We start from the raw sequence: 450,407 nt of genomic DNA, 5'->3' as shown, positions 1-450,407 counted from the left end.
CACGATGCTGTTCCCGGAAGCCGTGGAGATCAGCGGCAAGGGCCCGGTGGGCGCGATGGCGCTGTGGCTGTCGGCGGCGGTGGGCCTGGTGCTGACCGCGGCCCTGGTGTGGATCACCGAGTACTACACCGGCACCCAGTACAAGCCGGTGCAGCACGTGGCGCAGGCCTCCACCACCGGCCATGCCACCAACATCATCGCCGGCATCGGCATCAGCATGAAGTCCACCGCCTGGCCGGTGCTCTTCGTTTGCGCCGCCATCCTCTCGGCCTACGCGCTGGCCGGCCTGTATGGCATCGCGATTGCCGCCACCGCCATGCTCAGCATGGCTGGCATCGTGGTGGCCCTGGACGCCTACGGCCCGATCACAGACAACGCCGGCGGCATCGCCGAAATGGCGGAACTGCCGTCGTCGGTGCGCGACATCACCGATCCGCTGGACGCGGTGGGCAACACCACCAAGGCCGTGACCAAGGGCTACGCCATCGGCTCGGCCGGCCTGGCCGCGCTGGTGCTGTTCGCCGATTACACGCACTCGCTGGAAGCCGCCGGCATCACCGGCGTGAGCTTCGACCTGAGCAGCCCGAAGGTCATCATCGGCCTGTTCATCGGCGGCCTGATCCCCTACCTGTTCGGCGCCATGGCGATGGAAGCCGTGGGCCGCGCCGCCGGTGCCGTGGTGGAGGAGGTGCGCCGCCAGTTCCGCGAGATCAAGGGCATCATGGAAGGCACGGCGAAGCCGGAGTACGGCCGGGCCGTGGACATGCTGACCACGGCGGCGATCAAGGAAATGATGATCCCGTCGCTGCTGCCGGTGATCGTGCCCATCGTGGTCGGCCTGACCCTGGGCGCGGAGGCCCTGGGCGGGCTGCTGATGGGCACCATCGTCACCGGCCTGTTCGTGGCCATCTCGATGTGCACCGGCGGCGGCGCCTGGGACAACGCCAAGAAGTACATCGAGGACGGCCACCACGGCGGCAAGGGCAGCGAGGCCCACAAGGCCGCGGTCACGGGCGACACCGTGGGTGACCCCTACAAGGACACCGCCGGCCCGGCCGTGAACCCGCTGATCAAGATCATCAACATCGTGGCGCTGCTGATCGTGCCGCTGCTGTGATCAACGCTGCACCGGCACTCAGGCCGGTGCGCGAGACGGCCCGCCTCGGCGGGCCGTTTCCTTTGCCGCCGGGGCAGCGCGACAATCGCGCCATGTCCCAGTACTTCGAGGTGCACCCGCAGAACCCGCAGCCGCGGCTGCTGAAGCAGGCGGCGCAGATCCTGCACGGTGGCGGCGTGGTGGCCATCCCCACCGATTCCAGCTACGCCCTGGTCTGCCACCTGGACGACAAGGCCGCGGCCGAGCAGCTGCGCCGGCTGCGCGAGGTGGACGACAAGCACCACCTCACGCTGATCTGCCGCGACCTGTCTGAACTGGCCAGCTACGCGCGCGTGGACAACCGGCAGTTCCGGCTGCTCAAGCAGGGCACGCCGGGCCCGTTCACCTTCATCCTGGAAGCCACCAAGGAGGTGCCGCGCCGACTGTCGCACCCGTCGCGACGCACCATCGGCCTGCGTGTGCCCGACCATGCCGTCACCCAGGCCCTGCTGGAGGTCTTCGGTGCGCCGCTGCTGGCCACCACGCTGATCCCGCCCGGCGAGACCGAGGCGCTGAACGACCCGCATGACATCCGCGACCGCTTCGAGAAACGGCTACAAGCGGTGGTGGACGCCGGCGCCTGCCCGCTGCAGCCGACCACGGTGGTCGATCTCAGCGGCGACGAGCCCGTGCTCGTGCGCCAGGGCCGCGGCGACCCGGCGCGCCTGGGGCTCTGAGCCGTCCTTCCGGCGCCGGGCGCGTCAGGCGGCGACGCCGCTGGCCCAGGCACGGCGGATGAGCCGCCCGCAGCGCGCCGACGCCTCGCCGGCGCCGATGCCTTCGTCGTCTCCGGTGCTGTTGGCCACCTCGCGCGCGACGATGCCGTACTGCGTGCGCCCGGCGTCGATCCAGGGATAGAACCCGAAGGCACCGGCGCTGCTGAAGGCGCCGTCGCCGGTGGCGGCGTCGTCCTCGATCCAGTGGCCATAGCCGTAGTGCCAGGTCTCGCGCGCCGGTGCCGGCGAGTAAAGCGCCTCACCGGCTGCGCAGCCTCCGACGCTGGCACAGACGGCGTTGTCGCCCAGCATCGTCCCGAGCGCCAACTCACCGCTCAGCAGCTTGCGCAGGAAGGCGGCATAGGTGGCCGGTGTGCCCATGGCGCCGCCGCCGGGCCGGGCCTGCAGCATGCCGATGGACAGGTCCTCGCCCAGCACGGCCCGCCAGGCCGACGCCAGGCCGGCGGCGTCGAGTTCCCCCAGCCCGATCAGGCTGGCGTGTTTCTGCATGTGGCCGCCACCGTAGTAGAAGGCGCCGTCGGCCGCAGGCGTCTGGCGGTCGTTGTCCTGCCAAGCCAGGCAGCCGTCCACCGTCTGCGACGCACGGCAGCCCGCGAAGTCCACATACCCGGAGCGCATCGACAGCATGCGTGCATCCCAGGGCTGGAGCACGCCGCCGCGCAGTTGCGCCACGTAGGCGGCATAGAGCCACTTGGTCGCCGACGCGTAGCGCATGGTCGTCGTCTCGCGGATGCGCGCACCGGCGGGCGTGGACCCCACGCTACCGCCTACGGCGCGACCGCTGTGGTCGCCGATCTCCCAGTAGAACGGCCGGATGGCGCCGCAGGCGTTGTCCGCGTCGGCCACCGTGGCCAGCACCGCTGCCGTGCGCGCGCCCAGGTCCGGCCCCGTGGGCACGGTTGGCGGGGCGGGCTCGACTGGCGATGCCGGCGCGCCGACCCCGCCGCCGCCGGCCGACACAGGGGCCGTCGGGGTGGCGGTCACCGGTGATGTGCCCGGCTGGTCAGCAACGTCGGCGCCGCCACCGCCGCCGCCGCAGGCCGTCACCAGCTGCAGGGCCAGCACGGTGGCGAGGGTAGTAAGGCGTCGGGGGGACATCCCGACGGTATCGACCGACGGGCTGCCAACTTGAGGTGATGGAGCCGCTCCTGGGCGGGGGCGTCAGCCGCTGCGCAGGGCGCGCACCTGGGCCAGCAGCCGTGACGGGCTGAACCCCAGCGACGCCTGCTGCCCCGCCACGACGAAGACCGGGGTGCCGGCAGCGCGCAGCGCCTCGAACTCGGCGCGGCAGGCGGCGTCGCGCTCGATCGAGCACTCCTCGAAGGCCACGCCATGGTCGCGCAGCCAGGTGCGGGCCACGCTGCAGATGCCGCAGGTGTCCGAGGCGATCATCTTCAGATCACCGGGGCGCACCAGTGCGGCCAGCCGCTCGCCGACCTGCGCCTCCTGCCGGTGGCCCCACCACTGGCTCGCGACGCTGATGGCCAGGATCAGCAGGACGAGGCCGAACAGCGAGCGCCGCGAGACGTTCATGCCGTCGCGCTCAGACCGCCGCCGTGACCACGACCTCGATCTTCCAGCCGGGCTTGGCCAGCGCCGCCTGCACGGTGGCGCGCGGTGGCGTGTGGCCCTCGACCACCCAGGCTTCCCAGACGGCGTTCATGGCGTCGAAGTCGGCCAGGTCGGCGAGGTAGATCTGCGCCCGCAGGATGCGGGTCTTGTCGGTGCCGGCGCGGGCCAGCAGGGCGTCCACCGCCGCCAGCACCTGGCGGGTCTGGCCGGCGATGTCGGCCGAGGCGTCTTCGGCCACCTGCCCGGCCAGGTAGGCCACGCCGTTGTGGACGGCCATCTCCGACATGCGGCGGCCGACGTCGAATCGCTGGATCATCGGTGGTGTCCCTTCTTGGTGTGGTGTCCGGCCGCAGGCCGGGCGGGCGCGGTGGCTTCGGCTTTCTGGCCAAGCCGGGATTCCGTACCCGCGAGCAGCTTGCGGATGTTGCCTTCGTGGCGCCAGACCAGCAGCAGGCTCATCGGCACGATGCAGGCCAGCGCCGGCGCCACGCCCCAGATCAGCAGCTGGTAGAACGGGGCGAACAGCGCGGCGACGATGGACGCCAGCGACGAATAGCGGAAGAAGGCGGCAATGATCACCCAGCTGGCCAGCGTGGCCAGCCCCAGGCCGGGCGCCAGCGCGATCAGCACGCCCGCGGCGGTGGCCACGCCCTTGCCGCCCTGGAAGCGGAAGAACACCGGCCACAGGTGGCCCAGGAAGGCCGCCAGGCCGACGAAGGCCACGCTCCATTCGCCGAGACCAAACCGTGGCCCGAAGGCCAGCACCAGCCACACCGGCGCGAAGCCCTTGAGCGCGTCGAAGGCCAGCGTCAGCAGCGCCGCGGCCTTGTTGCCCGAGCGCAGCACGTTGGTGGCGCCGGGGTTCTTCGAGCCGTAGCTGCGCGGGTCGGCCAGGCCCATCGAGCGGCTGACGATGACGGCGAACGACAGCGAGCCGACTAGGTAGGCGGCCAGCACGGCCAGCAGGGGAGCGAGGAATTCCATCGAGCCGCGATTCTAGGAGGCCGCCAGCGCACACTGCACCGGTCGGGCCCCGAGCACGTCGCGCAGCACCACGGGCGACAGCCCCACCAGGTAACCGCGCCGGCCGCCGTTGATCACGATGCGGGGCAGCGCGAGCACCGAGTCCTCCACGTACACCGGCATCGGCTTGCGCAGGCCGAAGGGCGACGTGCCGCCGACCTGATAGCCGCTGTGGCGCTGCGCCACCTCGGGCGTGCAGGGCTCGACGCTCTTGGCGCCGATCTGGCGGGCCAGGTTCTTGGTGCTGACCTGGCGGTCGCCATGCATCAGCACCACCAGCGGCCGCGCCTTCTCGTCCTGCATCACCAGCGTCTTCACCACCTGGTGCTCCGGCAGCCCGAGCTGGCGCGCCGACTCCGCCGTGCCGCCGTGGTCCACGTACTCGTAGGGGTGCTCGGTGAAGGCCACGCCGTGCGCGCGCAGCCATGCCGTGGCCGGCGTCTCGCTGACGTGGATGCCCTTCTTCGCCATCACTGCGCCGGGTCGCGCAGGCGCCACCGGATGGCGTCGACCTCGGCCAGCAGGTCGGCCGGCAGGGCGACCGGCCAGGCATCGAGGTCCTCGTCCAGCTGCGACAGCGTGGTGACGCCGATGATGGTGCTGGCCACGCGCCAGTTGCGGTAGCAGAAGGCCAGTGCAAGCTGGGTGGGCGTCAGGCCATGGCGCCGGGCGAGTGCGTTGTACTCGCGGGCGGCGGCCAGCGTCTCCGGCCGCGCCCAGCGCTGCTGGCGCATGCGCTCGAAGCGCGCCAGGCGGCCCAGGCCCGGCTGCGCCGGGTCGGCACCGGCGGCGTCGTACTTGCCCGTCAACGACCCGAAGCCCAGCGGCGAGTAGGCCAGCAGCGACACGCCCTCGCGGTGCAAGACCTCGTCCAGGCCGTTGTCGACCACGCGGTTGACCAGCGCATACGGGTTCTGCACCGACACCACCCGCGGCAGGCCCAGCGCCTCGGCGCGGCGCAGGAAGCTCATCAGGCCCCAGGGCGTCTCGTTGCTCAGGCCGATCGCGTGCACCTTGCCTGCCTGCACCAGGTCGCCCAGCGCCTGGAGCTGCCCGTCGATGGGGGTCTGCGGCTGGTCCTTGGTCGGGTCGAAGTACAGGTTGCCGAAGGCCGGCGCGTTGCGGTTGGGCCAGTGGATCTGGTAGAGGTCGATGACGTCGGTCCGCAGCCGTTGCAGGCTGGCGTCGCAGGCGGCGCGGATGTGCTCGGGCTTCAGATCCGGCGCGCCGTCGCGGATCCAGTCCATGCCGCGCGCCGGGCCGGCCACCTTGGTGGCCAGCACCACGCGTTGGCGGCGTGTCGGGTCGGCGGCGAACCAGCGGCCCAGGATGCGCTCGGTCTCGCCCACCGTCTCGCGGCGCGGCGGCACCGGGTACATCTCGGCGGCGTCGAGGAAGTTCACGCCGCGGTCCACGGCACGGTCGAGGATGCGGTGGGCCTCGGCTTCGTCCACCTGCTCGCCGAAGGTCATGGTGCCCAGGCAGATCGGGCAGACCTGCAGTCCGCTGTCGCCCAGGGTGACCCGGGCGTCGGCCAGACTCGGGATGTTCGTCGTCATGGCCGCGAGTGTGCCGCAGCCGGCCCGTCGCCCGGGCCGCAGGGCGTCAGCGCGCCGGCTGCTGGCGGCGGCGCCAGGCCACGGCCGCCAGCCCGCCGGCCATCAGCGCCAGCGTGCCGGGCTCGGGCACCGCGGGCAGGAAGGTGTAGGTGATGGTGGCCGTGGCGTCGGCGTCCCACAGCATCTTCGTGAAGCTCACGCCACCGCCGTCGCCGAAGGCGCCGCCGTCGTTGCCGTAGAAGCTCAGGAGGTACAGGTCCGACGCGCCGTCCTGCACGAACAGGCCCAGCAGCGCGGGGTCGGTGATGCCGCCGCTGGCGGAGTCCGAGGCGGACAGCGTGTCGCTGATCGCCGGCGTCGTTTCCAGCCGCGGGGTATAGAACGTGGGCACGGCCTGGCGCGGATTGATCAGCGCCAGCGTGTAGCTGCCACCGCCCTGCGGCACGTAGAGGTTGAAGAGTCCATCGACGCGCGCGTTGCAGCTGCCGGTGGCGCCTTCGATGCCAGCCGTGCAGGTGAGGTCCAGGTCGCGCCAGCCCGACAGCTCGAACGACACCTGCTGCAGCGTGCCCCAGGCCGGGTCGAAGAAGGGGATGTTCAGCCCCACGGTGAGCACGGTGCTGACGTCGCCGCCGCCGAAGCTGGCATCGCCGCCGGCGCCGGTGAAGACTTGCGTGAAGCTGAGGTCCGCGGCGTGCGTGGGCAGGGCCAGGGTGGCGGCGCATGCCAGGGCGGCGGCGAGGGTACGGGTGGTCATGCTGGGGATCTCCAGGGTGATGAAGGGATCGGTCAGGCGGTGGCGCCAGGGGCAGCCCGGCGCCGGCGAGCCCAAGCCAGACTGGCCAGGCCGGCCGCCAGCGTCATCCAGGTGGACGGCTCCGGCACCGGAGGCAATGGCTCGGGCAGGATGAACTCGGCGATGTCGCTGCGGATGGGAAAGCGCAGGGCACCGTCCGCGGTCAGCAGCTGGCTTTCCTTGCCGCCGAGCACCTCGGTCAGGTCGCCGGCGATGCGCCGAGCCATCTCTTCCCAGTCGTCGTGCTTCATCAGGCTCAGGCTGTTGAACGTGGCCCAGGCCTGGCGCGCGAACTCCGGCTCCTCGGTGGCCACGTGGTCGCGGATCTCCTGCAGCATCAGCTGCAGGATGCTGGCCTGGCCCAGCGGCTGCGTGGTGCCGTACACGAAAGAGGTGTCGTCCGGGCGCACCGCGGCCAGGCCCATGCGCCATTCGCCCATCTTGCCGATGGAGTCATCGGCCACGAAGGCTTGCCAAACGATGACGTCCGACGGCCCAGCACCCAGGTCCAGCGTCTGCGCTTGCAGGTCCAGTTTCGCCATGAAGATCGGCGGCGCCGAAGGAATGATTTCGGACCAGCCCCAGCCCACGCTCAGGCGGTCGTAGTTCTCGCTTCGCCCGAAGTAGTGGCTCCGGGCGTCGGCGGTGATGTCGAACCAGCCCTGTTCGTCGACATCGACCCCAAACACCTGAGCCAGTGGCATCTCGATGCCGGGCTGCTTGGCGAAGGAGAGCGCCTGCTGGAAGCGAGGCGACGGGGCACCGGACGCGTTGGGCAGTTGCACGTGAAACAGGCTCCAGCCAGGCATCGTCTTGTCCGTGGGCCGCGGCGCTGCGGGCTCGTCACCCGAAATCGCCGAGGAAATGGTTGCGCCGACCCAATCCACCATGGTGTCCGCGGGATCCTTCGGCAGCCCACCCGTGGCATCGATCGGCGCGGCGTGCGTCATGAACGCTCCGGTGCAGTTGCCGAAAGCTGCACCCAGGCACTGACCCAGGTTCAACGAGTAGAACCCCGGCATCAGACCCAGCGGGTTGACCAGGTTGCCCACGGCCGGTGGCACCACGATGGCCGACGGCAGGATGAGGCCTGCGGTGTCGGTTCCAGGCGGCAGCGCGATCGGCACCGAGACCTGAGCCTGGACGACTGGGCCGTACAACCCGGCGGCCAGCACGGCAGCCTGCAGGAGCCTCGCCCAAACGGAACCGGCCTGTCGGCGAGAGCGCGAACGGACTGCAGCGGGGGCGGTGGCCATGGGCGGCGTTCTCCGGTGATGTGTTGACCGGATTTCACCTGCCCAGGCGTTCCCCAGGCGTTGCAAACGGGGCGGCCGGCGAACGCCGAAGCAGCCCGCCCCCCTGGACAGGGGGTCAGCGCGCGAGGACGGGGCCGGCCGCGAGAACACCGGCCGGGGATCGCTGGCCCCAGGCGTCACCCAGGGAGGCCACCAGCGCCTGCCGCCGCGCCTCCACGTCGACGGCACCCTGCCCCTGGCCGGCCGAACACCCGGCGGCCCAGGCCTGCCGTAGCGCCAGGGCCTCCAGCGCCGGCAACCGGGCCTCGGCGGCCAGCAGCGCCGAGACCGCCGCCGCCGTCGGTGCGGTGACGCCGCCGGCGGCCGCTTCGGCCCTCACCCGTGCCGCCCATTGCAGCGCCTTCGACTCCTCGGTGCTCGCCTGGTCGGGCGCCGTCACAGCCGCCAGCGCGCCAGTGGCGTCGCCCAGCGCCAGGAGAGCGGCGGCCTCGACGTGGCGCCGCACGTCCTGCGCCTCGAGCATGGCCATGTCCTGGCACGGGCCGAGCGCTGCCAGCTGGGCCACCGCCGCGGCCGGGTCGCCCTGCAGCAGCGTCCACCACGCGCGCTTGGCCACCACCAGCGGCCGGTGGTGTCCGTCACGGTCGCCGTCGCAGAGCCGTTCGGCGTCGGTGAGCAGTTCACCCGCGCGTGTGAGATCGCCGGTCAGCAGCAGCAGGTCGACCACAAGCTGCCGAGCACCGACCTGCCAGTAGAGCTCGGTGCAGCGGTCGGCGTGGGCCAGCACGGCCGGGATCATGGCCAGCGCCGCACCGACCTCGCCGCGCAGGGCCCGGCAGTAGTAGCGGGCCTGCAGGAAGGCGCCCTCGGCCTCCAGGCTCTCGTACAGCGGGGACAGCGCCTCACCCTCGTCGAGGCAGGCCACGGCACGGTCGACCTCGCCGCGCTGGGTGTGGATCTTGACGAGGTTGAGGAGTGCACCTCGCTGCACCGGCACGCTGCCGACTTGCGCGGCGTGGGTGCGGGCCCGCTCGAGCACGGCCACCGCCTCGTCGAAGCGGCCCAGGTGCAGCAGCGCGGCCCCACGCATGAACAGCGCGCGGGCCAGTGGCTCCTGGGCCCCCAGCACCGTCTGCACGCGCACCGCCTTGTCCAGCCAGCCCGAGGCCTCGGCGAACGCGCCCTGGTACAGCGCGGCACGTCCCAGTGCGGTGAGCACGCGGCCGCGCACCGCGGTCGGCCCAGGCGGCAGCGCCGCCAGTGCCGCTCGCAGTGCGTCGGCCGCCTCGGCCAGCCGCCCCTGGCGCATGAAGACGTCAGCACGCACCTCCAGGGCCTCGCCCTGCTGCAGTGGCGCCAGCAGGTCGTCGTCGAGCAGCCCATCGACGGTGGCCAGTGCCGCGTCGCCCCGGTTGCTGCAGGCCTGGTGCTCGGCACGCGACAGGGCCACGGCGACCGCGCCGGCGCCGTCGCCGGCCGCCAGCGCGGCCTCTTCGGCGGCATCGAACGCGGCATCGGCCTCGGCGTTGCGGCTGGCGCGTTGCAGCAGGCGGGCGCGCCGCATCTGTACGGTCAGGCGGTCGGCAGCCGAGCTGGCCTGGGCCAGTGCTGCGGTGAGGTGTGTCAGGGCATCGTCGTGTGCCGACACCGCGGCGGCGGCATCGGCCGCGGCCAGCCGCGCCTGCAGCGCGCGCTGAGCCTCCCCGGCAGCTTCCAGGTGCTGCGCCAGGCGGGCCGGTGTGCCGCCCTGGCGTTCCAGGGCCTGGGCCAGCCGCCGGTGCAGCAGCCGCCGCCGCTCGGCGCCGAGCCCTTCAGCCAGGGTCTGGGCCACGAGGTCGTGGGCGAAGGACAGCAGGCCGTCGCCGCCGGCCACCAGCACCCGCTGGTCGCAGGCCTGTTCGACGGCCTGGACGGCCTCCAGTGCCGACAGCGCGGTGGTGCCGTCCAGGTCCTCGAGCCGGAACGGCAGGCCGGTCAGGCTGGCCGCTTCCAGCAGACGCCGCGTGGCCGCGTCCAGGCGGTCCAGACGCGCCAGGATGGCGTCGCGAACGGTCGGCGGCAGCGGCAGGGCGTCGTCCTGGCCGTGGCCGACGGTGCCGGTGGGCCACTGGCGCAGCGTCTCGAGGATGAAGAACGGGTTGCCCCCCGTGGCCCGCTGCAGTCGGCCAGCGAATCCTTCGCCAGCCCGAGCGGCCTGATCCGGGACCATCCAACCCAGCAGTTCCCGAGTGGCGCCGGCGTCCAGCGGCGGCACGTCGATGGTTTCGGCCTGGCCGGCACGCTGGGCGCGCAGCAGCGCATCACGTTGCGCCACGGAGGTGTCGGCATCGCGCGCGATCACCAGCAGCGCCAAGCCGGCACTGGCCTGGCCCGGCCAGGGCCCGGCGTCGGGTCGGCCGACCCAGAAGTCCTGCGACGCACGATCGGCCAGGTGCCAGTCGTCGAGCACCACGGTGGCCAGGCTGGCCGGCCAGGTCTGGCGCAGCGCGAGTGCCAGGGCCGCCTGCAGTCGGGCGCGGTCGGCGTCGGTGTCGAGCGCGGCGCCAGAGGTCCCAAGCTCGGGCAGCAGATGGGCCAGCACGCTGGCAGCCCAGGCGGGCAGTTCCAGCGCGCCCGGCCCGCCGGGCGCGGCGCGCAGGGCCCGAATCGCCGGAGCGTAGGGCACCTGCGCATCACCCGGCCGGGCCTGCAGCGTCCAGCTGGGGCCACGCACCGCCACGGCCTCGGCCGCCAGGCGGGTCTTGCCGACCCCGGCTTCACCGACCAGCCAGACCGTGCGCCCGCCCGCCAGCGACGCCGCCAGGCGACGCAGCAGGCCGTCGCGGCCCACCAGCGGCAAAGCCCCAGGCAGGCGCGGCGCCGCCGGCGACGGGGCAGGCGGCGTGGCCTCATGGCGGCTGCCGACGCGGATGTCCTCGGCCAGGCACAGCGTTTCCGGCATCGGCCGCAGGCCCAGTTCCTGGCCCAGCTGGCGTCGGCAGCGCTCGAAGAGCTTCAGGGCCGCCTCGCGTTCGCCGAGCCGGGCATGCAGCCGCATGGCGGCCCGCACATGCGCCTCCTGGGGCAGGTCGACCTCGAGCAGCCGGAGCTGGCACACCAGGGCCTCGCGCCAGTGCCCAGCGGCCTCGTGCAGCGACACCTGGGCTTCCACCGCCTCGCGGAACCGCTGGGCCAGCCGCTCGCGCCAGCTCGTGACCCAGGACGCGAGCAGGTCGGCATCGCGGCCATGACGGCCGTCCAGCAAGGGCCCGCCGTACAGGCGCAGCGCGGCTGCCAGATCGCCCTGGGCCAGCGCCTCTTCGAAGCGGCCGACATCGGTGACCACGACGGATCGCAAGGCGACGCGATCGCCAGCATCGGCCAGCATGTCTTCCAGCCCTGCTTCGCGCAGACGGTGCAGTTCGCGCCGGAGGTTGCGCCGAGCCGTGCCATGGTCGAGGTCCGCCCAGAAGAGCCCGGCCAGACGCTCCCGGCTGCTGGGGCCTTCCAGCGACACATACGCCAGAAGGCAAAGCACCTTGCGGGACACCGCGTGCACGGCGCCCGACGGGCCGATGACCTGCGGTGTGCCCAGCAGGTGGAGTTCGAACGTGGCGGTGCCCAGGGCCGCGTCGGCCCGCGCCCCCGTCGATGCCGAAGGTGCCGAACCGGCGGTCCTAGGGGTCATGGCCGCGTCGTTTGCGCTCATGCCCGTTGCCTGCCCGCCAACGCCGCCGGCCACCTAGGTGCCGGAATGCGCGTCGAAACGCGCCTGTTCCTGCAACCTGAGCACCCGGCGTTGCACCTTGCCGGTGGTCGTCATCGGCAGCGCGTCGATGAACTCGATCTCCTTCGGGTACTCGTAGGGCGCCAGGCGGCCGCGCACGTGCTGCTGCAGCGACGCCACGAGCGCATCGTCGCCCACGAAGCCAGGCGCCAGCACCACGTAGGCCTTGACCACGGCCCCTCGCTCGGCGTCGGGCTTGGGCACCACGGCGGCATTGGCAACCGCCGGGTGCTTGACCAGGCAGTTCTCCACCTCGCTGGGGCCGATGCGGTAGCCGGCGGCCTTGAACATGTCGTCGCTGCGGCCCTGGTACCAGAGGTAGCCGTCGGCATCCATCACCGCGGTGTCGCCGGTGCGGCACCAGCTGTCACCGGGGTCGCCGGTGTACTTGGCCCGGGTGGCCGGATCGTTGTGCCAGTAGCCGAGGAAGAACACGGGGTCGGGATGGCCATGCACGTCACGCCTGTGCACAGCCACGTCGCCCGGGGTGCCACGTGGGCACTCTTTGCCTTCGTCGTCGATCACCGCCACCCGGTGCCCGGGGTAGGGCCGCCCCATGCTGCCCGGCCGCGCCGGCCAGTGCAGCGCGCAGTTGCCGACCACGTAGTTGATCTCGGTCTGCCCGAACATCTCGTTGAGGGTGACGCCCAGCGCGTCGCGTGTCCACACGAAGACAGCATCGCCCACCGCCTCGCCGGCACTCATGATGGCGCGCAGGCGCAGCTTCCAGCGCCGGCGCGGTTCGGGCTCGGCCTTCATCATGGCCTTCAGCGCGGTGGGGAACAGGAAGCTGTGCGTGACCTTGTAGCGCTGCATCAGCGCAAAGGCCGCATCGGGCGTGAAGCGCCCCTGCCAGGCGACGATGGGGCGGCCGAAGTACAGCACCGGCAACAGCGCGTCCATCAGGCCGCCGGTCCAGGCCCAGTCCGCCGGGGACCAGAACACCGGCGCGTCGTCACGCTGCTGGCCGCGGGCCGGCGTGTGCGGGTACCAGTTCTGGCTGCAGACGAAGCCGGTGAGGTTGCCGATCAGGGCCCGGTGCGGGATCAGCGCGCCCTTCGGTGGCCCGGTGGTGCCGCTGGTGTAGATCAGCACCGCCGGGTCGTCGGCGGCCGTGCGTACCGCGGTGCGCCGTGGGCGGACGGCGGCCAGGGCGTCGTCCCAGTCCAGGTCGCCCCGCCCTGCCGCCGCGCCGACGGCCAGCACGGTCTCGAGGCCGGGGCAGTCCGCGCGCGCTGCGGTCAGGTTGTCGACCGCGGTCTCGTCGACGATCGCCAGGCGCGCGCCGCTGTCGTTGAGCCGGAAAGCCAGCGCCTCCGGCCCGAAGAGCATGGACAGCGGCATCGCCACCGCGCCGAGCCGGTACACCGCCATGTGTGCCACGGCGGTCTCCACCCGCTGCGGCATCACGATGGCGACGCGGTCGCCGCGGCGCACGCCGCGCGCCGCCAGCACGGCGGCCAGACGCTCGCTGCCGACCTGCAGCTGCGCATAGGTCAGGCGCCCGCGCCGGCCGTCCTCGCGCGCCCAATGGATGGCCACCGCGTCGGGCGTGCGCCGGGCCCAGCGGGCACAGCAGGCCTCGGCGATGTTGAAGTGTCTGGGTACCTGCCAATGGAAGCCGGCGTGCAGTTCCGCATAGCGGTCCGGACCCTGGCCGGCGCCACGGCCCGTTGCGTTCGGGGCCGGCATGGCGTTCAAGCGGCCAACGCCGTCAAGGCATCACCGGTGACCCGGCAGATGCGCCAGTCGGGCATCACGGTGGCCCCCATGCGCTCGTAGAAACCGATGGCCGCCGTGTTCCAGTCGAGCACGCTCCACTCGAATCGACCACAACCGCGGGCCACGGCCAGTGCCGCCAGGTGCCTGAGCAGGGCCTTGCCGAGACCGGCGCCCCGGTGGGCCGGCTGCACGTACAGGTCCTCCAGGTACAGCCCGGGCCGTCCGAGGAAGGTGGAGTAGTTGGTGAAGAACAGCGCGAAGCCCACGACGGCGCCGTCGGCCTCGGCCACCACCGCCTCGACCACCGGGCGCGGGCCGCAGAGGTGGGCCGCCAGGCGCTCCGGGGTCACCTCGACCAGGTGCTCCAGCCGCTCGAAGACGGCGAGTTCGCGGATCAGGCCGACCAGGGCAGCGGCATCCGCAGGCTCGGCCACGCGCAGGGTGTGACGGAGATCTTCGTTCATGCGGTGATTGTGCGCCGGTCGGCTCAAGTCCTGCCGCGGGCCGCCGAAACCTGCTGCATGCCACCGCAGGCCACCACTGTCATGCACCACACGCCGCTGGACCAGGTCAAGCACCGCGTCCTGGCCGGACAGCCTTTGCCGTTCAACGTCTATCGCCCGGACACCACCCTGCTGCTGGCCCGTGGCCAGGTGGTGCAGACCGCGCAACAGATCGAGGCCCTGCTCGAGCGCGGCAGCCTGGTGGACCTGCATGAACTGCGCGCCGAGGCCTCCGTGGACGTGAGCAGCGCGCCACGCTCGGCCCTGCCGGGCCTGTGGCGCGACAGCATGCAGCGCGTGGGCGAGGCGCTTCTGCGCCCACCGGGCGTCGGTTTCCGCAGCGCGCTGGACGACGCTGCGGCGCCGCTGCAGCAGCTGATCGAGCGCGACCCGGACCTGGCCATCTTTCAGGTGCTGCGCCAGGAAGGCAACGCCCGGACGCAGTACGGCCTGACCCACTCGGTGCACGCGGCCATCGTCGCCCGCCTGGTCGCCGGCCGCCTGGGCTGGAGCACGGACGAACTGGCGCGCGTGTTCAAGGCGGCGCTGACGATGAACCTCGGCATGCTCGAACTGCAGGGCGAACTCGCCGAGCAGCTGGCGCCCCCCACGGCCGCCCAGCGCGAGCGCATCCGCGAGCATCCACGCGTGAGCCGCCAGATGCTGGAGTTGTCGGGCGTCTCCGACGAGACCTGGTTGCGCGCAGTCGAGGAACACCACGAGGAACGCGACGGATCGGGCTACCCTGCCGGCCTGCGCGAGCCCTGCGAGCTGGCCACCCTGCTGCACCGCGCCGATGTCTACAGCGCCAAGCTCAGCAGCCGCGCCACGCGCGAGGCCGAGGCGGCGGACAAGGCCGGCCGGGAGATCTTCATGCAGGACCCGGGGCACCCGGTCTGCGCCGCGCTGGTGAAGGAGTTCGGTGTCTATCCGCCCGGATGTTTCGTCGCGCTGGCCTCCGGCGAAACCGGCGTGGTGGTCAAGCGCGGACCGACCGTGATGACCCCCATCGTTGCCGCGCTCACCAACGCCTACGGCTCCCCGCTGCGCGAGCCGGTGCGCCGCGAGACGATGATGCCGCTGCATGCCATCGTCGGTGTGCTGCCGGCGCGACAGATGCGCGCGCCCGTGGCGCTCGAGAAGCTGGTCACGCTGGTCGATTGACCACCGGTACGCCTGTCGGTCGCCTTCGCCTGTCACGCTGTGGACAGGCGTCCATGCCGTCGGCGGCTACAGTGCCGGCGTGAACGCCCCCGAGACGCTGCCCTACCAGCCACTGCGGCCCGCCCGCTCCAGCCACGTTGCCCTGCGCGGCCTGCGCTACCACCTGCTGAGCTGGGGGGATCCGGCGGACGCGACACCGGATGCGCCGACCCTGGTGATGGTGCATGGCTGGATGGACGTCGGCGCCTCCTTCCAGTTCGTCGTCGACGCGCTGCAGGCCCTGGGCGACCGGCCACGCCACATCGTCGCGCCGGACTGGCGCGGCTTCGGGCTCAGCGACAGCTCGGGCAGCGACAGCTACTGGTTCCCCGACTACCTGGGTGACCTCGACGCGCTGCTGGCGCAGGTCAGCCCGGCGCAGCCCGTGGACCTGCTGGGTCACAGCATGGGCGGCAACGTCGTGATGAGCTACGCCGGCGTGCGGCCGCAACATGTCCGCCGCCTGGTGAACCTGGAGGGTTTCGGCCTGCCGAGCACCCGGCCCGAAGACACGCCCGGACGCCTGGCCACCTGGCTGGACGAACTGGCCCGCCCCGCGTCCCTGAAGGACTACGCCAGCGTCGACGACGTCGTGGCCCGGTTGCGCACCAACAACCCGAGGCTGCCACTCGCCCGCGCCGCCTGGCTGGCCCGCCAGTGGGCGCGGCCGGACGCGCAGGGCCGCTGGCAGGTGCTGGGTGACCCGGCCCACAAACGCACCAACCCCGTGCTCTACCGGGTCGACGAGGTGCTGGCCACCTGGCGCGCCATCACCGCACCGCTGCTGTGGGTGCAAGGCGCCGACACCAACGTCGACGCCTGGTGGCGCGGCCGCTACAGCCGCGAGGAGTTCGCCCGCCGGCTGGACGTGGTGCCCGATTGCCGGCGCGTCACGTTGCCCGACGCCGCGCACATGCTGCACCACGACCAGCCCGAGGCGCTGGCGGCCGCCCTGCTCGCCTTTCTCTGACCCCCGCGTTCATGGGGGTGCTCGCGCGAAAGGCCTGGCCTGGGCGCAGGAATGGACGGGCGAGGGTTGACCCGGCTTGCCAGACCCCTAAACTGCGTCGAACAGGTTTTTCTCGGGAGTGCGCCATGACGTTGTCCTTTGCCTTGCGCCCCTTGGCGGCGGCAGCCTTGCTCGCGGCCGGTGCTGCCCACGCCGCGGTCGACGTGTACAACGACGAGGCCAGCTTCCTGGCGGCCATCGGCAACTACGCCACCGACACCTTCGACGACCTCATCCCCGGTGATCCCTACGATGGCCCGCTGGTGCGCAGCGCCGGTGACGTCGGCTACACCGTGTCCACTGCGCCGACCAGCCCGATCCTCTATGGCGCCGGCACCCCGGGTGACGCCTGGCTGTCCAGCAACAACGCGGCCGACTTCATCATCTTCGAAGGCTTCTCGACGCCGATCTACGCCATCGGCGCCTATGCCTTCGGTTCCGACATCGCCGGCGCGTTCAAGGGCACCGGCCTGACGGCCGCCCGCGTCACCACGGCCGAAGGCCAGACGGTGGACTTCACCTTCCGCGCCGGGGTCGACAACTACTTCGGCTTCGTGTCCACCACCGCGATCACGATGTTCGAGATCAAGACGTTCTACGGTGAGCGCAACGTCACCTGGCCGACGGTGGACGACCTCACCGTGGCCGCGGTGCCGGAACCCGGCACCTACGCCATGCTGCTGGCCGGTCTGGCGGCCGTGGGTTTCGTGGCCCGTCGCCGCAGCCACTGACGCGTCCTCATCCCAGCCGGACGGCGCCTGCGGGCGCCGTTTGTCTTGGTGCCATGCGAAAATCGCAGGCTGTCCCGAATCACGGACCTGTCATGGACAACGAACAGATCAACCTCATCGGCACCCGACTGGCCGACCTCTCAGCGCGCACCGACGCGCTAAGGGGGTATCTTTGACTACGACCGCAAGGCCCTGCGCCTGAACGAGGTCAATGCGGCGCTCGAGAACCCGGCCATCTGGAACGAGCCCAAGCGCGCGCAGGAACTCGGCCGCGAGAAGAAGACGCTGGAGACCGTGGTCGAGACCATCGACCACCTGGCCACCAACCTGGCCGACAACTCCGAGCTCTACGAGATGTCGAAGGCCGAGGGCGACGAGGACGGCCTGCAGGCCATCGACGCCGAGGCCGACGCGCTGGAAAAGGCGGTCGAGGAACTCGAGTTCCGCCGGATGTTCAACAACCCGGCCGACCCCGGCAACTGCTTCATCGACATCCAGGCCGGCGCCGGCGGCACCGAGGCCTGCGACTGGGCGCAGATGCTGCTGCGCCAGTACCTCAAGTACTGCGAGCGCAAGGGCTTCAAGGCCGAGGTGCTGGAAGAGAGCGAGGGCGACACCGCCGGCATCCGCAGCGCGACGCTGAAGGTCGAGGGCGACTACGCCTTCGGCCATCTGCGCACCGAAACGGGCGTGCACCGCCTGGTGCGCAAGAGCCCCTTCGACAGTGCCGGCGGCCGCCACACCAGCTTCGCCAGCCTCTTCGTCTACCCCGAGGTCGACGACACGATCGAGATCGACATCAACCCGGCCGACGTGCGCACCGACACCTTCCGCGCCAGCGGCGCGGGTGGCCAGCACATCAACAAGACCGACTCGGCCGTGCGTCTGACGCACATGCCCACCGGCATCGTCGTGCAGTGCCAGAACAGCCGCAGCCAGCACAGCAACCGTGACGAGGCCTGGCGCGTGCTGCGCGCGCGCCTGTATGAGCACGAGATGCGAAAGCAGCGCGAAGCCCAGCAGAAGCTCGAGGACAGCAAGACCGACGTCGGCTGGGGCCACCAGATCCGCAGCTACGTGCTGGACCAGAGCCGCATCAAGGACCTGCGCACCAACGTCGAGATCTCCAACACCCAGAAGGTGCTGGACGGCGACCTCGACCCCTTCATCACGGCCAGCCTCAAACAGGGGCTGTGACCTGCCCGGAGACATCCCACCCATGAAAGAAGGCACCGCCACGGTGGTGCGGCGCGAGGACTACGCGCCGCCCGCCTACTGGATCCGCGAGGTCGAGCTCACGTTCGACCTCGACCCGGCCAAGACCATCGTCGCCAGCCGGCTGCACATCGAACGCAACGCCAGCGGCCCCGGTGGCCCCCTGGTGCTGCACGGCGAGGACCTGAACCTGCTGCGCGTGCAGGCCGATGGCCAGAGCGTGTCGTTCCGTCACGAGGACAACCTGCTGGTGATCGACCAGCCCCCGGTGGCCGAACGCTTCGTGCTCGAGGTGCGCAACACCTGCGCGCCGGCCAAGAACACCCAGCTCAGCGGCCTGTACGAGAGCGGCAGCGGCCTGTTCACCCAGTGCGAGGCCGAGGGCTTCCGCCGCATCGCCTTCTTCCTCGACCGGCCCGACGTGATGGCCGTGTTCAAGGTCACGCTGCGCGCCGACAAGCGCCGTTACCCCACGCTGCTGAGCAATGGCAACCTGCTCGAGCAGGGTGAACTCGACGGCGGCCGGCACTTCGCCGTCTGGCACGACCCCTTCCCCAAGCCCAGCTACCTGTTCGCGCTGGTGGCGGCTGACCTGGTGGCGCGCGAGCAGCGCATCGTCGCCCGCAACGGCCGTGAGCACCTGCTGCAGATCTATGTCAATCGCGGCGATCTCGGCCGCACCGAGCACGCGATGGCCTCGCTGATGGCGTCGGTGGTCTGGGACGAAGCCCGCTTCGGCCTGCCGCTGGACCTGGAGCGCTTCATGGTCGTCGCCGTCGACGACTTCAACATGGGGGCCATGGAGAACAAGGGCCTCAACATCTTCAACACGAAGTACGTGCTGGCCGACGCCGCCACCGCCACCGACGATGACTTCTTCGACATCGAGAGCGTCATCGGCCACGAGTACTTCCACAACTGGACGGGCAACCGCATCACCTGCCGCGACTGGTTCCAGCTGTCGCTCAAGGAAGGCCTCACGGTCTTCCGCGACCAGGAGTTCAGCATGGACATGGCGGGCGACGAGAGCGCTCGCGCCGTGCAGCGCATCGAGGCGGTGGCCAACCTGCGCCGGTCGCAGTTCGCCGAGGATGCGGGTGCCATGGCGCACCCGGTGCGCCCGGACACCTACGCCGCGATCGACAACTTCTACACCGCCACCGTCTACGAGAAGGGCGCCGAGGTCGTGCGCATGATGCACACCCTCGTTGGCCGTGACGGCTTTGCGCGTGGCATGAAGCTCTACTTCGAGCGCCACGACGGGCAGGCCGTGACCTGCGATCACTTCGCCCAGGCCATCGCCGATGCGAACCCCGGCAGCGCGCTGTCCGAGCACCTGGACGTCTTCAAGCGCTGGTATGCGCAGGCCGGCACGCCGCGCCTGCACGCGCGCGGCCAGTGGGACGCCGAGACACGCCGCTACACGCTGACCCTGCGCCAGGACAACCCGCCCTCCCCTGGGCAGGCGAACAAGCTGCCGCAGCTGATCCCGGTGCAGGCCGCGCTGCTGACCCCCGACGGACACGAGCTGGCGCAGCGCATGCTGGTGCTGACCGAGGCCGAGCAGCGCTTCGTCTTCGACGGGATCGACAGCGCACCGGTGCCGTCGCTGCTGCGCGGCTTCTCGGCCCCGGTGGTCCTCGACGACGGCCTGGACGACGAGGGATTGCTGGTGCTACTGAAGCACGACGCCGATGCCTTCAACCGCTGGGAAGCAGGCCAACGCCTGGCGCTGCGCCGCGTGCTGGCCGCGTTGCCCGGCACGGACGCTCCGGTTCTGGATGCTGCCTTCATCGAGGCCATGCGCGCCGTGCTGAACGACGGCACGCTGCACCCGGCCTTCCGCGCCCTGGCCCTGACCCTGCCCGACGAGGCCTACATCGCCGAACAGGTGAGCCCGGTCGACCCGGCGCGCATCCACGCCGTACGCGAAGCGATGCTCGACCAGCTGGCGGCTGCGCTGCAACCCGACTGGCAGCGCGCCTGGGCGGCGAACCAGGTGCGCGAAGGCTATCGCCCGACGCCGCTGCAGGCGGGCATGCGGGCCCTGGCCAACCGCGCCCTGGCCATGCTGGTTCGCCAGGCGGTGGCCAGTGGCGACCCGGTCTGGCCCGGCCGCGCCTACCAGCGCGTGAAGGACGCCACCAACATGACCGACCGTCAGGGTGCGCTGTGGGCCTTGATCGGCGCGCGATCGGCCCTGGCACCCCAGGCGCTGGCGCACTTCCACTCCGCTGCGCAGGGCAACGCCCTGGTGCTGGACAAGTGGTTCTCGCTGCAGGCCATGGCACCCGAGGCTCCGGGCGATGCCGGTGCCGGCGTGCTGGGCCAGGTCCGTGCGTTGCTCAAGCACCCGGACTTCTCGCTGAGGAATCCGAACCGGGCGCGCAGCCTGGTCTTCGCGCTGTGCATGGGCAACCCGGCCGCCTTCCACCGCATCGACGCCGCCGGCTACGTGTTCTGGGCCGAGCAACTGCTGGCCCTGGACGTGATGAACCCGCAGCTCGCTGCGCGCCTGGCGCGTGCGCTGGACCGCTGGAACGTGCTGGCCGAGCCCTGCCGCAGTGCGGCCCGCGAAGCGATTGCCCGCGTCGCGGCCAAACCTGACCTGAGCGCCGACTTGCGGGAGATCGTCACCCGCGCCCTGGAGACCGAATGATGAAACCCCCCGCTCACTTCGTTCGCGGCCCCCAAGGGGCCCAGGCCACCCTTGGGGCGGCCCGGCAGGAGGCCTGACATGCCCCGCCGCATCAGCCTCACCCAGTACCTGGTCGAACAGCAGCGCGAGCATGGCCACATCCCGGGCCAGCTGCGCCTGCTGATCGAGGTCGTCGCCCGCGCCTGCAAGCGCATCGCCATCTCGGTCAACAAGGGCGCGCTCGGCGACGTGCTGGGCACCGCCGGCAGCGAGAACGTGCAGGGCGAGGTGCAGAAGAAGCTCGACGTCATCGCCAACGAGGTGCTGGTCGAGGCCAACGAGTGGGGCGGCCACCTCGCGGCCATGGCCAGCGAGGAGATGGATTCCATCCACGTCGTGCCCAACCGCTACCCGCAGGGCGAGTACCTGCTCCTGTTCGACCCGCTGGACGGCAGCAGCAACATCGACGTCAACGTCTCCATCGGCACCATCTTCAGCGTGCTGCGCAAGCAGGGCCACACGCGCGGCGTCAGCGAGGAGGACTTCCTGCAGCCCGGCAAGCACCAGGCCGCGGCGGGCTACTGCGTCTACGGGCCGCAGACCACGCTGGTGCTCACCGTGGGCAGCGGCGTCGCGATGTTCACGCTCGACCGCGAGACCGGTTCCTGGCTGCTCACCGAAGAAGGCGTGCAGATCCCCGAGGACACCAAGGAGTTCGCGATCAACATGTCGAACATGCGCCACTGGGCACCGCCGGTGAAGCGCTACATCGACGAGTGCCTGCAGGGCAAGGAAGGCCCTCGCGGCAAGGACTTCAACATGCGCTGGGTGGCCAGCATGGTGGCCGACGTGCACCGCATCCTCACGCGCGGTGGCGTCTTCATGTACCCCTGGGACCAGCGCGAACCGGACAAGCCGGGCAAGCTGCGCCTGATGTACGAGGCCAACCCGATGGCCTTCCTCGTAGAGCAGGCCGGTGGCCGGGCGACCAACGGGCACGAGCGCATCCTGGACATCGTGCCGAAGAAGCTGCACGAACGCGTGAGCGTGATGCTGGGCTCGCGCCACGAGGTCGAGCGCGTGACGGGTTACCACGCGGACACGCCTGCCTGATCCTTCGGCCTGAACCATTGGTTGCATGGCAGGCTATACTTGCGGGCTTGGCCGGTGTAGCTCAGTTGGTAGAGCAGCGCATTCGTAATGCGAAGGTCGGGAGTTCGACTCTCTTCACCGGCACCAACCTCCGTGGAAAGCCTGCCCGTCGCGCTGCGACCGGCGGGCTTTTTCACGTTTGGCGGCTGCTGGGCTGCGCTGCACACAGCCACTCTGGCCTACAGTGGGCGCCATGAACACCTCCAGCGTCGCCCTGTCCGGCATGGCCGCTGCGCAGCAGCGCCTGCAGGCGCACGCACACAACCTGGCCAACGGGGGCACCGAGGGTTTCCGCCGCAGCATGGTCGCGCAGACCGAGACTGCCTCGGGCGGAACCACGGCCACCTGGCAGCGCGCTGCGGCCGCGGGCCCGGACCTGGCCGCCGACATGGTGGGGCAGCTGAGCGCCAGCCACGCCTTCATGGCCAACCTGGCCGTGTTCAAGGCCGGCGACACCATGGCGGGCGCCCTGCTCGACGCCGTCGCCTGACCCGCTGGATCGGGCGCCGGCGCCACAATGCGCCGATGTCCGACGACTGCCAGATCTTCGTCCCACCTTCCTTCGTGGCCCTGTTCGTGGCTCCGGGACGGATCAAGCCGACCGCGGCACGCGAGCACATCGCCGAGCGCTACGAACTCTGCGAGGACCTGGCGCAGATGCTCCTGGAGACCGCACGAACGCAGCGCTGGTCGCTGGGCATCACCACCGCCGACACGCTGGAGCGCATCGCACGCGGCTTGCCGGTGAGCGGGCTGGATCTCAGCGAAGCCGAGACCCGCTGGGTGATGACCCGCCTGGCCGAACTGCTGGGGCCCGGCGACTGATCACACGGTCCACGACGCCGGCGCCGCCGCGTCGATGCCGTACCGGCCGACGGCAGCAGCCACGTGCTGCGGGGCCACGGCCTGCAGCGCGGCGAGCACGACATGCCAGCGGTCGACCTCGAAGAAGCGACGCAGCTCCGCCCGTGTGTCGCTGCGCCCGAAGCCGTCGGTGCCCAGGATGGTCATGGGCGCCGCCAGGTGCGGTGCGATCAGCCCCGGCCACGCGCGCACCCAGTCGCTCACCGCCACCACCGGCGCCGCGCCGGGCAGCAGGCGTGCCAGCTGCGTGGGCACGCCCGGCGTACCGGGCTGCAGACGCGCCGCGCGTTCGGCGGCGCGTGCCTCCCGGGCCAGCTCGGCGTAGCTGGTGGCGCTGAACACCTCGGCGTCGACGCCCCAGTCTTCGCGCAGCAGGTCGGCCGCGGCCAGGGCCTCGACCAGCAGCGTGCCCGAGCCCAGCAGCCGCACCGGGGCCGCACGGCCGTCCGCCACCGCCCGCACACGGCGCAGGCCGCGCAGCACGTCGGCCGCGTCGCCGGCCGGCAGCGACGGCTGGGCGTGGTTCTCGTTCATCAGCGTCAGGTAGTGGAAGACGTCGCGCCGCTCGACCAGCATCTCCTGCATGCCGTGGTGCACGATGACCGCCATCTCGCCGGCGGTGGCCGGGTCCCAGACGCGGCAGTTGGGCACCTGCGCGGCCACCAGCAGGCTGTGCCCATCCTGGTGCTGCAGGCCCTCGCCGCCCAGCGTGGTGCGGCCGGCCGTGGCACCGAGGAGGAAACCGCGCGCGCGCTGGTCGGCCGCGGCCCAGATCTGGTCGCCCACACGCTGGAAGCCGAACATCGAGTAGTAGATGTAAAACGGAAGCATCGGCTCGCCGTGCACGCTGTGGCTGGTGGCCGCGGCCGTCCAGCTGGCCAGGGCGCCCGCCTCGCTGATGCCCTCCTCCAGGATCTGGCCGTCGCGCGCCTCGCGGTAGGCCAGCACGGAGCCGATGTCCTCAGGTTCGTACTGCTGGCCCGATCGGCTGTAGATGCCCACCTGGCGGAACAGGTTGGCCATGCCGAAGGTGCGCGCCTCGTCGGCCACGATGGGCACCACGCGCGGGCCCAGCACCGGGTCCTTCAGCAGCGCACCCAGCAGGCGCACGAAGGCCATCGTGGTGCTCATCTCCTTGCCGTCGGCGTCCAGCGCGAAGCCGGCGATGTCGGGCAGCGCCGGCACCGGCAGGGCGGGTGCGTCGGCGCGGCGCTGCGGGATCGCACCGCCCAGCGCGTCGCGCCGGGCCCGCAGGTAGGCCATCTCCGGCGCGTCGTCGGCGGGGCGGTAGAAGGCCAGCGCCTCGGTCTGCGCATCATCCAGCGGCAGTGCGAAACGGTTGCGGAAGGCGATCAGGTCCTCGCGATCGAGCTTCTTCTGCTGGTGCGTGGTCATGCGGCCCTGGCCAGCCTGACCCATGCCGTAGCCCTTCTTGGTCTGCGCCAGCACCACCACCGGCCGGCCGTCGCCACGCACCGCGGCGGCGTAGGCAGCGTGGATCTTCACCAGGTCGTGCCCGCCGCGCTTGAGGCGGTCGATCTGCTCATCGGTCAGCCCCTGGGCCAGCGCAGCCAGCGCCGGGTCCTGGCCGAAGAAGTGCTCGCGGTTGTAGCGGCCGTCCTTGGCGGCGAAGGTCTGGAACTGGCCATCCACCGTGTGCGCGAAGGCACGCCGCAGCGCACCGTCACGGTCGCGCGCGAAGAGACCATCCCAGTCGCTGCCCCAGACGAGCTTGATGACGCGCCAGCCGGCACCCTCGAACAGCGCCTCCAGTTCATCGACGATGCGGCCATTGCCGCGCACCGGCCCGTCCAGCCGCTGCAGGTTGCAGTTGATCACCCAGACCAGGTTGTCCAGGCCCTCGCGCGCGGCGAGCGTCAGCGCGCTCATGCTCTCGGGCTCGTCCATCTCGCCGTCGCCGAACACGCCCCAGACGCGGCGGCCGGCGGTGTCGGCGATGCCGCGGTGGGCCAGGTAGCGCATGAAGCGCGCCTGGTAGATGCTGCTGATCGGGCCGATGCCCATCGAACCGGTGGGGAACTGCCAGAAGTCCGGCATCAGCCAAGGGTGCGGGTAGCTCGACAGGCCCCGCGCGCCCCGGCGCGGCGCGCTGAGTTCCTGCCGGTAGTGCGCCAGGTCGGCCTCGGTCAGCCGCCCCTCCAGGAAGGCCCGCGCGTACACGCCCGGCGCCGAGTGCGGCTGCCAGAACACCAGGTCGCGGGCGTGGAAGAAGTGGTTGAAGCCGACCTCGAACAGGTCGGCCGCGCTGGCGTAGCTGGCGATGTGGCCACCGAGTTCGCCATGCGCCTGGTTGGCGCGCACCACCATCGCCAGCGCGTTCCAGCGCATCAGCGACGCCAGCCGCTCCTCGATGGCCAGGTCGCCGGGGAAGTGCGGCTGGCGCTCGGGCGGGATCGTGTTGACGTAGGGCGTGCCCCGCGGGGGATGCCAGCCGATCGCGGGTTCGCGTGCATCGGCCGCCAGCAGATCCATCACCTGCCGCACGCGCGCCGGTCCGGCATGGGCCAGCAATGCCTGCAGGGCGTCGCGCCACTCCTGGAGTTCCTGCGGGTCGGCGTCGGGTGGGGTGCTCATGTCCATGTCGGGACTGTAGCGGCGCCCTTGCGCGCCGATGACGCGGTCGGTTTCAGGGTCTTCACCATCGATTCACAGACCGGGCCTACCGTGCACGACATGGATGCCCGAGACCTGCCGCCCCGTGTTGCCGCGCTCTACGCGCAGGCCTCCGGGCCGGAGCGCGTGACCCTGCTCAACCGCCTGCTGCGCCCGCTGGGGCCGCTGGCGCTGGTGACGGTGGCGGCCGGTGCCTTCGGCGGGCTGCTGCCCAGCGGGCCGGACGCCCGCTGGCGCGAGGCCGAGGTGTCGCTGGACGACACGCGACGACTGGGCACCGCCCAGGTGCTGGCGCTGGCCGACTACGTGGCGCAGAAGGACCCCGGGGTGCTGGTGGCCCTGGCCATCGACGGCGCCCCTTCAGTCACCGGCCTGACACCGGCCTCACCTTCCGGGCTCAGTGCCCGAAGGCCTGCCGCAGCGCCTGCCGCAGTTCGTCCTCGGTCTGCGGGGCGTGCAGCACCGCCACGCGCTGGCCGCTGCCATCGAACAGCAGCACCGTGCCGTCGGCCGCCTGGTGTCGGCGAGCGAACGCCTGCCCCTCCGGCCGTGCCAGCGGCGCCGCCACGAAATGCACGGCATCGGCATATTCACGCCGCAGCCCGTGCATCAGGTGCATCACGGCGGCCCCGGCCTGGTAGTTGCCGTCCATCGCCAGCACCAGCACCGCCTGACCCTGACCGATGCGCGCCAGGTCCGTCGGGTAGCTGCCCTTGGGCAACTGACTCCAGACCAGGCCCAGGGTGGCGACTACGATCGCGGCGACGACCAAAGCTCGACGCCATGCGGAACGACGGTGGGCCTTCACTGCAGGTTCCATGGGGACCGCAGGATATCGATACCGACACGGGCCGCACAGCCACGGGTCTTTGCAGGCATCGCCCCACTGTCGCAGATGGTGCCGCCAACGACCCGGCGGAGGGGCCCCGGAAAAGAACAAGGGGTCACGCTCTCTCGAACGTGACCCCTTGATGAAGGTGGCGCGGCTGGCAGGAATCGAACCCACGACCCCTTGGTTCGTAGCCAAGTACTCTATCCAGCTGAGCTACAGCCGCGCGAGCCCAAGACTATAGCACGAGTTTTGGGTCGAGAGACAAGGACGACCCCGGGGCGGCCTCCGACACCGTTCAGGCCCCCAGCGCACTGGCGGCGCGGTCGCAAGCGGCAGCGCGCGCCTCGTCGCCTTCCACCCGCGCCAGCGCGGCCAGGCGATGCCAGGCCAGGCGCCGGGTCGCCACGTCCAGGCGGGCGTCCTGAGCGGCGGGCTCCAGCAGCTGGCGCGCCTTGCCCCAAAGCTGGCGCTCGGCGAAGGCCGCACCCACGGCCGCCAGCAGCGCAGGCTCGTGGGCGTGCCGGGACGCGGCCTCCTGCAGACGCGGCAGCCAGTCGGCGCCGATGCCGGTCACCGACCGCATCAGCGCCGTGGCGATGCGAGCACGGTCCTCGGGGTCCAGCGATGCCAGCTTCTCCCACAGGGGCAGCAGCCACTGGCGAGCATCGTCGTGCGCTCCGAGCGCCGATGCGCGCTCGGCCGCCGTGGCCACGGTCGCTGGATCGCGCCGGTCGGACGCATCCAGACGCTGCCAGACCTGGCGCAGCTGATCGGCATCGTGCGGCGCGGCCAGCGCGTCGGCCGCCAGCGCACGCAGCAGGCTGCGGGCCACGTCGGGCGAGAACGCCTGGTGGTTGGCCAGCAGCCGCGCCGTCTGCAGCGCCTCCAGCGGCGCGCGTGACAGCCGCGCCGCCGAAAGCTTCAGCCGCAGCGCCTGGGTGCGGCGCGCCACACCGGGGGGCAGGTCCGCCAGCAGCGCCAGTGCGCGCTCGGGGTCGCGGTCGTCCAGCGCCCACTCGGCGGCCAGCAGGCGCGCGCCGTCGTCGGCCCGGCGTGGTTGGCCGGGCTGCGCCAGCAGCGTGGCCAGCTGCGCAAGCTGCTCGTCGCGGCGGGCCCAGTCGGCCAGACGGTGTAGGCTGCCGGCGGCCAGCACATGGGCCAGCACGGCGAACTCGCGGTCGGTGCCGGCACCGTCGGCGTGCAGCACCAGCGCCCGTTGCGCAGCCTTGTGTGCGCGGCTGTAGCGGGCGCTGAAGTACTCGGCCATCGACTCGCGCAATGCCGATTGCGCCGCACGTTCGCGCCGCAGCGCGCGCCACTCCGCCGCCCGCGTGGGCAGCGAGACCAGGGCCATCAGAGCCTGGGCCGCCATCAGCACCACGGCGCCACCGCCCAGCAACAGCACGACCGCCAGGTTCAGCGACAGGTCGGTGCGCCAGCCACCCCAGAAGATGCTGACGAGGCCGTCGTTGCGGCCGAAAGTCACCGCGGCCACCACGGCGGCCACGGCCACCAGCACCAGCCAGATCACATGGCGCATCATCGCCGGCCGCTCCTGCCGCCCTGCCGGCGGTTCACCGGCCGGCCGCCGCAGCGGCGATGGCCGCCAGCGTGGCATCTGGCCGTGGCACACCGACCTGGCGGGCCTGCGCCATCACCTGCCTGAGCGTGTTGGCCACGCCCTGCACACCGCGCGCGTTGCGGTCGAAGTAGCGTTCCAGTGCCGTGCGGGCGTCACGCAGGTCGGACTGTGCCGTGTCGAACTGGCGCGACAGCAGGGCCAGGCGGGCATTCAGCAGGCGCAGCTTGAGGTTCTCACGCAGGAACCAGGCCTGCTCCGGCGCCACCAGCATGGCGTCGGGCTGGTCGATGCGGGTCACGCGGACCAGGCTGCGCACCTCCTGCCAGACCTGCACACCCCAGGCCTGCCAGAGCGCGCGCCACGGGCTGACGTCGCCTTCCGCCGCCACGGCGTTGGCCGATGCCGATGCTGCAGGCGGGCGCGCCACCTCCGTGGGCCGTACTGCGGCGGGTTGGCGGTCCGGGCGCGACAGCAGCGGCAGGTCATCGACCGCGCGGATCGCCTCGTCCAGCCGCAGGGTCAGCGCCGCGATGTCGGCCACACCGACGTCACGGGTGCGCTCGATGTCCTTCGCTATCGCCCGCCGCACGCGTTCCAGCGGCGGCTGGCTGTGCCGGGCAAGCCGCTCATCGGCCTGCTGCAGCGCCGCCAGCAACGGCTCGGTGCTGCCGGTGATGGCGCTGTGCTGCAGTGCCACGCGCAGCGCGGCCTCGATGTCGGCGAGCACGTTCTCGTCGCGCGAGCGCGCGATCGACTGCATCAGGTCCTCGACCTGCGAGCGCTGCACGGCGGACTCGGCCACGCGGGCCTCCAGCAGCGCCATCTTGGCGGCCGTGTCGCGCGTCAGTTCCTGGGCCTGACGCGCCAAGAGACGCGCGTCCGTGGCCTGTTCGGCGCTGGCCTGCTGGCGGCGCACGAGCTCGCCCTCCAGCGTCTGCACCCGCTGGCGGCCGCTCCAGGCCAGGGCCAGCGCGGACACGGCCAGCACGGTGGCCACGGCGGCGGCGGCTTGCCAGAGGCGGCCATCCGGCCGGGCCGGTGGTGGCAAAGGCGACGGGTCTGGCGAAGGAGCCGGCGGGTGCACCGGCGCAGCGGGCTCGGCCGCGACAGGCGGGACCGGCGCTGGAGAAGGGGTGTTCACAGCGACCCGGATTGTAGCGATCGGGCCTGCCCGACGACGCCCTGGGGCACGTGCCGCGCCTGCACCAGCGCGTCGGTCACGGCAGCCACCGTGGCCGCTGTCAGCATCACCTGCGCAAAGCCGGCCGTCTGCGCTGCCTCGGCGATGCGGGGATGCGTGGCCAGTGCCCGCGCACCCGCGGGCACCGGCCAGCACTGCACGAGGTGCCGCACGGCCTCGCTGCTGCTGAACAGCCACAGGTGGGCGGCCGGATCGGCTGCAGCGGCATCGAGCAGCGTCCGCTCGGTGGCGCCCAGCACGGGTGCACCGCGGGCATAAGCCGCCAGGTAGCGGGGTTGCGCACCGGCGTCACGCAACTGTTCGGCCAACCAGTCGCGTCCGTCCTCGCCGCGCACGATCAGCACCTGGCGGCCGGACCAGTCGCGTGTGCGGAGCAGCGACCAGAGCTGCTCGGAGTCGAACGTCGGTGCATCCGGCGCAGGCGCCACGATCTGCGCCGCCGGCACACCGGCCTCGCGCAGCACCGCGGCGGTGCCCGGTCCGGGCGCGGCCGCCAGCGTGGCGGCGGGCCAGGCCAGACCCGGCGGCCGGGCCGCGAAAAAGTGCGTCACCGCATTGGCGCTGACGAAGAACACCAAGGACTGCTCCGCGAGCTCGGCCCAGGCCCGGTGCAGGGGCGTGGGGTCGGCCAGGGGATGGATCGCGATCAGCGGCAGCGCGACGACCTCCAGCTCACGCTCGCCGCGTGTCTCGAGTGCCGCACCGAGGTCGCGGACCCAGTCGGCGGCCTGCGCTGCCGGGCGGGTGACGATGGCGCGCAGAGCCATGCCGGACGCCCCGTGCAAGGCAGGCAGGGTCAGGCCGCTGGCAGGTAGCCGGCCGCCCCCTGCGCGCGCAAGGCCGCCACGGCGCGGGCGCCCAGGGCACGCGCCTCGTCCACCCCCTGCACGGCCGCGGTGAGTTCCACCTTCAGCAGGGGCCGCGTCGGCGCCACGCCGTCGCCCAGCGCCGCGGCCAGCTTCAGTTCGCTGCCCACCCAGTGGGCATGCGCCGCGAGAGGCATGCTGCAGCTGCCCCCCAGGCCGCGCGAGACCTCGCGCTCGGCCTCGCAGGCCAGCAGCGTGGGCGCGTGCACGAGCCGCGCGATCGTCGCGCGCAGGTCGGCGGCGTCCTCGCGCACCTCCAGCCCCAGCGCGCCCTGGCCGGCGGCCGGGATCATCGTGTCGACGTCGAAGCGCATGCGGATGCGGCTTTCCAGCCCCAGCCGCATCAGCCCGGCCGCGGCCAGCACGATGCCGTCGTAGCCGCCCTCGTCGAGCTTGCGCAGCCGGGTGTCGAGGTTGCCGCGCAGCGGCTCGATGCGCAGATCGGGCCGCATGGCCAGCAGCTGCACCACACGGCGCAGGCTGGACGTGCCCACCACCGCGCCCTGCGGCAGGTCCAGCGGCGACGCGTGGCGCGCCGAGACCCAGGCATCGCGCGGGTCCTCGCGTTCCATCACGGCGGCGAGCACGAAGCCCGGCGGCAGCTCCATCGGCACGTCCTTGAGCGAATGCACGGCCAGGTGGGCGCGCCCGTCTTCCAGTGCCGCCTCCAGTTCCTTGACGAACAGGCCCTTGCCACCGACCTTGGACAGCGCGCGGTCCAGGATCTGGTCGCCGCGCGTGGTCATGCCCAGCAGGCGCACGGCCAGGCCGAAGCGCTGCTGCAGCAGGTCGCGCACATGTTCGGCCTGCCACAGGGCCAGTCGGCTTTCGCGCGTGGCAATCACGGTGTCATTCATGGTGCACCGATTATGGCCAGCGGCAGGCACAGCGATTGCATGCACAATTCAGCATCGTTTGGTAATCTGGTTACACGCAAGGAGGACGATCGATGGCCCGCCGACCCACCCTGCTGGACACCAAGGCCCGAGAGGCTGCGGAAAAGAACAAGCCCCTGGTGGAAGATATCCGGTTACTCGGGCGGATCCTCGGCGACGTGATCCGCGAGCAGGAAGGCAAGGAGGCCTTCGAGCTCGTCGAACGGGTGCGCCAGCTCTCGGTGGCCTACCGCCTGAAGGCCGACGCCAGCGCCGGCCGCGTGCTCGACCGGCTCCTGAAGAACCTGAGCGTCGACCAGACCGTCAGCGTCATTCGCGCCTTCAGCTACTTCTCGCACCTGGCCAACATCGCCGAGGACCGGCACCACGTGCGCCGGCGACGCGTGCACGAGCGCGCGGGCCACCTGCAGGAAGGCTCGCTGGCGATGAGCTTCGAGCGCCTGCACCGCGCCGGGCACCGGGCGTCGGACATCGCCGCCATGCTTCAGCAGGCCCACGTCTCGCCGGTGCTCACGGCCCACCCCACCGAGGTGCAGCGCAAAAGCATCCTCGATGCCGAACGCGCCATCGCCGAACTGGTGGGCCAGCGCGACGGCCTGGACGGCGACGCGGACCGGGCGCACAACGAGTCCCTGATCCGCGCCCGCGTGACCCAGCTGTGGCAGACGCGCATGCTGCGCACCGCCAAGCTGACGGTGAGCGACGAGATCGAGAACGCGCTGTCGTTCTACACCAGCACCTTCCTGCGCGAGATCCCGAAGCTCTATGCGCAGCTCGAACAGGCCCTGCCCGGCCACGCGGTGGCGCCCTTCCTGCGTATGGGCCAGTGGATCGGCGGCGACCGCGATGGCAACCCCTTCGTCACCGCGGCCACGCTGAAGGAGGCGCTGGCGCGGCAGAGCGAGATGGTCCTGCGCCATTACCTCACCGAAGTGCACCACCTGGGCGCGGAACTGTCGATGTCGACCATCCTGGTGGGCGTCACGCCGGCCATGCAGGCCCTGGTGGACCGCTCCCCGGACCACAACCCGCACCGCAGCGACGAGCCCTACCGCCGCGTGCTGATCGGCATCTATGCCCGGCTGGCGGCCACGCTGCAGCAGCTCACGGGCACCGAGGCGCTGCGACATGCGGTGGCGCCGCAGGACCCGTACGCCAGTGCCGACGACTTCGCGGACGACCTCGCGACCATCGAAGCCTCGCTGCGCGCCCACCATGCCGGTGCGCTGGTGGCGCCGCGGCTCAAGCCGCTGCAGCGGGCGGTTCAGGTCTTCGGCTTCCACCTGGCCACGCTGGACCTGCGCCAGAGCAGCGACAAGCACGAGGCCGTGGTCGCCGAACTGCTGCGCGTGGCGCGGCTGGAGGCCGACTACAGCGCGCTGGACGAGGCCACGCGCTGCCAACGCCTGCTGGCGCTGCTGAACGACGCGCGGCCGCTGCGCGTGCGCGGCGCGGCCTACTCCGACTTCGCGCGCGACGAACTGGCCATCTTCGAGACGGCACGCGACGCCATCGCCCGCCTCGGCCGCGGCGCCATCCGCCACGCCATCATCAGCCACACCGAAGAGGTGTCGGACCTGCTGGAGCTGCTGCTGCTGCAGAAGGAGGCCGGCCTGCTGCGCGGCACCTTGGCCGAGGACGCGGTGGCCGACCTGATCGCCGTGCCGCTGTTCGAGACCATCGGCGACCTGCGGCGCGCCGCGCCCATCATGCGCGCGTACTACGCGATGCCCGGCGTGCTGGAGATGGTCCAGCGCAGCGGGGCCGAGCAGGACATCATGCTCGGCTACAGCGACAGCAACAAGGACGGCGGCTTCTTCACCAGCAACTGGGAGCTCTACCGCGCCGAGGTGGCGCTGGTGGAGCTGTTCGAACCGCTGGAGCGCGATCACGGCCTGAAGCTGCGACTGTTCCACGGGCGCGGCGGCACGGTCGGCCGCGGCGGCGGCCCCAGCTACCAGGCCATACTGGCGCAGCCACCGGGCACGGTGAAGGGTCAGATCCGGCTGACGGAGCAGGGCGAGGTCATCGGCGCCAAGTACGCCAACCCCGAGATCGGCCGCCGCAACCTGGAAACGCTGGTGGCCGCCACCATCGAGGCCACGCTGCTGCACCCGACGAAGAGTGCGCCCAAGGCCTTCCTCGACGCCGCCGATGCACTCAGCACCGCCAGCATGGCGGCCTACCGGCGGCTGGTCTACGAGACCGAAGGCTTCACCGACTACTTCTTCGCCGCCACGCCGATCCGCGAGATCGCCGAGCTCAACATCGGCTCGCGCCCGGCCAGCCGCAAGGCCAGCCGCGCCATCGAGGACCTGCGCGCCATCCCCTGGGGCTTCAGCTGGGGCCAGTGCCGGGTGGCGCTGCCGGGCTGGTACGGCTTCGGCAGCGCGGTGGCGGCGTTCCTCACCGAAGGCGAGGAAGGCTCCGGAGGCTCGGCCGACGAGCGACTGGCCCTGCTGCAGCGCATGCACAGGCAGTGGCCGTTCTTCCGCACCCTGCTGTCCAACCTGGACATGGTGCTGGCCAAGAGCGACCTGCGCGTCGCGGCCCGCTACGTGGAACTGGTGGAGGACAAGCGCCTGGCGCGCCGCATCTTCACCGCCATCCGCGCTGAATGGGACCGCGTGGCGCAGGCGCTGGCTCAGATCACCGGCGAGGCTCGCCGGCTGCAGTCCAACCCGGCGCTGGCTCGCTCCATCGAGCACCGCTTCCCGTACCTGGACCCGCTGAACCACCTGCAGGTGGAGCTGCTGCGCCGCTACCGCGGCCAGCGCGAGGCGGCGGCCCACCAGGCGCGGCTGCAGCGCGGCATCCACATCTCGATCAACGGGGTGGCGGCGGGCTTGCGCAACACCGGCTGAGCCGGCGCGGCGCCGTGAAGCCGGTCGTGGTCGCGGTCGGGATTCAGTCGCCGGCCAGCGCCTGCCGCACCGCCGCCAGCTGCCGACGCGACACCGCCAGCCATTCGTCGGCCGGCGCCACGCGCACGGCCCAGCCTTCGCCGCCGGCGTCCGGGTCAACGTCGCCGGCGCGGCGCGCCAGTTCGCGCACGGCGGCACGCGCCACCAGCGCGTTGCGGTGCACGCGCAGGAAACCGTCGCCCAGGCGCTGTTCCAGGTCGGCCAGCGCATCGTCGAGCACGTAGCTGCGGTCGGCGGTGCGCAACGTCACGTACTTCAGTTCCGCCTTCAGGTACAGCACCTCCGACACCGGCAGCCGCAGCACGCGCCCGCGGTCGCTCACCACCAGCACCGGCACGTCGCCCGACGGTTCGGGACCCGGCAGGCCACGCCGCTGTGCCACGCGGCGCAGCGCCGCCTGCAATCGGTCGCGCGACACCGGCTTGGTCAGATAGTCCACCGCCTCGAGGTCGAAGGCCGTCAGCGCGTGTTCGGCATGGGCGGTCACGAAGACCACCGCCGGCGGCTGCGGCAACGCCAACAGCCGGCGTGCCAGCGCCAGGCCGCTGGCGCCGGGCAGGGCGATGTCCAGCAGCACGAGGTCGGCCGCGTCGGCCTGCACCCAGGCTTCCTGCGCGTCGGCGGCCTCACCGACGACCTCCGTGCGGGGGTCGTCGATGGCCTCGAGCAGGCTGCGCAGTCGCAGCCGGGCCAGCATCTCGTCGTCCACCAGCAGCACACGCAGGGTCATGGTGGGGTCCTCCGGGCGTCTACAACGGAATCACGACGCGCGCATGGTGCTGCCCCTCGGCGCGCCAAGTCTCGAAGTGTGCCGCCACGTCGTGCAGCAGGCGCAGCCGTTCGCGCACGTTGTGCAGCGCCATGCCGTGGCCTTCGGTGCCGGGCAGGGCAGGCTCGTCGGGCAGCGTGTTGATCACCTCCACGACCACCTGGCCCCTCTGCAGCGCGGCGCGTACGACGACCTGCGCGCCGCGCGCCGACGGCTCCACGCCGTGCCGCACGGCGTTCTCCACCAGCGGCTGCAGCATCAGCGGCGGCACGCGGGCGCGGCCGACCCCGGTGTCCACCTGCCACTCCAGCCGCAGCCGGTGGCCGAAGCGCACCTGCTCGATGGCCAGGTAGGCCCGCGCCAGCGCCAGTTCCTCGTCCAGGCTGATCGACGCGCCGGCGTCGGCCAGCGCGGCGCGGAACAGGTCGCCCAGGTTCTGCAGCACCTGCTCGGCGCGCAGCGGGTCGTGGCGCACCAGCGCCAGCGCGGTGTTCAGCGCGTTGAACAGGAAATGCGGCCGGATGCGCGACTGCAGTTCCGCCAGACGCACGCGGGCGTCCACCGGTGCCCAGATCCGCGCGCGCAGGTCCAGCCAGGCCCACAGCAGGCCCGCCAGGCCGGCACCGGCCAGCGCCACGCCCAGCACGTGCGCCGCGTCCGGCGCGGCCACGATCTGCAGCCACCAGCCCGGCGCCTGCCCCGCCAGGGCCGCCAGCGCGCCGAGCAACAGCGCCACGCCAGCGCGCGCCGGCGCCGGCAGGCGACGCAGCGGCTGCTTCAGCGCGCACACCGGCAGCAGCCACAGCAACGTGCCCAGCAGGCCGGCAAAGGCCGTGCCGCCGAAAGCCGGCCAGCCGGCCGCACCGCGGGCCACCAGGGTGCCGATGGCCAGCACCACCTGCACGCCCAGCACCGCGCGCAGCGCCAGGCCGGGGTGGCAGACATCGAAGGCCACCGCCGCGTGCGCCTCCGCGCGGGCACGCTCCTCGGCCAGCGGGTCGAAGCGCGACTCGGCGAAGGTGCTGGACAGGCGTGCCTCGCCCGGCCGCAGCGTGCTGGGCCAGACGCTGGGCGGCCGGGTCTCGGGGAAGGGGTCGGCGGCGTGCGGGTCGGTGCGCATCGGGTGGCGCCGATAATACGAAGCTCCCTGCCTCTGCCGCACGTGCCGCACCCGATGTCCTCAGATCCGCTCGCCAACAAGGCCCAGGCCTGGTCCGCCCTGTTCTCTGAACCGATGAGCGAGCTGGTGCAGCGCTACACGGCCAGTGTCGGCTTCGACCAGCGGCTCTGGCGCGCCGACATCGATGGCAGCCTGGCCCATGCCGACATGCTGGCCGCACAGGGCATCATCGGCGCGCAGGATCTGGGCGACATCCAGCGCGGGCTGGCGCAGATCGCCGGCGAGATCGAGTCCGGTGCCTTCACCTGGAAGCTCGAGCTCGAGGACGTGCACCTCAACATCGAGGCGCGGCTGACGGAACTGGTGGGCCCGGCCGGCAAGCGGCTGCACACCGGCCGCAGCCGCAACGACCAGGTGGCCACCGACGTGCGGCTGTGGCTGCGCGGCGAGATCGACGGCCTGGCCGGGTTGCTCACGGGCATGCAGCGCGCGCTGGTGAGCCTGGCCGCACAGCACACCACCACCGTGATGCCCGGCTTCACCCACCTGCAGGTGGCGCAGCCGGTGAGCTTTGCGCACCACCTGCTGGCCTACGTGGAAATGTTCGCGCGCGATGCCGACCGCCTGGCCGACGTGCGCAAGCGCGTCAACGTGCTGCCGCTGGGCGCGGCGGCGCTGGCCGGCACCAGCTACCCGCTGGACCGCGAGCGCGTGGCGCGCACGCTGGGTTTCGACGGCGTGTGCCAGAACAGCCTGGACGCAGTGAGCGACCGCGATTTCGCGCTCGAGTTCGCCGCCTGGGCCAGCATCTGCATGGTGCACGTCTCGCGGCTGGCCGAGGAGATCGTGCTGTGGATGAGCCAGAACTTCGGCTTCATCGACCTGGCCGACCGCTACTGCACCGGCAGTTCCATCATGCCGCAGAAGCGCAACCCCGACGTGGCCGAACTGGCGCGCGGCAAGAGCGGCCGCGTGGTGGGCCACCTGATGGGCCTGCTGACCCTGATGAAGGGCCAGCCGATGACCTACAACAAGGACAACCAGGAAGACAAGGAACCGCTGTTCGACACCGTCGACACGCTGCGCGACACGCTGCGCATCATGGCCGAGATGGCCGGCGGCATCGTCGTGAAGGCCGACGCGATGGAACGCGCCGCGATGCGCGGCTACGCCACCGCCACCGACCTGGCCGACTACCTGGTGAAAAAGGGCCTGCCGTTCCGTGACGCGCACGAGGCCGTGGCGCACGCGGTGAAGGTGGCCATCCAGCGTGGCGTGGACCTGGCGGAACTGCCGCTGGCCGACCTGCAGACCTTCAACCCGGCCATCGAGGCCGACGTGGCCGAGGTCCTGACGCTGCAGGGCTCGATGGGCGCACGCCGCGTGCTGGGCGGCACGGCGCCGGAGCAGGTGCGCGCCCAGGTCGAGCGCCATCGCGCGCGACTGGGCGGCTGATCGCTGGGCTAGAACAGGTCGCCGACCGCTCCGAGGCCCTCATCGAGGGCATCGCCGGCGACGTCGTCCAGACCGTCCAATGCCGCCAACACCGCCCCGCCACCGACGACGCCGGTGGCGATGACGGCCGCATCACGCAGGAAGGGGCTGGGGCGCCACGAGGCGCCCGACCCCGACCGCTCGGCTGCCCAGGCGGCCGGTGTCGGCGCCGGAGCGGCGCCGGCCTCGGCCGCGCGCCCCTGGTGGATCTGCGCCAGCGCCGTCTCCAGCACCAGCACGCGCTGCAGCAGCAGGTAGGCGGCATCGGAGCGCGAGGCGGTCAGCACGGTCAGGGCGCGCTGCGCTTCGGCGTCGTCCAGTGCCTCCGGTGCGCGCTGCAGCCGGCGCACCAGCGCCCACAGGCGTTCGGATTCGTCGCAGTTCATCGTGGCCTCCGTCGGACAGCTCGGAAAGCCACTGTAGGCGCCACCGCAGCAGCGTGCAGGCAGCGGCGCGGCAACCCTGCGCGCCCTGCGGACGCCGGGACCCGGCCCCGCGACAATGCGCCACCGCCATGGCCACGCCGACCCGCTGGATCGCCCACCTCGACATGGACGCGTTCTACGCGTCGGTGGAACTGCTGCGCTATCCGGAACTGAAGGGCCTGCCTGTGGTCATCGGCGGTGGACGGCGCCACCAGCCCGAAACACTGCCCGACGGCACGCGCCGCTTCATGCGGCTGCGCGACTACACCGGCCGCGGAGTGGCCACCACGGCCACCTACCCGGCCCGCGACCTGGGCCTGCACTCCGGCATCGGGTTGATGAAGGCGGCGCAGCGCGCGCCCGACTGCATCCTGCTGCCCACCGACTTCGACCGCTACCGCGACTACTCCCGCCGCTTCAAGGCTGCGGTGGCCGAGGTGGCCCCGGTGATCGAGGACCGCGGCATCGACGAGATCTACATCGACCTCACGGCCGCGCCCGGCGCGCAGGACACGGTGGGCTTCGACGCCACCGGCGGCGTGCGCGCGCTGGCGCAGGAGATCCGCAACAACGTGCGCCGCGCCACCGGGCTGACCTGCTCGATCGGCGTCACGCCCAACAAGCTGCTGTCCAAGATCGCCAGCGACCTGGACAAGCCCGACGGCCTGACCGTGATCACCGCCGCCGACGTGCCGCTGCGCATCTGGCCGCTGCCGGTGCGGCGCATCAACGGCATCGGCCCCAAGGCCGGCGACAAGCTTGCGGCGCTGGGCCTGCGCACCGTGGGCGACCTGGCCGCGGCCGAACCCGCCGCGCTGGTCGAGCACTTCGGCCGCGCCTACGGCCGCTGGCTGCACGACGCCGCCCATGGCCGCGACGACCGGCCGGTGGTCACGCACCACGAGCCGGTGTCGATGAGCCGCGAGACCACGTTCGAGCGCAACCTGCACGCCGTGCGCGACCGCGGAGCGCTCGGGGAGATCTTCACGCGGCTGTGTGCGCAGGTGGCGGCCGACCTGCAGCGCAAGGGCTATGCCGGCCGAACCATCGGCATCAAGCTGCGCTTCGACGACTTCCGCACCGTGACGCGCGACCTGACCCTGCCTCAGCCCACGGCCGAGGCCGAGGCCATCCGCCACGCCGCGGGCCTGTGCCTCAAGCGCGTGGACCTGGGCCGGCCGCTGCGCCTGCTGGGCGTGCGCGCGTCGTCGCTGGTGCGCGGCGGGCGCCTATGATGCGGCGCATGAAAGCCCCTCTGCTTCTGCTGCTCGCCGGCCTGGGCCTGCACGCGGCCGCCGCCGACCTGCAGGTGCAGGTGCGCAACGCCGCCGGCAAGCCCGCGCCCGACGTCGTGGTGATGCTGATGCCATCGGTGCAGGGCGCGGCGCCCACCACCTCGGCCGTGGACATCGTGCAGAAGGACAACCGCTTCGAGCCCTACGTCACCGTGGTGCCGGTGGGCACGGCGGTGCGCTTCGTCAACCGTGACCGCTACGACCACCACGTGCGCTCGCTCGGCAGCGGGCCGATGGGCGCCGTGCCGCCGGCCAAGTCTTTCGAACTGCGGCTCGGCCCGGTGCAGTCGGGTGCACGCGCGATCGACAGCGTGGTCTTCGACACGCCGGGCAGCGTGACGCTGGGCTGCCACATCCACGGCTCGATGCGCGGCCACCTGTTCGTGGCGACCACGCCCTGGGTCGCGGTCACCGACGAGCAGGGGCGGGCCCGCTTCGCGGGGCTGCCGGACGGCAGCGCCGAGATGCGCCTGTGGCACCCGGACCAGTTCACCGGTCAGACCACGCAGACGCTCAACCTTTCGGGCCAGGCCCAGGCCAGCGCGCAGCTGAGCTTCAACCCGTCGCGCCGGCCGGCGCCCCGACCCAAGGGCGAGTACGAGTTCTGAGTCAGGGGCAGCGCCGGGCTCAGCGGCTGGGCAGGCGCGCCATCCACACCGCCACGGCGGTGCACACCAGGGCCGGCGCCCAGCGCCAGGGGTCGGGCAGCGTCCAGGCCGCCCAGGCCGAACCCCCGGCCATCATCACCCAGGCCAGCAGCTTGGCCCGCCATGGGATCACCCGCCGCGCCCGCCAGGCGCGCAGCATCGGGCCGAAGCGCGGGTGGTTCAGCAGCCAGCGCTCCCAGCGTTCGCTGCCGCGCGCGAAGCAGAAGGCGGCCAGGATCACGAAGGGTGTCGTCGGCAGCAGCGGCAGCACGATGCCCACGATGCCGGTGGCCAGCGCCAGCGCGCCCGCCGCCAGCCAGAGGCCCCGTTGCCAGACTGGGCGGGCGCGGGGGCGAGGCGGCACGGGCGACATCAGGGCATCCTACCTGTCGTGCATCCTCAGGGAATCCTCGCCCAGTGCACTGAACGACCCTGCGGCATGATGACGTTTCGTCCATAAATCCACCGGAGACCCTGCCATGAACAGCGTTCGCCTCCTCGCTGCCGCCGCTGCAGCTGCCCTGGGCCTGGCCGGTGCGGCACAGGCCCAGGACAAGCCCACGGAACTGAAGCTGGCGCACTGGGTGCCGGCCAACCACCTGCTGGCGCAGACCGGCTTCATCCCCTGGGGCAAGTCGATCGAACAGGCCTCGGGTGGCAGCATCAAGGTGGCCATCTTTCCGGCCCAGCAGCTGGGCAAGGCACCCGACCACTACGACATGGCGCGCGACGGCATCGCGCAGGTCACCTTCGTGAACCCGGGCTACCAGGCTGGCCGCTTCCCGATCATCGCGGCCGGTGAACTGCCGTTCCTGGTCGACAAGCCGGGGCCGGCGTCCAAGGCGCTGGACGCCTGGTACCGCCAGTACGCCGAACGCGAGATGAAGGACGTCAAGGTCTGCCTGACCCACCTGCACGTGGGCACCTTCCACGCGAAGGACAAGGCGATCACCGACCCGGCGCAGATCAAGGGCATGAAGATCCGCCCCGCCAACGGCACGGTGGGCCAGATGGTCAACGTGCTGGGCGGCACCAGCGTGCAGGTGTCGGCGCCCGAAGCGCGCGACGCGCTGTCCAAGGGCGTGGCCGACGCCATCACCTTCCCCTGGAACTCGATCTCCAGCTTCGGCATCGACAAGGTGACCAAGTTCCACACCGACATGCGCCTGTACGCCGCGGTCTTCGTGTGGGCGATGAACAAGGACTGGTACAACGGCCTGTCTGCCAACCAGAAGAAGGTGATGGACGACCACTGCAACAACGAGTGGGCTGCCAAGGTCGGTGCTGCCTGGGGCGACGCCGAGGACGCCGGCCGCGAGAAGCTGGTCGCGGCCGGCCACACCATCGTGCCGATGACGTCGGCACAGATCGAGACCTGGCGCCAGGCCGTGGCCCCGGTGTATGACCGCTGGGTCGACACCGCAGCCAAGACCGGCGTCGACGCCAGGAAGGCCCTGGCCGACCTGCGCGCCGAACTGCAGAAGACCGGCGGCGCCTACTGACGGACGGCTCGCCGAACCGATGAAGCGTCTGGTGGCCGCCACCGAAACGGTGGCGGCGGTCTTCCTGCTGCTGATCGCGCTGCTGACCGCGGCCAACGTGACGCTGCGCGACCTGTTCGCCTGGCAGATCCCGGACTGGTTCGACGGCACCAAGCTGCTGATGGGCATCGCGCTGTTCTGGGGCATCGCGGTGGCCACCTACCATGGCAGCCACATCGCGGTGGACATCGTCTGGGAACACCTGCAGCGGCGTGGCCAGCGGGTGCTGGACATCGTGGCCGGCTTCATCACGCTGGCCTTCCTGGCGCCCATGGCCTGGATGGTGTTCTCCAAGGTGCTGGCCAGCGGCACCCAGGCCACCACCGACCTGCGCATCCCGCTGATGTGGTTCACCGCCGTCGCCGCCTGCGGTGCCGCAGCCGGTGCATGGCTGGCGCTGGCGCGGCTGTGGACGCTGGTGCGCGGAGACGACGAAGCGGACACCGGAGGCGAGTACGGGGCCACCGATGGACCGTGACCTCGTCGCGCTGCTCGGCTTCGTCGGCATGTTCGTGCTGATGGCGCTGCGCGTGCCCATCGGCGTGGCCATGGGCATCGTCGGCGTGCTGGGTTTCGGCGTGCTCACCGGCATGGGCCCGGCGCTGAACCTGCTGGGCAACGTGCCGCTGTCGGTGCTGACCGACTACAACCTGCTCGTGATCCCGATGTTCATCCTGATGGGCGCCTTCGCGTCGCATTCGGGCATGAGCCGGGAACTGTTCGATGCCGGGCGTGCCTGGTTCGGCCACCGCCGCGGCGGCCTGGCCTATGCCGGCATCGCCGCCTGCGGCGGCTTCGCGGCCATCAACGGCTCGTCGGTGGCCACCGCCGCCACGATGAGCCAGGTGGCGCTGCCGGAGATGCGCCGTGCCGGCTACGAGCCGGGCTTCAGCGCAGGCCTGATCGCCGCCGGTGGCACGCTGGGCATCATGATCCCGCCGTCGACCATCCTGGTGCTCTACGGCATCATGACCGAGGTCGACATCGCGCAGCTGTTCGCCGCCGGCCTGCTGCCGGGCGTGCTGGGGGTGCTGTTCTACGTGGCGCTGGTGCAGTGGATCGCCATCCGCCACCCGCAACGCGTGCCGCTGGGCGAGCCGCACACCTGGGCGGAGCGCTTCGCCACGCTGAAGAACCTGTGGGCCGTGCTGCTGCTGTTCCTGTTCGTGCTCGGCGGCATCTACGGCGGCCTGTTCACGGTGCAGGAGGCCTCCGGCGTCGGCGCCACCGGCACGCTGCTGATCGGTATGGCGCGCGGGCGGCTGCGCTGGCCGCAGATCCGTGCCTCGCTGGTCGACGCCCTGCGCGTGTCGTCGGGGATCATGATGATCGTCGTCGGCGCCTTTCTCTTCGGCTACTTCCTCACCATCACGCAGTTCACGCAGAACGCAGTGGACTGGCTGGTGAACCTGCCGGTGGGGGCCTACGGCGTGCTGGCCATCGTGATGGTCGGCTACTTCATCCTCGGCGCGGTGATGGACGAGCTGGCGATGATCCTGCTGACGGTGCCCATCGTCTTCCCGGCGATGACGCAGCTGGGCTTCGACCCGGTGTGGTTCGGCGTCATCGTCGTGATGGCCGTCACCTTCGGCATGATCTGCCCGCCGGTGGGCATGAACGTGTTCGTCATCAACTCGATCGCGCGCGACATCCCACTCACCCGCATCTACGCCGGCACCATGCCCTTCATCGCGGTCGACCTGGTTCGCCTGGTGGTGCTGTGCGCCTTCCCCGGCATTGCGCTGTGGCTGCCGCGCGTGCTCGGCCTGTAGCGCCGGCTTGATCCGGCGCAAGCCGGTGGCGTGGCGCTGCGGCGACCATCGGCGGCCATGACGACCCTGACCTGGACCGACGACCTGGCCCTGGGCCAGCCGCGCATGGATGCCACGCACGTGGAGTTCGTGGACCTGCTGGCCGCGCTGGAAGCCACGCTGCAGTCCCCGGAGGCCGTGGCTCCCGCGCTGGCCGCGCTGGTCGAGCACACCGACGCCCACTTCGCGCAGGAAGACCGCTGGATGACGGCGATGGGCTTTGCGCCGCAGAACTGCCACGCCTTCCAGCACCAGGCGGTGCTGAACGTGATGCGCGAGGTGCAGCGCCTGCACGCCTCGGAAGGCAACGTGGCCCTGGTGCACCGCATGGCAGGCGAACTGGCCGTGTGGTTCCCGCAGCACGCGCAGATGATGGACGCAGCGCTGGCCGAGACCATGGCGCTGCGCGGCTACGACCCAGAGACCGGTGCGATGACGAACCCGCCAGCGCCGGAAGCCGAAGCCATCACCGGCTGCGGCAGCAGCAGCTGCAGCTGATCCGCAGGCCTCCACGGCTTTCGTTTGCGGCGATGATCGGGCGGCCCGCCATGCAGCGGGCCGGACGAGGAGACATCACCGCATGGACATCGGATTCATCGGCCTGGGCGTCATGGGCACGCCCATGGCCACACACCTGGCCAACGCCGGGCACCGGCTGACGCTGCTGGACGTCAATGCCGCCGCCGCGCGCGACCTCGCGGCCACGATCGGCGGCACTGCCGTCACCACGCCGGCCGAGGTGGCTGCCCGCAGCGAAGTCGTGATCACGATGCTGCCCAATGGCGAGGTCGTGCAGCAGGTGACGCTGGGCGAACAGGGCCTGATCGACGGCCTGCGCGAAGGCGCCATCCTGCTCGACACCTCGTCGGCCGAACCCTGGCTGACGCAGCAGACCGCCGCGGCCATCGCGGTACGCGGTGCCACGATGGTCGACGCGCCGGTCTCCGGCGCCGCCTGGGGCGCGCAGGCGGCCGAGCTGGTGTTCATGGTCGGCGGCAGCGACGACGACGTGGCCCGCGTGCGCCCGCTGCTGGACCGCATGGGCAAGGCCGTGCACCACCTGGGCCGCCTGGGCGCGGGCCACGCGATGAAGTGCCTGAACAACTGCATCACCGCGATGACCTTCACCGCGACCGCCGAGGCCCTGGTGACCGGCAAGCGCTACGGCCTGGACCCGGCGGTGATGGTGGACGTGCTCAACCAGTCCACCGGCGGCTCGTGGATCACGCAGACACACTTCCACCAGCGCATCTTCAACCGCAGCTTCGACGACCCGTTCAAGCTGGAGCTGATGCGCAAGGACGTGGGCATCGCCGTGCAGCTGGCGCAGCAGACGGCCACGCCGATGCCGATGGCCGGCCTGGGCCAGCAGCTCTGGCGCATGGCCGAACACGCCGCCGGGCCCGGCGCCAGCGTCAGCGAACTGGTGCGCTGGGTGGAAAGCCTCTCCGGCACCGAGCTCACGCCGGGCCGCGGCGAGCCGCAGGGCTGAAGCGCATGGACCTCGAAGACGCCCTGGCCCGGTTCGTCGTCGGCCAGCCGCTGGCCGAGGTGCCGCCAGACGCGCGGCTGACCGCGCAGCGCGTGCTGCTGGCCGTGGCCGGCACCGGCGTGGCCGGCGCCGGCGAGGACGGCATCGCCGAGCTGCGCGCCCTGCTGCTGGAACGCGGCGGCACGCCGCAGGCCACCACCCTGGTCTTCGGCGACCGCCTGCCGGCCGTGGCCGCCGCGCAGTTCAACGGCACGATGTGCCGCGCGCTGGACTTCTGTGATGCGATGGCGCCCGGCCCGCACTTCGGCGCGGCGCTGGTGCCGGCCTGCTTCGCCGCGGCGGAACTGCGCGGCGGCTGCAGCGGCGCCGAGTTCCTGGCCGCGCTGGTGGTGGGCTGCGAGGTCGGCGCGCGCTTCAACCTGAGCGAACGCCAGTACGACGGCTTCGACCCCACCGGCATCGCCGCCGTCTTTGCCGCCACCGCCGGCGCGGCGCGCGTGCTGCGCCTGGACGCGCTGCAGACGCGTCGTGCGCTGGGCCTGGCCTTCAACCGCTGCGGCGGCAGTTTCCAGAGCCACATCGACGGCACGCTGGGGGTGCGTCTGCTGCAGGGCCACGTGGCCGCGACGGGTGTTGAGTGCGCGCAGATGGCGCAGCGCGGGCTGACCGGGCCGCTGAACTTCCTGACCGGCATCTACGGCTTCCCGCACCTCTACGGCCGCGGCACACTGCCGCCGGCCGACGTGGTGTCGGGCCTCGGCACCGAATGGCGGCTGCAGCGCATGATGTTCAAGCCCTACCCCAGCTGCGGTGCCACACAGGGGTTGACGCGGCTGGTGCTGGACCTGGTACAGGAGACCGGCCTGCGGCCGGAGCAGGTGGCTGCGGTCGAAGTGCGCCAGCCGCCGTACTCCCACAAGCTGGTCGGCCACCCGTTCCGGCTCGGCGCCAACCCGCGCGTGGACGCGCAGTTCAGCGCCGCCTGGTGCGTGGCCAACGCGCTGGTGCGCCGCAGTTCGCGGCTGGAGCATTTCCGCCCAGAGCAGATTGCCGACCCCGCCGTGCTGGCGCTGGCCGCCTGCGTGCACACCGTCGGTGACCCGGCGATGGATGCCCGCGGGCACACGGCGGTGGACATCGTGGTCACCACCACCGACGGCGCCCGACTCGAGCGCGGGCTGGACATCGCGCCCGGGTTTCCGGGCCGGCCGCTGAGCGAGGCGCAGCACGCGCAGCGTTTTGCCGACTGCATGGCCTACGCCCCCTTCCCGCTGCCAGCCGACCGCCTGCCGGTGCTGTCCGACGGCATCGGTCGCCTGGCCGACCTGCCGGACGTGCGCGCGCTGCTATCGGCGATGCTGCGCTGAGGCGGCGCCCTACACTGCTGGCCATGCCCCCGGCCGACGACCTGCGCCTGCCTTCGCTCGACGCGCTGCGCGCTTTCGAGGCCGCTGCGCGACTGGGCAGCTTCGAGCGCGCGGCCGACGAACTGGCCGTCACCGCCAGCGCCATCGGCAAGCGGGTGGCGGCGCTGGAATCGCTGATCGGCATCGAGTTGCTGCAGCGCGGCGGCAAGGCGCTGGCCCTCACCGCCACCGGACGCGACTACCTGGCGCAGGTGCGCCCGGCACTGACGCTGCTGATGGCCGTGCCGCAGCACCGCCGCCCGGCCCAGCGCACGCGCAAGCTGCGCGTGAGCAGCCCGCCCACCTTCGCGCGCCAGGTGCTGGTGCCGGCACTGGGCGAGTTCGGCCGTGCCCACCCACAGATCGAGCTAGAGGTGGTGCTGTCCATCCCCTTCCTGAACCTGCGCCCCGGCGAGGCCGACATCGAGATCCAGCACGCCCCGCCCGGCCTGCCCGGCTGGACGGTGCTGATGCACGACGTGGTGCTGCCCGTGGCGTCGCCCGCGCTGGCCGAAGGCCGGCCGTGCCGCACGCCCGCCGACCTGGCGCACTGGCCGCTGCTGCGCACGCCGCTGGAGCCGTGGACGCCCTGGTTCCGCGCCGCCGGCCTGGACTGGCCGGAACCCGCCAGCGGCCCCATGCTGGTGGACCTGGGCCTGACGCTGGAAGCAGCCGTCGCCGGCCAGGGCGTGGCACTGGCGCGGCCGTCGCTCGCCGGCGCCTGGCTGGCCAGCGGCACGCTGCGACCGCTGTTCGCGCTGACGGCGGAGCCGGCACAGCAGTACGGTCTGCGCCACGGCCCGGGCGACGATGCAGCGCTCTTCGCGGGATGGCTGGGCGACCGCTGCGCGCGGCTGGCGCAGGAGGCACTGGAACTGATCTCCGGCCGCACCTGACGAAGTTTCCGGCCGGCGGGCCAGCGCGCCGCTAGCATCCGGGCCAAAGGAGACACATCCATGGCCGAAGTCATCACCAACATCGAAGACCTGCGCAAGCTGGCCCAGCGGCGCGTGCCGCGCATGTTCTACGACTACGCCGACAGCGGCAGCTGGACCGAAGGCACCTACCGCGCCAACGAGAGCGACTTCCAGAAGATCAAGCTGCGCCAGCGCGTGGCGGTGAACATGGAAGGCCGCAGCACGGCGACGAAGATGGTGGGCGTGGACGTGGCGATGCCGGTGGCCATCGCGCCCACGGGGCTGACCGGCATGCAGCATGCCGACGGCGAGATCCTGGCGGCCAAGGCGGCGGAGGCCTTCGGCATCCCGTTCACGCTGAGCACGATGAGCATCTGCTCGATCGAGGACATCCGCGCGAACACGAGCAAGCCCTTCTGGTTCCAGCTCTACGTGATGCGCGACCGTGACTTCATCGAGCGCCTGATCGACCGCGCCAATGCCGCCGGCTGCGGCGCCCTGGTGCTGACGCTGGACCTGCAGATCATCGGCCAGCGCCACAAGGACCTGAAGAACGGCCTGTCGGCGCCGCCGAAGCTCACGCTGGCCAACATCCTGAACATGATGACCAAGCCGCGCTGGGGCCTGGGCATGCTGGGCACGTCGCGCCGGCAGTTCGGCAACATCGTCGGCCACGTCAAGGGCGTCAGCGACATGTCCAACCTCTCCGCCTGGACGGCCCAGCAGTTCGACCCGCGCCTGAACTGGGGCGACGTGGAGTGGATCAAGAAGCGCTGGGGCGGCAAGCTGATTCTCAAGGGCATCCAGGACGTCGAGGACGCGAAGCTGGCGGTGGCGTCGGGAGCTGACGCGCTGATCGTCAGCAACCACGGCGGCCGGCAGCTGGACGGCGCGCAGAGCAGCATCGAGGCACTGCCGGCCATCGTGGAAGCGGTCGGCTCGCAGATCGAGGTGCACATGGACGGCGGCATCCGCTCCGGCCAGGACGTGCTCAAGGCCGTGGCGCTGGGCGCCAAGGGCACCTACATCGGCCGGGCCTTCCTCTACGGCCTGGGCGCGATGGGCCAGGAGGGCGTGGCCAAGGTGCTGCAGATCATCCACAAGGAACTCGACCTGACGATGGCCTTCTGCGGCCACACGAAGATCGGCACCGTGGACCGCAGCATTCTGCTGCCGGGGACGTTCCCGACCGCCTGACGCCAGGCGTTCAGAGCGTCTGCGCGTCGAAGGTGTTGCAGGCGGCCACCTGGCCGCTCTGCACGCCACGCTGGAACCAGCGCATGCGCTGTTCGCTGCTGCCGTGGGTGAAGCTCTCGGGGCGCACCGTGCCCGTGCTCTGCCGCTGCAGCGCATCGTCGCCAATGCGCGCGGCAGCGTTCATGGCTTCCTGGATGTCGCCCTGCTCCAGCCAGTTCTTGCCGCGCTGGGAATGATGCGTCCAGACGCCGGCCAGGCAGTCGGCCTGCAGTTCCACGCGCACCGACATCGCGTTCATCTGCGCCTGAGAGATGCGCCCGCGCATCTGGTCGACCTTGTCGGTGACGCCGATCAGCCGCTGCACGTGGTGACCTACCTCGTGCGCAATCACGTAGGCCTGCGCGAAGTCACCGGGCGCGCCCATCTGGCGCGACAGCGTCTCGAAGAAGCCGAGATCGATGTAGACCTTGTAGTCTCCCGGGCAGTAGAACGGCCCCATCGCGCTCTGGCCGGTGCCGCAGGCGGTGGGCACGGCGCCGCGGAACAGCACCAGCTTCGGCTCACGGTAGCTCTGCCCGCCGCTGCGGAACAGCGCCTGCCAGACGTCCTCGGTGTCGGCCAGCACGGTGGAGACGAACATGGCCTCGCGGTCCGACGCGGGTGGTGCAGCCGCCGGCCCCTGGGACACCGGCGCACCACCGTCCATCCCACCGAGCAGGCCCAGCACGGTCAACGGGTTGATGCCGAAGATCCAGGCGGCGATCACGGCGATGACGATCGAGCCGAGGCCCAGCCCCTTGCCGCCCACGCGCCGCCCGCCGCCGAGGCCGGGGATTCCACCACCGCCGGCGCGCCGGTCCTCGACGTTGCGGCTCTGTCGGTGGCCTTCCCACTTCATGCCGCCCTCCTCAGGTCTTGGGCAGAGTCACGCCGCGCTGGCCCTGGTACTTGCCGCCGCGGTCCTTGTAGCTGGTCTCGCAGACCTCGTCGCTCTCGAAGAACAGCACCTGGGCGCAGCCCTCGCCGGCATAGATCTTGGCCGGCAGCGGCGTCGTGTTGCTGAACTCCAGCGTGACGTAGCCTTCCCATTCCGGTTCGAACGGGGTGACGTTGACGATGATGCCGCAGCGCGCGTAGGTGCTCTTGCCCAGGCAGATGGTGAGCACGTTGCGCGGGATGCGGAAGTACTCCATCGTGCGCGCCAGCGCGAAGCTGTTGGGCGGGATGATGCAGACGTCGGCGTGGATGTCGACGAAGCTCTTCTCGTCGAAGTTCTTCGGGTCCACCACGGTGCTGTGGATGTTGGTGAACACCTTGAATTCCGGCGCGCAGCGGATGTCGTAGCCGTAGCTGCTGGTGCCGTAGCTGACGATCTTGTGGCCGTCGGGTGCATGACGCACCTGCTGGGGCTCGAACGGCTCGATCATGCCGTGCTGCTCGGCCATGCGGCGGATCCAGCGGTCGCTCTTGATGCTCATCGGGGTTCCGGTCGGGCGGTTGGAGCCGGCATTGTCGCCGCGTCGGCTGGGCCGTCAGCCCCAGACCTCGTGCGCCACCTCCACCACCCGCTCCAGCTTGCGCCACTGGTCGTCCATCGACAGGGCGTTGCCGTGGTGGGTGCTGGAAAAGCCGCACTGCGGGCTGAGGGCCAACTGGTCCAGTGGCACGATCTTCGCAGCCTCGTCGATGCGGCGCTTGAGCTTGTCCTTGTCCTCGAGTTCGCCCAGCTTGGTGGTCACCAGGCCGAGCACCACGGTCTTCCCCTTGGGCACGGCGCGCAGCGGCTCGAACCCGCCGGCGCGTTCGCTGTCGAACTCCATGAACCAGCCGTCGACGTCGGTGGAGAACATGGCCTCCACCACCGGGTCGTAGCCGCCCTCGGCCACCCAGGCACTCTTGAAGTTGCCACGGCAGGTGTGGATGGTCACCGCCATGTCGGCCGGCCGGTCGCGCAGCGCGGCGTTGATGGTCTGCGCATAGCGCCGCGGCAGCTCGGCCGGGTCGTCGCCGTTGGCCCGGCAGTTGGCCTGGATCTTGGGATCGCAGAGGTAGGCGAAGGTGATGTCGTCGAGCTGCAGGTAGCGGCAGCCGGCCTCGGCCAGGTGCGCGATGGCCTGGCGGTAGGCCGCGGCCACGTCGCCCCAGAAGGCGTCCAGGTCGGGATACACCTCGCGCGAGATGGCCGCACGCCCGCCACGCAGGTGCAGCATCGACGGCGACGGGATCGTCATCTTCGGCACCGCCTGCGCCACCGACTTCAGGTAGGCGAAGTGATCCGCCATGATCGGCCGGCTGCAGCCGATGCGGCCGGTGACGGTGGCGATGGGCGGCTGCTCGCTCTGCCCGGAGATCTTGAACTTGGGGCCGGGGTTGGCGGTGAGCGTGACGCCGTCCAGCTGGGCCAGGAAGTCCAGATGCCACCAGTCACGGCGGAACTCGCCGTCGGTGACGGCCTGCAGGCCGATGTCCTGCTGACGGCGCACGGCCTCGGCGATTGCGCGGTCCTCGGCCTCGCGCAGCGTCTGGTCGCCCACTTCACCGGCCTTCCAGCGGGCGCGCATCGTGGCCAGCGCCTCGGGGCGCAACAGGCTGCCGACCTGGTCGGCGCGGAAAGGCGGGCGGGTGGCGTTCATCGTGTCTCCGTTCTGATGGGAGACACGAGTCTAGGGCGCTTCTGCCGCGGCCTCGCAGAGCTCGGCCGCTTCGGCAGGCTGAAGACAGTCCGCAGGGACTGTCTTCAGTCCAGATCCTCCCCCGGCCTCGCAGAGCTCGGCCGCTTCGGCAGGCTGAAGACAGTCCGCAGGGACTGTCTTCAGTCCAGCCTCAGCCAGAGACGACGCGCACTGCGGGGCGCTGCGGCTCCGGCTCGGAGTCGAAGCGCTCAAAGCCGGTGTAGCAGAGGAAGTGCCGGTTCGACGCGCGACCGAACAGCGCCATGCCCAGGCGCGTGGCCATCTCGTGGCCCATGGCGGTGACGCCGTTGCGGGACACGACGATGGGCACGCCCAGGTGCGCTGCCTTCATCACCATCTCGCTGGTCAGGCGCCCGGTGGTGTAGAAGGCCTTGTCGACACCATCGACGCCATGCAGCCCCATCCAGCCGGCAATGGTGTCGATGGCGTTGTGGCGACCGACGTCCTCGACGAACATCATCAGTTCGGGCTGGCCGGCGTCGAGACGGAACAGCGCGCAGCCGTGCACCGAACCGGCCTTGCGGTGGATGCTGTCCTGCTGCCGCATGGTCTCGAGCATGCGGTGCAGGTGGCTCTGGCGGATGCGGGCGCGGGCCGCTTCCGGCAGGTGGATGCCATTGAGGTCTTCCAGCTGGTCGCCGAACACCGTGCCCTGACCACAGCCGGTGGTGACCACCCGCTTGGCGGTCCGGGCCTCGATGTCGGCCACGCCGGCCCGGGTCCGGACCGCGGCGGCAGCGACATCCCAGTCCACCGTGATCGACTCGATCTCGTCGACGCGCTTGATCAGCCTCTGGTTCAGCAGGTAGCCCAGCACGAGGTGCTCGGGCATGGCGCCGAGCGTCATCAGCGTGACCAGCTCACGCTTGTCGACGAAGACCGTCAGCGACCGCTCGGCCGGGATGTGGATGCTGCGCCGGTCACCGTACTCGTCGAGGATGGTGATCTCGCGCAGCAGTTCGCCGCGGGCCTCGGTGAGCCTCGGCGCACCCACCACCCGCGGCCGGGGGGCTACGGTGGGGTGAGGCAGGGCTTCACCGGGGACCGACATGACGCGAACTCAGGCCTTGGCGGGCGTGGTGCCCGGGGACGGCAGCGGCGCCGCCGAACGCTGCGCAGGGATGCGGCCGGCCTTCACGTCGTCGTACCACAGCTCGTGGTGCTCCTTCGCCCAGGTCTCGTCGACGTAGCCGTTGCGCATGGCCGAGTAGGCGCCCTTGGCTCCGATCGTGCCCATGTAGATGTGGCCGATGAACAGCGCCATCATCAGCAGCGACGACGCACCGTGCACCATCTGCGCGATCTGCATGTTCTCGCGCGTCGGCGAGACCTGCGGGATCAGCTGGTTCAGCACCAAGCCCGACGCGACGACGAGCGCACCGAACACAAACACGCCCACCCAGAACAGGATCTTCTCACCGGCGTTGAAGCGGTGCGAAGGCACGTGCGCACCGTTCAGAAGCCCGCCCCCCTTGGCCAGCCAGACCATGTCGTCCTTGCTCGGCAGGTTGTCCTTCACGAACGTGACGATCACGATGACCAGCGACACCGCGAACAGCGGGCCGGCGAAGTTGTGCAGGTTCTTCAGCAGATAGGTCAGCCAGCCGAACAGCGTGCCCCCGAGCACCGGCAGCAGGAAGAACTTGCCGAAGGCCATCACGATGCCGGATACCGCCAGCACCACGAAGGCGATGGCGTTGACCCAGTGCGCCGCGCGCTCCAGCGGTGTGAAGCGCTCGATGACACGGCCCGTCGGGCCTTCCTTGGTGTCCAGCGGCCCCTTGACCACGTAGTGCAGCACCGCCGCCACCAGCATGATCAGCATCAGCGCACCGCCGTAGGGGATCAGCCAGTTGTTGCGCACCTGACGCCAGGCTTCACCCGCGGAGGTGTAGTTCGAGCCGGGGTACTGCACCGGGCGCTGCATCAGCACGCCCATCTCCAGCCCGGGCAGGCTGGTGACACCCGGCACGTTGCCGGAGTTGTGCACGCCACGCCAGAACGGCGCGTTGTTGCCCGGCTGCGTGACCGCGCGCTCGGCGTTGGTCTCGTCGGGCTTGGGCAGCGCGGGGCCGGCACTGGCGGGCGGCGGGGGGTCGGCCGGCGGCAGGGTCTGCGCCCAGGCCGCCCCGGCGGTGGCCAGGGCGAGCCCGCAGGCCACGGCCCAGCGGCGAAGGAGGGTGTTCATCGCCATGCCCTTCAGGTGTTGGAGCCGATGCGGACGCTCTCGTTCTGCCCGGCGGCGCGCTGCTTGAGCTGCGCCTCCCAGGCCTTCTGGTCGCCGGCTTGCCAGCCCGGGGCCACGTAGCCGTTGTCGTTGGCACCGTTCCAGGCCGGCACGTCCGGCTTCTTGCCGGAGGCCATGTCCTGGGGCTGTTCGCTGCAGGCGGCCAGCGCGAGCGCGGCCGCGCCGATCATCAGGATTCGTTGGATCACGACTTCTTGCCCTCCGTCGGCTTGCCATAAGCGGTGCCCCAGCCCCAGATCTCGCTGCCCTTGCCGCGCGTGAGCACGCGGTTGCGGAAGATGTCGGCCACGACGTCGCCGTCGCCGCCGAGCAGGGCCTTGGTCGAGCACATCTCGGCGCAGGCCGGCAGCTTGCCTTCGGCCAGGCGGTTGCGGCCGTACTTGGCGTTCTCGGCGTCCGAGCCGTTGGCCTCCGGGCCGCCGGCGCAGAAGGTGCACTTGTCCATCTTGCCGCGCAGGCCGAAGGTGCCGTTGCTCGGGAACTGCGGCGCACCGAACGGGCAGGCGTAGCTGCAGTAGCCGCAGCCGATGCAGATGTCCTTGTCGTGCAGCACCACGCCGTCGTCGGTCCGGTAGAAGCAGTCCACCGGGCAGACGGCCATGCAGGGTGCGTCGCTGCAGTGCATGCAGGCCACCGAGATGCTCTTTTCGCCGGGCAGGCCGTCGTTGAGGGTCACGACCCGGCGGCGGTTGACGCCCCAGGGCACATCGTGCTCTGCCTTGCAGGCGGTGACGCAGCCGTTGCACTCGATGCAGCGCTCGGCGTCACAGATGAATTTCATGCGTGCCATGTGAATGTCTCCGTGGGCGTCAGGCGGTGGCGCGTTCGATCTGGCAGACCGTGGTCTTGGTCTCCTGCATCATCGTCACGATGTCGTAGCCGTAGGTCGTGGCGGTGTTGACCGCCTCGCCGCGGACCACTGGAGCCGCACCTTCCGGGTAGTAGGCCAGCATGTCCACGCCGCCCCAGCGGCCGGAGAAGTGGAACGGCAGGAAGACCACGTCGGGCCCGACCCGCTCGGTGACCAGGGCCTTGACCTTCAGACCCTTGAAGCCGTCGATGCCCTGCATCGGCGGGGTCTTCACGTACACCGTGTCACCGTGGCGGATGCCCCGGTCGTTGGCCGCCTTGGGGTTGATCTCGACGAACATCTCCTGCTGCAGTTCGGCCAGCCAGGGGTTGGAACGCGTCTCCTCGCCGCCGCCCTCGTACTCGACCAGGCGACCGCTGGTCATCACCAGCGGGAAGGTCTTGCCGATGTCGGCGTTCTTGTCCTGCACCGACTTGAACAGCACCGGCAGACGCCAGTTGGACTTCTTGTCCTCGTGCGTCGGGTACTTGGCCACCAGATCGGGCCGGTTGCTGTACAGCGGCTCGCGGTGCTTCGGGATCGGGTCCGGGAAGTTCCAGACGACGGCACGGGCCTTGGCGTTGCCGAACGGGTGGCAGCCGTGCTTCATGGCCACGCGCTGGATGCCGCCGGAGAGGTCGGTCTTCCAGTTCTTGCCTTCGGCCTCGGCCTTCTCGGCGTCGGTCAGGTCGTCCCACCAGCCCAGCTTCTTCAGCAGCGCGTGGTCGAACTCCGGGTAGCCGGTCTGGATCTCGGCGCCCAGGCTGTGCGAGCCGTCGCCGGCCAGCAGCGACACGCCGTCCTTCTCGACGCCGAAGCGGGCGCGGAAGTTGCCGCCGCCGTCCATCACGTGGCGGCTGGTGTCGTACAGGTTGGGCGAGCCCGGGTGCTTGAGTTCGGCGGTGCCGAAGCACGGCCAGGGCAGGCCGAAGTAGTCGCCGTCGAGCTTGTAGCCCGTCTCCTTGTCGATGCCGCCCTTGGCCTTGAGCGTCTTCACGTCGAAGACGTGCATGTTGCGCATGTGGGCCTTCAGGCGATCCGGGCTCTGGCCGGTGTAGCCGATGGTCCACAGGGCCTTGTTGACCTCGAGCAGGATGGACTCGGGCTCGGGCTCCATGCCGCCCTTGCCCTGGACCATCTTGAAGTTCTTGGTCAGCTCCTTGCCGAAACCGAGCTTGTCGGCCAGCTGGGCCATGATCATCGCGTCGGTGCGGCTTTCCCACAGCGGGTCGATGACCTTCTCGCGCCACTGGATGGAGCGGTTGGACGCGGTGATGGAGCCGCTGGTCTCGAACTGCGTGGCCGCCGGCAGCAGGTAGACGGCGCGGTTGGGGTTCTTGTCCTCGGCGCGGCCGGGCATCGCGGCCATCGCGGCGGTGGCGCTGGGGAACGGATCGACGACGACCAGCAGGTCCAGCTTGTCCATCGCGCGCTTCATCTCAAGGCCGCGGGACTGCGAGTTCGGCGCGTGGCCCCAGAAGAACAGGCCCTTGAGGTTGCCGTTCTGCGCGACAAGCTCGGGGTTCTCCAGCACGCCGTCGATCCAGCGCGAGACCGTCATGCCGGGCTTGGTGATCATGCCCTCGGCGAAGCGGCCCTTGACCCAGTCGTACTCGACACCCCAGACGCGGCAGTAGTGCTTCCACGAGCCTTCGGCGACGCCGTAGTAGCCGGGCAGCGAGTCGGGGTTGGGGCCGATGTCGGTGGCGCCCTGCACGTTGTCGTGGCCGCGGAAGATGTTGGCGCCACCGCCCATCACACCGACGTTGCCCAGCGCCAGCTGCAGGATGCAGGAGGCACGCGTCATCGCGTTGCCGATGGTGTGCTGCGTCTGGCCCATGCACCAGACGATGGTGCTCGGCCGGTTCTCGGCCATGGTCTTGGCCACGCTGTAGACCGTGGCCTCGTCGACGCCGCAGGCCTCCTCGACCTTGTCCGGCGTCCAGTTGGCCATGACCTCGGCCTTGACGGCCTCCATGCCGTAGACGCGGTCGTTGATGTACTTCTTGTCTTCCCAGCCGTTCTTGAAGATGTGATAGACGACACCGAACAGGAAGGGGATGTCCGTGCCCGACCGCAGGCGCACGTAGATGTCGGACTTGGCCGCGGTGCGCGTGTAGCGCGGGTCGACCACGATGACCTTGCAGCCGTTCTCCTTGGCGTGCAGCAGGTGCAGCATCGACACCGGGTGCGCCTCGGCGGCGTTGGAGCCGATGTACAGCGCCGCCTTGGAGTGGTGCATGTCGTTGTAGGAGTTGGTCATCGCACCATACCCCCACGTGTTGGCCACGCCGGCCACCGTCGTGCTGTGGCAGATGCGGGCCTGGTGGTCGCAGTTGTTGGTGCCCCACATGGACACCATCTTGCGGAACATGTAGGCCTGCTCGTTGCTGTGCTTGGACGAGCCGACGAAGAAGATCGAGTCGGGCCCGTTGGCCTCGCGCAGCGCCAGCATCTTCTTGCTGATCTCGTCGAGCGCCTGGTCCCAGGAGATGCGCTGGTACTTGCCGTCGACCAGCTTCATCGGGTACTTCAGCCGGTACTCGCCATGGCCGTGCTCACGCACCGCAGCGCCCTTGGAGCAGTGCGCGCCCATGTTGATCGGGCTGTCGAACACCGGCTCCTGGCGCACCCAGACGCCGTTCTCGACCACGGCGTCGATCGCGCAGCCGACCGAGCAGTGGCCGCACACCGTGCGCTTGACCTCGACCTTGCGCTCGCCGCTGGCCGCGGCGCCGCCGGCGGCCTGCGCCTTCTTGACCAGCGTGAGCTGGCTGGCCGCGAGGCCGGCACCGACGCCCAGGCCCGAGCGGCGCAGGAAGGCGCGGCGATCCATCGTCGGCACGGCACGGGACAGGCCGCGCGCCAGGTTCGAGACCAGGCTGGATGAGGCGGCGCCACCCGTGGCGCCGGCAGTGCGAGTCAGCAACATGACGTCTCCTGTGATGCTCAGAGCTTGGCCGTCTGGTAGTACTGGCGCACGTGCGCCGTTTCCTGGTAGCGGCCGTGGTCCTGGCCGGCCTGACCGGCGTCGGCCGCCGGCACGGCAGCGGTGTCGGTCCGGGCTGCCGGCAGCAGCGTGGCCGCGGCAGCCAGCGCCCCCACGGTGCCCGCACCGGCAAAGACGGTGCGGCGGTTCAGTTGCGGACGTTCGGGCGAGCTCATGGTGGTCTCCTCAACAGCGTGACCGTGCAGACCCATGCACGGACTTGCATATGCACCCTGGATGACAAACCAGCACTGGCTGCAAAGCAACCGGGGTTCCCCCGGGGAGCCATGCGACAACTTGTCGCAGCCGGTGTCAGCCTGTCGAACCCCATGCGGACCGCCGCCTGGGCGCAGCCCGCCCGCGCCTGCACGACGCAGCGGCCTCGCACAATGACCACGCTGTTGGGGGCAGTATCTGCCGGCCATCGGGGAAAACAGGCCTCCGTAGAATCCGCGCGCCGCCGACACTGGGCGGTCGCAGCCCGCCGCAGACGAAGAAACCCCAAGCATCACGTCGGCCCACTCTGAAACTGTTGAAGACCACCCCGCTGCCTGCATGCGCGAACGCCCTGCACTGACCGTTGCCGTCACCATCGACCGCCACCGCGCGCCCACCCGGTGGGAGGACTGGCGTTTCTCGATCGTGGACGTGACGATCGACGAAGGTCAGTTCGGCGACCAGCCCCTGCAGCTGCACGACGACGGCACGGTGGCGCGCTTCCTCCACCCCGGGCTGCGCGTGGAACTGCACACCGACGAGGGCGAGGGCTACTACCTGAACCTCACCAGCGGCCAGCCCTCCTGGTTCGTCTGGTGGCGCATCGACGACGACGACCCGTCGATGGCGCGGCCACAGATGGTGACGCTGTCCTACCACGAGGCCGGCCGGCAGCTGGACGCCGAGGAGCGGGTGGACACGGTGGTGCTGCCGCCCGACGTGCGCGAGGAACTGCAGGCCTTCACCGACGCCCACTATCGCCCGGAGCCCAAGCGCCGCGTGCGACCGGCCTCGTTCAAGGCCCCGGACCAGCGATGAACCGGCCCGACGACGACGGCTTTCTGTCGCGCTGGTCGCGCCGCAAGGCCGCGGTGCGCACGGGCGCACCGGCGCCGGAGCCGCCGGCCGCGGCTCCCGCGACGCCCGCAGTGTCGCGCTCGACGGCAACCCCCGTCACCGGTCACGCTGATGCGCTGCAGCCCGACGGTTCGGCCACGGTATCGCAAGGTGTCCCAGCCGCGCCCCCGCCCGAACCACCGCCACAACTGGAAGACACCGAGGCGCTGACGCCCGAATCGGACTTCGCGCGCTTCGCCAAGCCCGACGTCGACCCCCAGGTGCGCAACGCAGCGCTGAAGAAGCTGTTCGCCGATCCACGGTTCAATGTCATCGACGAGATGGACATCGACATCATGGACTACAACAAGCTCGAGCCGCTGCCCCAGAGCATGCTCCGGCGCATGGCGCAGGCCCATGTGCTCGGCCTGTTCGACGACGAAGAAGACGAAGAGAAGGCGAAGGCTGCATCGGCCGGCGCCGCCGACCCCGCCACGCCCTCTGCTGCCCCGGCCCCCTCGGCCACCGCCGACGCGGACATCCCCTCACCCGACCCACGCGCCCCTGATGAAGACCCTGATCTGCGACTGCAACCGGACGATGCCGCTGGACCTGCCGGCGATCGCCCGCGCGCTGGAGAAGACGCCGAACGCCAGCGCTGACGGCCTGGAAACCGGCCACACGCTGCTCTGCCGCCGCGAGGCCAGCGCGTTCCAGCGCGCCGCCAAGGCCACCACGGCCAGCGCCGAACCCCTGCTGGTGGGCTGCACGCAGGAGCAGCGGCTGTTCCTCGAGCTGAACGCGCAGACCGAAGGCGCGGCCAGCGTGCAGGAGCGGCCGATCCGCTTCGTCAACCTGCGGGAGACCGGCGGCTGGTCGCGCGACGCGGCGTCGGCCACGCCCAAGCTCGCCGCGCTGATCGCTGCCGCCCAGCTGCCCGACCCGGAGCCGGTGGGCACGGTGAGCTACCGCTCCGAAGGCCGCTGCCTGGTGATCGGCGCGGCCGAACCCGCGGCCCGCGCGGCGGCGCTGCTGGGCGACCGCCTGGACCTCACGCTGCTGGTGGACGGCGGCGCCCTGCCGCAGCGCGGCGAACATGCCGTGCAGGCCGGCCGCCTGACACATCTGCGCGGCTGGCTCGGCGCCTTCGAGGCCGAGTGGACCAGCGGCAACCCGATCGACCTCGACCTGTGCACGCGCTGCAACGCCTGCATCGACGCCTGCCCGGAAGGCGCCATCGACTTCAGCTACCAGGTCGACCTGTCGCGCTGCCGCAGCCATCGCGACTGCGTGCGCGTCTGCGACGCGGCCGGCGCGATCGACTTCGCGCGCGAACCGCTGCAGGTCAAGGAACGCTTCGACCTCGTGCTCGACCTGCGCCCGGCCCCGGCCTTCACGCAGCATGCCAAGCCGCAGGGCTACTTCCACGTCGGTGCCGACCCGGTGGCCCTGGCCGGCGCCGTGGTGGAACTGCGTGATGCCGTCGGCAGTTTCGAGAAGCCGCGCTTCTTCCGCTACGAGCACAAGCTGTGCGCGCACAGCCGCAACGAGAAGGTCGGCTGCAGCGCCTGCATCGACGTCTGCTCGGCCAGCGCGATCCGCAGCGACGCGTCGATGAAGGGCAAAGTGCAGGCGCGTGGGCCGCGGCCGGTGGGCGAATCGGCCCGCCCGCAGCCGGTGACTGGCGGCATCGTCGTCGACCCGCACCTCTGCGTGGGCTGCGGCGCGTGCAGCACCGTCTGCCCCAGCGGCGCGCTGGGCTTCGCCTACCCGGGCACGGTCGACCAGGGCCGGCGCCTGCGCACGCTGCTGACCACCTACCGCCATGCCGGCGGCAAGGCTCCGGCGGTGCTGCTGCACAGCGACGGCGCCGGCGCACGGCTGGTGGAGGAACTGGGCCGTGCCGCACGCGTGGACGCCGACGTTCGCGGCGTGCCGGCGCGCGTGCTGCCGGTGGGCGTGTGGCACACCGCCAGCTGGGGCCTGGACCTGTGGCTCAGCGCCATCGCCCAGGGCGCCACCCAGGTCTGGGTGCTGCTGACCGACGAGGAGGCGCCCGCCTACCGCGAGGCGCTGGCGCAGCAGATGGCCGTGGGCCAGGCCATCCTCACCGGCCTGGGCTACGCCGGCACGCACCTGCGGCTGATCGAGACCCGCGATGCACGCGACCTCGCCGCCCTGGATACCGCGCTGGCCGAACCGGCCGCCACCACGGTGTCGCGGCCCGGCACCTTCGCCGTGCAGGCCGACAAGCGGGCCACGCTCGATCTGGCCTTGGACCACCTGCTGGCCTGCGCCCCGCAAGCCGCCGAGACCATCGCGCTGCCCGCCGAAGGTGCGCCCTTCGGCACGCTGGCTGTCGACACCGAGCGCTGCACCATGTGCCTGAGCTGCGTCGGCGCCTGCCCCAAAAGCGCGCTGGCCGACAACCCGGAGCGCCCGCAGCTGCGCTTCGTGGAGTCCAGCTGCGTGCAGTGCGGCCTGTGCGAAAAGACCTGCCCTGAGAACGCAATCACGCTGCAGCCGCGGCTGTGGCTGGCCGACGGCGGCAAGGCGCGTCGACAGATGCGCGTGCTGCACGAGGTCGAGCCCTACGCCTGCGTGCGTTGCGGCAAGCCCTTCGGCACGTTGCGCGCCATCGAGGCCATGATCGGCAAGCTCGCCGGCCATGCCGCATTCCAGGGCAAGGCGGCCGACCGGCTGAAGATGTGCGGCGACTGCCGCGTCATCGACCTGCACAGCGACCCGGGCGAAGTCCGGATCACCGACCTCTGACCCGGGCCTCGCGCCCCGACCTCCCGACATGAAACCCCCACGCCCACTCCGTTCGCTGCCCCCATTGGGGGCTGTCAGTGCCTTCGGAACGGCCGGGCAGCACTGACATGAGCGACACCGCACCGATCCGACTGGCCCCCGCCGCAGCCGACGACAGCGTCGAGCTCGAGCGTGCCGAGCTCTACGGCCTGCTGGCCGCCCTGTGGCTGGCGCCGCCCGACGAGGCCCTGCTGCGCCAGTTCGGCGTGGCCGTGACGCAGGCACCGCAGCAAGGCGGGCCGCTGGAGGCCGCCTGGGAGGCCCTGGTGGCGGCCATGCGTGCCACCACCGCCGACGCCGCCGCCGCCGAGCACGAGGCGCTGTTCCATGGCGTGGGCAAGCCCGAGGTCTTCCTCTACGGCTCGTACTACCTGACCGGGTTCCTCAACGAAAAGCCGCTGGCGCAGCTGCGCGACGACCTGGCCGCGCTGGGCCTGACGCGCGACACCGACCGCGGCGAAACCGAGGACCACGTGGCCTACGTGTTCGAGGTCATGCGCTACCTGATCGCCGGGGACGGCGCCGGCGACGACCCCACGGTGCACAACCTGGAGCAGCAGCGCCGCTTCTTCCGTGCCCACGTGCAGCCCTGGGTCGGCGCGCTGTGCGACGCGGTGCAGGCACACCCGCGGGCCGAGGTCTGGCGTTCGGTGGCCGCGTTCACGCGCAGCTTCGTCGAGGTGGAGACGCAGGGCTTCGACCTGCTGGAAGCATGATCGATCCGGAACTCATCACCGGCCTGGTGCTGGCCGGCGGCCGCGGCAGCCGCATGGGCGGCGTCGACAAGGGGCTGCAGAACCACCAGGGCATCCCGCTGGCGCTGCATGCGCTGTTGCGGCTGCAGCCGCAGGTGGGCCACCTGATGCTCAACGCCAACCGCAACCTGGGCGCCTACGAGGCCTTCGGTGCGCCGGTGTGGCCCGACGCGACGGCGGACTTCCCGGGCCCGCTGGCCGGCGTGCTGGCCGGTCTGGAGCACTGCGAAACGCCCTACCTCGTCACCGTGCCCTGCGACACGCCGAACTTCCCGGCCGACCTGGTCGAACGCCTGGGCACGGCGCTGCAGGCCGAAGACGCCGAGATCGCGATGGCGGCCACGCTCGAGGATGGCACGCTGCGCACACAGCCGGTGTTCTGCCTGATGCACGCTCACCTGATGGAGAGCCTGGTGGCCTTCATGCAGGCCGGTGAACGCAAGATCGACCGCTGGACGGCACGCCACCGCGTGGCCGTGGTCACGTTCGACGACGCCTCGGCGTTCTTCAACGCCAACACCGTGGCCGAGCTCCAGCAACTGCAGCATGGCCGCTGAGACCGCCGCCGGCGACGAGGGCGGGCACTGGCCGCGGGCCGTGGTGCTCGTCGTCGACGACGAGCCGGGCATGCGCCACTTCCTGGAAAAGGCCATCGCGCCGCGCGTGGCACGCGTGCTCACCGCCGGTTCCGCCGAGGAGGCCGAGGCCCTGCTGCGCCAGCACCATGTGGACCTGCTGCTGCTGGACATCGCGCTGCCGGGCAAGAACGGCATCGCGCTGCTGAAGGACCTGCGCGCCCAGGGCATCGGCTCCGAGGTCGTGCTGATCACGGCGTTCGCCGACCTGGACACGGCGATCGAGGCCCTGCGGGCCGGCGCCGGCGACATGCTGCTCAAGCCGTTCCGCGTGACCCAGGTTCTGGGTGCGACGCGGCACGCGCTGGAGCGCGCCCGCCTGCGCCGCGAGAACTGGGTGATGAGGCGCGAGCTGCTGCAGCGCACGCCACCAGCCGACGGCCTGGTCGGCAGTTCGATCGCCATCAAGGGCCTGCAGGCGGCGCTGCACCGCGTCGCCACCGTGGACTCCACCGTGCTGCTGACCGGTGAATCGGGCACCGGCAAGGAGCTGGCGGCCATGGCCCTGCACCGGCTCAGCCCGCACGCCAGCGCGCCCTTCGTGCCGGTCAACTGCGCCACGGCGCAGCCGGCCCAGCTGGAGGCCGAGCTCTTCGGCACCGGCGGCAGCGAAGGGCTGTTCGTCGTCGCACAGGGCGGCACGCTGTTCCTCGACGAGGTCGGCGAGCTGCCTCCGGCCCTGCAGGCGGCACTGCTGCGCGTGCTGGAGGACCGCCGCGTGCGGCCGGTGGGCAGCGAGCGCGACATCCCGGTGGACGTGCGCATCGTCGCGGCCACCAACCGGCCGCTGGCCGACGACGTGACCAGCGGCCGCTTCCGCGCCGACCTCTTCTACCGGCTGCAAGTGGTGGAGATCAAGCTGCCGCCTCTGCGCGCCCACAAGGAGGACATCCCGGACTTGGTGGCGCATTTCGTCGAGACGCTGGCACCGCGGCTGGGCGTGCCGCCGATCGAGGTCACGGCCGACGAGATGGGCTTCCTGCGGCAGTACGACTGGCCCGGCAACGTGCGCGAGCTGCGCAACCTGATCGAGCGTTCGCTGATCGTCGGCGCGCTCAACGTCTCGGCGCTGTACCAGAGCCTGCCCCGGCCAAGCGCCGTGAAGCGCACCGTCGTCGAAGGCGCCCCCACGGACCTCCACACGCTGGAGAAGCAGCACATCCTGGCCGTGCTGGCCTCGGTGCAGGGCGACAAGACGCAGGCCGCGGAACTGCTGGGCATCTCGCGGCGCACGCTGGAGCGGCGCGTGGCGGAGTGGGGCCAGCAGGGCTGAGAGCCCGCGGCTGAACGACGGCATGGGACGCTTCCAGTCGCTGTCGATCCGCAACAAGCTGCTGGCCATGGTGCTGCTGCCGCTGCTCGGCGTGCTGCCGCTGCTGGGTGCGCTGCTGCTGTGGTGGAGCAACGCCGCCTTCGACCGCCTGCTGACGACCAAGGTGCGCGCCGACCTGGCCGTGGCTCAGGGCTACTTCGAACGCGTGCTGGCCGAAGTCGGCACCGGCACGGCAGCGATCGCCGAATCGCACGCACTGGCGCGCGCCTTGTCCGAGGGCGGCGACGTGCCCGCGCTGCTGACGGCGGCCGGGCGCCGCGCCGGGCTGGACTTCATCCACTGGCGCCCGGGTGATGCCACGACCGACGGCACCGACCTGGTGGTGCTGGAACCCGAAGCGCAGCGGGCACTGCTGGACGCGACGCAGCGCGAACGCGTGGCCGTGCCGCTGCTGGGCACGCGCAACGCGGCGCCCTCGCAACGCACGCGCGAGGACCGCGCCATGGTGCTGCTGGCCACGCGCGCCGTGGTCGACGACCGCGGCCAGCGCCTGGGCACCGTGCAGGGTGGCGTGCTGCTCAACCGCAACCTGCCCTTCATCGACCACATCAACGAGATCGTCTATCCCGCCGGCTCCCTGCCCTTCGGCAGCCAGGGCACGGCCACGCTGTTCCTGGACGACGTGCGCATCAGCACCAACGTGCGCCTGTTCGGCCCGACGCAGGCCGAACGCGCGATCGGCACCCGCGTCTCGCGCGTGGTGCGCGACGCGGTGCTCGGCCGCGGCCAGACCTGGCTGGACCGGGCCTTCGTCGTCGACGACTGGTACGTCTCGGGCTACCAGCCGCTGACCGACGCTGCCGGCCAGCGGGTGGGCATGCTCTACGTCGGCTTCCTGGAGCGCCCGTTCACCTGGCTGAAGTACGCGGCATTGGCCGGCATCGGCATGGTGTTCTTCGCCGTGATGATCGTCGCGGCCGTGGTGTCGCTGCGCTGGGCGCGCACGATCTTCCGCCCGCTGGAGCGCATGGAGGCGACGATGCTGGTGGTCGAAGGCGGGGACCTCGATGCCCGCGTCGGCGCCACCGGCAGCCACGACGAGGTGGGGCGCCTGGCCGGGCACCTGGACCACCTGCTGGACGTGCTGCAGCGCTGGCATGCCGAGCTCGACGCCAAGGTGGCCGAGCGCACCCGTGAACTGGAAAACGCGCAGGGCCAGCTGCTGCGCAGCGAGAAGCTGGCGGCGGTGGGTCAGCTGACGGCCAGCATCGCGCACGAGATCAACAACCCGATCGCGGTGATCCAGGGCAACCTCGACCTCGTGCGCACGCAACTGCCGGCCGAAGCGGGCGACGTGGTGCGCGACGAACTCCGGCTGATCGACGAGCAGGTCGAGCGCATGCGGCTGATCGTGACCCAGCTGCTGCAGTTCGCGCGCCCGTCGGAGTACGCCGGCTACGTGGCGCCGGTGGACACGGCGCGCGTGGCCGAGGACTGCCTGGTGCTGGTCGGCCACCTGCTGGCCAAGACACGCATCACCCTCGTGCGCGAGTTTTCAGCCACGCGGCAGCCGCAGATCAACCGCAACGAACTGCAGCAGGTGCTGGTGAACCTGCTGGTCAATGCCATCCACGCCATGGCCGACGGCGGCACCCTGCTGCTGGCCACGCGGGATCTCGACGACGGCCGCGTGGCGATCGACGTCGCAGACACCGGCCCGGGGCTGGAGGCCACGCTGATGGACCAGCTGTTCAAGCCCTTCGTCACGCGCAAGAAGGACGGCACGGGCCTCGGGTTGTGGATCAGCCGCAGCATCGTGGAGCGCTACGGCGGCGAACTCGTGGCCGCCAACCGGGCGACGGGCGGGGCCTGCTTCTCGGTGCTGCTGCGGCTGGACGGCAGCGCCTGAGCGAGCGAGCGAGCGGGACGGCCGGCGCGGCCTGCCGGACCGAGCCCACGGCGCACAGGGGTTTGACCTGGCGCAAGCATCGTATTTCCCACACTGTATTTCCCACAATGCATCTGGGGTCTCAGGCGCCTAGATTGCGGGCCTGTCGAAACCCGCTGAATCAGGAGACCCCAATGAAAGTCCAAGTCCTGGCCGCTGCCGTGGCCCTGTCCCTGGCCGCCCTGCTGCCTGCCGCCGCCGCGCCGATGGTCATCAAGTACAGCCACGTGGTGGCCGACCAGACCCCGAAGGGCCAGGCGGCGCTGAAGTTCAAGGAGCTGGCCGAGAAGGCGCTGCCCGGCAAGGTCGAGGTCCAGGTCTTCCCGAACAGCCAGCTGTTCGGCGACGGCAAGGAGATGGAAGCGCTGCTGCTCGGCGACGTGCAGATCATCGCGCCCTCGCTGGCCAAGTTCGCCAAGTACACGAAGAAGCTGCAGATCTTCGACCTGCCGTTCCTGTTCGACGACATCGCCGCCGTCGACCGCTTCCAGGACAGCGCCAAGGGCCAGGAACTGCTGGATTCGATGACCGGCAAGGGCATCAAGGGCCTGGGCTACCTGCACAACGGCATGAAGCAGCTCTCGGCCAACAAGCCGCTGAAGACGCCTGCCGACGCCAAGGGGTTGAAGTTCCGCATCCAGAGCTCCGACGTGCTCGAGGCGCAGTTCAAGGCCGTGGGCGGCAACCCGCAGAAGCTGGCCTTCGCCGAGGTCTACCAGGCGCTGCAGACCGGCGTGGTGGATGGCACCGAGAACCCGTGGTCGAACATCTACACGAAGAAGTTCCACGAGGTTCAGAAGGTCATCATGGACAGCAACCACGGCGTGCTGGACTACATGGTGATCACCAACGCCGGCTGGTGGAAGAGCCTGCCCGACGACGTTCGCACCGCGCTGAACAAGGCCATGGTCGAGTCGATCAAGTACGGCAACAAGGTGGCCTTCGACGAGGCCGAGAACTACCGCCAGAAGGTCATCGCCGACAAGAAGGCCGACGTGATGCCGATGAGCAAGGCAGAACTGGGCCAGTGGCGCGAGGCCATGAAGCCGGTGTGGACGAAGTTCGAAGGCGACATCGGCAAGGACCTGATCGACGCCGCGCTGGCCGCCAACAAGTAAACCGCATCGCGACGGGGAAGACCATCGTCCCGGCCGTTTCGTCGGCCGGGGCGGTGGCATGAGACAGGAGGGCCCGCCATGCGCTGGCTGGATCGTTTGGAGGAGTGGATCGTCATTGCCATGCTCGTGGCGATGACGGGCCTGACGTTCGTGCAGGTGGTCCTGCGCTACGTCTTCAATTCCGGGTTCACGTGGGCCCTGGAACTGACCACGGTGTTCTTCGCCGTGATGATCTTCGTCGGCGTGGCCTACGGCGTGCGCATCGGCGCGCACATCGGCGTCGACGCGCTGCTGCGGCTGATGCCCTCGGGGCTGAAGCGCGGCGTGTCCATCCTCGTCGTGCTGCTGTGCCTGGTCTACGCCGGCATCGTGATCGCCGGCGCCTGGGTCTACGTCAGCAAGATGAAGATGGTGGGGGTCGAGCTCGAGGACCTGCCGATTCCGGTCTGGGTGGTGCGTGCCATCCTGCCGCTGGGCTACGCGCTGATGGCCTTCCGGTTCGGGCAGGTGCTGTGGCAGCTCGTCACCGGCAAGTCCGACAGCCTGCACCTGGCCGACGAGGCGGCCGAGGCGATGAAACTCAAGGCCGAGGAGGCCAAGGCATGAACACCGCCATCCTCTTCCTCACGCTCTTCGTGCTGATGGCCCTGGGCACACCGGTGGCGATCGCGCTGGGCCTGTCGAGCCTGGCGACGATCCTGCTGGTCGGCCAGGACTCTCTGGCCAGCCTGACGATCAAGATCTTCGAGACCAGTGAGCACTACACGTTGCTGTCGATCCCGTTCTTCGTGCTCGCCGGCGCGCTGATGAGCACCGGCGGGGTGGCCAAGCGCATGGTGGCCTTCGCCATCGCGGCGGTGGGCCACATGCGCGGCGGTCTGGCGATCGCGAGCGTGCTGGCCTGCACGCTGTTCGCCGCCGTCTCCGGCTCCAGCCCGGCCACCGTGGTGGCGGTGGGCTCGATCGTGATCGCCGGCATGGTCAGGAGCGGCTACACGAAGGAGTTCGCCGCCGGCGTCATCTGCAACGCCGGCACGCTGGGCATCCTGATCCCGCCGTCGATCGTGATGGTGGTCTATGCCGCCGTCACCGAGGTCTCGGTGGGCCGCATGTTCATGGCCGGCGTCATCCCCGGCCTGCTGCTGGCCTTCATGCTGGCCTTCGCCGTGTGGTGGCGCGCCGGCAAGCTGACGCTCACGCGCACCGAGCGCGCCAGCCCGGCCGAACTGTGGCGCACGTTCAGGGAGTCCATCTGGGGCCTGATGCTGCTGGTGATCATCATGGGCGGCATCTACGGCGGCATCTTCACGCCGACGGAAGCGGCCGCGGTGTCGGCGGTCTACGCCGTCTTCGTCGCCATCGTGATCTACCGCGACATCAAGCCCCGCGAGCTGCCGCACGTGTTCCTGGAGGCCGGCAAGACGACGGTGATGCTGATGTTCATCATCGCCAACGCGCTGCTCTTCGCCCATGTGCTGACCACCGAGCGCATCCCGCAGACCATCGCCGAGGCCATCCTCGCCGCCGGCATGACACCGTGGATGTTCCTGCTGGTGGTCAACATCATCCTGCTGGTGGCCGGCAACTTCATGGAGCCGACCGGCATCATCCTGATCCTGGCGCCGATCTTCTTCCCGATCGCCACCCAGCTGGGCATCGACCCGATCCACCTGGGGATCATCATGGTCGTGAACATGGAGATCGGCATGATCACGCCGCCGGTGGGCCTGAACCTGTTCGTCACCAGCGGCATCACCGGGATGAACATCGTGCAGGTGGTGCGCGCGGCGCTGCCGTGGCTGATGATCCTGCTGCTGTTCCTGGTGATGGTGACCTACATCCCGCAGATCAGCCTGTTCCTGCCGGAACTGGTGTTCGACTGACTCCCCACGAGAAACCCCGGCGCATGGCCGGGGTTCCGCATGGTGGCTTCTCTCGCGCTCAGGTCGTCTTGCTGATCGAGATCGTCGGGAACTTGGCCGAGTAGTCCTTGGCCTTGGCCGCGATCTTCACCGCCACCTGGCGCGCCACGGCCTTGTACAGGCCGGCGATCTCGCCTTCCGGGTCGGCCACCACGCTGGGCCGGCCGGAATCGGCCTGTTCGCGGATCGACAGGTTCAGTGGCAGTGCGCCGAGGTAGTCCACGCCGTACTGCTCGGCCATGCGCTTGCCGCCGTCGGCGCCGAAGATGTGCTCGGTGTGGCCGCAGTTGGGGCAGCAGTAGACGGCCATGTTCTCGACGATGCCGAGGATGGGCACGCCCACCTTCTCGAACATCTTCAGGCCCTTCTTGGCATCGAGCAGCGCAATGTCCTGCGGCGTGGTGACGATCACCGCGCCGGTCAGCGGCACGCGCTGGCTCAGCGTGAGCTGGATGTCGCCGGTGCCCGGGGGCATGTCCACCAGCAGGTAGTCCAGCTCGCGCCAGTTGGTCTGGCGCAGCAGCTGCTCCAGGGCCTGCGTGGCCATCGGGCCGCGCCAGATCATCGGGTTGTCGGCGTCGATCAGGAAGCCGATCGACATGACCTGCACGCCGTAGTTCTCCAGCGCCTCCATGCTCTGGCCGTCGACACTCTCGGGGCGGCCCTCGATGCCCATCATCATCGGCTGGCTGGGGCCGTAGATGTCGGCGTCCAGGATGCCCACGCTGGCGCCTTCGGCGGCCAGCGCCAGCGCCAGGTTCACGGTGGTGGTGCTCTTGCCGACACCGCCCTTGCCCGAGGCCACGGCGACGATGTTCTTCACCTTCGGCAGCAGCTGCACGCCACGCTGCGCCGCGTGGGCCACGACCTTGGTCGCGATCTGCACGCTGACGTTCTGCACGCCGGGCACGCTGCGCGCTGCGGCGATCAGCGCGCTGCGCAGCGCCGGCACCTGGCTCTTGGCCGGGTAGCCGAGCTCGACGTCGAAGCTGACGTCGCCGCCCTCGACCTGGAGGTTGCGCAACTGCTTGCCGCTGACGAAGTCGCGGCCGGTGTTGGGGTCGGTGACGTTTTTCAGCGCGTCGAGCAGCGCGCTTTGCGTGGGTGCGGTCATGGGGTCCAGTCTCCTCGGATACCCAGCAGTCTACTGGCCCGGGCCTGCCCCTGATGCCAGCAGGTCCAGGTACGCGCCCTCGACCAGCCACTGCGGCTGCACGCCCAGGCGTGTCATCAGCGCCTCGGCCTCGTCGATGCCGTCGCAGGCGGGCTCGTCGTTGCGTAGCACCACTTCCAGTTCCAGGAATGCGCCCAGGCCTTCGACGTCGTCGAGGTGGATCCGCGTGCGGCCGACCATCACCACGGTCCGCTGCTTGCGCACGCAGCCGATCAGGCCGCAGGCGGCGGTCAGCGCGGCGTGCAGGCCCTCGGCGTCGCTCACCGGCGTGCGGACGTAGGACGAGGTCTTCGGGCCCGCACTGTCCGGGCGTTCGTAGGCAATCAGCTCGGCCGTGCCGTCGGCAAACCGGCGCAGCTTCAACCGGCCCTGGGCACATGCGTAGAAGGCATCGTCCTGCGACAGGTGCTGCAGTGGGGCGGAGGCCAGTGCGAGCGCGCGTTCGGTCACAGCGGCCGCGGCCTGCTGCGGCAGGCAGGCCTTGATCTCGACGTTGCGGGCCATGCGTGCCTCCGTGCACCGACGGCCCGGACGGATGGGGCCGCACAAAGAGAAACGCCCGCGCCGGGAAGGGCGCGGGCGTTGCTGCAGATTTGGCGGAGCGGACGGGGCTCGAACCCGCGACCCCCGGCGTGACAGGCCGGTATTCTAACCAACTGAACTACCGCTCCGCAGCGGTGGCGTCTTCACGTCAGACCTTGCGGTCTGCCGCCAAGTGCCGCCTGACTTGGCATCCCGTAGGGGATTCGAACCCCTGTAACTACCGTGAAAGGGTAGTGTCCTAGGCCTCTAGACGAACGGGACAAAGAACCGACTTCGCACTGAACAACGCTTGAGTGGTGGAGGTAAGCGGGATCGAACCGCTGACCTCTTGCATGCCATGCAAGCGCTCTCCCAGCTGAGCTATACCCCCGGAACCTGCTGAAGCGGCTGTCACACTGCTTCAAACCCGGCGCTGTTCAAGCGAGTCCATGACTATAGCACAGGATCTCAGACCGACTGCAAGCGGTGCAGCACCTCGTCACGTTCGAAGAGGGCCAGCACGGCGTCGATCGACGGCGTCTGTGCACGGCCGCACACCAGCACGCGCACGGCCGGCGCCAGTTGAGGCATCTTGAGACCGAACTCGCCGAGCACGGCCTTCATCTCGGCGGCGATGGCGGCCTTGTCCCAGGCACACGCGGCCAGCCGGTCGCGAAGCGCCTTGAGCGCCGGGCGCACCGTCACCGGCACGTGCTGCGCGAGGTCGGCCTCCGACGGCACCGCCGGCGCGGCATACATGCCCAGCCAGTCCGCCAGTTCCACCAGCGTGGCACAGCGGTCCTTGAACAACGCGCACATGGCGACCAGACGCGCCGCATCGATGGCCTGGCCACGTGCCGCCAGCAGCGGCTGCAGCAGAGCCGCCAGCCGCGTGTCGTCGGCCTGCTTGATGTAGTGGGCGTTGACCCACTGCAGCTTGGCCGCATCCCACTGTGCCGCGCTCTTGCTCAGGTGCGCACCGTCAAACCACTGCACCAGCTGCTCGCGCGAGAAGAGTTCGTCGTCGCCATGGCTCCAGCCCAGTCGGGCCAGGTAGTTCAGCATCGCCTCGGGCAGGTAGCCGTCGTCCCGGTACTGCAGCACGCTGACGGCGCCGTGGCGCTTGCTGAGCTTGTCGCCGTCCGGCCCCAGGATCATCGGCACGTGAGCGTAGACCGGCACCTCGCCGCCGAGCGCACGCAGGATGTTGATCTGACGCGGCGTGTTGTTCACGTGGTCGTCACCGCGGATCACGTGCGTGATGCGCATGTCCAGGTCGTCGACCACGACGCAGAAGTTGTAGGTTGGCGTGCCGATGCCGTCCGGCGTCGTCGCGTCCGCCCGGGCGATGATCAGGTCGTCGAGTTCCGCGTTGCTGATCGTGATCGTGCCCTTGCAGCGGTCGTCCCAGCTGACACCGCCCTCGGTCGGGTTGCGGAAGCGGATCACCGGCGCGTGCGCCGGCGGGGTGGGCAGCACCTTGCCCGGCTCCGGCCGCCAGCGGCCGTCGTAGCGCGGGTTCTCGCCGCGCGCACGCTGCGCCTCGCGCATCGCGTCGAGTTCCTCAGGCGTGGCCCAGCAGCGGTAGGCGGTGCCTTCGTCCAGCATGCGCGCGATCACCTCGCGGTAGCGCTCGATGCGCTGCATCTGGTAGTAGGGCCCTTCGTCGTAGCGCAGCTCCAGCCAGTCCATCGCGGCGACGATCTGGTCCACCGCCTCCTGCGTGGAACGGGCGACGTCGGTGTCCTCGATGCGCAGGATGAATTCGCCGCCGTGGTGGCGGGCGAAAGCCCAGCAGAACAGCGCGGTGCGCGCCGTGCCCAGGTGCAGGAAGCCGGTGGGCGACGGGGCAATGCGGGTGCGGATCTTCTTGTCGGAACTCATGCGGAAAGCTTGTCCAGGCCGCGCGCGAGGTCGGCCTTCAGGTCGTCCAGGTGCTCCAGCCCCACGCCCAGGCGGATCATGGCCTGGGTGATGCCGGCCGCCGCGCGCTGGTCCTCGCTGAGGCGGCCGTGCGTGGTGCTGGCCGGGTGGGTGATGATGCTGCGCACGTCGCCGAAGTTGGCGGCGATGCTGCAGACGCGGGTGGCGTCGATGACGGCGAAGGCCTGCTCGCGCCCGCCCTTCACGTCGAAGGACAGCACTGCGCCGCCATGGCCGTTCTGCTGGCGCATGGCGAGCGCATGCTGCGGATGCGACGCCAGGCCCGGGTGGTACACGCGGGCCACGGCAGGATGTGCCTCCAGCCAGCGGGCCAGCTCCAGCGCCTGCGCGCTCTGCGCCAGCACGCGAACCGACAGCGTTTCCAGCCCCTTGGCCACGACCCAGGCGTTGAAGGGCGACAGGCTGATGCCGGCACTTCGCATCACCGGGAAGAACTTGCCGCGCACCAGCGACGTCGAAGCGCACAGCGCGCCCGCCGTGACGCGGCCCTGCCCGTCGAGGAACTTGGTGCCGGAGTGCATGACCACGTCGGCGCCAAACTTGACCGGCTGCTGCAGCGCCGGCGAGCACAGGCAGTTGTCCACCACCAGCAGCGCACCGCCGTCGTGCGCGATGTCGGCCAGCGCCTGGATATCGCAGACATCCGTCAGCGGGTTGGTCGGCGTCTCGGCGAACAGCAGCTTGGTGTTCTGCCGCATCGCGGCTTTCCACTCGACCACGTCGGTCTGGCTGACGAAGCTGGTCTCGACGCCGAACTTGCCGAATTCGCCCGCCAGCAGCTTGATCGTCGAGCCGAACACGCTGCGCGAGCAGACCACGTGGTCGCCCGCCTTCAGCAGCCCCAACACCAGCAGCAGGATGGCGCCCATGCCGCTGGCGGTGCCAATGCAGTCCTCGGTGCCTTCCAGCGCCGCCAGGCGGCGCTCCATGATGGTGACGCTGGGGTTGGAGAAGCGGCTGTAGACGAAGGCCTCCTCCTCGTCGGCGAAGCGCTTCGCCGCCGTGGCGGCATCCGGGTGCGTGAAGCAGCTGGTCAGGTACAGCGCTTCGGAGTTCTCGCCGTAAGGCGACGGCGGCAGGCCTTCGCGTATGGCCAGCGTCTCCAGGCGCAGGTCGCTCGGCAGGTCGGGGCGGGGAATGCTCACCGTCCGTCCTCTTCCGACTGCAGCGCCAGGCGCGTTCGCGCCGGGCCCTCTTCCTCTTCCGGCTGCGCACGGCGCTGCGCTTCCATCGCGCCGAAGTCGGCAGCGCTGATGTCGCCGGTGACGTAGTGGCCGTCGAAACAGGAGGCTTCGAAGCCGTCGATCTTCGGGTTCAGCGCCTTGACCACGCGCTTCATCGCGTCCACGTCCTGGTAGATCAACGCGTCGGCGCCGATGTACTCGCGGATCTCCTCGAGCGTGCGGCCATGGGCGATCAGTTCCTCGCGCGTGGGCATGTCGATGCCGTAGACGTTCGGGAAACGCACCGGCGGCGCGGCCGAGGCCATGTAGACCTTGTTCGCACCGGCCTCGCGCGCCATCTGCACGATCTCTCGGCTGGTGTTGCCGCGCACAATGGAGTCGTCCACCAGCAGCACGTTGCGGCCCTTGAACTCCAGGCCGATGGCGTTGAGCTTCTGGCGCACGCTCTTCTTGCGCACCGACTGCCCCGGCATGATGAAGGTGCGGCCGACGTAGCGGTTCTTCACGAAGCCTTCGCGGTAGGGCTTGCCGATCTTCTGCGCCAGCTGCATCGCGCTCGGCCGGCTGCTCTCGGGGATGGGGATGACGACGTCGATCTGGCTCGGCGGCATGGTGGAGATCACGCGCTGCGCCAAGGTCTCGCCCATGGCCAGCCGCGCTTGGTAGACCGAGATGCCGTCCATCACGGAATCGGGCCGCGCCAGGTACACGTACTCGAACATGCAGGGCCAGTGCTGGGGCATTTCGGCGCACTGGCGGGTGTGCACGCGGCCATCGAGGTCGATGAACACCGCCTCGCCCGGCGCCACGTCGCGCAGCACCCGGTGCCCCGTGCCTTCCAGCGCCACCGTCTCGCTGGCCACCATGACCTCGCGCTCGCCGTCGGCACCGATGCCGGCACTCAGGCACAGCGGGCGAATGCCGAAGGGATCGCGGAAGGCCAGCAGGCCGTGGCCGGCGATCAGCGCGATCACGGCGTACGAGCCCTTGATGCGCCGGTGCACGCCGGCCACGGCACGGAAGATCTCGTCGGGGGACAGCGGCAGGTCGCGCGCGGCCAGCTCCAGCTCGTGCGCCAGCACGTTGATCAGCACCTCGGTGTCGCTCTCGGTGTTGATGTGGCGGCGGTCGATGTCGAACAGCTGCTGCTTGAGCGCCGGCGCGTTGGTCAGGTTGCCGTTGTGCACCAGCACGATGCCGAACGGCGCGTTGACGTAGAAGGGCTGCGCCTCCTCCTCGCTGTAGGCGTTGCCGGCGGTGGGGTAGCGCACCTGGCCCAGGCCCACGGTGCCCGGCAGCGCGCGCATGTTGCGCGTGCGGAAGACGTCGCGCACCATGCCGCGCGCCTTGTGCATGAAGCACTTGGTGCCCTGCATGGTGACGATGCCCGCCGCGTCCTGGCCGCGGTGCTGAAGCAGCAGAAGCGCGTCGTAGATCAGCTGGTTGACGGGCTGTTTGGAAATGACACCGACAATGCCGCACATGATGGGTGCTACTCCGGCAGCCACTGCCGCAGGTCGTGCGGCAGCAGCGGTTTGATGAAGGCGATGGTGGCCGTGGTCCAGCGTGCCCCGGTGGAACTCTGCCACAGCGGCGACTGCGCCGCCGGCGTCAGCGCCACCAGCGTGGCCACGGCGATCAGGACGACGCCGCCGCGCAGCACACCGAAGGCGGCGCCACCGATGCGGTCGACGATGGACAGCGGCGTGGCATGCACCAGCATGCGGACGAGCTTGGCGCCCAGGCCCCAGACGATGAGGGCGAGCACGAAGACGACGGCGAAGGCCGCGGCGCGGTTGGCGCCGGAGCCTGGCGTGCCCACCGGCAGGTGCGGCGCCAGGTCGGCGGCGAACCATTGCGCCACGAAGTAGGCCACCACCCAGCCCACCAGCATGGCCACCTCCAGCAGCAGCCCGCGCCACAGGCCGAGCAGCACGGACACGGCCAGCACGGCCAGCATGGCCCAGTCGATGATGCCGATCTCGGCCATCAGAGTTTGACGACGGTGGCCGGCAGGTCGGCCTTGCGCAGCCTGGCCGCCGCGGCATCGGCGTCCGCACGCGTGGCGAACGGCCCCACGCGCACGCGCGTGACCTGGCCGCTGGACACCGTGACGGCCTGCGTGAAGGTGCTCACGCCGGCCTTCTGCGCCTTGCCACGCACCTCGCGCACCGTGGCCTCGGACGCGAACGCGCCGATCTGCACCACATAACGCGCCGTGGCGGGTGCCGCCGCCTTGCCTTCCAGCAGAGCCTGGGCACGCTGGCCGTCGTCTCGCTTGACCGCTGGCGGCGGCGTCGGCTTTTCTGCCGCCCTGGCGGTGGGCGATTCCGGACGCGCGGACGGCGCCGGCACGGGATCCTTCGCGGCCGGCGTTGGCGCCTCCGCCGTGCGCGGCGCCGGTGCCTCGATGACCTCTTCCACCGGCGCTGGTGCAGGTGCCGGAGCCGGCATGGGCGCCGCGGTCACTGGCGGGGCGGACGCCGGTGCCGGCATGGCCAACGGCGGCGCGCCATCCTTTGGCGGGATCACGATGGGCAGGTCCACCGGAATCGGCCGCGGCTCGGTCTCGAACAGCAGCGGAAAGGCGATGACGCCGATGCCCAGCAGCACCACGGCACCGATCAGGCGTCGCCGCGCCCGCGTACGGGCCTGCGCCACCACTGCCGGTGCACCCACCGCCGAAGGCTCAGGACTCGGTGCCGCGGTGGGCGTCTTGCGGCGGAACAGGGTCGGCCAGGGCATGCGCGGCGGAGGGGGCGACGGGTGGGGTGGCGGCAGCCGGGGCCAGAGAAGCGGCAGGGAATCGCGGCAGCCCGGCTTCGATCACGCCCCCCACGGTGTAGAACGAACCGAAGACCACGATTCTATCAGCCGGGTCGGCCCCCGCTGCCGCCGCACGCAGCGCCGCGGCCGGGTCGGCATGGGTGCTGACACCGCCTTCCCGACCTGCGGTCAGGGGCACCAGCAAGGCGGCAAGGTCGCTGGCCTTGGCGGCCCGAGCCGGGGGCAGGTCACACACGTGCCAGTGGTCCACCAGCGGCTGCATGCGCGCCACGATGGCTGCCAGGTCCTTGTCCTGCATGGCGCCGAAGACGGCATGCGTGCGCGGGTAGAAGCCCATGGCATCGAGGTTGCTCACCAGCGCGCCCACCGACTGCGCGTTGTGCGCCACGTCCAGCACCAGCGTGGGCTGGCCGGGCACGATCTGGAAGCGGCCCGGCAGCTCGACCAGCGCCAGCCCGGTGCGCACCGCCTGGGCCGTCACCGGCAGCCGGTCGCGCAGCGACTCCAGCACCGCAATGGCGCCAGCGGCGTTGAGCAACTGGTTCGCGCCGCGCAGCGCCGGGTAGGCCAGGCCGTGGTAGCGCCGGCTGCTGCCGCCATGCTGGCTGGCCCAGCGCCACTGCTGGCGGTCGCCGTCGTGCAGGAAGTCGCGGCCGACGAGCCAGAGGTCGGCACCGATCTGTTCGCCGTGGGCCAGCACGCTGGCCGGCGGCACGGGGTCGGCCACGATGGCCGGTCGGCCGGGCCGCATCACGTGCGCCTTCTCGCGGCCGATGGCCTCGCGGTCCGGCCCCAAGTATTCCACGTGGTCGATGTCCACCGAGGTGATCACCACCGCGTCGGCATCGAAGGCGTTGACGGCGTCGAGCCGGCCGCCCAGGCCCACCTCCAGGATCACGAGGTCCAGGTCCGCCCGGCTCAGGCAGCGGGCGATGGCCAGCGTGGTGAACTCGAAGTAGGTCAGTGTTGTGTCGCCGCGCGCCGCCTCCACCGCAGCGAAGTGCGGCACCAGCGCCTCGGCGGCCACCGGTTCGCCATGGATCCGGCAACGCTCCTCGAAGTGCACCAGGTGCGGCTTGATGTACAGGCCGGTGCGGTAGCCGGCCTGGCGCGCGATGGACTCGATCATCGCGCAGGTGGAGCCCTTGCCGTTGGTGCCGGCCACGGTGATCACCGGCACGTCGAAGCGCAGGCCCAGGCGGTCGCGCACGGCGGCGACGCGGGCCAGGCCCATGTCGATGGTCTTCGGGTGCAGGCGCTCGCAGTGGGCGAGCCAGTCGGCCAGGGTCTGTGGCGTGCTCATGGGAAACAGCGGAAACAGGAACCGGGCCACGCGGGCCCGGTTCTTTCGGGTTCGGAAGGCGGTCAGGCCACGGCGTCGGCGCTCTGCCGCTGCAGCATGGCCAGCGAACGGGCGATCACCTGCCGCTGCTGGCGGCGGTCGACGATCATGTCCAGTGCGCCCTTGGTCAGCAGGAACTCCGCACGCTGGAAGCCTTCGGGCAGCTTCTCGCGCACGGTGTTCTCGATCACCCGCGGGCCGGCGAAGCCGATCAGCGCGCGCGGCTCGGCGATGACGATGTCGCCCATGAAGGCGAAGCTGGCGGAGACGCCACCCATGGTCGGGTCGGTGAGCACGCTCACGTAGGGCAGTTTCGCCTTGGCCAGCCGGGTCAGCGCGGCATTGGTCTTGGCCATCTGCAGCAGGCTCAGCAGGCCCTCCTGCATGCGCGCGCCGCCGGTGGCCGCGAAGCTGACGAAAGGCACCTTGTGCTCCACCGCCGCCTCGACGCCGCGCACGAAGCGTTCACCGACCACTGAGCCCATCGAGCCGCCCATGAAGTCGAACTCGAAACAGGCGGCCACGACCGGCACGCTCATCACCGCGCCGCCCATGACCACCAGCGCATCGGTCTCGCCGGTGGATTCCAGCGCCGCCTTCAGCCGCTCGGGGTACTTCTTGCTGTCCTTGAACTTCAGCGCGTCGACCGGCAGCACCTCCTGGCCGATCTCCCAGCGGCCTTCACCGTCGAGGAAGGCTTCCAGCCGGGCTCGCGCACCGATACGGTGGTGGTGGCTGCACTTCGGGCAGACGTTAAGGTTGCCCTCGAGGTCGGTCTTGTAGAGCACCGTCTCGCAGGCCGGACACTTGATCCACAGGCCCTCGGGCACCGTGCGGCGCTCGGTGGGATCCGTGGGCTGGATCTTCGGAGGCAGCAGTTTTTCGAGCCAGCTCATCGTCGTCTCTCCTTCACGGGGCATCCAGGGCGGCACGGATCTCCGCCATGAACGCCTTGGCTTCGCCCGCCACGCGGTTGCGCGGCTGGGCTTCCAGGATCTGCACCAGGCGCGACCCGATCACCACCGCATCGGCCACCCGCGCCACCGCCTGCGCGGTGGCGGCATCGCGGATGCCGAAGCCAACGCCCAGCGGCAGTGGCACGTGGGCGCGGATGCGCGGCAGCATCGCGGCCACCGCCTCGGTGTCCAGGTGGCCGGCACCGGTCACGCCTTTCAGCGACACATAGTACACATAGCCGCTGGCGATGCGGCCGACCTGGGCCATGCGGGTCTCGGTGGACGTGGGCGCGAGCAGGAAGATCGGATCCAGCCCCGCGCCCTTGAGCGCAGCGGCGAAGGCCTCGCACTCCTCTGGCGGATAGTCCACGATCAGCACGCCGTCGACGCCGGCAGCCTGGGCGTCGGCCACGAAACGGTCGACGCCGTAGCGCTCCACCGGGTTGGCGTAGCCCATCAGCACCACCGGGGTGGTGTGATCGTCCTGGCGGAAGGCGCGCACCATGGCCAGCACCTTCTCCAGGCTGATGCCGCGGGCCAGGGCGCGCTCGCTGGCCTTCTGGATCACCGGGCCGTCGGCCATCGGGTCGCTGAAGGGCACGCCGAGTTCGATCACGTCGGCGCCGCCGTCGGCCAGCGCATGCATGATCTCCGGCGTGGCGTCGGCATACGGGTCACCGGCGGTCACATAGGGAATCAGGGCCTTCCTGCCGGCGGCCTGAAGGGCATCCAGGCGGGTCTTGATACGGCTCATTGCTTCACCGCCTGACCCCGGCACGACGGCCGGCAGTAGAAGTCCGCGCCGGACAGGTCGGCCACGGTGCCGATGTCCTTGTCACCCCGACCCGACAGGTTCACCAGCAGGTGCTGGTCCGGCCGCATCGTGGCCGCCAGCTTCATCGCGTAGGCCACGGCGTGGCTGCTCTCCAGCGCCGGGATGATGCCTTCGGTACGGCACAGGCGGTGGAAGGCCGCCAGCGCCTCGTCGTCGGTGATGCCCACGTACTCGGCGCGGCCGATGTCCTTCAGGAAGGCGTGCTCCGGGCCGACGCCCGGGTAGTCCAGGCCGGCGGAGATGCTGTGCGTCTCCGTGATCTGGCCACCCGCGTCCTGCAGCAGGTAGGTGCGGTTGCCGTGCAGCACGCCGGGTGTGCCGGCCGACAGGCTGGCCGCGTGCTTGCCGGTGTCCAGGCCCTGCCCGGCCGCCTCGACGCCGATCAATCGCGTACCTTGGTGCGGGATGTAGGGGTGGAAGATGCCCATCGCGTTGCTGCCGCCGCCCACGCAGGCGATCACGGCGTCGGGCTGGCGGCCGATGAGTTCGGGCATCTGCCACAGGCATTCCTGCCCGATCACGCTCTGGAAGTCGCGCACCATCACCGGGTAGGGGTGCGGGCCGGCCACGGTGCCGATGATGTAGAAGGTGTTCTCGACGTTGGTGACCCAGTCGCGCAGCGCCTCGTTGAGCGCGTCCTTCAGCGTCCGGCTGCCGCTCTCCACCGGCACCACCTTGGCGCCCAGCAGGTGCATGCGGTAGACGTTGGGGCTCTGGCGCTTGACGTCCTCGGCGCCCATGTAGACGACGCACTCCATGCCGTAGCGCGCACAGACGGTGGCAGTGGCCACGCCGTGCTGGCCGGCGCCTGTCTCGGCGATCACCCGCGGCTTGCCCATGCGGCGCGCCAGCAGCGCCTGGCCGATGGTGTTGTTGACCTTGTGTGCGCCGGTGTGGTTGAGGTCTTCGCGCTTGAGGTAGATCTGCGCGCCGCCGACTTCACGGCTCAGGCGCGCCGCGTGGTAGACCGGGCTGGGCCGGCCGACGAAGTGCTTGAGTTCACGCCGGAACTCGGCCTGGAACTCCGGGTCGTCGCGGGCGATGTCCCACTGCGCCTTCAGTTCGTCGAGCGCGTGGATCAGGGTCTCGGCAACGAAGGTGCCGCCGTAGGGGCCGAAATGCCCGCGGGCATCCGGCTGCTGGTATTCGAACATGAGGGGACTCTTTCAGGCTTCGGCAGCGAGGCGGCGGTCGGTGTCGCGCACCGCCTCGCAGAACCGGCGCATCAGCGCGGCATCCTTGATGCCCTTGCCGATCTCCACGCCGGAACTCACGTCAACGGCCCAGGGCCGGACGCGAACGATGCCATCGGTCACACTGGCAGGACTCAACCCACCAGACAAAACGACCGGACAGGGCACGCCGGCGGGAATGAGCGACCAATCGAAGACCTTTCCGCCTCCCCCGTAGCCCTCGACGTGGGCGTCGAGCAGCAGGGCCGAGGCGCCGGAGTAACGCTGGGCGAAGTCTAGCAAATCGACCCCCGGCGCCATGCGCACGGCGCGCAGCCAGGGCCGGCCCGGCGCCACGCACGCGGCCGGGGGTTCGTCGCCATGGAACTGCAGCAGCGCAGCCGGCACGGCGTCGACCCCGGCGGCGATCTCGTCAGGTGTGGCGTTGACGAACAGCAGCACTGGCTGCACGAAGGGTGGCAGGCGGCGGGCCAGTGCACCTGCACGTTCCGCCGTGATGGCACGCGGGCTCTTCGGGTACAGCACGAAACCGATCGCGTCGGCGCCGGCGGCCACGGCCGCGTCGACATCGGCCTCGCGGGTGAGGCCGCAGATCTTGATGCGCGTGCGGTGCGGGAGTGAGGGTGGGGTCAAGGCAGCCAGTCCATGGCCGCCGTGTGCTGGGGCAGCCCGAGGGCCGCATCGTAGACCGGGCCGACGAAGTACAGCCCGTCGGCGGGGAAGGTGGGCGCGGCCACCTCGCGGCGGCGTGCGGCCAGCACCTCCGCCATCCAGGCGGGTGGCCGTCGCCCGCTGCCCACGAACACCAGGCAACCCAGGATGTTGCGCACCATGTGGTGCAGGAAGGCACTGGCCTCGAACTCGAACACCCACAGGCTGCCCTGACGCCGCACGTCGAGCCGGCGCAGCGTCTTCACCGGGGTGGCGGCCTGGCAGGCGGCCGCGCGGAACGAGGTGAAGTCGTGCTCGCCGATCAGGTGGACCGCGGCGGCCCGCATCGCGTCGACGTCCAGCGGTCGGAAGGTCCAGCCCACCAGCCCGGCCTCGAGCGACGGCCGCGTGGGCGCCTCGCGCAGAAGGTAACGATAGCGCCGGCCACGCGCGTGGTTTCGCGCGTGGAAGTCTGCGGCGACGGGGTGGCACCACTCGACGGCGATGTCCGGCGGCAGGAAGCGGTTGGTGCCGCGCACCCAGGAGAACGGGTCGCGCGCCACCGGCGCGTCCAGGTGAACGACCTGGTTCAGGCCGTGCACGCCGGTGTCGGTGCGGCCAGCGCAGACGGTGGACACGGGCACGGTGGCGAAGGCGCCCAGCGCCCGTTCCAGGTGGTCCTGCACCGTGCAGCCGTCCGGCTGGCTCTGCCAGCCGTGGTAGGCCGTGCCGCGGTAGCTGATGCCGAGCGCCAGGCGCCCGGCATCCTCGGCCTCAGCTGAGGCGGTCAAGCATGCCCTGCGCCTTGGCCTTCAGCGCGCCGTCGGCCTTGGCGATGACTTCCTCGAGCAGGTCGCGCGCACCTTCCATGTCACCGATCTGGCGGAACTCCTCCGCCAGCTCCAGCTTGCGTGCCAGCGGATCGTCGGCCAGCGCACCGTACTCGGACACGGGCGGGATGTCGTCCGGCGAGCCGGACGGCTCGAAGTCGGGGAACTTCTCCTCGGCCTGGCCGGCCGTGCGGTCCTGGCGCTCGGTGGGCGTGTCGAGCTCGAAGTCCAGCGCACCGAAATCGGTGGTGCCGGTGGAGGCCGGTGCCGGCGCTGGCGGCTCGGCCGCCGGCAGCTCCGGCACCGGCAGCTCGAAGTCGAGCGCGTTGCCGTCGTCGGCCGCAGGCACGTCCAGGCGTGCCGTGGCCTCGTCGGGCAAGTCCACATCGGTGCGCAGCGGCGCGGTCATCTCGGCCGGCGACAACAGATCGTCCTGGCCCGGCTCGGTGGGCGCGTCGAGGTCGACATCCAGATCCAAGTCGAGGTCGGTGGACAGGTTGGCCACATCCGGCGGCAGCGACGACGCCGGCTTCTGCGAATGCGGCATCGTCGTGGCCGCCAGCGGCTCGACGATCTCGCCGCCGCTCATCATCAGCGCGTCGGGCTGGCCACCGGGCTGGTACAGCGGGTTCTCGGGGTCGATCGAGCGGCCGAGTTCCTGCGCCTTCTCCCAGTCCTCGCCCTCGCCCTTGGTCATCGTGAAGACCTGGGTGGCGAGCAGTTCGAAGCCCTTGGCGTCACGCCGCTTGGCGTAGACCTCCAGCAGCTTCAGGCGGATGGCCTGGCGCTCCGGCGTGGCCCGCATGGCCTCCTTGAGGATCTCCTCGGCCTGCAGGTCGCGGCCATAGGCCAGGTAGACGTCCGCTTCCGCCACCGGGTCGACGTCGCCGATCGCGTCGAGCTGGCTCAGCGAATAGCTCATCGACGACGAACTGGTGCTCGACGGGGCCTCGCGGGTGTCGATGCGCTGGCCACCGCTGGCACCGAAGAAGGAGTCGGGCTGCAGGCGGCTCTCGAGGAACGAGGTCTCGCCACCCGGCTTGCGGCCACGGCCGCGCATCTTGTAGAGGCCGAAGCCCAGCAGCAGCACCACCAGCACGCCGGCACCGGGCAGCAGCAGCGGGTTGGCCAGCAGTTCGTCCAGGAAGCTCGGCGCCGGTTCCGGCATCGGTGCCGGGCGAGGGGCGGCCACGGCCGGGCGCGACGCGGCAGGTGCCGGCGCCGCCACGGGCGGTGGCGGCTCGGCCGGTGCTGCCGCAGGCGCCGGCGTGGCAGCCGGGGCCGGGGCCGGCGCAGGTGCCGGGGCAGCCGCTGGCGTCGCCGCCTCGCTCTGCAGACGCTTGAGTTCCTCGACGTTGCGTGCGAGTTCAGCCACGCGCGCCGCAGCGTCGCGTTGGGACGTCTCCCGCGACACGGTGGCTTCCGGCGCGGACGCCTGCACCGAGCCCTGCGAGAGCTTCAGCTGGTCGGGCGCTGGCGCCGTCGGGCGGCGATCGTCGACCTGCGTCTGCACGGTGCCGGTGGCCTGGCGCGACGGCGCCTCGGCGGCCGGCGCGGGCGCCACGTTGCCCGCCAGTCGCTGGCGGTAGGCATCGAAGTCGGTGCTCTGGGCGACGATGATGCGGCGCGCTTCGGCCGACTCGATGGCCGACACGTCCGCGGCCGAAGGCACGTTGAGCACCGCACCGGCCTTCAGCCGATTCATGTTCTCGCCCATGAACGCCTGCGGGTTGGCGCGGTACAGCGACACCAGCATCTGGTCGAGCGAAACGGATTCCGGCCGCACGCGCTCGGCGATGCCGCTGAGGGTGTCGCCGCTGCGCACGCGCACGCTGTCAGGGGTGGCGGCGCGGGCGGGCGCCGGCGCAGGCACCGGCGCGGCGGCCACCGCCGGCGCGCGGGTGGGAGCAGGTGCGGGCGCCGGGGGCGGCATCGGCACCGGCGAGGTGGTGGCCCGAGGCGCTGGGGCAGCGGCGGGCGGAGACGACACCACCGGCGGCGTGGCGGCCGGGGCCGGCGCGCGCGCGACCACCGGCGGGTCGAGCAGCAGCGTGTAGGCGCGCACGAGGCGGCCGGAGGCCCAGTTGGCCTCCAGGATCACATCGAGGAAGGGTTCGGTGACGGCGCGGTTGCTGCTCAGGCGCAGCACGCTGCGACCGTCGGGGCGTTGTTCGAGCGCCACCTGGGCCGAGGCGAGCACGGCGTTGTAGTCGATGCCCGCAGTGCGGTAGACGTCGGGGCTGGCCACGCGAAGCTGCAGCGTGGAAGCCTCCTCCGGCGTGATGCTGGTGACGGCGATCTCCGCGCGCAGGGATTCACCGAGCGCGGACTGGACGCTCAGGCGCCCCAGGCCCAGGGACCAGGCGGGGCCGGCCAGCAGGCAGGCGGCGGCCACGGCCACGCCGGTCCATGCATGACGACCCGTGATGTTGCTGCGGTGTTTCAAGGCGTCTCCCAGTGCACAGCGGCCAGGCGCCAGGCCCGGGCCGCGAAGTCGTCCCTCGACGTCTTCACCCACTGAACGCGACGCGTGGGCGTGGGTGAAATCACAATAACATCAAGCATATAGGCTTACAAGCTCACCCAAGGCTTGATGATCGGGGCGGAAATGCTTTGTTTCCGCGCTTCGGGCACCGTTGTTGCCGCAGGGCAACGCCCGGACGGGGTTGCCCAACGGCCTCAGCTTTCGACCAGGATGCGCAGCATGCGCCGCAGTGGCTCGGCGGCGCCCCAGAGCAGTTGATCGCCGATGGTGAAGGCGCCCACGTATTCCGGCCCCATGGCCAGCTTGCGGATGCGACCCACCGGGATGTCCATGGTGCCCGTCACGGCCACGGGCGTCAGCTGCGCCAGCGTGGCCTCGCGGGTGTTCGGCACGACCTTGGCCCAGGGGTTGTCGGCCGCGATCATGGCCTCGAGGTCGGCCACCGGCACGTCCCGCTTCAGCTTGAAGGTCAGCGCCTGGCTGTGGCAGCGCATGGCGCCCACGCGCACGCAGAAGCCGTCCACCGGGATGGCCGTGCCGCCGCCGAGCGTGGTGCCGAGGATCTTGTTGGTCTCGGCCATGCCCTTCCACTCTTCCTTGGACATGCCGTTGCCCAGGTCCTTGTCGATCCAGGGGATCAGCGAGCCGCCCAGCGGCACGCCGAAGTTGGCGGTCTCGTCGGCCGACAGGCCGCGCTGCCTGGCGATGACCTGGCGGTCGATCTCCAGAATGGCGCTCTTCGGGTCGTCGAGCAACGCGCGCACCTCGGCGTTCAGCGTGCCGTACTGCGTCAGCAGCTCGCGCATGTGCTGGGCGCCGCCGCCGCTGGCGGCCTGGTAGGTCATCGTGCTCATCCACTCGACGAGCCCGGCCTTGTAGAGCGCGCCCACGCCCATCAGCATGCAGCTGACGGTGCAGTTGCCGCCGATCCAGTTGCGGCCGCCGCGCCTGAGCGCGTCCTGGATCACCGGCAGGTTCACCGGGTCGAGGATGATGACCGCGTCGTCGGCCATGCGCAGCGTGCTGGCGGCGTCGATCCAGTGGCCGTTCCAGCCCGCGGCACGCAGCTTCGGGAAGACCGCGCTGGTGTAGTCGCCGCCCTGGCAGGTGACGATGATGTCGCAGCGCTTGAGCGCCTCGATGTCGTGCGCGTCCTGCAGCGTGGTCTCGTTCTTCGCCATCGCCGGCGCCTTGCCGCCGGCGTTGCTGGTGCTGAAGAACAGCGGTTCGATGAGGTCGAAGTCGCCCTCGGCCTGCATGCGGTCCATCAGCACGGAGCCGACCATGCCGCGCCAGCCGACCAATCCTGTGAGTGCCATCTCAGTCTTGCCTTTCCGATGAATCCGGACCCCTGCTGTTCCCCGGCTCGTTCGCCGGGGTCCAGGAGGGATGGGCGAGACGATCCGAGACGCTAGGTCTTGGTAATGGTTTTGCCGGTGATGGCGGCCACGACCGCATCACCCATCTCGCGCGTGCCGACCTTGCGCGTGCCCTCGCTCCAGATGTCGCCCGTGCGCAGGCCGGCCGACAGCACGGCCTGCACCGCCCGCTCGATGCGGTCGGCGGCTTCGGGTTGCTGGAGGGAGTAGCGGAGCATCATGGCAGCGCTCAGGATTGTAGCCAGCGGGTTGGCCACGCCCTGCCCCGCGATGTCCGGCGCGCTGCCGTGGCTGGGTTCGTACAGGCCCTTGTTGTGCGCGTCCAACGACGCCGACGGCAGCATGCCGATGGAGCCCGTCAGCATCGCGGCTTCGTCGGACAGGATGTCGCCGAACATGTTGCCGGTGACGACCACGTCGAAGGCCTTGGGTGCCTTGACCAGCTGCATCGCCGCGTTGTCCACGTACATGTGGTCCAGCTTCACATCCGGGTACTGGGCGTGCACCTCGGTGACCACGTCCTTCCAGAACTGGAAGGTTTCCAGCACGTTGGCCTTGTCCACCGACGTGACCTTGCCGTTGCGCCTGCGCGCCGCCTGGAAGGCCACGTGGGCGATGCGCTCGATCTCCGGCCTGCTGTAGCGCATCGTGTCGAAGGCCTCTTCGGCACCGGGGAAGTGCCCGTCGACGGCCGTGCGACGGCCGCGCGGTTGGCCGAAGTAGATGTCGCCGGTCAGCTCGCGGATGATCAGGATGTCCAGGCCCGCCACCAGTTCCGGCTTCAGGCTGGAGGCGTGCGTCAGTTGTTCGTAGCAGATGGCCGGGCGGAAGTTGGCGAACAGGCCCAGGTGTTTGCGCAGGCCCAGGATGGCCTGCTCCGGGCGGAACTGGCGCTCGAGCCTGTCGTACTTCCAGTCGCCCACGGCGCCGAACAGCACGGCGTCGGCTGCCTTGGCCAGGGCCAGCGTGGCGTCCGGCAGCGGGTGGCCGTGCGCGTCGTAGGCCGCGCCGCCCACCAGCGCGGTCTCCATCTCGAACGACAGGTCCAGCGCGTTCAGGACCTTGACCGCCTCGGCGACGATCTCGGTGCCGATGCCGTCACCGGGCAGAACAGCGATCTTCATGCGATTTCCTTGTGCGCCAGCCAGGGCATGCGCGCCAGCCGCTCGGCCTCGAAGGCGCGGATCTTCTCGGCGTGGCGCATCGTCAGGCCGATGTCGTCGAAGCCGTTGACCAGGCAGTACTTGCGGAAGGGCTGCACCTCGAACGGCAGTTCCTGCCGGTCGGGCTTGACGATGACCTGGCGCGGCAGGTCCACCGTCAGTGCGTAGCCGGGGAAGGCGGCGACGGCATCGAAGAGCGCCGCCACCTGCGATTCCGGCAGCACGATGGGCAGCAGGCCGTTCTTGAAGCAGTTGTTGAAGAAGATGTCGGCGAAGCTCGGCGCGACCAGGACCCGGAAGCCGTACTGCTGCAGCGCCCAGGGCGCGTGCTCGCGGCTGGAGCCGCAGCCGAAGTTGCGGCGAGCCAGCAGCACCGACGCGCCCTGGAAGCGCGGCTGGTTGAGCACGAAGTCCGGGTTGGTTTTGCGTGCGGCCGGGTCCTGGCCGGGTTCGCCCTTGTCCAGGTAGCGCCACTCGTCGAACAGGTTCGGCCCGAAGCCGGTGCGCGCGATCGACTTCAGGAACTGCTTCGGGATGATGGCGTCGGTGTCGACGTTCTCCCGGTCCATCGGGGCCACGAGCCCCTGGTGCACGACGAAGGGTTCCATCACTTGCTCTTCTTCGCGGCTTCTTCGATTTTGTCGCCGGCCTTGCCGATGTCCTTGCCCATGCCTTCGATGGTGTTGCAGCCGGCCAGGACGAACAGCGCAGCCAGGGTGGCGAGAACGGTCTTGATCATGATGGCGACTCCTTTCAGGCGATGCGACGCACGTCGACGAAGTGCCCCGCCAGCGCGGCCGCCGCGGCCATCGCCGGGCTGACGAGGTGGGTGCGGCCGCCAGCGCCCTGGCGGCCTTCGAAATTGCGGTTGCTGGTGCTGGCGCAGCGTTCGCCAGGCTCCAGCCGGTCGGCATTCATGGCCAGGCACATGCTGCAGCCCGGCTCGCGCCACTGGAAGCCCGCAGCTTTGAACACCTCGTGCAGGCCCTCGCGCTCGGCCTGCGCCTTCACGCGGCCCGAACCCGGCACCACCATGGCCAGCTTCACGTTGCCGGCCACCTTGCCGCCGACCTTGCGCACGACGGCCGCGGCCTCGCGCAGATCCTCGATGCGGCTGTTGGTGCAGGAACCGATGAAGACCTTGTCGATGCGGATGTCGGCGATGGCCTTGTTCGGGTCCAGGCCCATGTAGGTCAGCGCGCGCTCGATGGCACCGCGCTTGACGGCATCCTTCTCCTTGTCGGGGTCGGGCACGCGGTCGTCGATGGACAGCACCATCTCGGGGCTGGTGCCCCAGGTGACCTGCGGGAGGATCTGTGCGGCGTCCAGTTCGACCACGGCATCGAACACCGCGTCGGGGTCGGAGTGCAGCGTGCGCCAGTGGGCCACGGCCTGGTCCCATTCGGCGCCCTGCGGCGCGAACTCGCGGCCCTTCACGTAGGCCAGCGTGGTGTCGTCCACCGCCACCAGGCCGGCACGCGCGCCGGCCTCGATGGCCATGTTGCACACCGTCATGCGCCCTTCCATGCTCAGCGCGCGGATGGCACTGCCGCCGAACTCGATGGTGTAGCCGGTGCCGCCGGCGGTGCCGATGCGGCCGATGATGGCCAGCACGATGTCCTTGGCCGAGCAGCCGGGGGCGAGCTTGCCGTCCACCCGGACCAGCATGTTCTTCGCCTTCTTGGCCAGCAGCGTCTGCGTGGCCAGCACGTGCTCTACCTCGCTGGTGCCGATGCCGTGCGCCAGCGCACCGAAGGCGCCATGGGTGCTGGTGTGGCTGTCCCCGCAGACCACGGTCATGCCCGGCAGCGTGGCGCCGCTCTCCGGACCGATGACGTGCACGATGCCCTGGCGCTTGTCCAGGAACGGGAAATACGCCGCCGCGCCGAAGGCCTGGATGTTGGCGTCGAGCGTGACGATCTGCTGCTTGCTGATCGGGTCGGCGATGCCGTCGTAGCCGCGCTCCCAGCCGGTGGTGGGCGTGTTGTGGTCGGCAGTGGCGACGATGGAACTCGTGCGCCAGACCTTGCGCCCGGCCAGCCGCAGGCCCTCGAAGGCCTGCGGGCTGGTCACCTCGTGCACGAGGTGGCGGTCGATGTAGAGCACGGCCGTGCCGTCCTCCTCGGTGTGGACGACATGGTCGTCCCAGAGCTTGTCGTACAGGGTGCGTCCGGGCATAGGTCGGGGCCTCTCGAGCCCATGATTGTCGCGCAGACCGGCCTGGACTTCAGCTTTCGGCCGCCGCGCGCCGCTCCAGCTCGGCCTTGAGGTCCGGCGGCAGGCGCAGCGCCGTGGCCAGAGCGTCCAGGTAGGCACGCTCCATCGTGCTGGTGCTGTCGCAGACGATCACGCTGGCCAGGTAGATCTCGGCCGCCTTCTCGGGTGTCTCGGCCCTTGCGGCCACCTCGGCCGGGTCCACCGGGCGGCGCAGTTCGGCATCCACCCGCGCCCGCAGTGCCGGGTCGGCCTCCAGCCGGTGCAGCTCGGCCTCGACGAGGCCGCGCTCGCGCTCGTCCATGTGGCCGTCGGCCCGTGCCGCGGCGATCATCGCCTGCAGCATGGTCCAGCTGTGGTCTTCCTGGGCTGGGGCTGGGAGCTGCGCAAAAGCCGCCGGTGCGCCGGACGCCGCAGTGGTGGCCGGCGCCGCGGCCGCCGCGCCGCCCTGCTTGGCCTGCCAGTCGCGGTACACGTTCCACGCCATCACGCCCAGCGCCGCCGCGCTGCCGTACTTCAGCGCCTTGCCGCCCAGGCCGCGCCCGCGCTTGCTGCCCAGCAGCAGCGCCAGCGCACCGCCGGCGACGGCGCCGGTGGCGTACTTGCCGAGGTCGGTCTTGCCCGGGCCGGCGTTGGCCGAGCGGAGGATCTGGTCCAGCAGGGACTGCATGCTCATCGAAAGGGCTCCTGGGGAGGGTGGTGCCCGGCACTGTAGCGGCCGGGCCACCGCTTCGATCAGGAACCGACGCGCCAGTTCAATCCGGTGAACAGGCTGGTCGCCTGGCCTTGAACTGATCGCCGATCGGCCGGCGAGGCGACCGCACGCGCCGATGCAGCACCACGACGCGCGGGCTTCAACCCAGCGCGGCGACCACCTCCGGCGGCGCCTGCACCAGCTCGATCAGCACGCCCTCTCCGCCGATCGGAAAGTCATCGCTGGCCTTCGGGTGGATGAAGCAGATGTCGTGGCCCGCCGCGCCCGGGCGGATGCCTCCAGGGGCGAAGCGCACGCCATGCGCCGTCATCCATTCGACGGCCTTCGGCAGGTCGTCCACCCACAGGCCCACGTGGTTCAGCGGCGTGGCATGGACCGCGGGCTTCTTCTCGGGGTCCAGCGGCTGCATCAGGTCCACCTCCACCGCGTGCGGGCCGTGGCCCAGCGCGCAGATGTCCTCGTCGACGTTCTCGCGTTCGCTGACGAAAGTGGACTTCACCTGCAGGCCCAGCACGTCCACCCACAGCGACTTCAGCCGCTGCTTGTCGGGCCCGCCGATGGCGATCTGCTGGATGCCGAGGATGCGGAAGGGCTTGGGGTTCGGCGTGCTCATTCGAAGGCCACGATGGGTTGGTCCACGGTCAGGCTTGCGCCGGGCTGGGCCAGCACTTCCTTGACCACGCCGTCCTGCTGTGCCGTGAGGATGTTCTCCATCTTCATCGCCTCGATGACGGCCAGCTTCTCGCCCGCCTGCACCGCCTGCCCGGGCTGCACGGCCAGCTGCACCAGCAGGCCCGGCATCGGCGAGAGCAGGAACTTGCTCAGGTCCGGCGGCGCCTTGAACGGCATCACCCGCAGCAGTTCGGCGGCGCGGGCGCTCATCACCATGGCCTCGATGCGGCGGCCGTTGTGCTGCACCACGGTCCACAGGCCGTGGCGTTCCACCTGGGCCGTGAACGGGTGGCCATTGCAGCGACCGGTGGCGCGGATGCCGTTGAAGCGCCAGTCGCTCTCGATCTGGTAGGTCCTGCCGCCGAGCTCGACATGCACCGCGCGCCCGTCGGGCCGCAGCATCACCTCGTGGAAGGCATGCGCGCCGCCCTGGCCCTTGACCACGGCCGTGAACGCCTCGCCGATCTTCACCCCGTGCCCAGCCAGCTGGCCCTGGATGCCGGCGGCGCGCTCGCGGTAGCGGCGATAGGCCGCACCGGCCAGCGCGACCAGGAAGTCCGGGTCGTCGTGCGGCACGTCCTCGGCGCGGAAGCCGTGCGCGTAGTGCTCGGCGATGAAGCCGGTGTTGAAGTCGCCCGAGACGAACTTCGGGTGCGCCAGCAGCGCGGCCTGGAACGGGATGTTGCTGGAGACGCCGCGGATCACGAAGCCGTTGAGCGCCTCCCGCATCTTCGCGATGGCATCGTGGCGGTCGGTGCCGTGCACGATGAGCTTGGCGATCATCGAGTCGTAGAACATCGGGATCTCGCCGCCTTCGTAGACGCCAGTGTCCACGCGCACGCCGCCACCGGCCGGCTGCTTTTCTGCCGCGTGCATGGTGGTGGGCGGCGGCGCATAGCGCACCAAGCGTCCGGTGGACGGCAGGAAGTTGCGGAACGGGTCTTCCGCATTGATGCGGCACTCGATGGCCCAGCCCTCGCGGCGGATCTGCGCCTGCGTGAAAGGCAGCTTCTCGCCGGCGGCCACGCGGATCATCTGCTCCACCAGGTCGATGCCGGTGATGCACTCCGTCACCGGGTGCTCCACCTGCAGCCGGGTGTTCATCTCCAGGAAGTAGAAGCTCTGGTCCTTGCCGACCACGAACTCAACGGTGCCGGCGCTCTGGTACTTCACGGCCTTGGCCAGGGCCACCGCCTGTTCGCCCATCGCCCGGCGCGTGGCGTCGCTGATGAAGGGCGACGGTGCCTCCTCGATCACCTTCTGGTGCCGGCGCTGGATGCTGCACTCGCGCTCGTGCAGGTAGACCACGTTGCCGTGTGCATCGCCCAGCACCTGGATCTCGATGTGGCGCGGGCTCTCGACGAACTTCTCGATGAACACGCGGTCGTCGCCGAAGCTGTTGCGCGCCTCGTTTCGGCAGGCGTCGAAGCCCTCGTGCGCCTGCCTGTCGTCGTAGGCCACGCGCAGGCCCTTGCCGCCGCCGCCGGCGCTGGCCTTGATCATCACCGGGTAGCCGATGCCCTGCGCGATCTTCACGGCGTCATCGGCGCTGGCGATCGGTTCGTTCCAGCCCGGGATGGTGTTGACCTTGGCCTCGTCGGCCAGCTTCTTGGAGGCGATCTTGTCGCCCATGGCCGCGATGCTGTAGTGCTTCGGGCCGATGAAGACGATGCCCTCCTCCTCCAGCCGCTTGGCGAAGCCCTCGTTCTCCGACAGGAAGCCGTAGCCCGGGTGCACGCCTTCCGCGCCCGTGGCCTTGCAGGCGGCGATGATCTTGTCGGCCACCAGGTAGCTCTCGCGGCTGGGCGCGGCGCCGATGAAGACCGCTTCGTCGGCCAGCTCCACGTGGCGCGCGTCACGGTCGGCCTCGGAGTACACCGCCACGGTGGCGATGCCCATCTTCTTCGCGGTGGTGATCACGCGGCAGGCGATTTCGCCGCGGTTCGCAATCAGGATCTTCTTGAACATGGCGTCGCCCCTCACAGCGGGATGTTCCCGTGCTTGCGCCACGGGTTCTCGAGCTTCTTGTCCTTCAGCATCGCCAGGCTGCGGCAGATGCGCTTGCGCGTCTCGTGCGGCTGGATCACGTCGTCGATGTAGCCGCGCGCGCCGGCCACGAAGGGGTTGGCGAAGCGGGCCTTGTATTCCGCCTCGCGCGCCGCCAGCTTGGCCGGGTCGTCCTTGTCCTGGCGGAAGATGATCTCCACCGCGCCCTTGGCACCCATCACCGCGATTTCGGCGTTGGGCCAGGCGAAGTTGACGTCGCCGCGCAGGTGCTTGGACGCCATCACGTCGTAGGCGCCGCCGTAGGCCTTGCGGGTGATCACCGTGACCTTGGGCACCGTGCACTCGGCGTAGGCGTACAGCAGCTTGGCGCCGTGCTTGATGATGCCGCCGTACTCCTGGCTGGTGCCGGGCATGAAACCGGGCACGTCCACGAACGTGACCACCGGGATGTTGAAGGCGTCGCAGAAGCGCACGAAGCGCGCCGCCTTGATGCTGCTCTTGATGTCCAGGCAGCCGGCCAGCACCATGGGGTTGTTGGCCACGATGCCCACCGGCGCGCCTTCCATGCGGCCGAAGCCGATGACGATGTTCTGCGCGTAGTCGGGCTGCAGCTCGAAGAAGTCACCGTCGTCGACCGTCTTCGTGATCAGCTCCTTGATGTCGTAGGGCTTGTTCGGGTTGTCGGGCACCAGCGTGTCCAGGCTCATGTCCAGGCGCTCGGCCGGGTCGGCGCTGGGGCGCAGCGGCGCCTTCTCGCGGTTGTTCAGCGGCAGGTAGTTGAAGAAGCGCCGCAGCATCAGGATGGCCTCGACGTCGTTCTCGAAGGCCAGGTCGGCCACGCCGCTACGGCCAGTGTGCGTGGCCGCGCCGCCCAGTTCCTCGGCCGTCACGCTCTCGTGCGTCACCGTCTTCACCACCTCGGGGCCGGTGACGAACATGTAGCTGCTGTCCTTCACCATGAAGATGAAGTCGGTCATCGCCGGCGAGTACACGGCGCCACCGGCGCACGGGCCCATGATCAGGCTGATCTGCGGCACCACGCCGGAGGCCATCACGTTGCGCTGGAAGACCTCGGCATAGCCGCCCAGGGACGCCACGCCTTCCTGGATGCGCGCGCCGCCGGAATCGTTCAGGCCGATGACCGGCGCGCCGACCTTCATCGCCTGGTCCATCACCTTGCAGATCTTCTCGGCATGCGCCTCGGACAGCGCGCCGCCGAAGACGGTGAAGTCCTGGCTGAAGACGAACACCAGCCGGCCGTTGATCATGCCGTAGCCGGTGACGACGCCGTCGCCCGGGATCTTCTGCTCGGCCATGCCGAAGTCCGCACAGCGGTGCTCGACGAACATGTCCCACTCTTCGAAGGTGCCTTCGTCCAGCAGCAGTTCCAGGCGTTCGCGCGCGGTGAGCTTGCCCTTGGCGTGCTGGGCGTCGATGCGCTTCTGCCCGCCGCCCAGGCGCGCGGCGGCACGCTTGCGTTCGAGTTGTTCAATGATGTCGTGCATCAGTTGGGCTCCTTGGAATCCATCAGGTCGAGCAGGCGGCGCGCGGCCACGGACGCGGCCAGCGTGCCGTCGCGCACTTCGAGGGTCAGGCCCGGCAGCGCCTGGCGCACCGCCGGGTGTTGGCGGAATCGTTCGCGCAGGCCGGCCTCGATGCGTTCCCACATCCACGCGCGGTCCTGCTCGTGGCGGCGTGCGGCCAGCCGGCCGCTGGCCTGCTGGGCGTCGCGGAAGCGGGTCACGGCGGCCCAGAAGTCGGCCACACCGGTGCCGTCGCGTGCGCTCAGCTGCATCACCTGCGCCGCCACGTGCGCGTGCGTGCCCAGCAGGCGCAGAGCGCTGGTGATCTGGGCGCGGGCACGGGTGGCGGCGTCCTCGTCAAGGTCGGCCTTGTTGATGACCACCAGGTCGGCGAGCTCCATCACGCCCTTCTTGATCGCCTGCAGGTCGTCGCCGGCATTGGGCAGTTGCATCAGCACGAAACAATCGGTCATGCCGGCCACGGCGGTCTCGCTCTGGCCCACGCCCACGGTCTCGACGATCACCACGTCGTATCCCGCCGCCTCGCAGACCAGCATGGCCTCGCGCGTCTTCTCGGCCACGCCGCCCAGCGTGCCGCTGCTGGGGCTGGGGCGGATGTAGGCCTGCGGGTCCACCGAGAGGCGCTCCATGCGCGTCTTGTCGCCCAGGATGCTGCCGCCGCTGACGCTGGAGCTCGGGTCCACGGCCAGCACCGCCACGCGGTGGCCCAGGCCGGTGAGGTGCAGGCCCAGCGCCTCGATGAAGGTGCTCTTGCCCACGCCGGGCACGCCGCTGATGCCCACGCGCACGGCGCGGCCGGCGTGCGGCAGCAGCGCATTGAGCAGGTCGTCGGCACGCGCGCGGTGGTCCGCCCGCGTGCTTTCCAGCAGCGTGATGGTCTTGGCCACGGCACGCCGATGCGCCGGGCCGGGCGGGCCCAGCACGGCAGCGCGCAGCGCCTCGTCGGCGGGTTCGGCCAGCGTCACCGGGAGACCTTCAGGCCAGGGCCTTCTTGATCTGCTCGAGCACGTCCTTCGCACTCGCCGGGATCGGCGTGCCCGGGCCGTAGATGCCCTTCACGCCGGCAGCGTAGAGGAAGTCGTAGTCCTGCTGCGGGATCACGCCGCCGACGAAGACCACGATGTCGTCGGCACCCTGCTTCTTCAGTTCGGCAATGATGGCCGGCACCAGGGTCTTGTGGCCGGCCGCCAGCGTGCTGACGCCCACCGCGTGCACGTCGTTCTCGATGGCCTGGCGGGCGCATTCCTCCGGCGTCTGGAACAGCGGCCCCATGTCGACGTCGAAGCCCAGGTCGGCAAAGGCCGTGGCCACCACCTTGGCGCCGCGGTCGTGGCCGTCCTGGCCCAGCTTGGCGATCATCACGCGCGGGCGGCGGCCCTGCTGCTCGCCGAAGGCGGCGATCTCCGACTTGAGCTGTTCCCAGCCCTCGGCACTGTCGTAGGCGGCTGCGTACACACCGGTCACCTTCTGGATGTCGGCGCGGTGGCGCCCGTAGACGGCCTCGAGCGCGTCGCTCACCTCGCCCACGGTGGCGCGGGCGCGGATGGCCTCGATGCTCAGGGCCAGCAGGTTCCCCTGGCCGGACTTCGCGGCCTCGGTCAGCGCCGCCAGCGCGGCCTGCACCTTGGCGGTATCCCGCGTGGCCTTGATCTTCTCCAGGCGTGCGATCTGGGCCTCGCGCACCTTGACGTTGTCCACCTCCAGGATCTCCACCGCATCCTGCTGCTGGAGCTTGTACTTGTTGACGCCGACGATCACGTCGGCGCCGCTGTCGATGCGCGCCTGCTTCTCCGCCGCACTGGCCTCGATCTTCAGCTTGGCCCAGCCGCTCTCCACGGCACGCGTCATGCCGCCCATGGCCTCCACCTCGTCGAGGATGGCCTGCGCCTTGTCGGCCATCTCCTGGGTGAGCTTCTCCATCATGTAGCTGCCGGCCCAGGGGTCGACGACGCTGGTGATGTGCGTCTCCTCCTGGATGATCAGCTGCGTGTTGCGCGCGATGCGGCTGCTGAAGGCGCTGGGCAGCGCGATGGCCTCGTCGAAGCTGTTGGTGTGCAGGCTCTGCGTGCCGCCGAAGACCGCGGCCATGGCCTCGATCGTGGTGCGCACGATGTTGTTGTACGGGTCCTGTTCGGTCAGGCTCCAGCCGCTGGTCTGGCAGTGCGTGCGCAGCATCAGGCTCTTGGCCTTCTTGGCGCCGAAGCCCTTCATGATGCGCGTCCACAGCAGGCGCGCGGCGCGCATCTTGGCGATCTCGAGATAGAAGTTCATCCCGATCGCCCAGAAGAAGCTCAGGCGGCCGGCAAAGTCGTCCACGTCCAGCCCGCGCGCGGTGGCCGTCTTCACGTACTCCTTGCCATCGGCCAGGGTGAAAGCCAGCTCCAGCGCCTGGTTCGCGCCCGCCTCTTGCATGTGGTAGCCGGAGATGCTGATGGAATTAAAGCGCGGCATGTGCTGCGCCGTGTACGCGATGATGTCGCCGATGATGCGCATCGACGGTTCCGGCGGGTAGATGTAGGTGTTGCGGACCATGAACTCCTTGAGGATGTCGTTCTGGATGGTCCCGCTCAGCTGGTCCTGCTGCACCCCCTGCTCTTCGGCCGCCACCACGTAGCCGGCCAGCACCGGCAGCACGGCGCCGTTCATCGTCATGCTCACGCTGACCTTGTCCAACGGAATGCCGTCGAACAGGATCTTCATGTCCTCCACGCTGTCGATGGCGACGCCGGCCTTGCCGACGTCACCGGTCACGCGCGGGTGGTCGCTGTCGTAGCCGCGGTGCGTGGCCAGGTCGAAGGCCACGCTCACGCCCTGCCCGCCCGCGGCCAGCGCCTGGCGGTAGAAGGCGTTGCTTTCCTCGGCGGTGGAGAAGCCGGCGTACTGGCGGATCGTCCACGGCCGGCCGGCGTACATCGTGGCCTGCGGGCCGCGGATGAAGGGCTCGAAGCCGGGCAGCGTGTTGGTCAGCGGCAGGCCCTGCAGATCCTCGGCCGTGTACAGCGGCTTGACCACCAGGCCTTCGGGCGTGGTCCAGTTCAGCGCCGCCGGGTCGCCGCCGGGTGCGGACTTGGCGGCGGCCTCGGTCCATTGCTGGAGGGTGGCGGTCTTGAAGTCGGAGGAAGCGCTCATGGGGGACTCGACAGGTGTTGCGCGTGGACAGCGTCTGCGGCGGGTTGCCGGCGGCGCTCGATTATGCATAATTATGAATTAGAAAACCACGTGAACCTGACAACGAGCCCTGCCTTGGCTGCCGTCGACACTGCCCCCGCCGCTGAATCGCTGTCACGCCGCGCCCTGTACCTGGACGTGGCAGACCGCCTGCGCGAGCAGATCTTCAGCCGCCGGCTCGAACCCGGCAGCTGGATCGACGAGATGAAGCTCGCGGCCGAGTACGGCATCAGCCGCACGCCGCTGCGCGAGGCCCTGAAGGTGCTGGCGGTCGAGGGCCTGGTCACGATGAAGGTGCGCCGGGGTGCCTTCGTCGCCGAGATGTCGCGCGACGACGTGGCCCAGGTCTACCACCTGCTGGGCCTGCTGGAAAGCGACGCCGCAGCGGCCGTGGCCGCCCATGCCAGCGACACACAACGGGCCGAACTGCGCGCACTGCACGACCGGCTGGAACGCCAGGTGCGCCAGCGCGACGCCTTCTTCGCCACCAACGAGGCCTTTCACCTGGCCCTGCTGCAGATGGCGGGCAACCGCTGGGCGCAGCAGGTGGTGCTCGACCTGCGCAAGGTGATGAAGCTCAACCGCCACCACTCGCTGTTCAAGCAGGGCCGGCTGGCCGAGTCCCTGGCCGAGCACCGCGCCCTGATGCAGGCCATCGAGGACCGCGATCCCGATCGTGCGGCCGCGCTGATGCAGGCCCACTTCCGCGGCGGGCTCGAAGCCGCGGCCTGACACGGCGCGCCGGCGCCTGACACGGCGCGCCGCTGCGGTCCTCGGCTATCGTGACGCGCATGAACCGCCCGGATGGCATCGAATCCAGCCCACGCTGGATGGTCCGCCTGCTGGCTGCCGGACCGCTGGTCGTGGCCCTGTGCCTGCTCGCCCTGGTTGCGATGCTCTGGGGCGCGTGGCGCTGGCTGGACCCGACGCCGGACCGCCACATCGTCATCGCCACCGGCCCGGCGCAGGGCGCCTACGCCGAACTGGCCGAACGCTACCTGCCCTACCTTCGCACCGAGCGCCTGCAGGTGGAACTGCGCGCCACCCAGGGCTCGGCCGAGAACCTGGCGCTGCTGCGCGACCCCGCCTCCGGCGTGCAGGCGGCCTTCGTGCAGAGCGGCGGCGATAACCCGGCCGCGGCCTCGGGCGCTGACCTGGTCTCGCTCGGCCGGGTGGCCTATGAACCGATCTGGATCTTCTACCGGCGCGAGCGCACTGGGCCGAAAGGCCGCCCGGCACCGCCTCCACAGCGGCTGACCGACCTGGCCGGCTGGCGCATCAACACCGGGCCGGCGGGCGGTGGTGGCGGGCCGTTGTTCGTGCAGCTGGCCGCGGCCAATGGCCTGACCACCGATGCCATGACGCTGGACAGCAGCCCCAGCGTGCAGGGCGTGGTGGCCCTGGTGCAGGGCAGCATCGACGCGCTGGTGATGGTGGCCGCCCCGGATGCGCCGCTGGTGCAGTACCTGCTGCAGACGCCTGAGGTGGCGCTGCTGCCCTTCCCGCAGGCCGAGGCCTACGCGCGGCGCCTGCCCTTCCTGCGCGCCGTGACCCTGCCCCGCGGCCTGGTCGACCTGGCCGGCGACCGGCCGCCCCAGGACGTGCCGCTGGTGGCCGCCAGCGCGTCGCTGGTGGCACGGGCCGACCTGCACCCGGCCCTGGTGCAGCTGCTGGTGCAGGCCGCACGCCAGGTGCATGGGGAGCCGGGCTGGTTCCAGTCCGCCGGCGAGCTGCCCAGCCCGGCCACCGACGGCCTGCCGCTGTCGCCCGAGGCCGAGCGCTTCTACCGCGACGGCAAGCCCTGGCTGCAGCGCTACCTGCCGTTCTGGCTGGCCAACTTCATCGACCGCATGTGGTTCGTGCTGCTGCCGCTGCTGGCGGCGATGGTGCCGCTGTCGCGCGTGCTGCCGCCGCTGGTCAGCCTGCGCCTGCGCTCGCGCGTGTTCCGGTGGTACGCCCATCTGCGCGCGATCGAGACCGCGCTCGACGCACCGGATGCCGACCTGCCAGCGCTACGCGACAGGCTGGAGCGCACCGACCGCCAGGTCGAACACATCGGCCTGCCGCTGGCCTTCACGCACGAGCTCTACCAGCTGCGCGCGCACATCAACCTGGTGCGCAAGCGGCTGCAGGGGCGCGAATCAGCGCGCAAACCAGCGCACTTGTCCGCCCGCGAAGGCGGCGGCTAGCCGGTCAGGCCGGCGCGGCCGCGCGCCGCACCTGCACCACCCGGGCCCGCAACTGCCCGCAGCCCGCGTCCACGTCCTGCCCGGCCGACTGCCGCATGCGCGTGAGCACACCGCGCTGGTTCAGCCCGCGAAAGATGGCCGTCACCCGGTCGACATCGGGGCGGCGGAAGTCCAGCCCGTCCACCGCGTTGTAGGGGATCATGTTCAGGATCGCCGGCTGCCCCTGCAGCGCCGGCACCAGGGCCTCGAGCTCGTCGTCGCCGTCGTTGACGCCGGCCAGCAGCGTCCACTGCACCTGCAGCGGGTAGCCGGTGGCGCGGGCGTAGGCCAGCGCCTCGGCCAGCAGGTCCGCCGGTTCCCAGCGCGGCGCCCGGGGCAGCAGCGCGGCTCGCCGCTCGGCGTTCATCGAATGCAGGGACAGCGCCAGCGCCGGTTTCACCACGCCTTGCGGCAGGCGCTCGAAGGCGCGCGCGTCACCCACGGTGGAGAACACCAGCTGCTTGTGCGCCAGGTTGCCCTGCGTGCCCAGCAGGTCGATGGCCTCGAGCACGTTGTCCAGGTTGTGCGCCGGCTCGCCCATGCCCATGAAGACCACCTTGCGCACCGGCTGCAAGCTGCGCGCCAGCGCCACCTGGGCCACGATCTCGGCGCTGCCCAGCTGGCGCAGCAGACCGCTTCGGCCGGTCATGCAGAAACCGCAGCCCACCGCGCAACCCAGCTGGGTGGACACGCACACGCCCTGGCGCGGCAGCAGCACCGTCTCCACGGTCTGGCCATCGGCCAGGTCCACCAGCAGCCGGGCCGAGCCGTCGGCCCCGGGGTGGCGTTCGCGCAGCCGGGCAAGCGCCGCCAGCTCGGACCCCAGCGCCGGCAGAGCCGCGCGCAGGGTCTTCGGCAGGAAATCGGCGATGGCACGGCGGCCGGCATCCTGCGGACGAGCCTGCACCCAGTGGCGCAGCACGCGCGCGGCGTGGCCCGGCCCGGCACCCAGGGCGCGCAGGCGATTTTCGATGTCATGAATCCGCACGGGCCGGAGTATCGTCGCCCGATGAGCTCCCTGCACCCCATCCGCCCCCTGGGCGCCAGTGGCCTGAAGGTGCCCGCCCTGTGGCTGGGCACGATGATGTTCGGCGACCGCACCGACGCTGCCGAGGCCGGCCGCATGCTGGACCTGGCCCGGGAACACGGCCTGTTCGCCATCGACACCGCCGACAGCTATGGCGTCGGCGCCAGCGAGCGCATGGTGGGCCAGCTCATCCGGCGTGACCGCGAGTCCTGGGTGCTGGCCACCAAGTTCGCCAACCCGGGCAGCGAGCGTGCCAACGACCGCGGCCTGTCGCGCCGCTGGATGACGCTGGCGGTGGACCGCAGCCTGCAGCGCCTGGACACGGACTGGATCGACCTCTACTGGATGCACCGCGACGACGAGACCACGCCGGCGGAAGAGACCCTGTCGGCCATGGCACGGCTGATCGAGGCCGGCAAGGTGCGCTACTACGGGGTGTCGAACTTCCGCGCCTGGCGGCTGGCGCGCCTGGTGGAGACCGCCCGTCGCATGGGCGTGCCACCGCCGATCGCCTGCCAGCCGCCCTACAGCGCGATGACGCGCGGCATCGAGGACGAACTGCTGCCGGCCTGCGCCCACTACGGCGTCGGCGCCGTGGTCTACAGCCCGCTGGCGCGCGGCGTGCTCACGGGCAAGTACCTGCCCGGCAGCGCACCGCCCGAGGACAGCCGGGCCGCGCGCCAGGACCGGCGGCTGATGCAGACGGAATGGCGCCAGGAATCGGTGGCGCTGGCCCAGCGCTTCGTGGCCCACGCCCGGGCGCGGGGCCTGACACCGGTGCAACTGGCCCTGGCCTGGGCGCTGAACAACCGCCTGGTCAGCGGCGTGATCGCCGGTCCACGCACGCTCGCGCAATGGCAGGACTACGTCTCGGCACTGTCGGTGCGCGCCGACGCCGAGGACGAGGCCTTCGTGGACAGCCTGGTGCGCCCCGGCCATGCGTCCACACACGGCTACACCGACCCGCTGTACCCCGTCACCGGCCGCCAGCCAAGGGGCTGACGGCGGTGCACGCACTGCCCTCCGGGCGCTTCAGCGCACCGTGAGCCCCGGCGCCCCCGCGACCACCTCGCCGATCTCGGCTGCGGCGTCGAAGCCGTGGCGTCGGAACACGTCCATCACCGCACCGACGCTGCCCGCGTCGCAGGACACCAGCAAGCCGCCGCTGGTCTGCGGGTCGGTCAGCAGGGCGCGGTCCTCGGCGGCAAAGCCGGCGGGCAAGGCCACGTCGGCACCGTAGCCCGCCCAGTTGCGGCCGGAGGCACCGGTGACGAAGCCCTGGGCCACCATCTCGCGCACGCCGGGCAGCAGCGGCACGCGCGCCCAGTCGATCACCGCCTGCGCCTTCGCGCCGCGCGCCAGTTCCAGGCCGTGGCCGGCGAGGCCGAAGCCGGTGACGTCGGTGATGGCGTGCACGCCGTCGAGCATCGCCAGTTCCGGCCCCGGCGTGTTCAGCCGCGTGGTGCTGGCGATCATCTGCTCGTAGCCGGCGGGCGAGAGCTGCTCCTTCTTCAGCGCGGCGCTCAGCACGCCCACGCCCAGCGGCTTGCCCAGGATCAGCCGGTCGCCGGCACGCGCATCGGCGTTCTTCTTCACCCGCTTCGGGTGGACCAGGCCCAGCGCCACCAGGCCGTAGATGGCCTCGACCGAGTCGATGGTGTGGCCGCCGGCGATGGGGATGCCGGCGGCGCGGCAGACGGCGTTGCCGCCTTCCAGGATGCGGCCGATGGTCTGCGTGGACAGCACGTTGATCGGCATGCCCACCAGTGCCAGCGCCATGATCGGCGTGCCGCCCATGGCGTAGACGTCGCTGATCGCGTTGGTGGCGGCGATGCGTCCGAAGTCGAACGGGTCATCGACGATGGGCATGAAGAAGTCGGTGGTGGCGATCAGCGCCTGCTCGTCGTTGAGCTGGTAGACGGCGGCGTCGTCGGCCGTCTCGATGCCCACCAGCAGCTGCGGCGGCACCGGCATGCCAGTGGTGCCCTTGAGGATCTCGCTGAGCACGCCGGGCGCGATCTTGCAGCCGCAGCCGCCCCCATGCGACAGCGAGGTCAGGCGGGGTTCGGCAGGGGTCTCGGGCTTGTTCATGGTCGGGCCTCCAGGGCTTGGCGCAGGGTCTCGCGCAGGGTGTGTCGTTCCGTCGCAGGGTCGAACAGCGGTGCCCGTTCGTCGCACTGCACCGCCAAAGCTTTCAGCATAGCCGGCTCGTCGCGGGCGCGCTGCAGCAGGGTCGCGAGTGCCGTGGCATCGCCGGGGGGGAAATAGCCGCCATAGTCGGCGCCCAGCATGCCCACGTTGCCCGGGATGCGCGACGCCAGCACCGGGGTGCCGCGGCGCACGGCCTCCAGCACCACGTGGGCGCCGCCTTCCATGCGGCTCGTGTGCACCAGCACGTGGGCCTGGCGGATGCGGCGCAGGGTCTCGCCGTGCGGCCGTGCACCCAGCCATCGGTAGTGCGGGTGCGCGGCGGCGCAGGCCTGGGCCGCGGATCCCAGTGCAGGATCCAGCGGCGCGCCGATGTGATCGATCAGGATGTCGGCACGGTCGTGCAGCCGCGCCGCGGCGGCCCACAGCGTCTGCGGCCACTTCTCGTCGCGCAGGTGGCCCACCATCAGCGCGCGCAGGTGGCGGTCGGTCTTCGGCAGCGTTGCCCGCGCCGGCGTGGACTGGAAGCACACCACGGCCTTGCCGCGCACGGCCGCCGGCAGGTCCCGCGGCGCCAGCTCGTGCAGCACGATCAGCCGCCAGGCCAGGGCCAGCGACCGCTGCGCGTCGGCGTCGACGGCGATGTCGCGGTAGAGGTCGGTGCCGGTCAGCGCCACCACCAGCGGCCGCGCCGGGCAGGCCTGTGCGAAGGCGTGGATCGACGGCGCCGACCGGCGCGCGTGCAGCGCCAGCATCACGTCGGCGGGTGCGCCGTCCCAGGCGGAGCAAAGCCGCACCCGATAATCCTCGGCAAGAAAGTGCGCCCAACGCCGCGCCGTCTGCCAGTTGCCGTTGTTGGCACTGGCCAGGGCCGGCGTCACCAGACAGAGGATCGGTTTCATGATCGGAGCAGACATTGTCCGCTGACCTGGCCCCCGGTGCCGCGCTGCGCCAGGCGGGAGCGGCCCGGCTGGCGGTCGCCCTGGAGGCCACACGGGCGCACACGCTGGCGCTGTTCGACACCTGGCGCACGCTGCTGCCAGCCTCGATGGAGATCCGCTACGCACCGGAGCTGAACCCACCACGATGGGAACTCGGCCACGTGGCCTGGTTCGAGGAGCGCTGGCTGGCGCGCAACCCCGAGCGGCTGCGCGGCGCGGCAGCGGATCCGCAGGTGGGCCTGTGCGTGTCGGTGCTGCCGCAGGCCGACGCGCTGTACGACAGCAGCGCCATCTCGCACACCCGCCGCTGGCACCTGGACCTGCCGGATCCGGCACGCACGCTGCGCTACGCGGCCCAGGTGCGCGAACGCACGCTCGCCCTGCTGGCCACGGTGCCGGACGACGACGACGCGCTGTTCTTCTTCCGCTGGGCGCTGGCGCACGAGGCGATGCACGCCGAGGCCACGGTCTACATGGCCCAGCACCTGGCCCTGCCCATCGACACCGCCCTGCCGCGTCGAGGGCCGGCAGCAGGCCCCGCGGGCGAACTGACCTGCGCCGGCGGCGAGATGGTGCTCGGCCACGCCGGCCCGGGCTTCCATTTCGACAACGAGGGCGGCCACCTGCCTGTGACGCTGGCGCCCCACGCCATCGACCGCAGCCCGGTGACCTGGGCGCGCTTCCGCCCCTTCATCGACGCCGGCGGCTACGACGACGCGCAGTGGTGGACCGACGACGGCTGGGCCTGGCGCCAGCGGCACAGCACCGGCCGGCCGCGCCACCTGGTGCATGAGGACGGCACCTGGCAGCGCGCCGCCTTCGGCACCTGGGTGCCGATGACCGACGACGAACCGGTGATGCACCTGACCCGCCACGAGGCCGAGGCCTGGTGCCACTGGGCCGGCCGCCGCCTGCCGACGGAAGCCGAATGGCAGTGGGCGGCGCTGAACGCCGGCGGGTTCGCCTGGGGCGAGGTCTGGGAGTGGACCGCCTCCGCGTTCGAACCCTGGCCCGGCTTCGTGGCCCACCCCTACCGCGACTATTCGCAGCCCTGGTTCGACGGCCGCCCGGTGCTGCGCGGCGCCAGTTTCGCCACGCTGGACTGCATGCGCCACCCGCACTACCGAAACTACTTCCCGGCCGACCGCAACGACCTGTTCGCCGGCTTCAGGTCCTGCGCGGCCTGACCTCGGGTGCCGCCGACACGGCTGGCGGTGCCGCCACGGCGGCCTCGGGCGGCAGGCGTCGTGGCCCCTGCACGATGACGCCCTTCTTCGGGCTCGTCTGGCCGTAGCGCAGCACCACGGCCGCACGCGGCACGTCGAAGGCCTCGGCCAGGAAGGCGAGCAAACGCGCCGTGGCCTTGCCGTCCTCCGGCGCGGCGGCAATCTGCACCTGCAGCCGTCCGCCCTGCACGCGGCCGAAGCCATCGCGACGCGCGCCAGGCTTGCCCTGCAGTTCCAGCCACAGGTCCGCGCCCTGCCAGCGGTAATGCAGTCCGGTGCCCTCCTCGCCCGTCACGCCTGCGCGGCGAACACGTGGAACCAGCCGCGGTCGTCACTCCAACGCCGGGCCCGCCGGAACCCGGCATCGTGCAACAGCGCCTCGAAGTCGCCGGGCAGGTACTTGCACGAGTTCTCGGTGTGCACGCGCTCGCCGGCCGCGAAACGACGCTCGCCGCCAGGCCAGCACACCGTCTGCGCCTCACGCGCCTCGAGGTGCATCTCGATACGCGAGGCCGCCGCGTCGAAGAAGGCCACATGCCGCCATCGGCGCGGGTCGAAGTCGCTGCCGATCAGCGCGTTGACGTGGCGCAGCAGGTTCAGGTTGAACGCGGCGGTGACGCCCAACGGGTCGTCGTAGGCCGCCTCCAGCACGGCCGTGTCCTTCACGCCGTCGACGCCGATGAGCAGCGCGCCACCGTCGCAGGCTGCGTGCATGCGCCGCAGCAGGGCCAGCGCCTCGTCGGGCGTGAAGTTGCCGATGCTCGACCCCGGGTAGAACAGCGTGCGCGGGGCGGGCATGACGGCGTCCGGCAGGTCCAGCGCGGCGGAGAAGTCGAGCCCGAGCCCCAGCATCGGCAATGCGGGGTGACGCTGCTGCAGTGCCGTCAACGCGTCGCGCAGGAAGTCCACCGAGATGTCGACGGCCACGTACTGCGACGGTGCCAGCGCCGGGAACAGCGACGCCGCCTTGGCGCAGTTGCCCGCCCCGAGATCCACCAGCGGCCGGCCGGTGCCGCAGGCCCGGGCCATGTCACCGGCATGCGCGGCGAACAGTGCCGCCTCGGTGCGTGTGGGGTAGTACTCGTCGAGCGCGGTGATGGCGTCGAACAGGCGCGAGCCGAGCAGGTCGTAGAAGAACTTGGGGGCCACACGGGCGGGCGATGACGCCAGCCCGCGCAGCAGTTCCTGGCGCACGGCCGCCGCATCGGCGACGAAGCGCTGGACAAAAGCCGGTTCCCGCATGCGTCCGACTCTAGCAGCGCCGGACGACGCTTCGCTCGATCGGCTGTAATGTCGGGGGTCTTGCGGCCGACCACGCCGCCTGAACCCATCCCACCACGAGGAGCCCCGCGATGATTTCCCTGTCTTCTTCCCGCACGCGCCGCGCGCTGATGGCCTGCGCGCTGCTCGCCTTCGGCACGCTGAGCCACGCGCAGCAGGTGTTCCGCGTCACCGCCATTCCCGACGAGTCGCCCACCGAACTGGCACGCAAGGCCGGCCCGCTGGTGAAGTACCTGGAATCCAAGCTGGGCATGAAGGTGGAGTACACGCCGGTCACCGACTACGCCGCGGCTGTCGAGACCCTGGTCAACCGCAAGGTGGACATGGCGTGGTTCGGCGGCTTCACCTTCGTGCAGTCGTCGGTGCGCTCCGGCGGCAAGACCATCCCGATCGTGCAGCGGGCCGAGGACGAGAAGTTCCGATCCGTCTTCATCACCACCGACCCTGCCATCCAGACCCTGGCCGACCTGAAGGGCAAGGACGTCAGCTTCGGCTCGCAGAGCAGCACCTCGGGCCACCTGATGCCGCGCAGCTTCCTGCTCGAGGCCGGCGTCAACCCGGACAAGGACTTCCGCCGCGTGGCCTTCAGCGGGGCCCACGACGCCACCATCGCCGCCGTGGCCTCGGGGAAGGTGCAGGCCGGGGCGCTGAACATCTCCGTGTGGGAGAAGTTCGTCGCCGACAAGAAGGTCGACACCAGCAAGGTGCGCGCCTTCTACACCACGCCGCCCTACTACGACTACAACTGGACGGTGCATGCCGACATGCCGGCGGCCACGCGAGAGAAGCTCACCGCCGCCCTGCTGGCCCTGGACCCGGCCACGCCCGAAGGCGCCGAGATCCTGAAGCTGCAGCGCGCCAGCAAGTTCGTGCCGAGCAAGGCGGAGAACTACAAGGGCATCGAGGCCGCCGCCAAGAACGCCGGCCTGCTCTGACGCCCCCCGTGGAACTGGCGCTGGACGCCGTCGAGGCGCGGCACCCGGCGGCGCGGCCCGGCCATGCGCCGGCGCTGCGCGGCCTGACGCTGCGCCTGGGCGCCGGTGAGGCGGCCGCCGTCATCGGCCCGTCGGGTGCCGGCAAGACCACGCTGCTGCACGTGGCCGCGGCGGCGCTGCCGCCTTCGGGGGGCACGCTGGCGCTGGGTGGCCAGGCGCCCTGGGCCCTGTCACCCCGTGCGCTGCGCGCGCTGCGCGGCCAGCTGTTCCTGGCGCCGCAGGTGCCGCCGCTGCCGCCGCGCCAGCGCGTGGTGACGGCGGTGCTGGCGGCGCGGCTGCCCAGCCTCGGCTTGGCGCGGAGCCTGCGTTCGTTGTTCTACCCGGACGACATCCCCGGCGCCTGGGCGGCGCTGGAGCGTTTCGACCTCGGCGACAAGCTGTTCGAGCGCGTGGACCGGCTGTCCGGCGGCGAGCGCCAGCGCGTGGGCCTGGCCCGCGCGCTGCTGTCGCCGGCCTCGCTGTGGCTGGTCGACGAGCCGCTGTCGGCCCTGGACCCCACGCGCGCCGCGCAGGCGGTGTCGGCGCTGGTCGACGGCGCACGCGAGCGCGGCGCCACGCTGCTGGCCACGCTGCACCAGGTGGACGTGGCGCTGGCGCACTTCCCGCGCATCATCGGCCTGCGCGACGGCGCCCTGGCCTTCGACCTGCCGGCCGCCCAGGTCACGCCCGAGCGGCTGCGCGCGCTCTACGCGCAGCACGAGCACGAACTGCTGGGCGCCCCGCCGGTGGCGGAGGCACCCGCGGCCACGGCCGCACCCGCCGTGATGCACTGCCGGTGAGCAGCGCCGCCCTGCCTTCGCCCGCGCGGCCTTCACCCGCGCAGCGCGACCCGGCCTGGCCGGCCCGCGTGGGCTGGCTGCTGTTCGCGCTGGTGCTGCTGTGGCCGGCCCTGGTGGCCACGGAGTTCAAGCCCTGGGTGCTGTGGGCGCCGGAGAACGCCGAGCCCACCTGGCGCTTCCTGTCGGCCTTCGTGCCGCCGGCACACGACGCCGAGTTCCTGGCCCTGGTGGCCAGGGAGACCTGGCGCACGGTGGCCATCGCCACCGCCGGCATCACGCTGGCGCTGGTCATCGCGGTGCCGATGACGCTGCTGTCCACGCGCACGCTGTCGATCTCGGCGCTGTCCGGGCGCATGGCACGCGGCCCGTTCTGGGCCCGCCAGGGCGTGCGCTGGGCGCTGATCCTGCTGCGCTCGGTGCCGGAACTGGTGTGGGCCCTGGTCTTCGTGCGCGTGGTCGGCCTCGGGCCCACGTCGGGCGTGCTGGCCATTGCGCTCACCTACGGCGGCATGCTGGGCAAGGTCTACGGCGAGATCCTGGAGTCGGGCGACGACCATGCCTCGGCCACGCTGCTGCGCCAGGGCAGTTCGCGGCTGCAGGCCTTCTTCTACGCCGTGCTGCCGGGCAATGCGGCGGAACTGACCAGCTACACCGTCTACCGTTGGGAATGCGCCATCCGCTCGTCGGTGGTGCTGGGCTTCGTCGGCGCGGGCGGCCTGGGGCAGATGATGGACACGTCGATGAAGATGTTCGCTGGCGGCGAGGTGGCCACCATGCTGCTGGTCTTCATCGCCCTGGTGGCGCTGGCCGACCGCGCCAGCGCCTTCCTGCGCCGGAGCCTGGGGTGAACAGGCCCACCGCCGCCAACGCGCCCTGGCGCATGCCGCCGCGGCTGTTCGACGCGCGCTGCCGCGCCTGCTGGTTCACGCTGGGCATCGTGGTGCTGGTGGTGGCCAGCTTCTGGAGCCTGGACCTGCAGTGGGCCGCCTTCCTGTCGGCCGACGCGCTGCGCAGCATGGGTCGCTTCATCGGCGAGTTCTTCCCGCCGGACACCTCGCCGGAGTTCCTGCGCAAGGTGGCGGTGGCCAGTGCCGAGACCTTGGCGATGTCGGCGCTGGGCACGCTGCTGGCGGCCGCCGGCGGCCTGCTGCTGGCCCTGCCGGGCAGCCGCCTGCATGCAGCCGACCACGCGCGCGGCCGCACGCCCACGCGCTGGCTGCTCAACGCGCTGCGCTCGATCCCGGAGCTGGTGTGGGCCGCGCTGCTGCTCATCAGCGCCGGGCTGGGCCCCTTCGCCGGCACGCTGGCGCTGGCCCTGCACACCACCGGCGTGCTGGGCCGGCTGTTCGCCGAGGCGATCGAGAACACGCCCACCGGCCCGGGCGACGCGCTGCGCGCCAGTGGCGTGCCCACCGGACGCGTCTTCCTCTACGCCACCTTGCCGCAGGTGCTGCCGCAGCTGCTGAGCTACACGCTCTACCGCTGGGAGAACAACATCCGCGCCGCCGCCGTGCTGGGCGTGGTGGGCGCCGGCGGCCTGGGCCAACTGCTGGCCTTTCACATGGGCCTGTTCCACATGGGCAAGACCTGCACCATCGTGGCGGCCATGCTGCTGCTGGTGGCCTTCGTCGACTCGCTGAGCCTTGTCACGCGCCGGCTGATGACGCGCTGAACGACGATCACGCCCCGCCGCGTCGACCCACGCACCATGGGTCGCATTTTTGATAATGCTCTATCATTCGCATGAAACACAAGCTCGGAGTCCTTCATGCGTTTCACCACATCGATCCACACGCACCGCCTTGCCCCTCTGGCCGCTGTCGCCACCGGCGCGTTGCTGGTGCTGTTCAGCGCTCGCCCCGCCGCGGCGCAGGACTGGCAGCTCGGCGCCGTGCTCGATGTGGCCGCCAGCTCGCGCGCGCTCGCGCTCGGCCAGCGCGAGCAGGGCCTGGCCCTGGGCCACAGCGACGTCACCGCGCGCGGTGGCCTCGGGTCACTCTTCGGCGCGCAGGTCACCGTGGCCGCGCACCAGCATGACGGCAAGGTCGAGGCCGAGCTGGAGGAAGCCTGGCTGGAGACACGAACGCTGCCCTTCGGCCTGCAGGCGCGCTTCGGGCGCTTCGCGTCGCAGATCGGCGCCATCAATGCCCAGCACCCGCACGCCGACGACTTCGTCGAGCGTCCGCTGCTCTACCGCGCCTTCCTGGGCAGCCACTGGTTCGACGATGGCCTGCGCCTGAACTGGACGGCGCCGACGCCCATCTACCTGATGCTCGGTGCCGAGGTGTTCCGCGGCCGGCAGCTGATTCCCGAAGCCGAGTCGTCGCGCAGCCCGGGCGCGATCGCGCTGAGCCTGAAGACCGGCGCCGACATCGGCCGCTCGCACAGCTGGCAGGTCGGCGCCGCGTGGGTGGACAACCGACGGGTGGCGGCGCACGACCACGAGGAAGAACACGAAGAAGAACACGGCGAAGAAGAGCACGAGGAACACGAGGAGGAAGGCCATGACCACCACGACCATGCCCATGGCGCCGAGTACAGCGGCGGGCGCATGTGGCTGCTGGACGCCACCTGGAAGTGGGCGCCCGACGGCAACAACCGCGAACGCCAGCTGCGCGTGACCGCCGAGTTCGCCCGCATCACCGACCTCGGTGAACACGCCACCGGCGGCGACCGCCACCAGGCGGCCGCGCTGTCGGTGGTCTGGCGCTTCGACCCGGCGTGGGAGGTCGGCGTGCGCACCGACTGGCTGCGGGTGCGCATGCCGCACGAGGACCACTTTCACGACGGCCGCCTGCGCGAACACGCCGTGATGCTGGCCTGGAAGCCCACGCATGGCCAGACGCTGCGCCTGCAGGCCACCACCCAGCGCAACGCCGAAGGCATCGAGGACGCGCAGCGCCGCAGCGTGCAACTGCAGTACGTGCTCAGCTTCGGGGCCCACGGTGCGCACACGTTCTGAGCTGCTGCGGCGCGCCGCGGTCGCCATTGGCCTGCTGGCCTTCGCCGTCCTGCCGGCCCACGCGCTCACGGTCTTCGCCTGCGAACCGGAGTGGGCTGCGCTGACGCGCGCGCTGTGGCCGCAGGACGCAACGCTGCGCCTGCACGTGGCCACCCACGTCGCGCAGGACCCGCACCACATCGAGGCCCGGCCGGCGCTGATCGCCCAGCTGCGTTCGGCCGACCTGGCGGTGTGCACCGGCGCCGGGCTGGAAGCGGGCTGGCTGCCGGCGCTGCAGCAGCGCGCCGGCAACGCACGTGTGCAGGACGGTGCGCCGGGCATGTTCTATGCCACCACCCACGTGCCCCTGCTGGACCCGAAGCCAGGCGCCGGCGGCAACCCCTTCGCCGGCGACGTGCACGCCGAAGGCAACCCGCACCTGCACGCCGATCCGCGCCGGCTGCGCACCGTGGCGCAGGCCCTGGCACGCACGCTGCAGGCGGCCGCACCGGCACAGGCTGCTGCCATCGCTGCACGCGCCGACGCCTTCGACCGCGACTGGGCAACACGCACCACCGCCTGGAGCGAACGTGCCGCGCCGCTGCGTGGCGCCGTGGTGGCGGCGCAGCACAGCAGCTTCGGATACCTGTGGGACTGGCTCGGCCTGGTGCCGGTGGCCGACCTGGAACCCAAACCCGGCATGGCGCCCACGCCGGGCCACCTGCAGTCGCTGCTGGAACGCCTGCGCGCCGCGCCACCGATGGCCGTGGTGGTGGCCCGCCACCAGGACCCGCGTGCCGGCCGCTGGCTCAGCGGCCAGTTCGCGCAGGCGGGGACCGCCGTGCCGCTGCTGGTGCTGCCGGCCACCGTGCCCGATCCGGACGCGCCCGACGCGCTGGCCCGGTGGTTCGACGCGCTGCTGGCCGCGCTGCTGCAGGCGCGCAGCGACGGCGCCACGCGCTGATGCTCGACGCCCTCGTGCACGGCTGGTTCTTCTGGCCGGCGGCGGCGCTGGTGGCCGGCGTGCTGGCGCTCGCCCCGCTGGGCGCTCAGGTGCTGGCGCGCGGCGTGGTGTTCATCGACCTCGCGGTGGCGCAGGCCGCGGCGCTGGGCGTGATGATCGCCAACGCGCTGTTCGACCATCCCGGCCCGCTGCCTTCCCAGGCGGCGGCCACGGCCGGTGCGCTGCTGTGCGCCAGCCTGGTGGCCGGGCTCGCGCGGCGCTGGCCCGCGCAGCGCGAGGCGCTGATCGGCCTGGTCTACGTGGCCGGTGCCGCCGGTGCGCTGCTGGCCGCGCGCGCCGACGCCCACGGCCGCGAACACCTGGACGCCCTGCTGGCCGCCGACCTGCTGTGGGCCGAACCGGCGCAGGCGGCCGTGCTGGCCGCGTGCGCGCTGCTCGTGCTGGCACTGGCCGGCCTGCGGCCCGACGCACTGCGGCGCGACGCGCTGTTCTTCCCGCTGTTCGCCGTCGTCGCCAGCCTGGCGGTGCCGGCGCTGGGCCTGTTCCTGGTCTTCGCCGGCTTGATCGCGCCAGGCCTGTGGCTGCGGCGCGGCCTGCCGCTGCCGGCGGCGCTGGCGATCGCGCTGGGCGCGGGCTTCGCCGGGCTGGCGCTGTCGTGGTTCGCCGACCTGCCCAGCGGTCCGGCGGTGGCGCTGACGATGGCTGCGGCCGGGCTAGCGGCGGTGGCCTGGGCTGGCCGTCCGGTCAGTGCGACGCAGCAGACCCCGGCGGCTGGTCCACCGGCGCGGTGAACAGTTCGCCGACGTCCACCGCGTCGAACCGGTACTGCAGGCCGCAGAACTCGCAGCCCACCTCGACCTCGCCGCGCTCGGCGATCAGCGACTCGCTCTCCGCGCGGCCCAGGCCGTGCAGCATGCCGCGCACGCGTTCGCGCGAGCAGCGGCAGGCGAAGGCCGGCGCCAGGGGTTCGAAGCGGCGCAGGTCCTCCTCCCAGAAGAGGCGGTGCATCACCGTCTGCGCGTCCAGCGTCAGCAGTTCGTCGGCGGTCAGCGTGGCGGCCAGGTGGGCGATGCGGTTGAAGCCTTCGGACATGCCGATCAGGTCCTCGTCGGCCTGCGAACCCCGCGCGCCGAGGTTGCCCTCGCCCTCCACCGGCAGGCGCTGGATCAGCAGCCCCGCAGCCACCTCGTCGTTCGCCGCCAGCACCAGCCGCGTGTCGAGCTGCTCGCTCTGCAGCATGTAGTGCTCCAGCACCTCGGACAGCTGCTGCAGGGGTTCGCCCCGGTCACCGTGCAGCGCCACCACGCCCTGGTAGGGCTGCTGGCCGGGCTGCCGGTCGGCCGGGTCCAGCGTGATCGCACAGCGACCTCGGCCGTGCGGGTTGACCAGGGCCGCCAGCCGGGCATCGTCGGCCACCGGGCCGGTGACGCTGGCGGTCCCGCGGAAACGCAGGTTGGGTTGCACCTCGGCCACCGCCAGCGGCACCGGGCCGTCGCCCTGGATCTGCAGCACCAGCGCGCCGTCGAACTTGATGTTGGACTGCATCAGCACGCCGGCGGCACACATCTGGCCCACCAGCGAGGCCACCGGTGCCGGCCACGGTTCACGCGTGGCGCGGCGGCGCAGCACCTCCTGCCAGCCGTCCGTCAGGCGCACGAGCATGCCGCGCACCGGCAGGCCCTCGAACAGGAACTTGTGCAGTTCGGACATCAGTCGACCCGCTGGGCCTGGCGGTGCCGCGCCGCCTGCTGCACGTAGTGCTGCGCGCTCCACAGCAGGCGCTCGATCTGCTCGGGCTCGAGCATGCGCACCACCTTGGCCGGGCGGCCCATGATCAGCGCGCCGTCGGGAAACTCCTTGCCCTCGGTGACCAGCGAGCCGGCGCCCACCAGGCAGTGGCGGCCGATGCGCGCGCCGTTGAGCACGATGCTCTGGATGCCGATCAGCGTGCCGTTGCCGATGGTGCAGCCGTGCAGCATCACCTGGTGGCCCAGCGTGACGTCGTCGCCGATGGTCAGGCGGATGCCGTCGTCGGTGTGCAGCACGGCGGCGTCCTGCACGTTGCTGCGCGCGCCCAACGTGATCAGGTCGTTGTCGCCGCGCACGGTGGCGCCGTACCAGACGCTGCTGTCGGCGCCCAGCGCCACCTGGCCGATGACGCTGGCGCTGTGTGCCACCCAGGCTCCGGATTCGAGCCGGGGTTGATGTTCGCCCAGGCGGTAGATGGCCATCGCGGTCCCCCTGCGCCACCCCCCGGGCGGCAAAGCCTATGATTTTAGGCTGCCCATGTTCTACGTCACCCTGGTCACCCTGCTGCTGGTCGCCACCGCGACGCTGCTGCATTACGAGGTTTTGCAAGGCCTGCACCGGCGCCTGAGCGGCTCGCCGATGCCGTCGCGGCCCAAGGTGCTTGTGGTCATGGCCACCTGCTTCGTGGCCCATGCGCTGGAGATCGTGCTCTACGGGCTGGGGTACTGGCTGCTCATCAACCACGTCGGATCGGGGCAGCTGACCGGCACGGCCGCCGAGCCGCAAGTGACGCTGTCGGAGTGCCTGTACTTCTCCGGCGCCACCTACACGTCGCTGGGCCTCGGCGACCTGGCGCCCACCGGCGCCTTGCGCATGCTAGCCGCTGCCCAGGCGCTGCACGGGCTGCTCCTGATCGGCTGGACGGCCTCGTTCCTGTACATCGCGATGGAGCGCTTCTGGACCGCTCGCCATGGCCGCTGAGCCCCGGGAACTGAGGCAGGCCGCCGCCGACTGGCTGGCCGTGGCCGACCCGCGCGGGAAGGCCGCAGCCGTGCGCGCCGGCATCGCCGCTGTCGGGCGGGTCGATCCTGCTGCACCAGTGGCCGCGCCCTCGCCGCTGCCGGGCCGGCCCGATCGCCCGCGGCTGGTGGATCCGGCGCAGGTGCCACGCCGCTCGCCCTTCACCCGCGAGGGCCGCGCGGCGCTGCTGCACGCGGTGGCGCACATCGAGTTCAACGCCATCAACCTGGCGCTGGACGCCGTCTGGCGCTTCCCCGGCCTGCCCGAAGCCTACTACCGCGACTGGCTGCGCGTGGCGGCCGAGGAGGCACTGCACTTCACGCTGGTGGACGAGCACCTGGCCACCCTGGGCCACGCCTACGGCGACTTCGACGCCCACGATGGTCTGTGGACGATGGCGGAGAAGACCGCCGGCGACCTGACCGCGCGCATGGCCCTGGTGCCGCGCACCCTGGAGGCGCGTGGCCTGGACGCCACACCGCCGATGCAGGCGCGGCTGGCCCGCGCCGGCGACGCGCAGGCGGTGGCCATCCTCGACGTGATCCTGCGCGACGAGGTCGGCCACGTGGCCATCGGCAACCGCTGGTACCGCTGGTGCTGCACGCACGAGGGGCTGGACCCGGTGGCGCACTACGCGGTGCTGTCGCGGCGCCATGGGGCGCCAAGGCTGAAACCGCCATTCAACCTTTCCGCCCGCCGCGCTGCCGGCTTCGACGAGGACGAACTCGCCGCCCTGCCGCCGGCGTAGACTCCCGCGCCACCCGCCCCCCGGAGAACACACCATGAACAAGCGTCGCTTCCTGAACACCGCCGCCGTGCTCGCCGCCGGCTTGATCGTTGCCGCCTGCTCCAAGCAGGAAGAAGCCCCGGCCCCCGCGCCCGCCGCCGCACCGGCGCCGGCGCCCGCCAAGGTCTACGTCGTCGGCACGGATGCCGCCTACGCGCCCTTCGAGAGCCAGAACGAACAGGGCCAGATCGTCGGCTTCGACATCGAGGTCGTGCAGGCCATCGCTGCCAAGGCCGGCTTCGAGGTCAAGTTCGTCAACACGCCCTGGGAAGGCATCTTCAACGAACTTCAGCAGGGCGGGCGCGACCTGCTGGTGTCGGCGATCACGATCACCGACGAGCGCAAGCAGACCATGGACTTCAGCGACCCTTACTTCGACGCGGCGCAGCTGATCGCGGTGAAGGCCGACAGCACGGTGGCCACCTTCGCCGACCTGAAGCCGCTGAAGGTGGGCGTGCAGACCGGCACCACCGGCGACGAGGTCGTGACCCAGCTGCTGGGCAAGACCAGCACCAACGTCAAGCGCTTCGAGTCGACGCCGCTGGCGCTGAAGGAACTGGAGGCCGGCGGCGTGGACGCCGTGGTGGCCGACAACGGCGTGGTGCAGCACTACGTGGCCAACAACGCCGCCGGTGGCTTCAAGACCGTCAGCGACCCGGCCTTCGTGCCGGAGCAGTACGGCATCGCCGTGCGCAAGGGCAATGCCGAGCTGCTGGCCAAGGTCAACGAGGGCCTGAAGGCCATCCGCGCCGACGGCAGCTACGACGCCATCCACGCCAAGTACTTCGGCGCCAGGAAGTAAGACCGGCTGACGGGCCGCACCGATGGACCTGCGTTGGGAGATCCTGGCCGGCTACGGCCCGCTGTTCGCCAGCGGGCTGTGGATGACGGTGAAGCTCACCATCGTGGCCATCGGTGCCGGCCTGCTGCTGGGTGTGGTGCTGGGCCTGGTCAGCAGTTCGGCCGATGCGCCGGCGCCCAAGCTGCCGGCCGCTGCCTGGGGCCTGCGGCTGGCGCGCTGGATCACGGCCGGCTACGTGGGCTTCTTCCGCGGCACGCCGCTGTTCGTGCAGATCCTGCTGGTGCACTTCGCGCTGATGCCCACGCTGGTGCACCCGGACACCGGCCTGCTGCTGGCCGGAGACGCGGCGCGCACGTTCCGCCAGGAGCATGGTGCGTTCTTCTCCGGCTGCCTGGCCCTGAGCCTGAACGCCGGCGCCTACATCAGCGAAATCTTCCGCGCCGGTATCCAGAGCATCCACCGCGGCCAGGTGCAGGCAGCCTACAGTCTGGGCCTCACGCACGTGCAGGCGATGCGCTGGGTAGTGCTGCCGCAGGCCTTCCGGCGCATGGTGCCGGCGCTGGTGAACGAGGGGGTCACGCTGATCAAGGACAGCTCGCTCGTCAGCGCCATCGGTCTGGCCGAGCTGGCACTGGCCGCACGCACGGTGGCCGGCGCCTATGCGCGCTATTGGGAGCCCTACCTGGCGATCTCGGCCCTGTACCTCGTGCTGACGCTGGCGCTGTCGCTGCTGGCCAAGCGGCTGGAAGTGCCGGCGGACCAGCGCGGGCGATAGCGGACAGGCCTCAGGGCTCGAAGAAGTAGCGCTTCAGCCCGGCCAGGATCATCTCGACCGCGATCGCGGTGAGCACCAGGCCCATCAGCTTCTCGATGGCCGCCACCATCGACGCGCCGAGCAGCTTGCGCAGCCGGTCGGCCGCCAGCAGCACGGCGCCCGACACGGCCATCGCCGCCGTGAGCGCGCCCATCCAGGTCCACAGCTGGTCGGGCTGGCGCGAGGCCAGCAGCAGCACCGTGGCCATCGCCGACGGGCCAGCCAGCAGTGGCACGGCCAGCGGGAAGATGAAGGGCTCGCGGCCCTCGCCGCCGGCGGCGTAGACCTCGCCGCCGCTGGCGAAGACCATGCGGATGGCGATGATCAGCAGGATCACGCCGCCGGCCACCTCCAGCGAGCGCTCCGACAGCCGCATCAGCGACAGGAAGGCCTGACCGCCGATCATGAACAGCGCCAGCACCCCGAACGCGATGCTGACCTCGCGCAGCGCCACCCGCGGCCGGCGCTCCGGCGCGACGCCCTTGAGCACCGAGATGAAGATCGGCAGGCTGCCGAAGGGGTCCAGCACCAGCAGCAGCAGCACCAGCGCGGAGACGAAGCCGTGTTCCATGGCCGGCATTGTCAGGGCGCCGGGCACTGTTGCGCCGGCGCACCACTCGGGGGCAGGCGCGAACCATTTTTGCGCGCCCGTCAGGGTTGACCCGGACCACCGGCACTAGACTCGCGCTCGCGGCGGCATCGCCGACCAGCTTCTGTCCAACCCACGAAAGCCCTCCATGAAGAACAGCTTCGTCATCGCCGCCGCCGCCCTGGCCGCCGGCAGCGCGTTCGCGCAAGGCAGCACCGAGATCTACGGCCGCATCAACCTCACCGCCGAGCGCCAGGAGCTCAACGGCGCCAAGGACACCGGCATCTACGACAACTCGTCGCGCATCGGCATCCGCGGCACCGAGGACCTGGGCGGTGGCCTGAAGGCCGGTTTCGTGATCGAGCACGGCTTCAACGCCGACACCGGCGCCGCCGCCGGCGCCATGTGGGGCCGCGAGAGCACCGTCAGCCTGGGTGGCAGCTTCGGCACCATCCGCCTGGGCAACATGCCGGCCAGCGAGGGCTACTTCGCCACCGCCGACTACGTGTCGATGCACAACCACGACACCGGCAGCTCGGCCGACGCGCTCTATGGCTTCGTGGCCATCGCCGGCACGCTCAACAGCGCCATCGCCTACACCAGCCCCACCGTCAACGGCCTGCGCTTCGACCTGCAGTACGGCCTGAAGGAAAACGTCAAGCCCGACGCGCCGTTGTCGATGGCCGTCAACTACGACGCCGGTGCGATGCACCTGGGCCTGGGCTACGAGGAGTACGACGGTCAGAAGTCGACTGCGCTGCGCGGCCTGTGGGAGATGGGCGCGATCACGGTCGGCGGCTACTACGAGCGTGGCAGCGGCACCGTCAGCTACAACAACTTCCGCATCGCCGGCATGTACACCATGGGCGCGTCGGAGTTCCACCTGAACCTCGGCAAGCGCAGCGGCGAGAACGGCCTGGCCGACGGCGACCAGTTCACCGTGGCCTACAACTACAACCTGAGCAAGCGCACCCGCGTGCACGTGTTCTACACGAACCTGGACCTGGCCAACGGCGCGGTGGACTTCAGCTCCTACGGCGTGGGCCTGCGCCACAACTTCTGATCGGCCCTGGGTCGGTCACCGAAAGCCGGCGGGCGCCCAGCCCGCCGGCTTTTTTCATGGCCGGCCCTTCGTGTGCGACGGTCAGCCCCTGGGGTGGTGCTGGGCGTGCAGCGCACGCAGGCGCTCCCGCGCCACATGCGTATAGATGGTCGTCGTCGAGATGTCGGCGTGGCCCAGCAGCATCTGCACGGCACGCAGGTCGGCCCCGTGGTTGAGCAGGTGGGTGGCAAAGGCGTGGCGCAGCGTGTGCGGCGACAGCGGCACGTGGACTCCGGCGGCCAGCGCATGGGCCTTCACCAGCTTCCAGGCCATCTGCCGCGTCATGCCGCCGCCACGCGCGGTGACGAACAGCGCGTCGGCCACCCGTCCGCCGAGGATGCTGCTGCGCGCGTCGGCCAGGTAGCGCTGCAGCCAGACACCAGCCTCGGCACCGAAGGGCACGAGTCGTTCCTTGGCTCCCTTGCCGGTGACGCGCACCACGCCTTCGGTCAGGCCCAGTTGCACGCTCTTCAGGCCCACCAGTTCGCTCACGCGCAGACCGCTGGCGTACATCAGCTCCAGCATGGCGCGGTCGCGCAAGCCGCGCGGCGTGGCCACGTCGGGGGCGGACAGCAGCGCCTCGACCTGCGCCTCCGACAGCGTCTTGGGCACCCGCTGCGGCTGCCGCGCCGGCAGCAGGCGCAGCGTGGGGTCGGCGTCGAGCAGGCGTTCGCGTAGCGCCCAGCGGTAGAAGCGGCGGAACACCGTCAGGCGCCGGTTGGCCGTGCTGGCGCGCGTCCCGGCATGCCGGGCCACGGCGTAGGCCCGCAGGTCGCTCTCGGTGGCGGCGATCAGGCCAGCGCTGCCCTGCGCCGCCAGCCAGGCGGCCAGCGCCTGCAGGTCGCGCCGGTAGGCGGCCTGGGTCAGTGCGGCCAGGCCGTCCTCCAGCCACAGCGCGTCGACGAAACGCTGGACCAGCGCGTCGACGGCGGCGCCCGTCGGCACGTCAGAGCTTCAGGCCCTGCTGGGCCACGACCTTCTTGTAGACCTCGAACTCGGCCTTGATCTGGGCCGCGAACTCGTCGGCGCTGTTGGCCACGATCAGCGAGCCGGTGGCCTCGATGCGCTGACGCACGGCGGGATCGGCCAGGGCCTCCTTGGCCGCCGCGTTGATCTTGTCGACGATGTCCTTGGGCGTGCCCTTGGGCGCCAGCAGGCCGTAATAGGCCATGCGGTTCACCGGGGCCAGGCCGACCTCGGCGAACGTCGGCACGTTGGGCAGTTCCGCTAGGCGCTGGGGTGCGGCCACGACGATGGGCACCAGCCGGTTGTCCTTCACGAAGGGCAGGGCCGAAGGCAGGTTGTCGAAGATGATGGGCACCTGGCCCGCCACCACGTCGTTGAGCGCCGGACCCGCACCGCGGTAGGGGATGTGGGTGATGAAGGAACCCGTCAGGCTCTTGTACAGCTCGGTCATCAGGTGGCCGATGCCACCGGTGCCGGAGCTGGCGTAGCTGTACTGGCCGGGGTTCTTCTTCAGCAGGTCCAGGAAGGCCTTGTGGTCGCTGGCCGGGAACGACGGGTGCACGGCGATGATGTTCGGCGTGGCCGCGATGTTGATGATGGCGACGAAGTCGCGCACCGGGTCGTAGGGCGACTTCGGGTCGATGGACGGCCGCGCCGCGGTGGTGGACACGGTGGCCATGCTCAGCGTGTAGCCGTCCGGTGCCGCGCGCACGACCTCCATCGCGCCGATGGCGCCGCCGGCACCCGACTTGTTCTCCACCACCACCGTCTGCCCCAGGGCCTTGCCCATGCGGTCGGCCACGATGCGGGCGATGATGTCGGTGGTGCCCCCCGGCGCGAAGGGCACCACGAGGCGCACGCTCTTGTTCGGGTAGGCCTGGGCACTGGCCAGCCCGGGCATGGCGGCCAGGCAGGCGGCCGAGATCAGAGTGGAGAGCAGGTGACGCTTGTGCATGGCAGATTGTTGAGCGGTGAGAACGATGGGCGCGGATCGTACAGGCGCTGCGTTAGCCCCTGAGGCGCGACGGGTCAGGCCACCGGCCCGCCGAGCAGGCCGATCTTCATCTCTTTGTCGACCGGACGGCCACCGATGAAGATGCGCAGCAACGCAACATAGAAATCCTCGCCAGCAATCGCCGTGCCGACCTGCCGGCCGTTATGGCGGAACACCAGGCCCTGGCCGGGCAGGAAGTCCAGGTCCACGACGTCGTTGGTCTTGACCTCGCCCAGCGACGTGACCAGCGCGTCGAAACGCTGCATGCGCTCGGCGAGCGCCGGCTGCTGGGCCGCCGGCGTGTTGCGCTGGATGCCCTTGTAGAAGGCCTTGACGAACTCGACCGTCGGCACGTCCACGAACATGCGCATCTGGATCCGCTTGGGGCCCGGTGTCGCCAGCACGCCCTCCACGGTCGTGGACTTGCGCGCCAGGTACAGGCCGGCGGCATAACCCTTGAACCAGGCCACCGCCCGCAGGCCCACGCCGTTGAGCAGCAGCGTGCTGCCGCCCAGCGTGATCTGCGGCGCGTAGGTGTAGCCTTCGACGACCACCTGGGCCGGCGCCGGGCCCGCGGCCAGCAGCGGCAGGCCCAGGCCAAGCAACAGGGCGCGGCGGCGGGAAACGGAGGAAGGCACCATCGACATGCCTGCAGTGTGACGCATGCGCACGACAACGCGCTGGCACACTGGCGGGATGACCCGGCCAGACGCCCCCCTCCGACCTTGACCGAACACGCCCTGCTGCTGCTGCCGGATTTCGTGCTCATCGTGCTCGGCTTCCTGATCTGCCGCCAGACGCCGCTGGACCGGCCGCTGTGGGACGCCGTGGAGCGGCTGGTCTACTACCTGCTCTTCCCCGCGCTGCTGTTCGGCGCCATCGTGCGCCACCCGCTGCAGCCGGCCACGGCGTTGCCGCTGGCGGCCAGCGCCTGGATCATCACCGGCACTGGCATCGCGCTGGCCTATGCGCTGCGCCGCTGGCCGGGCGTGGACCCGTCGCTGCACGCCTCGGGCGCCCAGGTGGCCTTCCGCTTCAACTCCTACGTGGCGCTGGCCGCGGTGGAGCGCGTGGCCGGCGCGCCGGGTCTGGCGTCGCTGGCGCTTGTGATCGCCATCGTGGTGCCGGTGTGCAACATCGCCGCCGTCTGGCCGCTGGCCCGCCATGGCGGCCAGCACTACGGGCGCGAGCTGGCGAAGAACCCGCTGATCCTGGCCACCGGGTCGGGCCTGGTGTTCAACCTGCTGGGGCTGCAGCTGCCGGACCTGGTGACGACCACGCTCACGCGCATCGGCGGCGCGGCGCTGCCGCTGGGTCTGATGGCGGTGGGCGCCGGGCTGCGGCTGGGCGCACTGCGCGACGGGCCGCAGCTGGCCACCGGCCTGCTGCTGACGCGCCACGCCGTGCTGCCGCTGGTGGCCCTGGCCTGCGCCTTCGGGCTGGGCCTGCCACCGGTGCAGCAGACCGTGATCGTGCTCTTCAGCGCCCTGCCCACCGCCGCGTCCAGCTACGTGCTGGCCGTGCGCATGGGCGGCCACGGGCCCTACGTCGCGGGGCTGGTGACGCTGTCCACGCTGCTGGGCATGCTCAGCCTGCCGCTGGCGCTGGTGGCGCTGGGGGCGCTGCGCTGAGTGGGTGAGAGCCAATCCCGCACGCCCGCTCATCCGCGCCAAACGGCCCGACTCGTCGTTGCAAATGCTCGCCATGGCCCGAGCTATGGCTGCGCTTTGCGCCTAGAGTCGGACCGCTTGGCGCGTCTGCTCGGGCACGCTGGATGACCTCTCACCCTCTGAGGCCGGCAGCCGGCTGATCGCGCTGCGCCAGGGCCCAGGCGATGTGCTCGCGGGCCAAGCCGGTGTCGTCGGCCTGCGCCAGCGCCTGGGCGATGGCCACATCGCCCGTGGCCCGCCAGGCGTTGCCCAGCGCCACGGCCAGGTTGCGCCGCCAGCGCGCGTGGCCGATGCGACGGATCGCGCTGCCTTCGGTGCGGCGCAGGAACGTGGCCTCGTCCCAGGCCCACAGCGCCAGCAGTGTCTCCTGGCCCAGGCGTGCATCGAAGTCCGGCAGCGGCGAACGCTGCGCCCAGCGGTTCCACGGGCAGACGAGCTGGCAGTCGTCGCAGCCGTAGATCCGGTTGCCGATCGCAGCCCGGAGTTCGAGCGGAATCGGCCCCGGGTGCTCGATCGTCAGATAGGAGATGCAGCGCCGCGCATCGAGCTTGTAGGGTGCCACGATGGCCTGGGTCGGACAGGCGTCCAGGCACGCGGTGCAGCTGCCGCAGTGGGCGCTCACCGGCTCGCTCAGCGGCAGCGGCAAGTCGACGTAGATCTCGCCCAGGAAGAACATCGACCCAGCGTCGCGCCGCAGGGCCAGCGTGTGCTTGCCGCGCCAGCCCAGGCCGGCCTGCGTGGCCAGTTCGACCTCCAGCACGGGGGCCGAATCGGTGAACACGCGGTGGCCGAAGGGGCCGATCTCCGCCGCCAGCTGGTCCACCAGACGCTGCAGCCGCTGGCGCAACACCTTGTGGTAATCGCGGCCCCGGGCGTAGACCGAGATCACCGCCTCGCCCGGTGCGCGCAGCCGCGCCTGCTCACGGTCGGCCCAGTCCGCCGGCGCCTCACGCGGCAGGTAGTCCATGCGGGCCGTGATCACGCGCACCGTGCCCGGCACCAGCTCGGCCGGCCGCGTGCGACGGGTGCCGTGTGCGGCCATGTAGTGCATGTCGCCATGGAACCCGGCCGCCAGCCAGGCCTCGAAGCCGGGTTCGGCGGCCGACAGGTCCACATCGGCCACCCCGATCTGGGAGAATCCCGCTTGATGCGCCCAGGCCTGCAGCTGCCGCCACAACCGCGGCAGACCCAGACCCCCTGGACCGGGCACGCCCGGCCCGGCCCCCCGCGGGGGCGCCAGGGAACTTGGGGCGGCCCGGCGTTTCCCTGGGAGGACACGACGCTCGTGCATGCAACGATTCTAGGAACCCGCACCCTCCATTGGCCCGACGAGGCTGCCTGTGCCGACAGCGCCGGGCGGCTGGCACGACAGCCGACGCTGCACGACGCCTTCATCGCCCTGCATGGACCGCTGGGGGCTGGCAAGACGACGTTCGTTCGCCACCTGTTGCGCGCCCTGGGTGTGGCCGGACGCATCAAGAGCCCCAGCTACGCGGTGCTGGAGCCGCACCAGGCCGGTGAGCTGGCGGTCTCGCATTTCGACTTCTACCGCTTCGCCGACCCGCAGGAGTGGGCCGATGCCGGCTTTCGCGACATCTTCGCCGCGCCGGGACTGAAGCTGGTCGAATGGCCCGAGAAGGCCGCCGGCATGCTGCCCGTGGCCGACCTCGACCTCCATCTGGCACCTGCGGCCGACGAGTCTCGCCAGGTCCGGGCCGATGCGAACACCGAGACCGGCCTGCGGCTGCTGGAGGCCTGGCCCGGATGACGATGCAGCGCCGCGACACCCTGCTGATGCTGCTGACCGCGCCGCTGCTGGCGCCCGCCGCCGGCAGCGAGGCCACGGCCCCCACCATCGTCGGCGTGCGCATGTGGCCGGCGGCCGACTACACGCGCGTCACGCTCGAATCCGACCGGCCGCTGCAGGCCGAACACGTGCTGCTGAGCAACCCGCCGCGGCTCGTGGTCGATCTGAAGGGCCTGACGCTGGACGCCGCGCTGCGCGAGCTGGTCGGCGCCGTGCGCCCCGACGACCCCTACGTGGCCCTGGTGCGCGTGGGCCAGTACCTGCCCGATACCGTGCGGCTGGTGTTCGACCTCAAGCAGGCCGTGCTGCCGCAGCGCTTCGCGCTGACGCCCGTGGCCGCCTACCAGCACCGCCTGGTGCTGGACCTCTACCCCACCGTGGCGCCCGACCCGCTGCTGGCGCTGGTACAGGAAAAGGAAGCGGCCGAGACCGCCGCCGCGCAGGCCATGCAGGACGCGCTGGGCGAACTGATCGCACGCGTCGACCGGCCGCTGTCGCCCGCGCTGCCCGCTCCGCCTTCGCCGCCACCGACGCCATCGGTGATCACCCCGCGGCCGCGCGGCCCGCTCACCGCCGACGAGAAGCGCGCGGTGGACCGCCTGCTCATCGTGGCCCTGGACCCCGGCCACGGCGGCGAGGACCCGGGCGCCATCGGCCCCACCGGCCTGCAGGAGAAGGACGTGGTGCTGGCCATCGGGCTGGCGCTGCGCGAACGCCTCAACGCCCTGCCCGGCGTGCGCGCCATGCTCACCCGTGACGGCGACTTCTTTGTACCGCTGCACGAACGCGTGGCCAAGGCGCGACGTGTGCAGGCCGACCTCTTCGTCTCCATCCACGCCGATGCGTTCACCCGGCCGCAGGCGCGCGGCGCCAGCGTGTTCGCGCTGTCCACCCGAGGCGCCAGCAGCACGATGGCGCGATGGATGGCGCAGAAGGAGAACGCGGCCGACCTCGTGGGCGGCGTCAACCTGAACGTGGCCGACCGCCAGGTCATGCAGGCCATGCTGGACATGAGCACCACCGCGCAGATCCGCGACAGCCTGACCATCGGCCGCGAGCTGCTGCGCCGCATCGGCCAGGTCGGCGACCTGCACAAGCGCCAGGTCGAGCAGGCCGGTTTCGCGGTGCTGAAGGCGCCCGACATACCCAGCGTGCTGGTGGAGACCGCCTTCATCTCCAACCCGGAGGAGGAGGCCAAGCTGCGCAGCCCGCGCTTCCGCCGCCAGCTGGTGGAGGCGCTGGCCGAGGGCATCCGCCGCTGGTTCGCCACCCACCCGGCCTTTGCCGACCGGCGCACGGCATGAGTGATTCGACCCTGCGGCGGGCCATCCGGCCGCTGCCCGACACGCTGATCAGCCAGATCGCCGCCGGCGAGGTCATCGAGCGCCCGGCCTCGGTGGTGCGCGAACTGGTGGACAACGCGCTGGACGCCGGCGCGCGCGAGATCGTCGTGCGCCTGGTCGCAGGTGGCGTGCGCAGCATCGTGGTCGAGGACGACGGCGCCGGCATCCCCGCTGCCGAGCTGCCGCTGGCGCTGCAGCGCCACGCCACCAGCAAGGTCGCGTCGCTGGCCGAACTGGAGACCGTGGCCACGATGGGCTTCCGCGGCGAGGCGCTGGCCGCCATCGCCAGCGTGGCCGGCGTGGCGCTGACCAGCCGACCGGACGGTGCGCCGATGGCGCAGCGCCTGGACGCACGCAGCGGCGAGCTGCAGCCCGCCGCGCGCGGCCGCGGCACGACTGTGGAGGTGGAGGAGCTGTTCTTCGCCACGCCAGCCCGGCGCAAGTTCCTGAAGACCGACGCCACCGAGTTCGGCCATGCGCTGGAGGCGGTGAAGCGGCATGCCCTGGCGCGGCCCGACGTGGGCTTCGCGGTCTGGCACGACGGCCGCCTGGCCGCGCAGTGGCGTCCGAGCACCGCCGAACAGCGCGTGGCCGACGTGCTCGGCCGTGACTTCGTCGCGTCCAGCGCCCCTCTGCAGACGCAGCAGGGGCCGCTGCAGCTTCAAGGCCGCATCGGCCGTCCGGAAGCTGCGCGGGCGCGCGCCGACCAGCAGTACCTGTTCGTCAACGGTCGCTTCGTGCGCGACCGGCTGGTGGGTCATGCCGTGCGTGCCGCCTACGAGGACCAGCTGCACGGCAGCCGCCAGCCCAGCTGGGTGCTGTTCCTGACCCTGCCGCCGGAGACGGTGGACGTGAACGTGCACCCGACCAAGATCGAGGTGCGCTTCCGCGATGGCCGGGCCGTGCACCAGGCGGTGCAGCGCGCGGTGGAACAGGCCCTGGCGCCCACGCGGGCCGCGGCGGACGCCGCCACCGCGACCAGCGCCGAGGCGGTGTCGACGCGGCCCTGGTCGGCGCCCGCCCTGCCGATACCCCGCCCTGCCAGCGCCGCGACACCGGAGATGTCGCAGGTGACCCCTCTCCGTGGCTGGCAGCCCGGCCTGGCCCTGGCCGAACCGGTGTTGCACGCCGCGGAACGCCCGGCCGCGTGGCAGGCGCTGCTGCGCCCGCTGGACGACGCACCGCAGGCCCCCACGCCCGCGGCAGACGACGCCACCGCCTGGCCACTGGGCCGAGCGCTGGCGCAGGTGGGCGGCGTCTACATCCTGGCCGAGAACGCCCAGGGCCTGGTCATCGTGGACATGCACGCCGCCCACGAGCGCATCGTCTACGAGCGGCTGAAGGCGGCGCGTGCCGCCGGTGGCCAGCTGCCGGCGCAGCCGCTGCTGATTCCGGTGCCACTGCCGGTGAATGCGGTGGAGATGGCCACGGCCGAAGCCGAGGCCGACGCGCTGGCGGCGCTGGGCCTGGAGCTCAGCCCGCTGTCGGCCCACGCGCTGGCGGTGCGCAGCCGCCCCGCGGCCCTGCCCGATGCCGACGTGGCCGAACTCGCGCGGTCGGTGCTGGCCGACCTGGCCGAGCATGGGGCCAGCCGTGTGGTGCAGCGCGCCGAGCACGACATCCTGGCCACGATGGCCTGCCATGGCGCGGTGCGCGCCAACCGCCGGCTCACGCTGGCCGAGATGAACGCGCTGCTGCGCGACATGGAGGCCACCGAGCGCGCCGACACCTGCAACCATGGCCGGCCCACCTGGCGCCAGCTGTCGATGCGGGAGCTCGACGGCCTGTTCCTGCGCGGCCGCTGAGGCCCGGTCCGCGGCACGGTCGCAGTTTCGCGGAAAATCCCGCGATGCGACCCGAAGACACCCCCGGCAACCTGTTCGTCGTCGCCGCGCCCAGCGGGGCCGGCAAGTCCAGCCTGGTCAAGGCCCTGCTCGAGCTCGACTCGCGGCTGGCGGTCTCGGTCTCGCACACCACACGCAAGGCCCGCGGCCAGGAGCAGCACGGCCGCGAGTACTGGTTCATCGACGAGGCCGAGTTCCGGGGCATGATCGACCGCGGCGACTTCTTCGAGTGGGCCCAGGTGCACGGCAACCTGTACGGCACCTCGCGCAGCGCCATCGAGGCCCGCCTGGAGCGCGGCGAGGACGTGGTGCTGGAGATCGACTGGCAGGGCGCGCTGCAGATCAAGAAGATCTTCCCGCACGCGGTGCTGATCTTCATCCTGCCGCCCAGCTGGACGGAACTGGAGCAGCGCCTGCGCCGCCGCGGCGAGGACGACGCGGCCACCATCGAGGTGCGCATGGCCAATGCGCGTGAAGAAGTGGCCCAGGCCCGGCACTTCGACTTCGTTATAATCAACAGCTTGTTCGAGACGGCGCTGTTCGACCTGAAGACGGTCGTGCACTCGCAGCGCCTGAAGTACGCGGCCCAGTTGCGCAACCGCTCCCAGGTGTTCGCGGCACTCGACTTGAGCTGAACCCGCATCGCTCCGTCCCGGAGCCCCAGGAGCCCCCATGGCGCGCATCACCGTCGAAGACTGCCTGCAGAAGATCCCGAACCGCTTCCAGCTGGTGCTGGCGGCCACCTACCGCGCCCGCATGCTCAGCCAGGGCCACGCGCCCAAGATCGAGTCGCGCAACAAGCCCGGCGTGACCGCGCTGCGCGAGATTGCCGCTGGCGAGGTGGGCGTGGAGATGCTCAAGAAGGTGCCGGTCTGAGCCTGCGGCTCACCGCATGAAAAAGGGCGCCCGCGGGCGCCCTTTGTGTTTCTGCCTGACGGCCCTCAGGCCGCCGCCAGCGTGAAGCCCACCCGCGTGGTGCCGGCGGCGGATTCAGCCACCGTGCGCCCGGCGTGCATGCGCGCGATGGCCGCCACGATGGCCAGGCCCAGGCCGTGGTGCTGGGCGTCCTCGCAGCAGCGGGACGTGTCGGCGCGGAAGAAGCGGTCGAACAGACGGGGCAGGTGGTCCGGCGCGATGGTCTCGCCCGCATTCTCCACCTGCACGCGGAACTGCCCGTCGGCCTCCGGCGCGATGGCCACCACGACCGTCGAACCACGCGCGGCAAAGCGGGTGGCATTGCCCACCAAGTTGGACAAGGCCCGCTTGACCAGCGGCACGTCCACCGCCAACTGTGCGTCGCCGTCGATGCGCAGGCCCACGCCAGCGTCCTCCAGCGTGGCCTCGTGGAACTCGCAGACCTGGCGCGCCAGTTCCGCCAGGCTCACCGGCTCGCCACGCCGGGCCACGGCACCGCGGTCGGCCTGCGACAGGAAAAGCATGTCGTTGACCAGGGCCGACAGGCGCTGCATCTCCTCCAGGTTCGATGCCAGCGTGTCCTGCAGCGATGCTGCGTCGCGGTCGCGCGACAGCGCCACCTCGGTCTCGCCGATCAGCGTGGCCAGCGGCGTGCGCAGTTCGTGCGCCACGTCGGCATTGAAGGCCTCGAGCTGCTGCACAGCCAGTTGCAGCCGGTCCATCATCGCGTTGAACTGCTCGATCCACGGAAGCAGTTCCTCGGCCGGGTCCACCAGCGCCAGGCGGCGGTCCAGGTCGCGAGCGGAGATGGCGCGCGTCTGCGCCGCGAGGTCGCGCAACGGCCTGAGGCCGCGCGTGACATGCCAGCGCGTGCCCGTGGCCACCAGCGCGCCGGCAGCCAGCGTCACCCCCACCAGGATCCACGCCCAGCGCGTGCCCAGCTCCGCGTCGCGCGAGTAGTCCACGGTGTAGCGGGCGCGCACCTCGCCCCCGGCGAGCGTGGGCGTCGGGATGGAGAACTCGTGCACCACCGTGTGCTCCGAGCGCTTCAGCGCCTCGGACTCGTAGTCGGCGTAGAGCTTGCTGCCGTCGGCACGCCAGACCTGCAGCCGCGTGCTGGCGCGCATCGGCGCATCGGACAACAGCTGTGCCATCACCGCCGTCTCGCCCCCGATGGCCGCCCGGCTGACCACGTCGGTGATCAGCTCGCAGCGCGCGACCAGGTCGGCCTCGTTGCGCTCGACCAGGATCATCTTGACCATGCCCCAGGTGACGGCAAAGAGCACGCCCAGCACCACCATCGTGAAGATGGCGAGCTTGCGCGACAGCCGGGTGCTGATCGAATGGGAGCAAAGCGCTTCGGGGCAGGAGGTCTTCATGCGCCGCGGTCCTCGAGCACGTAGCCCATGCCGCGCACGGTGTGCAGCAGCTTGGCGGGGAAGGGGTCGTCGAGCTTGGCACGCAGCCGGCGCACCGCCACCTCGACGACGTTGGTGTCGGAATCGAAGTTCATGTCCCAGACCTGCTCGGCCAGCGTGGTGCGCGACAGGATCTGCCCGCGACGCCGCAGCAGCAGGGTCAGCAGGTTGAACTCCTTGGCGGTGAGGTCGAGCCGCTCGCCGGCACGGGTGGCGCGGCGGGCGATCAGGTCCACATCCAGGTCGGCCAGGCTGAGCTGGGTGACGGTGGCCGCCCCGCTGCCGTTCTGGCCGCGGCGCAGCAGCGCGCCCACGCGGGCCAGCAGCTCGCTGAAGGCGAAGGGCTTGACCAGATAGTCGTCGGCCCCCTGCTCCAGGCCCTGCACACGGTCGGCCACGGCATCTCGGGCGGTGAGCATCAGCACCGGCAGGTTGCGCTTCTCGGCGCGGATGGCGCGCAGCACGCCGAAGCCGTCCACGCCGGGCAGCATGATGTCCAGCAGCACGAGGTCGTACTCGCCGCCCAGCGCCAGCCGGCGGCCTTCGATGCCGTCGTGCGCCAGGTCCACCACATGGCCGTTCTCGCTCAGGCCCTTGTGCAGGTACTGTGCGAGCTTGACCTCGTCCTCAATCACCAGGAGTCGCATAACGGCTGGGATTTTGCCGCCGCGCGGTCGTTCGCGGGATTACGAAATCGTCATCTTCGCGTTCGGCAGCCGTCGGGTCCGCTGTTCAAAGTTCAGTCCGTGGTCGATGCAGCTGAAGACACCGACCAGCCACCCAAACCCGCTGAACGAAAGGACCTGACCATGAACACCCGCAACATCCTCGCCCTCGCCACCTTCGCCCTGGCTGCCGCCAGCGGTTCGGCCTTCGCCCAGGAAGCCACCTCCGACGCCTGGATGAACGCCGCCTCCACGAAGAGCCGCGCCGACGTGATGGCCGAGCTGAAGCAGGCCCGCGCCGACGGCAGCATCAAGGCGGTGAGCGCCGGCTACCTGAACCCCATCGTCAGCCAGAAGTCGCGTGCCGACGTGCGCGCCGAGGTGCTGGCCGCGGCCCGCACCGGCGAGCTGGAGCGCCTGGACGCCGAGGCCTACGCCTTCGACGGCCAGCGTACAACGGCGCAGGCCACCCGCGTGGCCCAGGCTGCCCGCTGATCACCGGCGCCACCCGGCGCCTGCTCGACCGTCCCCACGGCCCGCCTCGGCGGGCCGCTCGCGCTACATTCGGGGCATGGGCATCCGCTCGCTGGCCGCCGAACTCCTGCCGACCACGCTGCTCGGCCTGCAGCGCGGCAGCGCCGCGCCTGCGCCGGCCCCGGCCGAGGCCTCGTCGTTCGACGCCCTGGCGGCCAAGCTGGGCTACCTGAGCAAGGGCGAACTGCGCCAAGTGCGCGAGGCCTACAAGTTCGCCGACGAGGCCCACCTGGGCCAGTTCCGCGCCAGCGGCCAGCCCTACATCACCCACCCGATCGCGGTGGCCGGCCTGTGCGCCGACTGGAAGCTCGACGTGCAGGCGATCATGGCCGCGCTGATGCACGACACCATCGAGGACCAGGGGGTCACGAAGACGGAGCTGATCCAGCGCTTCGGCGCCCCGGCGGCCGACCTGGTGGACGGGCTGACCAAGCTCGACAAGCTGCAGTTCAACACGCGCGAGGAGAACCAGGCCGAGTCCTTCCGCAAGATGCTGCTGGCGATGGCGCGCGACGTGCGCGTGATCCTCGTCAAGCTGGCCGACCGACTGCACAACATGCGCACGATGGGCGCCATGGCGCCGGCCAAGGCGCAGCGCATCGCGCGCGAGACGCTGGACATCTACGCGCCCATCGCCCACCGCCTGGGCCTCAACGAGATCTACCGCGAGCTGCAGGACCTGTGCTTCGAGCACCTGCACCCGTGGCGGCGCGCCGCGCTGGCCAAGGCGGTGACGCGCTCGCGCGGCTACCGGCGCGACATCGTCGACCGCGTGCAGCAGGAGGTGAAGACCGCCTTCGGCAAGGCCAAGATCAAGGTCCAGGTCTCGGGCCGCGAGAAGACCGTCTATTCCATCTATCGCAAGATGCGCGAGAAGCACGACGGCTTCGCGCAGGTCAACGACATCTTCGGTTTCCGCATCGTCGTCGGCTCGCTCGACGAGTGCTACCGCTCGCTGGGCGTGCTGCACCAGCTCTACAAGCCTGTGCCGGGCCGTTTCAAGGACTACATCGCCATCCCCAAGGCGAACGGCTACCAGAGCCTGCACACCACCCTGGTCAGCCCGCTGGGCACGCCGGTGGAGTTCCAGATCCGCACCGAGGCCATGCACGCGGTGGCCGAGAAGGGCATCGCCGCGCACTGGCTCTACAAGACCGACAAGTCCGGCAACGCCACCGCCGACGCCCAGCGCCTGGGCACGATGTGGCTGCAGTCGCTGCTGGACATCCAGGACGAGACGCGCGACTCCACCGAGTTCCTCGAACACGTCAAGATCGACCTCTTCCCCGACGCGGTCTACGTCTTCACGCCCAAGAGCAAGATCCTGGCACTGCCGCGCGGCGCCACGCCGGTCGACTTCGCCTACGCCATCCACTCCGACGTCGGTGACCACACGGTGGCCGCGCGCGTCAACGGCGAGCCGGTGGCCTTGCGCACCGAGCTCAAGAGTGGTGACGTGGTCGAGGTCATCACCGCGCCGGGCGCGCGCCCGAACCCTGGCTGGCTCAACATGGTGCGCACCGGGCGCGCCCGTTCGAAGATCCGGCACTACCTGAAGAACCTGGCGCACGACGAGTCGTTGTCGCTGGGCGAGAAGATGCTGGCGCAGGCACTGCGGGCCGAAGGCCTGAAGCTGCCCAGCGCCGACCCCGGCGACGAGACGGCCGCCGCGCTGTGGCAGCAGCTCACGCGCTGGAGCGGCAACCGCAACCGTGGCGAGCTGATGGTGGACATCGGCCTGGGCCGCAAGATCGCCATCATCGTCGCCAAGCGGCTGGCCGGGTTGATGGCGGAGCACGGCATACGGCCCGACGCGGTGACGCTGACGCTGGGCCGCTACGCCAGCGACGATGCCACGCCGGCCCAGGGCGTGGTCTTCGTCGACGGCAGCGAAGGCGCGTCGATCAAGCTCGCCACCTGCTGCCGGCCGATCCCCGGCGACGCGATCACCGGCTACCTGGGCCGCGGCGAGGGGCTGCTGGTGCACACCGCCGAGTGCAGCGTCGGCCGGCGCCTGTTCGAACGCGACAGCGAACGCTGGATCCAGGTGGCCTGGGCCGACGAGCTCACACGCTCGTTCGAATGCGGCATCGGCGTGCTGGTGAAGAACGGCAAGGGCGTGCTGGCCCAGCTGGCGTCGGCCATCAGCAGCGCCGAGGCCGACATCACGCACCTGGACATGGGCAACGAGCCGGCCCACGACACGGCCGAACTGCGGCTGCTCGTCAGCGTGCGCGACCGCCAGCATCTGGCCGATGTGCTGCGCACGCTGCGCCGGGCGCCGACGGTGCTGAAGGTATCGCGGGTCAAGCCCTGACCGCGCTGTCGGCCCGTTGCCGGGGCCGGGTCAACCGGCGTCGACCGGTGCAGGGTACTGCACCTGCAGGATCTCGATGCGCTCGGTGCCTGCCGGGGTCAGCAGCGTCACCTCGTCGCCCTCGCGGGCCTTGAGCAGCGCACGCGCGATCGGACTGATCCAGCTCACCTCGCCGGCCAGGTTGTCCGCCTCGTCGATGCCCTTGATGGTGACCGTGCGCTCGTCGCCCGCGGCGTTGGCGTACGTGACGGTGGCCCCGAAGAAGACCTGGTGATTGCCGTGGTGCAGACTGGGGTCGGCCACCTCGGCGATGTCCAGGCGTCGGGTCAGGAAGCGGATCCGGCGGTCGATCTCGCGCAGGCGCTTCTTGCCGTAGAGGTAGTCGCCGTTCTCGCTGCGGTCGCCGTTCTTGGCCGCCCAGGACACGGTCTCCACCACCTTGGGCCGCTCCACGTCCAGCAACGACATCAACTCCTGGCGCAATCGCCGGTAGCCGGCCGGCGTGATGTAGTTCTTCGCGCCAGGCGGCAGCGGTGGCAGGCCGGGCGAGTCGTCATCGTCGTCGCCGTCGGTCTCCTTCGTGAAGGCCTTGCTCATCGTGACGTCGCCGTCAGCGCATGTGCTGCAGGACCCGTCGATCGCGTGTCAGACCGCCGAAGCGCGCCAGACGGACAGATGCGGCAACAACGCGCGATACGGCAGCAGCAGCACCACCGCCATGGCCCATTTCACCGCGATGTCGCCGGTGGCCAGCATCAGCCAGTCCATGTCGCTGCCATAGAAGGCCAGGAAGAAGAAGATGGCCGTGTCGATCACCGATGCCAGCACCGAACCGATCAGAGGCGCCTGCCACCATGTGGCCTGACGCAGCCGGTTGAACGCGGAAATGTCCAGCCATTGCGCCACGATGAAGGCGCACCCGGACGCCAACGCGATGCGCCACGGTGCCACCGCCAGTGACACCACGACAGCCACGGCAAACCCGGCCCATGCCACCTTGCGCGCTGCCGAAGGGCCCAGCGCACGATTGGTCAGGTCGGTGACCAGAAACACCACCGGGTAGGTGAACGCGCCCCAGGTGAGCCAATCATTGATGGGAAATTGGACCGCAAAATTGGAGAGCACGACCACCATCGCCATTGCCAGCGCCGGCACGATGAATTGGCGCGAAACAATAGTCGGTGAGTTTTCAGGATGATTCATTTAAACAACTCGAATTGTTCGGTCGCGGATTATAGACGTGCGAATCGTGATAACGTCCCGACCGCGCAAAGGCCACGAATCAGAGAGCCGCGCGGGAGGATCTCCCCAACATCACCCTGAATCCACATGAGCAAGACCTACAGCCAATTGATGAAGCAGATCGACAACCTCCAGCGCGAAGCCGAGGAGATCAAGCGCAAGGAAATCGACGGTGTGGTCACGCGCATCAAGGAAGCCATCAAGGCCTATGGCCTGACCGCAGCCGACCTCGGTCTGACGGCGCGCGCACCCAAGGTGGCCAAGCCCGGCAAGAAGCGCGCCGGCCGCAAGGCAGGCAAGACCACGGCAGCCAAGTACCGCGACGAGGCCGGCAACACCTGGGGCGGCCGCGGCCCGCGCCCGGCCTGGCTGCGCGAAGCGCTGGCCGCCGGCAAGCAGCTGTCGGACTTCGCCGTCAAGTGAAGCGATGACGGTGCCCGCGGCAGCCGGGCCGCGCCGCATCGTCTGCCTCACCGAAGAGACGACCGAGTGGCTCTACCTGCTCGGTCGTGAAGAGCGCATCGTCGGCATCTCCGGGTACACGGTGCGCCCCCGCCGGGCCCGGCAGGAGAAGCCCCGCGTCTCCGCCTTCCTGAGCGGCAAGATCGACCGCATCGTCGCGCTCGAGCCCGATCTCGTGATCGGCTTCTCCGACATGCAGGCAGCCCTGGCCGACCAGTTGGTGCGCGCCGGGCTGAACGTGTGGATCACCAACCAGCGCAGTGTCGAGGAGATCTTCTCGACGCTGCATACGCTGGCCGTGCTGGTGGACGCGCGCGGGGCAGGCGAGCGCTGGATCGCCGACTGCCGTGCCGCGCATGCGCGCATCGCCGCCGACGTGGCCGCCTGGAACCGCCGCCCGCGCGTCTACTTCGAGGAGTGGGACGAACCGATGATCAGCGCGATCCGCTGGGTGTCGGAACTGATCGCGCTGGCCGGCGGCGAGGATGTGTTCGCCGAACTCGGCCGCATGCCGATGGGGCGCGACCGCGTCATCGCCGATGCGTTGGAACCGGTGTCGCGCGCGCCCGACCTGATCATCGGCTCCTGGTGCGGCAAGAAGTTCCGCCCCGAGCAGGTGGCGGCTCGCCCGGGATGGCAGGCCGTGCCGGCCGTGCAGAACGGCCGGCTGCACGAGATCAAGTCCTGCGACATCCTGCAGCCCGGCCCGGCGGCACTGACCGACGGCCTGGCGCAGCTGCACCGGCTGATCGCCGACGCGGCACGGCACGGGGTGTGACACCATCGCGGGCATGAGCCCGCCGGGCCGCCCCCAGGGCTCATCCCGAAGTGCGGAGCACGGAGGGTAGTCCAATGAGCCCGCCGGGCCGCCTCAGGGGCGAATTCCGGAGGGCGAAGCCCGAAGGTACCCCGATGAGCACGCCCGCCACCCCACCGATCGACCTGCGTTCCGACACCGTCACCCGCCCCACGGCCGCCATGCGTGCGGCCATCGCCGCGGCCGAGGTCGGCGACGACCAGTACGGCGAGGACCCCACCACCGCGAGGCTGCAGGCCCGCTGTGCCGAACTGCTGGGCAAGGAGGCCGCGCTGTGGCTGCCCACCGGCACCATGGCCAACCAGGTGGCGCTGCGTGTGATGACGCGCCCCGGCGACGAGGTGATCACCCCGCGCGAAAGCCATGCCGCCTGGCACGAGACGGGTGGTGCCGCCGCCAACGCCGGCGTGCAGATGGTGGAAGTCGGACAGCGCGGCCTGTTCTCGCTGGACGAACTCGAGGCCGCGATCAAGCCCACCGGGCTGCCGGTGTTCCCGCCGACCACGCTGCTGCAGATCGAGAACACGCACAACCGCGCCGGCGGCATCGTGCTGCCGCAGGCGCAGGTGGTGGCGCTGTGCGCGCGCGCCCGCGAGCGCGGGCTGGGCTGCTTCCTCGACGGCGCCCGGCTGTGGAACGCCGCCATCGCCGGCGGGGTGGCCGAGGCCGAACTGGCCGCGCCGTTCGACCTCGTCGCCGTGGCCTTCAGCAAGGGCCTGGGTGCGCCCGGCGGATCGCTGCTGGCGGGCTCACGGGCGCTGATCCAGGCCGCTGACCGCCATCGGCGCATGCTCGGCGGCGCGATGCGGCAGAACGGCCTGTTCGCCGCCGCCGCCCTGCACGGGCTGGACCACCACCGAGCGCGGCTGGTCGAGGACCATGCCAACGCCCGCGCCTTCGCCGAGATCCTCGCGCCCTGCCCCGCCGTGCGCCTGGAACTCGCCTCGGTGCAGAGCAACATCGTGGTCTTCCACCTGGCCGACGGCGCGCCCGATGCCTCGGCCGTGGTGGCACGCGCGCGTGCCGACGGCGTGCTGCTCAACGCCTTCGGCCCGCGGCTGGTGCGCGCCGTGACCCACCTCGACGTCTCCGCCACCCAGGCACGCGATGCCGCACAGCGCCTGGTGCGCCTGCTGGCAGGCTGAACAGCGGCCAGGACCAGCCTGGGCGACGTCGCACGTCGGGCGGCTGCCGCCGTTGCCGCTACGATGGCGAACGAGTTCCCGCGTCACCTCACCATGCGCCCAGCCCTGATGTCCGCCCTCCTGACCCTGAGCGTGCTGCCGGGCTGTGCCGCCACGGCCCCATCGGCGACACCGGCCCCGCTGCTGCCGATGGCGCGGCCGCTGGGCACGCTGCAGTGCCAGCCTGGCGGCCCCACGCCCGAGGCTCTGGCCGCGGCCCTGCGCGAGGCCGGCGTGCCGGTGACCCAGGTCGCCTGTGGCCACGACGGCCGGATGCGGCCGGCGGTGTGCGGCGCGCCCGACGGCCGCCTGGCCATCGTCGATATCCCGGCCGAGCACCAGGCTCGGGCGGAAGCCCTGGGCTGGCGGCCGCTCGCGGCGATGCCGGACGCCAGCCGGCAGCCCTGCTGACACCCGCCGGTCAGCGGATCCTGCGCACCCGTGGCCGCTGGTTGACGCCTTCGATCGTCATCAGGAAGCTGCCCAGCAGCGCCCGTTCGATGCGCACGGGCGGATTGTCGAGTTCGTAGACGCCTCGGGTGTCGTCCACGATCTGCCACACCTGCCCGTTGGCCAGGGTGAACCTCGTGCCGTTGGCGAACTCGGTCACCTTGCCCACGATGCGGCTGGACAGCGTGTCGGGCACGCCTTCGCGCTGCCGGTTCTCCAGGCCGAAGTCGCCTCCGGTGGCCGCGGGCGCGGGGGCGGCACCGGGTGCCTCGGGCGTCGGTGCCGCCACCGGCGCGCCCCAGCCGGCACGTGAACCGACACCGGGCAGCGCGATGGCGTCGTAGCAGGCCAGCCGCGCGGCGGCCTCGGGAATGATGCGGCAGCGCTGGATGGCCGCCGTGTCGGCCCATGACGGCTGGGCCAGCATCAGGGCCGCCAGGCCGCAAAGGACAGTGAATCTCATGGGCATCACTGTAGCGGACCCACGGCCCGCCCCTGGCGTGCCACCATTCGGCTCCATGACGGACACACGCCCACATCGCCGTCTGCGCTGGTGGTTCGCGCTGGCCGCCGGCCTGTTGCTGCTGGCAGGCTGCGCCACGCTGGACGAGCGCCAGCGCGAGTGGATCTTCCAGCCGGGTGCGCGCACCTGGTGGGGCGGCAGCGCCGCCGCCGAGGGCATGCAGGACCGCTGGATCGAATTCGTGTCGGCGGAATCCGGCGACACCGTGCGCCTGCATGCGTTGTGGGCACCGCAGGGCCGCGCCGACGCGCCGGTGCTGCTGTACCTGCACGGCGCGCGCTACGACGTGCGCGGCAGCGCACACCGCATGCGGCGGCTGCAGGCCCTGGGCTTCGCGGTGCTGGGCGTGGACTACCGCGGCTTCGGCCAGAGCAGCGCCGTGCTGCCGTCGGAGGACATGGCCTACGAGGATGCCCAGGCCGCCTGGGACTGGCTGGCCCGCGAGCACCCGGACCGACCGCGCTATGTCTTCGGCCATTCGCTGGGCGGTGCCATCGCGGTCGACCTGGCCAGCCGGCGCGACGACGTGCGGGGCCTGATCGTCGAAGGCAGCTTCACCTCCATTCCCGACGTCGTGCGCCACTTCAAGTGGGGCTGGTTGCCGGTGGGGCCGCTGATCACGCAGCGCTTCGAGGCCGCCGAACGCATCGCCCGCGTCAAGGCCCCCGTGCTCGTGGTGCACGGCAGCGAGGACCGGCTGATCCCGCCCGCCCTGGGCCAGGCGCTGTACGAGCGCGCACCGCACCCCAAGCGCTTCGTGCTCGTCGAGGGCGGCTCGCACCACAGTACGAACGCGGTGGGCCAGCCGCTGTACCGGCAGGCGCTGGCGGACCTGTTCGGGCTGCGCGCCGCGGAGTGAGGCCGGCCCAGCCAGGCCGCTGGCGCGCCGCCATGGTCCAATCCGGACCATGCCGATGCCCGATGCCTCCGCGCCGCCCGACGGTGTGCGCGTCGCCAAGCTGATGACCGAACGCGGCCTCGCGTCGCGCCGAGAGGCCGACGCCTGGATCGAGGCCGGCTGGGTGCGCGTGAACGGCGAACTGGCGGTGCTGGGCCAGCGCGCCGCACCCGATGCGCGCATCGAGGTCGACCCGCGCGCGCGGCAGGAACAGGCCGAGCGCGTCACCGTGCTGCTGCACAAGCCGGTGGGCTATGTCAGTGGCCAGGCCGAGGACGGCTACCCGCCGGCGGTGTCGCTGGTGCAGGCCACCACGCGCTGGGCTGGCGACAAGGGCCCGCGCCGCTTCCACCCCGGCCAGCTCCGCGGCCTGGCGCCGGCCGGGCGGCTGGACATCGACTCCACCGGCCTGCTGGTCCTGACGCAGGACGGGCGCATCGCCAAGCAGCTGATCGGCGACGACAGCAAGGTCGAGAAGGAGTACCTGGTGCGTGTGCAGCACCTTCGGCCCGGCCGCCTGCCGGACGAGGAGCTGCAGCGCCTGCGCCACGGCCTGTCGCTCGACGGCCGCGCGCTGCGCCCGGCCAAGGTGAGCTGGGCCAACGACGACCAGCTGCGCTTCGTGCTGCGCGAGGGCCGCAAGCGGCAGATCCGCCGCATGTGCGAGCTCGTCGGCCTGAAGGTGGTGGGGCTCAAGCGCGTGCGCATCGGCAGCGTCGTGCTCGGCCAGCTGCCGCCCGGGCAGTGGCGCTACCTGGGCCCGCACGAGCGCTTCGCGTGACCGCGCCGAGCACGGCCACCACCGGCAGCCGCCCGGCGCTGGGCCATGGCGGCGCGGCCGCCGTGCTCGCGCTGCTGATGGGCCTGCAGCCGGCCACCACCGACATCTACCTGCCCGCGCTGCCGCTGCTGACGCAGGACCTGGCCGCGCCGATGGCGCTGGCGCAGCTGACGATGGCCGCGCTGATCCTGGCCTTCGGCTTCGGCCAGCTGCTGTGGGGCCCGGTGGCCGACCGCTTCGGCCGTCGCCCCGTGCTGGTGGGCACGCTGGCGGCCTATGCGCTGGCGGCGCTGGGCAGCGTGCTGGCCGGCAGCATCGAGCAGCTGGTGGCCTGGCGCGCGCTGCAGGGCTTCACGATGGCCGGCGCGGTGGTGTGCTCGCGCGCGATGGTGCGCGACCTTTATGCGCCGATCGAAGGCGCGCAGGTGATGGCGCTGGCGCTCAGTGGCCTGGGCATCGTGGCGCTGCTGGGCCCGGCGCTGGGCGGACTGGTGGCCGCCACCAGCGGCTGGCGCGCCGCGCTCGGCGTGGTGGCGGCCTACGGCGCCGCCGCCTTCGCCTTGGTCGCCTGGCGCGTGCCGGAGACGCTGGCGCAGAAGAACCCGCGCGCCACGGCGCCGGGGCCCATGCTGGCCAACTGGGTCGAGGTAGCGCGCCATCCGGGCTTCCGCGCCTGGATGCTGCTGGTCACCTGCACCTATGGCGGCATCTTCACCTACCTGGCCGGCTCGTCCTTCGTGTTCATCGACGTGCTCGGCCTGAGCCCGGCGCAGTACGGTCTGGCGATGGCCTCGGTCAGCGCCTGCTACATGGCCGGCACCTTCGCCTGCCGGCCGTGGATCCGCCGCTTCGGGCTGGGTGGCAGCGTGGTGCGCGCTGCCGGCTTCACCGCGGTGGCCGGCGCCAGCATCGTGCTGCTGGCCGTGGCCGGCGTCGAATCCGTGTGGGCCTTGCTGGTGCCGCAGTGGATCTACTGCTTCGGCCACGGCTTCCACATGCCCTGCGGCCAGGCCGGCACGGTGGCGCCGTTCCCGCACAAGGCGGGCGCGGCGTCTGCGCTGGCCGGGTTCGTGATGGCGCTGGTGGCTTTCGGCATCGGCCGCTGGCTGGGCGTGGCGCTGGACGGCACGGTGCTGCCCTTCGCCTTCGGCCTGGGCTTCTGGTCGGCCACTACCTGTGCCGTGGCCTGGACGCTGGTGCGCCGGCACGGCGGCTGAGGCGATGAAGGGCATCGTGCTCGCCGGGCCCACCGCCAGCGGCAAGACCGCGGTGGCGCTGGCCCTCGCCGCGCAGTTGCCCTTGGAGGTGATCAGCGTCGACTCGGCCCTGGTCTACCGCGGCATGGACATCGGTACCGCCAAGCCCACGCCAGCCGAACGCGCCGCCGTGCCGCACCACCTGATCGACATCCGCGACCCGCTGGAGCCGTATTCCGCCGCGCAGTTTGCCGCCGACGCCATGCGGCTGGCCGCGGAGATCCGCGCCCGCGGCCGGCTGCCGCTGCTGGTGGGTGGCACCCTGCTCTACGTGAAGGCGCTGCGCGACGGCATCGACGCCATGCCTTCGGCCGACCCGGCCGTGCGCGCCGCCCTCGACGCACGTGCGGTCAGTGAAGGCTGGCCGGCCCTGCACGCGGAACTCGCGCGGGTAGACCCGACCACCGCCGCCCGGCTGGCGCCCAACGACAGCCAGCGCATCCAGCGGGCTCTCGAGGTCTGGCAGGTGTCGGGTCGGCCCCTGTCCGACTGGCACCTGCGCTCGCAGGCGGTGGCATCAGCCGCCCATGCCGACTGGCCCCTGGTGGCGCTGGAGCCCGGTTCGCGTGCGTGGCTGCACGCACGCATCGCCGAGCGCTTCGACACCATGCTGGCGGCCGGCTTCGTCGACGAGGTGCGCGCGCTGCGTGCCCGCGGTGACCTGCACCCGGCGCTGCCATCGATGCGCTGCGTCGGCTACCGGCAGGCGTGGGCGGCGCTCGAGGCCGGCGACCTGGCACCCCTGCGCGACACCGGAATCGCCGCAACCCGTCAGCTGGCCAAGCGCCAGCTGACCTGGTTGCGCTCGATGCCCGATCGACACATCGTGGCCTGCGACGCCGCCGATGCCGTGCCGCGCGCGATGGCGCAGATCCGGGCGCTGGCCGGCGCGTGAACAACGCACTCCCCGGGCAGCGGGGGGTGGCGGGCGGTTCGTGAGAACGGTCACCGCGGCGCGGGTCGCGCCCCGGCAGCATCGCGCCCATGAAACAACTCGTCACAGGTCTGGGCCTGGCGGCCCTGACCGCTCTGGTCAACGTCGCCGATGCGGCACCGGTCGCCGTCTCGCTGCCCGCGAACTTCTCGCTGCAGGCCTACACCGGCACGGCGGCCGTCAACGCCGGCCTGCTGGACGCCGACGGCGTGCTGTGGACGGTGCAGGAGCAGGCCCGCGACGGCCTGCAGTCCTGGTACCTCTTCTTCGACCCGCTGAACGCCAGCCGCCTGCGCGCCACGGTGAACTTCGGCGCGCCCATCGTCGCCGTGTACACCACCTCGGCCGAGCTTGCGGCCACGCAGGCCGAATGGTCGGTGGACATCGACGGCGACGGGCAGTGGAACGACTACGCGGCGCACCGCCTGATGGGGCTGGAAGGCGCCGACACCGTGAACTGGGCTTTCGGCGGCACAGCGCTGACCCTGGACTGGCGCGCCAGCGACCCCGGCGACCACGTGCGCGTGCTGCTGTGGCAGCCGCAGGACCAGACCGTGCCGGAACCGGCCAGCGCGGCGCTGGCGCTGCTGGGCCTGGGCCTGGCCGGTGCGCTGCGCCGTCGCACGGCACGCTGAACATGGTCTGATGCCCCGCCGCGCCGGAGGATGCGGCCGCTGCGGCATCATCGGCCGCGATGCTGCACATCGATCACCTGGCCAAGTCCTTCGGCGACACCCCGGTCTTCCGTGACCTGAGCCTGGACCTGGCGCGTGGCGAGTTCGTCGCTCTGCTGGGCGAATCCGGCGTCGGCAAGTCCACGCTGCTGAACTGCATCGCCGGGCTGGAGGACGCCGATGCCGGCCGCGTGGTGATCGACGGCCGCGACCTGGCCACGCTGGACGACGATGGCCGCGCGCGGCTGCGCCGGCAGACGCTGGGTTTCGTCTTCCAGGCCTTCCACGTGCTGCCGCACCTGAGCGTGGCCGACAACGTGGGCCTGCCGCTGCGCCTGCTGGGCCGGCACGACCCGGCACGCGTGGACGCGCTGCTGCAGGCCGTGGGGTTGGGCGGGCTCGGTGCCCGCGCGCCGGCACAGCTCTCCGGGGGCCAGCTGCAGCGCGTGGCCATCGCACGCGCCGTGGTGCACCGGCCGGCGCTGATCCTGGCCGACGAGCCCACCGGCAACCTGGACCCCACCACCGCCGCCCGCGTGCTCGACCTGCTGCAGGTCCAGGTGCGCGAACACGGCTGCGCCTGCCTGCTGGTCACCCATGCCGAGGCCGCCGCCGCGCGGGCCGACCGCGTGCTGCAGGTGACCGCGATGGGACTGCGCAGCGCGGTGGCGGCCTGAGCGCGTGACCGCTCCCCCGGCCGCCCCCCGCCTGGCGGACTTCGCCGCGCTGGCGTGGCGCGAGTGGCGCCACCACCCGTGGCGACACGCCGCAGCGCTGCTGGCGGTGGCATTGGGCGTGGCGCTGGCGGCATCGGTGCACCTGATCAATGCCTCGGCGCTGTCGGAGTTCTCCGCCGCGCTGCGCGCCACCAATGGCGAGCCCGACCTCACCATCACCGACGCCGGCGGCGGCGCGCTGCCGGACGCCGCCTACGCCCGGCTGCTGGCCGCCCCCGGCGTGCGCCAGGCCAGCCCGGTGATCGCCTTCGAGACCTATGCGCGCCTGGCCGACGGCACGCGCACGCCGCTGCAGGTGCTCGGCGTGGATGCGCTCACGCTGGCCAGCCTGGCGCCCGACCTCGTGCCGCGCCCGGCCGAAGGCGAGGACCGGCTGGCCTTCATCGACCCGTCGCGCGTGTTCCTCAACGCCGCCGCGCGCAGCCGCCTGGCCGTGGCCGACGGCGACATGCTGGCGCTGCAGTCCGGTGGCCGATGGCAGACGCTGCGCGTGGCCGGCTGGGTGAGCGCCGGCGGCGGGCCGCTGGCGGTGATGGACCTCTCCGCGGCGCAGGACCGCTTCGGCTTCGCAGGCCGCCTGACCCGCGTGGACCTGCGGCTGGAACCGGGCGCCGCGCCGCCCCCGCTGCCCGCGGTCTGGCGCGCCGAGCGGCCCGACGATGCGGCTCAGCGGGTCTCGCAGCTCTCGCGCGCCTATCGGGTGAACCTCACCGTGCTGGCACTGGTGGCGCTGTTCGTCGGCGGCTTCCTGGTCTATTCGGTGGTCGCGCTGTCGGTGGCGCAGCGGCTGCCGGGCTTCGCGCTGCTGGGCGTGCTGGGGTTGACGGCGCGGGAGCGACGCCGGGTCGTAATGCTGGAATGCCTGGGCATGGGCATGCTCGGCAGCCTCGTCGGCGTCATGGCGGGCATCGCCCTGGCCGCGGCGGCGCTGCGCTGGCTGGCCGGCGACCTGGGCGGTGGCTACTTCCCCGGCGTGACGCCGCCGCTGCGGCTGGAACCGGCAGCGCTGGCGCTGCTCTTCGTGCTCGGCACCATGGCGGCGCTGCTGGGCGGCTGGGTGCCGGCGCGTGCCGCCGAGCGGCTGCAGCCGGCGCGTGCGCTGAAGGGCCTGTCCAGCCTGGAGGCACCGTCGGCCTCGCCGCTGCCGGCGGTGGGGTTGCTGGCCATCGGCGCGGCACTGGCCTTCGCACCACCGATCGCCGGCCTGCCGTTGGCCGCTTATGCGTCCGTGGCCTGCCTGCTGTTCGGGGGCGTGGCCGCCGTGCCCTGGGTGGTGCAGGCGGTGCTGGCCCGGTGGCCGCTGCCGCAGGCGGCGCTGCCGCGGCTGGCGCTGCAGCGCGCGGTGTTCCAGCGCCACACCGCCACCGCCGCGGTGGCCGGCGTGGTGGCGGCGCTGGCGCTGTCGGTGGCGCTGACGGTGATGGTGGGCAGTTTCCGCGCGGGCGTCACCCAGTGGCTGGACACGCTGCTGCCGGCCGACCTGTACGCGCGCACCGCCACCCGCGGCAACGCGGCCGACCAGGCCTGGCTGCCCGAGGCCTTCATCGCCGAAGCGGCCGCGTTGCCCGGCGTGGAACGCGTGCAGGGCAACCGGCTGCGCCTGCTGTCGCTGGCCGCCGACCGGCCAGCGGTGGCGCTGATTGCCCGCGAGGTGGGCAACCCGGCGCAGACGCTGCCGCTGGTCGGCACGCCGCTGGCCGCAGCGGCCGGCGACGCACGCCCGGCCTGCTACGTCAGCGAGGCCATGGTCTCGCTCTACGGCGCCGAGCCCGGCAGCACGCTGAGCCTGCCGCTGGAGGGCGCCACGCTGGACTGCGTGGTGCGCGGCGTCTGGCGTGACTACGCGCGCCAGTTCGGCAGCGTGGTGATCGAACTGGCCGACTACCGGCGCCTGACCGGCGACACCCGGCTCAACGACCTGGCCCTGTGGCTGGCGCCCGACGCGGCGCCGGCCGCGGTGCGCGAGGCCCTGTCGGCACGCATGGCCGATCCATCGATGCTGGAGTTCGCCGAAGCGGGTGAGATCCGCGCCATCTCGCTGCGCATCTTCGACCGCAGCTTCGCCGTCACGCGCTGGCTGCAGATGGTGGCGATCGCGGTGGGGCTGGTGGGCGTGGCGGCCAGCCTGTCGGCCCAGGTGGCGGCGCGGCGCAAGGAGTTCGGCCTGCTGAGCCACCTGGGGCTGACGCGGCGGCAGACCGTGGCGCTGGTGGCTGGCGAAGCGGCCGCGTGGCTGACCGCCGGCGCGCTGATCGGCGTGGCACTCGGCGTGGCCGTGAGCGCGGTGCTCGTGCACGTGGTCAACCCGCAGAGCTTCCACTGGACCATGGACCTGGTGCTGCCCTGGCCGCGGCTGGCGGCACTGGCGCTGGCGGTGCTGGCCGCCGGCACCGCCACCGCGGCAATCACGGCACGGCGCGCCGCCGGCCGCGCCGCGGTGATGTCGGTGAAGGAGGATTGGTGAGGTGAGGCGCCGGCCGATGATGATCGCGACGCTCGCGGCCCTGGCCGCGGGACGACGCGCGAACGCCAACGACGCCGCGCTGCCGGTGGTTTCTCGTGATCGCGTGCTGCAGTTCCCCCTCGACCATGGCGCGCACCTGGCGGCGCGCATCGAGTGGTGGTACGTCACCGGCTGGTGGGGGCCGATGGCCGCGCCGACGCATGGTTTCCAGGTCACCTTCTTCCGCAGCCGCACCGGCCTGGCGGCGGACAGCCGCAGCGCCTTCGCGCCGCGCCAGTTGCTGTTCGCGCATGCGGCGCTGACCGACCTGCGCGCCGGCACGCACCGCCACGCCGAGCGCATCGCGCGCTGGAACGGCGACCCGGCCGCGCCGGTGGCCGCCGCGGCGCTGGACGACGCGCGCGTGCACATCGGCGACTGGCGGCTGGCCCGCGAAGGCCAGACTTGGGTGGCCCGGCTGGAGGACCGCTCGCAGGACCTGCTGCTCGCACTGACGCTGCGCCGCACGCAGCCGCTGCTGCTGCAGGGCGAGGCCGGCTGGTCGCGCAAGGGGCCGGCGCTGGCACAGGCCAGCCACTACGTGAGCGAGCCGCAGCTGGCCGTGGCGCGCGACGGTGGCGGTGGCGCCTGGCTGGACCAGGAATGGAGCGACGAGATCCTGCACCCCGAGGCCGTGGGCTGGGACTGGGCCGGCATCAACCTGGCCGACGGCAGCGCGCTGACGGTGTTCCGCCTGCGCCGCGCCGACGGCAGCACGCTGTGGGCCGGCGGCAGCTGGCGGCCGGCCGGTGGTGCAGTGCGCGCCTTCGCGCCGCAGGAGGTGACGCTGCGCCCCGGCCGCCTCTGGACCAGCGGCCGCACCGGCGGCCGCTACCCCGTGCAGTGGACGCTGGACACGCCCGCGGGGCGACACACACTGCACGCCCTGCTGGACGCGCAGGAACTCGACGCCCGCGCCAGCACCGGCACGGTCTACTGGGAAGGCCTGTCGGAACTGCGCGATGCCCAGGACCGGCGCATCGGCCTGGGTTACCTGGAGATGACCGGCTATGCCGGTCGCTTGCGGCTGTAGCCGCCTGGGTTCAGAGGTCGCCGGTGCGACCGGGCTTCTCGGGCCGTTCCGGCTTGTCGGGCTGCTCACGCGAGCCCGACGCATCCGCCGCACCAGCGCCGGATCCCCGCGCCGGCCGCCAGGGCTCGTCGGCGTTGGCGGCGCGCACGCAGTTGCCGCCTGCCTCGCGCGAGGTCTGCAGCGCCTGCTGCGCCATCTCCACCAGCGCGTTCAACGGCTGGTGCAACGGCCGCAGCACGGCCACGCCCACGCTGGCGGTGAAGGTGGCGCCATCCGGCAGACCGGGCAGGCGCAGACGTTCGACCATCTCGCGGATGCGGTCGGCCACGTCGAGCGCACCGGTGGCGTCGGCCTGCGGCAGGAAGACGGCCAGTTGCGCATCGTCGAAACGCGACAGCAGGTCGGCCGCACGCAGCGACGCCATCACCTGGCGGCCCAGGCCGGCCAGCAGGGCATCGGCCACACGGGCCCCCATCTGCTCGGTCATCGGGCGCAGGCGGTCCACCTCCACCAGCAGCAGCGCCACCGCGCCGCCGTAGCGGCCGGCGCGCAGCCAGTCGCGTTCGGCCAGGGCCAGGAAGGCCGGGCGGTGGAACATGCCGGTCTCGGGGTCGCGCAGGATGGCGTCGCCGGTGGGCACGGTGTAGGTCGCCGGCACGGGCGTGACGTCCGGCTGGGCGGCCGGGGGCCGGCGCCAGGCGGTGGCACCCGCCACCAGCGCGGCCACGGCCGCCGTGGCCAGCGACGCCGGCCAGGGGGTCTGCGGCCAGAGCAGCGGCACGCTGCCGGTCAGCAGCGCGGCAGCGGCGCCGGCGGTCAGGGCACGCGGCCAGGGCGACGCTGCGGCCGCCGATACAGGGTTGGAATCCTGAAGGGGGGAAACGCTCATGTGGGATTGTCGGCAGGGGCATGCCGCTCCTCGAGCATTCGACCACAGATGCCCTCGGCAAGGGCGGGCAGTTTCACCGGTTCACGGGGTGCTCCGCTTGACGAACCGTCCGCAATGCAATTAGAGTGATATCACTTTAATGCCAACCCTGGAGCTCACGATGTCCACCCAACGCACGCCCGAGCACACCGCGCGGGCCACCAACGGGTATGCCATGGCCGCCGTCGGCATCGGCCTGATAGCGCTGCTGCCCGTGCTGGCCGTCACCGGCGTCGCGCGCACACCCTGGCTGCTGGTGCCGCTGGTGCTGGCGTCGGCCACCGGCGTGTTCCTGCTCGTGGGCCTGTACATGCTGCAGCCCAACGAGGCGGCCATCCTCACGCTGTTCGGCCAGTACACCGGCACCGACCGCGGCGAGGGCCTGCGCTGGGCCAACCCGCTGGCGAAGAAGCGCAAGCTCTCGCTGCGCGCGCGCAACCTCAACGGGCCGACGCTGAAGGTCAACGACAAGCGCGGCAACCCGGTGGAGATCGGCGCCGTGGTGGTCTGGCGCGTGCGCCACACGGCGCAGGCGGTGTTCGACGTCGACGACTTCGAGACCTACGTGAAGGTGCAGGCCGAGGCCGCCGTGCGCCACCTGGCGTCGATGTACGCCTACGACGACGGCGAGGATCTGGACCCTGGCGAACACACGCTGCGCGGCGGCATGGACAGCGTGGCCGCCGCGCTGCGTGCCGAACTGCAGGACCGCTTCGAGGAAGCCGGCGTCGAGGTGCTGGACGCCAAGCTCAGCCACCTGGCCTATGCGCCGGAGATCGCGCAGGTGATGCTGCGCCGCCAGCAGGCCGAGGCCATCGTCAGCGCGCGGCACAAGATCGTGCAAGGCGCGGTGGGCATGGTCGAGGCGGCACTCAAGGGCCTGGCCGAGAAGGACCTGATCCAGCTCGACGACGAGCGCCGTGCCAGCATGGTCAGCAACCTGCTGGTGGTGCTGTGCTCCGACAACGAGGCGCAGCCGGTCATCAACACCGGCACGCTGTACGGCTGACCGCGGGCGATGGACACGACCTACCGCTCCGAGCAGCGTTTCGCCGCGCTGTGGACCGTGATGCCGCTGACGTCGCTGGCGGTGGCCGCCGTGCTCTGGTTCACCGGCGACCCGAACGCGCGCCTGGGCATCGGCATCGTGCTGTCGACCACGGCCTTCACGCTCAGCGTGCTGGGCCGCCTCGTGGTGCAGATCCGCGGCGACCGCCTGCTCTGGCACTTCGGCTGGCTGGGCATCCCGCGCTGGGAGCTGCCGCTGGCGGACATCACGGGCTGCGAGGTCGCCCGCGGGGCCGCAGCAGGCGCCGGCATCAAGGGCACGCGCCAGGACCGCGAATACACGGCCGCCGTGGCCAGCCCGGGCGTGAAGTTCACGCTGAAGGACGGCCGCAGCATGTTCCTGGGCAGCCCGGAGCCCGAGCGGCTGCGCGCCTTCGTCGAGGCCCGGCTGCCCGAGGGTGCCAGGGCGACGCCGAAGAAGGCGCCGCGCCGGCGCTGACATCACGCATGGCCAGCCCGGGCAAGAAGCACTTCGCGCTGCGCATCGACCCGCGCGTGTGGGCCGAGATCGAGCGGCTGGCGGCGCAGGAACTGCGCAGCGCCAACGCGCAGGTGGAGATGATGCTGCGTGAGGCCTTGCAGCGGCGCGGGCGGGGCGTCCCGACTGCGGTAGAGGCCGCGGAGAACGGCGAGGACACGCCCGGCCGATAGACTCGCGGCCCATGTCCACCTCCGACACCGCCCGGCCCGCGGCCAAGACGCCGCGCTCGCTGTCGGGCCTGCTGCCCTTCCTGCGGCCCTACCGCGGCCGCATCGGGCTGGCCCTGTTCTTCCTCGTGATGGCCGCGCTGAGCACGCTGGCCTTCCCGGTGGCGCTCAAGAGCCTGGTCGACGACGGCCTGGTGGCCGCCGCGCCTGGCGAGCGGCTGGTGGCCATGCGCGAGCACTTCGGCCTGCTGTTCGCCGTCGGCGCCGCGCTGGGCATCTTCTCGGCGCTGCGCTTCTACATGGTCACCTGGATCGGCGAGCGCATCACCGCCGACCTGCGCAACGCCGTCTACCGTCACGTGGTGCAGCAGAGCCCCGAGTTCTTCGAGACCACGGCCACCGGCGAGGTGCTCAGCCGCCTGACCACCGACACCACGCTGGTGCAGAGCGTGGTCGGCTCGTCGCTGAGCATGGGGCTACGCAACACGGTGATGGGCATCGGCGCGCTGGTGGCACTGATCGTCACCAACCCGGTGGTGATGACGCAGGTGCTGGGCATTCTGGTGCTGGTGGTGCTGCCCAGCCTGTACTTCGGCCGCCGCGTGCGCAAGCTCAGCCGTGCCAGCCAGGACCGCGTGGCCGACTCCAGCGCCATCGCCGCCGAGGTGCTCAACGCCATCCCCGTGGTGCAGAGCTACCACCAGCAGGCGCGCGAGGCGGCGCGCTTCGACACGTCCACCGAAAGCGCCTTCGACACCGCGCGCAAGCGCACACGGGTGCGTTCGCTGCTGGTGGCCTTCATCATCACGGCCACCTTCGGCGCGCTGATCTGGGGCCTGTACCAGGGGACGCAGGCGGTGCTGCGTGGCGACATCTCCGCCGGCCATCTGGGGCAGACGGTCTTCTTCGTCATCATCTTCGTCAGCTCGGTGGCCGTGCTGTCGGAGGTCTATGGCGAACTGCTGCGCGCCGCCGGCGCCACCGAGCGGCTGATGGAGCTGCTGGCCACGCAGAGCCCGGTGGGCGAGCCGGCGACGCCGCTGCCACTGCCACCTGCGCACGGCGGCTCAGCGGTGCGCTTCGAGGACGTGCGTTTCCACTACCCCTCGCGCCCGAAGCAGGCGGCGCTCGACGGCTTCACGCTGGACGTGCGGCCCGGCGAGACGGTGGCGCTGGTCGGTCCCAGCGGCGCCGGCAAGAGCACGGTGCTGCAGCTGCTGCTGCGCTACTACGACGTGGCCGCCGGCCGCATCCTGCTCGACGGCGTGCCGGTGGACCGGCTGGCGCTGGGGGACCTGCGCGGGCGCGTGGGCATCGTGCCGCAGGACAGCACCATCTTCTCCACCAGCGCGCTGGAGAACATCCGATACGGCCGGCCCGGGGCCAGCGACGACGAGGTCATCGCCGCGGCCAAGGCAGCCTTCGCGCACGACTTCATCCTCGCCCTGCCCGAGGGCTACGCCAGCTTCCTCGGCGAGCGCGGCGTGCGCCTGTCCGGTGGCCAGCGCCAGCGCATCAGCATCGCGCGCGCGCTGCTCAAGAACCCGCCGCTGCTGCTGCTGGACGAGGCCACCAGCGCGCTGGACGCCGAGAGCGAGCGCATGGTGCAGGCGGCGCTGGAAGCGGCGATGCAGGACCGCACGACCATCGTCATCGCCCATCGGCTGGCCACGGTGCTGAAGGCCGACCGCATCGTGGTGCTGGAGGGCGGGCGAATCGTCGACATCGGCCGCCACGACGAGCTGGTGGCCCGCGGCGGGCTGTACGCCAAGCTCGCGGCGATGCAGTTCGGGCAGACCGACGATGGCGACTGAGCGCCCGGCCGGGCCCACAACGGCGCGCGGCCGCGGGGCGCGGCTGCGCAGGCTGCTGGCCCTGTCGTGCCTGGCGCCGGCCACGGCCCTGGCGCTGGACACCGACGCGATCCTGCGCTGCAAGACCATCACCGACCCGACGCTGCGCGTGGCCTGCTACGACGCCGCGGTGGAAAGCCGCCTGCCGGCGGCCCAGACGACGCCGGAGGCCCGCGCCCTGCTGCTGGACAGCCCGGAGCCGGACCCGCGGCAGCGCTCGCTGATCGGCGACCGCTGGGGCCTGGGCGCGCCGCCGGAAGACAGCCGGTTCGACCTGCGCGCGCACCGCCCCAGCTACATGCTGCTGGGGCGCGTCAGCGACGCCCCCAACCGCGAGCCCGGCACGCCCTCCAAGCCGCCGCTGGACGCCCCGCTGAACATCCAGGACACCGAGGCCAAGTTCCAGCTGAGCTTCAAGTTCAAGCTGGCCGACTTCGGGCGCGAGCTCGACATGCCGCTGTCGATCTGGGGCGCCTACACGCAGCAGAGCCACTGGCAGGTCTTCAACGCGGGCATCTCGCGGCCGTTCCGCGAGACCAACTACGAGCCGGAACTGATGGTGGCGCTGCACCCGGACCTGGACCTGTGGGGCTGGCGCTGGCGCTTGGCCGCGCTGGGCATCAACCACCAGTCCAACGGCCGGGCGGAGCCGCTGTCGCGCAGCTGGAACCGCATCGTGGCGCAGCTCGGCGTGGAACGGGGCGACGTGGCGGTCATCCTGCGGCCATGGCTGCGCGTGCGCGAGGCCAGGGCCGAGGATGACAACCCGGACATCGTCGACTACCTGGGCCACGGTGACCTGACCGTCGTCTGGGCGCCGGGCCGGCACCAGTTCTCGCTGAGCAGCCGGCTGAACCTGGCCACCGGGCGCGGCGCCGCGCAGGTGCACTGGACCTTCCCGCTCACCCGCCGCGTGCGCGGCATCGTGCAGTGGTTCGGCGGCTACGGCGAGAGCCTGGTGGACTACAACCGCCGCCAGCACACCCTGGGATTCGGCATCTCGCTGGCCGACCACCTCTAGGCACCCGCCGTGCTGCGGGCCTCACGCCGGGAGCGCGTGGTCAGTGGTTGATCACGACGTTGACGAAGGCTCCGCGCCAGTCCGGGGCCCGGCCACCGGCCGCGTCGCGGATGCCGGCCCCGGCCATGGCGACCGCCACGCCGGCCGACAGGTAGGTGTGGCGGTTGACGACCCGGCTGTACTCGAGGAACACGTCGTCCGACAGGTGGGGCCGCGTGACGCCGGCCACGAGGTTGGCGTCCGAACCTGACGTGTCCAGCCGCGTGGCCTGGCCGAACTGGATGGGGCTGCGCAGTTCGTTGGCGCGCACGTGGGCGTAGCGCAGCGTCAGCGTGTCGCGTGGCGTGGGCTGCACGCGCAGCGCCAGCGCATGGGCCTGCACGTTGCTGTTGATGAAGGCCATCGACGACTTGGAGCCGGTGGACCACGCACTGGGGCTGCCTTCGTAGTACAGCGGGTCGAAGCGCTCCAGCGCAGCGGTCGCCGGGTCGTCGCCGGAGAAGGTCTGGTAGCTGTAGCTCAGTGTCGGCGCCCACCGCACGCCGGCAAGCGCCCGGCTGACCTGCAGGCGGCCGGCCCAGGCCTTCAGGTCGATGGCGCCATTGCGCTGCAGCGCCAGTTCGGCGGCCAGCGTCCAGCCGGCCAGCAGGCCGGTCGACGGCGAGGTGCGGGCGTAGAGGTCCAGCGTGCGTGTGCCGGCGCGCGCGCCCGGCAGGATGGTGGGTGCACCCGCGCCGCCGGGTGCAGCCTGCACGTAGGGCGACCCGGAGCGCTGCACGCGCAGCAGCGTGGCGCCCAGGTGGCCGCCCTCGCCGTCATCGCGCCGCAGGTCCACGCCGGCCAGGCGGTTGCCACCATCCGAAGACGGCAGTTCGTTGGGGCCGAGGTAGAACGCCGTGCCGGTGAAGCCGCCTTGCGACAGTCGCGCCACCGCCGCACGCGACCACGCCTTGCGCGGGCCGAACTTCAGGGCACCACGTTCGAATCCGCTGGACGCGCCGCTGGCCACCAGCATGCCGGTGCCCAGCTTCAGCTCCTGCGGGCCGATCGCGAGGTCGTAGCCGATGCCACCGGCCGTGGTGCCACGCAGGCCGAGGTGCGCCTCCTCCAGCGTGGCCGCACCGGTGTCGCCGCGGTCGAAGGCGTCGGTGCCGGCGGTGTAGGAACCAACGGCGGACAGGCGGCCGTACAGCGTCCTGCCGCCCCCCAGCATCGCCTCGCCACTGACCCCGGGCTTGGCGTAGAACTCCAGCCACTCGGTGTCGGCATCGAAGCCGCTGCCCGGCGCGGTGGTGTCAGCCAGCCGCCAGAACAGGTTCTGCTCGGCCACCGCGTTGATGCCGGCCTGCAGATGCCAGCGCAAGGTCAAGGCCTCGCTGCGGTGGAACACCGTGGGGTCGCTGGCGGGCTCGGCCGCCTGCGCAACGACCGGGGCGACCGCCATCAGCGTCGCCGCCACCAGGGCAAGGCGCCCATGAACTCTCGACATCGCCGACCGCCCTTCTGCCCGGGAACTCGACCGCGTCACTCCGCGCCGCTGGCCACCGGGGTGGGCCGCGGAGTCATCGTGCGCATCAGGTAGCCCGACAGGCAGGCACCGGTGTGCTGCGGCCCGGTCACCTTCAGCCACGCGGCACGGCGCTGGACCTCCGCCGCCGGCAGGCCCAGGAGCTCCGAATACGTGGCCACCTGCTGCAGCGCCTGCGCAAAGGCCTGACCGCCGTCGCTGCCCAGGGCCGGTGAGGACACGGCGCCCTGCGCCTTGCGGGCCGAGGCGGGCGGCGCCTGGTAGACCACCTTGTCGGCCTTGATCGTCTGCTCCACGCGCAGCGTGTCCAGCTGCTCGGGGTCGATGGCCGTGGGGTCGTCGGAAAGCACCACCAGGTCGGCCAGCTTGCCGGGCGCGAGCGAGCCCTTCCGGTCCTCCTCGAAATGCTGCCAGGCCGGCCAGATCGTCATCGCCTTCAGCGCCACCTCCACCGGCACGCGGTGCTTCGGGCCCAGGATGTCGCCCGAGCGCGAACGGCGCGTGACGGTGGCGTCGAGCACCCGGATGGAGTCCGGGAAGGCCACCGGCGCATCGTGGTGGGTGCCGAACATCATGCCGCGCTGCATCACCCAGCCGGTGGGCGACATGTCGTCGGCCACCACCGGGCCCACGGTGTGGTCGCGGTGCCAGTCGCCCCAGTAGAAGGTGTGCATCGGGAACAGCGACGGGAAGACGCCCAGCGCCTTCATCGTGTCGACCTGGTCCTCGCGCATGAACTGCCCGTGGATGAGCACCGGGCGGCGGCCGGGGCCGTGCTGCTTCTGTGCAGCCTGGATGGCGCTGAGCAGCACGTCGGACGCGCGCTCACCGTTGGCGTGGGTGAGGATCTGGATGCGGTTCTTGAAGGCCCAGGCGATGGCGTCGTTGACCTGCGCCTCGCTGGCCGCCGGGTAGCCGGCGTAGCCTGGCGCATAGTCGCCGCCCACGGGGTTGTAGTACGGGCGGTCGCGCCAGGCGGTGAAGCCCTGCGGGCTGCCGTCGATGGTCAGCTTGGCGCCGCCGACGCGCACGCCGTTCACGTACTGGTCGGAGACGTTGGCAGCGATGAAGTCGCGGTCCAGCAGCACGTCCGGGTAGGCGACGATGTCGATGTCGAAGCCGCCCTGGGTCGCCACCCGGCGCAGCACGCCCACGCTGTTGGTGTCCGCGCGCCCTTCCTGGGCGGTGGTGTAGCCGTAGCGGGTCCACATGCGCGCGCCGGCGCGGGCGAAGGCCTCGAAGCCGGCGTTGCCCAGGCTGCCCATCAGCGCGCCCAGGGCGCGGAAGTGCGCCGTCTCCTCCAGCACGCCGTTGGGGCTGCCGTCCGGCAGGCGGCGGATGATGCCGCCGGCCGGGTCGGGCGTCTGCGCCGTGAAGCCGGCGCGCTTCAGGGCCAGCGAGTTGGCCGCCCCGAAGTGCCCGGACTGGTGCATCAGGTACACCGGCAGTTCGGAGGAAACCGCATCGAGCTCCGCCGCCGTGGGATGCCGGCGTTCGGCCATCGTAGCCGGGTCGTAGCCGAAGCCGATGATCATGCCCAGCTGCTTGACGGCCTCGGCATTCTCCGCCTGCCACTGGCGCAGCACGCGCTGCAGCGACGGGATGTCGGTCACGTCGCCGTCCGGCGGCGCCAGCAGGTTGGCCGACGAGGCCTGCAGGCCGCCGCCGACCACGTGTCCGTGGCTGTCGACGAAGCCCGGCAGCAGCGTGCGCCCGGCCAGGTCCACCATCTTCGTGCTGGCGCCGGCATGGCGCATCACGTCGGCACGCGAACCCACGGCCAGGATGCGGCCATTGCGCGTGGCCAGTGCCTCCGCACGCGGCTGGGCGTCCTCCATCGTCAGGATGGGGCCGCCGACGTAGATGCGGTCGGCCACATCGACGGGCGCGGCCACCGCGGACAGGGCCGCCAACGCCCCGGCAAGGCTCCAGGCGCAAGCGCGGCGCCACCGCCGCCAGGTGTCGCCGGAGCGACCGGTGTGCAAGTTGGGCATGGTTGTCAATGTAAGGCGCTTCAACACGAGTGACGTTGACATGGATTTGTCCACCTTGACGGACCGAGGCCAAGCCTCACAACAGTCCCTCGATCGGCAGCCACGACAGCAGGGTCACGAGCAGGCGGCGCCACACGCTGGCGCGCGGCTCCGCGTCATGCACCACCTCGCCGGCCGGGGTCTGCTCCACCCATTCGATATCGCCGTCTCCGGTGAGCCGCAGGGCGTAGGTGCTGAGGGGCAGTTTCGCGTCGAGGCCCTTCAGCATCGCCTCGGCCATCGCCGGGCTGTCGATCACGAGGCCCATCTCGGTGTTCAGCCGCAGCGAACGCGGGTCGATGTTGAAGGAGCCGACGAAGACCCGTTGGCGGTCGATGGCGAAGGTCTTGCCGTGCAGGCTGGCGGTGCTGCTGCCGCCCACCGGCCACACGCCGCCCGTCCGGCGCCCGGGCTCAGGCTTGAGCTCGTACAGCCGGACCCCGGCACGCAGCAGGTCGACCCGGCGGCGGGCATAACCGGCGTGCACGGCCGCCACGTCGGTGGCCGCCAAGGAGTTCGTGACCACACGCACCTGCACGCCGGCGGCCGGGTGGCGGGCCAGCCAAGCCGTGCCGCCGGCCCCGGGCACGAAGTACGGCGAGATCAGATCCACCTGCTCGCGGACCGGGCCCAGGGCTTCGGTGAGGTCCGCCGCCATCCACCGCTCGGGTGGGGCTGCGGCCTTGTCCGGCGGGTCGACCACCAGGCGCATCGGCACCCATTCCAGCGCCAGGCGGCCGGCGGCAAGGTCCCGCGCCAGGGGGGCATCGCGCAGGGCGCGGCGATAGCGGTCGCCGTTCACGTCCGGTGCGGCGTTGTCATCGTTCGACGACGGGGCGGCGCCTGGCTCCGCATCCACCAGCGCCGCCAGCGGGTAGGCCAGTGCGCTGTTCCAGTAGTCGTCGAAGGCCGCCGCTACGTCGTCGGCGATCGGGCCCGCGGCCAGCACGTCCAGGTCGGCGAAGTCCAGCGCCGGGTCGGCGCCGAAGTAGGCGTCGCCGATGTTGCGGCCACCGACGATGGCCGCCTGCGTGTCGGCCACCAGCGCCTTGTTGTGCATGCGCCGGTTCAGCCGCGCGAAGTCCGTGACGTAGCCCAGCGCCTTCGCGGTGCGGAACGGGTATGGATTGAACAGGCGCACTTCCACGCGGTCGTGGGCGTCCAGAGCGGCCAGCCGCCCGTCCAGGCCCGCGATGCCGTTGTCGTCCAGCAACAGGCGCACCCGCACGCCGCGGTCGGCCGCCTGGCGCAGGGCGTCGAGCAGCATCAGGCCGGTCGTGTCGGGCCGCCAGATGTAGTACTGGATGTCCAGCGACGCCTCGGCCGAACGCACGAGCAGCATGCGGGCGACGAAGGCGTCCAGGGGGTCGGACAACGCCCGCAGCCCGCTGCGCCCATCGCCCGGGTTGTCGGCCTGCACGGCGCGTCCGATCGCCGTGACGCTGCTGGGGGAGAGGCGCGCGCTGGTTGTGCGCTCGGGCATCGGTGGCAGCCCGGAGCAGCCCGCCAGCAGGGTCAGCCACACCAGCACCGGCAGCAAGAACCCGCGCCAGCCGCACACCACCCGGCCCGGCCGGCGGCCCCACGAAGACCGTGGCGCCATGGAAGGAGACCTGATCATGCTCTCCATAATGCCTTGTGCCCGACAACCCGTCTCTCGCTGAAACCGACCGTCCCACCTGGCCTCAGGTCGAGCCCTGGCTCGACCGCGCCCTGGCGGTGCCGGACAAGGAGCGCCTGACCTGGCTGAAGGCCCAGGCCCTGCCACCCGCCCTGCACGACGAGCTGGTCGCACTGCTGCAGGCCGAGGCCGGCAGCAGGGGGCTCTATGCCGCGGCAGATGTCGATGCGGCGCCCGCCGCGCCCGCGGCCCTGGCCAGCGGCACCCGCGTTGGGGCCTGGCGTGTGGTCGGCCTGATCGGCCGTGGTGGCTCGGGTGAGGTCTACCGCGTCGAGCGCGCCGACGGCAGCTACCAGCAGCAGGCCGCACTGAAGCTGCTGCACACCGCCGACGACGCCGACGAGCGCCGTCGCTTCGCCGCCGAGCGCCACACACTGGCGCGCCTGCAGGTGCCGGGCATCGTGCGACTGCTCGACGCCGGCAGCCATGACGGCCACCCCTGGGCGGTGACCGAACTGATCGATGGCCAGCCGCTGGATGCCGCCGGTGATGCGCTGGACTTGCCGGGCCGGATGGTGCTGCTGCGGCGCGTGGTGGGTGTGGTGGCCACCGCCCATGCCGGCGGCGTGGTGCACCGCGACCTGAAACCCGCCAACGTGCTGGTGGACGCCGATGGCGCGCCGCACCTGCTGGACTTCGGCCTCGCCCGCCGTGACACCGGCAGCATCGATGGCGAGGTCACGCAGACGCTGTCGCTGCGGCTCACGCCCGACTGGTGCGCGCCGGAACAGCTGACCGGCGGCGTGGCCGGCCCACCGGCCGACGTGTTCGCGCTCGGCGTGCTGGCCTACCGGCTGCTGGCCGGCCGCCTGCCCTGGACCCTGGCCGGGCCGGGCATGCAGCGCGCGCTGCAGCGGCTGCAGCAGCTCGACCAGTCGCCGCTACCGCCCAGCCACGGCCAGCCACCGGCCGTGCGCCAGGCCCTGCGCGGCGACCTGGACGCCATCGTTGCCCGTTGCTTGGCACGCGAACCCGGCCAGCGCTATGCCGATGCCGCCGCGCTGGCCGAGGACCTGGACCGCCATGCCCGGGGCCTGCCGGTACGTGCCCGCGGCGACGCGGCGCCCTACGTGCTGGGCCGCCTGCTGCGCCGCCACCGTATGGTGGCCGGGGCCAGTGCCGCTGTGGTGCTAAGCCTGGCCGGCGGCCTGGGTGCCACCGCCTGGATGGCGCACCGGGCAGCGCAGGAACGCGACGTGGCCCAGGCCGAGGCGCGCATCAGCCGCGGCGTGCGCGACCTCGTCATCACGCTGCTGCGCGACGTGCAGGCGCAGCCGCCCGGCGAACGCCAGCCACCCAGCGCCGTGCTGGCGCGCAACGCCGAGCGCCTGTCGGCCACCTTGGCTGACGACCCACAGGGCCGCGACACCCTGCTGGCGATGGCGCAGCTGTACTACCAGCTCAACGACTACGTGGGCGCGGCCGCGCTGTACGAGCGCCTGCTGGCCGACACGGCGGCGATCGCGCCCGAGCAGCAAGCCCAGGCCGAGGCCGAATGGGCGCAATGCCTGTGGCGCATGGGCCGCGCCGACGAGGCCGGTGCGCCGCTGGCGCGCGCCCAGGCCTTCTGGGCCACCGACCCGTCGCGCTGGCGCCTGCGCCTGGCCGAGAGCCGGCACCTGCAGGCCCAGTTGGCCCGCCATGCCGGCGACGCTGCCGGCGCCATCGCGCTGCTGGAGCAGGCCCTGGCCACACAGCGCGAGGCCCTGGGCCCGGCGCACGTGGAAGTGGCCGTGACGATGAACAACCTGGCCTTCACGCGCCACCAGACCGGTGACCGCGACGGTGCGCGCAGCGGCTACCAGGCCGCCTGGGCGCTGTGGGAGCAGCTGGGCGACACCGACGGCCCGGACGCGCTGGGGCTGCTGAACAACTGGGCCGTGCTGGAGATGCAGGCCGGCCAGACGGCCGAGGCCGAACGGTTGTGGCAGCGGGCCGTGGACCTGCATCGCGCGCACTTGCCGCCATCGGCCGAGCAGGCGGCGCTGCTGAACAACCTGGGCAAGCTGCGCCTGCGGCGGGGCGACGCAGCCGGCGCCGAGCCGCTGCTGGCCGAGGCCGTGGCCCAGGCCACCCGCTTCGCCGGGCCCGCGAGCCCGCACGCGATGGCAGCCCTGCAGGGGCTCGCCGAGGCCCTGGCGGCGCTGGGGCGCGAAGGCGAGGGTCTGCAGGTGCTGGCGGACATCGAGACGCGCGCTGCGGGCGCCCCACCGCTGGCGCAGGCCATGCCGGACCTGGCCTGGGCGCGCTGGCACGCCCTGGCCGGCCGGTGGCCCGAGGCCCATGCGCGCGCCGACGCCGCGCAGGCCCGGCTGCAGGCGCTGGGGGCGGCGGGCGCGGGCCACCTGGCCCAGCTGAAGGCCCTGCGCGGCGGCTGGCCGGCACGGTGAGGCTGGCGGGTCACGGGCCCGCAGGGTGAGCCGTCCACCCCCTCGGTTGCGGGAGCACTGAGGGGCCCGGGAAACGGATTGCGTTTCGAGGTCATCGGGCGCGCAACGGTGCGCGCCCGTCACACCGGACCGTACGAGATACCATGCCCAGACACCGCCTTTCCCTGCTCGCCCGCCTGGGCCTGCTGTCCTCAACCCTGCTGTGTGCCGGCGCGGCCACCGCCGCCGGCCTGGTGCGCTATGCGGTGCAGGACACCGGGCCGCAGGGCGGCCGCGCCGAGGTCACCATCGAGTGGCGTGACCTGGACCATGCCCGCATCGCGATCGACGCCGCGGGCCTGCCCGCGGGCACCGAAAGCTACAACCTGATGCGCGACGGCAAGCTCTACACCGTCACCCGGCACGAGGGCCAGGTCACGGTGATGGAGCTCGGGGCCATGTTGCGCCTGGCTGGCCGCATGGTGCCGGCCCTGAAGAGCCCGGGCGATGCCGCCGACGTGCGCGACGTGATCGCGCTCGAACCCACCGGCCGTCGCGAGCGCGTGGCCGGCGTGGACGGCACGGTCTACACGCTGCGCTACGCCGACGACGGCGGCGCCCAACGCACGCAGGACATGGTGCTCGGCGACGACCCGACGCTGCGCGAGATGACCGCCGTGATGCGCCGCTACGGGCAGCTGATGCAGCAGGCCCTCGGGACACCACCCGCCGCCGACGGCGACGAGGACCCGTCACCGCTGCGCCGTGCCGTGGCCCGCCAGCACGGCGGCCTGCTGCGCCTGGGCGCCCAGATGACGGTGACGGTGGTCGAGGGCGGCACGCCGGCCGCCGAGCGCTTCGCGTTGCCGGCCGAACCGGTGCAGCTGCCGGACATGGCCGGCGTGGCCGGCATGGGCGCACTGGCTGGCGCAGCCGCCACGCCGGCCACCGGCGGCAACATGGCCAGCGACGAGGCACGCCGGCAGCAGGAACGTCAGCAGCAGCGGGTGAAGGACCGCGCCCGCAGTGAGGTGGACAACGCCGCGGACAAGGCGGTGGACAAGCTGCTCGGTGGCTTCCTGGACAAGCTGCGCGGGCGCTGACCTGCAGTGCCGCCGGCCACGGCTGCAGGGACGCCGCTTCAGCTCAGCGCCCGGTGCAGCCAGGCCCGGGCCTTGGCCCAATCGCGCTGCACGGTGGCCGGCGACACGCCCAGCGCCTGCGCCGTCTCGGCCTCGCTGTAGCCGGCGAAGAAGCGGCACTCCACCAGCCGCGCCAGGCGCGGGCTCTGCGCCTCCAGCGCGCGCAGCGCTTCGTCCACCGCCAGCACGTCGGCACCCGGCACCGGCGCGGCGATCTCGATCCCGTCGTCCAGTGGCACCTCGGCCGCACCACCACCGCGGCGCTGGGCCTGGCGGCGGCGCCAGTCGTCCACCAGGATCTGGCGCATCGCCATCGCCGCGGCGCCCAGGAAGTGCTGTGCGTCCTGCCACGGGCCGCTGCGGTCCAGGCGCAGGAAGGCCTCGTGCAGCAGGGCCGTGGTCTGCAGCGTTTCGCCAGCCGGCCCGAGGCGGCGCGCGCGCTGGGCCTGCCGGCGCAGCTGCGCGTGCAGCAGCGGCACCAGTTCGGCGGCGCTGCGGCGCAGGGCGGCATCGCCGTCCGTGTTGTCGGGGGGGCTGCGGTCGGGGTCGGAGGCCGGGGCCAGGTCGTCGGTCACCGCGCGATGCTAATCACGGCGCGCCCCCTGCATTCCAGGGGGGCCATCGCCATCGATGAGGGCATCGGCCGCCGGCCTGCGTCTTGGAAGGCATGGCACGCCCGCTGGCGGCGTGCCCCCACGCTCGTGACCTCAGGAGTCCCTCGATGACCACACCTTTTCGCCTGGCCGCCGCCTTGCTGGCGCTGGGCTGCGCTGCCGCCCAGGCCGCGCCCAGCACCACGCTGGGTGGCTTCTACCGCAAGCCCCAGTCCCACCAGGAGCGGGTGGCCGATTTCCCGCCCAGCAGCGGCCCGAGCGGCAGTTGGACCAACGGCTCGGAGTACATCAAGTACTACTACTATCCCGAGACCCTGCCAGCGTCGATCACGACCTCGCGCTTCGCCGCGTCGCGCAACCACGGCAGCTTCACCAGCGGCGTGCTCGCCAGCGAACAGCTGCCGCTGTCCACCAGCCCCGGCTACGCCGACGCCACCGGCCGCTCGCTGCTGTACGACGACGTGGTCAGCTTCGAGGGCCTGAGCGACTACACCGTGCTGACCGTGGGCTACCGCTTCTGGTCCGACGTGGAGGTGCCGGCAGACGGCAACCCGAGCGCTTTCCTGGTGAACTCGTCGCTGCGCCTGGGCCTGTCGGCGCTGGCGCCGGGCCACAGTGGCGCGGTGGGTACGCCGCAGTTCAAGGTCAGCTACACCTACCAGTGGGACGAAGGCGGCTTCAAAGGTGCCGCCTACACAGCGCCCACGATCCGGCTGAACGGCCAGGACATCAGCACCAGCAGCGGCAACACCTTCCTGTACGAAGGGACGGTGCAGGTGGGCCTGCGGCCGGGCTGGACGCTGGGCATCAGCGACACCGGCGCCACCAGCGATGCGCTGTTCAAAGGCACGCAGGTCGGCGCGCCGCAGGCCGGCGTGATGGTGAGCAACCAGCTGGACTTCTGGATCGCCGGCTTCAGCGACCCGAACGTGCGCGTGGCCGGTGCGCTCAGCGGGGCCGACTACACCCAGCTGCCGGCGGTGCCCGAGCCCGGCTCGACCGCGCTGCTCGCCGCCGGTCTGGCCGGCCTGGGGCTGTGGCGCCGCCGCCGGCGCGGCTGAACCCCGGCAGCCTGCCACCCTGGGCGGGGCTGCGACAATCACGGCATGTCCCGCCCCGCCCGCTCCACCTACGAAGACTTCATGCGCCACGTGTTCGAGCACGGCGTGGCCAAGGGTGACCGCACCGGCACCGGCACGCGCAGCGTGTTCGGCCACCAGATGCGTTTCGACCTGCGCGAGGGCTTCCCGCTGGTCACCACCAAGAAGGTGCACTTCAAGAGCATCGCCTACGAGCTGCTGTGGTTCCTGCGCGGCGACAGCAACGTGCGCTGGCTGCAGGAGCACGGCGTGAGCATCTGGGACGAATGGGCGCGGGAAGACGGCGACCTCGGCCCGGTCTATGGCGTGCAGTGGCGCAACTGGCCCACGCCCGACGGTGGCCACATCGACCAGATCGCGCAGGTGGTGCAGCAGCTCAAGACCAACCCCGACAGCCGGCGCATCATCGTCAGCGCCTGGAACGTGGCCGAGCTGTCGCAGATGGCGCTGATGCCCTGCCACGCGTTCTTCCAGTTCTACGTGGCCGAAGGCCGGCTGAGCTGCCAGCTCTACCAGCGCAGCGCCGACATCTTCCTGGGCGTGCCCTTCAACATCGCCAGCTACGCGCTGCTGACGCACATGCTGGCGCAGCAGTGCGACCTGGACGTGGGCGACTTCATCTGGACCGGCGGCGACTGCCACATCTACGACAACCACGTCGAGCAGGTGCAGACGCAGCTGGCGCGCGACCCGCGGCCGTTTCCGGACCTGTTGATCAAGCGCCGGCCAGGGTCGATCTTCGACTACCGCTTCGAGGACTTCGAGATCACCGGCTACGATCCACACCCGGCGATCAAGGCGCCGGTGGCGGTGTGATCGCGGCGTGACTCAGGATTTGCCCAGCAGCAGCGGCTTGAGCGCGTCGTCGGCCGGCTTGTCGCCCAGCCAGATGCGCAGCACGGCGTTGTAGAAGGCCGGCTCGTTGATCGGTGTGCCCACCGGCTGGCCGCCGCGCGTGGCCACCAGGCCGGTGCCGGGCACCCAGTCCATGTGGATGACCTCGCCTTCCTTCAGGTCGCCCTGGCGCGAGAAGGTGCCCACGAAGGCCTGGATCTGCGCCTGCAGGCGCTGGCGCTCGGCCTCGCCGGTGTTGTTGTTCAGACCCTCGGTGAAGGCCTTGGCGAAGTCCTCGCCGGTGAGCTTGCGCAGCAGGTGCAGCGTCACCCGCCGGGCGCCGGGGCTGGCCAGCACCTCGGCCGTGCTGCCCACCTTCTTCGGCAGGTACAAGCCCATCGCATAGACCTTGAAGAACACCCGGGTGCGCACGCCGGCGCCGTTGAGCACCAATTCCTGCCCGCCCACGGTGGCGGTGTCGGGCAGGGTGGCCCCACCCACCTCCACCGCCAGGGCGGCACCCGGCACCGCCAGGCTGCTCACGACCAAGGCAGCAGCGGCCGCCATCACTTGTCTCCTGTGCATCTGAGGCACCTCCTGCCGAGATGGTAGCGCCGCGGTGGCGCCGCACAATGCGCGCATGTCCCGCCTGCCCCTGCCCCCCGTGAGCCTGATCGCCGCCGTGGCCCGCAACGGCGCCATCGGCCGCGGCAACGACCTGCTGTGGACCGACCCGGCCGACCAGCGTCACTTCCGCCAGACGACGATGGGCTGCCCGGTGGTGATGGGCCGCCGCACCTGGGATTCGCTGCCGGCACGTTTCCGGCCGCTGCCGGGGCGCCGCAATGTGGTGGTGACGCGCAACCCGGACTACGACGCGCCCGGCGCCGAGACCGCCCCCAGTCTCGAGGCCGCACTGGCGCGCCTGGCCGACGCGCCGCGCGTGTTCGTCATCGGCGGTGGCGAGCTCTACGCGCTGGTCCTGCCCCTGGCCGACACCCTGGTGCTCACCGAGATCGACGCCGACCTCGACGGCGACACCTTCTTCCCGGCCGTCGACCGCGGCCTGTTCGCCGAGGCCGAGCGCCTGCCTCAGCAGGCCGCCGACGGCACCCGCTTCGCCTTCGTCACCTACCGCCGTCGTCCCCAGGCTGTCGATTGACAGGGGCCGTGGCGGCGCCTAGCGTGCGCCGACCATCCCCACGAGGAGACACCATGGTCATCGCCCGCAGTGTTGGCATCGCCGGCCGCAACGACCTCACCGACGTGCTGGTCGTGCAGTTGCTGTTCAACATGAACCTGCCGCAGTTCAGCGCGCCGGTGCCGAAGAAGCTGGACACCGACGGCCGCATCGGCAGCAAGACGCTCAAGGCCATCGAGGCCTTCGAGACGCGGGTGATGGGGTTGCCGGGCTCCGACCAGATGGTCGCCCCCGGCGACGCCACCATCAAGGCGCTGCTCAAGGGCCTGCCCAAGGGGCCGTCGCCGGAGAAGCTGCAGCTGGTGATGCCGCGTGCGCTGGCCAGCAAGGTCAAGCTGTACTACGAGCCGCTGGTGGCCGGCATGACGCGCTACAAGATCACCACCGACCTGCGCATGGCGCACTTCATCGCGCAGCTGGCGCACGAGTCGGCGTCGTTCCGCTACACCGAGGAACTGGCCAGCGGCGACGCCTACGAGGGCCGCACCGACCTGGGCAACACCCAGCCCGGCGACGGCCGGCGTTTCAAGGGCCGCGGGCTGATCCAGCTCACCGGCCGTGCCAACTACGCCGAGTACAGCAAGGCCGCCGGCACCGACTACGTCGCGAAACCGCAGTTGCTGGCCAGCGACCCCTTCGCCGCCGTCGACGTGGCCTGCTGGTTCTGGCACACGCGCAAGCTCAATGCACTGGCCGACGCCGACGACGTGAAGGCCGTCACCCGCCGCATCAACGGCGGCTACAACGGGCTGGACGACCGCATCGAGTACCTGACGCGCGCCAAGGCGGTGCTGGGTCTGCGCTGAATGCGATGGGGCTCGCTGTCCGGTATGCTGGCTGCGGTACTGACCGCAGGGCTGGCCGGCGGGTGCGACCGCCGCGTACCCGACAGCGCACCGGCAGACATTCCATCGGAGACGACGTCCGCGTCGGCACCGACCGCTTCTTCCGCTGACACCGCACGCGCGGCGCTGCCCCCCGACAGCGTGGCTGCCGCGGGCTTCGTCGTCACGGCACAGGGCGAGCGCACGGGCGACGTGCTGCAGGTGCAGCGGCTCGTCGTGCGACGCGCCGGGTTGTCCGAGCCGGTGCAGGTCATCGACGGCCTGCAGACCGAAACCCCCTGGCCACCCGATGCCCCCGGCCTGGAAGCCGTGGACATGAACTTCGACGGTCATGTGGACCTGCGGCTGATCGAGTTCCGCACCGCCGGCCCGAACACGCCGTGGCGGCACTGGCTGTACGACCCTGGCAGCGCGCGTTTCGTGGCCAGCGAAGCGCTGGATGCGCTGTCGCCCACGCGTTTCGATGCCGAACGCCGGGTGGTGATCGTGGACTGGCGCGACGGCGCCGCGCGCCACGGCCGCGACGCGTATGCCTGGCAGGACGGCGCGCTGCAGCGGGCGACAATCGGCCCATGAAACTCGCCACCTGGAACGTGAATTCGCTCGCCGTGCGCCTGCCGCAGGTGCTGGACTGGCTGGCCGCCAACCCGGTCGACGCGCTGGTGCTGCAGGAAACCAAGCTCACCGACGACAAGTTCCCGCACGCCGAGTTCGCCGCCGCCGGCTATGCGGCGCAGTGGCACGGGCAGAAGACCTACAACGGCGTGGCCCTGCTGTCGCGCTCGCCGGCGCTGGACGTGGTGCGCAACATCCCCGGTTTCGACGACGAGCAGGCGCGCCTGATCGCCGGCACGGTGGACGGCCCGCTGGGTCCGGTCCGCTGCATCGGCGGCTATTTCCCGAACGGCCAGGCACCCGACAGCGACAAGTTCGTCTACAAGATGCGCTGGCTGGATGCGCTGCACGACTGGGTGCGCGCCGAGATGGCGGCGCACCCGAACCTGGTGCTGATGGGCGACTTCAACGTCGCCCCCGAGGACCGGGACGTCTACGACCCCGTGGCCTGGGCCGGGCAGATCCACTGCACGCCGGAGGAGCGCGCGCAGTTCCAGCGCCTGCTGGCGCTGGGCCTGACCGACGCGTTCCGCCTCTTCGAGCAACCGCCCAAGAGCTGGAGCTGGTGGGACTACCGCAACCTGGCCTTCCGCAAGAACCAGGGTCTGCGCATCGACCACATCCTGGTCAGCCCGGCGCTCAAACCCCGCGTGGCCGCCTGTGGCATCGACAAGCTGCCGCGCAAGAACGAACGGCCCAGCGACCACGCGCCCGTGGTCGTCGAACTGACCGCGAGCTGATCAAGCCTGTTCCGGGGCTGGTCTGCGACAGACCCACCCCAAAGACAACTCAGTCCAGCTTCAGTTCCTGGATCTTGCGCGTGATGGTGTTGCGGCCGATGCCGAGCTTCTGCGCGGCCTCGATGCGCCGCCCGCGCGTGATGTCCAGCGCGGTGTGGATCAGCTGGCCCTCGAACTGGCGCGTCAGCGTGTCCCAGACGTCGGGCTGACCGCTTTCCAGCAGGCGACGCGCTTCGCGCTGCAGGTCGTCCAGCCACACCGGGTGGCCGTTGGGCGCGCTGCCGCCGGCCGGCGGCATGACGTCGGTCGGCATCGCAGGGGCGATGGCCACCGGCACCGAGGCCCCCACGACGGCGGCCGGTGGTGTCTCCGTCGCTGGCGTGACGGCCGCCAACGGGGCCGGCGAGGTTGTCGGCGGCGCCGCTGAGGGCGCGGCACCATCCACTTCGGGTGGCAGGTCCTTGGCCTGCACCAGCTGCGCCGGCGCCATCACCGTCAGCCAGTGGCAGATGTTCTCCAGCTGGCGCACGTTGCCAGGGAAGTCGAAGGCCACCAGCCGGGCCAGCGCCTCGTCGCCGATGCGCTTGGCCTCCACGCCCAGGTCCTTGGCGCTCTTGGCCAGGAAGAAGCGGGTCAGCGTGGGGATGTCCTCGCGCCGCTCGCGCAGCGGCGGCAGGCGCAGGCGGATCACGTTCAGGCGGTGGAACAGGTCCTCGCGGAACACGCCTTCGCGCACCCGCTGCTCGAGGTTCTGGTGCGTGGCGGCGATCACGCGCACGTTGCTCTTCAGCGGCTGGTGGCCGCCGACACGGTAGAACTGCCCGTCGCTGAGCACGCGCAGCAGGCGCGTCTGCAGGTCGAACGGCATGTCGCCGATCTCGTCGAGGAACAGCGTGCCGCCGTCGGCCTGTTCGAAACGGCCGCGGCGCGTGGTCTGCGCGCCGGTGAAGGCGCCCCGCTCGTGGCCGAAGAGCTCGCTCTCCAGCAGGTCCTTGGGGATGGCCGCGGTGTTGATGGCCACGAACGGGCCGCTACCGCGCGGGCTGTGCTTGTGCAGCGCGCGCGCCACCAGTTCCTTGCCGGAGCCGCTCTCCCCGGTGATCAGCACCGTGACGTTGCTCTGGCTCAGGCGGCCGATGGCGCGGAACACATCCTGCATCGCCGGCGCCTGGCCCAGCATCTCGGGCATCTCGGCCATGCCGCTGTCGCGCACCTCCTCGCGCACACTCTCGTCGACGGCGCGGCGGATGAGCTCCACCGCCTTGGGCAGGTCGAAGGGCTTGGGCAGGTACTCGAAGGCGCCACCCTGGAAGGCCGAGACGGCGCTGTCCAGGTCGGAGTACGCCGTCATCACGATCACCGGCAGGCCCGGCAGGCGCTCCTTGACCTTGCCCAGCAGTTCGATGCCCGACATGCCCGGCATGCGGATGTCGCTGACCAGCACCTGTGGCTCGTCGCCATCGTCCAGCGCACCGAGCAGTTCGCGCGCGCTGGCAAAGCTGCGCACCGCGAACTGCTCGCGGGCCAGCGCCTTCTCGAGCACGAAGCGGATGGAGTGGTCGTCGTCAACGATCCAGATGGGTTTCATGCGGCGCGTTTCTCTCGTCAGTCGCCTGGCCGCCCGAAACCACGTGTGCCCCAGGGGCAGCGGGTGGATGCGAGCAGGCAGGCTTCAAGGCAGCGGAATCATGATCCTGAACACGGTCCGGCCCGGTGTGCTGTCGCAGTCGATCGTGCCCAGATGCTGCTGCACGAAGGTCTGCGCCAGCGTGAGGCCGAGCCCCGAGCCACCGTCCCGCCCCGACACCAGGGGCTGGAAGATGCGATCGCGGATCGCCTCGGGCACGCCGGGCCCGTTGTCCTGGATATGCAAGTCCAATGCCAGTCGGAAGCGCTGCTTACCGATCGTCACCTGACGGGCCACGCGGCTGCGCAACACGATCTCCGCATCGCCCATCGCGATGCGCTCGCCCAGCGCCTGGGTGGCGTTGTGCACGATGTTCAGAACGGCCTGGATGAGTTGTTCGCGGTCACCGCGGAACTCGGGGATGGAGGTGTCGTAGTCGCGTACCACGCGCAGCCCGCGCGGGAACTCCGCCAGCACCAGCGCGCGCACGCGCTCGCAGATCTCGTGGATGTTGACGTCGCCCACCACCTGGGGCCGGCGGTGCGGGGCCAGCAGGCGGTCCACCAGCACCTGCAGGCGGTCGGCCTCGTGGATGATGACCTGGGTGTACTCGGCCAGCTGCTGTGGGATCTCCAGCTGCAGCAGCTGCGCCGCGCCGCGGATGCCGCCAAGCGGGTTCTTGATCTCGTGCGCGAGGTTGCGGATCAGTTCCTTGTTGGCCGCCGCCTGCTCGATGGTGCGCTCCTCGCGGTCGAGCCGGGTCTGCTGCTCGATCTCGATCATCTCCACCAGCAGCAGGTCGGGCCAGTCGGTGCGCGAGACGATCACGTGCACCGGCAACTCGCCATGGCCGGCGCCCAGGGACGGCGAGCGCAGCAGCAGGCTCTCGAAGCGGCCGCTGGTGACCTCGTTGGCGGCCACCGCCGCCAGCGTGTCGGCCATCTGCTGCGGATGGGTCAGCCAGTCCTGCACGCGGCCGCGTTCCAGCGCGCGGCGCGCCATGCCCGTCTGGTCCTCCAGCGCGGCATTGGCACGCTGGCAGCTGCCGTCGTGCGACACCACGGCCACCATCGTGGCCAGCTGGTCGAAGGCGGCGAAGCCATCGACAGCAGCCGCCGGTGCCGCCGGGTTCACGGCGGCAGCTTGGCCAGTTCGCGCTTCAGGGCCGCGATGTCGGCTTCCTTGCGCGTGATGCCGGCCTTCATCTCGGCCACGCGGTCGAGGTAGCGCTGGTAGTTGCGTTCGTCACCGCGCCGTTCGGGCTGGCCGTTGTTGTACTCGCGCTGCAGCTCGGCCAGGCGGCCCTCCTCGCGCGCGAGTTCCTCGGCCAGGATGCGACGGGCGTCGCTGTCGCGCTGGCGCTGAACGCCGGGGTCCACACGCTCACCGGCGGGGCGCGGTGCCGTGGCACTGGCCGACGCCGCCGGCGGCGGCCGCTTCGTGCCCTGCACGATGGTGATGGGGGCACCCTCGATGGTGGTGCAGCCGCGCTCGCGGGCCTGCTCCGGCGTCAGGGCGTCGGTGTAGAGCACCGGGTTGCCCGGGCACTTGTAGACCACGGCAGGCGCCTGCGCCTGCGCAGCGCCGGGGCCGGCGGACACGGCCACCGCCGCAACAAGGAACACGACCAGAGGGATCGGCATGCGCAGATTCTCGCCCCAAAAAAGCGCAAGGGGGCGGTGACCCGCCCCCTTGCCCTGTCATCGGCCGCGGCCGATCACAGCGAGTAGTACATGTCGAACTCGACCGGGTGCGTGGTCATGCGGAAGCGGGTGACCTCCTGCATCTTCAGGTCGATGTAGGCGTCGATGTACGCGTCGGTGAACACGCCGCCCTTGGTCAGGAAGGCGCGGTCCTTGTCCAGGTACTCCAGGGCCTGGTCGAGGCTGGAGCACACGGTCGGGATCTTCGCGTCCTCTTCCGGCGGCAGGTGGTACAGGTCCTTGGTGGCGGCTTCGCCCGGGTGGATCTTGTTCTCCACGCCGTCCAGACCGGCCATCAGCATGGCGCTGAAGGCCAGGTACGGGTTGGCCATCGGGTCCGGGAACCGGGCCTCGATGCGGCGACCCTTGGGGTTGGCCACGTACGGGATGCGGATCGACGCCGAGCGGTTGCGCGCCGAGTAGGCCAGCTTGACCGGCGCCTCGAACCCGGGCACCAGGCGCTTGTAGCTGTTGGTGGTGGGGTTGGTGATGGCGTTGAGCGCGCGGGCGTGCTTGATGATGCCGCCGATGTAGAACAGCGCGAACTCGCTCAGGCCGCCGTAGCCGTCGCCGGCGAACAGGTTCTTGCCGTCCTTCCACACCGACTGGTGCACGTGCATGCCGCTGCCGTTGTCACCGACGACGGGCTTGGGCATGAACGTGGCCGTCTTGCCGTAGGCGTGCGCCACGTTGTGGATGATGTACTTCTGCAGCTGCAGCCAGTCGGCACGCTGCACCAGCGTGCTGAACTTGGTGCCGATCTCGTTCTGGCCGGCGCCGGCCACCTCGTGGTGGTGCACCTCCACCGGGATTCCCATCTGCTCGAGCAGCAGGCACATCTCGGAGCGCATGTCCTGGAAGCTGTCGACCGGCGGCACTGGGAAGTAGCCGCCCTTGACGGCCGGGCGGTGGCCCATGTTGCCGCCCTCGAACTTCTCGCCGGTGCTCCACGACGCCTCTTCGGAGTCGATCTTGACCGAGCAGCCGGACATGTCGACCTGCCAGCGCACCTGGTCGAAGATGAAGAACTCGGGTTCCGGGCCGAAGTAGGCGGTGTCGCCCAGGCCGGAAGCCTTCATGTAGGCCTCGGCCCGCTTGGCCAGCGAACGCGGGTCGCGCTCGTAGGGCTTGCCGTCGCCCGGCTCGATCACGTCGCAGCTCAGGAACAGCGTGGGCTCTTCGTAGAACGGGTCGATGTTGGCCGTGTTCGGGTCGGGCATCAGCAGCATGTCGGAGGCTTCGATGCCCTTCCAGCCGGCGATCGACGAGCCGTCGAAGGCATGGCCGGAGCTGAACTTGTCCTCGTCGAAGTGCGACACCGGCACGCTGACGTGCTGTTCCTTGCCGCGGGTGTCGGTGAAGCGGAAGTCCACGAACTTGACTTCGTTGTCCTTCACCATCTTCATCACGTCGGCAACTGTCTTTGCCATCTGGTTCTCCTAGCGGGGCGCGTGGTTGGCGTTGAAAAAACTGGGGGACGAATAGTCCTTCACGGACTAGCAGAAAGCGTGCCCAGAAAGGGGCACACAGAGCGACGAGGAGGCTCCACTTTGGTGCATTACACGCACCACTTTGGAATATCTCATCGCACCATCTCGGGGCCCAGCTCGGCACCGGCCGACAGCAGGCCGGCGCGCAGCATGCCGAAGGCCGCGTCGAGCGCCTCGGCCGGCCCCTTGACGCCGAGGTCGATGTGCTTGCCGTGCTGCGGGTGGTCGACGCTGGGCAGGCTGAACACGCGCACCTGCGGGTGCGCCGCCTCCACGGCCTCCATCAGCGGCGTCAGCGTCGCTTCCATGGCGCCGTAGACGATGACCGAACGCTCGGCCTGGCGCGAGCGGCCCTGCAGCGCCTGGTAGTGCGTGTCGAGCACCCATTCGATCATCGGCCAGGCCATGACCGGGAAACCGGGCACGAAGTGCACGTGGTCGACGCTGAAGCCGGGGATCTTGTTGTACGGATTGGGGATGATGCGCGCGCCCTCGGGGAACACGCCCATGTTGAGGCGGTGCACGTTGTCGGGGCGGTCGGGCTCGAAGGGCTGACCCTGTTCGCGCGCCACGTCCTGCATGCGCTCGAGGATGAGCGTGCGGGCCTCGGGGTGCAGTTGCAACGGTCGCCCCAGTGCGGCGGCCGCACTCTGGCGCGTGTGGTCGTCGGGCGTGGCACCGATGCCGCCGCAGCTGAAGACGAGGTCACCGCCGGCAAAGGCCTGGCGCACGGCGTCGGCGATCGCCACGCGGTCGTCGCCCAGGTAGCGCGCCCAGGCCAGCGCCAGGCCGCGCGCGGCCAGGATCTCGATGACCTTGGCCAGGTGCTTGTCCTGGCGGCGGCCGGAAAGGATCTCGTCACCAACGATGATCAGACCGATGTTCATGGTTTGGGGCCGTCGAGGGCTGGTGCTGCCTGCACGGGCGGCAGTTCGGGCGCGACGGGCGCTTCGGGGGGCGCAAGCGGCGTGCTGTCTCGCTGGTCACGCAGCTGCTGCAGCGCCGCCAGCGCATAGTGCGCGAACCAGGCCGCGGCAAACGCGAAGACCAGCGTGTACAGCCACACGGAGACGATCAGCAGCAGCGGCGCCAGCACCAGGGCCAGCACGCCCGCGGCCCACACGAGCGCCGGCACCGCGCCCATGAAGCCGGCGATGACACCCATGGCCAGCAGCGGCCCGCGGTGCTCTCGCAGCAACGTGCGGCGCTCTTCGGCGCTGGCATGCTCGGCCAGCACCTCGAAGGCGAAGATGCGGCCCGACGCCCAGCCCCAGATCAGCGGCGGCAGCAACAGGCCGAACAGCGGCAGCAGCCACAGCGGCAGCGTCACCGCCAGCGCCAGCAGCGCCAGCAGCGTGATCCAGACCGACCAGACGGTGGTCACCCAGCCGCTGGCGCCGTGACGGGCCTCAAGCATCGGAAAGCGCCGCCGCGCGACCATGCCGACGATGGACGGCGTCATCAGCAGCGCCACCAGCAGCAGCGACAGCAGCACCACCAGCGGCACCGCCAGCACCACGATGACCAACGGCGCGATCAGCGCCCGCACGCTGCCGAAGCCCGCGTTGTCCAGCCACTGAAGCGCGGCGTCGGCCAGCGTCCAGTACGACAGCGCGGTCTGCACCGCGTCCACCGCCGGCGCCCAGTACAGCCAGCCCAGCCCGAGCACCAGGCCGCCGGCCAGCAGCACCGGCGCCAGCGACAGCAGGATCAGCCGCGGGTGCAGGCAGTACGCCGCGGCGCGCCAGAAAGCGTCGAAGAGACCGTTCAAGCGTGAGCCTCCGGCCGGCACGCGGCCGTCGGAACGCGGCGCGGATCGGGTCGCTGCCTCACTCGTTGTCGCCGCCCAGGATGCCGCCGAGCAGCCCGCCGGCGCCAAAGCCGCCGAGCACCGACCCTTCGCCCACGCCACGCCCGCCGGCCTGCGGCGCCGCGGCGAAGACGCGCGAGGCCAGGCGCGAGAACGGCAGGCTCTGCAGCCAGACGTGGCCGGGCCCGGTCAGCTTGGCGAAGAACAGGCCCTCGCCACCGAACAGCGCGGTCTTGATCTTGCCCACGTACTGGATCTCGAAGTTCACGTTCGGGGTGTAGGCCACCACGCAGCCGGTGTCCACCATCAGCGTCTGGCCCGGCTGCAGTTCGCGCTCGAGCAGCGTGCCGCCGGCGTGCACGAAGGCCATGCCATTGCCCTCGAGCTTCTGCATGATGAAGCCCTCGCCACCGAAGAAGCCCACGCCCAGCTTCTGCTGCAGCGCGATGCCCAGCGAGACGCCACGGGCGGCACAGAGGAAGCTGTCCTTCTGGCAGATCAGCATGCCGCCCAGGCGCTGCAGGTCCATCGGGATGATCTTGCCGGGGTACGGTGCCGCGAAGGCCACGCGCAGCTTCTGGCGCGCGTTGTTCGTGTAAACGGTGGTGAACAGCGATTCACCGGTGACCAGCCGCTTGCCGGCGCCCAGCAGCTTGCCGAACAGGCCGCCCTGGTTGGCCGAGCCGTCGCCGAACACGGTGTCCATGCCGATACCGGCATCCATGTACATCATGCTGCCGGCCTCGCCGACGGCCGCCTCGCCAGGGTCGAGCTCGACCTCGACGAACTGCATCTCCGCGCCCTTGATCTCGTAGTCCACCACGTCCATCGCCATCCCTCGCTCCTTGCAACCGGCTGTGCCCGGCGCGCATGGTACCGAAGGCCGTAGCAAGCGGTTGCAGTGCGGGCCGGGCCAGCACGCAGAATGGCCGCATGGAAGCACAGACCGCCGCGCTGGTCATGGGCGCCGGCGGGCTGGCGGTCTCCGCCCATGTGCTGTGGCGCGCCGGGGCACGCCAACGGCGGCAGCATGGCTGGCCATGGTGGGTGGCGACGCTGGCGGTCAGCACGCTGGTCTGGCCGCTGTGCATCTGGGCCGCGTTGCGCCCCTCCACCGCCGGCAACATCCTGGCCGCAGCATGGCTGCTGGGCTGGCCGATGGCCTGGCTGGCCGGTTGGCGCCGCTTCCATGCACGCCAGCGGCTGCCGGGCCAGGGCTGGCTCGATGGATCGGCATGGGCCCTGGCCACGCTCGCATCGCCGTGGTGGCCCTGGCAGGCCGTGGTGCTGCTGCACGTCTACGTCACCGCGGTGCTGTGCGTGGGCCGCGCGCGGACGGCCGACCACGGGCTGGGCTGGACGGCGGTGGCGGTCGCCGCGGCGGCCTTGCCGGCGATGTTCGCGCTGCTGGAAGCCGCGAGTGCACCGTTGGACCGGCTGCTGCCGTGGTGGGCGGGCTTGGCGGCGCTGTGGGCGTGCAGCCTGCTGGCGCTGGCGTCGATGGCGGAGCGTACCGAGCAGGAACTGCGAGCTTCGCGCCGGCGGCTGCAGGTGCTGGCGGGCACCGACCCGCTGACCGGCGTGTCCAATCGGCGGCACTTCGAGGCCGCCACGGCACGGCGACGCCTTCAGAGCGGGGCGCCACCCCCCGTGCTGCTGCTGCTGGACATCGACCACTTCAAGCAGATCAACGACCACCTGGGCCACGCCACCGGCGACCGCGCGCTGCGCCTGGTGGGGCAGTGCATCCTCGACGCCCTGCGCGACAGCGACCTCGCAGTGCGCCTGGGGGGTGACGAGTTCGCGCTGCTGCTGCACGGCGCAACGCTGCCGCAGGCCATGCAGGTGGCCGAACGCGTGGTGCTGCAGGTGCAGCGGCTGGCCTCCAATCACAGGCTGCCCGTGCTGAGCCTGAGCTTTGGCCTGGTGCCCTGGCGCCACGACGAGGCGCTGGACGAGGCGCTGCACCGCGCCGACCGCGCCCTCTACGAGGCCAAGCGGCAGGGACGGTCGCGCGCCGTGGCGGCGCACGGCGACGACGCGGCACCGGCCTTCAGCGAAAGCCAGCGGCTGGGCCTGGATTCGCCCTGAAGCGCCCGCCCGGCGTCAACCGCCGCCTATGATCAGCAGCCATGCTGATGTCGATGCTGGCAGTCGTCACGGGTGCGGCGCTGGGCGCGCTGTGCCGCTGGTCGCTTGGCCTGATCATGAATGCCTGGTACCCGGCGCTGCCGCCAGGCACGCTGGTGGCCAATGTCGTCGGGGGCTATCTCGCAGGCCTGGCCCTGCCGCTGCTCCTGGCGCACCCGGAACTGCCCGCCGCCTGGCGCCTGTTCGTGATCACCGGCTTTCTGGGCGGGCTGACCACCTTCTCGGCCTTCTCGCTCGAGGTGGCCACGCTGCTGCAGCAGGGGCGCCTGCTGGTCGCCGCGGGCGGCGTGGCACTGCACGTGGGCGGCTCCCTTGCTGCCACGCTGGCGGGCTTCGCGACGGTGGCGCTCCTGCGTCGCTGAGCCTGTCACGACGTCGCCGACCTGCTGGCCTGCGCCACCCCCGCCGGGCCGGCTATGAGCGGGCCGACGCGTAGAACATCAGGTAGATCAGTCGCCCGTCCTGCAGCGTGCTGCCGAAGTTCTCTCCCGCGGTGTGCCACAGCCAGGGGCGCAGCAGCACCAGCCGGTTGAAGCGCATCGGCACCCGCATGGTGAGCTCCCAGCGCGAGTCATCCACGGTGTCCTCGAGGATGTCGGCCATCATCTGCTTGGCCGACGGGTAGCCCATGGACTGCGCCTCGGCATCGTTGTACGCACCGCGATCGGTGTTGGTGGGCACATGGCGGAAGAACTCGGTGCCGCCACGGCAGTGCTGCGGTTGGCTCAGGTAGAGGATGCCCGACCAGTGCGACGCATCGACATGCACCTTGGCCTTGCCGACGTCGCTGGCCAGGGTGATCCGGAACTTGCCGTGGGCCTGTCCCGGCGCGGGTACCAGCGGTTCACCAACCAGGCGCGAGATCTCCTGGTCCAGCCCTTGAAGGGACACGGCCTGCGCCGAGTTGCGCCCCGGGAAGTTGCCTTGCACTGGCGGGTAGTGCATGCGCAGCCCGGCCTCGCGCAGTTCGTGGGCGTTGTCGAGGAAGTCGTCGACGATGATCAGGGACGTCGGCATGCCCCGAAGTCTAGATGCAGCGGCGATGCGGGCAGAGCGCCGCAGTCGGCCGCGCTCGCGACGCCTTCGCAACGAGGCGGTCGCGAGGGAAGTGGTGGAACCGGGGGGAATCGAACAGAGGCCGCGCCTTCATAGGTAAACGGCACTCTGAAGTTTGCACTTTCTGTTCCGGTTACCACATTCGCTACCACTCGACTTGCGATTGGATTCCGCAAGTGGGAATCACACCCCCGGCCCCATGGCCAATCCACCTCGCCACAACACCAGCCACAGCGGCATCAGCTCGATCACTCAGCCCGCCGGCAACGAGCACCTGGGCGCGGGCAATGACAGCCGCGGCAACCGCGTCTTCTGCTTCGCCGCCTAGTTCGGTGGCCAACGCCCTCAGGGCCGTCTCAAGTAGATCCAGGCGCGCTTGTGTGGTGTCCATGCCGGGCAGTGTCTGCGTCAGCCGGCGGGCCACACATCGCCTCGAGGTGGGGCTTGAGGGGTGCCCTCCGACGGGGGCTCAAACGGGCTGGCCGAATTGCTTCAACAGGTCAATGACGAGTCGTTGTCGCTCAGGAGGAAGTCGTTCGAACGCGAGCGCTACCCGTAGCGCTGTGGACTCTGGTTGGGGTTCGATGTGCATCGGTTCTGGCGATGTCAGCGGTTGATCGATCCAACCTGCTGGCTTCCCCATACCCGCTTCCAGCCTGCGGGCGGTGCGGTCGCCGATTTCCCGACGCTTCCCGCTGCCCCCGTCCCGCTCGTTCAAAACCTGGGAAATCTGGGGCGCAGCCACACCAGTACGCCTAGCAAGTTCGGCGGCGCTTCCCGCTTCTGCTACCAGTGCGCGCAAGCGGGCTCTACGCGTGGCATCTACCGTATCCATACTGAATTGTGGCGCCTTCGGCCGCCAAGCTCACCCCCTGAGCCACTGCGGCGGGATGATCCCGCCATGTACTTCATGCGGCACACAGACTCGCGGCCCTGCTGGCACTGCACGTCGTTCGGCGGGATGCTCTATCAGGGCACGGCGGCCCGCTGCGTCCATGGGGAGGGCCTGAGCATCCGCGCCATGCCGGCCAACGGGTGCGCGTTCTGGCGGCGCGAGGTCGGCACGGACGACGAGCCGGGCCCGCCGCTTGTAGCTACATTCGAGCGATGTCCAACGCAGAAGCTCGCACCGTCGTCTCCGACGCGGTCAGCCTGAGCGCCAGCCACCCGCACGCGCCGGCGGTCGATGTGCTCGAGCTCACGCTGCGAGGAAGGCGCGGTCAGGTATTGGACTTCGGGGATCCTGGCGCGCCACTGGGCAGCCTAGCAGCGCCCGGTGCGCCGTTTGGCCAATTGATCGCCGCTGCGTACGACTTGGCCATGACGCCAAATGAGTGGCGCCTGTTCACCGGCCCGGGCGCTCACCCGAAATTGCGCATGGCCTGCCTGATGGCTTGGCGCTCAGACGTGGTGTCTAAGATGGTGCTCCAGCACGGCGTGACGGTGGTCGGGTTGCCGGAGCCATAGCCCGGCCCTACTGCTTGGCGATGATCTGCTAGCGGGTACCGCTGCGTAGCCGAAAGCGATCGGAGAGGAACGATGAACCGACTCCGGCTGCTTTCAGGAGTGAGCGTTGCCGGCGAATCGTTCACGTGTCATGCTGAAATGCGGTACGAGGATCGTACCGATCTGGACATGTTTGGACTACGCGCATGGCTGACGGGTATTGGTGGCTTCCGAGTTTGACAACAGCTGGCGTGCTTGGAGCCATTGCTTGGCTTGCACGTGAGTGGATCGGCGCCAGACTAACAAAGACGATCCAGCACGAGTTTGATCAGAAGCTCGAGCAATTGCGGTCCGATCTCCGTGAAAGCGAGGAGAAGCTAAAGGCGAGGATCCGCGAGAAGGAAGGTGAGATTGCCGCTCTACGAAGCGGCGCCTTGTCTGCGCTTGCTAGCAGGCATGCGGCTCTAGACAAGCGGCGCCTGGAAGCCATCGACCAAATCTGGACCGCATTCCGTGTTCTCGAGCCAGCCCGATCACTGGCGACCAGCATGGGGTTTATCAAGTTTGAATCAGCCGCAGAGCTTGTTGCGAATGATCCACGAGCAAGGCAGTTCTTCGAGATGCTCGGCGGTAGCTTTGACCCGAGCAAGCTTGATCTGAGCGCCGCTGATATGGCGCGTCCATATCTCACCCCTATGGTGTGGGCAGTATTTTCGGCTATCCGCTCAGTCGCCATGCACACTGCCATGCGATGGATGGTGCTAAAGGGCGCGCTTGGCAAGCAGGACTACGCAGACTCCGATGCGATCAGAGCTTTGGTTGTAAAGGTGCTTCCCCACTACGAAGATTACCTAAAAGAGCATGGGCCGTCCGTCTACTACATCGTTCTCCAAGCGCTTGAGGCACGGCTGCTGGAGGAACTTCGTACCATGATGAGCGGTGTAGAAACCGATAGGGCCAGCTTGGAACAAGCCGCTGAGATAGTCAAAGCTGCCAATGAGTTACAGCGATCCACACTGGAAGAAGCCAGCAAGGCATAGCTGACTGCGCATGACAACCTCGGGCGATGTGCGCCAAGGCGTGTGTGGCGACCGTCAATCGCCTCACGTTCTCAATTCCTGCAGGGCTGATATGGCGCTCTCGACGTCTTCGCCGACAACCATGGTCCGGCGACGAAGGGAATCGGGCTTGATTCCGTGAGCACGCGCACATGCGGCGATCGACGGGTAGGCCTGTCCAAATGCATGCACTTGCACCCCAGTTGACGTTCCTCTGGAAGGCGGTGGCGCCAAGCCCAGTGCTTCTTCATTGGACCAACCAAAGACGGTCACGCGCCTGTGAACCGTCTTGTAGTCCAGGCCGAACGCCTCTGAGGCGGCCTTCAGGGTCGGAAAGGTGTGGTCACCAACACTGATCCTTCGTCGCGCATGCTTCGGTCGGGTCTCGATCTCAGCCGCTTGCTCAGGAGTCCAACCCAGCCGAGCAATGCGCAGATTGAAAACCGAAACGTCTACGCCGAAGTGCTCGGCGGCGGCACCGCGTGACGGGTATGTCACTCCTGCAACAGTGACCCTTTCGGATGAGCCAATCGATCCACCGGGCGTTGTGTTGTAGCCGTTGCGGATCGTGTTTCGGGTCCTGATCTCGGCGATCTCTTGCTCTTGAAGTTCGACAAAGCTCTGCGCGTCATTGCGGATCAACTCGATGCTGAAGTTCTCGATGCCGTACTTCCGCATGGCGCTGTAAAGCTTGCTCGACAACCCATTGCGCGCGCCAGCACGGTGGCCACGTAGTCGCTCGGCAAGTGGCGACACCGTGATCCCGATGTACTGCTTGCCATTGAGGTTGTTCCTGATGACGTAGAGCTTGAACGATTCGGCGGTTGCGCCAGGGTAGATCCGGTTGTCGACGAGATCTACCTGCTTCCAGACGTGCGACCGTTCCTTCCCATCCGGGTCGCGGTACCGAGGTGGCGCCGGCGCCAGGTCGACAGACTGCTCTGCAGTCCATCCACGGGCGAGGCGCTGGCGAACGCGAATGCGATTCAGGCCAAACGCATCGGCGAAAGCTTCGACATTCGGATACGTGACGCCGTTGACGATGATGGACTGCGTTAGCTTCGGCGGGCGCTGCCGCGGTACTAGGCCAACTGCCTCATCATGAGTCCAGCCCTCACGTAGGCGCTTAGTCAGCGTTCCGTAGTTGATTCCAAAGTGCTTGGCAGCATCTTCAAGCGTCCTGAAGTGGCCGGCCGATGTTGACAAGTTGGCCGATCGTTCGGCTGGCCAAGAAGCGTGCTGGCGAGCCGCTACACCGAAGGCCTGCTCGGGAGTCCATCCTTCGCGAAGCCTGCGGGCAGCAGTTGTGGTGTGCACGCCGAAATGAGAGGCGGCCGCCTTCAACGTCGGGAAAGGTTGCCCAGCAACTATCACCGGGAGGAACTTGGCCATGTCGTGCTGATCACAAACTCGCGAGTAGAGAGTACAGCACCTGCTACAGTTATTCCCGTCGGCAGCGATGTCGACCGCGGGCTTTACGACCACTTGGCGCCGCGTGAACAACGCCTAAACAGTCGCGCGCTCGAGCTCCGCCCCGCCTCGTCCTGCCGACTTCATCGGCATGCGGGGGTTCAGGAGTCATCGATGTCCGAGTTCCAGGTACTCAGTTTTCCGAGGGGCGTCACCACGGTTGCCCCTTGCACGTCGCGCGCACGTGCGTGGTTGGAGTTCTACGAGTTGAAGGCGATCATGGAGCGCGCCAGGCCGCTTGTGGCGGGTGGGTTGCCCTTGGAGGTTGTCCTCAACCAGATGTTGGCCGCTGACCTCGGCGAGCAGGGGGTGCAGCAATGAAGCGCGCTGCTGCACGCCACGGTGGCGCGAAGGATTGGCGCGTGGGCGACATCGCGATCGCCCGATCTCACCTGCTGCTGAACGACGGCAAGCGTGTCGTGATCGTCGAGATCAGCCCGGAGCCCTTCGTCATGAACGGAATGCTGGTGGACGTCCGGGTGGCGCCGGAGACTGGCGTGCTCGGCAGGGTGCGCATCGACTCAGGCACGCGTTGGTTCAGCCCGCTGCCCGCATGGATCCACCGCTCGCGCCTGCAGCGCCCCGACGGAGGGCCGGAGGCGAGCACGAGCAGCGCGCGTTCAAAGGAGTTCTCGACCTGAGGTGTGATCCTGGCGTACGCACCAGGGCCCGCCACGCGCGGGCCTTTTCAATTGCTGCCGCGCTCGTGCAACTCAAGAAGAAGTTGCCGGGCCAGTGCCTGCACAGGCATGCCGCCCACCTGCGCAGCGACGTGGCGGCCCGTCGCACGAACTACGAGCAAGTCAGCACCCGAGTCCACAGTACACCAGCCCCAGATGAACGTGGCCGGCACCCTGGTCACCGCGAACACGGGCAGGCTGTAGGTCATGCAATCAGGCCGGCGTATGGGTCGTAGTCGAGCACTGCCTGGCGTGCGGCCTCGTCCTCCCTGTCATGCACCTGCGAGTACACGTGAGCAGCCGGGAACGGCGCGAAGCACAGGATCAGCGCACTGGCCCGGTCGGGGCTGCGCCCGATGCGCTTGACGATCTCGTCGCGGCCCTCCACACGCACGGCGGTGCCGGACATCGACCAGCGCGGCGCGCAGAGGTCGGCTAGCAGTCGCTGGTCGGGCGGCAGCTCGATGCCGGTGTCACTCAACGGGTCAAGCGATTCACGAACACGCCACCACAGTTCGCTGCGCTGATTGAAGAACACCAGCCGGCCGCTCTTGTCAGTGCCGCCAGCGCGCTCCGCTACGTTGACCCCCAGCACGGTGCCGCGTACCGCATCGCGTAAAAAGTCGAACGGCGAGGAGCCGACGCCGACGACATCAAGGAGTAGTGCCGCGCTGTCGCGGCGGGCCGCGATCACCTGCGCTGCAACGCTTTGCCCGTCCGGCGTGGACGCACCGGGCAGAGCAATCAGTTCGTCGAACCAGAGTGCACCACCAGGCAGCCGGTGGCGCCGCGCCAGTACCGTCTCATCTCGACCGCCGCGGGCGACGTCGACGCCGACGGCCTCCATCGGCGGCTTGGGCGATCGTTTCTGCCACCGCGCCATGGCCGCCTCGACCCACGCGGTAGGAACAACCTGGAAAGCATCGTCCTCGATGCCGGCGTCGAAGCTGCCGTGCAGCATCTGCGAACGCAGGGGTTCCGGCAGTGCTTGTAGCGTGGCCAAGTAAGCAGTCCCGACCAGGTGCGGGTTGTCTGTGACCCTGCTCGGGATGAACGTGCGTGACTGCGGACGGATGACCAGTGCCTGTCGCGGTCCGGTGTAGTCCGCCGGATCGAAGCTGTAGACGCGCTCGGCGCCGTCCAGGACGAAGGGCCTGGAGTCAGGGACCCAGGTGTCCTTGCCGTCGACTACCGCGGCGTATCGAAGCTCGCCCGGCTGCGCCGGCGCGGGGAACTTGCGGTCGAGCCAGGGCGCGAAGTAGTTGATGACCCAGCGGCCTTCGGCGTTGGTCGGCGGGTTGAAGGTCATCAGCACGCGGGTTCGCTGGCCGGGGTCAGTCGTGCGGACCCAGCCGGCCAGGAAGCGCACCTGCTGCTCCAGCAGGTTCGTGGCCTCATCGATGAACAAGAAGTCCTTCGCCCGGCCCTGGTACTTGCGCTCGTCGCCGAGATTGGGAACGCTGCCGAACTCCAGCACGCGGCCGGGCAGTCGCCAGATGCCTTGCACCTGGTTGAGGCCATCGCGATGGCCGAGCAGACCGGCGATTTCGTCCACGATGGCGGTCATCTCGGTGGCGTGCCTGCGGAAGATGGCCACGCGCTGGTGCTGCATCAGCGCCAGGCCGATGCCCAAGAACGACTTGCCGCCGCCGGCCGCACCGCCAAACCCGATGACGTCGGCCTCGGACTCGAACGCCATCGTCTGCGGGCCGGGCAAAGGCTGCCACTGCACCAGTGGCTGATCTGCGCTGCGGGCGGCCAGCTCGGCGCGCTCGATGCGTTTGGACAGGTCGGCCATCAGGCGATGTCCTCAGAGGTGTCGCACGCGTCGATCACCTCGACCACGGAACCAGGCCCCCGACCTTCAAGGGCGGCGATGCGACGCTCGTGCTCGTCGACCACGATGAGCTTGGAATACTTCTCCAATAGGCCCAGGGCAACGGCGCCGGTCTCCGCGCTGATTGCCGCCGAGGCCACCGCCTCGATGATCGCGTCGGCGCGCTCTTGCAACGTCGTCGCCTGCGCAAGGCGCGGGATGTTGAACCGCTCCCCCTCAGGGCGTGCAGGGGGTGCCAGGTACTGCAGCACCAGGGTCATCGACTTCGGGTCGCCCTGCCGCGCGAGGTCGATGGCCTTGTCGAGCACGGCCTCGCGGTGCGGCTCGAGCTTCTTGCGGATCAGCTCGGCCTGGGTGGGCTTTCCGGGATGCCAGCGATCACGCGGCACGACGCTGTGCCCCGGCAACAGCTTGCCGGTCTCTGGATCGCGGCCATCTGCAGTCACAACTTGCCGGCCTTCTTCAGCGTCCAGGCGCGGCGAGCAATGGTGCGGACCACAGCAGGATGGTCACCAAGCCCATGCTCGTCCAGGAATTCCGCGAGCGCCCGGTCTTTGGCGACGAAGGCCTTGGCCGCCGCGAGTGCGGCCTCGCTGTTGGCGCCGTACTCGCTCACCAGCTCGGCGCGAGCAGCGTTACGCCAGGCAATAGGGTCTGGTTGCACACTGCCACCGACAAGGCCCGCAGCGATGGTGGACAGCGTGGCCGCTTCGTCGGTGGAGATCTCATTCTCGCGGAAGACCTGCGCCCACTCGGTTGACGCCTGGCGCGCCACATCAGGTTCGAGGCCAAGCTGCTCGACGGCCGCGGTCTCGATCTGGCGCTGCACCGAGCCGTAGACCTTGTCCAGCCGGTCCTCGCCAACGTGCGCGCCTGGGTCGTCGGGCTGGTACATCCGGCGCGCCAGCTCGTCGCTGTCTGCGGGTGCTTGCTGGGCCTGCTCCCGCGGCGGCTCGACGTCGTGCTCGGTGACGCTGCCGTACAGCGCGTTGGCGAGTTGGTCGTCTGTCATGCCAGTCATGCCGCCTCCGCTGGTTCGTGGGCCGCGCGGACGACTTCAGGCGTCCAGCCGGCCAAGCGCTCGACCACAAGCTCGTGGTTCGCGGCAACCACCGTCTCGACGGTGCCAGCAGTGCCGCTGTACGAGGCCGAGAGCAGGTGTTCCAGACCGAACACGCGCAGGAACTCGGCCGTGCGCGACAGCACGACGTCGCGCGCCGCGGCGCCGTCGGCAAGCGAGCCGACTGCCACCGAGGCGTCCAGCATCCGGAACTCGGGCTGCAGGGCCTGCAGCGCCCGTCCCGCCGCGTGCACCGCCTCGCGCCTGGCGCGCCCGGCCTCGACATAGGCCGTGGCGGCCTTCAGCGCGGCGCCCATGGCTGCGTCCAGGGCCTTGGCGTGGCTGAGGATCGCGCCGTCGAGCGCGGCGCTCTTGGCGGCATCGAGGTCAGCAACGATTGATGCTTCGTCGACCTGGGCCTCGGCCTCCTTGGCGGCCACCAGCGCCGCGTCCAGGCGCTCGACCTGGAGGCGGTAGCGGGTCAACTCGCCTTCGACTGCGGTCAGGCGACCTGCAGCGCCGGCATCGCCGCAGGCCTCGTCAAGGGCGTACCGGGCGCGGTCTGCTTCGGCGAGACGGATCGCGGTGGTGAGCTCGGTGAGCTTGGCCTGCAGGGTCGCGGCGCTGGGGTGGGGTGTATGTGCCATGCCCGGCATGTTCGGTCGACGAAGCGCTGAGGTGCGCGCGGCACACGCTCAACACACGTCAGCGCTCAGCTACAGCGGACCAGGCCAGCGGGTCTGGCGCCCCGTCTTGCAGAGGTCGACGGTCGCCGAACACCTTGATGGCACGCACTGTCGCAGCCAGGTCGTGGTGGCCACGGGCATCAAGCCAGTCAGCGAAGTCTCGCAGCCGATTGCGCGCGGTGTTCGGCCCACCGTTGACGAAGAAGTCGATCGGAGTCGGATCGCCCGGTCGGCCAAGCGCAGCGGCGGCCAGCGCGGCGCCCAGCAAGCGGGTCTTGTGACGCACGCCTGCGACCAGAACTGCATCACCCACCCAGCGCAGTTCAGGCAGTCGTCGCGCTCGCTGCAGAGCTCGGCGCCTCATGGTGGCTTCTGCCGCCAGGTCGATCGCGCCGCTGGTGCGCGCCAACGTAGCGACGGCGTCGAGGAAGTCGATGTCGGTCAATGCGGTGCCTTTCTGATGTGCCTACATGGTGTGGTCGACGGCCAGTGTTCATTGGGAAGTGCAACGGACTGCGGATCCGTCAGCGGTCAGCCAGGGCGGCCCGCAGGCGCTCCACCAGGGCCGTGGGCAGGGTCACGGCACCACCCGCGGACGATCGAGGCGCCAGCGGGCCGCCAGGGGACTGCGGGCGGGTCACGCGATCGCTTCCTCGTCGTCCACGGCCACGTCGTCGACCTCGACGTGGTCATGCTCGTGGTCATGCTCGTGGTAACGAGCCAGAGACTTCGAGGCCGCACTGGTAGTTGCCATAGGCAGATTGCGGTCAGGTTCGATTCCTCGTGCAGCCACCACCCGCAGTTCATCTGCCAGAAGAGCGTCCTGCTCGGCGACGGTCAGGAAGTGCCAACGCAGACCGCTGACCGTGCGGTAGCCCATCTCGGCAGCCTGCTGTCGGGTGATCCGGGCCGGCGCCGGCCGGGGCTCGGGCTGGTAGCTGTGGGGGTCAGGCGATTGGGTCATCGGGGTCCTCATTGCAGGGATCGGCGCCGGTATCGGAGGTAGCCGGCACCGCCACCGGCAGCGCCACGCCTTGCGGATCGGTTGGCTGTTGACGATCTGCGTCGAACGATTCGGAACATGGGCGGTCGTTCTCGGGCGCCGACAGCTCAACTTCCGGCGCCGCGCGCCGTCGCGCGACGTACCTCGCGGGCTCGGGTCGCCGCGTGCCGTCAATCCAGCCACGTGCTGTGCGGTGGGGGATCCCGAGCACCTTCGAGACATGCCAGGCCGACATCCCCTCAGCTGCGAGGCGCCGGGCCTGGTCAACGACATCGTCGGCATGCCGCGCTGCGGGGTTTGCCTTGCCGACCGGCCAGCCCCTGACATTGGTCGGGACCAACACGACCTTGTAATGCTTTGCGCCCGATCTCATGCACTCGCCCTCGTCAGCAACCCAGATCCGCGTTCCGCTGCAGGTTCAGGCTCTCGCAGTGGGCTGCGCAAAGTGCGCAAGGTCTGCGCTCGGTCTGCGCGAGGTACCTTGCGCAGGCCTGCGGTGGGCGCGCTCGCTCTGCGCGCGCTCAGTGCATAAGGTAGTAGGAGTGAGCGCGCGCAGTTCTCAGACCAGGTCGTAGACATCCGAACTACCCTCCATGTCATCAGCATGCGATCCGTTGCAGATTGCGATCTCGCGCCCCGCCGGGGTAAGGACCAACCGCTCCGCCGGCTTTCGGTTGTCAGCCATGTACTGCTCGACCTGCACCAGGCCTTCAGTCCGCCATGACATGACCTCTCGGGCCACGTCTCGCGACTTCAACCCGCTCGGGAAGCCTGGCAGGTCCTTGATCGCGTTGAACACGCTGCGGCTGGTGTTGACGGCTGGGCTTACCGTCTCTCCCAGTACGTCGGTGACTTCGCGCAGAAGGCCAAGCAGGTGCGCACGACTGTCTTGAGCCTTCGCAATCCCCTCCCGGGCGCTGATGACGCGGAAGACCTTGTCAGCGTCTGACCAGCGGAGCACCACTTCGGATCCAGCCTTCGCGTAGTTCACCTTAGGCAGCGTCAGCAGGATGTTTTCGCTATCGCGCTGGCGCGCCATGAACCACCTGCTGCGTGCGCTGTTGTGCCACGCTGTGGAGCCGCTGTAGCCCTTGGCCTCGTTGGGGTCCGCCATCGACGAAATCGCATCAACGTGGGCCAGCAGGAGCACGGCTGGCGCCAGGCGTTTCATCGCACCCATGAACTGCCTGACCTTGGCTCGCTCGTTCTCGTTCGCATCCAGCGCGTCGCTGGCGTTGTCGAAGATCAGGACCGTAGCCTCGAAGTCGTCGACCTGTTGCTTCAGCCAGTCGAACCTTGCTGTCGTGCGACCGTCGGCGTGACGGGCGTCGCCGGCGAAGAGCACGTTGTCGGACTCGGTCGCATCCAGCACGAGCAGCCAGCCGTCGAGGTCCTTTGGCGCGATCCCGAGCAACTGCATGTAGCGGCGCAGGCGCCACTGCATCGTCGACAGGTTGTCCTCGGCCGAGTACACGAGCGTCTTGGTTCTCGGCAGCAGGTCGTTAGGTGAGAACGGATGCCGGCCCGTGGCGAGGCACAGCGCGATGTAGAGCGACATGAAGCTCTTGCCCGTGCCGCCGTGGGCCGCGAACAGAGTGACCGTGCCCAGCGGCAGCCATCCCGGGATCACGAAGGCCGGCTCCTCGGGATGCTCTGGTATTGAGGACCAGTCCAGCGCTACCGGATGCCTGGCGGCACTCCGGGACGCCGCACCGCTGGATGCGTCAGCCTCAACGACGTCGAAGTCCTGTCGGATCCGTTCGCTATGTTCAACGCGGAACGCGGCCTCGGCCGTGGCGACGTCCCCGTCGTAGTCCAGCGTGACGTTGGCCACCCAGGCGTCGAACGTCCCGAGCAAAGGGTCGCTTCCGTGGTCGGACTGCCAGAGATCGTCGTGACCCGGGATCAGCCGCACGCAAGGTGCGCCCGTCGCGCCAGGAGGCGCCCACCGGCCGTTGCCCGAGTCGACGTACCCATGCCGCGCGAGGATGTCCTCGACGTCATGGGTTTCGTTGAATTCGACGCGCAGTGGCGATGCGTAGGCCAGCTTGGCGCCCGTGCCCTTGCCCGCCGAGATCGAAAGCGCCGCCGGGTCGTCCACGCCGCAGAACAGCGCCTCCTGTTCGCGCAGGTAGCCCAGGTCCGACTGCAGCCGGCGCCACCACGCGAGGAACGCAGCCGGGAGCTCAGGCGCCTGGTCGACACAGAGCAACCCCGCGTACGCCTGCACGTACGGCCCCCCGCCGTCCTTGGTCATGTACACCGTCCCAGGCAAGCAGTCCTGCAGGTTGCTTCTTCCGGCACGCAGCTCGAGAAGTGTCTTCCGGCTCTTGGTTCGGAAGACGATGCGAGAAAGGTCTGACGGGGCTCGAAAAGTTGACCGCCCGCCACTGCCGGGCCGCGTCGACGATGTGCGCGCGCCCGCGGCCATGATCTCGTTGAGGTCAAAGCCGCACCGCTTCAGCCCTTCTCGCGCCCTGTCGAGGTCGTCGGGGTCGATGCTGCACAAACCGTTCGCGGCAAGCATCAGACCGTAGCCGCCGGCCGCGTCGCTGATCTGTTGGACCGGGTTCAGCTGCCAGCCGTTGCCGACAGGTCGTTTGTCCATCGGCTTCAGTTGCACGAGCTTGAAACCGAGGCCGAGCAGTCGGCGGGCCTCCACGTGCAGGCCAGTCCCAGCGCGCGCCTTGGCGATAGCGTTCGCCACGGTGATCTCGACGACATCGAACTCGTCGGGGCTGGCCGGCCCGCAGTCGAAGTCTGGCTCGGGCCAGTCGCCGCTGGCATCGTGCCCGTGCAGCGTGCCGGTTAGATTCCAATCCACTGCGTCTAGTCCTTGTCCTGTGCTCTCTTGCGACGCCTCGGCTGCCACCGGGGCGTCTTCACTTGTAGAACCGGGTGGAGCCGCAGCGCGCGCCGCGGCCAACTCAGCGGACACTGCGGCCTGTGTCTGCTTACGCAGTGCAGTAACCCGTGCGGTCATGTCGGCGTCGGTCACATGCTGCTTCATCGCCGCCCCCAGACACGTGCCCAGGCTGAGCGGACGGTGGCGTTGAGCCAGGGCCACGCGTAGAGGATCGCCGCGCTCATGGCCGAACTCCACTGGTCGATACGAACAGGCTCTCGACGTCCTCGATCGTGCGCAGGGCACGCACAATGCCCGACCGCTCGACCAAGTACATGACCTGGCCGTCGCGCTCGTCGGTGCGGAGGAGCCGGTAGCCGGCCAGCGCAGCCCTGGCGCGCAGGGTCTCGAAGGCCTTGTTGTCGGGGGGCACGCTCATCGTGCGACCACCGCCGACTTGCCGCGGCGTGGCGCCACTGCGAGCGCAGCGCGTACAGCAGCAATGTCATACCGGGCATGCGGACCGACCCAGACGACCGGGATGCGCGGCGAGGCGGCCTTGCGGTCCTTCTCGATCGTGGAGACGGAGACACCCAGCAGAGGGGCGATCTCCGATGCCTTCAACAGCGAGCGCGGATCAGGCGTCGCGTCGCGGTCGGCGATGCGCGCGTTGATCCAGGCACTGACCTCGGACTCGACCCACCGTGCGGCCGAGCCAATCCTGACTTGCCGGGGAAATGAGCCCTCGACGATGAGGTCGTACAGCTTGGTCTTCTTGAGGCCGGTGTGGCGCTCGACCTGGGCGAGCGTCAGTAGCGTCGCTGCAGGCGCGGCAGGTGCAGATGCAAGTAGTTCCACTGGTGTGGCTCCTGGCCACCGTGGTCACGATCCACGGCAGCTTGAAACCACGCCTGCTCCGACCCTAGGGAGCTACAGCTCGGTGTTCTCAGCGGATACCGGCTGGGCGTGTTGCGCCGGGCTTCGCTGCACCCCCGCCAATTCCGTCAGCGAGCGTCGGAGGACGTGCGTTCTGCAACGTCCATTGGTGGATTGTGGCGGTCCGCCGCGGAGGCACGGGCACGGCCTCAACACGCAGCGCGCAACGGGACAACCTCACCGCCGCGCTCGGCCTGTTCCAGCCGGTCGCCCCACCACTTCATCAGCGCAATGCGCTTCTGCAGCCGGTCACCCCGGTCGTATGCCCGCGCCACCTCTGTCTTTGTGACGTGGTCCAGGCACAGGTCAACCAACTCGTGCGTGAACTCGCTGTCCTCCTTGCAGCGCGTAGAGAATGCCGCGCGCCAGCCGTGCGCCGTGTGGAGATCGCGCAGCTCGAGCGTTTCCCGCAGTGCCTTCTCGATTGACTCGCGGCTTATGTGGTCGCGCCCCTGGTTGCCCGGGAAGACATAGATCGCGTTCTTCGGCTGCACCACCCGCCAGCGCTTCAGGTCAGCGACGATCTGGGCCGGCAACACCACGCGGTGAACGTGCTCCCGGTCGTCGCTCTTCTTCATCTCGTCGCGAGGCACCGTCCAGGTCGGCACCTCGGCGTCAAGGTCGAACTGGCTCCAACGCGCCGCCACCGCGTTCTGGATGCGCACGGCCGTGAAGGCGATCAGCCTGTGGCAGAGCCTCACGGCGGGCGTGATGTTGGACGTCTCGGCGCGGCGCAGCACGTCGCCCAGTTGGTCGAACTTGAGCAGCGCCGGGTGGTGCTTGACCTTCGGCGCGGCGGCGATGATCTCCACCACCGGCTCGGCCGGGTTGTCCGGCCTCATGCCTTTCGCCTGGGCATACCGGAACACCGAGCGAACATGCTGCAGGATCTTCTGCGCCGTCTCCCGCCGCCCGCCCCCGCGCTTCTGGATCTTCTCGATGACGGCACTGACCGCGGCCGTGGTGACCATGGCCACCGGCAGCTTCCCCAGCGCGGGGTACACGTCCCGCTCCAGCGCCCGCGCCGACTTCGTGTAGTGGATGTCCGACCATTCCGGGCGCTGCTTGTCAAGCCAGAGGCCGGCAACGTGCTCGAAGGTGTCGTCAGCAGCAGCGGCGGCTTCCACCCGCTCAAGCCGGCGGAGGGCGACCGGGTCGACGCCCTGCTCTGCCTGAGCACGCGCTGTGCCCCGCGCCTTGCGTGCTTCTGCCAGCGTCTTCTCAGGGTAGGGGCCGACCGAGTAGGTCTTCGGCGCGCCACCGCCCAGGCTGTACCGGACCTGCCAGGTCGCGCCACCGCTGGGCAGCGAAACGAGGTACAGCCCTCCGCCATCGGGCAGCTTCTGACCGGCCTTGCGGTCGCCCTTCAGCCAGGCTTGGATCGCCTTGTCCGTCAGCCGCTCCACCCCACGACCACCGTTACCACTTCCCATGATCACCTCCGTGGTTCGCAAACTGCGATTACCACGTACGTTACCACACAAATGGACGGCTAACCACGGATACGCACGGAAGTCTAAGGAGCTGAAATACCAATGAAAAAGGGCCCCGTGAGGGGCCCTTCAGAGAGGTTAGTGGTGGAACCGGGGGGAATCGAACCCCCGTCCGCAAGCCATCGCCGGACAGTTCTACATGCTTAGCCGTCTGATTTGGTTCTCACCCGTCCGGTCGCGCAGCGGCACGCTACCGGCCGGGCCAGCACCCTTGGGTCTCGTCGATGCCCAAGGTGCACGGGCATCGACCAGCCGATGTGAATGACCTCTCAGCCTAGGATCTTGCGATCTTCGGCCCGGCCCATCGGCCTGCCGTTGAGAGGCTCACCGGTGTTAAGCGGCGAGGGCGAAACGTTCGTCGTTCGCAGTTACTTTGTTCCAGTGGATTTACGAGCGAACTGGTGCTCGGCATGCCCTGTTCCGACTCCGCACCCACGTCGAAGCCAGGTCGGTCCCAGAGAACTCGTAGTTTAGGGCAGTTGCAGCCAGTTCAAGAGATCGTCGGGCCCTTGGAGCACCGCATCGGCGCCCCAGTAGTGCACCGCCTCGCCATTGCCCAGGTAGCCCCAGGCTGCGGCCAGCACGGGCATGCCGGCGGCGCGGCCGGCCTGCATGTCGCGCAGATCGTCGCCCACGTAGATGCAGGCCGACGGCGCCAACGAGAGGCGCCGTGCCGCTTCGAGCAGCGGTGCCGGGTGCGGCTTGGCGTGCGGGGTGGTGTCGCCGCAGACGAGGGTCCGCGCCCGCAGACCCAGCGCCTGCACGATCGGTTCGGCAAACCGGCCATGCTTGTTGGTGACGATGCCCCAAGCCAGGCCGGCCGTGTCCAGCGCGTCCAGCACGCGGCCCACGGCCGAGAACAGCGCGGTTTCCTGCAGCATGCGCTCTGCGTAGCGCGCCAGGAACGCTTCGCGCAGGACATCGAAACCGTCGTCGCCCGGCGCACGTCCGAAAGCCACGCCGACCATGCCCCGCGCACCGGCGCCAACCATCGGCCGCAGGGTTTCATACGGCAGGGCTGGCAGGCCGTGCCGCGCGCGCAGGTCGTTGGCGGCCCCGGCCAGGTCCGGCGCACTGTCCACCAGCGTGCCATCGAGGTCGAACAGGACGGCGCGAACAGCAGCCTGGATGGTGCCTGCGACGGGCGAACGGACGGTCATCACACTGCGCGGCGGCAGGCCACGAGGTAGTTCACGCTGGTGTCGGCGGACAGCCAGTAGCGGCGCGTCAGCGGGTTGTATTCCATCCCCTTCATCGCCTGCAGTTCCAGCCCGGCGTCGCGCGCGAAGCGCGACAGCTCGCTCGGCCGGATGAAACGGGCGTACTCGTGAGTGCCCCTGGGCAGCAGGCGTAGGACGTACTCGGCGCCGACGATCGCGAAGAGGAAGGACTTGGGGTTGCGGTTGAGGGTCGAGAAGAAGACCCAGCCGCCCGGCTTGACCAGTGCGGCACAGGCGCGAACGGTGGACGCCGGGTCGGGCACGTGCTCGAGCATCTCCATGCAGGTGACGACGTCGAACGTGGCCGGGGCCTCTGCCGCCAGCGCCTCGGCGGCGATCTCCCGGTAGTCGACGTTGCCGACGCCAGCCTCCAGCGCATGCAGCCGGGCCACGCCCAGCGGCCGCGCCGCCAGGTCGATGCCGGTGACGCGCTGCGCACGCGCGGCCATGGACTCGGCCAGGATGCCACCGCCGCAGCCGACGTCCAGCACCTGCTTGCCCGCCAGCGTCGACAGGCCGTCGATCCAGTCCAGGCGCAGCGGGTTGATCTGGTGCAGCGGGCGGAACTCGCTCTCCGGGTCCCACCAGCGGTGGGCCAGTTCGCTGAACTTGGCCAGTTCCTGGGCGTCGACGTTGGCAGTGCTCATGCGGCGATCGTAGCGAAGACCAAAGAAAAACCCCGCCGAGGCGGGGTTTTGCCGAACCAGACGGGCCGGTGGCCCGCGTGGATCACTTCACCGGGCGGGTGCCGACGACCTCGACTTCCACGCGACGGTTCTTCGCGCGGCCTTCCTTGGTCTTGTTGTCGGCCACAGGCTGGTTCTCGCCCTTGCCTTCGGTGTAGACGCGGTTCTTCTCGATGCCCTTGCCGACCAGGTAGTCCTTGACCGCGTTGGCGCGGCGGGTGGACAGGGCCTGGTTGTAGGCCGAGTTGCCGGTCGCGTCGGTGTGGCCGACGGCGATCACGACTTCCAGCGCCACGCCCTGGGTCTTGGAGACCAGGTCATCCAGCTTGGCCTTGGCCTGGGGCTTCAGCACGGCCTTGTCGAAATCGAAGAACGCGTCAGCGGCGAAGGTCACCTTCTCGCTGGTGGGCTTCGGAGCCGGCTTCGGCGCGGGGGCCGGGGTCGGAGCCGGAGCCGGAGCAGCCGGGGCGACGCGCGGCGCAGCCGGCGGCACGGCGACCGGCGGGGCCGGCGGCGGCGGAGCCACAGGCTTGATCGCGCCGTCGCAATCGGCCTGGGCGGTGGCGGGCGTCCAGAAGCCGTCGCGCCAGCAAAGTTCGTTGGTGCCGTTCTTCCAAACGGTGCCATCGGTCGCACGCCAGTTGTCCACCGACTTGCCCATGCCACCATGGGCTGCGGCCATCGACGCGATCGGGGCGGCAAGCGCGGCCGATGCAAACAGCACCGCCACCTTGTTCAGTTTCTTCATTGATTCTCCTCTCGAGGAAAGCCGCAGACGCCTGCGAAATGTCCGGAACCGGGATCCGAATCGGGTAGGCAAACACACGCATATGCGCCTGCTTGCCAGCGACGATTCATTGTGCCATAGGGCGTGTAACGGCCCGCATTTTGGCGCCAGTGGCGCGCTTCCCGGCGCTGCCTGTTGCGCAGGTGCGACAGGTCGGCACCCTTAGAATCCTCGGATTCGTCGTCAGCCCCCAAGGGGCCTGGCATTGCGCGCCCCCTGCCCGCCTGTTGCATGAACCCCTTCGCCAAGGAAACCCTGCCCGTCAGCCTCGAGGAGGAGATGCGGCGCTCGTACCTCGATTACGCCATGAGCGTGATCGTCGGTCGCGCGCTGCCCGACGCGCGCGACGGCCTGAAGCCGGTGCACCGGCGTGTGCTCTTCGCGATGCACGAGCTCAACAACGACTGGAACCGCCCCTACAAGAAGAGCGCGCGCATCGTCGGTGACGTCATCGGCAAGTACCACCCGCACGGCGACCAGTCGGTCTACGACACCATCGTTCGCATGGCGCAGGACTTCAGCATGCGCCACATGCTGGTCGACGGCCAGGGCAACTTCGGCAGCATCGACGGCGACAACGCCGCGGCGATGCGCTACACCGAGATCCGGCTGGCGAAGATCGCCCACGAGACGCTGGCCGACATCGACAAGGAAACGGTCGACTTCGGCCCCAACTACGACGGCTCCGAGAAGGAGCCGCTGGTGCTGCCCACGCGGCTGCCCAACCTGCTGGTCAACGGCTCGGGCGGCATCGCGGTGGGCATGGCCACCAACATCCCGCCGCACAACCTCAACGAGGTGGTGGACGCCTGCCTGCACCTGCTGAAATCGCCCGAGGCGACGATCGATGAACTGATGCAGATCGTGCCGGCGCCCGACTTCCCCACCGCCGGCATCATCTACGGCCTCAATGGCGTGCGCGAGGGCTACCGCAGCGGCCGCGGCAAGGTGGTGATGCGGGCGAAGTGCCACTTCGAGGACATCGACAAGGGCGCGCGGCAGGCGATCATCGTCGACGAGATCCCCTACCAGGTGAACAAGAAGACGCTGCTCGAGCGCATCGCCGAGCTCGTCAACGAGAAGAAGATCGAGGGCATCAGCCACATCCAGGACGAGAGCGACAAGTCCGGGATGCGCGTGGTCATCGAGCTCAAGCGCGGCGAGGTGCCTGAGGTCATCCTCAACAACCTGTACAAGCAGACGCAGCTGCAGGACACGTTCGGGATGAACATGGTGGCCCTGGTCGACGGGCAACCGCGGCTGTGCAACCTGAAGCAGCTGATCGAGGTCTTCCTCGACCACCGCCGCGAGGTGGTCACCCGGCGCACCGTCTACGAACTGCGCAAGGCACGCGAGCGGGGTCACGTGCTGGAAGGCCTGGCGGTGGCGCTGGCCAACATCGACGAGTTCATCGAGACCATCAAGACCAGCCCCACCCCGCCGGTGGCCAAGGCCGCCCTGATGGCCAAGGCTTGGGACTCGTCGATGGTGCGCGAGATGCTCGCGCGCACCGAGGGCGGCGGCGCGCTGTACCGCCCCGAAGGCCTGCCGGTGCACTACGGGCTGCAGGCCGATGGCCTGTACCGCCTGTCCGACGACCAGGCGCAGGAAATCCTGCAGATGCGCCTGCAGCGCCTGACCGGGCTGGAGCAGGACAAGATCCTCGGCGAGTACAAGGACGTGATGGCGCAGATCGCCGATCTGCTGGACATCCTGGCCAAGCCCGAGCGCGTGGCGGCCATCATCGCCGACGAACTGCAGTCGGTGAAGCAGGAGTTCGGGCAGACGAAGATCGGCGCCCGCCGCAGCCAGATCGAGGCCAACGCGCAGGAACTCGGCACCGAGGACCTGATCACACCCACCGACATGGTGGTGACGCTCAGCCACACCGGCTACATCAAGAGCCAGGCGCTCAGCGAGTACCGGGCCCAGCGTCGCGGCGGCCGCGGCAAGCAGGCGGCGCAGACCAAGGAAGACGACTGGATCGACCAGCTCTTCATCGCCAACACGCACGACTGGATCCTGTGCTTCAGCGACCGCGGGCGCGTCTACTGGCTCAAGGTCTGGGAAGTGCCGCAGGGCAGCCGCGCCAGCCGCGGCAAGCCCATCGTCAACATGTTCCCGCTGCAGCCCGGCGAGAAGATCACCGTCGTGCTGCCGCTCACCGGCGAGTTCCGCAGCTTCCCCAGCGACCACTACATCTTCATGGCCACCGCGCTGGGCACGGTCAAGAAGACGGCGCTCGACGAATTCAGTAACCCGCGCAAGGCCGGCATCATCGCCGTGGACCTGGACGACGGCGACCACCTCATCGGTGCCGCGCTGACCGATGGCCACCACGATGTGATGCTGTTCTCCGACGGCGGCAAGGCCGTGCGCTTCGACGAGCAGGACGTGCGCCCGATGGGCCGCCAGGCGCGCGGCGTGCGCGGCATGGCGCTGGAAGACGGCCAGCGCCTGATCGCGATGCTGGTGGCGGAAGACGAGAGCCAGAGCGTGCTCACCGCCACCGAGAACGGCTATGGCAAGCGCACGCCCATCGGCGAGTACACGCGCCACGGCCGTGGCACCAAGGGCATGATCGCCATCCAGCAGAGCGAGCGCAACGGCCGCGTCGTGGCCGCCACGCTGGTGCGTGCCGAGGACGAGATCATGCTGATCACCGACAAGGGCGTGCTCGTGCGCACCCGCGTGTCGGAGATCCGCGAGCTCGGACGCGCGACGCAGGGCGTCACGCTGATCGCCCTGGACGACGGCGCACAGCTGTCGGGCCTGCAACGCATCGTCGAGAACGATGCCAACGACGACGCCGCACCTGCCGGCGAGGAGAACCCCTGAGATGACGAAGAGTGCCCTGCTGCTGGCGACCCTGCTGGCCTTCACCGCCGTGGCGCAAGCGCAGACCGCCGTGTCGCCGCAGAAGCAGCAACTGGTCGACCAGATCCTGCAGGCGCAGCAGGCCGGCATCGACCAGGTCGCCCGCCAGCTGGTGGAGCAGCCGGCCGTGCAGCTGCTGCAGCGCGCCGCCGCGCTGGTGCGCCGCAACGTGGCGGCCGACCAGCAGCAGGCCATGGGCCAGGCGCTGCAGGCCGACGTGCGCAAGTACGCCGAGGACGCCTATCCGGTGGTGCGTGACCGCGCCCGTGCGCTGGCCCCCGCGACCATCGGCCCGGTGCTGGCCGAGAAGATGACCGAGGCGGAACTGCAGGAGGTGCTGGCCGTGTTCCGGTCCGAGGCCTGGCGCAAGTTCCAGACCCTGGCCCCGGACATGCAAAAGGCCCTGGGCGAGAAACTGGTGGCCGAGGTCAAGCCGCAGATGGAAACCCGCCTGAAGGCGCTGGACCAGACCATGGCCAAGCGCCTGGGTCTGACGCCGCCGGCCGGCGCGTCCGGCGCCGCCACGGGCAAGTGACCGACGGACGGACTGCCTGCCGATGACCAACGCCAACGCGCCTTCGCTGGCCACGCTGCGCGAGCGCATCGACGCCACCGACGCCGAACTGCTGGCGCTGCTGAACCGCCGTGCCGCGCTGGCGCAGGAGGTGGGCGAGCTGAAGAAGCGCGAGGGCTCGGTGGTCTTCCGGCCCGAGCGCGAGGCCCAGGTCATCGACAACCTCAAGCGCCGCAACGCCGGCCCGCTGAAGGCCGACAACATCGCGCCGATCTGGCGCGAGATCATGTCGGCGTGCCGCGCGCTGGAGACGCCCACCCGCGTGGCCTACCTGGGGCCGGCCGGCACCTTCAGCGAGGAGGCCGCGCTGGGCTTCTTCGGCAGCAGCATCGTGCGCGTGCCCTGCGCCAGCTTCGACGAGGTGTTCAACACCACGGCCGCCGGCGCCGCCGACTTCGGGGTCGTGGCGGTGGAGAACAGCACCGAAGGCGGCGTGGCGCGCACGCTGGACCTCTTCCTGCACACGCCGCTGTCCATCATCGGCGAAACCAGTCTCTTCGTGCGCCACAACCTGCTGCGCAAGGACAACAGCCTGGCCGGCATTCGCACCGTGCTGGCCCACCCGCAGGCGCTGGCGCAGTGCCATGAGTGGCTGGGCACGCACCTGCCCGGCGTCGAGCGCCGTCCGGCGGCCAGCAATGCCGAAGGCGCGCGGCTGGCGGCCGAGGATCCGTCGATCGCGGCCATCGCCAGCGCGCGTGCCGGCAGCGAGTACGGCCTGCATGTGGTCGCCCCGGCGATCCAGGACGACCCGCACAACCGCACGCGCTTTGCCATCGTGACCGACCCGCGGCGTCATCCGGCGCCGGCAGCCTCGGGCCACGACTGCACCAGCCTGGTGGTTTCGGTGCCCAACCAGCCTGGCGCCGTGCACGACCTGCTGGTGCCGCTGAAGACCCACGGCGTGTCGATGACGCGGTTCGAGTCCCGCCCCGCCCGCAGCGGCCAGTGGGAGTACTACTTCTACATCGACCTCGACGGCCACCCTGACCAGCCGAACGTGGCCGCGGCCCTGACCGCGCTGCGCGAGGCCTGTGCCTTCTTCAAGGTGCTGGGCGCCTACCCGGTGGACGTCCACTGACACAGAAGCAGACCGCGATGTTCAACCAGCTCGGCGTCATCGGATGCGGCCTGATGGGTGGGTCGTTCGCGCTGGCGCTCAAGCGCGGCGGCCTGGTCCGGCGCGTGGTCGGCTACAGCAAGTCGCCGTCCACCACCGAGCGGGCGAAGAAGCTGGGCATCATCGACGTCGCCGCCGAATCGGCGCTGCTGGCCGTGGCCGGGTCGGACATCGTGCTGATCGCCGTGCCGGTGGCGGCCACCGAGGGCACCTTCAAGGCCATCCGCCACCTCGTGGAGCCTGGCGTGCTGTTCATGGACGTGGGCAGCACCAAGCGCGACGTCGTCGACGCCGCCCGCCGAGTGCTGCGCGAACGGGTGCCCAGCTTCGTGCCGGCGCACCCGATTGCCGGCAAGGAAGTGGCCGGCATCCAGCATGCCGACGCCAGCCTCTACAACGGCCGCCAGGTCATCCTGACGCCGGTTCAGCAGACCAACCCGGTGCTGGTGCAGAAGGCCACCGACGTCTGGTCGGCGGTCGGCGCGCAGGTGCTGAAGATGTCGCCGGAGAACCACGATGCGGCCTTCGCCGCCGTCAGCCACCTGCCGCACCTGCTGGCCTTCGCCTATTTCAGCGCGGTGATGCGCCACCCCTCGGGCCGCGACTTCCTGTCGCTGGCCGGCCCGGGCTTCCGCGACTTCACCCGCATCGCCGCCGGCGACCCGGCGATCTGGCGCGACATCCTGATCGCCAACCGCGAAGAGGTGCTCAAGCAGTCGGCCCGCTTCCGCACCACGCTCGATGCGCTGGAACACGTCATGAAGTCGGGCAACGCCGACGCGCTGGAGGACCTGATCCGCACCGCGTCGGAGGGCCGGGCCGGCTGGCAGATGGGTGGCGGGCGCGGTACCACCCGGCAGTGATGCCCTCCGCGACACCGCCGTCGACGCTGCGCGCGACGCCGCCCGAGACCTTCCCATGACCGCGCTCCCGACCCACCGCCCCTTTCTCGATCTGCCCCCGCTGACCGGCGCCTCCGGCACCGTGCGCCTGCCGGGGTCCAAGAGCATCTCCAATCGCGTGCTGCTGCTGGCCGGCCTCGCCGCCGGCACGACGGCCGTGCACGATCTGCTCGATTCGGACGACACGCGGGTGATGCTGGACGCGCTTCGAGCCCTGGGCTGCACGTTGCGTGACGATGGCGGCGTGCTGCACGTCACCGGTCTGGGCGGCCGTCTGCACGTGCATGAGGCCGACCTGTTCCTCGGCAACGCCGGCACCGCGATGCGCCCGCTCACCGCGGCGCTGGCCGTGCTGGCCGCGACGCAGGGCGGCAGCTTCACGCTCGCCGGCGTACCGCGCATGCACGAGCGCCCGATCGGTGACCTGGTCGACGCGCTGCGGCCGCTGGGCTGTCAGGTCGAGGACCTGGGCACACCGGGCTACCCGCCACTGCGCCTGCACGGCACCGCCGGCGGCACGCTGGCGGTGGACGAACCGATCCGTGTGCGCGGCGACGTGTCCAGCCAGTTCCTGACCGCGCTGCTGCTGGCCCTGCCGCTGGTGGCCGGGACGCGCGACGTGGTGATCACCGTCGACGGCGAACTCATCTCGCGCCCCTACGTGGAGATCACGCTGAACCTGCTGGCGCGCTTCGGCATCGAGGTCGAACGCCAGGGCTGGTCGCGCTTCACGATCCCGGCCGGCAGCCGCTACCTCACCCCGGGTCACATCCACGTGGAAGGCGATGCCTCGTCGGCGTCGTACTTCGTCGCGCTCGGAGCCATCGCCGCCGACGGCGGTGCGCCGGTGCGCATCGAGGGCGTAGGGCTGGACAGCATCCAGGGCGACATCCGCTTCGTCGAGGCGGCGCAGGCCATGGGCGCGCAGGTGCGCGGCGGGCCGGGCTGGCTGAGCGTGCACCGCGGCCTGTGGCCCCTCAAGGCCATCACGCTGGACTGCAACCACATCCCCGACGCGGCGATGACCCTGGCCGCGATGGCACTGTACGCGGACGGCACCACGCGGCTGACCAACATCGCCAGCTGGCGCGTCAAGGAAACCGACCGCATCGCTGCGATGGCCGCGGAACTGCGGCGCGTGGGCGCCGTGGTCGAGGAAGGCGCCGACTTCATCGCCGTCACCCCGCCGGCCCGGGACGCCTGGCGGGCGGCGGCGGTGCGCACCTACGACGACCACCGCATGGCCATGTGCCTGTCGCTGGCGGCGTTCAACCCGGCCCGCGTGCCGGTGCGCATCCTCGAGCCGCACTGCGTGGCCAAGACCTTTCCCGGCTACTTCGACGCCCTGTTCGGCGTCGCGCGGGCGCGGCCCGAGGACGTGCCGGTGATCACGGTGGACGGGCCCACGGCGTCCGGCAAGGGCACGCTGGCGGCCGAGGTGGCGCAGGCCCTGGGCTACCACCTGCTGGATTCCGGTGCGCTCTACCGCGCCACCGGGCTGGCAGTGATGGACGACGGCGTGGACCCGGCCGACGAAACGGCCGTGGCCCGCGTGGCCGGCCTGCTGGACCTGAGGTTCGACGGCGGGCGCTGCTGGCTGCGGGGCCAAGACGTCACCGACGCCTTGCGCAGCGAACAGGCGGGCATGATGGCCTCGCGGGTGTCTGCGCTGCCGGCCGTGCGCGAGGCGTTGCACGGCCTGCAGCTGGCGTTCCGCCGCGCGCCGGGCCTGGTGGCCGACGGCCGCGACATGGGCACCGTGGTGTTCCCGGACGCCGAACTGAAGGTCTACCTCACCGCCAGTGCCGCGCAGCGTGCGGAACGCCGCCACAAGCAGTTGATTTCAAAGGGAATTTCATCTAACATCCAGGCCCTTCGTGCCGACTTGGAGGCGCGCGACCTGCGGGACAGTTCCCGCACCGTGGCGCCCCTGAAGCCGGCCGAGGATGCGCTGCAGCTCGACAACTCCGTGCTCACGATCGACGAATCGGTCAAACGGGTGCTGGGATGGTGGTCTGAGCGTAGGCCGTTCGGGGGCTGAAGCCCCCGGGTGGCAGATCCTTCGGGGCGTGAGCCTCGAAGCTTTCGTCGCACCGGGCGCCCTGCCCGGTGTGGAGTGTTGACCTAACCCCGCAACGGATGTTGCATTCATCGCCCGGCCTCTGAATCTTCCCCCCGCCGGGCCCAGGAAACCACATGTCCCAAACCCAAACTGCCACCACCGGTGGCGGCGAGTCCTTTGCCGCCCTGTTCGAAGAATCGCTGAAGTCGGCCGACATGCGCGTCGGCGAGGTCATCTCTGCCGAGGTGGTCCGCATCGACTTCAACCACGTGGTGGTCAACGCCGGCCTGAAGAGCGAGGCCTACATCCCGGTCGAGGAATTCAAGAACGACCAGGGCGAGCTCGAGGTGCAGGTCGGCGACTTCGTCGCGGTCGCTGTCGAGGCGGTCGAGAACGGCTACGGCGACACCATCCTGTCTCGCGACAAGGCCAAGCGCCTGGCGTCGTGGATGGCGCTGGAGAACGCGCTGGAGAGCGGCGAGTTCGTCACCGGTACCGTCTCCGGCAAGGTCAAGGGCGGCCTCACGGTGCTGGTCAACGGCATCCGCGCCTTCCTGCCCGGCAGCCTGCTCGACACCCGCCCGGTGAAGGACATGACGCCCTTCGAGGGCAAGACCATGGAGTTCAAGGTCATCAAGCTCGACCGCAAGCGCAACAACGTCGTGCTGTCGCGCCGTGCCGTGGTCGAGGCCTCGATGGGCGAGGAGCGCCAGAAGCTGCTCGAGACGCTGCACGAAGGTGCCATCGTCAACGGCGTGGTCAAGAACATCACCGAATACGGCGCGTTCGTGGACCTGGGCGGCATCGACGGCCTGCTGCACATCACCGACATGGCATGGCGTCGCGTGCGCCACCCCAGCGAGGTGGTGCAGGTCGGCCAGGAACTGACGGCCAAGGTGCTGAAGTTCGACGCCGAGAAGAGCCGCGTCAGCCTGGGCCTGAAGCAGCTGGGCGACGACCCCTGGATGGGCGTCTCGCGCCGCTACCCCACCGGCACCCGCCTGTTCGGCAAGGTCACGAACATCGCCGACTACGGTGCGTTCGTCGAGATCGAGCCGGGCATCGAGGGCCTGGTGCACGTCTCCGAGATGGACTGGACGAACAAGAACGTCGCCCCGAGCAAGGTCGTCACGCTGGGCGACGAGGTCGAGGTCATGGTCCTGGAGATCGACGAGGACAAGCGCCGCATCAGCCTGGGCATGAAGCAGTGCATGCCCAACCCGTGGGAAGAGTTCGCGACCAACGTCAAGCGCGGCGACCGCGTCGCCGGCCCGGTCAAGAGCATCACCGACTTCGGCATCTTCATCGGCCTGGCCTCGGGCATCGACGGCCTGGTGCACCTGTCCGACCTGTCGTGGAACGAGCCGGGCGAGAGCGCGGTGCGCAACTACAAGAAGGGCCAGGACGTCGAGGCCATCGTGCTGGCCGTGGACGTGGAGCGCGAGCGCATCAGCCTGGGCATCAAGCAGCTCGACACCGACCCGTTCACCAGCTTTGTGACGCTGAATGACCGCGGTGCCATCGTCACCGGCAAGGTGACGGCGGTCGACCCGCGGGGCGCCGAGGTGCAGCTCAACGACGACGTGTCCGGCTACCTGCGCGCCAGCGAGATCAGCCGCGACCGTGTCGAGGACGCGCGCAACGTGCTCAAGGAAGGCGACGAGGTCTCGGTGATGATCGTCAACGTCGACCGCAAGACGCGCAACATCCAGCTGTCGATCAAGGCCAAGGACAGCGCCGACACGCAGGAAGCCATGCAGCGTCTGTCGCAGACCAACGAGCGCGAGAACGCCGGCACCACCAGCCTGGGCGCCCTGCTGCGCGCGAAGCTGGACAACCGCAGCGAATAAGCTCGCGGCGACGCAGGCATGACGCGTTCCGACCTCGTCAACAAGCTGGCCGAACGCTTCGGCCAGCTGACGCAGCGCGACACCGAGTTCGCGGTGAAGACGATCCTCGACGCGATGTCCGACGCGCTTGCGCGCGGGCACCGCATCGAGATCCGCGGCTTCGGCAGCTTCTCCATCAGCCGCCGGCCGCCGCGCGTGGGGCGCAACCCCCGCAGCGGCGAGCAGGTCACGATCCCCGAGAAGCTGGTGCCGCACTTCAAGCCGGGCAAGGCGCTGCGCGAAGCGGTCGACGCCCAGCCGGCGTCCTCTGCAGACGCGTCACGCGACTGAGGCCGGGCACCTGCCGGCAACCCACACTGCGGGGCCCCGAGGGGCCCCGCTTCGCTTTTCGGGCACGGGGCATCCGACCTCGGATCATGGCCGCCCGCACCGCCGTCCTGCACAACGGAAGCAAGGTCCGCCCAGAGCGCGGTTGCACGGCCTCCTACAATCACGCCGACATGCGTGCGCTGGTCTGGGTCCTGCGGGGTTTCGTCTTCTTCGGCTTGTTCGCGTTCGCGCTGAACAACCAGCAGACCGTGGTCGTGCACTGGTTCTTCGGCATCGACTGGAGCGCATCGCTGGTGGTCGTGGTGCTGATCGCCTTCGCCGTCGGCACCGCACTCGGTGTGCTGGCCATGCTGCCGGCCTGGTGGCGCCTGCGTCGGCGCCTGCCCGCCGTCGCCGCACCCCCGGCACCGTCGAGCCCTAGAGCCGCGCCGGCCGGCCCCGTGCCTTCGGGTTTCGACGCCCCACCGCCGCGGGAACTGCTGTGACTGCCGCCGCCTTGACGCCGGCGTACGGGAACACCCGCCTCTCACGCGCACCTCGCCCGACACGCTGACGCATGGACTTCGAACTGCAGTGGCTGCTGATCGGGCTGCCCGTGGCCTTCGTGCTGGGGTGGGTGGCATCGCGGCTGGACCAGCGCCAATGGCGGCGTGATCGGCGCGATGCACCGCGCGCCTACTTCGAGGGCCTGAACCTGCTGCTCAACGAACAGCAGGACAAGGCCATCGACGCCTTCATCGAGGCCGTGCAGCACGACCCGGACACCACCGAGCTTCACTTCGCGCTCGGCAACCTGTTCCGCCGGCGCGGCGAGTTCGAGCGCTCGGTGCGCGTGCACCAGCACCTGTTGTCCCGTGCCGACCTGCGGCCGGCAGATCACGACCGGGCGCAGCACGCGCTGGCCCAGGACTTCGCCAAGGCCGGCCTGTTCGACCGCGCCGAAGGTGCCTGGCGTGCCCTGCTGGGCTCCGCCTACGACAGCGAGGCCCGACTCGCGCTGTTGTCGCTCTTCGAGCGCTCGCGCGACTGGGCGCAGGCCATCACCACCGCCACCGAACTGGAGCAGCGCGACGGGAGTTCGTTCGCCACGCGCATCGCCCACTACCACTGTGAACAGGCGCTGGACGCCCTGGCGGCCGGCGACCCTGTCCTTGCCCGGCGCTGCATCGACGAAGCAATCCGGACCGCCCCCGAGGCCCCACGCCCGCCGTTGCTGGCTGGGCAGTTCGCGCGAGACACCGGTGACGACAACGCGGCGCTCGCCCACTGGGAAACCCTGGCCGCCAATGACCCGGCCCGGTTTGCCCTGGTGGGGGCCGACTACGCCGATGTGGCGCGTCGGCTGGGCCGTGGGGACACCGCGCGCGATGTGCTCGACCGAGCCTATGCGCAGGCTCCCCTGCTGGACACGCTGCGCGCCCGCGACCGCCTCGACGCGTCGCCTGGGACTGCTGAAGCGCCCGACGCCGCCACCCCCACCGAAGAGGGAGTCGGGCGTCGTCTGCGCCATCTGGCGGCGCAACCCAGCCTGGGCGCCGCCGCAGAGGTGCTGGCCATCGACACGGCCCGCTGGCATGCGGACACCCGCCCGCAACTCCACGCGGCCGTGCAGCGCGCGGCGGCGCCGCTGCAGCGCTATCGCTGCGCCGCCTGCGGCTTCATGGCGCACCACTACTTCTGGCAGTGCCCCGGTTGTCAGGGTTGGGACACCTTTCCGCCCCGGCCACTGGAACAGCAGTAGGACACTGTCGCCTCCCCCGCCGGGGTGCCCCCGGCCGTCGGCACGCCACGAGGCGATGGTCCGGCAGGCCCCGGCTCCGAACAATGCCGATCCAACCCGCAGCACGGTGTTGCGGGCCACCACCAGGAGATCGACATGTTCCGCAACCTCATCGCCGTCCTGATCACCACGCTGTCGCTGAGCGCCTTCGCCGCCGTCGACGTCAACAAGGCCAGCCGCGCCGAACTCGAGGCCCTGCCGGGCGTCGGCAACGCGCTGTCGACCCGCGTGCTGGCCGAGCGTGGTAAGGCCCCGTTCAAGAGCTGGGCCGACCTGATCCAGCGCGTCAAGGGGGTCGGGCCGGCCAGTGCGGTCAAGCTCAGCGCCGCCGGTCTCACCGTCGCGGATGCGCCCTACAAGGCTGCGCCCAAGCGCTGATGCCGATCAAACGTCAGCCAACCCCGCCACATATGATGGTTTCGTACATCAATGCCCAAACGGGTGTTGGCTGGCTGCAGATGCGGCGCTTTTCGCGTGTTGCCGAGCCCATCACTTGTGCTTCAATTCGGCGCATGCAGAGTTCATCCACGCCAGAGGTGACGACCACATTGGTGCTGAGCATCGCGCTGGTCGACGATGATCCCGAGTACACGGAGTTCCTGGCGCAGTACCTCCGCGAACGCGGCGCGCAGGTGGATGTCTTCCCCGACAGCAACGACCTGCTGGCGCACCACGACCCGTACGGCTACGACTTCTACGTGCTCGACCTGATGCTGCCGGGGGTCGATGGCGCCGAACTGATCAAGGTGCTGCGCAGACGCACGGACGCCGGGCTGCTCGTGGTCTCGGGCCGCCTGGCGCCCGATGTGTTCCGGCAGGTCATCACCGCCGGGGCCGACATGTACCTGGCCAAGCCGGTGCAGTTCGAACAGGTGTTCCTGGCCATCCAGGCCGTGCAGCGCCGGATTCAGGCGTCCACGGCCGCGCAGACGGTCTGGCGGCTGGACCTCCGGGCCCGCCAGCTGATCGCACCCGACGGCGCTCGCGTCGACCTTTCGGATGCCGACCTGACGCTGATGGAATGCTTCCTCGCTGCCGACGGCGATGTCGTCAGCCGTGAAACCCTGCGCCAGCGGCTGGGCCGTGACCTCGACCAGGAAGGTGCGGACGGCCTCAATGCCACCATCTACCGCCTGCGCCGGCGCATCGAGCGCGCCACGCCGGCGCTGGTGCCGCTGCAGTCCCGCTCGCGTGTCGGCTACGTGTTCAAGGCGCCGCTGAAGCCGGCCTGAGTAGCACCAGGTTGGGGCCGTCTCGGCCCCCTGTCCTCAATCGTCGGATTCCTCGGTCACCAGCAGCCGCATGACCGTGCCCTGCGGCCCCGTGGCCAGCAGCTGCGCCGCACCGCCGTGCAGTTCCATGACGCGCCGGACGATGTACAGGCCCAGCCCGTGCTCGGCACCTGGCGTGCGTCGCCCGCGCGCCCCGCGCTCGAACAGGTGCTCGCGCAGGCCCGGCTCGATGCCGCCGCCGCCGTCGATGACGTCGATGCACAGGCCCAGCGGGCGCTCGCTGTCGGCCAAGCGGATGATGACCTCGCTGCCGGGCGGGCTGTACTTGAGTGCGTTGGACAGCAGGTTGCGCAAGGCCAGGCGCATCAGGCTCATGTCCAGCGACACGGTACGCGCGTCCGTCTCGCGCCGCACCACGACACGCTCGCGTTCGGCGGCCGCCATGTCGGCGATCGTGACCGCGAGCAGCATGTCCAGGTCGGTGTCCTCGCGCGCCGCCGGCCCCTGGCGGGCGAGCAAGGACGCGACAGCCAGCGTGTTGTCCAGACGCGCCATCACTTGCCCGAGCACCGCCTGCGCGCGCTGCAGGCGCGGCGCCACCGCCTGGTCGCCCACGTCACGCAGTGTGGCCAGCGCACTCTGCATGGCCGCGGAGGCATTGTTGAGCGGTTGCCGCACTTCATGCGCCATCACGTCCATCATGGCCTCGCGCTCCTGCAGCATGGCGGCCTGCGTGTCGGCCTGATGCTGCAGCTCCAGGCGCAGTGCCTTCTCCTGCAGCAGCTTGATCGAGCCCTCGTGACGTTCGGTCACGTCGCGAATGACGCCGGCCACCCGCTGGTCAATGCCGTCGCCGGTGTCTTGCCGATCCACCCGCTCCGCGGTGCATAGCAGCCACCGCCTTCGACCGTCGACCGGGCCGATCGGCAGTTCGATCTGCCAGGGCTGACCGGTCCGTGCCACGTCGCGAAGACCCTGCATCACGGCGCGCCGGTGACTGCCGGGCAGCCGGCGCAGGCATTGGCGCAGCCTAGGCGTCGAGTCCTCGGGCAGCCCGAGCAGCCGACGCGCCTGCGCCGTCAGTGCCATACGGCCGTGGCCCGTGTCGAGCTCCCAGCCGCCGATGCCGGCGATGCGCCCGGTGCGCTCCAGCAGCGCCTCGCTGGCCTGCAGACGACGTTGCGTGCGGTGCACCTCGGTCATGTCGTGCGCCCAGAGGATCAACAGGTCGCGGGCGTGCACCCGCACGCCGGTGGCGGCCACGGCCACGTCGACCAGTCGGCCGTCTGCGCGCTCGAAGCGGGAGTCGAAGCGCAGGCGCTGGCCCACCGCGAAGCTGTGCAGCACCTTGTCGACCTGGGACGCCGAGTACTGGCGCTCCCACAGCATCACGTGCGCACCGTCGAGCTCCGCACGCGTGCGCCCGAGCATCGCAGCAAAGGCATCGTTGAACTCCACCAGCAGCCCGTTGCGGTCCAGCACGTGCAGGCCGTCGCCCACGGTGACGAGCAGGCCCTGCAGCCGTGCGCGCTCGGCATCCAGCATCTCGCGCCGGCGATCGTCGCGCTGCCACGCCCGGTAGGCTATCACCGACGCGGCGGCCACGACGGCCAGGGCCAGCAGTGCCATCGACAGCGTGGTGGCCATCTGCCGTCGCCAGGGCGCCATGGTGTCCACCGTCGCCAGCCCCACCAGCACGCGCAGCGGCGTGCCCGGCACGCGCCGGTAGGCATTGGCGCGCTCGATGCCGTCCAGCGCCGTGGCAGCCAGGTAGGTGCCCGACTCGGGGGCCACCGCCAGCGCCTCGATCAGCTGGCGCGAGGTGCTGCGCGTGCCCAGACCGCTGCGAGGCTGGGGCGGGTCGGTGTGGCGGGCCACCAGCGCCAGGTCGTCCATGCGCAGCGACACGGCACTCTTGCCACCCAGGTTCAGCCCGGCGAACAGGGCCTCGAAACGGGCGATGTCGAACTCGGCCGCCGTCGCCGGCCCGTGGCCTCCGCGCGGTGGCCGGGCGAGCACGATCACCCATTGCCCATCGGCGCGTTCCCGCGGGCCGAGCACGACGAGCCGGTCGATGCCAGTGAACGCAGCCTGCAGACCCGGCTCCTCGGCCGCGGCGTTGGCGTCGTCGACGACGCGCAGCCGCATCGCAGCCGGCACGCTGCGCATCAGGTCGCGCATGGTGGTGTCCGTCCGCGCCATGTCGCCCTCCTGCGCCGCCAGGCGCAGCTGGCGCAGCGCCAGGTCGACGAGCAGCAACTCCGCGGACACGTTCTGCGCCAGGCTCTGCGCCAGGCTCTGCGCCAGGCTGTCGACGGCGTCGAGCGCGCGCTGGCGGTGCAGCTGGCGGCTGTCGACGAGCACGGTGGTCACGATCCACGCCAGCAGCAGGACCACCGCCCCGTTGGCCGCCAGCAGCCACAGCAAACGGCGGCGGGAAGGCAAGGCGTTTAGAGTCGGCACGCGCCATTGTGGCCGCGATCGCCCTCCGGGCGCTGCCTGTCACCGTCTCCCACGCCCCCATGACGACATTGCTCGACGGCGCCATCGCGCTTGCGCAGGCCCACGAAACGCCCTGGCCCCGGGACCCGTTTGGCGAGCCCCCCGCAGGCGGTGCGCCCTGGGGCGTTCACCAGGACGACCCACCGCCCTACAACCGCCTGCGCGGCCCGGTGCATGCCCGCGGACCGCAGTCGGGCGTGGTGTGGCGCCATGGGCAGCCTCTGGCCGCCTGGGGCGAGCCGGCGCGCGCCGACCTGACCTTCAGCGTGGCCAAGACCTGTCTGGCACTGCTGGCCGGCGTCGCCCAGGCCGATGGTCTGCTGCCCGACGAGCACGAACCCGTCGTGGCGCGCCTGCCCGGCATCGGCTTCGACAGCGACCACAACCGCCCCATCACCTGGGCGATGCTGCTGGAACAGACCAGCGAGTGGGAAGGCACCTGCTTCGGCCTGCCCGACACCGTGGACCGCTGGCGCAAGGTGGCGCAGGACCCGCGTCCGGCCGGTGGCCCCAAGGGCGGTGCGCGGCCGCTGCAGGCGCCGGGCAGCCACTGGGAATACAACGACGTGCGCATCAACCAGCTCGCGCTGGCACTGCTGCATCTGTTGCGCCGCCCGCTGCCCGAGGTGTTCCTCGAACGCATCCTGCGCCCGCTGGGCGGTGGCGACGGCCTGGCCTGGCGTTGCTACGACGACGCCTGGGTCGACCTGCCGGGCGTCGGACGCGTGCAGAGCGTGCCGGGCGGCACGCATTGGGGCGGCGGCCTGTCGATCTCGTCGCACGACCTGGCGCGTCTGGGCCAGCTGTTGCTGGACGATGGCGCCGGGCTGCTGCCGGCAGGCTGGGTGCAGCGCATGCGCGCCCCCGTGGCGGTGGCACCGTTCTACGGCCGCCTGCTGTGGCTCAACCGGGACGGGCAGGCCTTCCCCGGTGCGTCACGCGAAAGTGTCTTCATGCTGGGTGCTGGCGGCCACATCGTCTGGGTCGACCCTGCGCACGCCGCCGTGGTCGTGCTGCGCTGGCTGGACCCGGCACACCACGGCACCGTGGTGGCGGCCTTCGCCGACGCACTGGCCGACCGCTGAGGCAGGTCAGTCGTCGTGGCCGCGGCCCTTGCCGTGGCCCTTGTCGCCCTTGCGCCCCCGGTCGTCATCGTGGCCACGGGCATACGGCTGGACGTGGGAGGTGTACCAGTCGTCGCGCACGAACACCACCGGCGCGCCGCAGGCCCGGTAGTCGGCACGGTGCCTGCGCCAGTTCTTGCGGTGGCCCGGCGGCACCCACATGTAGACCGGCTGCACCGGCCGACCGACGACCACCGGCGCTGGCACGACGACCACCGGCTGCGTCACGATGACCTGCGGCTGCGGGAAGCGCCCGATGTCGATGCGGCCGTAGACGCCGGGCTGGCTGATGCCGATCGATACACCGATGTCGATGTCGGCCGCGCGGGCCGGCGTTGCAGCCCAGAGGCCGGCGGCGGCCAGCCCGGCCGCCAGCCACCTGGCGGCGACACGGCCATCGGGGCGGGAAGAGATCGAGGCGGTGGAGGACAACGCGTCTTGGTGCATAGGATCTTCCTGACGTTCCAGTGCCCACTGAACGCCACCGCCAAGCAGCCGGTTGGCAGGCTCACAAACGATTACCGCTGTTTACCGGCCACCCATGCGGCCGGGTCGGTGGCGGTCAGGCGGCCTCGTAGACGATGTCCACCTCGCCCCCGGCGAGCTGATGCCAGCGCAGCAGGGCCTCGTCGCTGGGCCAGAAACGGGCCCGCTCGCCGAGGTCGAGGTCGGCGCTCGCACCCGGCCGCTCCAGGCGCAGCCGCACCGGCAGGCCCTGCACCAGTTCGCCCACCTCGCTGTCCACGCGCCGCGCCGGCCAGGTCTTGACCAGCTCGGCGAGCGGCGCACTGCCGCCACGCAGCGCCGCCGTCTTGACCGCCAGGTGGCGGCCGAAACGCGCCCGTGCGGCCGGCAGGTCCCAGATGGCCGTGACGTTCAGGCGCAGGCCGCCGGCGAAGCGGTCGGGCTGCACCTTGCCCTGCACGATCAGCAGCTCGTCCTCGCGCAGGATCTCGCGGTGCTGGTCGAGCAGTTCCTCCCCGGCGACGGCCTCGATGCCCTCGCTGCCGTCGTCGAGCTTGAAGATCGCCACGCGGCCACGGTTGCCGTTGATCACCCGCACCTCGCCGACGATGCCGGCCAGCAGTTGCGGTTCGCGCGATTCCTGCAGTTCGGCAATCGGCCGCCGGCAGAAGCGGCGCACCTCGTCGCGGCTCTGGTCGAACAGGTGGCCCGACAGGAAGAAGCCCAGGGCCGTCTTCTCCAGCGTCAGGCGTTCCTTGATGCTCCAGGGCTCGGCGGCCACCAGGGCCGGCTCCTGCTGGCTGGAGCCATGGGTGTCGCCGAAGTCGAACAACCCGCCCTGCAGCGCATTGGCTTCCTGCGTCTCGGCCCAGTCGAAGGCCAGACCCACGCTGGCCAGCAGGCTGGCGCGGTCAGGGTGGATGCCGTCGAAGGCCCCCGCCTTGATCAGCGCCTCCACCACGCGCTTGTTGACGGCCTTTCGGTCCACGCGCGCGGCGAAGTCGAACAGGCTGCGGAACGGGCCACCACCCCCGCCATCGGCGCCTTCGCGCGCCGCCACGATGGCCTGGATCGCGCCCTGCCCCGTGCCCTTGATGGCGCCCAGGCTGTAGCGGATGAGCTTGTCGCCTTCCTTGCCCGGCACCGGCTCGAAGCGGTGCAGGCCACGGTTGACGTCGGGCGGTTCGAAGCTGATGCCGAACAGCTTGGCGTCGTCGATCAGGACATTGAGCTTGTCGGTGTCGTCCTGCTCGATGGTCATGTTGGCCGCGTAGAACTCGGCCGTGCAGTGCACCTTGATCCAGGCCGTGTGGTAAGCCAGCAGGGAGTACGCGGCAGCATGGCTCTTGTTGAAGCCGTAGCCGGCGAACTTCTCCATCAGGTCGAAGACCTCGTCGGCCTTGGCCTCGTCGATGCCCTTGTCCAGCGCGCCGGCGCGGAACTTCACGCGCTCCTTGGCCATTTCCTCGGCCTTCTTCTTGCCCATGGCGCGGCGCAGCAGGTCGGCGCCGCCGAGGCTGTAGCCGCCCATCACCTGGGCGGCCTGCATCACCTGTTCCTGGTAGACGAAGATGCCGTAGGTCTCGGCCAGCACCTGTTCGAGCAGCGGGTGCGGGTAGGCCACCTCCTCGCGGCCGTTCTTGCGCGCGCAGAAGCTGGGGATGTTCTCCATCGGGCCGGGCCGGAACATCGCGTTGAGCGCGATCAGGTCCTCCAGCCGCGTGGGCTTCGCCTCGCGCAGCATGCCCTGCATGCCGCGCGATTCGAACTGGAACACCGCTTCCGTCAGGCCGTCGGAGAACAGCTTGTAGACCCGCGGGTCGTCCAGTGGCAGGTTCTCGTAGGCGAAGTCGGCGTGCTGCGGCCGGCGCTTCATGATGAACTCGCGCGCCAGCTCCAGGATGGTCAGCGTCGCCAGGCCCAGGAAGTCGAACTTCACCAGGCCGATGGCCTCGACGTCGTCCTTGTCGTACTGGCTGACCGCACTGTCGCTGCCAGGCTGCTGGTACAGCGGGCAGAAGTCGGTGATCTTGCCCGGCGCGATCAGCACGCCGCCGGCGTGCATGCCGATGTTGCGGGTGATGCCCTCCACGCGCGTGGCCAGCGCCAGCAGCTCGGCGACCTCCTCGTCTTCCTTCTCGCGCTGCTCGAGCTCCGGCGCCTCCTGGCGCGCATAGATGATGCCGCCGTCGGGTTCGTCGGGCACCTTGGCCAGCGTCACCGTCTTGCCCGGCGGCGCCGGGATCAGCTTGGCGATGCTGTCCACGTGGCCGTAGCCCATGCCCAGCACGCGACCCACGTCGCGCAGCGCCGCCTTGGCCGCCATGGTGCCGAAGGTGGCGATCTGGCTCACCGCGTCGCGGCCGTACTTGTCCTTGACGTAGTCGATGACGCGGTCCCGGTTGCCCTGGCAGAAGTCGATGTCGAAGTCGGGCATCGACACGCGTTCCGGGTTCAGGAAGCGCTCAAACAGCAGCTTGTAGCGCAGCGGGTCCAGGTCCGTGATCAGCAGCGCGTAGGCCACCAGCGAGCCGGCGCCGGAGCCCCGGCCCGGGCCCACCGGGCAGCCGTTCTGCTTGGCCCACTGGATGAAGTCCGAGACGATCAGGAAGTAGCCCGGGAAACCCATCTTCAGGATGGTGTCGAGCTCGAAGTCCAGCCGCGCCACGTAGGTGGGGCGCTGGCGCTCGCGTTCGGCCTCGTCGGGGTACAGGTGGCGCAGCCGGCCTTCCAGGCCTTCGTGCGAGGCCCTGCGGAAGTAGACCTCGATGGGGCTGCCGTCGGGCGTGGGGAAGTCCGGCAGGCGCGGCTTGCCCAGCACCAGGGTCAGGTTGCAGCGGCGCGCGATCTCCAGCGTGTTGGCGATGGCCGACGGCACGTCGGCAAACAATGCCTGCATGTCGGCAGCGGGGCGGAACCACTGCTCGCGCGTGAAACGGCGCACGCGCTTGGGATTGGCCAGCAGTTCACCTTCGGCGATGCACACGCGGGCCTCGTGGGCGTCGAAGTCGTCGGGCTCCAGGAACTGCACCGGGTGGGTGGCCACCACCGGCAGGCCCAGCTCCGCGGCCAGCGGTACCGCGGCGCGCACGTGCGGCTCGTGCGTGGGCAAACCCGCGCGCTGCAGTTCCAGGTAGAAGCGGCCCGGGAACAGCGCCGCGATGCGCTGGGCCGTGGCCTTGGCGCGGTCGCGGTCGCCCGCCAGCAGGGCCTGGCCAACGGCGCCCATGTCGGCGCCCGACAGCGCGATCAGGCCTTCGCCAAGCGTCTGAAGCCACTCCCATTTCACCCAGGCCGTGGTGCGCTGGGCGTTGACCGTCCAGGCGCGCGCCAGCAGTTCGCTGAGGTTCAGGTAGCCGCCCCAGTCCTGCACCAGCACCAGCAGTCGCGTGGCGTTGCCGCCGGGCACGTCGGGCTCCATCCACAGGTCGGCACCGATGACCGGCTTGACACCCTTGCCGCGGCAGGCCTTGTAGAACTTGACCGCGCCGAAGAGGTTGTTCAGGTCGGTGATGGCCAGCGCCGGCTGGCCATCGCGCGCCGCCGCCTTGGCCGCATCACCCACCCGCAGGGTGCCATCGACGACCGAGTATTCCGTGTGGGTGCGCAGGTGGACGAAGCTCATCGGGGCATTCTAGAAGTCCCCCCGTTTTGATCAGGCGCATTGGCAGCAGCCCCGCCCGTCCGTAGGATGGACTTGATCCCGGTCATGGGGCCGGGTCCCGTTGAACCCTTTCACCAGGAGACCACGATGGACCTGAAACTCCAGTTGCTCGACAGCTTTCCCGCCCGCGGCAGCGACGGCAAGGCCTACAAGGTCTGCGCCTACGAGCGCCTGCGCCGCGACGACACGGTGCACGACGGACAGGACCGCTGGCTGTCCACCGGCGTCACCGAGTACCGACTGGACAGCGGCGACCAGATCGATGCCCGCGCCGATGGCGGCATGACGGTGCTGCACTCCGGGGTGACGCTGCAGCGCGCCTGAGCCACCGGCCTTCACCGGTCGCCGGCCTACACTGGCCGGCATGACGACCCGACCCCCGGCCGCGCGGCGCGGCCACCGCCATTGATGGGCTGGCTGCGCAAGCTCATCGGCGTTCTGCTGATCCTGACCGCGATCGCGGTCTCGCTGTCGCGCGAGCCCGACCGGCCGGTGGAATCGCTGATCGCCCGCTGGGGCCTGCCGCCATCAACCTTCGTCGACCTCGACGGCCAGCTGGTGCACCTGCGCGACGAAGGGCCGCGCGGCGACCCGGTGCCCATCGTGCTGCTGCACGGCACCTCGGCCAGCCTGCACACCTGGGACGGCTGGGCCGGCGAGCTCTCGAAGACGCGGCGTGTGGTGCGCCTGGACCTGCCCGGCTTCGGCCTCACCGGCCCGCGCGCCGACGCCCGCTACGGCCTGGACGACGACGTGGCCTTCGTGCTGAACGTGCTCGACCACCTGAAGCTGCAGCGCGTGGTGCTGGCCGGCAATTCGCTGGGTGGGCGCATCGCGTGGCGCACCGCGACCGTGGCCTCGCAGCGCGTGGACCGCCTGGTGCTGGTGGATGCCGCCGGCCTGCCCGACAGCATCCGCAGCGTGCCGCTGGGCTGGCGGCTGGCCCGCGTGCCGGTGCTGGGCGCGCTGATGGAGTGGCTGCTGCCACGCGCGGCCGTGGTGCAGGGCCTCGTGGCGGTCTACGGCGACCCGCAGCGCATCGACGACGCACTGGTGGACCGCTACTACGACCTGACCCTGCGCGACGGCAACCGCACGGCCCTGCGCCAGCGCCTGCAGCAGTATGTGCCAGCCGAACACGCCGACGCCATCGCCGGCATCCGCCAGCCCACGCTGATCCTGTGGGGCGGACGGGACAGCGTGATCGACCCCGCCGCCGCCGCCGGCTTCGAGCGCCTGATCCCGGGCAGCCAGCGGGTGATGTTCGACCGCCTCGGCCACGTGCCGCACGAGGAGGATCCGGCGGCCACCGTGGTGCCGGTGCAGGCCTTCCTCGCGGCATCTCGCTGAACGTCAGCCCTCGCCCTCGCGCTTGCCACGGTCGCGTGCCCGTGCAGCCTTGTGCCGCACCTTCCAGACCTGCCGCTGCGCCTTGCGCTCCAGCGCGCTGAGGGTATCGCGCTGCAGCTCGCGCTGCATCTTGTGGAAGTTGCGCAGGCGTTCCGGCGCCACGCTGTCCTGCACCGCGCAGCCGGGTTCGCCCTGGTGCCGGCAGTCGCGGAAGCGGCAGCGCAGCGCGCCCTGGGCGATCTCGTCGAACACGCCTGCCAGGTCCTGCGCATCGGCGTCCAGGCGCAGCGTGCGCAGGCCCGGCGTGTCGATGATGCAGGCGCCCCCGGGCATGCGGTGCAGGCTGCGCGCGGTGGTGGTGTGGCGGCCGCGGCTGTCGTCGGCACGGCTGGCGCCCACGCGCTGCTGCGCATCGCCGGTCAGGGCGTTGGTCAGCGTGCTCTTGCCGGCACCGCTGGAGCCCAGCAGCACCAGGGTCTGCCCGGGGCCGGTCCAGGGTGCCAGCGCGGCGGACGGCTCGTCGCCGGTGGCGTCCAGCGCCACCACGTCGACCCCTGGCGGCATCAGCGCGCAGGTCTCGTGCAGCCGGCGCTCGGCGTAGGCCGGGTCGCAGAGGTCGGCCTTGGTCAACACCACCACCGGCTGCACGCCGGCGATGCGAGCCAGCGCCAGGTAGCGCTCCAGCCGGCGCAGGTTGAAGTCGTGGTCCAGGCCCATCACCAGGAGGGCCGTATCCACGTTGCTGACGATCACGGCGCGCGTGGACTTCTCGCGGCCGTCGTGCTGGCGGCGGGCCAGCTGGTTCAGCGGCGGCACGCGCGCGTGCACCCACCACTGGCCATGCGCGTCGCGCGCGACGTGCACCCAGTCGCCGACGGCGAGGCCGTCGTGCGCCGCCGCCCCCAGGTGCAGGGCCGGCAGCACGCGCGCCGGCGACTCGTGTTCGCCGTCGTGTAGGGTCAGGCGGTCGCGCTGCACCTCCACCACGCGGCGCAGAAAGGGCGCCGTCGGCGGCGCGGGCAAATGGTCGATGTGCCGGCGCTGGGCCGGCGTGAGGCCGATGGCCGCCAATGCGGCGGCGAGTTGTTCCGAGATCATCGAGCGTCGAGCTTCCGGTTCGAACGGCACGCAGTGCCACGCCGACCCGCGTGGCGGGTCGGAATCGAATGCAGGGGGAAGTCGGCGCCGGCCGGGGCGCGGGATCCGCGCGGCCGAAGGATCGATCAGCCGGGCAGGACGCGCTGAGCCGGAGCCGACAGGGGGACAATCACCTTGGTCTTCATGGCAACCTCCTGTGGCAGTTGGGAACGAGGCAGAGACTGTGCGCCGCTGCCCGCCTCGCTGTCAACGCCTACGATCGCGGGATGTTGCCGCTGTACGTCGATGCGCAGATGCTGGTGCTGGACAAGCCGCCGGGCCTGCTGTCCGTGCCGGGGCGCACCGAACCCGACTGCCTCGCCACCCGCGCGCAGGCGCTGTGGCCCGACGCGCTGGTGGTGCACCGGCTCGACCAGGCCACCTCCGGGGTGTGGGTGATGGCGCGCGGCCTGCCGGCCCAGCGGGCGCTGGGCCTGGCGTTCGAGCGGCGCCGCGTGCACAAGACCTACGTCGCCGTGGTCGAGGGCGAGGTGGCCGGCGATGCGGGCAGCATCGAGCTGCCGCTGATCGTGGACTGGCCGAACCGGCCCCGGCAGGTGGTCGACCACGATCGCGGCAAGCCGGCGCTGACGCACTGGCGCGTGCTCGACCGTGCCGATGGGCGCACGCGGCTGCAGCTGCAACCGGTGACGGGCCGCTCGCACCAGCTGCGGGTGCACCTGCAGGCGCTGGGCCACCCCATCGTCGGCGACGACCTGTACGGCACTGCGGGCCCGCGCCTGCTGCTGCACGCACAGGCCCTTCAGGTGCCCCACCCTGCCGATGGCCGCGCCATGCACTTCGAGAGCCCGGTGCCGTTTTGACATCGGCCGCCCTGGGTTAGCCTCGCGGCATGAAACTCTTCATCGTCACCGGCGCGTCGCGCGGCCTGGGCCGCGCCATCGCCGAACAGCTGCTGCAACCGGGCCACCACGTGCTGGCCATCGCCCGCCGCACCGACCCGGCCCTGGAGACGCTGGCCCACGAACGCGGCGCACGGGTCACCGCCTGGTCGCAGGACCTCGCCGATGCACCGGCGGCGGCGCAGCGGCTGGCCACGTGGCTGGCCCAGCAGCCGGCGGCCGACGCGGTGCTGATCAACAACGCCGCCGCGCTGTCTACGCCCGCCCCGCTGGGCGACAGCGCGCTCGACGAGCTGAGCCTGGCGGCCCGCGTCGGGCTGGAGGCGCCCTTGCTGCTGAGTGCCGCTTTCCTGCAGGCCACGCGCAGCTGGGGCACCGACCGCCGCATCCTCAACATCTCGTCCGGCCTGGGCCGCCGGGCGATGGCCGGCAGCGCCAGCTACTGCGCCGTCAAGGCCGGCATGGACCACTTCTCGCGTGCGGTGGCGCTGGAGGAGGCGGCGCGGCCCGGCGGGGCCCGCATCGTCTCGCTCGCCCCCGGCATCATCGACACCGACATGCAGGTGCAGCTGCGCAGCGCCGACCGCAGCCGCTTCCCGGACGGTGCCCAGTTCGAGGCCTTCAAGACCGAAGGCCGGCTCGACAGCCCGGACGCTGCAGCGGCGAAGGTGCTGCGCTTCCTGGCCCGCGACGACTATGGGCAGGAGCCGGTGGGCGACGTTCGTCAGGCCTGATCGCCCGCCACGGCCAACCCGGGGCGATGCCAGAGCCAGCCCAGCCAGCGTTTGCGGGCCGGCTGTTGGAGAGCGCGCTGCCAGCGCAGGCGAGGTTCAGCGCTGTTCGCGGGCCGCGCGCTCGGCGTCTTCTCGGATGTGACGGGAGATGTAGCGCTGGAAGAACACCCCCATGCCGAGGGTGAAGGCGATCACGGCGGCGCTCAGCAGGCCGTAGTCGGTGGTAAAGAAGTCGCGAAGCGCGTGCATGGCGTGAACCTCCATGGGTATCGATGCGCCATCAGACACCCGATCGGCCCGCCCCGCCTTGCACGGGATCAAACCTCGCCGAGACAGACCCCGATCGCCTGCGCCGCGCGCCACAGCTCGTCGTCGGGCGGCACGCGGCGGTTGCGGTCGGCCACGTCGGCGATCGGCACCGCGGTGCAGGCGCTGCCCTGCAGCGCCACCATGTGGCCGAAGCGCCGCTGCTGCACCAACTGCGCTGCGGCCACGCCGAAGCGCGTGGCCAGCACGCGGTCGAAGGCCGTCGGCGTGCCGCCGCGCTGCACGTGGCCCAGCAGCGTGGTGCGCACCTCGCTGGCCACCAGCGGCTGCAGCCGCTGCTGCAGCCAGTGGCCGACGCCGCCCAGGCGGATCGGGTCGGGGCTGCTCTCGATGGTGCGCATCACGGTCATGGCCTCGCCCCGCGCCGCTGCGCCTTCGGCGATGCAGATCAACGTGTGACCGCCGGCCTGCTCGTTGGCGCGACAGCGCGCCGCCACGGCCTCCACGCTGAAGGGCTGCTCCGGAATCAGGATCACGTCGGCACCGCCAGCCAGACCGCCTTCCAGCGCGATCCAGCCGGCGTAGCGGCCCATGGTCTCGGCGATCATCACGCGGCCGTGGCTGCGCGCGGTGGTGGCCAGCCGGTCCAGCGCCTCGGCCACCACGGCCACCGCGCTGTCGAAGCCGAAGCTGCGTTCGTTGTGCGCGATGTCGTTGTCGATGGTCTTGGGCACGCCCACCACCGGCAGACCCAGGCGCTCGAAGCGATGCGCGATGCTCATCGTGCCGTCACCGCCGATGGCCACCAGCGCGTCCAGCCCCAGTTCGCGCACGTAGGCCATGGTGTCGGCCGAGACGTCGGCGCCGCCGGCACCGAACCAGGCGAACGGGTTGGCCTGGTTGTGCGTGCCCAGGATGGTGCCGCCCTCGGCCAGGATGCCGGCCACTGCGGCGGCGTCCAACGGCCGCACGCGGCGCTCCACCAGGCCGAGGAAGCCGCGCTCGATGCCGGTGACGCGCACGCCATCGGCCAGCAGCGCCAGCGTCACGGCACGGATCACCGCATTCAGCCCGGGGCAGTCGCCGCCCCCGGTGAGCACGCCGACGTGCATCACGCGGCCTCCATCCAGCCGGCCAGGTCGGCCTTGAGCTGCCGCAGATCGGCCTCGCGGGTGTACATCATGTGGCCGGCGTCGTAGTAGCGGTGAGTGATGCGCGCGTGCACCTCGGGTGGGATGTCCAGCTGCGCCAGCGACCAGTCGCTGGCGCTGTACGGCGTGCCCAGGTCGTAGCGGCCGCTGGCCACCAGCACCTTGAGCAGCGGGTTGCGGCGCAGCGCGCGCGAGAGGTCGGGCGCCGTGGTCGTGAAGGCGTTGCCCTGGGCGTCGCCACGGTTCCAGTTCCAGGCCTTGTGCGTGTCGTGGCTCAGCACCTCGTAGCGCACGTCGCGCTGCAGGCCCAGGGCTTCAGCGAACCAGGCCATGCCGGCCATGGTGTAGGCCGGGGCGATGGCCTCGATGCCGGGGTCGAACTCCCAATCGCGCGTGCGGCTGGCGGCCATCGGCCCGGTGCCACGCGACTCCAGCCGGCCGACGATGCGGCCCTGGTCGCGCATCGCCTCGAAGAAGAAGGTGGCGTCGCTGATGCGCAGGTTCTTGGCCTCCACCAGCGCACGCGGCAGGCCGGTGAGTTCCGCCACGCGGCGGGCGATGCGTGCGCGCCGGTCGTGCGACAGGCGCGCGCCGGCCTGCAGCGCCGCCACGTAGTCGTCGGCGACGAAGGCTTCGGCCGCCGCACGCGCGGCTTCCGGCGACGCCGCCAATGTGCCCTTGAGCAGGCCGTGGTACTGGGCCGTGTTGGCGAACGCCGGCAGGAACAGCCCGTACGGCAGATCATTGCCGTGGGCGAAGACCAGGCTTTGCAGGTCCATGGCGCAGGACACCAGGATCAGGCCGCTGAGCTGCACGCCCATGCCCTGCAGCGTGTCGGCCATGGCCGCTGCACGCGTGGTGCCGTAGCTCTCGCCGGCCAGGTAGACCGGCGAACCCCAGCGGCGGTGGCGCGTTAGCCAGACGCGGATCACCTCGGCCAGGGCCGCCACGTCACCGTCCACCGACAGCAGGCCCTTGCGCGCGTCCTCGCCCGCGGCCACCGACCAGCCGGTGTGCGGCGGGTCGACGAAGACGAGGTCGAAGTGCTCGAACCAGGTGTGCGGATTGTCCACCACCGCGTGCGGGGCCGGCGCCGCGCTGGCGTCGTCGGGCACGACCACGCGCTTGGGGCCGAGCGCGCCCAGGTGCAACCAGATCGAGGCCGACCCGGGCCCGCCGTTGAAGGCAAAGCACACCGGCCGCTGCGCCGGTGCGGCGCCCTGCAGCAGGTAGTGCGTTGCCATCACCGCCGCCTCGGGCGGCGCGGCGTCGTGCCCTTTGGCGGCCACCGGCAGGAAGGCCGCCCCCAGGGCGTAGTCCAGCCCGCGGCCGCTGGCGAGCTTCACGTGGCCGGTGCTGCCTGGCGGCTGCAGGGCCAGCAGTTCATCCAGCCGGGCCCGTTGACGGGCTGCCTTGTCGTCGTTGTCCGGGGTCTTGGCGTCGCTCATCTCCAGGCCTTCGAAGGATTGCAGTGCCGCGGCACGATACCGCAGCACCGGGATAATCCGGCGATGCCTCCCACGTCCGACGCGCCTGGCGCGCAGCCACCCCAGCGCCCCCAGCGGCACCTGGTGCGCATCTTCGTCACGGGCCTGCTGGCGGCGCTGCCGCTGGCCGCCACCGTGGCCATCTTCTGGTGGGCCGCCAGCGTGCTGATCCGCTGGCTGGGGCCGGACAGTGCGGTGGGTCGCGTGCTCGGCGCCGTGGGCCTGGGTGTCACCGGCTCGGAGGTGGCGGGTTACGCCATCGGCGTGGCGCTGGTGGCGGCGGCGATCTTCGGCCTCGGGCTGCTGGTGGAGGCCGGCCTGCAGCGTGGGCTCACGCGAGCGATCGATGCCGTGCTCGAGCGCATCCCGCTGGTGCGCAGCGTGTACGACCTGGCGCGGCGCATCGTGGCCATGGTCGGCCAGCGCGACGGCGAAGCACCGGGCATGAACTCGATGAGTGCCGTCTGGTGCCACTTCGGTGGCGCGCCGGCCGACGGCGAGCCCGGCCGCGCCGCGGTGCTGGGCCTGCTGTCCACGCGCGAGCCGGTGTGGATCGACGGCCGCGCCTACATGGGCGTGATCGTGCCCACCGCGCCGGTGCCGGTGGGTGGCGGGTTGCTGTTCCTGCCGCAGGACTGGGTGCGCCCGGCGGAGGTGGGTTTCGAGGCGCTGACCAGCATCTACGTGTCGATGGGACTGACCTCGCCGCAGCACCTGCGGCAGTCCGGAGTGACCGCCGCGCAGCCCTGAGGACAGCCCGTGGGCGGGCAGCCGGCTTTACATTCCGATGCACCCGGGCGGACAACCGGGTTCATGCTCGGGCGTTGAGAGCCGCATGCGCGCACATTGCCGCGCGCCCCACCAGGAGGAACTGCCGATGAATCCGATCGCCATCCGTCGCCCGACGCTCGCGCTGTGGCCGCTGAGCGCCGCACTGTGTGCACTGGCCCTGTTGGCCACCCCCGCCGCCGAGGCCCGCGAGACCACGGTCACCGGTCCCCAGGGCAAGACCGCCACGCGCGAGGTCGAGCGCCAAAAGGGCAGCGTCAGCACCACGACCACCGGCACCGAAGGCAAGACGCGCACACGGGAGCTGTCGCGTGACAAGTCGGGCGCCAATGCCACGGTCACGCGCCGCGACGGCAGCACGGTGACGCGGGAGACCGAACGCACCGAAGGCGGTTCCACGTCCACGCTCACCGGCAGCAAGGGCGGCTCGGCTACGGCCGAGACCACGCGCACCGAAACGGGCTCCACCACCACCGTCACCGGTGCCAACGGCAAGACGGCAACGGTGGAGCATGAGCGCGGCACCTTGCGCGACAAGCTCAAGGCCAAGCGCGAGAGCAAGCAGTAGCGGCGTCACCGGACGTCGCGCCACCGCGTACGCCAGCGTCCGGCGGCGGATCAGCCGCCGATCAGTTGCGCATAGCGGCCGAGGTCGACGTTGCCGCCGCTGACGATGATGCCGACGCGCTGACCGCGCCAGTCCAGGCCCGCCAGCGTGCCGGGCCCGCACAGGGGACCGTCAGGGTCCATCACCGCCGCGGCGGCCAGGCAGCCGGTGGGCTCCACCACCTGCTTCATGCGCTCGGCGAAGAAGCGCATCGTGCGCACCAGCTGGTCGTCGTTCACCGTCAGCACGCCACGCACCAGGGCCTGGATCACCGGGAAGGTGAGCTGGCCGCTGTGCTGGGTCTGCGCCCCGTCGGCGATGGTGCGCGGCGTGTCGATGTGCACGATCTCGCCGCGCGCCAGGCTCTGCTGCGTGTCGTCACCGGCTTCGGGTTCCACGCCCCAGACGGTGATGCCCGGGCGCAGCCCGTGGGCCGCCACCGCGCAGCCGGCGATCAGGCCACCGCCGCCCACGCAGACCACCAGGGCATCGAGGTCGGGCACGTCCTGCAGCAGTTCCAGCGCCGCCGTGCCCTGGCCCGCCATCACGTGGGGGTGGTCGTACGGCGGGATCAGGGTGAGCCCGCGTTCCGCCGCCAGCCGGCGGCCGATGGCCTCGCGGTCCTCGGTGTAGCGGTCGTAGAGGATGACCTCGCTGCCCGCCTGCCCGGCCTGGTAGCCGCGCGTGGCGGCCAGCTTGGCCGGCGGCGCGTCCTGCGGCATCACGATCACCGACGGGATGCCCAGCAGCCGCGCCGACAACGCAATGGCCTGCGCGTGGTTTCCGGAGCTGAAGGCGATGACGCCTGCGCGCCGCTGTGCGGGTGAGAACTGCGCCAGCGCGTTGTACGCGCCACGGAACTTGAACGCGCCGATGCGCTGCAGGTGTTCGCCTTTGAAGAACAGCTGAGCGCCGGTGCGGTCGTTGGCGGTATGAGAGGTGAGCACCGGCGTGCGGTGGGCCACGCCGGCCAGGCGGGCGGCCGCGGCTTGGACGTCGTCGAGGGTGATGGCCAAGGGAGAAGGCGTCATGCAGCGATGCTACGGCCCCTGGAAGCCACCGCGCCGGAAGGTCAGCACCAGCGTGTCGCGGTGGGCCGGTGCATCGGGCTCGCCGTCGGGCTGGATCGGCGTGCTCTCGTGGATCACGCGTTCATCGTCCAGCAGCAGCGCGCTCCAGGGTTCGGCCAGCGTGAAGCGCAGGCCCTGCGGCCCGCGCGCGTCGAAGACCCGGGTCTCGCCGCCCTTGATGCCGGTGCGCGCCACCAGCACCACCACCACCAGGTCCACACCGTCGCGGTGCGCGCCCTCGGGCGTGGGCCGGCCGATGCCGCCGGTGCAGTCGATGCGGAAGGGGTGCGCTTCGACGAACCAGCGCTGCGGACCTTGGCCCTCGCAGCCGCGCAGCGCGTCGGCCGTGGCAGCCAGTCCGGCCAGCAGGCGGTGCCAAGCCGGGTCGGCCTGCAGCGATGCCGGCAAAGGGTCGAACCAGCGCTCGATGCCGCCGTGCAGCGCGTTGTATTCCACCGGCTGCCAGTGCGCCCGGTGCGGCACCGGCTCCACCCGGCCGCCTTCGACGACGAAACAGCCATGGCGCCGGTAGCGGTAGCGGCCGCCGTCGCGCAGGTGGGCGTCGGGCGGCAGGTCGCCCCACAGCGGCTGCCAGCGGGCCTCGTCCTGCGCATCGACCCCCGCGAGCGCCTGCAGCGACGCAGCGTCCAGCACCGCATAGCCGGCACTGGCCAGCTGGGTGTCGAGGTCGCGCAGGGCGGTCAGCGGCGGGGTCGGGCTCATGGAGGCGAGGCAGCGTCAGGGATGGCGATTCTGGAGTGTGCACTCCAATCGTGCGTCAGCCTGGGGTGGGGTTGTGGCGTTAGGGTGTCACCATGAACGCCAGGCATCCCTCCACCGACGGACCCGTGGGCCTGCTCGCGTTGATCGACTTCAAGTGGCTGATGACCGCGGAGGGCCTGGCCGTCAACGTCGACCGCCTGCGCCAGGACGCCGGCTACGCGCAGACGGTGTTCGACGCTGCCGATGCCTCCGGCAATGTGGTGCTGCGCCGCATCGCCGGCGAACTGCGCGAGCGCCTGGCCGCCGCATCGGCGCCCTGATCAGGCGCCGTAGCGCGCCGACGCCAGCGCGGCCCCGGCCGCCAATGCCTTGAGCTTGGCCTCGGCCACGGCGCGCCGCATCGGCGCCAGGCCGCAGTTGGTGCAGGCGATGAGCCGCTCCCGCGCCACGTGCTGCAGCGCGCGGCCGATGGTGTCGGCCACCTCCTCCGGCGTTTCCACCACGTCGCTGGCAACGTCGATGACGCCCACCATCAGATCCTTGCCCGGCAGCAGCGCCATCAGCTCCGGCGGCACATGGGAGTGGATGCACTCCAGCGACACCTGGTCGATGCGGCTGGCCGCCAGCGCCGGGAACACCTGCTCGTACTGCCGCCACTGCTCGCCCAGCGTCTGCTTCCACTGCACGTTGGCCGGGATACCGTAGCCGTAGCAGATGTGCACCGCGGTCTTGCAGGTCAGGCCCTGCGCGGCGCGCTCCAGCGCCTTCACGCCCCAGTCGGCCGCCTCGGCCATGTAGACGTTGAAGGCTGGCTCGTCGAACTGCACCACATCCACGCCGTCGGCCTGCAGCGCCAGCGCCTCCTGATTCAGCAGTTCGGCGAAGGCGAAGGCCAGCTGCACGCGGTCGCCGAAGTGGCGGTCGGCCACCGTGTCCACCAGCGTCATCGGGCCCGGCAGCGTGAACTTCACCGGCCGCGTGGTGTGGGCCCGCAGGAACTGCGCCTCCGGCGCATGCACGCGGCCCTTCAGCGTCGGAGCGGCCACCACCTGCGGCACCATGGCCTTGTAGCGGTCGTTGCGGATGCCCATCTCGACCTTGTGCTCGAAGTCGATGCCGTCCACCTGCTCCAGGAAGCCGTGCACGAAGTGCTGGCGGCTCATCTCGCCGTCGCCGATCACGCTCAGGCCCGCGTCCTCCTGCTGCTTGATCCAGACCAGCGTGGCGTCGAGCTTGGCCTGGGCCAGCGCGTCGCCCTTGGCGCGCCATTGCGGCCAGAGCTTGTCGGTTTCGGCGAGCCAGGCGGGCTTGGGCAGGCTGCCGGCGATGGTGGACGGGAACATGGTCGACTCCTCGGGATGACCACCACAGGCTAATCGATCGCGGCTGACGCAGAATCGGCATCACCCCGATGGCCGAACCCTCGATCCGCGCGACGCTGCAGCACGTCGCCTTCCGCACGCTGCTGGGGGGCGGCACGCTGTACTTCATCGGCAACTTCATGCAGTCCACGGCGGCGGCATGGATGATGGTCGAACTCACCGGCTCGTCCTTCCTGGCCGCGCTGGTGCAGACCGCGGTCTTCCTCCCGATGTTCCTGCTCGCCCTGCCCGCCGGCGTGCTGGGCGACATCGCCGACCGCCGCCGGCTGATGCTGGGGGCGATGGCGGCACAGGCGGTGGCCGTGGCCCTGCTGGCGGTGCTGGGGCTGCTGGGCAAGGCCGGGCCGGCCAGCGTGCTGTTCCTGATCTTCGTGGCCGGCTGCTGCACGGCGCTGATGTCGCCGTCGTGGAACACCGGCCTGGCGGAGTCGGTGCCGCGCGAGGACCTGCCGCAGGCGATCACGTTGGTGGGCATCGCCTACAACGCGGCGCGGGCGCTGGGGCCGGCCTTCGCCGGCGCGGTGTATGCCGTCGGCGGTGCCGGGCCGAACTTCGCCGCGGCCTTCATTGGCGTCGGGCTGATGGCCTGGTCGGTGCACCGCTTCCCGCCGGCGCCGCACCCGCCGTCGCGCCTGCCGGCCGAACGGCTGTGGGGCGGCATGGCCAGCGGGCTGCGCTTCGCCTGGCATTCACCGGCGGTGTTCGCGCAGCTGGTGCGCACCGTGGCCTACGCGGCGGCGGGCTCGGCGCTGTGGGCGCTCCTGCCCGCCATCGCGGCGCAGCGGCTGGGCATGGGGGCGGCCGGTTTCGGTTTCCTGATGGGCTGCATGGGCACCGGCGCCGTGGCCGCCGGCTTCCTGATCGGCCGCTGGCGCGTGCGCTACGGCCTGGAGCGCCTGGTGGCCGGCGGCTGCATCGTGTTCGCACTGGCGATGCTGGCCGCGGCACTGGTGCAGTGGCGCTGGGGGGTGTATGCGGCGCTGTTCGCGGCCGGTTCGGCCTGGATGGCGGTGATGTCCACCTTCAACACCGCCACCCAGACCAGCGCGCCGGGCTGGGTGCGCTCGCGCGCGCTGGCCATGCACACGCTGTGCGCGCTGGGCAGCTTCGCGATGGGCTCGGCGCTGTGGGGTGCGGCGTCGGACATCGTCGGCCTGCAGCCGGCCCTCTGCGCCGCGGCGGCGCTGATGCTGGCCGGCCCGCTGCTGGCGCGCCGCTACCCGCTGCGCATGGGCGAGGCGCACGACGTGACCCAGGCCGTGCCCTGGGAGGACCTGTTCGTCGCCCACGAGCCCAACCCCGAGGCCGGCCCGGTGGCGGTGGAGATCCGCTACCGCGTGCGGCCCGAGGACACCGACGCCTTCCTCGACACGATCGCCGAGCTGCGGGCGCCGCGGCGGCGCGACGGTGCGGCCTTCTGGCGCGTCTACCGCGACCTGTCGGACCCCACGCGCTTCGTCGAGCGCTTCATCGTCGAGTCCTGGGCCGATTACCTGCACCAGCGCGCACGGCAGACGCTGGCCGACCAGGCGCTGGAGGCGCGCGTGCGCGCCTTCGTGCCGCCGGGCGAGGCGGTCACGACGGCGCACTACATCGCCGAGCGCTGACCCGCGTCAGGCCGGCACCGCTGGCCGCCGGCCACGGCCCGTGACCCAGCGCAGCAGGCGGGCAAGCGCCCGGTAGACGGCCCGAATGCCCATCAGCGCGAGCACTGCCTCCACCAACGTCATCACGAACGCCAGCGCCACCGGCATGGCCTCGCAGCGGCGGTGGAACTTGGCCACCGCACGGTCGCGCGCGGTCTCGATGCTGTCGTAGAAGCTGGGGATGACCAGAAGCGTCAGGAACGTGCTGGTGATCACGCCGCCGATGATGGCCACCGCCATCGGGCGGTAGAACTCGCCACCCTCGCCCACGCCGATGGCCACCGGCAGCATGCCGGCCACCAGCGCGAAGGTGGTCATCAGGATGGGCCGCAGCCGCTGCTTGCCGGCCTCCACCAGCGCCTCCTCGCGGTCCATGCCCTCGGCCTCGCGCACGCGCGCCGCGTCCAGCAACAGGATGGCGTTCTTGGCCACGAGGCCCATCAGCATGATGACGCCGATCAGGCTCATCAGGTTCAGGGTGCCGCCGGTGAGCAGCAGCGCAACGACGACACCGATCAGGCTCAGCGGCAGCGACAGCATCACGCCCATCGGCGCGGTGAAGCTGCCGAACTGCATCACCAGGATCAGGTACATCAGCGCGATGCCCGAGATCAGCGCGATGCCCATGTCGGCGAAGACCTCCTGCTGGTCGCGTGAGGCGCCATCCAGTTCCAGCCCGTAGCCGGGCGGGAAGTCCATGCTGCGCGCCAGCTTCAGCGCGTCGGCCGTCACCTCGCCGGGGCTGCGGCCCTGCGCGTTGGCCGCCACCGAGATCGTGCGCTTGCCGTCGGCGTGCTGGATCTGGCTGGGGCCGCGGCCCATCGTCACGGTGGCGATCTGCTCCAGCGGCACCATGCGGTTGCTGCCGCTCACCGCGATCGGCAGGCGCTCGATGTTGGTCGCCTCCACGCGGTCGTCCGGGTGCAGGCGCACGGCCACGTCGCGCGTCTCGCCGTTGGGGTCCACCCAGTCGCCGGCCTCGACACCGGCGAAGGCCACGCGCAGCGCCTGCGCCGCGTCGGCCACCGAGATGCCCAGCGTGTTGGCCAGCCCGCGGTCCAGCTCGATCTGCATCTCCACCTGCGGATCCTGCTGCGACAGGCCGACGTCCACCGCACCGGGCACCTGGCGCAGCTGGTCCATGTAGCGTTGCGTCAGGTCGGTCAGCACCCGCGAATCCGGGCCGGTGAAGCGGATCTGCACCGGCTTCTGCACGCCGTTGTTCAGGTCCTCGATGACCACGTACTCGGCGCCGACCAGGCGCTTCAGTCGTTCCCGCAGGTCGCCGGCGATCTCCAGCGCGCTGCGCTGGCGCTCGGTGCTCTTGCCCAGGTCCACGTAGACGCGGCCGCCGTTGGGGTTGGCCGAGCTGTTGGTGGCGCGCACCTCGGGAATCTCGCGCGCCAGCGCGGCCGAGGCCTCGACCTTCAGTTTCGCGTAGTGCAGGCTGCTGCTCGGCGGCGTGCGCACGTCGATGGCGATCGTGCCGCCGTCGGCCGCCGGCAGGAAGCTGGAGCCGCCGAACTTGCCCTGCAGCACCACCGCCGCCACCAGGCTGGCGATGGCGAAGAAGGCCATCCAGCGCCGGTGGTGCAGCGCCCATTCGATGACCCGGCCGTAGCCCACCGCCTGGTGGTCGAACCAGGTGTTGAAGCGTTGCAGCAGCTTGCTGATGCCGCGCTTGGGCGCCTGGTGGTGGCCCGGCGGGTCGCCCCAGTAGGCCGAGAGCATCGGGTCGAGCGTGAAGCTGATGAACAGGCTCACCAGCACCGAAGCCACCACCGTCAGGCCGAAGGGCCGGAACCACTCGCCCGACACGCCGGGCATGAAGGCCACGGGAATGAACACGGCCACGATGGAGAACGTGGTGGCGGCCACCGCCAGGCCGATTTCCTTGGTGCCCTGCAGCGCGGCGGTGATGCGGTCGGCGCCGCGTTCCATGTGGCGCACGATGTTCTCGCGCACGACGATGGCGTCGTCGATCAGCACGCCGATCGCCAGCGACAGGCCCAGCAGGCTCATGAAGTTCAGCGTGAAGCCCGCCAGCCAGACGGCGATGAAGGCCGCCAGCACCGACGTGGGCAGCGACAGCGCCGTGATCAGCGTCGAGCGCCAGGAGTTCAGGAACAGGTAGACCACGAAGACCGTGAGCCCGGCGCCGAAAACCAGCGCGTGGATCACGTTGTAGAGGCTGTCCTCGGCCTCGCGGCCGCCATCGCGCGTGACCTCGAGCGTGGTGCCCTCGGGCAGTTCCTTGGCGATCTGGTCCACCAGCGCACGCACGCCCTTGGCCACGGTGACGGTGCTGGCATCGGCACTGCGCGTGACCGACAGGCCCACATTGGGGTTGCCGCTGCGGAACGACAGGCTGTCGCGCTCCGAGAAGCCGTCGCTGACCTCGGCGACGTCCGCCAGGCGAACGAGCTGGTCGCCACGACGCTTGACGACGATGCGGCCGAACTCCGTCGGCGTCTCGATGCGCCCGACCAGGCGGATGCTCTGGTCCTCCAGCGCGCCGCGCACCTTGCCCACCGGCGCGGTGGCGTTCTGCGCGCGGATGGCACCCACGACCTCGGTGACCGAGACCTCGAACTCGCGCAGCTTCTGCGCGCGCAGCAGCACCGAGAGCTCGCGCCGGAGCGCGCCGTTGACGCTGACCACGGCCACGCCCGCGATGCCACGGAAGCGGTCGGCCAGTTCGTCCTCGGCCAGGCGCGAGATCTCGGCGTGGCTCTTCACGCTGGACGACAGCGCCAACTGCATGATGGGCTGGGCGGCCGGGTCCATGCGCGTGAGCACCGGCTCGCGCATCTCCACCGGCAGCTTGTAGCGCACGCTGCCGATGGCATTGCGCACCTCGTCGGCGGCGACGATCAGGTCCTTGTCGAAGTCGAAGATCAGCACGATCTGCGCACTGCCTTCGCGTGCGGTGGAGCGCACCGTGTCGACGCCGGAGATGCCCTGCAGCGCCTTCTCGATGCGGTTGACCACCTCGCGCTCCACCGTCTCGGGGCTGGCGCCGGGATACGGCACGTTGACCACGAGCACCGGCTGCTCGACGTCGGGGATCTGGTTGACGCGCAGCTTGGACAGCGCGAGCAGGCCCAGGGCCATGAGCCCGATGATGATGACCACCATCGCGACCGGCTTCTTGACGCTGAAGTCGGAGAGCAGCATGTCGCCTCCTTACCTGGCGGCCGACGCCGCGGCGGATGCCATGGCCGCCGTCGTCTCGTAGGCCTGGCCGTCGGTCACCGCGCTGCCCGGGTTGCGCAGCACGCGGTCGCCTGCCTTCAGGCCTTCCAGGACCGGGAACTCGCCGCTGCGCGGATCACGGTCACCCACGCGCACGGCCACCTTCTGCAGCTTGCCGCCGTCGGCGCGCCACACGTGGGCCTGGTCGCCGGCGCGTACCAGCGCGCCCTCCGGCAGGGTCAGGGCCTGCACGTCGCCGCTGTCGATGCGGCCTTCGGCGAACAGCCCGGCCACGCGCGGCGCAGCGTCGGGGTCGGTGAACGCCACCATCACGCCCACCTGGCGGGTGGCGGTGTTGACCGCGGCGTCGATGCGCTCGATGCGGCCCTCGAACGGCGCGTCGCCGAAGCCGTTGATGCGGAAGCTCACCGCCTGGCCCAGCTTCAGCTCGCCCAGGCGGTCGGCCGACACCAGGCCCTCGAAGCGCATGCTGCGCGGGTCGATGACCTTGAGCAGTTCCTTGCCGACCTGGGCGGTGTCGCCGGTGGAGGCCTTGCGCTCGCTGACGACGCCGGCAAAGGGCGCGCGCACCAGCGTGCGCTGCAGCTGCTGGCGGGCCGAGACCACGCGCGCCCGGGCGGCGGCCAGTTCGCTCTGGGCCGCGTTGCGGCGCACCTCGGCGTCTTCCAGAGCCTGGGTGGAGGTCATGCCCTGGGCCTGCAGGGTCTTCAACCGCTCCACCGTGCGTTCGGCCTGCGCAAAGGCCTGGGTGGCCGCACGCAGCGCCTCCTCGGCAGACGACAGGCCATCGCGCAGCGAGGTGTCGTCCAGCCGCATCAGCAGGTCGCCGGCGCGTACCGTCTCGCCGTTGTCCTTGAGCACCTGCACGACGACCGCACTGACCTCGGCGCGCAGGTCGGCCCGGCGGGCGGGTTCCACCGAGCCGGTGATCACCGGCCCCTGGGCCAGCCGGCTGGGCGCCAGCGTGCGCAGGTCTTCCGGGGCCAGCAGCAGCACCGGCGGGGCTTCCTTGGCCTGGGGGGCGCCGGCAGGATCACCACCGGGACGGCCGCAGCCGGCCAGCAGGCCGGCGGACACCAGGAGAGTCAGGACGAGACGCATGGGGTTCCTCGAAGGTGGCCACGGCGCTTCATGGGCGCGGTGGCTCGGGGATGGTGACAAAGGCCGCGAGCGTAGCGTGACACGCCGCGGCCGCCCACCCCGAGGCGATGAATCGACCGCGTGGCGGCGCGAACGGCAACCTGGTGCGGACGGACGTCGCCGGCGGGACAGGGCCGTGCGGGCGCGGACGCCACAATCCTGCCATGGGAACGCTCTACCTCGTGCGCCATGGCCAGGCCAGCTTCGGCGCCGACGACTACGACCTGCTCAGCACCCTGGGCGAGCGGCAATGCCGGCGCCTGGGTGAGCACCTGCGCGGCCGCGGTCTGGTCTGGCAGGCCAGCTACAGCGGGACGTTGCGGCGCCAGGTGCAGTCGCTGGACGCCATCGCGCAAGGCCATGGCGAGGTGCCGGCGCCCACGCGGCTGCCCGGCCTCAACGAGTACGACAGCGAGGCCGTGGTGCGGGCGCTGTACGCCGAGATCCCGCCGCCGCCCGACCCGGCGGACAGCTTCCGCCACCACTTCCGCCTGCTGCGTGAAGGTCTGACGGCCTGGATGGCCGGCCGCACCACGCCGGCGGGCATGCCCACGCATGCCGACTTCGTGGCCGGGGTGCGTGAGGCGCTGGACCGCGTGCGCGAGCAGCACGACGGCGACGTGCTGATGGTCTCCAGCGGCGGCCCCATCGCCCACGCCGTGGGCCTGGTGCTGGGCCTGGCGGCGCCCGCGGTCATTGACCTGAACATGCGCCTGCGCAACAGCGCCGTCACCGAACTGCAGGTGACGCCGAAGCGGCACCTGCTGGTCAGCTTCAATGGCATCGGCCACCTGGAACAGGGGGTGGGGCCGGACTGGATCACCTACGCCTGAGCACTGCGCGGCGCGGACCGACTCGTCGCGGGGTGCCGCCGGTCTGACCTTGCGCAGACACGCCGGGCATGGTTCGTGCACCATGCGGCCCATGCACTGCACGCTGGACATCGAGGCCTCGGGTTTCGGGCGCCATGGCTACCCCATCGAGATCGGCTACGTGCGCGACGACGGCCGATCCTGGTGCACGCTGATCCGGCCGCATGCGGACTGGACGCACTGGGACCCCACGGCGGAGCGGCTGCACGGCATCACCCGTGACGCCCTGCTGCAGCACGGCCGCACGCCGGCGATGGTCTGCCGTCAGCTCAACGAAGGCCTGGGCGGGCGCACCGTGTACTGCGACGGCTGGGCCCACGACTACCCCTGGCTGGCGCGGCTGTACGACGCGGCGGACATGCTGCCCAGCTTCCGTCTGGAATCGGTGCAACAGCTGCTCGACGACCAGGCGCGCCCGCGGCTGGACCCGGCCCTGCAGCGCCTGCGGGCCACGCTGGGCCGCCACCGCGCCAGCGCCGACGCGCGCGTGCTGCAGCAGGCGCTGGTGCAGACCCTGGGGGGCTGACGGCCCGCCGGCGCCGCCGGCGGTGGTCCGCGGCACCGGGCCGCGTCCAGCCAGATTCAGCCGCATTCAGCCGCCGTCGGCCTCCTGCGCCTGCAGCAGCCGCCACATGATCTTGCCCGAACCGCTCTTGGGCAGCGCGTCAACAAAGCTGACCAGCCGCGGCACCTTGTAGGCCGCCATGTGCTCGCGCGACCAGGCGATGATGTCCTCGGCCGAGGCCGTGCCGCGCGCCTCGGGCCGCAGCACCACCACCGCCTTGACCGTCTCGCCGCGGTAGGCGTCCTTGGCCGCGATCACGCAGGCCTCCTGCACCAGCGGGCACTTGTAGAGCAGCAGTTCCACCTCGCTGGGCCAGACCTTGAAGCCGCTGGCGTTGATCATGCGCTTGAGGCGGTCGGTGATGAAGAAGTAGCCGTCCTCGTCCATGCGGCCCAGGTCGCCGGTCCGGAAGAAGCGCTTGCCGTCGATCTCGACGAAGGCCGCGCGCGTGGCCTCCGGATGCTGCCAGTAGCCCTGGAACACCATCGGGCCGTGGGTGACGATCTCGCCGCTCTCGCCCACGGGCATCTCCTGCAGCGTGTCGGGGTCCACCACCCGCGAATCGACGCCGAAGATCGGCATGCCCAGGCACTGCAGCTTGGCCCGCTCCGGTGGGTTGGCGTGCGACGGCGCCGCGGTCTCGGTCAGGCCGTAGCCTTCGGCGAAGGTCAGGCCGAAGCGGTCGCGCAGCCGCTCGGCCACCGCCTGCGGCATCGCCGCGCCGCCGCCGGAGAGGTTGCGCAGGCTGGACAGATCGAAGCTGTCCAGTACCGGGCTGGCCATCAGGTCGACGATCATCGTCGGGATGCAGGTCCAGTGCGAGATGCGATGCCGCGCGATCAGGCGCGCGGCGAGTTCGCGGTCCCAGCGCGGCAGCAGCACCACGGTGGCGCCTTCGTAGACGTTGCCCAGCACCAGGTACATCAGCCCGGTGATGTGGAACATCGGCACCACGCCCAGGGCCACCGTCTCCGGGCCGGCGTGGCTCCACTGGCCGCCGACGGCATTGGCCATCAGTGTGCGGTGGGTGTGCAGGCACCCTTTGGGCAGGCCCGTGGTGCCCGAGGTATACGGCAGCACCGCCAGGTCATCGGGACCGCGGGTCAACGGCCCCGGGGTCAGGCCGTCGGCCAATGCGTCGGCCCAGGCGGTGGCGCCCGGCGGCAGCGGCGTGACGTCGCGCAGCCAGGCCAGCACCGGCGCCGCCGGGGCCTCCTCGGTGGCCACCTCGTCGGGGAGGGCGTCGGCCAGCGACGCCACCAGCAGGTGGTGCAGGCGCTGCGCCTCGGGCAGGCGCTGGTCGGCCTCGCGCACGATGCCGGCCAGGTCGCGGCTGGTGATGGCAAAGCGCGCCGAAGGGTCGGTGATGTAGTGCCCGAACTCGTCGGCCTTGTTCATCGGGTTCACCGGCACCACGACGCCGCCGGCGCGCACGATGCCGTAGAACGCCGCCACCCACTGCGGGCAGTTCTGCATGAACAGCAGCACACGGTCGCCCGGGGCCAGACCGCGGGCCTGCAGCCAGCCGGCCAGGGCCTCGGCCTGGGCCTTCAGTTCGCGGTAGCGCAGCGGCTGGCCAAGGAACAGGTAGGCCGGCTTGTCGGCGAAGCGCGCGGCGCTGACCTCGAGGTTGAACCACAGCGTGGTGGCGGGCACGGACAGTTCGCGCGGCAGCCGGGCCGGCCAGTGCGCGTGGTGCGGGCGGGTGGTGGTCATCGTCTCCGGGTGCGGCTGCGGCCGCTTGTGATGGATTCTGTTGGTTGCAGCGGCCGTCGGCGGCTCAGGGCGCCTGACGCTGGCGATTGGTGGCGAACCACTTGCGGCAGGCCGGGTGGCCCTTGAACTCGTCGCTCGCGCATTCCCGCTCCATGCACCAGAACAGGGCCAGCAGCACCCGCTTGCCGCAGACGGCCGACGGGTCGTCGGACAGCGCGGCCGGGCTGGCGACGGGCGTGCGGTTCACGATCGGTGCCGGCGCGCTGGCCGGGGCGGGGGTGCCGGCCAAGGCAGCGGCGGTGGCGGGCGCCGAGGTCGGCACCGCCGTGGGAGGCGCCGCCTGCACGACCGGCGGAGGCTCGGGTTCGCTTCGCGGCGGCGGCTTGCGCACCGTGGGGTCGCTGCCGCGCGCTTGCGCCGATCTGGCCGGTAGTCCCCCGGCATCGGGTGCGGTCGCACGCGCCTCGGCCGCAGCCTGGGCCGGCGTGGACGGCTCGACCGGGTCGGCGTGCCGGCCTCGCGCCGAGGCAGGGGGCGACATCTCGGCGCCGGACGCCGGGGCGGAGGCCACCAGCGCCAGAGGCTGGACGACTGCGGCTGCGCCGTCGTCGGTCATGGCGCCGGTCCGCGACCACCACCAGACTGCCACGGCGGCCACGCCCAGCAGGCCCAGCAGCACCGGCAACACGCGGCGGGCCGACTTGTCGCCCTGCCACCCCGCCGGCGCCGTGGCTGCGACTGAGGCCGCGGGGGCCGCAGCCGCCGACGCGGCCCCGCGCTGCGACAGGTCGATCAGCGTCGGCGCGTCGGCACCGGCCGGCATCGCCGGAGCGGGCGGCCAGGGCGCCGACACGTCAACCACGGTCGTCGGCAAGGCCTGGCCCGTGGCCGGCGCTCCGGTGGCCACGCCGCCCGGCGCAGGCGGTTCGGCAGTGCCCTCGAGCACCGCCCGCAGCACCGCCACGCTCTGCGGGCGGTCCGCCGGGCGCGTGGCCAGCATCCAGTCCACCGCCGCCAGCAGCCGCGGGCTGCAGCCCGGCAGCGTGCGCGTCACGAGCGGCAGCTGGTCGTCGTGCAGCGTACGCGCCGTGGCCGGAGCCGGGGCCTCTCCGGTGAGCACGTAGTGCAGCGTGGCGCCCAGCGCGTAGAGGTCGGTCCACGGGCCCTGGCGCGACGCGCTCACCTCCGCGTACTGCTCGATCGGCGCATAGGCCGGCTTGAGGATCGCCGTCAGCGTCTGGCTGCGGTCTCCGATCACGCGCCGGGCAGCCCCGAAGTCCAGCAGCACCGGGCGGCCGTCGGGTTCGATCAGGATGTTGTCCGGCGCGATGTCGCGGTGGTACACGCCCGCGGCATGCAGCGTCTCGATGGCCCCCAGCAACGGCCCGAGCACCGCGCGCAGCCAGGCCTCGTCCGGTGGGCCCTGCATGGCCTGCCGGACGGCCTTGAGCGTCTGGCCGTGGTAGATCGGCATCGCCATGTAGGCGGTGTCGTTCTGCTCCCAGAACCGGTAGACCTTCAGCAGCGACGGGTGGTCGAAGCGCGCCAGCAGCTTGGCCTCGTTGACGAAGGAGCGCAGGCCGAGCGCGAAGGTCTCGGCATCGGACTGCGAGCGCAGCGACACGTGCAGCGTGGCCGTGCGGCCGGCCAGCGCAGCCGGCATGTACTCCTTGATCGCCACCTCGCGCTCCAGCGCGTGGTCCAGCGCCCGGTAGACGATGCCGAAGCCGCCGACGCCCAGCACGGCCAGGATCTCGAACTCGCCCAGCCGGGCGCCCCGGGGCAGCGCATTGGCCGGATGGTCGGGGCTCGCGACGGGGGGCGTCATGGCCGACGAAGCTTATCAGGGCGCTGCCTACAATCCCGCCGTGATCCCGCCCCGCCCCGTGCACAGGCGCCGCGCCTGCGGCCTCGTCCTCGCGTCCCTGCTGGGCGCCGCCGGTTCCGCGCGCGCGCTGGCGCCACCGGCCGGGCCGGTGGTGCTGGAAGTCCGCGGCCGCGTGCGCACGCCCAACGTCGAGGCTGCCGCCTGCTTCGACATGGCCATGCTCGCCGGATTGCCGCAGGTGGGCTTCACCACGCGCACGCCCTGGTTCGCTCAGCCACGCCATTTCAGCGGGCCGCTGCTGCGGGACGTGCTCGCGGCGGCAGGCGCGCAAGGCACGCGGCTGCGCCTGCAGGCGCTCAACGACTACCGCGTCGACATGCCCTGGGACGACGCTCAGCGCCACGACCCGATCGTCGCGCGCCTGCTCGACGGTGCGCCGATGGCCGTGCGCGACAAGGGGCCGCTGTTCGTGATCTACCCGTTCGACGACCGACCCGAACTGCGCAGCGCCGTCTACTACAACCGGTCGGCATGGCAGCTGCGCCTGATCGACGTGGCATGACCTCGCGCGGCGAAGGCCCGCTGGCGCGACGCTGGGGGCTGGCGGCGATCGGCGGCGTGCTCGCGCTGGTGCTCGGTGCCGTGGTCCTGGTGCAGGGCCGGCAGCTGGCGCTGGCCCAGCAGGCGCTGCGCTCCGGCGACGGCTATTCCGTCACCAGCCTGTTCCAGCTCGAGGTCGAAACGCTGCGCCTGCGCGACCAGTGGCGCACGGTGCTGGAGGCGGCCACGCCCGAGGCGCTGGACTCCTTGCGGCTGCGCTACGAGATCTGGGTCAGCCGCATCGACCTGGCGCGCGCGCCGTCACTGCAGGCGATGATGGCGGGCGAGCCCGACTATGCGGCCGCGGTGTCGCAGCTGGGCAGCTTCGTTGCCGACACCGACCGTCTGCTGGCCGCCGACGAAGCGCCCGATCCGGCGGCGCTGCAGGCGGCCTTCGAGCAGTTCAACGGCCTGGTGACGCCGGTGCACGGCCTGTCTCTGGCGGCGGCGCACCGCCTGGCCCAGCGCGCCGACGACGGCAACCGCGCCCTGCAGCAGCAGAGCCGGCTCGGGGTGGCGCTGTCGGTGTTCCTGTTTGCGCTGTGCGCCGTCTTTGCCGGGCTGGCGATGCGCCAGATGCGGCAGCTGCAGCAACGCCGCCTGGCGCTGGAGGACCTGACCGAGCGCCTGCGCGAGGCGCGGGGCGACGCCGAGGCCGCCAGCGAGGCCAAGAGCGCCTTCCTGGCCAACATGAGCCACGAGATCCGCACGCCTTTCCAGGGCCTGCTGGGCATGCTGTCGCTGCTGCGCGAGAGCGGGCTCACGCCGCGACAAGCGGAGCACCTGCGCGTGGCCACCGAGTCGGCCGACCACCTGCTGGCCATCCTCAACGACATCCTGGACATGTCGCAGCTGGAGTCGGGCCGGCTGACGCTGAACCCGGCGCCGCTGGACCTGCGCGCGCTGCTGACGCAGACCGACAACCTGATGCGCACCCAGGCCGCAGCCAAGTCGCTGGCGTTGTACCTCGACGTGGCGCCCGACGTGCCGGAGTGGGTGGTGGCCGACGCCACGCGGCTCAAGCAGATCCTCTTCAACCTGCTGTCCAACGCGATCAAGTTCTGCGAACGCGGCAGCGTGGCGATGGACGTTCGGGTGCTGTCCGGCCCACCGGAGCGGCTGGCCTTCGTGGTCACCGACACCGGCGTGGGCATGGACGCGCAGACCGTGCAGCGCCTGTTCCGCCGCTTCGCGCCTGGCGACCCCACGCTGCAGCGCCGCCACGGCGGTGCCGGCCTGGGGCTGGAGATCTCGCGCAATCTGGCGCGCATGATGGGCGGCGACATCACCGTGCACAGCGTGCCCGGTGAAGGCAGCCGCTTCTGCCTGGACCTGCCGCTGCAGCGCCACCAGGCGCCGCTGCCAGCCCCGCCGTCGGCGCTGACGCCGGATCAGCCGCTGCGCACTCTGGAGATCCTGGTGGCCGAGGACCATCCGGTGAACCGCCAGTACCTGGCCTCGCTGCTGGAGACACTGCACCACAAGGCGCACTTCGTGCCCGACGGCCGGCAGGCGGTGCAGGCCGTGCAGCAGCGGCGCTTCGACCTCGTGCTGATGGACCTGCACATGCCCGAGCTCGACGGCATCGGCGCCACGGTGGCAATCCGGGCGCTGCCCGACCGTGCCGCCGCCACGGTGCCCATCGTCGCACTGACCGCCGACGCCTTCCAGGAGACGCGTGAGCGCTGCCTGCTCGCCGGCATGAACGACTTCCTGACCAAGCCCGTGAGCCCGCAGGGCCTGGCCACAGCGCTGCGCCGCCTGTTCGGCCGCGTCGCCAGCGACGGGCCGCCCGCGCCGGCGCCCACGGTGGCGCCACTGCCGTCGGAGGCGGAACTGATCGACCCGGCCGCGGTGGCCGCGGCGTTGCAGGGGCTGTCGCACGAGCGGCTGGCCACGCTGATCACCAGCTTCCTCGACCAGGGCGGGCAGACCGTCGCCCACATGCGTGCCGCCGTGCGCAGCGGCCAGCCACTGGAGTTGCGGGTGCACGCCCATGCTGCCCGCGGTGCTGCACTGAACTTGGGGCTGGCCGCGCTGGCGCAGACGGCCCAGGCGCTGCACGAGGGCGCGGCCCACCTGCCGGCGCACGAGGTGGCCCACCTGGTGCAGCGCTACGAATCGCAGCTGGCACGCACCCGGCAGGCGGCCCGCGACGCCGGGCTGCTGTCGCCGGCCTGATTGCCAGCGCTGCCGGCGGTCCGGGTCAGACCACCGCCGGCTCGGGCTCCAACCGGATGCCGAAACGGCCGTAGACCGATTCCTGGATCGCCCGCGCCAGCGTCAACACCTCGGCCCCGCTGGCCTCGCCACGGTTGACGAGCACCAGCGCCTGCCTGTCGTGCACACCGGCGTGGCCGATGCTCTTGCCCTTCCAGCCGCAGGCGTCGATCAGCCAGCCTGCCGCGAGCTTGAAGCTGCCGTCGGGCAGCGGGTAGTGCACCACGTGCGGGTCGCGGCCGATGATGTCGCGGCACTGCTCGGCGGTGACCACCGGGTTCTTGAAGAAGCTGCCGGCGTTGCCGATCTCGGCCGGATCGGGCAGCTTGTCGCGGCGGATGGCGCACACCCAGTCGAAGATCGTGCGCGCATCCGGGGCGGTGATGCCGGTCTCGGCCACCCGACGTTCCAGGTCCTGATAGCCGAGCACGGGCACCCAGGGTCGTGGCAGGCGCAGGCGCACGCGCGTGATCAGCGACTTGCCGGCCAACGCCCCCTTGAACACGCTGTCGCGGTAGCCGAAGCGGCACGCGGCGCGGTCCAGCGTCACCGTGCGGCCGGTCACCAGGTCCACCGCGTCCAGCGACTCGAAGCGGTCGGTCAGTTCCACCCCGTAGGCGCCGATGTTCTGCACCGGTGCCGCACCCACGGTGCCCGGGATCAGGGCCAGGTTCTCCAACCCTGGCCAGTCCTGGGCCAGCGTCCATTCGACCAGCGCGTGCCAGGATTCGCCGGCACCGGCCTCCACGATCCAGGCGTCGTCGTTCGCCTGCAGCAGCCGCATGCCAGCCACTTCCACCTTCAGCACCACGCCGGCCGGGTCGCGCGTGAACACGAGGTTGCTGCCGCCACCGAGCACCAGGCGCGGCAGGCGGCCGATGGCCGGGTCGTCGAGCACGCGGCGCACGTCGGCCTCGCTGCGGATGCGCACCATGCGGCGCGCCACCGCCGGCAGCGCGAAGCTGTTCAGCGCGCGCAGGTTCACGCCTTCTTCGACCACGATCTGTGGGGACATGCCACGATTGTCCGTGATGCCCCGCGCCGGACGGCTGGCAGAATGAACCGCGTCATTCCTCGTTCCCGGACCCTGCCATGCCCAGCTTCGACACCGTGCTCGAACCCAACCTCGTCGAGGTGCGCAACGCCGTCGACCAGGCCGCCAAGGAGATCGGCACCCGCTTCGACTTCAAGGGCAGCAGCGCCAGCGTCGAACTCGCCGAGAAGAGTGCCAAGGTGCACGAGCTGTCGCTGACCGCCGACAGCGACTTCCAGCTCCAGCAGGTGCAGGACGTGCTGGTGAACAAGCTCACCAAGCGCGGCGTGGACCTCCGCTTCGTCGACTTCAGCGCCAAGCCGCAGAAGATGGGGGGCGACAAGCTCAAGCTGCTGGCGCCGGTGAAGAACGGCATCGACAGCGACAACGCCAAGAAGATCCAGTCGGCGATCAAGGCCAGCAAGCTGAAGGTGCAGGCCTCCATCCAGGGCGACACGGTGCGCGTGACCGGCGGCAAGCGCGACGACCTGCAGGCCGCGATCGCGCTGCTGCGCAAGGACATCGCGCTGCCGCTGGCGTTCCAGAACTTCCGCGACTGAGCCATGCGCGGCCACTGGTGGCTGGCGGGCCTGGCGATGCTGCCGGCCCTGGCATTGGCGCAGACCGTGCAGCTCTCGGGTCAGATGGGCCGCAAGGCGCTGCTCGTCGTCGATGGCCAGCCGCTGACGCTGGCCGTGGGCGAGACGCGCCAGGGCATCACGCTCAAGGCGCTGGATGCTGGCGGCGCCCTGGTGGAGTGGGGTGGCCGCAGCAGCCGGCTGCATGTGGGTGCGGCGCCGGCCAGCGTGGGCGCCACGGGCCCGAACGGGGGCGGCCGCAGCATCGTGCTCGGCATGGGGCCGGGCGGCCACTTCATGGCCCAGGGCGCGGTCAATGGCCGGCCACAGCGCTTCATGGTCGACACCGGCGCCACCACCGTGGCCTTCGGCCGCAGCGACGCCGAACGCCTGGGCGTGGACTGGCGGCGCGGCCAGCCGGTGGCGATGAACACCGCCGGCGGCGTCGTGCAGGGCCACCGCGTCACGCTCAGCGCGGTGACGGTGGGCGAGGTCACGCTGGCCAACGTGGAAGCCGTGGTGATGCCCACGGCCATGCCCTTCGCGCTGCTGGGCAACAGCTTCCTGTCGCGCTTCCAGATGCGGCGCGACAACGACGTGATGCGGCTGGAACTGCGCTAGACGTCCGTCGGGCCGTCTGCGATGACCGACTGCGATGGCCGTCTGCGAGGACCGCCAGCGCTGGCCGCCGGTGCCGAAGCCCGTCGCCGACGAGCCGACCCGCCACGTTTGACCCGGGTTTTCCCCCGTTTTCGGGACAGTGCTGCGCCGCCGACTGCCGATACTGACGGCAAGCTGACGCACACGGGAGCTGTCCGATGGCCCACCCTTCGCCCCTCATCGCCGACCGTGCCGAGTTCATCGACGCGCTCAAGCTCCTGGCCAAGGGGCACGTGATGGTGCACGTGGGCGACAGCGTCCACGGCATCGCCATCGACGGCGGCCGCGTGCGGTATTCGGCGGGCACCCTCAAGCGCTACGGTCTGGTCGACGAGTTCGACAACCCCGACGGCTTTCCTGGCGTGCGCTACTACCGCATCAGCGACCGCGGCCGCCAGTTCGCCGACCGCGCCGTCGTCGCCTGGCACAGCCGCCGACTCTGGGAGCGCGCGCTGCTGCGCCTGGTCGGCTGACAACGGCCCGCATGGGCTAACCCCAGGGGCGCTTGTCGCCGCGCGGACAGCGCGGAAACGAACGGTCGTGCTAAAACCGGCAAGCCTGTCGGAGACCGTTCATGGACCTCAACTTCACCCCTGACGAACTGGCGTTCCGCGCGGAGATCCGCGCCTGGGTGCACGCCAACCTGCCCAAGGACATCAGCCACAAGGTGCACAACGCCTTGCGCCTGAGCCGTGACGACCTGCAAGCCTGGGCCAGGATCCTCGGCAGCAAGGGCTGGCTGGGCTGGGGCTGGCCGAAGCAGTTCGGCGGTCCGGGCTGGAACGCGGTGCAGAAGCACCTGTTCGAGGAGGAATGCGCGCTGGCCGGCGCGCCACGCGTCGTGCCCTTCGGCCCGGTGATGGTGGCACCGGTGATCATGGCCTTCGGCAGCCCGGAGCAGCAGCAGCGCTTCCTGCCCGGCATCGCCAGCGGCGAGGTCTGGTGGAGCCAGGGGTACAGCGAACCCGGCAGCGGCAGCGACCTGGCCAGCCTGAAGACCCGCGCCGAGCGCCGTGGTGACAAGTACATCGTCAACGGCCAGAAGACATGGACCACGCTGGGCCAGTACGGCGAATGGATCTTCTGCCTGGTGCGCACCAGCACCGAAGGCAAGCCGCAGACCGGCATCAGCTTCCTGCTCATCGACATGAAGAGCCCGGGCATCACGGTGCGGCCCATCGTGCTGCTGGACGGCGAGCCCGAGGTCAACGAGGTCTTCTTCGACAACGTCGAGGTCCCTGCCGAGAACCTGATCGGCGAGGAGAACAAGGGCTGGACCTACGCGAAGCACCTGCTGGCCCACGAGCGCACCAACATCGCCGACGTCAACCGCGCCAAGCGCGAGCTGGAACGGCTCAAGCGCATCGCCAAGGCCGAGGGCGTCTACGACGACCTGCGCTTCCGCGACCAGATCGCGCAGCTGGAGGTCGACATCGTGGCGCTGGAGATGATGGTGCTGCGGGTGCTCAGCGCCGAGAAGTCGGGCAAGCAGAGCCTGGACGTGGCCGGCCTGCTGAAGATCCGCGGCAGCGAGATCCAGCAGCGCTACAGCGAGCTGATGATGCTCGCCGGCGGCCCCTGGAGCCGCGCCTTCGTCTGGGAGGCCATGGAGGCCGGCTGGCAGGGCGACCATGTCGGCGCCGCGCACATCGCGCCGCTGGCATCCACCTACTTCAACATGCGCAAGACGACGATCTACGGCGGTTCGAACGAAGTGCAACGCAACATCGTCGCGCAGACGGTCCTGGGGAGCTGAACGATGGACTTCGACTTCACCGAAGATCAGGAATCGCTGCGCGACGCCGTGCGGCGCTGGGTCGACAAGGGCTTCCCCTTCGAGCGCCGCCATGCGCTGGCCAAGGCCGGTGGCGGCACGCGGGAGGTCTGGGGCGAACTGGCGGACCTGGGCCTGACCGGCCTGACCGTCTCGCCCGACCATGGCGGCATGGGCTTCGGCCCGGTGGAGGCCATGGTGGTGGGCGAGGAGCTTGGCCGTGGCTTGGTCAACGCGCCCTACGCACACGGGGCCCTGCTCGCCCCGGCCTTGCTGGCCGATGCGCCAGCAGCGCTGCAGACGGCCTGGCTGCCGAAGATCGCCGACGGTTCGGCGCTGGTCATCCCGGCGCTGCAGGAGCGTTCCGCGCGCTACCGCGTTGGCCACGTGACCACGCGCGCCGCGCACAGTGGCGACGGCTGGCGTCTCACCGGCGCCAAGAGCGTGGTGCCGGCCGGCGACGAGGCCGACGCCTTCATCGTCGCCGCGCGCACCGCCGGTGACGATCACTCGACCGAAGGCATCGGTCTGTTCCTGGTCGAGCGCGGCGCCGACGGCCTGGCCGTGCGCGGCTACCCCACGCACGACGGCGCCCGCGCCGCCGACCTGACGCTGTCGGCCACGCCGGCGCAGATGATCGGCGCCGACGGCGCCGCGGCACTCAGCTTCGCCAGCGACCTCGGCATCGCCGCCGTGGCCGCCGAAGGCGTGGGCCTGATGGACCGCTTCACCGCCATCACGGTGGAGTACATGAACACGCGCAAGCAGTTCGGCGTGCCCATCGCCAGCTTCCAGGCACTGCGCCACCGCATTGCCGACGTGAAGATGGCGCTGGAGCTGGGCCGCTCGATGAGCTACTACGCCACGCTCAAGCTCGGCGAGCCCGAGCCGCAGCGCCGGCGTGCGCTGTCGCAGGCAAAGGTGCAGCTGGGCCAGAGCATGCGCACCGTGGGCCAGCAGTGCGTGCAGCTGCACGGCGGCATCGGCGTCACCGACGAGTACGTGGGCAGCCACTATTTCAAGCGCCTGACGATGCTGGAGATGGCCTTCGGCGACACGCTGCACCACCTGGGCGAGGTGTCCGACCGCATGCAGGACACCGCCGGCGTGTTCGCCTGACGCCGCAACGGCCCGTGCCCGGCGCCATCACCGACGTGGCCGGCCTGCGGGTTGGCCATCACACGCTGGCGGCGCGCGCCACCGGTTGCACCGTCGTGCTCTGCCCCGAAGGCGCTGTGGCCGGCGTGGACGTGCGCGGCGGCGCCCCCGGCACGCGCGAGACCGACCTGCTGCGCCCGGAGAACGTGGTGCCGCTGGTGCACGGCGTGCTGCTTACCGGCGGCAGCGCCTTTGGCCTGGCCGCCGCCGACGGCGTGATGCGCTGGCTGGAAGCCCGCGGCCACGGCCTCCCCGTCGGCCCGGCACGCGTGCCCATCGTGCCGGCGGCAGTGATCTTCGACCTCTGGCACGGCGACCCAGCGGTGCGCCCGGACGCCGCGGCGGGGGCGGCCGCGTGTGACGCGGCCAGCACCGACGTGCCCGCCACCGGCGCCGTCGGCGCAGGTGCCGGCGCCACCGTCGGCAAGCTCTGGGGCCCCGCGCACGGCATGCGCGGTGGCCTGGGCACGGCGTCGATCACCGTGGCCGGCATCACCGTCGGCGCGCTGATGGTGGTCAATGCGATCGGCGACGTGCTCGACACCGATGGCAGCGTCATCGCCGGCGCCCGGGGCGACGATGGCCGACCTCGCCGCAGCACCGATGCCCTGGCGGCCGGCGTGCTGCCGCAGCGCCTGATTCCCGGCACCGCGACCACGATCGGCGTCGTGGCCACCGACGCCGTGCTCGACAAGGCCCAGGCCACCAAGCTGGCGGCCCTGGGCCACGCCGGCCTGGCACGCGCCGTGGACCCGCTGACCATGCACGACGGCGACACGCTGTTCGCGCTGGCAACGGGCCGCGCCGGTCAGGCCGCCGACCTCTCGCTGCTGGGTGCGCTGGCCGCGCGCGTGGTGGCCGAGGCCATCCGCAGCGGGGTGCGCGCGGCGCAGGCCGCAGCCTGACCGCTGCGCTCGGCAGCGATCAACGGCGCTCAGCGGCGCTCGGCGGCCAGCTCGCGCACGAGATCGACGAAGCGCAACAGCGCTCCGTGGCAACGGTCGGCGCGCCAGACCAGGGTCAGCGGCGCCTCCAGGCCCACCGCGCGCACCAGTGGCCGGTAGACGATGGCCTGCGCGTGCGCGCCCTGCATCGACGCCGGCACCACGCACAGGCCCACGCCCGCGGCCACCAGGTTCAGGCCGCTCATCATGCGCTCCACCTCGGCCACCACGGCCGGCACCACGCCGTCCTGCGCGCAGCGCGCCAGCAGCTTGCCGTACAAGCCCTGCCCACCGGGCCGGCGCACCAGGATCATCGGCTCGCCGTCGAAGTCCGCCAGCGCCAGCCGGCGCCGAGCGGCGAGCGCGTGGTCCCGCGGCACCGCCACCACCATGGGCTCGCTGAGCAGCGTCAGCGACGCCAGCCGCTCGCTGGCGACCACCGGTTCGCGCAGGAAGCCGGCATGCAGCCGGCCGGCGAGCAGGTCGTCCGAGACCTCGGCCGCGTTGCGCTCGCCGACGATGGTGAGCGCCACGCCAGGCAACCGATGCCGGCTCTCGCGCAGCGTCTCCGGCGTGAAGGCATGAGCTGCCGCCGAACTCGTGAAGGCCAGTCGCAGCTGACCCTGGTCACCACGGGCCAGGGCCTGCATGCGCGCGAGCAGCGCATCGGCGTCGTCGACGAGGAGGCGTGCATCGTCGGCCAGCGCGCGGCCGGCGTCGGTCAGCCGCACCCCTTTCGGATGGCGCTCGAACAGGCGCAGCCCGAGCTGCCGCTCCAGCGCCTGGATCTGCTGGCTCAGCGGGGGCTGCTGGATGCCCAGCTGGGCCGCAGCCAGCGTCATCTGGCCGGCGTCGGCCACGGCCAGGAAGTAACGCAGCGGGCGAAGGTCGAGGGTGGCGCTTGACATATGCAGACCATATACCAGATGAGCAAGACATCTATTTGACGTTGATGAATCGCACCGCGAGCATCGCGCTTCCAGAACACGTCCGGAGACCTTCGATGCGAGCCCCTTGGAGCACCCTGGTGCTGCTGACCAGCGCCATCACGCTGGTGGCCTGCCAGACCACCCCTGAGCCGCCCGCCGAGCCGGCGCCCGCGACCACCGCCTGCCCCAAGGGCGTGCCCGAAGGCGCCAGCTGCTGGCGCGGCACGGATTCGGTGGGCGCGCACGTGCTGCTGATCAAGCCGGCCCAGTGGAGCGGCGTGCTTGTCGTGCACGCGCACGGCGGCCCGGTGCTCGGCACGCCCACGCCCAAGCGCGCCGATGACGATGCCGCGCGCTGGGCCATCACCGTGAAGGCCGGCCATGCCTGGGCGGCGTCGGTGTTCCGCCAGGGCGGCGTGGCAGTGCGCGACGCCGCCGAGGACACCGAACGTGTGCGGCGCATGTTCGTGCAGCACGTGGCGAAACCGAAGCACACGCTGCTGCATGGCCAGAGCTGGGGCGCCGGCGTGGCCGCCAAGGCGGCGGAGATGTACCCGGCGTCGTGGGACGGCGTGCTGCTCAGCAGCGGCGTGCTGGCCGGCGGCAGCCGCAGCTACGACTTCCGGCTCGACCTGCGCGTGGTCTACCAGCACCTGTGCGGCAACCACCCGAAGGCCGACGAGCCGGCCTATCCGCTGTGGATGGGCCTGCCCGCCGACAGCAAGCTGACCCGGCCCGAGCTCGCTGCGCGCGTGGACGCGTGCCTGGGGGTGCGCAAGCCGGCAGCGCAGCGCGCACCGGAGCAGGCGACGAAGCTCAAGACGATCGTCGACGTGATCCGCATTCCCGAGCGCTCCGTCATCGGCCACCTGAACTGGGCCACGTGGCACTTCCAGGACATTGCGCTGCACCGCACCGGCGGCGGCAACCCCTTCGACAACCAGCGCGTGCGCTACGTCGGTTCGCCCGACGACGTGGCGCTGAACGCTGCCGTGCTGCGCTACGCCGCCAACCCGAAGGCGCAGGCACGATTCGCCGCCGACACCGACCCCACCGGCGACATCCGCGTGCCGGTGCTCACCGTGCACGGCATCGACGACCCCACGGCCTTCATCGAGATGGACCACTTCTTCCGCCAGACGATGGAGAAGGCCGGCCGCGGCGCGAACCTGGTGCAGACCTTCGTGCGCAGCGACCAGCACAGCTACCTGGGCGATGCGACCTACCCGCCGCTGTTCGACGCCCTGCTGGCCTGGGTGACGCGCGGCGAGAAGCCGACGCCTCAGACCGTGTCGATGCGCTGTGAAGCCGGGAAATCCCGGTGGGGCAACTGCGCCTTCGACACGGCCTACACGCCGCGCCCGCTGGATACCCGGGTCTATCCGCGCTGAGGTGGCGGCGTGGCGCCTCGCAGCCAAGCTGCGGCGCCGAGCCCGGCCTGCCGCCCGGTGGCCATGCTCGCCGTCAGCAGGTAACCCCCGGTCGGGGCCTCCCAGTCCAACATCTCGCCGGCGCAGAACACCCCGGGGCACGCACGCAGCATCAGGTGCTCGTCCAGGCCAGCGAAGTCCACGCCACCGGCGGTGCTGATGGCCTCGTCCAGCGGCCGCGGCGCCGACAGCACCAACGGCAAGGCCTTGAGGGCCTTGGCGGCGCGCACGGGGTCGGCCACGCCGTCAGCCCCCAGCACCTCGTGCAGCAGCGCCAGCTTCAACCCACCGAGGCCCAGGCGGCTCTTCAGGTGCGTGGCCAGGCTGCGCGTGCCGCGGGGGCGCCGCAGTTCCGCTCGCACGCGTTCGGCGTCGTGGTCGGGCAGCAGGTCCAGCGTCGGCACGGCCTGGCCGTCGCGTACGATGGCCTCGCGCAACACGGCGCTGAAGGCGTAGACCAGGCTACCTTCGACGCCAGTGTCGGTGAGCACGAACTCGCCCTGCTGGCGCCGGCCGTCGAAGGTCATCGCCACCGGCTTGACCGGCTGGCCGGCATAGCGCTGGCGCAGGAAGGGGCTCCAGGGCCGGGCGAGGTCGAACCCGCAATTGCTGGGCCGCAGCGGTGCCACCGGCACGCCCGCCGCCTGCAGCCGCGGCACCCAGGCGCCGTCGCTGCCCAGGCGGGCCCAGCTGCCGCCGCCGAGCGCGAGCACGGTGGCGCGGGCACGATGCACCAGTTCGCCCGCCGGCGTGGCGAAGCGCAGCGCGCCGTCGTTGGTCCAGCCCGTCCAGCGGTGGCGGGCGTGGAAACGCACGCCTGCACCACGCAGCCGGTGCAGCCACGCGCGCAGCAGCGGCGCCGCCTTCATGTCGGTGGGAAAGACGCGGCCGCTCGTGCCGACGAAGGTGTCGATGCCGAGGCCGGCGGCCCAGGTGCGCAGGGCGTCGGCGTCGAAGCCGTCCAGCGCCGGGCGCAGTGCGGCCTCGGCCGCGCCGTAGCGGGTGCGGAACACCGCGTCGGGCTCGCTGTGCGTCAGGTTCAGCCCGCCACGACCGGCGAGCAGGAACTTGCGGCCCACCGACGGCATGGCGTCGAAGACGTCGACGGGCAGGCCGGCCGCGGCCAGGGTCTCGGCCGCCATCAGGCCGGCCGGGCCGCCGCCGACGACGGCCACGTGCGGCGGTGCATTCATGCGCAGGACGACTGGGAGGGGCGGCTCACCCGCCGACCTCGCGGCGCACCCGGGCCAGGGTCTGCACGACGACGGCCTGGTCGGCCGGCGCCAGGCCACCGTGCCGGGTCAGCACGTCGGCCACGGGTCGGCCACTGGCGCGGGCCACGAGGACGCCATCCCGGTCCACCAGCGACCCGCGCACGAAAGCGGCGGCGGCCCCATGGCAGCTGCGGCAATGCTCGGCGTAGCGCGGCGGCGTCGCCACCTGGGCCGCGAGCATCGCGGTCACCGGCGTCACCAGGTCGTCGGCCAGAACGTGCGAGCGCAGGAAGGTGGCCAGGTCGTCGACGTGGTGGCGGCCCACCAGCCGCCCGTCGCGCAGCACCAGCGTGCGCCGCGCGAACGGGCCGGCGTCGCCGTGGCAGGACTGGCAGCGGTCGTCCCAGTAGGCGTGCAGGTCGATGGCCGCGGCAGGTTCGGGCGCTGCCACCAGCAGCGCCGCCCACGCCAGGCCGACCAGGCCTGCAAGCCTCACAGCGGCTCCGGCCGCAGGCGGGCCGGCCCGGGCCCGGCGTTCGCCAGCGTCTGCGCCAGCAGCGCGGTGGCGGCATGCACGGCCTCGATGGTCGGCGTCGGCACGCCGGCCACCTGGCCGAGCTCGATCACCGCGCCCACCAGCGCCGCCAGCTCCAGGCCACGGCCGGCCTCCACGTCCTGCAGCATCGAGGTCTTGTGCGCCCCGACCGCTTCGGCGCCCGACAGGCGCTGCTCCAGCGTGATGCGAAAGCGCACGCCCAGCGCCTCGGCCACGGCCTGACCTTCGGCCATCATGCGGCGCGCCAGCTCGCGCGTGGGCGCGAAGCGGCAGATGTCTTCCAGCGTGGCATGCGTCAGCGCACTGATCGGGTTGAAGCTGAGGTTGCCCCAGAGCTTGACCCACAGCTCGCCACGGATGTCGCGGCTGACCGGCGCCTTGAAGCCGGCGCTCATCAACGCCTGCGACAGCGCCTCCACGCGCGCGCTGCGGCTGCCGTCCAGTTCACCCAGCGAGAAGCGGTTCCCCTCGATCACACGCACCACGCCGGGTTCGACCAGTTCCGATGCCGGGTAAACCACGCTGCCGACCAGGCAGCCCGGATCGAAGGCCGTGGCGAGCCGGCCACCTGGGTCCACGCTCTCGACCACGCGGCCCTGCCAGGGGCCGTCCAGGCGCTGGAAGTACCACCAGGGCACGCCGTTGACCATCGTCACCAGCAGGGTCTGCGGGCCCAGGCCGTCCTTCAGACCGGGCAGCAGGTCCGCCACCTGGTGGGCCTTGACGGTGAGGAGCACCGCATCGGCAGGCCCGGCGTCGGCCAGCGCCGCCACGGCGCGCACGCTGGACGCGTGGCGTTCGCTGCCGTCCTCCTCGATCAGGCGGAAGCCGCGGGCGTTGATCGCCTCGAGATTGCGGCCGCGGGCGAGGAAGGCCACCTCGTGGCCGGCCAGCGCGAGCCGCGCGCCCAGGTAGCCGCCGATGGCACCGGCGCCAACGACCGCGAACTTCACGCCAACCCCAGCTTCTGCGCCAGCCCGATGCGCTGCAGCTTGCCGGTGGCGCCCTTGGGGATCTCGTCCATGAACAGGATCTTGGCCGGCACCTTGAAGTCGGCCGCACGGCCGGCGACGAAGGTCTGCAGTTCGCGCTCGGTCACGGCCGCGCCCTCCTTGAGCACGACCACGGCTGCGACCTCCTCCCCCAGCTTGGGGTGCGGCAGCGCAAAACACACGACCTGCGCCACGGCGGCATGGTCCATCAGGATCTCGTCGACCTCGCGCGGGCTGATCTTCTCGCCACCGCGGTTGATGATCTCCTTCAGGCGCCCGGTCAGGCTCAGGTAGCCGTCGGCGTCCAGCACGCCCTGGTCGCCTGTGCGGAACCATCCGTCGGTGAACGCCTCGGCGTTGGCCTTGTCGTTGGCCTCGTAGCCGCGCGTCACGTTCGGCCCGCGGATCACGATCTCGCCGACCTCGCCGCGCGCCAGCAGCGCCCCGCCCTCGCCCATGATCGCGATCTCCGGCCCCGCGGCCAGGCCCACGCTGCCGGGCTTGCGCACCGCCGGCGGCAGCGGGTTGCTGGCCATCTGGTGGGTGGCCTCCGTCATGCCGTAGGCCTCGATCAGCGGCGCACCGAAGACTTCCTCGAGTTCGCGGATCACCTGCGGCGGGATGGAGGAACTGGACGAACGCAGGAAACGCAGCGGATGGCGGCGGATCACGTCCAGGTTCTTCGATGCCCGGCCAAGGATCGCCTGATGCATCGTCGGCACGGCCGTGTACCAGGTGGGCCTGGCCTCGTCCATCCAGCCGAAGAACTTCAGCGCGTTGAAGCCCGGCGTGCAGAACACCTGCGAGCCCGCCGCCAGCGGCGCCAGCACGCCGGCGATCAGGCCGTGGATGTGGAACAGCGGCATGATGTTCAGCCCGCAGTCGGCCGCGGTGAAGCGCAGCGTGTCGCGGATGTGCACCGCCGAGGCCGCCAGATTGCGCTGCGACAGCGGCACGATCTTTGGCCGCGACGTGGTGCCGGAGGTGTGCAGCAGCATCGAGACGTCGTCGGGCTGGGCCGGGCCGCCTTCCGCCACGGTCTGCATCGGAAGCGCGTCGGACTGCAGCGTGAACTGCCCGGCCGCGTCGCCCGGTGTCAGCGTGATCAGCGCCACGCCGAGCCGGCGCGCCACGTCCACCGCCGGGCTGGTGCTGCCGGCCTCGACGATCAGCGCCTTGGCGCGCAGGTCGCTCAGGTAGAACTCGAACTCCTCGGCGCGGTAGGCCGGGTTCAGCGGCGCGCTGGTCACGCCGGCGGCACAGGCGAGGAAGCTGCTGGCCATCTCCGGGCCGTTGGGCAGCACGATGGCCACGCGGTCATTGCGACCGATGCCGCGCGCATTCAGCCAGGCCAGCGTGGTGTCGATCTGCGTGCGCAGACCAGCGTGCGTCAGGGCCATGCGGCCAGGCGCTGCCAGGGCCGGCGCGGCCGGATCGGCGGCGGCCAGCAGCTTAACCAGGGTCAAGTTCGTGTCCATGTGCCCAGTGTAGAGTCCCCGCCGTGCTGGAAATCCAGGATCTCGAGGCCCGCCGCGGCCGCCGCGTGCTGTTCTCCGGGCTGGGTTTCCAGGCCGAGGCCGGCCGCCTGGTGCGCGTGGCCGGGCCCAACGGGGCCGGCAAGACCACGCTGCTGCGCATGCTCGTGGGCCTGGGCACGCCGACGGCCGGCACCGTGCGCTGGCGCGGGCAGCCGCTGCGCGCCGCGCGCGAGCTGTTCCACCGCGAACTGGCTTGGGTGGGCCACGCCGCGGCGCTGAAGGACGACCTCACCGCGGCCGAGAACCTGCGTGCCATGGCCGTGCTCGGCGGCGACGACCCATCGCCGGCCGCAGCCGCGGCAGCGCTGGCCGCCGCCGGGCTGAAAGGCCGCGAGCGCCTGCCAGCACGCGTGCTGTCGGCCGGGCAGCGGCGGCGCGTGGTGCTGGCCCGTCTGGCACTGCCGCAGGCGGCGGCACTGCGCACGCTGTGGGTGCTGGACGAACCCTTCAATGCGCTGGACGTGGCTGCGGCAGACTGGCTGGCCGGCCTGGTGCGCACCCACCTCACGCGCGGCGGCATCGTGGTGCTGACCAGCCACCAGGCGATCCCGCTGGACGGCCTGGCCGACCCGTTGACGGTGTCGCTGGGCGAACCGGTGCCGGCGAGCGCATGAACGCCGCCAGCCACGTCGCCACGCTGCGCACGCTGTTCCTGCGCGACCTGACGCTGGCCCAGCGCCGCAAGGCCGACGTGCTGGGCGCGGCGGTCTTCTTCGTCATCGTCACCAGCCTGTTCCCGCTGGCCATCGGGCCCGAGCCGCAGCTGCTTCAGCGCATGGGGCCGGGCGTGGTCTGGGTGGCGGCACTGCTGGCGGCCATGCTGGGCATGCCGAGGATGTTCGCCGACGACGCGGTGGACGGCACGCTGGAACAGCTGCTGCTGTCGACCACGCCGCTGGCGCTGCTGGTGCTGGCCAAGGTGGCGGCGCACTGGCTGCTGTCGGGGCTGCTGCTGGTCATCGTGTCGCCGGTGCTGGCCGTGCAGTACGGGCTGCCCGGTGAACAGATCGGCGTGCTGATGCTGTCGCTGCTGATCGGCACGCCGGTGCTCAGCCTGATCGGCGCCATCGGCAGCGCACTGACGGTGGGCGTGCGCGGTGCGGCGGTGCTGCTGTCGCTGCTGGTGCTGCCGCTGGTGACGCCGGTGCTGATCTTCGGTGCCGGGGCCGTGGAGGCCGCCGGCAGCGGTCTGGGCGCCGGCGCGCACCTGTCGCTGCTGGGCGCGATGCTGGCCGCCGCCGCCTTCGGCGCGCCGCTGGCCGTGGCAGCCGCACTGCGCATAAGCCTTGACTGATATAGGGACTCCCATCGGGCACAATCCGCGATCGGCCATGTCACGCATCAACTGGTTCTATTTCGCGGCGCCGCAGCGCTTCTACGGGCTGGCGGGCAAGCTGGTGCCGTGGTGTGCCGCGGCCGCCGTCGCGCTGGCGGCCTATGGGTTGTGGATGGGCCTGCTGGTGGCGCCCACCGACTTCCAGCAGGGCGAGAGCTACCGCATCATCTTCATCCACGTGCCGGCCTCGTGGATGGCGATGGTGCTCTACCTGGCCATGGCCTTCTGGGCCGCGGTGGGCCTGATCTTCAATGCCCGGCTGGCCGCGATGCTGGCCCAGGCCATCGCGCCCACAGGCGCGCTGATGGCCTTCCTGAGCCTGTGGACCGGCGCGCTCTGGGGCAAGCCCACCTGGGGCACTTGGTGGGTGTGGGACGCGCGGCTCACCTCCACGCTGATCCTGCTGTTCATGTACATCGGCTTCATGGCGCTGCGCGGCGCCATCGAGGACGAGCGGCGGGCCGACCGGGCATCCGCCCTGGTGGCCATCGTCGGCGCCGTCAACGTGCCCATCATCTACTTCTCGGTGAAGTGGTGGAACACGCTGCACCAGGGCGCCTCGGTGCGGCCGCTGAAGGGCTCGACGATGGCCGACGTGATGCTCGAGGCCATGCTGATCATGGCGCTGGCCTTCTGGGCCTACGCCTTCGCCGTGGTGCTGGCCCGCGTGCGCACCATCATCCTGGAACGCGAACGCGGCGCGGCCTGGACGCAGGCGGTCCTGCCAGCCACCCGTGAGGCCACGGCATGAGCGGGATCTACTGGAAGAGCCTGGACGACTTCCTGGCCATGGGCGGCTACGGGCTGTACGTCTGGGGCTCGTTCGGCATGGTGGTCCTGGTGCTGGCCGCGGAACTCTGGGCCCTTCGCCAGCGTCGGAAGGCGCTGGCATCGGAGATCGACGAATGAAACCCCGTACCAAACGCGCCCTGGCCATCGTGGCCGGCGTCGCCACGCTCGGCGTGGCCACGGCCCTGGTGCTCAACGCCTTCCAGAGCAACCTGGTGTTCTTCTTCAGCCCCAGTCAAGTGGCCTCCAACGAGGCGCCGAAGGACCGCGCCTTCCGCATCGGCGGCATGGTCGAGGACGGCAGCCTGCAGCGCGACCCCAACGGGCTGACGGTGCGCTTCGTCGTCACCGACACGGCCAAGACCGTGCCCGTGACCTACACCGGCATGCTTCCGGACCTGTTCTCCGAAGGCAAGGGCGTGGTGGCCCAGGGCAAGCTGGGGCCCGACGGTGTCTTCGTCGCCGACCAGGTGCTGGCCAAGCACGACGAGAACTACATGCCGCCGGAGGCCGCCGAGGCGTTGGCCAAGGCCAAGCAGGGCCAGATGCCGTCGCTGCAGCAGCAGATGGGTCAGACGGAGGCCCGGCAGTGATCCCGGAGATCGGGCACTTCGCGCTCATCCTCGCGCTGGCGGTGGCGCTCCTGGCGCAGACGGTGCTGCCCCTGGTCGGCAGTTTCCGCGGCCAGGCGGCCTGGGTGGCGCTGGCGCGGCCCGCCGCCTGGGTGCACTTCGGCCTGCTGACGGTGGCCTTCGGCTGCCTGATCCACGCCTTCGTCACCAGCGACTTCTCCGTGCTGCTGGCGGCGGAACACTCGAACACCGCCCTGCCCGTCTACTACAAGGTCACCGCCGTCTGGGGCAACCACGAAGGCTCGATCCTGATGTGGGCGCTCATCCTCGCGGGCTGGACGGTGGCCGTGGCCACGTTCTCGCGCCAGTTGCCTGACGTGATGGTGGCGCGCGTGATCGCGGTGATGGGCTTCGTCAGCGTCGGTTTCCTGCTCTTCACGCTGTTCACGTCGAACCCGTTCGAACGCCTGCTGCCGGCGGCCGACGACGGCCGCGACCTGAACCCGCTGCTGCAGGACCCGGGCATGATCTACCACCCGCCGCTGCTCTACATGGGCTATGTCGGGTTCTCGGTGGCCTTCGCCTTCGCGGTGGCGGCGCTCATCTCCGGCCGCCTGGACAGCACCTGGGCGCGCTGGTCGCGGCCCTGGACCACCGCCGCCTGGTTGTTCCTGACGCTGGGCATCGCGCTGGGCAGCGCCTGGGCGTACTACGAGCTGGGCTGGGGCGGCTGGTGGTTCTGGGACCCGGTGGAGAACGCGTCCTTCATGCCCTGGCTGGCGGGCACGGCGCTGATCCACTCGCTGGCCGTGACCGAGAAGCGCGGCGGCTTCAAGATGTGGACGGTGCTGCTGGCCATCCTGGCCTTCAGCCTGAGCCTGATGGGCACCTTCCTCGTGCGCTCGGGCGTGCTGAGCTCGGTGCACGCCTTTGCCACCGACCCCACCCGCGGCGTCTTCATCCTCAGCTTCCTGGGCATCGTGATCGGCGGCTCGCTGGCACTGTTCGCCTGGCGCGGCCCGAAGGTGGGCGTGGGCGGGCTGTTCGAGCCGGTGTCGCGCGAGGGCATGCTGCTGGCCAACAACGTGCTGCTGATGGTGGCCACCGCTGCCGTGCTGCTGGGCACGCTGTACCCGCTGGTCATCGACGCGCTGGGCCTGGGCAAGATCTCGGTCGGCCCGTCGTACTTCAACGCCGTGTTCGTGCCCCTGATGGTGCCGGCGATGTTCCTGATCGGCATCGGCCCGATCGCGAAGTGGAAGAAGGCGTCGCTGCCGGAACTGGCCGTGCAGCTGCGCTGGGCGGCGGCGGTCAGCCTGGTGGCGGCGCTGATCGCACCCTTCCTGATGGGCAGCTTCAAGCCGCTGGTGGGCTTCATGCTGTTCCTGGCCTTCTGGATCCTGGCAACCACGGCGCACACGCTGTGGCTGCGCGTGCAGGGCCAGCCCTTCGCGCTGTGGGGCCAGCGCCTGCGCACGCAGACCGGCAGCTGGTACGGCATGCTGCTGGCGCATGCCGGCGTGGGCGTGTTCATCATCGGCGTGACGCTGGTGGGTGGCTACGAGACCGAGCAGGACCTGCGCATGGAGATCGGCAGCACCGCCACCGCCGGCGGCCACGACTTCAAGCTCGTGGGCCTGCAGGACGTGCAGGGCCCGAACTACGTGGCGGTGCGCGCCACGTTCGAGGTCAGCCGCGACGGCCGCTTCGTCGAGTACCTCTACCCCGAGAAGCGCACCTACACCGTCAGCCGCATGCCGATGACCGAGGTCGCCATCGACCGCGGCGTGCTGCGCGACCTCTACGTGTCCATGGGCGAACCGCTGGACGGTGGCGCCGCCTGGAGCGTGCGCCTGTACGTCAAGCCCTTCGTCAACTGGATCTGGGGCGGCTGCCTGCTGATGGCCCTGGGCGGCGTGCTGGCCGTGGCCGACCGGCGCTACCGCCTGCACAGCCGGCGCACCGAGGCGCTGCCCACCGGAGCGCGCGCCGCATGAAGCGCTACCTGATCCCGCTGGGCATCTTCGTGGTGCTGGCGCTGTTCCTGGGTGTGGGCCTGAAGCTCAACCCGCGCGAGGTGCCGTCGCCGCTGATCGACAAGCCGGCGCCGGCCTTCAGCCTGCCCACACTCAACGACCCGGCTGTCAGCTTCGCGGCCGAGCAGATGAAGGGCAAGGTCTGGGTGCTCAACGTCTTCGCATCCTGGTGCGTGCCCTGCCTGGCCGAGCATCCCTACGTGACGCAGCTCGCACGCATGCCGGGCGTCAACGTGGTGGGCCTGAACTACAAGGACAAGCCGGAGGATGCCAAGCGCTGGCTGGCCCGCCACGGCGACCCGTACCAGGCCATCGCCGCCGACGGCAACGGCCGCGTGGGCATCGACTTCGGCGTCTACGGCGTACCCGAGACTTTTGTCATCGACCGCAACGGCGTCATCCGCCACAAGCAGATCGGGCCGATCACGCCGCAGGCGCTGAACGACGAGATCCTGCCGTTGCTGAAGAAGCTCGATGGCTAACCGGATCGTCGCCACGCTGGCGGCGGCCGGGCTGGCGTGCGCGCTGGCCACGGCCGGCGCCCAGGAAGCCCGCCCGCTCGCGGCAGACCCTGCGCTCGAGGCCAAGGTCTTCGAGATCGCGCACGACCTGCGCTGCCTGGTCTGCCAGAACGAGACCATCGCCGCGTCCAACGCCGACCTGGCCGTGGACCTGCGCCAGCAGGTGCGCGAGCAACTGATCGCCGGGCGCACGCCCGATGAAATCCGCGCCTACATGGTCGATCGCTACGGCGACTTCGTGCTCTACAAGCCGCCGTTCAAGCCGCTGACCTGGCTGCTGTGGATCGGCCCCTTCGTGCTGCTGGCGGCCATGGCCTGGGTCATGTCACGCACGCTGCGGCAGCGCCGCAGTGCCGCGGCGGCCGCCGCGGCGCCGTTGAGCGATGCCGAGGCGCGCCGCGCCCGTGAGCTGCTGGCCTCTGCGGACGTTCCGGACGCGCGCGGCCCCGAGACCCCCCGATGACGATGTTCTGGATCCTCGCCGCCATCATGGTGGTGGTGTCGCTGGGCGTGCTGGTGCGCCCGCTGCTCGCGGTCAAGGCACCGGCCATCGACGACACTGCACAGACCAACCTGCGCGTCCTGCGCGACGCCATGGCCGAGCTCGACGCCGAACTGGCCGCCGGCGAACTCACCGCCGAGCAGCATGCCCAGGCGCGTACCGAACTCGAGCGGCGCGCGCTGGAAGAGACCGCTGACGACGACACCCGGCCCAGCAGCGCCGCGCCGCGCGGCGCCCGTGCCAGCGCCCTGGCCCTGGCCGTGCTGGTGCCGGCCACGGCCGTGCTGCTCTACGCTCAGCTCGGCGACCGGCGCGGGCTGGATCCGGTGCTGGCGCAGCCGCCCGCGCACGCCACGGCGGCCGACATCGACACCCTGGTGCAGCGCCTGGCCGACCGCATGAAGGCCGACCCGGCCGATCCGCAGGGCTGGCTGCTGCTGGGCCGCGCCTACGCCGGCCTGCAGCGCTTCGACGAGGCCCGCGACGCCTACCGCGAGGCCATGCAGCGCATGACCCCCGACGCCAACCTGCTGGCCGACTACGCCGACGTGCTGGCCATGACCCAGGGGCGCACGTTGGCTGGCGAGCCGGAGAAGCTGGTGCTGCAGGCGCTGACGCTGGACCCGGACCACCTGAAGTCGCTGGCCCTGGCCGGCTCGGCCGCGTTCGAACGCGGCGACCCCAAGGCTGCGCTGGCCCACTGGACCCGCGCCAAGGCGCTGGCGCCGCCGGACAGCCCGTTTGCCGGCGGCCTGGACCCCGGCATCGCCGAAGCCCGGGCCGCCGCTGGCCTGCCGGCCGACGCCCCGGCTCCTGTCCCGCCCACGCCTGCCGCATCGGCCGGCGGCCTGCAGGTCAGCGTCCGCCTGGACCCTGCCCTGGCCGGCCAGCTGCAGCCTGGCGACACGCTGTTCGTCTTTGCCCGCGCCGCCGAAGGCCCGCGGATGCCGGTGGCCATCGCCCGGCTACCGGCCACGGCCGAGCCGGTGCAGGTGACCCTGGACGACAGCTCGGCCATGATGCCGGCGATGCGCCTGTCCGGCCAGGCGCGTGTGGTGGTCGGCGCCCGTGTCTCGCGCACTGGCAATGCCACGCCGCAGCCGGGTGATCTCGAGGGCGAATCGGTGCCGGTGGCGCCGAGCGGCACCGTCGAACTGCAGATCGACCGCGTCCGGCGATAGCCGGGGGGGTTTCGCACGAGGGGCGCGAGAGATTCCCCCTCAAGCTCGGACGTGATCGGCCGATCACAGGCAGGTGGACCCGTTGTGCCTCGCCCTCTGGCGGGGCAGCGCCGTCCGTTGGGAGTTCGGCATGCACAAGAAGAGCGTCCCGTCCGCCTCCACCGTACCCCGCCAGGCGACGGCATCGGGTACCCGCGCGGAGGACCAGGCGTGAACACGCGTGACAACGACAGCGCGAAGGACGACGTCTACGACGAGCTGGGTCATGTGGCGCGGCAGCTGCACAGCGCGGTCGTGCAGCTCGGCGTGGACGGTTACTTGCACCGGATCGCCAGCGAGATCCCGGACGCCCGCGAGCGTCTGGTCTACGTCGGCCAGCTCACCGACCGCGCCGCGCACAAGGTGCTTGGCCTGGTCGAGCAGGGGCAGCCGGAATGCCGCGCGCTGCGCGACGATGCCCAAACGCTGTGTGCCAAGCTCGACGCCGCCGCTGTCGGCGCCAGCGCCGAGCAGGCCGCCCTGCTGGCCGAGGCCCGCCGCTTCGCCGAACAGGCCGCCGCGCGCGCCGACCAGCAGCACGAGACGCTCAGCGAGATCATGCTCAGCCAGGACTTCCAGGACCTCTCGGGCCAGGTGATCCAGAAGGTGGTGAGGATCATCAGCGAGACCGAGGACCAGCTGCTCGGCCTGCTGCTCAAGCACGCACCGATGCAGGCGTCCGATCTGAAGCACCAGCCACAGCAGGACCTGCAGGGCCCGCAGGTGGAAGGCAAGGCCCTGGACCAGGGCGACGTCGACGACCTGCTGGCCTCACTGGGCTTCTGAGCGCGCGCGCCGCCGGTGCGCGGGCCCGGCGCTGCCAGCGGGCACGGCCCGTCACGGGCCCAGCGCCGCGTGCCGCATCAGCAGCACGGCGAGCCCCCCCATCGTGACCGCGATCAGGCCGTCCAGCACCTGCCAGGCGCGCGGCCAGGCGAACCACGGTGCCAGCGCCCGGGCACCGAAACCCAGCAATACGAACCACAGCAGGCTGGCGCCGCTGGCGCCGGCCACGAACCACGCCCGCAGACCGGCCGGCTGCTGGGCGCCGATGCTGCCCACCAGCAGCACCGTGTCCAGGTAGACGTGCGGATTCAGCAGGGTGAAGGCGGCGGCCTGTGCCAGTGCGCCCGTGCGGGTCAGGCTGGCACCGTCGGCGGCCGCATCCAGGCCTTGCGGCCGACGCGCCCGCTGCAGCGCCCGCCAGCCGTACACGGCCAGGAACAGGGCGCCGGCGACCGCCAGCACACGCGCCACCCCGGGCCGCTCGCCCAGGGCCTGGGCCATGCCGAGCACGCCTGCGGCGATGAGCACTGCGTCGGCGGCGGCGCAGAACAGCACCACGCTGGCGACGTGCTCGCGGCGCAGGCCCTGGCGCAGCACGAAGGCGTTCTGCGCGCCGATGGCCACGATGAGCCCGAACCCGAGCGCAAAGCCCTGGGCCAGGACTGGCAAGCCGGGCAGCAGAGGGTCGGTCGGCAGCATCACCCACCGATCTTGCACACAGGAAAACAATTAGCCAAACTCAATCGTCTACTTCAGCTGTAGCTGGACTGAATCATGTTGGACTACGCGGCACTGTCCGCCCTGGCCGCGGTCATCCGCGAAGGCAGCTTCGAGCGCGCGGCCCAGGTGTTGCATGTCACGCCGTCGGCCGTGTCTCAGCGCATACGGGCGCTGGAAGAACGCATCGGCTGCGCGCTGGTCGTGCGCGCCCAGCCCTGCCTGGCCACCGAGACGGGGCGGCGCCTGTGCCAGCACGTGGACCGCGTGCGCCTGCTCGAACAGGACCTGCAGGGCATGCTGCCGGGGCTCGGATCCGCGGGCGACGCGCGGGTGACCGTGCCGGTGGCCGTCAATGCCGACAGTCTGGCCACCTGGTTTGCGCCGGCCGTTGCCACCTTCGCCGCCGCCGCACCGGTGCTGCTGGCCCTGTCGGTGGACGACCAGGACCACACCGCCGAGTGGCTGCGCAACGGCACGGTGCTCGCCGCGGTGACCGGCAGCGCCAAGGCGCCCACGGGCTGCGGCAGTCGGCCGCTGGGCGCCATGCGCTACGTGGCGGCGGCCAGCCCGTCCTTCCGGGCCCGCCACTTCGCCGGCGGGGTCGGCGCCGGCAACCTCACACAGGCACCGAGCCTGGTCTTCAACAGCAAGGACGACCTCCAGGCCCGATGGGTGCGGCGACTGTGCCACCGTGATGTCGACCTGCCCCACCACACGGTGCCGTCCACGCAGGCCTTCGTCACCGCGGCACTGGCCGACATGGGCTGGGGCATGCAGCCTCTGGCCCTGGTCGCGCCGCACCTGCAGGACGGCTCGCTGGTCGAACTGGTGCCGGGCACGCCGCTGGACGTGCCGCTGTTCTGGCAGCACGCACGCGCCGCGTCCACCCTGCTGGCGGGCCTGGGCCGCGCGGTGGAGGCCGCGGCGGCAGAGGCGCTGATGCAGCGCTGAGCGGCACCGCACTGCCAGGCCGTAGCATGGTGGCCATGCCGATGCCTGTCTCAGCGCGTCGCGTCGACCGCGGGCCCACCCGCCGGACGATGCTGACGGCCACCGCCCTCGCGTTCTCGCCGGCGCTGCGCGCGCAGGGGCGGTTTCCGCAGCGCCCGATCACCCTCGTCGTACCGTTCGGCGCCGGCGGCATCGCCGACCTGATGGCGCGCAGCTTGGCCGAGCAGATGGCGGAGCATCTCGGCCAGCCGGTGGTCATCGAGAACAAGCCCGGCGCGGGCAGCATCGTCGCCAGCCGGGCCGTGGCGTCGGAGTCGCCCGATGGCCACACGCTGCTGCTGATGAGCAATGGCCACGCGGTCAGCGTCGGGCTGTTCCGGCAGTTGCCGGTGGACCCACGCCGCGCCTTCACACCGATCACCACGCTGGGCTTCTTCGACCTCGGACTGTTCGTGCCCGCGGGCAGCCGTTTCAACACGTTGGCCGACCTGCTGGCCTTTGCCAAGGCGAACCCGGGCCGCCTGACCGTGGGCAGCATCGCACCAGGCAGCACACAGCACCTGGCGGGCCGCCTGTTCGACACCACGGCCGGCGTGGACAGCCTGGCCGTGCCCTACAACGGCAGCCCGGCAGTGCTGGCCGCACTGCGCGGCGGGCAGGTGGACGTGGCCTTCGAGATCGTCGGCCCGATGCTGCCGCAGGTGCAGGCCGGCGCCGTGCGCGCGCTGGCCGTCACTGGCCCACGGCGCAACGCCGCCCTGCCGGCCGTGCCTACCGTGACCGAATCGGGCGTGGCGTCGTACGAGGTCACCTCGTGGAACGGACTGGCGGCGCCCGCTGGCACGCCGACGACGGCACTGCAGCTGCTGCACGAGGCCGCGCTCGCCGCCCTGTCGGCGCAGGTGGTGCGCGATCGCCTGGCCGCGCTGGGCGTGCGCCTGCAGGGCAGCACGCCGGACGCCATGGCCGAGCTGCTGGCTCGCGAGATCGAGCGCTGGGGCGCGGTGATCCGCCGCGCGGGCATCACGCCGAACTGAGCGTCGCGGTGGCCCGCGGGTCGTTGGGCCCGACCATCAGCGGTGCGTCGTGCGCGGCCAGCATGGCCTCGCCATGCTCCAGCACGAAGTAGCGCAGCGCCTCGGCCGCCGGCGACAGCGTGCGCCCCGACAGGTGCACCACGTTCCAGCTGCGCACGATAGGTGCGTCCTGCACGTCGAGGATGCCGAGCAGGCCGCTCCTCACCTCCAGCCCGATGGTGTGCAGCGACAGGAAACTCAGCCCCATGCCGGCCATCACCGCCTGCTTGATGCTCTCGTTGCTGGGCATCTCCATCGCCAACGGCGGTGCGATGCGATGGCGGGCGAAGAAGTCCTCCATGTGCTTGCGCGTGCCGGAGCCGGGTTCGCGGGCGATGAACGGCTCCCGCTCCAGCGCCAACGGGGTCACCGGATGCACGCGCAGCAGCGGATGGTCCGGCGGCGCGACGAACACCTGCGGGTGGGCGGCAAAGGCCTCGGCCCGCGTGGCCAGGTCCTTGGGCGGCCGGCCCATGATGGCCAGGTCGATCTCGTTGCCGCGCAGCAGCGCCACCAGCTGTTCGCGGTTGGCCGACACGTGCAGCTTGAGCTCGACGCCCGGATGCTGCTCGCGGAACTGGACCAGCAGCCGCGGCAGGAAGTACTTGGCGGTGCTGACCAGGCCCACGTCGAGCCGGCCGACCTCCACGTGCTTGAGCCGCGCCATCGCGTCCTCGGCGTCCTTCAGCACCGCGAGCATGCGGCGCGCGTGCAGGAGCAGGTACTCACCTGCGGTGGTCAGCGACACCTGGCGGCCGCTGCGCTCGAAGAGCGGCAGGCCCACCGCGGCCTCCAGTTCCTTGACCTGCATGGTCACCGCCGGCGGGGTCAGGTGCAGCGCCTCGGCCGCGCGCACGAAGCTCAGCCGCCGCGCCACCTCGGCGAACACCCGCATCTGGCGCAGCGTGACGTTCATTCAGGACTTCTTAATTACAAGGTCAGATCATCTGAATTTACCTTATTTCAGTCACTGCTTACATTGGCCTCATCCACCCACCGGAGACCCGCATGAACGCTCCCGTCGAGGCCGGCCTGAAGTCCGACGCCACACAGATCACCGACACCAAGAAGCGCTACAGCGCGGGTGTCCTGAAGTACCGCCAGATGGGCTACTGGGTGCCCGACTACGTGCCCAAGGAGACCGACACCATCTGCCTGTTCCGCATCACGCCGCAGGACGGCGTGGACCCGGTGGAGGCCGGCGCGGCCGTGGCCGGCGAGAGCAGCACCGCCACCTGGACAGTGGTCTGGACCGACCGCCTGACCGCGTGCGAGAACTACCGCGCCAAGTGCTACAAGGTCGAGCCCGTGCCGGGCCGGCCGGGCGAGTACTTCGCCTGGGTGGCCTACGACATCATCCTGTTCGAAGAGGGCTCGATCGCCAACGTCACGGCCAGCCTGATCGGCAACGTCTTCAGCTTCAAGCCGCTGAAGGCGGCCCGGCTGGAGGACATCCGCGTGCCGGTGGCCTATGTCAAGACCTTCAAGGGCCCGCCGACCGGCCTGATCGTCGAGCGCGAGCGCCTCGACAAGTTCGGCCGCCCACTGCTGGGTGCCACCACCAAGCCCAAGCTGGGCCTGAGCGGCCGCAACTACGGCCGCGTGATCTACGAGGGCCTCAAGGGCGGCCTGGACTTCATGAAGGACGACGAGAACATCAACTCGCAGCCCTTCATGCACTGGCGCGACCGCTTCCTGTACGTGATGGACGGCGTCAACAAGGCCAGCGCCGCCACCGGCGAGGTCAAGGGCAGCTACCTGAACGTGACGGCCGGCACGATGGAGGCCATCTACGAACGCGCCGAGCTGGCCAAGCAGCTGGGCAGCGTGGTGATCATGATCGACCTCATCGTCGGCTGGCCGTGCATCCAGTCGCTCGGCGAATGGTGCCGGAAGAACGACATGATCCTGCACCTGCACCGCGCCGGCCACGGCACCTACACGCGGCAGAAGAGCCATGGCGTGAGCTTCCGCGTCATCGCCAAGTGGCTGCGTCTGGCGGGCGTGGACCACATGCACACCGGCACCGCGGTGGGCAAGCTCGAGGGCGACCCGCTGACCGTGCAGGGCTACTACAACGTCTGCCGCGATGCGTACACGAAGCAGGACCTGCCGCGCGGCCTGTTTTTCGACCAGGATTGGTGCGACCTGAAGAAGGTGATGCCGGTGGCCAGCGGCGGCATCCACGCCGGCCAGATGCACCAGCTCATCGACCTCTTCGGCGACGACGTGATCCTGCAGTTCGGCGGCGGCACCATCGGCCATCCGGGCGGCATCCAGGCCGGTGCCGTGGCCAACCGCGTGGCGCTGGAGGCCATGGTCAAGGCGCGCAACGAGGGCAAGGACATCGCCAACGAGGGCCCGGACATCCTGCGCAAGGCGGCCCAGTTCTGCACGCCGCTGAAGCAGGCCCTGGATACCTGGGGCGAGATCAGCTTCAACTACACGTCGACCGACACGAGCGACTACGCCGTGACCCCTGGCGTGGCCTGACCGCATCCAAGGAGACCCGAACCATGATGACCAACCCCACCGGCCGCGTCACCCAGGGCCAGTTCAGCTTCCTGCCCGACCTGACCGACGCCGAGATCACCGCGCAGATCGAGTACGGCCTCGGCAAGGGCTACGCCTGGAGCGTGGAGTACACCGACGACCCACACCCGCGCAACACCTACTGGGAAATGTTCGGCATGCCGATGTTCGACCTGCAGGATGCCGCCGGCGTGATGATGGAACTGCAGAACTGCCGCAAGACCTTCCCCAGCCACTACATCCGGCTGATGGCCTTCGACAACGCCCGCGGCATCGAGTCGATCGCGATGAGCTTCATCGTCAACCGCCCGGCCAACGAGCCCGGCTTCGGCCTGGTGCGCCAGGAGGTGGACGGCCGCAGCATCCGCTACACCATCCACAGCTACGCCACGGACAAGCCCGAGACGCAACGCTACTGAGACCGCCAGAAGGACCGGCCATGACCTACCGCATCGCACCGTCGCTGTTGTCCGCCGACTTCGCCCGCCTGGGCGAGGAGGTGCGTGCGGTGGTCGAGGCCGGCGCCGACTGGATCCACTTCGACGTGATGGACAACCATTACGTGCCCAACCTGACCTTCGGGCCGATGGTCTGCCAGGCGCTGCGCAAGCACACCACGGCCCCCATCGACGTGCACCTGATGGTGCAGCCGGTGGACGCGCTGGCCCAGGCCTTCTGCAAGGCAGGCGCCGACATCGTCACCTTCCACCCCGAGGCCTCGGCGCACGTGGACCGCACGCTGCAGTTGATCAAGTCCGAGGGCAAGCAGTGCGGCCTGGTGTTCAACCCGGCCACGCCGCTGAGCGTGCTGGAGTGGACGCTCGACAAGATCGACGTCGTGCTGCTGATGAGCGTGAACCCGGGCTTCGGCGGCCAGAGCTTCATCGAGCACACGCTGCGCAAGTGCGAGCAGGCCCGCAGGCTGATCGAACAGAGCGGCCGCGACATCCGCCTGGAGGTGGACGGCGGCATCAAGGTCGACAACATCCGCCGCGTCGCCGACGCCGGGGCCGACACCTTCGTCGCCGGCAGCGCCATCTTCGGCCAGCCGAGCTACAAGGACGTCATCACCGCCATGCGCAAGGCCCTGGCATGAATGCACCGCTGTACGCCATCCCGGGCCAGACACCGGCTGCGGCTGCACCGGCCGACCCCGCGGCGCCGGCCGCCAGCGCCGCCCGCACCGTGGGCGAGGTGCTCCAGGAAAGCCAGGTCGAGGCCGTGCTCGACGAGCTCGACCGCGACCTGGTGGGCCTGGCGCCGGTGAAGCAGCGCATCCGCGACATCGCCGCGCTGCTGGTCATCGACAAGCTGCGGCTGAATCAGGGGCTTCAAGCGCAGACCCCGAGCCTGCACATGTGCTTCACCGGCAACCCCGGCACCGGCAAGACCACGGTGGCCCTGCGCATGGCCGAGATCCTGCACCGCCTGGGCTACGTGCGCAAAGGCCACCTGGTGGCGGTGACGCGCGACGACCTGGTGGGCCAGTACATCGGCCACACCGCCCCCAAGACCAAGGAAGTGCTGAAGAAGGCGATGGGCGGCGTGCTCTTCATCGACGAGGCCTACTACCTCTACAAACCGGAGAACGAGCGCGACTACGGCGGCGAGGCCATCGAGATCCTGCTGCAGGTGATGGAGAACCAGCGCGACGACCTGGTCGTCATCCTCGCCGGCTACAAGGACCGCATGGACACCTTCTTCCAGTCCAACCCTGGCATGAGCAGCCGCATCGCGCACCACATCGACTTCCCCGACTACTCGGTGGACGAACTGCTGCAGATCTCGCTGAAGATGCTGCAGCAGCAGCACTACCGCTTCGACGCCGGCACCGATGCCGTGATGCGCGCCTACCTCGAGCGCCGCATCGCCCAGCCGCATTTCGCCAACGCGCGCAGCGTGCGCAACGCGCTCGACCGCGCCCGCCTGCGCCAGGCCAGCCGCCTGTTCGCCGACCGCGACCGCGCGCTGAGCGCCGACGACCTGAGCACCATCACCGCGGCCGACCTGCAGGCCAGCCGCGTGTTCCAGAACCCGAACTGAGGGAGGCCGCCGTGCCCCTGTCGAAGAAACAGACGCTGACGCAGTACCTGATCGAGCAGCGCCGGCGCTTCCCGCAGGCCAGCGGCGAGCTCAACGCGCTGATCCTGGACGTGTCCATCGCCTGCAAGGCCATCGCGCGGCAGGTGGCGCTGGGTGCGCTGGCCGAGGCCCCGAAGGGGGGCACGGTGAACGTCCAGGGCGAGGCGCAGAAGCCGCTGGACATCATCAGCAACGAGATGCTGATCCGCCAGACCGAGTGGAGCGGCCACCTGGCCGGCATGGCGTCCGAGGAGATGGACGACCCGTACCAGATCCCCGAGCCCTACACGCGTGGCAAGTACCTGCTGGTGTTCGACCCGCTGGACGGCAGCAGCAACCTCGACGTCAACGTCTCGGTGGGCAGCATCTTTTCAATTCTGCGCGCGCCGGACGACGTCATCGACAGCGGGCGCGACGTGACGGAGGCCGACTTCCTGCAGCCCGGCGCCACCCAGGTCGCCGCCGGCTACGCGCTCTACGGCCCGACGACGATGCTGGTGCTCACCGTGGGCAACGGTGTCGTCGGTTTCACGCTGGACGCCGGCATCGGTGAGTTCAAGCTCACCCACCCCGGCATCCGCGTGCCCGAGGACACGCAGGAATTTGCCATCAACACCAGCAACAGCCGCTTCTGGGAACCGCCCGTGAAGCGCTACGTGGACGAATGCCTGGCCGGCCGCAGCGGCCCGCGCGGCAAGGACTTCAACATGCGCTGGATCGCCAGCATGGTGGCCGAAGCGCACCGCATCCTGATGCGCGGCGGCGTGTTCCTCTACCCGCGCGACACCCGGGACCCGGCCAAACCCGGCCGCCTGCGCCTGCTCTACGAGGCCAACCCCATCGGCATGGTGATGGAGCAGGCCGGCGGCCGCTGCAGCACCGGGCGCCAGCCGATGCTGGGCGTCAAGCCCTCGTCGCTGCACCAGCGCATCGGCCTGGTGTTCGGTTCGAAGAACGAGGTCGAGCGCATCGAGCGCTACCACCACGAGCCGCAGACCAAGGAGTCGCCGGCGCCCCTGTTTGCCGAGCGCAGCCTGTTTCGGGATTGAGGAAGAACCATGTCAGAACGCCACCCCATCGTCGCCATCACCGGCTCCAGCGGCGCCGGCACCAGCAGCGTCACGCGCACCTTCGAGAACATCTTCCGGCGCGAGAACGTCAGCGCCGCCGTCATCGAGGGCGACAGCTTCCACCGCTACGACCGCAAGGAGATGCGCGCGCGCCAGGCCGAGGCTGAGAAATCCGGCGACAAGCACTTCAGCCACTTCGGCCCCGACAACAACCTGTTCCCGGAGCTGGAGAACCTGTTCCGCAGCTACAGCGAGACGGGCACCGGCAAGCGGCGCAAGTACCTGCACGACGCCGGCGAAGCCGCGCCGTACAAGCAGGAGCCCGGCACCTTCACGCCCTGGGAGGACCTGCCCGACGGCACCGACATGCTGTTCTACGAAGGCCTGCACGGCGCCGTCGTCACCGAGCAGGTCGACATCGCGCGCTACCCGGACCTGCTGATCGGCGTGGTGCCGGTGATCAACCTGGAGTGGATCCAGAAGCTCTACCGCGACAAGCACGTGCGCGGCTACAGCGCCGAGGCGGTGACCGACACCATCCTCCGCCGCATGCCGGACTACGTGAACTACATCTGCCCGCAGTTCCAGCACACCCACGTGAACTTCCAGCGCGTGCCGGTGGTGGACACCAGCAACCCCTTCATCGCCCGCGACATCCCCAGCGCCGACGAGAGCATCTGCGTGATCCGCTTCGCCAACCCCAAGGGCATCGACTTCCCGTACCTGCTCAACATGATCAACAACTCGTGGATGAGCCGCGCGAACACGCTGGTGGTGCCAGGCGGCAAGATGGAACTGGCGATGCAGCTGATCTTCACGCCCTACATCTGGCGCATGATGGAACGGCGCAAGCGCGCGCTGGGGGCCCTCTGATGACGAGCCCCCAAGCTCACATGCGTTCGCTGCCCCCCGAGGGGGCGCCCGGCGGCTCCGGGCGGCCGCGCGCCGCCGGCACCCGCACCATCGAATCCCGGATGGCCAACGCCATCCGCATGCTGGCCGTCGATGCCGTGGAGAAGGCGAAGTCCGGCCACCCGGGCGCGCCCATGGGCATGGCCGAGATCGCGGTGGCGCTGTGGCACCGCCACCTGAAGCACAACCCCGCCAATCCGCACTGGGCCGACCGCGACCGATTCGTCCTCAGCAACGGCCACGGCTCGATGCTGATCTATGCGCTGCTGCACCTGACCGGCTACGACCTGCCGATGGCCGAACTGCAGGCCTTCCGCCAGCTGCACAGCAAGACACCCGGGCATCCCGAGGTCGGCGTCACGCCGGGCGTGGAGACCACCACCGGCCCGCTGGGCCAGGGTTTCGCCAACGCGGTGGGCATGGCGCTGGCCGAACGCCGCCTGGCCGCCGACTTCAACCGCGACGGCCACACCATCGTCGACCACTTCACGTGGGTGTTCCTGGGCGACGGCTGCCTGATGGAAGGCGTGGCGCAGGAGGCCGCATCGCTGGCCGGCACGCTGCGCCTCTCCAAGCTGATCGCGCTCTACGACGACAACGGCATCAGCATCGACGGCCACGTTGAAGGCTGGTTCGCCGACGACACGCCGGCACGCTTCGAGGCCTTGGGCTGGCACGTGATCCGTGCCGTGGACGGGCACGACGTCGAGGCGGTCGATGCCGCGATCACCGTGGCCAAGGCCCAGGCGGTGCGCGCGGATGGCAAGCCGACGCTGATCTGCTGCAAGACCGTCATCGGCCAGGGCTCGCCGAACAAGGCCGGGACGCACGACGTGCACGGCGCCGCGCTGGGCGCCGCCGAGGTAGCGGCAACGCGCGAGGCGCTGGGCTGGACGGCGGCACCGTTCGAACTGCCCGACGACGTGGCTGCGGCGTGGAACGCCCGCGAAGCCGGTGTGGCGCGCGAACGCACATGGCAGCTGCGCTTCGACAGCTACCGCAGCGCCCATCCGGCCGAAGCCGCCGAGTTCGAGCGCCGCATGGCCGGCAACCTGCCCACCGACTGGTGTCAACGGGTGATGGCCGCCTTCGAGGGCGCCGCGAAGACCGACAACGTGGCCACGCGCAAGGCCAGCCAGCAGGCGCTGGACGCGCTGGCACCGGGCCTGCCCGAAGTCTTCGGTGGCAGCGCCGACCTCACCGGTTCCAACCTCACCAACTTCAAGGGCTGCACGCTGGCGGGCCGCGACCGCCCGGGCAACCACCTGAGCTACGGCGTGCGCGAATTCGGCATGGCCGCGTTGATGAACGGCATGGCGCTGCACGGCGGGCTGATCCCCTACGGCGGCACCTTCCTGACCTTCAGCGACTACAGCCGCAACGCCGTGCGCATGGCCGCGCTGATGAAGCAGCGCGTGATCCACGTCTTCACGCACGACAGCATCGGCCTGGGCGAGGACGGCCCCACGCACCAGAGCGTGGAGCACATCCCGTCGCTGCGGCTGATCCCGCAGCTCGACGTCTGGCGCCCGGCCGACGCGCTGGAGACCGCCGTGGCCTGGGCGCAGGCGCTGGAACGCCGCGACGGCCCCAGCGCGCTGTGCCTGTCGCGCCAGAACCTGCCGAGCCTGGGCAACGACGCCGCACGTGCGGCCGACGTGCAGCGCGGCGGCTACGTGCTGGCCGATGCCCCCGACGGTGGACCGCCGCAGGCCGTGATCATCGGCACCGGCTCGGAGACCCAGCTGGCGGTGAAGGCGCAGCAGCAGCTGACCGCCGAAGGCATCCGGGTGCGCGTGGTCTCCATGCCCAGCACCAGCGTCTTCGACCGCCAGGACGCAGCGTACCAGGACGCGGTGCTGCCACCGGACCTGCCGGCCGTGGCCGTAGAGGCAGCGCACCCGGACCTCTGGCGCAAGTACGTCGGCCGCCGCGGCGCGGTGGTCGGCATCGCCAGCTTCGGCGAATCGGCGCCGGCACCCGCGCTGTATGCCCACTTCGGCATCACCGCCGACGCCGTGGTCCAGGCGGTGAAGCGCGTCCTGCGATGACCTTCGACCTCGTCTGCTTCGACCTCGACGGCACGCTGGTCGAGACCGCGCCGGAGATCACCGACGCCGTCAACGACACGCTGCGCGCCTACGGCTGGCCGGTGGTGGACGAAGCGCAGGTGGCCCGCTGGATCGGCCACGGCACCGGCGCGCTGCTGGTGCAGGCCATCGCACGCGCCAGTGGTCGCACGCCGGAGCTGGTGCGCAGCAGCCCGGAACTGGCCGCCATCGGCACGGTGTACGACCGCTACTACGCCGCGCGCTGCGGCACGCGCAGCCGCCTCTACCCAGGCGTGCGCGAGACGCTGGCCGCCCTGCGGGCCCAGGGCACGAAGCTGGCCATCGTCACCAACAAGGAGACGCGCTACACCGACCGCGTGCTCGATGCGCACGACCTGCGCAGCCCCTTCGACCGCATCGTCTGCGGCGACACCCTGGCCACGCGCAAGCCCGACCCGGCAGGCATCGAGGCCTGCCTGCGCGAGTTCGACGTGGCACCCGCGCGGGCGCTGTTCGTTGGCGACTCGGCCATCGACGCCGCCACTGCCCGCCGTGCGGGCATCGTTGCCTGGCTGCTGCCCTGGGGATACAACGGGGGCGAACCCGTGGCGACCTGCGGTCCCGACCGCGTGATCGCCGACTTCAGCCCCCTGCTCGCCCCGAGCGCACCGAAGGAAACCACATGACGACGCTGAAAGCCATCCTCTGGGACGTCGACGGCACGCTGGCCGAGACCGAGCGCGACGGCCACCGCATCGCCTTCAACCAGGCCTTCGAGGCCATGGGGCTGCTCTGGCGCTGGGACGAGACCTACTACGGCCACCTGCTCAACATCACCGGCGGCCGCGAACGCCTGCGCGCCGACATGGCGCAGCGGCCCGACGCGCCCCCCACCGCCGCCGAGCGCGACGCGCTGGTGGAGGAACTGCACCGCCGCAAGACCGCCATCTACACGGCGCTCGTCCGCGACAGCGGTATCCCCTTGCGCCCGGGCGTGCGAGAACTGATCGACGAGGCGCGCGACGCCGGCATCCGCCAGGCCGTCACCACCACCACCAGCCGCGCCAACGTCGACGCCCTGTTGGGGCTGCACTTCGGCAAGGCCTGGCGCGAGGTGTTCGAGGTCGCGGTCTGCGGCGAGGACGTCTCGAAGAAGAAGCCCGACCCCGAGGTCTTTCTGCGTGCGCTGCAGGCGCTGGACCTCAACCCGCTGCAGGCGGTGGCCATCGAGGACTCGCCCGGTGGCGTGGCCGCGGCGCTGGCCGCCGAGGTGCCGGTGGTCGTGCCGCGCAGCGCCTATTTCGCGAACGCCACCATCGAAGGTGCCATCGCCATCGGCCCCGGCCTGCACACGCGCCAGGGCTGGCGCCCGGCGCTGGCGGGCACGGCGGGTAGCGGTTCGGGCCCGGTCACGCTGGACGACCTGCAGGCCTGGCACCAGGAGATGGACAGCGTTTCGCAGTTCGGATAGTCACTTAAAGGAGAACCCCCCGATGGCCTTCGTTTCCCTGCGCCAGGTGCTGGATCACGCCGCCGAACACGGCTACGGCGTGCCCGCCTTCAACGTCAACAACCTGGAACAGGTCCAGGCCATCATGGAGGCGGCGCAGGCCACGCAGTCGCCGGTGATCCTGCAGGCCTCGGCCGGCGCGCGCAAGTACGCCGGCGAGGCCTACCTGCGCCACCTGATCCTGGCCGCGGTGGAGACCCACCCGGACATCCCCGTGGTGCTGCACCAGGACCACGGCGCGTCGCCCGCGGTCTGCGTGCAGGCCATCCGCTCGGGTTTCACCAGCGTGATGATGGACGGCTCGCTGAAGGCCGACGCCAAGACCCCGGCACCCTACGACTACAACGTCGAGGTCACGCGCACCGTCTGCGAGATCGCGCACGCGGTGGGCGTGTCGGTGGAAGGCGAGCTCGGCTGCCTGGGATCGCTGGAATCCGGCCAGGCCGGCGAGGAGGACGGCGTCGGCGCCGAGGGTACGCTCAGCCACGACCAGCTGCTGACCGACCCGCAGGAGGCCAAGGCCTTCGTCGCCGCCACCGGTGTCGACGCGCTGGCGATCGCCATCGGCACCAGCCACGGCGCCTACAAGTTCACTCGCCCGCCCACCGGCGACATCCTGGCCATCGACCGCATCGCCGCCATCCACGCCGCCATCCCCGACACCCACCTGGTGATGCACGGCTCGTCCAGCGTGCCGCAGGAGTGGCTGGCCATCATCCGCGAGTACGGCGGCGAGCTGCCGGAGACCTACGGCGTGCCGGTGGAGGAGATCCGCCGTGGCATCGCCAGCGGGGTGCGCAAGGTCAACATCGACACCGACATCCGCCTGGCGATGACCGGTGCGATGCGCCAGCTGTTCGCCACCAAGCGCTCGGAGTTCGACCCGCGCAAGGCGCTGGAGGCGGCGCGCACCGCGGCGCAGGGCGTCTGCGCGCAGCGTTTCGAGGCCTTTGGCTGCGCCGGAATGGCGGCGAAGATCAAGCCCCTCCCCCTAGAGAAGATGGCTCCGAGGTATCGCTGAGGCGGGCAATTCGGTTTCTGGCGGACAATACGGGTTTTGTGCCGGCCTCTGCGGCCGGTCCTCCGCCGTTTCCAACCGCCATGGCCACCAAACGCGCTACGACCCCCGCCGACCCCTCCGCCCCGAAGCTCCGCCAGACCCAGGCCGAGTACACGGCCGCCCGGCCCAACGCCGAGCCCGGCGTCAAGCCGATGATGTCCAGCTCGAAGATGTACGTGTGCATCAAGTGCCACGCCAACTTCAAGACCGGCGAAGGCAAGCCCGACCCGCGACTGCGCGGCCTGGGCAAGTGCAACAGCTGTCTCGGCGTGACCGCGGCCACCACCTGACCGCACGCCCCGGCCCCGCCTTGCAGGCGGGGCAAACGCAGCGCCAGCCTCAGGCTGGCGTCAACCCCAGGTAGGCGGCTTCGCGCTCGAACTCCGTGGCCATTGCCTGCGCCGCCGGGGTCAGGCTGCCATCACGGCGGGTCACCAGCGCCTCGGCATAGCGCGGCAGTTCCTCCTCCACCGGCAGCCGCACCAGCGGCTCGAGCAGGAGCCCGGCCTTCAGCAGCGCGGCCGGCAGCATGGCCACGCCCTCCCCGGCGGCCAGCATGGCCAGTGTGTCCACGAGACCGTCCGTCTGCAGCGCGACGCGCGGCGGGCCCAGGCCGGCCCGTTCGAAGGCCGCGTGGATGCCGGCCCCCGGCAGCCCGGGTGGTGCCGCCACCACGAAGGCGGTGTCGGCCAGCGCCTTGAGCGTGCGCACCCGTGCCTTGGGATGGTCGCGCCGCGCCACCAGCACCGTCTCGCTGACCAGCAGCGGCCGGGCCTGCAGGCCCGGGTCCAATGGACCCGCCGGCAGCGGTGCGATCACGAAGTCCAGATCACCGTCACGCAGCGCCGGGGCCAGCGCGTGCAATAGGCCGCTGCGGCCCTGCAAGGCCACGTCGGGCCATCGACGCCGGAAGCGCACGATGGCCGCCGGCGCCAGCAGCAGTGCCGGCGCCGCAGAGCTGCCATAGCGCACCTGCCCGCCGGCCTCGCCGCGCAGCTGGCGCACGGCGTCGCGCGCCTGCTGCGCCTCGGCCGCGACCCGCCGCGCATGCACGGCAAAGCGCTGGCCGAAGACCGTGGGCCGCATGCCACCGGCGTGGCGCTCGAACAGCGGCGCGCCCAGGTCGGCCTCCAGCCGGCGCAGCGAGCGGCTCAGCGCCGGCTGCGTCTGCCCGCGACTGCGCGCGGCGGCGTGCAGGCCACCGTGTTCGGCCACGGCCAGGAAGTCCAGCACCTGCTGCAGGGTCATGATGCTCTCAGGTTATCACCCTGGCCAATCTGGCATTGGCGTCGCCTTCCGCCGGGTTCTACAGTGCCGTCCGTCCCAAGGAGACTCACCATGACGACCCCGCTCTTCGACCCCGATGCCGCCGCGGCCTGCCGCCCCGCCGGCATGGACGCCAGCGAATGGCAGGCTCGCCTGGAGCTGGCCGCCTGCTACCGTGTCTTCTTCGCCCGCGGTTGGGCCGAGGAGATCTTCAACCACATCACGGTGCGCGTGGTGGGCCCCGAAGGCGCGCCGGCCTACCTGATCAACCCCTTCGGCCTGCACTATGGCGAGGTCACGGCCCACAACCTGGTCAAGGTGGACCTGGCCGGCCGTCCGTTGCACGACACCGCCTACGGCATCAACCGTGCCGGGTTCGTGATCCACAGCGCCATCCACGCCGCGCGGCCCGACGCCCACTGCGTGATCCACACCCACGACCGCCACGGCGTGGCCGTGGCCTGCAAGGCGGAGGGTCTGGCCCCGGACAACTTCTACGCCGCCTTTCTTGACGGGCGCGTGGCCTACCACGACTTCGAGGGCGTGACGACGAGCACCGCCGAGCAGCCGCGCCTGGTGGCCAGCCTGGGCACGAAGCCGGTGATGATCCTGCGCAACCACGGCCTGCTGGTGGCCGAGCACAGCGTGGCCAGCGCCTTCTACTGGTACTACGTGCTGCAGAGCGCCTGCCACGTGCAGGCGCTGGCGCATGCGATGCCGGGCGAGACGCTGCGCCTCAGCGACGCGGCGCGCGCCCAGTCGTCGCGCAACGTGCAGGACAGCGACCCGCAGGGTGACCTCTACCCTAAGGTCTTCGGCGCCGCGGTGCGGCGTGCCGGCGTGACGCTGGACCAGCTGTGCGCGTGACCGGTTGAGCACCCGCCTGTCCCCGGCGGCGTTCGCCACGCTGCTGCTGATCGCGCTGATGATGGGCGCGAACCACGTGGCCGCGCGCCTGGCCTTCGACCACGGCGTGGACGTGCTCACCGCCGTGACGTTCCGCAGCGGCGTCACCGCCCTCGTGGTCGGCGTGCTGGTGTTCTTGCAGGCTGTGCCGAGGACACTGACACCCCGCCACCGGCGCGCCTTGCCGGCCATCGGACTGCTGATCGCGCTGCAGAGTTTCTGCCTGTACTCGGCGGTGGCGCGGCTGCCAGTGGCGCTGGCGCTGCTGGCCTTCAACACCTACCCGCTGAGCACCGCGCTGTGGGCGCGGCTGCTCTACGGCCACCGGCCGGAGCGCCGCGTTCTGCTGGCCATGCCGGTGCTGCTGCTGGGCCTGGCGCTGGCGCTGGACGTGCTGGGCGCCGCCTCCGGCCTGGGCGCGGCGGCGCAGTGGGGACGCATCGGCGCTGGCGTGGCCTTCGCGCTGACGGCCTCCATCACCTTCGGCCTGGCACTGGTGTGGACCCAGCACGAGGCCGGCGACCTGGACGGCCGGCTGCGCACCGCCACCACCATGGGCCTGGTGGGCCTGCTCGCCCTGTCCGCGGTGGGCACACAGGGCGGCTTCCACTGGCCGCAAGCGACACCGGGCTGGTGGGGCCTGGGCCTGCTGACCGTGCTCTACGGCACCGCGTTCACGATCATGTTCACCGTGCTGCCGCGCCTGGGCGTGGTCGGCAATTCCGCGATCATGAACGTGGAGCCGGTGTTCGCACTCGGCCTGGCCTGGGTGTTCCTGGGCCAGGCTATCGCACCGGTGCAGCTGCTGGGTGCCGGCATCGTGGTGGGCACCGTGATCTGGCTGGGGCTGCGGCGCTGACCCGCCGGCGCGCTCGCTAGAAGTGCAGCGTCAGCGACAACCCTGCCGCCCAGCCCGGGTCGCGCGGCACGCTGTCGTTGGCCCGTGGCCAGAAGTGGCCGACCAGCACCTCACCCACCAGCCAGTCGGCGTACACCGGCTGCTGCCAGCGGGCCTGCACGCCGTAGTCGGTGAGGCCGACGCCGGTGTGCTGTTCGGCCGTGGCGATCAACTCGACCGCCAGCTGTCGCTGCTGGCCGAACAACCGGTAGGCGCCCAGGTTGCTCGACACGCCCAGCCGTCGTGAGGCCTGCGTCACCGTGCCCGATACCAGCCAGCGCACCGCCAGGTCGGCATGCACGGCGCGCTCCAGGGACACGGCCGTGGTCGACCCCAGATGGTCGTCCACGGTCCAGAAGAAGGTCTGGCGGAACTCTGCCAGTTTCTGGTTGCCCAGCATCAATGGCTGCCGGTAGCGCAGTTGCACATAGGGCTTGAGGCCGCCCCGGAAACCGACGCGCAGGTCCGTCGATTCACGCAGCAACACGCCGACGCCAGCGAAGAAACTGGTCTGATCCCGGTCCTCCGGCTGCAGCCGCTGGGGCCGCGTGAAGGCGCCCGGCTGGTCGCTGATGACCTCCCGCGGGTTGTCGCGGCCGACGAAGACGTAGGCCTTGTCCTCGAGATTGGGCAGCCGGAAGCGGGCGTTGAAGCGCACCGAGGCGCTGTCCTCGTCAGGGCGGTGCAGAAGGCTCAGGCCGAGCCGGCCCTCGGTGACACTGCCGCCGTCGCTGAAGGGCTTGTCGCCGAACCAGCTGTCCACGCCGCGGGCCAGCCACAGCGCCGTCTGGCGCACCGATGTGCGCAGCGCCTCGGGCGGCCCGGCCTCCTCGGCGGACGGTGCTTCGGCCCGCACCCCCACGCCGACGGCCGCGCAGAACAGGCCGAAGACCGTGGCACGTACAGGCCGGAGGATCATGCATCATCGTCGCACATCGACGCGGCTGCGTTCCGGCGCATCCGTCCGGATTGACCCGGGGCGCCGCAAACAAAACGGCCCTGGTGCCGGAGGCAACAGGGCCGGGATGCGTCAAGACGATTCGGTGGGGTGGCTGATGGGAACCAAAACGGCGACCTAAGCTGTTGATCTCATTGAGAAAAGGCAGGAAGCATCTCGCGCTGTTCCCCTGTCTGTTCCCCCAGTCCGAACGGGACTTCGTGAGACCACCAGCAGCCGCCATTCTGGTGCGACCGGGTCGCCATCGCAATGGCACGTCACGCCGCATGGAGCCAGACAGCTTGGAGACGCAAGCTCAGCCAGTTGCCCCAAAGCCGCTACGAACCAGATCCGCGATCCGAACCGCCATGCTGCGTGCAGGATCGAACGGAAGGTCCTCGAATCCGAAGGCCGCATAGAGCGCCCGCACATCGTCATCCAGCGGATGCGTCAGCACGCAGAAGCAGCCGACTTGCTCGGACAGGCGCACCGCTGTTGTGAGCGCGTAGAACATCAATGATCGCGCAATGCCCTGCCCCTGCCACCGCCGATCGACCGCCAGCTGGCCCAGCAGGATGGCGGGCAGCGGGTCGGGACGATTGCGTTGCTGCGCCTTCGGCAACCAGGCTCGCTCAACCTGCGCCGTCGACAGGCTCACGTAGCCGACGATGCCGCCAGTCTCCGCTTCGCAGATCACGCTGGTCCGCGAGACCCCCAGTTCCTGGTTGCGCCAGGCATGGCGCCGAAACCAGTGGTTCAACGCGTCGCGCCCGCAATCGAACGCCGCCGTGTCGTCATCAGCCGCCAGGGGTCGCGGCGGCGTGAAGGCGGCTATCGAGGGGATAGCGCCTGCGGTCACTTCTGCCAGACGGGGCGAGTCTTGGACAGTTTTCGAAGCGCCGGAACTTCCCGCGCAGGCGAGCTGGCCCAGGCCTCGAACCGGGCCCAGTCCTTCGCTGGAATCGTCACGATGCGGCGATTCAGCAGGTCGGTCTCGGCCGCTTCGAGCGCACGCCGCCTCACGAAGTCGCTGAGGTTGGTGCTGGCCTGTTCGGCAGCAGCCTCCAGCAAGGCACGTTCGCTGGCACTGACGCGAACACTCAGAACGGCGGCGGAAGCGGTTGGCACGAGGATACCTCTCTGGCGCGTATGACAATAGCATACACGATCACGAAGCGCCAACCCGGCTGGTGCGGGGAACCGGTCGGAGCACGGGAAGGTCAGCGTACCCGTAAGCTCCCCTGTTCGAGCGAGCTTGTCCACGACGCCGAGAAGAGTACCAAGGTCGCGCAGCACCTGGCGGTGATCGAGGAGTTCGCCAGCCTGCTCGACGTGCTGCCTTACACCGCAAAGGCCTCGCTGCACTCCGGCGCCATTCGCAGCGCGCTGGAGATGGCGTGCCTACCGATGGGCATCAACGACCTGCACATCGCCGCCCATGCGCGCAGCTAAGGGCTCACGCTGGTGACAAACAACCTCAGTGAGTTCGAGCGGGTGCCCGGCTTGCTGACAGAAGACTGGATCGGGTCGGCCTGACCGGCGGCCACGTCGACGCCGTGCTTCACCCTTCGTCTTTCCCTGCGCTGCACAACCGCTCCAGCGCCTGCCGTCGGTTGCGTCATGCCGTGCTTCCCAGCTGGCCACAGACTCGCTCGACAGCCACTGAGGCACCCACCGCTCGCAGTTCGCCCAGCGATCGGATGCCCGCACGTTCGAGTCGTTCGATGGCCTGCGGCCCCAGGCGAGGCGTGGACAACAGCAGGCGCCGATCGGCATCGGGCCAGCTCATGGCTGCCGCATCAGCGTGCTCTTGCCGAACAGGCTCTCGATGAGGTCCACGGCCAGCTCGGCTGTCTGGTTGCGATGGTCCAGCGCCGGGTTCAGCTCCATCACGTCCAGGCTGGCCAGGCGGCCCGTATCGGCGATCATCTCCATGCACAGCTGGGCCTCGCGGTAAGTCGGTCCACCGGGCACGGTGGTGCCCACGCCCGGCGCAATGCCTGGGTCGAGAAAATCGACGTCGAAGCTCACGTGCAGATGCGTCTGGGCGTCCAGCGTGGCGAGGGCCAGTTCCATCGCGTGGCGCATGCCGTGTTCGTCGATGAAGCGCATGTCGAAAACTTCGAGGCCCATCTCGTGAACGAAGCGTTTCTCGCCGGCGTCGACCGAACGGATGCCGATCTGCCGCACGCATCGCGCCGCGATGGCGGCTTGCTGGTCCATCGCCAGGCCCAGGCGCACCAGCTCGGCCGGGCCATGGCCGCACAGGCAGGCGAGCGGCATGCCGTGAAGGTTGCCGCTGGGCGTGAGCCGATGGGTGTTGAAGTCGGCATGGGCATCCAGCCACAGCACGCGCAGCCTGCGGCCCGTCGCGCGGCAATGCCGGGCCACCGCGCTGATGCTGCCGATGGCCAGCGAATGATCGCCGCCCAACAGAATCGGCAGCCGATCCTGCTGCAGCTCGGCCCACACGGCGTTGTGAATCGCCAGGTTCCAGGCCGTGACCTCTGGCAGGTGGCGGTAGCCGTTCACCGCGGGTTGCCAGGGGTTGGCTGGGCCGGAGAGGTTGCCGCGGTCGACCACCTCCAGCCCGTGGCTTTCAAGGGCAGCCCCAAGGCGGGCGACACGCAGCGCCTCCGGGCCCATGCTGGCGCCGCGGGAGCCTGCGCCGATGTCCGTCGGCGCGCCGATGAGGCTGATGCGCGACCGCGTGCGGGTCGTGGGCATGGGGCTCAAGCGGCACGCCGCAGTCGCCGTCGGGCCTGCAGGGTGCCGCCGTACAGGTCCTTCGGGTCGTCGAGGGTGGGGATCAGGTCGATCTGCCGCCCTGTGCCCGGCCGCTCGCGCAGCATCCGGTGCAATAGGCACAGCGTCGAGTAGTCCTCCAACGCAAAGCCCACCGAGTCGAAGACCGTCACTTCACCGGCATCTGCCCGCCCAGTCGCGATGCCTCGCACCACATCGGCGAACTCCAGCACCGGGAAGTCGGCCGGCATCTGCTGCACCTCGCCCTCGATGCGCGACTGCGGCTCGAACTCCACCACCACGCGCGCATCCGGTCGGCGCAGGATGTCGGCATGCAGCTCGGTCTTGCCAGGGCAGTCGCCGCCCACGGCATTGAGATGCATGCCGGGGGTGACCATGTCCGGCGTCAACACCGTCGCCAGGCGCTTGTCCGCCGTCACGGTGGTGACGATGTCTGCGCCAGCGCAGGCCTGCGCCGCGCCGGCGCAGCGGGTCAGCCGCACCCCGTCCATCCCGTCCATCTGGCGCAGGTTCTGCATCAGCTTGGCCGTGGCGGCACCGTCGGTGTCGAACAGTCGCAGCTCCTCGATGCCCAGCAGCTGGCGAAAGGCCAGCGCCTGGAACTCGCTTTGCGCGCCATTGCCGATCAGGGCCATCACGCGGCTGTCGGATCGCGCCATCCAGCGCGCCGCCAATGCCGACATGGCCGCCGTGCGCAAGGCGGTGGACAGCGTCAGCTCCGACAGCAGCAGCGGGTAGCCGGTGGCCACGTCGGCCAGGACACCGAAGGCCGTGACGGTGAGCAGCCCCTCATCGGTGTTGCGCGGATGACCGTTGACGTACTTGAAAGCATACAGGTGCCCGTCGCTGGTCGGCATGAGCTCGATCACCCCGGCCGCCGAATGGCTGGCGAGGCGGGCCGATTTCTCGAATTCGCCCCAACGCCGGTAGTCGTCTTCGATCTGCCCCGCCAGGCATTCGATGAAGGGACCCAGGCCGATGTCGGCCAGCAGTCGCTGAATGTCGGCAATGCCGATGTAGTCCACCATGTTTCGCTCTCTCGTCTGGCTGCGCCGCTCGCCAGCGCCGTTACTTCAGCGAGTTGGCCAGGAAGGTGCGCAGCCGCTCGCTGCGCGGGTGCAGCAGCACCTCGTCGGGCGGTCCCTGCTCGGCGATCTCTCCCTGGTGCAGAAAGACCACCTGGCTGCTGACCTCGCGGGCGAAGCCCATCTCATGCGTCACGACGATCATCGTTCGGCCCTCGTCGGCCACGCCGCGCATCACGCGCAGCACCTCGCCCACCAACTCGGGGTCGAGCGCGGATGTCGGCTCGTCGAACAGCATCACGTCCGGCTCCATGGCGAGGGCGCGGGCAATGGCCACGCGCTGCTGCTCGCCCCCAGACAGGTGAGCCGGGTAGGCATCCCGCCGGTGGTGCACGCCCACGCGCTGCAGGTAGGCCTCGGCACGGTCGACGGCCTCGCGCCTTCCGAGGCCCAGCACCTGGATGGGCGCCTCGATGACGTTTTCCAGCGCCGTCATGTGCGCCCACAGGTTGAAGTGCTGGAACACCATCGCCATGCGCGTGCGCAGCCGCTGCAACTGGGCTGCATCGGCGGCGCGCAGGGCGCCCTGCCCATCCGACACCAGGCGCAATTCCTCGCCACCCAGAGAGATCCGCCCGCGGGTGGGCTGCTCGAGCAGGTTCAGGCAGCGCAGGAAGGTGCTCTTGCCCGAACCACTGGCGCCGATCATCGAGATCACGTCGCCGCGACGGGCCTGCAGGCTCACGCCCTTGAGCACTTCCACGCTGCCGAAGCGCTTGACGATACCTTCGGCATGCAGTTGCGGCGGCGGCTCGGCCGAAGTCAAGGTGTGACCCGTTTGGTTCATGTCTCAGGCACTCAACAGATTGCCGCTGCGGCGCAGCGTTTGGCCCGCCACCTTGGCCAACCGCTGGCCGGCCGCGGCCCAGCGCGTGGCGATGCGGGCGTACATCAGCCCGCCGCCCTCGGTGTGCAGCGCGGTCCGCCGGCCCGTGGTCGGGTCAACCAGTGTGGCCACCAGGTCACCAGCGGCCAGCGACTGCCCGGGAGTGGCCTGGAACACCACAATGCCGGCGTGCGGCGCGTGGATGGGCTCCGACGCGCTGAGCGGCGTGGCCTTGCAACGTGGCGGCGGCGGCGCGTCCGCGGCGCCGGCGACGACGCCTCTGGCGCGCAGGAACCCGATGAGGGCCTCGGCGTCGGCGTCGGCTTGGGCGAAGCCGACATCGGTCTCGCCCCGCAACTCGACCGTGGCCGCGAAGCAGGCGGGTGGGATGGGAAAGTCTGGCCAGCGCTGCTGCAGCAGGATCCAGGGCCGGCTGCAAGCTTCGTCGAAGGGGCCGTCGCCACTGTCCATCGCCAGCAGTACCGCCTGGGCGCCCAGCCGGGCACCGAGCTCGGCCACCAGCGGCGCGTGCACGTCCAGCGCATACAGGTGCACCACGGCGTCGGAATCGCAATGCAGGTCAAGCACGATGTCGCACTCGACGGCATTGAGCAGCAGCTGCTGCTTCAGGTGCGCGGTCGGCGTCTGCACCGGCAGCGCCAGGACGGCCTCGCGCAGGGCGCGTCGCAAGGTCGCGACATTGGCTGCGGGGTCTGCACCCAGTGCGTTATGCACCCCGTCAGGCACCCGGGCCGCCAGGTCGCTGAAGCCGCGGTTGAAATTGAGGCCGTCGCGCAGGTCGAAACGGCCCTCGTGGTGGCCTAGCACCCGCTGGCCCAGGCCAATGGGGTTGGCCACCGGCAGCAGGCGCACTTCACCCAACAACTGCCCTTGGGCTTCCAGCGCCGCCAGGCGCTCGCGCAGGCACTGGGCCACCAGCAACGCGGGCACCTCGTCGGCGTGCAGCGCCGCCTGGATGGCGACCTTGGGCCCGCTGCCGGCGCCGCCGAAGCGCAGTACGTTCAGCTCGGCGCGCAGGCCAGGCGTCGTGCCGATCAAGGCGTGGGTTTCTGTGAGCATGGCAAAGGTAGGAACTGGTTGGCGAGGCTGGTTCAGCGCGAGGCCGCGGCCTGCGGTTGCAGGTGGCGCAGGTAGCGCCCCTCCAGCCAGCGGAAGCCGCCGACCATGACGAAGGTGAGCACGAAATAGATCACCGCCGCGGTGCCGAAGGCCTCCACGGGCAGCAGGTGGTTGGCGTAGACATCGCGCGCCACGCGGGTGACGTCGACCAGCGTCACGGTGCTGGCGATCGACGTGGCGTGCATCAGGCTGACCACCTCGTTGCCGTACTGCGGCAGCGCCCGCCGCAGCGCGCTGGGCAGCAGGATGCGCCTGTACAGGCGCCAACCGCCCAGCCCATAGGCGCGTGCGGCCTCCACCTCGCCCGCAGGCGTGGCCTTCAGGGCACCGGCGATGATCTCGGTGGTGTAGGCCAGCGTGTTGATGCTGAAGGCCAGCCAGGCGCAGAACCAGGCCTCGCGCAGCAGCGGCCACAGCACGCTTTCGCGTACGGCCGGAAACTGCGCCAGGCCGTAGTAGACGATGAAGATCTGCACCAGCAGCGGCGTGCCGCGGACCACGTAGGTGAAGACCCAGACCGGCCAGGCCAGCACGCGCCGGCTGGAGATGCGCGCCATGGCCAGCGGCACCGACAGCACGAAGCCCGTGGCCAGGCACAGGGCCAGCAGCTGCATCGACATCAGCACGCCGCGGCCGAAGTCGGGCAGGCTCTGGCGGATGACCTCGAGGTCGAGCATCAGAACCTCACCTCGCGCACGCCCAGGCTGAAGCGCCGGTTCAACCAGGCCAGCGCCAGCAGGGACACCGTGGTGATCGCCAGGTAGACCCCGGCAATCAGCACGAAGAAGGTGAAGGGTTCGCGCGTGGCCGCGCTGGCCAGGTTGGCCCTGTGCACCAGGTCGTCCAGGCCGATGATCGACACCAGCGCGGTGGCCTTGACCATCACCAGCCAGTTGTTCGTGAAGCCCGGAATCGCGTGCCGCACCATCTGCGGCAGCACGATGCGCCGCCACACCTGCAGCCGCGTCATGCCGAAGGCCAGTGCGGCTTCGGACTGGCCACGCGGCACCGCCAGGATGGCGCCGCGAAAGGTCTCGGTGAGGTAGGCGCCATAGATGAAGCCCAGCGTCAGCACCCCGGCGGCATACGGCGGCACGTCGATGTAGTCCCAGCCCTGGCGTGCGGCCAGGTCGTTCACCGCGATCTGGCCGCCGTAGAAGATCAGCAGCATCAGCACCAGGTCGGGCAGGCCCCGGATCAGCGTGGTGTAGCCGCCGGCCAGCCCTTGCAGCGCGCGCGATCGCGACAGCTTGGCGGCGGCGCCCGCCAGCCCGAAGACACAGGCGGCCGCCAGCGACAGGGCGGCGACCGACAAGGTCGTCCACAAGCCGCCCAGCAGGGCGGGCCCGTAACCGTGCAGCATGGTGCGAGCGGCGCTGCCGTGGGCCGCGGTCTCAGTTGCCCGAGATGTCGAAGTCGAAGTAGCGCTCGGCCATGCGCTTGTAGGTGCCGTCGGCCTTGATGGCCTTCAGCGCGCCGTTCACCTTCTCGCGCAGTGCGTCTTCGTTCTTGCGGAACGCGATGCCCACGCCGCCGGCCCCGCCTTCCAGCCGCACCGTGCTGCCGACCTGGGCGAAGCCCTTGCCCTCGGGCTTCTTCAGGAAGGCCTCGGACGACACGACGCTGGAGCCGAAGCCCACGTCGCCACGGCCCGCGGCCAACTCGAGGTAGATGTCGGTTTCCTTGTTGACCAGCAGCACGTCGCTTTCCTTGTAGCGATCGGCCAGGTACTTGGCGCGCGGGCTGTTGCGCAGCACGATGATCTTCTTGCCCTTGAAATCGGCCGCCGTGTGGTCCTTGAAGGCGCCGGCCTTGGCGACGAAGCGCGAGGGCACGTCGTAGTAGGGATCGGAGAAGTCGACCGCCTTCTTGCGCTCTTCGCTGATGGTCATCGAGGCCACGATCATGTCGAACTTGCGCGCGGCCAAGGCCGGGATCATGCCGTCCCATTCCTGCTGCACCAGGGTGCACTCGGCCTTGATCCGTTCGCACACGGCCAGCGCGATGTCGATGTCGAAGCCCGACAGCTTGCCGTCGGCGCCCAGGCGCGAGAACGGCGGGTAGTTGCCCTCGACACCCACCCGGACCTTGGCCCAGTTCGGGGCCTGCGCGGAGGCCGCGAGCGGCAGGGCCAGGGCCATTCCGGTGGCAGCCAGAAGAACGATGCGACGGCTCAGGTGGTTCATGGGGCTGGGCGCTGGGTGGTTGGTGGCAAAGTGGTCCGCACTCTGCCCGAGCCGCCTCGATGTTGCGAGAGGGTTGCCCCGCCGATGTCGAAGGCTGGCAAGGCCATGTCGCAATGCGGCCATCCGGTCCGTCAGAACCCCGATGGCCAGCGTTCGAGCACCGGGCCGCCGTCGGCCAGGCCCACATGGCCTCGCCAGCCGAAGCCCACCTGCACCAAGGCCTGTCGAAGCGCTTGGGCCGACGCAGCGGCGCGTCCCAGCGCACCCTGAGCCGTGGCAGGCAGCAGTGACGCATACACCAGGTGGCGCGGCAGCAGCGTGGCCATGTGCCGCTCCCACCCGGGCCCGTGCTGGTGCTGCGCCGCATCGAGATCCTGCGCGTGAAAGTGGCGGCCCAGCGCCTGCCACACCGGCGACAGGCCGGCGTCATCGCGCAGTCCCGGCAGCTGGGCGATGCAGGGTCGCACTTCGTCGCCCAGCGCCGGTGTCACGGCTTGCAGCGCGACTCGCAGCAGCGCAGCCCAGGCCGCGGTGGCCCGGTCTTCGCCGAGCTCGGCCGCCGTTGCGAAGCCGTAGAGTTCGTCGGCGCCCGTCAGGTCATGGCCCAGCAGCAGGGTGCGTTGCCGGCGAAAGAGCTTCAGATCGTCGGCCGCATGCACGGCCCAGCCCAGCCGGAACCAGGCTCGCAGGTCGGTGTCCGAGTTGCCGCGTCGCCACCGCATCGTGGCCAGGGCGGCGCCGCCTGGCTGCGCGCGCACCACCCAGGTGAGGTCGTCGGCATCGGGCGCTGGCAGCGCGCAGCCGTCCAGGCCGACCATGCCGGCGACCTCCTCGGCACGCGCGGCCTCCACCGTCCACCCAGCGGGCGACAGGTCGCTCATGTCGCTTCCCCTTCGTCGATGCACTGTGGCACCGTGGTTCCGTTCGCCTGGGCCAGGGGTGCGGCACGCAGCCTCACGCCTTGATCGGTCGACGCCTGCAGGCCCAGCCGTTCGGCATCTCTTGCGGCCAGGCGCCAGTGCCCTGCCTTCCATTGCGCCCGCGCCAACATGGCGCGAAAGCCGTCGCGCCGGGTCGTGGCCACCAGGTGCCAGCCCATCGCGCCATGGGATTCATCGTCGGACCAATGGGCGGGCGCGGCCCGTGACTGCACCACCGTACGCAACGTGGCCAGGGGCGCGTCGACGATCGGCCCACCATCGAACACGTCGACATAGGTTTCGGACTCGAAGCCCTCTTCCATCAGGATGGCATACGGCACCTCGGCCACCGGGTTGAGCTGGCCGATGGCCCACTGCGCCTCTTCGGGCAGCAGGGGCACGTAGATCGGCGCCTGGGGCAGCAGGTCGGCGATGAAGGCCTTGCTGCGCCCCATGGTCAGGCGCTCGGCCTGCGGGTAGTCCATGTCGAAGAAGCGGCGGCCCACGGCATCCCAGAACGGGCAGCGGCCATCGCTGTCGGCCAGGCCCGGGCTCTCGGATGCGATGTGGTCCGAGAAGCGCTCGGCGAACTCGGCGATGAACAGCAGCCGTGCCCGCGACAGCAGCTGTGGCGCCACGCCATGCTCGTAGGCCGGGTCGATGTAGAACGACGACAGCAGCGTGGTGCCGGTCAGCGCATGGCACAACTGCAGGATATGCACCCGGTTGCGAGACTGCAGTGCCGCGCTGGCGTGCACCAGGGTCTCGTTGCGATAGCAATAGAAGCGGTCGGCAAACCCGGCGCATGCGGTGATGGCGCAGGTGCCCACCACCCGGTCCACGCCCTGCCCGGCTCGCCAGCGGTCTTCCAGCACGAAGATGTAGACCTCCTCGCCGCTTGGCTGGTCGGCACTGGCGAAGCTGACCGCGCTGCGTGCCAGCCGCGTCTGCAGCGCCGCGCGGTCGGGCGGCAGCGTGGTGATGCCGGCAGCGCTGGCGCGGGCCATGCGCTCCAGCGCATCCAGATCGTCGGCGCCGGCTGCGCGCAGCACGAAGCGCTCGGCTGTCGACTCGGCCGGCGGTGGATGGGCTTGGTGAGGGTTCATCGGGGTGTGTCCTCGTTGTCGGCGCCGCGCTCGTCTAGGGGTTGATGCCCGGCTGCGGGGTCACGCTGTGCCTTCCAGTCGGCGGCGCGGGCACTGCGCTCGTCGCGCGGCGTGTGCCCGAAGCGGGCGCGGTAGCCGCTGCTGAAGCGCGAGGCCGACGCAAAGCCGCAGGCCAGGCCGATCTGCAGGATGGACTGCCCGCTGTGGCGCAGCAGGTGGCGCGCGCGCATCAACCGCAGCTCGATGTAGTAGCGGCTGGGCATGTCGTCCAGATGCTGTTTGAACAGCCGTTCGAGTTGCCGCCTCGACACGCCCACCAGCCGTGCAATATCGTCGGTGGGCAGTGGTTCCTGCAGGTTGGCCTGCATCAGCGCCAACGCCTCGGTGACCTTGGCGTTGGTGACCAGCGCCGCGGCCGGGACACGCTGGCGCTCGTCTCGGGCGCGCAGCCGTTCCAGCCCGAAGTGCGCCAGCAGCGGCGCGACGATGCCGTCGCCGTGCTCGCGCGCCAGCCAGGCCAGCATCAGGTCCAGGCTGGCAGTACCCGGGCCGCACGAGATGCGGTCGCGATCGATCTCGTAGACGTTGCTGGAGAACACCGTCTGCGGATGGCGTTCGCCGACCTGCGTCACCTGCGCATGGTGCACGGTGGCGCGGTACCCGCCCAGCAGGCCGGCCTCGGCGAGCCACGCCGCCCCACACCCCAGGCCACCCAGAAGGGCCCTCGCCTGAGCCTGCGCTCGCAACCAGGCAGTCACAGCGGTGACGGCACCGTCAGGCTGGCCGGAGGCGTCGCTCGCCGGCAGGCCCTCGCTGACCACCAACGCGGCGTGAAGCGTCGGCGCGTCGGTCAGGCAGCAGTGCACCAGCACGCGGGTGCCGCAGGCGGCGGCCACGTGCCGGCCGTCGAGTGACAACAGTGTCGACTCGTAGCGCGCTTCACCCAGCACGTCATTGGCCGCCGCCAGGGCCTCGATGGCCGCGCTGCAGCCGAGCAGCGAATGCCCGGGCAGCACGGCGAATCCGAATCGGCGCGGGCCGGGCGTCATTCGTCTGGGCGCCAGTCCCGGTAGACCGGCTGCGCCAGGCGAACCGGACGGATGTCCAGCCGCAGCGCGTCGATGGTGTGGTCGTCGCGCGTCGGGCCACCCCAGGCGCGTGTGTGCTCGTCTGTACTGAAGCGCCACTCGAAGCCCAGGCCCTGGCCCTGGCGCCAGGCCAGACCGACCGCTGCCCGGCCGGGACCTTCCGCGGCGCGGGCCATGGCACCGACCACGATGTTGTCGCCCAGGATGTCGCCGTAGAACCCGGCCGCGCCGGCCTCGGGGCCCGGCCTCAGCAACTGGCGCGTGGCTGGCGGCAACAGACGGCGGCGCACCAGGTCGTAGCGGTCGCCCCGGTCGACGTAGCTCAGGCACAGGCCCCGGACCTGCAGCGGTGCGCTGGCATCGACCCGCGCACCGCTGGCATCCACCAGCAGCAGGCCGCGTGCACCCACGGCTTCGGCCACACCCTGGCGCACCAGCGCGGCGCTGTCTTCTTCGACGCCCAGGCCCAGGGCGCGACCGCTTTGCAGCAGCACGCGCACCAGCCGGGCCACCCGGCCGCGACGCAGGAAGTGCTGGTCGGTGACCACGCTCTCGTGCAACAGGCCGAAGCCCTGCCCCAGTTCGTCCGCACTCAGCGGCCGGCGCAGGGCGTCGAACGGGTCATCCAGGCCACGGATGGCGGTCTCGCTCATCACGGCCGCGCCGGCGCTGGTGCCTGCCACCACGCCACCGCGCGCCAGCAGGGCGCGCATCGCGGACAGCAAAGGCGTGTCGCGCCCATCGGGGCGCAGCACGTCCATCAGACGGTCCTGCTCACCCCCGGTCATGAAGACACCACCGGCTTCCTGCATGCGGGCCACCCACGCAGCGTCGTTTGCCTGCTGCCGCGCATGCGCCAGGCTGCTGCCCGGCCAGCGTGGCGCGACAGGCAGCACCTCGACGCGGGCGCCCCGGCGCTGCAGTTGGGTCAGGGTGGCCCGTGCGGCGCCCTCGGGATCGGAAGACGCGGTGGGCAGCACCAGCACCAGGGCACCGGGTCCGCCGGCCGCCTGTACCACGGCCTGCCACAGCGCGTCGTTGCCGTCCTTCACCGCGCCACCCAGGATGACCAGCGTGCCGCCGGCGGTCTGACCCGGCGGTCGATCAGCGGCTTGGGCAAGGGAGGCAAGCGACATCAGGACAAGGACCAGACAGGCCGGCAGGCAGGATCGGCGGCGCATGTCCGGATCTTGGCATCCCCGCAACGCATTGGCGCGCCGTGACTTCACCGTTCGCGACACCGACTTGACGGCAGACGACGCCATGCTCCAACGCCTGTTCTCACCCACCGCGGAGCCTGCAAGAGTCGCCCCGGCCCACCCACCCGAACATCCGGAGTACCTGCGCCCATGCGATCCATGCCCCGCCACGACCTGCGCCCGATTGCTGCAGGTGTCCTCGCCCTGATGGCCTTGTCGGCCGCCGCCCAGTCCAGCGACACCCAGCGCGTGGTGATCACGGGCTCCAGCATCAAGCGGCTGGCAGGGGAGACCGCATTGCCGGTGCAGACCATCGGCCGCGACGAGATCGACAAGAGCGGCGTGACCACCGCTGCCGAGCTTCTGCGCAACATCAGCGCCAGCACGGCCAACCTGGGCGACGGCGCCAGCATCACCGACAACACCGGCGGCCAACGCGGCTTCAACGGCGCCAACCTGCGCGGCCTGGGTGTCAGCAGTACGCTGGTGCTGCTGAACGGAAGGAGGCTTGCGAACTTCGCATCGCCAGGCGACGCAGCGGGCGTCGACCTGAACAACATCCCGGCCGGCGCCATCCAGCGCGTGGAGGTGCTCAAGGATGGCGCTTCGGCCATCTACGGCACCGACGCCATCGGCGGCGTCATCAACTTCATCACCCGCAAGGACTACCGCGGCGTGGACCTGAGTGCCTATGCCTCGGGCACACAGCAGGGCGGCGCAGGCAAGCTGGCGGCCTCGATCAGCGGCGGCGTCGGCGACGTCGACCGGGACGGCTTCAACGTATTCGGCACGCTCGACGTGCAGCACCTGGACGGCTTGCGCAGCACGCAACGCGACTGGCTGATGGCCCGCCCGCTGGCGGACACGGTGCCCTTCTATCTGTCGAGCCGCCCCTTCCCCGGCAACATCCGGCTGTCGGGCACGGCCGCAACGCGCAACGCACAGCTGGCGGCCATCAACGCCGCCGGCTACAGCTTCACCGCACCGGGCAGCAGCACGGCGGTGCCCTACAACCAGCGCACCGTCAACCTGTTCTCGCCCACCTGCAATCCGCCAGCTTCGGTGTACACCACGGTCATCGGCTCGCAGGCCTGCGGCTACGACTACATGGCCGACACCGAGCTGTACCCCGAGTCGGACAAGGTGTCGTTCCTGGGCCGCGGCGTGCTGTCGCTGGGTGGCGGCAGGCAGCTGTTCGCCGAGGCACTGCTGGCTGAAGCGAAGACCCTGTATGTGCTCTCGCCCAACCCGACCACGGTCAGCGGCGTCACCTGGTCCGCGATCAACCCCTACCTGCCCAAGCCCGTGACGCATGACAGCACCTTCGAAGTGCGCTTCCGCGCCACCGAAGCCGGCAACCGCAGCAACGAGGTGACGAGCAAGGCCAACCGTCTGGTGCTGGGCCTGGAAGGCAGCCTCGGCAGCTGGGACTACACGGTGGCGGTTAGCCGCGCCGAGAACAAGGTGGCCGACCGGTACGTCAACGGCTACTTCCTGTTCAACGAGTTCGCCACGGCGCTGCGCAACGGCGAGATCAACCCCTTCGGTGCCAGTTCGGCTGCCGGCCAGGCCAAGATCGCCTCGTTGCGGGTGGACGACGTGGCGCGCCGCAGCACGGGCAGCACCACCGGCCTGGACGGCAAACTCAGCGGCACGTTAGGCAAGCTGGCCGGAGGCGACCTCGGCGTGGCCGTGGGCGCGGAGTTGCGCCGCGAACAGCAGGACTTCACCCCATCGGCGCTGCTGGTCAGCAACAACATCGGTGGCGACCGCGACAGCACCGGTACGAGCCCGCCGCTGACGGCGACCTCCTATGCGCGCAACATCGTCTCGGCCTACGCTGAACTGAACGCGCCGGTCAGCAAGACCCTGGAGATTCAAGCGGCGCTGCGCGCCGACCACTATGAGCGCGTGGGCAGCACGGTGAACCCGAAGCTGGGCGTGAAGTGGCAGCCGTCCTCCACCCTGCTGGTGCGCGGCTCGGCCGGTACGGGCTTCCGCGCGCCCAGTTTCAGCGAGCTGTACCGGCCCACCAGCTACGGCACCAGCCCCGCCTTCCTGTACGACGACGTCTGGGGTGACTTCGACCAGTTCCCGACCGAGAAGGTGGCCAACCCCGACCTCAAGCCCGAGAAGAGCCGCCAGTTCTCGCTCGGCCTGGTGTTCGAACCGGTCCGCGGCACCAACGTCAGCCTGGACTACTGGAACATCCACAAGACCGACCTGATCAGCGACCTGTCGGGCAAGACCATCCTCGAGAACCCGACGCGCTACGCGGCCTACATCAAGCGCGATCCGGCCGACGACTACCCCACGCTGATCCTGCGCAAGGAGAACCAGGGAGCGCTGAAGACATCGGGCATCGACGTTGAGGCCAACTGGAAGGGCGATCCCACGGCCGCTGGCCGCTTCGGCGCCAGCTTCAGCGGCACCTACATCATTGAGTACAAGCGGCAGTTCGGGAAGTCGGAGCCGTTCATCGAGAACGCCGGCCGGTTCCTGAACGACCAGACCGTGCAGCGGTGGCGGCACCGCATGTCGGTGGAATGGGAGCGCGGCCCGTTCAACGTCGTGCTGGGCAACACCTATTACTCCGGCCATACCGACGACAGCTACCTGCCGGACACCGCCACGCGCAAGGTGGGCGACTACAGCCTGTGGGACCTGTCGGCCAGCTGGAAGCCGACCAAGGCCCTGACCCTGCGTGCCGGCGTGCTGAATCTGCTGGACAAGGCGCCGCCGTTCTCCAACCAGAGCTACTACTTCCTGTCGACTTACGACCCGACCTACACCGATCCGCGTGGGCGAACGGGATTCGTGAGCCTCGCCTACTCGTTCAGGTAAGAACTACAGCAAGAACCCGGAAACAGGCTGCCGCGGCGCCAGCCCTCGCGGCTTCGTCAAGGCCGAGGGCCGGCAGCGCACGGATGCCAGCACCGGCCGACACGCTGATGGCCCGCTTCGCTGCGTCGTGCAGAAGCGAAGCGCCCATCAGCATGCACTGGGCCTGCCGAACGGCCGCGAGCCGATCCAGAACGAGGGCCGGGACAAGGTCCGGCATTTTCCTCCAGACCGCCCTCGTCGCGGACTCTTGCGCCACGGCCACAGCTGCCAGGGCGCGGTAGCTCGTCGGGCCCATCGTCACCCGGCCTTGCCTTGACGGGAGCATCTGCCCACGCGGCGCACCTTAGGCGAGGCCGCATGGGCTGATGGCGAAAGCCCCGCCCAAAAGCCGACATTTCGACCAGCCGCCAGCATCGATCGTGGCGAAGATCCTGACCGTCGAGCCGCCAATGACAACGGCCCCTCACCTTGCGATGAGGGGCCGCGGGAGGGGCTTGTGCCCGGTGTTACTTGGGGTGGCTGATGGGACTCGAACCCACGACGACCAGAATCACAATCTGGGACTCTACCAACTGAGCTACAGCCACCGCAGAGCCCGACATTATAGCGTCAGGGCTTGGCAGGATCCTTGGCCTTGATGACGACCTTGTAGCGCTGCTCCAGCGCCTTGTAGTAGGCCTCGGCCTCGGCGTTGCCCAGGGCCTGCGCAAACTGCTCGCGCAGCGGTGCGTCGCCGCCACCGGCGGCCGGGTCGCGCGGCAGCACGCGGCCCACCCGCAGGACGGCCTGGCCCGCGGTGCCCAGGTCCACCAGCTGCAGGCTGGGCACGGCCTTCGGGTCGGCCTTGAGCGCCGCTTCCACCACCGGGCGCGGCAGGCCCTGCGTCTGCGCCCGCGACACCACCACGGCCGCCGGCAGGCCAGCGCCGTCCTTGGCCTCGCGCAGCGCCGCCAGGCGGGCTTCGGCATCCTTCTTCGCCAGCGCGGCGGCCTGCTCGGCGACCACACGTTCGCGCACCTGGTCGCGCACCTCGGCCAGCGGCAGCACGCGCTCGGGCTCGTGCTTGACCACACGGGCCGACACGAGCTGGTTGGGACCGGTCTCGACCGCATCGGTGTTGCGGCCCTGGCGCAGCGCATCGTCGCCGAACACGGCGTCGAGCAGCTTGGCCGTCGCCAGCGGGCCTTCGCCCCCCGGTGCCGGCTGCCGCTGCACGGTGGCCGTGCGCTTCTCGAGCTTGAACCGGTCGATCACGGGCTGCAGGCTCTCCGGCTGCTCGTAGACCATGTTGCTGAACTGCTCGGCGGCCTCGGCGTAGCGGCGCTGTGCCAGCGAGCGGCGGACTTCCTGCTCGATTTCGCCGCGCACCTCGTCGAACGGGCGCTTCTCGCCGCCGCGCGTGGCCTCGAGCTGGATGACGTGGTAGCCGAAGTCGGACTCGACCACTGGGCTGATCTCGCCCGGCTTGAGCGCGAAGGCCGCGTCCTCGAAAGGCTTGACCATGGCGCCGCGGCCGAAGAAGCCCAGGTCGCCACCCTCGGCCGCCGAACCCGGGTCGTCGGAGTTGGCCTTGGCCAGCGCGGCGAAGTCGCCCGGCTTGGCACGGGCCTGGGACAGCAGCTGCTCGGCCTTGGCGCGGGCCTTCTCGCGCTCAGCGGCGGGCGCCTCGCGTTCGGCCTTCACCAGGATGTGCCGGGCCTGGCGCTCCTCGGGCTGCGTGTAGCGTTCGGCGTTCTGCTCGTAGTAGGCCTTCAGATCACCTTCGGGCACGGCCACGTCCTTGGCCAGTGTGGCCAGGTCGAGCATGACCCATTCGATCTGCGCCTGCTCCGGCGCCCGGAACTCCTCGGCGTGGCTCTTGTGCCAGGCCTCGAGTTCGCCGTCGGTGGGTTGCACCTTGGCGCGGTAGGCGCCGGCGTCGAAGGCCTGCACCTGCACCTCGCGTTGCTGCAGCAGCGCATCCAGCGCGGCGTTGGCCACGGCCGGGGCCGCCTGGGCGGAACTGCTGACGCCGCCCAGCACGGCGTCCATGCCGTAGCGCAGCGCGATCTGCTGCTCCATGGCGGCGTCGCCGAAGCCGGCCTGCAGCGCGCGGTCGCGGTCGACCTGGCCATCCGGCCCGCGCAGGGGTGCGAAGTAGCCGCTGGACTTCACCAGTTCCGGCAGGCGCGCCTGGGTGGGCACGAGGTGCTGGTCATAGGCGGCGGCCAGCAGCAGCCGTTCGCGCACCAGCTGCTCCAGCGCCTGGCGCCGGAACTCGGGGGTGTCGAACAGCGACGCTTCGGCGCCTGGCACGCGCTGGCGCATGGTCTCGACCGCGCGGCGCTGGGCCAGGTCCCACTCGGCCTGGGTGATCTTCTGCCCGGCCACCTCGGCCACGGTGGCGTTGGCGCCGTCGGTCATACGCTGGTAGCCGTCGATGCCGAAGAAGACGAAGGACGGGATGATCAGCAGCACGATGAGGCCAAGCATCAGCTTGGAGTGCTGTCGGACGAAGTCGAACATCGCTGGGATTTCCCGGGGCCTGAAAGCACGAAGGCGAACCGCTGTTCGCCTTCGTTGCCTGGATTTGCGGACCCGTGATTCTAGTGCGGGCGGTGGTGGGTGCTGACGGGATCGAACCGCCGACCTACGCCTTGTAAGGGCGCCGCTCTGCCAGCTGAGCTAAGCACCCGCCGGGAAGAATCAGTTGAGATGGTCCTTCAGCCCCTTGCCGGGGCGGAACTTCGGCACCTTGGCCGACTTGATCTTGATCTGCGCCCCGGTGCGCGGGTTGCGGCCGGTGCGCGCGGCACGCTTGGTGACGGCAAAGGTGCCGAAGCCGGAGATCGAGACGCTGCCACCCTTCTTCAGCGACGCCTTGACGCCGCCGATCATCGCCTCCAGTGCCCGCGTGGCCGCGGCCTTGGAGATGTCGGCCTGGGTGGCGATGTGCTCGATCAACTCGGTCTTGTTCACGGACGGTTTCCCCTGGTGATGCCCCTGAGCAGGCGGTTGGATGAGGTTGGTGATGGTCAGCGGTGCGGCGGTCGGACCGCACACAGCCACGCGCCATGGTGCGAAGCATTACATCCGCCGCTCCGCCCGGGTGTCAAGAATGGTGAAGGATTCTATGCAGGCCGCTTGATCTGGGCGGGGGAGAAGTCCTCCGTCAACGCTGTGCCGGCGCACGGACGACCAGCCCCACGCCGAACGCCGTCAGCACCAGGCCGAGCAGCACACCCGCGGTCAGTGCCTCGTCGAACAGCAGCCAGGCCAGCAGCGCCGTGCAGGGGGGCACTAGGTACATCAGGCTGCTGACCCGGGTGGCGGCCCCACGCTGGATCAGCAGGTAAAGCAACGAACTGCCGCCCAGCGTGAGGCCCAGCACCGACCACGCCATGGCACCCAGCAGCTCCGGGTGGAGCACGATGGGCTCGGTCTCCAGCGCCAATGCCAGCGGTGCCGTCACGGCGAAGGCGGCCAGCAACTGCACGGTGTTGGCGGTGCGCACGTCGCAAGGGCGCACGCGGGCCTTCTGCACCAGGGTGCCCACGGTGATGCTGGCCAGCGCGCCCAGCGCCAGCGCCACGTTGGCCCCCGTGACCTCGCCGACGCCCAGCTTGTGCCAGACGACGAGCACCAGGCCCGCCAGGCCCAGCGCCAGGCCAGCCCACTGGCGGGGCGTCACCCGGTGTTCGCTGCCCGCCCACGCCACCCACAGCGCGGTGAGCACCGGCTGCAGGCCGACGATCAGCGCCGCCGTGCCGGCACCCAGCCCCAGCTTCACGGCCGACCAGACGCCGCCCAGGTAGCCGCCGTGCATCAGCACGCCCACCAGGGCCAGCCAGCCCCATTGCGCCTGACCGCGAGGCCAGGACGGGCGCGTCAGCACGATCCAGACGCCAAAGGCCAGCACCGACAGCGCATAGCGCCAGGCCAGAAAGCCCAGCGGCGGCGCGTGCGGCATGCCGAAGCGCGCCACGACGAAGCCGGTGCTCCAGATGCCGACGAACACCAGCGGCATGGCCCGCAGCCAGGGGGACTCGACCGATCCTGTCATGCCAGGCGGATCACTTCACCTTGGCCCGGATCTCCGGCAGGGCGCGCTGCAGGTAGTACACCATCGACCACACGGTGAGCACGGCGGCGATCCAGATCAGCACGTTGCCCCAGAGCCGGGTGTCGACGAGGCCGAACAGCGCGCCGTCGTAGAGCAGGAACGGGATGGCCACCATCTGCACCGTGGTCTTGACCTTGCCCAGCATGTGCACCGCCACGCTGCGCGACGCGCCGATCTGCGCCATCCACTCGCGCAGCGCCGAGATGGCGATCTCGCGGCCGATGATGATCAGCGCCACGAAGACGTCGGCGCGGTCCAGGTGCACCAGCACCAGCAGCGACGCGCAGACCAGGAACTTGTCGGCCACCGGATCGAGGAAGGCCCCGAAGGACGAGGTCTGGTTCAGCTTGCGCGCCAGGTAGCCGTCGGCCCAGTCGGTGAGCGCGAAGACGACGAACATCACCGTGGCGATGAGGTTGCGCGTGGCCGCGTCCAGCGGCAGGTAGAACACGCCGACGATCAGCGGAATCGCGATGATGCGCGCCCAGGTCAGCAGCGTCGGCAGCGTGAAGAACATGGCGGCGATTCTGCGCGATGAACGGTGACTAGTCGTCCAGCGTGCGCGGCTTGAAGCGGCGGTCGTCGTCGAACAGGAACACCTCGACGAACTTCCACGGCCGCGGCAGGTGCGCCACCGGGCCGAACGGGCCGGCGCGCTTGACGGCGTCGATGGCCAGCTGCGTCGTGTCCTTGGCCTGCGTGGGGTGGCGCATCACGCGCACGTGGCGTACGCGGCCCTCACCATCGAGCTCGATCTCCAGCACCGGGATCGCCAGCAGCGGTTCGGGCACCGGGCCGTCGTAGGTGCGGCCCGGGTTGGCGGCCACGATGCGCAGCGCCGCCTCGCGCCGGAAGTGATCCCAGTCGCGGGCGCGCACGGGTGGCGGCAGCGCCGGCCGCGCGGCCGCGCTGCCCGCCGGCCCCGGTGCCGGCTTGCCCGCCGGCGGCGTGGTAGCCGCCGGCGGCGGTGGGGGCGCCGGGGCCGACGGCGGTGGGCCGCTGCAACCGGCCAGCCACAGCGCGCCGCCGGCGAGCAGCACGCGGGCAGCCCACGCCGGGCCACGTTCAATGAAGTGCACGGTAGATCTCCTCGGCCAGAGCCCTTGAAATGCCGTCGACGCTGGCCAGGTCGTCCACGCTCGCACTGCCCACGCCACGCACGCCGCCGAAGCGCTGCAGCAGCCGCGCGCGCTTGCGCGGGCCGACGCCCGGGATGTCCTCCAGCGCGCTGCCACCGGTGCGCACCTTGGCCCGCTTCGCGCGCATGCCGGTGATGGCGAAGCGGTGCGCCTCGTCGCGGATCTGCGCCACCAGCATCAGCGCCGCCGAGTCGTGGCCCAGGTAGACCTTGGGCCGGCCGTCGGCGAACACCAGTTCCTCCAGGCCCACCTTGCGCCCCTCGCCCTTCTCCACCCCGACGATCAGCGACAGGTCCAGGCCCAGCTCCTCGAACACCTCGCGCGCCATGCTGACCTGGCCGCGGCCGCCATCCACCAGCACCAGGTCGGGCAGGCGGTGCTTGCCGCTGGCCGTGCCCGCCGCCACCGCCTCGGCCAGCCTGGCGTAGCGGCGCGTGAGCACCTGGCGCATCGCGGCGTAGTCGTCGCCCGGGGTGATGCCGTCGATGTTGAAGCGGCGGTACTCGGCGCCCTGCATGGCGTGGTGGTGGTAGACCACGCAGGAGGCCTGCGTGGCCTCGCCGGCGGTGTGGCTGATGTCGAAGCACTCGATGTGCAGGGCATCGAGGTCGTCGATGGCCAAGTCCAGCGCCTCGGCCAGCGCGCGCGTGCGCTCGCGCTGCGAGCCTTCCTCGGCCAGCAGCCGTGCCAGCGCGAGTTCCGCGCCCTTGACCGCCATCTCCAGCCAGATGCGGCGCTGCTCGCGCGGCTGGTGCACGGCGCGCACGCGGGTCTTGGCGGCCTCGACCAGCGCCGCCACCAGGGCCTCGTCGACGGCGTGGCTGGTCACCAGCAGCGGCGGCACGGGCTGGCCCGCGTAGTGCTGCGCAAGAAAGGCCTCGAGCACCTGCACCTCGGGGTCGCGCCGCGATGGCGCGGTGGCGGCATCGCCATCCGGAACCGGGTCGTCGAAGTCGTCGGCGTGGAACGCGACACCCTCGTCCACGTGTGCCGGGAAGTAGGCCCGGTCGCCCAGATGCCGTCCGCCGCGCACCATGGCCAGGTTCACGCAGGCGCGGCCGCCGGCCACCTTGACGGCCAGCACGTCCACGTCGCGGTCGCTGGCCGACAGGCTGCTCTCGTCCATCGCCTGCTGGTGCAGCACCTTCGACAGTGCGGAGATGCGGTTGCGCAGTTCGGCCGCCTTCTCGAACTCCAGCGCCTCGGCCCAGGCCATCATCTTGGCCTGCAGGTCGTGCACCACCGCGTCGGCATCGCCGAGCAGGAAGCGCTCGGCGTCGAAGACGTCGCGCGCGTAGTCCTCGGCGCTGACGAAGCCCACGCAAGGCGCGGTGCAGCGCTGGATCTGGTACAGCAGGCAGGGCCGCGTGCGGTGCGCGTACACCGTGTCCTCGCAGGTGCGCAGGCGGAACACCTTCTGCACGAGCTGGATGGTCTGCTTGACGGCCCACGCGTTCGGGTAGGGCCCGAAGTAGCGGTGGCGCCGATCCACCGCGCCACGGTAGTACGACACGCGCGGGAACCGCGCGGCCGCGGAGGCCGCGGCATCGCCCGTGCGCGTGCCCGAGATCTTCAGGTACGGATAGCTCTTGTCGTCCCTGAACAGGATGTTGAACCGCGGGTTCAGCGTCTTGATCAGGTTGTTCTCGAGCAGCAGGGCCTCGGCCTCGCTGCGCACCACCGTGGTCTCCAGCCGGGCGATGCGGCCGACCATGGTGCCAATGCGCGTGCCGCCGTGGTCCTTCTGGAAATAGCTCGCCACCCGCTTCTTCAGGTTGCGCGCCTTGCCCACGTAGAGCACGTTGCCGGCAGCGTCGAAGTAGCGGTAGACACCGGGCATCGACGGCAACGCCGCCACCTCGGCCAGCAGGCGTTCGCGCGGATCGGCGGTCTCGGTCATCGGGGCGTGATTGTGGCGCGTCGGACAATGCCGCCATGCCGAGCCGCCCCGACGCGCCCCTGACCTGGGACCTCTTCTGCCGCGTGATCGACAACTACGGCGACATCGGCGTGTGCTGGCGCCTGGCCGCCGACCTGGCCGCGCGCGGCGAGACGGTGCGGCTGTGGGTGGACGATGCGTCGGCCCTGCGCTGGATGGCGCCCCACGGCGCCTCGGGCGTGACGGTGAGCGCCTTCGACGCCGCCGGGGAACCGGGCGACGTGGTGGTCGAGGCCTTCGGTTGCGACCCGCCGCCGGGTTTCGTGGCCCGCATGGCCGAGCGGCCTGGCGCCCCGCCGGTGTGGATCAACCTGGAGTACCTCAGCGCCGAAGCCTGGGTGGAACGCTCTCACGGCCTGCCCTCGCCGCAGGCGAACGGGCTGACCAAGTGGTTCCATTTTCCCGGCTTCACGCCGGCCACCGGCGGGCTGCTTCGCGAACCGGCCCTGCTGGAGGCCCGGGCCGCCTTCGCACGCCCGCCAGGGCCGCGCCGCGCCGTGGTCTTCTGCTACGACACACCGGCGCTGGCAGAGCTGGCCAAGGCCTTCGACGGTGAGCTCTGGCTCTGCCCTGGCCCCGCGCAGGCCGTGCAGGCGCCGCATGCACGTCGCCTGCCCTACACCGACCAACCTGGTTTCGATCGCTGGCTGTGGTCCGCCGACCTGGCCATCGTGCGTGGCGAGGACTCGCTGGTGCGCGCCATCTGGGCCGGCGTGCCCTTCGTCTGGCACATCTACCCGCAGCACGACGGCGTGCACCGCAGCAAGCTCGATGCCCTGCTCGACCTGCTCCAGCCCGATGCCGAGGTGCGCGCGCTCTGGCACGCCTGGAACGGCTTTGCGCCCTGGCCGGCACGCTGGCCCGACGAAGCGCGCTGGCGCGCGGCCACGGAATCGCTGCGAGCACGGCTGGCCGCGCAGGACGACCTCGTGACGCAGTTGTGCCGCTTCGCGCTCGGGAAACTACGCACCTCGGGGTAGAATCAAGGGCTTTGCGCGGCGGAAACCAACTTCTCTGAGCCGCGCGCCACCTCAGGACAGCGCCATGAAACTCGCTCAGGAAATCCGCGCCGGCAACGTGATCATGCAGGGCAAGGACCCGATGGTCGTGCTCAAGACCGAATACAGCCGCGGCGGCCGCGGTGCCGCCACCGTGCGCATGAAGATGAAGAACCTGCTCAACGGCGGCGGGGCGGAAGTCGTCTTCAAGGCCGACGACAAGATGGACCAGATCGTGCTGGACAAGAAGGAGTGCACCTACTCCTACTTCGCCGACCCGATGTACGTGTTCATGGACGCCGAGTACAACCAGTACGAGGTCGAGGCCGAGAACATGGGCGACGCCATCAACTACCTCGAGGACGGCATGACCGTCGAGGTCACCTTCTACGACGGCAAGGCCATCTCGGTGGAAATGCCCACCAGCGTGGTGCGCGAGATCAACACCGAACCGGCCGTCAAGGGCGACACCTCGGGCAAGGTCATGAAGCCCGCCCGCCTGGTCGGCACCGGCTTCGAGATCGCCGTGCCGCTGTTCGTCGAGGACGGCGACAAGATCGAGATCGACACCCGCACGCACGAGTACCGCAAGCGGGTCTGACCCGCGGTCGGTCCGGCCCGGCGCCGCACAATCGGGGCAGCTTCGGCTGCCCTTCGTGCTTTCATGTCCTTCGATTTCGATGCCGCCGTCAGCGCGCCCTTCCGCATGCAGCCGGGCCTGCGGCGGCTGGCGCCCGGCACGCCACAGCTGACGCCGCTGGCCCCGGGCTCGCGCCACCAGCGCGAAAAGCTCGCCGTGCTCAGCGCCTCTCCCGAGCTCGCGCTGCAGGCGCGACCCGGCTTCGACCCCCAGCCCGCGCTGCACGCGCTGGCGGCGCACGCCGCCGCCGAGCACCCCCAGGCCTTCGCCTGGGACGGCCGCACGGCGCGGGCGCTGCGGCTGGGCACGGCCGTGCACGGCGCCGACGTGCAGCACGAGTCCACCGGCGCCTTCGGCCTGGGCGACGAGATCGCGCGCTGCCTGCGCCCGCTGCCGGCGCCGTGGCGGCTGGCCGGCCTGCTGGCGCTGGCCTTCGCCGAGGACCTGGCCGTCGTCGACGCCAGCGACGGCACCGTGCCGTGGATGGCCGTGTGCCTGCCGTCGCACTGGGCTCCGCAGGACAAGGTGGGCCGAGGTTTCGCCGAGGTGCACGCCCCGGTGGCCGACGCCGAGCTGGTCCGCCGCGCCGCGCCTCAGCTGGTGACCCTGATGACCGGCGACGCACGCTGGGAACGCTTCGTGTGGAACGTCACCGGCCACCCGCGCTTGCACGCCCACCCGCGCCACGTGGACCCGGTGCGCTGGCCGGCCGGCATCGCGGCCACGCTGCCAGCCGGTGCCTGGTGGCGCACGGAGCGGCAGACCTTCGTGCCCGTGCCCGGGGTGGCGCAAGCGGTGTTCACCATCGCCGTCGACTGCCGCCCGCTGGCCGAGGCCATCACCGCCGAGGCACAGGCGATGGCGCTGCACGAAGCCATCGCGTCAATGAGCGACGCCGTGCTGGCCTACAGAGCGCTGACCGCCGTGCGCGAACCGCTGCTGCAATGGCTGCGCACGGTCCGCTGACACCGGCCCGCATCGTCTTCGACGCCAACGGGAGGCCGCAGGCGCCGGACTTCGGCGATGCCTACCACGCGCGCATCGGCGCCACCGCGCAGGCGCAGGCGGTGTTCCTGGCCGGCAACGGCCTGCCCCACCGGTGGCGCGGCCGGGCCGAATTCACCATCGCCGAGAACGGCTTCGGCCTGGGCCAGAACTTCCTGGCCACCTGGGCGGCGTGGCACGACGACCCGCAGCGCTGCACGCGGCTGCACTACGTGGGCGTCGAAGGCCACCCTGCCCGCGGTGCCGACCTGGCGCGTGCGCTCGCAACGTCCCCGTTCCCCGCGCTGGCACAGGCCCTGGTTGCCGTCTGGCCGCCGCTGCTGGCCGGCTGGCACGCGCTGGACTTCGACGGCGGGCGCATTCGTCTGCTGCTGGCCTTCGGCGACGCTGCACGCGCTTGGCGGGAAGTGCACCTGCGGGCGGACGCCTTGTACCTCGACGGCTTCGCCCCGGACCGAAACCCTGCGATGTGGTCGCCCGAGTTGCTGCAGGCGATGGCGCGTCGTGCCGCGCCCGGCGCCACGGCCGCCACCTGGAGCGTGGCGCGCCCCGTGCGCGAGGGCCTGCGCAGCGCCGGCTTCCGCGTCGAGATCGGGCCACCGGTGGGCGACAAGCGCGAGACGCTGCGCGCCGTCTTCGACCCGCCCGCCACGATGCACCGTGCGCCGCCGGTCACGCCACCGGGCGAGGTGCTGGTGCTCGGCGCCGGCCTCGCCGGGGCCTGGGCGGCACATGAACTCGCGGCCGCGGGCTGCCGGGTTCGCGTGCTCGACCGTCACGCCGCGCCGGCCCAGGAGGCCTCGGGCAACGCCGGCGGTCTGTTCCATGGCGTGGTGATGGCCGACGATGGCGCCCACGCGCGCACGCTGCGCGCCGCGGCGCTGCATGCCGCCCGCGTGCTGCCCGGCTGGATCGGCCGCGGCGTGCCCGGTGCCGCGGAGGGCCTGTTGCGCCTGGCCGGCGCCGGCGAGGACGTGGCGGCACTGCAGGCGCTGATCGACCGGCATGCGTTGCCAGGCGGCTACGTGCAGGCGCTGGACGCCGCGGCAGCCTCGGCACGCGCCGGCGTGGCGGTGACCCAGACGGCGTGGTGGTACCCCGGGGGCGGCTGGATCGCCCCGGGTGCGCTGGCCGCCCGCCTGCTGGCCAACATCCCTTTCGACGGCGGCATGGCGGTGGCGCGCATCGACCACATCGACGGGCGCTGGGCGCTGTTCGACACCGACGGTCGGCGCCTTGCCACCGCCGACACGCTCGTGCTCGCCAACGCCGCCGATGCCGCGCACCTCGCGCCCTGGGCCGGCTGGCCGATGGGCCGTTCACGCGGGCAGGTGAGCCTGTGGCGCCGTGTCCCGGCGGACGCGCCGCGGCCCCGGGTGCCGCTGGCGGGGCGCGGCTACCTGCTCGACCTGGGTGACGGCGGCCTGCTGACCGGCGCGACCGCGCAACCCGGCGACACCGACGCGGCAGCACGTGTGACCGACCACGACTTCAACCGTGCACGACTGGAGGCGCTCTGCGGCTGGCGGGCACCGCCGCCGGACGGCGGCCGCGTCGGCTGGCGCGCCCAGGTGCCGGACCGGTTGCCGGTCGTGGGGGCCGTGCCGGCCATGAACGCGCCCGACGCGACGCGACTGGACCGTGTGGTGCGCGCACCGGGGCTGTTCGTGCTCGGCGCGCTGGGCTCGCGGGGGCTGACCTGGGGGCCGTTGGCCGGGCGGCTGCTGGCCAGCCAGGTGTGCGGCACGCCGTGGCCTCTGGAAGCGTCGCTGGCGCAGGCCTGGGACCCCGCCCGCTGGCGGGTGCGCGCGGCCAGGCAGGCGCCCAACCGCCTGGGCGGCTGATCAGCCGCGCGGCGCCGGCGCCTCGTCGGCCGGTGCGGCGTCGTCGGCGTCGCCGCTCTCGTCCTGCGCCAGGGCCGCCGCTGCCTCGTTCGGGTTCATCTCGTCATCGCCGTGGCCGGCTGCCTTTGCGGCGGCCTTGCTGGCGGCCTTCTCTTCCTTCTTCTTCTTCTTGGCGAGTTCGCGCTGACGCTTTTCGAACGAGTAGTTGGGCTTGGCCAATGGATCTCCTTGGAGCAAGTGAAGAGGGAGGATAGATCAGAAATCCAGCGTGCGAACGCCCTGCGGCATGCCCAGCAGCGCCAGCTTGGCGCGGTGGCGCGCGAAGATGCCCACGGTCACCACGCCGGGCCACTGGTTGACTTCGGTCTCCATCGCCAGCGGGTCGGCGATGCGCAGGCCGCGCACGTCGAGGATCGGGTGGCCGTTGTCGGTGAGCACGCCCAGGCGCAGCGAGGCCTGGCCGCCCAGCGCGGCGAAGCGCCGCGCCACCTGCGGCGCAGCCATCGGGATCACCTCCACCGGCAGCGGAAAGCGGCCCAGCACGTCCACCAGCTTGGATTCGTCGGCGATGCAGACGAAGCGGTCGGCCAGGTCGGCGACGATCTTCTCGCGCGTCAGCGCCGCGCCGCCGCCCTTGATCATGTGGCCGCGGCCGTCGATCTCGTCGGCGCCGTCGACGTAGACCGGCAGCCGGTCCACCGACGCGGCATCCACCACCTCGATGCCGTGGCCCCGCAGCCGCGCCGTGCTGGCCTCGCTGCTGCTGACCGCGCCACGGATGCGCTTGCCCGAGGCCGCCAGCGCGTCGATGAACAGGTTCACCGTGCTGCCCGTGCCCACGCCGAGCCAGGCACCTTCGACCACGTGGGCCACGGCCGCCTGGGCCACCAGCTGCTTCAGTTCGTCCTGTGTCATGGGCGGATTATCGGTCGGCCACAATCCCGGCCCATGGCCCTGATCCCCTACGCGCTGACGCGCCCCTTCCTGTTCGGGCTGGACCCGGAACAGGCCCACGAACTGACGCTGGACGCGATCGCCCGGTTGCAGAACACGCCGCTGCAGTGCCTGTGGTCGCAGACCCGGGTCAGCGACCCGGTGACCGTGGCCGGGCTGCGCTTCCCCAACCGCGTGGGCCTGGCCGCCGGCCTGGACAAGAACGGCCGCTGCATCGACGGCCTGGGCGCGATGGGCTTCGGCTTCATCGAGGTGGGCACCGTCACGCCCAAGGCACAGCCGGGCAACCCCAAGCCACGCATGTTCCGCCTGCCGGCGCAGCACGCGCTGATCAACCGCCTGGGCTTCAACAACGAGGGTCTGGACGCCTTCCTGGCCAACGTGCGCCGCGCGCGCAGCTTCCGCGCCGCGGGCGGCCTGGTGGGGCTGAACATCGGCAAGAACGCCGCCACGCCGATCGAGCGCGCGGCCGACGACTACCTGGCTTGCCTGGACGGCGTGTACGCGCACGCCGACTACGTCACCGTCAACATCTCCAGCCCGAACACGAAGAACCTGCGCGCGCTGCAGTCCGACGAGGCACTGGACGCACTGCTGGGCGCACTGGTCGCGCGGCGCGAAGTGCTGGCCGACAAGTTCGGCCGCCGCGTGCCGATGTTCCTGAAGATCGCGCCCGACCTGGACGACACGCAGATCGCGCTGATCGCCGCCACGCTGCAGCGCCATGGCATCGACGGCGTGATCGCCACCAACACCACCATCGCGCGCGACGCGGTGACCGGCCTGCCGCATGCGGATGAAGCCGGCGGCCTGTCGGGCGCGCCGGTGCTCGAGCCCAGCAACCGCGTGATCCGCGCTCTGCGCACGGCGCTGGGGCCGGGCTTTCCGATCATCGGCGTCGGCGGCGTGCTCTCCGGCGCCGATGCGCAGTCCAAGATCGCTGCCGGGGCCGACCTGGTGCAGGTCTACACGGGGCTGATCTACCGCGGCTCTCCTCTGGTGCCCGAGGTGGCGCGGGCGCTGTCCAGCGCGAGATAGTCCACCGCCGCCGCGACACCGTCCCGGCCGATCGGGATGCGCAGCTGTTGCAGTGCCGCCTGCACGCCGCCCAGCGCCCCCAACACCATCGGCGCACTGAGGTCGCCCAGGTGCCCGATGCGGAACACGCGCCCGGCCAGCGGGCCCAGGCCGCCGGCGATGGACACGTCGAAGGCCTCGCGCGCGGTGCGGCGGATGGCGTCGGCGTCCACGCCCGGCGCGGTGGAGATGGCCGTCACCGACACCGAGCGCGCCGCCGGCACGCGGCAGAAGAAGTCCACCGCGCCGCCGTCTGCCCACGCCGCCACCGCCGCCTGCACCGCGCCGGCCAGCCGCCGGTGGCGGGCGAAGACGGCCTCCAGGCCTTCGGCGAACAGCAGGGCCAGGCCGGCTTCCATGCCGGCCATCAGCGTCAGCGGCGGCGTGCCGCAGAACTTCTGGTAGGGCATCTCGCCCACGCGCAGCACCCAGTCCCAGTAGAAGCGCGGCGTCGGGTTGGCCGCGGCCACCGCCATCGCCGCCGCGTTCACCAGTGTGAAGCCCACGCCCGGCGGCAGCATCAGGCCCTTCTGCGACGCGCCCACCAGCACGTCGATGCGCTGCGCGTCCATCGCCAGCGGCGCCGCGCCCAGCGAGGCCACCGCGTCCACCACCAGCAGCGCCGGATGGCCGGCGGCGTCCATCGCGGCGCGCACGGCGTCGATCGAGTGCGTCGTGCCGCTGGCGGTGTCGGTGTGCACCATGAAGACGGCGGCGATGCGGTGCCGGCCGCCGGACAGGTCGGCGCGCAGCGCGGCCTCGACGGCGTCGACGTCCATCGGTTCGCCTTCGGTCCACGGCGTGCGCACGACGCCACGGCCCAGGGCCTCGGTCTGGCGCGCCCAGCTCTCGCTGAAGTGCCCGGTGCCGGGCACCAGCGCCAGCGCATCGGGCGCCAGCAGGTTCTGCACCACGGCTTCCCAAGCGCCGTGGCCGTTGGCGATGAAGAAGATGGGCTGGGCGGCCGCCGTGCCGGCGAGCCGGCGCACGCCGGCTTCGCAGGCGGCCAGCGTGGCGGCCACGCGCGGGTCGGCCAGGTCCATGGGCTGGCGGGCCATGGCGGCGATCACCGCGTCGGGCAGGTGCGTGGGGCCTGGGGAGTGCAGGAAGCGCAGGCCAGGAAGGTGCTCGGTCATGGCGCGCATGCTACGGCGGCGACAATCGCCGTGTGCAACTCGCCCGACTGCTCTTCAGCCAAGGTTTCGGCGCCCGCCGCGAATGCGAGGGCCTGGTGCTGGCCGGCCGCGTGCGTGTCGGCGATGTGGTGGTCGACGACCCGTTCGCCGAGACCGACGCCACCGAGGTCGAGGTCGACGGCGTGCGCTGGCCGGTGCACGCCAAGGCGTTGCTGATGCTGCACAAGCCCGCGGGCTACGAATGCAGCCAGAAGCCGCGCCACCACCCCAGCGTGATGGGCCTGCTGCCGGCGCCGCTGCAGCGCCGTGGCGTGCAGCCGGTGGGGCGGCTGGACGCCGACACCACGGGCCTGCTGCTGCTGACCGACGACGGCGCGCTGATCCACCGCCTGACCTCGCCCAAGCACCACGTGCCCAAGGTCTACGAGGTGACGGCCAAGCATCCGGTGGACGCCGGGCAGCTGCAGGCGCTGCGCGACGGCGTGGTGCTCGACGACGACCCGGCACCGGTGCGCGCCGCGGCGGTGGAGGCCACTGGCGAACGCACGCTGCGCCTGGTGCTCACCGAGGGCAAGTACCACCAGGTCAAGCGCATGGTGGCCGCTGCGGGCAACCGCGTGGAGGCGCTGCACCGCAGCGCCTTCGGGCCGCTGACGCTGGGCGCGCTGGCGCCCGGTCACTGGGTCTGGCTGGACCCCGCGGTGTTCGCGGCGCCGGCCACGGCCTCGGGCGGCCAGCCGTCGACGCTGCCGATGTAGCGCCAGATCGCCTCGATCTGCGCCGGCCTGGCGATGCCTTCCCAGGTCGGCATCGCGCGCAGGCCCTTGTTGACGCTGTGCAGGAAGCGCGCCTTGTCGCCTGCCGGGAAACGCCACGGGGCGAAGGCGCCCGGGTCTGCGCTCAGGTCGACGGGGATAATCCCAGGGCATGAAGATCCTGCATGGCCCAGGCACCGCCCCGGGCCCTTGTGCCCTGACCATCGGCAGCTTCGACGGCGTGCACCGCGGCCACCAGGCCATGCTGGCGCTGCTGGCCAGCGAGGCGCGCCACCGCGGCCTGCCGCCGGCGGTGCTCACATTCGAACCGCACCCGCGCGACTTCTTTGCCGCACGCGCCGGCACGCCGGATGCCGCGCCCCGGCGCATCGGCACGCTGCGCGACAAGCTGGCCGAACTGGCCCGGTGCGGTGTCGCCCAGGTGATGGTGATGCGCTTCGACGCGGCGCTGGCGGCACTGAGCCCGCAGGCCTTCATCGACGAGGTGCTGTGCCGCCGGCTGGACGCGCGCTACGTGCTGGTGGGCGACGACTTCCGATTCGGTGCCCGCCGCGCCGGCGACTATGCGCTGCTGGACGCCGAGGGCGCGCGCCGCGGCTTCGACGTGGCGCGCATGCAGAGCTACGAGGTGCACGGGCTGCGCGTGTCCAGCTCGGCCGTGCGCGAGGCCCTGGCCGCCGGCGACATGGCGCGTGCGGCCGACCTGCTGGGCCGGCCCTACGCCCTCAGCGGCCGGGTGCTGCACGGCCGCAAGCTGGGACGCGAACTCGGCTTTCGCACGCTGAACCAGCGCTTCGGCCACCCGCGTCCGGCGGCGATGGGCATCTTCGTGTCGCAGGTGCGCGGGCTGGCCGCACACCCGCTGCCAGCGGTGTCCAGCCTGGGCGTTCGCCCAGCAGTGGAAGACGCCGGGCGTGTGCTGCTGGAGACCCATGTGCTCGACTGGCCATCGGGTCTCGCGAATGAGGCCGGCTACGGCCACTGCGTCACCGTGGACCTGCTGCACAAGCTGCACGACGAGCGGCCCTACCCGTCTCTGGACGCGCTGCAGGCCGGCATCGCCGCCGACGTGCAGGCGGCGCGCGACTGGTTCGCCGCGCGCCGCCCGATGCCCGGCTAGCCGCCGGCCGGCCCGAGGTCCAGCTGCCAGTTGATGCGGCGGGTGAACATGCCGGGCTCGATGTAGCCCCAGTCGATGATCTCGAGCACGATCAGGTTGTCACCGACCCGGCGCAGCGGGATCCAGCGGCGCAGGTAGTCCTGGCCGCCCGAGACCCGCACCAACTCCAGCGTGCCATCGCTCGCGAGCTGCCAGCGCTGGATGGCACTGCCGCTGGCTCTGCCGTCCGGGTTGAGCACGTAATTGGGATCCAGGCTGGAGAACTGCGGGTTGGCGCGCACGAAACCTTCGCTGCGCCAGCGGCGCGCCGCCGACTCGGCGGTGATGGCCAGCGCCGGATCCACGAACAGCAGCTCCTGCTCCATGCTGTAGGTCACGGGTTCGTTGGCGTCGGTCGGCACGCTCGCGGCCAGCCAGGACTCCAGGCCGGTCAGCGGGTCGCGCTCCAGACGCGTGTACTGGCGCGCTGGCAGGCCGTCGGCGCGCACGGTCACCCAGCCGTCCTCGAGCGACCAGGTCGCCGCCTGGCCTGAGATCTCGAACCGGCCCGTGCCGGGACCGGTGATGGTCAGGATGTCGTCGCGCGTCACACCGGACACGGCGGCGTCGGGTGCGGGCTGGGAGGTCACGCCGGCCAGCCGTGCCCCGACCACCAGTTCGTCGGCTGTCACGCCGGCGCGCCCGGCGAGGTCGAGCATCGTGGTCAGGAAGCCCGTGCTGCCGTCCGAGGCAGAGATCACCTCGCCGGCCTGCGGCCCGTCGACCCAGACGTGCTCGTAGGGGGTGCCGAGCAGGACCGGCAGCTTCACGGCACTGCCGCCATCGACCGCCCGCAGCCGGTAGCCCAGGGTCCGGAAGACCGAGGTGTGCTGCATGCAACTGCCGGTGACCGGGTCGTCCAGGCACATCACGCTGACCTGTTCCATCGGAACGTCGAGCGTGATCGCCAGGTCGGCCCCGGCGGCCGTCCATCGGGCGGCGTGACGCTGGTCTTCGGCGTGCACGACCGCCGTGCCGTCCGGCTGCATCTCCACCGTGAGGTCGTACGAGGAGATCGGGTTGCCGCCGTCGCTGTAGCTCAGCACGCGCGCCTCGGTGATCGCCCAGGGCTCGCCGGCCGGTGCCGGCACAGTGGCCAGCACGGCCCGTTCGGCGGCCGCATAGGCGTCGGCGTTGCCAGTGGCCTGCGCCCGGACGAAGGCCTGGGTGGCCGCGGCATCGAGCAGCAGCGCGAAGCTGTCGGACGCGCCCGCCGGCGGCGCCACGCCACCGTCGGCGATGAGGTTCACCGCGATGGCCAGCGCCTGGAGATCCTGCGCCCGGACGGCGCCGTCGCTCGCCGCCATGTCCTCGGCACTGGCCGGCAGGTTGCCACCCAGCGCACGCGCACGCAGCGCCGCTTCCGCGCTGGTCCAGTGCGTGGCATCCAGCGCCGGCAAGGCTGCGGCGTCGACGTCACCGCTGTCCGTGCCGGCCTGCGCCGCCACGCCGGCGAGCGCGCCGACCACGCTGACGAGGCGCACGCGGCCGTCCGGGCTGGTGCCCGCGACCTGCACCCAGGCCGCCGGGTCGGCGCTGGCCACCTCTACGACGTAGCGCCCCTGGTCGTCAGCCGTGACCTCGACGGTCTGGTCGCCGACCTGCACCGTCACGGCGGCGCCGGCGATGGGCGCGTCGGTGATCGTGCCGCTGAGCGTCAGCCGTGCCTGCACGGTGAAGGTCGCGGTGGCCATCGCGGTGGCACCGCCGGCCTCGGCCTGGACGGTGTAACGCACGCTCTCGGTGCCGAACCAGCCGTCGGCGGGCGTGTAGCGCAGCTGGCCGTTCTCGATCACGGCCGTGCCGTTGGCCGGCGGGTCGACGGCCGTCAGGCTCAGCGCGCCACGGGTGGCGCTGTCGTTGGCCAGCACGTCGACCAGCGCGCTGCTGCGCCAGTCGAGCGTGGCCGCGTCGTCGGCGGCGGTGACGGTGGCGTCCGGGCGGTCGTTGCCGCCGCAGGCGACCAGCGCAATCGCCAGCCAGGCCGGCACTGCCGCGCGCGCCAGCCGAAGTCGGTGACGGTGATGCATGCGTGTCCTCCATGACCCCGCGATCCAGCTGCCGCGGGCCCGGTGACTGTGGTCCTGACGGACCGCGCGGGCATCACCTCAAGGAGCGATGCATCTGGGGCTCGACCGGGAACTGCCACCTGCGGCGAATCTCAGAACCGCCAGACCAGCCCCGCGCCCAGCGACCAGCCCAGCCTCTGCTGCACCAGCGGGCTCTTCGCGGCGGCGCCGATCTCCCACGAGGCATGGGCGCCGACGTAGCTGTCCCAGTGCTTGCCGAGTTCGTGGCGCAGGGTCAGCCCCGCCGCCACGTCGCGCAGGCCGTTGCCCGGGGTGTAGACGGGGTAACCACTGCGCTGCGACTGGGCCGGCGTCACGCCGTACCACGACTGCATGTAGGTGTCGCTGCCGAAGCTCAGGCCGGCGCCGAACTGCAGGCGCGTTTCGGCGCCCAGCGTCCAGCTGCGCGCGGCACCGAGTTCGCCCAGCGAGCCGCCGCCATGGCCCAGCACGTCGGTGCTCACGGCCAGCGAGTACCGCCAGGGCCCCTCGGGCAGCCATTGCAGGCGCAAGCGGGCGAGCACGGTGCCGTCGATGTCACCCATGCCGGCCAGTGCATCGCTGTCGGCCTCCTGGCGCCCATTGGTCCAGCGCCCGCTGAGGCTGAGCCGCCAGGTCTTGCGCTCCACCAGCTCGGCCGCGATGCCACGCTCGACGTCGTCCTCGCGGCGGGTGGTGAAACCACCGGCCCCGGAGATCGTGATCCGGCCGTAGCGCAGGAACCCCGCCGGACGGACTCGCCAGGCCGAGCGCTCGGCGCCGCTGTATTCCGGTCCGTACGACGAGATCAGCCCGATCGCGCCCTCGAAGCGCGGCGGTCTGGCATCACCGGCGGTGGGTTCGGCGGCATGGGCCAGGCCCCCGGTCAGCAGCAGGATCGGCAGGGCTCGCAGGCAGAGGGACATCAGCAGGGATTCAACGGAAGTGGCGTCGCTAGAATCGCCGCATGGCGACGAACGGAACCGCACCCCCCATCGCCCGCGGACATTCGGCCACGCGGCGCCAGACGACGCGCGACCGAATTATTCGCAGCGCCGTCTGAAGGACGGCTGAAGCCTGCGCACCGTTCGCCGCGCACCCCTGCGGATGCCCGCGGCGGCGACGTCCCGATCGATCTGCCGCCCGTGCGGCCCGACGCCATGAACGCCCCCACCGAAAAGCCCTCGCCCGAGTACCGACAGACCCTGAACCTGCCCGACACGCCGTTCCCGATGCGCGGCGACCTGGCCAAGCGTGAACCCGCCTGGTTGCAGCAGTGGCAGGACGATGGCCTCTACAAGCGCCTGCGCGACGCCCGCCGCGGCGCGCCGCTGTTCGTGCTGCACGACGGCCCGCCGTATGCCAACGGCGCCATCCACATGGGCCACGCGGTCAACAAGGTCCTCAAGGACATGATCGTCAAGGCGCGCCAGCTGGCCGGCTTCGACGCCCAGTACGTGCCGGGCTGGGACTGCCATGGCCTGCCGATCGAGAACGCGATCGAGAAGGCGCACGGCCGCGGCCTGAGCCGCGACGAGATGCAGGCCAAGAGCCGCGCCTACGCCACCGAGCAGATCGCGCTGCAGATGAAGGACTTCCAGCGCCTGGGCGTGCTGGGCGACTGGGCGCACCGCTACGCCACGATGGACCCGGCCAACGAGGCCGGCGAGATCCGCGCCTTCAAGCGCGTGATCGAGCGCGGCTTCGTCTACCGCGGCCTCAAGCCGGTGTACTGGTGCTTCGACTGCGGCAGCTCGCTGGCGGAATTCGAGATCGAGTACGCCGACAAGAAGAGCCAGACGCTGGATGTGGCCTTCCTGTGCGCCGAGCCGGACAAGCTGGCCGCGGCCTTCGGCCTGCCGGAGATCGTCGGCGAAGCCTTCGCGGTGATCTGGACCACCACCGCCTGGACCATCCCGGCCAACCAGGCGCTGAACCTGAACCCGCAGATCGAGTACGCGCTGGTGCACACCGAGCGCGGGCAGCTGATCCTCGCCGCCTCGCTGGTGGAGGCCTGCCTCAAACGCTACGGCCTGACGGGCCACGTGGTGGCCACGACACCGGGCGAGAAGCTCGGCGGCATCCACTTCCGCCACCCGCTGGCCCACGTGCATGCCGGCTATGACCGCCTGAGCCCGGTCTACCTGGCCGACTACGCCACCGCCGACGACGGCACGGGCATCGTGCATTCGTCGCCGGCCTACGGCCTGGACGACTTCAACAGCTGTGTCGCGCATGGCCTGGCCTACGACGACATCCTGAACCCTGTGCAGGGCCACGGCCGCTATGCCGAGGACTTCCCGCTCTTCGGCGGCCTGAACATCTGGAAGGCCGTGCCGCAGATCATCGACACGCTGCGCGACGCCGGCCGGCTGATGGCCACCGAGGCCATCACGCACAGCTACCCGCACTGCTGGCGCCACAAGAGCCCGGTGATTTACCGCGCCGCGGCGCAGTGGTTCGTGCGCATGGACGAAGGCGAGGGTGTCTTCACCACCGACAAGGCCCCGAAGACCCTGCGCCAGATGGCGCTGGAGGCCATCGACCACACCGGCTTCTATCCGGAGAACGGGCGCGCCCGCCTGCGCGACATGATCGCCAACCGGCCCGACTGGTGCATCAGCCGCCAGCGCAGCTGGGGCGTGCCGTTGCCCTTCTTCCTGCACAAGGACACGGGGGAACTGCACCCACGCACGATGCAGATCCTGGACCAGGCGGCCGACATCGTCGAGGCCGGCGGCATCGAGGCCTGGAGCCGTGTCACCACCGAGGAGATACTCGGCGCCGAGGACGCGCCGCACTACACCAAGAGCAGCGACATCCTGGAGGTCTGGTTCGACAGCGGCAGCACCTTCTGGCACGTGTTGCGCGGCCAGCACCCCGAGGGCTGGCACCGCGAGGGCCCGGAGGCCGACCTCTACCTGGAGGGCCACGACCAGCACCGCGGCTGGTTCCACAGCTCGCTGCTGCTGGCCTGTGCGCTGTACGGCCGCGCACCCTACCGCGGCCTGCTGACCCACGGCTTCACGGTGGACAGCCAGGGCCGCAAGATGAGCAAGAGCCTGGGCAACGGCATCGAGCCGCAGAAGGTGAGTTCGACGCTGGGCGCGGAGATCATCCGCCTGTGGGTGGCCGCCAGCGACTACAGTGGCGACATCGCCGGCGACGACAAGATCCTCGCCCGTGTGGTGGACGCCTACCGACGCATCCGCAACACGCTGCGCTTCCTTCTCGCCAACACGTCCGACTTCGACCCGAAGACCGACGCCGTGCCGGCCGACCAGTTGTTCGAGATCGACCGCTGGGCGCTGGCGCGCAGCGCCGAGTTCCAGGCCGAGATCCTCAAGCACTACGAGGTCTACGAGTTCCACCCGGTGGTGGCCAAGCTGCAGGTCTTCTGCAGCGAGGACCTGGGCGCCTTCTACCTGGACGTGCTGAAGGACCGGCTCTACACGTCGGCGCCGAAGAGCCTGGCCCGCCGCAGCGCGCAGACGGCGCTGTGGCAGATCACTCAGGCCATGCTGCGCTGGATGGCGCCGTTCCTCAGCTTCACGGCGGAAGAGGCCTGGAAGCTGGTGGGCCACACTGAATCGATCTTCACCGAGACCTACTGGAATTTCGACGGCGAAGACGTGGCGCTGCTGCCCAAGTGGGCCCGCCTGCGCGAGATCCGCGAGCTGGCCAACAAGGAGATCGAGGCCGTGCGCGGCACCGGCGCGGTGGGGTCGTCGCTGCAGGCTACGCTGGCCATCGGCGCGCCGCCGGAGGACCTGGCCCTGCTGCAGTCGCTGGGCGAGGACCTGAAGTTCGTCTTCATCGTCAGCGCGCTGTCGGTGTCGTCCGCGGAAGCCTTGTCGGTCACGGTGACGCCATCCACCGCCACCAAGTGCGAGCGCTGCTGGCACTGGCGCGACGACGTCGGCCACGACGCCGCACACCCGGGTCTGTGCCGCCGCTGCACCGACAACCTGCACGGCGCCGGCGAAGCGCGCGTGCACGCCTGATGGCAAGGACGAGCCTGATGCACCGCCGCGGCCCCAGCCTGGCGCTCTGGCTGGGGTTGGCGGTGTTCGTCATCGTCGCCGACCAGGTCACGAAGACGCTGATCGTCAATGCCTTCCAGCTCGGCGACAGCGTCACGATCACGTCCTTCTTCAACCTCGTGCGCGCGCACAACCCGGGCGCGGCCTTCAGCTTCCTGGCCGGCGCCGGGGGCTGGCAGCGCTGGTTCTTCGTCGGCATCGGCGTGGTGGCCTCGGTCTTCATCGTCTGGATGCTGCGGCGGCATGGCGACCAGCGGCTGTTCTGCTTTGCGCTGACGATGATCCTGGGCGGCGCGGTGGGCAACGTGGTCGACCGCCTGATCCACGGCTACGTGGTGGACTTCCTGCAGTTCCGCTTCGCGATCCTCGAGCCGCTGTTCCACGGCGGCTACTTCCCCAGCTTCAACATCGCCGACAGCGCGATCACGCTGGGTGCGATCTGCCTGATCCTCGACGAGTTGCTGCGCGTGCGGCGGTCGCGCGTCGCCTGAGGCGTTGAGCGTGGACAGCCTCTCCCTGCAAGACCTCGGCCGCATGCAGGAGATCGCCGGGGTGCTGATGCGCCACGGTCTGGGCGAGGCCGTGCGCCGGCTGGGCATGGTGGACGCGCTGGAACGTGCCGGCCACGTGCTCAAGCGCGAGAACGCGGCCGAACTGGCACGGCTGTCGCCGCCGGAGCAGGTGCGCCGCGCCTTCGAGGAACTCGGCCCCACCTTCGTCAAGCTCGGCCAGGTGCTGGCCGGCCGCGGCGACCTGCTCGACGCCGACTGGCTGCGCGAACTCAGCAAGCTGCACAGCAAGGTGCCGCCGGTACCGATGGAGACGCTGCGGCCGCAGCTGCGCGAGGACCTCGGCGGCGAGCCGGAGACGGTGTTCGCGTGGTTCGACACCGAACCGCTGGCCGCGGCATCGATCGCCCAGGTGCACCGGGCGAGGCTGCACGACGGCACCGAAGTCATCGTCAAGGTGCGCCGGCCCGGCATCGAGGCGGTCATCGAGTCCGACCTGCGCCTGCTGCAGCGCCTGGCCGGCGTGGCCGAGCGCCAGTGGCCGGCCCTGGTGCCCTATGGCCCGCAGCAGCTGGTGCGCGAGTTCGCCCGCTCGCTGCGCCGCGAGCTCGACCTGGCCGCCGAGTGCCGCAGCGCCGAGCGTGTGGCCGGCAACCTGGCACCGCTGGGATTCGTCGACATCCCGCGCGTGCACTGGGCCTTCACAGGCGCGCGCGTGAACGTGCAGGACCGGGTGGACGGCCTGCCCGGCGAGGACCTGGCCGCCGTCGACGCTGCGGGCCTGGACCGCAAGGTGCTGGCCCAACGCGGCGCGCAGGCGGTGCTGAAGATGATCGTCGAGGACGGCTACTTCCACGCCGACCCGCACCCCGGCAACGTCTTCTACCTGCCGGGCAACCGGCTGGCCTTCATCGACTTCGGAATGGTCGGCCGCCTGCCGCCGCGCCGGCGCGAGGAACTGCTGGACCTGCTGCTGGGCCTGGTGCAGCGCGACCCGCCCGCGGTGGCCGAGGTGCTGCTGGACTGGACCGGTGACACGCGCGGTGTGGATCTGGCCGAACTGGAGTCGGCCATCGAGGCCTTCGTCGACCAGTACCACGGCACGCCGCTGTCACAGCTGAACCTGGGCCGCATGCTCACCGAGGTGACCGACGTGCTGCGCGAGCAGTCGCTGACCCTACCGGGCGATCTGGCGCTGCTGATCAAGGCCTTCGTCTCGCTGGAGAGCATGGGCCGAGGCCTGGACCCGGACTTCCACGTGGCGCAGGAGGCGCTGCCGCTGCTGCAGCGCGTGCTGCGTGCACGCTACAAGCCCAAGGCGCTGGGCCAGCGGGCCTGGCAGGCGGCGCTGAAGCTGGCGTCCACCGCCGAGAAGCTGCCGCACGACGTCTCGCGCCTGCTGCGCCGCGCCCGCCATGGCCAGCTGCGCGTGGGGCTGGAACTGGCGCACCTGCAGCGCGTGGGCGACCAGCTCGACCGTGCGGCCACGCGGCTGTCGATGGCCATCGTCATCGCCGCGCTGATCATCGGCTCGTCCATCGTGATGACGGTGGGTGGCGGGCCCACGCTTTTCGGCCTGCCGGCCTTCGGTTTCCTGGGCTTCGTCGGCGCGGCCGGTGGCGCGATCTGGCTGGTGCGGTCGATCCGGCGTGAGAAGCGGCACGACGACTGATCCCCGGGGCGGGCCCGATACCCGCCGGCGCATGGCCGGGCTACAACCCTGGCATGAACGCGACGCCGACGGAACCCGAGCACAGCCCAGCGCCAACGGGCGAGCCTGCGCCTGCGCCGACGGCGTTCGACATTGCGCTGCGGCCGCTGAGCTTCCGCGACCCGCTGCGCTGGCTGGCGGCAGGCACGCGCGACTTCGCCCACGCCCCGGCCATCGGCCTGTTCTACGGCGCCTGCTTCGTCGTCATGGGCTGGGCGCTGTTGAAGATGTACGAGCAGGCACCTGCCTACGTGATGGCGCTGTCGGCCGGCTTCCTGCTGATGGGCCCCTTCCTGTGCCTGGGTCTCTACCGCACCAGCCAGCGGCTGGAGGCCGGCGAGAAGCCCGACTTCGGCGATTCGCTCCTGGCCTGGGACGCGCGCACCGGCACGCTGGCCATCTTCGGCTTCGTGCTGCTGGTGCTGGAGATGCTGTGGGGCCGGGCCACGCTGGTCATCTTCGCCGTCAGCTTCGACGGCATGCCGGACCTGAAGGGTTCGCTGCTGGCCCTGCTGGACCCGGAGAACATCGGCTTCATCACCGCCTGGCTGGGCGTGGGTGCCGTCTTCGCCGGGCTGATCTACGCCGTCAGCGTGGTCTCGATCCCGATGATCCTGCACCGGCAGACCGACGCCATCACCGCCGGCCTGACCAGCCTGCGCCTGGTGCTCACGCAGACCGGCGTCATGCTGTGGTGGGCGTTCCTGATCGCCCTCTTCGTCGGCCTGGCCATGCTGCCGTGGTTCGCGGGGCTGTTGGTGGTGGGGCCGGTGATCGGTCACGCCAGCTGGCATGCGTACCGCGCCGCGGTGGCCTAAACTAGCACCGTCCGCCGCGTTCGCGCGGGTCTTATATTTCCTTGAACCGATGCTCATTGAGCCAGGGCTTGGAACATCGTGAAGCTGGTGTGATCGTCTCGCGTCAGATGAACCCGAAGCCTCGCTGACCTCGCCCACCTGAACTTCCCTGAGGGTTCAGGAGTGCGGGCCCAAGGTGCGCGGCGGACACCTTTCCCTCCCCTGCCGGTCCTTCCATCCGATGGCCTTCTGGCTGATGAAGAGCGAGCCCGACGAGGCCTCGATCGACGACCTCGTGCGCCTGGGCCGCCTGCCGTGGACCGGCGTGCGCAACTACCAGGCACGCAACTTCATGCGTGACGCCATGCAACTCGGCGACGGCGTCCTCTTCTACCACTCGTCCTGCCCGCAGCCGGGGGTGGCCGGCCTGGCCGAGATCGCGTCCGGCACGGTGCCCGACGAAACACAATTCGACCCGGCGAGCCCGTACTTCGACCCCAAGTCCAGCCGCGACGCCCCGCGCTGGCTGCAGCTGGACGTGTCGCTGGTGAGGAAGACCCGGCTGCTGCCGCTGGCCGAGATGCGCACTGCGCCGGAACTGGCCACGATGCAGGTGCTACAGCGGGGCAACCGGCTGTCGATCACGCCGGTCACGGCGGCCGAATGGCGCGCCGTGCTGAAGCGGCTGGACCGGGCTTCGGCGTGATCGACGCGCCCCTGGTCTCCGGCATCGGCCCGCTGCTGATCGTCGAACTGCTGACGCTGGGCCTGGGCGCCGGCTTCCTGGCCGGGCTGCTGGGCATCGGCGGCGGCATGCTGCTGGTGCCCTTCCTGACGCTGATTATTGCCGCGCGGGGCGTGCCACCGGCGCTGGCGGTGAAGATGGCCATCGCCACGTCGATGGCCACGATCCTGTTCACGTCGCTGTCCAGCCTGCGCGCCCACCACCGCCATGGCGCGGTGCGCTGGCCGTTGGTGCGCGGGCTGGCGCCGGGCATCGTGCTCGGCGGGCTAATGTCGGGTGCCGGTGTCTTCGCCCTGCTCAAGGGCCAGGGGCTGGCCGTGGTGTTCGCCGTCTTCGTCGGCTTCTCGGCCCTGCAGATGCTGCGCGACCGCAAGCCGGCGCCGCACCGCCAGATGCCGGGCTGGGCCGGGCAGATGGGGGCCGGCGGCACCATCGGCCTGGTGTCCGGGCTGGTGGGCGCCGGCGGGGCCTTTATGTCGGTGCCCTTCATGCTCTGGTGCAACGTGCCGCTGCGCCACGCGGTGGGCACCAGTGCCGCGCTGGGCTTCCCGATCGCGCTGTCGGCCACCGCCGGCTACGTGATCGGCGGCTGGTCGCTGCCGCCGGCCCTGCCCGGCGCCGTGGGCTACCTGTACCTGCCGGCGCTGTTCACCATCGCGGCGGCCAGCGTGCTGATGGCGCCGCTGGGCGCGCGCACCGCACACCGCATCGACGTGCAGTCGCTGCGCCGGCTGTTCGCGCTGCTGTTGATGGCGCTGGCCGCGACGATGCTCTGGCGCGTGTTCGCTTGACGATAAAGAGGGTGAGCGGACATACCGCTCGCCCTCCTGGCTCAGGGCTCGAAGCGGATCGCCGCCAGCGTGACGTGGTTGCCGCCGCGCCGGCGCGCTTCGGCCAACGCCGCCTCGCTGGCGGACACCAGATCGTCCTGCGTGTGGGCCGTGTGCGGGAAGCTGGCCACCCCCATCGACGTAGTGAAGCCGAGTTCCTGGCCGTCGTGCACGACGATCTGCGTGGCGCACTGGCGGCGCAGGCCTTCCATGCGGGAATGTGCGGTTGCCAGGCCGACGCCAGACAGCAGCACCGCGAAGCGGTCCTCGTCGTAGCGGCAGGAGGCATCCATGGCCCGCGTGTTGCCGCGCAGCAGGCGCCCCAGCGCTTCCAGCACCCGCACACGCGCCGCTTCGCCCAGCGCCGCACCAGGCCCCGAGAGCGGGTCGACCGCCACGAAGACCAGCGCGAACTCGCGGTGCTCGCGGGTGGACAGGTCCACCTCGCGGCGCAGCTGTTCCTCGAAGTGGCTGCGGGTGTAGAGGCCGGAAGCGGCATCGCGCAGCCCCTGGTCCTTCAGTTCGAGACGCAGGCTCTCGTTGGCCCGTTGCAGCTGTTCGATCTGGTCGAGCGCCTGGCGCAACTGCTGTTCCTGCCGTCGCTGCGGCGTGAGATCGATCCAGATGCTGGCCAACACGGCATGCCCGCCCTGGCGACCGGCCAGCCGAAGGACCAGGAAGTCCCGGCGAGTGCCAGCGGTCTCGATGCGATGCTCACTGGCCAGCACGCCGTCACGCGCCAGGGCCGCCTGGTCGGCCGCCCGCAGGGCCACCACCATGCCGGCGTCGCACCAATCGGCATCAAGGCCCCCCACCAAAGGCTGGCCATCCGGCCGCAGGACGCGGGCGAGTGCGGCATCGGCCTCGAGGATCCGCCCCGACGCGGCATCCTTCACCACGACATGCCCGCCCTGTCGCTCACCCGCCATGGCCCACAGCCGTGCCAGCAGGGGCGACGGCTTCAGGGTGTCGGCGTCTTGAAGCGGAAGGGTGGACATGGATGGGTACTGATCTGTCGTGGCCGGACCTGCCGGCGCCGGGCCATCTTGGTTCGCGACGTTCGGCAGATCAACCCTGCAGGCACCTTGCCCTGCCGGAATCCCCTAGTTCGTCGTCAATCCGATCCTAAACCGGGTACCGCACGGGCGAGACGCGATGGACCCGGGAATTGCGGCCGGGGTCACCCCCTGTTCCATCGATCGACGAGCAGGCACGAGCTCACCGGCGCGGACCCGTGCCGGTCCGATCGGGCCTGGCCAGCGGTCCGCACCGGGGACCGCTGGCCGGTTTTGCGGACCAGGTTTGCCAACCGGCGCGTCATCGGTATAGAATCGTGGACTTTTCCAGCGCCAGAGTACCGTTTAGCGTACCGCCGTCACTGCATGACCACCATCCGCGTCAAAGAGAACGAACCCTTCGATGTCGCCCTGCGCCGCTTCAAGCGCACGATCGAGAAGATGGGTCTGCTGACCGAATTGCGCGCTCGCGAGTTCTACGAGAAGCCCACGTCCGAGCGCAAGCGCAAGAAGGCGGCAGCGGTGAAGCGCCACTACAAGCGTGTGCGCAGCATGCAGCTGCCCAAGAAGCTGTACTGATCACCGCCACTCCGGTGCTCCCGACCCGGGAGCATCAGGCTGCAGCGTGGCCCGCACGGATGTCCGGCGCGGGCCTTTGTCATTCTGCCGGGCATGACCCTGGCGTCTCGGTCCCATCCACCATGAGCCTGAAACTGCGCATCCAGGACGACATGAAGGCCGCGATGCGCGCCCGCGACAGCGAGCGCCTGGCCACGATCCGCATGCTGCTCGCGGCGCTGAAGCAACGTGAGGTGGACGAGCGCATCGAGCTCGACGACACGGCCGTGGTGGGGGTGGTGGACAAGCTGATCAAGCAGCGCAAGGACTCGATCGCCGCCTTCCGCCAGGGTGGCCGCGACGACCTGGCCGACAAGGAAGCCGCCGAGATCACCGTGCTCGAGGTCTACCTGCCCCAGCGCCTGTCGGCCGAGCAGATCGCCGCGGAGATCCAGGCGCTGGTGGCCGAACTCGGCGCCTCGGGTCCTGGCGACATGGGGCGCGTGATGGCCGCCGCCAAGTCGCGCCTCGCGGGGCAGGCGGAGATGGCGCTGGTGTCGGCGGCGGTCAAGCAAGCGCTGGCGAAGTAGCCCGCGCGGAGATTTCGAACATGCATACCCTGCCCATCCGCCCGGTGGCCGACGATGTGTTCGTGGCACCCCAGCTTAGCGCTGCAGACATGACCGCCGTGGCCCAGGCGGGCTTCCGCAGCGTGATCAACAACCGCCCCGACTTCGAGGGCGGTGCGGACCAGCCCACGCACGCCGCCATCGCCGCGGCCGCCGAAGCGGCGGGCCTGGTCTACCGATTCCTGCCCGTCAACGGCGCCTACCAGTCGCCCCAGGAGATCGCCGCCTTCGGCGAGCTGCTGCGCGAACTGCCGCGGCCGGTGCTGGCCTTCTGCCGTTCCGGCGCACGCAGCACGCGCCTCTACATGGCGGCCACCGCCACCTGAGACGGCTGGCGCGCGCGGCGCCACGGCGCGCGGAACTACGTACGGGTAACGCCCCCGTCGAACGTCGTCCGGCGCTGCCTAGAATTCCGGGTTCCCCCGGAGGTTCCCCATGTCCCTGCTGCTCAGGCTGTCGCGGTTGATCGATACGGTCAACGGCTGGATCGGCAAGTTCGCGACCTGGCTGGTGCTGGCGGCGGTGCTCATCAGCGCCGGCAACGCCATCATGCGCAAGGCGTTCAACATCGGCTCGAACGCCTACCTCGAGATCCAGTGGTACCTGTTCGCGGCGGTGTTCATGCTCGCGGCGTCCTACGTGTTCCTACACAACGGTCACGTGCGCATCGACTTCATCGCAGCACGCCTGTCCAAGCGCACCAACACCATCATCGACGCCATCGGCATCGTGGTCTTCCTGATCCCGCTGTGCGTCATCCTGATCGACCTGTCCTGGCCGTTCTTCATGCGCGCCTACGTCTCCGGTGAGATGAGCGAGAACGCTGGCGGCCTGATCCGTTGGCCGGTGATCCTGCTGATTCCGGTGGGCTTCTCGCTGCTGCTGCTGCAGGCGGTGTCCGAACTGATCAAGCGCATCGGCTTCCTCACCGGCGCGATCCCCCAGCCCTTCAGCTTCGGCCACGAGAAGACCGCCGACGAGGAATACGCCGAGGAGATGGCCGCCAAGGCTGCCGCCGCTGCGCCGGAGGCCAAGCCATGATCGAGTTCGTGACCCAGAACTTCGTCCCGCTGATGTTCGCGGGGCTGCTGTTCTTCCTGCTCACCGGCATCCCGGTGGCCTTCGGGCTGGCGGCCACGGGCCTGCTGTTCGGCTTCATCGGCATGGAACTGGGCCTGTTCCCCGACAACCTGTTCGGTGCCCTTCCGCTGCGGGTGTTCGGCATCATGAAGAACGACACGCTGCTGGCGATCCCGTTCTTCACCTTCATGGGGATCATCCTCGAACGATCCGGCATGGCCGAGGACCTGCTCGAGACCGTCGGGCAGGTCTTCGGCCCGGTGCGCGGGGGCCTGGCCGTGGCCGTGGTGCTTGTGGGCGCGCTGCTGGCGGCAACGACGGGCGTGGTCGCCGCAGCGGTGATCTCGATGGGCCTGATCTCGCTGCCCATCATGCTGCGCTACGGCTACAACCGCACCATCGCCACCGGCACCATCACCGCGTCGGGCACGCTGGCGCAGGCCATCCCGCCGTCGCTGGTGCTGATCGTGCTGGCCGACCAGCTCGGCCGTTCGGTGGGCGACATGTATGCCGGTGCCCTGATCCCGGGGCTGATGCTGGTGGGCTGCTACCTGGCCTTCATCGTCGTCGTGGCGCTGGTGAAACCCAAGTGGGTGCCACCTTTGCCGCCCGAGGCCCGCATCTACCGCGAGGACAGCGGCGCCAGCGGCCATGTGTCGCTGGTGGCCCTGCTGATGCTGTGCGCTGCCGCCGGATTCGGCTGGGCCAGCATGCACGAGAGCATCATGAATCCGTGGCTGGAGCGCTCCATCCCGGCGCCGGGCGACGAGATCTTCATCTTGTCGATGACCGTGGCCTCGTTCCTCGCCCTGGGCCTGGCCATCCTCAACCGCGTGCTGCGCCTGGGCCTGCTGTCCAAGCTGGCCGAACGCGTGACCTTCGTGCTGATCCCGCCACTGGTGCTGATCTTCCTGGTGCTGGGCACGATCTTCCTGGGCGTGGCCACGCCCACCGAAGGCGGCGCCATGGGGGCGCTGGGCGCGCTGATCATGGCCATCGGCCGGCGCAAGCTGAGCCTGAAGCTGCTGAACCAGGCGCTGGACAACACGGCGCGTCTGTCGACCTTCGTGCTCTTCATCCTGATCGGCTCGACGGTCTTCAGCTTCACGTTCAATGCCGCCGATGGCCACATCTGGGTCGAGCACCTGTTCGACAAGCTGCCCGGCGGCCAGATCGGCTTCCTGATCATCGTGAACCTGCTGGTCTTCGTGCTCGGCATGTTCATCGACTTCTTCGAGATCGCCTTCATCGTGATCCCGATCCTGGCGCCGGTGGCCGAGAAGATGGGTATCGACCTGATCTGGTTTGGCGTCATCCTCGCGATGAACATGCAGACGAGCTTCCTCACGCCGCCATTCGGTTTCGCGCTGTTCTACCTGCGCAGCGTGGCGGCCAACAAGGACTACGACGACCGCATCACCGGCCAGCGCATCCCGGCCGTGACCACGGCGCAGATCTACAAGGGCTCGATCGCCTTCATCGTGCTGCAGGTGATCATGGTGGCCGTGGTGCTGACCAACCCGCATCTCGTGACCGGCCACCTCGACAAGGGGCCGCAGATCAACGTCGAGGACGCGCTGCAGGAACTGCGTGACCAGGGCCGCGCGGCGATGGAGGCCCGCGAGTCCGACAGCGCCGCGTCGGCCGCGGACGAGGAGGACCCGATGAAGGCCATGCTCGACGCGCTCAAGGCGGACGAAGAGAAGAAGAAGTGATGCTTCGGTCGGCAGGCCCCGTGCGGGCCTGCCGGCCGGTCCCGCCGACGGGCGAAGAAAAAACCCCGCCAAGGCGGGGTTTTTGTTTGTGGCGGCAGCCCGATCAGAGGCGCTGCTGCTGCATGAAGTCGTCGAAGCCGGCTTCCGTGAAGCGGAACCACAGGTTGGCGTCTCGACGGTAGGTGGAGAAGTCGGCGTAGATCTTCTTCCAGGCCGGGTTCTTGTTGCTCAGGTCGCTGTAGATGTCCATGCCGGCCTTGAACGCGGCATCCATCATGTCCTTCGGGAAGCGGAACAGCTTGGCACCACCACCGACCAGGCGCTTCAGCGCCGCCGGGTTGCGCGCGTCGTACTTGGCCATCATGTTGGTGCCGGCGGTCACGCAGGCCGACTCCAGGATCGCCTTGTATTCGCCGGGCAGCTTGTCGTAGGCCGCCTTGTTGACGAAGAAGTCCAGCTGCGGGCCACCTTCCCACCAGCCCGGGTAGGCGTAGAACGGGGCCACCTTGTAGAAGCCCAGCTTCTCGTCGTCGTACGGGCCCACCCACTCGGCCGCGTCGATCGTGCCTTTCTCCAGCGACTGGTAGATCTCGCCACCCGGGATGTTCTGCGGCACGCCACCAATGGCCTCGAAGATCTTGCCGCCGAAGCCACCGATGCGGAACTTCGCGCCCTTCACGTCGGCCAGCGACTTGATCTCGCGGCGCCACCAGCCGCCCATCTGGGCGCCCGTGTTGCCGCCGAGGAAGTTGACGATGTTGTAGCCGGCGTAGAACTCGCGCATCAGCGTGCCGCCGTTGCCCTGCAGGTACCAGGCGGTGAACTGGCGCTGGTTCATGCCGAACGGGATCGCGCAGCCCAGCGCAAAGGCCTCGTTCTTGCCGAAGAAGTAGTAGGGGGCGGTGTGCGCCATCTCGACGGTGGCAGCCTGCACGCCGTCGACCACGCCGAAGGCGGGCATCAGTTCGCCGGCCGCCGCCACCGTGATCTGGAACTTGCCACCGGTGGCTGCGGTGACGATCTTGGCCATGTCCTCGGCCGCGCCGTAGATGGTGTCGAGCGACTTCGGAAAGCTCGAGGCCAGGCGCCAGCGGATGGCCTGCTGGGCGTGCACCGCGGGCGCGGTACCGGCGGCCAGCACGCCGGCGATGCCGGCGCCGTGGATGAATTTGCGACGTTCCATGGACGATCTCCTGCTCTGAGGGGTGATAAGGATCGGACGCGAAATTCTAGAAACCCCCTCTTGCCACCGGCCGCGGGGTTTACCCCTTCGCAGAATCACGTAGTACCGCCCGCTGGCTGTCAGCCTCGCGTCAGCACCGGGCACCGCTCGCCTCAGGCGCCGGCCAGCTTCATGCGCGCGATCAGCACACTGCCCGTGGTCTTGCCGCCCAAGGTGTAGGCGTCGGCGCCCACCGCCTCGATGTGGCCGAGCATGGTCTTCAGGTTGCCGGCGATCGTCACCTCCTCCACCGGGAAGGCGATGCGGCCGTCCTCGACCCAGTAGCCGGCAGCACCGCGGGAATAGTCGCCGGTCACGTAGTTCACGCCCTGCCCCATCAGCTCGGTGACGAAGAGGCCCCGGTGCAGCTTGCGCAGCATGGCCTCGAGGTCGTCGCCACGCTTCGTTCGGCGGCTGCTCAGGCGCAGGTTCTGCGCACCGCCGGCGTGCCCGGTGGTGCGCAGGCCCAGCTTGCGCGCCGAGTAGCTGGACAGGAAGTAGGCCTGCACGACGCCGGCATCGACCACCCGGCGCGCCTGCACCCGCACCCCTTCGTCGTCGAACGGCGCACTGGCCTTGCCCTTGGGCGTGAAAGGGTCTTCGTCGATGTCGAGGTGGCGCGCCAGCACGCGCGTGCCCACGCTGTCGAGCAGGAAACTGGCCTTGCGGTAGAGCGCACCGCCGGAGGTGGCCTGCACATAGGCGCCCAGCAGCCCGGCGGCCACCGGGGCCTCGAACAGCACCGGCACCTCGCCGGTGGGCACGCGGCGCGCCTTCAGGCGTGCCAAGGCGCGTTCGGCGGCGTAGCGGCCCACGGCCTCCGGGCTGGCGAGTTCGGCCGCATCGCGCATCGAGCTCGTCCATTGGTCGCGCTGCATGCCCTTGCCCTTGCCGGCGATCGGCGCCACGTAGAGGTAGTGGCGCGAACTGGCATAGCCGCCGCGGAAGCCGCGCGAGTTGCCGGCCCAGAAGTGCGACTGCTGGGCCGAGACGCCGGCGCCTTCGGAGTTGGTGATGCGGCGGCTGGTGGCGAAGGCCGCTGCTTCGCAGCGCTGCGCCAGCACCGTCGCCGCCTCCGCATCGATGGCCCAGGGGTGGAACAGGTCCAGGTCGCGCGCCACTTCGGCCGGCGTGGCCAGGTCCGCCGCATCGGGCAGGCCGGCGGCCGGGTCCTCGGCGGTGAAGCGCGCGATGTCGTAGGCCGCGCGCACGGTCTGCGCGATCGCGGCGGGGGAAAAGTCGGACGTGCTGGCGTTGCCGCGCCGCTGACCGAGGTAGACGCTCACGCCCAGCGACTTGTCGCGGTTGCGCTCCACGTTCTCCAACTGCCCGCAACGCACTGACACCGACAGGCCCGCGCCTTCGGAAACCTCGGCGCCGGCGTCGGACGCCCCGAGCTTGCGCGCCTGCTGCAGCACGTCCTCGACCATCTGCTGGAACTGCTCGCGCGGGTACGCAAAGCCGTGGTCGGGGCGGGCATCGGGCATCGGGGCATCCATCGCAACAAGGGGTGCACCTATGATATCGGCCCACCTTCCGCCACCACCCATGCCACGCCGAGCAGCGCCGCACCGCGGCATCGACACCGAACAGGCCGACCCCGACGCGCCGAGCAAGACCCGGCTCAAGGCCGAGTCGCAGGCCCTGCAGACGCTGGGCCGCGAACTCTGCGACCTGCCGGGCAGCCACCTGGCCGCCACCGAGATGCCCGAGGCGCTGCGCGAGGCCATCCAGACCTGGCAGCGCACGGCTTCGCACGAAGGCCGGCGCCGACAGCTGCAGTACGTGGGCAAGCTCATGCGCAGTGCCGACCCCGAGCCGCTGCGCGAGGCTGTGGCCGCGTTCAAGCTCGGCGGTGCACGCGACGCCTGGCGGCTGCACGAGGCCGAACGCTGGCGCGAGCGCCTGATCGCCGACGACGAGGCCATGACGCAGTGGATGGCCGAGTACCCCGACTGCGACACCCAGCGCCTGCGCAGCCTGGTGCGCGCCGCGCGCCGCGACAGTGCCGCGCTGACGCCGGAACAGCGGCAGCCGAAGAGCTTCCGCGAGCTGTTCCAGTTCATCCGCCCCCTGCTGCCGGAGAGCCCCCCCGCATGACCCCCACCCACGACCGCGTGAAGATCGGCATCGTGTCCATCAGCGACCGCGCCTCCAGCGGCGCCTACGAGGACAAGGGCCTGCCGGCGCTGAAGGACTGGCTGTCCAAGGCCCTGAAGAACCCGGTGGACTGGCACGAGCGCCTGATCCCCGACGAGCAGGACGGCATCAGCGCCGCGCTGCGCGAACTGGTGGACGTGGCCGGCTGCGACCTCGTGCTCACCACCGGCGGCACCGGCCCGGCCCCGCGCGATGTGACGCCCGAGGCCACCCTGGCAGTGGCCGACAAGGTGATGCCCGGTTTCGGCGAGCAGATGCGCCAGATCAGCCTGGCCTTCGTGCCCACGGCCATCCTGTCGCGCCAGGTGGCGGTGATCCGCGGCCGGGCGCTGATCATCAACCTGCCGGGGCAGCCAAAGTCCATCGCCGAGACACTGCAGGGCCTGCCCCAGGCCACGCCGCCAGTGCACGGCATCTTTGCCGCCGTGCCCTACTGCATCGACCTCACGGGCGGCCCGTACCTGGAAACGGACGAGGCCATCTGCAAGGCGTTCAGGCCCAAGAGCGCGATTCGCCCGCCGCGCGGCTGACCGGGCCCGGGCGAACTCAGCGCCGCACGAACACCACCGCCGTGCGCGGCGGCACCGCCAGCCGGCCCTGCGCATCGAGCTGCGCCCGCTTCGGCCTTGCGTCGGCCGCGCCGGGGGCCCGGTGCACCGGGTGCAGCGCCCAGCCGCCACCGGCCAGCTCAGGGAGATTCAGCGTGCGGACCCCGGTGTCGACGTTGATGACATAGGCCAGCGTCGCGAAGCCGGCGTCCGGCAGGCCGCGACCATCCAGCAGTCCCACCACCACACCCGGCACCTGGCCCGGGCCGGTGTTCGGGAACTGCAGCCGCTGGGCGATCGCGGCGGCCGACGGCAGCCGCAGCAGTGACGTGCTGGCGCGGATGCGCAGCAGATCCAGGAACTGGTCGCGCGCGAAGCGGATGTCCTGCGGGCGCGGGCGGATCTGCGCGGCGCGCGCCAGCAGCGGCCGCATCCATGGCCAGCTGGCCTCGTTGTCCCAGGCCGGCGGCAGGCCGGTGCCGAAGAAGTTGTCCTGCAGCGTCCAGTCGACGCGGTTGAACCAGTCGCCGCTGTCGTAGCTGTTGCGGTCCATCGACTTGCTGCGCAGCGTCTCGATGCCGGCGTGGAAGTAGGCCACGCCCTGGCTGAACATGTTGATCGCCGCAGCCAGCATCTGCACGCGGGCCCGTTCGTCGGGCGTGGTCTCCGGCGGCAGCTTGAAGACGTTGACGTCGAACAGCGTCTGGTTGTCGTGGTTCTCCACGTAGTTGACGACCTCGGACGGCTCGCGCACGTAGCCAGCGGGCTGGCCGCCGCCATACGCGATGTCCTGCAACGCGCGTTCGCCGCCGTCGTGCGTCGTCATGCGCAAGCCGCGCAGGCTGCCGGCCAGGCCCACGCGCACCATGTCGGCGGTGGCGGCAGTTGCCCCGCCGTTGACGTAGCCCTTGCGCGTGACCTGCGCCTCGCCGCCATCGCCGGCCCCGCCGCCGCGGATGGCGTCACGCGCGCGGTCGCTGAAGGTGCCGATGCCCGAGCCGTTCAGCTCAAGCTGACTCGCCTGCACGAAGCGGGCGCCGTCGGCCACCTCGCCGAAGTTCCAGCCTTCGCCGATCAGCGGCACGGCGCGGCCGGTCTCGCGCCGCAGGCGGTCGCGGATGGCCAGCATCTCGGCCTTGGGCTGGTGGCCCATGAGGTCGAAGCGGAAGCCGTCGATGCGGTGGTCGCGCGCCCACAGCAGCACCGAGTCGCTCATCAACTTGGCCATCATCGCGTGCTCGGTGGCGGTGTTGTCGCAGCAGGTGCTGCGCTCCACCTCGCCTTGCGCGTTCAGCCGGTGGTAGTAGCCGGGGACCACGCGGTCGAGCACGCTCTTCGGGTGCTGGCCCGCGGCCGTGGTGTGGTTGTAGACCACGTCCATGCCCACGCGCAGGCCGGCGGCGTGCAGCGCCACCACCATGGCGCGGAACTCCCGGATGCGGCCCGGCGCGTCGTCGGGGTCAGTGGCGAAGCTGCCCTCGGGGGCGTTGAAGTGCCAGGGGTCGTAGCCCCAGTTGTAGCAGTCGCGGTCCTTCACCGCTGCCACGGCCGCCTGTTGCTCTGGGCTGTCCGGCGCTGCCCGCGGGATCGTGGGCACGGCGCAGCCACGCTCGGGCACGGTGGCCAGGTCGAACACCGGCAGCAGGTGCACGTCGGTCAGGCCCGCATCGGCCAGCGCCCGCAGGTGGCGCATGCCGTCGGACGCCGGCTCGGTGAAGCCCAGGTACTTGCCGCGCCAGGCCGGGCGCACCGTGGCGTCGTCGCGCGAGAAGTCGCGCACGTGCAGCTCGTAGATCACCATGTCGGTCATCGACCGTGGCGGCGGCGGGGCGGCCTGCGTGCGCCAGCCCGGCGGCTCGGTGCGCGGGTCGTCCAGGCGGCCGATCCAGCTGCGCTGGGAGTCGGCGTCCAGGCCGACGCTGTAAGGGTCGGTGACGCGGTTGCGCACCCGGCCATGGCCAGGCACGAACAGGTCTGCCAGGTAGGTGTAGAAGCCGTCGCGCACGCCGTCGACGCGGGCTTGCCAGCTGCCGGTGGCGTCGTCGCGCTGCATCGGCATCACGCGCACGGGCGCCCCGGGCGCGTGCAGGCACAGCGCCACCGTCTGCGCGGTGGGGGCCCACACCCGCATGGTGGCCCCGGTAGCATCGACCTGCACGCCCAGGTCGCCGAGCGCGTGCGCCGGCGCGTACAGCGCATCCAGCGCCCGCGGCAGTTGCACGCGGGTGTGGGCGCTCACCCGGCCCTCCGAGTCCTCCAGCGTCAGCAGCAGGTCGCCACGCAGCCAGCGCCGCAATTCGGCGGCGTCCGCGTCCCGCAGGCGCAGCGTGCGGCCAGCACCGGCCCAGCGCACGGCAGCCTCGACCTCGGCCGGCAGCGGGGCAGCCAGGTCTTCGAGCGCAGCCACCGCCTGTGCGCCGGCCACCCGCCCGTCCACCACCCGCAACTGGCCCGTGCCCGCGTGGTGGAGCCGCACCGTGCCGCCCGCCTTGGCCCCGGGCCAGCGCAGATGGCGCCCGTCGAGCCACAGCGCCCGGGCCTGCGGGCCCGGGGCATCGGCCGGCATGGCGGCCAGCACGCGGCTGGCTGGGCCCGCGCAGTCCGACGCCTCCGGCAACACGGCGCCCGCGGCGCCGAAACCGACCCACCCCAGGGCCAGGATCCAGAAGTGATTCCAAGGCATGCGGCGATGGTATTGGAGCAAAACTACATCACAAACAGAGATCAAACTCATCGTTTTCCCTCGTCTTGATCGCTGATGCGTAGTCTGACTACAGTCTCGCATGCGCTCATGTTGGACCGCCCTGCCCTTGGCACTCCCCCTGCTGGCAACCGCCGCGCCGATCGACCTCAGCCCGGTGCCGATGCGCGACCCGGGCAGCCGTCTGGCGCCGGACTGGCACCACGGCGCGTTCATGGAGGTCTTCGTCCGCGCCTGGAAGGACAGCGACGGTGACGGCATCGGCGACCTGCGCGGCCTGACGCAGACGCTGCCGATGCTGAAGGATCTGGGCATCCGTGGCCTTTGGCTGATGCCCATCACCGCCAGCGCCGACCGCGACCACGGCTACCACACGACCGACTTCCGCGCGGTGGCGCCCGAGTACGGCACGCTGGCCGATTTCGACGCCCTGATGAGCGAAGCGCACCGCCTGGGCATCGGCGTGGTGATGGACTACGTGATCAACCACAGCGCCGTCGAGCACCCGCTGTTCCAGCAGGCGCTGCAGGGGCCGGCCAACCCGTACCGCAACTGGTACGTCTGGTCGGACACCGCGCCAGCTGGCTGGGACATCTGGGGCAAGAACCCCTGGTACCACGCGGCGTCCCGCCCCTGGACCTGGGCCGGGGAGTGGAAGGACCTGCCACCCGCCGCACCAGACGCACGAGGCTTCTACTTCGGCACCTTCAACGCGAAGGTGCCCGACTTCAACCTGCAGAACCCCGCGGTCTGGCGCTACCACGAGGACAGCCTGCGCTTCTGGCTCAACCGCGGCCTCGACGGCCTGCGCCTGGATGCGGTGCCGCACATGGTCGAGCGCAGCGCCAGGGACTGGAACGACCAGCCCGAGAGCCGGGTGCTGACCAAGCGGCTGCAGGACCTGATCACCGCCTACCGCCACCGCTGGGCCGTGTGCGAGGCCACGGCCGAGCCGCAGGACTACGCCGCGCCCGAGGTCTGCGGCGCCGCCTTCGCCTTCGGCTACGTTCAGCACTTCGTGCGCGCCGCCCAGGGCGACGCCGCGTCGGTGCAGGCCCTGGTGGCGCCGCACCCGCGGCGCAGCGCGCGGCTGGCCACGATGGTCTCGAACCACGACATCTTCGCCGGCCGCCGACTGTGGGACCAGGTCGGCGGCGACGAGGCCCGCTACCGCCTCGCCGCCGCCGGTTACCTGCTGCAGCCGGGCACGCCCTTCGTCTACTACGGCGAGGCCATCGGCATGGCCGGCCTGCACGGCCTGCCGGGCATGGACGCCGGAGACCTGCCCATCCGCGGCCCGATGAGCTGGACGGCCGACGGCGGCTTCAGCACCGGCGCGCCGTTCCGGCCGGTGTCGCCCAACGCGGCCACGCACAACGTGCAGGCTCAGCGCGCCGATCCAGACTCGCTGTGGCACTTCTACCGGGCCATGATCGGCCTGCGCAACGCCCATGCCTCGATCCGCCGCGGCAGCTTCGAACACGCCCGGGCCGATGGCCTGGTGGCGCATTGGCAGCGGCGCGCCGACGATGACCACACGCTCACGTTGATCAACTACGGCACCGCCGGGGCCAGCGTGGCGGTGCCGGCGCTGCCGCCCGGGGCCCGGCTGGTGGCGGCCTGGCCGCACTGGGGCGCGCCGGCACGGGCCGACGGCGATGGCCGGGCCGCCGTGCACCTGGGACCGCAATCGGTGCGGGTGTACCGCGTGCTGCGCTGAGCACCTCCAACCCGACGTTCGGCAGGGCCATGCGGTTGCCGTCATGCTGTCCGGCATGCGAACTCTTGCACTGGTGCTGGGCATCGCCGGCGTGGCCTCCACCGCGTTCGGCGCAACGCCGGCGAGCGCCGCCAACCCGGCGGGCATCGACTGGCAGCCGCTGTCCGCAGTCCTGATCGCGCGCACCGAGACCACGGTGGCGCAGTTCCGCCGTTTCGTCGAAGCCACCGGACGGATCACCGAGGCCGAACGCCGCGGCGGCGGGCAGGAATACGTGGCCGGCTGGCAGCAGCGCCCCGGCTGGACCTGGCGCAGCCCCTTCGGCACGCCGGCGGCCGACGACGAGCCGGCCGTACACGTCACCTGGCACGAGGCACGCGACTTCTGTCGCTGGGCCGGGGCCCGCCTGCCCACCGATGCCGAGTGGGTGGCTGCGGCCTACACCGAGCAGCGCGACTCGCCGCCAGCACCCTTCGTCCGCGACCGGACGTACCGCTACCCCACCGGCGCCCAGCCCACCGGGGCCAACTGCCGCGGCGACTGCAACCCCGGCCCGGCTTTCGACGGCCGGCGGCATCGCCCGGTGAACCAGGGCGCACCCGGCGTCAACGGCCTTCACGACATGGGTGCCAACGCCTGGGAGTGGGTGGACCAGGGCAGCGACGCCGACCGCCGCACGCGCGGCGGCTCATGGTGGTACGGCGCGCGGCAGATGCGCGCCGACCACCTGCAAGGCAAGCCGGCCGACACGGCGGTGGTCTACATCGGCTTCCGCTGCGCGCGCGACTACGTCAGGTGACGCCGCCGCGCGCGGCGCGGCGGATCACTTGATGGTGACCCAGGCCACCTCGAGCCAGTTGTCGGCACGGTGCACCGCGTCCACGTTGGTGCGTGCGGCCCACGGGATCACCTGGCGGTGCAGCGGCAGCAGGTGCGCCTGGCTGGTGTATTCGCGCAGCGCGGCGATCACGAGTTCCTTGCGCTTGGCCGGGTCGGCCTCGGCGCTGGAGGCGGCGGCCAGCTCGTCGAACTTCGGGTTCGACACGCGGCCATAGTTGTACAGGCCCACGCCCTTCTCGCCGAAGGTGCGCAGCACCGGGGTCATCGTGGTCTCGGCATCCGTGACCGCACCGCCCCAGCCCAGCATGTACATGCTGGTGTCGTGCTTCTCCAGCTTGGGGAAGTAGGTGGCGCGCGGCATTGCCACCACCTTGACCTTGACGCCGACCTTGGCCCACATCGCCGCCAGCGTGATGCAGATCTCCTCGTCGTTGATGTAGCGGTTGTTCGGGCAATCCAGCGTCACCTCGAAGCCGTCGCCGTAGCCGGCCTCGGCCATCAGCGCCTTGGCCTTGGCCAGGTCGAACGGCAGGCGCGACTCGACCTGCGGGTCGTTGTAGCTGGCCAGCGACGACGGCGTGATGCCGCCGGTGGGGAAGCTCTGCCCGTTCATCAACTTGGTCTTCATCGTCTCGATGTCGATGGCGTGGTACAGCGCCTTGCGCACGCGCACGTCCTTGAACGGGTTCTTGCCCTTGACGCTGCTGTAGAGCAGTTCGTCGCGGTGCTGGTCCATGCCGATGAAGACGATGCGGTTCTCCGGGCCGTCGATGATCTTCACGCCGCCCGTGTTGCGCAGGCGCGGCACGTCACGCGGGGCCGGGTCGAGCACGAAGTCGATCTCGCCGGAGACCAGCGCCGCCAGCCGCGTGGCGTCGTTGGAGATCTGCGTGTAGACGATCTCCTGCACGTTGCCGCTGTGCTTGTCCCACCAGTTCGGGTTGCGCTTGTAGACCGTCTTGATGCCCGGTGCGCGGCTGACCAGCATGTACGGCCCGGTGCCGTTGGTGTTGAAGCTGGCGTGGGACTCCTCCTTGTTCTTGAAGTCCAGCGGCTTGGTGACCTTGTGCTTCTCGGCCCACTGCTTGTCCAGCATCCACAGCGAGTCCAGGTGCTGCAGGAAGATGGGGTTGACCTTGTCGAGGCGGAACTCCACTGTCATCGGGTCGATGGCCACCGGCGTGCCCACCGCGTTGGCATAGACGTTGACCTGCGAGGTCAGTTCCTTGGCGCGGTTGATGGAGAACACCACGTCGTCGGCGGCGAAGTCGGAGCCGTCGTGGAACTTCACGCCCGGGCGCAGCTTGAAGCGCCAGGTCAGCGGGCCGGTCTGCTCCCAGCTGGTGGCCAGGCTGGGCACGATGTTGAGTTGCCGGTCGCGGCGCGTGAGCCGCTCGTAGACCTGGCCGTTCATCATGTTGGTCATGGACTCGTTCTGCGAGTGCGGGTCCATGGTCTGGGGGTCGCCCTGGCTGGCCCAGCGCAGGGTCTGGGCCGTGGCGCCGCTGGCGGCCAGGGTCATCGCGGCCAGGGCGGCCGCGGCAAGGTGCAAACGCATTCGGTGGTCTCCCGCGCCGTTTCGGCGCACGATGGATCGGTGCGCGGGAGTGTAGGCAAGCGCCGTGCCGGCGTCGCCCCGGGGGAATCCTCGGCCCTTGCGGCCGGCCGGCGGGCGCGAGGCGGCCGGCGCAGTCATCGCGGGCCGCAGCCTCACGCCGCCGGGTAACCCTCCTCGGCCAGCGCCGCCTTCACCGCCTCGGCGGGTTGCGTGGTGCCGATCTTCACCTGGTGCGTCGGAAGGTCCACCTCCACGATGGCCGCAGCGTCGAGCCTTTGCACGGTCTGGGTGACGGCCTTGACGCAGTGGCCACAGGTCATGTCGGGCAGGGTCAGTTCGATCATGGGTCGCTCGTCGGTTGGAGAAGTGGAGCCAGTCTGAAGCTTGCCATCGTGGCAAGGTCAAGGCTTGACTCTGACATGATGTCAAGGTCGATGCTTCAGCCCATGAACCAGACCCTGACCCTGCCCGTGGCCGGCATGACCTGCGCCTCCTGCGTCGCGCGGGTCGAGAGGGCCCTGAAGAAGGTGCCGGGCGTGACCGGCGCGCGCGTCAACCTGGCCACGGAGCAGGCCACCGTGGAGTCGGCCGCGCCCCTGGACCCGTCCACACTGGGCGCCGCCATCGTGCAGGCTGGCTACGACGTGCCCGAACAGCGGATCAAGCTGCAGGTCGAGGGCATGACCTGCGCCAGCTGCGTCGGCCGTGTCGAACGCGCGTTGAAGAAGGTGCCGGGCGTGCTCGCCGCCGCCGTGAACCTGGCCGCCGGCACGGCAGAGGTGCGGGCACTGGCCGGCACGCCCGCCGACACGCTGGTCGCGGCACTGGACCGCGCCGGCTACCCGGCCCACGTGCCGTCGACCGACGGCGAGGCACCGCCGCGCGCGCATAGTGAAGGCTGGCTCGTCGCCGCCGGCGCCCTGCTGGCACTGCCGCTGGTGCTGCCGATGGTGGGCGACCTGTTCGGCCGCCACTGGATGCTGCCCGCGCTGTGGCAATGGCTGCTGGCCACGCCGGTGCAGTTCGTGCTCGGCGCGCGCTTCTACCGCGCCGGCTGGAAGGCGCTGCGCGCCGGCAGCGGCAACATGGACCTGCTGGTGGCCCTGGGCACCAGCGCCGCCTACGGCCTGAGCCTGTGGCTGTGGGCGCGCGCGAGCCCCGACGGCATGCCCCACCTGTACTTCGAGAGCGCCGCAGTGGTGATCGTGCTGGTGCGCCTGGGCAAGTGGCTGGAGTCGCGTGCCAAGCGGCGCACCCTGCAGGCGCTGGATGCGCTGCGCGAACTGCGGCCCGACACCGCCACCGTGCGTAGCCCGGCCGGCGAACGCCGCGTGCGGCTGGCTGAACTGCGCATCGGCGACGAGGTGGTGGTGCGCCCGGGCGAACGCCTGCCGGCTGATGGCACGCTGGTCGAAGGCCGAACGCACCTGGACGAATCCATGCTCACCGGCGAGAGCCTGCCCGTGGCACGCGAGCCGGGCAACACGGTGGCCGGCGGCGCGCTCAACGGCGAAGGGCTGATCGTCGTGCGCACCACCGCCGTCGGCGCCGAGACCCAGCTGGCCCGCATCGTGCGCCTGGTGGAAACCGCCCAGGCCGCCAAGGCGCCGATCCAGCAGACGGTGGACCGCGTCGCCGAGGTCTTCGTGCCGGCCGTCGTGGTCGTCGCTGTGCTGGCTGGGCTGGGCTGGTGGCTGGCCGGCGCCGGGCTGGAGACAGCGGTCGTCAACGCCGTGGCCGTGCTCGTCATCGCCTGCCCCTGCGCGTTGGGCCTGGCCACACCGGCGGCGATGATGGTGGGCACCGGCCTGGCCGCCCGCCGAGGCGTGCTCGTGCGCGACCCGCAGGCCCTGGAGCTGATGCGCCAGGTGCGCGTGGTGGCCTTCGACAAGACGGGCACGCTGACCGAGGGTCGGCCGCAGCTGGTGGCGGCGCAGGCCCTGGACAGCGACGACCGCGCCCTGCTGGCCGACGCCGCGGCCCTGCAGGCCGGCAGCGAACACCCGCTGGCACGCGCCGTGATGCAGGCGGCGCAGGACCAGGCGCTGGCCGTGCCGGCAGCGAAGGGCCTGCGCGCCGAGGCCGGGCGCGGCCTCGAAGGCGAAGTCGACGGCCGCGCACTGCGCATCGCCAGCACGCGCTGGGCCGACGAGCTGGGCGTGGACACCACGGCCGCTGCGGCCGTGCAGGCCGAGGGCCGCAGCGTCTCCTGGCTGCTGGAACGGCAAGGTGAAACCTGGGCCGCCCGCGGCTGGCTGGCCTTCGGCGACGAACCGCGCGCCAGTGCGGCCGACACGATCCGGCGCCTGCACACCGCCGGCCTGCGCACGGTGCTCGTCAGCGGCGACCACCGCGCGGCGGCCGAAGCCGTGGCGCGGCGCCTGGGCATCGACGAGGTGCGTGCCGAGGTGCTGCCGGCGGACAAGGCCGCGGTCGTCGCGGCGCTGAAGGCCGATGCCCGTGACGGCATGGGCGGTCGCGTGGCCATGGTCGGCGACGGCATCAACGACGCCCCGGCGCTGGCCGCCGCCGACGTCGGCCTGGCCATGGCCACCGGCACCGACGTCGCCATGGCCACCGCCGGCCTGACGCTGATGCGCGGCGACCCGGCACTGGTGGTGGAGGCACTGCAGCTCTCGCAAGCCATCGTGCGCAAGATCCACCAGAACCTGTTCTGGGCCTTCGCCTACAACGTGGTGGGCATCCCGCTGGCCGCACTGGGTTACCTGAGCCCGATGGTGGCCGGCGCGGCGATGGCGCTGTCCAGCGTCAGCGTGCTGGCCAATGCCCTGCTGCTGTCGCGTTGGAGGCCGTCATGAGCATGAACATCGGCCAGGCCGCGCAGGCCACCGGCGTGACGCCGAAGATGATCCGCCACTACGAAAGCCTTGGCCTGCTGCCGGCAGTGGCGCGCAGCGACGCCGGCTACCGCCGCTACGACGAACGCACGCTGCACACGCTGCGCTTCATCCGCCGCGCACGCGACCTTGGCTTCTCGCTCGACGAGATCGCGCAGCTGCTGGGCCTGTGGGCCGATCCGGCGCGAGCCAGCGCCGAGGTGCGGGCGCTGGCACAGCGCCACGTGGCGGACCTCGACGAACGCATCGCGCGAATGCAGGCCATGCGACGCAGCCTGCAGCAACTGGTGCAGTGCTGCCACGGCGACGACCGGCCGGACTGCCCGATCCTCGACGACCTGGCGGGCGGGCAACCCCCGTCAGCGTGAACGCCGCAGCACGTCGCCTTCGACCCAGAGCTCGTCGATCTGCCTGAACCCCCACTTCGCCGGGTCCTCCCGGCCGACGATGCGGTCATTGCAGCCGGGATGGGCCAGGTCGAGCCGGCGTGGCGACACGCCCATGTTGGAGGTCACCGAGAAGAACACCTTGACGACCGGCGACGTCAGATCGTGCTCGTTCTGCTCCAGCACCACCGCGAGCTTGCCCGACGCCAGGCGCACCAGGGACCCCGTGGGGTAGATGCCCAGGCTGCGCACGAACGCCTTGAACACGGCGGGATCGAATTGCCCCTTCCACGACGCCATGAGGGCGATCGATTCGGCCGGGTCCCAGCCGGTCTTGTAGGGCCGGTTCGAGGTGATGGCGTCGTAGACGTCGCAGACCGCCCCCATGCGGGCCAGCAGGGTCAGCCGTTCGCCAGACAGGCCATGGGGATAGCCGCGGCCATCCGGACGCTCGTGGTGATGGAGGCAGACTTCCAGCGCCGCCTCTGGCGCACCACGCGCCTCGGTCAGCATCTCGTGGCCACGCACCGGGTGCGTCTTCATGATGGCGTATTCAGCTTCGGTGAGCCGGCCGGGCTTGTTCAGCACTTCCGGCGGCATCACCGCCTTGCCGAGGTCGTGCAGCAGGCCGGCGAGGCCCGCCTCGCGGCAAGCGGCGGCGTCCTGGCCCAGCGCGCGCGCCAGCGACACCATCAACGCGCACACGGCCAGCGAGTGCATGTAGCTGTAGTCGTCGGCCGTCTTCAGCCGCGCCAAGCTCACCAGCGCGCCGGGGTTGCGAAAGACGGAGTCGGCGATCTCGTCCACCAGCGGCAAGCACTGTTCGGTGTCCACCGCCTTGCCCAGGCGGGCTTCGGCGAACATCTGCATCACGGCCACGCGGCTCTTCTTGCAGATGGCGGCAGCCTGCTCGAGTTCGTCCCGCAGGGTCTTCGGGTCCGGCAGCGATGCCGGCAGGGCGGAGACGGACCGTGTCGCAGCGGTCGGCGGCGACGCGTCGGGCTCCGGCGTGGCCACGTCGAGGCCGAGCGCATCGTCGATCCACACGGCCGGCACACCACTGTCGCGCAGGCGCTGCAGGTCCGCCGGATCGTCGAGCACGAATCGCGTCTTCCAGAACGGATGGCTCAACCACGCGCCTTCCAGCTTGTGGATGTGCATGCCGATGCGGACTTGGTCGACGGTGATCTTCTTCAGCATGGCGTGGCTCGATGGAGATATCGGCGTGCAGGCCGCCGGCTGAAGGACCCCCCCTTGGCGGACGCGCCAGAAAGCACAAGGCCGCCCGGAGGCGGCCTTGGTCGGGTCGAGCCGGGCCTCGACTCAGCGCCAGCGGCTCTGCGACACCGTGGCCAGACTGCCGGGCTGGCTGCCAAGGTAACGGGCCAGCGCCTTGAGTTCGGCGTGCGTGAACTGCTTGGCGATGCCGGCCATGATCGCGTTGTTGCGGCCGACCTGCGGGTTGCCCTCGGTCTGATAGGACTTCAGCGCCACGTAGAGGTAGTCGGCGTGCTGGCCGGCGATCTTCGGGTAGCTGGGGTCGATGGGCTTGTTGTAGTCGGCGCCGTGGCAGGAGGCGCAGCCGCCCTTGGTCAGCAGCGCCGCCACCTCGGCCGACGGCTCGCGCGCGGCCACCGACTTGACGGAGGCCTCCGCCCCCTGACGCTCGTAGAAGGCGCCGAGGTCGGCCATGTCCTGGTCGCTCAGCGAGCCCGCGATGCCGCGCATCGTGGGGTGCTTGCGGTCGCCCTTCTTGTAGGCGTTGAGCGACGCGACGATGAAGGCGGCGTTCTGGCCCGCGATCATCGGCACCTTGTGGATTTCCGGGAAGCTGGACTGGTAGCCCGGGATGCCGTGGCAGCCGATGCACTGCGCGGCCTTCTTCTCGCCGGCGTCGGCATTGCCGCCTTGGGCGTGGGCCAGGGTGGTGCCGGCGACCAGGGTCAGCGCGAGCACGGTGGTCGAGAGCGTCTTGATCATCGGTGCCAGGGTTTGCGAAAGGAATCGGATCCCCGCCAGGTGCGGGGCAACCGCCGATTATAGGCACCCACTTATACTGGTCTGATCCAACTCAAACCCTGACGGCGCCCCATGAAGTACGAAGGCTCGGAGCAGTACGTTGCCACGCCGGATCTGATGCTGGCAGTCAATGCTGCCATCACGCTGCAGCGCCCGTTGCTGGTCAAGGGCGAGCCCGGCACGGGCAAGACGATGCTGGCCGAGCAGGTGGCCCAGTCCCTGGGCATGCCGCTGCTGCAGTGGCACGTCAAGAGCACCACCAAGGCGCAGCAGGGCCTGTACGAGTACGACGCCGTCAGCCGGCTGCGCGACAGCCAGCTGGCCGGCGCCGGCGACGAGCGCGTGCGCGACATCCGCAACTACATCGTCAAGGGCGTGCTGTGGCAGGCCTTCACGGCCGAGCAGCCGGTGGCGCTGCTGATCGACGAGATCGACAAGGCCGACATCGAGTTCCCCAACGACCTGCTGCGCGAACTCGACCGCATGGAGTTCTACGTCTACGAGACGCGCGAGATGGTCAAGGCCATCCACCGGCCGCTGGTGTTCATCACCTCGAACAACGAGAAGGAACTGCCCGACGCCTTCCTGCGCCGCTGCTTCTTCCACTACATCAAGTTCCCCGACGCCGAGACGATGCAGCGCATCGTCGACGTGCACTTCCCCGGCCTGAAGCGCGAGCTGCTGGCCGCGGCGATGAAGACCTTCTACGACGTGCGTGGCCTGCCGGGCCTGAAGAAGAAGCCCAGCACCTCCGAGTTGCTGGACTGGCTGAAGCTGCTGGTGGCCGAGGACATGCCGGCCGAGGCGCTGCACAGCAGCGACGACAAGGTCGCCGTGCCGCCGCTGGTGGGCGCGCTGCTGAAGAACGAGCAGGATGTGACGCTGTTCGAGAAGCTGGTGTTCATGCAGAGGCACAACCGGTGAGCTGGCCGGCCGCGTCGGAACTGCGCGGCGTGCACGCCGCGCTGGTGCCGCTGAGCCGCGACCACGCCGGCGCCCTGGCCGACGCCGTACGCGACGGCGAACTCTGGCACCTCTGGTACACCGCCGTGCCGCCGCCGGAGCGCATGGCGACCGAGATCGAGCGCCGGCTCGGCCTGCAGGCCGCCGGCAGCATGACGCCGTTCACCGTGCTCGACGCCCACGGCACGCCGGTGGGCATGACCACCTACATGAACGTCGACCCGGTGCACAAGCGCGTCGAGATCGGCAGCACCTGGTATGCAGCCCGCGTGCAGCGCACGCCGCTGAACACCGAGTGCAAGCTCATGCTGCTGCGCCACGCCTTCGAGGCGCTGGACTGCATCGCGGTGGAGTTCCGCACCCATCGTCTCAACACCCAGAGCCGGCGCGCCATCGAGCGCCTGGGTGCGCAGCTCGATGGCATCCTGCGGGCGCACCAGCGCTCGCCCGACGGCAGCCTGCGCGACACCGCCGTCTACAGCATCACCGCGGCCGAATGGCCCACCATCCACCGCCACCTGCAGCACCAGCTGCAACGGCAACACCAGCGCTGACCATGCCCGCCAAGAAGCCCCTCACCGTCGACACGCTGTGGCAGATCCGTCGCCTCGGCGCGCCCAGCCTGGCGCCCGACGGCGCCCAGGCCGTGGCCGCGCTGACCACGTATTCGATGGACGACAACAAGGGCCGCAGCGCGCTGTGGCTGCTGTCCACGCTGGGCGGAAAGCCACGCGCCCTGACCGCCTGCGGCGAGAAGGACGGCCAGCCGCGTTGGAGCCCGCGCGGCGACCGCATCGCCTTCGTCGCCCAGCGCGAGCAGGAAGGTGCCAAGGACGAGACGCCGCAGCTCTACCTGATCGCGCCCGACGGCGGCGAGGCCGTGCGCGCGGCCACCGTGGCCACGGGCGTCGAAGGCTTCCGCTGGTGCCCCGACGGCAAGCGGCTGCTGCTGGTGTCCTGGGTCTGGCCCGAGCTCAAGGGCCTGAAGGCGCAGGCCAAGCAGCACAAGGCCTTCAAGGAGCGCAAGGAAACCGGCTACGCCACCAGCGAGGCCCAGTACCGCTACTGGGACCACAACCTGCCGATGGGTCGCGAGCCGCACCTGATGCTGCTCGACGCCGACAGCGGCAAGGTCCGCGACCTGTTCGAGGGCACGCCTTACGCACTGGGGCGTGCCGACCCGGGCGCCGGCAGCTTCGACGTCTCCCCCGACGGCAAGCGAGTCGTCTTCGCCTTCGACCCGGCGCCCGAGAAGCGGCTGGACCACCCCTTCGCGCTGGCCGAGATGGAGCTCAAGTCCGGCCGCGTGCGCGTGATCGCGCAGGACGCGGCCTGGGACATGGGCGCGCCGCGCTACGCGCCCGATGGCGACCGCATCGCCTTCGTCGCCCAGCACCGCGGCCTGAAGCACACGATGCCCGACCAGCTGGCGGTGTGGGACCGCGAGACGGGCGGCTGGGACGTGCTCAGCGCAGAGTGGGACCACGAGGTGCAGGCCCCGCTGCACTGGGAGGACGACGGCCAGGCGGTGCTGTTCGCCGCCGAGCAGCGCGGCCGGCGCCACCTGTGGCGCTTCGACCTGCCCGACCGCCGCGCCGAGCTGCTGGCCGAAGGCGGGTGGCTGCAGGCCTTCGACAAGGCCGCCGGGACGCTGGTGACGCTGGCCGACGCCATCGACCACCCGCCCGAGATGCGCGTTCACCCGCCGGGTGGTGCGCCGCGGCGCATCGAGGCCTTCAACGACGCGCTGATGGCCGGCGTGGCCACCGGCGTCACCGAGGAGGCCTGGGTCACCGGCGCGCTGGGCGACCAGGTCCAGGTCTGGATCACCTACCCGCCGGGCTTCGACCCCGCCCGGCCCGGCAAGCAGAAACTGCCGCTGCTGCAGGTGATCCACGGCGGCCCGCACACGGCCTTCGGCGACGCCTGGCACTTCCGCTGGAACGTCCAGGCCTTCGCTGCCCAGGGCTACGTGGTCGCGGCGGTGAACTACCACGGCTCGTCGAGCTTCGGCTACGCCTTCAAGGACAGCATCACGCACCGCTGGGGCGAACTGGAGCTGCAGGACGTGGAGGCCACCACCGAGATGCTGCTGCAGCGCCCCTGGGCCGACCCGAAACGCGTGTTCGCCACCGGCGGCAGCTATGGCGGCTTCATGGTCGCGTGGATGAACGGTCGCTGTGAACCGGGGCGCTATGCCGCCTACGTCTGCCACGCCGGCTGCTTCGACTGGACGGCGATGTTCGCCGACGACGCCTACACCTGGCACGCCAAGGAACTGGGCGCCTGGTACTGGGACGACATCGGCAAGGTGCAGTCACAGAGCCCGCACGCCTTCGCCGCCAACATGACGACGCCTACGCTGGTGATCCACGGCGCGCTGGACTACCGCGTGCCCGACGCCCAGGGTCTGGCGTACTACAACACGCTCAAGGCGCGCAACGTCGATGCCCGGCTGCTGTGGTTCCCCGACGAGAACCACTGGATCCTCAAGCCGCGCAACAGCCGCCTCTGGTACAGCGAATACTTCGACTGGCTCAAGCGGCACGACGCGGCGAAGCCGCCTCGCCGGGCGTCGAAGGCGCGTCGATCACGCTGAGCGCGCCGGCACAGACCACGCGGTCGCGGCCACCGGCCTTGGCCAGATAGAGCGCGCGGTCGGCGCGGCGGATCATCTCCTCCGGGTCCTCCGTCGGATCGTGCGACACGGCCGCGCCGATGCTCGCCGTGATGCGCAGCGGCGTGCCCTCGTAGTCCACGGTCAGGTCGCGCAACGCCTCCAGAAGCCGTTCGGCCAGCTGGTTTGCGCCGTCCAGGTCGGTGCCGGGCAACAGCAGCGCAAACTCCTCGCCGCCCATGCGGGCCACGGCATCCAGCCGGCGCGCGGCACCGGTCAGCACACCGGCAGCCGCCACCAGCACGGCGTCGCCGGCGGCATGACCCCAGCGGTCGTTGACGGTCTTGAAGTGGTCCAGGTCCAGGGCCAGCAGCGCCATCGGCGCCGGGTGTCGATGCTGCCGTGCGCGTTCGGCCTCCAGGCGCTGGCCGAAGGCCCGCCGGTTGAGCAGGCCCGTCAACGCGTCGTGCTGCGAGAGGTGCCGCAGGCGCTGGATCAGGCGCAGCATCAGCATCGCTGCCATCGCCAGATGCAGCATCAGCGCCATCAGCACCAGGGCCAGGGAAAGCATGATCTGCCGCGCCTGCCCGGTGTCCAGCGGCGCCCCGCTGCCGGACACGCCGACCAGCGCCAGCGCGGCGCGCCCCGACAGCAGGCCAGCGATGATCCACATCGGCACGCTGCAGACCCAGGCGGGTGCCGGGCCGATCTCCTCGGCCAGGCCAGCGCCGACGTCCAGGGCGGCGCGCGCCAGCACCAGGCCCATGCCCAGCCCGGCTGCGACCACGGTCCAGGCGTGCGGGGCGCCGAGTCCGTTGGCCAGCACCACCACGCCCCCCGCCGAGCCGGCCACCGCAAGCAGCCAGCGATCGACGCCGGGCCGGCGCACGAACACCCGTACGCCGCGGGCGATCACCGCGGCGGCGGCGAGGTGCACCAGGTTCGGCAGCGCCGAGCCCAGGCCCGGCGGCAGCCAGGGGCGTGCCAGCACCACGCCCATGCCCACCGCGAGCAGCAAGGTGCCCAGCCCCCAGTGCGCCGTCGCGCGGCGCGACAGGCGCAACCACGCCATCGCCAGCCAGATGGCGGCAAAGAAGGCCATCTGTACCGTGTACAGGGCCAGGATGGTGTGGATGGGCTTCAAGGGATGGCGATGCGGCAGACTGCCTCAGCCTTGCGGGGCCCAGCTGCCTCGGTCGTCGATATCGGCAGGTCGCGCCGGCGATTGAGGGCCATCCCGCTGCCCGGTACTCACCCGTTGATTTCGACACCACAATAGGCGCCGGGGCCACGCCTGCCGGATCCCATCCATGCTGATCGACTTCTTCTACACCCTGCGCGCCGCCAAGCTGAAGGTCTCCGTCAAGGAGTTCCTGACCCTGCTCGAGGGCCTGAAGGCAGGTGTCATCGGCCCGTCGGTCGACGAGTTCTACATGCTCGCGCGCACCACGCTGGTCAAGGACGAGACGCAGTACGACAAGTTCGACCGCGCCTTCGCCGCCTACTTCAAGGGTGTGGAGCTGCTGACCGACTTCACCAAGGACGTGCCGCTGGAGTGGCTGCGCAAGACGCTGGAACTCGAGCTCAGCCCCGAGGAGAAGGCCGCCATCGAGAAGATGGGCTGGGACGAACTGATGGAGACGCTGAAGAAGCGCTTCGAGGAGCAGAAGGAACGCCACGAGGGTGGCAACCGCATGATCGGCACCGGTGGCACCAGCCCCTTCGGCGCCTACGGCTACAACCCGCAGGGCATCCGCATCGGCCAGGACAAGGGGCGCAACCGCAGCGCGGTGAAGGTCTGGGACCAGCGGGCGTACAAGGACTACGACGACACCAGGGAACTCGGCACGCGCAACATCAAGGTGGCGCTGCGCCGCCTGCGGCGCTTCGCGCGCGAGGGTGCCGACCTGGAACTGGACCTCGAAGACACCATCCACGCCACCGCCGCCAATGCCGGGCTGCTGGACATCAAGATGGTGCCAGAGCGCCACAACAAGGTGAAGGTGCTGCTGCTGATGGACGTGGGCGGCACGATGGACGAGCACGTGCACCGTGTGGAGGAACTCTTCAGCGCGGCGAAGACCGAATTCAAGCACCTCGAGTTCTTCTACTTCCACAACTGCCTGTACGACTTCGTCTGGAAGAACAACCGCCGCCGCTTCAGCGAGAAGACCCCGACGTGGGACCTCATCCGCACCTACAACAAGGACTACAAGCTGATCTTCGTTGGCGACGCGACGATGAGTCCGTACGAGATCCTGCAGCCCGGCGGCAGCGTGGAATACAACAACGAGGAGCCGGGCGCGGAGTGGCTGCAGCGCATGACCAACGCCTTCCCGCGCTTTGCCTGGATCAACCCCGAACCGCAGGGCGTGTGGCAATACCGCCAGAGCATCGCCATCGTGCAGCAGCTGATGAACCAGCGCATGTTTCCGCTCACGCTGGCCGGTCTCGAAGGCGCGATGCGGCTGCTGAGCAAATGACCGGCCCGGCGCGCGCGGCGGCCCGCCGTGCGCTGACGCAGCGCTGGCAGGCCGCCTGGCGCACGACGCTGGCGGCATGGGCCGCGCTGGTGGCACCTCTGGTGCTGGGCGGCTGCGCCGCGCTGATGCCGGCCGACACCCCGCCGCCGGCGGCCGATCCGGGCTCCCCCACGACCACCACGACCACGGCCGACGGCGCCGAGACCGTGGGCGTGCGCTGGCGGGTGCGCGTGGAAGCGCCGGGCAACCTGGCCGCCCTGCTGCAGCAGCACCTGGACATCGCCCGCCTGCCGGCGCTGGCCGGCGACGAGATGGTGCCCGAGGCCGAACTCTCGCGCCTGCTCGACGCCACGCCGGCCCAGGCGCGCACCCTGCTGCAGACCGAAGGCTTCTTCGACCCCACGGTGCGCCTGGTCCGCGCCGGCGACCGCATCCGCGTGGTCGTCGACCCCGGGCGCCAGACCCGGGTCGGGCGGGTGGACATCGACATCGTCGGCGCTGCCGCCGAGGATGCCGACCGGGGCGACCCGGTGGCCCGCGCGGTGCTGCAGGGCCTGCGCAGCGGCTGGCCGATGCCCCGCGGTGCCGCCTTCCGCAACGGCGACTGGAGTGCGGCCAAGGCCGGCCTGCTGGCCGGGCTGCGCGATGCCGGCTATGCCGCGGCCAGCTGGCTGGGCACGGCCGCCGAGGTGGCCCCTGAAGACACTTCCGCCCGCCTGTTCGTCGTCGCCGACAGCGGGCCGCTGTTCCGTGCCGGCCCGCTGCAGATCGAGGGCCTGCAGCACCACGAGGCCTCGACCGTGCGGCACATCGCCGGCTTCCGGCCCGGCCAGCCGCTGACGCAGGCGCTGCTGCTCGACTTCCAGGACCGCCTGCGCCAGGCCGGCCTGTACGACCGGATCGACGTCGGCTTCGACCCCGACCCGCAGACGGCGGATGCCGCGCCGGTGCGCGTGCGCCTGGGCGAGGCACCGCGCCAGGTGTGGACGCTGGGCCTGGGCTACAGCGCCACAGTCGGCCCGCGCGCATCGGCCGAACACCTGCACCGGCGGCTGTTCGGCTGGCAGCTGGTGTCGCGCAACAAGGTCGAATGGGCGCGGCTGCGCCAGGCCTGGGACGGCGAGATCAGCACCCACCCCGGTGAGCGCCTGTGGCGCTGGCTGGTCGGCGGCGCGGTGGAGCGCCTGGAGAGCGACGACGACATCGTGCTCTCGCAGCGCCTGCGCGCCGGCCGCGCGCAGAACAGCACGCGCACAGACCGCCTGCTCTTCGTCGAGGCCGAACGCTCGTCGCGGCGCAACCAGGTCCAGCGCGGCGCCGCGTCGGACAGCACCGAAATGGCCATCTCCGGCAACCTGCACGGCGTCTGGCGCCGGCTCGACGACCCGCTGCTGCCCACGCGCGGCTGGAGCCTGTCGCTGCAGGGCGGGGTCGGCCGCGCGCATGGCAGCGACAGCGACAGCGGCTGGTTCTCACGCGCCTACGGCCGGCTGACGCTCTACCAGCCGCTGCCCGCCGACTGGTACGCGCAGGCACGGCTGGAACTCGGCCAGGTCTTCCGGCCCGACGGCGTGGCCGTGCCCGACTCGCAGCAGTTCCGCGCCGGCGGCGACGACTCCGTGCGCGGCTACGCCTACCGCAGCCTGGGGCCGGTGGTCGACGGCGCCGTCGACAGCGCCGATGCGCTGGCCACCGTCAGCCTCGAGCTCGCCCGGCCGGTGTCGCGGCGCCTGCCGTCGGTGTGGGGCGCGGTCTTCGTCGACGCCGGCAACGCGGCCAACGACTTCGGCCACCTCACGCCGGCGGTCGGCGCCGGCGTCGGCGTGCGCTGGCGCAGCCCGGTCGGCCCGCTGAAGCTGGACTGGGCCTATGGCCGCGAGCTGCGCAAGTCGCGGCTGCACTTCAGCGTCGGGGTCACCTTCTGATGGCCGGCCTGACCACGCCCGACCTCAGGCCCGATGCCGAGACCGCCGCCCGGCCGCCGCGCCGCTGGCCGCGTCGCGTGACCCTGGCCACGGGTGGAGCCGTGGCGCTGGCCGCGGCGCTGGTCGCCGCCGGTGCAGGCACCGCGGCGTGGCTGCTGCGCAGCGATGCGGGCACGGCGTGGCTGCTGCGGCAGGTGCCGGGGCTGACGGTGGACGGCCCGCAAGGCGCCTTGCTCGGCCCCGATTTCTCGGCGCGCCAGCTGCAGTGGCAGGGCGCCGCCGGCCAGCTGGTCATCCAGGCCCTGCAGGCCCGCGGCCTGCAATGGCAGTGGCGGCCGGCGCCTCGCCAGTGGCTGGCCATCGCCTGGGAGGGCGTGCAGGCCGAAAGCGTGCAGTGGCAGCCGGCCGCTGCCGCCGAACCCGCGCCGCCCGCCGCACCCCTCACCAGCCTGCGCCTGCCGGTCGCCGTGCTGGCACCGGTGCGGGTGGAGACCCTGCAGATCGGCACGGCACCCCCGGTGCTCGGCGTGCAGGCCCGGCTGCACCTGGGCGACGCTGCCGGCGCCCGCCACCGCATCGATGGCCTGCAGCTGCGCTGGGCGGGCGGCGAGGCCAGCGCCACGCTGGCGATCGACAGCGACGGCCCGCTGCCGCTGGACGTGCGCCTGCAGGCGCGGTCGGCCCCCGGCGCGCCGCAGGGCTGGCAGGCCGACCTCGCCGCCACCGGCCCGCTGGCCGAACCCGCGGTCAGCGGCACCCTGCGCGGCCTGGACGACGCGGCGCAGGCCACCGTGGACGCCCGCCTCGCGCCGTTCGCCGCCTTCCCACTGACCGCCCTGCGCCTGCAGGCGCAGGCGCTGGACCTGTCGCGGCTGGACACCCGCTGGCCACAGACCCGCCTCGACGCGCAGGCCGAACTGGTCGAACCAGCGGCCGACCGGCCGCTGCAGGCCCGCATCCGCATCGACAACCGCCAGCCCGGCCGCTGGAACGAGGGCCGTCTGCCCGTGCGCAGCGCGCGCGCCGACGTCACGACCCGCCTGGACCGGCCCGGCCGTCTGCAGCTCGACACGCTGAGCCTGGCGCTGGATGGCGAGGGGCGAATCGACGGCAGCGGCCTGTGGGAAGACCACACGCTGACACTGGAACTGCAGGCCGCGGCGCTGCAGCCGCAATCGCTGGACGGCCGAGCCCCGGCCTGGCGGGTCGAAGGCGCCGTGGGCCTGACCCTCGAGCACCTGCCCTCGCCCGACCCGGCCGCCGCCGCGCCTGCCGAACCGTGGCGTGCCGAGGCCGCCCTGTCGCTGCAAGGCCGGTACGCCGAATCGCCGGCGCCCGTGCGGCTGCAGGCCCAGCTGAGGGCGGCGCAGGGGCAGTGGCAGGTCGACCAACTGCTGGCGCGCGCCGATGCGGCCGAAGCCCGCGGTGGCCTGCGCCTGCAGCAGGCCGGCGGCGGCTGGCGCGTGGGCAGCCAGCTCACCCTGGACCGGCTGGACCCGGCGGCCCTCTGGCCCGGCCTGGTGTCCGAGCTCGGCGCCGGCTGGCACCGTGGCCCGCACCGGTTGAACGGCCGCGTGGAAGCCGCCCTGCAGCTGCCCGCGCCTCGCCATGGCCAGATCGACTGGCGCCGCATCGGTGGCACCGCATCGATCCGGCTAGACGAATCACTGCTCGCTGGCGTGCCGGTCGGCGGGCGGATCGAGCTCGGCGCCGACGCCGACCTGGACCTCGCCGTAACCGCCGGTGGCAACCGCCTCTCGGCCCAGGGTCGGCTCGACCGCCGCGGCGACGACGACCGCTGGACCCTGGAGGTCGACGCCCCGGACCTGGCCACGCTCGCGCCGCTGGCCACGCTGCATCCGGCCATGTCGAGCCTGCCGCAAGCCGGTCAGGTGCGGGGCCAGGCCAGCGTGCAGGGGCGTTGGCCCACGCTGCAGGGCGAAGGCCAGTTCGACGTTCAGGCCGTGCGCGCCGGGCCGCTGCAGGTGGCACAGGCCGCGCTGCGCTGGTCAGCAGGCAGCGACCTGCAGACCCCCCTGCAACTGACGGTGCAGGCCAGCCGCCTGCAGTGGCAGCAGCAGACGCTGGCGGTGCTCAACGCCCGCCTGGACGGCACGCCGGCGGCCCACCGCCTGACGGTGGACGCCGCCCTGCCGCTGCTGCCGCCGGACGCGGTGAGCCGCAGCCTGGGCCTGGCCCCGGCCCGCGGCATGCGCTGGGGCCTGCGCGCCGACGGCCAGCTGGCCCGCGAGGCCGAGACCTGGCGTTGGCAGGGTGGCCTGTCGGCCCTGACCGCCGGCCCCTGGGACGGCCGGCCCGTGCTGACCGGCAGCCCGCCGCGCGACTGGCTCGACAGCGGGCCGCTGCGCGCCGACCTCAGCTTCGACGCCAGCGGCGCCCTGCAGCAGCTGCATGCCGATGCCGGCCAGCTGCGCGTGGCCGACACCTTCACGCTGGCCTGGGACGACGTGCGCCTCGCCGGCGACCGGCTGACGCTGAAGGCGCGGCTGGAAGGCTTTGCCGTGGCGCCGTTGCTGGCGCGCTGGCAGCCGGACATGGGCTGGGAAGGCAACCTGCGCGTCGGTGGGCGCCTGGACGTCGAACTGGGCGCGGCCACGCGCATCGATGCCGTGATCGAACGCGAGGGCGGTGACCTCGGCGTGCGGGAGTCCGATGAGCTCAGCATCCCCTTCGGCCTCAGCGACCTGCGCCTGGGCCTGCAGGCCCAGGACGGCACCTGGACCTTCACCCAGGCCCTGGCCGGCCGCACACTGGGCGAACTGGGCGGCGTGCAGCAGGTCTTCAGCACCGCAGCGGCCCGTTGGCCGGGCGCTGGCGACCGGCTGGAAGGCGCCGTGCTCGGCCGTGTGGCCAACCTCGGCGTCTGGGGTGCCTGGGTGCCGCCGGGCTGGCGGCTGCAGGGGGCGCTCACCGCCGATGCGCGCCTCGGCGGCCGCGTCGGCGCGCCGGAGCTGCGTGGCGAACTGCGTGGCGACGACCTGGGCGTGCGCAACCTGCTGCAGGGCGTGCACGTGCGCGACGGCCAGATCCGTCTGCGGCTGGAAGGCGAGCGCGCCACGGTGGAGCGCTTCGTGCTGCGGGGCGGCGACGGCAGCCTGACGCTGACCGGTGGCGCCACGCTGGGCGCCGACCCGCGCGCCGAGCTCGCCCTGCGCGCCGACCGCCTGCAGCTGCTCTCGCGCATCGACCGCCGCCTGATCGCCAGCGGGGAAGCCACATTGACCCTGGCGCCGCAGGACCTGACGCTGCGCGGCGGCTTCACCGTCGACGAGGGCCTGTTCGATGCCAGCCGAGGCGATGCCCCGAGCCTGGACGACGATGTCGTGATCCGGCGCGCCGGCGCCACCGAGACCGACACCGAGCAGGCCGCGCCGCCGCCGCGCAACCGGCGCACCGACGTGGCGGTGGACGTCAACCTCGGCTCGCGCCTGCAGGTGCGCGGCCGCGGCCTGGACACGCGGCTGGCCGGGCGCCTGAAGATCACCGCACCGGGCGGCCGCTTGGCGGTGACCGGCACCGTCAGCGCCGTCGACGGCACCTACGCGGCCTATGCCCAGAAGCTGGAGATCCGCCGTGGCGAGCTGGCCTTCTCCGGCGACGCCGCCAACCCGCGCCTGGACGTGCTGGCGCTGCGGCCCAACCTCGACATCGAGGTCGGCGTGGCCATCACCGGCAACGTGCAGTCCCCCCGCGTGCGGCTGTACTCGAACCCCGACCTGAGCGAAACCGACAAGCTGTCCTGGCTGGTGCTGGGCCGCGACCCGGCCGGCCTGGGCCGCACCGACACCGCACTGCTGCAGCGCGCTGCCGTGGCCCTGCTGGCCGGCGAAGGCGAGGCGCCCACCGACGCCTTGATGCGCAACCTGGGCCTGGACGAGTTCTCGCTGCGCCAGGACGAGGACGACGCCGGCACGCGCGAGACCGTGGTCAGCCTGGGCAAGCAGCTCTCGCGGCGCTGGTACGTGGGCTATGAACGCGGCGTCAACGCCACCGTAGGCACCTGGCAGCTGATCTACCGCGCGGCCCAGCGCTTCACGCTGCGCGCGCAGTCCGGCGCGGAAAACGCGCTGGACGCGATCTGGGTCTGGCGGGTGCCGTGACCGGGGCGCTCAGGGGGCCATGAGAGAATTCCGGCCCTGTCCTCTCCGTAGTTCAATGGATAGAACGGCCGCCTCCTAAGCGGCAGATACAGGTTCGATTCCTGTCGGAGGGACCACAGGCTGGCGTAGACTGCACAGAATCCTGTCATCTACCCCACAAGGAGCCAGCCATGGGCTTTTCCGCCAGCGACGTGGTGCCGTTCACGCAGGCGCGCGCCAACCTGTCCGAACTGGCCGATCAGGCCAAGGCCGGTGCCGAGAAGATCATCACCAAGAACGGCGAGAGCTACGTTGCGCTGATCGACGCCGACCGGCTGGACTACTACCACCGGCTGGAGCGCGAGCGCATCCACCTCCTGCTGATCGATGACGCCCAACGCGGGCTGGCCGACATCGCGGCAGGGCGCACGCAGGAGGCCGACAGCGCCATCGCCCGGTTGCAGCAGCGCCGCGCCAGCGGCAAACCCGCCAAGACCGCGGGCAAGACCGCCAGGTCGCGTGGCTGAGCGTCGATACCGGGTCGAACTGACCGAGAGCTTCCTGGAGCGCCTGGACGCCATCGAGGTGTTCCTGGCCGAAGCCGACGCGGCATTCGCGTTCGACGATCTGCTGGCCGAACTGCGCCGCACGGTGATCCCCAACCTGGCGCGCTTCCCGCGCATGGGTCGGCGCCATCTGGACCGCCCACCGCAATCGGCCGAGGCCTTGGCCCAACTGGCCGCATGGCCGCCCGGCGCGGCTGGCGCACTGCGTGAATACCTGCATGGCAACTATCTGATCCTGTACACGGCAGAAGACGCCACGGAAACGCTGCACCTGCTGTCCATCCGGCATCACCGGCAGCTTTCTTTCGACTTCGCCCGGCTGTGGCCGGGCACAACGCACCCCAGCGCCAAATGACCATCTCACTCGACGTTCTGCTGCAGGACAGCGCCTACAAGCTCGACCAGTTCAAGCCTGCCCAGATTGCCGCGCTGCAGGCTTCCATTTCCGTCAAGAGTGCCGGCAAGAAGCCGGCCCCTTACGTCACCTGTCTGGTGCGCGGAAAGCCCATCAAGCTGACGCCGGAAGAAGCCATCCGACAGCTCTACGTCATGGTCCTGCGCGACGACCTGGGCTACCCCGTCAAGCGTATGCAACTCGAATACGAGGTGGCGTTCGGTCGGCAGAAGAAGCGCGCCGACATCTGTGTCTTCGACAAGGACAAGACCGACGCACCATACATCCTGGTCGAGCTGAAGAAGCCCAAGCTGAAGGATGGCAAGGAACAACTGAAGAGCTACTGCCACGCCACCGGTGCGCCCATGGGCGTGTGGACCAACGGGCAGCAGATCTCCTACTACCACCGCAAGGATCCGAACTACTTCGAGGACATTCCCGGCATACCGTCCGCCAAGGAGCGGCTGTCTGACATCCTCAGCGAACGTTGGACCATCGACGATCTGGCCACCTGATTAGCGACGAAGTTCAGCAACCCTGATGCCACGCTCTGGCCGCCTGGGCGCATGAACGAGTGCCGAGAGCAGACTGCCGAGGATGGCACGCATGTCGTAGCGCCGGTTGAAGCGGAACTGCACCTCGGCCAGGTAGCGGTAGGCGTACTTGGCGAACTTGACGGCGTGGTAGGTGCCGGTGAGCGCGGTCTTGACGTTGCCGATGATGGTGTTGACCGCCTTGAACTTCTCGTTGAGCACGCTGGCCTTGCCGCCGCCGGTGATCTCGCGGTCGTGGACGGCGCCGGCACTGGTGGCAACCAGGAAGCAGTTCAGGCCGTCGGAGACCACCGTCAGTGGCAGCGCAGTGTGGCGGGCCAGGAAGTCCTCCATGGCCTTGTTGGTGAAGCGCCTTGGCGACAGGCAAACCAGATGCGCAAGGCCGTCCTCGGTGGTTTGCACCGCGGCCACGAAGGGGATCTTGTTCTCCGAGCCCCTGCCGGCCTTGCCGCCGCTGCGCTCACCGCCAAGGTAGGCGTCGTCGATCTCGACCCTGCCAGTGAGCTGGCGGTCGGCCTCCGCCAGTCTCATGCCCTCCAGGATCTTGTGCTTGAGCAGCCAGGCGCTGCGGTAGCTCACCCCCAGGTGCCGCTTGAGTTCCAGGCACGAGACGTTGTTCTTGGACTGGGTCAGCAACTGCATGGCCAGGAACCAGCTCGTCAGGGGCAGCTTGCTGGCCTCGAAGAGGGTCCCGCTGAGCACGCTGCACTGGTACTGGCAGCCCGCGCACTGCCAGTAGCGCCGGCCCTGGCGATTGAAACTCGTGCGGGCCTGGCACGCGCCGCAGCGCGGGCACTCGAAACCCCGTGGCCAGCGCCTGGCGATCAGCGCCGCCTCGCACAGCTCGTCCGTACCGTACAGACTCAGAAACTCTCGCATCGACAGCCCCGGCTGGAACTGCACTCGGTTCATCGGCATGGCGCATCTCCTCTGTGGATGCGCCCATCCTCCGCCCTCACAGGCTCACCAGATGAGCCTGCTGAACTTTGTCGCTAATCAGGTCTGGCCAAGCTCGACAAGCTGGTCCACGAACGCAAGTCGTTGAAGGACCTGATCCTCGAGATGGAAGACGAAGTGCTGGCCAATGCCGGCGTGGATGTTTTCGAGGAAGTGTTCAAGCTGGTCTTCACCAAGCTGTACGACGAACTGGAAGGTGGCCGAGACAAGAAGCGCCACCTTATGTTCAAGAACTACGGCGAAACCGAGACCGAGCTTCAGGACAAGATTCAAGACCTCTTCGACAAGGCCCGAAAGCGATGGGAAGGCGTGTTCTCGACCGACGCCAGGATCGAGCTGACACCGAGCCACCTTGCGGTGTGCGTGGCATCGCTGGAAAAGGTCAAGCTCTTCAACTCCAACCTTGAAGTGGTGGACGAGGCTTTCGAATACCTCATCAACAAGTCCAGCAAGGGCGAGAAGGGCCAGTACTTCACGCCACGGTACGTCATCGACATGTGCGTGAAGATGCTCAACCCGCACGAGAGCGAAACCCTGATCGACACGGCTGCCGGCAGCTGCGGCTTTCCGGTGCACAGCATCTTCCACGTGTGGGAACGCATCATGCAGGAGGAAGGCCTCACCAGGAGCCACCTCTTCACCACCGAGAAGAAGCCCGCACGATGCGAGGACTATGTACGCGATAAGGTCTTCGCCATCGACTTCGATGAAAAGGCGGTGCGCGTGGGGCGCACGCTGAACCTCATCGCCGGAGACGGACAGACCAACGTGCTGCACCTCAACACCTTGGACTACGAGCGCTGGGGCGAACGGGTGCAGACCGAAGCGTGGCTCGATGTTTACGGCAACGGGTGGCAGAAGCTGCGCAAGCTGCGCACCTCCAAGGATCAGAACCGCGACTTTCAGTTTGACGTGCTGATGGCGAACCCGCCGTTTGCTGGCGATATCAAGGAAACGCGCATCCTGGCCAAGTACGACCTGGCGCGCTCGGTGAGTTTCGACAAGGTCGGCAACGTCGATGTCAATGACAAGAACATCATCGATGCCCGCAAGAAGGCCCCCGGCTTTGCGGAAGCCCTGCACGCCAGCCACGAAGTGATCTACCAGATGGCCGACGGCACCTACCGCAAGGTGAAGGTGAAGAACCAGAACACCGTCGGTCGCGACATCTTGTTCATCGAACGCAACCTCAGCTTCTTGAAGCCGGGCGGGCGCATGGCCGTGGTGCTTCCACAGGGCCGGTTCAACAACTCTTCAGACAAGTTTCTGCGCGAGTACCTCGCTGCGCACGGCCGCATCCTAGCCGTGGTGGGCCTGCACGGCAATGTGTTCAAGCCCCACACCGGCACCAAGACCAGCGTGCTGTTCTTCCAGAAGTGGAACGACGACCCCGCGGAGGGGCCACTCTGCCCACAGGTGGATGACTACCCGATCTTCTTTGCCACCATGCGTGAGCCTAGCAAGGACAACTCGGGCAAAAAGATCTATCGGCAAGGGCCGGACGGCAAACCGTTGCTTGATGCGCACGGACACCTGATCGTGAGGCACGACCTCTTCAATCACGACGGCCTGACCGAAGACGGTATTGCCGAGGCATTCCAGGAGTTTGCCAAGAAGGAGGGCCTGCCTTTTTTTCCCTGAGCCCCTTTGACGCTGCGAGGTATGCGCGGTTGTTGGAGGGGCTGAGTGTTGCCGAGGTCAGCTTGTCAGAGCTTGAGTTCAGCGGCCGACTCGATGCCGAGTACTACCAGCCGGAACACCTGCGGGCAGAAGACCTAATTGCGACGCGCGGCGCAGTTCCGTTGTCGAGTGTTGCCGACTTCGTGATCGGCCCATTCGGCTCGGCGTTCACAGTCGAAAACTACTGTGACGACCCTACCTACCGCTACATCCGTGGCAAGGACGTGAAGCCGATGTCGATTGCGGAAGACGACAACGTTTACATGCCGAAAGCGGATTACTACCGACTCGCGAAGTACGCCCTGAAGGCGGGTGACGTTCTGGTGTCCGTTGTCGGAACCATCGGGAACTCTGCGCTAATCGAGCCGCAACATGTGCCGGCCATCTTTAGTTGCAAGAGCACGGCCGTTCGCACGAGGTCGGTTGACCCGCGCTACCTGATCGCCTTCCTGAATAGCCGCTACGGGCGAACGCTTCTGATCCGCAAAGAGCGGGGGGCAGTACAAAAGGGTTTGAATCTCGATGACCTGAGAACGCTTACCTTCTATGTCGCTGGATCTGATCTGCAAAGGCGAATCGCCACGACCCACACGCTCGCGGGTCAAGCGAAGGTCGGCTCGAAAGTCGCGCTCGAAGCAGCCGAGTCTTCACTGCTTAAGGCGCTGGGGCTCCAACATTGGAAAGCTCCCGAGCCGCTGAGCTACGTCCGCAACAGTAGCGAAGCCTTCGCATCCGGGCGTCTGGACGCCCAACACTTCCAGCCACGCTTTCGGGCGCTGACCGACTTCATTGATGCCAGCGGCCAGGGCGGCCGCTTGGCGGATTGGCTGAGCGAAAACCAGCGAGGCAAGCAGCCAGAGTATGCGGAGGACGGCTTGCCGGTGATCAACTCAAAACATGTCTTGCGTGGCGAGGTGTGTCTCAACGACGAGAACCGTAAGGCCAGCTTCGGCGAAGACGACTTGATGATCCGCCACGGCGACGTGTTGATGAACGGCACCGGCGTGGGCACCATCGGCCGCAGCGCGCCGTACCTGCACACCAAGAACGCCATTCCTGACAACCACGTCACCGTACTTCGACCGAAGAAGGGTCTGGATGCGGTCTACCTCTCGGTCTTTCTAAACTCCATGGCAGGCCAATGGCAAGTTGAGCAACGCCTGCGAGGATCGTCCGGACAGATTGAGCTTTACCCGAACGACATCGGAAAGTTCAGGATCTGGATCGCTCCGGTGGCCGTGCAGGACGAGATTCGAGAGTCCGTCGAGACGAGCCATAGGTTGCGGTTGCAGGCCGCCGAACTGCTCGAGGCCGCAAAGCGTGCCGTCGAGATCGCCATTGAAGACAGCGAGACCGCCGCGCTAGCGTACCTGAAGGAATTTCAATGAGTGGCGACTTCTACAAGGAGTGGCGCACCTACGCAGAAGTCGACTACTTCTCGCAGTTCATCTTGCTGTGGCTGTCTACCAATGCCTGGTACCGCTCTCACTATGCGGAGATCTCGACGCGGCGAGACCGAGACTTTCTTGACAAGCTGCGCGGAGACCATAGCCCGAGAAACAAGCTCTATGCTCGTTTCGAGCGAGCCATTTCGTCGCCCGCAATCAAGGAGCACGCCGAACTGTTCGTCGCCATCGAGTCTCTTTCGTTCGCCCTCAATCGCACGGCGTTGTACTGGGATGACGAATCGCATGGTGAACAGATCACCCTTCAGAACTGCATGATGGCAACGAACCCGAAGTCGTATGGGCCATTGACAGTCCACAAGAACTCACCCGGAATCACCGTTTCGGAGAACATCAAGCTCACCGATGACAAGGGCAGAATCTTCAATGCGCTTCTTGAGATCGTCTACAAGGTACGCTGCATGCTGGTGCACGGTGAGTTGGAACCCAGCAAGGAGAACCATGATGTGGTTCGCCACTGCTACGGGTTGCTGCACTTGATGATGCGGTTCTGAAGCAGACCAGATCCACAGGGGGTAGTTTGATGGCCGAAGTCACCCGCAAACGCACCGGCGAGTTCCTGCGTGAGCTGTTCAGCATCCTGATGGCCGCGCCGCAGGGCCTGCGGGCCAGTGAAGCCCTGAAGCAGTTGGCAGACCGTTTCACGCTGACCCCATTCGAGGCGTCGAACTACGAGTCCGGCTCCCGCCGCTTCGAGAAGATCGTGCGGTTTGCAACCGTGGACTGCGTCAAGGCCGGCTGGCTGGTGAAGGACAAGGGCATCTGGACCATCACCGACGCGGGCCAGGCCGCCCACGCCGAGTACCCCGATCCCGAGGCCTTCTACAAGCGTGCCTGCAAGCTGTACGCCGAGTGGAAAGCGGCGCAGCCGGACGCCGAAGGCAGCGCATTGGCGTCGCCGGCCACAAGCGCGGAGGAAGAGGCCAACAGCAACGCCAAGGCAGTAAGCGTCACCTTCGAAGAGGCCGAAGAGCAGGCCTGGGCCGAGATCTCTCAGTACCTGCGGGCGATGAACCCCTATGACTTCCAGGATCTGGTGGCCGACCTGCTGCGGGCAATGTCCTACCACGTGACCTGGGTGTCGCCGCCGGGCAAGGATGGCGGCGTGGACATCCTGGCCTGGCCCGACGCGCTGGGCACGCGCCCGCCGCGCATCAAGGTTCAGGTCAAGCGCCAGCTACAGTCGGTCAGCGTCGAGGGCTTGCGCTCGTTCATGGCCATGCTGGGCGACGACGATGTGGGCTTGTTCGTCTGCACGGGCGGCTTCACCAAGGATGCCGAGTCCGAAGCGCGCACCCAAGAGAAGCGTCGGATCACGCTCATCGGCCTGGAGAAGCTGTTTGACCTGTGGGACGAACACTACGACAAGCTGACGGATCGTGCGCGGCGCCGGCTACCGCTGCGTTCGATCCGCTTCTTGGCGCCAGGCGGCTGACTAGGACGGCGGAACAAGCTCGAGGTTCAGTCCCGCCCCCCGCCCCGCATCGCCGCCGACAGCAGCAGCACCGGGATCAACCCCACCGCCACGATGGCCAGCGACGGCAGCGCGGCCTCGCCCAGGCGCTCGTCACGCGCGAAGTTGTGGGCCACCACGGCCAGCGTGTCGCTGCCGAAGGGCCGGAGCATCAGCGTCGCGGGCAGTTCCTTCATCACGTCCACGAACACCAGCAGCCCGGCGGCCAGCGCAGAGCGGCGCAGCAACGGCAGGTGCAGGCGGCCGAAGACACGCCAGCGGCCGGCGCCGAGCAGGCGCGCGGTCTCGTCGACGTTGGGGCTGATGCGCGCATAACCGGCCTGCACCGACTGCAGCGCCACGGCCGAGAAGCGCGACAGGTAGGCCGCCATCACGCCGAACACCGTGCCGGTGACCAGCGCCGTGGCCGGCGCACCGGGCCAGGTGGCCTGGATCAGCCCCACCGGCGCCAGCACGCCCACCGCCAGCACCGTGCCCGGCACCGCGTAGCCCAGCGACAGCAGGCCGGCCGCCGGCACGAGCAGGCCGCGCCGCACACCGCCCACCGGCCGCAGCGCGAAACCCAGCGCCAGCGCCAGCGCCGTGGCCAGCAGCGCGGCCATGGCGGCCAGGCGGAAGCTGGCCCAGGCCCAGCCGGCAAAGCGGTCCAGCGGCAGGCCGAACTCGGCGTAGCGCACCTCCTGCAGCAGCATCCACAGCAGCCAGCCCACCGGCAGCACGAAGCCCAGCAGCACCGGCAGCGCGCAGACCACGATGGCCGCCACGGCGGCGTGGCCGCGCAGGCGCTGCGGCTGGGCTTCGGCTGCGCCACCACCCTGGCGGCTGGTGCCGAAGCGCAGCCGGCGCTGCGCGCGCTTCTCCACCCACAGCAGCCCTGCCACCACGGCCAGCAGCAGCGACGCCAGCTGGGCCGCGGCCACGCGGTCGTCCATCACCAGCCAGGCCTTGAAGATGCCGGTGGAAAACGTCGTCAGGCCGAAGTAGGCGCCCACGCCGTAGTCGGCCAGCGTCTCCATCACCGCCAGCGCCACACCTGCGGTGATGGCCGGGCGGGCCAGCGGCAGCGCCACGGCCACGATGCGCCGGCGCAGGCCGGCACCCAGCAAGCGGGCCGCCTCGAGCAGCTGCGCCGCCCGCTCGCCGAGCGCGGCGCGGGCCAGCAGGTAGACGTAGGGGTAGAGCGTCAGCACGAACAGCGCCACTGCGCCGCCCAGGCTGCGCACGTCGGGCCACAGGGCGCCGGTGGCGCCGGTCTGCGCCCGCAGCCAGCCCTGCAGCAGGCCACTGGGCTGCAGCGCGTCGGTCATCGCGTAGGCCAGCACGTAGGCCGGCATGGCCAGCGGCAGCAGCAGCGCCCACTCGAAGACCCGCCGGCCTGGGAAGTCGAACAGCGTCACCGCCGCCGCCGTGGCCGTGCCCAGCGCCATCACGCCCAGGGCCACCCCGACGGTCAGCACCGTGGACTGGCCGATGTAGCCCGGCAGCACGGTGGAGGCCTGGTGCACCAGTGTGTCCAGTGCCTGGGCGTCCAGACCCAGCCACGCGGCCAGCACCCCGGCCACGGGCAGGGCGAGCAGCAGGCACAGCAGGGTCAGCAGGTGGCGCACGGCAAACGGCGAGGGTCGGCAACAGTGATGCGAACCGTTTTCATTCCGGCGCAGTCGCTATGATAGGGCGATGTTCCTGCAGGTCGAGTCGGTGACGGTGCGCTACGGCGGGGCGGACGCCCGCCCGGCCGTGGACAGCGCCAGTTTCGGCCTCGCCGCGGGCGAGATCGGTGTGCTGATCGGGCCTTCGGGCTGCGGCAAGACCTCGCTGCTGCGCGCGGTGGCGGGGCTGGAACGCGCGTCCGGCGGCCGCATCGCCGTCGAGGGCCGCACGCTGGACGACGCCACGAGCGGCGTGCACCTGGCGCCGGAAGACCGCCGCATCGGCATGGTGTTCCAGGACTACGCGCTGTTCCCGCACCTCAGCGTGGCCGACAACATCGGGTTCGGGCTGGCGCACCTGCCGCGTGCCGAGCGCCAGGCGCGGGTGCAGAAGATGCTGGACCTGGTCGGCCTGGCGCATGCGGCCAAGCGCGCGCCGCACCAGCTCAGCGGCGGCCAGCAGCAGCGCATCGCGCTCGCCCGCGCGCTGGCGCCGGAGCCCCGCCTGCTGCTGCTGGACGAGCCCTTCTCCAGCCTGGACGTGGACCTGCGCGAGCACCTGGCGCAGGAACTGCGGGCCATCCTGAAGGCCAGCGGCACGACGGCGCTGTTCGTCACCCACGACCAGCTGGAGGCCTTTGCGCTGGGCGACGCCATCGGCGTCATGCACCAGGGCCGGCTGGAGCAGTGGGGCGACGCCTACACGCTCTACCACCGGCCGGCCACGCGCTTCGTCGCCCGCTTCATCGGCCACGGCGTCTTCACGCCGGCGGAGATCGTGGCCTGCGCCCATGGCCCCTGTGTGCACACGCCCTTCGGCGAACTCGACGACCCGGCCGAGTGCCCGCTGCCCGACGCCTACCCCGACGGCCAGTGCGACCTGCTTCTGCGCGCCGACGACGTGATCCACGACGACGCCAGCCCGGTGAAGGCGCAGATCGAGCGCAAGGCCTTCCGCGGCTCGGAGTTCCTCTACACGCTGCGCCTGGCCAGCGGCGAGCAGGTGATGGCCCACGTGCCGTCGCACCATGACCATGCCGTGGGCGAATGGATCGGCATCCGGCCGGCGGTGGACCACGTGGTCACCTTCCCGCGCGACGTACCGCCCGCCCCTGCGCCACACCACACGGCTGCGGGGTGAACTTTCGCCCCGCGTCGCCCTCTGAGAAAGCTCGGCGCCCTATACTGGAATATCGGGCGCGATCTGGAGGCACGACACACATGAGTGGCAAGTTCAAGGTCGTCGGCCTGCTGGCCGTGGGAGCCGTGGCCGGCGCGCTGACGACGATGCAGCTGCAGGCGACGGCGCGCAGCACCCTGGGCCCGTTGCCGCTGGAAGAGATGCAGCAGCTCGCCACGGTGTTCGGCATCGTGAAGAACGACTACGTCGAGCCGGTGGACGAGAAGAAGCTCATCGGCGACGCCATCGCCGGCATGGTCGCCGGCCTCGACCCGCACTCGCAGTACTTCGACAAGAAGAGCTTCAAGGAATTCCGCGAAAGCACCGGCGGCAAGTTCGTCGGCATCGGCATCGAGATGGCGATGGAGGACGGCCTGGTCAAGGTGGTCTCCCCCATCGAAGGCTCGCCCGCCTTCCGCGCCGGCCTGCGGCCCAACGACCTGATCACCCGCATCGACGACACCGCGGTCAAGGGTCTGTCGGTGGACCAGGCCGTCAAGCGCATGCGCGGCGAGCCCAACACCAAGGTGCGGCTCACGGTCTTCCGCAAGGACGAGAACCGCAGCTTCCCGGTGACCATCGTGCGCGAGGAGATCCGCGTGCAGAGCGTGCGCGCCAAGCTGGTCGAACCGGGCTACGGCTGGCTGCGCGTGAGCCAGTTCCAGGACCGCACGGTGGACGATTTCGTGCGCAAGCTCGAAGAGCTCTACAAGCAGGACCCCAACCTCAAGGGCCTGGTGCTGGACCTGCGCAACGACCCCGGCGGTCTGCTGGACGGTGCCATCGCCATCTCCGCGGCCTTCCTGCCCGACGACGTGGTGGTGGTCAAGACCAACGGCCAGGTCGACGAGTCCAAGGCCACCTACCGCGCCACGCCGGAGCACTACGTGCGCCGCGGCGGGCTGGACCCGCTGCGCAAGCTGCCGGCCGCCATCAAGAGCGTGCCGCTGGTCGTGCTGGTCAACGAAGGCTCGGCCAGCGCCAGCGAGATCGTCGCCGGCGCGCTGCAGGACCACAAGCGCGCCACCATCATGGGCGCGCAGACCTTCGGCAAGGGCTCGGTGCAGACGGTGCGCCCGCTGACAGCCGAAACCGCGCTGAAGATCACCACCGCGCGCTACTACACGCCGTCGGGTCGCTCCATCCAGGCCAAGGGCATCGTGCCCGACATCTGGCTCGACGAGACCGCCGAAGGCAACGTCTATGCCGCCCTGCGCATGCGCGAGGCCGACCTCGAGAAGCACCTCGAAGGCGCCGACGAGAAGAAGGACGATCCGGCCGCCAAGGAACGCGAGGAGGCCCGCCGCAAGCTCGAGGAGCAGCTGGCCAAGCGCAACGAGCCGTTGAAGCCATTGCCCACCTTCGGCACGCCGGAAGACTTTCCGCTGCAGCAGGCGCTGAACCAGCTGCGCGGCCTGCCGGTGATCGCCAGCAAGAGCCACCAGGAGCGCCAGGCCGAGGCGCCGGTGAAGCAGTAAGCTCCGCCTCTCTGCGATCCACCTCAGGGGCCCACGCGGGCCCCTGCTGCTTTCCGGGGCCGACGCGCGATGAACGACGACGAACTGCTGCGCTACTCGCGCCACATCCTGCTCGACGACATCGGCATCGAGGGCCAGCAGAAGCTGCGCGACGCGCACGCGCTGGTCATCGGCGCCGGCGGGCTGGGCTCGCCGGTGGCGCTGTACCTGGGCACGGCCGGTATCGGTCGGCTGACGATCTGCGACCACGACGAGGTGGACCTGACCAACCTGCAGCGCCAGATCGCCCACCGCCACGACCGCATCGGCCAGCCCAAGGCACAGTCGGCCCGGCGCACGCTGCTGGACATCGACCCGAACCTGCTGGTCGACGCGCGCACCGTGCGCGCCGACGCGGCGCTGCTGGACGAACTGGTGCCGCAGGCCACCGTGGTGCTGGACTGCAGCGACAACTTCCGCACCCGCCACGCCGTCAACGCCGCGTGCGTGAAGCACGGCAAGCCGCTGGTCAGCGGCGCGGCGATCGGCTTCGATGGCCAGATCTCGGTCTATGACAGCACGCGCGCCGACGCGCCCTGCTACGCCTGCCTGTTCCCGCCCGAGGCCGATTACGAGGAGGTGGCCTGCGCCACCATGGGCGTGTTCGCGCCGCTGGTGGGCATCGTGGGCTGTGTGCAGGCGGCCGAGGCGCTCAAGCTCATCGTGGGCATCGGCCGGCCGCTGGCCGGGCGGCTGCTGATGCTGGATGCGCGCGCCATGGAATGGACCGAGATGGCCACGCCGCGCAACGCGGCCTGCAGCGTCTGCGGCGCCGCGCGCTGATCAGCGCTTCTTCGTCGACGCCTTCTTGGCCGGTGCCGGTGCGGCCGACGGCTTCGGCGCGTCGCCGATCACGGTCTTGAGCGGGCACACGCCCACCACCGGGCACTTGGCACAGCTGGCGACGATTGCGATCGGGCACAAGGTCATGGCCATCTCCTCAGGGCAATGGCGCAGCATACGCCTGCCCTTGGCCTGGATCGGTCAACCCCGGTCAACCCCAGCTGGCCAGCAGCGCGTCGGGCACGTCCAGCCCCTCGGCCAGCGCGCGGCGGCGCAGCGCCTCGCGCCGCGTCCCCGGCAGGCGCACGCCGTCGTCGCGCAGCATCTCCGCCACCAGCACCTCGACGCGATCGAGGAAGGCGTCGGTGCCCGCCAGCGCGCCCGGGTCGACGACCATGAAGGCCTGGCCGATGCGCGGCCGGTTGCCGGCGTCGACGAAGAAGCTGCTCGCCTCGAAGCCGAAGTTGGCGCCAATCAGGGCCGTGACCAGCAACTCGACGGTCAGCGCCAGCATCGCGCCCTTGGGGCTGCTCACCGCCCCGAGCGGAAGCATGGATCCGGACAACGCCGCCTGCGCGTCGGTGGTCGGGTTGCCATCGGCATCCAGTGCCCAGCCCAGCGGGATCGGCTCGCCCTTCTTCGCCGCCACCATCACCTTGCCGCGCGCCACCTCGGACAGGCTGAGGTCGATCATCAGCGGATCCGCACCCCGGCGCGGAAAGATCGCCGCCACCGGGTTGGTGCCGAAGATGGCGTGCCGGCCGCCGGCCGCAGGCATCGCGGCCGGTGAATTGGCAAAGCCCAGGCCCACCATGCCGGCCGCCGCCGCGGCGCGCAGGTGGTCGACGATGACGCCGGCGTGGTGGCTGGCCGTGACGCCCACGAACGCCACGCCGTGCTCGCGCGCGGCGGCGATGCCCTCGTCCACCGCCAGCGCGCAGGCCGGGAAGGCGAGGCCCTCGCCCGCGTCGACCAGCAGCGCGCCGCCGCGCCGCTTCACCACGCGCGGCACCGCCTGCCCGTCGGCGCGGCCATTGCGCAGGTGGGTGGCGTACTGGGCCACGCGCGACAGCCCGTGCGAACCCAGGCCCTGCGCCTCGGCCAGCACCAGGGCGCGAGCGGTGCTGTCGGCCATCGCGGCCGACGCGCCGGCCGCCTGCAGCACTGCCGCCACGCGGGCCTCGGCTTCGTTCCAGCTGAGCTTCATGCCAGCGCCTCGATCAGCTTGTCGGCGATCAGCGAACTCACGCGCTCGTTCGACTCCGCCGTCACGCCCGCGATGTGCGGCGTCAGCAGCAGATTGGGGCAGCCTTCGAAGTGTGGCGAGCGTGGCAGGGGCTCGTCGTTGAACACGTCCAGCGCCGCGCCGCCCAGGTGGCCGCGCTTGAGCGCATCGGCCAGCGCCGCTTCGTCGACGATGCCGCCGCGCGCGGTGTTCACCAGCACGGCGCCGGGCTTCATGGCCGCGATGCGCGCCGCATCGAACAGGCCGCGGGTGCTGTCCAGCAACGGCACGTGCAGGCTCACCACGTCGGCGGTCTGGATCACTTCGTCCAGGCCCGCGCAGGCCACGCGACCGTCGGCAAAGGCCGGATGATCGGCATCCATCATCGCGTCGAAGGCGATCACACCCATGCCCAGGCCCAGCGCCAGCTTCGCCGTGAGCTGGCCGATGCCGCCGAAGCCGATCAGCCCCAGCGTACAGCCACCAACCTCGCGACCGGAAGACAGCGCGTTGCGCGGCCATTTGCCGGCCGCCACGTCGGGCGTGGCCGACCATGCGCCGCGCCGCAGCACCAGCGCCGCAGTGACCACGTACTCGGCCACGCTCAACGCGTTGGCGCCGGTGGCCGGGATCACGCGCATGCCACGCGCCTCGCAGGCTGCGACGTCGATGTTGTCCAGGCCCACGCCGAGCCGCCCCACCACGCGGCAGCGATCCAGCGCGGCCAGCGTCTCGCCGCGCACCTGGGTGCGGTTGCGCACGACCAGAGCGTCGACGCCGGCGCAGGCGGCGCGCAGGCGCGGCCCGTCGTCCACCAGCGTGGGGTCGTAGACGACGTCGAAGCGCGCGCGCAGCCGTTCGACGGCCGGGGCATCCATGAATTCGCAGATCAGGATTCGGTGGGTCATGGCAGGGGCACGCGCAGCACGTGCTGGAAGAGGACGTAGAGGCCGATGAGCAGCGCGCCGGTGGCCAGGCCCTGGACCAGCAGCGCCGACAGTGTCCAACGGCCGTGGCGCGCGATCAGCAGCAGCGCGCCGCAGGCGGCGGCACTGGCCGGCAGGAAGCCCAGCGGCGGCAGCGCGAAGGCCCAGCCCAGCATCGTGATGGCCACGCCGGCACGCCGCCAGGACGATCCTTCCAGCGCCGCCTGCGCGCGCGTGCGGCCCATCGCGAACAGCACCAGCCAGACCCCGCCGAACACCACCAGCAGTGCGCCGATGGTGCGCGGGAACACGGCGCCGAGGTCGGAGAACTCGCGCGCGGCCATGAAGGCCGCTGCGCCCAGGACGATCAGCACCGCGCAGCCGGCCGCGCCGGCCCAGTCGCGGCCGGCCTGGGGGGTGTGGGACTCAGGCACGGGCCACCTCCTGCGCTGCACCGCGCTGCTGGCGTCGGCGCATCCACCACGGCCAGACCAGGCCGAGCACGATGAAGGCGATGATGCCCAGCGAGATCGGCCGGCCGAAGAACTCCGCCGGGATGTCGCCCTTGGCGCCGCCGATGAGATGGCCCTGCACGAAGCCACGCTCCGCGATCGAACCCAGGATCAACCCGAGCACGATGGGCGAGGCGCTGAAGCCGGCGCGGCCCAGCACCCAGGCGAGCACGCCCAGGATCACCATCTGCTGCACCTCGTGCACGTTGTTGTGCACCGCAAAGCTGCCCAGGATGGTCAGCAGCGCCACCGCCGGCACCAGCACCGCCTTGGGGATGCCGACGATGGCGCGGAACGCGAAGCGCCCGATCAGCAGGCCCACCGGCAGCATCAGCAGCGTGGCCAGGATCAGGCCCCAGATGAAGGTGTAGACGATCTCGGCCTGCTGCGTGAACAGCGTCGGCCCGGTGCGGATGCCCTGCACCAGCAGCGCACCCAGGATGATGGCATCGGGCGGCGTACCGGGAATGCCCAGCACCAGCGTGGGGATGAAGCCGCCGCCCACGGTGGCGTTGTTGGCCGACTCGGTGGCCATCACGCCATCCGGCTCACCCTTGCCGAACTGCTCGCGCCGCGGCGACACGCGCTTGGCCTCCGAATAGGCGACCAGCGACGCGATCGACCCGCCCGCGCCCGGCAGGATGCCGACCACGGTGCCGATCACGGAACTGCGCGCAAGGTTGAACTTCGAGCGCAGCATCAGCGTCAGCGCCTCGCCCAGGCGGAAGCCGGCGACGCGTTCGGAGGACTTCAGGTGCGCCGCCGGTGTCGCCACCAGTTCGATCAGCACCGGAATGCAGTACAGGCCGATCAGCGCCGAGACCACGTCGATGCCGCCCAGCAGCGCCTTGACGTCGCCGACGAAGCGCACGTCGCCGCCGACCTCGGCCACGCCGACCATCGACAGCAGCAGGCCCAGCGCACCACCCATCAGCCCCTTGAGCAGGCTGCCTTCGCCCAGCGAGGCGATCAGCGTCAGGCCGAACACCGCCAGCCAGAAGTACTCCACCGGCCCGAACTTCAGCGCCACCGTGGCCATCGGCGGCGCCAGCAGCAGCAGGAAGCCGGCGCCCACCAGGCCGCCGACCACCGAGGCCAGGCAGGCCACGGTGAGCGCCAGGTCGCCGCGGCCGCTGCGCGCCATCGGGTAGCCGTCGAAGGTGGTGGCGATGGCCGATGGCGTGCCCGGCGTGTTGAGCAGGATGGCCGCGTAGGCGCCGCCGTAGATGGCGCCGGTGTAGATGGCGCCCAGCACGATCAGCGCCGCGGCCGGCGGCATCGAGAAGGTGAAGGGCACCAGCACCGCGACGGCCATCGTGGCCGTCAGGCCCGGCAGCGCGCCGATCACCGTGCCGGCCACCACGCCGGCCAGCGCCAGCAGCAGGTGGGCCGGCGTCAGCGCGGCCAGCAGGAAGTCGAGACTGCCCATGATGGGAAACGTCGCGGTGCGTCAGCCGATCATCACTTCTTGACGATGCCCATCTCCTTGGCCAGCGCGCCGTACTGCGCCTTCATGCCGGCCATGAACTCGCCCATCTTGTCCGGCCCGACGTTGAGCATCGCGAAGCCACCCTCCTCCATCTTCTGGATGAAGCCGGGGTCGGCATTGATCTTGGCCAGCGTGGCGGCCAGCTTCGCCTGCACGTCGGCCGGCGTGCTCTTGGGCACGGCCACGCCGCGGTAGGCACCGCCCACGAGGTCGAAGCCCTGCTCCTTGAAGGTGGGGCAGTCGGGCAGCTTCGGGTGGCGCTGTTCCATCGCCACGCCCAGGCAGCGCACCTGCGCGCCCAGCGACATCTGCACCGTGGTGTAGGCCCAGCTGCCGGCCACCTGCTTGCCCAGCAGCGCGGTGTTGGCTGGCCCCGTGCCGCCGAAGGGCACGTAGGTGGTCTTGATGCCCGCCAGCTTGTCGAAGCGCTGCTGCGCCAGGTGGTTGGCGGAATTGGTGCCCGAGCCGGCCAGTGTGGTGGCACCCGGGGCCGCCTTGGCCGCGGCGACGAAGTCCTTCAGCGTCTTGATCGGGCTGTCGGCCGGCACCATCAGCGCATCGGGCGTGTAGTGGAACCAGAAGACGGTGGTGATGTCGTCGGTCTGGTAGCCCACGTCCTTCTGCAGCGGCTGCAGCACGATGTGCGGCAGGTTGGTGCCCATCACCGTGTAGCCGTCGGCCGTCATGCCGTTGAGCTGCGACCAGCTGGCGGCACCGCCCGCGCCCGGCTTGTACTGGATGGCCAGGGTCTGCCCGGTCATCGCCTTGAACACCGGCTCCTGCAGGCGCGCGGAGATGTCGGATTCACCACCCGGGCCGAAGGGGATGATGTAGTTGACGGTCTTGTCCGGGTACCCGGCGGCCCCGGCGCTGCCGGTCACGGCCAGGGCACCAATGGCCAGGGCGGTGAGGATGGTCTTGCTGCGGTTCATGCGTGTCTCCTTGGTGGTTTGTGTGGCGGATGAACGAAGGGGGCAAGGCTGCCCGGGGACGGCGGTTCAGGGCATCAGCATCAACCCGCACCACCCCCGGCGGCGATGCGTTCGGCAATGGCCTTGCCCACGTCCACCGTGCCGGCGGTGCCGCCGAGGTCCGGCGTGCGCGGCGCATGCGGGTCGGCCAGCATGGCCTCGATGGCGGCGACGATGGCGTCGTGCGCGTCGGTGTGGCCCAGGAAGTCCAGCATCATCGCGGCCGACCAGATCTGGCCGATGGGGTTGGCGATCCACTGGCCCGCAATGTCCGGCGCCGAGCCGTGCACCGGCTCGAACAGGCTGGGCCACTCGCGCGTGGGGTTGAGGTTGGCCGACGGCGCGATGCCGATGGTGCCGGTGCAGGCCGGGCCCAGGTCGGACAGGATGTCGCCGAACAGGTTGCTGGCCACCACCACGTCGAACTGCTGCGGCCGCTGCACGAAATGCGCGGTCAGGATGTCGATGTGGAACTGATCGACGGCGATGTCTGGGTAGGCCTTGGCCATCTCTGCCACGCGCTCGTCCCAGTAGGGCATCGTGATCGAGATGCCGTTGCTCTTGGTGGCCGAGGTGAGCTTTCGCCGCGGCCGGCGCATGGCCAGGTCGAAGGCGAACTTCAGCACGCGGTCGACACCGGTGCGCGACATCACGGTTTCCTGGATCACGATCTCGCGCGGCGTGCCGCCGTACATGCGGCCGCCGACGCTGGAGTACTCGCCTTCGGTGTTCTCACGCACGATCAGCATGTCGATCGCGCCGGGCGCCAGCGGCTGGCCCTGGCGGTCCACCAGCGGGCTGCGGATGCCCGGCATCAGCTTGGCCGGGCGCAGGTTGATGTACTGGTCGAACTCGCGGCGGAACTTGATCAGGCTGCCCCACAGCGACACATGGTCGGGCACCAGGGCAGGCCAGCCGACGGCGCCGTAGAAGATGGCGTCGTGGCCGCCGATGCGGTCCTTCCAGTCGGGCGGCAGGTAGTCGCCGTGCTTCTGCCAGTGCTCCACGCAGGCGAAGTCGAAGTGGTCGAGCTGCAGCGCGATGCCGAAGCGGCGTGCCGCGGCGTCGAGCGCGCGCAGGCCTTCGGGCATCACTTCCTTGCCGATGCCGTCGCCGGGCAGCACGGCGATGCGATGGGTGCTCATGAGGTGCGATCCAGGGAGTCGTGACGAGGCCGATTCTGGGCAGCCGGGTGGCGGCCGCACAATCGCGCTGGAGCACACTCTGCATTTCCACCATGGAAACACTGCGACTGCACAGCGACGACCTGGTGCTGCTGGACCGCATCGTCTCGGCGGGCACGCTGGCCGGTGCCGCACGGGCGCTGGAACTGGCGCCACCGGCGGTGACCAAGCGCCTGGCGGCACTGGAATCCCGCCTGGGCGTGCGCCTGGTGGAGCGCAGCACACGCCGCCTGCGGCTCACGGCCGAGGGCGAACTGGCGATCACCAGCGGCCGCGAACTGCTGGCCGGGCTGACGCGGCTGGAACAGCAGCTCACCGAAGGCGCGGGCCGGCTGCAGGGCCGCATCCGCCTGGTCAGCACCTACGGCTTCGGCCGCGTGTGGCTGGCGCCGCTGCTGGCGCGCTTCCAGCAGCAGCATCCGGACCTGGAACTCACGCTGCAGCTCACCGACCAGCTGCCCGACCTGGCCACCGCGGGTGCTGCCGGCTTCGACGCCGCGGTGTGGCTGTTCGGCCCGCGCCACGGCGCCCTGGTGGCACGACGGCTGGCACCGAACCGCCGGCTCGTCGTCGGCGCACCGGCCTACCTGGCCCGCCACGGCGTGCCGCAGGCCCCGGCCGAACTCAGCCGGCACCGCTGCCTCGTCGTGCGCGAGAACGACATGCTGCCCACGCACTGGCGGCTCGATGCGCTCAAGCGCGGCCGCGCCGCGCAGACCGTGCGCGTCAGCGGCCCGCTGGCCAGCAACTTCGGCGAGGTGGTGCGCGACTGGTGCCTGGCCGGCCACGGGCTGATGCTGCGCTCCACCTGGGACGTGCAGCCGCTGATCGCCGCCGGCCGCCTGGTGCAGGTGCTGCCGGAGTGGGCGATGCTCGACGCCATCAACTTCCTGACGCCGCCGCGCGACCCGCTGCGGCCCACGCCGCTGCGCGTGCGCCAGCTGCGCGACTACCTGGCCGGCGCGCTGGCGCAGGCCGACTGGTCGCACCCGCCGTCCGGCTGACCCGGCGTCGACGCTCAAGGCCGCAGGACGATCTTCGGCGCGGCACTGGCGCCGCTGTCGAGGTCGACGAAGGCCTGCGGCCCGTCGGCCAGCGCGCGCTCCTCCACCCAGGCCAGGTCACCGAACTGCCCCTGGTGCAGCGCCGCCACGGTGGCGCGCAGGTCGGCCGTGGTGTAGGTGTAGGTGCCCAGCAGCGTGATCTCCGCCAGCGTGAGCTTGCGCATGTCGATCTCGCTGGCCCAGTCCTGCAGGCCCACGTGCATGATCACGCCGCCGGGCTTGATGGCCGCCAGCGCCTGCTGGCGCGTGACCTTGGCGCCGACGGCGTCCATCACGTGGTCGTAGGCCGACTCTTCCAGCGGCGTGTCGCGCGGGTCGATCACCTCGCAGCCCACGGCGCGGGCGATGGTGGCGCGGCGCTTCGGGTTCAGCTCGGTCACGGTCAGCCGCGTGACGCCCAGCTGCCGGAACAGCAGCGCCGCCAGCATGCCGATGGCGCCACCGCCGATCACCAGCACGCGGCATTCGTGCAGCGGCCGCACCAGGGCACGGATGCTCAGGTTGATGGCGTGCCAGGCCGTCGCCGCCGGTTCGGTGAGCGCCGCGGTGCGCGCCGGCATGTCCTGCGGGATGGCCACCAGCGACGCCGCGGGGATGCTCATGTACTGCGCGTAGGCCCCCGGCCGCGTCATGCCGACCATGGTGCGGTTGGCGCACAGGTTGTTGCGGCCCTGCACGCAGTATTCGCAGGTGCCGCAGGTGATCAGGGGGTTGCCGGTCCAGCGCGTGCCGGCCTCGAAACCGGGTGCGGCCGTCTCCGCGATGCTGCCAACGAACTCGTGGCCCAGCACCAGCCCCGGCTTGCGCCGCGGGTCGTGGCCGTGCCAGGCGTGCATGTCCGAACCGCAGATGCCCACGGCCTCGATCTGCAGCACGACTTCGCCGGCGTCCAGCGCCGGGTGCGGGCGCTCCTGCAGCTGCAGTTCACCGGGCTTGGTGTAGACGAGTGCTTGCATGAAGATTCTCCTGGGGTCTAACGTGCCGTGTAGCCGCCATCGACCATCAACGTCTGCCCGGTGACGTAGGCCGCAGCGTCGCTGCACAGGAACACGGTGGGGCCGTGCAGGTCCTCCAGGCGGCCATTGCGGCCGATGCAGGTCTGCGCCGCGTGACGGTCGGCCAGCGCCGTGTCGGCGAACACCGGTGCAGTCAATGCCGTGGGGAAGAAGCCGGGGCCGATGGCGTTGCAGGTGATGCCATGCGGCGACCAGGCCTGTGCGATGGCCCGCGTCAGCTGCACGATGCCACCCTTGCCGGCGCCGTACGGCGCGCTGTCGGCGAAGGCGCGCATGCTCTGCAGCGACGCGATGTTGAGGATGCGGCCCCAGCCGCGGTCCCGCATGCCCGGGGCCAGCCCCTGGGTCAGGAAGAAGGGCGCGCCCAGGTGCAGCGCCAGCTGCAGCTGCCAGGCCTCGGGCGTCACCGCCTCGAAGGGCTGGCGCAGGTTCACGCCGGCCGCGTTGACGAGGATGTCCACGCCGCCACCCAGCGCCTCCTTGGCCCGGGCCGCCACCGTGTGCAGTTCCGGCAGCGCCGCCAGGTCGGCCGGCAGCACGCCAGCGTCGATGCCCTCGCTGCGCAGCCGCTCGGCGGCCGCGTCCAGCTCGGCCGGCCGCCGCGCCACCAGCAGCACGCGCGCACCGGCGCGGCCCAGCGCCAGCGCCATCGCCTCGCCGATGCCGGAGTTGCCCCCGGTCACCAGCGCGCGGCGCCCGGTCAGGTCGAAGCTCGCACCAGCGGCCATCGGGTTCACACCTTCACCGGTTCGCCGAGCTCGAAGGCCTGCGCCGGGAAGTACTTGGCCAGCCGGTCGTCGGCGGTGCGCGCATGCGCCTCCATGCCTTCCAGGCGCGAGATGCGCGCGGTGACCTCGCCGATGTCGCGCGCCGCCTCGCGCGTCATGCGCTGCCAGGTGAAGGTCTTCATGAACTTGTGCACCGACAGGCCGCCGGAGTAGCGCGCCGCCCCCTTGGTGGGCAGCACGTGGTTGGGCCCGCTGGCCTTGTCGCCATAGGCCACGGTGGTCTCCTCGCCCAGGAACAGCGAGCCGTAGCAGGTCAGGTTCTCCAGCCACCAGTCGAGGTCGCGGGTCTGAACCTCCAGGTGCTCCGACGCATAGCGGTCGGAGATCTCCACCACCTCCTCGCGCGTGTCGCAGACGATGACCTCGCCGTAGTCCCGCCAGGCCGCGCCGGCCGCGTCGCGTGCGGTGGGCGGCAGCTGGTCGATCAGCGCCGGCACGCGCTGCATCACGTCCTGCGCCAGCGCCTCGCTGGTGGTGAACAGCCACGCCGGCGACTCGTGGCCGTGCTCCGCCTGGCCCACCAGGTCGCTGGCGACGATGGCCGGGTCGGCGCTGTCGTCGGCGATCACCGCCACCTCCGACGGCCCGGCGAAGACGTCGATGCCGACCTTGCCGAACAGCATGCGCTTGGCCTCCGCCACGAACTTGTTGCCCGGGCCGACGATGACGTCGGCCGGCTTGCCGGTGAACAGGCCGTAGGCCATGGTGGCGATGGCCTGCACGCCGCCCAGGGTCATGATCACGTCGGCACCCGCCTTGTGGAAGGCATACATCAGGTAGGGGTGCATCGGCCCACCGCGGAACGGGCCCGAGCAGGCGATGATGGTCTTCACGCCCGCGGCCTTGGCGGTGGCCACGCCCATGTAGGCCGACGCGATGTGGGCGTAACGCCCGGCCGGCGCGTAGCAGCCGGCCACGTTGACCGGCAGCACACGCTGGCCGGCCGTGACGCCCGGGTGCAGTTCGGTGCGGAACTCGCGCAGCGAGTCGCGCTGGGCGAGGGCGAACTTCGACACCTGTTCGATCGCGAAGTCGATGTCCTGGCGCACTTTCAGCGGCACCGTCTCGGCGTTGGCCGCCAGCTGTTCCGGCGTGGCGATGAGCTCGCCTTCCCACTTGTCGAGCTTGCGGGCGTAGTCGCGCACGGCGGCCTCGCCGCGCTTCTCGATCTCGGCCAGCATCTCGTTGACGACGTTCTGCGCCGTCGCCGTCTCGGTCTCCGGCGTCTTGGCGGCCTTTTTCAGGTATCGGGTGCTCATGAGGCGTCCCTCTCGGATGGGGTGAGTGGACAGGCGCCGCCTTGGCGGCCGCGCCCGGCGGTGGATCACTTGTAGATGTCGGGCAGCAGCAGCGTCGTGGTCTCGGGCACGAAGGCGATCAGCATCACCACGGCCAGCATCGACAGCACGAAGGGCACGGCACGGCGCGCGATCTTCAGGATCGACTCGCCCGTGAGCCCGGAGACGACGAAGAGGTTGAGCCCCAGCGGCGGCGTGATGAAGCCCACCCCCAAGGTGGTGATCATCATGATGCAGAACTGGATCTCGTTCATGCCGATCTCGTCCGCGAGTGGCTTGAGCAGCGGCGCGAGGATCACGATGTTGGGCGTGGTCTCCATCACGCAGCCGGCGGCGACCAGGATCACGATCATCATCAGGATGACGGCCCAGGGCTCGCTGGAGATGCCGGTGACCAGGCCGACGAAACCCTGCGGCACGCCCATGGTGGCCAGCGCCTGCGCCAGCGGCAGCGAGAAGGCGATGATGGGCAGGATCACACCGTTGACCTTGGCCGAACTGACCAGCATGGCCGGGAAGTCCGACAGCTTCAGCGTGCCGATGACAAAGCCGATGATGATGGTGACCACCACTGCGGTGGCGCCGGCCTCGGTGGGCGTGAGGCTGCCGGAAAAGATGCCGGTGAAGATGACCGCCGGCACGATGAAGGCGTACCAGCCGCGCTTGAGCGTGCCCAGCAGGTTGGCCGTCCACTCGCCGAAACCGATGGCCACGCCCTGCTCGTAGGCGTACTTGCGGTTGATCAGGCTGTTGGTGACGAAGATGCCGGCCAGGATCATCAGGCCCGGGATCAGCGCGGCCTGGAACAGCGTGGAGGCCGAGATGCCCAGCACCAGGCCGATGATGATGTAGGCGATCGACGGCGGGATCAGGATGCCGGTGCAGGCGCCGGCCGCCACCAGCGCGCAGGCGTAGGGCTTGGGGTAGCCGGACTCCACCAGCCGGTTGATCGTCATGCGCCCCACGGCGGCGGCACCGGCGGCGTCCGACCCGGAGATGGCGCTGAACATGCCGCAGACCAGCACCGTGGCCGAGCCGAAGCCGCTCTTGGTCCAGTTGGTCAGGGCCTCGGCCACGTCCATGAACTTGCGGCTCAGGCCGGTGCGCACGAGCACGTCGCCGGTGAGGATGAACAGCGGCACGGCGGTGAGCGCGAAGGCGTCGATGCCTTCGAACAGCGATCCGCCCAGCAGCGTCATCGGCAGGATGCCGGACCACCACAGCAGCGCGATGGAGGTGACGCCGATGGCGGCCCACACCGGCACGCCCAGCGCGATCATCACGACGAAGATCAGCACCGGGCCGTAGAAGCTCCACCCCAGGGTCAGGGCTTCGGCTTCGGAACCGGGGAACAGCGAGTTCACGTGGGTGGTCCTTCAGGCGCGGTTCAATCGAACAGCCGTTCGCCCTCGAACACCGGCCGGCCGGCGAAGAGGTCGGCCAGGTCGCGGCGGATCGACTGCTGCAGCCGGTGCAGCATCAGCAGGAAGCCGATCGGCACCGCGGCCAGGAACCACACCATCGGTGCGCGCAGGCCGTGGGAGACGGAGCCGAACTTCGCGCTCACCGCCACGCTTTCCCACGAGTAGTAGAGCGCGAAGCAGGCGACGAAGAGCATCACCAGATCGCCCAGCAGGTACAGCAGGGCCTTCACGCGCGGCGAGCAGAACTCGTAGATCACGTCGATGCGGATGTGCGCCCGCTCGCGCACCGCCGCCGCCGCGCCGATCCAGACGAGGTAGATGAACGCGTAGCGCACGATCTCCTCGCCCCAGACCGACGAGTACGAGAACACCTCGCGCCGCAGCACCTCGACCGACATCGTGACGACGAGCATGCTGTAGAAGACCAGCAGCGCCCAGCGCTCGAGGTTGCGGTCGAGCCGGGTCCAGGTGCCGGGCGTGGTCGTCGAAGTGCTCATGGCGGGGATGGCCTGTGCGCGCGGGATGCAGCCGTCGGACAGTCGGTCAGGCGTCGTGCACGTACAGGCGCGAGGCCGTGTTGGCCGCCGTTTCCAGCTTGGCGAACAGCTCCTTGGAGGCCAGCTCGTTGCGGAACTCGGCCCATTCGTTGCGCTGGTAGCCGCCGGTCTTCTCCCAGTCGGCCAGCTGCGCCGCGCTGAGCGTGTGGAACTGCACCCCAGCCGTGGCGAGCTCGGCGATCGCGTAGTTGCGCGCCGACGGCACCTTGGCCAGGTTCATCTGCGCGGTGATCTCCGACGCGAACATGATCCCTTCCTGCACGTCCTTGGGCAGCCCGTTGAACCACGCGAGGTTGCAGGAATAGACCTGGCTGTCGGGCACGGCGCGCGTGAAGGTGACGTGGCTGAGGATGTCCTTGAAGCCGAACACGTGCAGTGCACCGGCCGCCGGGTCCAGCGCGTCGGCCACGCCCTGCTTGATCGCCGACGGGGTTTCTCCCCAGGCCACCGGCGTGGGGTTGGCACCGACCATGCGGTAGTACTGCTGCAGCATCTTCGAGCCCGGCACGCGGAACTTCACGCCCGCCAGGTCGGCCGGCGTGATGACGGCCTTGCCGCCCTTGCGCACGGCCACCACGCGCGGGTCGATCACCACGTAGAACAGCGGCTTGAAGCCCTTGGCCTCGACCAGCGGGTGCACCTCCTTCTTCCAGGCATCGGCGTTGACCAGGTTCACGAACTTCTGGTTGGAACCGCAGAAGTACGGCAGGTTGATCATGTCCACCACCGGCGCGAACGGCGCGAAGTTCGCCAGCGAGTGCTGTGCCGCCTGGATCGTGCCTTCCTGCACCTTCTGCGGCAGCGCGCCGCCGGCACCCAGCTGTCCGGCCGGCGCCAGGCGCACGTAGACCTTGCCGCGGGTGGCGTTCTGGATGTTCTCCTTGAAATCGCGCTGCAGGATGGGGTAGCTGCGCGACGCGCCGAGCTGATACGCCGTCGCGATCGTCATGACGTGCTTGGCGGCCTTCTCGCGCTCGGACTCCTCGTTGCGCGACTGCGCCACCGCCGCCGGCGAAAACAGCGTGCCGCCGGCCGCAGCCATCGCGGCCACCGTGAAGCCGCTGTTGCGCGCCACGCGCAGGAACTGCCGACGTTCGGCGGCCTGGGCGTCCACCAGGTCCTGGGCGGTTGTGGAGGGGTTCGACGGCTTGCTCATGGTTGTCTCCTTGCGAGGTGTTCGTTGTGGAACGGATGGCCCTGCGGTCAGGCCGGGCGATTGGCAGCGGCCACCATGCCGCCGGTCGGGTCGGGTCGCGCCAGTCGGCGCAGGGTCAGGGGTCGGGCGTGCCCGAACCGGCGTCGCGCCGACGGACGGCCGCCTCGCGGGCCAGCGTGCCGGCCACGAACAGCACCACGGCGGCGAACAGCGTCAGCATCTCGCCGACGTCGCTCAACCAGGGTTTCATGCGCAGCGGCCCGCCGATGACCACGTTGGCAAAGAAGACCCCGAAGACCAGCAGCGACAGCCCCAGGGCCGCGCTGCCGAACTTGTCGCCGGGGGTCGGGGGCATGGCGGGCCTGGTGGTCACTCAGGCGCTCTCGTACAGGCGCGTCAGCACGAACTCACGGTGGCCGAGTGCCTCGGCCGCGGTCAGCCGCCCGTTCGAGGTGCGCAACATGCACTCGAGCAGCTTGTCGCCGGCACCGTCCATGTTCATCTCGCGCTGCAGCAGCCCCGAGGTGTCGACGTCGACATGCTCGCCCATCGTGCGCACCGTGCGCGGGTTGGCGCAGATCTTGATCACCGGCACGATCGGGTTGCCGACGATGTTGCCCTGGCCGGTGGGGAAGAAGTGCACCACGTAGCCTGCGGCCGCACACAGGGTGACCATCTCGGCCGCGGCCGAACTCGACTGCATGAACCACAGGCCCGGGCCGGTCGGCGTCTCGGCATAGTCGAGCACGCCGTCGACCTTGCACTTCTTGCCGATCTTCTGGATGTTGCCCAGCGCCTTTTCCTCGATCGTCGTCAGGCCGCCGGCAATGTTGCCCTTGGTCGGCTGGCTCTCCGACAGATCGGTCGTCTTGTGACGGTCGATCATGGCCTGGTACTTGTTGAACATGTCCATGAACTGCGCCCGCACCTCGGGCGTGCGGCAGCGGGCCGCCACCAGGTGTTCGCCGCCCGTCAGTTCGCTGGTTTCGCCGAAGCACAGCGTGGTGCCGAGCTTGTAGAGCTTGTCGAACGCGTTGCCGACGGTCGGATTGGCGCCGCAGCCCGAGGTGGTGTCGGATTCGCCGCACTTGGTGGACACCCACAGGTCGGAGATCGGGCAGACCTCGCGCTGCTTCTCCGAGGCCCACTGCACCATCTCGCGCGCGGCCCGGGACGCGTTCATGATCGTCGCGTGATCGCCGTTCTGCGAGATCGAGAAGCCCTGCACGGGCTTGCCGGTCTTGGCGATGCCGTCGGCGACCAGCTTGGTCCAGCCCGGCTCGATGCCGATGACGACCACGGCGGCGACGTTCGGATTCGCCCCGGTGCCGATCAGGGTGCGGAAGTGCAGGTCCAGGTCGGCGCCGAATTGCAGCCGTCCGTACGGGTGGGGCAGCGCGATCGTGCCCTTGATGTTGTTGGCCACCGCCTCGCAGGCGGCATTGGAGATGTCGTCGACCGGCAGGATGATGACGTGGTTGCGCACACCCACGCGGCCGTTCTCGCGCCGGTAGCCGAGGAAGGTGGTCTTCTTGTTGATCATGGACAGTCCTTGAGGTTCGGGGATGCGCAGCTCACCAGCGCTTGGTCTTGACGTTGTGCACGTGCAGATGCTCGCCCGCCTTGATCGGCGCGACGACACGGCCGATGTCGACGCCGTACTTGATGACGGTGTCATCCTTCTTCAGGTTCTGCAGCGCGACCTTGTGTCCGATCGGGATGTCGCTGCGCGTGGACAGGGTGGTCATCTTGTCCTGTTCCATGATCCAGCCATTGAGCTTGGCGCCCTTCTTGACGCCCTCGACCACGATGGTCCCCACCGAGTCGCCGTCCTCGTGCACTACGAAATGAATCATCTGTGTTCTCCAGCGCGCGGCTCACCTTGGCAGCGCTTGCGGCGCATCGTAGACGTCTGCACCGCGAAGGCAACCAGGTCATCTAGATGACTCAGCGTAATCTCTAGGTCATCTGCATGACCTGCATGTCTAAGGTCGGCCCAACCCTGCTGCCGGATCTCGGCCATGCCCACCGTCCACCCGCCCCCCGCGTTCCAACCCATCGTCCACGAAGGTGTCGGCGTGCCGCTGTACCGCGTCGTCGCGCGCCGCCTGCTGGCGGCCATCGAGTCCGGCGCCATGCCGCCAGGATCGGTGCTGCCCAACGAGCGCGACCTCGCCAGCCAGTTCGGCGTGTCCATCGGCACGCTGCGACAGGCCGTCGGCGAACTCGTCGCCAGCCACGTGCTGCTGCGCCGGCAGGGCCGCGGCACCTTCGTGGCCCATCACGACGCCGAGCGCTTCCTGTTCCACTTCTTCCACGTCGAGCGCGCCGACGGGCTGCGCGAGGCGCCCGAGGTGGAGACCATCCGCTTCGAACGCGGCCGATTGGACGACGACGCGGCCGACGCGCTGGGCCTTCGCCCCGGCAGTGCCGCCTGGCGGATCGAGAACCGCCTGCGCCTGCAGGGCCGGGCCGTGGTGCACGACCGGCTGCAGTTGCCGCTCTCGCACTTCCGCGGCCTGACTGCCAAGCGCTTCGTCGAGCGCCCGAGCACCATCTACCGCCTGTACCAGGACGCCTTCGCCATCACCGTGCTGCGGGCCCGCGAGCGGGTGCGCGCGGTGGCGGCCGACGCCGACGTGGCGCAGGCCCTGGGCATCACCCGCAGCCAGCCGGTGCTGGAGGTGCGGCGCACCGCGCTGACCTTCGGTGACCGGCCCGTGGAGTACCGCGTTTCCACCGTGGTCACCGGCGCGCACGAGTACGTGCAGACCCTGAGCCGTCACTGATCCGGCGTAAGCTCCCGGGCATGGACGACAAACTCGCCGAACTGCACGCGCGCAACTTCCCCAGTGCGCAGGACGAAGCCCTGGCGGTCAAGCCGGTGGACCGCTATGCGGGCCCCGAGAGCGCATACCGCCTGGCCTTCACCGACGAAGCCTTCCTGCTGCGCGAGGAACTGCGCCCGGTGCGCATGCAGCTGGAGCTGCTCAAGCCGGAACTGATCCAGCAGGAGCTCGGCATCGAGTCCACCATCGTCATCTTCGGCAGCGCACGCATCCCGGCGCCGGAGGACGCACAGGCGCGGCTGCAGGAGGCACAGGCCATCGGCGACGCCGCCGCGGTGGCCCGGGCCGAGCGCGCGCTGGGCATGAGCCGCTACTACGACGAGGCGCGGCGCTTCGCCGCCATGGTCACCGAACGCACGCGCGACCATCACACGCCGGTGGTCGTGGTCACCGGCGGCGGGCCCGGCATCATGGAAGCCGGCAACCGCGGCGCCTTCGAAATCGGCGGCAAGAGCATCGGCCTGAACATCGTGCTGCCGCACGAGCAGGCGCCCAACCCGTACATCACGCCGGAGCTGTGTTTCCAGTTCCACTACTTCGCACTGCGCAAGATGCACTTCCTGATGCGCAGCATCGGCCTGGTGTGCTTCCCGGGCGGCTTCGGCACCCTGGACGAGCTCTTCGAGGTGCTGACGCTGCAGCAAACCGGCAAGGTGCGCCGCCGCCCGGTGGTGCTGGTGGGCCGCGAGTTCTGGTCACGGCTGGTGGACTTCGCCTGGCTGGTGGAGACCGGCATGATCTCCCCGGGCGACGAGAAGCTCTTCAGCGTGGTCGACACCGCCGACGAGGCCTGGGAGGTGCTGTGCGGGCGCTACGGGTTCGATGCGTCGCCGACGCAGACGGGGCACTTCGCCGACGACATCTGAGGCCCCAGCCCGACCTGACGCAGGCGACGGCCCTGGACCCGAGAACCCTCGCTCAGCGCAGGCCGCGATCGAGCGACCGTCGGAGCGCACCTTGCCAGCGATGCAGCAGGCTAGCCGCCAGATCCGGATGCTCGCCCGCCAGGCTGGAGGCCAGTGCCTTGGCGCGCCGTCGACCAGCCGATGACCAGCGCTCTGCGGCCGCGACGTCCTTCAGGGCATCGTGAGCGGCCGCCAGTGCGCACGCCAGGTCCAGGGCGGGCACCGGCGGCGCACGCGCCACCTGGGCCTCGGCGTGCGCCACCAGGGTTGGCGTCAGGACATTCGCGGCCGTCGCGGCACGCAGCCGCAACGCCCACAGCGACGCCGAGTGCTGCGCCAGGCCGAGGTCGGCAGCCTCGATCGACTCGGCCAGCGCCAGCGCCTCGGCAGGCCGGCCAGCCTGGTGCAACGCCAATGCGCACCAGAAGTCCGCCTCGGCAGCGGGATAGGCGGCCTCAGGGGCCTGCCTCAGGGCCTGCAGGGCGTCGGCGATGGCCTGAGCCTGCGCCGCTGTCGCCGCTGGCACCGAGGCGGCGAGCGTCTTGAGGCGAACCAGGGCAGCCGGACCTGCACCCGGGGTGCAGGCGGGTGAGGCCGGCAGCCCGCTGAACAGCGACGCGGTACGCTCGGGCGCACCGGCGCAGTCGAAGACCACGCCGCACAGCACCCAGGGCGCGTAGTCCTGCGATCCTCCGCCGTTCGTTTCGAAGCGGGCCATACTTTCCCGGGCGGCCTGCAACGCCGCCCCCAGCTGACCGGCGGTGATCTCGAGTTCGGCCAAGCGGCCGAACAGGGCGGCATGCGTGGCCGGGTTGTCCACGCTGCGCAAGGCACGCATGCCACGCTGAAGGTACCGGCGCGCGCGCGGCAGATCCCCCTGCACCACGTGCAAGGTGACCAGGTTGGGCAGCACGGTGCGCAGCACGGGCACGATGCGCCCTTTCTCGGCGTCGGCCAGTGCCGCCTCGAGCGTCGCCACGGCCTCCCGCGGTTGCCCCAGCATGAACTGCGTGTGGGCGAGCAGGTTCAGTGCCTGCAATCGTGCCTCGACCTGCGTCGGCCCGTCCAGATGCGCCAGTGCCGCCTGCAGCAGGCCCAGTGCCTGCGCCGGCTGCTGCGACAGGCGGGCGGCGTTGGCGCGGGCACAGAGCAGGCTCGCCCGCTGCGGGGCATCGCCATCGCCCTCGACGGCCCGAGCGTCGGACAGCACGGCCTGCGCCGCGTCCACCTGCCCCGCGGCCAGCAGGGCCGTGCCCAACGCCACCACGGCCCGCAGCCGAAGCGGAGGCAGGGCATCGAAGCGTCCGGCCAGCAGCGCGTCGCGCAGTGGTGCGATCGCCGGCACCGGCGCCTTGCGAAGCTGGCCGAGCTCGGCGCGCAGCACGAGCGCTTCCAGCCCCATCGCGGCATCCGCCGTGCGCGCGCCCTCGGTTTGAAGGTCATCGATGGCACGTGCCATCGCGGCCAGGTCGAAGCCGCGTCGCGCCGCGTCGATGCGCGCGTGCAGGCAGTCCAGACGAAGGCCGGGCTCCGCCGCGTCCATGGCCGTCCAGGCCTGTTCCAGATGCCACAGTGCGCCTGGCCATGACGCCGCTTGCCGTGCCTCCTGGGCGGCGTCCAGGTGCCAGGGCAGGGCCTGATCAGCCAGACCCGCCTGGCCGAGATGCCACGCGACGTGGTCGGCGGCGGCGTGCTGCGCGATCAGGGCTCCGGCCAGTCGTTCATGGATGAGGCGACGGCGTTCCGGTCGCAGCGTGGGCACGAGCGCGTCGCGTGTGATCTCGTGCGCCAGCCGGTACCGCGGCAGCGGGGCACTGCGGGGCAGGCGCCCGGTGTCACCGACGGCCACCTGGGTGAACAGACGCAGGCGCAGCGCCTCTTCAAGGCCGTCCACAGCCGCCCAGTCGTCGAGCGCAGTGGCGGGTTGCAGCTGGGCCAGCGTGAATCCCGGCCGCGACAGCGTGGCCGCTTCCACCAACTGGCGCGCCGCCACCGACAGGCGCCCGACGCGGTCCACGATGGTGGCTGCCAGCGTCGGCGGCACAGGCAGCTCGGCGTAGTCCGTCGTGGCTTCGTCATAGCGTGTGTGCCAGCGGCCGTCCGTCCGCCTCTGGACCTCACCGCTGTCGAGCAGGAAGCGCAGCGTCTCGACGAGGTGCAAGGGGTTGCCGTGGGTGGCGCGCTGCAGCCGCGCGGCGAACAGGCCACCGACCGCCGCGCCTGAAGCAACGCGCACCAGATGCTGGGTCTGAGCGAGTGTGAGCGGCGCCAGCGACAGGGTCTGCAACAGGCCGGCATGGCGCAGGCGACGCACGAGGTCGGCTGCGAGGGAATGGGCCTCGAGCTCGTGCAGGCGTGCCGCCACCACGACACGCACATGGGTCTGGGGCGCCTGGCCGCGCCGGTGCGCCAGCAATGCCAGCAGCGACAACGTGGCTTCGTCTGCCTCGTGCAGGTCGTCGATCCACAACGTGCCCGTTGGCGTGGCCAGGGCATCCATCAAGTCGGCCAAGGCCTCGAACAGGCGCTCGCGCTCGGCGGCATCGCCCAACGGGCCTTCAGCGGGCGGCATCCCGGGCGCAGCAAGCGCCGGCATCCAACGCGCGGCTTCCCGCCGCGCCCGTGCCGGCACTCTGGCCAGACGCTCGGCGTGCAGCGGCGACGCCAGCGCCGCGGTCAGCGCCTCGCCGACCGGGTAGAGCGCGCAATGGCGGGCCTGCGCCGCGCAGGGCATGGCCAGCGTGGTGGTGGCGCGCAAGGTTTCCTGCACGAGGCGGGTCTTGCCGACACCGGGTTCGCCTTCGATCAGCAGCACCGGTGCCGATGTTTCTGCCAGCGTGGCCGACTCGGCATCGCGCCCGATCAGCGGCAGGTCCAGTCCTGGGCATGGCACCTCCACGGCGCGGTGCAACGCCGGTGCCATGCGCTGGGCCGCGCGCATCCGCTCTGCCAGGGCCTGGATGCCCGTGCTGGGTGCGACGCCGAGTTCGCTGCGCAGCACGGCTTCGCAGTGGCCGAAGGCCGCCAGCGCCGCGCCGGGTTCGCCCAGGCGGTGGTGCAGCCGCATCACCGCGGCGTGGTGGCGTTCCTGCAGCGGCGACTCGGCACGCAGGCGCTCCTGCCAGTGCAGCGCCTCGCGCAAGGCGCCCTCTTGTTCCAGATGTTCCGCATGCGCCTGGGCCACCTCGCGCCAGCGCTGCGCCCACGCCTCGCGATGCGTCTGCAGCCAGGCGTCAAAGGCCGGCGCCTCGGCCAGCGTGAAACCTGCCAACAATGGGCCCGACCACTCGGCCAGTGCCGTGGCAAGGTCACCCTGGTGCACCGCCTGCAGCGCGGCAGCAGCGTCGGTCTGCACCGCGGACCCCAAGGCCAGTTCGTGGGTATCGGCGTCGAGCAGCGCATGCAGCCCGGCATCGCGCATGCGCGCCAGCTCACGCCGGAGGTTGCGGCGCGACGCCGCATGGTCCCGGTCCGGCCACAGGCGCTCGGCCAGCTCGGCCCGTGAAGCCGGTGACTCCAGGGCCAGACAGGCCAGCAGGGCCGCCAGTCGCCGGCTGGGCAGCGCGCACTCGCGCCGCTCGTCGTCGCGCAGCCCGAAACTTCCGAGCAACGTCAGTTGGTAGCGCACCGCCATGACCGCGCAGCATAAGGTGGCCGTTGCCGGCCACCGGTGACGCGGGTCGTGCGCCGCTGGCGGCCAGGGCGAGAGGATGCTGCAGGTGGCGTGCCGAGGCCGCCTCAGCCCGACACCGGCGACAGCCGGCGGCGGAACCACAGCGCCGCGAGGCCGCCGAGCAGCATCGCCGACGGCGCCGGCTCGGGCACGGGCAGCGTGTCGTACTGCAGGCGCATCGCCAGGAAGTCGCCTGGCTGGTTGGCGTCGACGCCCATGCCGAGGACGATGCTGCCCACGAGCCCGTCGGCGAAGTATTGGGCACCCATGCCCACCGTGCCGGACACCGAAAAGCTGCGCGCGCCATTGAAGGGGCCGATGTCGGTATCGCCGTCGAGCGCGATGTTGAAGAACTCCAGCCCGACGCCGAAGACCTCCAGCGCGCCGTCGTCACCGCCGATCACGCCGCCGTCGTTGCCCAGGCCGTCGAAATCGCCGGTCCCGAACACGGTCAGCGTCAACGGGCCGACCGGCAGTTCGGTCGCGTCGTCGAAGTGAAACAGGAACGGGTCACCGGGGAACACGCCGGATGCAATGCTGATCGCCCGGACGGCGTCTTCGATGACGATGGTGCGGTCGTAACCAGCCTGGGCGGTGGCGGCGGTACCGGCGATCAGCCACGCCGTGGCGTGGCGCAGCAGTCGGAATGTGGTCGGGTTCATCGCTGTCCTCCTTGGTGTCGCGACTGTGCCTGCAACGGCGTTGCAATGGCGTTGCAGCCCGGTTGACCGGCGGTCGTCCGGTGGCCGGCGCCGCCGGTCCCGGACCACTGCAGCGCAACACCCGCCCGTCTGGTCGGGCGCAGGGGTTTCAGGGGCGCATACCACTGGCGTCGCGTTCGCCGGCGTCGGCCACCTCCAGCAGCGCGGTGACCGCGCCTGCATCCATCGGCCGTCCCAGCAGGTAGCCCTGGCCTTCGTGCACGCCGAGCTGGCGCAGCGTCGCCAGCTGCGCCGGGGTCTCGATGCCTTCGGCGATCACCTTGTGCCCCAGGGCGCGGCCCAGCGTCAGCATGGCGCGCACGATCTCCAGGCTCTGCCGGCCCTCGTGCAGGGCCGCCACGAACGAGCGGTCGATCTTCAGGCTGTTGATCGGCAGCCTGGCCAGGTACGACAGCGACGAGTAGCCGGTGCCGAAGTCGTCGACGGAGAACCGCACGCCGCCAGCCCGCAGGCTGTCCATGGTGCGCAGCGCGGACTCCAGGCGCCCCATGAGCACGGTTTCCGTCAGTTCGAGGGTCAGGCTCCCGGGTGCGGCCTGGTGCCGCTGCAGAACCTGCCTGACATGCGGTGCCAGGCTGACCCGCGCGAGGTCGCGGCTGCAGATGTTGACGTGCATGCCCAGGTGCTGCAGATCCGACCGGCCGCTCTGCCAGCGGACCAGCTGCGCCATCGACTGGTCGATGACCCAGTCGGTCAGCGCCTCGATGCAGCCGGACTCTTCGGCCAGCGCGATGAAGACGGCGGGACTGATGGCACCCCGCTGCGGGTGCTGCCAGCGGGCCAACGCCTCGAAGCCAGCGAGCCGGCGGGGCTCGAGCTGGTAGATCGGCTGGTACTGCACTGCTAGCTGGCCTTGCGCGATGGCGCGCCGAAGGTCGGTCTCCAGCGCCAGCTTCTCCGCCACCTTGTCGTGCATCGAACGGTCGAAGCGCACGACGCGACCACGGCCCGCGGCCTTGGCCTCGTACATCGCGAGGTCGGCGTCGCGCATGATCTCGTCGGCGCTCCTGTTGCCGACGTCGCTGGCCGTGACACCGATGCTGACCCCGGGCACGACTTCGGTGGCCAGCAGCACGGCCGGGCGGCTCAGTTCCTCGATCACGCGTCGCGCGAGTTGCAGCGGCGCCTGCAACTCGCCCGGCATGTCCACCAGGATGGCGAATTCGTCGCCCCCCAGCCTTGCCACCAGGTCGCCTGGGCGGACGACACCGCGCAGCCTGGCCGCCACCTCGCGCAGGAGTTCGTTGCCGGCACCATGACCCAGGCTGTCGTTGACCAGCTTGAAGCGGTCGAGGTCGAGGTACAGCACGGCAAAGCCGCGTTGCGGTTCGTGCCTTGCACATTCCGCTGCGGCCTTCAGCCGTTCATGGAAGCCGTGACGGTTGGCCAGACCGGTGAGATCGTCGTGGTAGGCGATGTGGCTGAGGCGGCTCTCGGCCAGGTGGCGTGAGGTGACGTCGTGCCACTGGAAGATCAGGCAGGGCCCGCCGCCATCCGGGTCCTCGTAGCGGCTGCAGTGCACGGCGACCCAACGGGTCTGCCCGTCACGCCGGGTGACCTGGATCTCCGTCGTGAAGGCGTCGTCGTGCGAGAGCCGCGCCGCCTGGGCACGGTCCTGCAGCAACGGCAGTTCGGAAGGGCTCAGCAGTGCCTCGAAGGGCTGCTCCAGCAGCTCGTCGCGTTCCCGCTGCAGCAGCTCGCAGAATGCATCGTTCACCTGGAGCATGCGGCCGTCGGGCCGGACGACGACCATGCCGATGGCGGCATGGCTGAACGCCGCCTCGAACCGCTGGTGGCTCAGCAATGCGTCGCGCTGCGCCTGGGAGAGTTCGGCGTCCTGCCGTTGACGCTCGGCCTCCTGCCGGAGCACCGCCATGCGCAGCAGCAGCATGATCACGATGGCCGAGAGCGCCGAGACCAGCAGCGGCGTCCCGCCGAAACGCTGCGACTGCAGGTGCACGAGCCCGGCGATCAGCGCCGAGGCGACGTAGATGGCCGCCATCCAGCTCGAATCCAGCAGCCAGCGGGCGGGGACCAGCGGTTCCCCGCGCTTGAGCGATGTCATGGCCATCAGCATCGTCAGCGACAGCGCGAAGGGCACCAGCGACACCAGCGCCAGCGCCGCCACGGTCGCTGCCTCGACGCCCAGGCCCTGGCCGACCAGCAGGCGCCGCGCCACCTCGAAGGCCGCCGCGCACACCGCCATCGCGGCCATGGACGCCGCCGGTGTGGCCAGGCGGCTGCTCAAACGCTTGGAGATGCGCAGCGTACCGGCCAGCGCGTCGATGCCCGAGGCAAGCACCGCGGCCGCGGGACCCAGGGTCACCAGCACGCCGAACACGAAGACGTCGCCGATGCTCAGCGAGTACGACGAGCGCGGCAACGGGATCGACAGGCTGGAGGCCACCGCCACCAGCGCCAGTGCCAAGCCCAGCGGCACGGAGCCGGTCTGTGGCGTCGTCATCAGTTCCCAGGCCGCCCAGACCAGTGCCGCCGCACCGGCGGCGGTGATCAGCAGCCACGCCCGGCGTGCCGGTGGCGGATAGTCGAACAGCACGCGGTGCGCGAAGGCCTGCCACGGCGACGCTGCGTGCAATGGATTTGTCGGCGGCTCGGACATCACGGGAACATCAACGGTGCCTCAACGTTGCCTCAAGGCCGCCCGCGGCACCGGGGTTGGCCACGCCGCAGCGGGGCACGCGCCGGTGCCCTCCGGAGACCATCGGCCTGCGTCGAGGCAACTTGAGGCGCCGGCCGCCAACATTGTCCGCCACCGCCGTGCCGAGGGTTGGCGCCTGCAGCGCAGGCGCACGGCCCCAAAGGTGACGGCCGGTCCGCGCTGCGTCGGCGTACCCTTTGGCGCCGCGCCTGTCCAGGCTCAGGAACTGCCGCGAACCACCAGCGGGCACGCCACCCGGATCCGTGTGCAAGCCTCGCCGCCTGACCCCAGCACCAGGTCTGCCGTGCGTTCGCCTATCTCCTGTCGTGGGGGTGCCAGCGTCGTCAGGCCAGGGCTCAGGTGCGCAGCCAGTTCGAAGTCGCCGAATCCCACCAACGCCATGTCCTGCGGCACCTGCAGCCCCAGCGCCTGTGCGCCCAGCAATGCACCGCAACCGAGGTGGTCGTTGGCACAGGCACAGGCATCGGGGCGGCGGATGGCATCGCCCCAGAGTGCCACCAGGGCGGCGCGCCCGGCCGCGATGGGTTCGCCGGCCGGAGCCTCGACCCGCCAGACCTGGGCCCCGGCCGCCTGCGCCGCGGCCAGGAACCCGTCGCCGCGCTCGCGCGCCCGGTAGTCACCGGCCACGGCACTGTCCACGTACACCAGCCGTCGCCGTCCGTGGGCCAGCAGGTGTTCGGCCAGTTCCCGGCCGGCGTCCCGGTGGTTGAAGCCCACCTGAGGGAAACCATCGCGGCTGCGGGCGTGGTGGTCCCACATCTCCACCACGGTACAGCCGCCGGCCTGGGCCTCGCGCAGCAGCTTCAGGGTGCCCGGCGTGTGGTGGCGCCCGGTGATCACCAGCGCACGCGGCGCCCAGCCCAGCAGCGCGCGCACCTGGGCCTCCTCGCGCTCGACGCTGTAGCCCGACGCGGCTACCAGCAACTCCAGCCCCGCAGCCTCCAGCTTGCGCGACAGGCCCTGCAGCGTCTCCGCGAAGATCGAATGCGCCAGGTTGGGCACCAGGGCCGCCACCACGCTGCCGCGCCCGCTGGCCAGCACGCCGGCCTGCTTGTTGGGCACGTAGCCGGTGGCCGACAACGCGGCGCGGATGGCGGCCGCCGTCTCCGGCGCCACCACGCCAGGCTGGCGCAGGTAGCGCGAGACGGTGATCGCGGTGACGCCCGCCATCTGCGCCACGTCACGCAGCGTGGCGCGGCCATGGCCCCGGCGATGTCGCGGTGCAGCACCGTCCGCTGCAACGTCAGCAGGCGGACGGGCCACGGGTTTGTCCTCTAGGCAGTGTCATCGGCTTGCTCTAATGTTACCGCTAACATGTCGGACGACACTCCGGACTTTCCCCCGCTGCGCAGCCGGCGCTGGTTCGCCGACGCCGGCATGCGCGGCTTTGCGCACCGCCAGCGCATGCAGCAGCAGGGCCTGCGCCGGCAGGACGTGCTGACGCGGCCGTGCATCGCCATCGTCAACACCTGGAGCGAGCTCTCACCCTGCCACGCGCACCTGCGCGAGCGAGCGGAGAGTGTTCGCCGCGGCATCCTGATGGCCGGCGGCACACCGTTCGAACTGCCGGCGCTGAGCCTGGGCGAGGTCATCGTCAAGCCGACGACGATGCTCTACCGCAACCTGCTGGCGCTGGAGGTGGAGGAACTGCTGCGCTCGCACCCGGTGGACGGCGTGGTGCTGCTGGCCGGTTGCGACAAGACCACGCCGGCCACCGTGATGGGCGCCGTCAGCGCCGGGCTGCCAACGATCTTCGTCGCCGCCGGGCCGATGCTCAACGACCGCCACCTGCGCCGCACGCCGCAGGGCTGCGAGGCGCGCACCGTGGGCGCCGGCACGCACACACGGCTGTTCTGGGACGAGCACCAGGCCGGCCGCATCGACGCCGCCGAGTGGATCGCGCTGGAGGCGCGCATGACGCGCAGCCCCGGCACCTGCAACACCATGGGCACGGCCAGCACGATGACGGCCATCGTCGAGGCCCTGGGCCTGGCGCTGCCCGGCAGCACCGCTGTGCCGGCGATGGACGCCCAGCACGTGCGCAACGCCACCACGGCCGGCGAGCGCATCGTGGCCATGGTGCGCGAGGGGCTGACGCCGCAGCGCATCCTCACGCGCGGCGCCTTCCTCAACGCCGCCACCGTGCAGATGGCGCTGGGCGGCAGCACCAACGCCGCCATCCACATCATCGCGATGGCCGGCCGCGCCGGTGTCGAGCTCTCCCTGGACGACCTGGACCGCCTGGGCCGCGAGGTGCCGGTGCTGGCCAACCTGTTCCCCAGCGGCGACCGGCTGATGGAGGACTTCCACTACGCCGGCGGTCTGCCGGCGCTGATGCAGCGTCTGAGCGACCGGCTGTCGCTGGGCGAGATGACGGTCACTGGCCAGAGCGTCGGACGGAACCTCGAAGGCCGCACCGTGCTGGACGACGAGGTCATCCGCCCGCTGGACCGCCCGGTCAGCGCCAACGGCGCGCTGGCCGTGCTGCGCGGCAACCTCTGCCCCGGCGGCGCGGTGATGAAGCCTGCCGCGGCCAGCCCGCGCTACTTCCACCACCGCGGCCGTGCCATCGTCTTCGACGGCCCGGCCGACATGATGGCGCGCATCCACGACCCGGCCCTGCCGGTGGACGAGGACAGCGTGCTGGTGCTGCGCGGTGGCGGCCCGGTGGGCGCGCCGGGCATGCCGGAGTGGGGCAACCTGCCGATCCCCAAGAAGCTGCTGGACCGCGGCGTGCGCGACCTTCTGCGCCTGAGCGACGCGCGCATGAGCGGCACCCACTACGGCAGCTGCGTGCTGCACGTCAGCCCCGAAAGCGCCGTCGGCGGCCCGCTGGCGCTGGTGAAGGACGGCGATGAGATCGCGCTGGACCTCGAGGCCCGAACCCTGACGCTCTGCGTGGACGACGCCGAAATCGCCCGCCGCCGCGCCGCCTGGGTGCCGCCGGCCTCGCGCTACGAACGCGGCTTCACGCGCCTGTACCAGCAGCACGTGACGCAGGCCGACGAAGGCTGCGACCTCGACTTCCTGATGGGCACCGCACCCACGCCCGAACCGGACATCTTCTGATGACGAAGCCTTTCGACGCCCTCTTCGACCGCGTGCCCGTTCCGCTGGGGACATGGATCATGTCGGCCAGCCCGCTGGTCACCGAGGCCACCGGCCACGCGGGCTTCGATTGGGCGGTGCTGGACATGGAGCACACGCCGCTGGACCTGGCCGGCCTGGTGAGCCTGCTGCAGGCCAACCTCGGCTCGCCGATGCTGCCCATCGTGCGCGTGCCCTGGAACGACGCGGTCACCATCAAGCGCGTGCTCGACAGCGGTGCGCACACGCTGCTGGTGCCCTTCGTGCAGAACGCCGAGGAGGCCGCTGCCGCCGTGGCCGCCACCCGCTACCCGCCCGAGGGCGTGCGCGGCATGGCGGCGATGAGCCGCGCCTCGAAGTTCGGCACCGTGCCCGACCACTTCCGCCACGCCAACACGCAGGTGAGCGTGATCCTGCAGATCGAGACACCCACCGCGCTGGCCAACCTGGAAGCCATCGCCGCCGTGCCCGGCGTGGACGCGCTGTTTCTCGGCCCGGGTGACCTCAGCGGCACCATGGGCCTGCCCGGCCAGGTGGGCCACCCGGACGTGCAGGCGGCGATGCACGATGCCGCCCAGCGCGCCCGCGCGGCCGGCATCCGCATCGGCACGGTCATGGGGCAGGTGGAACAGGTGCAGCAGATGCGTGAGGCAGGCTACCACTTCGTCGGCCTGGCATCGGACCTGGGCCTGTACATGCGCGCCTGCACCGGCGCGCTGAAGCAGCTGCGCGACAGCGCGCCTGGCGTCCACGGCAACTACTAGGCGCGCGCCATGGCCAACGTCGAACTCCGCGGTATCCGCAAGCGCTACGGCAACGTCGAGGTGGTGCACGGCATCGACCTCGAGGTGCGGCACGGCGAGTTCGTCGTCTTCGTCGGCCCGTCGGGTTGCGGCAAGAGCACGCTGCTGCGCATGGTGGCCGGGCTGGAAGGCATCAGCGACGGCGAACTGCGCATCGACGGCCAGCGCGTCAACGAACTGCCGCCGCGCAGCCGCGACATCGCGATGGTGTTCCAGGACTACGCGCTCTACCCGCACAAGACGCTGTTCGAGAACATGGCCTTCGGCCTGCGCCTGCGCAAGACGCCGGAGGACGAGATCCAGCGCCGGGTGATGGACGCGGCCCGCCTGCTGAAGATCGAGCACATGCTCGAACGCCGACCCGCTGCGCTGTCGGGCGGGCAGCGCCAGCGCGTGGCCATCGGCCGCGCCATCGTGCGCCAGCCCAAGGTGTTCCTGTTCGACGAGCCGCTGAGCAACCTGGACGCCCAGCTGCGCCACGAGATGCGCAGCGAGATCAAGCGCCTGCATCAGCGCCTGGGGGCCACCATCATCTACGTCACGCACGACCAGGTCGAGGCGATGACGATGGCCGACCGCATCGCCGTGCTGTCGGCCGGCGAGCTGATGCAGTACGACACGCCGGACGCCATCTACAACCGGCCGGCCGCGCTGTTCGTCGCCGGCTTCACCGGCGCGCCGCCGATGAACCTGGTGGACTGCACGCTGGCCGGCGGCGCTGCGCTGCTCGGCCCGCTGCGCGTGCCGCTGCCGCAGGAGCTCGCCGCGCGCGCACCCACTGCGCCGCTGAAGCTGGGCGTCCGCCCGGAGAACCTGCGCTTCGCGCGCCAGGACGGCGACGCGGACCTGCCGGCCGAGGTGGTGCTCCTGGAGCCGCTGGGCGCCGAGACGTTGGTGACGCTCAAGGCCGGCAACGCCGAACTCATCGCCCGCGGGCCGGCCGACTTCCGGGAACGCCCGGGCACCACCGTTACGCTGCACCTGCAGCCGCAGCACCTGCACCTGTTCCACGCCGAATCCGGGTCGGCCGTCTGACAACACCCGGCACAAGGAGACTCCGAATGCAACGTCGCACCACCCTTGCAGCCCTGACGGCCGCCGCGCTGCTGGCCGCAGGCGCCGCCCACGCCCAGCAGACCACGCTGCGCGTCTTCTCTGGCGGCCAGAACCAGCGGCCCGACCTGATGCGCCAGCTCTTCGACAAGTACCAGGCCGCCAACCCCGGCGTGAAGATCGAGATCGAGACAGGCGGCGCCACCAGCGAGCTGCAGCGCCAGTACCTGAGCACCGTGCTCAACGCCAAGGACAGCGCCATCGACGTCTTCATGATCGACGTCGTCAACCCGGCGCAGTACTTCAGTAGCGGCTGGGTCGAGCCGCTGAACGCCTACGTCGGCGAACCGGCCAGCGTGATGGCGCCCTACCTGCCGGTGTACGCCAGCGCCAACGTGGTCGACGGCAAGATCGCCGCGCTGCCGGCCTTCGCCGACAGCATGTTCATGTACTACCGCAAGGACCTCCTGGCCAAGCACGGCATCGCCGAGCCGAAGACCTGGGACGAACTGGCCGCGGCCAGCAAGAAGATCATGGCCGCCGAGGGCAACCCCGCACTGCAGGGCCTGAGCATCCAGGGTGCGCCGATCGAGGGCGCGGTCTGCACCTTCCTGCTGCCCTACTGGAGCCAGGGCAAGGAGTTCAACGACGCCGCCGGCAAGATGACGCTGGACAAGGTCGCGGCCGCCAAGGGCCTGCAGGGCTGGCTGGGTCTGGTGGACCAGGGCGTGATGAAGAAGAACATCGCCGAGGTCAAGACCGGCGACACGGTCAACGAGTTCAAGGCCGGGCAGGTGGTCTTCGCCATCAACTGGGGCTTCGCCTGGGACCGCTTCCAGGGCGACAAGGACAGCACCGTGCAGGGCAAGGTGGGCGTGATGCCGCTGCCCGCGGTGGCCGGCGGCAAGAGCGCCACCTGCATCGGCGGCTGGCAGTGGGCTGTCAGCGCCTTCAGCAAGAGCAAGGCCGAGGCGGCCAAGCTGGTGCGCTACATGAGCAGCCCGGACTCCGCCAAGTTCCTGGCCGTGCAAGGCTCGCTGATGCCGGTCTACCCGCAGACCTACACCGACGCCGACGTGGTCAAGGCCGTGCCCTGGTTCAAGGACGCCGCCGCCGTGGTGGTGGCCGGCAAGAGCCGGCCCAAGAGCGAGCGCTACGGCGAGGTCAGCGACGTGATCCGCACCACCACCAGCGCGGTGCTGGCGCGCACCAAAACGCCGGCCGAAGGCGTGGACGAGATCGAGAACCGCCTGCGCCGCGTGATGCGCTGAGGGCGAGACCGCGATGCTGGCCAGGCTGCGCGACCCGTCGGACCGTCTGCTGGCAGCGCTGCTGCTGGCGCCGGCGTTCGCGCTGCTGGCCCTCATCGTCGTCTACCCGATCGGCAAGCTGATCTTCAACAGCTTCTTCGACCTTCGGCTGCAAGGCGGCGGCAACGCGCCCTTCGTCGGCCTGGAGAACTACGCGCTGGTGCTGCAGGACAAGGACTTCTGGAACGCCACCTGGAACACGGTGCTGATCACGTTGGTGACCGTGCCCGGGGCGCTGATCATGGGCCTGGGCCTGGCGCTGCTGGCCAACCTGCCGTTCAAGCGGCGCTGGCCGGTGCGGCTGGCGCTGCTGCTGCCCTGGGCGCTGCCGCTGGCCTTCGCCGGCCTGATCTTCGCGTGGTTCTTCCACACCGAGTACGGCTTCGTCAACGACCTGCTCAGCGGCCTGCAGCCGGAGCCGACGATGTGGCTGCTGCGGCCGAACTGGGCCATAGCCGCGATCTGCCTGACCATCATCTGGAAGAGCAGCAGCTTCATGGCGCTGATCCTGCTGGCCGGCCTGCAGATGATCCCGAACTCGCTGTACGAGGCGGCCGAGGTCGACGGCGCCAGCCAGTGGCAGCAGTTCCGGGAGATCACGCTGCCGATGCTGATGCCGTCCATCGTGGTGGCGCTGATCTTCCGCACCATCACCGCGCTGCAGACCTTCGACATCCCGTACACCATGACGCGCGGCGGCCCGGGCAACGCCACCGAGACGCTGGCCATGCTGATCCACAAGAACAGCATCGAGTACGGCGACATTGGCTACAGCAGCACGCTGGCGGTGTTCATGTTCCTGCTGTCGATGGCGATCACGGCCATCTACCTCAAGCGCATCGCGAGCCAGGCATGAACGCACCGGGCAGTTCCCAAGCGTTCATCCCGCAGCGCGTCGCGCGGAGGGCATCGCCATGACGTCGCCGGTCTACGCATCGCCCTGGAGCGGCCCGCGCCTGCGCTGGATCGCCGCGGCGATCGTGGTGCTCAATGGCTTCTTCCCGGCGCTGTGGATCCTGCTCACCAGCCTGAAGACCGAGGCCGAACTGGTGACGCGGCCCATCACCTGGATCCCGCGCAACCCCACGCTGGACAACTACGTGGCGGCCTTCACCGACCAGCCGCTGCTGAAGTTCCTGGCCAACAGCGCCGCGGTGGCCGCCATTTCCACCGTCGTCACGCTGATCGTCTCGGCGCTGGCGGCCTACGCCATCGCGCGGCTGAACCTGCGACACCGGCAGTGGATCCTGACGGCCATCGTGGCCAGCAGCATGTTCCCGCTGATCACGCTGCTGGTGCCCATCTTCGAGACCATGCGCGGCCTGGGCCTGCTCAACACCTACCTGGCCCTGGTGCTGCCCTACACGGTGCTGAGCCTGCCGGTGTGCACGCTGGTGCTGGTGAGCTTCTTCCAGAGCATCCCGCGCGACATCGAGAACGCCGCGATGATCGACGGCTGCACCCGCCTGGGCGCGCTGTGGCGCGTGGTGGTGCCGCTGGCCGCCCCCGGCGTGTTCACCGCCGGCATCCTGAGCTTCGTGAACGCCTGGGACGAGTTCCTGCTCGCCTTGTCGCTGAACTCCAACCCGTCGATGCGGACGCTGCCCGTGGGCATCACGCTCTATCAGACGGAGTTCGTCTTCCCCTGGCCGGTGATCTCCGCCGCGCTGGTGGTGGCCATCGTGCCGATTGCAATCCTGATCGCGGTGTTCCAGGAACGGGTGGTGAGCGGCTTGACACAGGGCGGGCTCAAGGGATGACGGCCATCGACCCAAACTCGCCTTCGGCTCCTTTGGGCCTGACGACCCGCTTTCCGTGGGCTCCCCCGAGCCCCCTCCAGGAAGGGGCTCCAGTGCGTTCGACGTCTCCCCGCCAGCCCCCCTCCGGGAAGGGGACTCCAGCCAGATGGACGAGTCGGCATGCCGGCCGACCGCTTCGCTGTGTCCGGCCGCGGAGGGCGGGTCTGGCCTGGCGCGAGGTCAAGGAGGAGGCGAGCGCCCTGCGCGAGCCGGGGGACAGGAGCGACAGGCCAGGCCCGCCCTCCGTGGCCCGCGCCAATGCAAACGGACAAAGGTCCAACGGCCGCTCCGGGTCGAAAGGGGCCCATTGAATGGAAGCAACAACGATCCGCTGGGGCATCATCGGCTGCGGCAGCATGGGCCGCGAGCACATCCTCAACCTCGCAGCGCTCGGCGGCGCCGAGGTCACTGCCATCGCCGACCCCGAGGCGAACAGCCGCGCCCAAGCGGAAGCGCTGGCCCGGCAATGTCGTTTCACGCCCATGATGTTCGACGCGCATGCCGAACTCCTGGACAGCGGTCGCTGCGACGCCGTGATCGTGGCCTCACCCAACTTCACGCATGCCGCCGTGCTGCGTGACGTGCTGGCCACCGACCTGCATGTACTGGCCGAGAAGCCGATCGTCACGCGCATGGAAGACGGTTTCGACCTGCTGCAGCTGGCCGCGGGCCGCAAGCCGCTGACCTGGGTGGCGCAGGAGTACCGCTACATGCCGCCGGTGGCCGAGGCCATCCGCATGGCCCAGGGCGGCGCGGTAGGGCGCGTCCACCAGGTAGCCATCCGGGAGCACCGAGAGCCGTTCTACCCCAAGGTGGGCGACTGGAACCGCTTCAGCGCCAACACCGGCGGCACCCTGGTCGAGAAGTGCTGCCACTACTTCAACCTGATGGACCTGATCGTCGGTGAACATCCGGCGCGCGTGTTCGCCAGCGGCGCGCAGAGCGTGAACCACCTCGACGAAAACTACGAGGGAAAGGTGCCGGACATCCTGGACAACGCCTACGTCGTGGTGGAGTACCCCGGCGGCACCCGCGCCTGCCTGGACCTGTGCATGTTCGCCGAAGGCTCCACCGACAACGAGCACCTCGTGATCGTGGGCGACGAAGGCAAGCTCGAATCGCTGCTGCCGTCCCTGGTGCTGCGCCACAGCCGGCGCGCCGACTGGGGCCGCCGCGCCGCCTGGGGCCAGGCCTCGGGCACCGGCCGCGGGGTGGACACCCGGCGCGTGTGGGACACGAACATCCGTTACGCCGGCGCGCATTTCGGTGCGTCCTACATCGAGCACCAGCGCTTCGCCGCCGCGCTCCGCGAAGGGCGGCCGGCCGAGATCCCGCTGGAAGAAGGCCTGCGCAGCGTGGCCACCGGCATCGCCGCGCACCGCAGCATCGCCGAGCGGCGCGTGGTGGACATGGCCGAGGTCTGGCAGCCATGAACACCTATGCCAGCTACCCGTCGCTGCGCGACAAGGTCGTCTTCATCTCCGGCGGCAGTTCCGGCATCGGTGCCGAACTGGTGCGTGCCTTTGCCGCCCAGGGCGCCCGCGTCGCCTTCTGCGGGACGCGCGAAGGTGGCGGCGACGCCCTGATCGCCGAGTGCATTGCTGCCGGGCATCCAGCCCCCTGGTACGCGCCCTGCGACGTGCGCGACGTGCCAGCCTACCAGGCCCTGCTGGCCCGTGTGGCCCAGGAGCTCGGCCCCGTCGGCGTGCTCGTCAACAACGCGGGCCGCGATGACCGCCATGCGATGGAGGACGTGACGCCGGAGTTCTGGGACGACCGCCTGGCACTCAACCTGAAGCACTACTTCTTCGCCATCCAGGCCGTGGCACCGGGCATGGCGGCCGCCGGCGGCGGCAGCATCGTCAACATGGGCTCGGTGAGCTGGCTGCGCGGGCGGCCCAACCTGGTGGGCTACACCACGGCCAAGGCCGGCATCCTGGGCCTCACGCGCACGCTGGCGCGCGAACTCGGCCCGCGCCACATCCGCGTCAACGCCATCGTGCCCGGCGCCATCGTCACCGAACGCCAGACCACGCTGCACCGCGACCCGGCGGCCGACCAGGCCTTCCTGGACGCGCAGTGCCTGAAGATCCGCCTCGACCCCGGCCACGTGGCGCGGCCCACGCTGTTCCTGGCCGCCGACGACAGCAACGGCATGACCGGCCAGCACGTGCTGGTGGACGCGGGCATCGCGCAGCAGTCGGTGCTGACCTGAGGCTCAACGGTGAGGCACGACCGCTGATCCGGCCGTTGTCGACACCGCATCTGCCAGGTCCCGCTGCAGCCCTTGCAGCGCCGACAACAACTCTGCGCCGCTGGAGAAGCGTCTTCGTTCCCCGCTGAGCACGTGTTCGATCTCGCCGACCTGGCCCTCGTTGGGCGGCGAGATCAGCCGCAAGGCAAAGGTCTGTGGGCATGGTTGTCTCATGATGCTTCCAGGCAAGGGGGGTGAGCGCAGTCTGAGGGGTGCGCCGCCCGAAGTCGTCAGCACACCGTCGGTTTCCGGTCAGCGCCGTCGTTGGCGGCAGAATGTGCCGGTGACCGAGCGCAGTGCCGTCCCAATGATCCGCTTCGGCGAGTTCGAGCTCGACATCCCCGACGCCCGGCTGCGCCGGTCGGGCACGGTGGTGGACCTGCCGCCGAAGTCGTTCGAACTGCTGGTTTGTCTCGTCCGCCGGCCGCAGACCCTGGTGCCAAAGGACGACCTGCTCGACATCGTCTGGGGCCGACGCTTCGTCAGCGAAGGCGCGATCAAGACCGTGGTGAGCGAACTCCGTGCCGCCCTCGGCGACGATGCCAAGGCCCCGCGCTGGATCGAGACCGTGCCGCGGCGGGGCTACCGCTTCATCGGCGACGTGATCGCCGAGCAGGCACCCACGCCGGCGGCAGCGTCGGCTACTGAACCGGCGCCCGGGCCGCTCTCGAAGGCCATGGCCGGCCTTGCGGCACCGGCACCCGACGGCAACCTGCCGCCGCCCGGGCCCGCGCTGTTCGGCCGCGACGAGGACATCGCCGCCCTGTGCGAGCAGGTGGACAGCACTCCGCTGCTCACGCTCACCGGGCCCGGCGGCGTCGGCAAGACCCGCCTGGCACTGGCGGTGGCCCGGGCGCGACAGGGGCGGCATGCCGGCGGCGTCTGGTGGCTGCCGCTGGCGCCCCTGGCCCCGGCCACGACCGACTCCGGCATCCTGCGCAGCGCACTTGCCCGTGCGCTGCGTATCGCCCCGTTGGGCACTGGCAGTGACGCCGAGCTGGTGCGCGCCATCGGTGGCCAGCCGCTCCTGCTGGTGCTGGACAACGCCGAGCACCTGCTCGACGTTCTGGCCCCCTGGCTGGCCGACTGGGCGCCCCACCTGCCCGGGCTGCGGCTCCTGATCACGAGCCGGGAGCCGCTGCAGTTGCCAGGCGAGCAGGTCTGGCGCGTCGCACCCCTGCCCGTGCCGGCCGGCGGCGAGGACAGCACCGCCGCGGACATGGCCGGCAACCCCGCGCTGCGGCTGCTGGTGACGCGCATCGGCGCGCGGCTGCAAGGGTTCACGCCCGGGCCGGCGCAGCAGCAGGCGCTGGCGAAGATCTGCCGCTCGCTGGATGGCCTGCCGCTGGCCCTGGAACTCGGTGCAGCACGGGTACCCGTGCTCGGGGTGCACGGTCTGGCGGAGCAGCTCGAGGACGACGCCGCCGGACACCGCCTGCAGCTGCTGACGCAGGGCGCACGCACCGCCCTGCCGCACCAGCGCACACTGCGCGCCACGCTGGACTGGAGCCATGCGCTGCTCACGCCCACCGAACAACGCGTGCTGCGCCGGCTGGCGGTGTTCCGCGGCGGGTTCACGGCCGCCACGGCCCGCGCCGTGGCCACCGCCCCGGGCGAGGACCCCTGGACCACGCTCGACGCGCTGGCCACGCTGGGCGACAAGTCCATGCTCGTGGCCGCAGCACCCGATGCGCCGGACGCCCGTATCGGCATGCTGGAGAGCGTGCGCGAGTACGCCCTGGAACAGCTGGAGTCCAGCGGCGAGGCAGACGCGACGGCACAGCGGCACCTGCTGGCCATGGTGGCGCTGTTCACCGAGGCCGAGGCCGAGGCGTTGGACGTGCCCCAACTGCCCTGGCTGGCCCCATTGGAGCCGGAGCTGGAAAACCTGCGCAGCGCGCTGCGCTGGGCCGAAGCCCACGCCGACGACCCCACGGTGACCGACGCACGGCTGGACCTGGTGGCTGCCTCGGCCCGCTACTTCCAGCGCATGGCGCTGTCGGCCGAAGGCGCGCGCTTCTGCCTCGCGGTGCGCGCCAGCGCCGAGACCCACCGTGATCCCCTGCGGCGCGCAGGCATCGATCTGGCCGTGGGCACGCTCTGCCGCTTCACGCCGATGCTCACGGCCGAGGAGCACCTGGCCTTGGCGCGCCGCGCGGTGCAGACCTTCGAGGACCACGGCGACACGCCACGGGCCCACTACGCCCACTACCTGGCCTGGGCCCTGGCACTGGAGGTGGGCGAGCACGTGGCGCGGGCCCACCATGTCGACCGCATGTACGAACTGGTCCAACCGTCCTGGGGGCCCATGCGAACGCGCCTGATGCGCAGCGCCTGGGCCCAGGACCAGCGCCTGCTGGGCCACGCCGACACCTTCCTGCAGGCCTGCCGGGAGGACCTGGCCCTGCTGCGCGACCTCGAGGCCCAGGCCGAGAGCTGGATTGCCGCCCACACGCTGATGCTGGCCGAGCACGACCTCGGCGAGGTCGACCGCGCGCTGGCCATCGGCCAGTCCGCCATCGACGAGATCCGTGCCGCGGGCCGGCTGCGTGGCCAGACCCAGCTGCTGGTCATGCACACGGCGATGCGCGCCGATGCCGGCGACGTGGCAGGTACCCGTGCCGCGCTGGCCGACGCCGTGCCCACGCTGGGCACCATGCAGATCACCGAGCTGTTGTGGCTGGCCATGGCGTGGCTGGCCTGGCACGAAGGCCGCGGCGCCGATGCCGCGCGTCTGCTGGGCTGGTTCGACTCGCCGGTGCGCGGCTGCGGGGCCTATGGGCCGCGCACCTTCACGCGGCGTTCCATCGCCAGGCTGTCGGCGCTCCTCGACACTGCACTCGGCGCGCGCGAACACGAGGATCTCCAGGCCACCGGCGCGGCGCTGGGGCAGGCCGAGGCCCTGCGGGTGGGCCTGCGCACATCCGACGGCGACCGCCGGCGCGCACCGCGCCCCGGCACCCCGCCGCAAACCGACGCAAACCCGACCGCTTCCTGACGACAGCGCGCGCGGCGCTCCCGACACTGCCGGTCATCGATCCTCCAGATCGTGACCCCTTGTCCAGGAGCCCACCATGACCACCATCCGTCCCACCTGCAGCGCCACTGCACAGGTTCCCGCTCGCCGTCGCCCGGCCACCCGGCCAGCGCGTCGCACTGCCATCGCATCGTTGGCCATCCTGGCCACCGTCGCTGCCACCAGCGCACGCGCCGAGTTCACGGTCTTCGACGACCGGACCGAATTCCTTGCCGCCACGCTGCAGACCGCCACGGAGAGCTTCGACGGCTGGGTCAAGGACACCGGCTTCCACACCAGTGCCGTGGACGTCGGCGCCTTCACGCTGTCGATGACGCCTGGCGCGGGCACGATCTACAACCTGATCGACGCACCGCCACTGACGTCGAACTCCACTAACATCAATGGCTCGACGCATCTGATGGTCTTCACCGACACCGGCATCGACCTGACGTTCAGCTTCGACCAGCCCATCACGGCCTTCGGCGCCGACTTCAAGGGCATCAACGACGAATTCGAGCGCACGCAGTTCAGCGCCGACGGCAGCTTCATCACCGTGCCCGGCGAGCCGGTCAACCTGCAGCTGACGTTCTTCGGGTTCACCAGCGACACACCGTTCGACAGCCTGACCTTCCACGGCGTGCGCAACGACATCTACGGCATCGACGACGTCACCTTCGGCACCGCGCTGCGCGTCCCGGCGGTGCCGGAGCCGGGGACCATGGCGATGCTGGGCCTGGGGCTCGCGGGCGTCGCCATGGCACGTCGCCGTGCCACCGGGCGAGTCGGCCAGGCGGTCACCGGGGCCTGACCGCCGGCGGCGTCACGCACCTCGCGGCGGCACGGTCGTGCCGTTGCAGCACCCTCCACTGTGTTCCGGGAACGACTTCATGACATCCATCTTTCACCGTGTTGCGCACGCGTGGCGCTGCGCGCCGCTGCTTCTGGGTCTGGCCACTCCGGCCTGTCTGGCCGCGCCGATCACCATCGACTTCGGCGGCGGGGACGGCCCGTTGCCCTATACCGAAAACGGGTTCATCGTCCAGGGTGGTGGCGCCCAGGGCTGGGCCGGCGTGACCGACACCGTGCTGCAGGACACGGCGCTCGCGGCCGGCGAAAGCATCCGGATCGCGCGCCAGAGCGGCGGCAACTTCCGCCTGCTGTCCTTCGACCTCTACCGCCACGACAGCCTGCACGCGACCTTCGACCTGCTGGGCTTTCTGGATGGCCTGGAGGTGGTGGACTTCGGCAGCTACGCGCTGGGCGGCGGCGAGGTCTTCCAGACTCTGATGAGCAGCAGCAACGCGCTCGTCGATGAACTGCGCCTGGTGGGCACCGGCGGCCGCGGGCCGCACGTCGTCTGGGACAACTTCGTGTTCGACGTGGCACGACAGCCGGTCCCGGAACCGGCCTCCCTGCCCCTGGCGCTGGCCGGCGTCGCCACGCTGGCGCTCTTCGGTCGCCGCCGGGCCCGTCGGGGCACAGCCCGCGCCGGCAACCACGCGCTCACCTCCTGATCCCGGGTCGCGTTGCGCACGGCGCGGCACCCCGCCCATACGGCCCCGTCCGATTCACTCGAGGAGAGACCCATGAAACCCAAGCTCCATCTGACTTTGGCGCCCCACCGCTCTGCACAAGCCCTGACCGTGCTGGCCCTGGCCTCCGGCCAGTGCCTGTACGGATCTGCCGCGTCGGCGGCCACGGCGCCCACCCCGGCCGACGCGCTGCGCCTGGCCGTGGCCCGGGCGCAAGCCGCGTCGCCTGCACCCGCCAGATTGCCGGGCCTGGTGAAGAACTACCTGAGGCTGCTGAAGCAGGCGCCGATCGAAGGTGTCGACGAGGCGCCGGAGGCCAGCCCGGGTGACCCGGCCGGCCTGGCCATCGTGCTGCCGCAAGTCCTGTCCACCGTCGAACAGGCCTTGGCCACCGCTCCGACGGCGATGCTCGGCGCGCTGGAGGCAGCGCACACGGGCTACGCCGCCGGGCTGACCAAGCTGCACGCCGGCAGCAGCGACGCCACGCCCCAGCACCTGGTCGGCGTGCTGACGGCGATGGCCGACGGCCAGGCCGCGATGGACCAGGCACTCGACATCGCAGCCGTGATCGACCCGCCCGCCGTGGCGCTGTTGCTGCCGGCCGTGCAGGCCGCGCGCGAGGCGGCGCGCCGCACCAGCCGCAGCACCCTGGACCTGGCCCTGGCCGTCGGCGTCGGCGCCGGTCGCCTGGCGCCGGCGGAGTCCGCGCTGCGCACCGCCGACGCCCTGTTCGACGCCGGTGACTACGGCGGTGCAGGCCAGCAGTACGCCGGCGCCTTCGGCCTGGCGGCCAATACCGTGGTCTTCAGCATGGACCGCTTCGAGCAGAACCTGCGTGGGGTGTTCGACGCCAACACCGTGGGCTGGTCGTATGCGCTGTCGCAAGGCGGCAACCTGGCGCGCAGCGGCAGTTCGGGCCTGGCCCGCACCGGGGCCGACCAGCCGCCCACCCCCCAGTCGCCGACCAAGAAGATGCATGTGGCCAGCGTCAGCAAGACGATGACGGCCATCGTGGTGCTGCGCCGTCTGGCCGAGATGGGGCTGTCGGTGGACACCGCCATCGGCCCCTGGCTGCCGCTGGGCTGGACACGTCCCGCCGATGTCCACGGCATCACCTTCCGCCAGCTCTTGACGCACACCAGCGGATTCGGCCAGAACGCCCCCGGCGGTAACGACTACCTGAGCCTGCAGGTGATGGCGGCGCAGCCCGTGCCGGGCAAGGGAGGTTTCGACTACGAGAACGCCAACTTCGGCCTGCTGCGCGTGATCACCGCCAAGCTGCTCGGCCTGGACGCTTCGGCGCTGCCCTTCAACGCAGGCGCGCTGACCTCGGCGGCCTTCCTGTCGTATGCCCAGACCGTCTTCGACGCTGCCGGCGTGCCTTTCAGCTGCGAGCCTCAGGGCACGAACGCCACGCGCCAGTACGACTTCCCCGACAGCGGCAACCCTGGCTACGCCGAGCCCTCGCGCGCCCTGAACTGCGGCGGCTTCGGCGTGCAGATCAGCGCCACGAACCTGGCGCGCACGCTGGCCTACCTGCGCTACACACAGGACCTGATGCCTGCGGCGCAGTTCCAGGCCATGAAGACCGGTTTCCTCGGCTTCATGAACCCCACCGACTACGACTACGCGCAGGGCATCTTCGGCACGTACCACACCCACGGCGGCGACTGGGACCACACGGGATCGGGCGGCCTGGACGCCTGCGTGATGGTGTTCCCGATCAACGTCGAGGCCGCCGTCACCATCAACTCCAGCCGCAAGGAACTCGGCCAGGGCTACCCCAACGGCGGGTACCAGTGCCGGGTCATCAAGTGGGCGTTCGAGAACGCCTGGGTGGCGAACTGAGTGCCGCCGTCAACCCTTCGAGGACAACACCATGCATCCGAACACGATCCAGCGCGTCCAGGCCAGCTGGGCTCGCGTGCAGCCGATGGCCGACGCCGCCGGCGCGCTCTTCTACCGCAACCTTTTCGCTGCCGACCCTGCGCTGCAGCCGCTGTTCCGCGGTGACATGGCGGTCCAGGCCCGCCGGCTGGTGCAGATGATCGACGTCGCCGTCCGCGGGCTGGGCGATCTGCCGGTCCTGCTGCCCGCGCTGCGCGCGCTGGGCCAGCGCCACGAAGGCTACGGCGTGCAGGCGCGGCACTACGACACGGTGGGTGCGGCGCTGCTGGCCACGCTGGCCCAGGGCCTGGGCGAGGACTTCACGCCCGAGGACCGCGACGCCTGGGCCGAGGTGTACGGCGCGCTGGCCGCGGCGATGCAGGCGCAGCCGGTCGAGCTGGCGTGAGCGCGCCGTCGCGCGCGCTTCACCCGGAGCCCGCCAGGTCCGCGGCCAACGCGGCGAAACGTGGATCGTCCGGGGCCAGGCGCAGCGCCTCGGCGGCATCGGCGCGTGCGTCGTCACGTTGGCCCATGGCCAGGAGCGACAGCGCACGCAGCCACCACCCCTGGCCGTCGTCGGGGCGTGCCGCAATGACGCGCGACGCCGCGGCCTCGGCGCCGGCGTAGTCGCCCAGCAGGTGGTGGCCGACGGCCTGCATCTGCTGCGCGCCCACCGCGTCGGGCTTCGCCGCCTCGGCACGCCGGCCCCAGGCCAGCACGGCGGCGCCGTCCTGTGCCGCCATCGCCGCCTCACCCGCCGTCAGGCAGGCGTCCGCCAGCGCCAGCCGCGCTTCGTCGAAGCCGGGCTGCGCCTCGAGCACCGCCTCGAGGTCGGGCACGGCCGCGGCGGGGTCGCCGTCGGCCAGCGCCGCTCGCGCACGCCACCAGCGCACGTTCACCGCACGCGGGCCCACGTCGCCGAGCGCCAGCACGGCATCGGCCAGCCGGCGCACCGCAGCGCCGTGGCCGGCGTCCACCTGCGCGTGCGCCCAGTCCGACGCGTCGTGCAGACCCTGGTCGTCGGCCACGAGCAGCGCCGCGGCTGCGGCCACGCTGTCCTGCGGGCCGTCGACCACCCAGCCGATCAGGCGCGGCACCACGGCCGGCGGCCAGGGGTCCGGCGTCTGGAAGAACTGGCCGCTGACGCGCACGCCGCCCTCGTCGTCACGCTCGACGCGCACGTCGCGCGGCGCGCTGTGCCGGGTGGAATCGAGGTAGCGGCGCACGAGGCCCAGGCGCGCGATGCGCAGCGCATCATCTGCGGCCGCCGCGTCCACCGCGGCACACAGCGCCGGCCAGCTCTCGTCGTCGAACGGAGCGTCGCCAGCGGCCAGGGCCGCCGCCGCGGCGCCGGCCGCATCGGCATCGGCGCCCTTGAGCGCGTGGTTCAGCAACCACCGCCGCAGCGCCGCCCCGCTGAAACCGCCGGCCTCGAAGGCGCGCCCGTGTGCCGCCAGCAGCTTGCCGCACAGCGCATGCACGATGCGGCGCTGCGCGGCATGGCCATGCGCCGCGGTATCCAGCAGCGCGGGCAGCACCGCGCGCAGCAGCGCCGGCTCGCGCAGGAAGCCGTCGTAGAAGCCGGTGTCACGGTCGCTGGTGCCGTCGAGCAGGGCTGCCAGCGCCGGCTGCACCAGCGCTTCCACCGGCGGCGCGTGCGCCATCGCCTGCCAGCGCACGCGGGGCCGGCGGTCGCGCAGCAGTTCGGCCAGCCAGGCCATCGCGGCCGGCTCGCGCGGCAGCGCCTGCAGCGTGTGCGGCAGGGCCTCGGTGGCCGCGTCGTCACCGTTGTCGTGTGCGGCGCGCAGCGCGCCGACCAGGTCCGCCCCCAGACCCATCACGCCGGCGGCCTGCGCGGCGACGAAGCGCAGGCCGCGGCCCGTGGGCTGCGAGAACACCGCCTGCAGCAGCCGGCGCGCAGCATCGAACACCGACGCACCGGCCTGGCCGCGGCGCACCAGGCGGCGCATCACCGCGTCGAGGTGCAGCGCCACGCGCGCGTCGGCATCGCCGGCCACCGCGGCCAGCCCGCCCAGGGCCGCGGCGATCGCGGCGTCGGCCGCATCGTCGGGACCCGCGGACATCTGGTGGCGCAGCACACTGGCCGGCACCCGGTGCAGCGTGAAGCGGCGCGTGTGTGCGTCGCCCGCGGGCTGGAGCCAGCCGCGGCGCGCCAGGCGGCCCACGGCCGGCGTGCCCACGGCAGCCGCCGGCAGGGGCTCGCCCAGCGCCACCGGTGCCAGCAGGGCCAGCGTCAGCGCCGCCGAGGCCAGGCCGGGTTCGTTTTGCAGCGCCTGCAGCGCCAGGCCGAAGGCCTCGGCCGCGCCGCGCAGCGCGGTGTCGTCCACCTCGCCACGCAAGGCCTGCATCAGGCGCTCGGTCTCGGCCGCTGGTTCCCCTTCGGGCAATGCCGCCAGTTCGGCCACGGCCAGGCCACCGTCGAGCAGCGCCGCGCGCAGCACCGTCAGCGCCAGCGGCAGCCCGCCCACCCAGCGCACCACCGCGGCCCAGCGCTCGGCCGGCAGCCAGCCGGGCTGCACCGGCGGCGCCGTCAGCAGCGCCAGCCCGGTGGCGACGTCCAGCGGGCCGATGGTCAGCGTGGCGTCGCTGTCTCGCAGGACATCGCTGCGGCGCGTGGTGACGAGCACCGACAGATGACGCGGCGCAGGACACCAGTCGCCGATGCCACCTTTGCCCGCGCCGGGCTCGGGCAGGTTGTCGATCACCCACAGCATCGACCCCGCGGCCACACGCGCCTGCAGCCGGGCCGCCAGTGGTGCGGACAGCGCCTGCCAGCGTGCGCCGGCAGCGGCGTCGTCGGGCAGGGCCGACGTGGGCTCGGGGCCCAGCGCGGCCCACAGCCGCAGCCCGGCAGCGACCAGGGCATCGGGGCCTGCTGCCGCGTCCACCCAGACCACGCCACCAGGAAAGGCCCGCCGCGCGTGCCGGGCGACGAACTCGGCCGCGCACAGCGACTTGCCGCTGCCGCCCAGGCCCTGCAGCACCACGCGACGTGCCGGCGTGTAGGCGCGCGCACTGACCGCCTCGTGCACCAGCCGCCACAGCAGCAGCGCACGCCCGTGGAAGTCGGCGCCGCGCGGCACCGGCATGTCGTCGGTCAGCCACACCGGCGCCGCGGGTTCGGCGGGTGCCGGTGCCGGCGCCGCCCACGGCAGCGGCTGGTCGGCGCCGGAGCGCAGACGCACCAGCGTGTCGTCGGCCAGCGCGGCCAGCCGCTCGCCGATGCTGCGGCCGTCGCCACCCTGCAGCCGCGCCCGCACCAGCGCCGCCAGTGCGTCGGCACGGTCGGCGGCGGGCCAGGACACCGCTGCCAGCGCGGGGGGCAGCTGCGCGACGACGGCCTCGACGTCCCCCGCCGTCGGCAGGGCGACGACGACGGCGTCGGACAGGTCGGGCGCGCTGTCGGGCGGCGACGGGTCGAGCCGCCAGCCGCTGGTCAGCAGCCGGAACTCGTGCACGCACCAGGGACGCTGAAAGTACGCGACGCCGGCGAAGACCACGGCCACGCGCGCGGCCATCAGGGCCGCACCGATGGCCGCAGGGAAGGCCGCGCCGTCGGCGATGTCCTGCTCGTCGAGGAAGACCGTCACGCCGGCGGCGGCCAACGCGTCGTGCAGCGCGCGGGCTTCCGCGCGGTGCGCGCGCCGTGCGTAGGAGAGGAAGACCTCGGCGGCCACGGCGGCACGCTAGCACCGCACGCGGGGTGCGGCAAGCGGCCAGCGCGGCCGGAAAGGCCGTCGCGCGTCGCACGGTAGCGTCGCTCCGCGCACAATGGCCACATGACCCGACCCGTCTCCCTCATCGGCGCGCCGACCGACATCGGCGCCGGCGCCCGCGGTGCCAGCATGGGCCCCGAGGCCCTGCGCGTGGCCGGCCTGCAGGCCGCGCTGGAAGCCCATGGCCTGGACGTGCTGGACCGCGGCAACCTCGCCGGCCCGCCCAACCCGTGGCAGCCGCCCACCGACGGCTACCGCCACCTGCCCGAGGTGGTGGCCTGGAACCAGGCGGTGCACACCGCGGTGCACGCGGAGCTCGACGCGGGCCGCATGCCTATCCTGCTCGGTGGCGACCACTGCCTGGCCATCGGCAGCATCAGCGCGGTGGCCCGGCATTGCCGGGAGGCGGGCAAGAAGCTGCGCGTGCTGTGGCTGGATGCGCACGCCGACTTCAACACCAGCGTGCTCACGCCCAGCGGCAACATCCACGGCATGCCGGTGGCCTGCCTATGCGGCCATGGGCCACAGGCGCTGATCGAGATCGGCGGCACCGTGCCGGCGATCGCACCGAAGGTGGTGCGCCAGATCGGGATCCGCAGCGTCGACCCCGGCGAGAAGCGCTTCGTGCACCAGGTCGGGCTGGAGGTCTTCGACATGCGCTACATCGACGAGATGGGCATGCGCCACGCGATGGAACTGGCCCTGGCCACGATGGACGCGAACACCCACCTGCACGTGAGCTTCGATGTCGATTTCCTCGACCCCGAGATCGCGCCCGGCGTGGGCACCACCATCCCCGGCGGGCCCACCTACCGCGAGGCGCAGCTGTGCATGGAGATGATCGCCGACAGCGGCCGCCTGGCCAGCCTGGACATCATGGAACTGAACCCGGCGCTGGACGTGCGCAACAAGACCGCCGTGCTGGCGGTCGATCTCGTCGAGAGCCTGTTCGGCAAGAGCACGCTGATGCGGGACCCCGAGCGGCGACGCTGATCATCGGCATGGGTCTGGATTTCGACGTCGCCATCGTCGGGGCCGGCATTGCCGGTGGCGCCTTGGCCCATGCGCTGGCGCCGCAGGCCCGCGTGCTGCTGCTGGAGCGCGAGCCCCAGCCGGGCGTGCACAGCACCGGTCGCAGCGCGGCGATGTTCATGGAAAGCTACGGTCCGCCACAAGCGCGCGCGCTCACGCGCGCCAGCCGGGCCTTCTACACTGCACCGCCGGAAGGCTTCGCCGACGCACCGATCCTGTCGCCGCGCGGCGCGCTCTACGTCGCCTGGACGGCGCACGCCGCAGCGTTGGACAGCACCGAAGCCGGCCTGCGCGCCACCGGCACCGTCATCGAACGCCTGGGCCCGGCCGAGGCGCTAGCCCGCATGCCGTTGCTCCGCGAGCACACCGCAGACCACGGTGCCCTGCTCGGCGCACTGTGGGAACCCGATGCGATGGACGTCGATGTGCACGCGCTTCACCAGGGCTACCTGCGCGGCGCGCGGCGCCAGGGCGCCGCGCTGTGGTGCGATGCCGAGCTGCAGCAGGCCACGCGCACGCCCGAGGGCTGGACACTGACGCTGGCCGACGGCCGCACGCTGCGCGCCGAGCGGCTGGTCAACGCCGCTGGCGCCTGGGCCGACGTGGTCGCCGAGCGCTGTGGCAGCACCCCGCAGGGCCTGCAACCCAAGCGCCGCAGCGCCTTCACCTTCGACGCCCCGGCCGACCACGACTGCCGCGGCTGGCCGGTCACCGCCGCCATCGACGAGCGCTGGTACGTCAAGCCCGACGCCGGCCAGCTGCTGGGCAGCCCGGCCAACGCCGACCCGGTGGCGCCGCACGACGTGGTGGCCGAGGAACTCGACATCGCCACCGCCATCCACCACATCGGCGAGGACACGGCACTGCAGATCCGCCACCCGCGCCGCACCTGGGCCGGGCTGCGCACCTTCTCGCGCAGCGGCGAACTGGTCATCGGCAGCGATGCGAACGGCCTGTTCTGGCTCGCCGGCCAGGGCGGCTACGGCATCCAGAGCGCGCAGGGCGCGGCCATGTTGGCCGCGGCCCTGTTGCGCGGCGTGGCGCCGAACGACGCGCTGCGGGCGCAGGGCGTGCAGGCCGCGGCGATGGCGCCGCTGGGCTGAACCGGCAGCAGCCGGCGTGCGCCCGCCGACGCGCGTGACGGCGGTGCGCGCCGGCCGGCTGTCACTTCACCTGGATGCGCGCCAGGTAGTCCAGCAGGGCCACGATGCGCCCGCGCACGAACCACTCCGGCTGCGCCGCCATGCCCGGATACTGCATCGCCTGCGCACGGAACGTGCGGCCCCAGACCGGCATGTCTCGCGACCCGTGCGGGCCGATGTCGGCCGAGGTGCGGCCGTCGATGATCTCCCACACCAGTTGGTTAGGGAACGCGCCGCCGTTGCGCTTGGACAGCGTGGTCAGGTCGCTGGGCGACTTCGTCAGGTAGCCCTTCAGCCACCCGTCGCCCTTGCCGCTGGCGCCGTGGCAGGTCGCGCAGTTGCTCTCGTACTCCAGCCTGCCCATGTCGGCATCCGTGATCTGCGCCCACGCGCTGCCGACGCTCACTCCACACATCACGGCAGACAGTGCTGCGGTCTTGGTCCAGATGTTCACCTTCGTCGCCACCTTGCCCGGGTTTGAATCGCCCCGCTTCGGCCGGGTGTGTCCGCTGCGGGACTGCCTGGTGACTGTGAACTCCGATAAACCGTCTGGGGTATTGATGGCCATCAATGGTCGCGACGGCCGCCTCAGGCCCGCGCGTGCTTCCACCCTCCGCGGGAGAACAGCCACAGCGTGAACACGCCCACCGAGGTTTCGGAGACGAACACGGCCCAGAACACACCGGTGGCCTGAAGACCGAGGTGCAGCGCCAGCGCCCAGGCCAGCGGGATCTGGATCAGCCAGAAGAACACGAGGTTGATGCGCGTCGGCGTCACCGTGTCGCCGGCGCCGTTGAAGGCTTGCACCGCCACCATCCACCAGCCGTAGACGAAGTACGAGTACGACAGGATGCGCAGCCATTCGGCGCCGATGTCCACCACGGCGCGCTCGCCCGTGAACAGGCCCATCAGCTCGCGCGGGAACAGGAAGAAGACCACCGACACGGCCAACGTGATGGCCATCGTCATCCAGCCGATCCGCCAGACCGCGGCCTCGGCCCGGGCCGGTTCGCCGGCCCCCAGGTTCTGGCCCACCAGCGTGGCCGCGGCGTTGGACAGGCCCCAGGCCGGCATCAGCGTGAACATCATGATGCGGATGGCGATGGTCGCGCCGGCCACGGCCGCGCTGCCCACCTCGGCCAGGATGCGCATCAGGAAGATCCAGGCCGTCATCGCGACGATCATCTGCCCGATACCGCCCAGCGAGGTGCGCACGATGTGCCAGAAGGTGGCCGCCTCCAGCCGCCACTGCGCCGAAGTGATGCGCAGGTGCTGGCTGCCACGCAGCAGGATCCACGTCTGCATCGCCACGCCGGTGCCGCGGCCGATGACGGTGGCGATGGCCGCGCCTTCCACCCCCATCGCCGGGATCGGCCCCCAGCCGAAGATCAGGATCGGGTCGAGCACGATGTTCAGTGCGTTGGCCACCCACAGCACCCGCATCGCCACCGCGGCGTCGCCGGCGCCGCGGAAGATGGCGTTGCCCACGAACAGCAGCATGATCACCACGTTGCTGCCCAGCATCCACTGCAGGTAGCGCACGCCGTGGGTCAGCGTCCAGGCGTCGGCGCCCATCAGCGCCAGCAGTTCACGCGCCCAGACGATGCCGGCGACGGCGAACGGCAGCGACGCCAGCACCGCGATCACGATCGCCTGCACGGCGCTGACCGCCGCGCCAGGGCGGTCGCCCTCGCCGGTGCGGCGGGCCACCACCGCCGTGACCGCCATCGCCAGCCCGATGCCGATGGCGTAGAGCAGGAAGAGGAAGGTCTCGGTCAGCCCCACCGTGGCCACGGCCGAGGGGCCGAGCCGGGCGACGAACCAGATGTCGACGACGGCGAAGGTCGACTCCAGCACCAGCTCCAGCACCATCGGCACGGCGAGCAGGAACACCGCGCGCTTCAGCGGGATCTTCGTGTAGTCGGCGCCGGTGCCGCGGACGGCGGCACGCAGTTCCTGCCAGAGGCTGGGCGCCGTGGCGGTGTCGGTCGGATTCATCGAAGCATCGGTTGGTGTGGGCCCGCCCGGCCCGACGTCAGGACGACGTGTCAGGCCGGTCGGTCTCGACGCCGCAGCTCAGCGCTTGTGGCGCATTCAGCCTCGCCCCGGCACCGGTACCCCGCTGCGCGCGCCCAGGTGCATGCCGCCGTCGAGCATCAGCAGCTCGCCGGTGGTGCTGCGGGCGCCTTCGATCAGCCACAGGATGGCCTCGGCCACGTCCTCCGCCTCGCTCGCACGCGCCAGCGGCGCCGCCGCCTCGTAGCCGGCCTTGACCTTGCGGAAGCCCTCCTCGCCGATGCCGTCGCTGAACCAGCGCGTGGTGATCAGGCCCGGACACACGGCGTTGACGCGCACGGCGGGCGCCAGCGCCCGCGCGAAGTACAGCGTCATCGCGTTGAGCGCGCCCTTGCTGGCGATGTAGGGCACGCTCGAGCCGATGCCCAGCGCGCCCGCAGTGGAACTGACGTTGACCACGCAGCCGCCGCTGGCCTGCAGGTGCGGTGCGGCGGCGCGGATCATCTGGAACGCGCCCATGGCGTTGACGCCCACGATGCGCTGGAAGGTCTGTGCGTCGATCGCGTCCCAGTTGGCGGCGCCGGCGAAGCTGGTCATGCCGGCGTTGTTGACCAGCGCGTCCAGCTGGCCCCAGCGGTCCAGCGTGGCCTGCACCAGGGCGCGGCAGGCGGTGTCGTCGGCCACGTCGCCCTGCAGCAGCAGGGTCTGCGCGCCGGCGGCCTCGCCCACCGAGCGGCAGGCCGCCTCGGTGGCGCGGGCCTCGGTCTCGCTGCGCGCATAGTGGATCACGACGTGCCAGCCCCGCGCGGCCAGGGCCGTGACGGTGGCGGCACCAACGCCGGTGCCCGAACCGGTGACGAGGGCGACGCGTGGGGTGTGCATACCCGCAGTGTCGCTGATCGGGCCCGGTGGCATGACCGGCCGCGCCAGGCCGATCGCCGGCTACCAGGCCAGCGGGTCGACGCCGTAGTAGACCGACAGCACGTGGTACAGCGCCGGATGGGCCTGCGCCAGCGCCGCCGGGCACTCGAAGAACCGCTCGCTGGCCACGGCAAAGAACTCCGCCGGCGCGCTGGCGCCGTAGGCGCCGATCAGCGTGCGCTGGCCGGCGGCCTCGCGCTGGCGGGTCTCCGCGAAGGCGGTACCGAAGGCCGCGGCCCAGCCGGGGTAGCGGTCACGGTGGCCCAGGAAGGGCGCGCCGGTGGCCGCGCCGCGCTGCTGGTCGAGCTGGTGCGCAAACTCGTGGATCACCACGTTCTCGCCGTCGGCCGGGTCGGCTGCGCCGGCCAGCACGTCGGGCCAGGACAGGATCACCTGGCCGCGCTGCCAGGATTCGCCCGACTGCACGCGGCGTTCGCTGCGCCACAGCCCAGCGCCGTCGGGCACCGTGCGGTCGACGACGAAGGCCGCGGGATAGAGCAGCACCTCGCGCAGGTTCGGGAAGCTGCCGGCATCGTCGCGCAGGCGCAGCAGGGCCGCCTGCGCGGCCACCAGCACCCGCATCTCGGTGGTCACGGCCAGGCCGTTGCAGCCGACGAACGGCGTCTCGGCCAGCAGCACCAGCATCTGCCGGCGCAGCCGGGCCTGCAGGTTGGGCGGCAGGCGCGCGTAGAGCGGCCAGCGCCGACGCAGGATGCGCCGCCAGGTCGTCGGAAAGGGCTGCTGCCGCCAGCGCGCCTGGCGCAGCCGCCGCCAGGCGGCTGGGCCCAGGAAGACGCCGACCAGCGCGGTCAGCGCCAGCAGCAGCACGCCGACGGCGATCCAGGGGGCCACGGAAGCAATCTCGGGGAAGCCGTCGATGGGTAGTCACATGCGGCCACTTCCGCCGGCTTCAAGCGTCCGGTACGGCGCCCCGTCCAGCACCCCGGGCGGCGACGGGTTAGCCTTGCGCCATGCCCGACCGCCACTCCTACGAACCGCGCCACGGCCATGGCCTGCCGCACGACCCGTTCAACGCCATCGTCGGCCCGCGGCCGATCGGCTGGATCTCGACCCGTGCCGCCGACGGCACGCTGAACCTGGCGCCCTACAGCTTCTTCAACGCCTTCAACTACACGCCGCCCCTGATCGGCTTTGCCAGCATTGGCTGGAAGGACACGGTGCGCAACATCGAGCAGACCGGCGAGTTCGTCTGGAACCTGACCACGCGTCCGCTGGCCGAGGCCATGAACCAGAGCTGCGCCGCGGTGCCGCCCGAGGTCGACGAGTTCCAGCTCGCAGGGGTGACACCCGAGGCGTCGCAGATCGTCGCGCCGCCGCGCGTGGCCGAGAGCCCGGTGGCCTTCGAGTGCCGGCTGACGCAGTTGATCCGACTGCAGGGCGCCGATGGCAATGCCGTGGACACCTGGCTGACCCTGGGCGAGGTGGTGGCGGTGCACATCGACCGCCACCTGCTGGTGGACGGCATCTACGACACCGCCGCCGCGCGCCCGGTGATGCGCGGCGGCGGGCCGGCCGACTACTTCGAGCTCGACCCGGCCGCGCGCTTCCGCATGTTCCGCCCGCGCTGACGCGCCGCCACAATTCGCGGCCACACCCCGCCGACACTGCCTGCCATGCCTGACATCACCTTCATCGAGGCCGACGGCGAGATCCATGCCTTCGAGGCGCCCGAGGGCGTCTCGCTGATGGCCGCGGCCACCGGCGCCGGCGTGCCCGGCATCGTGGGCGAATGCGGCGGCCAGCTGCGCTGCGCCACCTGCCACGTCGTCGTCGACCCGGCGTGGGTCGAACGCCTGCCGCCACCGTCTTCGGACGAGCAGGCGATGCTGGCGCTGACTGCCGCGCCCTGCGAACAGGGCAGCCGGCTGTCTTGCCAGGTCATGCTGACCGGTGACATGCAGGGGCTCGTGCTGCGCGTGCCGGCCTCGCAGTACTGACGACAGCAGCACGGCACACCATGCCCCATCAACTGCCACTGGAACAGCTGCCACCGCTGCGCACGGGCCTGCGCCTGTCGGAGCAGCTGGCCGACGCCCTGGCCGCCGGCATCCGCGAAGGGCAGCTGCCGCCCGGTGCGCGGCTGCCCACGGAGAGCGCGCTGGTGGCGCGCTTCGGTGTCAGCCGGGCGGTGGTCCGCGAGGCGCTGTCGCGGCTCAAGACGCTGGGGCTGGTGGCCTCGCGACAGGGCGCCGGTGCCTTCGTGGCCCAGCCAGCAGCGCCCGCGCCGTCCCTGGCGCTGGCGCCCGACGGCTCGATGGCGGCGGTGATCCAGATGGTGGAGGTAAGGCGTGCGCTGGAGGCGGAGAGCGCCGCGCTGGCCGCGGCCAGGCGCAGCGCAGGCGACCTGCGCCGCATCCGCGCGGCACTGGCCGCCGTCGACCGCGACGTGGCCCGGGGCGGCGACGGCGTGGAGGCCGACGTCGCGTTCCATGCCGCCATCGCGCACGCCGCCGGCAACCCCTACCTGCTGGCCACGCTGGGTTACCTCAACCGCTTCCTGCTCGACGCCACGCGCGTGACGCGCGCCAACGAGGCCACCCGTGCCGAGCTGGGCCAGCAGGTGCGTGACGAGCACGCTGCCATCGTGGCGGCCATCGATGCCGGTGATGCACTGGCGGCCCGCCTGGCAGGCGCGCGCCACATGGTGGGCGCTGCAGAGCGCATCGGCCGCGCCGACGCCGGCTTCTGGCGGCGCCGTGGGCAGGCGCTGGCGGAGCATCTGCGCCAGGAGCTGGCGGCGCACGCTGCGCAGGGCGTCGACCACACCGGCTGAGCCGCGGCGGTCGCCTCGCGTCGCACGGCGACGCGGCAGGCACGGCGTCACGCCCGCCAGTACATCGGCACCACATCCGCGCGAGGCCCGCGCGGGGTTCGACCCTCGACCACCCCCGGGCATCCCCCAAAGGCGCTGCCACGTCGACCACCCCATAATTTGTCTGACAACCTGACGACTTCAGGTCCGGAGCCAGCAGATGACAGCCAGCGCGGTGGGGGTGATCGGTCTGGGCGCGATGGGGCGCGGCATGGCAGCGTCGCTGCGACGCGCCGGGTTCGCGGTGCACGTGCACGACGTGCGCAGCGGAGCCGCCGCGGCCTTCGCCGCCGAGGGTGGAACGGCCTGTGACACCCCCGCTGACCTGGGCGCACGGTGCCCGGTGGTGGTCTGTGTCGTGGTCAACGCGGCGCAGACGGAGGACGTGCTCTTCGGTCAGGGTGGCCTGGCGGCCGCGATGGCACCTGGCAGCGTCTTCGTCATGTGCTCCACCGTCGACCCGCGCTGGAGCATCGCGCTGGAGGCCCGGCTGGTCGAGCGCGGCCTGCTCTACCTGGACGCGCCCATCTCCGGCGGCGCAGCGCGCGCCGCGGCCGGCGAGATCACGATGATGACGTCCGGCAGCCAGGCCGCCTACGCCAAGGCCGGTGCCGTGCTGGACGCCATGGCCGCGCGCGTCTACCGCCTGGGCGACCGCGCCGGCAACGGCAGCACCGTGAAGATCATCAACCAGCTGCTGGCCGGTGTGCACATTGCAGCCGCCGCCGAGGCCATGGCCCTGGGCCTGCGCCAGGGCGTGGACGCCGCAGCGCTGTACGAGGTCATCACGCACTCGGCCGGCAACAGCTGGATGTTCGAGAACCGCATGGCCCACGTGCTGGCAGGCGACTACACGCCGCTGTCCGCGGTGGACATCTTCGTCAAGGACCTCGGCCTGGTGCTCGACACGGCCCGCGCCAGCACGCACCCGCTGCCGCTGGCCTCCACCGCGCACCAGATGTTCATGCAGGCCAGCAGCGCCGGGCACGGGCGCGAGGACGACAGCGCCGTGATCAAGATCTTCCCCGGCATCACGCTGCCGGGTGCTGCGGCATGACGGCCCCCGCCACGGCGCACGGCCTGCTGCTGGGCTGCATTGCCGACGACACCACCGGCGCCACCGACCTGGCCAACAACCTGGTGCGCCACGGGCTGCGCACGCTGCAGACCATCGGCGTCCCCACCGAACCGCCGGGCGCCGAGGTGGATGCCGTGGTCGTGGCGCTGAAGTCGCGCACGAACCCGGCCGCCGAGGCGGTGCAGCAGTCGCTGGCGGCGCTGGCGTGGCTGCAGGCGCAAGGGGCGGCGCAGATCTACTTCAAGTACTGCTCCACCTTCGACTCCACGCCGCAGGGCAACATCGGCCCGGTCACCGACGCGCTGCTCGATGCCCTGGGCAGTGACTTCACGATCGCCTGCCCGGCCTTCCCGGCCAACCAGCGCACGGTCTTCCAGGGCCATCTCTTCGTCGGCGAGCAGCTGCTGTCGGACAGCGGCATGCGCCACCATCCGTTGACCCCGATGACCGACGCCAACCTCGTGCGCGTGCTGCAGGCGCAGACCCGTCGCCGCGTGGGGCTGGTGCCGCAGGCCGTGGTCGCGCGTGGCCCGGCCGCGATCCGCCAGCGCTTCGACGCGCTGCGGGCCGACGGCGTGGGCATTGCCGTGGTCGACGCGATCTGCGACGACGACCTGCACCGCATCGGGCCGGCGCTCCACGGCATGCCGCTGGTCACCGCCGGGTCGGGCATCGCCATCGGCCTGCCGGCCAACTGGCCCGGCCGCGTGTCCGACGCCGCCACCGCGGCGCGGCTCCCAGCCGTGCACGGCAGCCGCGCCGTCGTGGCTGGCAGCTGCTCGCAGGCCACGCAGGCGCAGGTGGCACGGTTCCGGGCCAGCGGGCAGACCGCATTCAGCGTCGACCCACTGGCCATCGCCCGCGGCGAGGACGTGGTGGCCGCGGCACTGCAGGCGCTGCGGCCAGCGCTGGCGCAGGGCCCGGTGCTGGCGTACGCCACCGCCGACCCGGCCCAGGTGCAGGCCGTGCAGCAGGCCCTGGGCGCGGCGCGCGCGGGTGCGCTGGTGGAAGACACGCTGGCACGCATCGCCTGTGGACTCGTGCAGGCCGGGGTACGTCAGCTCGTCGTCGCCGGGGGGGAGACCTCCGGCGCCTGCGTGCAGGCTCTGGGCCTGTCGCAGCTGCAGATCGGACCGCAGATCGCCCCCGGTGTGCCCTGGTGCCACGCCGTATCGCCGCAGGCGCCCGACGGCCTGCTGCTGTCGCTGAAATCCGGCAACTTCGGTGGCCCGGACTTCTTCCTCGAAGCCTTCACGATCCTGGAGGAACCATGACCCTGAACCGACGTCAGTTCGCGGCCGCCATCGGCGCCGCGGCATTCGCCCATCCGGCCTTCGCCCAGGCCTGGCCAACCGGCCCGCAGCGCCTGGTGGTGCCGTTTCCGCCCGGCGGCCTGCTCGACCGTGTCGGCCGCCTCGTCGGCCCGGCGCTGGCCGCCGACCTCGGCCAGCCGGTGGTGATCGACAACCGTTCGGGCAGCGGCGGCAACATCGGCACCGATGCCGTCGCCAAAGCTGCCCCGGACGGCAACACCTGGCTGCTCGGCTCGCCAGGGCTGGCGATCAGCCCGCACCTGTACCGCAAGCTGCCCTGGAAGGCGCAGGACTTCTCGCCGGTAGCGCTCGTCGGCAGCCAGCCCAACGTGCTGCTGGTGCCCGCGGCGTCGCCGTTCCGCAGCGTGCAGGAGCTGGTGGCGGCGATGAAGGCCAGCCCCGGCCGCTACCAGTACGCATCCAACGGCTTCGGCACCTCGCTGCACCTGTCGGCGGAACTGCTGAAGTTCAGGACCGGCACCTTCGTCGTGCACATCCCGTACCGCGGCAGCGCACTGGCGATGACGGCCCTGCTCGGCGGGCAGGTGGACTACATGTTCGACAACCTCTCGCCTGCCCTGCCGCAGATCCAGGCGGGCAAGGTTCGCGCGCTGGCAGTCACGTCGGCCGCACGCGCGCAGGCCCTGCCCGATGTGCCAACGCTGCAGGAGTCCGGCGTCGCGGGATTCGACGTCAGCGCGTGGTTCGGTTTGCTCGTGCCCGCCGGCACACCGGCGGCCGTGGTGCAACGCCTGGAGCAAGCCGTGGCCAAGGCCGTGGCCGACCCGGCGGTGTCGAAAGCGCTGCAGACGCAGGGCATCACGCCCGGCTTCCGTGGCGCCGCCGACTTCGCCAGCCACCTGTCCCGCGAGACGGCACAGTGGCGCGACGTGGTGGCCTACGCCAACGTGGTGCTGGATTGAACGCCGACGCCGCCCGAGAGGCGATCCGCCGCTGCGGCGCGTCGCTCTACCAGCGCGGCTACGTGCACGCCAGTGCCGGCAACATCAGCGTGCGGCTGGGGGACGGCAGCACGCTGATCACGCCCACCGACGCCTGCCTGGGCGACATCGACCCTTCGGCGCTGGCCCACGTCGACCGTGAGGGCCAGCCCCTGGGCGGCGCCACGGCCAGCAAGACCCTGGCCCTGCACCGGCGGATCTACGCCGCCGACCCGGCGGCGCGCTGCGTGATCCACACGCACGCCACGCATTTGGTGGCGCTGACCCTGGCCGGCGTCTGGGCGGCGGACGACATCGTGCCGCCGATCACGCCCTACTTCGTGATGAAGGTCGGCCACGTCCCGCTGGTGCCGTACCACCGCCCGGGCGACCCGGCGGTGGCCGATGCCGTGGTCGGCCGGATCACGAACGCACAGTCGCGCGGTGCGCCGTTGCGCGCCGTGATGCTGGAGCGGCTGGGCCCGGTGGTGTGGCATGACAGCCCGGCGACGGCCAGCGCCGTGCTCGAGGAACTGGAGGAAACCGCGCGCCTGTGGCTGATGACGCGCGCAGGGCCGCTGAGCGAGCCGCAGATCGACGAACTGCGCCGGCACTTCGGCGCCAGCTGGTGAACCCATGCCCCGCTTTGCCGCCAACCTCTCGATGCTCTATACCGAGCACGGCTTCCTCGACCGCTTCGCGGCCGCCGCCGCGGACGGCTTCGAGGCCGTCGAGTACCTGTTCCCCTATGCCTGGCCAGCGGCGGAACTGGCCACCCGCCTGCGCGACCATGGTCTGCAGCAGGTGCTGTTCAATGCGCCGCCCGGCGACTGGGACGCCGGCGAACGCGGCCTGGCCTGCCTGCCGGGGCGTCAAGGCGAGTTCCGGCGCGGGTTGCATCAGGCCCTGGATACGGCCATGGCACTGGACTGCCCGCGCGTTCACCTGATGGCGGGGCTGGCCCCCTCGGGCACCGACCGTGCACGGCTGAAGGACATCTACCTGGCCAACCTGTCGTGGGCTGCGGCAGAGGCGGCGTCGGCCGGCCGTGACGTGCTCATCGAGCCCATCAACACGCGGGACATCCCCGGCTACTTCCTGAACCGGCAGGACGAGGCGCACCGGATCGTCGAGGCGGTGGGCGCGCCCAACCTGAAGGTGCAGATGGACCTGTACCACTGCCAGATCGTCGAAGGCGACGTGACCACCAAGCTGCGCCAGTACCTGCCCACGGGCCGCGTGGGCCACCTGCAGATCGCCGGCGTGCCCGACCGCCACGAACCCGACCAGGGCGAACTGGCCCACGGGCACCTGTTCGACGTCATCGACGCCACCGGCTGGCAGGGCTGGATCGGCTGCGAGTACCGCCCCGCAGCCGGCACGAGTGCCGGCCTGGGCTGGTGGCGGCGACGGCGCTGAGTCCGCGTCAGCGCGGCCGCACCGTCAGGCTCTGCGTGGCGCGGCCGATCAGCCCGGCCTCGTCGTACAGCGCCGACTCCGCCAGCCCGCAGCCGTTGCCGGCCAGCGCCGTGCGTGCCTGCAGACAGATCCACTCGCCCACCGGGCGGCGCAGCAGGTTCACGGTGAGGTCGCCGTTGACGAAGCTGTAGCGTGCGAAGTCCAGGCACGCGCTGATGCCGTTGCCGGAGTCGGCCGCCACCAGCGCACGCTGGTAGGGGCTGGGTGCCTCGCCGGCCACCAGCGCGTGACGCAGGCGGAACCAGATGCTGCACGGCCCCTGGAAGAAGCGGCCCTCGGCGACCCGGTTCTCCACCAGGTCGCCATAGCCGCGCAGCCGACCGGCGAAGGGCATGGTCACCGGCGGGCAGTCGGCCGGCGCGCGCGGCGCCTCGGGCAGCGGGTGGCCGGGCGTGCCGTCGGGCACCGGCACGTCGGCCTCGCGCTGCAGCAGCGCGGTGAAGCGCGCCACGTCCTTGCCACCAGCGATCAGCCGCGCCGAGAAGTGGCCCACGCTTCGGCCCACGTAGTCCTCGGCGACCTCGATCGTCAGCGCGCCGATCGGCACCGGCCGTAGCAGGTTGCCGGTGAACCGGCCCAGGTGCGTGAGCCCGTGCACGGCGCCGGCCTGCTCGAAGGCGCGGCAGACCAGGGCCGATGGCGGCCCGGCGTGCTGGTGCTCCGGGTGCCAGGGGCCGCGGGTGAGTTCGCTGGCGTGGTAGCTGCCCTCTTCGGCAGCGGCATAGGCGGCGTCCAAGCCGTTCTCCTCAAACGATGTCGGGGTCCCGACGGTACGCCGGCAGCGGCGCGCCGCAGTCGCGGCAGTAGCGGGCGGTGGGCAGGTGGCCTTCGCTCAGGCACTCGTGGCAGGTGCGCGTGGTGGGCCGCTCGCCGACGCGGGCGGCGGTGAACTCGGCGCTGACGATGCCGGTGGGTACGGCCAGCGTGCCCCAGCCCAGCAGCATCATCATCGACGCGATCACGCGGCCGAGGTCGGTCTTCGGCACCACGTCGCCAAAACCCACGGTGGTCATCGTCGTGATCGCCCAATACACACCCACGGGGATGCTGGTGAAGCCGTTGTCCGGCCCTTCGACCACGTACATCAGCGTGCCCATCACCAGCACGACCAGCATCACGAACGACAGGAAGACCAGGATCTTGCGCCGCGACGCCGCCAGCGCCATGCCCAGCGCGCGGAACTCGTGCACGTAGTGGCCCAGCTTGAGCAGGCGGAAGATGCGCAGCAGGCGCAGCACGCGCACGTCGATCAGCGCGTTGGCGCCCGGGAAGAAGAACACCAGGTAGCTCGGCAGGATGGCCAGCAGGTCGATGACGCCGAAGGCGCTGCGCGCGTAGAGCCACGGGCGGCGAACGCAGGCCAGGCGGGCCACGTACTCCACCGTGAACGCGATGGTGAAACCCCACTCCAGCACGCCGAGCAGCGCACCGTGGCGGGCATGGACCGACGCGATGCTGTCGGCCACGACCACCGCCACGCTGAGCACGATCATCGCGATCAGCGTCAGGTCGAAGGCATGGCCGGCGCGGGTGTCGGCCTCGAAGATGACGGTGTACAGCCGCAGCCGCCAGCCCTGGACGGGGCGGCCCAGGTGCTCGGCATCCCGGTCGTGGGCGGCGGGGCTGTGCATGCCGCCATTCTCCGGCAGCCGGGCGGGCCGCCCCAAACACGACGCCGCTTGCCGCCGGCTGTGCACGGTGCTAGCGTCACCGGCCTCCATCAACCGGAGGATCCCGGACATGCCTCGAGTGCGTTCCCAGTGGGCCGTTTCTGTGCTGGCCGCGGCGCTTGCCCTGCCCGGTGCAGCCCTGGCCGACAAGCGCGTGCGCTGCGAGAGCCACGGCTTTCGCCACGCCACCTGCGGCATCCCCGACCATGGCTACGTTCGCCTGGATCGGCAGTTGTCCGAAGCCCGCTGCGTGCAAGGCCGGACCTGGGACTACAACCACCGCGAGATCTGGGTGGACGACGGCTGCGCGGCCGAATTCGTCGTCGAGACGCGGTCCGGCAGCGCCAAGCACGAGGGCGCGAAGGCGGTGGCGGCGGTGGCCGCGATCGCGCTGCTGGGCGCGGCGCTGTCCAACGCCGAGCAACCCAAGCACCACCAGCACGACGACGACTACGGGCGCAGCGGCCACACCTCGCACGTCCCGTCCTGGATGGTCGGCGACTTCCGCGGCCACAACGACCGCGCAGGCAAGGAGGTGCTGATGACGGTGGAGAAGGACGGCCGCGTGCGCGCCAAGGTCGATGGCCACCGCCTGACCGGCTACGTGAACGACCGGCGGCTGTACGTCGGCGACGCGATCTTCGAGCTCGAACGCACCGGCGACGGTTTCAACACGGTGCAGGTCGGCGACTGGAACAGCCGCGTGCACTACCGGCGGCATTGAGCCGCCAGTCCGCCGGGGTTCAGTCCAAGGGCCAGGGCAGCTGGCGCAGCCGCGCCGGCGGCAGTTCCTCGGACTCGGCCGCGTGCGGTGTCGCATGCGCCGCCGTTCGCCACCAGGGCTCGGGTGATTCAGCCTGTGCCGGTTCCACGGCCTCGCCCAGCCGCGGCAGCAGCAGCGCACCGGCCTGCGGGTCCGCCAGGCGCAGCAGCGTCTCCACGGGTTCGTCCCAGTCGTGCAGCGCCAGGCTGAAGGTTCCCCAGTGCACCGGCAGCAGGGCGCCACCGCCGAGCAGCGCATGTGCCTTCAGTGCGTTGGCCGGGCCGAGGTGGATGTCGCCCCAGGAGGGGTGGTAGGCACCGACCTCGAGCATCACCAAGTCGAACGGGCCCAGCCGCTCGCGGATGCTGGCGTACTCGGGCGTCAGCCCGGTGTCGCCGCTGAAGAACACCGCGTGGCGCTCGCCACGCACCACCAGGGACGACCACAGCGTGGCGTTGCGGTCCTTGAGCCCGCGACCCGAGAAGTGCTGCGACGGCGCCGCGGTGACGGTGACGCCGGTGCCGGGCAGGCGGTGGCTTTCCCACCAGTCCAGTTCGGTGATGCGCTCGGGCGCCACACCCCAGGCCTGCAGGTGCGCACCCACGCCCAGCGACGTGACGAACGGCACCGCACTGTGGCGGGCCAGCGCGCGGATGGTGGGGTAGTCGAGGTGGTCGTAGTGGTCGTGAGAGACCAGCACGGCATCCACCGTCGGCAGCTCGCGCAGGCGCAGCGGCACCGGCTGGAAGCGCCTGGGCCCGAGCAGCCGGAACGGCGACGCGCGTGCCCCCCACACCGGGTCCGTCAGCACGCGCACGCCGTCGATCTCGATCAGCACCGTGGAATGGCCGAGCCAGGTGGCGCGCAGGCCGCTGTCGGGCGGACGCGCCCAGGTGGCACGCGGGTCCACCGACGGCAGTGGTGCATCAGGCGCGCGGCGTGGGCCGCCACAGAGGAACTCGCTCAGCGTCGGTCGCGCCGCGGTCGGGTCGCGCAGGCCAGGGTCGATCGGCTGCACGTTGCGGAAGCCGTCGCCACCCCAGCGTGGGGACGCACGCATGCGCGCCAGGCGTTCGCCGTGGGCGCGTGCGCCGAACGCCCCCATGGCTCACATGCCCGGGTCGATCGGGTGGTCGACCTTGCCGCCGCCCTCGGCCCAGTCCTTGAAGGCACCGAGGTTGTAGACCTGCGCGTAGCCCATGTCCTTGAGGACCTTGCCCGCCAGCGCCGAGCGGCCACCGGAGGCGCAGTACAGGATCACTGGCCGGTCGCGGCGGAAGGCCTTGTCGTGGAACGGTGAATCGGGGTCGGCGCGGAACTCGAGCATGCCGCGCGAGACGTGGTGGGCGCCGCTGATGCGGCCGCTCTTTTCCACCTCCGGCGCATCGCGCACGTCGAGCATCAGCGCGTTGGCGCTGGCGACCAGCGACTTCGCTTCTTCAGGACTGATGCGGGGCACGGCCGCGTGCGCGGCCTCGAGCATCTGTTTCACGCTGAGGGACATGAGGGCTCTCCTTTCAGGACAGGGGTCGTGACGGGAACGGGGGCCAGCTCCGGCCCCGGGCGGCTGGCGCATTCGAGGAAGATGCGCGCCTGGCACGTGCGGCAGATCGCGGGGTCCAATCGGTCGACGATGGCGCGCAGCGCCGTGGGCTTGCGGTCGAAGATGTGGTCGCTGCCCAGGCGGTCGAGGAAGCCGCTGCGCCGCCATATGTCCAGCACCTGCGGTCGCGGACGGTGGAAGTACAGGTCGCCGCCCAGCGCCAGCCGGCGCACGCGCTCGGCCTCCCACAGGTCGGCCCCGGCGAGGTCGATCGCGCTCATGCTCTTGGCCATCACCAGCAGGTGCTTCTGCGGGTCGGGCTGGGCACGCAGGCGGTGCAGGTGGTCGCCCACGTGGGCCACGGCGCCGAAGTAGACCGAGCCCTCCATGCGCAGCAGCTTGAGCTGCGGGCATTCCGGCTGCATGCCGGCGGGTGAGTCGTCGATGACGACGAAGGGGCGGTCGCCGTGGTGGCCCTGGTCGGCCGACGGCGGCGCCGCAAAGCCCATGGTGCGCAACGCCGGGCGTGCGCTGCCGTACAGGTAGACGATGAGCGCGGCGATCATGCCGCCCAGGATGGCCACCTGCAGCGACACCAGCACCGTGGCCACGGCCGTGCCGGCGGCGATGATGGCCTCGGCGCGGTCGAGCTTGATCACGCGCCGCCAATGCGGACGGTCCACCAGGCTCCAGGCCACCGGCAGCAGTGTGGCGGCGATGGCGGCCATCGGGATGAACTGCAGCACCGGCCCGCCGACGAGCATCAGCGCCGCCACGATGATCGCCGAAAAAGCCCCGGCCAGCGGCGTGCGCGCGCCCACCTGCTCGTTGACCACCGAACGATTCAGCGAGCCGCAGGACACGAAGCAGGAGAAGAACGAACCGACGATGTTGGACGTGCCCTGGGCCACGCACTCGCGGTTGGGGTCGAACAGCTCGCCGCGCCGTCCCGCGATGGCCTTGCCCACGGCCATGGTCTGCCCCAGCGACACCACGGCCAGCGCCAGCGCGGCGCCGCCCACGTGGCGCAGGTCGGTCAGCGTGATGGACGGTGCCTGCAGCGTGGGCAGGTCGTGCGCCACCTGCCCCACCGTGTCGGCTGTCCAGCCCTGGCGGGTCATCAGCCAGGCCGCCAGCCCGCCGGTCACCAGCCCGATCAGCATGTGCTGCCGCCCCGGCACCCAGCGCTGCGCTGCCAGCGTGGCCGCCAGCGTGATCGCGCCCACGGCGGCCTCGACGCCGCTGACCGACAGGTCGCGCAGCGCGTGCTCGGCGATCAACACCGCCGCGCCGGTGGTGAAGCCCAGCAGCACCGACGGCGAGACGAAGTTGGCCAGCACGCCCAGCCGGACCAGGCCCAGCACCGCCTGCACCACGCCCAGCGCGAAGGTGGCCACCAGCGCCAGCTGCAGGTAGGACGCTGGGTTGGACGCCGCCAGCGGCGCCAGCATGGCCGCCAGCGCCAACGAGGTGGCGTTGGTGGGCCCGGAGACCATCAGCCGGCTGGCACCCATCAGCGCCGCGACGATGCAGGGCACGATGCTGGTGTACAGGCCCCAGGTGGGCGGCAGGCCGGCCAGTGCCGCAAAGGCGATGCCCTGCGGCAGCACGATCAGCGCGCCGATGAAGCCCGCCATGCCGTCGTCGCGCAGGCTGCGGCGGTCCACCTCGCCGGCCCAGTCGCCGAGCCAGCGCGACGCCTGCGCGGTGAGGGCGGGGGGTATCGGCATGGCCTGCACCATAGCAGGCCCGCCGGACCAGGGCGGCGGGTTGCAGGGCACGCGTACCCCGTCGCCGACCCGGTCGTCACTACACTGTCGCCGCCGCGCATCCTTTCCTGCACGCCGTCATGTCCATCGACCGCCCGCTGCTCATCGGCATCTCCGCCCGCATCTACTACCCCACCCGGCCGGTGCTGGACATGGGTGGCATCTGGACGCGCACGCTGCACTACCTGGAGCAGTCGGTGGCGCACTGGCTGATGTCGCCCAAGGTGCTGGCGGTGATGATCCCCGCCGTGGACCGCGACAGCGTGGTGCAGCGCAGCGACCTCAGCCTGCACGGCTACGCCGAGGCGCTGGACGGCCTGGTGCTGCAGGGGGGCAACGACATCAGCCCGCAGGCCTACGGCGAGGTGCCGATCGCGCCCCAGTGGCAGGGCGACGCCGTGCGCGACCGCTACGAGGTGGAACTGCTGCAGCGTTTCATGCAGGCCGGCAAGCCGGTGCTGGGCATCTGCCGCGGCTGCCAGCTGATCAACGTGGCGCTGGGCGGCACGCTGTACCAGGACATCCCCACCCAGCGCCCCGACGCGCTGAAGCACGTGGATGCCGAGCACTACGAGCGGCAGCTCCATGAAGTCGAGCTCGTCGAGGGCACGACGCTGGCCAGGCTGTACCCGGGCCGGCGGCAGGCGATGATCAACTCCATCCACCACCAGGGCGTGAAGGACCTGGGCCGCGAGCTGGTGGTGGAAGCGCTTGCGCCCGACGGCATGGTGGAGGCCATCCGCTGGACAGGCCCCGGCTACGTCTTCGGCATGCAGTGGCACCCGGAGTTCCTGGCCCTGGGCGCGCTGCACGACGAGCAGCTCGACGGCCACCCGATCCTGAACCACTTCCTCGACGCTGCGCGCCAGGTGCGCGACGGCCACGCGCGATGAAACACACGCTGCTCACCCGATGGCTCGCGGCGCTGGCCGCCACGCTGGCGCTGGCCGTGCCCGCCGCCGCCCAGACACTGCGCATCGCCAGCGCCTTCGACCCGCAGACCCAGGACCCGCACGCGCTGGCCCTGCTGTACCACACGCGCGTGGCCTACCAGGTCTACGAGTCGCTGGTGGGCCGGGATGCGGCCTTCAAGCTGGAACCGGCGCTGGCCACGTCGTGGCAGCAGATGGACCCCAAGCGCTGGCGCTTCCAGCTGCGACCCGGTGTGCGCTTCCACGACGGCAGCACGATGACGGCCGACGACGTGGTGTTTTCCATCACGCGGGCCCTGGGCAAGACCTCGCAGCGCGCCTTCCAGCTCAAGGGCGTGACGCAGGCGGTGAAGACGGGCCCGCTGACCGTGGACCTGCTGCTGGAGACCCCCGACGCCGTGCTGCCGGAGAAGCTGCAGTACATCAGCATCATGAGCCGCGCCTGGAGCGAGCAGCACGGCGTCACGGCAGCGCAGGACTTCAACGGCAAGCAGGAAACGTTTGCCGTGCGCAACGCCAACGGCACAGGCCCGTTCAAGCTCGCCCGCTACGAGCCCGACGTGGTCACCGTGCTGCAGCGCCACGACGGCTGGTGGGGCCAGGCCGACGCCCGCAACGGCAACCTGGCCGAGGTGCGCTTCGTTGTCATCAAGAGCGACGCCACCCGCCTGGCTGCGCTGGCCTCCGGCGAGGTGGACCTGGTGCTCGACCCGCCGTTCCAGGACGTCGAACGCCTGAAGCGCCAGCCGAAGATCAAGGTCACCGCGGTGCCGGAACTCGGCCAGCAGTACTTCACCTTCGACCAGGCGCGGCCCGAGCTGGAGTTCAGCGACGTCAAGGGCCGCAACCCCTTCCAGGACCGGCGCGTGCGCCAGGCCGTGTGGCATGCGCTGAACGTGGAGCTCATCGTCGACAAGGTGCTGCGCGGCCAGGCCGAGCCGGTGGGCACCTTCCTGTCACCGCTGGTGGACGGCGCCGACCCGGCGCTGGGCCGCCGCCTGCCCTTCGATCCGGCACGCGCCAAGGCCCTGCTGGCCGAGGCCGGGTACCCCGACGGCTTCGCGGTGACGCTGGATTGCGTGAACGTCACCTGGCGCCAGGCCGTGTGCCAGGCCGCCGCGGCCATGCTGACGCAGGTGGGCATCCGCACCACGCTGCGCGTGGCCGCGCCCAACCTGTTCTTCCCCAAGCTCAGCCAGGCCGGTGCCAGCTTCATCGAGTTCGGCTGGACGGCCAGCCCCGACGCCTGGAACTCGCTCAACGGCCTGTTCCGCACGTTCGACCGCAGCGGCCTGGGCACCTTCAACGCCGGCCGCTACAGCAACCCGAAGCTCGACGCCGTGATCGACGCCATCCGCGTCGAGCCCGACCTCGCCAAGCGCCGCGCGATGGTCGGCCAGGCGCTGACGATGATCGCCGAGGACCTGCCCTACGTGCCGCTGTACCGCCGCAAGCTCAACTGGGCCATGGCGGCGAACGTGGACCTGGTGCAGTGGCCCAACGACACGCTGGAACTGCGCTGGGCGCGGATGAAGTGAGGCCGGCCGGGGGCCGCCTCACTCGCGCGACGGGTAGATGCCCTGCAGCGCCATGAAGCAGCTGACGGTGACGTAGGGCGGCATCTGCGGCACCGGCTGGTTGCCGCCGGCGACACTGGTGGTGGCCGTGGCCATGTCGGTGTCGCCGGGCGCGGCGCCGTACATCGGCAGGCGCGGCCGCGTCGCCGGCACCCCGCCCGCCGGGCTCGACGCCGTGGGGGCGGCGGTGCTGGCACGCGGCGCCACGGTGTGCGTGTGGGCCGGCATCTGGGACGGGGTCAGCGTGTGCGTCTCCGCGCCGCCGCGTTCACCCAATGTGCGTGGTGTCAGACCCGGGCCGTTGCCGTCGTGCACCAGCGCCCGGCCCCGCATGTCCGGCAGCGCGAAGGTGGTGCGGCCGTCGCCGCCGTAGGTGGTGCCCAGCAGCGAGTACAGGGCCGAGTACTGTGCGATCGGCAGCAGTTGCCCATCCAACCTAGCCCAGCCACGTGGCGTGAAGTTGAACCCGGTGCACATGATCTGGCCGATGAAAGGTTCGGACTGCGCAGCAGCGGGCAACGGGGCAGCCATGGCCGCGAGCATGGCCGCGGCGGCGAAGGTGATGCGCATGGGGGTCTCCTGCGGGGTGGGCCGGGGGTCGGCGGGACCCCAGAGTAGGCGCACCCGGTGGCCGGCGCCACCCCCATTCACCCGGGTTCTGCGCGGCCAGCCCCGGTCACGGCGTCAGCGCCGTGGCACGCACCACTGCTGCTCGCAGGGCACGCCGTCGCGGTTGCCATCCATCTTGACACCCGGGCAGTGGGCCAGGAAGTACTCGGCCTCGGCACAGGAACGCATCTGCGCGCAATGCGTGCGGCCGTCGCAGCGGAAACCGCCGTGCGCCACCACGGTGGCTGCCGGCACGGCCAGCCGGGACGCTGCCGGCACCGCAGCGGCCGCCTTCGGCGCCGACGCGGCGCCGTCGCCGGCCCCGCAAGGCCCGTGGCTGCGTCGGAAGTCCCACGGGAACACGGCGCCGCGCTCGGCGTGCAGGCCGCGCTTGAAGGCCTGCGCCACCTTCTCCTGCGGCACGTACGGCCCCTGGTTCCACTTGCTGCGCAGGCTCCAGGCGTGGCCCTCGGCCACCATGCGCTGGTTGACCACCAGCTCGTCGACCGTCAGCACGCCCAGCGTACGGCCATAGCCGTCCTTGCCCTTGGTCTGCAGCGTTGCCGGCTTGCCCATGACGAAGGACGTCAGGTATTCGCGCGAGGCCTCGCCGCCGGCCTGGCAGCCTTCGGGCGCGTCGATGCCGTGCAGGCGCACCTCGATCGGCTTGCCGCCACCTGCGGGCGCAAAGACCAGGCTGTCGCCGTCGATCACCTTGTCCACCTGGCCGGTCAGCGTGGCCGCCGACCCGGCCAATGGAACGCCCACGGCCAGGCAGAAGGCGGCGGCCAGGGTCAGGATGCGGGTGCAGTGCATCGGGGGTGCTCCTTGCTTGCTGGCCGCGATCTTGCCATCGAAGCCGCCGCGCGCCAGACGGGCCGCGATCAGGCCTGGCGCCGTGGCGAGCGTCGGCGGCGGCGCGGTGCCGGCGCGGGGTCCATGGCCGCCTGCTCCGCATCGGCCAGCAGCCGCGCCAGCCGGTCGGCCAGCTTCTCGGTACTGAGCTGCTCGCGCAGCCGCTCCACCATCAGCGGCAGGCTGAAGGGGCTGGCCGTCTGCAGCGGCACCACGGCCAGCGGCGTGCGCGCCATGTGATCGAGCACGGCGCGCAGACGGGTCATCTCCAGCTCCTGCGCCAGCACCTCCTGCTCGGCCTGGCCGAGCAGGCGGTTGCCGCGGTCGTACTGGCGGAAGACCTCCCAGAACAGGCTGCTGGAAGCCTGCAGCTGCTTCAGGCTCTTGGGCGCACCGGGGTAGCCGCCGAAGACCAGGCCCGCCACACGCGCGATCTCGCGGAAACGCCGCTGCGCCAGCGCACCGCTGTTCAGGCTGGCCAGCACGTCGGCCATCAGGTCGCCGGTGGCGAACAGCGAGCCGTCGTGCAGCGCCGACAGGTCCGGCGGCTCGGCGGCCACGATCTCCAGCCCGTAGTCGTTGACGCTGAGCGAGAAGGTGTTGGGACGGGCACCCTGGACACGGTGGGCCAGCCGCCAGGCCAGCAGCTGCGCCAGGCCGATGTGCACGTTGCGCCCGCCGAAGGGGTACAGGAACAGGTGGTGGCCCTCGCGCGTGACCAAGGTCTCGGCCACCAGCCGCCCCGGCCGCGGCAGCAGCGACAGCCGCTGCTGCGTCGTCAGCATCGGCCCGGCCGCCTGCAGTTCGGGCTCGCTGGCCTCGCCCCGGTCCACCGCGTCCAGCAGCGCCTGCACCGCGTCGGCCATCTCGCTGGACAGCGGCATGCGGCTGCCGGCCCAGGCCGGCACGATGCCCTTGGGCTTGCTGGCCTTGCGCACCAGCGCCGCCATGTCCTGCGTGCGCACGTACGCCAGCACCCGGCCGGCGAAGACGAAGTGGTCACCGGGGCTGAGCCGGCCGATGAAGCTTTCCTCGATCGAGCCCAGCTTGCCGCCCGAGACCCACTGCACCGTCATGGTCGCGTCGGCCACGATGGTGCCCACCTGCAGCCGATGGCGGCGGGCGATGCTGCGGTCGGGCACGCGCCACAGGCCGGTGTCGGGGTCGCGCTGCACGCGGTGGTACTCGGGGTAGGCGCCCAGGCTGTCGCCACCACGCTCGACGAAGGCCAGCGCCCACTCGAACTCGGCGCGCGTCAGCCCGGCATAACAGGGGGCACTGCGCACCTCGTCGAACAGCGCCTCGGCGTCGAAGCCGCCGCCCAGCGCCACCGTCACCAGGTGCTGCACCAGCACGTCCAGCGGCTTGTCCGGTGCCAGGCGAGACTCCACCTGCCCGGCCAACGCGGCGCGACGCGCGGCGGCGGCCTCCACCAGTTCCAGCGTGTTGGTGGGCACCAGCGTCACGCGGCTGGCGCGGCCGGGCGCGTGGCCGCTGCGGCCGGCACGTTGCAGCAGCCGCGCCACGCCCTTGGCGCTGCCGATCTGCAGCACGCGCTCCACCGGCAGGAAGTCCACGCCCAGGTCCAGCGACGAGGTGGCCACCACCGCCTTCAGCCGGCCTTCCTTGAGCCCGCGCTCCACCCAGTCGCGCGTGTCGCGGTCCAGGCTGCCGTGGTGCAGCGCCACCACGCCGGCCCAGTCGGGGCGCGCTTCGAGCAGCAGCTGGTACCAGATCTCGGCCTGGCTGCGTGTGTTGGTGAAGATCAGCGTGGTCTCGGCCTTGGCCACCTCGTCGACCACCGGCTGCTGCATCTGCGCGCCCAGATGACCGCCCCAGCTGAAGCGCCCAGGCTCGGCCGGCAGCAGGGTGTCGATGACCAGGGCCTTGTCGATGCGCCCGCGCACCAGCTGGCCGCCGGGGCCACAGAGTGTGGCCATCGCCTCGTCCAGGTTGCCCAGCGTGGCCGACAGCCCCCAGACCACGAGGCCCGGATTCCATCGCCGCAGCCGCGCCAGCGCCAGCTGCACCTGCGTGCCACGCTTGCTGGCCAGTAGCTCGTGCCATTCGTCGACGATGACGGTGTGCACACCGGCGAGTTCGTCGCGCGCGTGTTCGCGGGTGAGCATCAGGCTCAGCGACTCCGGTGTCGTGACCAGCGCCTTCGGCCAGCGGCGCTCCTGCCGCGCGCGTTCGGCGCTGGGGGTGTCGCCGGTGCGCTGGCCGACCTGCCAGGCGGGGGCGAGGTCGGGCAGCGGCAAGGCCAGCGCGCGCGTGGTGTCGGCGGCCAGCGCGCGCATCGGCGTGAGCCACAGCACCTGCAGGCCCGGCGCCGGGCAGGCGCGGGTCAGCGCCCCCATCCACACCGCGTACGTCTTGCCGCTGCCGGTGGTGGCGTGCAGCAGGCCGCTGTGGCCGGCGGCCATGGCCGCCCAGACCTCGCGCTGGAAGGGAAACGGCGTCCAGCCGCGGGCGGCGAACCAATCCTCGGGATTCACGTTGGCAATCGTAGGCGCACACTGCGCCCACCATGACCGACGACGACCTCAACCTGACGCAGTGGAGCGCTGTCGTCGCCCTGCTGGTGGTGCTGCTGGTGCCGCTGGCGGTGGCTGGTGCCGCGTGGGCGCGGCGCCGCTACGTGCGGGCCATCACCGCGCTGCAGGCGGACCTGGCCCGTGGTGACGGCGGCGTCCAGCTGCACCGGCCCACGGCGCCGCCGAACCGCACGCCGCTGGACATCGACCTGATGGACGCGGACCAGGTTGCCGCTGCCACTGGTGGCACGCCAGCCACCGGTGCCCGGCGGCTGCGCCGGCGCGTCCTGGGCGTGCAGTTCACCGCCGGCCTGCTGTACTGGTGGCTGCTGCTGTGCGTGCTGCTGGTGGCCGGTGTGGTCTGGTGGCAGATGAGCGGCGAACCGGCGCTGGGCGACCCGGCGAGTGACGAGGGGGCTGCCAACCTGGCCGAGACGCTCGCGACCCAGCTGGTGCTGTGGCCGCTGCTGGTGCTGCCCGCCGTGCTCGGCTGGGCCTTCCAGGCCGGCCTGCCGGAGGACCGGGTGTGGCTCGGCGCCGGCCTGACTGTGGCGGCCTTCGGGCTTGGCCTGGTCGGCAGCGGGGCGGAGCTGGGGGCGGCACTGGTGCTGGCCACCGCCGCGGCCATGCTCGCGGCCCTGCTGGCGGCCTTCCTGCGGCCGGCGGTGCGCGGCGCCGGGCCACCGCTGGTGGCGGCGTTGACCATCGGCCTCGTCGTCTTCGCCTTCGGCGTGGCCTTTGCGGCGGCCTTCGACGACGGCGAGGACAGCGAGACCACCGCCGAGGACTGGCTCTGGGCCAGCCTGTACCTGCTGCTCGTGCTGGGCCTGGCCGGTGCCGCCGCCTGGCGCATGTTGCTGCGCCTGGCCCGCCGATACGAGGAGCGCCGGTTCAGCGACCAGCAGATGGCGCTGCACGCCTACTGGGCGCTGATCACCGGCTGGTGCGGCGCGCTGGTGCTGGCGGTGTCCTTCGACGCCCGCACCCAGCATGCGATGGAATGGATGGCCGCCGTGGTGCTGGTGGCATGGTTCGGCTGGCGCGCGCTGGAGCGCGTGGCGCTGTGGTGGGCCCGCCGCGGTGCACCGGCACCGTGCGGTGCCCTGCTGATGCTGCGCGTGTTCAAGCCCAGCGCGCGCAGCGAGGCCTTCACCGACCGCTTCCTGGCGCGCTGGCGGTTTGCGGGCCCCACCTGGATGATCGCCGGGCCCGACCTGGCCGGCGGCCACCTGGAACCCGACGAGTTCTTCGCCTTCCTGCGGGGCCGGCTGCGCGAGCACTTCATCGTCGATCCCGCCGAGATCGCACCGCGCCTGCAGTCCCTGGACAGCACGCGTGACCCCGACGGCCGCTGCCGGGTGCACGAGCTCTTCTGCAGCAACGCCACCTGGCGCGAGACCGTGCTCGCGCTGATGGACCGTGCCGGCGCCGTGCTGCTGGACCTGCGCGAGTACCACCCTGGCCGCCTGGGCACCCGCTTCGAACTCGAGGCCGTGCTGCAGCGCGTGCCGCTGCAGCGGCTGGTGGTGCTCGTGGCCGCCGGCGACGACCCGGCGGTGGTGGAGGCCGAGGTCCGCGACGCCTGGCGCCTGGTGGACCCGCGCGGCCGCAGCGACGAATCACCGCGGCTGACCGTGCTGTCGGTGGACCAAGGCAGCGCGGCCGAGATGCACGGCCTGCTGGCCGCCTGCGCCGCGGCCACCACCGGCGCGGGGGACACTCAGCGCTGAGGCCGCACGCGCCGCGAGCCGCCGGCACGGCGGTCGGCACGCACGTCCTGCACCAGCTCGGCATTGAGGGTGCGCGCCCGGGCTGTCAGCGCGGTCAGCAGCTGGTCGAGCTGGCCGATCGCGCGGTCGTCCACCGCCTGCAGCACCGCCTGGTTGATGGCCGCCACCTGCGGGAACAACTCGTCGTGCAGCTGCCGGCCCGCCGCGGTGAGCGCCACGCGGGCCTGGCGCGCGTCGCCCGGCAGCGGCACCCGCGCGAGCAGGCCCTTGGCCACCAGGGCGCCGATGGCACGGCTGGTGCGCGGGCGGTCCAGCTGCGCTTCGTCGGCCAGCGCCGACGGCGACAGCTCGCCCCGCGCCGCCAGCAGGCCGATCAAACGCCACTCGCGCCGGGCGATGCCGTAGCGCCCTTCCAGCAGACGGATCACCGGCGCGCCGCTGAGCGCGTGCAGCTGCAGCAGTCGGTAGTTCAGCAGGTCGTCCAGCGACCGCGGGTGGCGCAGGCTCAGGGTCATCCCGGGGCAGAGTTGTTTTCAACAACTCTAGGCCCGGGGCGTAGATTGCCGTCACCGCACAACCCCTGATGACGACGGAGACCAGCCCATGAACCGCCAGCGCTTCCTGACCACCCTGCTCTCGACCGCGGTGGCCGCCGCGGCCGCCACCCTGGCCGCGCCGGCATGGGCCCAGCAGGGCGTGGTGAAGGTCATCGTCGGCTACCCGGCCGGCGCCACCAGCGACGCGCTGGCGCGCGTGGTGGCCGAGCACATGGCCGGCACGCTGAAGCAGACCGTCATCGTGGAGAACAAGCCCGGCGCGGGCGGGCGCATCGCCAACGAGCTCGTGAAGGCCGCGCCGGCCGACGGCACCACGCTGCTGATGACGCCGGTGGCCACGATGGGCATCTTCCCGCACAGCTTCGCCGGCCAGCTGCGCTACGACCCGTTCAAGGACTTCGCGCCGGTGGCCCACCTCAGCAGCTTCCAGGTCGGCCTGGGCGTGGCCACCAACGTGCCGGCCAAGTCCCTGGCCGAGTACGTGGCCTGGGTGAAGAGCGACCCGCAGAAGAACGGCTTCTACGGCTCGGCCGCGCCGGGCAGCATCCCGCACTTCTTCGGCGTGATGTTCGGCCGCGCCGCCGGCCTGCCGATGACGCACGTGCCGTACAAGGGCACGGCCGCAGCCATGCAGGCGCTGGCCGCCGGCGAGATCTCGGCCCTGTCCACTGTGGCCGCCGACATCCGCGCGCTGGTGCAGAGCGACCGTGCCCGCCTGCTGGCCGTGGCCGGCGACCAGCGCGACCCGGCCTTCGGCAACGTGCCCACCTTCAAGGAGCTGGGCTACGACCTGGTGGCCAAGCCCTGGTACGCGATGTTCGCGCCCGGCGGCACGCCGCCGGAGGTGCTGAAGAAGCTGTCCGCTGCCGCAATGGCCGCGGTGGCCGACCCGGCACTGAACAAGCGGCTGGTGGACATGGGGCTGGAGCCCACCGGCTACGGCCCGGACCAGCTGGCCGGCATCCTGAAGGCCGACTACGACCGCTGGGGCGAGGTGATCCGCGCCTCGGGCTTCAAGCCCGGCCAGTGACGTCACGGCCGCCAGCACACGGGAGGCCGTGGTGAACGTGCTCTTCATCATGGCCGACCAGTTGCGCTGGGACCACCTGGGCTGCGCCGGCCACCCCTGCCTGAAGACGCCCAACCTGGACGCGCTGGCCGCGCGCGGCGTGCGCTTCGCCAACGCCTTCGTCAACAGCGGCGTCTGCGGGCCGAGCCGGATGTCGTATTACACCGGCCGCTACCCGATCAGCCACGGCGCCACCTGGAACCGGGTGCCACTGTCGGTGGGCGAGGTCACGCTCGGCGAGATGCTGCGCGGAGCCGGCCACCGCCTGGCGCTGGCCGGCAAGACGCACGTGATGCCCGACCGCCAGGGCCTGGCGCGCCTGCAGCTCGAAGGCGGCAGCGAGCTGGCCACGCTGCTGGAACGCGGCGGCTTCGAGGAGATCGACCGCTACGACGGCCACCACACGCCGGGCGACGAGAGCGGCTACCCGGCCTACCTGCGCGCCCACGGCTACGACAGCGCCGACCCGTGGAGCGACTTCGTCATCTCGGCCGTGGACGCCGAGGGCTCCGTGGTCAGCGGCTGGCACATGCGCCACTGCCACCTGCCGGCGCGCGTGCGCGAAGCGCATTCCGAGACGGCCTACATGACCGACCAGGCCATCGGCTTCGTGCAGCGCATGGGCCGGCAGCCCTGGGTGCTGCACCTGAGCTACGTGAAGCCGCACTGGCCCTACATGGCGCCGGCGCCCTACCACGCGATGTACACGGCCGACCAGTGCCTGCCGGTGGTGCGCAGCGCCGCCGAACGCGAAGCGGAGCACCCCGTGCTCGCGGCCTACCGCCAGCAGGAGGAGAGCGTCAGCTTCCAGCGCGACGACTGCATCCGCACCGTGCGCCCGGCCTACCAGGGCCTGATCACGCAATTGGACGACCACCTGGGCCGGCTCTTCGATGCCCTGGCGGCGCAGGACGTGCTCGACGACACGCTGGTGATCTTCACCGCCGACCACGGCGACTACCTGGGCGACCACTGGCTGGGCGAGAAGGAGCTGTTCCACGACACGGTGCAGAAGGTGCCGCTGATCGTGGCCGACCCACGCGCCGCGGCCGACGCCACGCGCGGCACGGTGGACCCGCGCTTCGTCGAGTCGGTGGACATCGTGCCCACCATCCTCGACGCGATGCAGGTGACGCAGCCGGCGCAGCGCCTGGAAGGCCGCAGCCTGCAGCCGCTGCTGCACGGCGAGCACCCGGCGGACTGGCGCGACATGGCCTACAGCGAGCTGGACTACAGCTACCGCCAGGCCCGGCTGACCCTGGGCCGCCCGGTGGACCGCTGCCGCGCCTTCAGCCTGCGCACCGCGCGCTGGCGCTACGTCTACTGGCTGGACCTGCCGGAGCAGCTCTACGACCTGCAGGCCGACCCCGACGAGTTCCACGACCTGGGCCGCGACCTGGCCACCGCCGACGTGCGCGCACAGCTGCGCGACCGGCTGCTGGCCTTCCTGGCTGCACGGCGGCACCGCACCACGGTCAGCGACGCGCAGGTGGCCGCCGCCACCGCCGGGCACAAGCGCGCCGGCGTGTTCTACGGCCAGTGGTGAGGCGGCGCTCGCTCAGGCCGTGACCACGGCGCCGAGGGCCGGGCGTTCGGTGCGCGGCACCCAGGGCCAGCGCAGCCCGGACGCCGCCGGTGTCACGCCGATCTCCAGCGTGTAGCCGCGCCCGCGTACGCCTTCGATGTCCAGCCCGTCGACGCGTGCCTCGCGCAGGCGGCGGCGCAGGCGCGCCACGTAGACGTCCACGCTGCGCGCCTGCAGGTCGCGGCCGCCGCCGGCCGCCTGCGCCAGTGCGTCACGCGTGACCACGTGACCCGGCTGGGCCCCCAGGCAACGCAGCAGCGCCACCTGCAGCGCCGTCAATTCGACGTGCCGGTCGGCGCGCTGCAGCCGGCGCGCCGCCTCGTCCAGCGTCCAGCCGCCCAGTGCCAGCGGTGCCGGTTCGGGCTGCCCCCGCGCTGCATCGCGTTGCCGCAGCACCGCCACCAGGTGCGCGCGCAGCCGGCGCGCCGTCAGTGGCCCGGCCAGCCAGGCATCGGCACCGAGTTCCAGCGCGATCACCTCGTCGACCTCGTCGGCCGCGCCGGCGGCCACCAGCACCGGGCAGCCCAGCGTCTGGCGCAGCGCATCGATGTCGCGCGGCGCCGGGCCGCCTTCGCACTCGGCCCGCAGCACCACGGCATCGAAGCGTGCATGGGCGGCCGCACGCTGCGCGGCGGCCATGTCCGGCAGCCACAGGCAGCGCCAGCCGGCACGCGCCATGGCACCGGCCACGTCGGCCTCGCCGGGCAGCACGGGGCCGACGAAGAGCAGCAGGCGCCGCACGCCGGGTGGCACGGCGTCGACGGACGCAGGGGGGTGGGCAGGAAAGGTCACGCCACCATGATCGGCGCCGACGCCGAACCGGCGCAAGGTCCATTGCGTGGCCCTGGCCAGGGCCAATGTGCGCCAATGCCGTCCTTCGCGCCAGACTGCGACTCGTCCCCTGCCTGCCGTCGTTCGTCGCCACCCCCTCGTGTCCGCGGCCACGTCGGCGCATGATGTGTTCACCGCCGCCGCAGGAGCAGAACACGTGACCAAGCGGGCCAGCGGCCCCCTGCTGACGACGATGGGCGAGGACGCGCAGCAGTTGCGCGGCCGCCGCGCCCAGGTCTACCGCACGGTGATCGACCAGATCCGCGCGGGCGTGCTTGCGCCCGGCGCACGGCTGCCGTCGGCACGCCAGCTCGCCCGCGAATGGCGCGTGGCGCGCGGCGTCATCGACGAGGCCTTCGCCCAGCTGCAGGCCGACGGCCTGGTGGAACGCCGGGTCGGCGACGGCAGCTACGTGCGCCACGACGTGCCGGTGGCGCAGATCCAGCCGGCGCCGGAGACGGCCCCCGAAGCCAACGAGGCCGCGCGGCGGCGGCTGGAGCAGTTCTCGCCCTACATGGCGCTGGCGCGTGCCTTCGAGCTGCCGCGCCAGCAGTTCCACCCGCCGGTGCTGCACCCGCGGGCCTGGCCGGAAGCGGAGTTCCCGCTCGAGCGCTGGCGGCGGCTGGTCAACGCCGCGCTGCAGGAGGAGTGGCGCGACCACCTCGGCTACGGCCCCACCGCCGGCCTGCCCACGCTGCGCTCGGCCATCGCGCGCCACGTGGCGCTCACACGCGGGCTGCACTGCACGGGCGAGCAGGTCATCGTGGTCAACGGCCCGCTGCAGGCCATCGAGACCATCGCCCGCGTGCTGCTCAAGCCCGGTGATGCGGTGCTGGTGGAGGACCCCAGCCACCCCAGCCTGCCGCTCCTGCTGGAGATGCTGCACGCGCGCGCCGTGGGCGTGCCGCTGGACGACGAGGGCTTCGACATCGCCACCGGCATGGCGCTGGCACCCGACGCGCGCCTGGCCTACCTGCACCCGCTGGCCCAGTTTCCGCTGGGCACGCCCACCTCGCGCGCGCGCGGCGACGCGCTGCTGGCCTGGGCGGCCGAACACCAGCGCTGGATCGTCGAGGGCTGCTTCAACGACGAGTTGGTGCACCGCCCACCGGCGCCACCGGCGCTGATGGCGCGTGACGCCGCCGAACGCGTGATCCTGATGGGCACCTTCGAAGGCGTCATGTTCCCGTCGCTGCGCATCGGCTACCTGGTGGTGCCGCAGCGCCTGGCCGACGTCTTCATCACCGCGCGCGGCCCGCTGGGCGACCACACGCCGGTGGCCCAGCAGCTGGCGCTGGAGGCCTTCATCGACGGCGGCCACCTGAGCGCCCACCTGCGCACGCTCCGGGAAGCGCTGGGCGCACGCCGCGAGGCCTTCCGCCAGGCGGTGCGCCGCTGGCTGCCGGCCGACGTGATCCTGGGCCGCACCGACACCGCCTGGCACGCCTGCCTGCACCTGCCGCCGCACTGGCGCGACGTGGACCTGGTGCAGGCGCTGCGCCGGCGCCGCATCGGCGCCGAGGCGCTCTCCACCCGCTGCTGGCAGGCCACCCACTTCAACGGGCTGGTGGTGGCCTACCCGGCCTGGACTGCGTCGGAACTGGACGCCGCCGTGCGTGGCATCGCCGAGGTGCTGGAGGCGATGCCGCGCGGCTGAGCGCGAGCGGCCTTGCGGGATGGCCTCTCACGCTCCGGGCCTCCAGGCCGGATGCACCGCACCCGGCCCGGGCTGCGCTCAGAAGCTGTACTTCGCCGTCACGTAGCCGAAGCGGCCGCGCGCCGAGTACACCTCGGCGAAGCCCATCTGCGAGTAGCTGTTGCTGGACGCGTTCTGCACGCTCAGCGGCGGCGCGTTGTCGAGCACGTTCTTCATGCCGGCGGTGAACTCCCAGCCCGCCAGACCGCTGTACGACACCTGCAGGTCCAGTTCCTCGTGCGCGTGCACCTTGCGGGTGCCCGCCGGCAGCGGGAAGCCGCGGTCGGTGTCCCAGAAGCCGCCCACCGTGCGCCAGGCGCCGAAGACCGCCCAGGCGCCGACGCTGCTGGTCACCGAGAAGCTGTTGCGGAAGCGGGGGATGGCGTAGGTGCCGTTGAACTCCGTCCAGTCCGCACCCGCCGAGTCCTTGGTTTTGTTGGTGGTGTAGTAGGTCAGCAGGTTGCGGATGCTCAGGTTGCCCAGCAGCGTGCCGGGCAGGCGCAGCCGGGCGTCCACGTCCACGCCCGCGGTCTCGCGTTCGGCGATGTTCTGCAGGTTGGTGAACACGCGCACCCGCGGCCCGTCGTTCTGCCAGAAACCCTGCTCGATGGCGCTGGCGATGGTGGGCGTGGAGATGTCGTCCTCCTTGGTGATCTTCCACCAGTCGATGCTGGCGTTGAAGTGGCGCCCAGCCTCGAAGATCACACCCAGGTTGAAGGTCTTGCCCTTTTCCGGCTTCAGGTCGGGGTTGGAGCCGTTGACCTGGAACGCGTTGACCAGGCAGGTCTCGTTGCCGTCGCCGTCGTCGGTCACCGGCACGCCCAGCAGACGGCAGAGGTCGGGCTCGGTGATCGTGGTCGCCCCTTCCTCGGTGGCACCGAAGAGCTGCTTGAGCACCGGGGCGCGGAAGCTCTCGGTGTACGACGCGCGGAACGCCAGCGTCGGCATCGGCGTGTACTTCAGGCCGATCTTCGGGCTCGTCTGGTTGTAGTTGTCGTAGTGGTCGTAGCGCACCGCCACCTGCCCTTCCAGGTTCTTCGCCAGCGGCACCTGCAGTTCGCCAAACACGGCGCTGAAGCTGCGCGACGCATCCACGGCCGACTGCTGGATGCTGCCCACCACCTGGCCGGCCTGGGTCAGCGCATCGGGCGTGTCGCGCAGCGACTCCTTGGTGTGCGAGAAACCCACCGCGTAGCGCAGCGTGCCGCCGGGCAGCTGCATCAGGTCCCCGCCGACCAGGCCGCTGAGCGTGGTCAGCTTGGATTCGCCGGTGCGCACCGGCGTGACCTTCAGCGAGTCCACCAAGGCCTGATCATTGGTCAGCACCGTGGGGTTGATGGAGCCGTCGCCGGTGGCGGCCAGCCAGAGGTTGGCGTCGAAGTAGTTGCTGTCCTCGTTCTTCACCTTGCTCACGCCGTGGCTGAGCGCGACCTTCCAGTCCAGGCCCGCGGTGTAGCCCTCGACGCCGAAGGCGGCGTTGAAGAAGTCCGAGGTGCGGCGGGTGGTGCGCGGCCCGCCCTGCATGAAGCGGCCGGCAATGTAGACGGTGTCGGTGCCGTTGCCGTCGCCGTCCAGGATCTCGTACGGGCGCTGCGCCTCGTCGGTGATCGGCACGATGAAGTAGTCCGGCACCGGGTGGGCCTCGAACAGGTCCTTCGACGTGGAGAACGTGCCTTCGGCGAACAGCCGGATGTCGTCGGTGAGCGCCACGTTGCCCACCAGCAGCGCGCTGAGACGGTCGGCGCCGTTGTACGAGGTCAGGATGCTCTGGTTGAAGTCGTAGCGGCAGATGTTGCCGGCCCCCAGTTGGTCGGCCGGGCAGGCGGTGTAGGGGATGCCCACCGGCGCGCCGGTGCCGGGATCGACCACGTTGCCATAGGGCGAGAAGCTGCTGCGCCGGTCGCCGGCGCCGACGTCGCGGAAGTCCACCGAATCGGTGAGGTCGCGGTCCTTGCGGAAGATCGGGTCGCGCTTGAACACGTCCACGCCCACCAGCACGTTGTAGCGGTCCTTCATCAGGTCGCCGAAGCCGAAGGCCATGCCCACGCGCTTCTCGGTGCCGTCGCTGCGGCTGCTGGTGCCGTAGTTGGCGGTGAGCTCCAGGCCCTGGTAGTCGGTGCGCGTGATGAAGTTGATGACGCCGGCCACGGCGTCGGCGCCGTAGATGGCCGAGCCGCCGTCCTTCAGGATCTCGATGCGCTCGATGGCGCCGATGGGCAGCGAGTTGACGTCGAAGGCCGCGCCCGCGCCCGAGGAGTCGTACAGCGCATTGACCGGCACGCGGCGTCCGTTGAGCAGCACCAGCACCTCGCTTTCGCTGAGGCCGCGCAGCAGCACGTTGGCCGTGCCCGACCCGGCCGGCGAGTTCGACGAGATCTCGCCCTGGTCGAAGATGTCGATCGACGGGATCGAGCGCAGCAGTTCGTTGACGTTGGACGCGCCGCTGCGCTCGATGTCCTGGCGGTTGACGATCTCCACCGGTGCCGGCCCTTCGGCGTTGGCGCGCTTGATGGCCGAGCCGGTGATCTCGACGCGCTGTGCCGGTGCGCTCTGCTGCGCCAGCGCCGCGGTGCCGGTGCTGGCCAGCAGGGCGGCCAGGGCGATGCGTGACAGGGGGAATGACATGGTCCGTGGACTCCGACGGTGAAGAAATGGGTCGGGCCAGTCTTCCGGCGTGACAGGCTGTCACACACGCGGGGCCACCCGAACCGGCGGTGGCGCCCGGGTGCGCATGGCGATGCGACGCCACCGCAACGTCGCGTGGCGGCGACAGTGGCGTGCCGTGTGACTTCTTGGTGACGCGCCGGCGTGCCCGCCGCCGTGCGTTCGGTGCGCGATCAGCGCGCGCCGAGGATCCAGCCTTCCACCGCGTCCACCTGCGGCGGCTGCGCCAGGGCCGGCTGGCCGGCGGCCCACGCAGCCTGCACCAGACAGAGCACGGCATCGAGCCGGTCACCGCTGGCGTCGGCCACCAGCGACTCACGCAGCGCATGGCCGAGCTTGAGCCGCGGTGCGCCGAGGTACGGTGCAGGCACGCGGCCCTGCTCCAGCGCGTCGACGAGGTCGATGCGAGCGATCAGGCGGTCGGACTCGTCGCTGTTCTTGTACGAGCGCCGCCCCAGCACCGCATGCGCCAGCGCCCCGGGGTAGCCCTCCAGCGCCTGGCGCTGCGGGTCGGCCGCGTGCAACCCCGGCAGCGACACGCCCGCGGCCAGCAGCCGCGACAGCCCTTCGAACCACATGAAGCCCACCGGCACGTAGCGCGTCTGCAGCGGGCTGGTGGAGCGCAGGCCGGGGCCGAGCGCGAGGTCGGTGGCGCGGTGCGGCAGGCCCTGGCCCCAGCCGTCCACCAGCGCCCGGAAATCCATGCGCGCGGCACAGCGCGCGTGCACGGCGGCGCTGACCTCGGCCACCGTGGCGCCCAGCGCCTGCGCGTCGACGAAGGCCCGCGGCAGGCCAAACGGGAAGTCAAACGCGCCCATCCAGGGGCCGGGCTCGGCCAGCACGGCCTCGAAGGCCGGCATCGACACCAGGGCCTCGACGGCGTCGAGCCGCAGCACGCCGACCGCGAGCCGGCCGCGGGCCACGGTGATGGGCTTGCGCCGCGTGGGCGCACTGGTGAAGTCGACGCCGAGCAGGTGGAGGGTCATCGGACAGGGAACGTGGGATGAAGGGCGGGATGCCAGGGTAGCCAGGTGCGGATCAGCGGCGCGCCCTGAAGGCCCGCCGAAGGCGGGCTAAGCTCGGCCGCCTATGAACGACATCCTGCAACGCTACACCGAACAACTGCCCGCCCTGCTGATCGCCTGGGGCGGCAACCTCGCCGGCGCGCTGATCACGCTGGTGGTCGGCTTCACGATCGCCGGCTGGGCCGGCCGCCTGGTGCGCAAGGCGCTGGGCCGCTCCGACAAGATCGACCCGGTGTTCCACCCGCTGGCCGGCAAGATCGTGCGTCTGGTCATCATGGCCTTCACGGTGATCGCCGTGCTCGGCCGCTTCGGGGTGGAGACCGCGAGCCTGATCGCCGCCGTGGGTGCCGCCGGCCTGGCCATCGGCCTGGCCCTGCAGGGCACGCTGAGCAACGTGGCCGCCGGCGTGATGATCCTGCTGCTGCGGCCCTTCAAGATCGGCGATGCGGTCAACATCGGCGGCAGCGTCTACGTGATCGACAGCATCGGCTTCTTCGCCTGCCGCGCCCACCTGCCCGACGGGCCCAAGGCGTTCATCCCGAACGCCGAGATCTGGGGCAAGACGCTGGTCAACCTGTCGGAGACCGACCAGGACCTGCGCCGCATCGACCAGACCTATGGCATCGCCTACGGCGACGACATCGACACCGCCATCGCCATCCTGCAGCGCGTGGTCGCCGCCGACCCGCGTGTGCGCACCGAGCCGGCCCCGCTGATCAAGGTGCAGGCGCTGGCCGACAGCTCGGTCAACATCCTGCTGCGCGTGTGGACGGCGCGCACGGACTGGTGGGACACCCAGCTGGATCTGATGAAGGACGCCAAGCAGCAGCTGGAGGCCGGCGGCATCACGATCCCGTTCCCGCAGCGGGAACTGCACGTGATCCAGGCAGCGGCGCCACGCGCCTGATCACGCCGCCGCCAGCAGCGCCACCCCACCGGCGATGCAAGCCGCCCCGGCCAGCCGCAGCCAGCGGTCGCCCTCGCCCAGCAGGCGCCCGCCGATGAGCGCGGCGAACAGCAGCGACACCTCGCGCGCCGGCGACACCAGGGACATCGGCGCCATCGTCAGCGCGTACAGCACCATCACGTAGCCGATGGGCGCCAGCACCGCGCCCACCAGGGCGTAGCGCCACTGCGTGCGCCACACGGCCTGCTGGCCACCCGCATCGCGCCGCCAGCGCCCCACTTCGCCCGGCAGCAGGAAGGGCAGGCGCAGCAGGTTGGTCAGCCAGTCCAGCAGGATGGGCGAGATCAGCATCACCTTGACCGCGTAGCCGTCCAGCACCGAGTAGCCGGCGATGAACAGGCCGGTGAGCCCGCCCCAGCGCAGGCCGGCACGCAGGCGGGCGTCGGCCGAGGCGCGCAGCAGGCGCGGCCCGCCGGCGAGCACGAAGACGCCGCCGCAGACCGCGGCCACGCCCAGCCCGCCCAGCCACCCGGGCCGTTCGCCCAGCAGCAGCACGGCCACCAGCACCGTGATCAGCGGCCCGGTGCCGCGCGCCACCGGGTAGACCACGGTGAGGTCGGCCTCGCGGTAGCCGGTGAGCAGGCAGCGGTAGTAGCCCAGGTGGACCAGCGTCGTGGCGAGCACGAAGCCCCACTGTGCGGCGGTCAGCGCCCAGAGCTCGTGCCAGCACAGCGCCATTGCCAGCGGTGCCCAGAGCACGCCCACCATCGCCGCGCCCATGACCATGAAGCTGTCGCCGCCACCGGCCTTCTTGGCGGCGATGTTCCAGGTGGCGTGCAGCAGCGCAGCGCACAGCACCAGGGCCAGGGCGGTGGTGGACATCGTGCGATTCTGGGGCGGGCGGCGGGCCGCTACAGTCGCGCGCATGACAAGCAATCCGGTTCTCGTCGAGGTGCTGCGCGGCGGCGCCGTGGAGTCGCGCCACCGCGGCGCGCTGGCCGTGGTGGACGCCACGGGCACCCTGCACACCGTGCTGGGCGACATTGACCGCCCGGTGTTCCCGCGGTCGGCCGTCAAGCTGCTGCAGGCGCTGCCGCTGGTGGCCAGCGGCGCGGCCGACACGCTGGGCCTGAACGATGCCGAACTGGCGCTGGCCTGCGCTTCCCACGGCGGCGAGCCGGAGCATGCCCAGACGGCCGCGGCCATGCTGGCCAAGGCCGGGCTGGACGTGGCGGCGCTGGAGTGCGGCACGCACTGGCCGTACAACGAAGCGGCGCAGCGCGCACTGGCGCGTGAAGGTGCGGCGCCCAGCGCGCTGCACAACAACTGCTCCGGCAAGCACAGCGGCTTCGTCTGCCTGGGCTGCGCGATGGACAAGACCGGCGATGCGCGCGGCTTCCTGCGCGGCTACGTGCAGCCGGATCACCCGGTGATGCGCGAGGTGACCGCGGCGCTGCAGGCCACCACCGGGTTCGACCTGCGGCAGACGGCGCGCGGCACCGACGGCTGCTCCATCCCCACCTACGCCATCCCACTGCGCCACCTGGCGCATGCCTTTGCCAGGGTGGCCAGCGGCCAGGGCCTGTCGGCCGACCATGCGCGCGCCGCGAAACGCCTGCGCCAGGCCATCGCCGCCGCGCCCTTCATGGTGGCGGGCAGCGGCCGGCTGGACACGCGGCTGATGGCGCACTTCGGCGAGCGCCTGTGCTGCAAGGTGGGCGCCGAGGGCGTGTACTGCGCCGCGCTGCCCGAACTGGGCCTGGGCCTGGCGATCAAGATGGACGACGGCAACACCGCCCGCGCCGCCGAGGTGGTGCTGGCCGGGCTGCTGCACACGCTGATGAAGGCCGAAGGCGACGACGCGGCGCTGCTGCGCAGCGTGTGGGACGCGCCGCTGAGCAACTGGAACGGGATCGAGGTGGGGCGGTTGAGGGTTGCGGCGAGGCCGGGGGGCTGATCGCGCTCAGGCGCCGCGCCCCCACACCATCACATGCCCCGCCGCCGGATCGTCCCGGCCGCCCAGCACCTGCCCATGCAACGCCGCCAGCCCGGCCGGCGCCGCGTGCTCGACCACACGCACCCAAGGCGCCGGCCCGGCCGTCACCCGCATCAGGTGCGAGCGCCAGGCGTCGGCCAGGCGCTGCTCGAAGGCCTCCGGCCCCCAGTCGCCCAGGCGCTTCTTCACCTGCGCCGGGGCGAAGAACAGCACCGGCCTGGGCCCCGGCAGGTCGCGTGTGCCCGAGAGCTGATCCACGTGCGTGCCGCCCACAGAACAGCTGTAGGACAGCGCCGGCAGGTGCGCGTGCACGCGCCGGCGCAGCGCGCCGTTGCCGGCGAAGTCCACGTACACCGCAGGCGCGTCGGGCGCCAGCGTCTCCAGGTCGTCGTAGGCCAGCACGCGGTGGTGGGCGCCCAGGCGTTCGCAGTACGCGCGGTTGGCGGGCGATGTGAGGCCCACCAC

The 450,407-nt window shown here is 70.9% G+C and carries 420 protein-coding genes, 8 tRNA genes, 1 other RNA gene and 1 pseudogene (2 of these 430 running past the window's edge); 223 read left to right on the top strand and 207 right to left on the bottom strand.

Annotated elements, in window-relative coordinates; all coding sequences use genetic code 11:
- Together ENE75_RS04485 and ENE75_RS04480 are read left to right on the top strand one after the other, a co-directional pair.
- A protein-coding gene (locus ENE75_RS04485) for a sodium-translocating pyrophosphatase (RefSeq protein WP_128196004.1) crosses the window boundary here: on the top strand, positions 1-1,117 show its 3' portion. Its footprint begins 929 nt before the window's first position; only the last 1,117 of its 2,046 coding nucleotides appear in the window; its start codon lies off the left edge, out of view; its stop codon occupies positions 1,115-1,117.
- A 92-nt stretch (positions 1,118-1,209) separates the two neighbouring features.
- A complete protein-coding gene (locus ENE75_RS04480; RefSeq protein WP_128196002.1) occupies positions 1,210-1,833 on the top strand; it encodes an L-threonylcarbamoyladenylate synthase in 624 nt (207 codons plus the stop codon).
- A 24-nt stretch (positions 1,834-1,857) separates the two neighbouring features.
- On the opposite strand, the gene ENE75_RS04475 is transcribed toward ENE75_RS04480, so the two are convergent.
- The 11 genes from ENE75_RS04475 to ENE75_RS04425 form a co-directional block, all read right to left on the bottom strand.
- On the bottom strand, positions 1,858-2,991 hold the full coding sequence (locus tag ENE75_RS04475) for a hypothetical protein (protein WP_128196000.1): 1,134 nt from the start codon (positions 2,989-2,991) through the stop codon (positions 1,858-1,860).
- A 63-nt stretch (positions 2,992-3,054) separates the two neighbouring features.
- Positions 3,055-3,426 (bottom strand): glutaredoxin family protein, encoded by a 372-nt coding sequence (locus ENE75_RS04470; RefSeq protein WP_128195997.1) that lies wholly within the window; start codon positions 3,424-3,426, stop codon positions 3,055-3,057.
- A gap of 10 nt (positions 3,427-3,436) precedes the next feature.
- Positions 3,437-3,781 carry a RidA family protein gene (locus tag ENE75_RS04465; RefSeq protein WP_128195995.1) on the bottom strand — a complete coding sequence of 115 codons (345 nt, stop codon included), beginning with the start codon at positions 3,779-3,781 and terminating at the stop codon, positions 3,437-3,439.
- A complete protein-coding gene (gene plsY / locus ENE75_RS04460) occupies positions 3,778-4,449 on the bottom strand; it encodes a glycerol-3-phosphate 1-O-acyltransferase PlsY (protein WP_128195993.1) in 672 nt (223 codons plus the stop codon). Before plsY ends, ENE75_RS04465 begins: the two co-directional genes overlap by 4 nt.
- Before the next feature lie 12 nt (positions 4,450-4,461).
- Positions 4,462-4,959: an aminoacyl-tRNA deacylase gene (locus ENE75_RS04455; protein WP_128195990.1), complete on the bottom strand. Its 498-nt coding sequence runs from the start codon at positions 4,957-4,959 to the stop codon at positions 4,462-4,464.
- The gene (locus ENE75_RS04450; RefSeq protein WP_128195987.1) at positions 4,959-6,047 is read right to left on the bottom strand and encodes an aldo/keto reductase; all 1,089 of its coding nucleotides are present in this window, start codon (positions 6,045-6,047) and stop codon (positions 4,959-4,961) included. Before ENE75_RS04450 ends, ENE75_RS04455 begins: the two co-directional genes overlap by 1 nt.
- A gap of 46 nt (positions 6,048-6,093) precedes the next feature.
- Positions 6,094-6,804 carry a choice-of-anchor E domain-containing protein gene (locus ENE75_RS04445; RefSeq protein ID WP_128195985.1) on the bottom strand — a complete coding sequence of 237 codons (711 nt, stop codon included), beginning with the start codon at positions 6,802-6,804 and terminating at the stop codon, positions 6,094-6,096.
- A 32-nt stretch (positions 6,805-6,836) separates the two neighbouring features.
- A complete protein-coding gene (locus ENE75_RS04440) occupies positions 6,837-8,099 on the bottom strand; it encodes a PEP-CTERM sorting domain-containing protein (RefSeq protein ID WP_128195983.1) in 1,263 nt (420 codons plus the stop codon).
- Between the two features lie 115 nt (positions 8,100-8,214).
- Positions 8,215-11,766 (bottom strand): ATP-binding protein, encoded by a 3,552-nt coding sequence (locus ENE75_RS04435; RefSeq protein ID WP_158288857.1) that lies wholly within the window; start codon positions 11,764-11,766, stop codon positions 8,215-8,217.
- 54 nt (positions 11,767-11,820) lie between these two features.
- Complete coding sequence (locus ENE75_RS04430; RefSeq protein ID WP_128195979.1) at positions 11,821-13,557, bottom strand: acetate--CoA ligase; 1,737 nt, start codon at positions 13,555-13,557, stop codon at positions 11,821-11,823.
- Between the two features lie 5 nt (positions 13,558-13,562).
- Entirely contained in the window at positions 13,563-14,051 is a 489-nt protein-coding gene (locus tag ENE75_RS04425) for a GNAT family N-acetyltransferase (RefSeq protein WP_128195976.1), read from the bottom strand.
- Between the two features lie 81 nt (positions 14,052-14,132).
- Here ENE75_RS04425 and ENE75_RS04420 point away from each other — a divergent pair, with 81 nt between their 5' ends.
- The 9 genes from ENE75_RS04420 to ENE75_RS04380 all read left to right on the top strand — a co-directional run bounded on the left by ENE75_RS04420 (position 14,133) and on the right by ENE75_RS04380 (position 22,863).
- Entirely contained in the window at positions 14,133-15,254 is a 1,122-nt protein-coding gene (locus ENE75_RS04420) for an HD-GYP domain-containing protein (RefSeq protein WP_128195974.1), read from the top strand.
- Between the two features lie 79 nt (positions 15,255-15,333).
- The gene (locus ENE75_RS04415) at positions 15,334-16,263 is read left to right on the top strand and encodes an alpha/beta fold hydrolase (protein WP_233258913.1); all 930 of its coding nucleotides are present in this window, start codon (positions 15,334-15,336) and stop codon (positions 16,261-16,263) included.
- 125 nt (positions 16,264-16,388) lie between these two features.
- Positions 16,389-17,033, top strand: a complete 645-nt coding sequence (locus ENE75_RS25225; protein ID WP_233258912.1) for a PEP-CTERM sorting domain-containing protein — start codon at positions 16,389-16,391, stop codon at positions 17,031-17,033.
- Positions 17,034-17,125: 92 nt separating this feature from the next.
- Positions 17,126-18,230, top strand: a protein-coding gene (gene prfB / locus ENE75_RS04405; protein WP_128195969.1) for a peptide chain release factor 2 whose coding sequence is annotated in 2 segments (ribosomal slippage) — positions 17,126-17,206 and positions 17,208-18,230 — 1,104 coding nt in all. Because the reading frame shifts where the segments join, the coding sequence is not laid out codon by codon here.
- A gap of 22 nt (positions 18,231-18,252) precedes the next feature.
- Positions 18,253-20,907, top strand: a complete 2,655-nt coding sequence (pepN, locus tag ENE75_RS04400; RefSeq protein ID WP_128195967.1) for an aminopeptidase N — start codon at positions 18,253-18,255, stop codon at positions 20,905-20,907.
- Between the two features lie 78 nt (positions 20,908-20,985).
- Positions 20,986-21,999, top strand: coding sequence for a class 1 fructose-bisphosphatase (locus ENE75_RS04395; protein ID WP_128195966.1), 1,014 nt, complete (start codon positions 20,986-20,988; stop codon positions 21,997-21,999).
- Positions 22,000-22,049: 50 nt separating this feature from the next.
- Positions 22,050-22,125: transfer RNA gene (locus ENE75_RS04390), tRNA-Thr, on the top strand.
- 106 nt (positions 22,126-22,231) lie between these two features.
- Entirely contained in the window at positions 22,232-22,528 is a 297-nt protein-coding gene (locus ENE75_RS04385) for a flagellar basal body protein (RefSeq protein ID WP_128195964.1), read from the top strand.
- Between the two features lie 35 nt (positions 22,529-22,563).
- Positions 22,564-22,863: an ATPase with chaperone activity gene (locus ENE75_RS04380; protein WP_128195961.1), complete on the top strand. Its 300-nt coding sequence runs from the start codon at positions 22,564-22,566 to the stop codon at positions 22,861-22,863.
- Here ENE75_RS04380 and mdeB read toward each other — a convergent pair whose 3' ends face one another.
- From mdeB to hemC, 7 genes are all read right to left on the bottom strand, one after another.
- On the bottom strand, positions 22,864-25,503 hold the full coding sequence (gene mdeB, locus ENE75_RS04375; protein ID WP_128195959.1) for an alpha-ketoglutarate dehydrogenase: 2,640 nt from the start codon (positions 25,501-25,503) through the stop codon (positions 22,864-22,866). It lies immediately after the preceding gene.
- 430 nt (positions 25,504-25,933) lie between these two features.
- Positions 25,934-26,308, bottom strand: a complete 375-nt coding sequence (locus tag ENE75_RS04370; protein WP_199232211.1) for a hypothetical protein — start codon at positions 26,306-26,308, stop codon at positions 25,934-25,936.
- Between the two features lie 206 nt (positions 26,309-26,514).
- A tRNA-Arg gene (locus ENE75_RS04365) sits at positions 26,515-26,591 on the bottom strand.
- 72 nt (positions 26,592-26,663) lie between these two features.
- Positions 26,664-27,908 (bottom strand): heme biosynthesis HemY N-terminal domain-containing protein, encoded by a 1,245-nt coding sequence (locus ENE75_RS04360; RefSeq protein WP_128196828.1) that lies wholly within the window; start codon positions 27,906-27,908, stop codon positions 26,664-26,666.
- A 34-nt stretch (positions 27,909-27,942) separates the two neighbouring features.
- Positions 27,943-28,947, bottom strand: coding sequence for a uroporphyrinogen-III C-methyltransferase (locus tag ENE75_RS04355; protein WP_233258911.1), 1,005 nt, complete (start codon positions 28,945-28,947; stop codon positions 27,943-27,945).
- Positions 28,948-29,087: 140 nt separating this feature from the next.
- Positions 29,088-29,918 carry a uroporphyrinogen-III synthase gene (locus tag ENE75_RS04350; protein ID WP_128195955.1) on the bottom strand — a complete coding sequence of 277 codons (831 nt, stop codon included), beginning with the start codon at positions 29,916-29,918 and terminating at the stop codon, positions 29,088-29,090.
- A gap of 29 nt (positions 29,919-29,947) precedes the next feature.
- Complete coding sequence (gene hemC, locus ENE75_RS04345; protein ID WP_128195953.1) at positions 29,948-30,874, bottom strand: hydroxymethylbilane synthase; 927 nt, start codon at positions 30,872-30,874, stop codon at positions 29,948-29,950.
- A 92-nt stretch (positions 30,875-30,966) separates the two neighbouring features.
- On the opposite strand from hemC, the gene ppc reads away from it, so the two are divergent.
- On the top strand, positions 30,967-33,777 hold the full coding sequence (gene ppc, locus ENE75_RS04340) for a phosphoenolpyruvate carboxylase (RefSeq protein ID WP_128195951.1): 2,811 nt from the start codon (positions 30,967-30,969) through the stop codon (positions 33,775-33,777).
- A 43-nt stretch (positions 33,778-33,820) separates the two neighbouring features.
- Here the strand turns inward: ppc and ENE75_RS04335 are convergent, their stop codons facing one another.
- A complete protein-coding gene (locus ENE75_RS04335) occupies positions 33,821-34,567 on the bottom strand; it encodes a LytR/AlgR family response regulator transcription factor (protein WP_128195949.1) in 747 nt (248 codons plus the stop codon).
- Between the two features lie 19 nt (positions 34,568-34,586).
- Positions 34,587-35,726, bottom strand: a complete 1,140-nt coding sequence (locus tag ENE75_RS04330; protein WP_128195947.1) for a sensor histidine kinase — start codon at positions 35,724-35,726, stop codon at positions 34,587-34,589.
- A gap of 54 nt (positions 35,727-35,780) precedes the next feature.
- Between ENE75_RS04330 and argH the strand changes: the two genes are divergently transcribed.
- On the top strand, positions 35,781-37,181 hold the full coding sequence (gene argH / locus ENE75_RS04325) for an argininosuccinate lyase (protein ID WP_128195945.1): 1,401 nt from the start codon (positions 35,781-35,783) through the stop codon (positions 37,179-37,181).
- An 8-nt stretch (positions 37,182-37,189) separates the two neighbouring features.
- On the opposite strand, the gene ENE75_RS04320 is transcribed toward argH, so the two are convergent.
- The gene (locus ENE75_RS04320) at positions 37,190-37,606 is read right to left on the bottom strand and encodes a DUF2076 domain-containing protein (RefSeq protein ID WP_128195943.1); all 417 of its coding nucleotides are present in this window, start codon (positions 37,604-37,606) and stop codon (positions 37,190-37,192) included.
- Positions 37,607-37,734: 128 nt separating this feature from the next.
- Here ENE75_RS04320 and dinB point away from each other — a divergent pair, with 128 nt between their 5' ends.
- Both dinB and ENE75_RS04310 read left to right on the top strand, forming a co-directional pair.
- A complete protein-coding gene (gene dinB / locus ENE75_RS04315) occupies positions 37,735-38,880 on the top strand; it encodes a DNA polymerase IV (RefSeq protein ID WP_128195941.1) in 1,146 nt (381 codons plus the stop codon).
- A gap of 8 nt (positions 38,881-38,888) precedes the next feature.
- The gene (locus ENE75_RS04310) at positions 38,889-39,548 is read left to right on the top strand and encodes a cupredoxin domain-containing protein (protein ID WP_128195939.1); all 660 of its coding nucleotides are present in this window, start codon (positions 38,889-38,891) and stop codon (positions 39,546-39,548) included.
- Positions 39,549-39,567: 19 nt separating this feature from the next.
- Here ENE75_RS04310 and ENE75_RS04305 read toward each other — a convergent pair whose 3' ends face one another.
- Positions 39,568-39,960: a YbaN family protein gene (locus ENE75_RS04305; protein WP_128195937.1), complete on the bottom strand. Its 393-nt coding sequence runs from the start codon at positions 39,958-39,960 to the stop codon at positions 39,568-39,570.
- Between the two features lie 106 nt (positions 39,961-40,066).
- Between ENE75_RS04305 and ENE75_RS04300 the strand changes: the two genes are divergently transcribed.
- The 8 genes from ENE75_RS04300 to ENE75_RS04265 all read left to right on the top strand — a co-directional run bounded on the left by ENE75_RS04300 (position 40,067) and on the right by ENE75_RS04265 (position 47,951).
- Entirely contained in the window at positions 40,067-41,089 is a 1,023-nt protein-coding gene (locus ENE75_RS04300; RefSeq protein WP_128195935.1) for a TRAP transporter substrate-binding protein, read from the top strand.
- 31 nt (positions 41,090-41,120) lie between these two features.
- A complete protein-coding gene (locus ENE75_RS04295) occupies positions 41,121-41,606 on the top strand; it encodes a TRAP transporter small permease (RefSeq protein WP_233258910.1) in 486 nt (161 codons plus the stop codon).
- Positions 41,596-42,900: a TRAP transporter large permease gene (locus ENE75_RS04290; protein WP_128195931.1), complete on the top strand. Its 1,305-nt coding sequence runs from the start codon at positions 41,596-41,598 to the stop codon at positions 42,898-42,900. Before ENE75_RS04295 ends, ENE75_RS04290 begins: the two co-directional genes overlap by 11 nt.
- A 57-nt stretch (positions 42,901-42,957) precedes the next feature.
- Positions 42,958-43,437: a hemerythrin domain-containing protein gene (locus ENE75_RS04285; protein ID WP_128195929.1), complete on the top strand. Its 480-nt coding sequence runs from the start codon at positions 42,958-42,960 to the stop codon at positions 43,435-43,437.
- Between the two features lie 82 nt (positions 43,438-43,519).
- The gene (locus ENE75_RS25780) at positions 43,520-44,431 is read left to right on the top strand and encodes an NAD(P)-dependent oxidoreductase (RefSeq protein ID WP_128195927.1); all 912 of its coding nucleotides are present in this window, start codon (positions 43,520-43,522) and stop codon (positions 44,429-44,431) included.
- A 5-nt stretch (positions 44,432-44,436) separates the two neighbouring features.
- The gene (locus ENE75_RS04275; protein WP_128195925.1) at positions 44,437-45,798 is read left to right on the top strand and encodes an MmgE/PrpD family protein; all 1,362 of its coding nucleotides are present in this window, start codon (positions 44,437-44,439) and stop codon (positions 45,796-45,798) included.
- 23 nt (positions 45,799-45,821) lie between these two features.
- Positions 45,822-46,733: a LysR substrate-binding domain-containing protein gene (locus ENE75_RS04270; RefSeq protein WP_128195923.1), complete on the top strand. Its 912-nt coding sequence runs from the start codon at positions 45,822-45,824 to the stop codon at positions 46,731-46,733.
- 60 nt (positions 46,734-46,793) lie between these two features.
- Positions 46,794-47,951 (top strand): alpha-hydroxy acid oxidase, encoded by a 1,158-nt coding sequence (locus tag ENE75_RS04265; protein WP_128195921.1) that lies wholly within the window; start codon positions 46,794-46,796, stop codon positions 47,949-47,951.
- A 10-nt stretch (positions 47,952-47,961) separates the two neighbouring features.
- Here the strand turns inward: ENE75_RS04265 and ypfJ are convergent, their stop codons facing one another.
- From ypfJ to ENE75_RS04220, 9 genes are all read right to left on the bottom strand, one after another.
- Positions 47,962-48,849: a KPN_02809 family neutral zinc metallopeptidase gene (ypfJ, locus tag ENE75_RS04260; RefSeq protein WP_128195919.1), complete on the bottom strand. Its 888-nt coding sequence runs from the start codon at positions 48,847-48,849 to the stop codon at positions 47,962-47,964.
- A gap of 10 nt (positions 48,850-48,859) precedes the next feature.
- A complete protein-coding gene (gene dcd, locus ENE75_RS04255; RefSeq protein WP_128195917.1) occupies positions 48,860-49,429 on the bottom strand; it encodes a dCTP deaminase in 570 nt (189 codons plus the stop codon).
- Between the two features lie 54 nt (positions 49,430-49,483).
- Positions 49,484-50,584 (bottom strand): 5-methyltetrahydropteroyltriglutamate--homocysteine S-methyltransferase, encoded by a 1,101-nt coding sequence (locus ENE75_RS04250; protein ID WP_128195915.1) that lies wholly within the window; start codon positions 50,582-50,584, stop codon positions 49,484-49,486.
- A gap of 190 nt (positions 50,585-50,774) precedes the next feature.
- Positions 50,775-51,695: a formate dehydrogenase accessory sulfurtransferase FdhD gene (locus ENE75_RS04245; RefSeq protein WP_128195913.1), complete on the bottom strand. Its 921-nt coding sequence runs from the start codon at positions 51,693-51,695 to the stop codon at positions 50,775-50,777.
- Between the two features lie 9 nt (positions 51,696-51,704).
- Entirely contained in the window at positions 51,705-52,832 is a 1,128-nt protein-coding gene (locus tag ENE75_RS04240; RefSeq protein ID WP_128195911.1) for a formate dehydrogenase subunit gamma, read from the bottom strand.
- An 11-nt stretch (positions 52,833-52,843) separates the two neighbouring features.
- Positions 52,844-53,080, bottom strand: coding sequence for a hypothetical protein (locus tag ENE75_RS04235; RefSeq protein WP_233258909.1), 237 nt, complete (start codon positions 53,078-53,080; stop codon positions 52,844-52,846).
- Positions 53,077-53,682, bottom strand: a complete 606-nt coding sequence (gene fdh3B / locus ENE75_RS04230) for a formate dehydrogenase FDH3 subunit beta (RefSeq protein ID WP_128195909.1) — start codon at positions 53,680-53,682, stop codon at positions 53,077-53,079. Before fdh3B ends, ENE75_RS04235 begins: the two co-directional genes overlap by 4 nt.
- Positions 53,683-53,701: 19 nt before the next feature.
- The gene (locus ENE75_RS04225) at positions 53,702-56,674 is read right to left on the bottom strand and encodes a formate dehydrogenase subunit alpha (protein ID WP_128195907.1); all 2,973 of its coding nucleotides are present in this window, start codon (positions 56,672-56,674) and stop codon (positions 53,702-53,704) included.
- 17 nt (positions 56,675-56,691) lie between these two features.
- The gene (locus ENE75_RS04220) at positions 56,692-56,907 is read right to left on the bottom strand and encodes a formate dehydrogenase (RefSeq protein ID WP_128195905.1); all 216 of its coding nucleotides are present in this window, start codon (positions 56,905-56,907) and stop codon (positions 56,692-56,694) included.
- 379 nt (positions 56,908-57,286) lie between these two features.
- On the opposite strand from ENE75_RS04220, the gene ENE75_RS04215 reads away from it, so the two are divergent.
- The 10 genes from ENE75_RS04215 to ENE75_RS04170 all read left to right on the top strand — a co-directional run bounded on the left by ENE75_RS04215 (position 57,287) and on the right by ENE75_RS04170 (position 68,210).
- The gene (locus ENE75_RS04215) at positions 57,287-57,766 is read left to right on the top strand and encodes a DUF3305 domain-containing protein (protein ID WP_128195902.1); all 480 of its coding nucleotides are present in this window, start codon (positions 57,287-57,289) and stop codon (positions 57,764-57,766) included.
- Positions 57,763-58,446, top strand: a complete 684-nt coding sequence (locus ENE75_RS04210; protein WP_128195900.1) for a DUF3306 domain-containing protein — start codon at positions 57,763-57,765, stop codon at positions 58,444-58,446. Before ENE75_RS04215 ends, ENE75_RS04210 begins: the two co-directional genes overlap by 4 nt.
- Complete coding sequence (locus ENE75_RS04205; protein ID WP_233258908.1) at positions 58,352-60,559, top strand: 4Fe-4S binding protein; 2,208 nt, start codon at positions 58,352-58,354, stop codon at positions 60,557-60,559. Before ENE75_RS04210 ends, ENE75_RS04205 begins: the two co-directional genes overlap by 95 nt.
- 107 nt (positions 60,560-60,666) lie before the next feature.
- Complete coding sequence (locus tag ENE75_RS04200) at positions 60,667-61,314, top strand: TorD/DmsD family molecular chaperone (protein ID WP_128195898.1); 648 nt, start codon at positions 60,667-60,669, stop codon at positions 61,312-61,314.
- Positions 61,311-61,910, top strand: a complete 600-nt coding sequence (gene mobA, locus ENE75_RS04195) for a molybdenum cofactor guanylyltransferase MobA (RefSeq protein WP_128195896.1) — start codon at positions 61,311-61,313, stop codon at positions 61,908-61,910. The genes ENE75_RS04200 and mobA overlap by 4 nt, the downstream gene beginning before the upstream one ends.
- Positions 61,900-63,261 (top strand): sigma-54-dependent transcriptional regulator, encoded by a 1,362-nt coding sequence (locus ENE75_RS04190; RefSeq protein WP_128195894.1) that lies wholly within the window; start codon positions 61,900-61,902, stop codon positions 63,259-63,261. The genes mobA and ENE75_RS04190 overlap by 11 nt, the downstream gene beginning before the upstream one ends.
- A gap of 22 nt (positions 63,262-63,283) precedes the next feature.
- On the top strand, positions 63,284-65,170 hold the full coding sequence (locus ENE75_RS04185) for a sensor histidine kinase (RefSeq protein ID WP_128195892.1): 1,887 nt from the start codon (positions 63,284-63,286) through the stop codon (positions 65,168-65,170).
- A 173-nt stretch (positions 65,171-65,343) separates the two neighbouring features.
- Complete coding sequence (locus tag ENE75_RS04180) at positions 65,344-66,327, top strand: TRAP transporter substrate-binding protein (RefSeq protein ID WP_128195890.1); 984 nt, start codon at positions 65,344-65,346, stop codon at positions 66,325-66,327.
- Between the two features lie 78 nt (positions 66,328-66,405).
- A complete protein-coding gene (locus ENE75_RS04175; protein ID WP_128195888.1) occupies positions 66,406-66,933 on the top strand; it encodes a TRAP transporter small permease in 528 nt (175 codons plus the stop codon).
- Complete coding sequence (locus tag ENE75_RS04170; protein ID WP_128195886.1) at positions 66,930-68,210, top strand: TRAP transporter large permease; 1,281 nt, start codon at positions 66,930-66,932, stop codon at positions 68,208-68,210. The genes ENE75_RS04175 and ENE75_RS04170 overlap by 4 nt, the downstream gene beginning before the upstream one ends.
- Positions 68,211-68,268: 58 nt before the next feature.
- Here ENE75_RS04170 and apbC read toward each other — a convergent pair whose 3' ends face one another.
- The 28 genes from apbC to scpA all read right to left on the bottom strand — a co-directional run bounded on the left by apbC (position 68,269) and on the right by scpA (position 96,975).
- Positions 68,269-69,363, bottom strand: a complete 1,095-nt coding sequence (apbC, locus tag ENE75_RS04165) for an iron-sulfur cluster carrier protein ApbC (RefSeq protein WP_128195883.1) — start codon at positions 69,361-69,363, stop codon at positions 68,269-68,271.
- 30 nt (positions 69,364-69,393) lie between these two features.
- Complete coding sequence (locus ENE75_RS04160) at positions 69,394-69,927, bottom strand: class IV adenylate cyclase (protein ID WP_128195881.1); 534 nt, start codon at positions 69,925-69,927, stop codon at positions 69,394-69,396.
- Between the two features lie 90 nt (positions 69,928-70,017).
- A tRNA-Asp gene (locus ENE75_RS04155) sits at positions 70,018-70,094 on the bottom strand.
- A 57-nt stretch (positions 70,095-70,151) separates the two neighbouring features.
- Positions 70,152-70,227, bottom strand: a tRNA-Glu gene (locus ENE75_RS04150).
- A gap of 33 nt (positions 70,228-70,260) precedes the next feature.
- Positions 70,261-70,336: transfer RNA gene (locus ENE75_RS04145), tRNA-Ala, on the bottom strand.
- Between the two features lie 77 nt (positions 70,337-70,413).
- Entirely contained in the window at positions 70,414-71,829 is a 1,416-nt protein-coding gene (gltX, locus tag ENE75_RS04140) for a glutamate--tRNA ligase (protein WP_128195878.1), read from the bottom strand.
- Entirely contained in the window at positions 71,826-73,034 is a 1,209-nt protein-coding gene (locus ENE75_RS04135) for an O-succinylhomoserine sulfhydrylase (RefSeq protein WP_128195876.1), read from the bottom strand. The genes gltX and ENE75_RS04135 overlap by 4 nt, the downstream gene beginning before the upstream one ends.
- A complete protein-coding gene (gene purF, locus ENE75_RS04130; protein ID WP_128195874.1) occupies positions 73,031-74,557 on the bottom strand; it encodes an amidophosphoribosyltransferase in 1,527 nt (508 codons plus the stop codon). The genes ENE75_RS04135 and purF overlap by 4 nt, the downstream gene beginning before the upstream one ends.
- A gap of 8 nt (positions 74,558-74,565) precedes the next feature.
- The gene (locus ENE75_RS04125; RefSeq protein WP_128195872.1) at positions 74,566-75,063 is read right to left on the bottom strand and encodes a CvpA family protein; all 498 of its coding nucleotides are present in this window, start codon (positions 75,061-75,063) and stop codon (positions 74,566-74,568) included.
- Positions 75,063-75,818 carry an SPOR domain-containing protein gene (locus tag ENE75_RS04120; protein ID WP_128195870.1) on the bottom strand — a complete coding sequence of 252 codons (756 nt, stop codon included), beginning with the start codon at positions 75,816-75,818 and terminating at the stop codon, positions 75,063-75,065. Before ENE75_RS04120 ends, ENE75_RS04125 begins: the two co-directional genes overlap by 1 nt.
- Positions 75,763-77,163 carry a bifunctional tetrahydrofolate synthase/dihydrofolate synthase gene (folC, locus tag ENE75_RS04115; RefSeq protein WP_128195868.1) on the bottom strand — a complete coding sequence of 467 codons (1,401 nt, stop codon included), beginning with the start codon at positions 77,161-77,163 and terminating at the stop codon, positions 75,763-75,765. Before folC ends, ENE75_RS04120 begins: the two co-directional genes overlap by 56 nt.
- Before the next feature lie 62 nt (positions 77,164-77,225).
- Complete coding sequence (gene accD / locus ENE75_RS04110; RefSeq protein ID WP_128195866.1) at positions 77,226-78,098, bottom strand: acetyl-CoA carboxylase, carboxyltransferase subunit beta; 873 nt, start codon at positions 78,096-78,098, stop codon at positions 77,226-77,228.
- A gap of 13 nt (positions 78,099-78,111) precedes the next feature.
- Positions 78,112-78,912, bottom strand: coding sequence for a tryptophan synthase subunit alpha (gene trpA, locus ENE75_RS04105; RefSeq protein ID WP_128195864.1), 801 nt, complete (start codon positions 78,910-78,912; stop codon positions 78,112-78,114).
- Complete coding sequence (gene trpB, locus ENE75_RS04100; RefSeq protein ID WP_128195862.1) at positions 78,909-80,147, bottom strand: tryptophan synthase subunit beta; 1,239 nt, start codon at positions 80,145-80,147, stop codon at positions 78,909-78,911. The genes trpA and trpB overlap by 4 nt, the downstream gene beginning before the upstream one ends.
- A 12-nt stretch (positions 80,148-80,159) precedes the next feature.
- On the bottom strand, positions 80,160-80,819 hold the full coding sequence (locus ENE75_RS04095) for a phosphoribosylanthranilate isomerase (protein WP_128195859.1): 660 nt from the start codon (positions 80,817-80,819) through the stop codon (positions 80,160-80,162).
- Positions 80,816-81,628, bottom strand: a complete 813-nt coding sequence (gene truA, locus ENE75_RS04090) for a tRNA pseudouridine(38-40) synthase TruA (protein WP_128195857.1) — start codon at positions 81,626-81,628, stop codon at positions 80,816-80,818. The genes ENE75_RS04095 and truA overlap by 4 nt, the downstream gene beginning before the upstream one ends.
- Positions 81,612-84,113, bottom strand: a complete 2,502-nt coding sequence (locus ENE75_RS04085) for a motility hub landmark protein FimV (RefSeq protein ID WP_233258907.1) — start codon at positions 84,111-84,113, stop codon at positions 81,612-81,614. Before ENE75_RS04085 ends, truA begins: the two co-directional genes overlap by 17 nt.
- A gap of 233 nt (positions 84,114-84,346) precedes the next feature.
- Positions 84,347-85,471 (bottom strand): aspartate-semialdehyde dehydrogenase, encoded by a 1,125-nt coding sequence (gene asd, locus ENE75_RS04080; protein WP_128195855.1) that lies wholly within the window; start codon positions 85,469-85,471, stop codon positions 84,347-84,349.
- A 92-nt stretch (positions 85,472-85,563) separates the two neighbouring features.
- Entirely contained in the window at positions 85,564-86,655 is a 1,092-nt protein-coding gene (gene leuB / locus ENE75_RS04075) for a 3-isopropylmalate dehydrogenase (protein ID WP_128195853.1), read from the bottom strand.
- Positions 86,652-87,302 carry a 3-isopropylmalate dehydratase small subunit gene (leuD, locus tag ENE75_RS04070; protein WP_128195850.1) on the bottom strand — a complete coding sequence of 217 codons (651 nt, stop codon included), beginning with the start codon at positions 87,300-87,302 and terminating at the stop codon, positions 86,652-86,654. The genes leuB and leuD overlap by 4 nt, the downstream gene beginning before the upstream one ends.
- Positions 87,302-87,433 (bottom strand): entericidin A/B family lipoprotein, encoded by a 132-nt coding sequence (locus tag ENE75_RS04065; RefSeq protein WP_128195848.1) that lies wholly within the window; start codon positions 87,431-87,433, stop codon positions 87,302-87,304. The genes leuD and ENE75_RS04065 overlap by 1 nt, the downstream gene beginning before the upstream one ends.
- A gap of 14 nt (positions 87,434-87,447) precedes the next feature.
- Positions 87,448-88,872, bottom strand: a complete 1,425-nt coding sequence (leuC, locus tag ENE75_RS04060) for a 3-isopropylmalate dehydratase large subunit (RefSeq protein WP_128195846.1) — start codon at positions 88,870-88,872, stop codon at positions 87,448-87,450.
- Between the two features lie 49 nt (positions 88,873-88,921).
- Positions 88,922-89,584, bottom strand: coding sequence for a tellurite resistance TerB family protein (locus tag ENE75_RS04055; protein WP_128195844.1), 663 nt, complete (start codon positions 89,582-89,584; stop codon positions 88,922-88,924).
- Positions 89,585-89,762: 178 nt separating this feature from the next.
- Positions 89,763-90,236, bottom strand: coding sequence for a VOC family protein (locus ENE75_RS04050; protein WP_128195842.1), 474 nt, complete (start codon positions 90,234-90,236; stop codon positions 89,763-89,765).
- Entirely contained in the window at positions 90,233-92,263 is a 2,031-nt protein-coding gene (locus ENE75_RS04045; protein ID WP_128195840.1) for an acetyl-CoA carboxylase biotin carboxylase subunit, read from the bottom strand. The genes ENE75_RS04050 and ENE75_RS04045 overlap by 4 nt, the downstream gene beginning before the upstream one ends.
- A gap of 11 nt (positions 92,264-92,274) precedes the next feature.
- A complete protein-coding gene (locus ENE75_RS04040) occupies positions 92,275-93,807 on the bottom strand; it encodes an acyl-CoA carboxylase subunit beta (RefSeq protein WP_128195838.1) in 1,533 nt (510 codons plus the stop codon).
- Positions 93,807-94,811: a methylmalonyl Co-A mutase-associated GTPase MeaB gene (gene meaB, locus ENE75_RS04035; protein ID WP_375138462.1), complete on the bottom strand. Its 1,005-nt coding sequence runs from the start codon at positions 94,809-94,811 to the stop codon at positions 93,807-93,809. The genes ENE75_RS04040 and meaB overlap by 1 nt, the downstream gene beginning before the upstream one ends.
- A gap of 10 nt (positions 94,812-94,821) precedes the next feature.
- A complete protein-coding gene (gene scpA, locus ENE75_RS04030) occupies positions 94,822-96,975 on the bottom strand; it encodes a methylmalonyl-CoA mutase (RefSeq protein ID WP_128195836.1) in 2,154 nt (717 codons plus the stop codon).
- Positions 96,976-97,038: 63 nt separating this feature from the next.
- On the opposite strand from scpA, the gene ENE75_RS04025 reads away from it, so the two are divergent.
- Positions 97,039-97,746, top strand: a complete 708-nt coding sequence (locus ENE75_RS04025; protein WP_128195834.1) for a GntR family transcriptional regulator — start codon at positions 97,039-97,041, stop codon at positions 97,744-97,746.
- Between the two features lie 59 nt (positions 97,747-97,805).
- Entirely contained in the window at positions 97,806-99,203 is a 1,398-nt protein-coding gene (locus ENE75_RS04020; protein WP_128195832.1) for a TAXI family TRAP transporter solute-binding subunit, read from the top strand.
- Between the two features lie 4 nt (positions 99,204-99,207).
- Here the strand turns inward: ENE75_RS04020 and ENE75_RS04015 are convergent, their stop codons facing one another.
- Positions 99,208-100,230 (bottom strand): RNA methyltransferase, encoded by a 1,023-nt coding sequence (locus ENE75_RS04015; protein ID WP_128195830.1) that lies wholly within the window; start codon positions 100,228-100,230, stop codon positions 99,208-99,210.
- A gap of 21 nt (positions 100,231-100,251) precedes the next feature.
- Here ENE75_RS04015 and ENE75_RS04010 point away from each other — a divergent pair, with 21 nt between their 5' ends.
- Positions 100,252-101,271: an aldo/keto reductase gene (locus ENE75_RS04010; RefSeq protein ID WP_128195828.1), complete on the top strand. Its 1,020-nt coding sequence runs from the start codon at positions 100,252-100,254 to the stop codon at positions 101,269-101,271.
- Between the two features lie 30 nt (positions 101,272-101,301).
- Here ENE75_RS04010 and selD read toward each other — a convergent pair whose 3' ends face one another.
- Positions 101,302-102,360: a selenide, water dikinase SelD gene (gene selD / locus ENE75_RS04005; protein WP_128195826.1), complete on the bottom strand. Its 1,059-nt coding sequence runs from the start codon at positions 102,358-102,360 to the stop codon at positions 101,302-101,304.
- Positions 102,357-103,319, bottom strand: coding sequence for a selenoneine biosynthesis selenosugar synthase SenB (senB, locus tag ENE75_RS04000; RefSeq protein WP_128195824.1), 963 nt, complete (start codon positions 103,317-103,319; stop codon positions 102,357-102,359). Before senB ends, selD begins: the two co-directional genes overlap by 4 nt.
- 14 nt (positions 103,320-103,333) lie before the next feature.
- On the opposite strand from senB, the gene senA reads away from it, so the two are divergent.
- Entirely contained in the window at positions 103,334-104,545 is a 1,212-nt protein-coding gene (gene senA / locus ENE75_RS03995) for a selenoneine synthase SenA (RefSeq protein WP_199232209.1), read from the top strand.
- Here the strand turns inward: senA and ENE75_RS03990 are convergent.
- Together ENE75_RS03990 and egtD are read right to left on the bottom strand one after the other, a co-directional pair.
- The gene (locus ENE75_RS03990) at positions 104,526-104,879 is read right to left on the bottom strand and encodes a DUF167 domain-containing protein (protein WP_199232208.1); all 354 of its coding nucleotides are present in this window, start codon (positions 104,877-104,879) and stop codon (positions 104,526-104,528) included. The two genes, senA and ENE75_RS03990, sit on opposite strands and share 20 nt — an antisense overlap.
- Entirely contained in the window at positions 104,876-105,826 is a 951-nt protein-coding gene (egtD, locus tag ENE75_RS03985) for an L-histidine N(alpha)-methyltransferase (RefSeq protein ID WP_128195822.1), read from the bottom strand. The genes ENE75_RS03990 and egtD overlap by 4 nt, the downstream gene beginning before the upstream one ends.
- Positions 105,827-105,936: 110 nt before the next feature.
- On the opposite strand from egtD, the gene ENE75_RS03980 reads away from it, so the two are divergent.
- The 7 genes from ENE75_RS03980 to ENE75_RS03950 all read left to right on the top strand — a co-directional run bounded on the left by ENE75_RS03980 (position 105,937) and on the right by ENE75_RS03950 (position 112,335).
- Complete coding sequence (locus ENE75_RS03980; protein ID WP_128195820.1) at positions 105,937-106,800, top strand: putative selenate ABC transporter substrate-binding protein; 864 nt, start codon at positions 105,937-105,939, stop codon at positions 106,798-106,800.
- An 8-nt stretch (positions 106,801-106,808) separates the two neighbouring features.
- Complete coding sequence (locus ENE75_RS03975) at positions 106,809-107,639, top strand: phosphonate ABC transporter ATP-binding protein (RefSeq protein ID WP_128195818.1); 831 nt, start codon at positions 106,809-106,811, stop codon at positions 107,637-107,639.
- Positions 107,636-108,487, top strand: coding sequence for a PhnE/PtxC family ABC transporter permease (locus ENE75_RS03970; protein WP_128195816.1), 852 nt, complete (start codon positions 107,636-107,638; stop codon positions 108,485-108,487). Before ENE75_RS03975 ends, ENE75_RS03970 begins: the two co-directional genes overlap by 4 nt.
- A gap of 32 nt (positions 108,488-108,519) precedes the next feature.
- The gene (gene phnE, locus ENE75_RS03965) at positions 108,520-109,311 is read left to right on the top strand and encodes a phosphonate ABC transporter, permease protein PhnE (RefSeq protein WP_128196811.1); all 792 of its coding nucleotides are present in this window, start codon (positions 108,520-108,522) and stop codon (positions 109,309-109,311) included.
- 96 nt (positions 109,312-109,407) lie between these two features.
- Positions 109,408-110,601: a hypothetical protein gene (locus ENE75_RS03960; protein WP_233258906.1), complete on the top strand. Its 1,194-nt coding sequence runs from the start codon at positions 109,408-109,410 to the stop codon at positions 110,599-110,601.
- Entirely contained in the window at positions 110,585-111,544 is a 960-nt protein-coding gene (locus ENE75_RS03955; protein WP_233258905.1) for a metal ABC transporter solute-binding protein, Zn/Mn family, read from the top strand. Before ENE75_RS03960 ends, ENE75_RS03955 begins: the two co-directional genes overlap by 17 nt.
- Positions 111,544-112,335 carry a metal ABC transporter permease gene (locus ENE75_RS03950; RefSeq protein WP_128195814.1) on the top strand — a complete coding sequence of 264 codons (792 nt, stop codon included), beginning with the start codon at positions 111,544-111,546 and terminating at the stop codon, positions 112,333-112,335. The genes ENE75_RS03955 and ENE75_RS03950 overlap by 1 nt, the downstream gene beginning before the upstream one ends.
- On the opposite strand, the gene hslO is transcribed toward ENE75_RS03950, so the two are convergent.
- Both hslO and ENE75_RS03940 read right to left on the bottom strand, forming a co-directional pair.
- Positions 112,289-113,254, bottom strand: a complete 966-nt coding sequence (gene hslO / locus ENE75_RS03945; RefSeq protein WP_128195812.1) for an Hsp33 family molecular chaperone HslO — start codon at positions 113,252-113,254, stop codon at positions 112,289-112,291. The two genes, ENE75_RS03950 and hslO, sit on opposite strands and share 47 nt — an antisense overlap.
- Entirely contained in the window at positions 113,254-113,775 is a 522-nt protein-coding gene (locus ENE75_RS03940; RefSeq protein WP_128195810.1) for a gamma carbonic anhydrase family protein, read from the bottom strand. The genes hslO and ENE75_RS03940 overlap by 1 nt, the downstream gene beginning before the upstream one ends.
- Before the next feature lie 55 nt (positions 113,776-113,830).
- Here ENE75_RS03940 and ENE75_RS03935 point away from each other — a divergent pair, with 55 nt between their 5' ends.
- The 4 genes from ENE75_RS03935 to ENE75_RS03920 are packed head-to-tail and all read left to right on the top strand — an operon-like array spanning position 113,831 to position 116,677.
- Positions 113,831-114,274, top strand: a complete 444-nt coding sequence (locus ENE75_RS03935) for a potassium channel family protein (RefSeq protein ID WP_128195808.1) — start codon at positions 113,831-113,833, stop codon at positions 114,272-114,274.
- The gene (locus ENE75_RS03930; protein ID WP_128195806.1) at positions 114,264-115,061 is read left to right on the top strand and encodes a ferritin-like domain-containing protein; all 798 of its coding nucleotides are present in this window, start codon (positions 114,264-114,266) and stop codon (positions 115,059-115,061) included. Before ENE75_RS03935 ends, ENE75_RS03930 begins: the two co-directional genes overlap by 11 nt.
- Before the next feature lie 34 nt (positions 115,062-115,095).
- Entirely contained in the window at positions 115,096-115,902 is an 807-nt protein-coding gene (locus ENE75_RS03925) for a basic amino acid ABC transporter substrate-binding protein (protein ID WP_128195804.1), read from the top strand.
- A 22-nt stretch (positions 115,903-115,924) separates the two neighbouring features.
- Positions 115,925-116,677 (top strand): amino acid ABC transporter permease, encoded by a 753-nt coding sequence (locus ENE75_RS03920; protein WP_128195801.1) that lies wholly within the window; start codon positions 115,925-115,927, stop codon positions 116,675-116,677.
- 10 nt (positions 116,678-116,687) lie between these two features.
- Here ENE75_RS03920 and ENE75_RS03915 read toward each other — a convergent pair whose 3' ends face one another.
- Positions 116,688-117,287 carry a MarC family protein gene (locus tag ENE75_RS03915; RefSeq protein ID WP_128195799.1) on the bottom strand — a complete coding sequence of 200 codons (600 nt, stop codon included), beginning with the start codon at positions 117,285-117,287 and terminating at the stop codon, positions 116,688-116,690.
- A 166-nt stretch (positions 117,288-117,453) separates the two neighbouring features.
- Here ENE75_RS03915 and ENE75_RS03910 point away from each other — a divergent pair, with 166 nt between their 5' ends.
- Positions 117,454-118,368: a porin gene (locus tag ENE75_RS03910; protein WP_128195797.1), complete on the top strand. Its 915-nt coding sequence runs from the start codon at positions 117,454-117,456 to the stop codon at positions 118,366-118,368.
- 81 nt (positions 118,369-118,449) lie between these two features.
- On the opposite strand, the gene xerD is transcribed toward ENE75_RS03910, so the two are convergent.
- The 3 genes from xerD to ENE75_RS03895 all read right to left on the bottom strand — a co-directional run bounded on the left by xerD (position 118,450) and on the right by ENE75_RS03895 (position 121,032).
- Positions 118,450-119,352 carry a site-specific tyrosine recombinase XerD gene (gene xerD, locus ENE75_RS03905; protein WP_128195795.1) on the bottom strand — a complete coding sequence of 301 codons (903 nt, stop codon included), beginning with the start codon at positions 119,350-119,352 and terminating at the stop codon, positions 118,450-118,452.
- 1 nt (position 119,353) lies between these two features.
- Positions 119,354-120,328: a tripartite tricarboxylate transporter substrate binding protein BugE gene (locus tag ENE75_RS03900; protein ID WP_128195793.1), complete on the bottom strand. Its 975-nt coding sequence runs from the start codon at positions 120,326-120,328 to the stop codon at positions 119,354-119,356.
- A gap of 74 nt (positions 120,329-120,402) precedes the next feature.
- Positions 120,403-121,032, bottom strand: coding sequence for a chalcone isomerase family protein (locus tag ENE75_RS03895; protein ID WP_233258904.1), 630 nt, complete (start codon positions 121,030-121,032; stop codon positions 120,403-120,405).
- A 60-nt stretch (positions 121,033-121,092) separates the two neighbouring features.
- Between ENE75_RS03895 and ENE75_RS03890 the strand changes: the two genes are divergently transcribed.
- Positions 121,093-121,998, top strand: coding sequence for an AEC family transporter (locus ENE75_RS03890; protein WP_128195791.1), 906 nt, complete (start codon positions 121,093-121,095; stop codon positions 121,996-121,998).
- A gap of 151 nt (positions 121,999-122,149) precedes the next feature.
- Here the strand turns inward: ENE75_RS03890 and queG are convergent, their stop codons facing one another.
- Positions 122,150-123,202, bottom strand: a complete 1,053-nt coding sequence (gene queG, locus ENE75_RS03885) for a tRNA epoxyqueuosine(34) reductase QueG (RefSeq protein WP_233258953.1) — start codon at positions 123,200-123,202, stop codon at positions 122,150-122,152.
- A gap of 120 nt (positions 123,203-123,322) precedes the next feature.
- Between queG and tsaE the strand changes: the two genes are divergently transcribed.
- From tsaE to rpoZ, 5 genes are read left to right on the top strand one after another with little or no spacing between them, the layout of a single operon-like run.
- Positions 123,323-123,805 (top strand): tRNA (adenosine(37)-N6)-threonylcarbamoyltransferase complex ATPase subunit type 1 TsaE, encoded by a 483-nt coding sequence (gene tsaE / locus ENE75_RS03880; RefSeq protein ID WP_128195787.1) that lies wholly within the window; start codon positions 123,323-123,325, stop codon positions 123,803-123,805.
- Positions 123,802-125,148 (top strand): N-acetylmuramoyl-L-alanine amidase, encoded by a 1,347-nt coding sequence (locus ENE75_RS03875; RefSeq protein WP_128195785.1) that lies wholly within the window; start codon positions 123,802-123,804, stop codon positions 125,146-125,148. The genes tsaE and ENE75_RS03875 overlap by 4 nt, the downstream gene beginning before the upstream one ends.
- Positions 125,145-126,992, top strand: coding sequence for a DNA mismatch repair endonuclease MutL (gene mutL / locus ENE75_RS03870; protein WP_128195782.1), 1,848 nt, complete (start codon positions 125,145-125,147; stop codon positions 126,990-126,992). The genes ENE75_RS03875 and mutL overlap by 4 nt, the downstream gene beginning before the upstream one ends.
- A gap of 44 nt (positions 126,993-127,036) precedes the next feature.
- A complete protein-coding gene (gmk, locus tag ENE75_RS03865) occupies positions 127,037-127,666 on the top strand; it encodes a guanylate kinase (protein ID WP_128195780.1) in 630 nt (209 codons plus the stop codon).
- A gap of 37 nt (positions 127,667-127,703) precedes the next feature.
- Entirely contained in the window at positions 127,704-127,907 is a 204-nt protein-coding gene (gene rpoZ, locus ENE75_RS03860; protein ID WP_128195778.1) for a DNA-directed RNA polymerase subunit omega, read from the top strand.
- 65 nt (positions 127,908-127,972) lie between these two features.
- Here rpoZ and ENE75_RS03855 read toward each other — a convergent pair whose 3' ends face one another.
- Both ENE75_RS03855 and ENE75_RS03850 read right to left on the bottom strand, forming a co-directional pair.
- Positions 127,973-129,325 (bottom strand): heavy metal sensor histidine kinase, encoded by a 1,353-nt coding sequence (locus tag ENE75_RS03855; RefSeq protein ID WP_128195776.1) that lies wholly within the window; start codon positions 129,323-129,325, stop codon positions 127,973-127,975.
- Complete coding sequence (locus ENE75_RS03850) at positions 129,322-130,011, bottom strand: heavy metal response regulator transcription factor (protein WP_128195774.1); 690 nt, start codon at positions 130,009-130,011, stop codon at positions 129,322-129,324. Before ENE75_RS03850 ends, ENE75_RS03855 begins: the two co-directional genes overlap by 4 nt.
- Positions 130,012-130,173: 162 nt before the next feature.
- Here ENE75_RS03850 and ENE75_RS24810 point away from each other — a divergent pair, with 162 nt between their 5' ends.
- Both ENE75_RS24810 and ENE75_RS03840 read left to right on the top strand, forming a co-directional pair.
- Entirely contained in the window at positions 130,174-130,524 is a 351-nt protein-coding gene (locus tag ENE75_RS24810; protein ID WP_158288855.1) for a DUF4148 domain-containing protein, read from the top strand.
- 76 nt (positions 130,525-130,600) lie between these two features.
- Positions 130,601-132,880 (top strand): RelA/SpoT family protein, encoded by a 2,280-nt coding sequence (locus tag ENE75_RS03840; RefSeq protein ID WP_128195769.1) that lies wholly within the window; start codon positions 130,601-130,603, stop codon positions 132,878-132,880.
- Between the two features lie 30 nt (positions 132,881-132,910).
- Here ENE75_RS03840 and greB read toward each other — a convergent pair whose 3' ends face one another.
- Positions 132,911-133,477, bottom strand: a complete 567-nt coding sequence (gene greB, locus ENE75_RS03835; protein ID WP_128195767.1) for a transcription elongation factor GreB — start codon at positions 133,475-133,477, stop codon at positions 132,911-132,913.
- A gap of 48 nt (positions 133,478-133,525) precedes the next feature.
- Positions 133,526-134,083 carry a queuosine precursor transporter gene (locus tag ENE75_RS03830; RefSeq protein ID WP_233258903.1) on the bottom strand — a complete coding sequence of 186 codons (558 nt, stop codon included), beginning with the start codon at positions 134,081-134,083 and terminating at the stop codon, positions 133,526-133,528.
- Between the two features lie 126 nt (positions 134,084-134,209).
- On the opposite strand from ENE75_RS03830, the gene ENE75_RS03825 reads away from it, so the two are divergent.
- From ENE75_RS03825 to ENE75_RS03810, 4 genes are all read left to right on the top strand, one after another.
- Positions 134,210-134,545 (top strand): H-NS histone family protein, encoded by a 336-nt coding sequence (locus tag ENE75_RS03825; RefSeq protein ID WP_128195765.1) that lies wholly within the window; start codon positions 134,210-134,212, stop codon positions 134,543-134,545.
- A 4-nt stretch (positions 134,546-134,549) separates the two neighbouring features.
- Complete coding sequence (locus ENE75_RS03820) at positions 134,550-135,362, top strand: cobalamin-binding protein (RefSeq protein ID WP_128195763.1); 813 nt, start codon at positions 134,550-134,552, stop codon at positions 135,360-135,362.
- Positions 135,363-135,496: 134 nt separating this feature from the next.
- Positions 135,497-136,546 carry a threonine aldolase family protein gene (locus tag ENE75_RS03815; protein WP_128195761.1) on the top strand — a complete coding sequence of 350 codons (1,050 nt, stop codon included), beginning with the start codon at positions 135,497-135,499 and terminating at the stop codon, positions 136,544-136,546.
- A 108-nt stretch (positions 136,547-136,654) separates the two neighbouring features.
- Positions 136,655-136,996: a hypothetical protein gene (locus tag ENE75_RS03810; RefSeq protein ID WP_128195759.1), complete on the top strand. Its 342-nt coding sequence runs from the start codon at positions 136,655-136,657 to the stop codon at positions 136,994-136,996.
- A gap of 10 nt (positions 136,997-137,006) precedes the next feature.
- On the opposite strand, the gene ENE75_RS03805 is transcribed toward ENE75_RS03810, so the two are convergent.
- Positions 137,007-137,498, bottom strand: coding sequence for a hypothetical protein (locus ENE75_RS03805; RefSeq protein WP_128195757.1), 492 nt, complete (start codon positions 137,496-137,498; stop codon positions 137,007-137,009).
- A 55-nt stretch (positions 137,499-137,553) separates the two neighbouring features.
- Here ENE75_RS03805 and ENE75_RS03800 point away from each other — a divergent pair, with 55 nt between their 5' ends.
- The 8 genes from ENE75_RS03800 (at position 137,554) to ENE75_RS03765 (ending at position 146,374) form a co-directional block, all read left to right on the top strand.
- Positions 137,554-138,417, top strand: a complete 864-nt coding sequence (locus ENE75_RS03800) for an alpha/beta hydrolase (RefSeq protein WP_128195755.1) — start codon at positions 137,554-137,556, stop codon at positions 138,415-138,417.
- A 49-nt stretch (positions 138,418-138,466) separates the two neighbouring features.
- Entirely contained in the window at positions 138,467-139,237 is a 771-nt protein-coding gene (locus tag ENE75_RS03795; protein ID WP_233258902.1) for a pseudouridine synthase, read from the top strand.
- Positions 139,234-140,454 (top strand): multidrug effflux MFS transporter, encoded by a 1,221-nt coding sequence (locus tag ENE75_RS03790; RefSeq protein WP_233258901.1) that lies wholly within the window; start codon positions 139,234-139,236, stop codon positions 140,452-140,454. The genes ENE75_RS03795 and ENE75_RS03790 overlap by 4 nt, the downstream gene beginning before the upstream one ends.
- Positions 140,455-140,458: 4 nt before the next feature.
- Positions 140,459-141,388, top strand: coding sequence for a tRNA (adenosine(37)-N6)-dimethylallyltransferase MiaA (gene miaA, locus ENE75_RS03785; protein ID WP_128195751.1), 930 nt, complete (start codon positions 140,459-140,461; stop codon positions 141,386-141,388).
- A gap of 89 nt (positions 141,389-141,477) precedes the next feature.
- Entirely contained in the window at positions 141,478-142,062 is a 585-nt protein-coding gene (locus ENE75_RS03780) for a PEP-CTERM sorting domain-containing protein (protein ID WP_128195749.1), read from the top strand.
- Positions 142,063-142,121: 59 nt separating this feature from the next.
- Positions 142,122-142,778 carry an ABC transporter ATP-binding protein gene (locus ENE75_RS03775; protein ID WP_128195747.1) on the top strand — a complete coding sequence of 219 codons (657 nt, stop codon included), beginning with the start codon at positions 142,122-142,124 and terminating at the stop codon, positions 142,776-142,778.
- Between the two features lie 4 nt (positions 142,779-142,782).
- Positions 142,783-145,302, top strand: a complete 2,520-nt coding sequence (locus ENE75_RS03770) for an FtsX-like permease family protein (RefSeq protein ID WP_233258900.1) — start codon at positions 142,783-142,785, stop codon at positions 145,300-145,302.
- A 19-nt stretch (positions 145,303-145,321) separates the two neighbouring features.
- Positions 145,322-146,374, top strand: coding sequence for a lipocalin-like domain-containing protein (locus ENE75_RS03765; RefSeq protein ID WP_128195745.1), 1,053 nt, complete (start codon positions 145,322-145,324; stop codon positions 146,372-146,374).
- 10 nt (positions 146,375-146,384) lie between these two features.
- On the opposite strand, the gene ENE75_RS03760 is transcribed toward ENE75_RS03765, so the two are convergent.
- On the bottom strand, positions 146,385-147,263 hold the full coding sequence (locus tag ENE75_RS03760; protein WP_128195743.1) for a GGDEF domain-containing protein: 879 nt from the start codon (positions 147,261-147,263) through the stop codon (positions 146,385-146,387).
- A gap of 160 nt (positions 147,264-147,423) precedes the next feature.
- Between ENE75_RS03760 and ENE75_RS03755 the strand changes: the two genes are divergently transcribed.
- Genes ENE75_RS03755 through ENE75_RS03735 form a run of 5 tightly spaced genes read left to right on the top strand, consistent with a single transcriptional unit; the run spans position 147,424 to position 151,892 of the window.
- Complete coding sequence (locus ENE75_RS03755) at positions 147,424-148,311, top strand: SPFH domain-containing protein (RefSeq protein ID WP_128195741.1); 888 nt, start codon at positions 147,424-147,426, stop codon at positions 148,309-148,311.
- A 9-nt stretch (positions 148,312-148,320) separates the two neighbouring features.
- Positions 148,321-148,809 (top strand): hypothetical protein, encoded by a 489-nt coding sequence (locus tag ENE75_RS03750; protein ID WP_128195738.1) that lies wholly within the window; start codon positions 148,321-148,323, stop codon positions 148,807-148,809.
- A gap of 8 nt (positions 148,810-148,817) precedes the next feature.
- On the top strand, positions 148,818-149,021 hold the full coding sequence (locus ENE75_RS03745) for a type II toxin-antitoxin system antitoxin (RefSeq protein ID WP_128195736.1): 204 nt from the start codon (positions 148,818-148,820) through the stop codon (positions 149,019-149,021).
- Between the two features lie 11 nt (positions 149,022-149,032).
- Positions 149,033-150,832: an ABC transporter transmembrane domain-containing protein gene (locus ENE75_RS03740; protein ID WP_128195734.1), complete on the top strand. Its 1,800-nt coding sequence runs from the start codon at positions 149,033-149,035 to the stop codon at positions 150,830-150,832.
- The gene (locus ENE75_RS03735) at positions 150,822-151,892 is read left to right on the top strand and encodes a phospholipase A (RefSeq protein WP_128195732.1); all 1,071 of its coding nucleotides are present in this window, start codon (positions 150,822-150,824) and stop codon (positions 151,890-151,892) included. The genes ENE75_RS03740 and ENE75_RS03735 overlap by 11 nt, the downstream gene beginning before the upstream one ends.
- 40 nt (positions 151,893-151,932) lie before the next feature.
- On the opposite strand, the gene ENE75_RS03730 is transcribed toward ENE75_RS03735, so the two are convergent.
- The 3 genes from ENE75_RS03730 to ENE75_RS03720 all read right to left on the bottom strand — a co-directional run bounded on the left by ENE75_RS03730 (position 151,933) and on the right by ENE75_RS03720 (position 156,984).
- Complete coding sequence (locus tag ENE75_RS03730; RefSeq protein WP_128195730.1) at positions 151,933-153,336, bottom strand: alginate export family protein; 1,404 nt, start codon at positions 153,334-153,336, stop codon at positions 151,933-151,935.
- An 80-nt stretch (positions 153,337-153,416) separates the two neighbouring features.
- Positions 153,417-155,414, bottom strand: a complete 1,998-nt coding sequence (locus ENE75_RS03725) for an amidohydrolase (protein ID WP_128195728.1) — start codon at positions 155,412-155,414, stop codon at positions 153,417-153,419.
- A gap of 76 nt (positions 155,415-155,490) precedes the next feature.
- Positions 155,491-156,984: a phospholipase D family protein gene (locus ENE75_RS03720; RefSeq protein WP_310733617.1), complete on the bottom strand. Its 1,494-nt coding sequence runs from the start codon at positions 156,982-156,984 to the stop codon at positions 155,491-155,493.
- A gap of 107 nt (positions 156,985-157,091) precedes the next feature.
- Here ENE75_RS03720 and ENE75_RS03715 point away from each other — a divergent pair, with 107 nt between their 5' ends.
- Together ENE75_RS03715 and ENE75_RS03710 are read left to right on the top strand one after the other, a co-directional pair.
- Positions 157,092-159,524, top strand: coding sequence for a serine/threonine-protein kinase (locus ENE75_RS03715; RefSeq protein WP_128195724.1), 2,433 nt, complete (start codon positions 157,092-157,094; stop codon positions 159,522-159,524).
- A 143-nt stretch (positions 159,525-159,667) separates the two neighbouring features.
- Complete coding sequence (locus ENE75_RS03710; RefSeq protein WP_128195722.1) at positions 159,668-160,606, top strand: hypothetical protein; 939 nt, start codon at positions 159,668-159,670, stop codon at positions 160,604-160,606.
- 38 nt (positions 160,607-160,644) lie between these two features.
- On the opposite strand, the gene ENE75_RS03705 is transcribed toward ENE75_RS03710, so the two are convergent.
- Positions 160,645-161,220 carry an ECF-type sigma factor gene (locus tag ENE75_RS03705; RefSeq protein WP_199232207.1) on the bottom strand — a complete coding sequence of 192 codons (576 nt, stop codon included), beginning with the start codon at positions 161,218-161,220 and terminating at the stop codon, positions 160,645-160,647.
- Between the two features lie 146 nt (positions 161,221-161,366).
- Between ENE75_RS03705 and ENE75_RS03700 the strand changes: the two genes are divergently transcribed.
- Positions 161,367-162,320 (top strand): PEP-CTERM sorting domain-containing protein, encoded by a 954-nt coding sequence (locus tag ENE75_RS03700; protein WP_158288854.1) that lies wholly within the window; start codon positions 161,367-161,369, stop codon positions 162,318-162,320.
- A gap of 45 nt (positions 162,321-162,365) precedes the next feature.
- Positions 162,366-163,175, top strand: a complete 810-nt coding sequence (locus tag ENE75_RS03695; RefSeq protein ID WP_128195718.1) for a thymidylate synthase — start codon at positions 162,366-162,368, stop codon at positions 163,173-163,175.
- A gap of 12 nt (positions 163,176-163,187) precedes the next feature.
- On the opposite strand, the gene ENE75_RS03690 is transcribed toward ENE75_RS03695, so the two are convergent.
- Positions 163,188-163,760, bottom strand: coding sequence for a chalcone isomerase family protein (locus tag ENE75_RS03690; RefSeq protein ID WP_158288853.1), 573 nt, complete (start codon positions 163,758-163,760; stop codon positions 163,188-163,190).
- Positions 163,761-163,833: 73 nt separating this feature from the next.
- On the opposite strand from ENE75_RS03690, the gene ENE75_RS03685 reads away from it, so the two are divergent.
- From ENE75_RS03685 to xth, 4 genes are all read left to right on the top strand, one after another.
- A complete protein-coding gene (locus tag ENE75_RS03685; protein WP_233258899.1) occupies positions 163,834-164,355 on the top strand; it encodes a dihydrofolate reductase in 522 nt (173 codons plus the stop codon).
- A gap of 53 nt (positions 164,356-164,408) precedes the next feature.
- Positions 164,409-165,200, top strand: a complete 792-nt coding sequence (locus ENE75_RS03680) for a glycoside hydrolase family 19 protein (RefSeq protein ID WP_128195713.1) — start codon at positions 164,409-164,411, stop codon at positions 165,198-165,200.
- Positions 165,201-165,380: 180 nt separating this feature from the next.
- On the top strand, positions 165,381-165,815 hold the full coding sequence (locus ENE75_RS03675; RefSeq protein WP_158288852.1) for an XAC2610-related protein: 435 nt from the start codon (positions 165,381-165,383) through the stop codon (positions 165,813-165,815).
- On the top strand, positions 165,812-166,594 hold the full coding sequence (xth, locus tag ENE75_RS03670) for an exodeoxyribonuclease III (RefSeq protein ID WP_128195709.1): 783 nt from the start codon (positions 165,812-165,814) through the stop codon (positions 166,592-166,594). The genes ENE75_RS03675 and xth overlap by 4 nt, the downstream gene beginning before the upstream one ends.
- 49 nt (positions 166,595-166,643) lie before the next feature.
- Here xth and ntrC read toward each other — a convergent pair whose 3' ends face one another.
- The 7 genes from ntrC to ENE75_RS03635 form a co-directional block, all read right to left on the bottom strand.
- Positions 166,644-168,182: a nitrogen regulation protein NR(I) gene (gene ntrC, locus ENE75_RS03665; RefSeq protein ID WP_128195707.1), complete on the bottom strand. Its 1,539-nt coding sequence runs from the start codon at positions 168,180-168,182 to the stop codon at positions 166,644-166,646.
- Positions 168,183-168,266: 84 nt separating this feature from the next.
- Positions 168,267-169,292, bottom strand: a complete 1,026-nt coding sequence (gene glnL, locus ENE75_RS03660; protein ID WP_128196790.1) for a nitrogen regulation protein NR(II) — start codon at positions 169,290-169,292, stop codon at positions 168,267-168,269.
- Between the two features lie 59 nt (positions 169,293-169,351).
- Positions 169,352-169,864, bottom strand: a complete 513-nt coding sequence (locus ENE75_RS03655; protein ID WP_128195705.1) for a hypothetical protein — start codon at positions 169,862-169,864, stop codon at positions 169,352-169,354.
- 74 nt (positions 169,865-169,938) lie between these two features.
- Positions 169,939-171,354 carry a type I glutamate--ammonia ligase gene (gene glnA, locus ENE75_RS03650; RefSeq protein ID WP_128195703.1) on the bottom strand — a complete coding sequence of 472 codons (1,416 nt, stop codon included), beginning with the start codon at positions 171,352-171,354 and terminating at the stop codon, positions 169,939-169,941.
- Positions 171,355-171,506: 152 nt separating this feature from the next.
- On the bottom strand, positions 171,507-172,301 hold the full coding sequence (locus ENE75_RS03645) for a competence/damage-inducible protein A (protein ID WP_128195701.1): 795 nt from the start codon (positions 172,299-172,301) through the stop codon (positions 171,507-171,509).
- Positions 172,298-173,185 (bottom strand): EI24 domain-containing protein, encoded by an 888-nt coding sequence (locus tag ENE75_RS03640; protein WP_128195699.1) that lies wholly within the window; start codon positions 173,183-173,185, stop codon positions 172,298-172,300. The genes ENE75_RS03645 and ENE75_RS03640 overlap by 4 nt, the downstream gene beginning before the upstream one ends.
- 58 nt (positions 173,186-173,243) lie before the next feature.
- Entirely contained in the window at positions 173,244-174,059 is an 816-nt protein-coding gene (locus ENE75_RS03635) for a TIGR00266 family protein (protein ID WP_128195697.1), read from the bottom strand.
- Between the two features lie 98 nt (positions 174,060-174,157).
- Here ENE75_RS03635 and ENE75_RS03630 point away from each other — a divergent pair, with 98 nt between their 5' ends.
- Together ENE75_RS03630 and crcB are read left to right on the top strand one after the other, a co-directional pair.
- Positions 174,158-175,315, top strand: a complete 1,158-nt coding sequence (locus tag ENE75_RS03630; protein WP_158288851.1) for a GGDEF domain-containing protein — start codon at positions 174,158-174,160, stop codon at positions 175,313-175,315.
- Between the two features lie 41 nt (positions 175,316-175,356).
- Positions 175,357-175,737 carry a fluoride efflux transporter CrcB gene (gene crcB, locus ENE75_RS03625; RefSeq protein ID WP_128195693.1) on the top strand — a complete coding sequence of 127 codons (381 nt, stop codon included), beginning with the start codon at positions 175,357-175,359 and terminating at the stop codon, positions 175,735-175,737.
- Between the two features lie 52 nt (positions 175,738-175,789).
- Here the strand turns inward: crcB and ENE75_RS03620 are convergent, their stop codons facing one another.
- Positions 175,790-176,392, bottom strand: a complete 603-nt coding sequence (locus ENE75_RS03620) for a DUF6445 family protein (RefSeq protein ID WP_128195691.1) — start codon at positions 176,390-176,392, stop codon at positions 175,790-175,792.
- A 238-nt stretch (positions 176,393-176,630) separates the two neighbouring features.
- Here ENE75_RS03620 and ENE75_RS25595 point away from each other — a divergent pair, with 238 nt between their 5' ends.
- The 3 genes from ENE75_RS25595 to ENE75_RS03610 all read left to right on the top strand — a co-directional run bounded on the left by ENE75_RS25595 (position 176,631) and on the right by ENE75_RS03610 (position 178,917).
- The gene (locus tag ENE75_RS25595) at positions 176,631-176,759 is read left to right on the top strand and encodes a hypothetical protein (RefSeq protein WP_259371698.1); all 129 of its coding nucleotides are present in this window, start codon (positions 176,631-176,633) and stop codon (positions 176,757-176,759) included.
- A gap of 779 nt (positions 176,760-177,538) precedes the next feature.
- A complete protein-coding gene (locus tag ENE75_RS03615) occupies positions 177,539-177,898 on the top strand; it encodes a hypothetical protein (protein WP_128195689.1) in 360 nt (119 codons plus the stop codon).
- A gap of 185 nt (positions 177,899-178,083) precedes the next feature.
- Positions 178,084-178,917 (top strand): hypothetical protein, encoded by an 834-nt coding sequence (locus ENE75_RS03610; RefSeq protein WP_128195687.1) that lies wholly within the window; start codon positions 178,084-178,086, stop codon positions 178,915-178,917.
- 63 nt (positions 178,918-178,980) lie between these two features.
- Here the strand turns inward: ENE75_RS03610 and ENE75_RS03605 are convergent, their stop codons facing one another.
- The gene (locus ENE75_RS03605) at positions 178,981-180,327 is read right to left on the bottom strand and encodes a GIY-YIG nuclease family protein (RefSeq protein WP_128195685.1); all 1,347 of its coding nucleotides are present in this window, start codon (positions 180,325-180,327) and stop codon (positions 178,981-178,983) included.
- A gap of 192 nt (positions 180,328-180,519) precedes the next feature.
- Between ENE75_RS03605 and ENE75_RS03600 the strand changes: the two genes are divergently transcribed.
- Together ENE75_RS03600 and ENE75_RS03595 are read left to right on the top strand one after the other, a co-directional pair.
- Entirely contained in the window at positions 180,520-180,726 is a 207-nt protein-coding gene (locus ENE75_RS03600; protein WP_128195683.1) for a hypothetical protein, read from the top strand.
- Between the two features lie 41 nt (positions 180,727-180,767).
- Positions 180,768-181,046, top strand: a complete 279-nt coding sequence (locus ENE75_RS03595) for a hypothetical protein (protein ID WP_128195681.1) — start codon at positions 180,768-180,770, stop codon at positions 181,044-181,046.
- Positions 181,047-181,093: 47 nt separating this feature from the next.
- Here ENE75_RS03595 and ENE75_RS03590 read toward each other — a convergent pair whose 3' ends face one another.
- From ENE75_RS03590 to ompA, 16 genes are all read right to left on the bottom strand, one after another.
- Positions 181,094-181,294, bottom strand: coding sequence for a hypothetical protein (locus tag ENE75_RS03590; RefSeq protein ID WP_128195678.1), 201 nt, complete (start codon positions 181,292-181,294; stop codon positions 181,094-181,096).
- Positions 181,291-182,883 (bottom strand): terminase, encoded by a 1,593-nt coding sequence (locus ENE75_RS03585; protein ID WP_128195676.1) that lies wholly within the window; start codon positions 182,881-182,883, stop codon positions 181,291-181,293. Before ENE75_RS03585 ends, ENE75_RS03590 begins: the two co-directional genes overlap by 4 nt.
- On the bottom strand, positions 182,883-183,368 hold the full coding sequence (locus ENE75_RS03580) for a hypothetical protein (RefSeq protein WP_128195674.1): 486 nt from the start codon (positions 183,366-183,368) through the stop codon (positions 182,883-182,885). Before ENE75_RS03580 ends, ENE75_RS03585 begins: the two co-directional genes overlap by 1 nt.
- Positions 183,365-183,943: a hypothetical protein gene (locus tag ENE75_RS03575; RefSeq protein WP_158288850.1), complete on the bottom strand. Its 579-nt coding sequence runs from the start codon at positions 183,941-183,943 to the stop codon at positions 183,365-183,367. The genes ENE75_RS03580 and ENE75_RS03575 overlap by 4 nt, the downstream gene beginning before the upstream one ends.
- On the bottom strand, positions 183,940-184,629 hold the full coding sequence (locus ENE75_RS03570) for a hypothetical protein (protein WP_128195670.1): 690 nt from the start codon (positions 184,627-184,629) through the stop codon (positions 183,940-183,942). The genes ENE75_RS03575 and ENE75_RS03570 overlap by 4 nt, the downstream gene beginning before the upstream one ends.
- A gap of 58 nt (positions 184,630-184,687) precedes the next feature.
- The gene (locus ENE75_RS03565) at positions 184,688-185,113 is read right to left on the bottom strand and encodes a hypothetical protein (protein ID WP_128195668.1); all 426 of its coding nucleotides are present in this window, start codon (positions 185,111-185,113) and stop codon (positions 184,688-184,690) included.
- A 192-nt stretch (positions 185,114-185,305) separates the two neighbouring features.
- Positions 185,306-185,632, bottom strand: coding sequence for a hypothetical protein (locus tag ENE75_RS03560; protein ID WP_128195666.1), 327 nt, complete (start codon positions 185,630-185,632; stop codon positions 185,306-185,308).
- Positions 185,616-186,044, bottom strand: coding sequence for a helix-turn-helix domain-containing protein (locus tag ENE75_RS03555; RefSeq protein ID WP_128195664.1), 429 nt, complete (start codon positions 186,042-186,044; stop codon positions 185,616-185,618). Before ENE75_RS03555 ends, ENE75_RS03560 begins: the two co-directional genes overlap by 17 nt.
- Positions 186,045-186,230: 186 nt before the next feature.
- Positions 186,231-188,669, bottom strand: coding sequence for an AAA family ATPase (locus ENE75_RS03550; RefSeq protein ID WP_158288849.1), 2,439 nt, complete (start codon positions 188,667-188,669; stop codon positions 186,231-186,233).
- 88 nt (positions 188,670-188,757) lie between these two features.
- Positions 188,758-188,955 (bottom strand): hypothetical protein, encoded by a 198-nt coding sequence (locus tag ENE75_RS03545; RefSeq protein WP_128195661.1) that lies wholly within the window; start codon positions 188,953-188,955, stop codon positions 188,758-188,760.
- Positions 188,952-189,374, bottom strand: coding sequence for a helix-turn-helix transcriptional regulator (locus ENE75_RS03540; protein ID WP_128195659.1), 423 nt, complete (start codon positions 189,372-189,374; stop codon positions 188,952-188,954). The genes ENE75_RS03545 and ENE75_RS03540 overlap by 4 nt, the downstream gene beginning before the upstream one ends.
- Positions 189,375-189,601: 227 nt before the next feature.
- A complete protein-coding gene (locus ENE75_RS03535; RefSeq protein WP_128195658.1) occupies positions 189,602-190,885 on the bottom strand; it encodes a tyrosine-type recombinase/integrase in 1,284 nt (427 codons plus the stop codon).
- A gap of 142 nt (positions 190,886-191,027) precedes the next feature.
- Positions 191,028-191,401, bottom strand: a transfer-messenger RNA (tmRNA) gene (gene ssrA, locus ENE75_RS03530).
- 14 nt (positions 191,402-191,415) lie between these two features.
- Positions 191,416-192,105 carry an HAD family hydrolase gene (locus ENE75_RS03525; protein WP_128195656.1) on the bottom strand — a complete coding sequence of 230 codons (690 nt, stop codon included), beginning with the start codon at positions 192,103-192,105 and terminating at the stop codon, positions 191,416-191,418.
- Positions 192,105-192,812 carry a bifunctional 2-polyprenyl-6-hydroxyphenol methylase/3-demethylubiquinol 3-O-methyltransferase UbiG gene (ubiG, locus tag ENE75_RS03520; RefSeq protein WP_128195654.1) on the bottom strand — a complete coding sequence of 236 codons (708 nt, stop codon included), beginning with the start codon at positions 192,810-192,812 and terminating at the stop codon, positions 192,105-192,107. Before ubiG ends, ENE75_RS03525 begins: the two co-directional genes overlap by 1 nt.
- Positions 192,813-192,894: 82 nt before the next feature.
- Positions 192,895-193,599: an outer membrane protein OmpA gene (gene ompA / locus ENE75_RS03515; protein ID WP_128196787.1), complete on the bottom strand. Its 705-nt coding sequence runs from the start codon at positions 193,597-193,599 to the stop codon at positions 192,895-192,897.
- 270 nt (positions 193,600-193,869) lie between these two features.
- Between ompA and gyrA the strand changes: the two genes are divergently transcribed.
- From gyrA to ENE75_RS03460, 11 genes are all read left to right on the top strand, one after another.
- Complete coding sequence (gene gyrA / locus ENE75_RS03510; protein ID WP_128195652.1) at positions 193,870-196,476, top strand: DNA gyrase subunit A; 2,607 nt, start codon at positions 193,870-193,872, stop codon at positions 196,474-196,476.
- Between the two features lies 1 nt (position 196,477).
- Positions 196,478-197,050, top strand: coding sequence for a hypothetical protein (locus ENE75_RS03505; protein ID WP_128195650.1), 573 nt, complete (start codon positions 196,478-196,480; stop codon positions 197,048-197,050).
- A gap of 22 nt (positions 197,051-197,072) precedes the next feature.
- Entirely contained in the window at positions 197,073-198,170 is a 1,098-nt protein-coding gene (pheA, locus tag ENE75_RS03500; RefSeq protein WP_128195648.1) for a prephenate dehydratase, read from the top strand.
- A gap of 17 nt (positions 198,171-198,187) precedes the next feature.
- The gene (locus ENE75_RS03495) at positions 198,188-199,072 is read left to right on the top strand and encodes a prephenate dehydrogenase (RefSeq protein WP_128195646.1); all 885 of its coding nucleotides are present in this window, start codon (positions 198,188-198,190) and stop codon (positions 199,070-199,072) included.
- 55 nt (positions 199,073-199,127) lie between these two features.
- Positions 199,128-201,152, top strand: a complete 2,025-nt coding sequence (locus ENE75_RS03490; RefSeq protein ID WP_128195644.1) for a bifunctional 3-phosphoshikimate 1-carboxyvinyltransferase/cytidylate kinase — start codon at positions 199,128-199,130, stop codon at positions 201,150-201,152.
- Positions 201,153-201,307: 155 nt separating this feature from the next.
- A complete protein-coding gene (gene rpsA, locus ENE75_RS03485; RefSeq protein ID WP_128195642.1) occupies positions 201,308-203,023 on the top strand; it encodes a 30S ribosomal protein S1 in 1,716 nt (571 codons plus the stop codon).
- 18 nt (positions 203,024-203,041) lie between these two features.
- Positions 203,042-203,353: an integration host factor subunit beta gene (locus tag ENE75_RS03480; protein ID WP_128195640.1), complete on the top strand. Its 312-nt coding sequence runs from the start codon at positions 203,042-203,044 to the stop codon at positions 203,351-203,353.
- Positions 203,354-203,523: 170 nt separating this feature from the next.
- Positions 203,524-203,838 (top strand): LapA family protein, encoded by a 315-nt coding sequence (locus ENE75_RS03475; protein ID WP_128195638.1) that lies wholly within the window; start codon positions 203,524-203,526, stop codon positions 203,836-203,838.
- Positions 203,839-203,909: 71 nt separating this feature from the next.
- Positions 203,910-205,094 carry a lipopolysaccharide assembly protein LapB gene (lapB, locus tag ENE75_RS03470; protein WP_128195636.1) on the top strand — a complete coding sequence of 395 codons (1,185 nt, stop codon included), beginning with the start codon at positions 203,910-203,912 and terminating at the stop codon, positions 205,092-205,094.
- Between the two features lie 135 nt (positions 205,095-205,229).
- On the top strand, positions 205,230-205,511 hold the full coding sequence (locus tag ENE75_RS03465; RefSeq protein ID WP_128195633.1) for a ComEA family DNA-binding protein: 282 nt from the start codon (positions 205,230-205,232) through the stop codon (positions 205,509-205,511).
- 134 nt (positions 205,512-205,645) lie between these two features.
- Positions 205,646-206,365: a response regulator transcription factor gene (locus tag ENE75_RS03460; protein ID WP_128195631.1), complete on the top strand. Its 720-nt coding sequence runs from the start codon at positions 205,646-205,648 to the stop codon at positions 206,363-206,365.
- Between the two features lie 36 nt (positions 206,366-206,401).
- On the opposite strand, the gene ENE75_RS03455 is transcribed toward ENE75_RS03460, so the two are convergent.
- Positions 206,402-208,810, bottom strand: a complete 2,409-nt coding sequence (locus ENE75_RS03455; RefSeq protein ID WP_128195629.1) for an ATP-binding protein — start codon at positions 208,808-208,810, stop codon at positions 206,402-206,404.
- Positions 208,811-208,887: 77 nt separating this feature from the next.
- Here ENE75_RS03455 and ENE75_RS03450 point away from each other — a divergent pair, with 77 nt between their 5' ends.
- On the top strand, positions 208,888-209,952 hold the full coding sequence (locus ENE75_RS03450; protein WP_128195627.1) for a serine hydrolase: 1,065 nt from the start codon (positions 208,888-208,890) through the stop codon (positions 209,950-209,952).
- Between the two features lie 6 nt (positions 209,953-209,958).
- Here ENE75_RS03450 and ENE75_RS03445 read toward each other — a convergent pair whose 3' ends face one another.
- Positions 209,959-210,423, bottom strand: coding sequence for a hypothetical protein (locus ENE75_RS03445; protein WP_233258898.1), 465 nt, complete (start codon positions 210,421-210,423; stop codon positions 209,959-209,961).
- A 130-nt stretch (positions 210,424-210,553) separates the two neighbouring features.
- The gene (dnaE, locus tag ENE75_RS03440; protein ID WP_128195624.1) at positions 210,554-214,081 is read right to left on the bottom strand and encodes a DNA polymerase III subunit alpha; all 3,528 of its coding nucleotides are present in this window, start codon (positions 214,079-214,081) and stop codon (positions 210,554-210,556) included.
- A 126-nt stretch (positions 214,082-214,207) separates the two neighbouring features.
- On the opposite strand from dnaE, the gene ENE75_RS03435 reads away from it, so the two are divergent.
- Together ENE75_RS03435 and ENE75_RS03430 are read left to right on the top strand one after the other, a co-directional pair.
- Positions 214,208-214,444, top strand: a complete 237-nt coding sequence (locus ENE75_RS03435) for a hypothetical protein (protein ID WP_128195622.1) — start codon at positions 214,208-214,210, stop codon at positions 214,442-214,444.
- An 84-nt stretch (positions 214,445-214,528) separates the two neighbouring features.
- A complete protein-coding gene (locus ENE75_RS03430) occupies positions 214,529-215,470 on the top strand; it encodes an alpha/beta fold hydrolase (RefSeq protein ID WP_128195620.1) in 942 nt (313 codons plus the stop codon).
- A 3-nt stretch (positions 215,471-215,473) separates the two neighbouring features.
- Here ENE75_RS03430 and rsgA read toward each other — a convergent pair whose 3' ends face one another.
- On the bottom strand, positions 215,474-216,568 hold the full coding sequence (gene rsgA / locus ENE75_RS03425; RefSeq protein WP_128195618.1) for a ribosome small subunit-dependent GTPase A: 1,095 nt from the start codon (positions 216,566-216,568) through the stop codon (positions 215,474-215,476).
- 266 nt (positions 216,569-216,834) lie between these two features.
- Between rsgA and ENE75_RS03420 the strand changes: the two genes are divergently transcribed.
- Both ENE75_RS03420 and ENE75_RS03415 read left to right on the top strand, forming a co-directional pair.
- Entirely contained in the window at positions 216,835-217,431 is a 597-nt protein-coding gene (locus ENE75_RS03420; RefSeq protein ID WP_128195616.1) for an RluA family pseudouridine synthase, read from the top strand.
- A 29-nt stretch (positions 217,432-217,460) separates the two neighbouring features.
- Positions 217,461-218,204, top strand: coding sequence for an SDR family NAD(P)-dependent oxidoreductase (locus ENE75_RS03415; protein ID WP_128195614.1), 744 nt, complete (start codon positions 217,461-217,463; stop codon positions 218,202-218,204).
- Between the two features lie 96 nt (positions 218,205-218,300).
- Here the strand turns inward: ENE75_RS03415 and ENE75_RS03410 are convergent, their stop codons facing one another.
- From ENE75_RS03410 to ENE75_RS03400, 3 genes are all read right to left on the bottom strand, one after another.
- A complete protein-coding gene (locus ENE75_RS03410; protein ID WP_128195612.1) occupies positions 218,301-218,453 on the bottom strand; it encodes a DUF3149 domain-containing protein in 153 nt (50 codons plus the stop codon).
- Between the two features lie 68 nt (positions 218,454-218,521).
- The gene (locus ENE75_RS03405) at positions 218,522-219,583 is read right to left on the bottom strand and encodes a 6-phosphofructokinase (protein WP_128195610.1); all 1,062 of its coding nucleotides are present in this window, start codon (positions 219,581-219,583) and stop codon (positions 218,522-218,524) included.
- On the bottom strand, positions 219,583-221,118 hold the full coding sequence (locus tag ENE75_RS03400; protein WP_233258897.1) for a S10 family peptidase: 1,536 nt from the start codon (positions 221,116-221,118) through the stop codon (positions 219,583-219,585). Before ENE75_RS03400 ends, ENE75_RS03405 begins: the two co-directional genes overlap by 1 nt.
- A 15-nt stretch (positions 221,119-221,133) precedes the next feature.
- Here ENE75_RS03400 and ENE75_RS03395 point away from each other — a divergent pair, with 15 nt between their 5' ends.
- Positions 221,134-221,859: a DUF502 domain-containing protein gene (locus ENE75_RS03395; protein WP_128195608.1), complete on the top strand. Its 726-nt coding sequence runs from the start codon at positions 221,134-221,136 to the stop codon at positions 221,857-221,859.
- 127 nt (positions 221,860-221,986) lie between these two features.
- Complete coding sequence (locus ENE75_RS03390) at positions 221,987-222,466, top strand: hypothetical protein (protein ID WP_128195606.1); 480 nt, start codon at positions 221,987-221,989, stop codon at positions 222,464-222,466.
- A 50-nt stretch (positions 222,467-222,516) separates the two neighbouring features.
- Here ENE75_RS03390 and ENE75_RS03385 read toward each other — a convergent pair whose 3' ends face one another.
- Both ENE75_RS03385 and ENE75_RS03380 read right to left on the bottom strand, forming a co-directional pair.
- Positions 222,517-223,536, bottom strand: a complete 1,020-nt coding sequence (locus ENE75_RS03385) for a threo-3-hydroxy-L-aspartate ammonia-lyase (protein WP_128195604.1) — start codon at positions 223,534-223,536, stop codon at positions 222,517-222,519.
- 9 nt (positions 223,537-223,545) lie between these two features.
- Entirely contained in the window at positions 223,546-224,298 is a 753-nt protein-coding gene (locus tag ENE75_RS03380; RefSeq protein WP_128195602.1) for a 2OG-Fe dioxygenase family protein, read from the bottom strand.
- A 92-nt stretch (positions 224,299-224,390) separates the two neighbouring features.
- On the opposite strand from ENE75_RS03380, the gene ENE75_RS03375 reads away from it, so the two are divergent.
- On the top strand, positions 224,391-224,618 hold the full coding sequence (locus tag ENE75_RS03375) for a hypothetical protein (protein WP_128195600.1): 228 nt from the start codon (positions 224,391-224,393) through the stop codon (positions 224,616-224,618).
- Here ENE75_RS03375 and ENE75_RS03370 read toward each other — a convergent pair whose 3' ends face one another.
- Entirely contained in the window at positions 224,619-225,641 is a 1,023-nt protein-coding gene (locus tag ENE75_RS03370) for a methionine synthase (protein WP_128195598.1), read from the bottom strand.
- A gap of 68 nt (positions 225,642-225,709) precedes the next feature.
- Between ENE75_RS03370 and ENE75_RS03365 the strand changes: the two genes are divergently transcribed.
- Positions 225,710-227,287, top strand: coding sequence for an MFS transporter (locus ENE75_RS03365; protein WP_128195596.1), 1,578 nt, complete (start codon positions 225,710-225,712; stop codon positions 227,285-227,287).
- Positions 227,288-227,293: 6 nt separating this feature from the next.
- Here ENE75_RS03365 and ENE75_RS03360 read toward each other — a convergent pair whose 3' ends face one another.
- Entirely contained in the window at positions 227,294-230,503 is a 3,210-nt protein-coding gene (locus ENE75_RS03360; protein WP_128195594.1) for an efflux RND transporter permease subunit, read from the bottom strand.
- Between the two features lie 9 nt (positions 230,504-230,512).
- Positions 230,513-231,643, bottom strand: coding sequence for an efflux RND transporter periplasmic adaptor subunit (locus ENE75_RS03355; protein ID WP_128195592.1), 1,131 nt, complete (start codon positions 231,641-231,643; stop codon positions 230,513-230,515).
- 203 nt (positions 231,644-231,846) lie between these two features.
- On the opposite strand from ENE75_RS03355, the gene ENE75_RS03350 reads away from it, so the two are divergent.
- A complete protein-coding gene (locus ENE75_RS03350; protein ID WP_128195590.1) occupies positions 231,847-232,515 on the top strand; it encodes a histidine phosphatase family protein in 669 nt (222 codons plus the stop codon).
- 91 nt (positions 232,516-232,606) lie between these two features.
- Positions 232,607-233,080: a 3'-5' exonuclease gene (locus ENE75_RS03345; protein ID WP_233258896.1), complete on the top strand. Its 474-nt coding sequence runs from the start codon at positions 232,607-232,609 to the stop codon at positions 233,078-233,080.
- A 66-nt stretch (positions 233,081-233,146) separates the two neighbouring features.
- On the opposite strand, the gene ENE75_RS03340 is transcribed toward ENE75_RS03345, so the two are convergent.
- Together ENE75_RS03340 and ENE75_RS25050 are read right to left on the bottom strand one after the other, a co-directional pair.
- A complete protein-coding gene (locus tag ENE75_RS03340) occupies positions 233,147-234,835 on the bottom strand; it encodes a long-chain fatty acid--CoA ligase (RefSeq protein ID WP_128195586.1) in 1,689 nt (562 codons plus the stop codon).
- A 64-nt stretch (positions 234,836-234,899) separates the two neighbouring features.
- On the bottom strand, positions 234,900-236,663 hold the full coding sequence (locus ENE75_RS25050) for a serine/threonine protein kinase (protein WP_199232206.1): 1,764 nt from the start codon (positions 236,661-236,663) through the stop codon (positions 234,900-234,902).
- A 40-nt stretch (positions 236,664-236,703) separates the two neighbouring features.
- Between ENE75_RS25050 and ENE75_RS03330 the strand changes: the two genes are divergently transcribed.
- Positions 236,704-237,225, top strand: coding sequence for a putative pterin-binding protein (locus ENE75_RS03330; protein WP_310733597.1), 522 nt, complete (start codon positions 236,704-236,706; stop codon positions 237,223-237,225).
- Positions 237,222-239,444, top strand: coding sequence for a response regulator (locus ENE75_RS03325; protein ID WP_128196776.1), 2,223 nt, complete (start codon positions 237,222-237,224; stop codon positions 239,442-239,444). Before ENE75_RS03330 ends, ENE75_RS03325 begins: the two co-directional genes overlap by 4 nt.
- A 25-nt stretch (positions 239,445-239,469) precedes the next feature.
- Here ENE75_RS03325 and murB read toward each other — a convergent pair whose 3' ends face one another.
- Positions 239,470-240,486, bottom strand: a complete 1,017-nt coding sequence (murB, locus tag ENE75_RS03320) for a UDP-N-acetylmuramate dehydrogenase (RefSeq protein WP_128196773.1) — start codon at positions 240,484-240,486, stop codon at positions 239,470-239,472.
- An 89-nt stretch (positions 240,487-240,575) separates the two neighbouring features.
- On the opposite strand from murB, the gene ENE75_RS03315 reads away from it, so the two are divergent.
- The 6 genes from ENE75_RS03315 (at position 240,576) to ENE75_RS03290 (ending at position 245,591) form a co-directional block, all read left to right on the top strand.
- The gene (locus tag ENE75_RS03315; protein WP_128195584.1) at positions 240,576-241,076 is read left to right on the top strand and encodes a YajQ family cyclic di-GMP-binding protein; all 501 of its coding nucleotides are present in this window, start codon (positions 240,576-240,578) and stop codon (positions 241,074-241,076) included.
- Between the two features lie 3 nt (positions 241,077-241,079).
- Positions 241,080-241,715: a retropepsin-like aspartic protease family protein gene (locus ENE75_RS03310; RefSeq protein ID WP_128195582.1), complete on the top strand. Its 636-nt coding sequence runs from the start codon at positions 241,080-241,082 to the stop codon at positions 241,713-241,715.
- 197 nt (positions 241,716-241,912) lie between these two features.
- On the top strand, positions 241,913-242,227 hold the full coding sequence (locus tag ENE75_RS03305; RefSeq protein WP_128195580.1) for a hypothetical protein: 315 nt from the start codon (positions 241,913-241,915) through the stop codon (positions 242,225-242,227).
- A gap of 101 nt (positions 242,228-242,328) precedes the next feature.
- On the top strand, positions 242,329-243,510 hold the full coding sequence (locus ENE75_RS03300) for an acyl-CoA dehydrogenase family protein (protein ID WP_128195578.1): 1,182 nt from the start codon (positions 242,329-242,331) through the stop codon (positions 243,508-243,510).
- Between the two features lie 3 nt (positions 243,511-243,513).
- Positions 243,514-244,647 carry an acyl-CoA dehydrogenase family protein gene (locus tag ENE75_RS03295; protein ID WP_128195575.1) on the top strand — a complete coding sequence of 378 codons (1,134 nt, stop codon included), beginning with the start codon at positions 243,514-243,516 and terminating at the stop codon, positions 244,645-244,647.
- Positions 244,648-244,661: 14 nt separating this feature from the next.
- Positions 244,662-245,591, top strand: coding sequence for a P1 family peptidase (locus ENE75_RS03290; RefSeq protein WP_233258895.1), 930 nt, complete (start codon positions 244,662-244,664; stop codon positions 245,589-245,591).
- A 29-nt stretch (positions 245,592-245,620) separates the two neighbouring features.
- On the opposite strand, the gene ENE75_RS03285 is transcribed toward ENE75_RS03290, so the two are convergent.
- Positions 245,621-246,538 (bottom strand): LysR family transcriptional regulator, encoded by a 918-nt coding sequence (locus tag ENE75_RS03285; RefSeq protein ID WP_128195573.1) that lies wholly within the window; start codon positions 246,536-246,538, stop codon positions 245,621-245,623.
- 95 nt (positions 246,539-246,633) lie between these two features.
- Between ENE75_RS03285 and ENE75_RS03280 the strand changes: the two genes are divergently transcribed.
- A complete protein-coding gene (locus tag ENE75_RS03280; RefSeq protein WP_128195571.1) occupies positions 246,634-247,950 on the top strand; it encodes a hypothetical protein in 1,317 nt (438 codons plus the stop codon).
- On the opposite strand, the gene ENE75_RS03275 is transcribed toward ENE75_RS03280, so the two are convergent.
- Genes ENE75_RS03275 through ENE75_RS03260 form a run of 4 tightly spaced genes read right to left on the bottom strand, consistent with a single transcriptional unit; the run spans position 247,938 to position 252,229 of the window.
- Positions 247,938-249,182, bottom strand: coding sequence for a TIGR03862 family flavoprotein (locus ENE75_RS03275; RefSeq protein ID WP_128195569.1), 1,245 nt, complete (start codon positions 249,180-249,182; stop codon positions 247,938-247,940). The two genes, ENE75_RS03280 and ENE75_RS03275, sit on opposite strands and share 13 nt — an antisense overlap.
- A gap of 25 nt (positions 249,183-249,207) precedes the next feature.
- Positions 249,208-249,699: a hypothetical protein gene (locus ENE75_RS03270; RefSeq protein ID WP_128195567.1), complete on the bottom strand. Its 492-nt coding sequence runs from the start codon at positions 249,697-249,699 to the stop codon at positions 249,208-249,210.
- The gene (locus ENE75_RS03265) at positions 249,696-250,712 is read right to left on the bottom strand and encodes a 2-dehydropantoate 2-reductase (protein WP_128195565.1); all 1,017 of its coding nucleotides are present in this window, start codon (positions 250,710-250,712) and stop codon (positions 249,696-249,698) included. The genes ENE75_RS03270 and ENE75_RS03265 overlap by 4 nt, the downstream gene beginning before the upstream one ends.
- Positions 250,709-252,229, bottom strand: coding sequence for an acyl--CoA ligase (locus tag ENE75_RS03260; RefSeq protein WP_128195563.1), 1,521 nt, complete (start codon positions 252,227-252,229; stop codon positions 250,709-250,711). The genes ENE75_RS03265 and ENE75_RS03260 overlap by 4 nt, the downstream gene beginning before the upstream one ends.
- 23 nt (positions 252,230-252,252) lie before the next feature.
- Here ENE75_RS03260 and ccmA point away from each other — a divergent pair, with 23 nt between their 5' ends.
- The 10 genes from ccmA (at position 252,253) to ENE75_RS03210 (ending at position 260,051) form a co-directional block, all read left to right on the top strand.
- Positions 252,253-252,903 (top strand): cytochrome c biogenesis heme-transporting ATPase CcmA, encoded by a 651-nt coding sequence (gene ccmA / locus ENE75_RS03255; RefSeq protein ID WP_128195561.1) that lies wholly within the window; start codon positions 252,253-252,255, stop codon positions 252,901-252,903.
- Positions 252,900-253,583, top strand: coding sequence for a heme exporter protein CcmB (ccmB, locus tag ENE75_RS03250; RefSeq protein WP_128195559.1), 684 nt, complete (start codon positions 252,900-252,902; stop codon positions 253,581-253,583). The genes ccmA and ccmB overlap by 4 nt, the downstream gene beginning before the upstream one ends.
- A gap of 37 nt (positions 253,584-253,620) precedes the next feature.
- Positions 253,621-254,376, top strand: a complete 756-nt coding sequence (gene ccmC, locus ENE75_RS03245; protein WP_128195557.1) for a heme ABC transporter permease CcmC — start codon at positions 253,621-253,623, stop codon at positions 254,374-254,376.
- Positions 254,373-254,534: a heme exporter protein CcmD gene (gene ccmD / locus ENE75_RS03240; protein ID WP_233258894.1), complete on the top strand. Its 162-nt coding sequence runs from the start codon at positions 254,373-254,375 to the stop codon at positions 254,532-254,534. The genes ccmC and ccmD overlap by 4 nt, the downstream gene beginning before the upstream one ends.
- The gene (gene ccmE / locus ENE75_RS03235) at positions 254,531-255,007 is read left to right on the top strand and encodes a cytochrome c maturation protein CcmE (protein WP_128195555.1); all 477 of its coding nucleotides are present in this window, start codon (positions 254,531-254,533) and stop codon (positions 255,005-255,007) included. The genes ccmD and ccmE overlap by 4 nt, the downstream gene beginning before the upstream one ends.
- The gene (locus ENE75_RS03230) at positions 255,004-256,983 is read left to right on the top strand and encodes a heme lyase CcmF/NrfE family subunit (protein WP_128195552.1); all 1,980 of its coding nucleotides are present in this window, start codon (positions 255,004-255,006) and stop codon (positions 256,981-256,983) included. Before ccmE ends, ENE75_RS03230 begins: the two co-directional genes overlap by 4 nt.
- Positions 256,980-257,504, top strand: coding sequence for a DsbE family thiol:disulfide interchange protein (locus ENE75_RS03225; protein ID WP_128195550.1), 525 nt, complete (start codon positions 256,980-256,982; stop codon positions 257,502-257,504). The genes ENE75_RS03230 and ENE75_RS03225 overlap by 4 nt, the downstream gene beginning before the upstream one ends.
- Entirely contained in the window at positions 257,497-258,006 is a 510-nt protein-coding gene (locus ENE75_RS03220) for a cytochrome c-type biogenesis protein (protein WP_128195548.1), read from the top strand. The genes ENE75_RS03225 and ENE75_RS03220 overlap by 8 nt, the downstream gene beginning before the upstream one ends.
- Complete coding sequence (gene ccmI / locus ENE75_RS03215) at positions 258,003-259,226, top strand: c-type cytochrome biogenesis protein CcmI (RefSeq protein WP_128195546.1); 1,224 nt, start codon at positions 258,003-258,005, stop codon at positions 259,224-259,226. The genes ENE75_RS03220 and ccmI overlap by 4 nt, the downstream gene beginning before the upstream one ends.
- 210 nt (positions 259,227-259,436) lie before the next feature.
- Positions 259,437-260,051, top strand: a complete 615-nt coding sequence (locus tag ENE75_RS03210) for a protein phosphatase CheZ (RefSeq protein WP_158288848.1) — start codon at positions 259,437-259,439, stop codon at positions 260,049-260,051.
- Between the two features lie 51 nt (positions 260,052-260,102).
- Here ENE75_RS03210 and ENE75_RS03205 read toward each other — a convergent pair whose 3' ends face one another.
- On the bottom strand, positions 260,103-260,750 hold the full coding sequence (locus tag ENE75_RS03205) for a LysE/ArgO family amino acid transporter (protein ID WP_128195542.1): 648 nt from the start codon (positions 260,748-260,750) through the stop codon (positions 260,103-260,105).
- A 75-nt stretch (positions 260,751-260,825) separates the two neighbouring features.
- Here ENE75_RS03205 and ENE75_RS03200 point away from each other — a divergent pair, with 75 nt between their 5' ends.
- Together ENE75_RS03200 and ENE75_RS03195 are read left to right on the top strand one after the other, a co-directional pair.
- Positions 260,826-261,722 carry a LysR family transcriptional regulator ArgP gene (locus ENE75_RS03200; RefSeq protein ID WP_128195540.1) on the top strand — a complete coding sequence of 299 codons (897 nt, stop codon included), beginning with the start codon at positions 260,826-260,828 and terminating at the stop codon, positions 261,720-261,722.
- 35 nt (positions 261,723-261,757) lie between these two features.
- Positions 261,758-262,759, top strand: a complete 1,002-nt coding sequence (locus tag ENE75_RS03195; RefSeq protein ID WP_233258893.1) for a Bug family tripartite tricarboxylate transporter substrate binding protein — start codon at positions 261,758-261,760, stop codon at positions 262,757-262,759.
- Here the strand turns inward: ENE75_RS03195 and ENE75_RS03190 are convergent.
- The gene (locus tag ENE75_RS03190; RefSeq protein WP_128195538.1) at positions 262,746-263,714 is read right to left on the bottom strand and encodes a LysR family transcriptional regulator; all 969 of its coding nucleotides are present in this window, start codon (positions 263,712-263,714) and stop codon (positions 262,746-262,748) included. The genes ENE75_RS03195 and ENE75_RS03190 overlap by 14 nt on opposite strands.
- Positions 263,715-263,806: 92 nt before the next feature.
- Here ENE75_RS03190 and ENE75_RS03185 point away from each other — a divergent pair, with 92 nt between their 5' ends.
- From ENE75_RS03185 to ENE75_RS03135, 11 genes are all read left to right on the top strand, one after another.
- Positions 263,807-265,291 (top strand): ribulose-bisphosphate carboxylase large subunit, encoded by a 1,485-nt coding sequence (locus tag ENE75_RS03185; RefSeq protein ID WP_128195535.1) that lies wholly within the window; start codon positions 263,807-263,809, stop codon positions 265,289-265,291.
- A 23-nt stretch (positions 265,292-265,314) separates the two neighbouring features.
- Positions 265,315-265,749: a ribulose bisphosphate carboxylase small subunit gene (locus ENE75_RS03180; RefSeq protein WP_128195533.1), complete on the top strand. Its 435-nt coding sequence runs from the start codon at positions 265,315-265,317 to the stop codon at positions 265,747-265,749.
- 20 nt (positions 265,750-265,769) lie between these two features.
- Positions 265,770-266,426 carry a ribulose-phosphate 3-epimerase gene (rpe, locus tag ENE75_RS03175; protein ID WP_128195531.1) on the top strand — a complete coding sequence of 219 codons (657 nt, stop codon included), beginning with the start codon at positions 265,770-265,772 and terminating at the stop codon, positions 266,424-266,426.
- Complete coding sequence (gene cbbX / locus ENE75_RS03170; protein ID WP_128195529.1) at positions 266,423-267,373, top strand: CbbX protein; 951 nt, start codon at positions 266,423-266,425, stop codon at positions 267,371-267,373. Before rpe ends, cbbX begins: the two co-directional genes overlap by 4 nt.
- Positions 267,374-267,384: 11 nt before the next feature.
- Positions 267,385-268,461 (top strand): class 1 fructose-bisphosphatase, encoded by a 1,077-nt coding sequence (locus ENE75_RS03165; RefSeq protein WP_128195526.1) that lies wholly within the window; start codon positions 267,385-267,387, stop codon positions 268,459-268,461.
- 9 nt (positions 268,462-268,470) lie between these two features.
- On the top strand, positions 268,471-269,355 hold the full coding sequence (locus ENE75_RS03160) for a phosphoribulokinase (RefSeq protein WP_128195524.1): 885 nt from the start codon (positions 268,471-268,473) through the stop codon (positions 269,353-269,355).
- 101 nt (positions 269,356-269,456) lie between these two features.
- Positions 269,457-271,445, top strand: coding sequence for a transketolase (tkt, locus tag ENE75_RS03155; protein ID WP_233258948.1), 1,989 nt, complete (start codon positions 269,457-269,459; stop codon positions 271,443-271,445).
- Positions 271,442-272,131, top strand: a complete 690-nt coding sequence (gene gph / locus ENE75_RS03150) for a phosphoglycolate phosphatase (protein WP_128195520.1) — start codon at positions 271,442-271,444, stop codon at positions 272,129-272,131. Before tkt ends, gph begins: the two co-directional genes overlap by 4 nt.
- Complete coding sequence (locus tag ENE75_RS03145; RefSeq protein ID WP_128195518.1) at positions 272,128-272,916, top strand: HAD-IA family hydrolase; 789 nt, start codon at positions 272,128-272,130, stop codon at positions 272,914-272,916. The genes gph and ENE75_RS03145 overlap by 4 nt, the downstream gene beginning before the upstream one ends.
- 22 nt (positions 272,917-272,938) lie before the next feature.
- Positions 272,939-273,976, top strand: coding sequence for a class II fructose-bisphosphate aldolase (gene fba / locus ENE75_RS03140; RefSeq protein WP_128195516.1), 1,038 nt, complete (start codon positions 272,939-272,941; stop codon positions 273,974-273,976).
- Between the two features lie 80 nt (positions 273,977-274,056).
- Positions 274,057-274,305 (top strand): hypothetical protein, encoded by a 249-nt coding sequence (locus ENE75_RS03135; protein ID WP_128195514.1) that lies wholly within the window; start codon positions 274,057-274,059, stop codon positions 274,303-274,305.
- 49 nt (positions 274,306-274,354) lie between these two features.
- On the opposite strand, the gene ENE75_RS03130 is transcribed toward ENE75_RS03135, so the two are convergent.
- Positions 274,355-275,263 (bottom strand): LysR substrate-binding domain-containing protein, encoded by a 909-nt coding sequence (locus ENE75_RS03130; RefSeq protein WP_128195512.1) that lies wholly within the window; start codon positions 275,261-275,263, stop codon positions 274,355-274,357.
- 90 nt (positions 275,264-275,353) lie between these two features.
- Between ENE75_RS03130 and ENE75_RS03125 the strand changes: the two genes are divergently transcribed.
- Together ENE75_RS03125 and ENE75_RS03120 are read left to right on the top strand one after the other, a co-directional pair.
- The gene (locus tag ENE75_RS03125; protein WP_128195510.1) at positions 275,354-276,148 is read left to right on the top strand and encodes a class II aldolase/adducin family protein; all 795 of its coding nucleotides are present in this window, start codon (positions 275,354-275,356) and stop codon (positions 276,146-276,148) included.
- 4 nt (positions 276,149-276,152) lie between these two features.
- Complete coding sequence (locus ENE75_RS03120) at positions 276,153-277,046, top strand: DMT family transporter (protein WP_128195508.1); 894 nt, start codon at positions 276,153-276,155, stop codon at positions 277,044-277,046.
- Positions 277,047-277,062: 16 nt separating this feature from the next.
- Here ENE75_RS03120 and ENE75_RS03115 read toward each other — a convergent pair whose 3' ends face one another.
- From ENE75_RS03115 to ENE75_RS25045, 3 genes are all read right to left on the bottom strand, one after another.
- Positions 277,063-278,004: a hypothetical protein gene (locus tag ENE75_RS03115; protein WP_199232205.1), complete on the bottom strand. Its 942-nt coding sequence runs from the start codon at positions 278,002-278,004 to the stop codon at positions 277,063-277,065.
- A 334-nt stretch (positions 278,005-278,338) separates the two neighbouring features.
- Positions 278,339-278,881, bottom strand: coding sequence for a GNAT family N-acetyltransferase (locus ENE75_RS03110; protein ID WP_199232204.1), 543 nt, complete (start codon positions 278,879-278,881; stop codon positions 278,339-278,341).
- Positions 278,878-279,318, bottom strand: a complete 441-nt coding sequence (locus tag ENE75_RS25045; protein WP_199232203.1) for a type II toxin-antitoxin system TacA family antitoxin — start codon at positions 279,316-279,318, stop codon at positions 278,878-278,880. The genes ENE75_RS03110 and ENE75_RS25045 overlap by 4 nt, the downstream gene beginning before the upstream one ends.
- A gap of 6 nt (positions 279,319-279,324) precedes the next feature.
- On the opposite strand from ENE75_RS25045, the gene ENE75_RS25040 reads away from it, so the two are divergent.
- Entirely contained in the window at positions 279,325-279,474 is a 150-nt protein-coding gene (locus ENE75_RS25040) for a PIN domain-containing protein (RefSeq protein ID WP_199232202.1), read from the top strand.
- Between the two features lie 333 nt (positions 279,475-279,807).
- Here the strand turns inward: ENE75_RS25040 and rocF (ENE75_RS03095) are convergent, their stop codons facing one another.
- The 11 genes from rocF (ENE75_RS03095) to ENE75_RS03045 all read right to left on the bottom strand — a co-directional run bounded on the left by rocF (ENE75_RS03095) (position 279,808) and on the right by ENE75_RS03045 (position 290,275).
- Positions 279,808-280,749, bottom strand: a complete 942-nt coding sequence (rocF, locus tag ENE75_RS03095) for an arginase (RefSeq protein WP_128195504.1) — start codon at positions 280,747-280,749, stop codon at positions 279,808-279,810.
- A 5-nt stretch (positions 280,750-280,754) separates the two neighbouring features.
- On the bottom strand, positions 280,755-281,816 hold the full coding sequence (ocd, locus tag ENE75_RS03090; protein ID WP_128195502.1) for an ornithine cyclodeaminase: 1,062 nt from the start codon (positions 281,814-281,816) through the stop codon (positions 280,755-280,757).
- 40 nt (positions 281,817-281,856) lie between these two features.
- Positions 281,857-282,660 carry an ABC transporter ATP-binding protein gene (locus ENE75_RS03085; protein ID WP_128195500.1) on the bottom strand — a complete coding sequence of 268 codons (804 nt, stop codon included), beginning with the start codon at positions 282,658-282,660 and terminating at the stop codon, positions 281,857-281,859.
- Between the two features lie 3 nt (positions 282,661-282,663).
- Positions 282,664-283,779, bottom strand: coding sequence for a succinylglutamate desuccinylase/aspartoacylase family protein (locus tag ENE75_RS03080; RefSeq protein ID WP_128195498.1), 1,116 nt, complete (start codon positions 283,777-283,779; stop codon positions 282,664-282,666).
- A 32-nt stretch (positions 283,780-283,811) separates the two neighbouring features.
- Complete coding sequence (locus tag ENE75_RS03075) at positions 283,812-284,498, bottom strand: ABC transporter permease (protein WP_375138466.1); 687 nt, start codon at positions 284,496-284,498, stop codon at positions 283,812-283,814.
- Between the two features lie 17 nt (positions 284,499-284,515).
- Positions 284,516-285,202, bottom strand: coding sequence for an ABC transporter permease (locus tag ENE75_RS03070; RefSeq protein ID WP_128195496.1), 687 nt, complete (start codon positions 285,200-285,202; stop codon positions 284,516-284,518).
- Positions 285,203-285,233: 31 nt separating this feature from the next.
- Positions 285,234-286,025 (bottom strand): transporter substrate-binding domain-containing protein, encoded by a 792-nt coding sequence (locus ENE75_RS03065; protein ID WP_158288847.1) that lies wholly within the window; start codon positions 286,023-286,025, stop codon positions 285,234-285,236.
- 131 nt (positions 286,026-286,156) lie between these two features.
- The gene (locus tag ENE75_RS03060) at positions 286,157-286,906 is read right to left on the bottom strand and encodes an arginine N-succinyltransferase (protein ID WP_158288846.1); all 750 of its coding nucleotides are present in this window, start codon (positions 286,904-286,906) and stop codon (positions 286,157-286,159) included.
- A complete protein-coding gene (astA, locus tag ENE75_RS03055) occupies positions 286,903-288,051 on the bottom strand; it encodes an arginine N-succinyltransferase (protein ID WP_128195490.1) in 1,149 nt (382 codons plus the stop codon). The genes ENE75_RS03060 and astA overlap by 4 nt, the downstream gene beginning before the upstream one ends.
- Positions 288,048-289,100, bottom strand: coding sequence for a GlxA family transcriptional regulator (locus ENE75_RS03050; RefSeq protein ID WP_128195488.1), 1,053 nt, complete (start codon positions 289,098-289,100; stop codon positions 288,048-288,050). Before ENE75_RS03050 ends, astA begins: the two co-directional genes overlap by 4 nt.
- Positions 289,097-290,275 carry a cyanophycinase gene (locus tag ENE75_RS03045; protein ID WP_158288845.1) on the bottom strand — a complete coding sequence of 393 codons (1,179 nt, stop codon included), beginning with the start codon at positions 290,273-290,275 and terminating at the stop codon, positions 289,097-289,099. The genes ENE75_RS03050 and ENE75_RS03045 overlap by 4 nt, the downstream gene beginning before the upstream one ends.
- Positions 290,276-290,488: 213 nt before the next feature.
- Here ENE75_RS03045 and ENE75_RS03040 point away from each other — a divergent pair, with 213 nt between their 5' ends.
- A complete protein-coding gene (locus tag ENE75_RS03040; RefSeq protein ID WP_233258892.1) occupies positions 290,489-293,182 on the top strand; it encodes a TonB-dependent receptor in 2,694 nt (897 codons plus the stop codon).
- Between the two features lie 511 nt (positions 293,183-293,693).
- On the opposite strand, the gene ENE75_RS03035 is transcribed toward ENE75_RS03040, so the two are convergent.
- The 8 genes from ENE75_RS03035 to ENE75_RS03000 form a co-directional block, all read right to left on the bottom strand.
- Positions 293,694-293,769, bottom strand: a tRNA-His gene (locus tag ENE75_RS03035).
- A 22-nt stretch (positions 293,770-293,791) separates the two neighbouring features.
- Positions 293,792-295,687, bottom strand: a complete 1,896-nt coding sequence (locus tag ENE75_RS03030) for a peptidylprolyl isomerase (RefSeq protein WP_128195481.1) — start codon at positions 295,685-295,687, stop codon at positions 293,792-293,794.
- A gap of 93 nt (positions 295,688-295,780) precedes the next feature.
- Positions 295,781-295,856, bottom strand: a tRNA-Val gene (locus ENE75_RS03025).
- An 11-nt stretch (positions 295,857-295,867) separates the two neighbouring features.
- Positions 295,868-296,140 (bottom strand): HU family DNA-binding protein, encoded by a 273-nt coding sequence (locus ENE75_RS03020; protein WP_128195479.1) that lies wholly within the window; start codon positions 296,138-296,140, stop codon positions 295,868-295,870.
- Positions 296,141-296,333: 193 nt separating this feature from the next.
- Positions 296,334-297,224, bottom strand: a complete 891-nt coding sequence (locus ENE75_RS03015) for a DMT family transporter (protein ID WP_128195477.1) — start codon at positions 297,222-297,224, stop codon at positions 296,334-296,336.
- Positions 297,225-297,234: 10 nt separating this feature from the next.
- Positions 297,235-297,801, bottom strand: a complete 567-nt coding sequence (gene pgsA / locus ENE75_RS03010; protein WP_128195475.1) for a CDP-diacylglycerol--glycerol-3-phosphate 3-phosphatidyltransferase — start codon at positions 297,799-297,801, stop codon at positions 297,235-297,237.
- Positions 297,802-297,829: 28 nt separating this feature from the next.
- Positions 297,830-298,363 (bottom strand): hypothetical protein, encoded by a 534-nt coding sequence (locus tag ENE75_RS03005; RefSeq protein WP_128195473.1) that lies wholly within the window; start codon positions 298,361-298,363, stop codon positions 297,830-297,832.
- Positions 298,350-300,323, bottom strand: a complete 1,974-nt coding sequence (locus ENE75_RS03000) for an excinuclease ABC subunit UvrC (RefSeq protein ID WP_128195471.1) — start codon at positions 300,321-300,323, stop codon at positions 298,350-298,352. Before ENE75_RS03000 ends, ENE75_RS03005 begins: the two co-directional genes overlap by 14 nt.
- A gap of 35 nt (positions 300,324-300,358) precedes the next feature.
- Between ENE75_RS03000 and ENE75_RS02995 the strand changes: the two genes are divergently transcribed.
- The 4 genes from ENE75_RS02995 (at position 300,359) to mnmC (ending at position 304,849) form a co-directional block, all read left to right on the top strand.
- Positions 300,359-301,342: an elongation factor P maturation arginine rhamnosyltransferase EarP gene (locus ENE75_RS02995; RefSeq protein WP_128195469.1), complete on the top strand. Its 984-nt coding sequence runs from the start codon at positions 300,359-300,361 to the stop codon at positions 301,340-301,342.
- A gap of 64 nt (positions 301,343-301,406) precedes the next feature.
- On the top strand, positions 301,407-301,961 hold the full coding sequence (gene efp / locus ENE75_RS02990; RefSeq protein ID WP_128195466.1) for an elongation factor P: 555 nt from the start codon (positions 301,407-301,409) through the stop codon (positions 301,959-301,961).
- A gap of 63 nt (positions 301,962-302,024) precedes the next feature.
- Complete coding sequence (locus tag ENE75_RS02985; protein ID WP_128195464.1) at positions 302,025-302,966, top strand: heme-dependent oxidative N-demethylase subunit alpha family protein; 942 nt, start codon at positions 302,025-302,027, stop codon at positions 302,964-302,966.
- The gene (gene mnmC, locus ENE75_RS02980) at positions 302,945-304,849 is read left to right on the top strand and encodes a bifunctional tRNA (5-methylaminomethyl-2-thiouridine)(34)-methyltransferase MnmC2/FAD-dependent 5-carboxymethylaminomethyl-2-thiouridine(34) oxidoreductase MnmC1 (protein WP_128195462.1); all 1,905 of its coding nucleotides are present in this window, start codon (positions 302,945-302,947) and stop codon (positions 304,847-304,849) included. The genes ENE75_RS02985 and mnmC overlap by 22 nt, the downstream gene beginning before the upstream one ends.
- On the opposite strand, the gene ENE75_RS02975 is transcribed toward mnmC, so the two are convergent.
- Positions 304,850-305,068, bottom strand: coding sequence for a hypothetical protein (locus tag ENE75_RS02975; RefSeq protein WP_128195460.1), 219 nt, complete (start codon positions 305,066-305,068; stop codon positions 304,850-304,852).
- Positions 305,069-305,104: 36 nt separating this feature from the next.
- Positions 305,105-305,764: a ribose-5-phosphate isomerase RpiA gene (rpiA, locus tag ENE75_RS02970; protein WP_128195458.1), complete on the bottom strand. Its 660-nt coding sequence runs from the start codon at positions 305,762-305,764 to the stop codon at positions 305,105-305,107.
- 33 nt (positions 305,765-305,797) lie between these two features.
- Here rpiA and ENE75_RS02965 point away from each other — a divergent pair, with 33 nt between their 5' ends.
- Positions 305,798-306,841 (top strand): quinone-dependent dihydroorotate dehydrogenase, encoded by a 1,044-nt coding sequence (locus ENE75_RS02965; RefSeq protein WP_128195456.1) that lies wholly within the window; start codon positions 305,798-305,800, stop codon positions 306,839-306,841.
- Here the strand turns inward: ENE75_RS02965 and ENE75_RS02960 are convergent.
- Positions 306,784-308,016: a pyridoxal-phosphate-dependent aminotransferase family protein gene (locus ENE75_RS02960; RefSeq protein ID WP_158288844.1), complete on the bottom strand. Its 1,233-nt coding sequence runs from the start codon at positions 308,014-308,016 to the stop codon at positions 306,784-306,786. The two genes, ENE75_RS02965 and ENE75_RS02960, sit on opposite strands and share 58 nt — an antisense overlap.
- 32 nt (positions 308,017-308,048) lie before the next feature.
- On the opposite strand from ENE75_RS02960, the gene ENE75_RS02955 reads away from it, so the two are divergent.
- Together ENE75_RS02955 and ENE75_RS02950 are read left to right on the top strand one after the other, a co-directional pair.
- Positions 308,049-308,774, top strand: a complete 726-nt coding sequence (locus tag ENE75_RS02955) for a pseudouridine synthase (RefSeq protein ID WP_128195452.1) — start codon at positions 308,049-308,051, stop codon at positions 308,772-308,774.
- A 169-nt stretch (positions 308,775-308,943) separates the two neighbouring features.
- Positions 308,944-309,912, top strand: coding sequence for a bifunctional riboflavin kinase/FAD synthetase (locus tag ENE75_RS02950; RefSeq protein WP_128195450.1), 969 nt, complete (start codon positions 308,944-308,946; stop codon positions 309,910-309,912).
- Here ENE75_RS02950 and ENE75_RS02945 read toward each other — a convergent pair.
- Both ENE75_RS02945 and ENE75_RS02940 read right to left on the bottom strand, forming a co-directional pair.
- Positions 309,909-311,981 carry an Ig-like domain-containing protein gene (locus tag ENE75_RS02945; RefSeq protein WP_128195448.1) on the bottom strand — a complete coding sequence of 691 codons (2,073 nt, stop codon included), beginning with the start codon at positions 311,979-311,981 and terminating at the stop codon, positions 309,909-309,911. The two genes, ENE75_RS02950 and ENE75_RS02945, sit on opposite strands and share 4 nt — an antisense overlap.
- Before the next feature lie 131 nt (positions 311,982-312,112).
- On the bottom strand, positions 312,113-312,925 hold the full coding sequence (locus ENE75_RS02940; RefSeq protein WP_128195446.1) for a MipA/OmpV family protein: 813 nt from the start codon (positions 312,923-312,925) through the stop codon (positions 312,113-312,115).
- A 234-nt stretch (positions 312,926-313,159) separates the two neighbouring features.
- On the opposite strand from ENE75_RS02940, the gene ileS reads away from it, so the two are divergent.
- The 6 genes from ileS (at position 313,160) to ENE75_RS02910 (ending at position 320,595) form a co-directional block, all read left to right on the top strand.
- Positions 313,160-316,003, top strand: a complete 2,844-nt coding sequence (gene ileS, locus ENE75_RS02935) for an isoleucine--tRNA ligase (protein ID WP_128195444.1) — start codon at positions 313,160-313,162, stop codon at positions 316,001-316,003.
- Positions 316,003-316,533 (top strand): signal peptidase II, encoded by a 531-nt coding sequence (gene lspA, locus ENE75_RS02930; RefSeq protein WP_128195442.1) that lies wholly within the window; start codon positions 316,003-316,005, stop codon positions 316,531-316,533. Before ileS ends, lspA begins: the two co-directional genes overlap by 1 nt.
- Positions 316,534-316,537: 4 nt before the next feature.
- A complete protein-coding gene (locus ENE75_RS02925; RefSeq protein ID WP_128195440.1) occupies positions 316,538-318,223 on the top strand; it encodes an ABC1 kinase family protein in 1,686 nt (561 codons plus the stop codon).
- Between the two features lie 53 nt (positions 318,224-318,276).
- Positions 318,277-319,080: a DUF2189 domain-containing protein gene (locus tag ENE75_RS02920; RefSeq protein WP_128195438.1), complete on the top strand. Its 804-nt coding sequence runs from the start codon at positions 318,277-318,279 to the stop codon at positions 319,078-319,080.
- Between the two features lie 220 nt (positions 319,081-319,300).
- Positions 319,301-319,765 (top strand): EVE domain-containing protein, encoded by a 465-nt coding sequence (locus tag ENE75_RS02915; RefSeq protein ID WP_128195436.1) that lies wholly within the window; start codon positions 319,301-319,303, stop codon positions 319,763-319,765.
- Positions 319,762-320,595, top strand: coding sequence for a sulfite exporter TauE/SafE family protein (locus tag ENE75_RS02910; protein WP_233258891.1), 834 nt, complete (start codon positions 319,762-319,764; stop codon positions 320,593-320,595). Before ENE75_RS02915 ends, ENE75_RS02910 begins: the two co-directional genes overlap by 4 nt.
- Before the next feature lie 41 nt (positions 320,596-320,636).
- Here ENE75_RS02910 and ENE75_RS02905 read toward each other — a convergent pair whose 3' ends face one another.
- Positions 320,637-321,632, bottom strand: a complete 996-nt coding sequence (locus ENE75_RS02905) for a GGDEF domain-containing protein (protein ID WP_128195432.1) — start codon at positions 321,630-321,632, stop codon at positions 320,637-320,639.
- 384 nt (positions 321,633-322,016) lie between these two features.
- On the opposite strand from ENE75_RS02905, the gene rpsU reads away from it, so the two are divergent.
- The 5 genes from rpsU (at position 322,017) to ENE75_RS02880 (ending at position 325,632) form a co-directional block, all read left to right on the top strand.
- Positions 322,017-322,229: a 30S ribosomal protein S21 gene (rpsU, locus tag ENE75_RS02900; RefSeq protein ID WP_128195430.1), complete on the top strand. Its 213-nt coding sequence runs from the start codon at positions 322,017-322,019 to the stop codon at positions 322,227-322,229.
- A 122-nt stretch (positions 322,230-322,351) separates the two neighbouring features.
- Complete coding sequence (locus ENE75_RS02895; protein WP_128195428.1) at positions 322,352-322,798, top strand: GatB/YqeY domain-containing protein; 447 nt, start codon at positions 322,352-322,354, stop codon at positions 322,796-322,798.
- Between the two features lie 20 nt (positions 322,799-322,818).
- Positions 322,819-323,163 carry a protein tyrosine phosphatase family protein gene (locus ENE75_RS02890; RefSeq protein WP_128195426.1) on the top strand — a complete coding sequence of 115 codons (345 nt, stop codon included), beginning with the start codon at positions 322,819-322,821 and terminating at the stop codon, positions 323,161-323,163.
- Positions 323,164-323,272: 109 nt separating this feature from the next.
- Positions 323,273-323,878, top strand: a complete 606-nt coding sequence (locus ENE75_RS02885) for a TRAP transporter small permease subunit (RefSeq protein WP_128195423.1) — start codon at positions 323,273-323,275, stop codon at positions 323,876-323,878.
- Positions 323,875-325,632 (top strand): TRAP transporter large permease, encoded by a 1,758-nt coding sequence (locus ENE75_RS02880; protein ID WP_128195421.1) that lies wholly within the window; start codon positions 323,875-323,877, stop codon positions 325,630-325,632. The genes ENE75_RS02885 and ENE75_RS02880 overlap by 4 nt, the downstream gene beginning before the upstream one ends.
- A gap of 103 nt (positions 325,633-325,735) precedes the next feature.
- Here ENE75_RS02880 and ENE75_RS02875 read toward each other — a convergent pair whose 3' ends face one another.
- Complete coding sequence (locus ENE75_RS02875) at positions 325,736-326,815, bottom strand: TRAP transporter substrate-binding protein (RefSeq protein WP_128195419.1); 1,080 nt, start codon at positions 326,813-326,815, stop codon at positions 325,736-325,738.
- A 152-nt stretch (positions 326,816-326,967) separates the two neighbouring features.
- Positions 326,968-328,341 carry a metalloprotease PmbA gene (gene pmbA, locus ENE75_RS02870; RefSeq protein ID WP_128195417.1) on the bottom strand — a complete coding sequence of 458 codons (1,374 nt, stop codon included), beginning with the start codon at positions 328,339-328,341 and terminating at the stop codon, positions 326,968-326,970.
- Positions 328,342-328,402: 61 nt separating this feature from the next.
- Here pmbA and yjgA point away from each other — a divergent pair, with 61 nt between their 5' ends.
- Together yjgA and mog are read left to right on the top strand one after the other, a co-directional pair.
- Complete coding sequence (gene yjgA, locus ENE75_RS02865; protein WP_128195415.1) at positions 328,403-328,954, top strand: ribosome biogenesis factor YjgA; 552 nt, start codon at positions 328,403-328,405, stop codon at positions 328,952-328,954.
- Positions 328,951-329,544: a molybdopterin adenylyltransferase gene (gene mog / locus ENE75_RS02860; RefSeq protein ID WP_128195413.1), complete on the top strand. Its 594-nt coding sequence runs from the start codon at positions 328,951-328,953 to the stop codon at positions 329,542-329,544. Before yjgA ends, mog begins: the two co-directional genes overlap by 4 nt.
- A gap of 16 nt (positions 329,545-329,560) precedes the next feature.
- Here mog and pulA read toward each other — a convergent pair whose 3' ends face one another.
- The gene (gene pulA, locus ENE75_RS02855) at positions 329,561-332,245 is read right to left on the bottom strand and encodes a pullulanase-type alpha-1,6-glucosidase (RefSeq protein WP_158288843.1); all 2,685 of its coding nucleotides are present in this window, start codon (positions 332,243-332,245) and stop codon (positions 329,561-329,563) included.
- A gap of 127 nt (positions 332,246-332,372) precedes the next feature.
- Between pulA and ENE75_RS02850 the strand changes: the two genes are divergently transcribed.
- Together ENE75_RS02850 and ENE75_RS02845 are read left to right on the top strand one after the other, a co-directional pair.
- A complete protein-coding gene (locus ENE75_RS02850; protein ID WP_158288842.1) occupies positions 332,373-333,983 on the top strand; it encodes an alpha-amylase family glycosyl hydrolase in 1,611 nt (536 codons plus the stop codon).
- 55 nt (positions 333,984-334,038) lie between these two features.
- A complete protein-coding gene (locus tag ENE75_RS02845; RefSeq protein ID WP_233258890.1) occupies positions 334,039-334,782 on the top strand; it encodes a formylglycine-generating enzyme family protein in 744 nt (247 codons plus the stop codon).
- 24 nt (positions 334,783-334,806) lie between these two features.
- Here ENE75_RS02845 and ENE75_RS02840 read toward each other — a convergent pair whose 3' ends face one another.
- Positions 334,807-336,381 carry an ABC transporter substrate-binding protein gene (locus ENE75_RS02840; protein ID WP_128195404.1) on the bottom strand — a complete coding sequence of 525 codons (1,575 nt, stop codon included), beginning with the start codon at positions 336,379-336,381 and terminating at the stop codon, positions 334,807-334,809.
- Positions 336,382-336,533: 152 nt separating this feature from the next.
- The gene (locus ENE75_RS02835) at positions 336,534-336,725 is read right to left on the bottom strand and encodes a heavy-metal-associated domain-containing protein (RefSeq protein ID WP_128195402.1); all 192 of its coding nucleotides are present in this window, start codon (positions 336,723-336,725) and stop codon (positions 336,534-336,536) included.
- Between the two features lie 102 nt (positions 336,726-336,827).
- On the opposite strand from ENE75_RS02835, the gene ENE75_RS02830 reads away from it, so the two are divergent.
- Together ENE75_RS02830 and cueR are read left to right on the top strand one after the other, a co-directional pair.
- A complete protein-coding gene (locus ENE75_RS02830; RefSeq protein ID WP_158288841.1) occupies positions 336,828-339,200 on the top strand; it encodes a heavy metal translocating P-type ATPase in 2,373 nt (790 codons plus the stop codon).
- On the top strand, positions 339,197-339,607 hold the full coding sequence (gene cueR, locus ENE75_RS02825; protein ID WP_375138461.1) for a Cu(I)-responsive transcriptional regulator: 411 nt from the start codon (positions 339,197-339,199) through the stop codon (positions 339,605-339,607). Before ENE75_RS02830 ends, cueR begins: the two co-directional genes overlap by 4 nt.
- On the opposite strand, the gene ENE75_RS02820 is transcribed toward cueR, so the two are convergent.
- The gene (locus ENE75_RS02820) at positions 339,599-340,825 is read right to left on the bottom strand and encodes an HD-GYP domain-containing protein (protein ID WP_128195398.1); all 1,227 of its coding nucleotides are present in this window, start codon (positions 340,823-340,825) and stop codon (positions 339,599-339,601) included. The genes cueR and ENE75_RS02820 overlap by 9 nt on opposite strands.
- 123 nt (positions 340,826-340,948) lie before the next feature.
- Positions 340,949-341,605, bottom strand: coding sequence for a c-type cytochrome (locus tag ENE75_RS02815; protein ID WP_128195396.1), 657 nt, complete (start codon positions 341,603-341,605; stop codon positions 340,949-340,951).
- A 111-nt stretch (positions 341,606-341,716) separates the two neighbouring features.
- Here ENE75_RS02815 and ENE75_RS02810 point away from each other — a divergent pair, with 111 nt between their 5' ends.
- The 3 genes from ENE75_RS02810 to ENE75_RS02800 are packed head-to-tail and all read left to right on the top strand — an operon-like array spanning position 341,717 to position 345,206.
- Positions 341,717-342,568: an AAA family ATPase gene (locus ENE75_RS02810; RefSeq protein ID WP_128195394.1), complete on the top strand. Its 852-nt coding sequence runs from the start codon at positions 341,717-341,719 to the stop codon at positions 342,566-342,568.
- A complete protein-coding gene (locus ENE75_RS02805) occupies positions 342,565-343,161 on the top strand; it encodes a GNAT family N-acetyltransferase (RefSeq protein WP_128195392.1) in 597 nt (198 codons plus the stop codon). The genes ENE75_RS02810 and ENE75_RS02805 overlap by 4 nt, the downstream gene beginning before the upstream one ends.
- Positions 343,162-343,163: 2 nt before the next feature.
- Entirely contained in the window at positions 343,164-345,206 is a 2,043-nt protein-coding gene (locus ENE75_RS02800; protein ID WP_128195390.1) for a S9 family peptidase, read from the top strand.
- Here ENE75_RS02800 and ENE75_RS02795 read toward each other — a convergent pair.
- Positions 345,145-346,368 (bottom strand): GGDEF domain-containing protein, encoded by a 1,224-nt coding sequence (locus ENE75_RS02795; RefSeq protein ID WP_128195387.1) that lies wholly within the window; start codon positions 346,366-346,368, stop codon positions 345,145-345,147. The genes ENE75_RS02800 and ENE75_RS02795 overlap by 62 nt on opposite strands.
- Positions 346,369-346,534: 166 nt before the next feature.
- Between ENE75_RS02795 and ENE75_RS02790 the strand changes: the two genes are divergently transcribed.
- The 7 genes from ENE75_RS02790 (at position 346,535) to ENE75_RS02760 (ending at position 355,207) form a co-directional block, all read left to right on the top strand.
- Positions 346,535-347,707, top strand: coding sequence for a vWA domain-containing protein (locus tag ENE75_RS02790; protein ID WP_128195386.1), 1,173 nt, complete (start codon positions 346,535-346,537; stop codon positions 347,705-347,707).
- Positions 347,704-349,632: an autotransporter assembly complex protein TamA gene (locus ENE75_RS02785; RefSeq protein ID WP_128195384.1), complete on the top strand. Its 1,929-nt coding sequence runs from the start codon at positions 347,704-347,706 to the stop codon at positions 349,630-349,632. The genes ENE75_RS02790 and ENE75_RS02785 overlap by 4 nt, the downstream gene beginning before the upstream one ends.
- Complete coding sequence (locus ENE75_RS02780; RefSeq protein WP_128195382.1) at positions 349,632-353,753, top strand: translocation/assembly module TamB domain-containing protein; 4,122 nt, start codon at positions 349,632-349,634, stop codon at positions 353,751-353,753. Before ENE75_RS02785 ends, ENE75_RS02780 begins: the two co-directional genes overlap by 1 nt.
- A 41-nt stretch (positions 353,754-353,794) precedes the next feature.
- Positions 353,795-353,869 (top strand) — tRNA-Arg (locus ENE75_RS02775).
- A gap of 54 nt (positions 353,870-353,923) precedes the next feature.
- Entirely contained in the window at positions 353,924-354,259 is a 336-nt protein-coding gene (locus ENE75_RS02770; RefSeq protein WP_128195379.1) for a type II toxin-antitoxin system Phd/YefM family antitoxin, read from the top strand.
- Positions 354,252-354,653, top strand: coding sequence for a type II toxin-antitoxin system RelE/ParE family toxin (locus ENE75_RS02765; protein WP_128195377.1), 402 nt, complete (start codon positions 354,252-354,254; stop codon positions 354,651-354,653). Before ENE75_RS02770 ends, ENE75_RS02765 begins: the two co-directional genes overlap by 8 nt.
- On the top strand, positions 354,650-355,207 hold the full coding sequence (locus ENE75_RS02760; protein ID WP_128195375.1) for a type I restriction enzyme HsdR N-terminal domain-containing protein: 558 nt from the start codon (positions 354,650-354,652) through the stop codon (positions 355,205-355,207). The genes ENE75_RS02765 and ENE75_RS02760 overlap by 4 nt, the downstream gene beginning before the upstream one ends.
- On the opposite strand, the gene ENE75_RS02755 is transcribed toward ENE75_RS02760, so the two are convergent.
- A complete protein-coding gene (locus tag ENE75_RS02755) occupies positions 355,208-356,164 on the bottom strand; it encodes an IS1595 family transposase (protein WP_128195373.1) in 957 nt (318 codons plus the stop codon).
- 123 nt (positions 356,165-356,287) lie between these two features.
- Between ENE75_RS02755 and ENE75_RS02750 the strand changes: the two genes are divergently transcribed.
- The 4 genes from ENE75_RS02750 to ENE75_RS02735 are packed head-to-tail and all read left to right on the top strand — an operon-like array spanning position 356,288 to position 360,784.
- Positions 356,288-357,844 carry an HsdM family class I SAM-dependent methyltransferase gene (locus ENE75_RS02750; protein WP_199232200.1) on the top strand — a complete coding sequence of 519 codons (1,557 nt, stop codon included), beginning with the start codon at positions 356,288-356,290 and terminating at the stop codon, positions 357,842-357,844.
- 32 nt (positions 357,845-357,876) lie between these two features.
- Positions 357,877-359,271, top strand: coding sequence for a restriction endonuclease subunit S domain-containing protein (locus ENE75_RS02745; protein ID WP_199232199.1), 1,395 nt, complete (start codon positions 357,877-357,879; stop codon positions 359,269-359,271).
- Positions 359,268-359,843 carry a hypothetical protein gene (locus ENE75_RS02740; protein ID WP_128195371.1) on the top strand — a complete coding sequence of 192 codons (576 nt, stop codon included), beginning with the start codon at positions 359,268-359,270 and terminating at the stop codon, positions 359,841-359,843. The genes ENE75_RS02745 and ENE75_RS02740 overlap by 4 nt, the downstream gene beginning before the upstream one ends.
- 29 nt (positions 359,844-359,872) lie before the next feature.
- Positions 359,873-360,784, top strand: coding sequence for a restriction endonuclease (locus ENE75_RS02735; RefSeq protein ID WP_128195369.1), 912 nt, complete (start codon positions 359,873-359,875; stop codon positions 360,782-360,784).
- Between the two features lie 26 nt (positions 360,785-360,810).
- Here ENE75_RS02735 and ENE75_RS02730 read toward each other — a convergent pair whose 3' ends face one another.
- Entirely contained in the window at positions 360,811-362,430 is a 1,620-nt protein-coding gene (locus ENE75_RS02730) for an ABC transporter permease (protein WP_128195367.1), read from the bottom strand.
- A 70-nt stretch (positions 362,431-362,500) separates the two neighbouring features.
- Here ENE75_RS02730 and ENE75_RS02725 point away from each other — a divergent pair, with 70 nt between their 5' ends.
- The 3 genes from ENE75_RS02725 (at position 362,501) to ENE75_RS02715 (ending at position 365,952) form a co-directional block, all read left to right on the top strand.
- Positions 362,501-363,613 (top strand): ABC transporter ATP-binding protein, encoded by a 1,113-nt coding sequence (locus ENE75_RS02725; RefSeq protein ID WP_128195365.1) that lies wholly within the window; start codon positions 362,501-362,503, stop codon positions 363,611-363,613.
- An 80-nt stretch (positions 363,614-363,693) separates the two neighbouring features.
- On the top strand, positions 363,694-365,130 hold the full coding sequence (locus ENE75_RS02720; RefSeq protein ID WP_128195363.1) for a S41 family peptidase: 1,437 nt from the start codon (positions 363,694-363,696) through the stop codon (positions 365,128-365,130).
- Between the two features lie 69 nt (positions 365,131-365,199).
- Positions 365,200-365,952 carry a HesA/MoeB/ThiF family protein gene (locus ENE75_RS02715; protein WP_128195361.1) on the top strand — a complete coding sequence of 251 codons (753 nt, stop codon included), beginning with the start codon at positions 365,200-365,202 and terminating at the stop codon, positions 365,950-365,952.
- Here ENE75_RS02715 and ENE75_RS25035 read toward each other — a convergent pair whose 3' ends face one another.
- The 7 genes from ENE75_RS25035 to ENE75_RS02685 form a co-directional block, all read right to left on the bottom strand.
- Positions 365,953-366,099, bottom strand: a complete 147-nt coding sequence (locus tag ENE75_RS25035) for a hypothetical protein (protein WP_199232198.1) — start codon at positions 366,097-366,099, stop codon at positions 365,953-365,955. It lies immediately after the preceding gene.
- A gap of 64 nt (positions 366,100-366,163) precedes the next feature.
- Positions 366,164-367,159: an Ldh family oxidoreductase gene (locus ENE75_RS02710; RefSeq protein WP_128195359.1), complete on the bottom strand. Its 996-nt coding sequence runs from the start codon at positions 367,157-367,159 to the stop codon at positions 366,164-366,166.
- Positions 367,156-368,085 (bottom strand): hydroxyacid dehydrogenase, encoded by a 930-nt coding sequence (locus ENE75_RS02705; protein ID WP_128195357.1) that lies wholly within the window; start codon positions 368,083-368,085, stop codon positions 367,156-367,158. Before ENE75_RS02705 ends, ENE75_RS02710 begins: the two co-directional genes overlap by 4 nt.
- Complete coding sequence (locus ENE75_RS02700) at positions 368,082-368,537, bottom strand: tripartite tricarboxylate transporter TctB family protein (protein WP_128195355.1); 456 nt, start codon at positions 368,535-368,537, stop codon at positions 368,082-368,084. The genes ENE75_RS02705 and ENE75_RS02700 overlap by 4 nt, the downstream gene beginning before the upstream one ends.
- Positions 368,530-370,044: a tripartite tricarboxylate transporter permease gene (locus ENE75_RS02695; protein WP_128195353.1), complete on the bottom strand. Its 1,515-nt coding sequence runs from the start codon at positions 370,042-370,044 to the stop codon at positions 368,530-368,532. Before ENE75_RS02695 ends, ENE75_RS02700 begins: the two co-directional genes overlap by 8 nt.
- A 32-nt stretch (positions 370,045-370,076) precedes the next feature.
- Positions 370,077-371,036 carry a Bug family tripartite tricarboxylate transporter substrate binding protein gene (locus ENE75_RS02690; RefSeq protein ID WP_233258888.1) on the bottom strand — a complete coding sequence of 320 codons (960 nt, stop codon included), beginning with the start codon at positions 371,034-371,036 and terminating at the stop codon, positions 370,077-370,079.
- 80 nt (positions 371,037-371,116) lie between these two features.
- The gene (locus ENE75_RS02685) at positions 371,117-372,220 is read right to left on the bottom strand and encodes a tartrate dehydrogenase (RefSeq protein WP_128195351.1); all 1,104 of its coding nucleotides are present in this window, start codon (positions 372,218-372,220) and stop codon (positions 371,117-371,119) included.
- Positions 372,221-372,312: 92 nt separating this feature from the next.
- On the opposite strand from ENE75_RS02685, the gene ENE75_RS02680 reads away from it, so the two are divergent.
- Positions 372,313-373,263 carry a LysR family transcriptional regulator gene (locus tag ENE75_RS02680; RefSeq protein ID WP_128195349.1) on the top strand — a complete coding sequence of 317 codons (951 nt, stop codon included), beginning with the start codon at positions 372,313-372,315 and terminating at the stop codon, positions 373,261-373,263.
- A gap of 14 nt (positions 373,264-373,277) precedes the next feature.
- Here the strand turns inward: ENE75_RS02680 and ENE75_RS02675 are convergent, their stop codons facing one another.
- From ENE75_RS02675 to ENE75_RS02635, 9 genes are all read right to left on the bottom strand, one after another.
- Positions 373,278-374,279 carry an alcohol dehydrogenase catalytic domain-containing protein gene (locus ENE75_RS02675; protein ID WP_128195347.1) on the bottom strand — a complete coding sequence of 334 codons (1,002 nt, stop codon included), beginning with the start codon at positions 374,277-374,279 and terminating at the stop codon, positions 373,278-373,280.
- 17 nt (positions 374,280-374,296) lie between these two features.
- Entirely contained in the window at positions 374,297-375,067 is a 771-nt protein-coding gene (locus tag ENE75_RS02670) for an SDR family NAD(P)-dependent oxidoreductase (protein ID WP_128195345.1), read from the bottom strand.
- Positions 375,068-375,072: 5 nt separating this feature from the next.
- Positions 375,073-376,386: a sulfopropanediol 3-dehydrogenase gene (gene hpsN, locus ENE75_RS02665; RefSeq protein WP_128195343.1), complete on the bottom strand. Its 1,314-nt coding sequence runs from the start codon at positions 376,384-376,386 to the stop codon at positions 375,073-375,075.
- A gap of 65 nt (positions 376,387-376,451) precedes the next feature.
- A complete protein-coding gene (locus ENE75_RS02660; RefSeq protein ID WP_199232197.1) occupies positions 376,452-377,789 on the bottom strand; it encodes a TRAP transporter large permease in 1,338 nt (445 codons plus the stop codon).
- 23 nt (positions 377,790-377,812) lie between these two features.
- Positions 377,813-378,346: a TRAP transporter small permease gene (locus tag ENE75_RS02655; RefSeq protein ID WP_128195341.1), complete on the bottom strand. Its 534-nt coding sequence runs from the start codon at positions 378,344-378,346 to the stop codon at positions 377,813-377,815.
- Between the two features lie 46 nt (positions 378,347-378,392).
- Positions 378,393-379,562 carry a TRAP transporter substrate-binding protein gene (locus ENE75_RS02650; protein WP_128195339.1) on the bottom strand — a complete coding sequence of 390 codons (1,170 nt, stop codon included), beginning with the start codon at positions 379,560-379,562 and terminating at the stop codon, positions 378,393-378,395.
- 115 nt (positions 379,563-379,677) lie between these two features.
- Positions 379,678-379,917, bottom strand: a complete 240-nt coding sequence (locus ENE75_RS02645) for a hypothetical protein (protein ID WP_128195337.1) — start codon at positions 379,915-379,917, stop codon at positions 379,678-379,680.
- An 18-nt stretch (positions 379,918-379,935) separates the two neighbouring features.
- A complete protein-coding gene (locus tag ENE75_RS02640; protein ID WP_199232196.1) occupies positions 379,936-381,105 on the bottom strand; it encodes a UxaA family hydrolase in 1,170 nt (389 codons plus the stop codon).
- Positions 381,106-381,136: 31 nt separating this feature from the next.
- A complete protein-coding gene (locus tag ENE75_RS02635; RefSeq protein WP_128195335.1) occupies positions 381,137-381,418 on the bottom strand; it encodes a UxaA family hydrolase in 282 nt (93 codons plus the stop codon).
- Between the two features lie 165 nt (positions 381,419-381,583).
- On the opposite strand from ENE75_RS02635, the gene ENE75_RS02630 reads away from it, so the two are divergent.
- On the top strand, positions 381,584-382,351 hold the full coding sequence (locus ENE75_RS02630; protein ID WP_128195333.1) for a GntR family transcriptional regulator: 768 nt from the start codon (positions 381,584-381,586) through the stop codon (positions 382,349-382,351).
- A gap of 20 nt (positions 382,352-382,371) precedes the next feature.
- Complete coding sequence (locus ENE75_RS02625) at positions 382,372-383,277, top strand: LOG family protein (protein WP_128195331.1); 906 nt, start codon at positions 382,372-382,374, stop codon at positions 383,275-383,277.
- 52 nt (positions 383,278-383,329) lie between these two features.
- On the opposite strand, the gene ENE75_RS02620 is transcribed toward ENE75_RS02625, so the two are convergent.
- The 4 genes from ENE75_RS02620 to ENE75_RS02605 form a co-directional block, all read right to left on the bottom strand.
- Positions 383,330-386,950, bottom strand: a complete 3,621-nt coding sequence (locus ENE75_RS02620; RefSeq protein WP_128195329.1) for an ATP-binding protein — start codon at positions 386,948-386,950, stop codon at positions 383,330-383,332.
- Between the two features lie 104 nt (positions 386,951-387,054).
- Positions 387,055-387,651 carry a PEP-CTERM sorting domain-containing protein gene (locus ENE75_RS02615; RefSeq protein ID WP_158288840.1) on the bottom strand — a complete coding sequence of 199 codons (597 nt, stop codon included), beginning with the start codon at positions 387,649-387,651 and terminating at the stop codon, positions 387,055-387,057.
- A gap of 148 nt (positions 387,652-387,799) precedes the next feature.
- On the bottom strand, positions 387,800-390,331 hold the full coding sequence (locus tag ENE75_RS02610; protein WP_128195324.1) for an EAL domain-containing protein: 2,532 nt from the start codon (positions 390,329-390,331) through the stop codon (positions 387,800-387,802).
- 258 nt (positions 390,332-390,589) lie between these two features.
- Positions 390,590-391,654, bottom strand: a complete 1,065-nt coding sequence (locus ENE75_RS02605) for a LacI family DNA-binding transcriptional regulator (RefSeq protein ID WP_128195322.1) — start codon at positions 391,652-391,654, stop codon at positions 390,590-390,592.
- 51 nt (positions 391,655-391,705) lie between these two features.
- On the opposite strand from ENE75_RS02605, the gene ENE75_RS02600 reads away from it, so the two are divergent.
- The 13 genes from ENE75_RS02600 (at position 391,706) to ENE75_RS02535 (ending at position 407,541) form a co-directional block, all read left to right on the top strand.
- A complete protein-coding gene (locus ENE75_RS02600; protein WP_128195320.1) occupies positions 391,706-393,460 on the top strand; it encodes an IlvD/Edd family dehydratase in 1,755 nt (584 codons plus the stop codon).
- Positions 393,460-394,242, top strand: coding sequence for an HpcH/HpaI aldolase family protein (locus tag ENE75_RS02595; protein ID WP_128195318.1), 783 nt, complete (start codon positions 393,460-393,462; stop codon positions 394,240-394,242). The genes ENE75_RS02600 and ENE75_RS02595 overlap by 1 nt, the downstream gene beginning before the upstream one ends.
- Positions 394,243-394,251: 9 nt before the next feature.
- Positions 394,252-395,316, top strand: a complete 1,065-nt coding sequence (locus tag ENE75_RS02590) for an ABC transporter ATP-binding protein (RefSeq protein WP_128195316.1) — start codon at positions 394,252-394,254, stop codon at positions 395,314-395,316.
- Positions 395,317-395,342: 26 nt separating this feature from the next.
- On the top strand, positions 395,343-396,605 hold the full coding sequence (locus ENE75_RS02585) for an ABC transporter substrate-binding protein (protein ID WP_128195314.1): 1,263 nt from the start codon (positions 395,343-395,345) through the stop codon (positions 396,603-396,605).
- Between the two features lie 13 nt (positions 396,606-396,618).
- Positions 396,619-397,500, top strand: coding sequence for a carbohydrate ABC transporter permease (locus ENE75_RS02580; protein WP_128195312.1), 882 nt, complete (start codon positions 396,619-396,621; stop codon positions 397,498-397,500).
- 58 nt (positions 397,501-397,558) lie between these two features.
- Complete coding sequence (locus tag ENE75_RS02575) at positions 397,559-398,404, top strand: carbohydrate ABC transporter permease (RefSeq protein ID WP_128195310.1); 846 nt, start codon at positions 397,559-397,561, stop codon at positions 398,402-398,404.
- A gap of 350 nt (positions 398,405-398,754) precedes the next feature.
- Positions 398,755-399,876, top strand: coding sequence for a Gfo/Idh/MocA family protein (locus tag ENE75_RS02570; RefSeq protein ID WP_128195308.1), 1,122 nt, complete (start codon positions 398,755-398,757; stop codon positions 399,874-399,876).
- Positions 399,873-400,658 (top strand): SDR family NAD(P)-dependent oxidoreductase, encoded by a 786-nt coding sequence (locus ENE75_RS02565; protein ID WP_128195306.1) that lies wholly within the window; start codon positions 399,873-399,875, stop codon positions 400,656-400,658. Before ENE75_RS02570 ends, ENE75_RS02565 begins: the two co-directional genes overlap by 4 nt.
- Positions 400,659-400,980: 322 nt before the next feature.
- Positions 400,981-403,695 carry an ATP-binding protein gene (locus ENE75_RS02555; RefSeq protein WP_158288839.1) on the top strand — a complete coding sequence of 905 codons (2,715 nt, stop codon included), beginning with the start codon at positions 400,981-400,983 and terminating at the stop codon, positions 403,693-403,695.
- A 76-nt stretch (positions 403,696-403,771) separates the two neighbouring features.
- Complete coding sequence (locus ENE75_RS02550; protein ID WP_128195300.1) at positions 403,772-404,524, top strand: PEP-CTERM sorting domain-containing protein; 753 nt, start codon at positions 403,772-403,774, stop codon at positions 404,522-404,524.
- Positions 404,525-404,603: 79 nt separating this feature from the next.
- Positions 404,604-405,230, top strand: a complete 627-nt coding sequence (locus ENE75_RS02545; RefSeq protein ID WP_128195298.1) for a PEP-CTERM sorting domain-containing protein — start codon at positions 404,604-404,606, stop codon at positions 405,228-405,230.
- Between the two features lie 72 nt (positions 405,231-405,302).
- On the top strand, positions 405,303-407,096 hold the full coding sequence (locus ENE75_RS02540) for a serine hydrolase (protein WP_128195296.1): 1,794 nt from the start codon (positions 405,303-405,305) through the stop codon (positions 407,094-407,096).
- Between the two features lie 31 nt (positions 407,097-407,127).
- Entirely contained in the window at positions 407,128-407,541 is a 414-nt protein-coding gene (locus ENE75_RS02535) for a globin family protein (protein WP_128195294.1), read from the top strand.
- A gap of 19 nt (positions 407,542-407,560) precedes the next feature.
- On the opposite strand, the gene ENE75_RS02530 is transcribed toward ENE75_RS02535, so the two are convergent.
- Positions 407,561-410,833, bottom strand: a complete 3,273-nt coding sequence (locus ENE75_RS02530; RefSeq protein ID WP_128195292.1) for a TIR domain-containing protein — start codon at positions 410,831-410,833, stop codon at positions 407,561-407,563.
- Positions 410,834-410,935: 102 nt separating this feature from the next.
- Between ENE75_RS02530 and rocF (ENE75_RS02525) the strand changes: the two genes are divergently transcribed.
- A complete protein-coding gene (gene rocF, locus ENE75_RS02525; protein ID WP_128195290.1) occupies positions 410,936-411,865 on the top strand; it encodes an arginase in 930 nt (309 codons plus the stop codon).
- Positions 411,866-411,873: 8 nt separating this feature from the next.
- Positions 411,874-413,007 (top strand): NAD(P)/FAD-dependent oxidoreductase, encoded by a 1,134-nt coding sequence (locus ENE75_RS02520; RefSeq protein ID WP_128195288.1) that lies wholly within the window; start codon positions 411,874-411,876, stop codon positions 413,005-413,007.
- Positions 413,008-413,068: 61 nt separating this feature from the next.
- Here ENE75_RS02520 and ENE75_RS02515 read toward each other — a convergent pair whose 3' ends face one another.
- The 4 genes from ENE75_RS02515 to ENE75_RS02500 all read right to left on the bottom strand — a co-directional run bounded on the left by ENE75_RS02515 (position 413,069) and on the right by ENE75_RS02500 (position 416,835).
- Positions 413,069-413,500, bottom strand: a complete 432-nt coding sequence (locus ENE75_RS02515; RefSeq protein WP_233258887.1) for a c-type cytochrome — start codon at positions 413,498-413,500, stop codon at positions 413,069-413,071.
- Positions 413,501-413,634: 134 nt separating this feature from the next.
- Positions 413,635-415,044, bottom strand: a complete 1,410-nt coding sequence (locus ENE75_RS02510) for an MATE family efflux transporter (RefSeq protein ID WP_128195286.1) — start codon at positions 415,042-415,044, stop codon at positions 413,635-413,637.
- A 96-nt stretch (positions 415,045-415,140) separates the two neighbouring features.
- Positions 415,141-415,944: an SDR family NAD(P)-dependent oxidoreductase gene (locus tag ENE75_RS02505; protein ID WP_128195284.1), complete on the bottom strand. Its 804-nt coding sequence runs from the start codon at positions 415,942-415,944 to the stop codon at positions 415,141-415,143.
- Positions 415,945-416,004: 60 nt separating this feature from the next.
- Entirely contained in the window at positions 416,005-416,835 is an 831-nt protein-coding gene (locus tag ENE75_RS02500; RefSeq protein WP_199232195.1) for a M90 family metallopeptidase, read from the bottom strand.
- A gap of 119 nt (positions 416,836-416,954) precedes the next feature.
- Between ENE75_RS02500 and ENE75_RS02495 the strand changes: the two genes are divergently transcribed.
- The 8 genes and pseudogenes from ENE75_RS02495 to otnI all read left to right on the top strand — a co-directional run bounded on the left by ENE75_RS02495 (position 416,955) and on the right by otnI (position 423,567).
- Positions 416,955-417,572: a flavin reductase family protein gene (locus tag ENE75_RS02495; RefSeq protein ID WP_128195282.1), complete on the top strand. Its 618-nt coding sequence runs from the start codon at positions 416,955-416,957 to the stop codon at positions 417,570-417,572.
- Positions 417,573-417,617: 45 nt separating this feature from the next.
- Complete coding sequence (locus ENE75_RS02490; protein ID WP_128195280.1) at positions 417,618-417,941, top strand: 2Fe-2S iron-sulfur cluster-binding protein; 324 nt, start codon at positions 417,618-417,620, stop codon at positions 417,939-417,941.
- A gap of 20 nt (positions 417,942-417,961) precedes the next feature.
- Entirely contained in the window at positions 417,962-418,777 is an 816-nt protein-coding gene (locus ENE75_RS02485; protein ID WP_128195278.1) for a FadR/GntR family transcriptional regulator, read from the top strand.
- A gap of 196 nt (positions 418,778-418,973) precedes the next feature.
- A pseudogene (gene ltnD / locus ENE75_RS02480) lies at positions 418,974-419,873 on the top strand (L-threonate dehydrogenase); the annotation flags it as partial.
- A complete protein-coding gene (otnK, locus tag ENE75_RS02475; RefSeq protein ID WP_128195274.1) occupies positions 419,870-421,168 on the top strand; it encodes a 3-oxo-tetronate kinase in 1,299 nt (432 codons plus the stop codon). The pseudogene ltnD and the gene otnK, both read left to right, overlap by 4 nt.
- Complete coding sequence (locus tag ENE75_RS02470; protein WP_233258886.1) at positions 421,165-422,130, top strand: tripartite tricarboxylate transporter substrate binding protein; 966 nt, start codon at positions 421,165-421,167, stop codon at positions 422,128-422,130. The genes otnK and ENE75_RS02470 overlap by 4 nt, the downstream gene beginning before the upstream one ends.
- Positions 422,127-422,780, top strand: coding sequence for a class II aldolase/adducin family protein (locus ENE75_RS02465; protein ID WP_128195272.1), 654 nt, complete (start codon positions 422,127-422,129; stop codon positions 422,778-422,780). Before ENE75_RS02470 ends, ENE75_RS02465 begins: the two co-directional genes overlap by 4 nt.
- Before the next feature lie 4 nt (positions 422,781-422,784).
- Positions 422,785-423,567: a 2-oxo-tetronate isomerase gene (gene otnI / locus ENE75_RS02460; RefSeq protein ID WP_128195270.1), complete on the top strand. Its 783-nt coding sequence runs from the start codon at positions 422,785-422,787 to the stop codon at positions 423,565-423,567.
- Positions 423,568-423,574: 7 nt separating this feature from the next.
- Here otnI and ENE75_RS02455 read toward each other — a convergent pair whose 3' ends face one another.
- Together ENE75_RS02455 and ENE75_RS02450 are read right to left on the bottom strand one after the other, a co-directional pair.
- Positions 423,575-424,363, bottom strand: coding sequence for a thioesterase family protein (locus ENE75_RS02455; RefSeq protein WP_128195268.1), 789 nt, complete (start codon positions 424,361-424,363; stop codon positions 423,575-423,577).
- Between the two features lie 10 nt (positions 424,364-424,373).
- Complete coding sequence (locus tag ENE75_RS02450) at positions 424,374-425,258, bottom strand: ion transporter (protein ID WP_128195266.1); 885 nt, start codon at positions 425,256-425,258, stop codon at positions 424,374-424,376.
- Positions 425,259-425,367: 109 nt separating this feature from the next.
- On the opposite strand from ENE75_RS02450, the gene ENE75_RS02445 reads away from it, so the two are divergent.
- Complete coding sequence (locus tag ENE75_RS02445; protein ID WP_158288838.1) at positions 425,368-426,021, top strand: DUF3011 domain-containing protein; 654 nt, start codon at positions 425,368-425,370, stop codon at positions 426,019-426,021.
- 19 nt (positions 426,022-426,040) lie between these two features.
- Here ENE75_RS02445 and ENE75_RS02440 read toward each other — a convergent pair whose 3' ends face one another.
- From ENE75_RS02440 to ENE75_RS02430, 3 genes are read right to left on the bottom strand one after another with little or no spacing between them, the layout of a single operon-like run.
- Positions 426,041-427,165, bottom strand: a complete 1,125-nt coding sequence (locus ENE75_RS02440) for an MBL fold metallo-hydrolase (protein ID WP_128195262.1) — start codon at positions 427,163-427,165, stop codon at positions 426,041-426,043.
- Positions 427,166-427,168: 3 nt separating this feature from the next.
- Entirely contained in the window at positions 427,169-427,564 is a 396-nt protein-coding gene (locus ENE75_RS02435; RefSeq protein ID WP_128195260.1) for a rhodanese-like domain-containing protein, read from the bottom strand.
- On the bottom strand, positions 427,549-429,333 hold the full coding sequence (locus ENE75_RS02430) for a SulP family inorganic anion transporter (protein ID WP_128195258.1): 1,785 nt from the start codon (positions 429,331-429,333) through the stop codon (positions 427,549-427,551). Before ENE75_RS02430 ends, ENE75_RS02435 begins: the two co-directional genes overlap by 16 nt.
- Before the next feature lie 119 nt (positions 429,334-429,452).
- Here ENE75_RS02430 and ENE75_RS02425 point away from each other — a divergent pair, with 119 nt between their 5' ends.
- Together ENE75_RS02425 and ENE75_RS02420 are read left to right on the top strand one after the other, a co-directional pair.
- A complete protein-coding gene (locus ENE75_RS02425) occupies positions 429,453-430,265 on the top strand; it encodes a gamma-glutamyl-gamma-aminobutyrate hydrolase family protein (protein ID WP_233258885.1) in 813 nt (270 codons plus the stop codon).
- Complete coding sequence (locus ENE75_RS02420) at positions 430,262-431,842, top strand: ABC transporter substrate-binding protein (RefSeq protein WP_128195256.1); 1,581 nt, start codon at positions 430,262-430,264, stop codon at positions 431,840-431,842. The genes ENE75_RS02425 and ENE75_RS02420 overlap by 4 nt, the downstream gene beginning before the upstream one ends.
- An 18-nt stretch (positions 431,843-431,860) precedes the next feature.
- Here the strand turns inward: ENE75_RS02420 and ENE75_RS02415 are convergent, their stop codons facing one another.
- The 3 genes from ENE75_RS02415 to ENE75_RS02405 form a co-directional block, all read right to left on the bottom strand.
- The gene (locus tag ENE75_RS02415; protein WP_233258884.1) at positions 431,861-432,451 is read right to left on the bottom strand and encodes a phage tail protein; all 591 of its coding nucleotides are present in this window, start codon (positions 432,449-432,451) and stop codon (positions 431,861-431,863) included.
- Positions 432,452-432,565: 114 nt separating this feature from the next.
- Positions 432,566-433,306, bottom strand: coding sequence for a thermonuclease family protein (locus ENE75_RS02410; RefSeq protein ID WP_128195254.1), 741 nt, complete (start codon positions 433,304-433,306; stop codon positions 432,566-432,568).
- A 68-nt stretch (positions 433,307-433,374) separates the two neighbouring features.
- On the bottom strand, positions 433,375-435,843 hold the full coding sequence (locus ENE75_RS02405) for a ligase-associated DNA damage response DEXH box helicase (protein ID WP_233258883.1): 2,469 nt from the start codon (positions 435,841-435,843) through the stop codon (positions 433,375-433,377).
- A gap of 32 nt (positions 435,844-435,875) precedes the next feature.
- Here ENE75_RS02405 and ENE75_RS02400 point away from each other — a divergent pair, with 32 nt between their 5' ends.
- Complete coding sequence (locus ENE75_RS02400) at positions 435,876-437,612, top strand: hypothetical protein (RefSeq protein ID WP_128195250.1); 1,737 nt, start codon at positions 435,876-435,878, stop codon at positions 437,610-437,612.
- On the opposite strand, the gene ENE75_RS02395 is transcribed toward ENE75_RS02400, so the two are convergent.
- Positions 437,603-438,127, bottom strand: a complete 525-nt coding sequence (locus tag ENE75_RS02395; RefSeq protein WP_233258882.1) for a MarR family winged helix-turn-helix transcriptional regulator — start codon at positions 438,125-438,127, stop codon at positions 437,603-437,605. The genes ENE75_RS02400 and ENE75_RS02395 overlap by 10 nt on opposite strands.
- Positions 438,128-438,215: 88 nt before the next feature.
- On the opposite strand from ENE75_RS02395, the gene ENE75_RS02390 reads away from it, so the two are divergent.
- Positions 438,216-439,199, top strand: a complete 984-nt coding sequence (locus ENE75_RS02390) for a tripartite tricarboxylate transporter substrate-binding protein (RefSeq protein ID WP_128195248.1) — start codon at positions 438,216-438,218, stop codon at positions 439,197-439,199.
- A 28-nt stretch (positions 439,200-439,227) separates the two neighbouring features.
- Positions 439,228-440,784: a sulfatase-like hydrolase/transferase gene (locus ENE75_RS02385; protein WP_310733590.1), complete on the top strand. Its 1,557-nt coding sequence runs from the start codon at positions 439,228-439,230 to the stop codon at positions 440,782-440,784.
- A 12-nt stretch (positions 440,785-440,796) separates the two neighbouring features.
- Here the strand turns inward: ENE75_RS02385 and ENE75_RS02380 are convergent, their stop codons facing one another.
- Positions 440,797-441,615 (bottom strand): response regulator transcription factor, encoded by an 819-nt coding sequence (locus ENE75_RS02380; protein ID WP_128195246.1) that lies wholly within the window; start codon positions 441,613-441,615, stop codon positions 440,797-440,799.
- Between the two features lie 196 nt (positions 441,616-441,811).
- On the opposite strand from ENE75_RS02380, the gene ENE75_RS02375 reads away from it, so the two are divergent.
- The gene (locus tag ENE75_RS02375; protein WP_128195244.1) at positions 441,812-443,311 is read left to right on the top strand and encodes an aminotransferase-like domain-containing protein; all 1,500 of its coding nucleotides are present in this window, start codon (positions 441,812-441,814) and stop codon (positions 443,309-443,311) included.
- 78 nt (positions 443,312-443,389) lie between these two features.
- Here ENE75_RS02375 and ENE75_RS02370 read toward each other — a convergent pair whose 3' ends face one another.
- Together ENE75_RS02370 and ENE75_RS02365 are read right to left on the bottom strand one after the other, a co-directional pair.
- A complete protein-coding gene (locus ENE75_RS02370) occupies positions 443,390-445,975 on the bottom strand; it encodes a TonB-dependent receptor plug domain-containing protein (protein ID WP_128195242.1) in 2,586 nt (861 codons plus the stop codon).
- Positions 445,976-446,187: 212 nt separating this feature from the next.
- Positions 446,188-447,000, bottom strand: coding sequence for a DUF429 domain-containing protein (locus ENE75_RS02365; protein ID WP_128195240.1), 813 nt, complete (start codon positions 446,998-447,000; stop codon positions 446,188-446,190).
- 103 nt (positions 447,001-447,103) lie between these two features.
- On the opposite strand from ENE75_RS02365, the gene ENE75_RS02360 reads away from it, so the two are divergent.
- Positions 447,104-447,946: a mechanosensitive ion channel family protein gene (locus ENE75_RS02360; RefSeq protein WP_128195238.1), complete on the top strand. Its 843-nt coding sequence runs from the start codon at positions 447,104-447,106 to the stop codon at positions 447,944-447,946.
- Here the strand turns inward: ENE75_RS02360 and ENE75_RS02355 are convergent, their stop codons facing one another.
- Positions 447,947-448,828 carry an EamA family transporter gene (locus ENE75_RS02355; protein ID WP_128195236.1) on the bottom strand — a complete coding sequence of 294 codons (882 nt, stop codon included), beginning with the start codon at positions 448,826-448,828 and terminating at the stop codon, positions 447,947-447,949.
- Positions 448,829-448,871: 43 nt separating this feature from the next.
- Between ENE75_RS02355 and ENE75_RS02350 the strand changes: the two genes are divergently transcribed.
- The gene (locus ENE75_RS02350) at positions 448,872-449,903 is read left to right on the top strand and encodes an asparaginase (RefSeq protein ID WP_128195234.1); all 1,032 of its coding nucleotides are present in this window, start codon (positions 448,872-448,874) and stop codon (positions 449,901-449,903) included.
- Positions 449,904-449,909: 6 nt separating this feature from the next.
- Here the strand turns inward: ENE75_RS02350 and ENE75_RS02345 are convergent, their stop codons facing one another.
- On the bottom strand, positions 449,910-450,407 hold the end of the coding sequence (locus ENE75_RS02345; RefSeq protein ID WP_128195232.1) for a DUF2855 family protein. 600 nt of this gene lie beyond the right edge of the window; 498 of the gene's 1,098 nt are visible here — the last part of the coding sequence; the start codon falls outside the window, past its right edge; it ends in the stop codon at positions 449,910-449,912.

Source organism: Rubrivivax albus, assembly GCF_004016515.1.
Taxonomy (GTDB): Bacteria; Pseudomonadota; Gammaproteobacteria; order Burkholderiales; family Burkholderiaceae_C; genus Rubrivivax; species Rubrivivax albus.
The sequence above is the reverse complement of the archived record's forward strand: the minus strand, read 5'-3'. Positions and strand labels throughout refer to the sequence as shown.

Coding starts and splice junctions, on each gene's coding strand:
- ENE75_RS03350 (WP_128195590.1), top strand. CDS start 231,847: ATGGGAACGCTCTACCTCGTGCGCCATGGCCAGGCCAGCTTCGGCGCC.
- ENE75_RS03360 (WP_128195594.1), bottom strand. CDS start 230,503: ATGCTGCTCTCCGACTTCAGCGTCAAGAAGCCGGTCGCGATGGTGGTC.
- ypfJ (WP_128195919.1), bottom strand. CDS start 48,849: ATGAAGTGGGAAGGCCACCGACAGAGCCGCAACGTCGAGGACCGGCGC.
- ENE75_RS03460 (WP_128195631.1), top strand. CDS start 205,646: ATGCAGAGTTCATCCACGCCAGAGGTGACGACCACATTGGTGCTGAGC.
- ENE75_RS02495 (WP_128195282.1), top strand. CDS start 416,955: ATGCCCGACCGCCACTCCTACGAACCGCGCCACGGCCATGGCCTGCCG.
- ENE75_RS03920 (WP_128195801.1), top strand. CDS start 115,925: ATGGACCTGCGTTGGGAGATCCTGGCCGGCTACGGCCCGCTGTTCGCC.
- ENE75_RS03080 (WP_128195498.1), bottom strand. CDS start 283,779: ATGCTCACAGAAACCCACGCCTTGATCGGCACGACGCCTGGCCTGCGC.
- otnI (WP_128195270.1), top strand. CDS start 422,785: ATGCCCCGCTTTGCCGCCAACCTCTCGATGCTCTATACCGAGCACGGC.
- ENE75_RS03070 (WP_128195496.1), bottom strand. CDS start 285,202: ATGCTGCACGGTTACGGGCCCGCCCTGCTGGGCGGCTTGTGGACGACC.
- ENE75_RS04380 (WP_128195961.1), top strand. CDS start 22,564: ATGTCCGACGACTGCCAGATCTTCGTCCCACCTTCCTTCGTGGCCCTG.
- ENE75_RS04425 (WP_128195976.1), bottom strand. CDS start 14,051: ATGAACGAAGATCTCCGTCACACCCTGCGCGTGGCCGAGCCTGCGGAT.
- ENE75_RS03130 (WP_128195512.1), bottom strand. CDS start 275,263: ATGACCCTGCAGCAGGTGCTGGACTTCCTGGCCGTGGCCGAACACGGT.
- ENE75_RS02510 (WP_128195286.1), bottom strand. CDS start 415,044: ATGAATCCGACCGACACCGCCACGGCGCCCAGCCTCTGGCAGGAACTG.
- gltX (WP_128195878.1), bottom strand. CDS start 71,829: ATGAGTTCCGACAAGAAGATCCGCACCCGCATTGCCCCGTCGCCCACC.
- ENE75_RS03085 (WP_128195500.1), bottom strand. CDS start 282,660: ATGAACCAAACGGGTCACACCTTGACTTCGGCCGAGCCGCCGCCGCAA.
- ENE75_RS03730 (WP_128195730.1), bottom strand. CDS start 153,336: ATGGCGGTCGCCCCGGTCGTTGCGCAGGCGGCCGAGCCCGCCAGCGAC.
- ENE75_RS03295 (WP_128195575.1), top strand. CDS start 243,514: ATGGACTTCGACTTCACCGAAGATCAGGAATCGCTGCGCGACGCCGTG.
- ENE75_RS03915 (WP_128195799.1), bottom strand. CDS start 117,287: ATGGAACACGGCTTCGTCTCCGCGCTGGTGCTGCTGCTGCTGGTGCTG.
- gph (WP_128195520.1), top strand. CDS start 271,442: ATGACCTTCGACCTCGTCTGCTTCGACCTCGACGGCACGCTGGTCGAG.
- ENE75_RS03695 (WP_128195718.1), top strand. CDS start 162,366: ATGTCCCGCCCCGCCCGCTCCACCTACGAAGACTTCATGCGCCACGTG.
- ENE75_RS03840 (WP_128195769.1), top strand. CDS start 130,601: ATGGGCATCCGCTCGCTGGCCGCCGAACTCCTGCCGACCACGCTGCTC.
- dcd (WP_128195917.1), bottom strand. CDS start 49,429: ATGAGCATCAAGAGCGACCGCTGGATCCGCCGCATGGCCGAGCAGCAC.
- pgsA (WP_128195475.1), bottom strand. CDS start 297,801: ATGTTCTTCACGCTGCCGACGCTGCTGACCTGGGCGCGCATCATCGCG.
- ENE75_RS04305 (WP_128195937.1), bottom strand. CDS start 39,960: ATGTCGCCCGTGCCGCCTCGCCCCCGCGCCCGCCCAGTCTGGCAACGG.
- ENE75_RS03875 (WP_128195785.1), top strand. CDS start 123,802: ATGACGATGCAGCGCCGCGACACCCTGCTGATGCTGCTGACCGCGCCG.
- ENE75_RS04210 (WP_128195900.1), top strand. CDS start 57,763: ATGAACCGGCCCGACGACGACGGCTTTCTGTCGCGCTGGTCGCGCCGC.
- ENE75_RS04245 (WP_128195913.1), bottom strand. CDS start 51,695: ATGTCGGTCCCCGGTGAAGCCCTGCCTCACCCCACCGTAGCCCCCCGG.
- ENE75_RS02485 (WP_128195278.1), top strand. CDS start 417,962: ATGCCCCATCAACTGCCACTGGAACAGCTGCCACCGCTGCGCACGGGC.
- ENE75_RS04385 (WP_128195964.1), top strand. CDS start 22,232: ATGAACACCTCCAGCGTCGCCCTGTCCGGCATGGCCGCTGCGCAGCAG.
- ENE75_RS02400 (WP_128195250.1), top strand. CDS start 435,876: ATGACCGACGACGACCTCAACCTGACGCAGTGGAGCGCTGTCGTCGCC.
- ENE75_RS04215 (WP_128195902.1), top strand. CDS start 57,287: ATGCGCGAACGCCCTGCACTGACCGTTGCCGTCACCATCGACCGCCAC.
- ENE75_RS02355 (WP_128195236.1), bottom strand. CDS start 448,828: ATGTCCACCACCGCCCTGGCCCTGGTGCTGTGCGCTGCGCTGCTGCAC.
- ENE75_RS03285 (WP_128195573.1), bottom strand. CDS start 246,538: ATGTCAAGCGCCACCCTCGACCTTCGCCCGCTGCGTTACTTCCTGGCC.
- ENE75_RS03355 (WP_128195592.1), bottom strand. CDS start 231,643: ATGCGTCTCGTCCTGACTCTCCTGGTGTCCGCCGGCCTGCTGGCCGGC.
- ENE75_RS03610 (WP_128195687.1), top strand. CDS start 178,084: ATGGCTGACGGGTATTGGTGGCTTCCGAGTTTGACAACAGCTGGCGTG.
- ENE75_RS04470 (WP_128195997.1), bottom strand. CDS start 3,426: ATGAACGTCTCGCGGCGCTCGCTGTTCGGCCTCGTCCTGCTGATCCTG.
- ENE75_RS03635 (WP_128195697.1), bottom strand. CDS start 174,059: ATGGCGATGGACGTGGTGGACTACGAGATCAAGGGCGCGGAGATGCAG.
- ENE75_RS02565 (WP_128195306.1), top strand. CDS start 399,873: ATGAACACCTATGCCAGCTACCCGTCGCTGCGCGACAAGGTCGTCTTC.
- ENE75_RS02360 (WP_128195238.1), top strand. CDS start 447,104: ATGAACGACATCCTGCAACGCTACACCGAACAACTGCCCGCCCTGCTG.
- ENE75_RS04360 (WP_128196828.1), bottom strand. CDS start 27,908: ATGCGCCATGTGATCTGGCTGGTGCTGGTGGCCGTGGCCGCCGTGGTG.
- ENE75_RS03420 (WP_128195616.1), top strand. CDS start 216,835: ATGTTGCCGCTGTACGTCGATGCGCAGATGCTGGTGCTGGACAAGCCG.
- ENE75_RS04475 (WP_128196000.1), bottom strand. CDS start 2,991: ATGTCCCCCCGACGCCTTACTACCCTCGCCACCGTGCTGGCCCTGCAG.
- plsY (WP_128195993.1), bottom strand. CDS start 4,449: ATGGAATTCCTCGCTCCCCTGCTGGCCGTGCTGGCCGCCTACCTAGTC.
- ENE75_RS04045 (WP_128195840.1), bottom strand. CDS start 92,263: ATGTTCAAGAAGATCCTGATTGCGAACCGCGGCGAAATCGCCTGCCGC.
- greB (WP_128195767.1), bottom strand. CDS start 133,477: ATGAGCAAGGCCTTCACGAAGGAGACCGACGGCGACGACGATGACGAC.
- ENE75_RS02785 (WP_128195384.1), top strand. CDS start 347,704: ATGACCGGCCCGGCGCGCGCGGCGGCCCGCCGTGCGCTGACGCAGCGC.
- glnA (WP_128195703.1), bottom strand. CDS start 171,354: ATGGCAAAGACAGTTGCCGACGTGATGAAGATGGTGAAGGACAACGAA.
- ENE75_RS03275 (WP_128195569.1), bottom strand. CDS start 249,182: ATGAATGCACCGCCGCACGTGGCCGTCGTCGGCGGCGGCCCGGCCGGC.
- trpB (WP_128195862.1), bottom strand. CDS start 80,147: ATGTTCGAATACCAGCAGCCGGATGCCCGCGGGCATTTCGGCCCCTAC.
- ENE75_RS04330 (WP_128195947.1), bottom strand. CDS start 35,726: ATGCGCACCGACCCGCACGCCGCCGACCCCTTCCCCGAGACCCGGCCG.
- ENE75_RS03180 (WP_128195533.1), top strand. CDS start 265,315: ATGATGACCAACCCCACCGGCCGCGTCACCCAGGGCCAGTTCAGCTTC.
- ENE75_RS03765 (WP_128195745.1), top strand. CDS start 145,322: ATGATCGCGACGCTCGCGGCCCTGGCCGCGGGACGACGCGCGAACGCC.
- accD (WP_128195866.1), bottom strand. CDS start 78,098: ATGAGCTGGCTCGAAAAACTGCTGCCTCCGAAGATCCAGCCCACGGAT.
- ENE75_RS03820 (WP_128195763.1), top strand. CDS start 134,550: ATGACGGTGCCCGCGGCAGCCGGGCCGCGCCGCATCGTCTGCCTCACC.
- ENE75_RS03315 (WP_128195584.1), top strand. CDS start 240,576: ATGCCCAGCTTCGACACCGTGCTCGAACCCAACCTCGTCGAGGTGCGC.
- ENE75_RS02490 (WP_128195280.1), top strand. CDS start 417,618: ATGCCTGACATCACCTTCATCGAGGCCGACGGCGAGATCCATGCCTTC.
- rsgA (WP_128195618.1), bottom strand. CDS start 216,568: ATGATCTCGGAACAACTCGCCGCCGCATTGGCGGCCATCGGCCTCACG.
- ENE75_RS03060 (WP_158288846.1), bottom strand. CDS start 286,906: ATGAGCGACCTGTCGCCCGCTGGGTGGACGGTGGAGGCCGCGCGTGCC.
- ENE75_RS03340 (WP_128195586.1), bottom strand. CDS start 234,835: ATGACCACCACCCGCCCGCACCACGCGCACTGGCCGGCCCGGCTGCCG.
- ENE75_RS02790 (WP_128195386.1), top strand. CDS start 346,535: ATGCTGATCGACTTCTTCTACACCCTGCGCGCCGCCAAGCTGAAGGTC.
- ENE75_RS03750 (WP_128195738.1), top strand. CDS start 148,321: ATGGACACGACCTACCGCTCCGAGCAGCGTTTCGCCGCGCTGTGGACC.
- ENE75_RS03895 (WP_233258904.1), bottom strand. CDS start 121,032: ATGCGTCACACTGCAGGCATGTCGATGGTGCCTTCCTCCGTTTCCCGC.
- cbbX (WP_128195529.1), top strand. CDS start 266,423: ATGAATGCACCGCTGTACGCCATCCCGGGCCAGACACCGGCTGCGGCT.
- ENE75_RS02800 (WP_128195390.1), top strand. CDS start 343,164: ATGCCCGCCAAGAAGCCCCTCACCGTCGACACGCTGTGGCAGATCCGT.
- ENE75_RS03000 (WP_128195471.1), bottom strand. CDS start 300,323: ATGACCGAGACCGCCGATCCGCGCGAACGCCTGCTGGCCGAGGTGGCG.
- ENE75_RS02740 (WP_128195371.1), top strand. CDS start 359,268: ATGAGTGGCGACTTCTACAAGGAGTGGCGCACCTACGCAGAAGTCGAC.
- ENE75_RS02810 (WP_128195394.1), top strand. CDS start 341,717: ATGAAGTACGAAGGCTCGGAGCAGTACGTTGCCACGCCGGATCTGATG.
- ntrC (WP_128195707.1), bottom strand. CDS start 168,182: ATGAAACCCATCTGGATCGTTGACGACGACCACTCCATCCGCTTCGTG.
- rocF (WP_128195504.1), bottom strand. CDS start 280,749: ATGCCCACGACCCGCACGCGGTCGCGCATCAGCCTCATCGGCGCGCCG.
- ENE75_RS02640 (WP_199232196.1), bottom strand. CDS start 381,105: ATGATCAACAAGAAGACCACCTTCCTCGGCTACCGGCGCGAGAACGGC.
- mdeB (WP_128195959.1), bottom strand. CDS start 25,503: ATGGACATGAGCACCCCACCCGACGCCGACCCGCAGGAACTCCAGGAG.
- ENE75_RS03630 (WP_158288851.1), top strand. CDS start 174,158: ATGGAAGCACAGACCGCCGCGCTGGTCATGGGCGCCGGCGGGCTGGCG.
- ENE75_RS02435 (WP_128195260.1), bottom strand. CDS start 427,564: ATGTCCCTCAGCGTGAAACAGATGCTCGAGGCCGCGCACGCGGCCGTG.
- ENE75_RS03260 (WP_128195563.1), bottom strand. CDS start 252,229: ATGGACACGAACTTGACCCTGGTTAAGCTGCTGGCCGCCGCCGATCCG.
- ENE75_RS03960 (WP_233258906.1), top strand. CDS start 109,408: ATGCGTTTCACCACATCGATCCACACGCACCGCCTTGCCCCTCTGGCC.
- ENE75_RS02520 (WP_128195288.1), top strand. CDS start 411,874: ATGGGTCTGGATTTCGACGTCGCCATCGTCGGGGCCGGCATTGCCGGT.
- ENE75_RS02610 (WP_128195324.1), bottom strand. CDS start 390,331: ATGTCCGAGCCGCCGACAAATCCATTGCACGCAGCGTCGCCGTGGCAG.
- ENE75_RS04350 (WP_128195955.1), bottom strand. CDS start 29,918: ATGGCTCTGCGCGCCATCGTCACCCGCCCGGCAGCGCAGGCCGCCGAC.
- ENE75_RS04010 (WP_128195828.1), top strand. CDS start 100,252: ATGAGCTCCCTGCACCCCATCCGCCCCCTGGGCGCCAGTGGCCTGAAG.
- ENE75_RS04480 (WP_128196002.1), top strand. CDS start 1,210: ATGTCCCAGTACTTCGAGGTGCACCCGCAGAACCCGCAGCCGCGGCTG.
- ENE75_RS03450 (WP_128195627.1), top strand. CDS start 208,888: ATGACGACATTGCTCGACGGCGCCATCGCGCTTGCGCAGGCCCACGAA.
- asd (WP_128195855.1), bottom strand. CDS start 85,471: ATGGCACTCACAGGATTGGTCGGCTGGCGCGGCATGGTCGGCTCCGTG.
- ENE75_RS02880 (WP_128195421.1), top strand. CDS start 323,875: ATGATCGAGTTCGTGACCCAGAACTTCGTCCCGCTGATGTTCGCGGGG.
- folC (WP_128195868.1), bottom strand. CDS start 77,163: ATGAGCACGCCACAGACCCTGGCCGACTGGCTCGCCCACTGCGAGCGC.
- ENE75_RS02650 (WP_128195339.1), bottom strand. CDS start 379,562: ATGAGCAAGCCGTCGAACCCCTCCACAACCGCCCAGGACCTGGTGGAC.
- ENE75_RS02960 (WP_158288844.1), bottom strand. CDS start 308,016: ATGACCGAGCACCTTCCTGGCCTGCGCTTCCTGCACTCCCCAGGCCCC.
- ENE75_RS03775 (WP_128195747.1), top strand. CDS start 142,122: ATGCTGCACATCGATCACCTGGCCAAGTCCTTCGGCGACACCCCGGTC.
- ccmC (WP_128195557.1), top strand. CDS start 253,621: ATGTCACGCATCAACTGGTTCTATTTCGCGGCGCCGCAGCGCTTCTAC.
- ENE75_RS03200 (WP_128195540.1), top strand. CDS start 260,826: ATGTTGGACTACGCGGCACTGTCCGCCCTGGCCGCGGTCATCCGCGAA.
- leuB (WP_128195853.1), bottom strand. CDS start 86,655: ATGAAGATCGCTGTTCTGCCCGGTGACGGCATCGGCACCGAGATCGTC.
- ENE75_RS02945 (WP_128195448.1), bottom strand. CDS start 311,981: ATGCATCACCGTCACCGACTTCGGCTGGCGCGCGCGGCAGTGCCGGCC.
- rpsU (WP_128195430.1), top strand. CDS start 322,017: ATGACCACCATCCGCGTCAAAGAGAACGAACCCTTCGATGTCGCCCTG.
- pulA (WP_158288843.1), bottom strand. CDS start 332,245: ATGCCTTGGAATCACTTCTGGATCCTGGCCCTGGGGTGGGTCGGTTTC.
- ENE75_RS04290 (WP_128195931.1), top strand. CDS start 41,596: ATGGACCGTGACCTCGTCGCGCTGCTCGGCTTCGTCGGCATGTTCGTG.
- egtD (WP_128195822.1), bottom strand. CDS start 105,826: ATGCGGGAACCGGCTTTTGTCCAGCGCTTCGTCGCCGATGCGGCGGCC.
- gyrA (WP_128195652.1), top strand. CDS start 193,870: ATGAACCCCTTCGCCAAGGAAACCCTGCCCGTCAGCCTCGAGGAGGAG.
- ENE75_RS03115 (WP_199232205.1), bottom strand. CDS start 278,004: ATGATCCTCCGGCCTGTACGTGCCACGGTCTTCGGCCTGTTCTGCGCG.
- mutL (WP_128195782.1), top strand. CDS start 125,145: ATGAGTGATTCGACCCTGCGGCGGGCCATCCGGCCGCTGCCCGACACG.
- ENE75_RS03585 (WP_128195676.1), bottom strand. CDS start 182,883: ATGGCCGACCTGTCCAAACGCATCGAGCGCGCCGAGCTGGCCGCCCGC.
- ENE75_RS02575 (WP_128195310.1), top strand. CDS start 397,559: ATGACGTCGCCGGTCTACGCATCGCCCTGGAGCGGCCCGCGCCTGCGC.
- ENE75_RS03505 (WP_128195650.1), top strand. CDS start 196,478: ATGACGAAGAGTGCCCTGCTGCTGGCGACCCTGCTGGCCTTCACCGCC.
- ENE75_RS04175 (WP_128195888.1), top strand. CDS start 66,406: ATGCGCTGGCTGGATCGTTTGGAGGAGTGGATCGTCATTGCCATGCTC.
- ENE75_RS03135 (WP_128195514.1), top strand. CDS start 274,057: ATGGCCACCAAACGCGCTACGACCCCCGCCGACCCCTCCGCCCCGAAG.
- ENE75_RS03410 (WP_128195612.1), bottom strand. CDS start 218,453: ATGCACGCGCTTCGCGACTTCTTTACCACCGACTACGGCCTGCTGAGC.
- ENE75_RS02415 (WP_233258884.1), bottom strand. CDS start 432,451: ATGCGCATCACCTTCGCCGCCGCGGCCATGCTCGCGGCCATGGCTGCC.
- ENE75_RS03380 (WP_128195602.1), bottom strand. CDS start 224,298: ATGAGCCCGACCCCGCCGCTGACCGCCCTGCGCGACCTCGACACCCAG.
- ENE75_RS25780 (WP_128195927.1), top strand. CDS start 43,520: ATGGACATCGGATTCATCGGCCTGGGCGTCATGGGCACGCCCATGGCC.
- ENE75_RS03365 (WP_128195596.1), top strand. CDS start 225,710: ATGGCCGAACCCTCGATCCGCGCGACGCTGCAGCACGTCGCCTTCCGC.
- ENE75_RS02820 (WP_128195398.1), bottom strand. CDS start 340,825: ATGCTGAAGAAGATCACCGTCGACCAAGTCCGCATCGGCATGCACATC.
- rpiA (WP_128195458.1), bottom strand. CDS start 305,764: ATGACACAGGACGAACTGAAGCAGCTGGTGGCCCAGGCGGCCGTGGCC.
- ENE75_RS02350 (WP_128195234.1), top strand. CDS start 448,872: ATGACAAGCAATCCGGTTCTCGTCGAGGTGCTGCGCGGCGGCGCCGTG.
- ocd (WP_128195502.1), bottom strand. CDS start 281,816: ATGGTGGACTACATCGGCATTGCCGACATTCAGCGACTGCTGGCCGAC.
- ENE75_RS02535 (WP_128195294.1), top strand. CDS start 407,128: ATGCATCCGAACACGATCCAGCGCGTCCAGGCCAGCTGGGCTCGCGTG.
- ENE75_RS03160 (WP_128195524.1), top strand. CDS start 268,471: ATGTCAGAACGCCACCCCATCGTCGCCATCACCGGCTCCAGCGGCGCC.
- ENE75_RS04465 (WP_128195995.1), bottom strand. CDS start 3,781: ATGATCCAGCGATTCGACGTCGGCCGCCGCATGTCGGAGATGGCCGTC.
- ENE75_RS03570 (WP_128195670.1), bottom strand. CDS start 184,629: ATGGCACATACACCCCACCCCAGCGCCGCGACCCTGCAGGCCAAGCTC.
- ENE75_RS04025 (WP_128195834.1), top strand. CDS start 97,039: ATGCATAATTATGAATTAGAAAACCACGTGAACCTGACAACGAGCCCT.
- ENE75_RS02540 (WP_128195296.1), top strand. CDS start 405,303: ATGAAACCCAAGCTCCATCTGACTTTGGCGCCCCACCGCTCTGCACAA.
- ENE75_RS02720 (WP_128195363.1), top strand. CDS start 363,694: ATGAGTGGCAAGTTCAAGGTCGTCGGCCTGCTGGCCGTGGGAGCCGTG.
- ENE75_RS02505 (WP_128195284.1), bottom strand. CDS start 415,944: ATGCACACCCCACGCGTCGCCCTCGTCACCGGTTCGGGCACCGGCGTT.
- ENE75_RS03305 (WP_128195580.1), top strand. CDS start 241,913: ATGGCCCACCCTTCGCCCCTCATCGCCGACCGTGCCGAGTTCATCGAC.
- hslO (WP_128195812.1), bottom strand. CDS start 113,254: ATGTCCGAACTGCACAAGTTCCTGTTCGAGGGCCTGCCGGTGCGCGGC.
- otnK (WP_128195274.1), top strand. CDS start 419,870: ATGACGGCCCCCGCCACGGCGCACGGCCTGCTGCTGGGCTGCATTGCC.
- tkt (WP_233258948.1), top strand. CDS start 269,457: ATGGCCAACGCCATCCGCATGCTGGCCGTCGATGCCGTGGAGAAGGCG.
- ENE75_RS03655 (WP_128195705.1), bottom strand. CDS start 169,864: ATGCCGATCCCTCTGGTCGTGTTCCTTGTTGCGGCGGTGGCCGTGTCC.
- dinB (WP_128195941.1), top strand. CDS start 37,735: ATGGCCACGCCGACCCGCTGGATCGCCCACCTCGACATGGACGCGTTC.
- ENE75_RS03045 (WP_158288845.1), bottom strand. CDS start 290,275: ATGTCGCTTGCCTCCCTTGCCCAAGCCGCTGATCGACCGCCGGGTCAG.
- mobA (WP_128195896.1), top strand. CDS start 61,311: ATGATCGATCCGGAACTCATCACCGGCCTGGTGCTGGCCGGCGGCCGC.
- ompA (WP_128196787.1), bottom strand. CDS start 193,599: ATGAAGAAACTGAACAAGGTGGCGGTGCTGTTTGCATCGGCCGCGCTT.
- ENE75_RS03850 (WP_128195774.1), bottom strand. CDS start 130,011: ATGCGACTCCTGGTGATTGAGGACGAGGTCAAGCTCGCACAGTACCTG.
- ENE75_RS02920 (WP_128195438.1), top strand. CDS start 318,277: ATGAACGCGACGCCGACGGAACCCGAGCACAGCCCAGCGCCAACGGGC.
- ENE75_RS02645 (WP_128195337.1), bottom strand. CDS start 379,917: ATGCCCCCGACCCCCGGCGACAAGTTCGGCAGCGCGGCCCTGGGGCTG.
- ENE75_RS03940 (WP_128195810.1), bottom strand. CDS start 113,775: ATGGCCATCTACCGCCTGGGCGAACATCAACCCCGGCTCGAATCCGGA.
- lapB (WP_128195636.1), top strand. CDS start 203,910: ATGGACTTCGAACTGCAGTGGCTGCTGATCGGGCTGCCCGTGGCCTTC.
- ENE75_RS03185 (WP_128195535.1), top strand. CDS start 263,807: ATGAACGCTCCCGTCGAGGCCGGCCTGAAGTCCGACGCCACACAGATC.
- ENE75_RS03125 (WP_128195510.1), top strand. CDS start 275,354: ATGACGACCCCGCTCTTCGACCCCGATGCCGCCGCGGCCTGCCGCCCC.
- ENE75_RS04270 (WP_128195923.1), top strand. CDS start 45,822: ATGCCCCCGGCCGACGACCTGCGCCTGCCTTCGCTCGACGCGCTGCGC.
- ENE75_RS03375 (WP_128195600.1), top strand. CDS start 224,391: ATGAACGCCAGGCATCCCTCCACCGACGGACCCGTGGGCCTGCTCGCG.
- ENE75_RS03645 (WP_128195701.1), bottom strand. CDS start 172,301: ATGAACATCGGTCTGATCATCGTTGGTGACGAGATCCTTTCCGGCCGC.
- apbC (WP_128195883.1), bottom strand. CDS start 69,363: ATGACCGCACCCACGCAAAGCGCGCTGCTCGACGCGCTGAAAAACGTC.
- ENE75_RS03525 (WP_128195656.1), bottom strand. CDS start 192,105: ATGACCGTCCGTTCGCCCGTCGCAGGCACCATCCAGGCTGCTGTTCGC.
- ENE75_RS04065 (WP_128195848.1), bottom strand. CDS start 87,433: ATGATCAAGACCGTTCTCGCCACCCTGGCTGCGCTGTTCGTCCTGGCC.
- ENE75_RS03925 (WP_128195804.1), top strand. CDS start 115,096: ATGAACAAGCGTCGCTTCCTGAACACCGCCGCCGTGCTCGCCGCCGGC.
- astA (WP_128195490.1), bottom strand. CDS start 288,051: ATGAACCCTCACCAAGCCCATCCACCGCCGGCCGAGTCGACAGCCGAG.
- pepN (WP_128195967.1), top strand. CDS start 18,253: ATGAAAGAAGGCACCGCCACGGTGGTGCGGCGCGAGGACTACGCGCCG.
- ENE75_RS02655 (WP_128195341.1), bottom strand. CDS start 378,346: ATGAGCACTTCGACGACCACGCCCGGCACCTGGACCCGGCTCGACCGC.
- ENE75_RS03300 (WP_128195578.1), top strand. CDS start 242,329: ATGGACCTCAACTTCACCCCTGACGAACTGGCGTTCCGCGCGGAGATC.
- fba (WP_128195516.1), top strand. CDS start 272,939: ATGGCCTTCGTTTCCCTGCGCCAGGTGCTGGATCACGCCGCCGAACAC.
- ENE75_RS02430 (WP_128195258.1), bottom strand. CDS start 429,333: ATGCCGATACCCCCCGCCCTCACCGCGCAGGCGTCGCGCTGGCTCGGC.
- ENE75_RS03680 (WP_128195713.1), top strand. CDS start 164,409: ATGGTCATCGCCCGCAGTGTTGGCATCGCCGGCCGCAACGACCTCACC.
- ENE75_RS03980 (WP_128195820.1), top strand. CDS start 105,937: ATGATTTCCCTGTCTTCTTCCCGCACGCGCCGCGCGCTGATGGCCTGC.
- rpsA (WP_128195642.1), top strand. CDS start 201,308: ATGTCCCAAACCCAAACTGCCACCACCGGTGGCGGCGAGTCCTTTGCC.
- ENE75_RS02440 (WP_128195262.1), bottom strand. CDS start 427,165: ATGGGGGCGTTCGGCGCACGCGCCCACGGCGAACGCCTGGCGCGCATG.
- ENE75_RS25225 (WP_233258912.1), top strand. CDS start 16,389: ATGACGTTGTCCTTTGCCTTGCGCCCCTTGGCGGCGGCAGCCTTGCTC.
- ENE75_RS03040 (WP_233258892.1), top strand. CDS start 290,489: ATGCGATCCATGCCCCGCCACGACCTGCGCCCGATTGCTGCAGGTGTC.
- ENE75_RS02725 (WP_128195365.1), top strand. CDS start 362,501: ATGTTCCTGCAGGTCGAGTCGGTGACGGTGCGCTACGGCGGGGCGGAC.
- ENE75_RS02995 (WP_128195469.1), top strand. CDS start 300,359: ATGCCGAGCCGCCCCGACGCGCCCCTGACCTGGGACCTCTTCTGCCGC.
- ENE75_RS03725 (WP_128195728.1), bottom strand. CDS start 155,414: ATGCCCAACTTGCACACCGGTCGCTCCGGCGACACCTGGCGGCGGTGG.
- ENE75_RS24810 (WP_158288855.1), top strand. CDS start 130,174: ATGAACACCCGCAACATCCTCGCCCTCGCCACCTTCGCCCTGGCTGCC.
- ENE75_RS02680 (WP_128195349.1), top strand. CDS start 372,313: ATGGAAACACTGCGACTGCACAGCGACGACCTGGTGCTGCTGGACCGC.
- ENE75_RS02615 (WP_158288840.1), bottom strand. CDS start 387,651: ATGAACCCGACCACATTCCGACTGCTGCGCCACGCCACGGCGTGGCTG.
- ENE75_RS04435 (WP_158288857.1), bottom strand. CDS start 11,766: ATGACCCCTAGGACCGCCGGTTCGGCACCTTCGGCATCGACGGGGGCG.
- yjgA (WP_128195415.1), top strand. CDS start 328,403: ATGCCACGCCGAGCAGCGCCGCACCGCGGCATCGACACCGAACAGGCC.
- ENE75_RS03755 (WP_128195741.1), top strand. CDS start 147,424: ATGTCCACCCAACGCACGCCCGAGCACACCGCGCGGGCCACCAACGGG.
- phnE (WP_128196811.1), top strand. CDS start 108,520: ATGCCGCCGCGGCTGTTCGACGCGCGCTGCCGCGCCTGCTGGTTCACG.
- ENE75_RS02470 (WP_233258886.1), top strand. CDS start 421,165: ATGACCCTGAACCGACGTCAGTTCGCGGCCGCCATCGGCGCCGCGGCA.
- ENE75_RS02770 (WP_128195379.1), top strand. CDS start 353,924: ATGGGCTTTTCCGCCAGCGACGTGGTGCCGTTCACGCAGGCGCGCGCC.
- ENE75_RS03490 (WP_128195644.1), top strand. CDS start 199,128: ATGACCGCGCTCCCGACCCACCGCCCCTTTCTCGATCTGCCCCCGCTG.
- ENE75_RS02425 (WP_233258885.1), top strand. CDS start 429,453: ATGTCCATCGACCGCCCGCTGCTCATCGGCATCTCCGCCCGCATCTAC.
- ENE75_RS03615 (WP_128195689.1), top strand. CDS start 177,539: ATGTCCAACGCAGAAGCTCGCACCGTCGTCTCCGACGCGGTCAGCCTG.
- ENE75_RS02950 (WP_128195450.1), top strand. CDS start 308,944: ATGAAGATCCTGCATGGCCCAGGCACCGCCCCGGGCCCTTGTGCCCTG.
- ENE75_RS02815 (WP_128195396.1), bottom strand. CDS start 341,605: ATGATCAAGACGCTCTCGACCACCGTGCTCGCGCTGACCCTGGTCGCC.
- senB (WP_128195824.1), bottom strand. CDS start 103,319: ATGAAACCGATCCTCTGTCTGGTGACGCCGGCCCTGGCCAGTGCCAAC.
- ENE75_RS03225 (WP_128195550.1), top strand. CDS start 256,980: ATGAAGCGCTACCTGATCCCGCTGGGCATCTTCGTGGTGCTGGCGCTG.
- ENE75_RS03800 (WP_128195755.1), top strand. CDS start 137,554: ATGACGGACACACGCCCACATCGCCGTCTGCGCTGGTGGTTCGCGCTG.
- ENE75_RS02630 (WP_128195333.1), top strand. CDS start 381,584: ATGCCCACCGTCCACCCGCCCCCCGCGTTCCAACCCATCGTCCACGAA.
- miaA (WP_128195751.1), top strand. CDS start 140,459: ATGAAGGGCATCGTGCTCGCCGGGCCCACCGCCAGCGGCAAGACCGCG.
- ENE75_RS02875 (WP_128195419.1), bottom strand. CDS start 326,815: ATGGAACGTCGCAAATTCATCCACGGCGCCGGCATCGCCGGCGTGCTG.
- ENE75_RS02395 (WP_233258882.1), bottom strand. CDS start 438,127: ATGACCCTGAGCCTGCGCCACCCGCGGTCGCTGGACGACCTGCTGAAC.
- rpe (WP_128195531.1), top strand. CDS start 265,770: ATGACCTACCGCATCGCACCGTCGCTGTTGTCCGCCGACTTCGCCCGC.
- ENE75_RS03195 (WP_233258893.1), top strand. CDS start 261,758: ATGCCGATGCCTGTCTCAGCGCGTCGCGTCGACCGCGGGCCCACCCGC.
- ENE75_RS03855 (WP_128195776.1), bottom strand. CDS start 129,325: ATGAAGACCTCCTGCCCCGAAGCGCTTTGCTCCCATTCGATCAGCACC.
- ENE75_RS02545 (WP_128195298.1), top strand. CDS start 404,604: ATGACATCCATCTTTCACCGTGTTGCGCACGCGTGGCGCTGCGCGCCG.
- ENE75_RS04185 (WP_128195892.1), top strand. CDS start 63,284: ATGGGACGCTTCCAGTCGCTGTCGATCCGCAACAAGCTGCTGGCCATG.
- ENE75_RS25050 (WP_199232206.1), bottom strand. CDS start 236,663: ATGACGCCCCCCGTCGCGAGCCCCGACCATCCGGCCAATGCGCTGCCC.
- mog (WP_128195413.1), top strand. CDS start 328,951: ATGACCCCCACCCACGACCGCGTGAAGATCGGCATCGTGTCCATCAGC.
- ENE75_RS03465 (WP_128195633.1), top strand. CDS start 205,230: ATGTTCCGCAACCTCATCGCCGTCCTGATCACCACGCTGTCGCTGAGC.
- lspA (WP_128195442.1), top strand. CDS start 316,003: ATGGCAAGGACGAGCCTGATGCACCGCCGCGGCCCCAGCCTGGCGCTC.
- ENE75_RS03825 (WP_128195765.1), top strand. CDS start 134,210: ATGAGCAAGACCTACAGCCAATTGATGAAGCAGATCGACAACCTCCAG.
- hpsN (WP_128195343.1), bottom strand. CDS start 376,386: ATGAGCACCCGATACCTGAAAAAGGCCGCCAAGACGCCGGAGACCGAG.
- ENE75_RS03830 (WP_233258903.1), bottom strand. CDS start 134,083: ATGAATCATCCTGAAAACTCACCGACTATTGTTTCGCGCCAATTCATC.
- ENE75_RS03395 (WP_128195608.1), top strand. CDS start 221,134: ATGCCTCCCACGTCCGACGCGCCTGGCGCGCAGCCACCCCAGCGCCCC.
- ENE75_RS03810 (WP_128195759.1), top strand. CDS start 136,655: ATGTCCGCCCTCCTGACCCTGAGCGTGCTGCCGGGCTGTGCCGCCACG.
- ENE75_RS02710 (WP_128195359.1), bottom strand. CDS start 367,159: ATGAAGCTCAGCTGGAACGAAGCCGAGGCCCGCGTGGCGGCAGTGCTG.
- ENE75_RS25595 (WP_259371698.1), top strand. CDS start 176,631: ATGGCCAATCCACCTCGCCACAACACCAGCCACAGCGGCATCAGCTCG.
- ENE75_RS02620 (WP_128195329.1), bottom strand. CDS start 386,950: ATGGCGGTGCGCTACCAACTGACGTTGCTCGGAAGTTTCGGGCTGCGC.
- ENE75_RS04055 (WP_128195844.1), bottom strand. CDS start 89,584: ATGAGCATGCAGTCCCTGCTGGACCAGATCCTCCGCTCGGCCAACGCC.
- ENE75_RS02885 (WP_128195423.1), top strand. CDS start 323,273: ATGTCCCTGCTGCTCAGGCTGTCGCGGTTGATCGATACGGTCAACGGC.
- ENE75_RS03710 (WP_128195722.1), top strand. CDS start 159,668: ATGCCCAGACACCGCCTTTCCCTGCTCGCCCGCCTGGGCCTGCTGTCC.
- ENE75_RS03145 (WP_128195518.1), top strand. CDS start 272,128: ATGACGACGCTGAAAGCCATCCTCTGGGACGTCGACGGCACGCTGGCC.
- ENE75_RS02550 (WP_128195300.1), top strand. CDS start 403,772: ATGACCACCATCCGTCCCACCTGCAGCGCCACTGCACAGGTTCCCGCT.
- ENE75_RS03760 (WP_128195743.1), bottom strand. CDS start 147,263: ATGAGCGTTTCCCCCCTTCAGGATTCCAACCCTGTATCGGCGGCCGCA.
- ENE75_RS03590 (WP_128195678.1), bottom strand. CDS start 181,294: ATGACCTACAGCCTGCCCGTGTTCGCGGTGACCAGGGTGCCGGCCACG.
- ENE75_RS03685 (WP_233258899.1), top strand. CDS start 163,834: ATGTCCCGCCTGCCCCTGCCCCCCGTGAGCCTGATCGCCGCCGTGGCC.
- ENE75_RS04395 (WP_128195966.1), top strand. CDS start 20,986: ATGCCCCGCCGCATCAGCCTCACCCAGTACCTGGTCGAACAGCAGCGC.
- ENE75_RS04455 (WP_128195990.1), bottom strand. CDS start 4,959: ATGGCGAAGAAGGGCATCCACGTCAGCGAGACGCCGGCCACGGCATGG.
- ENE75_RS03030 (WP_128195481.1), bottom strand. CDS start 295,687: ATGTTCGACTTCGTCCGACAGCACTCCAAGCTGATGCTTGGCCTCATC.
- ENE75_RS03745 (WP_128195736.1), top strand. CDS start 148,818: ATGGCCAGCCCGGGCAAGAAGCACTTCGCGCTGCGCATCGACCCGCGC.
- leuC (WP_128195846.1), bottom strand. CDS start 88,872: ATGCCCGGACGCACCCTGTACGACAAGCTCTGGGACGACCATGTCGTC.
- ENE75_RS03600 (WP_128195683.1), top strand. CDS start 180,520: ATGTCCGAGTTCCAGGTACTCAGTTTTCCGAGGGGCGTCACCACGGTT.
- ENE75_RS04430 (WP_128195979.1), bottom strand. CDS start 13,557: ATGCCGGCCCCGAACGCAACGGGCCGTGGCGCCGGCCAGGGTCCGGAC.
- ENE75_RS03220 (WP_128195548.1), top strand. CDS start 257,497: ATGGCTAACCGGATCGTCGCCACGCTGGCGGCGGCCGGGCTGGCGTGC.
- selD (WP_128195826.1), bottom strand. CDS start 102,360: ATGAACAAGCCCGAGACCCCTGCCGAACCCCGCCTGACCTCGCTGTCG.
- purF (WP_128195874.1), bottom strand. CDS start 74,557: ATGTGCGGCATTGTCGGTGTCATTTCCAAACAGCCCGTCAACCAGCTG.
- ENE75_RS04205 (WP_233258908.1), top strand. CDS start 58,352: ATGAAGACCCTGATCTGCGACTGCAACCGGACGATGCCGCTGGACCTG.
- ENE75_RS04225 (WP_128195907.1), bottom strand. CDS start 56,674: ATGTTGCTGACTCGCACTGCCGGCGCCACGGGTGGCGCCGCCTCATCC.
- ENE75_RS02580 (WP_128195312.1), top strand. CDS start 396,619: ATGCTGGCCAGGCTGCGCGACCCGTCGGACCGTCTGCTGGCAGCGCTG.
- mnmC (WP_128195462.1), top strand. CDS start 302,945: ATGGCTGCGCACGGTCCGCTGACACCGGCCCGCATCGTCTTCGACGCC.
- ENE75_RS03740 (WP_128195734.1), top strand. CDS start 149,033: ATGTCCACCTCCGACACCGCCCGGCCCGCGGCCAAGACGCCGCGCTCG.
- ENE75_RS02890 (WP_128195426.1), top strand. CDS start 322,819: ATGCATACCCTGCCCATCCGCCCGGTGGCCGACGATGTGTTCGTGGCA.
- ENE75_RS03325 (WP_128196776.1), top strand. CDS start 237,222: ATGACCTCGCGCGGCGAAGGCCCGCTGGCGCGACGCTGGGGGCTGGCG.
- ENE75_RS04310 (WP_128195939.1), top strand. CDS start 38,889: ATGAAAGCCCCTCTGCTTCTGCTGCTCGCCGGCCTGGGCCTGCACGCG.
- ENE75_RS04050 (WP_128195842.1), bottom strand. CDS start 90,236: ATGAGCACGCCGAACCCCAAGCCCTTCCGCATCCTCGGCATCCAGCAG.
- ENE75_RS02365 (WP_128195240.1), bottom strand. CDS start 447,000: ATGACCCTCCACCTGCTCGGCGTCGACTTCACCAGTGCGCCCACGCGG.
- ENE75_RS02670 (WP_128195345.1), bottom strand. CDS start 375,067: ATGGCCGCTGGTGCGAGCTTCGACCTGACCGGGCGCCGCGCGCTGGTG.
- ENE75_RS02690 (WP_233258888.1), bottom strand. CDS start 371,036: ATGAACCGCAGCAAGACCATCCTCACCGCCCTGGCCATTGGTGCCCTG.
- ENE75_RS04170 (WP_128195886.1), top strand. CDS start 66,930: ATGAACACCGCCATCCTCTTCCTCACGCTCTTCGTGCTGATGGCCCTG.
- ENE75_RS03015 (WP_128195477.1), bottom strand. CDS start 297,224: ATGACAGGATCGGTCGAGTCCCCCTGGCTGCGGGCCATGCCGCTGGTG.
- ENE75_RS02845 (WP_233258890.1), top strand. CDS start 334,039: ATGCGAACTCTTGCACTGGTGCTGGGCATCGCCGGCGTGGCCTCCACC.
- ENE75_RS04020 (WP_128195832.1), top strand. CDS start 97,806: ATGAACCGCCCGGATGGCATCGAATCCAGCCCACGCTGGATGGTCCGC.
- ENE75_RS04040 (WP_128195838.1), bottom strand. CDS start 93,807: ATGCACGACATCATTGAACAACTCGAACGCAAGCGTGCCGCCGCGCGC.
- ENE75_RS03910 (WP_128195797.1), top strand. CDS start 117,454: ATGAAGAACAGCTTCGTCATCGCCGCCGCCGCCCTGGCCGCCGGCAGC.
- ENE75_RS02715 (WP_128195361.1), top strand. CDS start 365,200: ATGAACGACGACGAACTGCTGCGCTACTCGCGCCACATCCTGCTCGAC.
- ENE75_RS04320 (WP_128195943.1), bottom strand. CDS start 37,606: ATGAACTGCGACGAATCCGAACGCCTGTGGGCGCTGGTGCGCCGGCTG.
- ENE75_RS04285 (WP_128195929.1), top strand. CDS start 42,958: ATGACGACCCTGACCTGGACCGACGACCTGGCCCTGGGCCAGCCGCGC.
- ENE75_RS02595 (WP_128195318.1), top strand. CDS start 393,460: ATGACGAAGCCTTTCGACGCCCTCTTCGACCGCGTGCCCGTTCCGCTG.
- ENE75_RS03735 (WP_128195732.1), top strand. CDS start 150,822: ATGGCGACTGAGCGCCCGGCCGGGCCCACAACGGCGCGCGGCCGCGGG.
- ENE75_RS02450 (WP_128195266.1), bottom strand. CDS start 425,258: ATGCACAGCCCCGCCGCCCACGACCGGGATGCCGAGCACCTGGGCCGC.
- ENE75_RS02570 (WP_128195308.1), top strand. CDS start 398,755: ATGGAAGCAACAACGATCCGCTGGGGCATCATCGGCTGCGGCAGCATG.
- ENE75_RS03495 (WP_128195646.1), top strand. CDS start 198,188: ATGTTCAACCAGCTCGGCGTCATCGGATGCGGCCTGATGGGTGGGTCG.
- ENE75_RS02755 (WP_128195373.1), bottom strand. CDS start 356,164: ATGCCGATGAACCGAGTGCAGTTCCAGCCGGGGCTGTCGATGCGAGAG.
- ENE75_RS03535 (WP_128195658.1), bottom strand. CDS start 190,885: ATGGGAAGTGGTAACGGTGGTCGTGGGGTGGAGCGGCTGACGGACAAG.
- ENE75_RS02420 (WP_128195256.1), top strand. CDS start 430,262: ATGAAACACACGCTGCTCACCCGATGGCTCGCGGCGCTGGCCGCCACG.
- ENE75_RS03805 (WP_128195757.1), bottom strand. CDS start 137,498: ATGAGATTCACTGTCCTTTGCGGCCTGGCGGCCCTGATGCTGGCCCAG.
- ENE75_RS03555 (WP_128195664.1), bottom strand. CDS start 186,044: ATGAGATCGGGCGCAAAGCATTACAAGGTCGTGTTGGTCCCGACCAAT.
- ENE75_RS03620 (WP_128195691.1), bottom strand. CDS start 176,392: ATGCCGACGTCCCTGATCATCGTCGACGACTTCCTCGACAACGCCCAC.
- ENE75_RS02590 (WP_128195316.1), top strand. CDS start 394,252: ATGGCCAACGTCGAACTCCGCGGTATCCGCAAGCGCTACGGCAACGTC.
- ENE75_RS03935 (WP_128195808.1), top strand. CDS start 113,831: ATGTTCTACGTCACCCTGGTCACCCTGCTGCTGGTCGCCACCGCGACG.
- ENE75_RS03280 (WP_128195571.1), top strand. CDS start 246,634: ATGCGAGCCCCTTGGAGCACCCTGGTGCTGCTGACCAGCGCCATCACG.
- ENE75_RS03780 (WP_128195749.1), top strand. CDS start 141,478: ATGAAACAACTCGTCACAGGTCTGGGCCTGGCGGCCCTGACCGCTCTG.
- scpA (WP_128195836.1), bottom strand. CDS start 96,975: ATGAGCGCTTCCTCCGACTTCAAGACCGCCACCCTCCAGCAATGGACC.
- ENE75_RS03405 (WP_128195610.1), bottom strand. CDS start 219,583: ATGCACGTCGGCGTGCTCACCGGGGGCGGCGACTGCCCCGGGCTGAAT.
- rocF (WP_128195290.1), top strand. CDS start 410,936: ATGACCCGACCCGTCTCCCTCATCGGCGCGCCGACCGACATCGGCGCC.
- ccmD (WP_233258894.1), top strand. CDS start 254,373: ATGAGCGGGATCTACTGGAAGAGCCTGGACGACTTCCTGGCCATGGGC.
- ENE75_RS02760 (WP_128195375.1), top strand. CDS start 354,650: ATGACCATCTCACTCGACGTTCTGCTGCAGGACAGCGCCTACAAGCTC.
- ENE75_RS02840 (WP_128195404.1), bottom strand. CDS start 336,381: ATGCGTTTGCACCTTGCCGCGGCCGCCCTGGCCGCGATGACCCTGGCC.
- ccmI (WP_128195546.1), top strand. CDS start 258,003: ATGACGATGTTCTGGATCCTCGCCGCCATCATGGTGGTGGTGTCGCTG.
- ccmB (WP_128195559.1), top strand. CDS start 252,900: ATGAACGCCGCCAGCCACGTCGCCACGCTGCGCACGCTGTTCCTGCGC.
- rpoZ (WP_128195778.1), top strand. CDS start 127,704: ATGGCGCGCATCACCGTCGAAGACTGCCTGCAGAAGATCCCGAACCGC.
- ENE75_RS02390 (WP_128195248.1), top strand. CDS start 438,216: ATGAACCGCCAGCGCTTCCTGACCACCCTGCTCTCGACCGCGGTGGCC.
- ENE75_RS03190 (WP_128195538.1), bottom strand. CDS start 263,714: ATGAACGTCACGCTGCGCCAGATGCGGGTGTTCGCCGAGGTGGCGCGG.
- ENE75_RS03475 (WP_128195638.1), top strand. CDS start 203,524: ATGCGTGCGCTGGTCTGGGTCCTGCGGGGTTTCGTCTTCTTCGGCTTG.
- ENE75_RS03815 (WP_128195761.1), top strand. CDS start 135,497: ATGAGCACGCCCGCCACCCCACCGATCGACCTGCGTTCCGACACCGTC.
- ENE75_RS04190 (WP_128195894.1), top strand. CDS start 61,900: ATGGCCGCTGAGACCGCCGCCGGCGACGAGGGCGGGCACTGGCCGCGG.
- ENE75_RS02830 (WP_158288841.1), top strand. CDS start 336,828: ATGAACCAGACCCTGACCCTGCCCGTGGCCGGCATGACCTGCGCCTCC.
- ppc (WP_128195951.1), top strand. CDS start 30,967: ATGGCCCGCCGACCCACCCTGCTGGACACCAAGGCCCGAGAGGCTGCG.
- dnaE (WP_128195624.1), bottom strand. CDS start 214,081: ATGAGCTTCGTCCACCTGCGCACCCACACGGAATACTCGGTCGTCGAT.
- ENE75_RS03430 (WP_128195620.1), top strand. CDS start 214,529: ATGGGCTGGCTGCGCAAGCTCATCGGCGTTCTGCTGATCCTGACCGCG.
- ENE75_RS03345 (WP_233258896.1), top strand. CDS start 232,607: ATGCACTGCACGCTGGACATCGAGGCCTCGGGTTTCGGGCGCCATGGC.
- ubiG (WP_128195654.1), bottom strand. CDS start 192,812: ATGAGCACTGCCAACGTCGACGCCCAGGAACTGGCCAAGTTCAGCGAA.
- ENE75_RS02780 (WP_128195382.1), top strand. CDS start 349,632: ATGGCCGGCCTGACCACGCCCGACCTCAGGCCCGATGCCGAGACCGCC.
- ENE75_RS03415 (WP_128195614.1), top strand. CDS start 217,461: ATGAAACTCTTCATCGTCACCGGCGCGTCGCGCGGCCTGGGCCGCGCC.
- ENE75_RS03480 (WP_128195640.1), top strand. CDS start 203,042: ATGACGCGTTCCGACCTCGTCAACAAGCTGGCCGAACGCTTCGGCCAG.
- ENE75_RS03310 (WP_128195582.1), top strand. CDS start 241,080: ATGCGCGGCCACTGGTGGCTGGCGGGCCTGGCGATGCTGCCGGCCCTG.
- leuD (WP_128195850.1), bottom strand. CDS start 87,302: ATGGAACCCTTCGTCGTGCACCAGGGGCTCGTGGCCCCGATGGACCGG.
- ENE75_RS04335 (WP_128195949.1), bottom strand. CDS start 34,567: ATGACCCTGCGTGTGCTGCTGGTGGACGACGAGATGCTGGCCCGGCTG.
- ENE75_RS04200 (WP_128195898.1), top strand. CDS start 60,667: ATGAGCGACACCGCACCGATCCGACTGGCCCCCGCCGCAGCCGACGAC.
- ENE75_RS04275 (WP_128195925.1), top strand. CDS start 44,437: ATGGACCTCGAAGACGCCCTGGCCCGGTTCGTCGTCGGCCAGCCGCTG.
- ENE75_RS03390 (WP_128195606.1), top strand. CDS start 221,987: ATGAATCCGATCGCCATCCGTCGCCCGACGCTCGCGCTGTGGCCGCTG.
- ENE75_RS02735 (WP_128195369.1), top strand. CDS start 359,873: ATGGCCGAAGTCACCCGCAAACGCACCGGCGAGTTCCTGCGTGAGCTG.
- ENE75_RS03205 (WP_128195542.1), bottom strand. CDS start 260,750: ATGCTGCCGACCGACCCTCTGCTGCCCGGCTTGCCAGTCCTGGCCCAG.
- ENE75_RS04120 (WP_128195870.1), bottom strand. CDS start 75,818: ATGCCCTGGCCGACCCTGTTCCGCCGCAAGACGCCCACCGCGGCACCG.
- ENE75_RS04445 (WP_128195985.1), bottom strand. CDS start 6,804: ATGACCACCCGTACCCTCGCCGCCGCCCTGGCATGCGCCGCCACCCTG.
- argH (WP_128195945.1), top strand. CDS start 35,781: ATGTCCTCAGATCCGCTCGCCAACAAGGCCCAGGCCTGGTCCGCCCTG.
- ENE75_RS02675 (WP_128195347.1), bottom strand. CDS start 374,279: ATGCAAGCACTCGTCTACACCAAGCCCGGTGAACTGCAGCTGCAGGAG.
- trpA (WP_128195864.1), bottom strand. CDS start 78,912: ATGAGCCGTATCAAGACCCGCCTGGATGCCCTTCAGGCCGCCGGCAGG.
- ENE75_RS03560 (WP_128195666.1), bottom strand. CDS start 185,632: ATGACCCAATCGCCTGACCCCCACAGCTACCAGCCCGAGCCCCGGCCG.
- ENE75_RS25035 (WP_199232198.1), bottom strand. CDS start 366,099: ATGACCTTGTGCCCGATCGCAATCGTCGCCAGCTGTGCCAAGTGCCCG.
- ENE75_RS04125 (WP_128195872.1), bottom strand. CDS start 75,063: ATGGCCGAGATCGGCATCATCGACTGGGCCATGCTGGCCGTGCTGGCC.
- xth (WP_128195709.1), top strand. CDS start 165,812: ATGAAACTCGCCACCTGGAACGTGAATTCGCTCGCCGTGCGCCTGCCG.
- ENE75_RS04240 (WP_128195911.1), bottom strand. CDS start 52,832: ATGAACACCCTCCTTCGCCGCTGGGCCGTGGCCTGCGGGCTCGCCCTG.
- ENE75_RS03605 (WP_128195685.1), bottom strand. CDS start 180,327: ATGGCCAAGTTCCTCCCGGTGATAGTTGCTGGGCAACCTTTCCCGACG.
- ENE75_RS04250 (WP_128195915.1), bottom strand. CDS start 50,584: ATGAACGCCACCCGCCCGCCTTTCCGCGCCGACCAGGTCGGCAGCCTG.
- efp (WP_128195466.1), top strand. CDS start 301,407: ATGAAACTCGCTCAGGAAATCCGCGCCGGCAACGTGATCATGCAGGGC.
- ENE75_RS04440 (WP_128195983.1), bottom strand. CDS start 8,099: ATGGCCACCGCCCCCGCTGCAGTCCGTTCGCGCTCTCGCCGACAGGCC.
- gmk (WP_128195780.1), top strand. CDS start 127,037: ATGCGACCCGAAGACACCCCCGGCAACCTGTTCGTCGTCGCCGCGCCC.
- ENE75_RS02410 (WP_128195254.1), bottom strand. CDS start 433,306: ATGCACTGCACCCGCATCCTGACCCTGGCCGCCGCCTTCTGCCTGGCC.
- ENE75_RS03950 (WP_128195814.1), top strand. CDS start 111,544: ATGCTCGACGCCCTCGTGCACGGCTGGTTCTTCTGGCCGGCGGCGGCG.
- crcB (WP_128195693.1), top strand. CDS start 175,357: ATGCTGATGTCGATGCTGGCAGTCGTCACGGGTGCGGCGCTGGGCGCG.
- ENE75_RS02835 (WP_128195402.1), bottom strand. CDS start 336,725: ATGATCGAACTGACCCTGCCCGACATGACCTGTGGCCACTGCGTCAAG.
- ENE75_RS03370 (WP_128195598.1), bottom strand. CDS start 225,641: ATGTTCCCGTCCACCATCGCCGGCAGCCTGCCCAAGCCCGCCTGGCTC.
- ENE75_RS03385 (WP_128195604.1), bottom strand. CDS start 223,536: ATGACGCCTTCTCCCTTGGCCATCACCCTCGACGACGTCCAAGCCGCG.
- ccmE (WP_128195555.1), top strand. CDS start 254,531: ATGAAACCCCGTACCAAACGCGCCCTGGCCATCGTGGCCGGCGTCGCC.
- ENE75_RS04220 (WP_128195905.1), bottom strand. CDS start 56,907: ATGAGCTCGCCCGAACGTCCGCAACTGAACCGCCGCACCGTCTTTGCC.
- ENE75_RS02895 (WP_128195428.1), top strand. CDS start 322,352: ATGAGCCTGAAACTGCGCATCCAGGACGACATGAAGGCCGCGATGCGC.
- ENE75_RS02915 (WP_128195436.1), top strand. CDS start 319,301: ATGGCCTTCTGGCTGATGAAGAGCGAGCCCGACGAGGCCTCGATCGAC.
- ENE75_RS04160 (WP_128195881.1), bottom strand. CDS start 69,927: ATGGCCCGCAACGTCGAGATCAAGGCCTGCCTGCCGCAGCAGGCCGCG.
- ENE75_RS04450 (WP_128195987.1), bottom strand. CDS start 6,047: ATGACGACGAACATCCCGAGTCTGGCCGACGCCCGGGTCACCCTGGGC.
- ENE75_RS02965 (WP_128195456.1), top strand. CDS start 305,798: ATGGCCCTGATCCCCTACGCGCTGACGCGCCCCTTCCTGTTCGGGCTG.
- ENE75_RS02695 (WP_128195353.1), bottom strand. CDS start 370,044: ATGGGCAGTCTCGACTTCCTGCTGGCCGCGCTGACGCCGGCCCACCTG.
- ENE75_RS03545 (WP_128195661.1), bottom strand. CDS start 188,955: ATGAGCGTGCCCCCCGACAACAAGGCCTTCGAGACCCTGCGCGCCAGG.
- ENE75_RS04420 (WP_128195974.1), top strand. CDS start 14,133: ATGCACCACACGCCGCTGGACCAGGTCAAGCACCGCGTCCTGGCCGGA.
- ENE75_RS03065 (WP_158288847.1), bottom strand. CDS start 286,025: ATGAACCACCTGAGCCGTCGCATCGTTCTTCTGGCTGCCACCGGAATG.
- ENE75_RS04265 (WP_128195921.1), top strand. CDS start 46,794: ATGGCCGAAGTCATCACCAACATCGAAGACCTGCGCAAGCTGGCCCAG.
- ENE75_RS04180 (WP_128195890.1), top strand. CDS start 65,344: ATGAAAGTCCAAGTCCTGGCCGCTGCCGTGGCCCTGTCCCTGGCCGCC.
- fdh3B (WP_128195909.1), bottom strand. CDS start 53,682: ATGGCACGCATGAAATTCATCTGTGACGCCGAGCGCTGCATCGAGTGC.
- ENE75_RS04300 (WP_128195935.1), top strand. CDS start 40,067: ATGAACAGCGTTCGCCTCCTCGCTGCCGCCGCTGCAGCTGCCCTGGGC.
- ENE75_RS03795 (WP_233258902.1), top strand. CDS start 138,467: ATGCCGATGCCCGATGCCTCCGCGCCGCCCGACGGTGTGCGCGTCGCC.
- ENE75_RS02905 (WP_128195432.1), bottom strand. CDS start 321,632: ATGTCCACCCTTCCGCTTCAAGACGCCGACACCCTGAAGCCGTCGCCC.
- ENE75_RS03575 (WP_158288850.1), bottom strand. CDS start 183,943: ATGACTGGCATGACAGACGACCAACTCGCCAACGCGCTGTACGGCAGC.
- ENE75_RS02940 (WP_128195446.1), bottom strand. CDS start 312,925: ATGTCCCTCTGCCTGCGAGCCCTGCCGATCCTGCTGCTGACCGGGGGC.
- pmbA (WP_128195417.1), bottom strand. CDS start 328,341: ATGCCCGATGCCCGCCCCGACCACGGCTTTGCGTACCCGCGCGAGCAG.
- cueR (WP_375138461.1), top strand. CDS start 339,197: ATGAGCATGAACATCGGCCAGGCCGCGCAGGCCACCGGCGTGACGCCG.
- ENE75_RS02685 (WP_128195351.1), bottom strand. CDS start 372,220: ATGAGCACCCATCGCATCGCCGTGCTGCCCGGCGACGGCATCGGCAAG.
- ENE75_RS03930 (WP_128195806.1), top strand. CDS start 114,264: ATGGCCGCTGAGCCCCGGGAACTGAGGCAGGCCGCCGCCGACTGGCTG.
- ENE75_RS02600 (WP_128195320.1), top strand. CDS start 391,706: ATGTCGGACGACACTCCGGACTTTCCCCCGCTGCGCAGCCGGCGCTGG.
- glnL (WP_128196790.1), bottom strand. CDS start 169,292: ATGGTGGCCGTGGTGTCGCACGACGGCAGCTGCCAGCGTGCCAATGCC.
- ENE75_RS03690 (WP_158288853.1), bottom strand. CDS start 163,760: ATGGCGGCCGCTGCTGCCTTGGTCGTGAGCAGCCTGGCGGTGCCGGGT.
- ENE75_RS02585 (WP_128195314.1), top strand. CDS start 395,343: ATGCAACGTCGCACCACCCTTGCAGCCCTGACGGCCGCCGCGCTGCTG.
- ileS (WP_128195444.1), top strand. CDS start 313,160: ATGAACGCCCCCACCGAAAAGCCCTCGCCCGAGTACCGACAGACCCTG.
- ENE75_RS02705 (WP_128195357.1), bottom strand. CDS start 368,085: ATGACCCACCGAATCCTGATCTGCGAATTCATGGATGCCCCGGCCGTC.
- ENE75_RS03900 (WP_128195793.1), bottom strand. CDS start 120,328: ATGCACAAGCGTCACCTGCTCTCCACTCTGATCTCGGCCGCCTGCCTG.
- hemC (WP_128195953.1), bottom strand. CDS start 30,874: ATGAATGACACCGTGATTGCCACGCGCGAAAGCCGACTGGCCCTGTGG.
- ENE75_RS03700 (WP_158288854.1), top strand. CDS start 161,367: ATGACCACACCTTTTCGCCTGGCCGCCGCCTTGCTGGCGCTGGGCTGC.
- ENE75_RS02370 (WP_128195242.1), bottom strand. CDS start 445,975: ATGTCATTCCCCCTGTCACGCATCGCCCTGGCCGCCCTGCTGGCCAGC.
- pheA (WP_128195648.1), top strand. CDS start 197,073: ATGACCAACGCCAACGCGCCTTCGCTGGCCACGCTGCGCGAGCGCATC.
- ENE75_RS03435 (WP_128195622.1), top strand. CDS start 214,208: ATGGACCTGAAACTCCAGTTGCTCGACAGCTTTCCCGCCCGCGGCAGC.
- ENE75_RS02635 (WP_128195335.1), bottom strand. CDS start 381,418: ATGATTCATTTCGTAGTGCACGAGGACGGCGACTCGGTGGGGACCATC.
- ENE75_RS02625 (WP_128195331.1), top strand. CDS start 382,372: ATGGACGACAAACTCGCCGAACTGCACGCGCGCAACTTCCCCAGTGCG.
- ENE75_RS03050 (WP_128195488.1), bottom strand. CDS start 289,100: ATGACGCCCGGCCCGCGCCGATTCGGATTCGCCGTGCTGCCCGGGCAT.
- ENE75_RS02445 (WP_158288838.1), top strand. CDS start 425,368: ATGCCTCGAGTGCGTTCCCAGTGGGCCGTTTCTGTGCTGGCCGCGGCG.
- ENE75_RS02985 (WP_128195464.1), top strand. CDS start 302,025: ATGTCCTTCGATTTCGATGCCGCCGTCAGCGCGCCCTTCCGCATGCAG.